The 461,373-nt window shown below is 43.3% G+C and carries 373 protein-coding genes, 7 tRNA genes, 1 pseudogene and 1 riboswitch (2 of these 382 running past the window's edge); of the genes and pseudogenes, 214 read left to right on the forward strand and 167 right to left on the reverse strand.

Features of this window, described 5'->3' with window-relative positions; all coding sequences use genetic code 11:
• Window positions 1-664, reverse strand: the 5' portion of a protein-coding gene (locus DTQ70_RS05065) for a hypothetical protein (protein WP_122929799.1). 164 nt of this gene lie to the left of the window's left edge; only the first 664 of its 828 coding nucleotides appear in the window; it begins with the start codon at window positions 662-664; its stop codon lies off the left edge, out of view.
• 75 nt (window positions 665-739) lie between these two features.
• Here DTQ70_RS05065 and DTQ70_RS05070 point away from each other — a divergent pair, with 75 nt between their 5' ends.
• The 9 genes from DTQ70_RS05070 (at window position 740) to DTQ70_RS05110 (ending at window position 10,368) form a co-directional block, all read left to right on the forward strand.
• Entirely contained in the window at window positions 740-1,354 is a 615-nt protein-coding gene (locus tag DTQ70_RS05070) for a phosphatase PAP2 family protein (protein ID WP_122929800.1), read from the forward strand.
• Window positions 1,355-1,387: 33 nt separating this feature from the next.
• A complete protein-coding gene (locus DTQ70_RS05075) occupies window positions 1,388-3,109 on the forward strand; it encodes a glycosyltransferase family 39 protein (protein WP_122929801.1) in 1,722 nt (573 codons plus the stop codon).
• Window positions 3,110-3,319: 210 nt separating this feature from the next.
• Window positions 3,320-3,922, forward strand: coding sequence for a TetR/AcrR family transcriptional regulator (locus tag DTQ70_RS05080; RefSeq protein ID WP_122929802.1), 603 nt, complete (start codon window positions 3,320-3,322; stop codon window positions 3,920-3,922).
• A gap of 194 nt (window positions 3,923-4,116) precedes the next feature.
• A complete protein-coding gene (locus tag DTQ70_RS05085) occupies window positions 4,117-5,382 on the forward strand; it encodes a TolC family protein (RefSeq protein WP_122929803.1) in 1,266 nt (421 codons plus the stop codon).
• A 46-nt stretch (window positions 5,383-5,428) separates the two neighbouring features.
• Window positions 5,429-6,448, forward strand: a complete 1,020-nt coding sequence (locus DTQ70_RS05090) for an HlyD family secretion protein (RefSeq protein ID WP_122929804.1) — start codon at window positions 5,429-5,431, stop codon at window positions 6,446-6,448.
• A 12-nt stretch (window positions 6,449-6,460) separates the two neighbouring features.
• Entirely contained in the window at window positions 6,461-7,378 is a 918-nt protein-coding gene (locus DTQ70_RS05095) for an ABC transporter ATP-binding protein (protein ID WP_122929805.1), read from the forward strand.
• Between the two features lie 5 nt (window positions 7,379-7,383).
• Window positions 7,384-8,124 (forward strand): ABC transporter ATP-binding protein, encoded by a 741-nt coding sequence (locus DTQ70_RS05100; protein WP_122929806.1) that lies wholly within the window; start codon window positions 7,384-7,386, stop codon window positions 8,122-8,124.
• 4 nt (window positions 8,125-8,128) lie between these two features.
• Window positions 8,129-9,235, forward strand: a complete 1,107-nt coding sequence (locus tag DTQ70_RS05105; RefSeq protein ID WP_122929807.1) for an ABC transporter permease — start codon at window positions 8,129-8,131, stop codon at window positions 9,233-9,235.
• An 11-nt stretch (window positions 9,236-9,246) separates the two neighbouring features.
• Window positions 9,247-10,368, forward strand: a complete 1,122-nt coding sequence (locus DTQ70_RS05110) for an ABC transporter permease (RefSeq protein WP_122929808.1) — start codon at window positions 9,247-9,249, stop codon at window positions 10,366-10,368.
• A 103-nt stretch (window positions 10,369-10,471) separates the two neighbouring features.
• On the opposite strand, the gene DTQ70_RS05115 is transcribed toward DTQ70_RS05110, so the two are convergent.
• Genes DTQ70_RS05115 through DTQ70_RS05130 form a run of 4 tightly spaced genes read right to left on the reverse strand, consistent with a single transcriptional unit; the run spans window position 10,472 to window position 14,693 of the window.
• Window positions 10,472-11,257 (reverse strand): DUF3108 domain-containing protein, encoded by a 786-nt coding sequence (locus DTQ70_RS05115; protein WP_122929809.1) that lies wholly within the window; start codon window positions 11,255-11,257, stop codon window positions 10,472-10,474.
• Between the two features lie 32 nt (window positions 11,258-11,289).
• Complete coding sequence (locus tag DTQ70_RS05120) at window positions 11,290-12,321, reverse strand: aminopeptidase (RefSeq protein WP_122929810.1); 1,032 nt, start codon at window positions 12,319-12,321, stop codon at window positions 11,290-11,292.
• Window positions 12,322-12,327: 6 nt separating this feature from the next.
• Entirely contained in the window at window positions 12,328-13,362 is a 1,035-nt protein-coding gene (gene metX / locus DTQ70_RS05125) for a homoserine O-acetyltransferase (RefSeq protein ID WP_122929811.1), read from the reverse strand.
• A gap of 29 nt (window positions 13,363-13,391) precedes the next feature.
• Complete coding sequence (locus DTQ70_RS05130; RefSeq protein ID WP_122929812.1) at window positions 13,392-14,693, reverse strand: O-acetylhomoserine aminocarboxypropyltransferase/cysteine synthase family protein; 1,302 nt, start codon at window positions 14,691-14,693, stop codon at window positions 13,392-13,394.
• A gap of 153 nt (window positions 14,694-14,846) precedes the next feature.
• Window positions 14,847-14,957: riboswitch (SAM riboswitch) on the reverse strand.
• A 140-nt stretch (window positions 14,958-15,097) separates the two neighbouring features.
• Here DTQ70_RS05130 and DTQ70_RS05135 point away from each other — a divergent pair.
• Window positions 15,098-15,418, forward strand: a complete 321-nt coding sequence (locus DTQ70_RS05135; protein WP_028522293.1) for a DUF721 domain-containing protein — start codon at window positions 15,098-15,100, stop codon at window positions 15,416-15,418.
• 90 nt (window positions 15,419-15,508) lie between these two features.
• Window positions 15,509-15,811 (forward strand): rhodanese-like domain-containing protein, encoded by a 303-nt coding sequence (locus DTQ70_RS05140; protein WP_122929813.1) that lies wholly within the window; start codon window positions 15,509-15,511, stop codon window positions 15,809-15,811.
• A gap of 87 nt (window positions 15,812-15,898) precedes the next feature.
• Here the strand turns inward: DTQ70_RS05140 and dapF are convergent, their stop codons facing one another.
• Window positions 15,899-16,696: a diaminopimelate epimerase gene (gene dapF / locus DTQ70_RS05145; protein ID WP_122929814.1), complete on the reverse strand. Its 798-nt coding sequence runs from the start codon at window positions 16,694-16,696 to the stop codon at window positions 15,899-15,901.
• Between the two features lie 85 nt (window positions 16,697-16,781).
• Window positions 16,782-17,141: a 50S ribosomal protein L19 gene (gene rplS, locus DTQ70_RS05150; RefSeq protein WP_122929815.1), complete on the reverse strand. Its 360-nt coding sequence runs from the start codon at window positions 17,139-17,141 to the stop codon at window positions 16,782-16,784.
• 172 nt (window positions 17,142-17,313) lie between these two features.
• Between rplS and metF the strand changes: the two genes are divergently transcribed.
• A complete protein-coding gene (gene metF, locus DTQ70_RS05155) occupies window positions 17,314-18,273 on the forward strand; it encodes a methylenetetrahydrofolate reductase [NAD(P)H] (protein ID WP_122929816.1) in 960 nt (319 codons plus the stop codon).
• Between the two features lie 196 nt (window positions 18,274-18,469).
• On the opposite strand, the gene DTQ70_RS05160 is transcribed toward metF, so the two are convergent.
• From DTQ70_RS05160 to DTQ70_RS05170, 3 genes are read right to left on the reverse strand one after another with little or no spacing between them, the layout of a single operon-like run.
• Complete coding sequence (locus DTQ70_RS05160; RefSeq protein ID WP_122929817.1) at window positions 18,470-20,359, reverse strand: Ig-like domain-containing protein; 1,890 nt, start codon at window positions 20,357-20,359, stop codon at window positions 18,470-18,472.
• Between the two features lie 11 nt (window positions 20,360-20,370).
• A complete protein-coding gene (locus DTQ70_RS05165; protein WP_122929818.1) occupies window positions 20,371-21,792 on the reverse strand; it encodes a hypothetical protein in 1,422 nt (473 codons plus the stop codon).
• A gap of 41 nt (window positions 21,793-21,833) precedes the next feature.
• A complete protein-coding gene (locus DTQ70_RS05170; RefSeq protein WP_164489874.1) occupies window positions 21,834-24,659 on the reverse strand; it encodes a hypothetical protein in 2,826 nt (941 codons plus the stop codon).
• A gap of 577 nt (window positions 24,660-25,236) precedes the next feature.
• Between DTQ70_RS05170 and DTQ70_RS05180 the strand changes: the two genes are divergently transcribed.
• Together DTQ70_RS05180 and DTQ70_RS05185 are read left to right on the forward strand one after the other, a co-directional pair.
• Entirely contained in the window at window positions 25,237-26,016 is a 780-nt protein-coding gene (locus tag DTQ70_RS05180; protein ID WP_122929821.1) for a helix-turn-helix transcriptional regulator, read from the forward strand.
• Complete coding sequence (locus DTQ70_RS05185; RefSeq protein WP_122929822.1) at window positions 26,006-26,587, forward strand: helix-turn-helix transcriptional regulator; 582 nt, start codon at window positions 26,006-26,008, stop codon at window positions 26,585-26,587. Before DTQ70_RS05180 ends, DTQ70_RS05185 begins: the two co-directional genes overlap by 11 nt.
• On the opposite strand, the gene DTQ70_RS05190 is transcribed toward DTQ70_RS05185, so the two are convergent.
• Complete coding sequence (locus DTQ70_RS05190) at window positions 26,570-27,238, reverse strand: response regulator transcription factor (RefSeq protein WP_164489875.1); 669 nt, start codon at window positions 27,236-27,238, stop codon at window positions 26,570-26,572. The two genes, DTQ70_RS05185 and DTQ70_RS05190, sit on opposite strands and share 18 nt — an antisense overlap.
• A 485-nt stretch (window positions 27,239-27,723) precedes the next feature.
• On the opposite strand from DTQ70_RS05190, the gene DTQ70_RS05195 reads away from it, so the two are divergent.
• On the forward strand, window positions 27,724-35,886 hold the full coding sequence (locus DTQ70_RS05195; RefSeq protein WP_122929824.1) for a right-handed parallel beta-helix repeat-containing protein: 8,163 nt from the start codon (window positions 27,724-27,726) through the stop codon (window positions 35,884-35,886).
• Between the two features lie 73 nt (window positions 35,887-35,959).
• On the opposite strand, the gene DTQ70_RS05200 is transcribed toward DTQ70_RS05195, so the two are convergent.
• Window positions 35,960-37,378, reverse strand: coding sequence for a rhodanese-like domain-containing protein (locus DTQ70_RS05200; RefSeq protein WP_122934277.1), 1,419 nt, complete (start codon window positions 37,376-37,378; stop codon window positions 35,960-35,962).
• A 203-nt stretch (window positions 37,379-37,581) separates the two neighbouring features.
• On the opposite strand from DTQ70_RS05200, the gene recR reads away from it, so the two are divergent.
• The 4 genes from recR (at window position 37,582) to DTQ70_RS05220 (ending at window position 43,800) form a co-directional block, all read left to right on the forward strand.
• Window positions 37,582-38,187 carry a recombination mediator RecR gene (gene recR, locus DTQ70_RS05205; RefSeq protein ID WP_028522309.1) on the forward strand — a complete coding sequence of 202 codons (606 nt, stop codon included), beginning with the start codon at window positions 37,582-37,584 and terminating at the stop codon, window positions 38,185-38,187.
• Window positions 38,188-38,295: 108 nt separating this feature from the next.
• Entirely contained in the window at window positions 38,296-38,673 is a 378-nt protein-coding gene (locus DTQ70_RS05210) for a hypothetical protein (protein ID WP_028522310.1), read from the forward strand.
• A 312-nt stretch (window positions 38,674-38,985) separates the two neighbouring features.
• A complete protein-coding gene (locus tag DTQ70_RS05215) occupies window positions 38,986-42,102 on the forward strand; it encodes a TonB-dependent receptor (RefSeq protein ID WP_122929825.1) in 3,117 nt (1,038 codons plus the stop codon).
• A gap of 15 nt (window positions 42,103-42,117) precedes the next feature.
• Complete coding sequence (locus tag DTQ70_RS05220) at window positions 42,118-43,800, forward strand: RagB/SusD family nutrient uptake outer membrane protein (protein WP_206019634.1); 1,683 nt, start codon at window positions 42,118-42,120, stop codon at window positions 43,798-43,800.
• Window positions 43,801-43,873: 73 nt separating this feature from the next.
• On the opposite strand, the gene rsgA is transcribed toward DTQ70_RS05220, so the two are convergent.
• The 5 genes from rsgA to DTQ70_RS05245 form a co-directional block, all read right to left on the reverse strand.
• On the reverse strand, window positions 43,874-44,896 hold the full coding sequence (rsgA, locus tag DTQ70_RS05225; RefSeq protein ID WP_122929827.1) for a ribosome small subunit-dependent GTPase A: 1,023 nt from the start codon (window positions 44,894-44,896) through the stop codon (window positions 43,874-43,876).
• Between the two features lie 4 nt (window positions 44,897-44,900).
• On the reverse strand, window positions 44,901-45,575 hold the full coding sequence (locus tag DTQ70_RS05230) for a transposase (RefSeq protein WP_164489876.1): 675 nt from the start codon (window positions 45,573-45,575) through the stop codon (window positions 44,901-44,903).
• Between the two features lie 217 nt (window positions 45,576-45,792).
• Window positions 45,793-46,872 (reverse strand): iron-containing alcohol dehydrogenase family protein, encoded by a 1,080-nt coding sequence (locus tag DTQ70_RS05235; protein ID WP_122929829.1) that lies wholly within the window; start codon window positions 46,870-46,872, stop codon window positions 45,793-45,795.
• 76 nt (window positions 46,873-46,948) lie between these two features.
• A complete protein-coding gene (locus DTQ70_RS05240; RefSeq protein WP_122929830.1) occupies window positions 46,949-48,157 on the reverse strand; it encodes a DegT/DnrJ/EryC1/StrS aminotransferase family protein in 1,209 nt (402 codons plus the stop codon).
• 78 nt (window positions 48,158-48,235) lie between these two features.
• The gene (locus DTQ70_RS05245; RefSeq protein WP_122929831.1) at window positions 48,236-49,873 is read right to left on the reverse strand and encodes a hypothetical protein; all 1,638 of its coding nucleotides are present in this window, start codon (window positions 49,871-49,873) and stop codon (window positions 48,236-48,238) included.
• Between the two features lie 97 nt (window positions 49,874-49,970).
• On the opposite strand from DTQ70_RS05245, the gene DTQ70_RS05250 reads away from it, so the two are divergent.
• Window positions 49,971-51,845, forward strand: coding sequence for a glycoside hydrolase family 13 protein (locus DTQ70_RS05250; RefSeq protein WP_122929832.1), 1,875 nt, complete (start codon window positions 49,971-49,973; stop codon window positions 51,843-51,845).
• 471 nt (window positions 51,846-52,316) lie between these two features.
• Here DTQ70_RS05250 and DTQ70_RS05260 read toward each other — a convergent pair whose 3' ends face one another.
• From DTQ70_RS05260 to DTQ70_RS05280, 5 genes are all read right to left on the reverse strand, one after another.
• The gene (locus tag DTQ70_RS05260) at window positions 52,317-53,723 is read right to left on the reverse strand and encodes a tetratricopeptide repeat protein (RefSeq protein WP_122929834.1); all 1,407 of its coding nucleotides are present in this window, start codon (window positions 53,721-53,723) and stop codon (window positions 52,317-52,319) included.
• Between the two features lie 140 nt (window positions 53,724-53,863).
• Window positions 53,864-55,504, reverse strand: a complete 1,641-nt coding sequence (gene pafA / locus DTQ70_RS05265) for an alkaline phosphatase PafA (protein ID WP_122929835.1) — start codon at window positions 55,502-55,504, stop codon at window positions 53,864-53,866.
• Window positions 55,505-55,717: 213 nt separating this feature from the next.
• The gene (locus tag DTQ70_RS05270) at window positions 55,718-58,618 is read right to left on the reverse strand and encodes a TonB-dependent receptor (protein WP_164489877.1); all 2,901 of its coding nucleotides are present in this window, start codon (window positions 58,616-58,618) and stop codon (window positions 55,718-55,720) included.
• A 139-nt stretch (window positions 58,619-58,757) separates the two neighbouring features.
• The gene (locus DTQ70_RS05275) at window positions 58,758-59,873 is read right to left on the reverse strand and encodes a FecR family protein (RefSeq protein WP_122929837.1); all 1,116 of its coding nucleotides are present in this window, start codon (window positions 59,871-59,873) and stop codon (window positions 58,758-58,760) included.
• A gap of 98 nt (window positions 59,874-59,971) precedes the next feature.
• Window positions 59,972-60,532, reverse strand: a complete 561-nt coding sequence (locus DTQ70_RS05280) for an RNA polymerase sigma factor (RefSeq protein ID WP_122929838.1) — start codon at window positions 60,530-60,532, stop codon at window positions 59,972-59,974.
• A gap of 207 nt (window positions 60,533-60,739) precedes the next feature.
• Between DTQ70_RS05280 and elbB the strand changes: the two genes are divergently transcribed.
• Window positions 60,740-61,423: an isoprenoid biosynthesis glyoxalase ElbB gene (gene elbB, locus DTQ70_RS05285; protein WP_122929839.1), complete on the forward strand. Its 684-nt coding sequence runs from the start codon at window positions 60,740-60,742 to the stop codon at window positions 61,421-61,423.
• Between the two features lie 58 nt (window positions 61,424-61,481).
• Here the strand turns inward: elbB and DTQ70_RS05290 are convergent, their stop codons facing one another.
• Entirely contained in the window at window positions 61,482-62,312 is an 831-nt protein-coding gene (locus DTQ70_RS05290; RefSeq protein ID WP_122929840.1) for a TerC family protein, read from the reverse strand.
• A gap of 105 nt (window positions 62,313-62,417) precedes the next feature.
• Between DTQ70_RS05290 and DTQ70_RS05295 the strand changes: the two genes are divergently transcribed.
• Entirely contained in the window at window positions 62,418-63,569 is a 1,152-nt protein-coding gene (locus DTQ70_RS05295) for a methionine aminotransferase (protein ID WP_122929841.1), read from the forward strand.
• Window positions 63,570-63,677: 108 nt separating this feature from the next.
• Here the strand turns inward: DTQ70_RS05295 and DTQ70_RS05300 are convergent, their stop codons facing one another.
• A complete protein-coding gene (locus DTQ70_RS05300; protein ID WP_122929842.1) occupies window positions 63,678-64,157 on the reverse strand; it encodes a C40 family peptidase in 480 nt (159 codons plus the stop codon).
• Between the two features lie 124 nt (window positions 64,158-64,281).
• Between DTQ70_RS05300 and DTQ70_RS05305 the strand changes: the two genes are divergently transcribed.
• Together DTQ70_RS05305 and arsN2 are read left to right on the forward strand one after the other, a co-directional pair.
• Window positions 64,282-64,608 carry a helix-turn-helix transcriptional regulator gene (locus DTQ70_RS05305; RefSeq protein ID WP_122934278.1) on the forward strand — a complete coding sequence of 109 codons (327 nt, stop codon included), beginning with the start codon at window positions 64,282-64,284 and terminating at the stop codon, window positions 64,606-64,608.
• 51 nt (window positions 64,609-64,659) lie between these two features.
• Window positions 64,660-65,991 carry an arsenic resistance N-acetyltransferase ArsN2 gene (gene arsN2 / locus DTQ70_RS31255; RefSeq protein WP_206019637.1) on the forward strand — a complete coding sequence of 444 codons (1,332 nt, stop codon included), beginning with the start codon at window positions 64,660-64,662 and terminating at the stop codon, window positions 65,989-65,991.
• A 56-nt stretch (window positions 65,992-66,047) separates the two neighbouring features.
• Here arsN2 and DTQ70_RS05320 read toward each other — a convergent pair whose 3' ends face one another.
• Window positions 66,048-67,559: a hypothetical protein gene (locus tag DTQ70_RS05320; RefSeq protein WP_122929843.1), complete on the reverse strand. Its 1,512-nt coding sequence runs from the start codon at window positions 67,557-67,559 to the stop codon at window positions 66,048-66,050.
• Between the two features lie 146 nt (window positions 67,560-67,705).
• Between DTQ70_RS05320 and DTQ70_RS05325 the strand changes: the two genes are divergently transcribed.
• Entirely contained in the window at window positions 67,706-68,851 is a 1,146-nt protein-coding gene (locus DTQ70_RS05325) for a hypothetical protein (RefSeq protein WP_122929844.1), read from the forward strand.
• A gap of 15 nt (window positions 68,852-68,866) precedes the next feature.
• On the opposite strand, the gene DTQ70_RS05330 is transcribed toward DTQ70_RS05325, so the two are convergent.
• The 9 genes from DTQ70_RS05330 to DTQ70_RS05370 form a co-directional block, all read right to left on the reverse strand.
• Complete coding sequence (locus tag DTQ70_RS05330) at window positions 68,867-69,619, reverse strand: LytTR family DNA-binding domain-containing protein (protein ID WP_122929845.1); 753 nt, start codon at window positions 69,617-69,619, stop codon at window positions 68,867-68,869.
• A gap of 16 nt (window positions 69,620-69,635) precedes the next feature.
• A complete protein-coding gene (locus DTQ70_RS31260; protein WP_122929846.1) occupies window positions 69,636-70,640 on the reverse strand; it encodes a histidine kinase in 1,005 nt (334 codons plus the stop codon).
• Window positions 70,641-70,745: 105 nt separating this feature from the next.
• Window positions 70,746-72,704, reverse strand: coding sequence for an ATP-binding protein (locus DTQ70_RS05340; protein WP_164489878.1), 1,959 nt, complete (start codon window positions 72,702-72,704; stop codon window positions 70,746-70,748).
• A gap of 1 nt (window position 72,705) precedes the next feature.
• Entirely contained in the window at window positions 72,706-73,107 is a 402-nt protein-coding gene (locus DTQ70_RS05345) for a DUF3828 domain-containing protein (protein ID WP_122929848.1), read from the reverse strand.
• 18 nt (window positions 73,108-73,125) lie between these two features.
• Entirely contained in the window at window positions 73,126-74,034 is a 909-nt protein-coding gene (locus DTQ70_RS05350) for an SH3 domain-containing protein (protein ID WP_122929849.1), read from the reverse strand.
• A 106-nt stretch (window positions 74,035-74,140) separates the two neighbouring features.
• Complete coding sequence (locus DTQ70_RS05355; RefSeq protein WP_122929850.1) at window positions 74,141-74,818, reverse strand: hypothetical protein; 678 nt, start codon at window positions 74,816-74,818, stop codon at window positions 74,141-74,143.
• Window positions 74,819-75,099: 281 nt separating this feature from the next.
• Complete coding sequence (locus tag DTQ70_RS05360) at window positions 75,100-75,891, reverse strand: hypothetical protein (protein WP_122929851.1); 792 nt, start codon at window positions 75,889-75,891, stop codon at window positions 75,100-75,102.
• Window positions 75,892-75,909: 18 nt separating this feature from the next.
• The gene (locus DTQ70_RS05365) at window positions 75,910-76,722 is read right to left on the reverse strand and encodes a hypothetical protein (protein ID WP_122929852.1); all 813 of its coding nucleotides are present in this window, start codon (window positions 76,720-76,722) and stop codon (window positions 75,910-75,912) included.
• Window positions 76,723-76,734: 12 nt separating this feature from the next.
• On the reverse strand, window positions 76,735-78,147 hold the full coding sequence (locus DTQ70_RS05370) for a right-handed parallel beta-helix repeat-containing protein (RefSeq protein ID WP_122929853.1): 1,413 nt from the start codon (window positions 78,145-78,147) through the stop codon (window positions 76,735-76,737).
• 157 nt (window positions 78,148-78,304) lie between these two features.
• Here DTQ70_RS05370 and DTQ70_RS05375 point away from each other — a divergent pair, with 157 nt between their 5' ends.
• The 7 genes from DTQ70_RS05375 (at window position 78,305) to DTQ70_RS05405 (ending at window position 83,874) form a co-directional block, all read left to right on the forward strand.
• Window positions 78,305-79,153: a MoxR family ATPase gene (locus DTQ70_RS05375; RefSeq protein ID WP_122929854.1), complete on the forward strand. Its 849-nt coding sequence runs from the start codon at window positions 78,305-78,307 to the stop codon at window positions 79,151-79,153.
• Window positions 79,154-79,198: 45 nt separating this feature from the next.
• Window positions 79,199-80,407, forward strand: coding sequence for a VWA domain-containing protein (locus DTQ70_RS05380; RefSeq protein WP_122929855.1), 1,209 nt, complete (start codon window positions 79,199-79,201; stop codon window positions 80,405-80,407).
• A gap of 171 nt (window positions 80,408-80,578) precedes the next feature.
• Window positions 80,579-81,286, forward strand: a complete 708-nt coding sequence (locus DTQ70_RS05385; RefSeq protein ID WP_122929856.1) for a 16S rRNA (uracil(1498)-N(3))-methyltransferase — start codon at window positions 80,579-80,581, stop codon at window positions 81,284-81,286.
• Window positions 81,287-81,344: 58 nt separating this feature from the next.
• Window positions 81,345-81,803, forward strand: coding sequence for a LytTR family DNA-binding domain-containing protein (locus tag DTQ70_RS05390; RefSeq protein ID WP_164489879.1), 459 nt, complete (start codon window positions 81,345-81,347; stop codon window positions 81,801-81,803).
• A gap of 15 nt (window positions 81,804-81,818) precedes the next feature.
• Window positions 81,819-82,247, forward strand: coding sequence for an inner membrane protein YiaA (yiaA, locus tag DTQ70_RS05395; protein WP_122929858.1), 429 nt, complete (start codon window positions 81,819-81,821; stop codon window positions 82,245-82,247).
• A 76-nt stretch (window positions 82,248-82,323) separates the two neighbouring features.
• Window positions 82,324-82,995 (forward strand): DUF4159 domain-containing protein, encoded by a 672-nt coding sequence (locus DTQ70_RS05400; RefSeq protein WP_122929859.1) that lies wholly within the window; start codon window positions 82,324-82,326, stop codon window positions 82,993-82,995.
• Window positions 82,996-83,085: 90 nt separating this feature from the next.
• Window positions 83,086-83,874, forward strand: a complete 789-nt coding sequence (locus DTQ70_RS05405) for an acyl-CoA desaturase (RefSeq protein ID WP_122929860.1) — start codon at window positions 83,086-83,088, stop codon at window positions 83,872-83,874.
• A gap of 86 nt (window positions 83,875-83,960) precedes the next feature.
• Here DTQ70_RS05405 and DTQ70_RS05410 read toward each other — a convergent pair whose 3' ends face one another.
• From DTQ70_RS05410 to DTQ70_RS05425, 4 genes are read right to left on the reverse strand one after another with little or no spacing between them, the layout of a single operon-like run.
• Window positions 83,961-84,491: a 5' nucleotidase, NT5C type gene (locus tag DTQ70_RS05410; protein WP_122929861.1), complete on the reverse strand. Its 531-nt coding sequence runs from the start codon at window positions 84,489-84,491 to the stop codon at window positions 83,961-83,963.
• A gap of 27 nt (window positions 84,492-84,518) precedes the next feature.
• Window positions 84,519-84,887, reverse strand: a complete 369-nt coding sequence (locus DTQ70_RS05415; protein ID WP_122929862.1) for a hypothetical protein — start codon at window positions 84,885-84,887, stop codon at window positions 84,519-84,521.
• Window positions 84,866-85,279 (reverse strand): HEPN domain-containing protein, encoded by a 414-nt coding sequence (locus DTQ70_RS05420; RefSeq protein WP_122929863.1) that lies wholly within the window; start codon window positions 85,277-85,279, stop codon window positions 84,866-84,868. Before DTQ70_RS05420 ends, DTQ70_RS05415 begins: the two co-directional genes overlap by 22 nt.
• A gap of 10 nt (window positions 85,280-85,289) precedes the next feature.
• The gene (locus DTQ70_RS05425; protein WP_122929864.1) at window positions 85,290-86,849 is read right to left on the reverse strand and encodes a bifunctional response regulator/alkaline phosphatase family protein; all 1,560 of its coding nucleotides are present in this window, start codon (window positions 86,847-86,849) and stop codon (window positions 85,290-85,292) included.
• Between the two features lie 194 nt (window positions 86,850-87,043).
• Between DTQ70_RS05425 and DTQ70_RS05430 the strand changes: the two genes are divergently transcribed.
• The 4 genes from DTQ70_RS05430 (at window position 87,044) to DTQ70_RS05445 (ending at window position 90,494) form a co-directional block, all read left to right on the forward strand.
• The gene (locus DTQ70_RS05430) at window positions 87,044-87,856 is read left to right on the forward strand and encodes a universal stress protein (RefSeq protein WP_122929865.1); all 813 of its coding nucleotides are present in this window, start codon (window positions 87,044-87,046) and stop codon (window positions 87,854-87,856) included.
• 270 nt (window positions 87,857-88,126) lie between these two features.
• Complete coding sequence (pyrE, locus tag DTQ70_RS05435) at window positions 88,127-88,768, forward strand: orotate phosphoribosyltransferase (RefSeq protein WP_122929866.1); 642 nt, start codon at window positions 88,127-88,129, stop codon at window positions 88,766-88,768.
• Window positions 88,769-88,819: 51 nt separating this feature from the next.
• Window positions 88,820-89,566 (forward strand): peptidoglycan editing factor PgeF, encoded by a 747-nt coding sequence (gene pgeF, locus DTQ70_RS05440; RefSeq protein ID WP_122929867.1) that lies wholly within the window; start codon window positions 88,820-88,822, stop codon window positions 89,564-89,566.
• A 19-nt stretch (window positions 89,567-89,585) separates the two neighbouring features.
• Window positions 89,586-90,494 (forward strand): EamA family transporter, encoded by a 909-nt coding sequence (locus DTQ70_RS05445; protein WP_122929868.1) that lies wholly within the window; start codon window positions 89,586-89,588, stop codon window positions 90,492-90,494.
• Window positions 90,495-90,605: 111 nt separating this feature from the next.
• On the opposite strand, the gene DTQ70_RS05450 is transcribed toward DTQ70_RS05445, so the two are convergent.
• On the reverse strand, window positions 90,606-91,406 hold the full coding sequence (locus DTQ70_RS05450) for a ferritin-like domain-containing protein (RefSeq protein WP_122929869.1): 801 nt from the start codon (window positions 91,404-91,406) through the stop codon (window positions 90,606-90,608).
• 14 nt (window positions 91,407-91,420) lie between these two features.
• Complete coding sequence (locus DTQ70_RS05455) at window positions 91,421-92,185, reverse strand: ferritin-like domain-containing protein (protein ID WP_122929870.1); 765 nt, start codon at window positions 92,183-92,185, stop codon at window positions 91,421-91,423.
• A gap of 269 nt (window positions 92,186-92,454) precedes the next feature.
• On the opposite strand from DTQ70_RS05455, the gene DTQ70_RS05460 reads away from it, so the two are divergent.
• From DTQ70_RS05460 to DTQ70_RS05485, 6 genes are all read left to right on the forward strand, one after another.
• Entirely contained in the window at window positions 92,455-93,066 is a 612-nt protein-coding gene (locus tag DTQ70_RS05460) for a DJ-1/PfpI family protein (protein WP_122929871.1), read from the forward strand.
• A gap of 175 nt (window positions 93,067-93,241) precedes the next feature.
• Window positions 93,242-93,736: a hypothetical protein gene (locus tag DTQ70_RS05465; RefSeq protein WP_122929872.1), complete on the forward strand. Its 495-nt coding sequence runs from the start codon at window positions 93,242-93,244 to the stop codon at window positions 93,734-93,736.
• Between the two features lie 93 nt (window positions 93,737-93,829).
• Window positions 93,830-96,370, forward strand: coding sequence for a putative Ig domain-containing protein (locus DTQ70_RS05470; RefSeq protein ID WP_122929873.1), 2,541 nt, complete (start codon window positions 93,830-93,832; stop codon window positions 96,368-96,370).
• Between the two features lie 74 nt (window positions 96,371-96,444).
• On the forward strand, window positions 96,445-99,504 hold the full coding sequence (locus DTQ70_RS05475; RefSeq protein WP_122929874.1) for a putative Ig domain-containing protein: 3,060 nt from the start codon (window positions 96,445-96,447) through the stop codon (window positions 99,502-99,504).
• A gap of 70 nt (window positions 99,505-99,574) precedes the next feature.
• Window positions 99,575-100,579, forward strand: coding sequence for a M28 family peptidase (locus DTQ70_RS05480; protein ID WP_122929875.1), 1,005 nt, complete (start codon window positions 99,575-99,577; stop codon window positions 100,577-100,579).
• 228 nt (window positions 100,580-100,807) lie between these two features.
• Window positions 100,808-101,200: a hypothetical protein gene (locus DTQ70_RS05485; protein ID WP_206019640.1), complete on the forward strand. Its 393-nt coding sequence runs from the start codon at window positions 100,808-100,810 to the stop codon at window positions 101,198-101,200.
• A gap of 8 nt (window positions 101,201-101,208) precedes the next feature.
• On the opposite strand, the gene DTQ70_RS05490 is transcribed toward DTQ70_RS05485, so the two are convergent.
• Window positions 101,209-101,946: an alpha/beta hydrolase gene (locus DTQ70_RS05490; RefSeq protein WP_122929876.1), complete on the reverse strand. Its 738-nt coding sequence runs from the start codon at window positions 101,944-101,946 to the stop codon at window positions 101,209-101,211.
• A 244-nt stretch (window positions 101,947-102,190) separates the two neighbouring features.
• On the opposite strand from DTQ70_RS05490, the gene hppD reads away from it, so the two are divergent.
• The 5 genes from hppD to DTQ70_RS05515 all read left to right on the forward strand — a co-directional run bounded on the left by hppD (window position 102,191) and on the right by DTQ70_RS05515 (window position 105,264).
• Window positions 102,191-103,324, forward strand: a complete 1,134-nt coding sequence (hppD, locus tag DTQ70_RS05495) for a 4-hydroxyphenylpyruvate dioxygenase (protein WP_122929877.1) — start codon at window positions 102,191-102,193, stop codon at window positions 103,322-103,324.
• A gap of 18 nt (window positions 103,325-103,342) precedes the next feature.
• Window positions 103,343-104,068 carry a phenylalanine 4-monooxygenase gene (gene phhA, locus DTQ70_RS05500; RefSeq protein ID WP_122929878.1) on the forward strand — a complete coding sequence of 242 codons (726 nt, stop codon included), beginning with the start codon at window positions 103,343-103,345 and terminating at the stop codon, window positions 104,066-104,068.
• 115 nt (window positions 104,069-104,183) lie between these two features.
• A tRNA-Ser gene (locus tag DTQ70_RS05505) sits at window positions 104,184-104,270 on the forward strand.
• A 21-nt stretch (window positions 104,271-104,291) separates the two neighbouring features.
• Window positions 104,292-104,366: transfer RNA gene (locus DTQ70_RS05510), tRNA-Pro, on the forward strand.
• 352 nt (window positions 104,367-104,718) lie between these two features.
• On the forward strand, window positions 104,719-105,264 hold the full coding sequence (locus DTQ70_RS05515; protein WP_122929879.1) for a fasciclin domain-containing protein: 546 nt from the start codon (window positions 104,719-104,721) through the stop codon (window positions 105,262-105,264).
• Between the two features lie 73 nt (window positions 105,265-105,337).
• On the opposite strand, the gene DTQ70_RS05520 is transcribed toward DTQ70_RS05515, so the two are convergent.
• Window positions 105,338-105,814, reverse strand: a complete 477-nt coding sequence (locus DTQ70_RS05520; RefSeq protein ID WP_122934281.1) for a methylated-DNA--[protein]-cysteine S-methyltransferase — start codon at window positions 105,812-105,814, stop codon at window positions 105,338-105,340.
• Between the two features lie 88 nt (window positions 105,815-105,902).
• Here DTQ70_RS05520 and DTQ70_RS05525 point away from each other — a divergent pair, with 88 nt between their 5' ends.
• Window positions 105,903-107,120: a pyridoxal phosphate-dependent aminotransferase gene (locus tag DTQ70_RS05525; protein ID WP_122929880.1), complete on the forward strand. Its 1,218-nt coding sequence runs from the start codon at window positions 105,903-105,905 to the stop codon at window positions 107,118-107,120.
• 71 nt (window positions 107,121-107,191) lie between these two features.
• Here the strand turns inward: DTQ70_RS05525 and DTQ70_RS05530 are convergent, their stop codons facing one another.
• From DTQ70_RS05530 to DTQ70_RS05550, 5 genes are all read right to left on the reverse strand, one after another.
• Window positions 107,192-107,503, reverse strand: a complete 312-nt coding sequence (locus DTQ70_RS05530) for a DUF3817 domain-containing protein (RefSeq protein WP_122929881.1) — start codon at window positions 107,501-107,503, stop codon at window positions 107,192-107,194.
• A 10-nt stretch (window positions 107,504-107,513) separates the two neighbouring features.
• Window positions 107,514-107,978 carry a hypothetical protein gene (locus tag DTQ70_RS05535; protein WP_122929882.1) on the reverse strand — a complete coding sequence of 155 codons (465 nt, stop codon included), beginning with the start codon at window positions 107,976-107,978 and terminating at the stop codon, window positions 107,514-107,516.
• A 64-nt stretch (window positions 107,979-108,042) separates the two neighbouring features.
• A complete protein-coding gene (locus DTQ70_RS05540; RefSeq protein ID WP_164489880.1) occupies window positions 108,043-108,951 on the reverse strand; it encodes an AraC family transcriptional regulator in 909 nt (302 codons plus the stop codon).
• Window positions 108,952-108,966: 15 nt separating this feature from the next.
• Complete coding sequence (locus DTQ70_RS05545) at window positions 108,967-109,920, reverse strand: serine hydrolase (protein ID WP_122929884.1); 954 nt, start codon at window positions 109,918-109,920, stop codon at window positions 108,967-108,969.
• An 18-nt stretch (window positions 109,921-109,938) separates the two neighbouring features.
• The gene (locus tag DTQ70_RS05550) at window positions 109,939-110,919 is read right to left on the reverse strand and encodes a 2-hydroxyacid dehydrogenase (protein ID WP_122929885.1); all 981 of its coding nucleotides are present in this window, start codon (window positions 110,917-110,919) and stop codon (window positions 109,939-109,941) included.
• A gap of 120 nt (window positions 110,920-111,039) precedes the next feature.
• Here DTQ70_RS05550 and lysM point away from each other — a divergent pair, with 120 nt between their 5' ends.
• Together lysM and ppk2 are read left to right on the forward strand one after the other, a co-directional pair.
• A complete protein-coding gene (lysM, locus tag DTQ70_RS05555) occupies window positions 111,040-111,501 on the forward strand; it encodes a peptidoglycan-binding protein LysM (protein WP_122929886.1) in 462 nt (153 codons plus the stop codon).
• 213 nt (window positions 111,502-111,714) lie between these two features.
• Window positions 111,715-112,659, forward strand: coding sequence for a polyphosphate kinase 2 (gene ppk2 / locus DTQ70_RS05560; RefSeq protein ID WP_122929887.1), 945 nt, complete (start codon window positions 111,715-111,717; stop codon window positions 112,657-112,659).
• A gap of 67 nt (window positions 112,660-112,726) precedes the next feature.
• On the opposite strand, the gene DTQ70_RS05565 is transcribed toward ppk2, so the two are convergent.
• The 4 genes from DTQ70_RS05565 to dnaA all read right to left on the reverse strand — a co-directional run bounded on the left by DTQ70_RS05565 (window position 112,727) and on the right by dnaA (window position 116,447).
• The gene (locus DTQ70_RS05565; protein WP_122929371.1) at window positions 112,727-113,455 is read right to left on the reverse strand and encodes a hypothetical protein; all 729 of its coding nucleotides are present in this window, start codon (window positions 113,453-113,455) and stop codon (window positions 112,727-112,729) included.
• The gene (locus DTQ70_RS30595) at window positions 113,385-113,939 is read right to left on the reverse strand and encodes a hypothetical protein (protein ID WP_164489881.1); all 555 of its coding nucleotides are present in this window, start codon (window positions 113,937-113,939) and stop codon (window positions 113,385-113,387) included. The genes DTQ70_RS05565 and DTQ70_RS30595 overlap by 71 nt, the downstream gene beginning before the upstream one ends.
• 122 nt (window positions 113,940-114,061) lie before the next feature.
• Complete coding sequence (locus DTQ70_RS05570) at window positions 114,062-115,027, reverse strand: GNAT family N-acetyltransferase (protein ID WP_164489882.1); 966 nt, start codon at window positions 115,025-115,027, stop codon at window positions 114,062-114,064.
• The gene (gene dnaA, locus DTQ70_RS05575; protein ID WP_122929889.1) at window positions 115,020-116,447 is read right to left on the reverse strand and encodes a chromosomal replication initiator protein DnaA; all 1,428 of its coding nucleotides are present in this window, start codon (window positions 116,445-116,447) and stop codon (window positions 115,020-115,022) included. Before dnaA ends, DTQ70_RS05570 begins: the two co-directional genes overlap by 8 nt.
• Before the next feature lie 238 nt (window positions 116,448-116,685).
• On the opposite strand from dnaA, the gene DTQ70_RS05580 reads away from it, so the two are divergent.
• The 16 genes from DTQ70_RS05580 to DTQ70_RS05655 all read left to right on the forward strand — a co-directional run bounded on the left by DTQ70_RS05580 (window position 116,686) and on the right by DTQ70_RS05655 (window position 140,927).
• Window positions 116,686-118,083, forward strand: coding sequence for a methylmalonyl-CoA mutase subunit beta (locus DTQ70_RS05580; protein ID WP_122929890.1), 1,398 nt, complete (start codon window positions 116,686-116,688; stop codon window positions 118,081-118,083).
• Between the two features lie 8 nt (window positions 118,084-118,091).
• Window positions 118,092-119,135 carry an AI-2E family transporter gene (locus DTQ70_RS05585; protein ID WP_122929891.1) on the forward strand — a complete coding sequence of 348 codons (1,044 nt, stop codon included), beginning with the start codon at window positions 118,092-118,094 and terminating at the stop codon, window positions 119,133-119,135.
• Between the two features lie 46 nt (window positions 119,136-119,181).
• The gene (locus tag DTQ70_RS05590) at window positions 119,182-120,789 is read left to right on the forward strand and encodes a WG repeat-containing protein (RefSeq protein WP_164489883.1); all 1,608 of its coding nucleotides are present in this window, start codon (window positions 119,182-119,184) and stop codon (window positions 120,787-120,789) included.
• A gap of 14 nt (window positions 120,790-120,803) precedes the next feature.
• A complete protein-coding gene (scpA, locus tag DTQ70_RS05595) occupies window positions 120,804-122,954 on the forward strand; it encodes a methylmalonyl-CoA mutase (protein WP_122929893.1) in 2,151 nt (716 codons plus the stop codon).
• A 101-nt stretch (window positions 122,955-123,055) separates the two neighbouring features.
• Window positions 123,056-123,565 carry a hypothetical protein gene (locus DTQ70_RS05600; RefSeq protein WP_122929894.1) on the forward strand — a complete coding sequence of 170 codons (510 nt, stop codon included), beginning with the start codon at window positions 123,056-123,058 and terminating at the stop codon, window positions 123,563-123,565.
• Window positions 123,566-123,642: 77 nt separating this feature from the next.
• Window positions 123,643-124,230: a hypothetical protein gene (locus DTQ70_RS05605; protein ID WP_164489884.1), complete on the forward strand. Its 588-nt coding sequence runs from the start codon at window positions 123,643-123,645 to the stop codon at window positions 124,228-124,230.
• An 83-nt stretch (window positions 124,231-124,313) separates the two neighbouring features.
• Complete coding sequence (locus tag DTQ70_RS05610) at window positions 124,314-125,588, forward strand: AAA family ATPase (protein ID WP_122929896.1); 1,275 nt, start codon at window positions 124,314-124,316, stop codon at window positions 125,586-125,588.
• Entirely contained in the window at window positions 125,585-126,199 is a 615-nt protein-coding gene (locus DTQ70_RS05615; RefSeq protein WP_122929897.1) for a hypothetical protein, read from the forward strand. Before DTQ70_RS05610 ends, DTQ70_RS05615 begins: the two co-directional genes overlap by 4 nt.
• A gap of 11 nt (window positions 126,200-126,210) precedes the next feature.
• The gene (locus DTQ70_RS05620) at window positions 126,211-127,005 is read left to right on the forward strand and encodes a thymidylate synthase (RefSeq protein WP_122929898.1); all 795 of its coding nucleotides are present in this window, start codon (window positions 126,211-126,213) and stop codon (window positions 127,003-127,005) included.
• A gap of 22 nt (window positions 127,006-127,027) precedes the next feature.
• Window positions 127,028-128,920, forward strand: a complete 1,893-nt coding sequence (locus DTQ70_RS05625; protein WP_122929899.1) for a helix-turn-helix domain-containing protein — start codon at window positions 127,028-127,030, stop codon at window positions 128,918-128,920.
• A gap of 259 nt (window positions 128,921-129,179) precedes the next feature.
• Window positions 129,180-132,143, forward strand: coding sequence for a TonB-dependent receptor (locus DTQ70_RS05630; RefSeq protein ID WP_122929900.1), 2,964 nt, complete (start codon window positions 129,180-129,182; stop codon window positions 132,141-132,143).
• A 17-nt stretch (window positions 132,144-132,160) separates the two neighbouring features.
• A complete protein-coding gene (locus DTQ70_RS05635; RefSeq protein WP_122929901.1) occupies window positions 132,161-133,756 on the forward strand; it encodes a RagB/SusD family nutrient uptake outer membrane protein in 1,596 nt (531 codons plus the stop codon).
• A gap of 154 nt (window positions 133,757-133,910) precedes the next feature.
• Complete coding sequence (locus DTQ70_RS05640; protein ID WP_122929902.1) at window positions 133,911-135,221, forward strand: SusE domain-containing protein; 1,311 nt, start codon at window positions 133,911-133,913, stop codon at window positions 135,219-135,221.
• A 91-nt stretch (window positions 135,222-135,312) separates the two neighbouring features.
• Window positions 135,313-136,245 (forward strand): alpha/beta hydrolase, encoded by a 933-nt coding sequence (locus DTQ70_RS05645; RefSeq protein ID WP_122929903.1) that lies wholly within the window; start codon window positions 135,313-135,315, stop codon window positions 136,243-136,245.
• 50 nt (window positions 136,246-136,295) lie between these two features.
• Window positions 136,296-138,134: a glycoside hydrolase family 13 protein gene (locus DTQ70_RS05650; RefSeq protein WP_122929904.1), complete on the forward strand. Its 1,839-nt coding sequence runs from the start codon at window positions 136,296-136,298 to the stop codon at window positions 138,132-138,134.
• A 9-nt stretch (window positions 138,135-138,143) separates the two neighbouring features.
• On the forward strand, window positions 138,144-140,927 hold the full coding sequence (locus DTQ70_RS05655) for an alpha-amylase family glycosyl hydrolase (RefSeq protein ID WP_122929905.1): 2,784 nt from the start codon (window positions 138,144-138,146) through the stop codon (window positions 140,925-140,927).
• Window position 140,928: 1 nt separating this feature from the next.
• On the opposite strand, the gene DTQ70_RS05660 is transcribed toward DTQ70_RS05655, so the two are convergent.
• Genes DTQ70_RS05660 through DTQ70_RS05670 form a run of 3 tightly spaced genes read right to left on the reverse strand, consistent with a single transcriptional unit; the run spans window position 140,929 to window position 143,931 of the window.
• Window positions 140,929-142,917, reverse strand: coding sequence for a hypothetical protein (locus DTQ70_RS05660; protein WP_122929906.1), 1,989 nt, complete (start codon window positions 142,915-142,917; stop codon window positions 140,929-140,931).
• A gap of 5 nt (window positions 142,918-142,922) precedes the next feature.
• Complete coding sequence (locus DTQ70_RS05665; protein ID WP_122929907.1) at window positions 142,923-143,297, reverse strand: MerR family transcriptional regulator; 375 nt, start codon at window positions 143,295-143,297, stop codon at window positions 142,923-142,925.
• Window positions 143,284-143,931: a hypothetical protein gene (locus DTQ70_RS05670; RefSeq protein ID WP_122929908.1), complete on the reverse strand. Its 648-nt coding sequence runs from the start codon at window positions 143,929-143,931 to the stop codon at window positions 143,284-143,286. Before DTQ70_RS05670 ends, DTQ70_RS05665 begins: the two co-directional genes overlap by 14 nt.
• A gap of 177 nt (window positions 143,932-144,108) precedes the next feature.
• Between DTQ70_RS05670 and DTQ70_RS05675 the strand changes: the two genes are divergently transcribed.
• Genes DTQ70_RS05675 through DTQ70_RS05685 form a run of 3 tightly spaced genes read left to right on the forward strand, consistent with a single transcriptional unit; the run spans window position 144,109 to window position 148,500 of the window.
• Complete coding sequence (locus DTQ70_RS05675; RefSeq protein ID WP_122929909.1) at window positions 144,109-146,469, forward strand: TonB-dependent receptor; 2,361 nt, start codon at window positions 144,109-144,111, stop codon at window positions 146,467-146,469.
• A gap of 11 nt (window positions 146,470-146,480) precedes the next feature.
• On the forward strand, window positions 146,481-147,239 hold the full coding sequence (locus tag DTQ70_RS05680; protein WP_122929910.1) for a type III pantothenate kinase: 759 nt from the start codon (window positions 146,481-146,483) through the stop codon (window positions 147,237-147,239).
• Window positions 147,232-148,500 carry an OmpP1/FadL family transporter gene (locus DTQ70_RS05685; protein ID WP_122929911.1) on the forward strand — a complete coding sequence of 423 codons (1,269 nt, stop codon included), beginning with the start codon at window positions 147,232-147,234 and terminating at the stop codon, window positions 148,498-148,500. The genes DTQ70_RS05680 and DTQ70_RS05685 overlap by 8 nt, the downstream gene beginning before the upstream one ends.
• 6 nt (window positions 148,501-148,506) lie before the next feature.
• On the opposite strand, the gene DTQ70_RS31190 is transcribed toward DTQ70_RS05685, so the two are convergent.
• Window positions 148,507-148,641, reverse strand: coding sequence for a hypothetical protein (locus DTQ70_RS31190; RefSeq protein WP_255417953.1), 135 nt, complete (start codon window positions 148,639-148,641; stop codon window positions 148,507-148,509).
• A gap of 131 nt (window positions 148,642-148,772) precedes the next feature.
• On the opposite strand from DTQ70_RS31190, the gene lptC reads away from it, so the two are divergent.
• From lptC to DTQ70_RS05705, 4 genes are all read left to right on the forward strand, one after another.
• Complete coding sequence (lptC, locus tag DTQ70_RS05690) at window positions 148,773-149,330, forward strand: LPS export ABC transporter periplasmic protein LptC (RefSeq protein ID WP_229600075.1); 558 nt, start codon at window positions 148,773-148,775, stop codon at window positions 149,328-149,330.
• Window positions 149,331-149,418: 88 nt separating this feature from the next.
• A complete protein-coding gene (locus DTQ70_RS05695) occupies window positions 149,419-151,125 on the forward strand; it encodes a hypothetical protein (RefSeq protein WP_122929913.1) in 1,707 nt (568 codons plus the stop codon).
• Between the two features lie 37 nt (window positions 151,126-151,162).
• Window positions 151,163-152,482, forward strand: coding sequence for a Gfo/Idh/MocA family protein (locus DTQ70_RS05700; RefSeq protein ID WP_122929914.1), 1,320 nt, complete (start codon window positions 151,163-151,165; stop codon window positions 152,480-152,482).
• 26 nt (window positions 152,483-152,508) lie between these two features.
• On the forward strand, window positions 152,509-153,321 hold the full coding sequence (locus DTQ70_RS05705; RefSeq protein WP_310588021.1) for a MerR family transcriptional regulator: 813 nt from the start codon (window positions 152,509-152,511) through the stop codon (window positions 153,319-153,321).
• 34 nt (window positions 153,322-153,355) lie between these two features.
• Here the strand turns inward: DTQ70_RS05705 and DTQ70_RS05710 are convergent, their stop codons facing one another.
• The 16 genes from DTQ70_RS05710 to groES all read right to left on the reverse strand — a co-directional run bounded on the left by DTQ70_RS05710 (window position 153,356) and on the right by groES (window position 169,579).
• On the reverse strand, window positions 153,356-153,769 hold the full coding sequence (locus DTQ70_RS05710; protein ID WP_122934282.1) for a cytochrome c: 414 nt from the start codon (window positions 153,767-153,769) through the stop codon (window positions 153,356-153,358).
• Between the two features lie 7 nt (window positions 153,770-153,776).
• Window positions 153,777-154,421, reverse strand: coding sequence for an SCO family protein (locus DTQ70_RS05715; RefSeq protein ID WP_122929916.1), 645 nt, complete (start codon window positions 154,419-154,421; stop codon window positions 153,777-153,779).
• Window positions 154,418-154,849 (reverse strand): hypothetical protein, encoded by a 432-nt coding sequence (locus DTQ70_RS05720; protein WP_122929917.1) that lies wholly within the window; start codon window positions 154,847-154,849, stop codon window positions 154,418-154,420. Before DTQ70_RS05720 ends, DTQ70_RS05715 begins: the two co-directional genes overlap by 4 nt.
• 62 nt (window positions 154,850-154,911) lie before the next feature.
• On the reverse strand, window positions 154,912-156,588 hold the full coding sequence (recN, locus tag DTQ70_RS05725) for a DNA repair protein RecN (RefSeq protein ID WP_122929918.1): 1,677 nt from the start codon (window positions 156,586-156,588) through the stop codon (window positions 154,912-154,914).
• 77 nt (window positions 156,589-156,665) lie between these two features.
• Window positions 156,666-156,893, reverse strand: coding sequence for a hypothetical protein (locus DTQ70_RS05730; protein WP_122929919.1), 228 nt, complete (start codon window positions 156,891-156,893; stop codon window positions 156,666-156,668).
• Window positions 156,893-157,825, reverse strand: a complete 933-nt coding sequence (locus tag DTQ70_RS05735) for a DUF4835 family protein (RefSeq protein WP_122934283.1) — start codon at window positions 157,823-157,825, stop codon at window positions 156,893-156,895. Before DTQ70_RS05735 ends, DTQ70_RS05730 begins: the two co-directional genes overlap by 1 nt.
• 52 nt (window positions 157,826-157,877) lie before the next feature.
• Window positions 157,878-159,086: a bifunctional phosphopantothenoylcysteine decarboxylase/phosphopantothenate--cysteine ligase CoaBC gene (coaBC, locus tag DTQ70_RS05740; protein WP_122929920.1), complete on the reverse strand. Its 1,209-nt coding sequence runs from the start codon at window positions 159,084-159,086 to the stop codon at window positions 157,878-157,880.
• Between the two features lie 82 nt (window positions 159,087-159,168).
• A complete protein-coding gene (locus DTQ70_RS05745) occupies window positions 159,169-159,483 on the reverse strand; it encodes a DNA-directed RNA polymerase subunit omega (RefSeq protein WP_122929921.1) in 315 nt (104 codons plus the stop codon).
• 23 nt (window positions 159,484-159,506) lie between these two features.
• Window positions 159,507-160,415 carry an outer membrane protein assembly factor BamD gene (locus tag DTQ70_RS05750; protein ID WP_122929922.1) on the reverse strand — a complete coding sequence of 303 codons (909 nt, stop codon included), beginning with the start codon at window positions 160,413-160,415 and terminating at the stop codon, window positions 159,507-159,509.
• 85 nt (window positions 160,416-160,500) lie between these two features.
• The gene (locus DTQ70_RS05755; protein WP_122929923.1) at window positions 160,501-161,124 is read right to left on the reverse strand and encodes a T9SS type A sorting domain-containing protein; all 624 of its coding nucleotides are present in this window, start codon (window positions 161,122-161,124) and stop codon (window positions 160,501-160,503) included.
• 164 nt (window positions 161,125-161,288) lie between these two features.
• Window positions 161,289-162,986, reverse strand: a complete 1,698-nt coding sequence (locus DTQ70_RS05760; RefSeq protein WP_229600076.1) for an OstA-like protein — start codon at window positions 162,984-162,986, stop codon at window positions 161,289-161,291.
• A 248-nt stretch (window positions 162,987-163,234) separates the two neighbouring features.
• Window positions 163,235-164,212 carry an N-acetyl-gamma-glutamyl-phosphate reductase gene (argC, locus tag DTQ70_RS05765; protein WP_122929925.1) on the reverse strand — a complete coding sequence of 326 codons (978 nt, stop codon included), beginning with the start codon at window positions 164,210-164,212 and terminating at the stop codon, window positions 163,235-163,237.
• 32 nt (window positions 164,213-164,244) lie between these two features.
• Window positions 164,245-164,586 (reverse strand): gliding motility protein GldC, encoded by a 342-nt coding sequence (gldC, locus tag DTQ70_RS05770; RefSeq protein WP_122929926.1) that lies wholly within the window; start codon window positions 164,584-164,586, stop codon window positions 164,245-164,247.
• A 114-nt stretch (window positions 164,587-164,700) separates the two neighbouring features.
• The gene (gene lon / locus DTQ70_RS05775) at window positions 164,701-167,193 is read right to left on the reverse strand and encodes an endopeptidase La (protein ID WP_122929927.1); all 2,493 of its coding nucleotides are present in this window, start codon (window positions 167,191-167,193) and stop codon (window positions 164,701-164,703) included.
• A 351-nt stretch (window positions 167,194-167,544) separates the two neighbouring features.
• Complete coding sequence (gene groL / locus DTQ70_RS05780) at window positions 167,545-169,185, reverse strand: chaperonin GroEL (RefSeq protein WP_122929928.1); 1,641 nt, start codon at window positions 169,183-169,185, stop codon at window positions 167,545-167,547.
• A gap of 115 nt (window positions 169,186-169,300) precedes the next feature.
• Window positions 169,301-169,579: a co-chaperone GroES gene (gene groES, locus DTQ70_RS05785; RefSeq protein WP_122929929.1), complete on the reverse strand. Its 279-nt coding sequence runs from the start codon at window positions 169,577-169,579 to the stop codon at window positions 169,301-169,303.
• Between the two features lie 330 nt (window positions 169,580-169,909).
• Here groES and DTQ70_RS05795 point away from each other — a divergent pair, with 330 nt between their 5' ends.
• Entirely contained in the window at window positions 169,910-170,626 is a 717-nt protein-coding gene (locus tag DTQ70_RS05795; RefSeq protein WP_122929931.1) for a hypothetical protein, read from the forward strand.
• Here DTQ70_RS05795 and DTQ70_RS05800 read toward each other — a convergent pair.
• Both DTQ70_RS05800 and DTQ70_RS05805 read right to left on the reverse strand, forming a co-directional pair.
• On the reverse strand, window positions 170,623-171,219 hold the full coding sequence (locus DTQ70_RS05800; RefSeq protein ID WP_122929932.1) for a TetR/AcrR family transcriptional regulator: 597 nt from the start codon (window positions 171,217-171,219) through the stop codon (window positions 170,623-170,625). The two genes, DTQ70_RS05795 and DTQ70_RS05800, sit on opposite strands and share 4 nt — an antisense overlap.
• A 162-nt stretch (window positions 171,220-171,381) precedes the next feature.
• Window positions 171,382-171,849, reverse strand: a complete 468-nt coding sequence (locus tag DTQ70_RS05805) for a redoxin domain-containing protein (protein WP_122929933.1) — start codon at window positions 171,847-171,849, stop codon at window positions 171,382-171,384.
• Window positions 171,850-171,975: 126 nt separating this feature from the next.
• Between DTQ70_RS05805 and DTQ70_RS05810 the strand changes: the two genes are divergently transcribed.
• The 4 genes from DTQ70_RS05810 to DTQ70_RS05825 all read left to right on the forward strand — a co-directional run bounded on the left by DTQ70_RS05810 (window position 171,976) and on the right by DTQ70_RS05825 (window position 175,953).
• Entirely contained in the window at window positions 171,976-172,902 is a 927-nt protein-coding gene (locus DTQ70_RS05810) for an ROK family protein (protein WP_122929934.1), read from the forward strand.
• A gap of 45 nt (window positions 172,903-172,947) precedes the next feature.
• A complete protein-coding gene (locus DTQ70_RS05815) occupies window positions 172,948-173,364 on the forward strand; it encodes an EVE domain-containing protein (RefSeq protein ID WP_122929935.1) in 417 nt (138 codons plus the stop codon).
• Entirely contained in the window at window positions 173,351-174,952 is a 1,602-nt protein-coding gene (locus DTQ70_RS05820) for a hypothetical protein (protein WP_122929936.1), read from the forward strand. Before DTQ70_RS05815 ends, DTQ70_RS05820 begins: the two co-directional genes overlap by 14 nt.
• A gap of 119 nt (window positions 174,953-175,071) precedes the next feature.
• Complete coding sequence (locus tag DTQ70_RS05825; RefSeq protein WP_122929937.1) at window positions 175,072-175,953, forward strand: class I SAM-dependent methyltransferase; 882 nt, start codon at window positions 175,072-175,074, stop codon at window positions 175,951-175,953.
• Window positions 175,954-176,026: 73 nt separating this feature from the next.
• Here DTQ70_RS05825 and DTQ70_RS05830 read toward each other — a convergent pair whose 3' ends face one another.
• A complete protein-coding gene (locus tag DTQ70_RS05830; RefSeq protein ID WP_122929938.1) occupies window positions 176,027-177,412 on the reverse strand; it encodes a Gfo/Idh/MocA family oxidoreductase in 1,386 nt (461 codons plus the stop codon).
• Between the two features lie 157 nt (window positions 177,413-177,569).
• Between DTQ70_RS05830 and DTQ70_RS05835 the strand changes: the two genes are divergently transcribed.
• The 3 genes from DTQ70_RS05835 to DTQ70_RS05845 all read left to right on the forward strand — a co-directional run bounded on the left by DTQ70_RS05835 (window position 177,570) and on the right by DTQ70_RS05845 (window position 182,019).
• Window positions 177,570-179,291 (forward strand): GMC oxidoreductase, encoded by a 1,722-nt coding sequence (locus tag DTQ70_RS05835; protein WP_122929939.1) that lies wholly within the window; start codon window positions 177,570-177,572, stop codon window positions 179,289-179,291.
• A gap of 83 nt (window positions 179,292-179,374) precedes the next feature.
• On the forward strand, window positions 179,375-180,034 hold the full coding sequence (locus tag DTQ70_RS05840; RefSeq protein WP_164489885.1) for a hypothetical protein: 660 nt from the start codon (window positions 179,375-179,377) through the stop codon (window positions 180,032-180,034).
• 272 nt (window positions 180,035-180,306) lie between these two features.
• Window positions 180,307-182,019, forward strand: coding sequence for a GMC oxidoreductase (locus DTQ70_RS05845; protein WP_122929941.1), 1,713 nt, complete (start codon window positions 180,307-180,309; stop codon window positions 182,017-182,019).
• A gap of 84 nt (window positions 182,020-182,103) precedes the next feature.
• Here the strand turns inward: DTQ70_RS05845 and DTQ70_RS05850 are convergent, their stop codons facing one another.
• The 6 genes from DTQ70_RS05850 to DTQ70_RS05875 form a co-directional block, all read right to left on the reverse strand.
• A complete protein-coding gene (locus DTQ70_RS05850) occupies window positions 182,104-182,877 on the reverse strand; it encodes a c-type cytochrome domain-containing protein (protein WP_122929942.1) in 774 nt (257 codons plus the stop codon).
• Between the two features lie 4 nt (window positions 182,878-182,881).
• On the reverse strand, window positions 182,882-183,433 hold the full coding sequence (locus DTQ70_RS05855) for a YceI family protein (RefSeq protein ID WP_122929943.1): 552 nt from the start codon (window positions 183,431-183,433) through the stop codon (window positions 182,882-182,884).
• A gap of 5 nt (window positions 183,434-183,438) precedes the next feature.
• Window positions 183,439-184,341, reverse strand: a complete 903-nt coding sequence (locus DTQ70_RS05860; protein WP_122929944.1) for a DUF5777 family beta-barrel protein — start codon at window positions 184,339-184,341, stop codon at window positions 183,439-183,441.
• A 13-nt stretch (window positions 184,342-184,354) separates the two neighbouring features.
• Window positions 184,355-184,786, reverse strand: a complete 432-nt coding sequence (locus tag DTQ70_RS05865; RefSeq protein ID WP_229600077.1) for a ubiquinol-cytochrome c reductase iron-sulfur subunit — start codon at window positions 184,784-184,786, stop codon at window positions 184,355-184,357.
• 88 nt (window positions 184,787-184,874) lie between these two features.
• Window positions 184,875-186,194: an FAD-dependent oxidoreductase gene (locus DTQ70_RS05870; protein WP_122929946.1), complete on the reverse strand. Its 1,320-nt coding sequence runs from the start codon at window positions 186,192-186,194 to the stop codon at window positions 184,875-184,877.
• A gap of 131 nt (window positions 186,195-186,325) precedes the next feature.
• Complete coding sequence (locus tag DTQ70_RS05875; protein WP_122929947.1) at window positions 186,326-186,688, reverse strand: cytochrome c class I; 363 nt, start codon at window positions 186,686-186,688, stop codon at window positions 186,326-186,328.
• Window positions 186,689-186,868: 180 nt separating this feature from the next.
• Here DTQ70_RS05875 and DTQ70_RS05880 point away from each other — a divergent pair, with 180 nt between their 5' ends.
• The gene (locus tag DTQ70_RS05880) at window positions 186,869-187,468 is read left to right on the forward strand and encodes an RNA polymerase sigma factor (protein ID WP_122929948.1); all 600 of its coding nucleotides are present in this window, start codon (window positions 186,869-186,871) and stop codon (window positions 187,466-187,468) included.
• On the forward strand, window positions 187,461-188,762 hold the full coding sequence (locus DTQ70_RS05885) for a hypothetical protein (RefSeq protein ID WP_122929949.1): 1,302 nt from the start codon (window positions 187,461-187,463) through the stop codon (window positions 188,760-188,762). The genes DTQ70_RS05880 and DTQ70_RS05885 overlap by 8 nt, the downstream gene beginning before the upstream one ends.
• Window positions 188,763-189,010: 248 nt before the next feature.
• Here DTQ70_RS05885 and DTQ70_RS05895 read toward each other — a convergent pair whose 3' ends face one another.
• The 3 genes from DTQ70_RS05895 to DTQ70_RS05905 form a co-directional block, all read right to left on the reverse strand.
• Window positions 189,011-190,183 carry an efflux RND transporter periplasmic adaptor subunit gene (locus DTQ70_RS05895; protein WP_229600078.1) on the reverse strand — a complete coding sequence of 391 codons (1,173 nt, stop codon included), beginning with the start codon at window positions 190,181-190,183 and terminating at the stop codon, window positions 189,011-189,013.
• Window positions 190,184-190,332: 149 nt separating this feature from the next.
• Complete coding sequence (locus DTQ70_RS05900; protein WP_122934285.1) at window positions 190,333-194,664, reverse strand: CusA/CzcA family heavy metal efflux RND transporter; 4,332 nt, start codon at window positions 194,662-194,664, stop codon at window positions 190,333-190,335.
• A 97-nt stretch (window positions 194,665-194,761) separates the two neighbouring features.
• Complete coding sequence (locus DTQ70_RS05905) at window positions 194,762-195,148, reverse strand: hypothetical protein (protein WP_122929951.1); 387 nt, start codon at window positions 195,146-195,148, stop codon at window positions 194,762-194,764.
• A gap of 163 nt (window positions 195,149-195,311) precedes the next feature.
• Between DTQ70_RS05905 and DTQ70_RS05910 the strand changes: the two genes are divergently transcribed.
• Window positions 195,312-196,571 carry an aminotransferase class V-fold PLP-dependent enzyme gene (locus tag DTQ70_RS05910; RefSeq protein ID WP_122929952.1) on the forward strand — a complete coding sequence of 420 codons (1,260 nt, stop codon included), beginning with the start codon at window positions 195,312-195,314 and terminating at the stop codon, window positions 196,569-196,571.
• A 62-nt stretch (window positions 196,572-196,633) separates the two neighbouring features.
• On the opposite strand, the gene DTQ70_RS05915 is transcribed toward DTQ70_RS05910, so the two are convergent.
• From DTQ70_RS05915 to DTQ70_RS05925, 3 genes are all read right to left on the reverse strand, one after another.
• Window positions 196,634-197,107, reverse strand: coding sequence for a CHRD domain-containing protein (locus tag DTQ70_RS05915; RefSeq protein WP_122929953.1), 474 nt, complete (start codon window positions 197,105-197,107; stop codon window positions 196,634-196,636).
• An 84-nt stretch (window positions 197,108-197,191) separates the two neighbouring features.
• Window positions 197,192-197,950, reverse strand: coding sequence for an SH3 domain-containing protein (locus DTQ70_RS05920; protein WP_164489886.1), 759 nt, complete (start codon window positions 197,948-197,950; stop codon window positions 197,192-197,194).
• A gap of 10 nt (window positions 197,951-197,960) precedes the next feature.
• The gene (locus tag DTQ70_RS05925; RefSeq protein ID WP_122929955.1) at window positions 197,961-198,734 is read right to left on the reverse strand and encodes an SDR family NAD(P)-dependent oxidoreductase; all 774 of its coding nucleotides are present in this window, start codon (window positions 198,732-198,734) and stop codon (window positions 197,961-197,963) included.
• Window positions 198,735-198,953: 219 nt separating this feature from the next.
• On the opposite strand from DTQ70_RS05925, the gene DTQ70_RS05930 reads away from it, so the two are divergent.
• Entirely contained in the window at window positions 198,954-199,811 is an 858-nt protein-coding gene (locus tag DTQ70_RS05930; RefSeq protein WP_164489887.1) for an alpha/beta hydrolase, read from the forward strand.
• A gap of 8 nt (window positions 199,812-199,819) precedes the next feature.
• Here the strand turns inward: DTQ70_RS05930 and DTQ70_RS05935 are convergent, their stop codons facing one another.
• Complete coding sequence (locus DTQ70_RS05935) at window positions 199,820-202,054, reverse strand: gliding motility-associated C-terminal domain-containing protein (RefSeq protein WP_122929957.1); 2,235 nt, start codon at window positions 202,052-202,054, stop codon at window positions 199,820-199,822.
• 112 nt (window positions 202,055-202,166) lie between these two features.
• Here DTQ70_RS05935 and rlmD point away from each other — a divergent pair, with 112 nt between their 5' ends.
• Window positions 202,167-203,579, forward strand: a complete 1,413-nt coding sequence (rlmD, locus tag DTQ70_RS05940; RefSeq protein WP_122929958.1) for a 23S rRNA (uracil(1939)-C(5))-methyltransferase RlmD — start codon at window positions 202,167-202,169, stop codon at window positions 203,577-203,579.
• A 285-nt stretch (window positions 203,580-203,864) separates the two neighbouring features.
• On the forward strand, window positions 203,865-205,235 hold the full coding sequence (locus tag DTQ70_RS05945) for a sugar transferase (RefSeq protein ID WP_122929959.1): 1,371 nt from the start codon (window positions 203,865-203,867) through the stop codon (window positions 205,233-205,235).
• A gap of 6 nt (window positions 205,236-205,241) precedes the next feature.
• On the opposite strand, the gene DTQ70_RS05950 is transcribed toward DTQ70_RS05945, so the two are convergent.
• Window positions 205,242-205,976, reverse strand: coding sequence for a tyrosine-protein phosphatase (locus tag DTQ70_RS05950; RefSeq protein WP_122929960.1), 735 nt, complete (start codon window positions 205,974-205,976; stop codon window positions 205,242-205,244).
• 174 nt (window positions 205,977-206,150) lie between these two features.
• Here DTQ70_RS05950 and DTQ70_RS05955 point away from each other — a divergent pair, with 174 nt between their 5' ends.
• The 29 genes from DTQ70_RS05955 to DTQ70_RS06095 all read left to right on the forward strand — a co-directional run bounded on the left by DTQ70_RS05955 (window position 206,151) and on the right by DTQ70_RS06095 (window position 239,708).
• On the forward strand, window positions 206,151-206,888 hold the full coding sequence (locus tag DTQ70_RS05955) for a polysaccharide biosynthesis/export family protein (protein ID WP_229600079.1): 738 nt from the start codon (window positions 206,151-206,153) through the stop codon (window positions 206,886-206,888).
• 53 nt (window positions 206,889-206,941) lie between these two features.
• On the forward strand, window positions 206,942-209,254 hold the full coding sequence (locus tag DTQ70_RS05960; RefSeq protein ID WP_122929962.1) for a polysaccharide biosynthesis tyrosine autokinase: 2,313 nt from the start codon (window positions 206,942-206,944) through the stop codon (window positions 209,252-209,254).
• 227 nt (window positions 209,255-209,481) lie between these two features.
• Complete coding sequence (gene gmd / locus DTQ70_RS05965) at window positions 209,482-210,627, forward strand: GDP-mannose 4,6-dehydratase (protein ID WP_122929963.1); 1,146 nt, start codon at window positions 209,482-209,484, stop codon at window positions 210,625-210,627.
• Window positions 210,628-210,935: 308 nt separating this feature from the next.
• On the forward strand, window positions 210,936-211,427 hold the full coding sequence (locus DTQ70_RS05970; RefSeq protein ID WP_122929964.1) for a UpxY family transcription antiterminator: 492 nt from the start codon (window positions 210,936-210,938) through the stop codon (window positions 211,425-211,427).
• A gap of 2 nt (window positions 211,428-211,429) precedes the next feature.
• Window positions 211,430-212,413, forward strand: a complete 984-nt coding sequence (locus tag DTQ70_RS05975) for a mannose-1-phosphate guanylyltransferase (protein ID WP_122929965.1) — start codon at window positions 211,430-211,432, stop codon at window positions 212,411-212,413.
• An 11-nt stretch (window positions 212,414-212,424) separates the two neighbouring features.
• Window positions 212,425-213,975 carry an MATE family efflux transporter gene (locus DTQ70_RS05980; protein WP_122929966.1) on the forward strand — a complete coding sequence of 517 codons (1,551 nt, stop codon included), beginning with the start codon at window positions 212,425-212,427 and terminating at the stop codon, window positions 213,973-213,975.
• Between the two features lie 7 nt (window positions 213,976-213,982).
• On the forward strand, window positions 213,983-214,813 hold the full coding sequence (locus tag DTQ70_RS05985; protein ID WP_122929967.1) for a hypothetical protein: 831 nt from the start codon (window positions 213,983-213,985) through the stop codon (window positions 214,811-214,813).
• Between the two features lie 65 nt (window positions 214,814-214,878).
• On the forward strand, window positions 214,879-215,592 hold the full coding sequence (locus DTQ70_RS05990; protein WP_122929968.1) for a class I SAM-dependent methyltransferase: 714 nt from the start codon (window positions 214,879-214,881) through the stop codon (window positions 215,590-215,592).
• The gene (locus tag DTQ70_RS05995; RefSeq protein WP_122929969.1) at window positions 215,589-216,779 is read left to right on the forward strand and encodes a glycosyltransferase; all 1,191 of its coding nucleotides are present in this window, start codon (window positions 215,589-215,591) and stop codon (window positions 216,777-216,779) included. Before DTQ70_RS05990 ends, DTQ70_RS05995 begins: the two co-directional genes overlap by 4 nt.
• Before the next feature lie 94 nt (window positions 216,780-216,873).
• Window positions 216,874-217,818 (forward strand): DUF6625 family protein, encoded by a 945-nt coding sequence (locus tag DTQ70_RS06000; protein ID WP_164489888.1) that lies wholly within the window; start codon window positions 216,874-216,876, stop codon window positions 217,816-217,818.
• Window positions 217,811-219,100 carry a hypothetical protein gene (locus DTQ70_RS06005; RefSeq protein WP_122929971.1) on the forward strand — a complete coding sequence of 430 codons (1,290 nt, stop codon included), beginning with the start codon at window positions 217,811-217,813 and terminating at the stop codon, window positions 219,098-219,100. Before DTQ70_RS06000 ends, DTQ70_RS06005 begins: the two co-directional genes overlap by 8 nt.
• On the forward strand, window positions 219,063-220,292 hold the full coding sequence (locus DTQ70_RS06010; protein ID WP_122929972.1) for a glycosyltransferase family 4 protein: 1,230 nt from the start codon (window positions 219,063-219,065) through the stop codon (window positions 220,290-220,292). Before DTQ70_RS06005 ends, DTQ70_RS06010 begins: the two co-directional genes overlap by 38 nt.
• A complete protein-coding gene (locus tag DTQ70_RS06015; protein WP_122929973.1) occupies window positions 220,289-220,897 on the forward strand; it encodes an acyltransferase in 609 nt (202 codons plus the stop codon). The genes DTQ70_RS06010 and DTQ70_RS06015 overlap by 4 nt, the downstream gene beginning before the upstream one ends.
• Window positions 220,898-221,725 (forward strand): glycosyltransferase family 2 protein, encoded by an 828-nt coding sequence (locus DTQ70_RS06020; RefSeq protein ID WP_122929974.1) that lies wholly within the window; start codon window positions 220,898-220,900, stop codon window positions 221,723-221,725. It begins immediately after the preceding gene.
• Window positions 221,716-222,564 carry a hypothetical protein gene (locus tag DTQ70_RS06025; protein WP_122929975.1) on the forward strand — a complete coding sequence of 283 codons (849 nt, stop codon included), beginning with the start codon at window positions 221,716-221,718 and terminating at the stop codon, window positions 222,562-222,564. The genes DTQ70_RS06020 and DTQ70_RS06025 overlap by 10 nt, the downstream gene beginning before the upstream one ends.
• Window positions 222,565-222,566: 2 nt before the next feature.
• A complete protein-coding gene (locus DTQ70_RS06030) occupies window positions 222,567-223,673 on the forward strand; it encodes a glycosyltransferase (RefSeq protein WP_206019641.1) in 1,107 nt (368 codons plus the stop codon).
• A gap of 3 nt (window positions 223,674-223,676) precedes the next feature.
• Window positions 223,677-224,255, forward strand: a complete 579-nt coding sequence (locus tag DTQ70_RS06035) for an acyltransferase (RefSeq protein WP_122929977.1) — start codon at window positions 223,677-223,679, stop codon at window positions 224,253-224,255.
• The gene (locus DTQ70_RS06040; RefSeq protein ID WP_122929978.1) at window positions 224,248-225,507 is read left to right on the forward strand and encodes a glycosyltransferase; all 1,260 of its coding nucleotides are present in this window, start codon (window positions 224,248-224,250) and stop codon (window positions 225,505-225,507) included. Before DTQ70_RS06035 ends, DTQ70_RS06040 begins: the two co-directional genes overlap by 8 nt.
• 117 nt (window positions 225,508-225,624) lie before the next feature.
• Window positions 225,625-226,425 carry a WecB/TagA/CpsF family glycosyltransferase gene (locus tag DTQ70_RS06045; protein WP_229600080.1) on the forward strand — a complete coding sequence of 267 codons (801 nt, stop codon included), beginning with the start codon at window positions 225,625-225,627 and terminating at the stop codon, window positions 226,423-226,425.
• 110 nt (window positions 226,426-226,535) lie between these two features.
• Window positions 226,536-227,561 carry a hypothetical protein gene (locus tag DTQ70_RS06050; protein WP_122929980.1) on the forward strand — a complete coding sequence of 342 codons (1,026 nt, stop codon included), beginning with the start codon at window positions 226,536-226,538 and terminating at the stop codon, window positions 227,559-227,561.
• A gap of 24 nt (window positions 227,562-227,585) precedes the next feature.
• A complete protein-coding gene (locus DTQ70_RS06055) occupies window positions 227,586-228,413 on the forward strand; it encodes a YjbH domain-containing protein (protein WP_164489889.1) in 828 nt (275 codons plus the stop codon).
• A 3-nt stretch (window positions 228,414-228,416) separates the two neighbouring features.
• Window positions 228,417-229,523 (forward strand): hypothetical protein, encoded by a 1,107-nt coding sequence (locus DTQ70_RS06060; RefSeq protein WP_122929982.1) that lies wholly within the window; start codon window positions 228,417-228,419, stop codon window positions 229,521-229,523.
• Complete coding sequence (locus DTQ70_RS06065) at window positions 229,520-230,227, forward strand: hypothetical protein (protein WP_122929983.1); 708 nt, start codon at window positions 229,520-229,522, stop codon at window positions 230,225-230,227. The genes DTQ70_RS06060 and DTQ70_RS06065 overlap by 4 nt, the downstream gene beginning before the upstream one ends.
• Window positions 230,227-232,992, forward strand: a complete 2,766-nt coding sequence (locus tag DTQ70_RS06070) for a hypothetical protein (RefSeq protein ID WP_122929984.1) — start codon at window positions 230,227-230,229, stop codon at window positions 232,990-232,992. Before DTQ70_RS06065 ends, DTQ70_RS06070 begins: the two co-directional genes overlap by 1 nt.
• 21 nt (window positions 232,993-233,013) lie before the next feature.
• Window positions 233,014-234,432, forward strand: a complete 1,419-nt coding sequence (locus tag DTQ70_RS06075; protein WP_122929985.1) for an undecaprenyl-phosphate glucose phosphotransferase — start codon at window positions 233,014-233,016, stop codon at window positions 234,430-234,432.
• A 146-nt stretch (window positions 234,433-234,578) separates the two neighbouring features.
• On the forward strand, window positions 234,579-236,219 hold the full coding sequence (locus tag DTQ70_RS06080) for a glycosyltransferase family 39 protein (RefSeq protein WP_122929986.1): 1,641 nt from the start codon (window positions 234,579-234,581) through the stop codon (window positions 236,217-236,219).
• Window positions 236,219-237,193, forward strand: coding sequence for a glycosyltransferase family 2 protein (locus DTQ70_RS06085; protein WP_229600081.1), 975 nt, complete (start codon window positions 236,219-236,221; stop codon window positions 237,191-237,193). The genes DTQ70_RS06080 and DTQ70_RS06085 overlap by 1 nt, the downstream gene beginning before the upstream one ends.
• 2 nt (window positions 237,194-237,195) lie before the next feature.
• Window positions 237,196-238,173 carry an SDR family NAD(P)-dependent oxidoreductase gene (locus tag DTQ70_RS06090; RefSeq protein ID WP_122929987.1) on the forward strand — a complete coding sequence of 326 codons (978 nt, stop codon included), beginning with the start codon at window positions 237,196-237,198 and terminating at the stop codon, window positions 238,171-238,173.
• Window positions 238,174-238,289: 116 nt separating this feature from the next.
• Complete coding sequence (locus DTQ70_RS06095; RefSeq protein ID WP_122929988.1) at window positions 238,290-239,708, forward strand: exopolysaccharide biosynthesis polyprenyl glycosylphosphotransferase; 1,419 nt, start codon at window positions 238,290-238,292, stop codon at window positions 239,706-239,708.
• A gap of 33 nt (window positions 239,709-239,741) precedes the next feature.
• On the opposite strand, the gene DTQ70_RS06100 is transcribed toward DTQ70_RS06095, so the two are convergent.
• The 9 genes from DTQ70_RS06100 to DTQ70_RS06140 all read right to left on the reverse strand — a co-directional run bounded on the left by DTQ70_RS06100 (window position 239,742) and on the right by DTQ70_RS06140 (window position 251,553).
• Window positions 239,742-241,007 (reverse strand): polysaccharide pyruvyl transferase family protein, encoded by a 1,266-nt coding sequence (locus DTQ70_RS06100; protein WP_122929989.1) that lies wholly within the window; start codon window positions 241,005-241,007, stop codon window positions 239,742-239,744.
• A 12-nt stretch (window positions 241,008-241,019) separates the two neighbouring features.
• Entirely contained in the window at window positions 241,020-242,345 is a 1,326-nt protein-coding gene (locus DTQ70_RS06105; protein ID WP_164489890.1) for a polysaccharide pyruvyl transferase family protein, read from the reverse strand.
• Window positions 242,346-242,358: 13 nt separating this feature from the next.
• Complete coding sequence (locus DTQ70_RS06110; RefSeq protein ID WP_122929991.1) at window positions 242,359-243,633, reverse strand: polysaccharide pyruvyl transferase family protein; 1,275 nt, start codon at window positions 243,631-243,633, stop codon at window positions 242,359-242,361.
• 135 nt (window positions 243,634-243,768) lie between these two features.
• Window positions 243,769-245,466: a RagB/SusD family nutrient uptake outer membrane protein gene (locus tag DTQ70_RS06115; RefSeq protein ID WP_122929992.1), complete on the reverse strand. Its 1,698-nt coding sequence runs from the start codon at window positions 245,464-245,466 to the stop codon at window positions 243,769-243,771.
• Window positions 245,467-245,478: 12 nt separating this feature from the next.
• Complete coding sequence (locus DTQ70_RS06120; RefSeq protein ID WP_122929993.1) at window positions 245,479-248,802, reverse strand: TonB-dependent receptor; 3,324 nt, start codon at window positions 248,800-248,802, stop codon at window positions 245,479-245,481.
• Between the two features lie 153 nt (window positions 248,803-248,955).
• The gene (locus DTQ70_RS06125) at window positions 248,956-250,050 is read right to left on the reverse strand and encodes a FecR family protein (RefSeq protein ID WP_122929994.1); all 1,095 of its coding nucleotides are present in this window, start codon (window positions 250,048-250,050) and stop codon (window positions 248,956-248,958) included.
• A 21-nt stretch (window positions 250,051-250,071) separates the two neighbouring features.
• On the reverse strand, window positions 250,072-250,683 hold the full coding sequence (locus DTQ70_RS06130; RefSeq protein ID WP_122929995.1) for an RNA polymerase sigma factor: 612 nt from the start codon (window positions 250,681-250,683) through the stop codon (window positions 250,072-250,074).
• Between the two features lie 362 nt (window positions 250,684-251,045).
• The gene (locus tag DTQ70_RS06135) at window positions 251,046-251,315 is read right to left on the reverse strand and encodes a putative toxin-antitoxin system toxin component, PIN family (RefSeq protein WP_122929996.1); all 270 of its coding nucleotides are present in this window, start codon (window positions 251,313-251,315) and stop codon (window positions 251,046-251,048) included.
• Window positions 251,308-251,553 (reverse strand): hypothetical protein, encoded by a 246-nt coding sequence (locus DTQ70_RS06140; protein WP_122929997.1) that lies wholly within the window; start codon window positions 251,551-251,553, stop codon window positions 251,308-251,310. Before DTQ70_RS06140 ends, DTQ70_RS06135 begins: the two co-directional genes overlap by 8 nt.
• Before the next feature lie 128 nt (window positions 251,554-251,681).
• Between DTQ70_RS06140 and DTQ70_RS06145 the strand changes: the two genes are divergently transcribed.
• Window positions 251,682-253,718, forward strand: a complete 2,037-nt coding sequence (locus tag DTQ70_RS06145) for an alginate lyase family protein (RefSeq protein ID WP_122929998.1) — start codon at window positions 251,682-251,684, stop codon at window positions 253,716-253,718.
• A gap of 16 nt (window positions 253,719-253,734) precedes the next feature.
• Here the strand turns inward: DTQ70_RS06145 and DTQ70_RS06150 are convergent, their stop codons facing one another.
• The 7 genes from DTQ70_RS06150 to DTQ70_RS06180 all read right to left on the reverse strand — a co-directional run bounded on the left by DTQ70_RS06150 (window position 253,735) and on the right by DTQ70_RS06180 (window position 266,235).
• Entirely contained in the window at window positions 253,735-254,952 is a 1,218-nt protein-coding gene (locus DTQ70_RS06150; protein ID WP_122929999.1) for an exo-beta-N-acetylmuramidase NamZ domain-containing protein, read from the reverse strand.
• Between the two features lie 196 nt (window positions 254,953-255,148).
• A complete protein-coding gene (locus DTQ70_RS06155) occupies window positions 255,149-257,635 on the reverse strand; it encodes a hypothetical protein (protein ID WP_122930000.1) in 2,487 nt (828 codons plus the stop codon).
• Window positions 257,636-257,675: 40 nt separating this feature from the next.
• Window positions 257,676-259,388, reverse strand: coding sequence for a RagB/SusD family nutrient uptake outer membrane protein (locus DTQ70_RS06160; protein ID WP_122930001.1), 1,713 nt, complete (start codon window positions 259,386-259,388; stop codon window positions 257,676-257,678).
• Between the two features lie 20 nt (window positions 259,389-259,408).
• A complete protein-coding gene (locus DTQ70_RS06165; protein WP_229600082.1) occupies window positions 259,409-262,822 on the reverse strand; it encodes a TonB-dependent receptor in 3,414 nt (1,137 codons plus the stop codon).
• 161 nt (window positions 262,823-262,983) lie between these two features.
• Complete coding sequence (locus DTQ70_RS06170; protein WP_122930003.1) at window positions 262,984-263,988, reverse strand: FecR family protein; 1,005 nt, start codon at window positions 263,986-263,988, stop codon at window positions 262,984-262,986.
• Window positions 263,989-264,011: 23 nt separating this feature from the next.
• Window positions 264,012-264,563 carry an RNA polymerase sigma factor gene (locus DTQ70_RS06175; RefSeq protein ID WP_229600083.1) on the reverse strand — a complete coding sequence of 184 codons (552 nt, stop codon included), beginning with the start codon at window positions 264,561-264,563 and terminating at the stop codon, window positions 264,012-264,014.
• Window positions 264,564-264,726: 163 nt separating this feature from the next.
• Window positions 264,727-266,235 carry a family 16 glycosylhydrolase gene (locus DTQ70_RS06180; protein ID WP_122930005.1) on the reverse strand — a complete coding sequence of 503 codons (1,509 nt, stop codon included), beginning with the start codon at window positions 266,233-266,235 and terminating at the stop codon, window positions 264,727-264,729.
• Between the two features lie 486 nt (window positions 266,236-266,721).
• Between DTQ70_RS06180 and DTQ70_RS06190 the strand changes: the two genes are divergently transcribed.
• The 3 genes from DTQ70_RS06190 (at window position 266,722) to DTQ70_RS06200 (ending at window position 271,455) form a co-directional block, all read left to right on the forward strand.
• Window positions 266,722-268,524 (forward strand): FAD-dependent oxidoreductase, encoded by a 1,803-nt coding sequence (locus DTQ70_RS06190; protein WP_122934287.1) that lies wholly within the window; start codon window positions 266,722-266,724, stop codon window positions 268,522-268,524.
• Window positions 268,494-270,317, forward strand: coding sequence for a 2-oxoacid:acceptor oxidoreductase subunit alpha (locus DTQ70_RS06195; protein ID WP_122934288.1), 1,824 nt, complete (start codon window positions 268,494-268,496; stop codon window positions 270,315-270,317). Before DTQ70_RS06190 ends, DTQ70_RS06195 begins: the two co-directional genes overlap by 31 nt.
• Before the next feature lie 85 nt (window positions 270,318-270,402).
• On the forward strand, window positions 270,403-271,455 hold the full coding sequence (locus tag DTQ70_RS06200; RefSeq protein WP_122930007.1) for a 2-oxoacid:ferredoxin oxidoreductase subunit beta: 1,053 nt from the start codon (window positions 270,403-270,405) through the stop codon (window positions 271,453-271,455).
• 87 nt (window positions 271,456-271,542) lie between these two features.
• Here DTQ70_RS06200 and DTQ70_RS06205 read toward each other — a convergent pair whose 3' ends face one another.
• Window positions 271,543-272,571, reverse strand: coding sequence for a LacI family DNA-binding transcriptional regulator (locus DTQ70_RS06205; protein WP_122930008.1), 1,029 nt, complete (start codon window positions 272,569-272,571; stop codon window positions 271,543-271,545).
• 278 nt (window positions 272,572-272,849) lie between these two features.
• Here DTQ70_RS06205 and DTQ70_RS06210 point away from each other — a divergent pair, with 278 nt between their 5' ends.
• The 20 genes from DTQ70_RS06210 (at window position 272,850) to DTQ70_RS06305 (ending at window position 299,709) form a co-directional block, all read left to right on the forward strand.
• Window positions 272,850-274,205 (forward strand): DUF1080 domain-containing protein, encoded by a 1,356-nt coding sequence (locus DTQ70_RS06210; protein ID WP_122930009.1) that lies wholly within the window; start codon window positions 272,850-272,852, stop codon window positions 274,203-274,205.
• 114 nt (window positions 274,206-274,319) lie between these two features.
• Window positions 274,320-276,329, forward strand: coding sequence for a glycoside hydrolase family 3 N-terminal domain-containing protein (locus DTQ70_RS06215; protein ID WP_122930010.1), 2,010 nt, complete (start codon window positions 274,320-274,322; stop codon window positions 276,327-276,329).
• A 16-nt stretch (window positions 276,330-276,345) separates the two neighbouring features.
• Window positions 276,346-277,533, forward strand: a complete 1,188-nt coding sequence (gene uxuA, locus DTQ70_RS06220) for a mannonate dehydratase (protein ID WP_122930011.1) — start codon at window positions 276,346-276,348, stop codon at window positions 277,531-277,533.
• An 87-nt stretch (window positions 277,534-277,620) separates the two neighbouring features.
• Window positions 277,621-278,490, forward strand: a complete 870-nt coding sequence (locus tag DTQ70_RS06225; protein ID WP_229600084.1) for an AraC family transcriptional regulator — start codon at window positions 277,621-277,623, stop codon at window positions 278,488-278,490.
• Between the two features lie 89 nt (window positions 278,491-278,579).
• Window positions 278,580-280,142, forward strand: coding sequence for a GDSL-type esterase/lipase family protein (locus DTQ70_RS06230; RefSeq protein WP_122930013.1), 1,563 nt, complete (start codon window positions 278,580-278,582; stop codon window positions 280,140-280,142).
• A 363-nt stretch (window positions 280,143-280,505) separates the two neighbouring features.
• Window positions 280,506-281,495: a VOC family protein gene (locus DTQ70_RS06235; RefSeq protein WP_122930014.1), complete on the forward strand. Its 990-nt coding sequence runs from the start codon at window positions 280,506-280,508 to the stop codon at window positions 281,493-281,495.
• 108 nt (window positions 281,496-281,603) lie between these two features.
• Window positions 281,604-282,707, forward strand: coding sequence for a S9 family peptidase (locus tag DTQ70_RS06240; RefSeq protein ID WP_229600085.1), 1,104 nt, complete (start codon window positions 281,604-281,606; stop codon window positions 282,705-282,707).
• A 122-nt stretch (window positions 282,708-282,829) separates the two neighbouring features.
• Window positions 282,830-284,143 carry a histidinol dehydrogenase gene (hisD, locus tag DTQ70_RS06245; RefSeq protein ID WP_122930016.1) on the forward strand — a complete coding sequence of 438 codons (1,314 nt, stop codon included), beginning with the start codon at window positions 282,830-282,832 and terminating at the stop codon, window positions 284,141-284,143.
• A 12-nt stretch (window positions 284,144-284,155) separates the two neighbouring features.
• Window positions 284,156-284,998: an SDR family NAD(P)-dependent oxidoreductase gene (locus tag DTQ70_RS06250; RefSeq protein WP_206019642.1), complete on the forward strand. Its 843-nt coding sequence runs from the start codon at window positions 284,156-284,158 to the stop codon at window positions 284,996-284,998.
• An 11-nt stretch (window positions 284,999-285,009) separates the two neighbouring features.
• Window positions 285,010-285,768: a cyclase family protein gene (locus DTQ70_RS06255; RefSeq protein ID WP_122930017.1), complete on the forward strand. Its 759-nt coding sequence runs from the start codon at window positions 285,010-285,012 to the stop codon at window positions 285,766-285,768.
• A 96-nt stretch (window positions 285,769-285,864) separates the two neighbouring features.
• On the forward strand, window positions 285,865-287,010 hold the full coding sequence (locus DTQ70_RS06260; RefSeq protein WP_122930018.1) for an FAD-dependent monooxygenase: 1,146 nt from the start codon (window positions 285,865-285,867) through the stop codon (window positions 287,008-287,010).
• A gap of 3 nt (window positions 287,011-287,013) precedes the next feature.
• On the forward strand, window positions 287,014-287,685 hold the full coding sequence (locus DTQ70_RS06265) for a DUF1349 domain-containing protein (protein WP_122930019.1): 672 nt from the start codon (window positions 287,014-287,016) through the stop codon (window positions 287,683-287,685).
• A gap of 23 nt (window positions 287,686-287,708) precedes the next feature.
• Complete coding sequence (locus DTQ70_RS06270) at window positions 287,709-288,665, forward strand: fumarylacetoacetate hydrolase family protein (protein ID WP_122930020.1); 957 nt, start codon at window positions 287,709-287,711, stop codon at window positions 288,663-288,665.
• Window positions 288,666-288,791: 126 nt separating this feature from the next.
• Complete coding sequence (locus DTQ70_RS06275) at window positions 288,792-289,931, forward strand: esterase (RefSeq protein WP_122930021.1); 1,140 nt, start codon at window positions 288,792-288,794, stop codon at window positions 289,929-289,931.
• 108 nt (window positions 289,932-290,039) lie between these two features.
• On the forward strand, window positions 290,040-291,251 hold the full coding sequence (locus DTQ70_RS06280; RefSeq protein WP_122930022.1) for an MFS transporter: 1,212 nt from the start codon (window positions 290,040-290,042) through the stop codon (window positions 291,249-291,251).
• A 146-nt stretch (window positions 291,252-291,397) separates the two neighbouring features.
• A complete protein-coding gene (locus DTQ70_RS06285; protein WP_122930023.1) occupies window positions 291,398-291,694 on the forward strand; it encodes a Dabb family protein in 297 nt (98 codons plus the stop codon).
• 125 nt (window positions 291,695-291,819) lie between these two features.
• Window positions 291,820-292,620, forward strand: a complete 801-nt coding sequence (locus DTQ70_RS06290) for a sugar phosphate isomerase/epimerase (RefSeq protein ID WP_229600086.1) — start codon at window positions 291,820-291,822, stop codon at window positions 292,618-292,620.
• A 46-nt stretch (window positions 292,621-292,666) separates the two neighbouring features.
• A complete protein-coding gene (locus tag DTQ70_RS06295; RefSeq protein ID WP_122930025.1) occupies window positions 292,667-295,987 on the forward strand; it encodes a glycosyl hydrolase in 3,321 nt (1,106 codons plus the stop codon).
• A gap of 78 nt (window positions 295,988-296,065) precedes the next feature.
• Window positions 296,066-296,968: an alpha/beta hydrolase gene (locus DTQ70_RS06300; protein WP_122930026.1), complete on the forward strand. Its 903-nt coding sequence runs from the start codon at window positions 296,066-296,068 to the stop codon at window positions 296,966-296,968.
• Window positions 296,965-299,709 carry a family 78 glycoside hydrolase catalytic domain gene (locus DTQ70_RS06305; RefSeq protein WP_122930027.1) on the forward strand — a complete coding sequence of 915 codons (2,745 nt, stop codon included), beginning with the start codon at window positions 296,965-296,967 and terminating at the stop codon, window positions 299,707-299,709. The genes DTQ70_RS06300 and DTQ70_RS06305 overlap by 4 nt, the downstream gene beginning before the upstream one ends.
• Before the next feature lie 146 nt (window positions 299,710-299,855).
• On the opposite strand, the gene DTQ70_RS06310 is transcribed toward DTQ70_RS06305, so the two are convergent.
• Window positions 299,856-300,587, reverse strand: a complete 732-nt coding sequence (locus DTQ70_RS06310) for an NrtR DNA-binding winged helix domain-containing protein (RefSeq protein WP_122930028.1) — start codon at window positions 300,585-300,587, stop codon at window positions 299,856-299,858.
• Between the two features lie 167 nt (window positions 300,588-300,754).
• Between DTQ70_RS06310 and DTQ70_RS06315 the strand changes: the two genes are divergently transcribed.
• The 3 genes from DTQ70_RS06315 (at window position 300,755) to DTQ70_RS06325 (ending at window position 303,556) form a co-directional block, all read left to right on the forward strand.
• Entirely contained in the window at window positions 300,755-302,257 is a 1,503-nt protein-coding gene (locus DTQ70_RS06315) for a hypothetical protein (RefSeq protein WP_122930029.1), read from the forward strand.
• Window positions 302,258-302,365: 108 nt separating this feature from the next.
• Window positions 302,366-302,746: a hypothetical protein gene (locus DTQ70_RS06320; RefSeq protein WP_122934290.1), complete on the forward strand. Its 381-nt coding sequence runs from the start codon at window positions 302,366-302,368 to the stop codon at window positions 302,744-302,746.
• Window positions 302,747-302,749: 3 nt separating this feature from the next.
• Window positions 302,750-303,556 carry an SDR family oxidoreductase gene (locus DTQ70_RS06325; protein ID WP_122930030.1) on the forward strand — a complete coding sequence of 269 codons (807 nt, stop codon included), beginning with the start codon at window positions 302,750-302,752 and terminating at the stop codon, window positions 303,554-303,556.
• A 9-nt stretch (window positions 303,557-303,565) separates the two neighbouring features.
• Here the strand turns inward: DTQ70_RS06325 and DTQ70_RS06330 are convergent, their stop codons facing one another.
• Window positions 303,566-304,291 carry an NrtR DNA-binding winged helix domain-containing protein gene (locus tag DTQ70_RS06330; RefSeq protein WP_122930031.1) on the reverse strand — a complete coding sequence of 242 codons (726 nt, stop codon included), beginning with the start codon at window positions 304,289-304,291 and terminating at the stop codon, window positions 303,566-303,568.
• A 288-nt stretch (window positions 304,292-304,579) separates the two neighbouring features.
• Between DTQ70_RS06330 and DTQ70_RS06335 the strand changes: the two genes are divergently transcribed.
• The 3 genes from DTQ70_RS06335 to DTQ70_RS30970 are packed head-to-tail and all read left to right on the forward strand — an operon-like array spanning window position 304,580 to window position 309,377.
• The gene (locus DTQ70_RS06335) at window positions 304,580-305,443 is read left to right on the forward strand and encodes a ThuA domain-containing protein (protein WP_122930032.1); all 864 of its coding nucleotides are present in this window, start codon (window positions 304,580-304,582) and stop codon (window positions 305,441-305,443) included.
• A 42-nt stretch (window positions 305,444-305,485) separates the two neighbouring features.
• Window positions 305,486-308,686 (forward strand): PQQ-dependent sugar dehydrogenase, encoded by a 3,201-nt coding sequence (locus DTQ70_RS06340; RefSeq protein ID WP_229600087.1) that lies wholly within the window; start codon window positions 305,486-305,488, stop codon window positions 308,684-308,686.
• A 28-nt stretch (window positions 308,687-308,714) separates the two neighbouring features.
• Entirely contained in the window at window positions 308,715-309,377 is a 663-nt protein-coding gene (locus tag DTQ70_RS30970) for a hypothetical protein (protein ID WP_206019643.1), read from the forward strand.
• Between the two features lie 73 nt (window positions 309,378-309,450).
• Here the strand turns inward: DTQ70_RS30970 and DTQ70_RS06350 are convergent, their stop codons facing one another.
• The 20 genes from DTQ70_RS06350 to DTQ70_RS06455 form a co-directional block, all read right to left on the reverse strand.
• A complete protein-coding gene (locus DTQ70_RS06350) occupies window positions 309,451-310,188 on the reverse strand; it encodes an NRDE family protein (protein ID WP_122930033.1) in 738 nt (245 codons plus the stop codon).
• A gap of 19 nt (window positions 310,189-310,207) precedes the next feature.
• Complete coding sequence (locus DTQ70_RS06355) at window positions 310,208-310,717, reverse strand: DinB family protein (RefSeq protein ID WP_122930034.1); 510 nt, start codon at window positions 310,715-310,717, stop codon at window positions 310,208-310,210.
• A 1-nt stretch (window position 310,718) separates the two neighbouring features.
• On the reverse strand, window positions 310,719-311,267 hold the full coding sequence (locus tag DTQ70_RS06360) for a YceI family protein (protein ID WP_122930035.1): 549 nt from the start codon (window positions 311,265-311,267) through the stop codon (window positions 310,719-310,721).
• A gap of 12 nt (window positions 311,268-311,279) precedes the next feature.
• A complete protein-coding gene (locus DTQ70_RS06365) occupies window positions 311,280-311,987 on the reverse strand; it encodes a hypothetical protein (RefSeq protein ID WP_122930036.1) in 708 nt (235 codons plus the stop codon).
• Window positions 311,988-312,033: 46 nt separating this feature from the next.
• Window positions 312,034-312,489: a DM13 domain-containing protein gene (locus DTQ70_RS06370; protein ID WP_122930037.1), complete on the reverse strand. Its 456-nt coding sequence runs from the start codon at window positions 312,487-312,489 to the stop codon at window positions 312,034-312,036.
• A 78-nt stretch (window positions 312,490-312,567) separates the two neighbouring features.
• A complete protein-coding gene (locus tag DTQ70_RS06375; RefSeq protein WP_122930038.1) occupies window positions 312,568-313,236 on the reverse strand; it encodes a Crp/Fnr family transcriptional regulator in 669 nt (222 codons plus the stop codon).
• 57 nt (window positions 313,237-313,293) lie between these two features.
• Complete coding sequence (locus tag DTQ70_RS06380; protein ID WP_122930039.1) at window positions 313,294-314,310, reverse strand: hypothetical protein; 1,017 nt, start codon at window positions 314,308-314,310, stop codon at window positions 313,294-313,296.
• A 1-nt stretch (window position 314,311) separates the two neighbouring features.
• Window positions 314,312-314,713 (reverse strand): DoxX family protein, encoded by a 402-nt coding sequence (locus DTQ70_RS06385; protein WP_122930040.1) that lies wholly within the window; start codon window positions 314,711-314,713, stop codon window positions 314,312-314,314.
• Between the two features lie 15 nt (window positions 314,714-314,728).
• The gene (locus DTQ70_RS06390; protein WP_122930041.1) at window positions 314,729-315,190 is read right to left on the reverse strand and encodes a YHS domain-containing (seleno)protein; all 462 of its coding nucleotides are present in this window, start codon (window positions 315,188-315,190) and stop codon (window positions 314,729-314,731) included.
• Window positions 315,191-315,209: 19 nt separating this feature from the next.
• Window positions 315,210-315,656: a YHS domain-containing (seleno)protein gene (locus tag DTQ70_RS06395; RefSeq protein ID WP_122930042.1), complete on the reverse strand. Its 447-nt coding sequence runs from the start codon at window positions 315,654-315,656 to the stop codon at window positions 315,210-315,212.
• Between the two features lie 128 nt (window positions 315,657-315,784).
• Window positions 315,785-316,405 (reverse strand): LysE family translocator, encoded by a 621-nt coding sequence (locus tag DTQ70_RS06400; RefSeq protein ID WP_164489891.1) that lies wholly within the window; start codon window positions 316,403-316,405, stop codon window positions 315,785-315,787.
• A gap of 730 nt (window positions 316,406-317,135) precedes the next feature.
• On the reverse strand, window positions 317,136-317,987 hold the full coding sequence (locus DTQ70_RS06410) for a UbiA family prenyltransferase (RefSeq protein ID WP_122930045.1): 852 nt from the start codon (window positions 317,985-317,987) through the stop codon (window positions 317,136-317,138).
• 14 nt (window positions 317,988-318,001) lie between these two features.
• Complete coding sequence (locus tag DTQ70_RS06415; protein WP_122930046.1) at window positions 318,002-319,138, reverse strand: NAD(P)/FAD-dependent oxidoreductase; 1,137 nt, start codon at window positions 319,136-319,138, stop codon at window positions 318,002-318,004.
• Window positions 319,125-319,808: a methyltransferase domain-containing protein gene (locus DTQ70_RS06420; protein ID WP_229600088.1), complete on the reverse strand. Its 684-nt coding sequence runs from the start codon at window positions 319,806-319,808 to the stop codon at window positions 319,125-319,127. Before DTQ70_RS06420 ends, DTQ70_RS06415 begins: the two co-directional genes overlap by 14 nt.
• On the reverse strand, window positions 319,805-320,869 hold the full coding sequence (locus DTQ70_RS06425; protein WP_122930047.1) for a type III polyketide synthase: 1,065 nt from the start codon (window positions 320,867-320,869) through the stop codon (window positions 319,805-319,807). The genes DTQ70_RS06420 and DTQ70_RS06425 overlap by 4 nt, the downstream gene beginning before the upstream one ends.
• Before the next feature lie 128 nt (window positions 320,870-320,997).
• Window positions 320,998-321,576 (reverse strand): hypothetical protein, encoded by a 579-nt coding sequence (locus tag DTQ70_RS06430; protein WP_122930048.1) that lies wholly within the window; start codon window positions 321,574-321,576, stop codon window positions 320,998-321,000.
• A gap of 37 nt (window positions 321,577-321,613) precedes the next feature.
• Window positions 321,614-322,291, reverse strand: a complete 678-nt coding sequence (locus DTQ70_RS06435) for a LytTR family DNA-binding domain-containing protein (RefSeq protein WP_122930049.1) — start codon at window positions 322,289-322,291, stop codon at window positions 321,614-321,616.
• 11 nt (window positions 322,292-322,302) lie between these two features.
• Window positions 322,303-324,114: a histidine kinase dimerization/phosphoacceptor domain -containing protein gene (locus DTQ70_RS06440; RefSeq protein WP_122930050.1), complete on the reverse strand. Its 1,812-nt coding sequence runs from the start codon at window positions 324,112-324,114 to the stop codon at window positions 322,303-322,305.
• Between the two features lie 126 nt (window positions 324,115-324,240).
• Window positions 324,241-324,813, reverse strand: a complete 573-nt coding sequence (locus DTQ70_RS30600) for a collagen-like protein (protein WP_164489892.1) — start codon at window positions 324,811-324,813, stop codon at window positions 324,241-324,243.
• A gap of 100 nt (window positions 324,814-324,913) precedes the next feature.
• Window positions 324,914-325,480, reverse strand: a complete 567-nt coding sequence (locus tag DTQ70_RS06455) for an RICIN domain-containing protein (RefSeq protein ID WP_122930052.1) — start codon at window positions 325,478-325,480, stop codon at window positions 324,914-324,916.
• A 301-nt stretch (window positions 325,481-325,781) separates the two neighbouring features.
• On the opposite strand from DTQ70_RS06455, the gene DTQ70_RS06460 reads away from it, so the two are divergent.
• From DTQ70_RS06460 to DTQ70_RS30605, 9 genes are all read left to right on the forward strand, one after another.
• On the forward strand, window positions 325,782-326,576 hold the full coding sequence (locus DTQ70_RS06460; RefSeq protein ID WP_122930053.1) for a hypothetical protein: 795 nt from the start codon (window positions 325,782-325,784) through the stop codon (window positions 326,574-326,576).
• Window positions 326,576-327,466, forward strand: coding sequence for an AraC family transcriptional regulator (locus DTQ70_RS06465; protein ID WP_122930054.1), 891 nt, complete (start codon window positions 326,576-326,578; stop codon window positions 327,464-327,466). Before DTQ70_RS06460 ends, DTQ70_RS06465 begins: the two co-directional genes overlap by 1 nt.
• A 52-nt stretch (window positions 327,467-327,518) precedes the next feature.
• Complete coding sequence (locus DTQ70_RS06470; RefSeq protein ID WP_122930055.1) at window positions 327,519-328,505, forward strand: aldo/keto reductase; 987 nt, start codon at window positions 327,519-327,521, stop codon at window positions 328,503-328,505.
• Window positions 328,506-328,529: 24 nt separating this feature from the next.
• Window positions 328,530-329,645: an aldo/keto reductase gene (locus tag DTQ70_RS06475; RefSeq protein WP_122930056.1), complete on the forward strand. Its 1,116-nt coding sequence runs from the start codon at window positions 328,530-328,532 to the stop codon at window positions 329,643-329,645.
• 74 nt (window positions 329,646-329,719) lie between these two features.
• Complete coding sequence (locus tag DTQ70_RS06480; protein WP_122930057.1) at window positions 329,720-330,292, forward strand: NAD(P)H-binding protein; 573 nt, start codon at window positions 329,720-329,722, stop codon at window positions 330,290-330,292.
• A gap of 13 nt (window positions 330,293-330,305) precedes the next feature.
• A complete protein-coding gene (locus DTQ70_RS06485) occupies window positions 330,306-331,355 on the forward strand; it encodes an NAD(P)-dependent alcohol dehydrogenase (RefSeq protein ID WP_122930058.1) in 1,050 nt (349 codons plus the stop codon).
• A 59-nt stretch (window positions 331,356-331,414) separates the two neighbouring features.
• Complete coding sequence (locus tag DTQ70_RS06490; RefSeq protein ID WP_122930059.1) at window positions 331,415-332,101, forward strand: NAD(P)H-binding protein; 687 nt, start codon at window positions 331,415-331,417, stop codon at window positions 332,099-332,101.
• Window positions 332,102-332,106: 5 nt separating this feature from the next.
• The gene (locus DTQ70_RS06495; protein WP_122930060.1) at window positions 332,107-333,294 is read left to right on the forward strand and encodes a multidrug effflux MFS transporter; all 1,188 of its coding nucleotides are present in this window, start codon (window positions 332,107-332,109) and stop codon (window positions 333,292-333,294) included.
• Window positions 333,295-333,298: 4 nt separating this feature from the next.
• Window positions 333,299-333,436 (forward strand): hypothetical protein, encoded by a 138-nt coding sequence (locus DTQ70_RS30605; protein ID WP_164489893.1) that lies wholly within the window; start codon window positions 333,299-333,301, stop codon window positions 333,434-333,436.
• Between the two features lies 1 nt (window position 333,437).
• On the opposite strand, the gene DTQ70_RS06500 is transcribed toward DTQ70_RS30605, so the two are convergent.
• The gene (locus tag DTQ70_RS06500; RefSeq protein ID WP_122930061.1) at window positions 333,438-334,349 is read right to left on the reverse strand and encodes an AraC family transcriptional regulator; all 912 of its coding nucleotides are present in this window, start codon (window positions 334,347-334,349) and stop codon (window positions 333,438-333,440) included.
• A gap of 156 nt (window positions 334,350-334,505) precedes the next feature.
• Between DTQ70_RS06500 and DTQ70_RS06505 the strand changes: the two genes are divergently transcribed.
• The 5 genes from DTQ70_RS06505 to DTQ70_RS06525 all read left to right on the forward strand — a co-directional run bounded on the left by DTQ70_RS06505 (window position 334,506) and on the right by DTQ70_RS06525 (window position 341,364).
• Window positions 334,506-334,958: a nuclear transport factor 2 family protein gene (locus DTQ70_RS06505; RefSeq protein ID WP_122934292.1), complete on the forward strand. Its 453-nt coding sequence runs from the start codon at window positions 334,506-334,508 to the stop codon at window positions 334,956-334,958.
• 43 nt (window positions 334,959-335,001) lie between these two features.
• On the forward strand, window positions 335,002-337,233 hold the full coding sequence (locus DTQ70_RS06510) for a molybdopterin cofactor-binding domain-containing protein (protein WP_122934293.1): 2,232 nt from the start codon (window positions 335,002-335,004) through the stop codon (window positions 337,231-337,233).
• Window positions 337,234-337,345: 112 nt separating this feature from the next.
• Window positions 337,346-337,813, forward strand: coding sequence for a (2Fe-2S)-binding protein (locus DTQ70_RS06515; protein ID WP_122930062.1), 468 nt, complete (start codon window positions 337,346-337,348; stop codon window positions 337,811-337,813).
• Window positions 337,814-337,822: 9 nt separating this feature from the next.
• Window positions 337,823-340,078: a xanthine dehydrogenase family protein molybdopterin-binding subunit gene (locus DTQ70_RS06520; RefSeq protein WP_122930063.1), complete on the forward strand. Its 2,256-nt coding sequence runs from the start codon at window positions 337,823-337,825 to the stop codon at window positions 340,076-340,078.
• Between the two features lie 164 nt (window positions 340,079-340,242).
• Window positions 340,243-341,364: an ATP-binding protein gene (locus tag DTQ70_RS06525; protein WP_122930064.1), complete on the forward strand. Its 1,122-nt coding sequence runs from the start codon at window positions 340,243-340,245 to the stop codon at window positions 341,362-341,364.
• A 44-nt stretch (window positions 341,365-341,408) separates the two neighbouring features.
• Here DTQ70_RS06525 and DTQ70_RS31290 read toward each other — a convergent pair whose 3' ends face one another.
• Window positions 341,409-341,582 (reverse strand): AAA family ATPase, encoded by a 174-nt coding sequence (locus DTQ70_RS31290; protein WP_122930065.1) that lies wholly within the window; start codon window positions 341,580-341,582, stop codon window positions 341,409-341,411.
• Between the two features lie 183 nt (window positions 341,583-341,765).
• Between DTQ70_RS31290 and DTQ70_RS06535 the strand changes: the two genes are divergently transcribed.
• The 3 genes from DTQ70_RS06535 to DTQ70_RS06545 all read left to right on the forward strand — a co-directional run bounded on the left by DTQ70_RS06535 (window position 341,766) and on the right by DTQ70_RS06545 (window position 345,040).
• Complete coding sequence (locus tag DTQ70_RS06535) at window positions 341,766-342,317, forward strand: gluconate 2-dehydrogenase subunit 3 family protein (protein ID WP_122930066.1); 552 nt, start codon at window positions 341,766-341,768, stop codon at window positions 342,315-342,317.
• A 102-nt stretch (window positions 342,318-342,419) separates the two neighbouring features.
• On the forward strand, window positions 342,420-344,135 hold the full coding sequence (locus DTQ70_RS06540; protein WP_122930067.1) for a GMC oxidoreductase: 1,716 nt from the start codon (window positions 342,420-342,422) through the stop codon (window positions 344,133-344,135).
• Between the two features lie 62 nt (window positions 344,136-344,197).
• Window positions 344,198-345,040, forward strand: coding sequence for a sugar phosphate isomerase/epimerase (locus tag DTQ70_RS06545; RefSeq protein ID WP_122934294.1), 843 nt, complete (start codon window positions 344,198-344,200; stop codon window positions 345,038-345,040).
• Between the two features lie 112 nt (window positions 345,041-345,152).
• Here the strand turns inward: DTQ70_RS06545 and DTQ70_RS06550 are convergent, their stop codons facing one another.
• From DTQ70_RS06550 to DTQ70_RS06560, 3 genes are all read right to left on the reverse strand, one after another.
• Window positions 345,153-346,646 carry a VCBS repeat-containing protein gene (locus tag DTQ70_RS06550; protein ID WP_122930068.1) on the reverse strand — a complete coding sequence of 498 codons (1,494 nt, stop codon included), beginning with the start codon at window positions 346,644-346,646 and terminating at the stop codon, window positions 345,153-345,155.
• A 133-nt stretch (window positions 346,647-346,779) separates the two neighbouring features.
• Window positions 346,780-348,348 (reverse strand): SusD/RagB family nutrient-binding outer membrane lipoprotein, encoded by a 1,569-nt coding sequence (locus DTQ70_RS06555; protein WP_122930069.1) that lies wholly within the window; start codon window positions 348,346-348,348, stop codon window positions 346,780-346,782.
• A 33-nt stretch (window positions 348,349-348,381) separates the two neighbouring features.
• A complete protein-coding gene (locus tag DTQ70_RS06560) occupies window positions 348,382-351,696 on the reverse strand; it encodes a SusC/RagA family TonB-linked outer membrane protein (RefSeq protein ID WP_122930070.1) in 3,315 nt (1,104 codons plus the stop codon).
• A gap of 353 nt (window positions 351,697-352,049) precedes the next feature.
• Between DTQ70_RS06560 and DTQ70_RS06565 the strand changes: the two genes are divergently transcribed.
• Both DTQ70_RS06565 and DTQ70_RS06570 read left to right on the forward strand, forming a co-directional pair.
• Window positions 352,050-353,279 carry an ROK family transcriptional regulator gene (locus tag DTQ70_RS06565; protein WP_122930071.1) on the forward strand — a complete coding sequence of 410 codons (1,230 nt, stop codon included), beginning with the start codon at window positions 352,050-352,052 and terminating at the stop codon, window positions 353,277-353,279.
• Window positions 353,280-353,299: 20 nt separating this feature from the next.
• Entirely contained in the window at window positions 353,300-354,229 is a 930-nt protein-coding gene (locus DTQ70_RS06570) for a carbon-nitrogen hydrolase family protein (protein WP_122930072.1), read from the forward strand.
• 115 nt (window positions 354,230-354,344) lie between these two features.
• Here DTQ70_RS06570 and purB read toward each other — a convergent pair whose 3' ends face one another.
• Window positions 354,345-355,688 (reverse strand): adenylosuccinate lyase, encoded by a 1,344-nt coding sequence (gene purB, locus DTQ70_RS06575; RefSeq protein WP_122934295.1) that lies wholly within the window; start codon window positions 355,686-355,688, stop codon window positions 354,345-354,347.
• 118 nt (window positions 355,689-355,806) lie between these two features.
• On the opposite strand from purB, the gene DTQ70_RS06580 reads away from it, so the two are divergent.
• The 3 genes from DTQ70_RS06580 (at window position 355,807) to DTQ70_RS06590 (ending at window position 359,416) form a co-directional block, all read left to right on the forward strand.
• Window positions 355,807-357,864, forward strand: coding sequence for a PQQ-binding-like beta-propeller repeat protein (locus DTQ70_RS06580; RefSeq protein WP_409050428.1), 2,058 nt, complete (start codon window positions 355,807-355,809; stop codon window positions 357,862-357,864).
• Between the two features lie 71 nt (window positions 357,865-357,935).
• On the forward strand, window positions 357,936-358,634 hold the full coding sequence (locus tag DTQ70_RS06585) for an MIP/aquaporin family protein (protein WP_122930074.1): 699 nt from the start codon (window positions 357,936-357,938) through the stop codon (window positions 358,632-358,634).
• A 71-nt stretch (window positions 358,635-358,705) separates the two neighbouring features.
• The gene (locus DTQ70_RS06590) at window positions 358,706-359,416 is read left to right on the forward strand and encodes a tetratricopeptide repeat protein (RefSeq protein WP_122930075.1); all 711 of its coding nucleotides are present in this window, start codon (window positions 358,706-358,708) and stop codon (window positions 359,414-359,416) included.
• A gap of 89 nt (window positions 359,417-359,505) precedes the next feature.
• Here the strand turns inward: DTQ70_RS06590 and DTQ70_RS06595 are convergent, their stop codons facing one another.
• Window positions 359,506-360,711, reverse strand: coding sequence for a sugar MFS transporter (locus tag DTQ70_RS06595; RefSeq protein ID WP_122930076.1), 1,206 nt, complete (start codon window positions 360,709-360,711; stop codon window positions 359,506-359,508).
• A gap of 202 nt (window positions 360,712-360,913) precedes the next feature.
• On the opposite strand from DTQ70_RS06595, the gene DTQ70_RS06600 reads away from it, so the two are divergent.
• The 5 genes from DTQ70_RS06600 to DTQ70_RS06620 all read left to right on the forward strand — a co-directional run bounded on the left by DTQ70_RS06600 (window position 360,914) and on the right by DTQ70_RS06620 (window position 369,551).
• Entirely contained in the window at window positions 360,914-362,062 is a 1,149-nt protein-coding gene (locus tag DTQ70_RS06600; RefSeq protein ID WP_164489894.1) for a Gfo/Idh/MocA family protein, read from the forward strand.
• Window positions 362,063-362,169: 107 nt separating this feature from the next.
• Window positions 362,170-362,754 (forward strand): RNA polymerase sigma factor, encoded by a 585-nt coding sequence (locus tag DTQ70_RS06605; RefSeq protein WP_122930077.1) that lies wholly within the window; start codon window positions 362,170-362,172, stop codon window positions 362,752-362,754.
• Window positions 362,755-362,890: 136 nt separating this feature from the next.
• Window positions 362,891-363,982, forward strand: coding sequence for a FecR family protein (locus DTQ70_RS06610; protein ID WP_122930078.1), 1,092 nt, complete (start codon window positions 362,891-362,893; stop codon window positions 363,980-363,982).
• A 228-nt stretch (window positions 363,983-364,210) separates the two neighbouring features.
• Window positions 364,211-367,762, forward strand: a complete 3,552-nt coding sequence (locus tag DTQ70_RS06615; protein WP_229600089.1) for a TonB-dependent receptor — start codon at window positions 364,211-364,213, stop codon at window positions 367,760-367,762.
• 19 nt (window positions 367,763-367,781) lie between these two features.
• Window positions 367,782-369,551: a RagB/SusD family nutrient uptake outer membrane protein gene (locus DTQ70_RS06620; RefSeq protein ID WP_122930079.1), complete on the forward strand. Its 1,770-nt coding sequence runs from the start codon at window positions 367,782-367,784 to the stop codon at window positions 369,549-369,551.
• A 63-nt stretch (window positions 369,552-369,614) separates the two neighbouring features.
• On the opposite strand, the gene DTQ70_RS06625 is transcribed toward DTQ70_RS06620, so the two are convergent.
• Window positions 369,615-372,569 (reverse strand): ATP-binding protein, encoded by a 2,955-nt coding sequence (locus DTQ70_RS06625; protein WP_164489895.1) that lies wholly within the window; start codon window positions 372,567-372,569, stop codon window positions 369,615-369,617.
• A gap of 292 nt (window positions 372,570-372,861) precedes the next feature.
• On the opposite strand from DTQ70_RS06625, the gene DTQ70_RS06630 reads away from it, so the two are divergent.
• The 6 genes from DTQ70_RS06630 (at window position 372,862) to DTQ70_RS06655 (ending at window position 391,963) form a co-directional block, all read left to right on the forward strand.
• Window positions 372,862-374,580 (forward strand): hypothetical protein, encoded by a 1,719-nt coding sequence (locus tag DTQ70_RS06630; protein WP_122930081.1) that lies wholly within the window; start codon window positions 372,862-372,864, stop codon window positions 374,578-374,580.
• Window positions 374,581-374,591: 11 nt separating this feature from the next.
• A complete protein-coding gene (locus DTQ70_RS06635) occupies window positions 374,592-376,544 on the forward strand; it encodes a hypothetical protein (RefSeq protein ID WP_122930082.1) in 1,953 nt (650 codons plus the stop codon).
• A gap of 30 nt (window positions 376,545-376,574) precedes the next feature.
• A complete protein-coding gene (locus tag DTQ70_RS06640) occupies window positions 376,575-380,816 on the forward strand; it encodes a hypothetical protein (RefSeq protein WP_122930083.1) in 4,242 nt (1,413 codons plus the stop codon).
• A gap of 66 nt (window positions 380,817-380,882) precedes the next feature.
• The gene (locus DTQ70_RS06645; protein WP_164489896.1) at window positions 380,883-383,000 is read left to right on the forward strand and encodes a hypothetical protein; all 2,118 of its coding nucleotides are present in this window, start codon (window positions 380,883-380,885) and stop codon (window positions 382,998-383,000) included.
• Window positions 382,997-390,523 (forward strand): hypothetical protein, encoded by a 7,527-nt coding sequence (locus tag DTQ70_RS06650; protein ID WP_122930085.1) that lies wholly within the window; start codon window positions 382,997-382,999, stop codon window positions 390,521-390,523. The genes DTQ70_RS06645 and DTQ70_RS06650 overlap by 4 nt, the downstream gene beginning before the upstream one ends.
• Before the next feature lie 111 nt (window positions 390,524-390,634).
• Window positions 390,635-391,963 carry a PKD domain-containing protein gene (locus DTQ70_RS06655; RefSeq protein WP_122930086.1) on the forward strand — a complete coding sequence of 443 codons (1,329 nt, stop codon included), beginning with the start codon at window positions 390,635-390,637 and terminating at the stop codon, window positions 391,961-391,963.
• A gap of 30 nt (window positions 391,964-391,993) precedes the next feature.
• Here the strand turns inward: DTQ70_RS06655 and DTQ70_RS06660 are convergent, their stop codons facing one another.
• On the reverse strand, window positions 391,994-392,263 hold the full coding sequence (locus tag DTQ70_RS06660) for a BPTI/Kunitz domain-containing protein (protein ID WP_229600090.1): 270 nt from the start codon (window positions 392,261-392,263) through the stop codon (window positions 391,994-391,996).
• Window positions 392,264-392,333: 70 nt separating this feature from the next.
• Here DTQ70_RS06660 and DTQ70_RS06665 point away from each other — a divergent pair, with 70 nt between their 5' ends.
• Window positions 392,334-393,386 carry a sugar phosphate isomerase/epimerase gene (locus DTQ70_RS06665; RefSeq protein ID WP_122934299.1) on the forward strand — a complete coding sequence of 351 codons (1,053 nt, stop codon included), beginning with the start codon at window positions 392,334-392,336 and terminating at the stop codon, window positions 393,384-393,386.
• A gap of 101 nt (window positions 393,387-393,487) precedes the next feature.
• Here the strand turns inward: DTQ70_RS06665 and DTQ70_RS06670 are convergent, their stop codons facing one another.
• The 5 genes from DTQ70_RS06670 to DTQ70_RS06690 form a co-directional block, all read right to left on the reverse strand.
• Complete coding sequence (locus DTQ70_RS06670; protein ID WP_122930087.1) at window positions 393,488-393,913, reverse strand: nuclear transport factor 2 family protein; 426 nt, start codon at window positions 393,911-393,913, stop codon at window positions 393,488-393,490.
• A gap of 81 nt (window positions 393,914-393,994) precedes the next feature.
• Complete coding sequence (locus DTQ70_RS06675) at window positions 393,995-394,630, reverse strand: response regulator transcription factor (RefSeq protein ID WP_122930088.1); 636 nt, start codon at window positions 394,628-394,630, stop codon at window positions 393,995-393,997.
• A gap of 188 nt (window positions 394,631-394,818) precedes the next feature.
• Window positions 394,819-395,616, reverse strand: a complete 798-nt coding sequence (locus DTQ70_RS06680) for a sensor histidine kinase (protein ID WP_164489897.1) — start codon at window positions 395,614-395,616, stop codon at window positions 394,819-394,821.
• On the reverse strand, window positions 395,567-396,331 hold the full coding sequence (locus DTQ70_RS06685; protein ID WP_122930090.1) for a 7TM-DISM domain-containing protein: 765 nt from the start codon (window positions 396,329-396,331) through the stop codon (window positions 395,567-395,569). Before DTQ70_RS06685 ends, DTQ70_RS06680 begins: the two co-directional genes overlap by 50 nt.
• A 157-nt stretch (window positions 396,332-396,488) precedes the next feature.
• Entirely contained in the window at window positions 396,489-397,001 is a 513-nt protein-coding gene (locus tag DTQ70_RS06690; RefSeq protein ID WP_122930091.1) for a c-type cytochrome, read from the reverse strand.
• Window positions 397,002-397,154: 153 nt separating this feature from the next.
• On the opposite strand from DTQ70_RS06690, the gene DTQ70_RS06695 reads away from it, so the two are divergent.
• Window positions 397,155-398,237, forward strand: a complete 1,083-nt coding sequence (locus DTQ70_RS06695) for a dipeptidase (RefSeq protein WP_122930092.1) — start codon at window positions 397,155-397,157, stop codon at window positions 398,235-398,237.
• A 126-nt stretch (window positions 398,238-398,363) separates the two neighbouring features.
• On the opposite strand, the gene DTQ70_RS06700 is transcribed toward DTQ70_RS06695, so the two are convergent.
• The 4 genes from DTQ70_RS06700 to DTQ70_RS06715 are packed head-to-tail and all read right to left on the reverse strand — an operon-like array spanning window position 398,364 to window position 401,170.
• The gene (locus DTQ70_RS06700) at window positions 398,364-399,017 is read right to left on the reverse strand and encodes a response regulator transcription factor (protein WP_122930093.1); all 654 of its coding nucleotides are present in this window, start codon (window positions 399,015-399,017) and stop codon (window positions 398,364-398,366) included.
• On the reverse strand, window positions 398,989-399,810 hold the full coding sequence (locus DTQ70_RS06705; RefSeq protein WP_122930094.1) for a sensor histidine kinase: 822 nt from the start codon (window positions 399,808-399,810) through the stop codon (window positions 398,989-398,991). The genes DTQ70_RS06700 and DTQ70_RS06705 overlap by 29 nt, the downstream gene beginning before the upstream one ends.
• Window positions 399,792-400,457, reverse strand: a complete 666-nt coding sequence (locus DTQ70_RS06710; protein WP_164489898.1) for a hypothetical protein — start codon at window positions 400,455-400,457, stop codon at window positions 399,792-399,794. Before DTQ70_RS06710 ends, DTQ70_RS06705 begins: the two co-directional genes overlap by 19 nt.
• A gap of 11 nt (window positions 400,458-400,468) precedes the next feature.
• Window positions 400,469-401,170 (reverse strand): hypothetical protein, encoded by a 702-nt coding sequence (locus DTQ70_RS06715; protein ID WP_122930096.1) that lies wholly within the window; start codon window positions 401,168-401,170, stop codon window positions 400,469-400,471.
• Between the two features lie 384 nt (window positions 401,171-401,554).
• Between DTQ70_RS06715 and DTQ70_RS06720 the strand changes: the two genes are divergently transcribed.
• The 6 genes from DTQ70_RS06720 to DTQ70_RS06750 all read left to right on the forward strand — a co-directional run bounded on the left by DTQ70_RS06720 (window position 401,555) and on the right by DTQ70_RS06750 (window position 413,736).
• Window positions 401,555-403,213: a hypothetical protein gene (locus DTQ70_RS06720; protein WP_122930097.1), complete on the forward strand. Its 1,659-nt coding sequence runs from the start codon at window positions 401,555-401,557 to the stop codon at window positions 403,211-403,213.
• A 66-nt stretch (window positions 403,214-403,279) separates the two neighbouring features.
• Complete coding sequence (locus DTQ70_RS06725) at window positions 403,280-404,893, forward strand: S8 family serine peptidase (RefSeq protein WP_164489899.1); 1,614 nt, start codon at window positions 403,280-403,282, stop codon at window positions 404,891-404,893.
• Window positions 404,894-405,288: 395 nt separating this feature from the next.
• Complete coding sequence (locus tag DTQ70_RS06735) at window positions 405,289-405,567, forward strand: carboxypeptidase-like regulatory domain-containing protein (protein WP_122930099.1); 279 nt, start codon at window positions 405,289-405,291, stop codon at window positions 405,565-405,567.
• A 20-nt stretch (window positions 405,568-405,587) separates the two neighbouring features.
• Window positions 405,588-408,695: a SusC/RagA family TonB-linked outer membrane protein gene (locus DTQ70_RS06740; RefSeq protein WP_122930100.1), complete on the forward strand. Its 3,108-nt coding sequence runs from the start codon at window positions 405,588-405,590 to the stop codon at window positions 408,693-408,695.
• Window positions 408,696-408,726: 31 nt separating this feature from the next.
• Entirely contained in the window at window positions 408,727-410,319 is a 1,593-nt protein-coding gene (locus tag DTQ70_RS06745) for a SusD/RagB family nutrient-binding outer membrane lipoprotein (protein ID WP_122930101.1), read from the forward strand.
• Window positions 410,320-410,406: 87 nt separating this feature from the next.
• A complete protein-coding gene (locus DTQ70_RS06750; protein WP_122930102.1) occupies window positions 410,407-413,736 on the forward strand; it encodes a VCBS repeat-containing protein in 3,330 nt (1,109 codons plus the stop codon).
• An 11-nt stretch (window positions 413,737-413,747) separates the two neighbouring features.
• On the opposite strand, the gene DTQ70_RS06755 is transcribed toward DTQ70_RS06750, so the two are convergent.
• Window positions 413,748-414,356, reverse strand: a complete 609-nt coding sequence (locus DTQ70_RS06755; RefSeq protein WP_122930103.1) for a Uma2 family endonuclease — start codon at window positions 414,354-414,356, stop codon at window positions 413,748-413,750.
• Window positions 414,357-414,449: 93 nt separating this feature from the next.
• On the opposite strand from DTQ70_RS06755, the gene DTQ70_RS06760 reads away from it, so the two are divergent.
• The 12 genes from DTQ70_RS06760 (at window position 414,450) to DTQ70_RS06810 (ending at window position 426,230) form a co-directional block, all read left to right on the forward strand.
• On the forward strand, window positions 414,450-417,419 hold the full coding sequence (locus DTQ70_RS06760; RefSeq protein WP_122930104.1) for a DUF5107 domain-containing protein: 2,970 nt from the start codon (window positions 414,450-414,452) through the stop codon (window positions 417,417-417,419).
• Between the two features lie 11 nt (window positions 417,420-417,430).
• A complete protein-coding gene (locus DTQ70_RS06765; protein ID WP_122930105.1) occupies window positions 417,431-418,174 on the forward strand; it encodes an SDR family NAD(P)-dependent oxidoreductase in 744 nt (247 codons plus the stop codon).
• Between the two features lie 257 nt (window positions 418,175-418,431).
• Window positions 418,432-420,402 carry a DNA topoisomerase (ATP-hydrolyzing) subunit B gene (gyrB, locus tag DTQ70_RS06770; protein WP_206019644.1) on the forward strand — a complete coding sequence of 657 codons (1,971 nt, stop codon included), beginning with the start codon at window positions 418,432-418,434 and terminating at the stop codon, window positions 420,400-420,402.
• A 142-nt stretch (window positions 420,403-420,544) separates the two neighbouring features.
• A complete protein-coding gene (gene ppk1 / locus DTQ70_RS06775) occupies window positions 420,545-422,854 on the forward strand; it encodes a polyphosphate kinase 1 (protein ID WP_122930106.1) in 2,310 nt (769 codons plus the stop codon).
• A gap of 57 nt (window positions 422,855-422,911) precedes the next feature.
• Complete coding sequence (locus DTQ70_RS06780; RefSeq protein WP_409050429.1) at window positions 422,912-424,114, forward strand: alkaline phosphatase family protein; 1,203 nt, start codon at window positions 422,912-422,914, stop codon at window positions 424,112-424,114.
• A gap of 86 nt (window positions 424,115-424,200) precedes the next feature.
• On the forward strand, window positions 424,201-424,671 hold the full coding sequence (locus DTQ70_RS06785) for a hypothetical protein (protein WP_122930108.1): 471 nt from the start codon (window positions 424,201-424,203) through the stop codon (window positions 424,669-424,671).
• A 53-nt stretch (window positions 424,672-424,724) separates the two neighbouring features.
• Window positions 424,725-425,477, forward strand: a complete 753-nt coding sequence (locus DTQ70_RS06790) for an SDR family NAD(P)-dependent oxidoreductase (RefSeq protein WP_122930109.1) — start codon at window positions 424,725-424,727, stop codon at window positions 425,475-425,477.
• Between the two features lie 71 nt (window positions 425,478-425,548).
• A tRNA-Val gene (locus DTQ70_RS06795) sits at window positions 425,549-425,623 on the forward strand.
• 129 nt (window positions 425,624-425,752) lie between these two features.
• Window positions 425,753-425,827 (forward strand) — tRNA-Val (locus DTQ70_RS06800).
• 47 nt (window positions 425,828-425,874) lie between these two features.
• A tRNA-Val gene (locus DTQ70_RS06805) sits at window positions 425,875-425,949 on the forward strand.
• A gap of 51 nt (window positions 425,950-426,000) precedes the next feature.
• Window positions 426,001-426,087 (forward strand) — tRNA-Gly (locus DTQ70_RS30610).
• Between the two features lie 53 nt (window positions 426,088-426,140).
• Window positions 426,141-426,230: transfer RNA gene (locus tag DTQ70_RS06810), tRNA-Val, on the forward strand.
• Between the two features lie 359 nt (window positions 426,231-426,589).
• Here DTQ70_RS06810 and DTQ70_RS06820 read toward each other — a convergent pair.
• Window positions 426,590-427,120, reverse strand: a complete 531-nt coding sequence (locus tag DTQ70_RS06820; RefSeq protein ID WP_164489900.1) for a nuclear transport factor 2 family protein — start codon at window positions 427,118-427,120, stop codon at window positions 426,590-426,592.
• A 151-nt stretch (window positions 427,121-427,271) separates the two neighbouring features.
• Here DTQ70_RS06820 and DTQ70_RS06825 point away from each other — a divergent pair, with 151 nt between their 5' ends.
• From DTQ70_RS06825 to DTQ70_RS06840, 4 genes are all read left to right on the forward strand, one after another.
• Window positions 427,272-428,573, forward strand: coding sequence for a sensor histidine kinase (locus tag DTQ70_RS06825; RefSeq protein ID WP_122930111.1), 1,302 nt, complete (start codon window positions 427,272-427,274; stop codon window positions 428,571-428,573).
• Window positions 428,570-429,313: a LytTR family DNA-binding domain-containing protein gene (locus DTQ70_RS06830; RefSeq protein WP_122930112.1), complete on the forward strand. Its 744-nt coding sequence runs from the start codon at window positions 428,570-428,572 to the stop codon at window positions 429,311-429,313. The genes DTQ70_RS06825 and DTQ70_RS06830 overlap by 4 nt, the downstream gene beginning before the upstream one ends.
• A gap of 109 nt (window positions 429,314-429,422) precedes the next feature.
• Window positions 429,423-430,511 carry an exo-alpha-sialidase gene (locus tag DTQ70_RS06835; RefSeq protein ID WP_229600091.1) on the forward strand — a complete coding sequence of 363 codons (1,089 nt, stop codon included), beginning with the start codon at window positions 429,423-429,425 and terminating at the stop codon, window positions 430,509-430,511.
• A gap of 108 nt (window positions 430,512-430,619) precedes the next feature.
• Window positions 430,620-430,922, forward strand: coding sequence for a T9SS type A sorting domain-containing protein (locus DTQ70_RS06840; RefSeq protein ID WP_164489901.1), 303 nt, complete (start codon window positions 430,620-430,622; stop codon window positions 430,920-430,922).
• Window positions 430,923-430,985: 63 nt separating this feature from the next.
• Here the strand turns inward: DTQ70_RS06840 and DTQ70_RS06845 are convergent, their stop codons facing one another.
• The 5 genes from DTQ70_RS06845 to DTQ70_RS06865 all read right to left on the reverse strand — a co-directional run bounded on the left by DTQ70_RS06845 (window position 430,986) and on the right by DTQ70_RS06865 (window position 435,376).
• Window positions 430,986-431,699 (reverse strand): DUF4292 domain-containing protein, encoded by a 714-nt coding sequence (locus DTQ70_RS06845; RefSeq protein WP_122930115.1) that lies wholly within the window; start codon window positions 431,697-431,699, stop codon window positions 430,986-430,988.
• Between the two features lie 15 nt (window positions 431,700-431,714).
• Window positions 431,715-432,503: a tryptophan synthase subunit alpha gene (gene trpA / locus DTQ70_RS06850; RefSeq protein ID WP_122930116.1), complete on the reverse strand. Its 789-nt coding sequence runs from the start codon at window positions 432,501-432,503 to the stop codon at window positions 431,715-431,717.
• 85 nt (window positions 432,504-432,588) lie between these two features.
• On the reverse strand, window positions 432,589-433,314 hold the full coding sequence (locus tag DTQ70_RS06855) for a LytTR family DNA-binding domain-containing protein (RefSeq protein WP_122930117.1): 726 nt from the start codon (window positions 433,312-433,314) through the stop codon (window positions 432,589-432,591).
• A 21-nt stretch (window positions 433,315-433,335) separates the two neighbouring features.
• Window positions 433,336-434,208, reverse strand: a complete 873-nt coding sequence (locus DTQ70_RS06860; RefSeq protein WP_122930118.1) for an alpha/beta hydrolase family protein — start codon at window positions 434,206-434,208, stop codon at window positions 433,336-433,338.
• A gap of 97 nt (window positions 434,209-434,305) precedes the next feature.
• Window positions 434,306-435,376 (reverse strand): sensor histidine kinase, encoded by a 1,071-nt coding sequence (locus DTQ70_RS06865; protein WP_122930119.1) that lies wholly within the window; start codon window positions 435,374-435,376, stop codon window positions 434,306-434,308.
• 156 nt (window positions 435,377-435,532) lie between these two features.
• Here DTQ70_RS06865 and DTQ70_RS06870 point away from each other — a divergent pair, with 156 nt between their 5' ends.
• The 3 genes and pseudogenes from DTQ70_RS06870 to DTQ70_RS31295 all read left to right on the forward strand — a co-directional run.
• Window positions 435,533-436,438, forward strand: a complete 906-nt coding sequence (locus DTQ70_RS06870; protein WP_122930120.1) for an AraC family transcriptional regulator — start codon at window positions 435,533-435,535, stop codon at window positions 436,436-436,438.
• A 92-nt stretch (window positions 436,439-436,530) separates the two neighbouring features.
• Window positions 436,531-437,373, forward strand: a complete 843-nt coding sequence (locus tag DTQ70_RS06875; RefSeq protein ID WP_122930121.1) for an SDR family oxidoreductase — start codon at window positions 436,531-436,533, stop codon at window positions 437,371-437,373.
• Window positions 437,374-437,503: 130 nt separating this feature from the next.
• Window positions 437,504-437,620: pseudogene (locus tag DTQ70_RS31295) on the forward strand (hypothetical protein); the annotation flags it as partial.
• Window positions 437,621-437,649: 29 nt separating this feature from the next.
• On the opposite strand, the gene DTQ70_RS06885 reads toward DTQ70_RS31295, so the two are convergent.
• The gene (locus DTQ70_RS06885) at window positions 437,650-439,071 is read right to left on the reverse strand and encodes an RNA polymerase sigma factor (protein ID WP_122930123.1); all 1,422 of its coding nucleotides are present in this window, start codon (window positions 439,069-439,071) and stop codon (window positions 437,650-437,652) included.
• A 186-nt stretch (window positions 439,072-439,257) separates the two neighbouring features.
• On the opposite strand from DTQ70_RS06885, the gene DTQ70_RS06890 reads away from it, so the two are divergent.
• The 3 genes from DTQ70_RS06890 to DTQ70_RS06900 all read left to right on the forward strand — a co-directional run bounded on the left by DTQ70_RS06890 (window position 439,258) and on the right by DTQ70_RS06900 (window position 444,515).
• Window positions 439,258-441,681, forward strand: coding sequence for an outer membrane beta-barrel family protein (locus DTQ70_RS06890; RefSeq protein ID WP_122930124.1), 2,424 nt, complete (start codon window positions 439,258-439,260; stop codon window positions 441,679-441,681).
• A 153-nt stretch (window positions 441,682-441,834) separates the two neighbouring features.
• Window positions 441,835-442,896 (forward strand): helix-turn-helix domain-containing protein, encoded by a 1,062-nt coding sequence (locus DTQ70_RS06895; protein ID WP_122930125.1) that lies wholly within the window; start codon window positions 441,835-441,837, stop codon window positions 442,894-442,896.
• Window positions 442,897-443,006: 110 nt separating this feature from the next.
• Entirely contained in the window at window positions 443,007-444,515 is a 1,509-nt protein-coding gene (locus tag DTQ70_RS06900) for a PQQ-dependent sugar dehydrogenase (RefSeq protein ID WP_122930126.1), read from the forward strand.
• Between the two features lie 179 nt (window positions 444,516-444,694).
• Here the strand turns inward: DTQ70_RS06900 and DTQ70_RS06905 are convergent, their stop codons facing one another.
• Genes DTQ70_RS06905 through DTQ70_RS06915 form a run of 3 tightly spaced genes read right to left on the reverse strand, consistent with a single transcriptional unit; the run spans window position 444,695 to window position 446,392 of the window.
• On the reverse strand, window positions 444,695-445,039 hold the full coding sequence (locus DTQ70_RS06905; RefSeq protein ID WP_122930127.1) for a YrdB family protein: 345 nt from the start codon (window positions 445,037-445,039) through the stop codon (window positions 444,695-444,697).
• Between the two features lie 24 nt (window positions 445,040-445,063).
• A complete protein-coding gene (locus DTQ70_RS06910) occupies window positions 445,064-445,522 on the reverse strand; it encodes a GNAT family N-acetyltransferase (RefSeq protein ID WP_206019646.1) in 459 nt (152 codons plus the stop codon).
• 30 nt (window positions 445,523-445,552) lie between these two features.
• Complete coding sequence (locus DTQ70_RS06915; protein ID WP_122930128.1) at window positions 445,553-446,392, reverse strand: AraC family transcriptional regulator; 840 nt, start codon at window positions 446,390-446,392, stop codon at window positions 445,553-445,555.
• Between the two features lie 190 nt (window positions 446,393-446,582).
• Here DTQ70_RS06915 and DTQ70_RS06920 point away from each other — a divergent pair, with 190 nt between their 5' ends.
• Window positions 446,583-446,984 carry a Dabb family protein gene (locus DTQ70_RS06920; protein WP_122934303.1) on the forward strand — a complete coding sequence of 134 codons (402 nt, stop codon included), beginning with the start codon at window positions 446,583-446,585 and terminating at the stop codon, window positions 446,982-446,984.
• Window positions 446,985-447,121: 137 nt separating this feature from the next.
• Here DTQ70_RS06920 and epsC read toward each other — a convergent pair whose 3' ends face one another.
• Window positions 447,122-447,928, reverse strand: coding sequence for a serine O-acetyltransferase EpsC (gene epsC / locus DTQ70_RS06925; protein WP_122930129.1), 807 nt, complete (start codon window positions 447,926-447,928; stop codon window positions 447,122-447,124).
• A gap of 105 nt (window positions 447,929-448,033) precedes the next feature.
• Between epsC and DTQ70_RS06930 the strand changes: the two genes are divergently transcribed.
• The gene (locus DTQ70_RS06930) at window positions 448,034-449,026 is read left to right on the forward strand and encodes an FAD:protein FMN transferase (RefSeq protein WP_229600092.1); all 993 of its coding nucleotides are present in this window, start codon (window positions 448,034-448,036) and stop codon (window positions 449,024-449,026) included.
• 2 nt (window positions 449,027-449,028) lie between these two features.
• On the opposite strand, the gene DTQ70_RS06935 is transcribed toward DTQ70_RS06930, so the two are convergent.
• On the reverse strand, window positions 449,029-449,937 hold the full coding sequence (locus DTQ70_RS06935; RefSeq protein WP_122930131.1) for an AraC family transcriptional regulator: 909 nt from the start codon (window positions 449,935-449,937) through the stop codon (window positions 449,029-449,031).
• A 17-nt stretch (window positions 449,938-449,954) separates the two neighbouring features.
• Here DTQ70_RS06935 and DTQ70_RS06940 point away from each other — a divergent pair, with 17 nt between their 5' ends.
• From DTQ70_RS06940 to DTQ70_RS06950, 3 genes are all read left to right on the forward strand, one after another.
• Complete coding sequence (locus DTQ70_RS06940; protein ID WP_122930132.1) at window positions 449,955-450,521, forward strand: Crp/Fnr family transcriptional regulator; 567 nt, start codon at window positions 449,955-449,957, stop codon at window positions 450,519-450,521.
• 73 nt (window positions 450,522-450,594) lie between these two features.
• Complete coding sequence (locus DTQ70_RS06945) at window positions 450,595-451,707, forward strand: MBL fold metallo-hydrolase (protein ID WP_122930133.1); 1,113 nt, start codon at window positions 450,595-450,597, stop codon at window positions 451,705-451,707.
• A gap of 9 nt (window positions 451,708-451,716) precedes the next feature.
• Complete coding sequence (locus DTQ70_RS06950; RefSeq protein ID WP_122930134.1) at window positions 451,717-452,913, forward strand: MFS transporter; 1,197 nt, start codon at window positions 451,717-451,719, stop codon at window positions 452,911-452,913.
• A gap of 6 nt (window positions 452,914-452,919) precedes the next feature.
• Here the strand turns inward: DTQ70_RS06950 and DTQ70_RS06955 are convergent, their stop codons facing one another.
• The 9 genes from DTQ70_RS06955 to DTQ70_RS06995 form a co-directional block, all read right to left on the reverse strand.
• Window positions 452,920-453,219 carry a hypothetical protein gene (locus tag DTQ70_RS06955; RefSeq protein WP_122930135.1) on the reverse strand — a complete coding sequence of 100 codons (300 nt, stop codon included), beginning with the start codon at window positions 453,217-453,219 and terminating at the stop codon, window positions 452,920-452,922.
• A 4-nt stretch (window positions 453,220-453,223) separates the two neighbouring features.
• Window positions 453,224-454,642 (reverse strand): acyclic terpene utilization AtuA family protein, encoded by a 1,419-nt coding sequence (locus DTQ70_RS06960; RefSeq protein ID WP_122930136.1) that lies wholly within the window; start codon window positions 454,640-454,642, stop codon window positions 453,224-453,226.
• 118 nt (window positions 454,643-454,760) lie between these two features.
• Window positions 454,761-456,056 carry a CitMHS family transporter gene (locus tag DTQ70_RS06965; protein ID WP_122930137.1) on the reverse strand — a complete coding sequence of 432 codons (1,296 nt, stop codon included), beginning with the start codon at window positions 456,054-456,056 and terminating at the stop codon, window positions 454,761-454,763.
• A 27-nt stretch (window positions 456,057-456,083) separates the two neighbouring features.
• Window positions 456,084-456,263, reverse strand: coding sequence for a hypothetical protein (locus DTQ70_RS06970; protein ID WP_122930138.1), 180 nt, complete (start codon window positions 456,261-456,263; stop codon window positions 456,084-456,086).
• A 32-nt stretch (window positions 456,264-456,295) separates the two neighbouring features.
• A complete protein-coding gene (locus DTQ70_RS06975; protein ID WP_122930139.1) occupies window positions 456,296-457,921 on the reverse strand; it encodes a sulfatase in 1,626 nt (541 codons plus the stop codon).
• Window positions 457,922-457,933: 12 nt separating this feature from the next.
• Entirely contained in the window at window positions 457,934-458,959 is a 1,026-nt protein-coding gene (locus DTQ70_RS06980) for an alpha/beta hydrolase family protein (protein WP_122930140.1), read from the reverse strand.
• 61 nt (window positions 458,960-459,020) lie between these two features.
• Entirely contained in the window at window positions 459,021-460,028 is a 1,008-nt protein-coding gene (locus DTQ70_RS06985) for a sugar phosphate isomerase/epimerase (protein WP_122930141.1), read from the reverse strand.
• A gap of 90 nt (window positions 460,029-460,118) precedes the next feature.
• Window positions 460,119-461,309: an esterase gene (locus DTQ70_RS06990; protein ID WP_122930142.1), complete on the reverse strand. Its 1,191-nt coding sequence runs from the start codon at window positions 461,307-461,309 to the stop codon at window positions 460,119-460,121.
• Between the two features lie 45 nt (window positions 461,310-461,354).
• A protein-coding gene (locus DTQ70_RS06995) for a carboxylesterase/lipase family protein (RefSeq protein WP_122930143.1) crosses the window boundary here: on the reverse strand, window positions 461,355-461,373 show its 3' portion. The gene runs 1,592 nt beyond the window's last position; the window shows 19 of its 1,611 coding nt (coding positions 1,593-1,611); its start codon lies off the right edge, out of view; it ends in the stop codon at window positions 461,355-461,357.

Raw genomic sequence — 461,373 nt, forward strand, 5'->3', positions numbered from 1 at the left:
TTTTGGAAGGCAAAAAGAAAGCTTGCCAGTTGAGGCGATCACCGCTCACTTCGTAGGCAACTTCACCGTTCAGCTCATTTTGGAGAGAAAACGGAAAACGGTCGTTGACAGGGTCTTCGATGACATCGGCCAATGAAACAACTTCTACTTTGATAGAGCCAAGTTTACGCTTGCCAAGGGGTTTGACGGCGATGTAAACTTCGTCGCCACGGCACCCTTCCAACTTCCCAACGCTATTCTGGGTACTATCAATCTTAAAACAAGGAGAAGTTTCTTTACCGTCGATAAATTGCTGGGCCGATTTGGCATCGGTAAAAACGCCAACCGCTACCTTAAAATTAGCATTAGAAGCCAACGAATGTTTGTCAAATGAATAGTCCGCTTTGGTCAAGGTATCAGGATTTACCAATCGAAGGGTTTCGTACAAACGAGAGGAAGTATTGACTTTTTCGGGTTGAAAAACGCTGATACGATAAAAAGAAGTGGTAGTACCTTTCAGAAGGGATACTTTTACGGGGGTATTTTTGGCCAATACTTTATTGACAACGTTGGGAGGAACCAAGTTTACGTAGTCAATAATTACCTCTTGGAGCATTTTCTGCGCCGAAACCTGAAGGTGAACTAAAACAGAACACAACAGACCAGTAAAGAATATTTTTTTCATAAAAACGGCAAGTTTCTGAACCCTTAGACAACGCAAAGATGGGGAAAATATTTTCTGTACCTCTATCTTTGCGCCATGAACTTTATTCGATTGCTTCGCACAAACTGGCCTTTTGCCCTGACTTACGGTATATTATTGTTAGGGTTGGGTATTTGTCAGGTTCTTTACCGACAAGGAATTATTTCGCTGGAAATCAATCGCTACAACGGTACCTTTGCCGATACATTCTTTAAATACATTACGCACCTTGGTGATGGCATTTTTTGCGTTGGGGTAGGAGTAGGGTTATTGTTTCGCGCCCGCAAGAAAGGATTTTTGGTGATTGGAGCCTATGCTATTTCTGGGATATTGGCACAGCTTATCAAAAATTTTGCATTCCCAAAAGAACCGCGTCCAGTGGAATATTTTAAGGGGATGATGCAGTCGTTACACACGGTGCCAGGCGTAGAACTGAGTCACTGGAATAGTTTTCCGTCGGGGCATACGACCTCGGCCTTTGCCTTGTTTGCGCTGTTGGCTTTGTGGACGCAAAAACCTTGGTTGAAACTAGGGTGTTTGGTAATGGCCTGTGTCATAGGTTTTTCAAGAATGTATTTACTTCAACATTTTATGGTCGATGTTTACGTGGGGTCGCTTTTGGGTACGCTCACCGCTTGGGGGTTGGCCTTAAAATTCAACGAAATAGCTTAATGTGCTAAAATTAGATTTTAAAAGAAACTACGAATGAAAAATATAAAACTCGAAAATCCGTGGGTCATCGCATTTCTTGCGGTAGCTTTTTTTGTTCCCTATTTGGGTCAAACCCATTTGTTTGATTGGGATGAAATCAACTTTGCTGAGTCGGCCCGTGAGATGCTCGTTTCGGGGAATTATTTACGCGTACAAGTTGATTTTCAGCCATTTTGGGAAAAGCCACCGCTGTTTTTTTGGTTGCAGGCTTTGTCGATGAAGATGTTTGGCATCAATGAGTTTGCCGCCCGTTTTCCCAATGCTGTCGTAGGAGTTTTTACTTTATTAACCTTCTATTTTTTGGGAAAACGCTTGGTCGATGCTCGCTTTGGGTTTTTGTGGGCGTTGGTTTATTTGGGTTCGGTTACGCCGCATTTGTATTTTAAATCGGGGATTATCGACCCTTGGTTCAATTACTTTATGTTTTTGAGCGTGGTTAATTTTTCGTTTCCAGACGCCAAAAATACCGCAAAAAGTTTCTTGTTGGCGGGCATTTTTGCGGGACTCGCCGTTTGGACGAAAGGACCCGTGGGGGTGGGTGTCCCTACACTCGTTTTGGCGGCGTTGTGGATAATTCAACAAGTTCAGAAGAAAAATAACCAAGCAACAATCGGGGATTATTCCGTTAAAAACCTGCTGATTTATGCCATTACGGCGGGGGTTTTTACGATTGGGTGGATGTTGGCCATCATTTTGGAAAGCGGTTGGGCGACTTTTGTCGCATTTTTGCAGTACCTCTATCGCCTCGGTGCGACTTCGGAAGCCGACCACGGACAGCCATTTTATTATCACTTTGTGGTCGTCCTGATTGGTTGTTTCCCCATTTCGGTGATTGGTCTAAAATACGTAGCAGTAGCTTTTAAACCGTTGATTGCGAGGTGGAAACCGCAGGTAGCTGACAAAATGACGTTGCCCATGCCTGCGTTTTCATTGCCAATGTTGTGCTTGTTTTGGGTGGTGATGATTGTGTTTTCTATTGTCAAAACCAAAATTGTTCATTACAGTTCGATGGCCTATTTCCCGCTTTCGTACCTTGCGGCGTTGTGGCTGCATCAGTGGCTCAAAGGTGAAATTGTGTGGCCAAGATGGATGACGGTTATGGTATTGTTGATTGGGTTTATTTTGTCATTGGTGCTGACTTTAGTGCCGTTGATTGGTATGAACCCAACGGCTTTTATCCCTTATATTGATGACAAATTTGCGGTTGCTAATTTGCAAGCGCCCGTCGAATGGGCTGGAAATGAGTGGCTTTGGGGCGTGCTTTATTTTGGGGCAATCTGTGTTGCTTTGGTACGTTGGAAAAAACAAAAGCAAATGGCCATTCGTATTTTGTTTTTTAGCACATCGCTATTGATGTTTTTTTATACGGCGAACGTCGTTCCAAAAATCGAAGGTTATACTCAACGCACAGTTATTGACTTTTATGAAGCCAAAAAAGGCCAAGATGTTTACGTTTGGCCGATTGGAAACCGAAGCTATGCGCAATTTTTTTACTTCAAAAAGCCGATGGGAGTGCGTCCCGAAGCGAGTGATGAAGAGTGGCTGTTGAATGGCCCAGTGGACAAGCCAACGTTCCTGATTGCGCGTATAGACCGTGCTGACGCCTATCGTGTAAACCCGAATTTAGAGTTCTTGAAGGAAGAAAACGGTTTTGTGTTTTTCCGAAGAAAACCCGATTACCAAAAAATCGCGGAATCGCTACGAAAAATGGAGTAATAAGCAAAAGGCAAATTTGCAAATGAGACAAAAGAAAAATAGGCTGAATATCAGTCTATTGTAAACTTAAAAATGGGGGTGACGCCTAATCGTCCATTGCACGCAAAGCGGAGTATCTTGGAAAAAAAATGAAAAAAAAGTTGGAGAATTAAACTTCAACTTACAAATTTGTGTCAAATTTAACCAAATGGTTAAACTAAATAATCAACCATGCCAGAACTTGATTTAACAACGGAAGAAAAAATTTTGAAAGCGGCGGAGACTATCTTTCTCAGGGATGGCTACGACGGTTCCCGAATGCAAGATATAGCGGATGAGGCAGGAATTAACAAAGCATTGCTACATTACTATTTTCGATCGAAGGATAAGTTGTTTGAACACGTTTTTGATTTGAAAATAGGTACGTTTTTCCCAAAAGCTGACGGAATTTTTGATTTAGAAATTGACTTTTCAGACAAAATTGGGCTTATAATTGAAGGTTATATTAACTTATTGAGAGCAAATCCCTACTTGCCTTTGTTTGTTTTGAATACGGTCAATAACCCAGAAAAGTCAGATTTTATCAAAAAACTTCCCATCGGATTGATGCAGAAAATAGCATTAAACTACTTTGTAGAACTCCAAAAAGGCAAAGTTCGAAGTATCAATCCTATGCAGTTTGTGATTTCTATCATGGGAATGTGTGTATTCCCATTTTTGGCTCGTCCCATTTTAATGAATGCGTTTGGGGCAGACAAAGAGGCTTTTGATGTACTTATGAAACAGCGAATCGAGGAGTTAAAACTGTACGTAAAGCTAATTTTAACTCCGTAAACGTGCAGAGGGTTGCTCACAACCCGATCCCTCGAAGACAAAGCCCTCCCAAGTTTTAAAACGTGCAGAGGGTTGCTCACAACCTGACCGCCGAAGACAAAGCCCTTCCAGGTTTCCAAAACTTGGAAGGGCTAAAAAGTTAGAATTCCTATTTTTTTACACATACTTTAACCAAATAGTTAAACTGTAAGGTTATGAAACAAAAAGTGCTATTTATTGGGATGTGGTTGGGATTTGTTTCGTTGGGGCATACGCAAAGTGCGTTGACCCTCGATGAATGCTACCGACAGGCCGAAACCCACAGCCCTCAATCGGGACAAACCCGTTTGATTCAGGAGGCGACTGAGCTTCAATTGAAGTTGCTTAACCGCAACTTTATGCCTCAATCTCGCCTCAATGGACAAGCTACTTGGCAGTCGGACGTGACGAGTGTGCCGATAAAGTTGCCTAATTTTGAAATCACGCCACCTCCCAAAGACCAATATAAACTGACGTTGGATGTGACACAGACGATTTGGGATGGGGGAACTGTTCAGAAACAAAAGGCGGTGGCTGTTGCGAATCAATTGGCTGACCAACAAAAGGTAACGGTGGATTTGTACCAACTTCGGGAGCAAGTGAGTGGCCTGTATTTCGGGGCGTTGTTTGCCGAACGCCAATTGAAAAACTTTGATATTTTGGACAAAGAGCTTCGTGCCAAACTAGCCAAAACAAAAGCTTCGGTTCAAAATGGAATCGCGATTCGTTCCAATATTCTTGCTTTGGAGGCGCGTATTTTGGAAGTAGAACAAATGGTGTTAGAAACCCAAAAACGGCGAACTGCGTCTTTGGAGGCTCTTTCTCTTTTGACTGGTATTGCGATTGATGCAAACACGTCGCTTCAACTGCCAACGGTAGCGACCAATTCATTGGATATGAATCGGCCAGAATTGAAGTGGTTTGATGCCCAAAAACAAACGCTGTCGGTAAGCGAGAAGCTGGTAAAAGCGAAAAATTTGCCCAAACTATCGGCATTTGCAACGGGCGGATACGGGCGACCTGGGCTGAATTTCCTCTCGACCGAATTTAAAACGTACTTCATTGGAGGGGTGCAACTGCAAATTCCTTTGTCACATTTATATACCAATAGCCAAGCGATTGAAGTGCAACAATTGCGAGTCAATCAACAACGAATTGAGAAACAAAAGGAAAATTTTGTGTTGGCTACCCAAGTCAGAATGGCTTCTCAGCGTCAAGAAGTGGGTCGTTTGCAAGCCCTGGTGGAGAGCGACCGTAAATTGATTGACATTCGTTCGACGATTCGTAAAGCGGCGGAATCTCAGCTTGAAAATGGCATTATTACGGCCAGCGATTATCTGACAGAATTAGACAACGAAGACAGTGCGCGTCAAAACTTGATTTTGCACGAAGTTCAACTCCTTCAAGCACAAAACAATTTACGATTATCGGCAGGGAATTAATGGCCGACTTAACATTGAACAACCAAGAATAAGACAATCAGCTATTATGAATACAATATCACAAAAAACATCCCTAAAGAAAGCCCAGCAACGTGGCGTAGGGGCTTTGCTTTTTCTGTCACTTTTGAGTTTGGGTGCTTGCAACAGCGGCGACCAAGCGTTTGATGCAAGTGGCGTTTTTGAAGCCGACGAAGTCGTGATTTCGTCGGAGTCGATGGGGAAAATTCTGAGTTTGGAGGTAGAAGAAGGCATTACCCTCAAGGCAGGCCAGGCGGTTGGGAGTGTTGACTGCAAAAATCTGAGTTTGCAAAAAGCACAAGTGCAAGCGAGCATGGAGGCACTGAACCAAAAAACCAACGACGCTTCTCCCCAAATTCAAATTTTGAAAGAACAATTGATGACGCAACAACGTCAAATAGCCGCTCAACGCGAGCAACTTAGGCTATTGGAGCGCGAACACAAACGTTTGGATAATTTGGTAAAAGCCGAAGCTGTACCAAGTAAACAATTGGACGATGTGGACGGTCAAATTTCGGTGTTGAAAAAACAAATCGAAACGGCCGAAGGGCAAGTGGCGGTGGTTCAGCAGCAAATTAAATCGCAACAGCAGCAAGTGTCGATTCAAAACCGTGGGGTGTTGAGCGAGCGCAAGCCGTTGGAAGAACGTATCGCGCAGTTTGACGACCAACTTCAGCGGTGTACCATTACCAATCCCATTGACGGAACGGTCTTAGTTAAATACACCACTACGAACGAAATGACTGCCACAGGGAAGGCATTGTATAAAATTGCGGACTTGACTTCGCTGACGTTGCGGGCGTATATTACGGGCGACCAACTTGGTAAAATAAAGTTGAACCAGCCCGTCAAAGTGTTTGTCGATAATGGTAAAGACAGCTACAAAGAAGTAAGCGGCGTGGTGACTTGGATTTCGAACAAAGCAGAGTTTACGCCTAAGACCATTCAAACCAAAGACGAACGGGCGAATTTGGTGTACGCCACCAAAATCAAAGTGAAAAACGACGGTTTCCTCAAAATAGGAATGTACGGCGAAGTGAAACTCTAATTCCCAAATTCAATGTCAACCGTTCGAGTAGAAAATATCAAAAAAACGTACGAAAAAGGGCAGGTACTCGCGCTCGACGATGTCAGTTTTGAGGTAAAATCGGGGGAGTTGTTTGGGCTTATTGGCCCCGACGGTGCAGGCAAAACCTCGCTTTTTCGTATCCTGGCGACCCTGTTGGTATCCGATGCAGGTCGGGCAGAGGTGGCAGGGTTGGACGTTGTGAACGATTTGTGGAAAATACGCCAAATCGTGGGGTATATGCCAGGGAAATTTTCGCTGTACCAAGACCTGAGCATTGAAGAAAATCTCCATTTTTTTGCGACGGTTTTCAATACTACTGTAGCGCAAAATTACCACTTGATTGAAGACATTTACGCCCAAATTGAGCCTTTTAAAAACCGCTTGGCAGGGAAGTTGTCGGGGGGGATGAAACAAAAACTTGCCTTGTGCTGTGCGCTGATTCACGAACCCAAAGTGATGTTCTTGGACGAACCTACCACGGGCGTTGACCCCGTGTCGAGAAAGGAGTTTTGGGACATGCTCGACCGTCTCAAAGAACGCGGAATTACCATTGTCGTTTCAACTCCCTACATGGACGAAGCCAGTCGATGCGATCGAATTGCCTTGATTCAAAAGGGCAAAATTTTGGAACTCGACACTCTCGAACAAATCCTTGCGCGGCATACCCAAAACCTTTTTGCGGTGGATACTGACAATCGGTACAATTTGATGAACGACCTGCGCCAGAACACCCAAATCGTCAGCGCTTTTGCGTTTGGAGAAGAGCAACACGTAACCTTACCGCCTCATTTTCAGGAGAAATACATGTTGGAGTTTTTAAAGGAAAAAGGGCATACGGGCATCAAAGTACGGAAAATAGCGCCGACAATTGAGGATACATTTATCAAATTGATGCTCGAAAACCAATAGAACCTATGACAAAATCAGTCATTCATACCGAAGGACTTACCCGAAAATTTGGTGACTTCGTGGCCGTAAACGCCATTACGTTTGACGTGCAAGAAGGTGAAATCTTTGGTTTTTTGGGAGCCAATGGAGCAGGAAAAACTACTGCCATGCGAATATTGTGCGGATTGCTGGAGCCAACCTCGGGCAAGGCATCGGTAGCAGGCTATGACGTGTATCGGCAAAATGAAGAAATCAAAAAGCACATTGGGTACATGAGTCAAAAGTTTTCGTTGTACGAAAACCTGACGGTGCGGGAAAACATCCAGTTTTTTGGAGGGATTTACGGACTGACGCATAAAGAGCTTCGCGAAAAAACCGAAGTGCTGATTGAGCGACTTGGACTAAACCAAGAGGCCGACAAATTGGTGGGCTCGTTGCCACTGGGATGGAAACAAAAAATATCGTTTTCGGTGGCCATCTTACACCGACCCAAGGTGGTGTTTTTGGATGAACCCACGGGCGGTGTCGATCCCATCACGCGTCGTCAGTTTTGGGACATGATTTACGAAGCAGCGCACGACGGCATTACCGTTTTTGTGACGACCCACTACATGGACGAAGCGGAATATTGCGACCGTGTTTCGATCATGGTTGACGGGACAATCGCAGCCTTAGATACGCCTTCGGGGCTTAAAAAGCAGTTTCAGGCAGAGAGTATGGATGAGGTGTTTTTACAATTAGCGCGCGGCGCAAAACGAGGAGAATAACGACATGAAAACATTTGTAGCTTTTATCCGAAAAGAATTTTGGCACGTACTCCGCGATACCCGCAGCTTAGTAATTCTGTTGGGACTGCCAGTCGTGATGATGATTTTGTTTGGCTTTGCGCTTTCGAGCGAAGTTAAAAATTCAAACGTGGCCATTTTGGATTATTCCAACGATGATGCCTCACGTTTACTCATCGACCGTATTGACCAAAGCCAGTATTTTAGCGTCAAAGAACGCTTGACTTCCGAGGCGCAAATTGAGCGGGTTTTTCGGCGGGGAGAGGCGCGTTTAGTCATCATTTTTCCTCAAAATTTTCAGGAAGATTTACTGCACACCAATCAGGTGCAGGTACGAATGATTGGCGATGCGTCTGATCCAAATACGTCCAACATTGTTATCAATTACGCATCCAGCATTTTTCGCGATTACCAAAACGAGCTTACTCAACAGAAAAAACTGCCGTACACCATCGAAACCGAAACGCGGATGCTGTACAACCCGCAGCTTAAAAGCTCGTACAACTTCGTGCCTGGCGTAATGACCCTGATTTTGATGCTGTTAGGGGCTATGATGACTTCGGTGTCGATTGTCAAAGAAAAAGAAACTGGAACCATGGAAATCCTGCTGGTTTCGCCCATGCGCCCCTTGTTGGTGGTTTTGAGTAAGGCAGTACCTTACCTGTTTTTGTGCTTTGTTGACGTGATTATCATCTTACTGTTGGCGGTGTTTCTGCTGGATATGCCCATTCGTGGAAGCCTTCCGTTGCTGTTGGCTGAGAGTTTGTTGTTTATCATCACTACTTTATCCTTGGGCTTATTGGTGTCGGCAGTGGTGGACTCTCAGCAAACTGCCATGTTTTTATCGCTGGTAGGTTTTTTGATGCCCGCGTTGGTTTTTAGCGGGTTTATGTTTCCGATTGAGAACATGCCGTTGCCGTTGCAAATTGTGAGCAATATTGTTCCGACGAAGTGGTATTACAGCATCGTTCGGGCCATTATGGTGAAGGGGTTAGGGTTTTCGTACGTGGCGAAACAGACCCTGATTTTGGCGATTATGACCGTTGTTTATTTGACCGTAGCGATACGTAAGTTTAAAATTCGCTTGGCTTAAAAAAAGAAGAAATGCGAAATCTAATTTTTTTGTTACAAAAAGAATTTCGGCAAATATTTCGGAATCCTACCATTTTACGGATGATTCTGATCATGCCCATTATGCAGCTGATTGTGATTCCACTGGCGGCTGATTACGAAATCAAACACATTTCTATCAGCGTCGTGGATCAAGATCATTCTACCTATTCGTCGAAGCTGGTGAATAAAATGACGGCGTCGGGCTACTTTCAACTGGTCGAATATACGCAATCTTACGCCCAAGCGACCAAGACCGTAGGGGATGGGAAAACCGATTTGATATTGACAATTCCTGCGCATTTTGAGCGCGATTTGATTAAGTTCAACAAGGCGCAGTTGCACCTAGCGGCGGACGCTGTCAATGGGGTACGAGCAGGATTAGGAACTGCTTATGCGGGACAAATGATTGGCGATTTCAACCGCGAAATTCGGGAAGAGTGGATGTTGTTACCGAAGTTTAATGAAATGCCCCAAATTGAAATTACGTCGGCCAACTGGTACAATCCTCATTTTGATTACCATTTGTTTATGGTGCCAGGTATTTTGGCCATCTTGGTGACAATGGTGGGAGCCTTCTTAACAGCGTTGAATATCGTAGCCGAAAAAGAAGTAGGAACAATCGAACAAATCAACGTGACCCCCATCAAAAAACACGAGTTTATTTTGGGGAAACTGATTCCTTTTTGGGTGTTGGGTATGGTTTCTATTACGTTAGGAATGATAGTCACCTTTGTGATATTCCGCTTTTTGCCCGTTGGTTCTTTCTTTACAATTTATGCTTTTTCGGCGGTGTATATGTTTGGCGTGTTAGGTATTGGCTTGTTAATCAGTACCTTTGCCGATACGCAGCAGCAAGCCACGCTGTTCGCTTTTTTCTGCATGATGGTGTTTATTTTGTTGGGAGGGCTATATACGCCCATAGAAAGTATGCCCGAGTGGGCACAATGGTTGACCCGCATCAATCCGCCTGCTTATTTCATCAAAATCATTCGGGCGGTTTATATCAAAGGCAGCGCTTTTTCTGATTTAATTCCCGAATTTTTGGTCATGATAGCCTTTGCCGTGGGCTTTAATGCGCTTGCGGTATTTAATTACCGAAAAAGAAGCGCGTAGGTGAACGCATAATATGTTGGGTTTTGAGCAACCCAACGCACGTATGTGAGCAACCCAACGCAGGTTCATTCGACAGGTTGCATTTTACCCTCGACACTAAAAATTAGTACCAATTGTAGGCATTTCTAGCTCCTCGGTACGAGCTAACTTCCATCACCAAAGCCCCCACCCACAAGTCCACTTCGACTTTGATGGGGACTTTGTTGGCGTCGTCCGACACCCAAATCCGAATGGAGTTTTCGCCTTTAAAAAGCTCATTGTTAGGCATGATAGGTGTGAGCCTTAGGGCTTTTATTTTGCCATATTTGGTTTTTACTACGTCCTTCCCACGGTATTTGACTTTGAGTTTATAGACCGAGTTTTCAAAAAACGTAGGTACTTCCACCATTTCGTTGGGGCTAAGTTTTGAGAAATCGAGGGTACGGAGGAAAAAATAACTACTAATCGCATCCTGAATGTGATTAGGCACTTCAAATTTTTTGGTGCCGTTTTCGTCGGTCACTACGGCGTCGTCGGTATCGTGGTTAAACACCGTTGTTTCCACTTTTCGGTAATTGTTTTCTTGAATATTTCGGTAAAATTTCTGAGAAACAATGGCCGACGTATCCATCCACGATTGCCATTCGTCGCGCACTTTAGCAAACCAACTGAAAGCCCCTAAAGTAGTGCCTACAATATTGATTTTGTAACACGGCCGACCATTCACCTGATAGACATTCGGACTAACGTCAACGACGGCATTGGCTGCGTTGAAAATGCCATAATGTACGCGGTATTCGAGGTGTTCACCTACGCCAAAGTTGGTTTGTGGGATACGGCGATAGGAGTCTTTGGTATGAAAAGAAGAGAAAAAAAACACAGCAAATACCAAGGCGAAGCGTCCGAGCATATTGAGTGGATGGTAAGTAAAACAAAAACTCCCTAAAACGAGGTTGGGTAGGTTGCTTTCAAGTAAGCAAGGTACTTTGGAAAATTACCCTTGAATTTATGATTAAACTCGTCTTGAAACTGGTTTTGTTGGGAGTGATACGTCAGGTATCCGATAAAAAACGCATTGTTGGGCAATTTCGTGCCTCGCCAAGGGTATTTTTTCCCAACAAGCCCACCCAAAAGTGTATCCGATTGTTGAACAATGTGGCGGATTTGCCTTGTTTTTAAGGTGTCTTTTTGAGCAGAAGTAAGCGAAGGGTGGAAGGTTTTGTACAAGCTATCAAGCTGTTTTGCCCCCCGTACGATGTGCTGCGAAATCGCATCGTTATAGCGTTTTCTGAACTCGTATTTTTCTAATTCGGGAGAATTTGCACCGTATTTGGCGGTCAAAAAGCGAATTGCTCCGTAGTCACCCACAAAACTGGCGAGGTTTTCGTTGAGTTCGAGGTTGTTTTTGACAAACAGCGTACCGTGCGTCATTTCGTGAATGATTAGGTTGGCCAAACTTCCTTCGCCTCGGTACAGCATCGAAGACAAAATAGGATCTTTGAAAAATCCCAATGTACTCCAAGCTGACACCTCGTTGAGTTGCGTATCAAAACCCTCTGAAATAAGCAATTGGCGCTCTTTGTCGGCGCGGGTAGTGTCAAAAAAACCTTTGTAAGCAAACGTTCCTATCACTGGAAAATTCCATTCGCGGGGTACAAGGCGGTATTTTTCAGAAGCGGTTAATACCCACAAAATGGGTTTGCCGTGTTGGTCATAAAACTCGGTATAGCTTCCTGATGAATCTAGTCCTAAGGAATCGACGGCAAATTGTTTGATTTCGCCAATGAGCCTGAGGCGTTGCTTGAGCGAGTCAGGAAACGACGGGTTTTTCAGGACTTCCGCCACGGGCTGCGTATTGAACAAAATCTGAAGCTGACCTTTGGCTTGCATGTACCCATAACTGACCAACTCTCGGTAATAAAGGCCGAGAATCAACAAAATGCAGAGCAAACCAAGGAGTATTTTTTTGAACATGAATTTCTAAGACGCTACAACCGACCTTTTCTTTTCCCAAGACGTAAGAATCTGTCGGAGCTGTTTGTATTCAATTAAAAAACCATCGTGGCCGTACAAAGAGTCAATTTCTTGATACTCGGCTTCGGGGATGTGTTTTGTTAAAAACTTCTGTTCCGACGGCGGGAATAAAATGTCCGAACTAATCCCCACCACCAACGTACGAGCTTTCACTTGCGCAAGCGCATGAATGATACTTGGGCGATTGCGGCCAACGTTGTGCAAATCCATCATCCGCGAAAGTGTCCAGTAAGAGAACGCATTAAAGCGGTTTGCTAGTTTATCTCCTTGGTACTGCTGGTAAGTCGCCGCGCGGAAGTTTTCCGTTTGTTCGTTGCTATCGCGGGCTTGGGTAAAATCGTAGGTGTCGTAGTTGCGGTAGGAGAGGAGCGCAATCGAGCGGGCCACTTTTATGCCTTCGGCGCCCGCATCGGGGCGAGCTTCCTTCCAAGTAGGGTCAGCTTTGATGGCCATCCGTTGCGATTCATTGAAGGCAATGCCCCAAGGAGAATGAACGGCGTTGGTGGCAATAAGCACCAAATCGCCGATAAGCTCTGGTTGAATGATAGCCCATTCTACAGCTTGTTGTCCACCAAGCGAACCACCCACGAGGGTATGAATATGTGATATTCCCAATTCTTCGCGCAGTAACTCAAACGCGTGGATGTTGTCCCGAATCGAAATATCAGGGAAGGTACGGTAATAGGGTGTTCCCGTTTGATGATTGATACTCAAGGCATTGGTAGAGCCATAATGCGAGCCCAGCACGTTGGCACAGACGATAAACCAATCTTTGGGGTCGTAATGAAGGTCATTTCCTACCAGTCCGTCCCACCAATCCGTCGGATCGGCGTTTCCTGTGAGTGCATGACAAATCCAAAGAACATTACTGCCGTCGGCGTTGAGGGTGCCGTGGGTGGTATAGGCCAATTGGAACCCAGCGAGTTCGCCGCCGAGTTCCAATGGAAAAGTGTATGGGTATTTAAACGTATGTACTGCCAAGGTAAATAAGTGCTTTACTTAATTATTGATTACTGACCGATTGTGTCAAAGGCTTGTTGAATATCAGCCTTAATGTCTTCAATGTGCTCAATTCCTACCGATATGCGCAACAATCCTGCTTCTACGCCTGCTGTCGCCTGTTCGGATGCAGAAAGCTGCGAGTGCGTAGTGCTTGCGGGGTGGATGATGAGGGTTTTTGAGTCACCCACGTTGGCCAAATGGCTAATCATTTTGAGAGAGTTAACAAAATTATCAGCCGCCTCTTTTCCTGCTTTGAGTTTGAATGAAAGTACACCGCCGAAGCCACGCGTGAGGTATTTTTTAGCCAACTCGTGGTATTTGCTACTTTCCAAGCCTGGGTAGTTGACGTAAGCAACAGAAGGGTGCGCTTCTAGCCATTTTGCAAGCGCTAAGGCATTTTCGCACGTACGCTCTACGCGAAGGGAGAGGGTTTCTAAACCTTGTAACAACAAAAATGAGTTAAATGGGCTTTGCGCTGGGCCCCAATCGCGCAGACCTTCCACGCGGGTACGGATGATGAATTGGATATTTCCGAAAGGCCCGCCAATCCCAAACACATCGTTGAGGACAAGTCCGTGGTAACTTGGTGATGGCGACGTAAATTGCGGATATTTACCATTTCCCCAGTTGAACGTCCCTGCGTCAACAATGACGCCACCCATGCTGGTGCCGTGTCCGCCAATCCATTTGGTGGCGGATTCTACCACGACGTGGGCCCCCCATTTGATAGGTTGGCAAATCGCGCCTCCCGCGCCGAAGGTATTATCGACGATGATGGGAAGGTCGTATTTAGCCGCTAGTTGTGAAAATGCTTCAAAATCAGGAACGTTAAACCCTGGATTACCAATCGTTTCGAGATAAATGGCTTTGGTCTTGTCATCAATGAGTGCTTCAAAACTTGCTACATTGTCGCCGTCGGCAAAGCGAGCTTCTACCCCGATGTTTTTGAATGAGTTTTTAAACTGATTGTATGACCCACCGTATAAGAAAGAGGTCGTGACAAAATTATCGCCAACGGATGTAATGTTGTTGATTGCTAAAAATTGAGCCGCGTGTCCCGATGCTACCGCCAATGCAGCGACACCTCCTTCTAGGGCTGCGATGCGTTTTTCAAACACATCATTGGTGGGGTTCATAATACGGGTATAGATGTTGCCAAACTCTTTGAGTGCAAACAAATTAGCTCCGTGCTCTGAGCTGTTGAAGGCATAAGCCGTAGTCTGATAAATGGGTACAGCACGGGCGTTGGTAACTGGGTCGATGACTTGGCCAGCGTGTTGCTGTAAGGTTTCAAAACGAAGATCTGACATGGATGTAAAGAATTAGTGGTTATTGGTTGGGAACTGAAAAAACAACATAGCATTTGTCGTGCATCCTAAAAAAGAACACCGACGGGGATTGGAACACAGTAGGGCACGCTGGAAGCGCACGCATTTTTCTAAGAATCTTAACATGATTGTTTCGATTTATATGCCCCGATTGCTCAGGTAGGAATTAGCACCTTATTCCGCGTATGTTGAAACAGGTTGCCAGAGGTTCATGGAGCCTATTCTCTCCCCTCTTCTTTATAAATCAATCGCTGTGCGAATGAGAAGCAACTGACTTGATGGGGCAATATTACGGCGGAAGTGCCGAAATCCAAAATAAAATAGTCAAAAAACTGCACCAAACCTTCCAATCCCCCTAAATTTGTGTTTTAATATGCTACCCTATTATGATTTATCGCTTCAAAAAAGAAAACGCAGCCAGAAAACCAGGGACTGTTTCGGTGGGAGAGGCCATCGGAAAGATGCTTGAGATGTATCGTTTGAACGCCAAGTTTGACGAAACATCGGTCAAAGTTCATTGGGAAAAACTCGTAGGGCCTGAGATTGCGTCCCGTACAAGCGCGATTTATGTCAAAGAAAAGGTGCTGTTTCTACAACTTACGTCAGCGCCATTGACGCAAGAGTTGGTGCTGGCGAAGAAAAAATTAATTGAATCGCTGAATCGGGCGTTTGGCTACGAAATTATTACGGATATTGTGTTTATCTAATATAAAACAGGGTTGTGAGCAACCCTGCACACATTACGGATATTGTGTTTATCTAAATAAAACAGGGTTGTGAGCAACCCCGTACACAGCATGAAGATCTACAATGATATTTCTTTGCAGGAGGTGGAACAATTGGCTGCTGATGCCAACACTATTCTAGTGGATGTGCGTGAGCCTTGGGAATTTGAGGAGTTTAATATTGGAGGAATAAATATCCCTTTGGCCGAAATTCGTGAACATCATGCAGAACTTCTTCCTTTTGACACAATTGTCGTAGTCTGTACCAACGGTACTCGTTCAAAAGTAGCCGCTAAAGATTACTGCCGAAGTGATGTTTTCCAAACAAAAAACATTTATCATCTTCAGGGTGGGATTCTTGAAGTGGAGGATTAGTTATTGAACCATAAAAGACATATAAGGCCATGTAAGATTTCTCGCTTACAGCCTTATAATCTCTTATATTTCTTATATGGTTTAAAATTAATTAACCTCAAAGACCCCTTCAAATACCTTTACCGCAGGGCCAATCAAGTAAATGTTGTCAAAAGAACCGTCTTCGTGCGCCACAAAAGACACCCGAAGTGGGCCACCTTTGGTTTTCACGCTGATGGGTTCGTTCATGCCTAGGTGTTGGTAGGCCATTAAGGCACAGGCCGTTACGCCTGTTCCACAGGAATAAGTTTCGTCTTCGACACCTCGCTCGTAGGTGCGAACATAAATGGATTGTTCGCCTATTACTTCGGTAAAGTTAACGTTGGTGCCGCCTTTCGGGCCATATACCTCACCGTAACGAATGGCTTTGCCGTCGGCGACTATTTCCGTGGCTTCTACGTCTTTGACAAAACGTACAAAATGTGGAGAACCTGTGTTGAGGAAGAAGTCAGCACCATCTTTTTCACTGCCTGTCACGTTACTCATATTGAGGAAAATTTCTTCCTCGCAGGCTACGGCTTTATGTTCACCATCGACGGCGATAAACGTGGTGTTTTCTTCAAAAAGCCCTAAATCTTGCGCAAAACGTACCGTACAGCGCCCACCGTTTCCACACATACTTCCTTCGCGACCATCGGCATTGAAATAGACCATTCGGAAATCGTAGCCTTCGGCGTTGCGAAGCAGAATGAGACCATCAGCTCCGATGCCAAAGCGACGGTGGCACAAAAACTCAATCAGTGGCTGACTGACAGGAAATGTTTCGGAGCGGTCGTCAATCATGATGAAGTCGTTGCCCGTTCCTTGGTATTTAACAAAACGAATCGAAAGTGGCGAAGTAATCATAGATGGGAGAAACGTTTGAAGAAAATGAATAAAAAAAGCCGCCTTAAAAGACAGCTTTTTATGGAGACTCGGGAAGAGGAGAGGCTTATTTCTTCTTCTCTCTAACGCGAGCCGCTTTACCTTGTTTACCACGAAGATAGAACAAACGAGCGCGACGTACTTTACCACGACGTACAAGTTCGATTTTTTCGATGCTTGGTGACAAGATAGGGATGATACGCTCAACACCTACACCATTTGATATTTTACGTACAGTAAAAGTTTCTCCGCTTCCACCGATGTTGCGGCGTTGGATAACTGTTCCTGCAAATACCTGAATACGCTCTTTTGCACCTTCGATGATTTTAAGGTGAACGTTTACAGTGTCTCCTGCTTGGAAAGCAGGGAAAGCATCGCGACGGCCAGAGAATTCAGAATCTACTAGCTTGATTAACTCATTAGTCATTGTTGTAATTGAATTGAGGCTGTTGTCAGCGGACGGTTAATTTGGCCGTCATTCACAAAAGCGAGTTTATCAGAAATTGCCCGCAAAAGTACGGATTTTGAAATGAAAACGCAAATCTTGAAAGTTAAAAATAAAGGGGTTGCTTATCTTTGTTGCTCTAACAAAGGCAGACATGACTAAAATTACGGACTACATTCAGCAAGCCAACGGCAAAACATTGTTTTCTATTGAGGTAATTCCACCCGTTAAGGGCAACAATATCAATGAGTTATTGGGGAATATTGAGCCTTTGATGGATTTTAAACCCCCGTTTATTGACGTAACTTATCACCGCGAAGAATACATCGAAAAACCATTGGCTGATGGACGTATTCAGCAAATCGTGACGCGTAAACGCCCAGGTACAATCGGCATTTGTGCATCTATCATGCACCGTTTTGGCGTGGACGCTGTTCCGCATGTATTGTGTGGCGGTTTTACCAAAGACGAAACCGAGGATTTTTTGATGGATTTACACTATTTGGGTATTGACAATGTACTGGTACTTCGCGGTGACCCTGCCAAACCTTATAAAACTTTTAAGCCCAAAACAAACGGTCATGCTTATGCTAGCGAATTGGTGGAACAGGTGGTCAATATGAATAAAGGTCATTATTTGCACGAAGAGGTAGAACCTTTGGCACCCACCGATTTTTGCATTGGGGTGGCGGCCTATCCTGAAAAGCACTTTGAAGCGGTGGATTTTGACACTGATTTTGACTATTTGAAGCAAAAAGTTGCTTTAGGAGCAGATTACATCGTAACTCAAATGTTTTTTGACAACAGTAAGTATTTTGACTTTGTCCAAAAATGCCGAGCCGTAGGCATAAATGTACCCATCATTCCTGGCCTAAAACCCCTTTCTACCAAAAAACAGCTGGGTATTTTGCCAAAGATTTTTTACTTGCACATGCCCCAAGATTTGGTGAAAGCCGTTGAAGAATGCGAGAATGATGCGCAAGCTAAACAAGTAGGCATCGAATGGTGTACGCAGCAATGCCGCGAATTGATGGATTTTGGCGTGCCTGTGCTCCATTTTTATACCATGGGTAAATCGGATAACATTTATAAGATTGCTTCTAATTTGTTCTAAAGTGAGCTTGGTGCGGGTTGTGAGCAACCCTTAACACGGATAGGTCGGGTTGTGAGCAACCCTTGGCACTTTATAGTGCGCCAGGGTACTCATACCCTGACCATTCGTCCTCCCTAGCATCAATAAAAACGGGCATCAGAAAACTCTGACGCCCGTTTCGTTCACAAAGTGCTCTTCAAACGTTAAAGTAATAGTACTATTTTTTTCGCCTTACTACGGTTACAGGAATACATAGCTGCACAGGACAGCAATTGGTGCCAGACTGGATGATGAGTGGGCAGCAGCCGCTCACTGGACAAGTGACGTTGCTTGCGGTGAAAGTATAGGTGCCTTCTTCCGAGAACAAAACAACGTTTCCGCTGGCTATTTGTGCTCCATTTTTAAACCAGATGACATTGGTGTAAGTCGAAGGAACAGAGACTTCTACCTTTTGACCTGAACAAAGCCCAATGGGTACCGTAATACAATCATTGGCGGTGTCGTTGGTGGCGACTGTATCTGGCTGGTCGGCACTTTTAATCAGTGCAAAGTTGAAATTTACCCCTTCCGCAATGACTTTGGCTTGTATTACTAAGGTTGTACTGTCGCCCGAAGCAAGACTTGGAATTGTCCAGTTTGTGCCAGAGAAGCTGCCACTTGTTGGCGTGCCGCTGATGATTTGTAAACCAGTGGTTGTACTGTCTTCGACTACGATGTTGGTAGCGGTGATGTTACCAGTGTTTTTGACGACAATTCGATACGTAATCGTGTCATTGAGGCTCCGAATTTTGCTCCCTACTAAGACCTTTGAAATAGATAAATCGACAATCCCTGCTCCGATGTTGATTGTTGCGCAAGCCGTTTTACACAAACTAGGGGTTCCATTGTCACAAACCAGGTAACAAAAAGAATCTTGGCCAGTAAACGTTGCCGAAGTAGGCGTATAAGTAAATGCCCCGTTGGTTTGGAGCACGACTGTGCCCTGAGTCGGTGCTACGGTTGGCGTGGTAGCGACAGTCAAGGTATTATTGTCGGGGTCAGTGTCGTTGGTGAGGACATTGTCGGTCAAAATGACTCCTTGAAGTATCGAATACGTATCATTGTTGGCAACTGGTGGGCGGTTTGTAATGGCATCGCCATAAGCGGCGGGTAAACCATCCACAGGGGCCAAAATTCCATCTTTGTCAGGGTCGCAGTTGGCAGTACAGTTTACAATACCGTCTCCGTCGGGGTCTAAAATTGAAGCATTGAGTCCGCCTTCTGCCAAATCGCTCTGCCCATCGTTGTCCGAATCCAAATCATAGGGGTCTGTACCGCCCGTTCCGTCGGTATTTGGGGGCGTGAGGCCATTGCCCGCGCTGGCTGGGATACCCGTGATGGCATCGGGTGTACCATCGGCAAAGCCATCACCGTTGACATCGACACCAGCGGCTTCGTTGACATCATTGATGCCGTCGTTGTCGGAGTCTAAGTCAAGGTAATTGGGAATTCCGTCGCCGTCGCAATCGGTATTTGCGACTCCATTGAATAGTACGGTAGAGCAAACTGCTGCATTTTCGACCGTATCTAAGATGCCATCGTTGTCATCGTCAAGGTCAGTGCTGTCAGGAATTCCATCCCCGTCGGTGTCAACAGGAGCGCTCGTAACGGCGATAGAAGTGGTACTATTGTCATTGGCGGGGTTATTACCACTGGTTTGAGGCCCCGAAAACTGAATAGTACCCGTGACAGTGAGCGGCCCTCCAACGTTTACTCCTTTGTAGCCTAAAACAATTTGTTTGCACTCTCCTGGGGTGATGGATACTGTGTTTTGGAAACGGATTGTACTACCAGATTTGCTTACGATTGACCAGCCATCAAAAGAAATTGCGGTGACAAATGTGTCAACGAGTGCGCTAGGTAACGTAATAAGCGGCTGAATTCTATTGAGGGGCGTACTTGTTGTCCCACCATCGAAATTGCAAATGTCGATGATAATTCGGCCGTTAGTTGAGCCTTGCGACACACTGGCAGGTTGGTTTAAGATATTAATACCCACATCTTGTGCGTTTCCTTTCACAATGCAAAATAGGCTCAGGACGAAGATAAACGTTTGGAGAGCTTTCATAAAAATTAGGATTAATTAGCAGTTATTGATGTGATGGCAATGTTGTTGTCAACTTTGATTTCACCTGCAGAACCGTTGATAATAGTCGCCGTAATGTTTTGTGTGGTATTTATTGGAATGCCTGTCTTACGAGTAGCAGTAAAGCCGATTACTTTTGAGCCATTTGCGGCAATCGTAATACCCGTTTTAGCGGTTACTGTAATAAAGTTGGCGTTCTCTACAAAATCCCAATCACTGTTACTGTTAGCAGTAGGTGCTGTTGTATTTGAGGTGCCAGAGGTTGTTGAGTACGTGATGTCGAATCCAGAGATTTTGGCTAATCGGAAAGAGATTGGAGTGCCTGTAATTTGGACGCGATTGTTGATTTCAAAGAGATTGACAACAAAGTCTTTCTGACTTCCCGCCGTCGTAAATTCGAGCGAACCAATGACGATGGTTGGGTTCAAATCAGGGAAGAGGTCGTCGCGTCTAGTGGCTGGTACGGCATCGACAGGGGTTAAAATACCGTCTAAGTCGGGATCTGCATTTCCATCTACTACGCCGTCACCGTTGGCGTCCAAGGCGGGGTTTGTACCCGATTCGGTAAAGTCAGTTAGGCCGTCGTTGTCACTATCAAGGTCATACGGGTTTGTGCCGCCTGTGCCATCGGTATTAGGAGGGGTGATTCCTGCTCCAGCAGAGGCTGGAATTCCAGTGACTGGATCGGGCGTACCATCGGCAAATCCGTCGAAATTAGCGTCAGTACCATTGGCTTCGTTTACGTCATTGATACCATCATTGTCTGAGTCGAGGTCGAGGCGGTTGGGGATTCCGTCACCGTCGCAATCGACATTGGCGGTTACAATTCCCGATGCACTTGTACAACTGGCGGCATCTTCCACCGTATCCAAAATACCATCGTTGTCGTCGTCCAAATCATCCACATCAGGTACAAGGTCACCGTCGGTATCCACCAAAACCGAAATGGAGGTAGTACTTGTATTGTTGGTTGAAAGGTCACCTACCAATGCCCCCATAGGGAATGAAAGTGTGCCCGTGACAGCCGAAGGGCCACCTAGGGTTGTGGCAGTATATCCGAGCGATATTTGGCTACATGCTCCTGCCAAGATAGAGGCGCTGTTTGTCAATACAATGGTTCCGCCCGTGTTTGATTCAATGGTCCAGCCCGTGGTCGTTACGCCCACAATGGTTCCTACAATGGCCGATGGAAAAGCTACGGTTACCCTCACTTTGCCAGCGGTAGCCGCGGTGGCACCCCCATCGTTGTTACAGACATCGACGGTGACACGGCCTGTTGTGGCGAGTTGTGGCACGTAAGCGGGTTGGTTCAAAATGTTGACGCTGACGTCTTGGGCGAACGTTGTGAGTGTGGAAAAGCAGACCAGTAGCCCTGCCACTGCCCTTGCAAAGATTGTTTGAGTAAACGTTTTCATTTGATTGAGGAATTGTGATTATGAATAAAAAGGGGTAAGAATTAATTATTGGTCAAGGTCGTCTGGGCAAGGTTATTATTGATTTTTTCCTCACCAGCAGAACCATGATAGATAGCGACAGTGATGTGCTGTATGGTATTTGTCGGGATACCTGCTTTGCGTGCGATGTTAAAGCCGACTGCTTTGAAACTGTTTTGGGGAATGGTGATGCCCGTGTTGGCCGTAATGATGATGAAATCGGCAGTCTCACTAAAGGTCCAATCGCTATTGCTGTTTGGCTTTCCACCACCGACATTTGAATTGCCAGAGGTAGTAGCGTAGCTAATTGTAAAGGCCGATAATTTGGTGATACGGAACGTCGTGGGTGCGTTTAGGACGTGGGGTTTGTTGTTGATTTCGTTGATATTGACAATAAAATCCCGATTGGTGAAAAGCGAATTAAACTCTAATCCATCAATTTCTATGGTTGGGTTTAAGTCGGGCAATAGGGCGTCGCCCCAGGTGTTAGGAATGGCATCTACTGGGGTGAGAATCCCGTCGCCATCAGGGTCTAAATTGCCGTCAACCACGCCATTATTATCCGCATCGAGTTCTGGACGTAGGCCGCCCTCCGTAAAATCGGTCAATCCGTCGTTGTCTGAATCCAAGTCATAAGGGTCACTACCGCCTTGTCCATCGGTATTTAGAGGGGTAGTTCCGCTAGGCGCGGCACTGGCAGGAATCCCCGAAGAATTGACGGCGCCATCTGCTTGGCCATTTCCATCAACATCGACTCCGCCCGCTTCGATAACGTCATTGATTCCGTCGTTATCAGAGTCTAAATCAAGACTATTGGGAATACCATCGCCGTCGCAGTCAGCATTTGCCACGCCATTGTAAAGAACAGTAGAGCAAGTGGCCGCGTCTTCAACGGTATCTAAAATACCATCATTGTCATCGTCAAGGTCAACGTCATCTTTGTAGCCATCGCCATCAGTGTCGGGGGCGCAGCTCGTGATTGTTACCGTAACGGCATTACTGGCAGGACTGTAGCAGTCTGTAAGACTGTCGTAAAAATAAGCGTAGTAGATTCCAGCCCCCGCAGTGGTAGGTGTGGCGTAAGCGAGCCCCGTGTGGGTGTTGTTGGTAAACCAAACGAGTACCGCGCCACTGGGGGTTGGGGTTGTTACTAGCAAATCTAAATTGACAGTAGTGAATGGGCAACTATTCGTGGCGGCGGTGGTACTTACACTCGGCGCTACAACACCAGCTGTGGTTGCAGCTTTGAGTACCATGTTATAGACGTTGGTTGTGCCGAGGTCCACACCTATGAAGTTGGAAACGGTAATTTTTATTTCATCAAATGATTTTGTGGTGACAAAACCAATGATTTGTCGGCTTGAACTTAATAACTGCAGTGAAATGAGGTTGCCTCCGCTTGATTCCTGAAAAACCCCGTCTTTGTAGGTGCTGATGGTAGCTCCATTTAACAAGTTAACCCCAATGAGTGAGGAATTCTCAATGTCGGCACCCGCAAATGTCCCGATGGGGTAGTCGGTCAGTACATCTTTGACAGAGATTGAGCTGCTACTACCAACACCCACGGCCAAGACGATACTGGCAAAGTTAGAGGTATTGGCATCGACTACATTGTTGACATTATTAACGGCACAGCCTGCACACACCAAACCAGCGTTTGAAACATTGACCACTGCTGGGTAACTTGGTGTGACTAAGTTGGTGACGGTGCTGCAATTGAGGGCAGGCCCTGCACAAAACCGTTGAACAACCGCGTTATAGACCTCTGTGGTATTGACGATTCCGAGTAAGTTGGTGACTTCGAGCTGTATTTCATCAAATACTTTGGTGGTAATAAAACCCACGAGCTGTTTGCCTGAGCCACTTAATAAAGTAGAGTTAACAGAGACTAGCGTAGCACTGTTAGAAGACTCTTGGAGGGTGTTATTCAAATAAGTGCGAATGGTTATGCCTGAAAGGAGGTTGGCATTAATGAGGTTTGAATTGGAAATATTAAATCCAGCAAACGTACCTATGGCATAGCTGTTAAGCGTATTTTTAACCGAAATAGAGGCGTTACTTCCGAGGGCTGCCGTGAGAGAAAGGGTCGCGAAGTCGGAGGTAGATGCACTAATGGCATTATCGGCATTGGTTACGCTACAACCCACGCAAGCTACGCCACTAATACCTGTGCGAGTGGCATTGATATAAACAGGCTGAGTAGGATTATTTAGTTGCGTTTGGGTGTTACAATCTAGGGCGGGCGCTGCACAAAAGCGCTTGATGACTGGGTGATAGACTTGGGAAGAAAAAAGGATGGCTAATAAGGCTTCATATTCAATTCGGATTTCGTCAAAAGACAACGTAGTAACAAAACCTAAGGTAATATTGCCATCAGGGTCTAGCAGTGAAGTGTTGATGCCAATGCCTGTATTGGTTGCAATAAATGATTCTCTCGGTGAGCCACCTAACAGGGTTTTGATGGTTACCCTAGCCCCTACCGACGCCTGTAATAACCCACTGCCGCTTACTTTATATCCAGCAAACGTACCTGCTGGATAGGTGTCGTTTCCGTCTTTGACGCTTATCTCGCCATCACAACCAAGGCCAGTAATACTTATTGTTGCAAAGTCAGTAGTGCTTGTGTTGGTGAGGTTGCCTTCATTGGAGATAGAGCCTAAACACAGTGGAATTGCTGATGCGACTGAATTAGTTACAGTGGGTGTAAGACTGTTATAGGTCGCGTTTGTCCATGCCGAAGCTGTATTACACGGTGCATTCGCGATTTGTGCAACCACTATCTGCGAAAAAAGTAGTAACACGAAAATCATTAAAACACTTGTGAGGCGTGGTAATAATGACATATTCATACGTTGAAATGTTAAAGAAGCGTTCAAGTAAAATATATACCAATAGTAGTGCCTGTTTTGTTGACAAACTGGTAAAGGATGTTCCACGAAGACATATCCTACTTGTTTAAGAAGAGAGAGGGGAATTGAAGAGGGTTTAGGGCGAAAATATGGGGCAAAAAATGAGATTTTTTACTGAATGCCCGTATGCAAGCGGATAGATTTGAGTTTTGTGAACAACGAAATGTTCTTGTTGCCAATTGGGGATTCAATGTGACAAAAAGCCAATCTGTTGATAGTCAGAGGTATATGGAGAGATGTTATTGGAGAGGTAAAATTGAGCCATATGAGCAAAAATCGTACCATTTGAAGATAGTATGCGAATTAAAATTTCATGTATAAACATATTTATGTAAAAAAAAATACACTTAAAAGGTTTAAAAGTCTTTTTTTCATTCCTAAAAGTTTTTTTTGCTAAGTTTGTTTTTAGTATATCCTTTAACTTGTTACATTCGCGTACTGCTCTCGACAATAAGGCATACATAAAAGGGTAATGTATGCGCAATCGGCATAAGTGTATAATAAAAAAGGAATAAGTATGAATATAGAGTTTACAGTACTGAAAGAAGAAGATGACTACAAGTTAATAAACCAGAAAAAATGGGTTATTGATAGGGATATTCATTATGGAGTTTTTGGTGAATTTTTCTTTTATATAAGCTCAAATCATGATTTTCCAATGTATTTGCAGGATTATTCAATAATGAGCCCAATTTGCTTTAAATTTTGTGATAAAAACTATGCCAGATGTATTTACTTATTTTTAGACCAAAAGTGGTTGAAAAATGAATTAAAACTTCCAATTGACGAAGTGGCGTTGGTTGCTCCTTACTTATGTAAAGAATGGAGTAAGGATAAACATATTATTTCTAATAAATTTAACATACTTTGGGAGCAGCTTTCATTATCTACAAATAATATCTTGTTTTTTAGGGCTTTTATTTATGATTTAATATATCGAGTTATCGACGAAATAGAAAATAGTATCAATGTATGTCAGGAAAATGCCTATTATAGAAAGGAAAAGCGTAAAATAGAACAAGTAGTAGAAAGTGCTATCCAAAACGTTCATTTGCCGATTCCAAAACTGGAGCAATTTGCCCAAGAGGTAGGGATGAGTGTTAGCAAATTTAAGGTTTTATTTAAGAAAATATACGGACAAAGCCCTTATCAGTACCTGCTTGAAAATAAGCTAGTTTACGCCCGTAAAATGTATCAAACGGGAGCATATACGCTATCACAGATTGCATTAAAAATAGGTTACAGCCATATTTCAGGCTTTACGAAGATTTATAAAAAACGCTTCAATGAACGCTAAGAAAAACTCCACCTCGCAAGAACAGTTAACCATTGTTTTAAACATCGAAGATTTTAAACGAATAGAAGGAGATTTAATTGAAAAAAGAATTCCTTTTTCGATTGGTTATTCCTCTAAGCCTTGTGAAAAACAAGAGGAAGTTACGCTTACGAAAATTGAGAGGGTAGAAGCTCCAAAAAAAGAACAGCCCGAATATCCTAACATCGTTGTTGACAAATTAGAACAAGTAGTTAATAAGTATATAGGGCCAAACTTTGAATCGGAACTTCCATCTTTAGATAATATTTGCGAAGAACTTAGTATGAGAGAAAGCACGTTTAAACGAGTGTTTAAACAGTACTATGGTGTCACTCTCCACCAGTATTATATGATGAAAAAAATGGATCATGCTGCAAACCTTATTCGAAGCGGATATACCATTACATCGGTTTCTAAAATTATTGGGTATGCACACCCTATAAAATTTACCAAGATGTTTCAAAAGCATTTTGGCGTTTCACCCAAAAAATACCAACAATTTCAAAAAAACTTGTCACTAGAGAAATTAAGAGACTCAGTTAGAGGGGTCTAAAAGACGAGTGATGTGAACCAAGTTGATAAGTTCTCCAGTATTTTTTAAATAAAATTTCTGCAAAAGATGCCGACGGTGCGTGTCCACCGTGTGTTTACTGATACTTAAGTGTTCGGCGATAGTTTTGCTTTCTTCTCCTGAAACGAGATAGCTTATAATCTCGATTTCACGTTTAGAAGGCAATTCTATCTGTTGAAGGTCTTCCACATCGGGCAAGTATTCGTACAGCCGCCCGTCAAAGTCTTTCCCCCAAAAACGAATATATCTCCTCTGATAAGAATCGCTCAATGTATTGTTTTCTTGAAGCAATACGAGCAAGCTTCTAATGCTACCGTCAGGGTCTAGTTCAAGAATTTTGGCCGATTGAGTAATGTGGATGTAACTACCATCTGACTTGCGTAGTTTAAAGTTCAGGAGTATGTTAAGGTTATATTTGTCTTCCGTGCTGCATCTTTCTAAAATGTAGAATAAAAGTTTATTACACAGATTGTGAACACCAAGATCTGAGGGGTGTATGAGCTTTGTGTAGGAAAGAACCCCCTCACCAAAAATCTCTTCTATTTTCCATCCCCACCATTCTTCTACATCGACACCCACATACTGCTGGGTCATTTTTTTTACATCTACTACGATAGGTACTGTTCTAACCATCTGAAATATAGATGTTAACAGTGGATTGGATTCAACGTGAAGTCTGTTTGAGTTGCTTTTGTTGAGAATATTTTTTGAGTTCCAAAGAGATAAAACGTCTGAGTGTGCTGAAGTAGTAGGGATGGCCATTGATAGTAAAGTGAATTTATTGCGTGTGATAACGTTGGCTAAATTACAAAAAAAATTGATTTAGTAATATAGTTATTTGAATTTGAAAGTTAGAAATACTTGATGTTGAGTATTATTTATGTAAAAATATAAATGTAGGTACATCTATTTCTTTAAATAGTTATACACTATTAGGCATAAATTAAGATTTTTTTGCTAAAAATGCTAAAAAACCATTCAATCAATTACTGGATATTGAGTATTGTTACTCCTTCTTTTTAAGTTGAATTTTGACGAATAAAACATAATCAGTCTATGATTTATGTTTTATTAGGTAATTAATCATCATCTTTTCACCATTTACTATTTTACCCTCTATGGAAAAATACTACGTAAAGGTTAGGCAACAAAGCGTGCTTTATTTGTCTCTTCTTCTATTTCTACTTACTACAACCTCCCTTCTAGCGGCAGATTTATATGTCTCTCCGTCAGGAAATGATGGAAACTCAGGTAGTATCGGTTTTCCAAAATTAACAATTCAAGCGGCAATTAATGCGGCGAGTGCTGGAGATGTAATTAATGTTAGTGCAGGCACTTACAATGAGTCATTGGTAGTTGACAAGTCGTTGACGTTACAAGGAGTAAGTACGGATAAGAGTTTACAGATTTTGGATGGGACAGGTTTGGGGACGAAAAGTGGAATCGTTCTTAACAACGGTGTTACAAATGTGACTATCAAGAACTTCACGATACAGAAGTTTACGGGTGGGAGTGGTAACTCTCATGGGGGTATTTATGGCATTGGGGGTAATAATAACATAACGGTGACGAATGTAGCGTTGTTGGACAATAGCAATGCTTCAGGGTTTTATGCAAATGGTCCAATTTCGGATGTGTCAATTACGAACTCAGTGGTGAACAATAGTGGCCCAGGAGCCCGAGGTATAGTGATATGGAATGGCTTCAAGCAGAACATTACAATCTCTAACAACCAGTTGACGAACAACAATTGTTGTGGAATAGAGTTGCAGGACGGGACGGCATCGAATGTGACGATTAATAACAACACGATAGATATATCAGGTGGTGATAACGGTATTGGTGTGAGTGGTTTATCAAATCAAACGGGTCCAAATACGATTAACAATAATACGATTACAGGGGGTGGCCGTTATGGGATAGAGATTAAGAATCCCGCAGGCGGAGTGACTGTATCAGGGAACAATGTTACATTGACTATTCAAAACAGTAATTTGAGTGACCGAGCGGGGATAGCAGTTTTTCGGCGGGGTAAGCAGGCGTCGAATGTGGATGTACCTAATGGTGTTACTGTTACGGGTAATACAGTGACGGGCTATCAGCAAAGCAGTACGAGTGAAGGATTTGGGATTGTGATAGAAGGGACGAATCATGTAGTAACGGGAAATACATTGACTAACAATGAGGTGGGAATATTGCAACAACAGAACCCATCGAATTACCCTAATGATGCGGATCAATCAAACCTATCGGATCAATTTTTTGGGCGTGGAAATTCACCGATTACGTGTGGTAACACGATAAGTGGTAACAATTTTAGTGGTAACACGACTGATAGTCGCAATGTTGGAGGAATTGGAGCGGGTTTGGTAACGAACACGAATACGAACGAATATTTTTGTAGTATTCAGCCAGCGATCAATGATGCTGACACCCAAGATGGTCATACTATTACGGTAGCCGCAGGGACGTATAGCGAACAAGTGGTTGTGAATAAGTCGCTTATTATCAAAGGAGTAGGGGCGGCCAAGCCTGTTATTAATTTTACGGGCTCAGCAACGGGGAAGCCATCATTATTTGATGTTTCTAAACCTAATGTCACGATTGAAAATTTTGACATGAAGGTAGATTTAACGAAGTTATCGAGTGCCATTATTGCAAGTGGAGTCAATATTTCTGGTATTACGGTCAAAGACAATAACATTTTAGCTACAGGTTCATCCGCAGCAGCTTCGGTAGGGTCTTATACTGACCGCAATGCAGTTAGTATTAATTATGGTGGTACTACCAATTACAGAATAGCGTCAGGAGGAGTTAATACAATTGCATTTACAGGCAATACCATTGGTGGAGAAACGGATGCTTTTACTGTAGCGCGATATTTTCGTTCAGGCGTTTCTGTAGATGAAGGTGGAGGTACTTTCTCAGGTAATACTCTTCAAACGATTAACCACGATGTGTTGGTTAGATTTGGCAGCAATGGAGCTATTAGCATTACTAACAATAACTTAAACGGTGGAGGGGTAGAACTTTCAGACCAAAATGCTGCTGCGGGCCCTGTAACCGTTACATCTAATGCGTTCAATGCTACTTTCGCAAATACTTCAGCGCCTGGCGCAGCTGTACTGCGCATAAAAAATAATTACAATGGAATCGCACATACTGTTTCTTCTAACACTTTTACCAATTACAATTGGGCGGCGTCGGTAGAAAACATGAACAATGTTACCTTCAATGGAAATACATTTACAGGGCTCAACGCGAATTCTCGTTCTTTGGTTTTCAACACCAAATCAATTAGCGGCAACTCGAATGCAATCACCCAAGTTGCCGTTGGCATGACGGCTACAAATAACACCTTCAACGGGCAAGGAACGGCGCTTTTGTTTTTAAACCATGACAGTGATAATGATTCTTATGGAACTTTCACGCTTGGAACAGTAGGTAATGAGAATACTTTTGCCTCATCACTCGCTACGTTTGTATCGCTTGATGGGCAGTCTGGGTCAACCAATGGGTCAACTTTTCCGACCTACCCTAGTACTGGGCAGTGGCCTACAACGATGGAGTGTTGGGGTCAAAATTTGAATATTGTCAACAATAAATTTGACATTGGTTCAGGGTTACAATTGCCTTTGTCGATGAATTTAGCACAAAGGAATACCCTTGAAGGTAAATTAGATCACAAACCTGATGTTTCGTGCAAAGGGACGCTTCAATTCTTTTTGCCTGTTCATAATTTAACGCAAAATACCTACTTCTCAACGATACAAGCAGCAATAACGGCAGCATCATCAGGAGACGTTATTGAGTGTAGCGAGGCCACTTACAACGAATCATTGGTAGTTGACAAGTCGTTGACGTTACAAGGAGTAAGTACGGATAAGAGTTTACAGATTTTGGATGGGACAGGTTTGGGGACGAAAAGTGGAATCGTTCTTAACAATGGTGTTACAAATGTGACTATTAAGAACTTCACGATACAGAAGTTTACTGGTGGGAGTGGGAATTCTCATGGGGGTATTTATGGCATTGGGGGCAACAATAACGTAACGGTGACGAATGTAGCGTTGTTGGATAATAGCAATGCTTCAGGGTTTTATGCAAATGGTCCAATTTCGGATGTGTCAATTACGAACTCAGTGGTGAACAATAGTGGCCCAGGAGCCCGAGGTATAGTGATATGGAATGGCTTCAAGCAGAACATTACAATCTCTAACAACCAGTTGACGAACAACAATTGTTGTGGAATAGAGTTACAGGACGGGACGGCATCGAATGTGACGATTAATAACAACACGATAGATATATCAGGTGGTGATAACGGCATTGGTGTGAGTGGTTTATCAAATCAAACGGGTCCAAATACGATTAACAATAATACGATTACAGGAGGAGGTCGTTATGGGATAGAGATTAAGAATCCCGCAGGCGGAGTGACTGTATCAGGGAACAATGTTACATTGACTATTCAAAACAGTAATTTGAGTGACCGAGCGGGGATAGCAGTTTTTCGGCGGGGTAAGCAGGCGTCGAATGTGGATGTACCTAATGGTGTTACTGTTACGGGTAATACAGTGACGGGCTATCAGCAAAGCAGTACGAGTGAAGGATTTGGGATTGTGATAGAAGGGACGAATCATGTAGTAACGGGAAATACATTGACTAACAATGAGGTGGGAATATTGCAACAACAGAACCCATCGAATTACCCTAATGATGCGGATCAATCAAACCTATCGGATCAATTTTTTGGGCGTGGAAATTCACCGATTACGTGTGGTAACACGATAAGTGGTAACAATTTTAGTGGTAACACGACTGATAGTCGCAATGTTGGAGGAATTGGAGCGGGTTTGGTAACGAACACGAATACGAACGAATATTTTTGTAGTATTCAGCCAGCGATCAATGATGCTGACACCCAAGATGGTCATACTATTACGGTAGCCGCAGGGACGTATAATGAGAACCTAGACGTCACTAAAGCGTTAACCATCAGTGGGCCAAATAAATTGATTTCTCCTAATACTGGAAGTCGAGTAACAGAAGCTATCATTACAGGTGGGTTGAATGTAGATAACGCAGCCAGCAAAACGATAGTAATTGAGGGCTTCCAATTCCAAGGCGTTACAAGTCCATTAAACTATAATGGAAATACGGGAAATACTGTTGTGCTTGATATTACATTCCGTAAGAATTTAATAAATTCTAATTCTGGTCAATTAGCTGTTTTTACGGGTTCAGGCACAAACACCGCAAATGCCACCATTCAAGATAACCGTTTTTTGAGTATGAGCAGCAATGCCTTGCAATTAAATGCAGGCAACGGAGGGGTAACGACAGCACAAATAACCGATAATACCATTAATGGGACAGTGAATGCGGGTATGAACTTGGCTCTTACCAATAGCTTGATTAATGGTAATACAATTAGTAATACAGTCCAACAAGGTATTCAGATTGCAGATGCCTCTGGAAATGTAACAATATCAAATAATGTAATTACCAATGCAAATACAGGTACAGATGCGAATCGGGGTGGAATCAGGGTACGTGGAACTTCGTTTACAGGCCCTGTAAATATAACTAATAACATTATATCGGGTTCTACCAATGGTATCAGTGTTCCAACTGGGGAGAATATTACAGGGAAAGCGATTTTTGTGACCAATAATAACCTTTCTGGAAATACGTTTGGGATTAAAAACTCAGGTACAGGATTACTTAGTGCTACCTGTAACTGGTATGGTGGTACGGGAGCGACTGTTTCGCCACTCATTTCTGGAAGTGTTACTTTTGAGCCCTTTTTGACTAGTGGTACTGACAATAACGCTGGCGCTATCGGATTTCAGCCAGTGCCTAATAGTTGTACAGGATGTTCAGGAGGAGGTTCGGTAACCAACACAAATACAGGAGAAAGCTTCTGTAGTATTCAGGCGGCCATTGATGATGCAGACACTCAAAACGGTCACACGATTACAGTGGGAGCAGGGACTTATAAAGAGGACGTTAGTGTTACTAAACAATTAACGATTAACGGAGCAGGTATTGATGTTTCTATCGTTGAAGGCCCGATAGGTGGAGGAGGAGCAACCTTTCAGATTGCCGCGAATGGTGTTATCATTAATGGTTTTACCATTACTCGCGCAGGTAATAATACGACTGATTGGAACAATGGGGGCTTGAATACAGCGGGAGTAGCTGTACAAGGACAGACAAGCAAGGTCGAATTGAAGAACTCAAAGCTTGTAGGCAACCGTAACGCCCTCGATGTAAACAATAGTAATGGCAATAACATTCACAATAACATCATTACGAACAATCGCACAGGGGTAATATTCCGCAACCAAACAGATAATACGCTATTTACCGAAAATGAGGTGACAGATAACTGGACGGTTGGAATACTATTTTTGGATGCAAGTGGCGGTTCAAACAGCCCAGTTCAAACTGCTCTAAATAGTACTTTTAGCCAAAATAAAATCACAGGAAACTGGTACGGAGGTGTAGTTGACCGCCAAACAGGGGGGAGTTTGCCAGCAGCAGGAAGTAATCTAAAGGGTTTTAACTGTAACTGGTACGGGACAACTTCGCCAGTAATTTCGACAGCCAACAGCTCAGAGCCGACGTATGCAGATTTGATTCCTGTTGCATTTGGTGGAAGTGCCACAAAGCCTGCGAACGCACCTGACATTGCGGGGACAGCATCAGCCAATATTCAATATGCACCGTTCTTATCAACAGGTACGGACAACGACGGAGTTACTGTAGGTTTTCAGCCAGTTCCTGGTAGTTGCGTACCATGCGTAGGTACTGCCACAATTGGTTCTGCTACTACGATTTGTGAAGGGGGCAATGCGACTATAACCGTCACAGGAACGCCAAACACGAGTGTTACTTATAGTATCAATGGTAGCGGAAGCTATACGTTAGCATTGAACGGGGCTGGAACGGGTAGTTTCAATACTGGAGCACTTTCGAGTACAACTACCTATACACTGGTAAGTGGTACAAATGGTAGCTGTACGTCAGCCCTAACTGGTTCGGTGGTAATTACGGTTAACTTGAACCATTCTATTGCATTGTCATCGGCAGTTGGAACTGACGCGCAGGCTTCATGTATTGGAACGGCAATTGTCCCAATCACGTACACGTTGGGAGGGGCTGCGTCTGGAGCATCCGTTACTGGCTTACCTACGGGGGTTACTTATGCGGTAAATGGGAATGTTCTTACAATCAGTGGAATACCAACTGCAAGTGGTGTATTTTCTTATAACATCGTTACGACAGGGCCTTGTGTTACAACAAGTACTACTGGAACAATAACAATTAATGTGAAACCACAAATTAAAATTGTTGCGATTGGAACAGAGTTTGTAGAAGGCAACAATGCAACGTTGTGCGATACAGACGGGAACTCTTCTAACAACACTCTGGCATCGACCATCACTACTAATTGCTTGTCAGGACCTGTACTTTGGCGTACCAAAATAGGCGCTGGAGCTTGGTCAGATTGGACTGCAACTGCGCCATCGTCACAGCCAAGTGATAATACAGAATACCAGTACCAAGCTTCATGTAATGCGTGTCCATCGACTATTACCAACGCGATTTCGATTAAAATCAATTATCGTGCATCAATACCGCAAAATGTGTCAATGGTAGCTGACGGAACAACTATCCCAGCGGGGCAGTCGGCAACATTGTGTGATCAGGATGGTAATGCGTTGGTATTTAATGCGACTTGTGGAGCAGGTGAGGTGTTACTTTATTCGGTTGATGGAGGAGATTATTCAACAACAATTCCTTCTCAGATTGTCGATGGAAACTTCCATAATTACCGCGTTCGTTGCCGTAAATCTGACGGAACACCTTCGTGTATTGAAACTGAGTCGGCGGTTATGACATTAAAGTTGACAACCATAAGCATTACGCCTACGGTTTCTATTACTCCGCTTAACAGTTGCACAACCTCAGCGACGTTTACAGGAAGCACAACTTGCGGTAGTTTCACGACATTGTGGTACAATGCTGAAACCAATCAAGCGTTGCCAAATTTACCAACGACGCCACCGACAACCACTACGTCGTACTATGCTCGTTGTCGAAATGCTGAGGGTTGTTTGAGTACGCCTAGCAACACCGTTACTTACACAGTGCTACCTGTGAACGTAGCGCCCATCGTGACCGCAAGTGCAGAATCAGTATGTACAGGAACTTCGGTTACGCTTACTACAAATTGCCCAGCTGGCGCGAGTGTTTTGTGGAATACGTCCGCAACAGATGCCGTGTTGACGGTGGCATTCAACAACGCAATTACGCAATCCTACTCCGCGCAGTGTATTTTTGGTAATGGATGCCAAACGCCATTTAGTGAGCCTAAAAGTATCCTTTGGAAGTCTTTTGATATAACGCTAATCAACATTGGCCAAAGCCAATCGGCGGTTAAAGCGGCTAATGATAAATCGTTGTGGAGTAGTCAATTTATTACTAAGGATGGTGGTCCAGACTTGGATTTCAGTACCCAAGGTAATCCAACGATTTATTTTACGGAAAACTTAAATAAAACGGCTCCGCGTTATTGGACGATTCATGCCGATGCTTGTGCTTTGGGGACAAATGGTTCGTTGACGTTTGATATGAGAGCAACGCCTGAAACAGGTGTAGTGCGTTCGTTCAATACGCACGAAAACAATGCTCCTTATTTTATGTACGCAAACCGCGAAGGCTGGACAGAGTTATATGCGCCCAACCACCCTGCTTATGGCTTCTATCAACTGAATGAACAGGGTCAAAATATCTATGACGAAGGTTTGCCAAAAGGATTATACAAGCTTAGTGTTCGTTACTGGGATATGAAGGGTTGGGGAAGTATTTATCCAGCTACACGTCAAGCGCAGGGTAATGTGTTAGCCTACCAAGAGTTTTGGTTCCGTATTGTTTCAAAAGATGGACCAGGTCAAGGTGCTGCTCGGTCAGCGATGAGCGGTCAGCAGTTAGCAGACGGTGATTTGTCATCAAATTCTACTTCTTTCGCGCAAGTAATGCCAAACCCAGTGACGAAAGTGATGCGTTTGGGTATTCAAGGTGCCAAAGGGCAAAATGTGAAGGCTGAACTGGTCGATGTAGCGGGTCGCTCAATGTTAGAGCGTAAATTTGTGCCAGAAACGCAATCTCATCAAGAAGAGTTTGAGGTTGAAAAGTTGGTAGAAGGTATCTATTTCTTACGCGTAACCACCCCAGATAAGCAAGCAACGCTCAAAGTGGTGAAGTTCTAGTTGAATAAATAGAATCTATAAACGAAAAACCCCTGCTGAGGCAGGGGTTTTTCGTTTGTAAATAATTGATGTACTATAACAACGTGCTTGGACATATATAATCTGAAATGGGGACTTTAGCTGTTGACTTTATGGCCGCAAATCCACCTACTACGTCCACAAAATTATCCCAACCTCTGGATTTTAAAATTGATGCTGCCAGCATACTGCGGTATCCGCCTGCACAATGCAGAACAAATGGTTTGTCTTTCGGAAATTCGGCTAAATGTTGGTTGATGGTATTTAATGGAATATTGATAACGCCCTCCACGTGTTCCGAATCAAATTCACTCTTTTTGCGCACATCAATCACAATCGGCTGTTGCGTTGTGAACTGTTCTGCAAACTCTTCAGCGGTGATTCTATCGATGGTTTCGATGTCTTTGTTGGCAGATTTCCAAGCGTTAAAGCCACCTTTGAGATATCCCAATGTGTTGTCATACCCTACCCGAGAAAGACGAATGATGGACTCCTCCTCGCGGCCTTCGTCGGTCACTAGCAAAATCTCTTGTGTTACGCCAGGAATCATTTCACCGACCCATTGGGCAAAACTACCGTCGATGCCAATGTTGATACTGTTTGGAATAAATCCTTTGGCAAAGTCGGTTGCGTTGCGGGTATCGAGCACTAATGCTTGGGTTTCATTGGCTGCCGTCTCAAATTCTTCGGCCGAAAGCGGACGGTTTCCGCGGTCCATGATTGTATCCAAGCTTTCATACCCTTTGATGTTCATCAAAACGTTTTGGGGAAAATAGCCTGGAGGCGTTGTCAATCCTGTCAACAATGACGTGATAAATTCTTCTTTTGACATGTCAGGGCGAAGGGCATAATTAAACTTCTTCTGGTTGCCGAGGGTATCGATGGTCTCTTTACTCATCATTTTACCACAGGCACTACCTGCTCCGTGGTTGGGATAAACGATGAGGTCGTCGCTGAGGGGCATGATTTTGTTGCGTAACGAGTCGAAAAGATAACCAGCTAGTTTTTCTTCTGTCAAAGCCGCAATGACGTGTTGTGCCAAATCAGGCCGACCAACGTCACCTATAAATAAGGTGTCTCCCGTAATTAGACCGTGCTCCTTGCCATTTTCGTCGATAAGCAGATAAGTTGTGCTTTCCATGGTATGTCCAGGCGTATGAATGACCTTCACGGTGCAGTCACCAACCTGAAAAAGTTGATTATCTTCGGCAACAGTAGCTTCGTAGGCAGGTTTGGCAGTGGGACCAAATACAATGGTTGCTCCCGTTTTGTTCATCAAATCCAAGTGACCACTGACAAAATCGGCGTGGAAGTGGGTTTCAAAAACGTATTTGATTTTTGCCTTGTCTTTGGCCGCGCGGTCGATGTACGGCTGTACTTCGCGGAGGGGGTCAAAAATGGCAGCTTCGCCGTTGCTTTCTAAATAATAGGCCGCGTGGGCGATACATCCCGTGTAAATTTGCTCGATTTTCATGTTGGGAAATGTGTTTTTATGTTGTGAATTGTTGGGACAAAAGTAAGTGGTTACGCCACGGCCTTTTGTAACATCTCTCACACACAAAAACTGATTGTCGTCAGCTTTTGCCATTGTCATTGACAAGCGTTGAGCGCCCAAAAAGCCTTTGCAGAATGCTTTTACAATTCGTATTTTTGTAAAATATTCGTTTATAGCTCTACATGAATTTTCCCTCCAAACTGATCGAAGAAGCCGTTAGTGAAGTAGCCAAATTGCCTGGTATCGGAAAAAAAAGCGCGCTTCGTATTGTGTTACACATGCTCAAACGGCCAGAAAAAGATGTTCAAAGCTTGGCGACTGCTTTGGTGGCAGTGCGGACAAAAACACAGTACTGCAAACAGTGTCACAATATTTCGGATGATGAGCTCTGTGGGGTATGCCTCAGTACCAAACGCGACCGTAGTATTTTGTGCGTCGTACAAGACAGTCGTGACGTGTTGGCCATTGAAAATACGGGGCAATTTAATGGGTTATATCATGTACTAGGCGGGATAATTTCACCCTTAGAAGGGATAAGCCCGAGCGATTTGAACATAGAAAGTCTGCTTTCGCGCCTACAAAGTAATACCGAGGTCAAAGAAATTATTTTGGCCCTTAGCCCCACCATGGAGGGCGACACTACGTCGTTTTATTTGCAGAAAAAATTGAAGCCTTTTGGCGTAAAAACCTCAACCATAGCACGTGGCATCCCTATTGGGGGGGATTTGGAGTATGCCGACGAAATCACCCTCGGGCGCAGTATCGTAAGCCGTATTAACTACGATTAAGAAATACTTAAAAGTCTGTTTCTAAAATTTAGGTTTTTGTCAGTAGAATCTTGGATTTGGTCGCTTATTTGGCAGTATTTATTCTTAGTTGAATTGCCAAAGTACCCGATGAAAAATTTTGCTCAGTACACCGTTGAGGATTTTGCAGCAGAACCACTTTTTATAAAGTGGGTGCAGCAACCTGACGATATGGAATTGAGTAATTTTTGGCAAGTTTGGCTCAATAATCATCCTTACAAATCAGATGAAGTGGAAGAAGCACGGGCATTGGTAGGCCAATTGTCGGATGCTTACATGGGTATGTCTGCCCAAGAGGTGCGTGGGCTTTGGAAGCGTGTGATTGAGACTGTAAACACCATTCCCGAAATTGACCCCCTCGATCAAGAAGTCAAACCATTGGCTTCTGCGCTTTATTTTATTCGCTGGTTTATTGCCCTAGTGGTAGGGGTTGCTCTCCTTGGTTTAATTATCTGGAAAATTTCTTAGAAAAAAATTACATCGGCAAAAAAAGCCGATTGGTGTACTCAAACAACTTGTTGATATTAAAATAGTACAAAAATTTAGTCGATTGTTCAAAGTAAAAATAAAGGTAATATGCCTGAAAAAATGGAATAAAACTAACTTTGAGTTTGAAAAATACCATTTTGGCAACGTTCCCGATAACGTTTGCGTAGAATAATCTGGATAAAATATTGTCTGTTTTGAAGAGTAATCTTAAACTCGAATGTGTTTCAAACCTATTAGTAAATACAAAAACCCAAAATAATTCTATCTCATTTAAAATCACCTTGACGAATCATGAGGAAAATTTCTATCTTGTGTAGTGTGTGGGCGGCGGCTGTGGTGCTTAGTGCATCAGGGGCAGAGGCCAAAACCCCGCCAACAAATGGCAGTGGCGTGAGAGTAACTGCAACAGTGAATGCAGATAAGACGGTGACAGGTAAGGTAGTATCTTCTGAAGATAATACCGCGATTCCTGGTGTAAGCATTGTCGTAAAAGGTACTACAACTGGGACTAATACTGACGCTGACGGTAATTTTAAGCTGACGGTAAAAGACAACAGCGCCGTGTTGGTTTTTTCGGCCGTTGGTTTTGAAAAGCAAGAAATAACTGTTGGAAACCGTACAACGATTAATGTGACGTTTGTGGTTGACCAAAAATCACTGACAGAGGTAGTCGTTGTGGGTTATGGTACGCAAAAGAAAAGCCAAATGACTGGGGCTATTTCGCAAGTAACGGCCAAGCAAATTACAGAAATGCCTTTAACCAACTTGGGGCAAGCTTTACAAGGCCGTGCCGCTGGTGTTGACGTTTCACAATCAGGTTCTAAACCAGGCGCCGCACCAAGAATCCTCATTCGTGGTCGTCGGTCATTTAATGCAGGAAACGATCCTTTGTATGTGGTTGACGGAATACCACTTTCGGCAGGTTATGAGGATGTGAACCCTAACGACATCCAGTCTATAGAAGTGTTGAAAGATGCCACTGCCACTGCTATTTATGGAGCAAGGGGTGCAAACGGAGTTGTTCTTGTAACCACAAAAAGAGGTGGAACTAAAGGAAAAACAACGGTTACGCTTGATACTTACGCAGGTGCTTCTAAGGCATATAGTAAATTGGAACTATTCTCTGGAGAGGAGTTTGCTGAATACGTACGTGAAGCATATAGAGCTACGGGCCTATACCGAGACGCCGCAGGAAATCCTGTTCCAACTGGCGTTGCTGACGCAGCGGCAGATGCCAAAGTAGCCGTTTTAGGAGGTGATCCTAACGTTGCAGCTGGTATTGCAGCTGGTAGAAATACCCAGTATCAAGATTTGATTCTTCGAACTGGAATGATGCAAAACCATACCATTGGTATTCAAGGTGGAAATGACAGAACATCATTTTATATCTCGGGCGGATTTTTCCAAGATAAGGGTATTACAAAACTCTTAGATTTTACCCGTAACTCACTTCGTGCAAACATTGACCACCAGGTAAATAAAAGGCTAAAGGTGGGTATATCGAGTTACATGATGTATTCGATTAGAAATGGTGAAAACTTGAACCCTTACGGAAACACCTTAAATGCAAACCCACTTGGGGCTCCTTACAATGCCGATGGCTCTTTGATATTCGAGCCAACAAACGATGCCTTGTTATCTAATCCGCTTTCGGAGGTTGTAGATGGTGTTAATATTGACAACACGAAACGGTACAGAATTTTTAATTCTATCTATGCCGAAGTAAAAGTAATTGATGGCTTAACATACCGTTTAAACTTAGGACCTGACTTTACGATATCACGTTGGGGGCGTTTTATTGGTTCAGAAACAAATGCCCGTCGTCGTGGGGATGCCCAAGCATTTAACGAAAATCGTTTTGGGTTTAACTTCACCATGGAAAACATCGTGAACTACAACAAAACCGTCGGAAAGCATACCTTTAACGTAACTGCTGTACAATCTATCCAAAAGGATAATTTTGAAAGATACAGAAGTGAAGTTCAAGGAATACCTGCTCAGGCACAGTCGTTTTATAGCCTAAACTCTGCAACGACCGTGTTTACACCTCAATCTTCCCTTACAGAATGGACGATTTCTTCTTTAATGGGGCGGGTAAACTACTCATTTGATGACAAGTACTTGTTAACAGCAACAATACGCCGTGATGGTTCAAGCCGTTTTGGTGAGAATACAAAATATGGTAACTTCCCAGGGGTTGCTGTAGGGTGGAATATCAGCAACGAAACATTCATGAAAGGTATTTCATGGGTGGATTTGTTGAAACTTCGTGCAGGTTGGGGACAAGTGGGGAACCAAGGGGTAGCACCCTACCAAACGCAAGGGACTCTTCAACGTACCACTTATGCTTTTGGAGCAACAGGTGCATTTGGATTTAGACCAGGTACCATTAGTAACCCCAATTTGAGATGGGAGTCCACCTCAACTGCTAACGTCGGTTTAGACTTCTCTGTTTTCCGTGGTCGTGTACAAGGCTCATTGGAGTTTTATCAGACAAACACCAAAAGCCTTCTCTTAAATGATTTCTTGCCTGGTTCGGTTGGGTTTAACTTCTTTAGTAACAACGTGGGACATACCAGAAACTCAGGAATTGAATTTGGAGTTACTACGATAAACGTTAACTCAAAAAGTGGCTTTAAGTGGACAACAGACTTCCAATTTACTCGTAACAGAGAGGAAATCGTTGAATTGTACAATGGTAAAGTAGATGATTTAGGTAACAGATGGTTTATTGGTTATCCATTAAATACGTATTTTGACTTTAAGAAAGCAGGTATTTGGCAAACAAACGAGGCTGATTTGGCTAAATCGTATGGCTCTGAGGTTGGACAAATCAAAGTACAGGATACAAACAATGATGGTAGAATTACGGCAGATGACAGGGTACTTATTGGAAATGACGTACCAAAATGGTCGGGTGGTCTTACCAATCGCTTTGAATTCAAAGGATTTGACTTGAGCTTCTTCTTGTTTGGTCGTTTTGGTAACACCATTTTGTCTGGTTTCCACAGAAACCAATTGCAACTTGCGGGTCGTTATCAGCAGATTAAGGTTGACTACTGGACACCAAATAATCCTACCAATGAGTTCCCACGTCCAAAAAGTAATCAAGAGTTTCCAGTGTATAATTCAACGCTCTTTTACTATGATGGAACTTTCATTAAGCTAAGAAACATCAACTTTGGATATACATTTAGCAGTGCGATTGCTAAGAAAATTGGGGCAGAGTCGGTGCGTTTGTATGCATCAATACAACAACCTAAAATTTGGTCTTCTTACTTAACCAAGTACAACGGGGTAGATCCAGAGGCGGCTATTACTGGTTCGCCAACGGGTACAACGGAGGTAAACAGTGGAGTTACTCCTTCTACGACAGTAACTACGTTTGGTTTGAATGTTAAATTCTAAAAAGCATTAATCATCATGAACATAAATAAATTAAAAATATTCGCATTGGGTAGTATGCTACTCGTCAGTACTTCTTGCCAAGATTTACTAAAAGAAGAGCTGGTTTCAAACATCGGTAATGATTACATAAACACCGCTAAAGGATTTGAAGATGCCACAAAAGCGGCTTATTCGTCACTCAGGACGTTTTATGGTACGCAATTAGGTTTGACATTCACGGAGTATGGAACTGATATCTACGCTACGGGTGCCGATGGTGGATATAAAGGTTTTCATTTCTACGATACCCAAATCCAACCAACTGTAGATTATTTGGCTATCTTGTGGGATGAAATGTACAGAGGTATAAATACTTGCAATGCAATAATCGGTAGAGCGCCGACCGTAACAGGTGTTTCGGATGCGACCAAAAAATTGAGAATTGCTGAGGCTAAGTTTCTGAGAGCTCACTATTACTATATTTTACATGAGCAGTTTGGGCCGCTTGATTTGAGATTAACGGAGACTTTAGCGCCTAGCAAAGAGTCCAAACGCAATAGCTCAGCGGAAGTGTATGCCCAAATCATCAAAGACTGTAATGAAGCCATCGCCGATTTAGAGAACAAGGCACACTCAAATGATTATGGTAGAGCTACCAAAGCCTCGGCCGAAGCACTTTTAGCTAAGGTATATTTAGCCAAAGCTTACGGCCCAAATAAAGCTGCGGATGATTTCCAAAAAGCCGCTGATTTGTGTACTGGCCTTATTACAAAGTACGGTTTTAAACTTTTGGATGATTTTGCAGCTGTACATGACGAAAACAACCAACAAAATTCGGAAGTGGTTTTCGCCGTACAATATACTGCAGACCAAACCACGAACGTCACTAACGTGGGTGGAGAAGGTGGTGGTGGTAATAACCTTCACTTGTTCTTTGGTATGCAGTATGATACTCAAGCGGGTATGGTAAGGGATGTTTTAAACGGTCGCCCTTTTAAAAGATTGAGACCAACCAATTTCTGCTTGAATACGATTTTTGGGGAAAGAGTAAATGATTCTCGTTACAAAAAAACCTTTAAAGATACTTGGTTGTGTAACAGCCCAGGCTCTTTTAATACCTCTTTCGACAACTCAAAGGCGCGGGTTACTTTTGCTGCGGGTGATACGACAATCTTCATTCCTGGTTTTGAAATGAGTGTAGCAGAAAGAGCCAAAAGAAAATATCAAGTGTTGGTGCCAAGTAGATATGATGAGGCGCTCTTCCCAACATTGCAGAAATTTTTTGATACCAAACGTGCCGATAGAACTGAGCCACGCGGATCAAGAGATTATTTTGTATGGAGATTAGCCGATATTTATTTGATGCGTGCTGAGGCGTTGTTCCAGTTAAACAAAAAAGCGGACGCAGTTGCTGATATAAATGTAGTAAGACAAAGAGCAGGCTGGCCAGGTAAAAAAGACGCCATGAAAATCACAGAGGCGGAATTGACCTTTGATTTCATTGTAGATGAGCGTGCTCGTGAATTGGCAGGAGAGCAGATGCGTTGGCTAGATTTGAAACGTTGGGGGCTTTTGGTTGACCGAGTTAAAAAGCATAATCCACAAGCTCAAGCAGTGGCCGAAAAGCACTATTTACGCCCGATTCCTCAAACACAGATTGACCGCAGTGCAAAAAATGCAGAAGGTGTTTCTGTATTCCAGCAAAATCCAGGGTATTAATAATTCAATCAACCCCCACCAAGAAAAAAGAGGCGCAATTTGCGCCTCTTTTGCTTTTAGATCAGTCAAAAAATTATTTGCGGTTGTCTTGCCCACCGACCATACTCAAGTAGCTTTCGTAGCGACTCATGGCAATGGTGCCAGCTTCGACAGCATCTTTGACGGCGCATTTGGGCTCATCAATGTGAAGGCAATTGTTGAAACGACATTCGTTCAATAAATCACGCATTTCGGGGAAATAATGGCTGATTTCCTCTTCTTCAATCTCCGACAGTCCCAACTCTTTGATACCAGGCGAGTCAATGATAAAGGTGGACGGGGCCAACTCAAACATTTCGGCAAAAGTGGTGGTATGGACGCCTTTGTTGGCAAAGGTCGAAACTTCGTTGGTGCGTAGGTTGAGATGCGGAGCGATGGCATTAACCAATGTCGATTTACCCACGCCTGAGTGTCCCGACAAAACCGAAATCTTCCCCGAAAGAAGTTCTCGAAATGACTCCACGCCTTCACCTGTGACGCTCGATGTGGTAAAACAGGTATAACCTAAGCCTCGATAGAGCTTAATCAAGTAGTCTTGGTATTCTTTGGTTTCTTCGTCAAACAAATCTTGTTTGTTGAAAATAACCGCACTCGGAATCCGAAACGATTCGGCAACGACTAACAAACGGTCGATGAATCCCAACGATGTACGTGGAAAGGTCAAAGTGGCTACGATAATCGCTTGGTCAACGTTGGCAGCTAATAAATGTGAATGTGCTGACTTTTGAACCGATTGCCGTGCGATGTAGTTGGCACGTGGTTCAATGTCGTTAATGATGCCTGTTTGCAACGATTCGTCCTCAATTTCCCAAAACACACGGTCACCTACGGCCACGGGATTGGTTACTTTTAAGTCCTGAAACTTAAATTTTCCCCGCAGTCGGCAGCGCCAAATTTGTGCTTCTTCATCACGAACGTCGTACCAAGAGCCTGTCGAACGAATTACTAAGCCTTTCAACGAATTTGCGTTGATTTCTTCGGTTCGTTTGGCAATGGCCGCCGCACTTTTGGTCTGAAATTTAGCGGGAGGTGCCTTTATTTTACCTGATTTTTTCATAAGTCTATACTTCCATTAGATTAGCCAACCTTGAATCAGGTTTTGACTGATGAAAACGAGAATATTCTTGTGGAGAGCCAAACCAATTGAGAACATATTCACGCGCCAAAGGAGTGGTTCGATTGTCTAAAAAAGAATGATAAGAAGTGAAACGCCAATCGTTTAAGTCTTTACAAAACCCATGATGCACAGGGTTGTAATGTATGTAATGAATTAATTTTGTAAAATATACTTCATTCTTAACCACTTTTCTTTTCAAATTATCCATAAATAAAACCCCTTTCCGATTAAAAAAACGATTGAATGCTTGCGCATACCCGTTACAAAAATTTTGAAACTGTTGCATCACAAACTTGTGCGTATCGAACGTCGTTTTATCAAAATTATCAGGATTGTATTGCGGATCTTTGGCTTGCTTTCTGGTATGATAATATTCTATCAATGCTTCTTGATTTTTAATTCTAGCCAAAAGATGAAAGTGATTTGGCATTAAACAATAAGCATACAAGTCGCAGACGAATTGGGTGTGCTTTGTAAGTTGTTGTAAGAAATAGTGATAATTTGTTTCTTGTATAAAGAGCAAATTGCCATGTACTGCGTGATTGAAAATATGATAGCATTTTTCGGACTCAAATGTATCTGCAAACATATTTTGAGACGGATGAAAAAATCTTTCCAAGGTTTGGAATCTTGGGAAGATTAGATAAAGGATTTTTTTCCATTTGAGACTCAAATGTGTTTGTGAAGATACTTTACGGTGGTAGAAAAAACCTTTTCAAGGTACCAACCAGCTAATTACAATCTTTTAATTTGAGGCGTAAATGTAACTTCAAACATATTTTTGCGATAGTTGAAAAACCTTTCCAAGGTTCCAAACCTTGGAAAGGATAAACAAATTACAATCGTCTAAAAATTGCTTCGATGTCGGCAATTGTCACTTTCTCTCTCCAATCGTACCCGACAGCGTGATTCCACATGTGATCAAGTTTGTACGAGACATGGGCCATGGCCGTGATTTGCTCATCCGTCCAGTCTTTCGACAATCCTTGCGGAAGTGTGATGTTGTGTTGCGCCACCATTTGTTTAAATTCGGCGACCCCTTCTGGATAATAATCTTCCAAATGATTGAAAGCAATGCAGTTGGAATAACAATGTCGCATTCCTAAAATCTTTGAAAGACCATAGCTAATAGCGTGACAAATACCCACTTCAGAATAGGTCAAACTCAAGCCTCCCATCAACGACGCCACCATCAGTTTATCATCATTTTCGGGGGTTTGTCCAGCGTTTTCTCCCAAATAAATATCGCGACAAAGCTTCATTGATTGCTCGGCGTAAGCATGCGAGTAAGCGTTGTTGAACTGCCCATTTTCTGACTCGATACAGTGAATGTAGGTATCCATCCCCACATAAAACCACCAGTCGCGCGGAACAGTCGCAATCAACTCGGGGTCAAGTACCACTTGGTTAAAAACCGTCCATTCGCATTTTAAACCCAATTTTTTCTCAGGGCCTGTCAACACGGCCGTCATCGAAACCTCCGCGCCAGTTCCCGAAATAGTAGGAACGCCTACGTGGTAAATGCCTGGTTTTTTGATGAGGTTTAACCCTTGGTACAAGGTTGAAGAGCCTTCGTTGGTTACCATCAGCGATACGCATTTTGCAATGTCCATAATGGCTCCGCCGCCAATTCCTATGATGCCCGAAGGCAAACCTTTGCTGGCCAAAATCTCATCGCGCAAGGTGTCAATTTGTTCGGTGGTAGGCTCGTGTGGGTCAACGTCAATGAAATAAACGGTATCCTCAGGCTGAACGGGTAGGCGGCTTTCTAGTTCTTTCCCTTTAAAATAGTTGTCAATAATAAACACCATGTAGCCGTTGTTTTCGCTACGGTGTGGGGCGATGATTTCACCCAATTGGCTAAAACTTCCCCGTCCAAAAACGGTTTTTTCGATTCCTTTGAAATTTTTATGCATGAATCTAAGGTGCTAAAGCACTGTTATCCGTTAATACAAATTACCATTGATTTATTAAAACTTTTGAAAATGAGCATTAGCACGTATAAGCTGCCATTGCTTTACGAATCGCCTTTTCGAGGTTATTGGCAAGGGTTTCAAGCTCAGTTTGCGTCCACGTAACGCGTACCCCAAACGAAATCAAACGTCCAATAACTTCTTGCGACTTTGGTAAATCAAGGTTAGCATAATCTTGCGGAGCACCCAGTACTTGAACCGCTAACTTACCCGCCGTACGCATTTCTTTGAGATGATCCCACTGGTTGATAAAGTGGTACATGTTGGTAAACCAATAGTTGAAACCACCCACACCCGCAGCGTTCAATTCGGCCACCACGGCTTGGGCACTTTCGGTGTCTGGCAACAATAAATTCAAGAACGTAGCCGAATCGCCTTCAGCATCGGGAATTCGGGCAAAAGAAACCCCAGGCACGTTGGCAAGGCGGTTCATCAACCACTTTTTGTGCTCGTTGTTCTTTTCTACTAGATATGGAACACGCCGCGTTTGGGCTAACCCAACGGCCGCATGAAGTTCTGAAATGCGGTAGTTGAAGCCGATAATTGGGTGTTGTTCCATACCACGGTTGTTACCAATGTGGTCGTGACCGTGGTCAGAATAGCTATCGGCAAACTTGTAGGCTTGTTCGTCGTTGGTTACAAAAACGCCGCCTTCGCCTGCGGTAGCGATTTTGAAAAAGTCGTACGAATATGCCCCTGTTTTGCCCCAAAGCCCCGTATAAGTTCCTTTATAATTGGCACCCATTGCTTGTCCTGCATCTTCTACCAAAATAAGGTTATGCTCATTGACAACTTCCATGATAGCGTCCATATCAGCCATTTGACCACACATGTGTACCAAACAAATGGCTTTTGTTTTAGGCGTGACAACTTTGCGGATTCCTTCGGCGGAAAGGCAAAGTGTTTCGTCGATTTCGGCAAAAACGGGTAAGGCACCAATCATCAAAACAGCTTCTACCGAAGCGATATATGTGAAAGGTGGTACAATCACTTCGTCGCCTGTGCCAATACCTGCCGCAACAAGGGCAGTCTGAATGGCAGTCGAGCCGCTTGAAACGGCATGGGCGTATTTGGCACCTACTACTTTACACACTTCCGCTTCCATTTCGCGGGCTTTCCAAATATTATTACGTTGCGCTTCGTGGTTAAAACGAAAGAAAACTCCTGTCTCTAAAACGTCATTAATTTCTTTGCGCTCTTCTGCGCCGTATAATTCTGTTCCTGGCATAACTGTTACTGTTTTTTTGCTGCAAAGTTAGTGATTTTGTAGTGTCGCAGGTTAACATTTTCTAAACCAGCACCTGATTTACAGCCGAAAAGATACGTTGGTTTTAATAGGAGCTAGAGTGGGAGCGTTTTCGTTCATTAGCAAAAAATAGAAGGTATAAGATGGAGCGGTCAGGTACTTTTTTGAAATGGTAAAGGTGATTGTAGGTAAGACTGTGTTTGCCAAATCATTTTCGAGTTCGGTATTGAGGATAAGGCTTTGATGGTTGCGCGGATTCGTCAATACGTTGATTTGATCATCAAGCGGGATATTACTTTGTTGGAGTACTAGTAAGCGACTTGAATAGCCATGAATGGCTGCAATGTGCTTATCTGTACCTAGGATAGTCCCTGTAAAATGGAGTTTATCTGCTGTTTGGTAAAGTTTTTTCACCCTAAGTTGAATGGAGGTAATAGGCGGTCGATTAAAATTATCGTAAAAGGCTTTGTTATGAATGGGGGCTGGTATTGAAAAGTCATAATACCCGTATGTCCGTAATTTGTCCAAAATGGGGATTTCAAAATAATTATACCCTAAGTGTGTGAGTTGATAGTTTTCCATTCTAGTTGTTAAATCAACTTTTCTCCCTTCGGGGTTTCTCAAGTGAAACGTCATAAATTTAAGATGAATTCCAATGGATAAGGCGAAAATCAATGGAAATAGGAGGCGTTTAACTTGTTGGAAAGACTGTGCTGCGTACAAAGTAAAAATAAAAAGAGAGGCCGTTAATATGACAGAATAAATCGAATACCGTTCAGAGGTGGCGGTGGTAATACCATATTCATATCGCTTAAAAGTGGTCATTGCAGCCATTAATATACTATAAAACATACATAGAAAAAAGAAGGGGCTGGGGCGGTAAAATTTCCGATAAAAGGCCAAACCTATGCCTCCCAAAAACACGATTCCTCCCAATTGCGCCACCTTTGCATTGAAACCTATACTTCCCAAAAATGCGAAAAAGAACGAAAATGCCTTGGGAAGTTGCGAAAAGAACAAGCGAGAAGTAGGGTGGCGGTAAATGGGTTCATAATGCCAGTAATAGCTACCCATTAGCAGCAGCGACCAACCGAGCCAAAGTCCCAAAATAGAATAACGCTTTTGTAAAAAGTAAACGCAGCTTAAAATGGGTAAGAGTGCAAAGCCTCCACTGTTGGAAAAAATAGAAAGACAACTGAAAATCAATGTTGCAACGAAGGAACGAATCGATGTATTTTTAACTGAAAAATGGAGCGTGCAAAGACCAAAAAATGCAGAAAACAGATTGGAATTCTGCATGGGTAACAGGGTGTTTGAAATCGGAGCTATGACGACAAATGCGATAGGGAGAATCCACCAACGAGGAAAATCAACTAAATTGATGTAAAATATATAAACCATCCCGAGCAAACTTATGTTGCCAAATACCAACCACCATCGCAGGTCGATGTGTCCCGAAATTTGGAATTGTACCCACGCTAAAAGCCGTGTGATGACGATTCGATGCTCGTTATGTTGATAGAAGAAGGCAGTAATTTTATCCCGTAGATTGGTTGCTTCATGAAGCTGATTAAACAGATTCATAACGTAAAGGTCATCGCCAACGGGGAGGTTAATGAGGTGTTGGTAAAGAACGTAACTGAGCGAAAAAATCGGAAGTAAAATCAGAAGAAACCAATTTTTTTTAAAAAAAGGCATTGCAGAATCGGGACTAAAGGTGATACCTAAAAGGGTCAAAGATAATCTAAAAAGTTTTCTTTATCTTCGGCCTCAAGTACCATTGAAGATTAAACCTATGATAAACGTATTAAAAACCTTTTTTCTTGCCTTATGGGTAAGTAGCGTAGCGATTTCTGCCCATGCACAAAATCCTGATATTCAACACTTGCATCCCACAAATTGGTGGATAGGAATGAAAAATCCGAATGTGCAGCTGTTAGTCCACGGTAAAAACATCAGCACGGCCAAAGTGAGTTTGGCTTATCCAGGTGTTCAGATTAAAAAAACGCAAAAGCTGGAAAACCCCAATTACCTTTTGATAGACTTGGTGATTGCCAAAACGACCAAACCTGGGGTTGTTAAGTTGGTGTTTAGCAATGGCAAATTTAAAAATACGCAAGCCTTCCCTTTGGCGACCCGCAAACATAAACCAAACAACATTACCACCGCCGATTTTATTTATTTACTCATGCCCGACCGCTTTGCCAACGGTGATGAGTCGAACGATAAGTTTTCGGATATGCTCGATACGCAGGCGGATAAAAATGTGCCTTATTTACGCCACGGTGGGGATTTTCAGGGAATTATCAATCACTTGGATTATCTACAAGAGTTTGGGGTAACAACCTTGTGGAATACCCCTGTCATTGAAAACAATACAGGCTTAAAAAAGGAACTTCATGGCAATATGCAAGCGGCCTATCACGGGTATCACTTTAGCGACCATTACAAAATCGACCGTCGTTTTGGGGGCAATGAGGGCTATAAAAAGTTGTCGGCGGCGCTGCATCAGCGTGGAATGAAACTGGTTCAGGATGCAGTTTATAACCATGTGTCGGAAGACCATTGGATGTTTTTGGATCCGCCAACGAAGGATTGGTTCAATATGTGGCCAACTTACACCGCCACTAGCCACAAAGAACAAGTAATGCTCGACCCCAACGGAACAGAGGCCGACCGCCGCTTGTTGATTGATGGTTGGTTTATGCCGTTTTTGCCCGACGTCAACGCCCGAAATCCACATTTTGCAACCTACATGATTCAGCACGCTTTGTGGTCAACGGAAGAGTTTGGGGTGGACGGATGGCGCATTGATACCTACAAATACAACGACATGGAGTTTATGAATCGTTGTAATAAAGCCTTGTTGGATGAATATCCTGACATGCTCATTTTTGGGGAAACGTTTGTGACTAACCCTGCTTTTATGAATTATTTTGTGCAGAACAATGTCAATTATCCTTTCCAATGTAACCTTCCTGGTAGTTGCGATTTTCCAAGTTACTCGGCCATCGGCGACGCCCTCACGCAGCCTTGGAGTTGGGATGGAGGGGTAAATCGCCTTTACAGTACGTTGGCGCAAGATTATTTCTACAAAAACCCCTCTAAGATGGTAACATTTTTGGACAACCACGATACCGACCGCTTTTTGTCGGTGATAGGGGAGGATTTTGCCAAATATAAAATGGGCATCACGTGGCTGTTGACGACGCGCGGCATTCCGCATCTTTATTATGGGACAGAAGTGTTGATGAAAAACACCAAAAACCCTACCGATGCCGAAGTTCGCCAAGATTTTGTGGGAGGCTGGAAAGGCGATAAAGTCAATAAGTTTACGGCAGCTGGGCGTTCTGCCAAAGAAAATGAAGCCTTTGATTTGGTAAAAAAACTGGCTAATTACCGTAAAAACACCCCTTCATTGTACAACGGCAAGTTTACCCAATACCTTCCCCAAAATGGCATTTACGTGTATTTTAGGCATGATACTGCCAAAACAATTATGGTAATCATGAATAGCAATTCGGCCGAAACTACGCTAGAAACAGCTCGTTTTGCTGAACGTACAAAAGGGTTTACGGGAGCAATGAATGTTTTGACCGAAGAGAAGATAAATTCGCTGAATAGCCTCAAAGTACCTGCAATGACAACCTGGGTATTGGAGTTGAAGTAAATTTCTTTGTCACTCCGACGATAGGAATGAGCCTACATCCAAATCGGGTATAGGCTCCTCCTATCGTCGGAGTGACAAAAAAGGCATGTGTCAAGTTTTTATGCCATATTCCAAAAAATGACAAGAAAAATAAAAATCAAGCTAATTCCTGCAATTGTAGGTATGACAGCTTTTAATCTATCTTCTTTGGGTATTACTTGAAGTCGTTTGTAATAGGTGTAAATCGATATTATTGCGAATAAAGGCAAAAACCAGTGTTGTTTCAATAATATCACCAATACAAAAAGTGAAATTAAGGTTAAAATTGTTATTGTTTTGTATTTATCCTGCAACATAATAATGTTTGATTTAGTAGGCACTCAACACAGTGAGCGTCAAAATATTGTCTAATCTACTTTACTGCTGCTTTTGAATGTTTCTTCCGCATGGGTACGGGGAAAGATGATTCAATCTAAATCAGAATTGAAAAAATTATTTTCGGTGCTGTTCAATTAATTTAAACAGCGCTTTTTGCTTTTCTAAATCAGGGAAAAAGACGTACAATTGCTCATGTGCATTGTAGTCGAGGGTGAGGGCGATTTCGAGGTGAAGCAGTGCTTCCTTGTATTCGCCACCATGAAGCAAATAGGCCACCGCCCGATAATACAGCGCGGCACTGTCGGGGATGGTATCTAGCCCTTCTTGAACTACGTCAAAAGCTTTCTTAAATTCGCTCTGATCAAATAAAGCCAACGACCACTTGAGCCAAACATCCTCAAAGTCAGGTTCAAGGTCAGCGGCTTTTTCAAAGGCCTCCATGCTGGAGAATACATTACCAATTTTGTACTCAAGGTCGCCCACCAACAACCAATAGTCGGCAATGAATTCATTGATTTTAATGGCTTTCCGAATGCAATTGAGCGCCTCTACCCATTTGTCCTCCACGGCCAAACAAACCGCAACGCCGTACCAAGCTTCATCCCATTCTTTGTCAAGTTTGAGGGCATCGCGGTAATGTTCAAGGGCTTTGCCAAAGTCTTTGATTTTCTCAAAACTAGCGCCAATGTGGCAGTGCAAATCGGCCGTGGGAGATTCGTATTGAAGTGTCCGTAAATAATTGGTATTTGCTTCTGCAAATCGGTCTAAATTCATGTACGCATTGGCCATGTTGAAATAGGCCGACGAAAAATCTTCCTTGATGACCGTGGCATAATCGTACGCATGGAGCGACTCTTCGTAGCGCCCGAGTTTGCTATAAACGATACCAAGGTTATACCACGCATTGTAGGAATACGGGTCGCGGTCGATGAGTTCGTTGTAGTAGTCGATACTGTCTTCCAATTGTCCCATGATTTCGAGGCAAAAGGCCAGTTCGTACAACGCGCTTTCGTTGTCTAAGTTAATTTCGAGCGATGATTTGTAGTACTTTATTGCCTCGTCGTATTTGCCCGAATTTTGGTAGGCTTGGCCAATTTGGAACAGCACGTCGTCTTTATCACCGTCTTCGATGTAGCGAAGCATTTCTTCATATACTTCCACCGACTGTTCATAATCGCCCATCATGTTATAGATGCCACCTTGCATAAAAAGGACATCTAGGTCGTGGGGATGAAAAAGAGAGGCACGTTCAAGTAATGCGAGTGATTCTTCGTAACGTTGTTTTTGAGCAAGTAAATGTGCTTTGTCCAGTAAAAGCTCTAACGAATGTGGAAAATGCTCTAGTCCATACTCACAGGCTTGCAAGGCACGCTCCCAGTTCCCCTCTCCAATGTAATGTTCTACGATGTGTTCGTAGGTGTCCAAATCAAAAAAATCGTGTTCTTGGTTCTTGAGCATTACCTCAAATCGTTGAACCGAATCCCGCCAATCGGGTTGTCTCTCCTCGAATTCTGGTTGCATATCCTGAATGTATGGGGTCAATGTCTTAGTCGAAAGATAAGAAAATTTCTTTTCCTGTCAAATTTTTAACGTAATATCCTTCGACTAAATTCCGTCATTTACCCCACACATTTCTAAGATAATTGATAATCAGGTGTTTTTTATTTCTTCATCACGTCTTCGATGATGTGTCCGATATTGCCGCTTGGCTCCAATAATTTGAGCAATGCGGCCACGGTTGGAGCAGTATCAGCGACTGCCGTACGGCTAAAGGTTTCGCCTGGTTTGATTCCCCAGCCGAAGAAAAGCAACGGAATGTGGGTGTCATAATTATAGGGAGCCCCGTGGGTGGCAGCGATGGTGCTCGACATCCATCCAGGCTCAGTCACAATCTGAATATCTCCGCTCCGTTTGGCGTGTGTTCCGTTTTTGTATAATGTAAGCAAATAGTCGTTGATGTTGGCGTTGCTCAAATCGTGGGTATTGAGTACTTCGGCTATGCCGTCAAAATCGAGCATGGTTGGGCGGATGGCTTCTACGATTTTATCAACCGATAAGTTTTTTTGTTTCAACAAATCGTGATTGAGGTACAACTGGTAATTTTCGGAAGCACGAATAAAATCACCGTCGCCAAATTTCTCTTTCAAAACGGCTTTTACGGCCGTATTGACTTGTCCAATGTTCAAACGTCCCGCAGGCAAACGGTTTGTTTTCCAAAGGTCTGTTACGTCCATTACCCCGTGGTCAGCTGATAGGAAAAGTAAGTAATTCCCTTTTCCCACTTGTGCGTCGAAAGCATTGAGCAATTCTGCCAAGTCGCGGTCGAGACGAAGGTAAATATCTTCTTCTTCCACCGAGTTGGGGCCAAAACCGTGTCCAACGTAATCGGGAGTAGAGAAACTTACGGCCAAGAAGTCGGTTGATTTTCCTTTGCCAAGTTGCTCGTTCTTCAAGGCTTCCAAAGCCATTTCTTTGGTAATGGTGTTGCCGTGTGGGGTACTTGCCAACACACCAAACGCATCCCCCGCAATTCCTGCTAAGTCATACGGGAAAACCGATTTTTTTGCGCCAGGAAGTTTGGTCTCGTATGGTTGGTCATCGGCCGTACTTTCAGTGTATTTTTCAATCGGAAGCAAGGTGTTCCAGTTTTGTTTCATCAACGCTGACGGACGTTTCTTCGCATTGTAGTCTTTTACCCATTGTGGTAGGTCGTTCATATAAAACGTGCTGGTAATCCAGCTTCCCGTTTTGCTGTCAAACCAATAAGCACCGTTGGCCGTGTGACCTGCGGGTAAAATAGCGCCACGGTCTTTGATGGCAATTCCGATGGTTTTATTTTGGTAGTTGGTACCAATACGCAGCTGGTCAGTAATGGTGCTTACCAACATATTTTTTGGCGACATTTTGCCTGCGGTAGCGTTGGTTGTTCCTACAGGCTGGACGGTAGAGTCGGCCACGCAATACATACCTTTGCCGAGGCGTTTGTCGAACCAATCGTTCCCTACAATTCCGTGAATGGCAGGCGTAGAACCCGTATAGACCGAAGCGTGGCCTGCCGCTGTTACGGTAAGTGCGTAGTGATAATGGTGATTACGGCAGTTGAATCCTTCGCGCATGAGTCGTTTGAATCCGCCTTCACTGTATTTGTCATAATAACGAAACCAATAATCGTAACGCATTTGGTCCACGACAATTCCGACGACTAATTTGGGACGTGCTAACGACGCGGGTTTGGTTGGTTTGGTTTGCGCCCAAAGCGTACTCATGCTCAAAAGCGCCAAGGTTAGTTTGAGGTACTTCATTTGTATAGGTGTAGTTAGAAACTAAAAAAAATTGCGGCTAAGTTACGTTAAGTTTTTGAACCTTATCTTTATAAATACGAAACTCAATTCTATAAAGGCTACTAATGGTTGTTTCTAGTGAGTTGGCTGCTTTGTAAAAAATCCGTCTGCCAAGAAACCTCGGCAGACGAGACAGATGGATGAAAACTAGGTAGGTCAATGAATGTAAGGAAATTAAAAAGAATAAGTGAGGGAGGTCCAGAAACTGCGTGGCAAGATAATGCGCCCAATCTGCAACGAGCCTTTTTCAAAGTTTCCGTTCAATAAAAACTGGTCGCCACGTATATTTCCTTCGGTCAAACCGCGGCTGTTGGTAAGGTTGTCGCCCCACACGCGGAAGCCCAATTTTTTGGTGATTTTGCAATCTAATCCCATCGAAAGTTCATCGTACCCACCCATGTGATAGACGTTACTTGGGGAGCTCCAACGCTTACCGATGTGGCGGAAACTGGCAAACAAATCGAAAATTTTGTAGTTATACGTCCCCGAAAGCTCCCAAATGACGTTCGGAATCCGCTCTGCGTAGTTGCCCGACCATGAGTAAAGCTTTCCAGCTAAATCAGCACGGGCATTGGAAGGTGCCGTCACTTCGTATTGGGTGTATTTGCTGTTCTGGAAAGTGGTAACCAGACGGAAATTGAGGTTTTTAGAAGGAGTATAAGTTGCTTCGATTTCGGCACTTAGGTTTCGGCTAGAGGCAAATGTACCAATAGAAATAAACCCAGCGGTGGTATTCGGAATCAACATACTAGAAGCGATATTGGTTAGTTTTGCATATACCAATGAGCTAAACAACGAAAACTTGGGTGTGTTGATTTTGTAGCCTACTTCTGACATAAATACACCACGGTCTTTGACAGCATCAGGGTTAAAGGTAAAGTTAGAATAGTCACCGATGTTCAAAGCACTGTACGTTCTTGTGGCGCGTCCAAACAATGCGTGATGGTCATTGATTTTGTAGTTTAAACCCACCGACGCGGTGCCGTACGTTCGGGTTTCATCGAAGGGAGTGTAATTCGTGAACGGAGCCGTGTTTTGTAAACGTTGCCCTTTGATGTGGAAACGGTCGGCACGTAAACCAAGGTCAAGGGTGAGGTTTCCTAAACTTACTTCGTCGGAAGCCCAAGCCGAAGTAATGCCCGTCGTTCCTTTGCGGTAGGTACCAATGTTAATGCCGCTGTAGCCATTGCCAGTAGCAGCTCCAATCAATAAGGTACGAGGTTGGTTGGCTATTTCGGTGTTAAACGTTGCCCCTAGTGAGAAAAGGTCAATGTCATAGGTATGAATTCCCGCCCCAAACGAAAGCGAATGTTTGCCTAATTGTTTGTTAAAGTCTAAGTTGTCAGAAAATTGTTTATCCGTACTGTTGGTTCCAATGAAGGATTGACCTGTGTAAAAACCCGTTGGGTTATTAAGTTTTTGTCCGTCTAAAGTATAATAGTTGACGTTCGCTTTGTAGGCAGTGGCAGCGGTTACAATCGAACCAGTAAAATTAGAAGTAGTGCTTTGGTAGCGTAAATTGTTCTTGATTGTCCACTCGTTTTTGGTAATGTGTTTAAATTCAATGCCTCCTGCTAATGACTTTAAATGAACACCGTCCGAAAAATCGTAGTTGTAAGTCTTACCAGTAGGTGCTACCAATGACACTTTGGTGTCGCGGGTGGCTAAGATTTGGGTCAACAAATCGAAATCTGGCAAAGCTTTGCCTTGTCCTGAACCGTCGTAGCTGTAGTATGAAGGCACAAGCCACGCTGTTTTATCGTTGAGGTATTTTCCGTAAAAACGAACGTAGCTATTGGGCTTGATTTCGTAGGTAAGGTTCATTTTCAACTGTCCACCGTCATTGGCGCGGTACGAAGGCGGGCGAATCCCATCGTCGGCGCGGTAAAAACCACCTACGTTAAATTTGAGCTTTGGCGCGATTTTGCCCCCAAAATTGGCATCAAAACGATTGGCATTCTGCGACAAACCTCGGGTGTATTTTACTTTTCCCGTAAACTTATCTCCACCTGTGTTTGAAATGACGTTGATTAAAGCACCTGGAGTGTTGGCAAGCAAAACGGCTGCGTGGCCACCGCGAACTGCTTCAACGGTTTTGATGGTCAAATCCACTTTGTAATATTGGTCGGCAGAAGGGCTGGTACTAAAACCCGTTGGAAGTACCGGAAGACCGTCTTCCATTACCCCCATAAAAACGTAGCCACCGCCTGGTAAACCCCGCACTCGCACACTGCCAGGGCCGTCTCCACCGCTGCTTTCAACCGAAAGCCCAGGAATGGCCTTCAACATATCGGTACTGTTGAGGGGAGGGCGTTGGCTCAGTTGTTTGGCGTTGATGGTCGAAATGGCCACACTCGATTCGATTTTCTTTTTGGGCGAACCGCTAGAGGTAACCACTACTTGTTCGAGCTGTAGGTTGTCTTCTTGAAGTACAATGTTGACTTGGACGTCGTTGCCTGTGACCGCTACGTCTTTTTTGAGCGTGATAAAACCAATGCTACTTAGGTTGAGGGTGTAGTTGCCATTGGGAATATCACTAAAAGTAAACATCCCATTTTTATCAGCGACTTGGCCTTTGTTTTGGTAGCTCAAAATCACCGTCGTTCCAATCAATGCTTCTCCTTTGGCATCGGTTATTTTCCCCGAAATGGTATGCCCTTCGGCTTTTGAGGCTTCCTCGTTTTGAAAGGAGTGAGGAAAGGAGGAGGGGCTTTTGGCGGTTCGACTGATAATGATAAGGTTGCCCGTTACTTTATAATTGAGTTCCAACGATTTGGTTACGTCATCCAACACTTTTTGTAGGGTTTGTTGGTCGGCATTAATGTTTATTTTGCGATTGGCCTGAATCATCTTTGAGCTAAAGACAAACTTGGCGCTTACTTGTTTTTCAATGAGGTTAAATACGGTTTCGACGTCTTGTTTTTGGAGACGAAGGGTGATTTTTTGGTTCAGCACCGACTGAGCGTTGCTGTCGGTAGCGTAGGCATTGCTCATGAACCAAACGGCGATTAAAATCTGAGTGAGCGAGATACGCATAGCTCGGAGGAATACTTGGAGGTGTACGCTTTTTTTCATACTTTTGAACTGTTTTATTAAGGTGAAAATTTGGTAAAACAATCCCCTGCATCCTTGAAAAAAGATGTGCTTAGGCGTCAGAACCATTAAGGGGATTTCGAAACTAGGAGGGCGATGCTGGTACCATTACCCTCCTTTTTTATTTACATCCTTTGCTGTGTACCACTATCTGCCCGTCGATGACTTCGTAATGGGCTTCAATGGCTTCACAAATGATGGTCAATTTCTCATAAAGGCTTTGGTTAGTCAATGTGGCAGTGAGGGGACAGTCGGAAAGCAAATCTTCGTCAAAAAGAATGTCAACTTGGTACGCTTTTTCAAGCATTTTAAGTACTTCAGTAACGGGGGTATTGCAAAACGAAAAACTGGGTAACTCATTGGTAATGGACACTATCTGGGGTGTTTCACTGAGGGTTTTTACCAATTGATTGTTCGCGGGTTCAAACACTAATTTTTGATTGGCCGTCAAAACAACGCCTTTGGATTCTTGGCCGATGAGGTTTTTTGGGGTTTCAATGTCAAGTTTTTTGAAGACAGAAACCCGCCCTTCTCGTACTTCTACGATGGTTTTTTGAGCGCCTTCCTGTGCATTTACCAAAAAACTTGTCCCCAATACTTTGGTTACTAAGTCGTTGGCATAAACCAAAAAAGGACGTTTGGCATCTTTGGTGACTTCAAAAAAAGCTACGCCAGAGAGATATACTTTACGATTATCTTTTTGGAAAGAGGCAGGGAAACTGAGGCGGGCGTTAGGTTCAAGAATGACTTTGCTGCCGTCGCTCAACAAAACGGTTTGCGTTGACTTGGTATCGTTTATCTTTTCTACCAATTCTTGTCCCGCCGTGATTTGCTGGTAGGTACTTTGGGGAGATGGAGTAAATAAATAACGAACGCCCAATCCCAAGATAACAATAGCAGCAGCGCGCCAAACCCACTTCGACACAGGCCGAAAATGTACCATTGGGGTGGTATCGTCGGTTACTTCAATCGCTGGTGTTGCTTTGTCTGCCCGCGCTTTTTCGACCAATTTTTGGATTTCAATCTGAATTTCGACGTCGCTTATGGGCGACTGGTAGCGGCGATAAACACTGCTCAAGAGCGTTTTTGCCTGCTTAATTTCTGATACTTGGTGCGGATTTTTTGCGAGGTAGCCTTCCCAAAACGCAATGTCTTCGGGCTGTTGGTAACGCACCCACTGTTGAAAGCGGGCATCCAACACAAAATCTTCGAGGCAATAGTCGTGGTATAAATTCATTGTAATAAAGACTTCTATCTATACATAGGCAGCCTTTAACCTAGAATAATCAAAAAAAATCACATTTTTTTTCAAATGTTGATTTTGAGCCAATAGCGCTACATTTTTTCTTTCAATTCTTTCAAGGTACGGTACAATAAATTGGCCACGGCTTGCCTCGAAATTGACATTACCTGAGCGATGGATTCGTTGTCGAGGTTTTCGTAAAACTTCAAGTAAATGATTTCTTGTTGGCGCTTGGGCAGTTCGGCCAACTGTCGATTGAGCTGTTGAAGCAATTCTTGGTTGGTTTCAACCTCAATGATTTGTTGTTCCACCGAAATTTCCCCCAAATCTTCTGCATCGAAGTCTAGTTCGTCTTCGTCGGTGAGCCATTGTTGTTTCAAACTTTCGCGGTGAATTTTTCGTCGCAGCGATTTAAGAAGATAAAATTTAACAAAATCGGTGTCACCGAGCGTTTCGCGCTTGTACCAGAGTTCCATAAAAAGGTCTTGCAGACAATCCTTGATGAATTCGCGGTCTTTGGAAAACTTGGTTCCGTAGCTAAATAAGCTTCGGTAATACTTTTGGGCAATTTGACCAAACGCATTTTCATCCCCTTCGCGAAAAGCATTCCACAAGTGAGCATCTTCGGGAGATGTGTTAGGTACGTTAGTCATGTAGGTTAGTAGAATGGGAATTGGCGGGTAATCCTACGATAAATTATAGAAATTTGCAAAATTATTCAACCATTATGCTTTAAAAAAGTAAGGCGTTGTCGTTATGGATTCAGTGTAGTCGGTTACTCAAAACCGAATGAAGATTAGACCCAAGTTGATTTTGACTTTTGGGGCGTAAAGTGTACTATTAAAACATAAAAAGAAAATATGAAAAAAATTGGCGTTTTGCTTCACGGAAGTGGGGTATTTGATGGCTCAGAAATCCACGAATCGGTTTTTACGTTGTTGGCAATTGCTGAAGCAGGAGCTGAGGCGGTCTGTTTTGCGCCCAACGTAAATCAGCACCACGTGCTCAACCATACCACGGGCGAAGAAATGCCCGAAATCCGCAATGTGTTGGTAGAATCGGCACGAATTGCGCGGGGCAATATCAAAGACATTGTCGATATTCAGGCGTCGGAGTTGGATGGATTGGTAATGCCAGGTGGTTTTGGAACGGCCAAAAACATTACAAAATGGGCGTTTGAAGGGCCTGATGGGCCAATTTTGGAATCGGTGAAAAACCTGATTGTGGAGCTAGTGGCCCAAGGAAAACCGATTGCGGGCTTGTGTATGAGCCCCACGACCATCGCCAAGGCTTTGGAAGGAACAGCATACCACGCGCATTTGACGGTAGGAACGCCCAACGAAGCCTCTCCGTACGAAATTGCCGCTATTTCGGCAGGCATGGAGTCGATTGGGCAGGTGGCAGAAATGGCGTCGGTGCGAGAAATTGTGGTGGACGAAAAACTCAAAATTGTGACAGCACCGTGTTACATGATGGAGGCGAACATTGTCGAAGTTCGTGATAACATCAAGCAGGCCGTGGACGCGCTGATTGCGTTGATGTAGTTATTACCAACGAAAAAGGCGGCCATTCGGCCGCCTTTTTCGTTGGAGTTTATAGAAATTATTCGCTTTCGTTGTCTGAAACAATCCCTTCACGTTCAGCTTGTGCTTTATAATCGTGAAGCTGAACTGGTTTACTTCCCTTCCGCATTTGAATATTGAGTACCTCCACCAGCAGCGAAAACGCAATGGCGAAGTATAAATAACCTTTTGGAACAGAGCCTACGTGAGTACCAAAGAAAGATACATTAGCAAGGTGCGCACCTTCGGCAATGAGCATAAATCCAATGGCAATCAAGAAGGCTAAACCGAGCATCTGTACTGAAGGGTGACGGTTGACAAAATCGCCAACAGGGCCTGAGAATGCCATCATAATGATGACCGAAAGTACTACCGAAATAATCATTACCGTGACGTTTTGAGTAAGTCCAATGGCCGTCAAAATGGAGTCAATCGAAAAAACGACGTTGATAAGTGCAATTTGCATCACCACATTTGTCAACTTGCTTGCGGCACTTCCTTTTGGTTTTTGAACTTCTTCTTCCGCACCTTCTAATTTATGGTGAATCTCTGAGGTACTTTTGTACAACAAAAACAATCCTCCGACCACTAAAATGACACTTTGACCAGAAAAGGCCGCATGGAACCAGCCCGCGTCGATGTGTGTAAAGGGTTTGGACAGCGAAATGATGAAAGAAATTCCAAACAACAGGGTTACGCGGAAAATCATGGCCAACAACAAACCAATGTTACGCGCTTTGGGCTGGTCTTTGCGGGCAAGTTTGTTGGCAGCAATTGAGATGAAAATGATGTTGTCAATCCCCAAAACAATTTCTAGGAATGTAAGGGTTAACAAACTAACGATGGCCTCTGCAGTAAATAGTGAATCCATTTTGATAAATGAGTGAGTAAATAAGTTGTTTAGTTAAGAAAGTTCAAAATTGAAGGGCTATTCGGTTTCAATAAGCTAATTTTACACGAAAAAACCAAACCCTCCATGAGTGGTAAAAAAATAACCTCAAAACTTCCCAACGTCGGTACAACGATATTTACGGTAATGTCTGCTTTGGCAGCAGAACACAAAGCCATTAACCTTTCGCAGGGTTTTCCTGATTTTGACATGCCCGAGGAGCTGGTTAATCTTACGTGCGAAGCACTGCAAAATGGTTATAATCAATATTCGCCCATGGCGGGTTGGATGCCATTGCGGGAGAGTATCGCTGCCAAAGTGCATGATTTGTACGGTGTTGAAATTAATCCTGATTCCGAAATTACCATTACCCCAGGCGGAACGTACGGGATTTATACGGCTTTTACCACCGTGTTACAGCCTGGCGACGAGGTAATTGTGTTTGAACCCGCCTACGATAGTTACATTCCTAACATTGAAATCAACGGTGGGGTAGCGGTTCGGATTCCGCTGGAGTTTCCGACCTATCGTATCAATTGGGAATTGGTTCGGGCTAAAATTACGCCCCGCACCCGCATGATTGCGCTCAATACGCCGCACAATCCTACGGGTAGTATTTTGCGGGCTTCGGACATCGAACAACTGCGGCAGCTAGTGGAGGAGTTTGATTTGCTCATCATGTCCGACGAGGTGTATGAACATTTGATTTACGACGATGAGCCTCATCAAAGTATTTTGAGGTACGAAGATTTGCGCCAACGAGCGTTTGTTAATTTTTCGTTTGGGAAGGTTTATCATTGCACTGGCTGGAAAATGGGGTACTGTATTGCGCCACCTGCGTTTACGGCCGAGTTTCGTAAAGTGCATCAATTCAACTGTTTTAGCTGCTATACACCTGCCCAAGTGGCTTTGGCCGAATATCTGAAAAACAAGGAGGCTTACCGTTCAATTTCTGGTTTTTATCAAAAGAAGCGCGATTATTTTGCCGAATTGATGAAACAAACGCGTTTTAAACCGCTCCCGAGTTATGGTAGCTATTTCCAATTGTATCATTTCAACCACCTTTCCGATTTGTCCGACAAAGATTTTTCTATTTGGTTAACCAAAGAACACGGCGTGGCTTGCATTCCTGTTTCGGCTTTCTATCAAGAAGCTATCGATAACGGAGTTGTACGTTTTTGTTTTGCAAAAAAAGAAGAAACGCTCGAAAAAGCGGTAGAAAGATTGGTGAAACTGTAGTTGTGTGTCAAAATTGGGTTTCTCAAAATGCGCAACAAAGAAGAGGCGGGTTTTGAGAAACCCTCTACACAACGATCGGGTTTTGAGAAACCCTTTGCACAGTCGACACTATTTAATCACTCTCCTCACACCCACAAATCTCTTTTTATAATAGCTGGCATGAAGGACGTCGTAGCGGATGCCGCCTTTCCAAGCTGAATGAATGAATTTGACGTAGCCATCACTAACGGCAACAATCATTCCGACGTGGCCAATACGGGTGCTTTTTGAGTTGCTTCCTTTGAAGAAAATTAAATCACCTGGACGTGCTTCACCAAGGGCAATTTCCACTCCGTGGGAGATTTGGGCGGCGCTAGAATGGGGAAGGAGCATCCCAAATTTAGAAAAACAGTATCGTACAAAACCTGAACAGTCGAAGCCCTTGGGAGAACTCCCTCCTGAGCGGTAACGGTAACTAAGGTGTTTTTTTGCAAATGACAAAATATCAGTCGTTAACGAAGTATTTTGGGTCGAATCGACTGCTTGTTTTTGGGCAAAAGAAAAGGTCGATAAAAGGCATAATCCTAGAACAAAAATCCACTTCTTCATCAGTTAGGTACTTTTTTATAGGGTTGAACGCTTCCCCAAGTAAGTAAAGAAAGTTTTTTTTGCCAAATTTTTGGAAATAAAATTTATATCGTAATATTGCGATGAATTAGCGTTTTTAATGAAAATGGGAACAACAAAATCGGAAGTTTTTACCGTAGAAGAAAATCGAATTGCCGATTTGGCGAAGGCGTTTGCGCATCCTGCTAGGGTGGCTATTTTGCGCCTTTTAGCCGAGAAAAAAGCTTGCGTTTGTGGCGACCTTGTGGATGAATTACCGCTTTCACAAGCCACAGTTTCGCAACATTTGAAGGAATTGAAACGCATCGGAATCATCAAAGGGGACATTGCGCCTCCGCGCGTTTGTTACTGCATCGATGAAGAGGTTTGGAACGAAGCAATGCAATCTTTCGGGTTGTTGTTTTCGTCGTATCTTAAAAATAATTGCTGCTAAAATTTTTTGCTTATATTTATCGTAATATTACAATTAAAATCAATAATCACAATGACAACAGATGAATTGCTCAAAAACTTGGTGCGTGAAAAATACACCGAGGTGGCTACCCAATCGAAGGATTTTAACGCGGCTTCCTGCTGTGGTTGCGGCCCTAGCTGCGAAACCGACGGAGAATTTTTGGGAATTATGGCCGAAGATTATACAAAATTAAACGGATACGTGGCCGATGCCGACTTGGGACTTGGGTGTGGGCTTCCTACGCAATTTGCCCAGATTCAAGAAGGCGATACGGTCATTGATTTAGGTAGTGGCGCTGGAAACGATGCCTTTGTGGCGCGTGCTGCTACGGGTGCTACGGGCAAGGTAATTGGCGTTGATTTCACCGAAGCCATGATTGTAAAAGCAAGAGCAAACGCCGAAAAATTGGGATTTAATAATGTGGAGTTTCGCCAAGGTGATATTGAAGCGATGCCTGTAAGCGATAACATCGCCGACGTGATTGTGAGTAATTGCGTATTGAACTTAGTGCCAAACAAAGCCAATGTGTTCAAGGAAATTTACCGCACCTTGAAGCCTGGTGGGCATTTTAGCATTTCTGACATTGTGTTGGAAGGAGAACTGCCTGCGGGGCTGCAACATGCCGCCGAAATGTACGCGGGTTGCGTGTCGGGGGCAATTCAGAAGTCAGATTATTTGGGATTGATTGAAAAAACGGGGTTTGTCAACATCACACTTCAGAAAGATCGTGAAATTGTGCTTCCAGATTCGATTTTGGCCGAATACATTTCGAGCGAAGAAATTGAGGCATACCGTAAAGGGAATTTGGGAATTTACAGCATTACAGTTTATGCCGACAAACCATCACCAGCTGCCGCAGAAATTCAAATTCGTGCTGCAAAGCCTGCTGACAAAGAAGTAGTTGCAGAATTGTTACAATCGGCAGGTTTGCCAACGACAGATTTGAATCCAGCACTTTCCAATTTTTTGCTTGCGTTTGTTGATGGTCAGTTGGTCGGTACGGCAGGAGTGGAGGTAACGGGCGACTACGGACTTTTGCGTTCGGTAGCGGTGAAGGAGTCCTTTCGGAACTTTAAAATTGCGAAGCGCTTGGTCAATGATTTAACCAAACAAATGCGTTTGCAGTGGGTAAAAGAACTGTATCTAATCACAACAACGGCCGAAGGGTATTTTTCAAAACAAGGTTTTGAAAAAGTGGAACGCGACGCTGTTCCCGCTGAAATAGCACAATCGCAGCAGTTTAGCGGTCTATGCCCAAGTTCGGCCACGGTGATGAAGAAATCGGTGGAGAAACCCAAAATAAAGCTGTTGGATTTGGAACAAGCTTCGTCATGCTGCACGCCCAATTCGGGTTGTTGTTAGGATGCGCTTGGAACACGGATTGAATGGATTAAACGGGTTTTGTGGATAAAATCCGTTTAATCAAAATCGGTTTGATAGACCACTTTTCCCGTGTAGGAGTTGGATACTTTGACCCAATCTACTGACCCTGTCCCTTTGAACGTAAAACGAATATCGGTTAGGTTGGTAAAGTTTTCTCGCCCATCATACTCGCCCCGAAATACCGAAGTTCCGTTGACAAATACTTCGACTTGCTTGCACTTCAATTGGAGCTTAAAAGTATTCCATTCGTTATGATTTATGCCAAAATTATCTAAATCCACATTTTTTCCCTGTTGGAGATTTCCTTTTCTGAAGACAGTTTTACCAACGACCAATTTGGCATAATCAGAGCATCCCTTCATCGTAAATTCAGCCTCGGCAATATTAAGATTTTTATCAGTTAACAAAATACCAGTATTAAAGCAGCTTTCCCCTCCCTCATTTTCAGGGTTTTTCAGGCGGGCTTCCAAGGTCACACTGTCAGGACGAACGCCAAAATCTTGCGTGAGTGCATACACGGAGTGGCGATAATCGTCTTCTCCTTTTATTTCGTTGGGCAAATCGCGCGGATCCAGGTGAAGCACCCCATCCTTGATACCTGTTTTGACGGTGCTGATATTGGTCGTCCAATTTTTTTCGTACGCTACCCCAAATCCCCACACTGCCCATTGGTTAGGATAGGAATATACGGTGTGGTAGTCGGTTTTGATGAGGTGCTTATTGACCAATAAATTTAAACGATAAACCCCAGGGTAAAAATACGTTTGAGAAACCGTGTCACAGGTCTTGGCACTGCTCGTTATGTAACTGACGAAGTTATTGGCTGCCACAATCCTCCCCACGCCCAATATCAATTCCACATCGCGAACTCTTTTTAATGGTCGAACATCGTACATAATACGAACCGATTGAGGGTATTTTCCCACCGTCTTGATGACTTTGAACTGTACTTCTTTGACCTCTTCGGAAGAAAAGGGGCGGTTTTGCCACCAATTAAAACCCAAATAAATGAGAGCAAACACGGTCATTATTCCCAAGAGAATGGGTACGAATCTCGGGAGAGTGAACTTTGGTTGTATAATTTGAAACGTCGTATTAGCCTCATCAGAGAGCGGAATTATCTGCGTTTTACGAAGGGCTGGTAAAAAAGATTCTTCGATATTGACGTAGTTGATGTGGATATTTTGGCGGTCGATTTCGTTGTTTTTTTGTTGAAAGTCAGTCCAGTCAGCATAACCTAAATAGACTGCTATGACGTTGCGAAAACGGGTCTGAATACGTACCTCTTTGGTACCATATTCAAAAATAAAGCGACGTAAAAAATCTTTGCTGAAGAGTTCGTTTTGGCTTTCTCCGTTGGGGTGTTGGTGTAAGAATTCCTCAATATCAGCCAGGAGGGCTTCCAAAAAAGCATTTTTACTTTTTAGGGCCTCAAAACTGCTAAACTCCTCAAACTCCTTTTGCCATTTGGAAGGCCATTCATTGATCACCTGTTGTAAGAATTGTTCGCGAAGCTCGTGCAAGTAAATTTTGTCTTTAAGCAACATAAACCAGTGAGTAGTAGGGTAAAGGTAGATAAATATACCCTTTGCAAAATCTTTTGCAAAAATAAATCCTTGGCAAACCTGATTTTGCCAAGGATTTATTCTGAGTTGGGTTTTATTTCATGTCCTGAAAATCATCATTAATCCTCATGAAAAAAACAGCTATTCCCCTCCTTATTTTATTTCTAACCGCTTTTACGGCTATAGGACAGAGTGTTACGCTAACCCCCACCACGGATAAGCAGCTTACCTTGACTGCTGCCGGGGTAGCAGTACCCAACATTACAGGGCAACGGTCGGATGGGACATCGGCAGCACCGACTGCTTTACCGAATGGTGCTTGGATGATGAGTATCTATGGACGAGGCTATAATGGCAGTGGATATTCCACTAACGCCAGCGCGGCAATTACTTTTGGCGCCGCCCAAGACTTCACCCCCACGGCAAACGGCTCCAATATTCAATTTTATACGACCCCTTTGAATTCGATTATCCCTGCGGAAAGAATGAGGATTAACCACAATGGCAATGTAGGGATTGGTACAAACTCACCTGCCACCACACTGGATGTAAACAGCCCTTCAAATTTTATTGCTAAATTTAACGGAGCGGGCTCACAAACGTATATATCTCTCCATGAAAATGGAACCTATCGGGGCTATTTGGGTTCTTTTTCGGGAGCTGCCGAAGATGTTGATTTTGGAACGGGCGGTAGCAATACTACGGGAAAACTGCATCTGACCATAAAAGCCATTCCTCGACTCACCATTGACACAACGGGCAATGTGGGTATTGGGACAGGCACCTTCGCAACGGGTGAAAAATTTGCGGTGAGAAACGGCACGCGGCAATTTGGAATAATGCCGGGGTATCTTGGTAATGTCCCGGACGCCAACTGGACTACTTTCAATAGCTTAGCCTTGAGGATTTCGGGTGAAATTTCGGTGTTTGGTAAGATAGCCACCAATAATGCATTGGATGTAAATGGCTTTTCAAAATTAGGCAATGATGCTCCTGCCATCAAGGTGAAGAAATTGACAGGTACTACGGGGGCAGCACAGGGAGATATAATTCCTATCAGTCACGGGCTTACGAGTACAAAAATACTGTCAATTACAGTGTTGGTTCAATTTGAGACAAATGGGCAGTATGTTCCTCATTCTTATACCAATACGAATGGGTACCAGTTCGATTTTTTTTCAGATACAACTAACATTCAGGTTCGAAACCACCCCACCAATAGTGGTCAAATTTTATCAAAACCAATTAAGGTCATGATTACTTATGAGGAGTGAGAAGAACCGTTTACTCTATTGATTGAGCCAAGCCTTAAATTCTTGTGTATTCTCGCTGCTCACCATAATTTCGCGCTTGGCCGAGGGTTCGAGTTCTATTTTGACCCGGCTTTTGGAGACATTGAAAATGTTTTTGATGCTCGAAAAATGCGTGATAAAACTGCGGTTGAGCCGATAAAATTGCGTGGGGTCGAGCAGCGTTTCCAAATCGCTTAATTTGTAGTCAACGATGTATTTGGTGCCGTCTTTTTTGGTAAGATACACGTAGCGGTCTTCGCCTTCAAAGTAAGCGATTTGGTCAACAGGTACGCTCATTACCTTCTCCCCACGTGACACCATAAACCGCAATTGGTAGTTTTTGGCTGGTTGCTGAAGAGTTTTTAAAAGTTGCTGAATATCAAAGGTTTGGTTGGTTTTTTGGTTGCTCTTGAATTTTTCTAAACTGCGTTGTAAATCATTTTTATCAATAGGTTTGAGCAAATAATCTACACTATTGACACGGAACGCCCGAAGGGCATACTGGTCATAGGCCGTCGTGAAAATAACGGGGGTATTGACGTGGATTTGTTCAAAAATTTTGAAACTCAAGTCGTCGGCTAAGTGAATGTCTAAGAAGAGAAGCTCGGTTTGGTGCGCCGTCAACCACGCTACGGTATTGCTAACGGAGTCTAATTTGGCCTGAATTTCAATGCCAGGTTCCAACTCAAGGAGTAGCTTTTCGAGGTTATCGCGTGCGGGTTTTTCGTCTTCAACAATGATTACTTTCATAATAGTTAAGTGATATTTAGCCTTCTAAAATTAGGGGAACCCGCGCGACAAACTGACCCTCCACTTCGGAAAAAGTGGGGATATGTGGCACTAGATAGGCATAACGGGCAGCCAGATTTTTAAGTCCAATACCCGTAGAGGGTTCAGTTGAGCCACGCCGTTGAAGGGTATTTCGGACGGTTAGCCATTCGCCTTCCATCCTGATAGTAATGGTGAGCGGTTTGTCGTCCGAAATGATGTTATGTTTGATGGCGTTTTCTACCAACAACTGCAAAGTAAACGGAGGTAAACAATCGTTCAAATGTGCCTCGGAAAGCTCAATTTGTACTTGTAGATTTTCGTCAAATCGCATTTGTTGAAGAAACACAAACGACCGCACAAAATCCAATTCTTCACGAAGTGGAATAAGGTTTTCGCCCCCAATTTCGAGCATCGAACGATACACTTTAGAAAAATGTCCCGTAAAGTCGATGGCGCGCTGTGGGTTGCTGGCAATGAGCGATGCCAAGGCGTTCATGCTATTGAACAAAAAATGGGGACTGAGTTGATTTTTTAAGGTTTCAAATTGGGCTAATAATTGATTTTTTTCTTGTTGTATTGTTTTGATTAGTAGTGAGTTGCGTTCTTCTTCAAGTTGCTGATTTTGGCGTTTGAGCGAATACACTTCAAAGGCTTTATCCATGACCAACTTCAACTCTTCCATTTTCCAAGGTTTGGTGATGTAATGGTAGATTTTTCCCTTGTTGATGGCGTCTATAATGGCCTGAACATCACTATATCCGGTCAAAATCATTCGGATTGGATCAGGAAATTCGTCGATGATTTGTTCAAAAAAAGCCACTCCAGTTGTATGTGGCATTCGTTGGTCTGAAATGATGAGGTCAATCGGTTCTGAGCGAAGTACTTCTAGGGCTTGTTCTGCACTTTGGGTTGAAAAAATGGTATATTGACGCCGAAATACCGCCTTGAAAGCCAGGATGTTATCGGGTTCATCGTCCACGTACAAAATAGAGTAAGCCATTGTGTTTGTTGGTGGGGTATTTGTTGTTCAAAGTATGCTAAAAAAAGACGAGCTTTAAAACTCAATGTTGTGAATTGGGCAAAAGAAGCAGTAAAACGGGAAATGTCAGACAGGAAAAGTCAATACAATGGTAGTGCCTTGCCCTTTCTCACTGCTCACTTTTATTGTCCCACGGTGCTGTTGGATAATTCCATAGCAAATAGCCATGCCTAGTCCAGTGCCTTCCCCTACAGGCTTGGTGCTATAAAAAGGCTCAAACATGCGTTTTTTGGTGATGTCATCCATCCCACAGCCATTGTCTATGATGTGAACTTCCACGATATTAAGTGCTTTAATAGTTACGATTTCAATGTGCCCCGTTGGTGGGTGTGCCTCAGGGTGTACGCTCATAACGGCTTGTACTGCGTTGGTTAAGATGTTCAGAAACACTTGGTTAAGTTTTCCTGAAAGTCCTTCAATCATCGGGATGGCTCCATACCGTTTGATAATTTGACAGCGATCCCTGATTTCAAACGTCAGCAGTGTTAGGGCAGAATCAATGCACTGGTGCAGGTTCACTTTTGTAAAATCTCCTTCCTCGTTTCTGGCAAAAATCCGTAACCCCTGTACAATATCACGCGTTCGATCTACGCCGCGTTCTATGCTAGCCATGAGCGCCTGGATTTCGCCAGTGAGTTCAATGAATTTTGGTGCTTTGAGCTGTTCTGGGGTCAACAATTGAGCAATGTCCTCCAAGTCCATTTTTAATGCCTGGACGCTGTTAGCGACAAAACTGATTGGGTTGTTTATCTCGTGGGCAATACCCGCCGTAAGCTGCCCAATTGAGGCCATTTTTTCCGAAAGAACCAACTGTTCGCGCATCTGATGAAGGCGCTGGAGGGTATTTTCTAGCTGTTTTTTTTGCTGCTCCAACTCGTCATTTTTATGGCTGAGAAGTTTGTTTTTTCGGCGGTTTTGTAACCATGCTAGTCCAACCAGCAAGGCCAACAGCGTAACTGCCACCGCAACGATAGCCACGGTTTGTTTGTACCATTTCTGAGTTTCGAGTTCGGCGGCTAAGAGCTTGTTTTGCTGTTCTCGCTTGGTCGATTCGTACTTTTCTTGCAGCTCGACCACACTTTTGTTGGTCTCAAGGTTGATTATTTCAGCGTGAATTTTTTGAAAAGCTTGGCTCATCACAAACGCGTGATAAAAATCGCCTTGTGATTGGTAAAAACGAACAAATAACTGATAGGTCTCCGATTCTTTTTGTTTAGATTTTATGTTTTTGGCCGATACGAGCGCTTTATCAAGGAAGGTTTTTGCGAGTGGATATTTTTTTTGACCCATGTAAATTTGGGCTTGATTGAAGTAGTCAAACCAGATATTGACTAGGTCTTTTTTTTGAATGTGGTACGTTATATTAAAGTTGACGTAGGGCTGAGCTTCACTGTATCTAGCTTGGTCGATAAGTAGCGTACTGATGTTAATATTTACATTGGCGACTCCTGTTGAATCCTTGATTTTTCTCTTGATTTCTAATGATTTTTTGTAGTTAATCAGCGCACTGTCAGGCTGTTGAGTTTCTCGGTAATAAATTCCTAAATTGAGATAAAAAACAGAAATGCGACGCGGTTTGGTTGGGGAAACTTCACTGAGTTTAATGGCTTCTTTTACATAATGCTTTGCTTTATCATATTGCCTCAAGAAATGGTATTGACCTGACAAATCAGACAAGGCTGACAATTGCGACTCAGTGTCATTTATTTTTTCGCTTAATGATAAGTTTTTGAGGTGCCATTCGATGGCTTTTGCATATTCGGCTCGGCATTCATAATAAATGCCCATCAGTCGATAACTGTCACAAATACCTCTTTGATAATTGATTTTTTGAGATTGTTCATTGATAAGTTTTGAGTAAACCAAAAACGAATCTACGTTCGATTCGTCGAGGTAAATAACACGGTCAGCCAAAGCGCGAATCGTTTCGGGGGTAGTTTGGGCATAAAGAGAGGGGGTATATACGATAAGTAAAAGTAGTACCCTCGTTAGCTTTGTGGCTATTTTTCCCAAAGAACACGACATGCTAAACTCCCTTAATATCATCAATCAGCCATTGATTTGCCACGTTGTTGAGTGTGACGGTTGCGGCTTTTCCTCCAAACATCCATAACTCAAAAGTTGCTTTTGTGGTAGAGGAAGAAAGGGCTTTGATTTTAAATTGATCATCAAAATCTTGTGCCTGAACAATCGGGTCGTAGCCACCTTCGTTGTCTTTTTCCATTTTTTGGTAAAAGATGGTTAATCGTTTTCTGAAAGCAGGACTTAACTCAGGTCTTTTCACGACCTGACGCCATTCGAGTATAGCGCCTTTGGTGGTGTACCATTTGTAAAAGTCTTGTACTGTTTGGGAAGCCGTTTTGGTTTGCCCATAGGAGGCAACCACAAAATAGCTAAAAGTGAAGAATAGCAACAGGAGCTTACGCATTGTGATAAACAAATAGGGTTAAAATTTATTGAGGAGGGCAATAAGCTGTTTTTTTTCAGCACTTTCTGCCGTTTTGCTTAGAATATTTTTCCAGTCATTTGCCGATTTTTTGGCTAATTTTTGATCGGCAGCATCGTACGATTTTACCTCTGCTGGGTCTAGGTACTTAAATTCTTCAAGAACGGACTGAACCAACGTGTTGGCATTTTTTCCTTTGGGATGTCGTTTTAGGTATTCACCTGATTTGGATAGGGCACGGTCCAACACACACACCCAATAACCCTCACATTCACCACCCGTTTCGAGTTGGCTTGCTTCGTAGGCAATGCGTTCTTTGAGTGGGTCGGTGGCAGGGACGGTCGTTTCTAGTTTCCACAAAAGGTCTTGCTGTAAAAAATGGCCTGCGTTCCCAAAATCGCTGTAATAAACTTCTTTTTTGTGGCTATCAGTCCAGGATTTTAATTCATTGGTGCCAAACGGAATGCTGCGTGCAATGCGCTGAATGGTGACCAAACGAAAGAATTCTACTTCGGCCAATTCGGTAGGAGTGAGCATTTTATCCGTTTTGAGGGAATTTAGCCAGTTTTCCACTTCCACGTTGGCCGCACCACCTTCTTTTGGTTTGTTGTTATAACTACGAGCGATGCCCAAAGAGACTTCCTTTGGCGTAGGTTTGTCAAGCACTACTACTTGCGCGGAAGCCACCCAGCCCGTCGCTCCTTTTTCTTGGCTAACTTTCAAAAATTTTCCATTGGCCGATTTTTCAAGGAGCTTGACTTTGGTTCCGATGCGGTACGTTCCAGCCGTTGCACCTGTCGATGCAGGATTTTTGAAAGCGCTTACTTTGGGATGAGCAATCATGTATTCTTGGGCTACGACGCTAAAAGAAAAAAACGATGCAAAAAGTATAGAAAGTAGGTTTTTCATTGGATTTAAAGGATAGGTTTTGAGTCATGTATCGCGCGTCTGACCGTTGGTCTGTCGCGTGATACCCTGTCAGACCAGCGGTCAGACAGGGGTAAATTTAGGCATATTAGAGGTAAACGTCTTTGTAAATCACGTACTGAACGGGTTTAAACGTTTTGAGTTTCAAGAGTGGCTTTTTGCCAATGTTGAGCTTAGAAACTTTGTCTTTTGGCGTATTTCCTTTGGCATCTTCCCCAGCCCCTTTGGAAATCTCGGTGGCACCTGTGATGAGGTTGAAGTCGTATTTTTCGTACGAACCGTCGTGCGTAGAGCTTGCGGTATAGGTAGCCCCAATTAAAAACCAATCATTATCTTGGAATCTCCAACGGTAAGCATATCCCCAGCGACTGGAGCTTCCTCCGTAAAAACGTACCAAAAGTGTACCTCTTTCCACCGAAAGCCCTTCCCACGGGTCGCCAAAAACACCGCCTTCGTTGGAAAGCATGATTGATTCGTTGGATTGAATAGCGAGTTTATAACTCCCGTTGGTTTGTTTGAACGCTACCAAAAGAATACGAGGTTGCTGGTCGTTGTCGGTTTCTTTGAGGCTTTTAACGGGTTTGTCGGCCTCAATGACCGCCGCAAAGTCAGGAAGGTTATCTTTGTTGAGGTCGCCTTCGGCCTTTTCGTGAACGTGCCAACCTTTCGGAACAAAGGCTTCGAGTTTGTTGCCCGAAGAGGGTAAAACAGGGTACTTGTAGGATTGGAAAAGCAGGGAAGCTGATAGTAAAGAGGCTAAGAACATTGTTTTAAGTTTTGCCCAAAAATAAACAAGTTTAGACGCTTTTGAAATGCCCCTCTCAAGTTAGTTCTTATCAGTAGAAGAAGTAGCGTGTCGAGACCAACACAGAAGTGGATGGTGGTACGAAAAATCTTCGTCCACCCTCCAAATTTGCTTACATGTATTGCACTCAATGACAAGATGATTTAAACTATGATTTTCTACTTCTTTCAAGATGGTGAAAGGCTGACCACGAAAAGTTTTATTTTGAATCGCCAATTCGGTACAATTGCAAGTGCGCATATTTAGTTGACTTTTAGTAAACTTTTGAGACGTCCACCTACTTTGCTGTTTGACTTCGAACTAGCAAACGAAGGGCCTTGAGAGCCATATAACTCGGCGAAAGGTTTGTCACAAATCCCAGGTGTATTTTCTAAAATATCTTGAGAAACGGTCTGTTTGGAAACAGGAGTGATTTGCCGACGCATACTGTAGTTCATTTGCCACTGATTATTGATTTTCCGACAAAAAAACTCCACGATTTGTTTGCTACGCTCGGTCATTCCACTGAGGCGTTCTTCGTACTCTATTTCAACTTCAAACGACATTTCGGTGGCCGATTGTTGTTGATAATTTACTTTTTCGGGTACGCGTATGGCATATACCCAGCAAATCCAGCTACAATTGTTGAAGACCAAATTCGCCTTTTCGGCCAACGCTTTCTCGACAATGCTTACCATTTCTTCGTTGGTGGGCATTTTCGCCCCTACTACCTCGCGCGAATTTTCATAGACAAAATAGCGGCTAAACCGCCAAGCATCGCGGGCACTGACACGCACATAAATGGCTAAGCCTTGGATTTTGGTTTGCGTACCACTGGCATCTTTTAGCGTGACCGCCGCGACGGGGTGCTTTGCAGTATTGGCAAACGTATAACCAGCCTCTTTGACCAATTGCCAATCGCCGTTGAGCTGTGCCGTGCTGAGTTTCCCGTGGTATTTTTTTACATCAGCGATAACTTGCTGATTGGAGGGTAGCGATTGTGCAAAGGAGCTAATAAAGAAAGTCAAGAATACAAAAGTGAATAAGTATTTCATTGTAGAAGGTAGATTATTTTAATGAGTGACCATCGTAAACATGAGCCAAATCACGGAGGCGACATAGAGGATTTTGCGGGAAAGGGTACGGCAATCGACCCAGTCGACCCAAAACTCGACGATGCGAAGTGGTAAGAAAAACATCGTAAAAAATAAGCCAAACGGGAACAAAATGCTCAGCAGCGATTGAAGAGTAATCGGGTTTGGCAGCCAGAAAAAAGACCGAAAACCGAGCTTAAACGCCACCATACACAATGCGAGTAAGGTCATAAGTACCCATCTTGCAAGTGCTTCTTTTAGAAAACGAGGCGGCTGAGACGCAGGTTTACTAAGAAAATAAAGCACTTTTAGCTCCGACCAAAGTAACCATGTGCCTGCTATCCATAAGGGTGCTTTGCTGAGCCAATGAACCGACGTCAGGTCTTTTAAGTAGTCAGTGAAAGGAGTAAGTACAGGAATAACGATGAGGGTCATCCGAAAAAATGGACGAAAAAGGAGGCTGCAAAGTCCCACAAAGGCAGTATAATAGTTTTGGGTAGGAGCTGGCCAAGTAGCTTGTTTATGGGATTGTTGAATAAATCTAAAGTGTTCAATACCAATAAGATATTTGCTTGACCAGCTTTCCAAACAAAGTACACTAAAGGCGAAGAACGCTAGTCTATCAGGTAAAATGAGGTCTTTGTGGATGTACTGACGGGTTAAGACGGAGGTGTTGAGTAAAATTTGCTCTACCCACCGATAGTAAAACGAAAAGGCAATCAGTAAAAGGGCGTTTTTATTGCCCCTAAAGACCGAAACAAGCCCTAATCCCGCCGAAATTTGCGTAGTCATAACGTTCTTGGTTTATAAAGATTTTTGGCAACCTTTTCCATTGTACGCCTGAAGTCCCGCCTTGATGGCATCTTCGAGGGGAAGTTGGTGAAGCCAAATTTCTGCCGCAGCGCCTTGGCTACTTCCTTGCAGAGGTAAGCCCAATATCCCTCGCACTTGGTTCATTTTTCCGTTAGAGACTTTTACGTTTGCTTCAATTTCGCCGCGATTAATGTCTTTGCGCGCCAAATAGAGTTCAGCCCATTGGGGATTGGTGGGTACTTTGATGAGTGCCGAAAAATTTCCGCTGGTATTTTTCAGAAACTGCCCATAATCGTCGAGGTCATCGAGTTTCATCATGGTGTTGTACTCTTTGTAATCGTATTTTTTATGGCCAACAAATAGATTTCCTTTGAGGGTCAGGTTTTTACACTGTTTGACGTTGTTGACTCCTCCAAAATCAGCAAATCCAAGCACATTATCTTCGGCCGTTACGATGGTATTGACGTCCATCATAATGCAGTTTCCGCCATAGGTAGCGATTTCGTCTTTTTTCCAGCAAAACAAAATGGTATTGTTGCGAATGGTATATTGGGGAAGGCCATCAGCCCCTTGGTGTAAGCTTTTACACATGATTCCCTCGCCAGTATTGTTGATAATGGCGTTGTTTTCAATCAAGGCTTCTCCATTTTTTCCAACTTGAATGTCGATGGCTCCTTGCGACGGGGCGGTGTTGGTGACGATACAGTTTTTGACGATTACCTTGGTTGAAGCACCGACCCTGATTTTGATGCCTGGGGTATCGGGAGAAGGGTTTTCGTTGGAGGCTTCATTGGCTTTGCGTAAAATATAAAGTCCTTTTTTGTGTAAATAACGATTGCGCGGGCCGTTGTCAATGATGAGTCCATCGACGATGACCGTGCCGTTCCAGTCCTTGAATTTTTTGTCGGTCAAAATCCCAATTCGCTCCGTTGATTCCTTCATGTATTCGTTGGTACCTGTCAAAACGGTGCGATAACTGCCCCACGGATCGCGGCGGCTGAAATCGGGGCTATATCCCCCAATGATGCTTACTGGTACGTCAAAAATGTCGCTGCCACGTTCGGTTGCCCCTAAGTAAGTACCTGCTGCAATATGAACGCGGTCGCCTGCTTGGACTTGTGGAACGACTACCGCTAATTCTTTTGCAGGTTGATTTTTAGTAGCTTCTCGACCGTTACCATTGAGTGAAACATAAAAGTCACGGCCAGTAGGAAGGTCGTTTTTGTTGGTTGTAGGCGTATTGGTTACGCTTTTTGGGACGTTTTTTCCAATGCTTGAAGCTTCATTGGTGGTTTTTTTGACGTCTTTTATTCCTTTTTCGACGTCTTTAAGAAGTTTTCCGAATTGGGCACTGACAGTAAAATGGAAAAAAAGAAAAGTAATACCTACGAATAGTCGTTTCATAACACAGTTGGGTTTAAAATTGTTGACCCAAAAGTAGAAGGAGCGTTGGTGGTACTAAAAAGTAATGAAGTGAGTCAGGAATAAGCCGTAGTGAAGTCATAACTTCAAAAAAAACGTAATTTGCGTTGGTAAAAGAAAAATAGGAACCCCTACACACATGACGCCTCAATTTGAAGGAACCGAAAAATACGTCGCAACGCGTGAGTTGGCTGTGGCCGTGAATGCCTCGGTGAGTTTGCAAAAACCGCTGCTCCTCAAAGGAGAACCTGGCACGGGAAAAACCATGCTTGCCTATGAAGTGGCCAAAGCGTTGGGAAAACGACTCATTACGTGGCACATTAAATCAACGACGCAGGCGCATCAGGGTCTTTATGAATATGATGCTGTTTCGCGGTTGCGTGACTCACAGCTTGGCGATCAGCGGGTGTATGACGTGGAAAATTATATCAAAAAAGGGAAATTGTGGGAAGCCTTTGAGGCGGAAGAGCAGGTCGTGCTGTTGATTGATGAAATCGACAAAGCGGACATTGAGTTTCCCAACGACTTGCTGCAAGAACTCGACCGCATGGAGTTTTTTTGCTATGAATTGAATCGTACCGTTGCGGCTAAACATCGCCCGATTGTCATTATTACTTCCAACAACGAAAAAGAACTACCTGACGCGTTTTTGCGGCGTTGTTTTTTCCATTTCATTCGTTTTCCCGATCGAGAAACCATGCTCCAAATTGTCAATGTGCACTATCCTGACCTTGACAAGGAATTGTTGGAGCGTTCTTTAAAACTGTTTTTCGCCGTTCGGGATGTGAAAGCGCTCAAAAAGAAGCCCTCTACCAGCGAATTGATTGATTGGATTAAACTGTTGCTTTGGGCAAAAGTATCCGCCGATGACCTCAAAGACCTTGAGTCAATGCCCGAGGTGCCGCCGTTTTTGGGGGCATTGCTCAAAAATGAACAAGACAACGACTTGTACGCAGCCTTACGTTCCAAAGGTTTTCGGCCTTATTAAGTGCTTGTGATTATCCATTAACTCTTTATTCCTTCGCTCACAAAGATGTTTTTAGACTTTTTTTTATTGCTCAAAAAACACGCACTTCCAGTATCAGTGGGGGAGTATCTGAACTTATTGGAAGGACTCAAGCAGCAGGTCATTCAAATGAGCTTAGATGAGTTTTATTACTTCAGTAGGACGGTATTGATTAAGAATGAAATGCACTACGATTTGTTTGACCGACTCTTTGCGGAGTATTTCAAAAATGCTGAAACCGTCGAAGCCAAATTGTTGGCAGTAAACGTGCCGCCCGATTGGTTTGAAGACGCACTCAAACGAGAATTGACGGAGGAAGAAAAAGAATTGATTGAAAAAATGGGCGGTTTGGAGAAACTCTTTGAGCGTTTTCAACAATTGCTCCGTGAGCAAAACGAACGCCATGCTGGAGGGAATACGTGGATTGGTTCTGGGGGAATATCGCCTTTTGGCAATAATGGTTACAATCCTGAGGGTTTTCGAGTGAAAGGCCCTTCGGCAGGAAACCGAACGGCGTTGAAAGTATGGGAACAGCGCGAATACAAAAACTACGATGAAGACGTAGAACTCAATACCCGAAACATGAAAATGGCCCTTCGGCGGTTACGCATCCTGACGCGGGAGGGAGCCGACGAAGAACTTGACATGAACGCCACCATCGAAGGTACAAGCCGAAATGGTGGGATTTTGGATATTCATTTGCACCCATCGCGAAAAAATAACGTAAAGGTACTGTTGTTGCTCGACGTGGGTGGTTCCATGGATGACCACATTGATTTGTGTTCGCAGTTGTTTTCGGCGGCCAAATACCAGTTTAAGCACATCGAATATTTTTATTTCCACAATTGTATTTACGAAACCCTTTGGCGGGATAACAGTCGGCGGTCGAGCCGAGTACCGACGCTGGAGGTTTTGCATAAGTATAACAAAGACTACAAAGTGATATTTGTAGGAGACGCTTCCATGGCTTCCTACGAAATTACTCATCCCAAAGGAAGTGTGGAACATTACAACGAAGAAGCGGGTATTACGTGGTTGAATCGTTTTAAAGAACAATACCCTCATTTCGTATGGTTAAATCCAATCGCGGTAGCAGACTACTGGAAATATACCCATAGTATCAGTATTATTCGTGAATGGTCCGAAAATCGGATGTTTCCACTGACCCTAAATGGATTGACGCAAGCCATGAAATGTTTGAAAAATCCTAAAATTAAATTTGAAGCTGGCGTTTGATTCCAATATTTCATTTATTTCGCCCGCAGAATCCCGCAGACGAATACCAGCGCAGATTTTCGCGGACAAAAAACTTCATAAAATTATTCATCTGCGGTCATCTGCGACTTTAAATCTGCGAACATCTGCGGGCAAAGTTTAGAAGTAATGTAGCAAAGTTTAACTCCAAATATGCACTTATTTTTCCAACCTGATTTCTCTTCAATTTCTGCCCTCACCGACGATGAGGCATTCCACGCCGCCAAAGTGTTACGCCTTCGCGAAGGAGAAACCGTTCAAGTAACTGACGGTCAAGGAAGCTGGTACGACGCCCAAGTGCGTCAGAGTACACCCAAGCGCTGTGATTTACAGATACTAAAACAAACCACTTACGAGCCGCGTCCGTATTCCATCGAAATCGCTTTGGCCCCCACCAAAAACATCGACCGCATTGAATGGTTTGTCGAAAAAGCGACCGAAATGGGAATTGATAAAATCTCATTTTTTTATACCAAACACTCAGAACGACGTACGATTAAACTAGACCGCTTGCAAAAAATAGCCGTTTCAGCTATGAAGCAGTCGTTGCAAGCCTATTTGCCTCAATTGGAAGAAGTGGGCGATTTTGAAAAATGGTTACCTAAAGCATCGGAAGCAACCGCGCAAAAATTTATTGCCCATTTACCCGACGATGTGCTTCCGCCGCATTTGTTGAAAAGTGCTCTCCCAAAACAAAACTACCTTGTGCTGATTGGCCCTGAAGGAGATTTCACGACCAAAGAAATCGAATTGACGCAACAACTTGGGTGTCAAATGGCTGTGTTGGGCAATACTCGCTTGCGGACGGAAACGGCAGCGTTGGTGGCGTGTCAGACTTTTCACCTCGTAAATATACCCTAAGGCCGTACGGTTTAGGTCGCGTTTGCTACGGTTTACTTACTTAATATCCCGATTCACTGTGACATTTTTTTTAATGATGGCTACTTTCCTGAATTTTGGAATGTTGATTTTAACCCTTAAAAATGCTACATCTATTATGTCACAGGCATCGTACTTTTCGCTCCCTCCGTTAAAAGAAAGCCGTTTATCGCATATATTTGTGCATGTGGGCGGTATTCCTAGACCTATCGATAAATTCCAAATCGTCTATATGCAGTCGGAGGTGAACTATACCCGACTTTTCTTAAAAAGTGGGAAGTCTTATTTGGAGTCAAAAACCTTGAAGCATTTCAACGAAGTTTTGGGAAACGTTGATTTTGTACGTATTCATAAGTCGTACCTCGTCAATGCCAAACATATCGTCGCGATGACTCCCGACAATGTGCTCTTGCTCAACGGCGAAGAATTGCCCATTTCGCGGCGCAAACGTAGGGCTTTAAAAAAGGATAATGCACTGACAAAATTTTGGGGGAATTAATAAACCATACAAATCATGAATCAAAAACCATCTTCGGCATTTATTGGCGCTTCTTGGGTCGCATTGGGCGCAGGCATGGCAGGCTACATTATTGGACTTTGGAGGGCCGAACTCCCACTTAATGAAAAGGGATATTATTTTACAGTTTTAATGTACGGGCTATTCGCTGTTGTGTCAGTACAAAAAAGCGTGCGCGACCGCTTGGAAGGTATTCCCGTGACGGATGTATATTACGGAATCAGTTGGTTTTCAACTATTTTATCTATTTCTCTTTTGGCTATTGGGTTGTGGAATGCGACCATGCTTCCAAGCGAAAAAGGATTTTATGCTTTTGCGTTTCTGTTGGCATTATTTGGGGCGATTGCCGTTCAAAAAAATACCAGAGATAGCCAAGACAGTCCTTCTTCTAAAACTGGTACTAAATTTGATAAGGATTCGTTGTAATTGGTGTACAAACTTGCGTGATTGAATCGTTTACGTTAAGTTCGTGCAATGGTTCATTCATCAAGACACCCCCATTATGCGCCTCCTTCAAAAGCTGTTTCTATTTCTGTTTTTTTCTGTTTTTTTCTACACAACTGTTTCTGCTCAGCATTCGTACAAAATCGCAAAACTCAAGTACGGTGGTGGGGGCGATTGGTATGCCAACAAAACATCGGTACCCAATCTCATTAAGTTCTGCAATCAGAACTTACGCATGAATATTTTTCCAGAGGAAGACATTGTGGAGCCAGGAAGCCCCGACTTGTTTTCGTATCCTTTTGTTCATTTGACAGGCCACGGCAACGTATTGTTTTCTGATTCGGAAGCCCGAAATCTGCGTAAATACCTCATTGCGGGAGGTTTTCTCCATCTTGATGACAACTACGGATTGGATAAATTTATTCGCCGTGAAATGAAAAAGGTGTTCCCCGAACTGGAGTTTGTTGAGGTGCCTTTTAATCACCCCGTTTATCACCAAAAATTCAATTTTCCCAACGGACTCCCCAAAGTTCACGAGCACGATTCAAAAGCTCCGCAAGGGTTTGGATTGTTTTGGCAAGGGCGTTTGGTGTGTTTTTATAGTTATGAATGTGACCTTGGCAATGGTTGGGAAGACCAAAGTGTCTATAATGACCCAGAAGAATTACGCCAACAAGCCTTGAGAATGGGAGCCAATTTGGTTCAATATGCACTTACTGTGAATCAGTAATCGGAAATTCGCTTCAAAAGGTTGTTTGTCAAGAAAGCTTTTCTTAGTTTTGTACAAGTTTATAATAAATTTAAATAACCCATTTGCTTCATGTACGCAGTTTTGGTTGCCTTTTTTGGACATTGGTATCTTTCATTGTTTTGTCAAACATTCTTTTTGCACCGTTACTCCGCCCATAAGATGTTCACTATGAACAAGTTTTGGGAGAAGTTTTTCTACGCCTTGACCTATATTTCACAGGGTTCTTCGTATTTGAGTCCACGTGCTTACGCCATTTTACACCGTATGCACCACGCATTCAGCGACACCGAAAAAGACCCACATTCGCCGCATCACACCGAAAACGTATTTACGATGATGTGGAAAACCAAAGATATTTACAATGCCGTTGTGCAGCGTAAAATGAAAGTTGAAGCCCGTTTTGACCGTGACTATCCTTATTGGGAAAAACTCGAAAAATTGGGTGATTCATGGATTTCACGCGTGGGCTGGGGTATATCGTACTCGGTGTTCTATATTTTTGCTTTTATCTATTTGGATATGCACTGGGCGTTTTTCTTGTTGTTGCCTATTCACTTTTTGATGGGGCCAGTTCACGGCGCTATCGTCAACTGGAGCGGCCACAAATACGGTTATCAAAATTTTGACAACCGCGACGAGTCTAAAAATTCATTAATTTTTGATGTGTTGATGATGGGTGAATTATTCCAAAACAACCACCACAAATTGCCAAACCGTGCCAACTTTGGTACAAAATGGTTTGAATTTGACCCAACTTATCCAGTTATTAAACTCCTGAGCTGGACTAAAATCATCAAACTTCGTGAGTCAAAAGTAGGCGTGGAAGTACCAGCGCCTGCGCACGAAAGAGAGGCGTAAGAAGCTAAAGATATTTCTAACAAAAAAGCGGGCTAGTTGAAACTAACCCGCTTTTTTGTTAGAAAAAAGTCGTCAAAGTAATAAATCTACAAGAGACGTTTTAAAATTTCTTCCCAGTTCATGACGCGCTCAAATTCCGTTTCCTTGAGGTTATGAGGTGCGTTGAAAAGTAATCCTTTTCCTTTGAATGTCTTCAGGTTTCTAGGCATATCGTCGATGAGATAATCGCCGTTGAGGATACTTTTGTCGCCACAAAAAACGATGTTCGACCAAGAAATAAACCCAAAATGTTGATGAAGCCAATCGTACTTTTCACGAAAGGAGTTGGGGAATTCCATCGCTGCTGTTGCCACAAAAATTTCGTACTTTTTACTCAATTCCAACACGGCTTCTTGGGCATTCGGAATGAGCGGAATGTCCGAAAAAAAGCCAGGTTCGTGGAGGATTTTGTAAAGTCGCTTTTGGTCGGCTTGCGACAGGGTTTCGTAAAAAGAGTCTTGGTGAAGTTCTTCCGAAGTTAATTGGGTGTCGAATTCACGAAGAACGATGTCTGCAAGTTTGCCATGGGTATCGGCCAATACGTCGTCTTGGTCTAAAATGAGGCGGGGTTTGGTCATGTGTTTAAATAAAGGCGATTTTACTTACTATAAGTTGACTCGGTGGAGATACGAATCAGGAAATACTTTACCATTTATTGTATTCCCAACAAACCAAGAATTAGGCATTGTGACAACTGTTTTTAATGATTTTATCAAGCTCTCATTAGAGTCCATTAAGGTAATTGTCAACCCGTCATCCAAATGGCTATTAGAAATAATATCAATTAGTTGTTTATAGTAATGTCGCTTTCCTAATTTGTTAATGTCATCTCTTGACAAAACTAATTTCCAGTTGTCAGCATCATCATCATACATCCAAAATACGATTGGAAACTTGAGCCCAGAGTTATCTAAACGCTTGATGATGCGCTTACTGCGCTCTATATCGCTTTCTACCAATGTTGTTCTAACCATAGGAGTATCCCGTTTTCGTTATCAACAATAGACAAATATAAATCATTCGCAGCTTGCATGCCGAATTTTTGATACCTACTTTTCTCATTCCAATCTTTTACTACTTCCCAGTTCGCTTTAAATATTGGATTTTCAGTACAATAGCGCTGGTGAATAGGTTGTAAGCCTGCTAATTTTAGCAGTTTTTGAAGGTCATGTGTGTAACTATCATGGGCTAAATGCTTATCTGGAAAATCGAATTTACGAACTTGTTTGGCAATACATGCTTTTAAGGCGCATTCAATAGAATAGCCAGCTAAATAATACGCTCCACTGTATTGTTTATGCTCAAGTAAAAGTTTGGCTTCTATTAAACGAAGTTTAGCTAGCTTTTGTAAGTCGCTTCTGTTCATTTAACTGAAATTATTTCGGTTTCAAAAACACAAACGGTATAATCATTTCTTCGATAGATACACCTCCGTGTTGGAACGTATCACGGTACATATTTACGTATTGATTGAAGTTGTTGGGATAGGCAAAAAAGTAATCGCCAAGGGTGAAAACGTAGGCAGTTGATACGTTCAGTTTCGGTAAAAACAATCGTTCAGGACGGCGGCATACGTAAAGGTGATTATCGTCAAAACCAAGGTTTTTACCCTGTTTATAGCGTAAATTGGTATTTGTTTCGCGGTAGCCGACGATTTTTACTGGTTTTTTCACACGCGTCATGCCATGGTCGGTAGTAATGATAATGCGCCCTTTTTTCTCCGCAATTTTCTGAATCAAATCCATGATGGGCGAATGCTGAAACCATGATTTAGTAATGGAGCGATAGGCAGCTTCGTCAGGAGCTAATTCTTTGATCATCATCATGTCGGTTCGGGCGTGCGAAAGCATATCCACGAAGTTATAGACGATGACGTTTAAGTGGTTCTTCCAAAGATTAGGCAGGTTATCAACGAGGTTTTTACCTTGGTTTTGGTTGATGATTTTGTTGTATGAAAACCGTACTTGCATCCGATTACGTTCAAATTGCTTCCGCAACAAATCTTCTTCATGCTTATTTAACCCTTCTTCGCCCTCGGGGGTGTTTTCGTCGTTTACCCACCAATTTGGGTATTGTTTTTCAATTTCACTCGGCATCAATCCCGCAAAAATGGAATTACGAGCAAAGCCTGTTGTGGTGGGAAGAATCGAATAATAAGAGCCTTCTTCTTCAATCGTAAAGTATTCATTCAGAAGAGGTTCTACTACTTTCCATTGGTCAAAACGGAAGTTGTCGATGAGAATAAAAAAGAGCGGTTCGCTGGGTTTCATCAACGGAAATACTTTCCGTTTCATTAACTGGTGCGATAGAATAGGTTTGTCGGAATGAGGGTCGTTGAGCCAGTCTTCGTAATTGTCAATGATAAACTTGCAAAAGTTGTTGTTTGCTTCTTCTTTTTGGGTGTAAAACACCTCTTCCATACTTTTATCTTTGCTTTGCTCAAGCTCTAACTCCCAGTATATGAGTTTTTTGTAGAGCTCTACCCACTCAGAGTGGCCGATGCGGTCTTGGTATTGCATGGCCAACTGGCGGAACTCTTGCATGTAATTGTGGTTTGTTTTTTCGCTAACCAAGCGCTTGTTGTCCAAAATTTTCTTGACCGACAATAAAATTTGATTTGGATTCAGCGGCTTGATGAGGTAGTCGGCAATTTTTGAACCAATGGCTTCCTCCATGATACGCTCTTCCTCACTCTTGGTAATCATAACCACGGGAAGGTTTGGGCGACTTTGCTTAATTTGAGCTAAGGTTTCAAGCCCCGTGAGCCCAGGCATATTTTCGTCCAAAAAAACGACATCAAAACGCTCTTGCTCTACTTTTTCAAGGGCGTCAGCACCGCTATTGACTGGAGTAATGTTGTAACCTTTGCCCGTTAAGAATAAAATATGGGGTTTAAGTAAGTCTATTTCATCGTCTGCCCAGAGGATATTTGCCATAGTGAATTGTGTTGAATTGATACAAAGGAGTTGGTGAGTACAAGTGTTTTTGAAACTTGACTTTTTTAACGTGCGAAGGTGCGAATAATTGTAGAGAAGTGACAATTATCAGCCAAGATAAATGCGTTTTATCATATTTTTTAGTGGGTTGAATGAAGAAATTTGACTTGTTCACCAACTAATTCTCCTTAAAAATGAAAACGATACTTGTCCCCACCGACCTGAGCGATGTCTCTGAATATGCCCTTGATGTCGCCGTAGAAATTGCAAAAAAACAAGGTGCAACGGTGTCGCTGTTGAAGAAAATTGTTTTTCCAACGCTCGAATACACCATGATAGACAACGAGTTTTATGAATCGAAAGATGATTTTTATAAGTACTTAACGCAAGACTCGAAAGAGCGCCTCAAAGACATGGTGGACAAGCCAAAGTATGGCGATGTAAAGTTTCGATTTAAAATTATGCGGGATACAGATTCGCTGGCGTCGATTGTGACGCAGCAAAACGTTGACCTTATTGTGATGGGTTCTATGGGTGCAACAGGCTGGAAAGAATGGACAAAAGGTTCTAATGCAGAGCAGGTTGTGCGTTATTCTCGCTGTCCAGTGTTGGTGGTAAAAGCACCCGTTGCTGCCTTTAAGCGCGTTGTAGTAGCCATTGATTTTGAAAATATCGGATTTATTAAAACGTCATTGGCTTTCTTAGGTACTTCACAAATAGAACCCCACTTTGTGTATGTTGACAACGGAATGGTAAAATTTGACGGGCCGCAGTTGAAAAATGAAATGGGAAAACTTGCGCTTGAATTGGGCTTGACAAATTACGAGTTTACCATTTTTAATGATGATACTGTTGAGCAAGGAATTTTGGATTATGCCAAGGAAGTTGAAGCGGATATTATAGTGATGTACACGCACGGGCGCAAGGGCTTTGATCACTTTATTAATGGAAGTATTGCCGAAGACGTTGTTAATCACGCGGATATTCCAGTTTTAGTGAGCCATTAACCAACCGTCAGACGATAGTCAGACGGTTGGTTGACGAAATGCTGCCACTGTCAGACGATAGTCAGACGGTGATTTGGCATAGTGCTGTCACTGTTTGACTATCGTCTGACAGTGATTTGACGTAATGCTGTCTGACTATCGTCTGACAGTGATATACAAAATCAGAAAAGAATGGTGCGCGGGGCGTGCCATTCTTTTTTTATGCGTAATTTTGCACCCGCAAATTATTGTATCAGGTAACTTCAAACTCGTGCATTCGCACGCATTTTCATGCAAAACCACTCGGATGTATCGCGTCAAATTGCGGCGCACTTACTCAATATCGAGGCCATTCGTCTTCGCCCCGACCAACCTTTTAAATGGAGTTCGGGCTGGAATTCACCCATTTATTGCGACAATCGTCTTTCACTTTCGTATCCCGAAGTGCGAACTTACATCAAAAATGCCCTTGCGAATGCCATTCGCGTTGCTTTTCCCGCGGCCGAACTTATTGCGGGTGTAGCAACAGCAGGCATTGCCCAAGGTGCATTAGTGGCTGACGTCCTCCACATGCCGTATGCGTATGTCCGTCCTGAACCCAAAAAACACGGCATGGGTAATCAAATCGAAGGGCGTATTTTGCCAGGCCAAAAAGTAGTGGTTTTAGAAGATTTGATTTCGACGGGAGGTAGTTCATTGAAAGTAGTGGATGTGTTGCGTGAAGCAGGTGCGGAAGTCTTGGGAATGGCAGCAATTTTTACCTACGGTTTTGCATTAGCCGATGAAAACTTTAGCCAAAAGGGAGTAGAATTAATGTGTTTGAGCAACTACGATAGTTTAATTCAAGAAGCCTTGAAATTGGATTATGTAACTGAAGGCCAATTAGAAACGTTGGCGCAGTGGCGTAAAGACCCAGGAAGCTGGGGCGTATAACAAATTTGTCTCGCCTCGGCATTTTGTCGAGGCGTTTTTAATTCTTCTCGTATGAGTTCTGTTAAAATTCCGTCTATTTTTTCTCCTTTTAAACACCTCATTGCTGCCGAAAGCACCCGCCTTGGCGGAGTAAGTAGCCCACCGTTTTCGTCGCTAAATTTGGGGATAAATACCCAAGATACTGTTGAAAATGTTCAAGCCAATCGGGCTATTTTTTTTCAACAATTAGGTATTGAAGAAACTCAGTTTGCGTCGTCGTTTCAGGTACACGGTGCCGAAGTGCAAATTGTGGAAAAAGGTGGCCGTGCTGAAGGGTACGACGCACTGGTGACCAATCAGCCAAATGTGTTTGTGGGAGTAACGGTGGCCGATTGTACCCCGATTTTGATTTTTGACTCAAAACAGTTGGCCGTAGGAGCCATTCATGCAGGTTGGCGCGGAACTGTCGCTGCGATTGTTCGCAAAACTTTGACAACCATGGCCGAAACTTACGGGACGCAAGCCAAAGATTGTTTTGCCTACGTGGGAACCTGCATCGACGAGTGTTCGTTTGAAGTAGGAGAGGAGGTAGCCGAGCAATTTGAAGCCGAATTCAAACGCTTTGATAAAGGGCTTAACAAATACTTCGTCGATTTAAAACGTGCCAATGCGGCTCAATTAGTCGCTTTTGGAATTCCAGAAAATCAAATAGAGATTTCTTCTTTTTCAACCATTACGCACAACGATACCTTTTTTTCTTATCGACTAGAAAAAGGTCAAACAGGCCGAATGTTGGCGGTTATTGGGCGAAAAGAGTAAACTAGAGAATTATTTTACAATGCAACATTCTTCATCTTCGTTAAAACTTTGGGTTAATCTTCTGTTGGTGTACGTAATTTGGGGCTCTACCTTTTTAGGAGTTCGCTATGCCCTCGAAACGTTACCGCCATTATTGACAAATACCATTCGATTTTTGGTGGGCGGTGTCCTTTTATTTGCCTTTACCTTGCTCAGAGGATACGGCATTCCTTCACTTAAACAATGGTTGTCGGCGGCTTGGGTAGGTGTGTTGTTGAGCGGTATCGGAAATTGTGCCGTGGCGTATGCCATTGGTTACATGCCGTCGGGGTTAGTGGCTTTGTTGGTTGCAACTTTGCCAGGCTGGATGGTGGGTTTGGATTATTATTTCTTTGCGCGTCAAAAACCCTCTTGGATTACCGTACTTGGGTTGGGCGTGGGGCTAGTTGGAATGTACATTCTGTTAAACCCATTTGGGCAAGAACATACCCGTGAAATCCCGCTTTGGCCAGCATTCATGGTATTTATTGGGTCAATCACTTGGGCGTGGGGGTCGTTGCAATCCCCTTATTTGGACATGCCACCACGTATGCAAACTACTGCCATTCAAATGCTGGGGGGAGGCGTTTTTTCGCTGATAATGAGCTTGGCATTAGAGCCCAAAATGAGTGAGTCCTTGTCGCACATGACGACCCAAACTTATTTTTCTTTGGCCTACCTTATCGTTATGGGGTCGTTTGTGGGGTATTCGGCTTATGTGTGGCTGCTGCACCATGCACCCCCAACGTTGACCGCTACCTATGCTTACGTCAATCCCGTTGTTGCCATCATTTTGGGGGCTTTGTTTATTCATGAAGTACCAAGTAGCCGATCGTTAGTAGCTTCGGCGGTGGTGTTGGCGGGAGTGGTTTTGATTACGTTGGGGCGTCGGTTTTCGGTAAAAAGCTAAAGTGATTGCTTTGTAAATAAATGGCCTTAGTCTCAACTCTATTGCATTAAAATGCGCAAAAGTCGAGGCTAAGGCTGAATAAAAATACCCACGCGTTTCTAATTTAAACGCTTATTTAATGAATGGGCCTGCAATGGCCAATACTTCTTCTTTTGTCAAAGGCTCGTCAAACGAATCTTGCGCAAATTTCATGGCTCTCATTTGAGAAGCATTGTTTTGGAACAATAGTTTTGGTTGCGAAAGCGCCACAATGTCAACCCCTGCGACGTGGGTCGTGTTGTTTTCACGCGCATAGATAGCGGCAGGAACTCCACCCGTGTTCATTTCGCTGGCATAGGCCGACATACTACGAATAATTCTAATTTCCCCAGCGTGACGAGCTTCTACGGAGTGAATACGGAGTGCAGCCTCTAAAATATCTCGGTTGCTTGCCAAGTTAGGCGCTTGCCCCTTGTAAGCACGAACCCCCGTGTCTTCAAATGCTTGCGCTAGGGTAAGAAATACAGGATAATTGGTGTAAGGATTGGGGAAAGCACCTTTGGCAGTAAAATCAAACTCAGGTTTTGCTACTGCACTAGCTCCCAATGCACTTTTAAGAAAGGTAACGTGTTGGGCTTCGTGTTTGGCAATTTCATTAATAAGCCCTCGGTCTGCCCCAAAGTTAAGACTAGAGTTCATCCCTTTCATGTAGAACTCCGCTTCAAGGTATTCTAGTACGAGAGCAAAGTTCAAAACATCGGTTATTGTGTTACTTTGCCCATAGGCTTTATTTAGTACACCCGCAAAAAAAAGGCCACTCGTTGCCGCTACAGCTGAGGTTGTCTTTAACATTTTGCGGCGCGAGTAGTTGAATTTCTCGGCGGCATCACCGTCTATTTTTTCAATGTCAGAAAGAATATTGAAGATATTCATGGTTTTACTGTGATTTAGGCGTTAGTGGTTGGTAAATTGGCTCCGCTCAATTTTTGCTTGATAAATCCTTGGGCTATTGGTAGCACTTCCGATGGTTTATACACAACGTCCAAACCATTTGAATCAGTCGTACCAAAACCGAAAGAATACGTAGAGCCAGGCAGAGGCAAGTACATGTGCCCCGTTACTGACGCGTGACGCGCTTCTACCGAAACAATTTTACCCGCAATTCCTATAATATCCGCGTTTTTGATGTATCGCGCCGCACCGTTATAAGCTCCTACTCCAGTGCTTTCTAGGATGTTAGCAATTTGAAAAACGTTGTTACGGTCATTGAAGTTGACCGTCGAAAAGTCAAAATCTAGGTCAGGAATGGCATTTGCTCCCAGTACTGCTCTGAAAAATTCGCGGTGTACCAATTCATGCTCTCTGATTTCTTGCAAGACTTGAAGCTCATCAAAGGTTAATCCTGCCGTTTTTTCTTGAGCAACAGTGTAAAAAGCAGTTTCTAATTGCTCCAAAGCATACGCATAATTAAGGATTCCAATGTCGCCTGCTCCCAAATCAATGGAGCCATCAGCATTTACCCTTGCCCCAGAATGGACCATCGAGCCACCAGTAGGTGAAAGGTCGAGGCTTTTTGAACAAGCCATCAAAAACGAAGTAGTAGATGCGGCAAAGATGCCCAAGTGGCGTAAAAATAATCTTCGCTCTGCAGAAGGAATGCTTGGAACCGTTGGCCCTTTGGCTTTTGTTTCTGAAATAGTTGATTTTTCCATAGAAATAAGGCATTGTAACGTTTAACTGCATTTGGAAATCAAATACATCCGTACATACGGTTGGCTTTCATCTGGCGGATTTAGGAGAAAAAAAACAGCCGTAAAAGAAGAGAATATTAAAAATATTGTAAATAAAATATTTAAAAGAAGACTATGTGTTTATATTCAGATAATCAGGTTGTTACACTAATTTAAGTTGTGTTTTTATTGTATTAAAAACATATAAAAAATAATTATTTTTTGTTAAAAATCTTTAAAATAAAAAATTGATGACACGTAGCGTAGCCATTTTTCTGTTCGACGAAGTCGAAGTTCTTGATTTTGCAGGGCCTTATGAGGTCTTTAGTGTAGCTGGTTTACGGACGCTCCCGCAGAAACCGTTTGATGTTTTTACGGTGGCGGAGAAGTCAGCGATTGTTGCACGAAACGGATTGAAAGTTACCCCTGACTTTACGTTTGAAAATATGCCAAAAGCCGATATAGTTTTGCTACCTGGTGGTGGTGGGTACACGGCTGATGGAGTTGCCTTTGGGAGTCGGCGGGAAATGGATAACCCAGTGGTGTTAGAATGGGTAAAAAAGCAAGCCGCCCAAGCTGAACTGATTTTGTCGGTTTGTACAGGCGCGTTGATTTTAGGAAATGCAGGGTTGTTAGAAGGCTTAAAAGCAACCACTCATTTTATGGCGCTTGGGTCATTAAGGGCCATTTCCCCGAACATTGAAGTGATTGAAAACGTACGTTACGTTGACAATGGTGCTGTTATTTTGTCAGCAGGAGTATCGGCAGGAATTGATATGTCGTACTATGTGGTGAGTAAGCTTATCGGAGCCGAAGTCGCTACCGAAGCTGCCCGTTATGCCCAGTACGACTATTGGCAATAAATGAAAGATAATCGAAACAAAGTGGGGCTAATTTGTAATTTTTCCAAAGTTTTAATACTTTGCTCAAGAATTCTCGTTTATTAGAATGACAAGCTAATTTATCCCTAGAAATGAGGGATAAAAAAAGTAACATAAACTTTCTAAACAAAAAAGCCACTTTAATATCTCAATCACCATGAAAAAATACCTTTACGCATCTCTCTTTTTCGCAGTAGCACTTTTGGCAGGCTGCTCGAAAACCGAACCTGAACCAGAACCTGCCGAACAGGTGATTGGAACATACAACGTTGACAAAATAACCGAGTCAATAAAATACGCTTCTGCGGCTTCTGAGATTTCTGAGACCATTTCTTTGCCAATCAAAGGGAACGGTTATGAACTAACTGCCGTATTGGACGTTGCCAAAAAAGCGTCGAACATTGTGACAATTGCCTTTGTTCAAACCGTAAAATATACCAATGGCCAAACTGAAAAAGATAGCGATGCGTTTGACAGCATTGAGTTGAAAAAAGTGGAGGGTACATCCGACTATGAAATGTTGGACACTGGCGTGAAGATTGGTACAATCGGAAACAATACCATCACTTTCGAGAACGTCTCAAATGACAAAGATAGCTTGGGAAGAGCCTATACTTATACTTTCCGTATGACGGGTAAAAAGTCGATTTAAGTAAACTTTTAATACTTTTGAAGGTTAGAAAGTTAGGAAAACGTTGCTTTTCTTTACTTTCTAACCTTTTTTCATTTTAATAATCCACATCTTATGAAGCGTCAATGGTGTTTGTGGTGGTTGGGGATGATGTTGATGGTTTCGGGTGTCCATGCCAACGACCAGCAGCGGTATTTGGCTTATCTTCAACTCAATTTGAGTCGGGCGGCAGATGCTGAACTCGACATGATGGAAGAGGCCGTAAAGGCAGGCTGTAATGCCGTTCACTTAACGATACATTGGGATTACGTGTATCCCTCGGCTACCTCTCAGCCCGATTGGAAAAAATACGATAGTCAAATTGCCTTGGCCCAGAAATTGGGTGTAAAAGTTGCGTTACGTATTTATTTGGGTCGCAATGAGGGCAGAATTGCAGGTTTTATGTCCAATGACGAACGGCAGCGCGACCAGCAAGGCCGTGCGTTGGTGTCTGGTTATGCGAGTACGTATTTTAGCTTTGCAAGTCAGCCAGCGGTTGATAAGGGCAATAGTTTTATCAAAGAAGTATGCGAGCGATACAAAACTGCGCAAGAGCAAGGTATTATTTCTTGGGTATCGGTGTGTTTAACTCCTACGCAAGAAACGGGATATTTCTTTGAAAATTCGCCCGAGGGATACGCGCAGCCCACTGTGTTTGATTATTCTCCTGCGATGAAGCGCGAGTTTCGGATTTGGCTAAGTCGAAAATACACCAAAATCGCCCGTCTCAATGTTTTTTGGCAAACGGATTACAAAGACTTTCAAGAGGTAGAACCCCAAACGGCTTTGGCCAATCGCGACCAAGTATTTTGGGGACAGGCGGGAAAAGATTGGTACGTGTTTCGGCACGCTATTTTTAAGCAGTTTATTGAACAAACAACCCGCGCTATCAAAAATGTGCACTCGGGCTACCGCGTTATTACAGATTTTGGGTCAGTCTTTGACCAGCTCAGCGCAGTTTGTGGTAGTGTTGCGTTCAGAGATTTGAACGCAGGAACAGATGGGGTGAAAATCAATAATGACGTCCGCTATGACCACCGTTTTTCGATGGATATTTTGCGGAGCAATGTACTGCCAAATCAGTGGATTTTGAATGAAGTTTTTCCCGACTTTAGGGCGCAGAAAGCAAGTGAACTTATTACCCAGCAATTTGATGAGAGCTATGCCCACGGCGCACGCTGGATTAGTGTGGTACTTGGTACAAAAGAAGTATTGGAGCAAGCCAAACCTATTCTAAAAAGTACAGCTACTAAGTGGCTGTCTGCTCCTTTTGTCGATGTGTTGCCCAAAGCTTACATGACTTACAACTTATCTCGGGTATTGGAGTTTGGCTATTTCAGCGGCGGAGTTTATGGGGAATGGGCCAATCGCGCAGGGCCAGAGTCGAATCGAAGCCCAGTGAATATTCGGATGATCGAAGATATTTTGGCTGATTCGCTGCAAGGAGCGATTAACCGCCCGCCTTATGTTAAAAACCCACTACCTACCAAGACCATCAAAGTAAATTCTCCCTTTTCTTATCGCTTGAGCTCGGAGGTATTTGTGGACGTCGATGGTGCCATCAGCAGTGTCGCACTGCAAGGACAACCGTCATGGCTTAGGTTTTCTAATGGTATTTTTTCTGGAACGCCGACCCAAACAGGAATTTATACTTTTACCGTGCGAGCTACCGACGACGACGGGGCGATCGTTGAAACAACCTTTACGATTATTGTTGATAATTTAGGCCGTTTTAATCAAGCACCGACGCTACGAAAACGTATTTCTAATGCCGAAGGGTTGTATAAGCAACCCTTTATTCTTTCAATTTCAGACAGTACGTTTGTTGATTTGGATGGCTTTATCAGTCGAATGGAAGTCATTGGCTTACCTGCATGGGCGCAGTACCGCAAAGGAGAGATTCGCGGTTTGGCGGATACTGTTGGGGTGTATTCGTTGCGGGTAAGGGGGTATGACGACGAAGATGCGGTCGTTGAAACATCTTTTACCATTACCATCAATTACCCTACGGTTTACTTTGATTTAATCCAAGCGGGAAAACCTGGACAGCGATTTTTGATCAAACGGTTGCAACCGAAAGAGCAATTGTTGCAACACCAATTGCCAACGGCGGTCAATGTGTATGCCAATTGCGATGCCGTTTTTGATGCTTTTGATTTGGAAATTACGGGGGCGCAGTACCAAAAAACATCTACAACAAGCTCTCCTTTTTCGCTTTATGAAGGAGACGCTGGCCTTCCAGTGACGGCAGGAAAGTATTTTTTGAGAGGTAAGGCTTATTTTCGTAAACAATTGATTGCGTCAACAGAATATGAATTGGATTTTTTGCCCTCAGATCCAGTTTCAAAACAACCAATTTCGGTAGAAGATTGGTCGGTATTCCCAAATCCAGCCACTGATTTTGTTCATCTCAAACACCCCTCGGGCAAACTGTCCTCTCCTCGTTTTGTGACGCTTTTAGGACAAGAGATTACAGTACCTGAAGAAACGATGTACCGCTCAGGAACACAAATTTCGTTCAATTTGAGGCAATTGCGCCTTGGCGCAGGCATTTATTTCTTAAAATTACAACTCGAAGATGCCACGTGGAAAGTGTTTCGAGTCGTCAAGTATTAATCAAGTGAAACGGTTTGCTTACAACCCGTATTTCAGGTGTAGAGGGTTGCTTACAACCCACTTATTAGTCCAAAATGATAAAAATAGTAGGAATTTGGTTAGGAGTGATTTGGGCGACGATGGCGGTTGCGCAGCAGGGCGCGCAGCAGCGATACGTAGGTTTGCAGCTGTTGAATCTAAATGCTGAACCAGATTACGGTGCCGACATCATCGAGCAGTCGGTAGGAGCAGGCGCTAATTTGGTCGTGTTGACGATTTATTGGGATGAAGTATATAAAACCGCAACCTCACAACCCGATTGGCGACAGCCCGATCGCCAAATGGAACAAATTGCTCGACTGGGCATAAAAGCGGGTATCCGCATTATGCTTGGACGGAAAGTAGAACGGCTTCAGGGTTTTTGGACGCTGAATGAAACCATGAACGATGATTTAGGACGACCGCTTTGGGGCGTGTATGGCCGAACCTGCTTTAGCTTTGCCCACGCGCCAACAGTGACCAAAGCCCAAAGTTTTTTAAAAGAAGTATGTCAACGTTATAATTCCTACCAGTCGCAGGGCAATATCTTGTACGTAACTTTTGTCAATACGCCAACCCAAGAGCTTGGCTATCATTACGAGACCGAACTAAACGGTGATTATAAACAGGCGTATCCCACAGGTTTTGACTATTCGTCGCCCTCTTTGGAGGCATTTAAAGGTTGGATTACGCAGCAGTATAAGCGCATCAATAAGCTCAATTACATTTGGGGAACCAAATTTACGTCCCTCAACGACGCTCGACCGCCAACTACTGCTTATCGCCCTTTGCCTGCGTACCGAACCCGCGCGGGGAAAGATTGGTACTTGTTTTCTCACCTCCAGCTTAAAAACTTTATTGATCAAAGTATTCGTACCATTAAACAGGTGAATCCGTCGTATAAAGTTGTCAATGAATACGGCGCGGTGATTGATGTACAAGCTGCTGTTCGGGGTACAATTGCGTTTAAAAATTTGGACGAAAATGCCGATGGAACTAAGGTGCACAACGACCTTTACTGGAATCATCGTTTCATTACGGATGTGGTTCGGTCTAATCGCCCAGGAAAATGGATAATGAACGAAACGTTCTTTTCACCCGTTTATTCGGATGATTTGCTCATTAAACATTTTGATGAATGTTTTGAAAATGGCTGTAATGTCGTGACCATGGTAGCAAGCACCAAAGATGCTCGTTTGCCGTTCATTTTTGGTCCAGTGGCAGCACGATGGAAAAATAGACCTTGGAGTGAGCTAAGAAGCAACGCGACCATAACTTACAAAGTAACCGAGGTACTTGACTCAACTTCAACAATCGTAGAAAAAGCGTGGAGAACCCATCCGCAGCCTTCGCCCATTGACGTAAAATTAGAAGAAGATATTTTGGGCGACGACTATTGGCGAATTTTGGCGTCCAATGTCTATCCAGTCGTGGCAAATCCAATCATTGACCGCGCTACAAAACCCAAAAAGACGTATTCTTATACCTTACCCAAAGACGTTTTTTTAGACCCTGATGGTGAAATCGTTACCATCGAAGCCCTCGAAAAACCGCAGTGGTTAGCTTTCTCAAATGGTACATTTACGGGGACAGTGCCTGATCAACTTGGAGAGTCAAAAATTACTTTGCGAGCAATCGATGACGAAGGTGCAACGGTTCAAACTAGCTTTTTGCTTAAAATAGTGAATGTCAATCAAAAACCTGTCGTCAAGCGAACGCTTCCCGATTTTGAATCTTCGCTCAATCAAACCATTTCGTATCCGATTCAGGGAGATATTTTTGATGACCCCGACGGCATGATTGTTCGCACCCAAGCCATTGGACTGCGGCCTTGGATGTCGTTCAATTCAAAAGAATTTTCGGCTTATCCACAAGAACAAGGCACGTTTACGATTACGTTGCGCGGCATTGATGACGACAGTGCGTTTGTAGAGACTTCCTTCAAAGTGAAAATTCTAAATCGGTCGCCGATTGTCAAACAGTTGTTGCCCGAAAAAACAATTGCCCAAAACAGAGCCTTTCGTTTCAAAGTCCCGGCTTCTATTTTTACCGATCCTGATGGGCAAATCACAAAAGTAAAAGCAGTAGGACTGCCATCATGGCTTACGTATGATGCTGTAACAAGCACGTTGACAGGAACGCCCACCCAATTGGGAACCTATAAATTAGGAATCCGTGCATACGACAACGGGGGCGATTCGGTCGAGACGGCCTTTGTTATCAAGGTGGATTTGTACGGAACTCAAAATGTGCCTCCCGTGCTCAGATACACGCCTCCCAACGCTCAATTGTACGTAACCCAGCGTTTTTCATACAAAGTTTCAGACTCACTTTTTTATGATACCAATGGGTACGTCGATCGAATCGAAGCCCCAAATTTGCCGTCTTGGCTAACCTTTAAAAACAATGAAATTTCGGGAATAGCGAACGCAGCGGGGATATATTCGGTGACATTACGGGCAGTGGACGATGACGAAACGTCAACTTCAACCACCTTCAACATAGAAGTGAAGCAAGCCCAGTTGAGTTTTGAGCTGATTCAGGCAGGAAAAGCAGGTTTGCGAAAAAGTTTGGGGATTTTGAAAAATGGCGATGTTTTAACAGAGACTACATTGCCCCAAAGCATTACCGTGTATGCCAATAGTGAAGCCCCTGCTACCAAGGTGAATTTTGTGCTTCGTGGGCCGTATTCAAAAAATTATACAGCAACGCGCTTTCCTTTTACCCTTTTTGATGAAGAAATGGGTTTTGTACCAATCGCAGGTCGGTATGTTTTAGAGGCGGTTGCTTTTAATGATTCGGCCAAAGTGAGCGCAGCCACCATCCAATTTACGGTAAAATCAGACCAAACATTGCAAGACTGGGAAGCCTATCCAAACCCGTTTGATCGAGTGTGTAATGTAAAACTACCCAAAGATTTGGAATTGGCATCGGTCGAGTATCAACTATTGACCGCCACGGGAAGTAGTTTGCCGTTGAACAAGTCAATCGTTACGGTGGTAGAGGAGATAGCCTACATCGACATGACGTCATTGGCTTTGCCAAAAGGAACGTATTTTCTCAAAATCCTAGAAAATGGTTCTCTCAAAAAAATCATTAAAATCCTCAAACTGTAGGCAAGAGTGAGCATTTACATGCCAAACTTGCCTTACTTTTGTACTTTCAAAAAAATAGAAAATCAACTCCATGTTTAGATCAACCAAGTGGGTAGTAGCAGCGATGGCGTCAATTACGCTTTGGAATTGCGGTACCAGTACAGATTCATCGACTTCAGAACAAACAACTGCATCTTCGACGACCAGCCTTGTAAAAGCTCCCGCGTTTAGCGGCGATTCAGCCTATAAATACATTGACAATCAGGTGAAATTTGGGCCACGAGTCCCCAATACTTCGGCCCACGTGAAGTGCGGTGATTACTTGGTGGCAGAGTTAAAACGGCTGGGATGTACGGTGACCGAGCAAAAATTTACGGCAACGCATTACGACGGCTCAAAACTCAATGCCCGCAATATCATTGGGAGTATTAACCCGCAAGCTACTAAGCGGATTTTATTGGCGTCGCACTGGGACAGCCGCCCCGTAGCTGATGAAGACCCGACCAATAAAAAAGGCGCCATCGACGGTGCCAACGACGGCGCTAGCGGCGTAGGTGTACTCATTGAACTAGCGAGGGTGATTCAGCAAGCAGCCCAAAAACCATCGGTAGGGGTTGATATTATGTTTTTTGACGTAGAAGACGGTGGCAATGCCGCAGTGGCCAAGGATAAATTCACGGGATTTTGCCTAGGCTCGCAGTATTGGGCGGCCAACAAACACGTTCCCAACTATACGGCCTATTACGGAGTATTGCTAGACATGGTAGGGGCAAAGGGTGCAACGTTTCCTAAGGAAGCTTTTTCAAATCAATACGCGGGAGAAATCACGCGGAATATTTGGAACATTGCGGGCCAACTTGGGTATAGTTCGTACTTTATTCAAGAAGATGGGGCTGCCATTACTGACGACCATTTGCCAGTTAACGAAACGGCCAAAATCCCGATGGTGGACATCATTCATTTGCAAATGAACAACCCTACCAAAACGTTCTTTGACGCGTGGCATACCCACACGGATGACATGCGTAACATCGACCCAACAACGCTCAAGGCCGTCGGGCAAACCTTAGTGCAAGTGCTGTACCAAGAACAATAAAAACTCCGTGCGGAGCAGTCTCCCGCTGTTATAAGTAACCGCTTGCACCAAATGTGCTTTCGGTTGCTCACAACCGAAAACTTGTGCCAAGATTTAGTTCGCAGCGGGCCGCGGTTATGAGTAACCGCTTGCACCGAATGTGCTTTCGGTTGCTCACAACCGAAACCGTGGGTACTCATAACCACGAAAACCAAAATGAGAAAGCGTAGTTTTAATTAAAAAAGACCAATGAAAATCAATAATAATAGTTTTTGGGTAGGATTTCTGTTGCTTGCAATGACAAACTGTACCCCTCCTCCTGATAAAATTGGGACGTTAGACCTAAAAAAATGGCGCAGCGACCGTGGAGGATGTGAAGGAATTCGCAAAAATCAGCTGGGAGATTTTAAAAAAATTGAAGCCCAACTTTTAAAAAAACACATTGACGAAGTAGGGCAACTCTTGGGTCGCCCCGACATTCATCAGTTGGCGGGTCGTGATCAAAAATTTTACGTCTATTTTTTTGAAAAAGGCCCTCATTGTAATGACATCACCAAAAAATCGGAAGGTCCCAAAGTGATACTTCGTTTTAATGCCATTGGTTACTTAGCCGAAGTAACACACCAGACGAAGCCTCTTTGAAACGACATTTAGTCTTTCAAGAAGCCTAATATGTAGGCTACCATCTCTTGTCGTTGGCTTTCATTAGCACTGTCATCCATGTTGTTGTGGATAGTGTTCGGAAGCTGTACTACTGTTATGCCATATTTTTTTTGCTCAGCAGGAGTTGGTAGTACCCCTTCATCAGCGGGCTGGTCGCTTGAGCGCAAGGTGTAAATTTTGGGGTTGCGAGTGCGTGGAAATGGCATTCGTCGATTGTCCAACGAAATCACTTTGTTGATTAATTTGGGGTATTGATGCGCAAAGAGCACCGACATATCGCCCCCATTAGAGTGTCCAATCAATGCCACGTGTCGGTAATCAGCCTGAGGGAAGCGTTTTTTGAGTTCGCCTAACACAAAATGAATGTTAGTGGCACCACGCTCCCAATTGGGTCGCCGAACTACCTGAGGTACCCCCGTCAGAGGCAATAAATCATCCGTAGGAAGCTCGTGTTGGATGCTAGCTACTAGGTAACCCGATGCTGCCAACGCTTCTGTTAAATAAGAATAAGCTCGATTATCTCCCCCTTTATTGAAGCCATATCCGTGGCTTAGTATTACCACTTTGGCCTTTTTCAACGAGTTGGGAAGGTAGAGTTCAACGGGAATAGCCCGATTTCTAGTTGCATCCAAAAACACGACACTGTCTTGTTTAAAAGGAGCGGATTGGGCGAAAGTGACAATTGAGAGGACAATCAGGCTGAAAACTGAAACAAAATATCGCATGGAGAAAATGAGGGACGGCTGTTTTGGGGCGAAGATACTACTTGCCCAAATGGAACAAAAGTAGTCGTTTCGGTTTCATCAAAATTTAATGGATAAGTTTATTAAAAAATCACAAGAAATTTGCCGTTGTAAATAATTGTTTATAAAATTGTAAGTAAAATAATAATTAGTAAAACAATTAAATATTTTGCACTTCATCAACAAACGTAAACATAGTACTCAATAGTCTAAAAATCAGAAAGATATGAACAGTGTAGCGGTAGAATTTGAAGGAGAAGTAAAAACAACCACCGATTTTTTGCCCCTCAATGGCACTGATTACGTGGAGTTGTATGTCGGAAATTCCAAGCAAGCAGCTCATTTTTTTCAGACTGCTTTTGGCTTTCAACCCTTGGCGTATGCAGGTTTAGAAACGGGCCTTCGCGACCGTGAGTCGTACGTGTTGGTACAGGATAAAATCCGATTAGTGTTAACGTCGCCGCTTCAAGGTGGTACCGAAATAGGGAAACACCTCGACAAGCACGGTGATGGTATTAAAGTGGTCGCTTTGTGGGTGGACGATGCGCAGTATTCATTTGAAGAAACCGTTCGACGTGGGGCAAAACCTTATTTTGAGCCTGTGGTGGAAGAAGATGCGTTTGGGAAAGTGGTACGTTCGGGTATTCATACGTATGGGGATACCGTTCATATTTTTGTAGAAAGAAGTCAATACAAAGGCGTTTTTTTGCCAGGTTTTAAATCATGGAATCCTGTGTACCGTCCTGCCGAAATTGGTCTAAAATATGTGGACCACATGGTAGGAAATGTGGGGTGGAATGAGATGTTACCTTGGGTGGATTTTTATGCCAATGTAATGGGTTTCAATCAGTTGGTATCGTTCGACGACAAAGATATTTCGACCGATTACACTGCCCTGATGAGTAAAGTAATGAGCAACGGAAACGGACGAATCAAATTCCCCATTAACGAACCTGCCGAAGGAAAGAAAAAATCTCAGGTAGAAGAATACCTAGATTTCTACGGTGGAGCAGGGGTGCAGCATATTGCCGTTGCTACCGATAATATCATAGAAACCGTGACCGAACTGCAAAACCGTGGCATTGAGTTTTTGAGAGTGCCTACCACGTATTACGATGATTTATTGTCGCGCGTTGGTCATATTGATGAAGACTTAGAGCCTTTACGTAAGTTAGGTATTTTGGTAGATCGCGATGATGAAGGGTATTTGCTTCAAATTTTTACCAAACCGATTATGCCACGCCCGACTTTGTTTTTTGAAATTATTCAACGCAAAGGAGCAAAGTCGTTTGGTAAAGGAAATTTTAAAGCATTGTTTGAAGCCATCGAACGCGAGCAAGAATTAAGAGGAACGTTGTAGCACCTAACAGGTAAAACAATGCAGCAGGACTTTAATAATTACACACCCAGCGACCACCAAGTTTGGAGGACGCTGTTTGAGCGGCAAATGGAACAATTGCCGCTCATGGCGAGCAAAACGTACGTAGAAGGAATTCAAAAAGTGGGCTTTGTCGCCGACCATATCCCTAATTTCGAAACCGAAACCAATCCACGCCTACGGGCGCTGACGGGTTGGGAGGTGGAGCCTGTGACGGGCTTGATTCCTAAACGTGATTTTTTTGAATTGTTGGCCAACCAAAAATTCCCCGCCTCGACTTGGCTACGTACGCCCGAGCAATTGGACTATTTGGAAGAACCCGATATGTTTCACGACACGTTTGGACACGTGCCACTGTTGGCACACCAGCCGTTTTGTGATTTTATGTCGGAGTTAAGTAAAGTGGCTTTGCGGTGGCTCGATGTCCCCGAAGCCATTGAACAAATCGGTAGTTTGTATTGGTACACCGTGGAGTTTGGGTTGATTGAAGAAGAAAACCGACTCAAAATTTACGGGGGAGGTATTTTGTCCTCGATTGGCGAAAGTACCTATTGCCTCCGCGCGGATGTTCCCAAAATTCGTTTTGATGTAAGAGCGCTTTTAGCATCTCCTTACCACATCGACCGATTTCAAGACCATTATTTTGTCATAAATTCTTTCGATGAATTGTATCGTTCAGTGCCTGATATTGAGGCTGTTTTAGCAGAAATGCACTTTTTGGTGTAAAAAAATATAAGTTTTTTTGCGAAAAAATTTGTTTTAAACATTTCAGAACCCCTATATTTGCGCCTCGATAAACGACAAGCCAACGCGGTTTTAATTTATCGTTCAGCCTTTAAACGGAGAGATGGGTGAGTGGCTGAAACCAGCAGTTTGCTAAACTGCCGTACTCGCAAGGGTACCGAGGGTTCGAATCCCTCTCCCTCCGCTTGCTTGAAATAGCAGGAATCGGGATGTAGCGTAGTCCGGTCATCGCGCCTGGTTTGGGACCAGGAGGTCGCAAGTTCGAATCTTGCCATCCCGACAGAAAGCCTTCCAATTTGGAAGGCTTTTTTATTTTCTATAGCTTCATTTTTTACCCGCAGAAACCCGCTGAATAATTCAAACGCAGATTGTCGCTGAAAAAGGACTTAATGAGTTTTTTCAGCGACAATCTGCGGGTTAAATCTGCGAAAGTCTGCGGGTAAAACTTTAATCAAACTCTCTACTTATTTTTTTGTATTATATAAAGTGCTAATAGTCAATGTTTTGTATAATAATTTTAAAGAAATTCCAAGAAAAATAGCCTCCTTCAAATCTAAGTACTGACCAATCGCCGTAAGTCTGTTTGTAATTCAAAACTTCAACAATCCATTAAAAACCAAATTACAAACACAATGAAAAAGCTAGTAATGTTGTTCGTGTCGGCATTTATTTTCAACGCATCTTTTGCCCAAGAAAAAACAGTAGAGGTAGGTGGAGCACCAATGTACCCGTCAAAAAATATCGTGCAAAATGCGGTTAATTCTAAAGACCACACAACGCTAGTAGCAGCCGTGAAAGCCGCTGGATTGGTAGAAACTTTGCAAAGTGCAGGTCCATTTACGGTTTTTGCTCCTACGAATGCCGCTTTTGACAAATTGCCTGCGGGAACAGTAGAGACCTTAGTGAAGCCTGAGAACAAAGGAACGCTTACCACTGTTTTAACGTACCACGTAGTAGCGGGTAAAATGGATTCCAAAGCCATCGCCGAGGCCATCAAAGCAGGAAGTGGAACGGCTACCTTCAAAACGGTACAGGGCGGAACGCTAAAAGTAACAATGAAAGGGAAAAATTTGATTCTTACTGACGAAAAAGGAGGCACCTCAACAGTAACAATCAAGGACGTGTATCAAAGCAACGGCGTGATTCACGTTATTGATACAGTCGTAATGCCAGGATAGGTTAGGTGTAGATGGTTAGCTTACGACCTGCGAGCGGTGGATATTTTCCACCGCTTTTTTTATTTTGTGCCAACTAAAACAAACTTCCCTGCAATCCTCCCTTTTCAAATTCAATGAGCCACTTTTTGCGCAAAAGACCACCCGCATAGCCCGTCAGGCTACCGTCAGAGCCAATGATACGGTGGCACGGAACAATGAGCCAAATGGGGTTTTTGCCATTGGCAGCCGCCACGGCACGGATAGCTTTTTCGTCGCCTAGTTGCCGAGAAAGTGCTAAATAAGAAGTGGTTCGGCCATAAGGAACAAGGAGTAATTCCTGCCAAACGCGTCGTTGAAATTCGGTTCCTTGGGGATTTAGCTTTAAGTCAAACTCTTGACGTTTTCCCTCAAAATATTCTTTCAATTGGGTTACACAGCGTTGTACTATCTCACAGGTTGGGGCTTCGAGGGTAGGGAAGGCATCGCTAGTAATGGTCACTTTTTGGATGCCGTCGTCGTCACCTTCAATGTGAGCTACTCCGAGGGGCGTTTGCAAATACGCAATAGACATGGGTTGTAGTTGATAAAATTGAAATAAAAATAGGTTTTTTTTGCATATAATCGTAATTTTGCGCGCAAATTTTTTAAAACAACTTACTATGTCTGCTGTTGTAGAAACGGCCAGTGTTTTGGCCGACCGCATTAACGCGTTAGAAGAGTCTTCTACGTTGGGAATGACCAAAAAAGCGCGCGAACTCGCCGCACAAGGTCATAAAGTGATTAGCTTGAGCGTTGGTGAGCCCGACTTCAAGACCCCCAAGCACATCTGCGAAGCTGCAAAGCAAGCCATCGACGAAGGCTATCACGGCTATTCGCCAGTGGCAGGTTATGCCGATTTGCGCAAAGCCATTGCTGATAAGTTTAAGAATGAGAACAATATAAATTGGAACCCTGAAAACGTAGTGGTTTCGACGGGAGCTAAACATTCGTTGGCTAACGTGATTCAGGTATTGGTAAACCCAGGCGACGAAGTGGTGATTTTGTCTCCATATTGGGTGAGCTATTCTGAAATGGTGAAGTTGGCTGAAGGGAAATCTGTGATTGTGGACGGTAGCTTTGAAAATGATTTTAAAGTAACACCTGAGCAATTGGAAGCGGCCATCACGAGCCGTACCAAAGTCGTAATGTTTGCTTCTCCTAACAACCCAACGGGTTCGGTATATAGCGAAGAAGAACTTCGTGCGTTGGCAGCGGTGATTGCAAAATACGAAAATGTGTATGTATTGGCGGACGAAATCTACGAATACATCAACTTTACACCACAAGGTCACTTTAGCATTGGTTCAGTAGCCGAAATTCACGACCGTGTGGTTACGGTTAACGGAGTTGCCAAAGGGTATGCCATGACAGGATGGCGCATTGGGTACATCGGTGCTGCTAAATGGATTGCCGATGGTGTAGAAAAATTACAAGGCCAAGTAACTTCTGGAACGGGGTCAATTTCACAGCGCGCTGCTTTGGCTGCCATCACAGGCCCTAAAGATGCCGCCAAAGAAATGTGCGAAGCCTACGACCGTCGCCGTCATTTGGTAGTTGGTTTGTTGAAAGAAATTCCAGGGTTCAAAGTAAATATGCCACAAGGTGCGTTTTATGCGTTCCCTGACATCAGCTATTATTTCGGTAAAACGGATGGTAAAACGGCCATCAACGACTCGGATGATTTCTGCATGTGGTTGTTGAACGAAGCGTTCGTAGCCACAGTTGCAGGTTCTGGTTTTGGAGCACCAAACTGTATGCGTATCTCAACGGCCGCTTCGGACGAAAACTTAACCGAAGCTTGTCGTCGTATTGCAGATGCCGTAGCAAAATTGTATTAGTCGCAAACTGCGACTGACGAAAATAGGTGTACCCCGAGAAAGCAAACGCGCTTTTTCGGGGTCTTTTTTTGCTATTGCTTTGGAAGCTTTTTAAGAATGGCTGAATCAATATAAAACGTACCAAAAGGAATGAAGCATGCCAGTAATACTTTCCAAGTTACCGTTTGGAAAGGCCAACGTTGTTCAAGGCTTACTTTGAGGGTACTAAAAACAAAAAGGACAAAAAGGATACCATGGACAGGGCCAATGGCTTTTACCCAACTTGGATCATGCGCCATGTACTTGAGCGGAACTGCTACAAAAACTAGCAATAGTAGAGAAATACCTTCCAAAAAGGCAATAAGCCGTAACCGACCTACGGAGGTCGTGAAAAAAGAGCTCATAATGTAAATGTTAGAAAGTTCTAAAAAGTGGTCGAGTAGAGAGCGGAGAAAATGGCCAAGGTATGGCAATAAAAATAACCAAGAGGGTCAATGCAAACCAGAAAAACATGGTTTTGAATTTATCGTGGTCGGTTGCTTTTCGTTTTGCTAACGCTGAACCGATGGTGACAAGAACAACCGCGATAAACATTAGCAATGGATGAATCAATCCGAAGAATGTTAAATCTAATTGTTGGAAACCCATTCGGACATTTTTCAAAAAATACATGGCCATCGGGCTTTCGCTGTAAATCCATAAGCCGAGCATCAACTGAATATGGGCCATAGTAGCTGTCCAATGCCGAAAAGCGTTATCGGCTCTTGTGAATGGACGGGGTTGACGAATCCCTAAATAAGCCCTAATCAGCGAGATAACTAAGGTAGCGACGACCAACCAACGAACCGTGGAATGTAAAAATAGAAGAAACGAATACATAGATTTTTTTATTTGCAAAGGTCGCTGCTAACCGAATACAAAAGTAGGACGAGAAAAGCTGATATTAGGACAAATCAATCTTTTTGCGAAATTCAAGCGGACTGACACCTACGTATTTTTTAAATAACCTACTAAAATAAGAAGCGTCTAGTAAACCAAGTTCGGTAGCAATTTCGCTGATACTTAGTTTGCTCTGAAATAGGAGTACTTTGGCTTCAAGTACCAGTGTTTGGTCAATCCACTTGGAGGGGGATTGATTGGTGACGTCACGGATAACTTTGTTGAGGTGATTGGGGCTGACGTGAAGCAATTCGGCGTATTCGCTCACAAGATGTTTATTACGAATATGCACATGCAAAAGTGCTTTGAAGCGATTGGTTAGGTGCAAAGACGTCGTGCTTTTTCCTTGTGCAAGTGGCTGATAGGCCGTGTTTAACTCGCACAGTGCCGCAATAAAATAGGGCTGAATCAACGAACTTCCCAAGCCGTATTGTTGGTATTCGAGCTGTACCCGATGAAAAAGCATTTCTAAAAAAAGGGCGCTTGACGGCTCTGGGCGAATGATGGGGTTGCCCCAAAGCGTAAGAAATTCAAATTGGTCAATCAGTTCTTTACTGCCAATTTTACCAATAAGAAAATCACTGCTAAACACCACAATGTAGCCCTGATTTTGTTCGTATTTATCAAATGAAAACACCTGTCCAGCGGGTACGACGAGGCATTCGTTGGCTTGGATGCAAACATCATGGAAGCCGATTTTCATGGTAGCTTCCCCTGACGTTAAGTAAATAAGCGAGTGCGTAGTGGAGCGAGAAGCGGGAACGGGTAATTTAGACAGTTTTATCAATTCTTGCACATCTACAATAAAGAAGCGCCCAAAGTCGGGGCGCATCATTTCTTGCAGCGGAGCCTCAGGTTCAAAGTACTTATCGACAAATTCGTAGGTCGAAAATGTTTTTATTTTTTTTGACACGGCTACTTGTCTAGTTTATTCGACGGCTTCTTGGTACCATTTTTCAAAATTGGCAGGAGCCTGCCAAGGGTGTTTTGGTTCGTAATAATTCCAAAGCGCTTTTGCTACCTTTCTAAGTAAAACATATCCAGCGTTATTGGAAGTCCAGCTTTCGTCTTTGTTGTTTTTGGTAATGACACAATACACATACTCTCCGTGAGGTGCATGAACCAAGACAGCTTCCGAACGAGAGCGATTAACCGCGCCATTTTTACATGCGGTTTTTATTTCAGGGGGAAGTTGCGAAAGCCCTTCACCGTCCCAATACTGACGGGTTAAATTACGGTACATTCGGTCGGAGGCGTCGGGGCTGATGGCTTTTCCTGCACGAATCATTGCAATGAGTTCGGCCATTTCGCGAGGGCTGGTTTGTCCCCAGCCGTAACGCGTGCGGTTGGCTTCGCGGCCAGGGGTGCGCGAATTGACTCGGGTGGCCGTAAATCCGTTTTTGTCCAACCATTCGTTGATACTTTTTCCGCCCCCTGCTAAGGCTTGACACCAAAGGCTGCCTGTGTTGTCGCTGACGGTTTCCATGAGCATTACAACTTCGCTCAATGGAATTTTTGCGCCGTCTTTGAGTGAGCCTACAATCCCATCATCGTAGTGTAACGAATCTTTGTAGGTAAGAATGGCATTGTATTTTAATTCACCTTTACTGATTTTATCAAACAACCCGCACTGAATCGGTACTTTGATCATGCTGGCTGTGGGAAACAGCGTATCGGCATTGATTTCGACGATTTTGTTGGTTTTCAAATTCCGAACATACACTCCCACGTCGCCTTCGTGTCCCTTGATGAGTTCTTGAAGAAGCGCCGTAAGCTTTTTGTCGGTTTTGGGGTTGCGAACAGTCGAAGGCTGTGCTGATGCTGAAAAAATACCGTAAAGGCAAATGATGATAAGAAAGGAAAGGCGAGTTGATGAAAACATGGGTTGGGGTGTTGGGAATTAAAGTGTGTTTTCGGAAAGCTGTTTATTCTCAAAATCGGCAAGATTCTGCAAAGTCACTTGGGCGATTTGGGTAAGGGCTTCTTCCGTAAAAAAACCTTGGTGCGCCGTAATTAGCACATTTGGAAAACTCATCAGTCGCATGAGCATATCGTCTTGGATGATGCTTTCCGAAAAATCATTGAAAAACAAATCGGCTTCTTGTTCATAGACATCAATGCCCAAATATCCTAATTTTTCGTTTTTTAGGGCATTAATAACCGCTTTAGTGTCGATAAGCCCGCCGCGACTCGTATTAATGAGCATGGCGTTAGGTTTCATTTTTTCGAGCGACTCGCTGTTAATGAGGCGATTGGTTTGGGGAGTAAGCGGGCAGTGGAGTGAAATTACGTCCGACTGGGCAAATAGCTCGTCTAATTCCACAAACTGAATTCCTGCATTGATAAGTACAGGATTGGGATGAATGTCATAAGCCAATACTTTGCACCCAAACCCTTTCATAATGAATGCAAAAGCCTCCCCAATTTTTCCCGTTCCAATCACCCCGACGGTTTTCCCGTACAAATCAAAACCCGTGAGGCGTTCCAACGAAAAATTCCCTTCACGGACGCGGTTGTAAGCTTTATGCGTTTTGCGGTTAAGTGTCATGATGAGTGCTACGGCGTGTTCGGCCACGGCGTGGGGCGAGTAAGCGGGTACACGAACGACGGTAATGCCATGTTTTTGAGCCGCTCGAAGGTCCACGTTGTTGAAACCCGCACAGCGTAGGGCGATGATTTTGATGTTTCGCGCGGCGAGTTGTGCAATGACTTCAGCGTTGAGTTGGTCATTGACAAAAACGCATACCCCGTCGTAGCCGTTGGCCAAATCAACGCTTTCGGCGTTGAGGGGATTTTCAAAGTATTTTAACTCATGGTATGTATTATAGCGGTTAAAATAGATTTTATCGTAGATTTTTGAACTGAAAAATGCAATTTTCATACCTTTTGTGTGACTTAAAACTAAAATAACGGTCTAACGATTTGCAAGGACTTAAAAAACACTTAGATTTGAGCCTTGTGAATCAAATATAGTATAAACCAAACAAAATCTTTTTCAACCATGGGACTCATGTCATTTTTTAAGGGTGTTGGAGAAAAAATCTTCGGCAAAGACGAACCAGCTGCAGCACCTGAAAAAGTTGCGGAACTCAAAGCAGGCGCGTTGCTTCAGCACGTAAAAACGTTGGGCTTGCCTTACAATAAACTCATTGTAAAAGTAGCGGGTCACACCGTTATTATTGAAGGTGAAGTTGCGAAACAAGAAGACGCCGAAAAAATCGCGTTGGCAGTAGGAAACGTAGAAGGTGTTGAGGCTGTTGATAACAATATGGTAGTGGTAGAACCCGCTCCAGAAGCTCAGTATCACACAGTTGTAGAAGGTGATTGGCTTTCTAAAATCTCGGCTAAGTACTACGGAGATCCAATGAAGTACGAAATTATCTTTGAAGCAAACAAGCCAATGTTGACTCACCCTGATAAAATTTACCCTGGTCAGGTGTTGCGTATTCCACCGCTTTCATAATTCAACATTCCCCAACTTCCCGAAAGTTTTAAACTTTCGGGAAGTTCTCCCCAAGCCCTTCTAAGCGTCATTTCTTGGAAGGGCTTTTTTTGTTGTTACTACCCCCAGAAAAGTGAAACTGATTTTTATCATGGTTTGGGTTAACAAAAAGTCATAAAAGGCTAGTGGGAAAGTGATTGTTTTGAGAACAAACATTTTAACCATCGTCGCACTATGACAAAACGTATTTCTTCCTCGACACCCATTGCTGCCCCAAGCCCCGCGTCTGAATCGGTAGTTGCTAGTTCCATTGTTGATGTAAATGAAGTGGATGCGTCCATTCAATTGTCCGAACTGCGCAACCTTCGCACCAAAAAAGACCTTTCTGATTTATTTAAACGCAACAACTCTGACCCCCGTAAAGTGCTGGAAACCATTCGCTACGAAGAGGAATTGGAGAAATTACAAATCGAATTAGTAAAACTTCAACGTTGGGTACAGGCCAAGGGAAAACGGATTGCGATTTTGTTTGAAGGGCGCGATGCGGCTGGAAAAGGAGGAACCATTCGGCGATTTACGGAACACCTCAATCCCCGTGCGATGCGGGTGGTGGCCCTACCTAAACCGACCGAAGAAGAAAAAGGTCAATGGTATTTTCAACGCTACGCCAAGCAACTTCCCAACCGTGGCGAAATTGTTTTTTTTGACCGAAGCTGGTACAACCGCGCGGTGGTTGAGCCAGTCAATAACTTTTGTACGGAAGGGCAATACGATATTTTTATGCAGCAAGTGCCTGAGTTTGAGCACATGTTGTACGAAGACGGACTTATCATTATCAAGTTTTGGTTTTCGATTTCTAAGGAAGAACAGTTGAATCGGTTCAAATCGCGAAAAGCCAATCCGTTGAAACAGTGGAAATTAAGTCCCGTAGATATGCAAGCGCAAGAAAAATGGACGACCTACACGAAGTTCAAAGAACAGATGTTTAGCAAAACGCACACTTCGTTTAGTCCGTGGATTATTGTGAAGGCCAACAACAAACAAAAAGCGCGTTTAGAAAGTATTCGGTACGTATTGTCCATTATTCCTTACGAAGGAAAAGACAAAAGCGTTGTTTCACTCTATCCCAATCCTAATATCATTACGCGTTTTCACCGAAATGCAATGACGGTGGATTGATAGCTACCTTCCCGAAAGTTTTGAACTTTGTTGTACGCTTTAAAGTTAGGTACGCTCAAACAGACATTTAGTTTGATTGGTTTTTTTGTTTTGAAAATACGGTCATATTTTTGATTCTATCATCAGTAAGACAGTTATCGGCAATATTTTTGATAATTTGAGTGGAGTTCGAGATTTGCCACTTCAAGGTATCTGGCTTGAATTTAAGTTGGACAAATTGGTGAGCAAATTCTTTTCCTACCCTAATCGTTTGTCCGAAATGCGTAATTTGTCCTACTGATGATACTTTTCGAGTGTAGATTTTTTTTGCAATAAATTCATGAACTCTCTTTGAATCAAAGTCTTTACTTGAAAATACGCGTTGTTTAGTAATTAACTCAGGGAAAGCCATCGCCCTGGTTTTTCCCTCCAGCCGAGTTACTGGATACAGCTGTCGTTGAATATGAATTTGGGCATCTAGCTTGGCTTGTAATTCTTGTAAACAACGGCAAGCTTGCACTTCTGCCCAGCGTTGAGTGGTATCTTGCATTTTCTCAACGCGATTATTCATCTGTGGACAATAAGGTTTATTCCAAGTCAAATCAATATCGTGAGCGATAAGCCACAGCGCTAAAGGCGGAGTAGGTGCCCCAGCAGGACTTCCGAATGGCTCGCCATTATCTACTCTAAAACAACCTGCTTTTCCCCATTTGTTGAAAACCTCAATAAGTTTTTGCCGTATTTGGTCAATGGGCACTTGATTGATTCGGGCATAGGGGGAAAACGGGTGCTTCCAGACAAGCTCCACTTTTTTCATCCACAATGGTCAAATAACAAGCTGATTGACCATTTTCTAAGCTTAATCGTTCTTTGGCATCTACCTGCCAGATGTTATGAACCTGTGTTGATTGCCCAATTTTGGGTTCTAATTTTTGGGAACGTGGTTTGCTCATATGAGCTGACAAAAACCAACGTTGAATCGTGCGTACATGAACCACCTGAGAGCAACCATAGCGATTGACCAGGTGCATATGAATCAAGGGGCTTCCCCAATTTGGATGTAAACGTTTTAGCCAAAGAGCTCCTCGATAAATCACATCGGATCTACTGGGCGGCTTTTTGCCACAGTTCTCATATGCTGTTCGTAAATTTGATTGGGGAGTTTTTTGGTGTTTATGCCATAAGTTTCGCAGGGTAGCATAGGGAACACCTAAGTGTTCACTAATATATTTTAGTGTTTTACCTGAGGCTTTTAACTCCAGTAATGACTGCCGTATCGCTGTATTGGTCGCTTGTCCCATCGGTTGTTGCTTGTATGAGCGTATATCAAAAAACAAAAGTACTTAACTTCTTGCCGCTATAAATACTTAACTTTAAGACGTACAGCAACTTTCGGGAAGGTTTCAAAACCTTCGGGAAGGTATTAAACTAGCGGTGAGGCTTTCCTTCTTCGATACGCCTGTATTTGTTTCAGCGGAAAAGGCAGATTATTGTAATGCAGCACTGAATATTGTTCGGGCTGGGCACCGAAGGAAGCATAAAACGAGGCAATGGATGCTTTTTCAGGACTTTCAAAGTCGAAAATATAGCCCGAGCTGGCGTAGGTTTGAATAAGTTGGTCAATCAACAATGTACGCGCATTGCCTTTACGCCCGACGGGAGAGGCGGCGTTGAACAAATAAATAATGCGCTGGTCGTGGACGGCAAACAGCGCTCCAGCTTCTATTTTTCCATCTTTGAGCGCATAGACAATCCGAGCGGCGTTTTGTTGTCGCAATGCTTCTTCCACCTTGCGTAGTAATTTGTAAGCCGTTTCGGCCACGCCACCCTGAATGTTGGCGGCATGATTTTCTTGAAATAATTGAATGAGTGGGGCAATCTCTCGGCTTTCTTGTAGTTCCCAGCCAAAGTTTTGCGCCCGACGCAGGTTCATCCGACGGTCGGGAGAGTAGCGTTGACGGAGGGTAGGGTAGGGCGTATCTAGCGGAAAAAGGTGCGTGCAGCAGCGTTGACGTTCAAACTGCGGAGGCAATTGTTCTCCTAAAAACCGCCCCGAATAGCTAGAAACGTACCGAAAATGCGTAGAAAGGGCTTCCAAAAAAGCAGTTTGTACCGAGGTAAGCTCGACCGAAGATGTAGTGAAAATCCCTAAAAATTGACAGTAAAACGGCTGTTGGACTACGTTTAACCCCCATTTTTTCTGTACAGGCAGCGGCATGATGGCCTTCCAAATTCCTTCTTCTTCCAGTACCAATGCCTGCCACTGCGGCGAAACCACCTCCAAATACCACGAATAGGCATACACCATCCGCTGAGGGGAAGCCGCAATAAAAGCATCCCAACGGCTAAGGGAGAAAGCGGTATGCGGGAGGAGGTGGATGTTACCCAAAATTACTCCGAATTTTTTGGAGCGCTTCTTTTACTGCTTCATCTTGTTCCATCAAATCGCTGATGGTTTGTACGGCGTGAATGACCGTGCTGTGGTCGCGGCCGCCAAAGTGATACCCAATGGATTTCAACGACAAATCGGTGAGTTCTTTGGCAAAATACATGGCCACCTGCCGCGGGAATACCAACTCTTTTTTACGGCTCTTGCTTTTCAAATCGGCGATGGTCACGTCGTAAAAGTCCGATACAATGTCTTGAATCGTGTCGATATTGACTTCCTTTTCTTCGGTAGAAACAATGTTTTTTAACACGTTTTTGGCCAATTCAAGGTCAATGTCGCGGCGAACAAGCGATGCTTGGGCCATAAGGGAGATAATCACCCCTTCAAGTTCGCGAACGTTGGTGTTGACACTGTGCGCCACGTATTCAATCACACTTGCTTCGATGTAAATCCCCTCGGCTTGGAGTTTGCGCTGAATGATGGCAATCCGCGTTTCAAGGTCGGGCTGTTGGAGGTCGGCCGTGAGTCCCCACTTAAAGCGCGAAAGCAAACGGTCTTGAAGACCCTGCAATTCACTTGGACGGCGGTCGGAGGTCATGATAATTTGACGACCCGATTGGTGCAAGTGATTAAAAATATGGAAGAAAGTATCTTGCGTTTTTTCTTTGCCCGATAAAAACTGCACATCGTCCAAAATCAACGTATCCACCCGCATGTAGAAGTCGGTGAAATCTTGCAGGGTGTTGTTTTTGATGGCGTTGATAAATTGGTTCGTAAATTTTTCCGAAGAAACGTACAACACCGATTTGTCGCCAAAATGACCTTTGATGTGGTTGCCGATGGCTTGTACCAAGTGCGTTTTTCCTAAACCCACGCCGCCATAAATCAGAAGTGGGTTGAACGAAGTAACGCCAGGGCGCTGCGCCACGGCCATCCCTGCCGAGCGGGCCAAACGGTTACAATCTCCCTCAATGTAGTTGTCAAAACTGTAATTGGCATTGAGAAACAAATCCAACTCCGTCGTATCAATCCCTCTCACGGGCGGTGGAGCAGGCTTTCGGGGTTCTGACGCTGCTTTCTGACGGGCCTCGGCGGCTACGGGTGAGTTGGTCGTCGGAACGTGCACCTTAATCGGTGGCTGGCGGTCGGTGCCTGTGTCAACAATGATAGAGTATTCGAGTTGTCCTTCACGGCCAATAGCGAAGTCGAGTGCGCGTCGAAGAACGTGAATATAGTTTTCTTCGAGCCACTCATAAAAAAACTGACTAGGTACTTGTATGGTCAAAGTTTTCCCATCAAGCCGAAAGGGGACAATCGGCTCAAACCAGGTTTTAAAACTTTGCTCGGAGATATTTGCCTTGATGACTTGCAGGCATTTCTCCCATACCTCATCGACTTCGCGGCGTAATTGATAGTTCACTCAACTCTATTTTTTGGACAAAGGGCTGCAAAATTAGGGAAAACTTACGCATAAACAACAAGCAGGAGGTGCTGATTTTTGTCAGAAATGAAGTTTTTTTGCAAAAAATCATGGGTTTTTTGCGCATCTATATCTATATAGCAGCAAATCCAGCACAAGGCTTGAAACGGAAAGTTATTCCATCTATTTTTACCCCATCGTTATAAAATTATTTTTTCTTTAAAAAGTACAAGACTTCATGAACTTACCTCTTTTCTCCGAATTTTCCCCCGCTTCCAAAGAAATTTGGAAACAGCAAACCATTAAAGACCTAAAGGGAAAGGATTTTGAGGCAACCCTGTTGTGGAATACGGCGGAAGGGATCGTGGTCGAGCCTTACTATGGAGCAGAAGACCTTGCAGATGAGCGTTTTGTGGAAATTCAGGCTTCTCAGGCTAAAAATGCAGGTTGGCTCAATCAGCCACAAGTGGAAGTAGGGGAAGAAAAAGCAACCAACTCGCAGCTCAAAGCACTACTTCAAAAAGGAGTGGATGCGTTGACGTTGGATTTGACAAAAAATAAAAAAATAGAACTGACAAAATTGCTCGACGGGATAAAGTTGAGCGAAACACCCGTTTTTTTTCAAACGGGAGGGAGAGAAGTGGCTACCGTTTCGGAATTACTCCGATTTATACCCTACCAAATGAAAGGCGGTTTGGCCGACGACGGCTTGGCGCGTTGGACACAAACGGGGGAGCTTTCTGAAACGTATTTTGAAGAGTTGACCAACTGTATTCGACAAACTCAAACGTCGCCGCAGTTTAGGACGGTGTGCGTTAGTAGTCATGCGTTTCATAATGCAGGGGCAAATATTGCCCAAGAGCTGGCCTTCACGCTTTCATCAGCAGTGACCTTCCTAGATAAACTTACCGATGAAGGTCTTGCGGTGGAGAAGATTTTGCCAAAAGTATATTTCTCTTTATCCATTGGTACAAATTATTTTCTGGAAATTGCTAAACTCCGTGCACTGCGGTATTTGTGGGAGCGAATTTGTGGGCAGTTTTTGAAGGAAGAAGGTACCTCCTTGCGTCGGTATGACAAAGCGAACTGCTACATCCATGCGCAGACATCGACGTTTTATGATGCAGCCACCACGCCCAACACCAATATGTTACGCGCAACAACCGAGGCCATGAGTGCGGTGATGGGTGGTTGCGACGCGTTGACTGTTCACGCGTACGATGCAGTATTTCAGGAGTCGGACGAGTTTTCGGAGCGAATTGCTCGGAATATTTCCATTCTGTTGAAAGGGGAAAGTTATTTAGACAAGACGATTGACCCTGCGGCGGGAAGTTATTACCTCGAAAATCTGACCCTTCAACTGGCCGACGAGGCTTGGAAATTGTTCTTGGCCATTGAAGAAAAAGGTGGATTTATGGAGGCAATTGCTCAAAATATCATTCAAGAAGCGATTGAGGAGAACTTTCAGCAAACCCTCAAAGCCTTGGAAGAGGGAAAACGTGTGATGGTGGGCGTCAATAAATTTAGGTTTGACGATGATGCCTTTGTGACGCCTCCCGCTATTGAAGTAAAGCCCATTCAATCTGCGTTTAAATTACTTGTCAACCGTCGAATTGCCCAATCGTTTGAAGTATAAAAGCTAAGATGACCACACCCGATAGAGTAAGCCGTTATTTGCAAATCCTGCTCATGGTGGCAGCGATTATGTATTTTACCAAAGTGATTACGATTCCGATGACATTTGGATTGTTGATTGCGATGGTGTTATACCCACTTTGTCGGTGGCTTGAACAACGCCGTTGGCCCCGAAGTGCTGCCATTGCGACTTGCCTGGCCATTGTGTTAGTGATTGGTGCGGGATTGGTTGGAATTATGGTATGGCAAGTGGTCGAATTACGGCAAGAATTACCGCGATTGACGCTAAAAAGTGACAAGATATTAGTTGATTTTCAACAGTGGCTCACGACGAAATGGCATATTTCCCTTGACATGCAAATCAATTGGCTACGACAAACGGCTAATAATTTGGGCAGTCGATTGGGGGCAGTTTTGTTGGGGACGGTCAATGCGACGGCAAGTTTACTGTTTAATTTGGTGATAATTCCCCTTTTCACGGCGCTATTTTTAAGCTACCGAGAACTGCTGATGCGGGGCTTATATCAACTTTTTGGCGATGCAAACCGCAACCGAGTAAGGGTGGTAGCGATGCAAACGGTAGATACCTATTATAACTACATCAAAGGCTTGCTCTTGGTATATTTGATTGTTGGTATTCTCAACAGTGTGGGCTTGGCCATTGTGGGGTTGAACCAAGCGATTTTGTTTGGTTTTATTGCGTCCATTTTGACCATCATTCCTTATGTTGGGATTGCGATTGGGGCATTGCTGCCCATTTCGGTTGCTTGGATGATGCACGATTCAATTTGGTATCCGTTGGGCGTGGTGGCGGTATTTAGCGTCGTTCAGTATTTAGAGGCCAATGTCATTTTTCCATGGGTGGTAGGTGTTCAATTAAAGGTAAACACGTTGGCGTCGGTGGTGGCGTTGTTTTTGGGCGGGGTCATTTGGGGGGTATCGGGGATGGTGTTGTTTTTGCCTTTTGTGGCCATTTTAAAGCTCATCGCCGATAATGTGGACGAATGGAAGCCCTTAGCAACGTTTTTGGGGCCTGATGAATTGTTTCAATAAAACCTTAATAGCTTTCATTTTAATTACTCTAAGATTTACAATACCAATGAAACAAGTTTTTTTATTCGTTATATTCTCAATTTTTTCTTATACAATGTATGGGCAAAATACTCAAAAAGAAGTAGCAGGTGATTCTTTATCATTAGACGTATTTCGAAAAATGTTAATTGGCTCAAATGAAATAGACTCGCTCTATACTTTTGACAAACGTTTTGTATATAAAACTACAATATCTGATACTAATGGTGTTATAACTAGTTCAAATGAAGAGTTTTTTTTTAATTCTAGATTACCGCATATACAGATGATAACATCTCTTGATATAGATTCCAATTATTTATTAATCGATTATAACAGGAAGATTGTCTTAATGTTTGAAACTACAGATTCTTTAAAGCGAGGTGTAATCCTACCCATAGTTTCGGTTGTTTCTCAATTGAATGATACAAAAGTAAAAACATCTCTGTTACTTGGAGCAAAATTAGATTTAGAGAATAAAAACATAAATTCCTTTGAATGTAAAAGGTTTGATCAGACCATTGATACATTAAAATCTACTTTCTATTTATCATCTAATGCCTCTGTATTTACTTTTTCTACTGCTGAAAAAATAAGTATGACAAAAATGCTTTTTAATGATTCAACGGTGAGTGGATTACTAGTGAAATGGATAATTACGAACACCAAAAGTAAAGTCATCGAAGAAAAAGTATTAACTACTATTGATGATGTAAAAATGGAATTGAATACAAAAGAATATTCTATTTTAGGTCTTTCTGGAGGGCTTTTTGCTGGCCTTTTAGAAGGTTCAACCTACAAAAGAGATACTACAGTATATGTATTACCGATAAGGCTCGACAATAAATATGGTATCATAAAGTACCAAGGGGATAAAGAAGAAACTATAGTCCCTCATGAATATGATGAATGTAAACTTTTAAGCGATAGTTTAATTGCATTGATGAAAGAAGGGAGTTGGCAAATATATCAAGTTTCTAAAAATAAATTCCTTCCAAATTTAGATTGTATAAATATCGAACGAATGGGAGGGCTTGAGATATCTACGATAGCATTACAGTTTCCTAGTTCCATTTGGGGTCTAATAGATTCTTTAGGTAATATCATTTCAGCTCCTAAATATGAAGACTTTGTTTATGAATCTTATTTTAATATTGCTAAAGCCAAGAAAAATAACTATTGGGGATTGGTTAATAAAAAAGGAGAGGAAATTACGCCTCAAATATATGACGAAATATCTTTCTACGATGGACCAGGTATAGCAGTTATGGAGAGTGGAAAATGGGGGGTTATAAGCTATTTAGGTGAAATAATTGTTCAACCACAATACGAAAAAATTAATGGAATTAGTGACTTGATAACAGTAAAGAAAAATGGTAAATGGGGTTTTATTGATAGAAATAATAAAATTGTTATTCCTTTTATATATAATAATGTAAATAATTTTTCTCAAGGTTTAGCGTCGGTTAAAAAAAATAATAAATGGGGTTTTATTGATAAGAAAAATCAAACTATAATCCCTTTTTTATTTGATGGGGCGTTTTATTTTGGCGAAGATGGTCGTTCAAGAGTTATAAAAGGTATGAAAGAGTTTGTAATTGATAAGACTGGTAAATGCATTGAAGATTGTAAATAATTGAACACATACTTATGAAACCCAACTTCCTCAACATAGAAAAAGAACTAGCTACTTCCTTGCGTCAACACGACAAATTGCAAGAGGGACTAAAACCCTTCGTCACTGCTGAAGGAATTAAAGTAAAAACGACATTTACCAAAGCAGATGTCGCCGATGCCGAACATTTGGGATTTGCGGCGGGAATTCCTCCCTTTTTGCGCGGTCCGTACAGCACCATGTACGTGATGCAACCTTGGACGGTGCGCCAATATGCAGGATTTTCGACGGCGGAGGAGTCCAATGCGTTTTACCGTAGAAACCTAGCCGCAGGGCAAAAAGGACTTTCGGTAGCGTTCGACTTAGCAACCCACCGTGGGTACGATTCCGACCACCCGAGGGTGGTGGGCGATGTAGGCAAAGCAGGGGTAGCCATCGACAGTGTTGAGGATATGAAAATTCTTTTCGACCAAATTCCCCTTGACCAAATGTCAGTTTCGATGACCATGAATGGGGCTGTGGTTCCGATTATGGCCTTTTATATTTTGGCCGCCGAAGAACAAGGCGTTTCTCCCGACCAGTTGGCGGGGACGATTCAGAACGATATTTTGAAAGAGTTCATGGTGCGCAACACCTACATTTATCCTCCCGCGCCAAGTATGCGCATCATTGGGGATATTTTTGCGTACGCAAGCCGTTTTATGCCCAAATTCAACAGCATCAGTATCAGTGGTTACCACATGCACGAAGCGGGCGCACCTGCCCACATTGAGCTTGCCTACACGCTGGCCGATGGGTTGGAGTACATACGGACGGGCTTGGAAGCGGGAATGGACATTGATGATTTTGCGCCGCGTCTGTCGTTCTTTTGGGGGATTGGCATGAACCATTTTATGGAAATTGCCAAAATGCGCGCAGGACGGTTGTTGTGGGCAAAAATTGTAAATAAATTTTCTCCCAAAAATAAAAAATCGTTGGCATTGCGTACCCACTGCCAAACCTCAGGCTGGTCGCTGACGGAGCAAGACCCCTTCAACAACGTGGCTCGAACGGCGATTGAAGCGATGGCGGCGGCCTTGGGTCATACCCAAAGTTTGCACACCAATTCGCTCGACGAAGCCATTGCCCTTCCTACCGATTTTTCGGCGCGGATTGCTCGAAATACCCAATTGTATCTACAAAATGAAACGGATATTTGCCGCGTTGTAGATCCGTGGGGAGGAAGCTACTACGTCGAATATTTGACCAAAGAATTGGCTGAGAAAGCGTGGGCGTTGATTGAAGAAGTGGAGCAAATGGGCGGAATGACGAAGGCGATTGAGGCGGGTTTACCCAAAATGCGCATCGAAGAAGCGGCCGCCCGCAAGCAAGCCCGCATCGACAGCGGAAAGGATATAATTCTGGGTGTTAATAAATTTAAACCTGACTCGGAGAAGGCACTGGATATTTTGGAAGTGGATAATCAGGCCGTTCGGGAATCGCAAATTGCGCGGTTGAATCGTTTGAAAGCCGACCGCAACCCCGAAAAAGTAAAAGCGGCACTTGAAGCCATTACGGAGGCGTGTCATCAGCAAGGAGGAACAGATTTTGACTCTAATTTGCTCAGTTTGGCCGTAAAAGCGGCGCGTTTGCGCGCAACCTTGGGAGAAATTTCGGATGCAATGGAAAAAGTTTTTGGAAGATACAAAGCCGTGATACGTTCAATTTCAGGAGTATATAGTGCGGAGGTTTCGGACGATGAAAACTTCCGCTTGGCCCGCGAAATGGCCGACCGTTTTGCCGAACTTGAAGGGCGTCGCCCCCGTTTGATGGTGGCTAAAATGGGACAAGATGGCCACGACCGTGGTGCCAAGGTGATTGCGACGAGCTTTGCCGATTTGGGTTTTGACGTGGACATGGGGCCGCTGTTCCAAACCCCCGAAGAAACGGCTCGTCAAGCGGTAGAGAACGATGTGCACGTAGTAGGAGCGTCGAGCTTGGCAGCGGGGCACAAAACCCTCGTTCCGCAACTGATTGAAGAACTCAAAAAGCTAGGCCGCGAAGATATTATGGTGATTGCGGGTGGTGTGATTCCTCCTCAAGACTACGATTTCTTGTACAAAGCAGGGGTAAAAGGCGTTTTTGGCCCAGGGACCATTATCTCCATTGCTGCTCAGAAGATTTTGAAGGAGTTGATGGGGGAGTAGCGAGAATAATAGGAGCATATTCTGTACTAAAAATATAATAAACTCGTTTGTAATAGAGTCTGCCTATTGCAAACGAGTTTATTGTTTAATGAGAAAAATATATGAAGAACTTTTTATACATCCTTCTTTTTCTTGCTTTTGTGAGTTGTAAAGACTCTGATGATCAAGGAGCTATTCCGTTGAATCCGAATGAGCCGTTTGGGGCGCGCTACCAAGTCATGCTGAACTATTATATAAAAGCAGTAGATTATGCTAACGGCTATAGGTCGTATTGGGTAGAAAAAGGGGGTAATCAAGCGGTAGTTCTATTTACATTAGAGCCAGGTGCCGACAGAATTTGCTGCGATAATGGTTCTCCCTTTATTGCCTTTGAAATTGACCCTAACCAACCCAAATTTGAATATACTACACCACAACAGCTTGAAAATGCGAAAGCAAATACAGGTTTAACAAACAGTTTTGCGGGGCCTCAGTCGTATGGGTTAAAGGATGGAAAAGTGAGTGGTGTGAAAGTGTCACCCAGAGAATGGCAAATCACCATTGATATTCCTCAAAAAACGACTAACTTTTACAATGGTATGGTGGTGAAAGGAAATTTCGTTGAAATTTAAAACCTTATTTTCTGCAAGACGTGCAAAGTAAATGGATGCCTCTGGTTTTAACACTGTGCTTAGCGATAGGTTTAAGCTTGCTAGTATCAAAGTTTAAAAACTGGAAGTCGAGAGAAAATTTCGGGACTGGATATAACGACGAACGAGAAGGCTTGGGGATTCCTCCTATTGGCCGTAAATGGTATTTTTCAACAGACACTGTAAAAGTCCATAATATCGTCAATCTACATTGGTTTAAATATGAAAACCCAGAAAAGGTAATTTATAATTCTACCATACTACCTCAGCATATCAGTAAAACAGTAGTGCTCACCAATGGCAAGCGTTCGTTGGAGCGTGACACCTACTATTTTAAAAGCAAGGGAGTGTTTCAAACGTTGACCTTAAGTTATGATTTTGACGAAAAAAAATGGGGTAGTTCGTTGGAAGTAGATTACAACGCGGATATTTTGATGGAGATGAATGCCGAAATTACCGAAAATCTGGAAGAAATATCGCTAAATAATGAGGTGACTCTTGAAATTAGAAATCGGGTGATAAATGAAGTATCAAAAAAATACCAGCCACTTATGAAGGCACCTTCTAACACTTATTTTGAAGCAAATGCCTTACAAAAAGCCGATAGCATTTTGACCAGTTGGAAGCTACGGCGGGTTGAAGGTTAAAAATGCAACTCTCAAACCTGTCGCCCCGTTAGCAATAGCGGGGCATTTTTTGTTATTTTGAGACGTATTTAATCGCAAAAACCATGGAAAACTTTCGGATTGAGAGTTTACAAATCTCACAAGTTGGCCCTTTTAATGCTCTCAATATCACTTTCCCACACAAAGAAAATTCTGAAAAAGCAGAAATTCATATTTTAACAGGCCCGAATGGAACTGGGAAAAGCACAATTTTGGAGTGTCTAATCAGTAGATTAGAAAATGCTTATTTTTTAAAAAAGCATTGGAACTCAAAGTCAGATGTTGAAATAAATTATTCGTATAAAGGTAAAAAGCATTCAGAAAATATAAATGGTTGGGTAGAAAACTCTTATCCTGATAGTTTTTTTTCAGAATACCTTCATTTAATAAGAAGATATTTTGAAGGAGTTAAATTTGAAATGCTTTATCTCACCTATTCAGGTTACCGAAAAATAGAAATTAACCGAGGTGTTTCTCAATCTATTGCAGAGCTTCAAGAAAATCCATTTAATAATTCTGTTGATTTCAATAATTCAATTAATACTCAGCAATTTCTTCAATGGGTGGCAAATACTATAACTAGAGAGTTGATTGCGTCCAGTAAAAAAGACAAAAATCGGGCTGATACTTATCGAAACAGTATTTCTATCATTGAAAATGCTATTTCAGAAATAATTGGTAGTGAAATAAGATTTATATTAGACGAGAACCCATTGAGTGTTTTTGTAGTGTTAGATAACATACAACTTAATTTCGACCAGCTTCCTGATGGGTTAAAATCAATGATGAGTTGGATGGGAGATTTGTTGATGCGGATGGATAGACTAAAATGGGTCAACGATACTCCCGTTTTGGAACGAAACTTTATCTTGCTCCTCGACGAAATTGAAGTCCACCTGCATCCTGCTTGGCAGCGCAAAATTCTACCTGTTGTCCAAAAATTGTTCAAAAATGCCCAGATATTTATTTCTACCCATTCTCCTTTTGTAGTAGGGTCAGTGGATGGCGCTTGGGTGCATCGTTTTGAGAAAAAAGACGGTTACAGCGTCTTGGCAGGGCCACCCATTTTATCAGAAGATGCCAAAAGCTATGATTATATTTTGGAAGAAATATTTGGAGTCAAAGAGCGTTTTGGGGTGGAGATTGAACGAAAACTGCAAGATTTTCAGGCGTTAAAAGCGTCGTTTTTGGCTGAACAGCGCCAAGAAGATGCCATTCGGCTGCATCAACTAGTGAAAGAACTTTCAGGACAAAGTACTGAGTTGGACAGTATTCTAGGCATGGAACTACGACAGCTAAAACGTCTTACCAATCAAGATTTTTCTTTGACTGAAGTATGAGAAGATTTGAACGTAAAGAAGTGCCAGAAGTATTGTCAAAAACCGTATATGGGAAACCTCGGTGGGAAGAATTCGGGGAACGATACGCTCAAAATCGGGTAAAAAATAACTCTTTTGCATTTCAATGGCCACAAATCGAAGGTAAAAAGCTAAATCAACTTCTGTTGCCTGATTTGATGGCAATGACTGAGAAACATTGTTCTTATTGTGACGGTTTTCCGTTAAAAAGAGGGGATGATACCATTGACCATTTTCATCCCAAAACACATCCAGCGTATTATCAAGAAGTGTGCAAATGGGAAAACTTATACATTGCTTGTAAACACTGTCAAGACTCTAAAGGAAGTCAATTTGAAATGGCTCTTTTAAGACCTGATGCAATTGACTATGAATTTTATCGGTTCTTCATTTACGACTATAACAGTCACATTCTACTACCCAATCCTCAAGCCTTAGAGGAGGAAAAAGCCAGTGCAGAAGCTACCATTCGGATATTTGATTTGAATCACATTAGTATGTGCATAAGTCGTCGTCATGCCTTCGAGCGTTTTAGAAAAGATGAAGAACCATTTTTGTCAGATTATAATTTTAGATTTATGTTTGACGATTAATTAAACCAACAATGCAACAATACCACGACTTACTTCGCCATATTTTAGCCAACGGAACCCGCAAAACCGACCGAACAGGCACAGGAACTATCAGCGTGTTTGGCTACCAAATGCGTTTTGATTTACAAAAAGGTTTTCCGCTGGTCACAACCAAAAAAGTCCATACCAAATCAATCATTTATGAACTATTATGGTTCTTGAAAGGAGATACCAATACTAAGTACCTCAAAGACCACGGCGTAAGCATTTGGGATGAATGGGCCGACGCCGACGGTAACTTAGGCCCCGTTTATGGAAAACAATGGCGTAGCTGGGAAGCCCCTAACGGACAGGTGATTGACCAGTTTATGGATGTGTTGAAACAATTGAAAAATAGCCCCGATTCTCGTCGAATTATCGTTTCGGCTTGGAACCCTGCTGATTTGCCCAAAATGGCCCTCAGTCCTTGCCATGCCTTGTTTCAATTTTATGTAGCGGATAATAAACTGTCTTGTCAGTTGTATCAACGCAGTGCCGATGTGTTTTTGGGCGTGCCTTTCAACATCGCTAGTTATGCGTTGTTAACGATGATGATTGCCCAAGAATGTGGCTTTGAGTACGGTGATTTTATTTGGACGGGTGGAGATACACACATTTATCTTAACCATTTGGAACAAGTTGAGTTACAACTTAGTCGGGAGCCTAGAGAGCTGCCAACCATGAAGCTCAATCCCAACGTAAAGAGTGTATTTGACTTTACTTTTGAAGATTTTACCCTCGAAAATTATAATCCATGGCCAGGTATCAAAGCCCCCGTGGCTGTTTAATTTGACCTAATACTAAATCGTGATGAAGAATTGGTGGTGCTGTTTGATGGGAGTACTTTTTCCTTTGTTTGCAATTGCGCAAATTAGGGTCGAGATTGTTCGTCATGCCCCTTTCAAAACGGCCAATCAACGACTTTTTTTAGCCAGCGATTTTAATAATTGGCAACCTGGGGATGCCGCATTTGAGTTTAAACGGGATAAAACAGGCAAATTCTCTTTGGATTTGCCCGATACACTGACCAATTTTAAGTTTAAGGTAACGCAAGGAAGCTGGGGGTTAGTAGAAGGGGATAGCACAGGAAAAAGCCGTCCTGACAGGGTCTATTATCGTTTTGATGAGAAAAACCCAAAATTCCTGCAAATCAGTATTGATGGCTGGGAGGCAAGGGCAATGTATCGTTTTGTGATTAACGAAATCCCCGAAAATACGCCCAAAGATGCCACAATTTACATCACAGGTAACTTTAATAACTGGCATGCGGGAGACGAAGATTTTAGGCTAAGAAAACAAGTAGATGGCACATACCGCGTCACAGTTGCATCGGATTTACCAAGGTTGGAGTATAAGTTTACTCGTGGAGACTGGAATAGCGTTGAAGGACAGGAAAACGGAAAAACGCGAATTAACCGAATTTTATACCGAGGTCAAATTGTTAATAATGAGAATATTGAGGTAAAGATAGAAAGTTGGGAAGACCTTTCAGGGACGTTTCGCTCCATTTCTATCTATGATTTGCTGCTGTTGTTTTCAGCCTTTCAAAGCATTTTGTTAATCATTGCCATTACGTCGATGCAAGACTACAACCGACACGCGAATCGTTGGTTGGTGGTTTCGTTGGCATTTATGGCTATTGTGGTGGCTATCAAAGTCGTGAGCGCGTATCGTGAAGTAGCGCAGGAATACACGAAGATGCTACTTATCCCCGATTTTGTACTCTTTTTGTATGCCCCTCTTTTCTATTTCTATATCCAAAAACTGCTTTTCAAAATCCCCAAATTCCCGCGCCATTGGTGGGGGCACTTTTTATTGCCTGCTGTTCAATTGTTGGTGTATTTGCCTTTCTTTTTTATGGAAGATAAAAGGCTTCAAATCAAGATTGTCAATCGTGAAATCGACATTGTTGGGCTATTTTGGGGAACAGGAACTTTGGCCTTGCTAACTAATTGGTACTATTGGTTGGTATGTTATAAAGCGATTCGTTCGTATCGGGCGTTGGCTGTCAACCAGTCATCATCCGAATACAATCTTCAATACCTTTCGACGGTTTTGGGATTACAATTGGTATGTTTGGTACTTTGGCTTTTTTCGGGTATGCTGTTCGGAATCGGGTATTTTTTCAAAATTGAAACGGTTACAATTGTCCAAAAAAGCATTGACACCATTTGGTTGGCTTTTTCGACGATTCCCTATTTCCTGGGTTATTTTGCCATTCACCAACCCGAAATTTTTAAAATTCAGGCCAAACCTCAGCCTTTCCTGAAACCTACCGAAGAGCCAACGGTCACCATTGCATTGCACGATACATTGGCTCCCGTGCTAGAAAAAGAGGTGGACACGCTCGAAAATTTAGGTGGCTACAAAAGCAAATTGGAAACCTACATGCAGCAACATAAGCCTTATACCAACCCTGGATTGACGCTCAATGAATTGGCTCAGAAATTAAAACTTGCGCCTCATTTATTGTCAAAAATTATCAATGAAGGCTACAACAAAAATTTCTTTGACTTTATAAACGAATACCGAATCGAAGAATTTAAACAGCGTTTTGAAGACCCGCGCAACAAGCATTTTACCCTTTTGGCCATTGCCTTTGAAGTAGGGTTTAATTCAAAAACAGCTTTCAACCGCGCTTTCAAAAAAATGACGCAACAAACTCCGCGAGAATATTTTTTCGAGGCGAGGATTGAGGATTAATAAGAAGATTTAGCTTCAAAAATGTGTGCCATTTTATTGGTTAGGACGTGCCACCTTCTAAAAGTGGTACGTCCTTTTTTTTGTAATATTCTGATAAATAGTTGTTTATAAAAAATAGTGACTCTTTTTGTCATTATTGCAAAGTGGGACGACAAGCGGGGTTAAGTATGGTACTTTTGCAAGAAGAAATTGATGAAACGCCGTGTTTACTCCATTTCAATCTTTCCAATTATCCAATTTTAACTTACATCAAACCCCTATGATGATTTCGATGTACCAAGTTTTTAGCCGAACAAACATTCGTCTAAATCTGATGATGTTGCTGTGGGCCTTCGTGTCCATAACAACCATGGCGCAGGACATTACTGTGTCAGGAAAAGTTCAAGAATCCAACGGCTCGGTGCTTCCAGGCGTGAGCGTGTTGGTGAAAGGAACCACGCGTGGTACTCAAACCGACGCGGATGGTAACTTCAAAATTGCGGCGCCAAGCAGCGCAACGTTGGTGTTTAGTTTTGTTGGCATGACTTCGCAGGAGGTGGCCATCAACAACCGCACGCAGCTTTCGGTGACGTTGCAAAATGACAACAAACAACTGGCGGAAGTGGTCGTAATTGGGTACGGTACGCAACGTAAAAAAGACCTGACGGGCTCTATCGCTTCTATTACTACCGCCGACTTTAACAAAGGTAACATTGCCACGCCCGACCAACTCGTAGCGGGTAAAGTAGCGGGGGTGCAGATTACGCCCAACGGCGGAGCGCCAGGCGCAGGAAGCACGATTCGAATTCGCGGGGGGGCTTCGTTGAATGCCAGCAATGACCCACTCATCGTCATCGACGGTGTGCCTTTGGACAATACCACCATCAATGGCGCAGCAAACCCTTTGAGCTTGATTAACCCCAACGATATAGAGTCATTTAATATCCTTAAAGATGCTTCTGCAACCGCTATCTATGGTTCACGAGCCTCTAACGGGGTCATTATGATTACGACCAAAAAAGGGAAAAAAGGCGATGTGATGCGCGTAAACTTGAGCACGCAAGCGTCTGTTGGTCTTAAAACTGGTTTGGTTGACGTTCTGTCGGGGGATGATTTCCGTGCTTTGGTCAATCAATACGGTACAGCAACGCAAAAATCGTTGTTAGGTACGGCAAATACCAATTGGCAAAATGAAATTTATCGTGCAGCGGTAAGTACGGATAATAACCTGAGTATCACAGGTGCGCTCAAAAATACGCCTTACCGTGTATCGGTAGGTTATACCAATCAAAACGGTATTTTGAAAACCTCTAACATGGTCCGCACCTCTGCCTCGGTGGGATTGACGCCAATGTTGTTGGATAATCACCTCAAAATTGACATCAATGTCAAAGCTGCTTCGATTAAAAATAAGTTTGCCAACCAAGGTGCTATCGGGGCAGCGGCCTCATTTGATCCAACTCAACCTGTGTATTCGGGGACGGAAGCGTACGGCGGCTATTATGAGTGGGTTAATGCCGATGGCAAACCTAACACCATCGCAACGCGCAACCCACTTGGCTTGTTGAACTTGACCGATGACCGTGCAACAGTAAACCGCAGCATCGGGAATGCACAGTTTGATTATAAATTTCACTTCCTGCCTGAACTACACGCTAACCTGAACGTAGGTTATGACGTATCAAGAAGCGATGGTAAAAAGGTTATTCCTGCCTTGGCAGCGTCTAATTTTAGTAATGGAGGCGAAAAAACAGTTTATACCCAAGACCGTACTAACAAATTATTGGATTTTTACCTCAACTACGTCAAGGATTTGACAAAAGATACGCGTCTTGACTTGATGGCGGGGTATTCTTACCAAGACTTTATGAATTCGACCACGACCATCACCAAGGACGAAGCCGAAACCAAAACCCTCAACGACAGTCCCTACAAGACTCAAAATACCTTGGTGTCGTTTTTTGGTCGGGCCAATTTGAACGTGCAAGACCGTTATTTATTGACATTTACGCTTCGTCGTGATGGTTCATCTCGCTTTGCCAAAGAAAACCGTTGGGGAACGTTTCCGTCGGCGGCTTTTGCTTGGAAAATCAGCGAAATGGATTTCTTGAAAAGCTCTAGTGTGATTTCAGACTTGAAATTGCGCGTCGGATATGGGGTAACAGGTCAGCAAGATGTGGGACAAAACTTCGCTTATTTGGCACGTTATACGCCAAGTACGGCTACTGCCCAGCAGCTTTTGGGAACAACCTACTACAACACTCTCCGCGCCGAAGGCTACAATGCGAACATCAAATGGGAGCAAACGATTACGCAAAACGTTGGGTTGGACTTTGCGTTCAAAAAAGCACGTTTGTCGGGTAGCATCGACTACTACATGAAAAATACGTCGGACTTGTTGAACGTCGTTCCAGTGGCAGCAGGAACCAACCTTACCAATGAAATTCTGTCAAACGTTGGTTCTATCGAAAACAAAGGTTTGGAGTTGTTGTTGAACCACAACACCATCAGTCGCGAAGATTTTACGCTTGATTTAGGTTTCAATGCGACTTACAATGAAAATAAAATCACCAAGTTGACATCAGCTAACGATCCCAATTATAAAGGGGTATTGGTGGGTGGAATATCAGGCGGGGTAGGAAACACCATTCAAATCCATTCGGTTGGCTATCCTGCTTCTTCGTTTTTCGTAGCTCAGCAAGTGTATGACGCTTCGGGCAAACCCGTAGAAGGCGTATATGTGGACAAAAATGGCGATGGTAAAATCACCGTGGATGACTACAACCACTACAAATCGCCCGCTCCACGCGTATTTATTGGTTTCAATGCCCAAGCGACGTACAAAAAATTGAGTGCAGGCTTTGTCTTACGTGGCAACTTTGGCAACTACGTTTATAACAACATTCTTTCAACCAATGGCGTATTGCAAGCCTTCCAAGGTGCTAATAACTCATTGGGTAACGTTGTGCCAAACGTCCTTACTACCTTGTTTGCGACGCCTCAGTATTTCTCCGATTACTACATGCAAAATGGTTCATTTTTACGAATGGACAACGCATTTGCAGGCTATGATTTAGGAAAAATATTTGGCGGAAAATCAACCGCACGCCTTTCAGCAACGGTTCAGAATGTATTTGTAATTACAAAATACACAGGCCTCAACCCTGAAGTGAGCGGAGGAATCGATAATAACATTTATCCCATTCCACGTACGTTTACCCTTGGCTTAAACATCGGATTCTAATCGAAACTTGAAAAAAAATGAAACATTTCATTTCTAAAAATACAATCATTGGAGGAATTGCACTCGCGTTGACAATGTCCTCTTGTATCAAAGACCTAGATCGTAAGCCGTTCAATGAAGTTACTTCAGCAACGGTCTATAACGACCCTGCGGCCTACAAACAAGTAGCCGCCAAACTGTACGCTGGTATGATGCTGACGGGGCAGCAAGGCCCTGCGGGCGACGACCGTACGAAGGACATCAAAGGAATGGACGAAGGGTTTTCGAGCTATTTGCGTAATTATTGGTATTTGCAAGTACTCCCAACCGATGAGGCCGTGATTGCGTGGAGTGACGCAGGTTTGCCCGAAATCAACTACATGAAGTGGTCGTCGAATAACGCATTCATTCGTGGTTTTTACAACCGTGTATTTTATCAAATTGCTTCTTGCAATGAATTTATTCGCGAAACCAGCGATGCTAAACTTACCGAAAGAGGTGTTTCGGGTACTATTTTGACTGAAACAAAAGCCCTTCGTGCGGAAGCGCGTTTCTTGCGGGCTTTGAGCTACTGGCACGCGTTGGATTTGTTCGGAGGAAATGTCCCTTTTGTAACAGAAAATGACGCTGTAGGCTCTGCTCCGCCAAAACAAACGAATGCCAAAAGCTTGTTTGAATACATTGAATCGGAGTTGAAAGCAATTGATGGCGAGCTAGTTGACGCTCGTAAAAACGAATACGCCCGCGCCGACAAAGCAGCAGCGTGGATGTTGTTGGCAAAATTGTACCTCAACGCCGAAGCCCAAGGCCAAGGAAACCGCTACGCAGACGCGGCTACCTACGCTAAAAAAGTGATTGACGCGGGGTATTCTTTGCAAACCAAATACGAAGATTTGTTTAAAGCCGACAATAACACCTCAACGGAGGTGATTTGGGCACTCGCCGCCGACGGAACACGTAGCCAAACTTGGGGTGGAATGACGTTCCTATGCCATGCGCCCGTGGGTGGTTCGATGCCAGCTTCTGCCTATGGTATCGACGGCGGTTGGGGTGGTGTTCGTGTGACGCCATCGTTTGTGAGGCTTTTTGCTGACCCAACGGGAAAAACGGACAAACGCGCGATGTTTTATACAGATGGCCAAAAGTTGGAAATCAACGAATTGAGCACATTTACGGACGGGTATGCCATGCCTAAGTTCAAAAATGTAACCTCGTCGGGTAAAGTAGGAAGCAACCTAACGCACCCTGATACCGATTTTCCAATGTTCCGTTTGGCGGATGCGTACTTGATTTATGCCGAAGCTGCTGCCCGTGGTGCTGGCGATAAAGCCTTGGCGTTGGATTATGTCAACAAAATCCGAGCGCGTGCCTATGGCAGTGCCGCTGGAAACATCACTTCTTCTGAGTTGACGCCTGATTTTGTATTGGCCGAACGTGCCCGTGAGTTATCGTGGGAAGGAAGCCGCCGTACTGACTTGATTCGCTATGGTAAATTTACGGGTGCGTCGTATTTGTGGGCGTGGAAAGGTGGCGTAAAAGACGGGGCGGGGGTTCAAGATTACTTGAAAATTTTCCCAATTCCATCCACTGACCTAACGGCGAATCCAAACTTGGTTCAAAACACAGGGTATTAGTCCACTGTGCCTCTGGTTGCTCACAACCAGAGGAAGTCACACTGTGCTTCAGGTTGCTCACAACCAGAGGAAGTGATGAAGTTTTTCTGGTTGTGAGCAACCAAAAAACGCGGGATATTCATAGACAGTAGTCAATAAAAACTTAGAAAGACAAATGAAAAAGTGGTTTCATAAATGCTTATTCGCGGTCGTTGCGACGACGATGCTGGCCTCATGCGAAAAAGACGAAATAAAGGCCGTCCTCAATTCGGGAGCAGTGCCTGTGGTGACCCTTTCGTCACAAACAGTCGTACTGACCAAAGAAAATGCGGACAAAGATGCCTTGACGGTATCGTGGGCAAAACCTGATTATGGTTTTGAGGCACCTGCCAACTACACCGTTTTGATTGATAAAAAAGGAGGTGATTTCTCCAATGCAGCGTCGATTGTGACGGGAACGGAATTGAAAAAGACGTTCAAAGCATCAGAGTTGAACCCGATTTTGTTGAAACTCGGCTTGAAAGCAGCTACCGCTGGCGACATCGACATCAAAGTTCAGTCGTTTTTGGGTGGAAGCACTACGTTAGCATCAACGGTGATGTCAGTAAAAGCAACGCCTTATTTGGACAAACTTGACCTTTCTACCAACTGGGGAATCGTGGGAAGTGCGACTGTAAACGGCTGGAATGGCCCAGATATGCCGTTCTACAAATCGGATAAAGCCAATGTGTATGTAGCATACGTAGCGTTGATTGATGGTGAAATCAAATTCCGCCAAGACAACAAATGGGATGTCAATATGGGTGATAATGGTGCTGACGGTACACTAGAAGCAGGTGGTGCCAACATTGTAGTCAAACAAGGGAATTATAAGATTACGTTTGATGCAAGTGCTCTAAAATATACCATTGATAAATACGCGTGGGGGTTAGTCGGTAGTGCCACACCAAGTGGCTGGAGCGCCCCAGACGTGCCATTCTTCTACGACCCAGCCACCGATCAGTGGCGTGCGATTGCGACGTTGAAAGATGGTGAAATCAAGATTCGTCAGAATGAAGATTGGGCAGTCAACTACGGTGACAAAGGCGCCGACGGTACGCTCGAAGCAGGTGGGGACAATATCGTGGTAAAAGCAGGTTTGTATTTGATTACCGTTGATTTTAAGTCAATGAAATACACGATTGTACCATACAAAGCATGGGGAGTGGTAGGAAGTGCCACGCCTAATGGCTGGAATGGCCCTGACGCCAAATTTACGCCTGATTTTGGTACCGAAGGAATTTGGACATTGAGCGGAATTAAATTGGTGGACGGTGAGATGAAGTTCCGCCAAAACGATGATTGGGGAGTCAACTACGGTGATGATAAAGCCGATGGTGTGATGGAGCCTGGTGGAGCCAACATTGTCGTAAAAGCAGGAACGTACGATATCATTCTTGATTTTACTAACGCTGCCAAGCCGACGTATAAGTTGACCAAAAAATAACAATTGCATAAGTAACAAACTGAAAACTAATAGGTTGAAAAGTAAAGCACCGATGAATTTTTGTCGGTGCTTTTTTCTACTACAAATTCGTATGTACAGATACTTAGCATTGCTCAGTTTGGTTGGTGCAGTCTTAATTGGGAAAGCCCAAAACCAATCTCTCCAACTTTCAGGCGGTAAAATAACACGCTTTGAAAACTTCCGCTCTCGTTTTGTGGCTGAGCGAACGGTTGATGTGTGGACACCCTCCGATTACACGCCTACCCAGAAATACGCTGTGTTGTATATGCACGACGGACAGATGTTGTTTGATTCGTTGTCAACTTGGAATCGGCAAGAGTGGGGTGTGGACGAAACCCTCGAAAAGCTTTCACAAACTCATCCTGAATTCAAAAATTGCCTTGTGGTTGGAATCTGGAACTCGGGAAAAGGCCGCCACCCCGATTATTTTCCACAACGGCCTTATGAGTTGCTTACCCATACCCAAAAGCAATTTGTGACCGAACAACTTCAAAAAATAGGCCGAACCACAGATGCGTTTGTTCCTAATTCGGATAACTACCTACGATTTATTGTCGAAGAACTTAAACCCTTCATTGATAGTACGTTTTCGACCTTCCCAAATCCTGAAAATACCCTGATTGCGGGTTCGAGCATGGGAGGATTGATTTCGATGTATGCCTTTTGCGAATATCCTGACGTTTTTGGGCGTGTGGCTTGCTTATCTACGCATTGGCCTGGAATTTTTTCGCTAGAAAATAACCCTATTCCTGATGCCTTTGTAAAGTATTTGGAAACTAATCTCCCGCCTCCTCAAAAAGGCCGTAAAATCTATTTTGACTTTGGTACGGCTACGTTGGACGCACTCTATGAACCTACGCAGCGGCGAGTGGATGCTTTATTAAAAGCAAAAAAATACAAAGCAGAGCATTGGAAAACGCTAAAATTTGAAGGAGCAGACCACTCCGAAAAAGCTTGGAAAGAGCGATTAGCCGTTCCATTTACATTTTTACTTCAAAAGTGATGAACGGCTTTTCGTACCCAAAATTCTAACAACTATTAAAAGTATTTCTCATGAAAAAACTTCCTTTTTTAGTCTTCATCTTGCTAACCTTTGCCTTTAGGGTTCAGGCCCAGCGCATCGAACCTGCCTTTTGGTGGGTAGGTATGAAAGAGCCTCGTTTACAGTTGCTTGTACACCATAACGGCATCGGTGCCACTGAGCCTCAAGTGACTTACGCAGGGGTAAAACTGACGAAAGTAACGCGTGTAAAAAGCCCCAATTACCTTTTTTTAGATTTGACTATTGCTGCCACTACCAAAACAGGAAGCTTTCCAATTACCTTTAAAAAGGATGGGAAAACGGTGGCGACTTATTCGTATGAATTAAAGAATCGAGAACCTAATTCGGCTAATCGCCAAGGGTTTACCTCAGCCGACGCCATGTATTTGGTAACTCCAGACCGTTTTGTGAATGCGAATCCCGCTAATGACAACGTGGAAGGGATGACCGATAAAGTTGACAGAACTGGAAAAGATAAACGGCATGGAGGTGATATTCAGGGGATTATCGAGCATTTGGATTACATTCAAAAGCTGGGTTTTTCGGCACTTTGGATTTGTCCATTGCAAGAAAATAACCAAAATATGGGTTCGTACCACGGCTATGCCATGACCGATTTGTACAAAATAGATGCACGTTTTGGGAGCAATGAAGAGTACCGAAAGTTGTCGAAAGAAGCCCAAAAAAGGGGTATAAAATTAGTGATTGATTTGGTGCCTAATCACTGTGGTTCAGAGCATTGGTGGATGAAGGATTTACCCACCGACGACTGGGTGAATTTTCAAGGAAACCCTAAAATAACCCACCACGCCCGCGAGAGTATTCAAGACCCCCACGCGAGCGAGTACGACAAAGAACTACACGCCAGCGGTTGGTTTGTGTCAAGTATGCCCGATTTGAATCAGCGTAATCCGTTGATGGCCAATTATTTGATTCAAAATACAGTCTGGTGGATTGAGTACGCTGATTTGCACGGAATTCGGGTTGATACGTATCCTTATTCTGATAAAGACTTTATGAGTCGCTGGTCGCAACGCATCATGAGCGAGTATCCCCGTTTTAGCATGGTCGGGGAAGAGTGGTCGGTTAATCCTTCGATTGTAGCATTTTGGCAAAAAGGGAATAAAAATGCCAATGGATACGTGTCGGAAATGTCAAGTATGTTTGATTTCCCGCTGCAAAATGCCTTGACTGAAGCCTTGAATGAAGATGACCGAATTTACAACCGTGGTTTGGTGAAAATATACCAAACGCTGTCGCAGGACTTTTTATACGCAGCGCCCAATAATTTGGTTATTATGCCAGATAACCACGACATGAGCCGTTTTTACACCCAAATCCACGAAAATTTCGACCTGTGGAAAATGGGAATTGCATTTTTGCTGACGACGAGGGGTACACCACAAATTTATTACGGAACAGAAGTACTGATGACCAATCCGAAAAGTGATTCGCACGACGAGATTCGGGGCGAAATGCCAGGGGGATGGGCTGACCATACTGTAAGTGCCTTCACCGAAAAAGGGTTAACACCCCAACAGTTGGAAGCAAAACAATTTATAACCAAATTGCTTCAATGGCGTAAAACCAATGCGGCCGTTCAAACGGGCAAATTGAAACACTTTACCGCCCGCGATGGCCTGTATGTGTATTTTAGGTACAACGATGCCCAAAAAGTAATGGTGGTGATGAACAAAAATAAAGAACCGTTGAAACTAGATTTGAGCAAATACTCGGAAATTTTGAAGGGAGCATCGTCGGTAAAAAATGTAGTGACGGGAGAAATGAATTCGTTAGCCAATGGCTTGACTATCAATGCTTCGTCGGCACTTGTTTTGGAGGTAAAATAAACCATTTGTATGAAAAAACTCATTTCTATTTTCCTGGGGCTATTGGTGAGTCAATGGAGTTGGGGACAGGCATTGGCGGTCAAACCAGAATTCCCTACCGCTGATGGTGAAGTAACCTTGACGTTTGATTTAACGCAAGCGAAAGACACCCGCAAAGCCGCCTTGATGAATCAAGCCTCGGGCTTGTATATTTGGGCCTGGGGTGGCTCGGATGTATCGAACCGCACGTCCGAATTTGGCCCCGCAGGCCAATCCAGTTTTTCACAACCTTACGCGCCTGGATTGTTGACGCGGGTAAGTGATAACGTTTGGACGATTAAAATTACGCCTTCAAAATACCTGAGCGTGCCTGCGGGAAAAACGCTTCGGTGGATGGGCGTATTGGTAAAAAACGCCAACGGCTCAGGCCAAACCGAAGACTTTTTGTTCAACTTTTATACTTCAAATCAGTTGTTTGTACGTTTCACTACCCCTACTGAAAAAACGCTCTTTGTCGATGCTAATTCTTCGCTACGGGTGAGGGCAAGTGCTTCTACTTCGTCTCAATTGACGCTTACGCTCGACGGAACAACAGTAGCTTCCGCCAAAGACACGGCTATTTCGACCACGATTGCCGTTGGAAATACACCAAATCAGCGGCGAACGGTAAAAATTGTAGCAAGTGCCAACAACCAAGAAGTTACTGATGAATTTTCGTTTACTGTTAGCCCTACGCCTGCGGTAGCGGCTCTTCCTGCTGGACTGAAAAATGGCATTAATTATACTTCGGCTACGTCGGCAACATTGGTGCTATTTGCTCCCAACAAGAAGTTTATTTACGTTACGGGTGATTTTAATAATTGGGAAACGCGTACTGACTATTTGATGAATCGAACCCCTGATGGGCAGACGTATTGGTTAGAAATCAGAAATTTAACTCCCCAAAAAGAATACGCGTTTCAATACTTGGTCGATGGCGTAATGCCGATTAGTGACCCGTACAGCGAGAAGATTTTGGATGCCTTTAACGATAAATTTATTCCAGCCACGAACTATCCTAATTTGATGGCTTTCCCCGCGAAAGCCTTGGGAAATAGCGCGTCGGTACTCCAAACGGCCCAAGTTCCTTACGTTTGGAAAACTACTAATTTCAAACGCCCCGCCAACGAAGATTTGGTGATTTATGAGCTACTCGTGCGGGATTTTGTGGATAGTCGCTGGTACAAAACGGTGGGAGACTCGCTCAATTACCTCAAGAAACTCGGGGTTAATGCCATTGAGTTAATGCCTGTTATGGAGTTTGCGGGCAATGATTCTTGGGGGTACAATCCCATCTTTCACGCAGCCCCTGACAAGGCATACGGCACGCCTGATGATTTGAAGGCATTCATTGACAAATGCCACGCCAACGGGATTGCGGTGATTTTGGACATGGTACTCAACCAAGCCGATTATGAGTTTCCGTACGTAAAAATGTACTGGGATGGCAATCGTCCGTCGGCCGATAATCCCATGTTTAATCTCCAAGCAACGCACCCGTTTAGCGTGTTTTTTGATTTTAACCACGAATCCGCTGCGACCAAATCATACGTGGAGCGAGTCAATGAATTTTGGTTGAAGGAATACCGTTTTGATGGCTATCGCTTTGACTTATCCAAAGGATTTACGCAGGTGAATTCGGGAAATGACGTGGCTTTTTGGGGACGTTACGATGCCAGCCGAATCGCCATTTGGAAGCGAATTTATGACCAAATTCGTAAAACCGACCCGACGGCCTACGTCATTTTAGAGCATTTCGCCGACGACAACGAAGAAGCTGAGTTGACCAATTATGGCATGATGGTGTGGGATAACCAAAACGGTGCGGTACGCGAAGCCGTCAAAACTGGAAAAGGGAATTTTAACCGATTATCGTGGAAAAACCACGCAGGTTTTCAAAAACCAGCGGCCATTGGTTACATGGAAAGCCACGACGAAGAGCGAATTGTGTACGACGCCATCACCAACGGCAGTGCTGAGGTGAAAAGCGTAGCCACGGCCATTGAACGTGTAAAGGCCGCCGCCGCGTTGTTTTTCTTAACGCCAGGGCCAAAATTACTATGGCAATTTGGGGAATTGGGCTACGACGTGTCAATTGACCAAAACGGTCGGACGGGGGCTAAACCCATTCGGTGGGAGTATTTGCGGGATAATAAACGCCTTCAACTCTATAATGTTTTTTCGGAACTGATTCGCTTCAAAACGACGCAGGCCGTGACCAAAACGACAGATTTTAGCCTACAAACGACCGAAACGATTAAACAGTTGATTCTGAATTCGCCAACGATGAAAGTACAGGTCATTGCCAACTTTGGACTTACCGACCAAGTCGTTGCGCTGCCCGTAGGTCGCTGGTTTGACTTTTTCTCAGGCGATGAAATTACGGTGACTTCTTCCTTGCCGCAATACGCGTTTCGGGCGGGGCAGTTTCATGTACTGACCTCCGAAAAAGTGGCCGTTACTTCACAAAATACCGTTTCGTGGAAAATACAAACGATTACCTCGGCAGAACCTTCGCCAAAAGAGACAACCCTGCAATTGTCGCCTAATCCTACCCAAGATTGGCTAAACGTGGCGTGGGAGAGTGCCTACCGCGGGGAGGTAAGAATAGAAATTATGGATATGACAGGACGGGCAATTCGCCATTTTTTACCCCAGAAATTGACCAACCAAATGCAGCAGCGCATTTCGGTGAAAGAAGTGCCAGCGGGTACTTATTTCTTGAAAATAGCGGAAGGAACAGCTTCCCAAACCCAACGCTGGATAAAACAATAACTTAAAGGGCTTCGATGTACAGCGCATTGCCTTCGGTGGTGCGCTGTATTTTTTTGCCGTTGATAGTCACCGTAAACTGCACAGGCTCAAAGGCTTCCGCAAACGTATCTTGGAATAAAAGCAACCGTTTGCCCGTTTTGGGATTTCGCCACACCTGCAACCACGGTTGATTAAACTTAAATGCCCGTGCAAATTCCCCCGTATCGTTTTGCCAAGTGGCCTTTTGGGGTTTTTGAGTAGAACGTTGGTAGTCAAAAGCATAAGTTTCACGTACTTGACTGCCATCCAAAATGAGTTGATGCTTTGCAAATAGCTCGTGCGCTTGCACCATCGCCGCTACGCCGAGGGCATCTTTTCCCATATAGTCTTCGGCCACCGTGGGGCAAGCGGGCTGGTCGGGGCCTTGGTAATCATACACAAAATAGCCGCCTGTATTTTGTGAAACACAAGATAGATTACCGTTGATTTTGGCGTAACGAAGGGCTTGGTAGGGGTCGTAGGATTGGCCAAAAATCCAGTAGTTGGTATAAAAAACGCGGGGATTGCACAAGTGTACAAAAACCGCATCACGTACCAAATTCATGGGGTACATCACCCGATTGTCTAGTTGCCGAATGTAGCCTTTTGAGCCGTGTCCCACTTTAAAACGTCGGGTGTGGCTTCGGCGTGCGTCGGAAGGTTTGTCTTCGTACGGCCAGAAAAAATTGATGAATTTCACCGTTGGGGGAGCCGTGAGCGACTTGATATTTAGCATGTCGAGCGTGCGTAAGTACCAGTTGATGGGTGCTTTCCAAACGCGGGCGGGTTGGTCGGTGACATCACTGGTATTGACAGTGCTGCTGGTATATCCAAAACCCGTCATAAGCACCACGGGCGAAGGCAGCTGTACTTGCTGAATGTCTTTGGGATGTTCGTGAAGTGCTAAATAATCATCAATTTTTTTCTTATCCGCACTCCAATTATCATTGGCGTAGCCATCAAGTTTAAAATTTTTACCCTGAAACGTGAAGGTCAGCGGGTCGCCAATCCACGAAAAAAAGAGCTTTCCGTGTTTTTTATAAATCTTGTCCGACAAATCGTACATGGTTTTCCGAAATGCGGGGTCGCTCATGTCCCATTGCCAACCGTCAGCGGCGGGGTTGGCAGGTTCAAAATCGACGGCAAAGGTGGACGAAGGCAGTCGTTTGGCCAACCAATCGGCGGCTTGGTCGAGCTGACGGGCATCAAATTTGGTGATACCTCGGCGGTTTTGGGCTCGACTGTGGTTCATCAGTTCGAGTACTTCGCCAGCATACAAAAGTTTAAAACGGTCGTCGCTGACGTTCCAGCCCACTTTTCGCAAATTAACCACGGGTTCATCGAGCTGTTTAGATTCCGAACCGTATTTTTTTTGAGGAGGAAGGGAGAAAGCGGGAGTTTGTTTAAAAATCTTACTATCTCCCACGGGGCCATTGTTTGGCCACAGGGGTTGGGTGTAAGCCAAGACGGGCGAAGCTTGCTGCAACGAGTCTTTTACCCAAAATATCACCTCCGATACGGACGAATACTTGGTTTGCCCCGCCACCGTATTCGTTTCTGACGTAAGCCATGCTTCCGAATTGATATTGTTGATTTCGGCGGTATATTTTACCAAATGAATCCAACGAGATGGCTGAATCGGCAAGTCACTGAGGCGTCGGGCGTCGGTGGCATTGACGCTGCCATTGAGGGAATAATAGGTGATTCTACCTTTCTCGGGTTTGGCATCATCGACGAGGTAGAGCCGTTGGTCATTGCGTCTAACAACTCGCAGTTGAAGCTGCTGGTCTTCGTAGTTTTTTGGGTCGGGTTCGTGCTCAAAATAAACGATAGCGGCTTGCGAACGCGGTAACTCGGGCAGGAGAGGAGCGGAGGACGTAATGACAGGCTCGGGAGAACTAAACAGGTTATTTCGTTGATAATAAACCATTAAGCTTACAATCGCTGCGAGCGTAATCCCTATTTTAGCCATACGTTTCACGTTAATACCTCTTTCAAGTTTTCTAAATACGCCTTTACTGTTTCTAACTGTTCGATGGCCCGATTTATTTTATTACGCTGACTTCTACCCGATTCTATCAACTGACGAGCGGCGGCCAATTGGTGCCCTTTGTATTCTACTAAATACACAATTTCGTCCAAAAGCTCAATGTCACCACGGTTATAAATGCGATCACCTCCGCGTTTTTCGGGGCGTAACATGGGGAACTGAGTTTCCCAGTAGCGTAATTTAGACGTATTTTCAAATCCATAACGCTTGGCTACCTCGTTGATGTCAGAAATTAATTTGGGCTCGGGATAAACGGGTCTTTCGCCCTTGTTTGGAAGCTTTTTCGACTTAGTTATTGCCATAATATTGCAAATAAGTGACCAATCGCTCAAAATTACTAAGCTCGGTTTCACTGGCAAACTTTAGGAGGTAATTTCGGTAGGTAGTTGCTAACTCAGTGTATCGCGGATTGTCGTTGAGTTTGGCCGCAATCAGCCCCTTGTAACAACGATGGACTTGATTGTAAAGGTATTTAGAAGGTTTATGCGCCTGACCGTTCAAGATTTGGTCGATGTCGCTGAGTTTAGTGACGGAGTTTAAAAAGCTAAATCCTGAAAGGTTCATAAACTCCATGATGGAATCACAGGCATCGTTGAGGTCTTCGTCGTTCTGGATTTTATACCGAAAGTACTTGACGTTGTTGTAGTTACCCGTAGAAATAATAAGGGTATTGACATCGGCTCGAAAATCCATGAGGTTGACATTCAAAAATTGCTGGGCAATCTGCTCAATCTGGTCATTACGGCATCCGATGTGCACTTCTACCCAGGCATCGGTATCTTTTTGGTATTCCGACACCGAAAAAATGACGTTGACAAACCCCGAAGGTGTATTTTTCCGAAACTGTTTTTTATCCATCAACAAATGAAATTCTGCTGATTCAAAAAAATCGTAGAGGGCATAATACAACTTAGCTTCGGTGGTTTTAATGCTCATAGATAGAATAGTTTAAACGATAACCATTTCCTCACGGAACAAGTTTACGGTTTTGTTAAAACTATCCAAACGCGTTTTTTACATCGAAAGTACAACGACTGCACATTTTTTGAAGTTAGCCACCAAAAAAATGGCATTAATCAAGAGGGATGCCGTACTTTTGCGAAAAAATCGACAATGAAGTCCACCTTAAAATCCATTATTTTACTTTGTGTTTTTTCTTTTGGTTTGATTATCAATGGGTTTGCCCAAAATACCCTCACCCAAACCATCCGAGGTCAAGTAGTAGATACCGATAACAACCAGCGATTGAGTGGAGTAAGTATCAAGCTCATTGGGACTGAAAAAGGTACATTGTCAGATACGTTGGGGCAATTTCGACTGATTTCAGTACCCATTGGTCGTTATTCACTACAAATAAGCCTAGTGGGTTACGAAACGCTGGTTTTACCCGAAATTTTGGTAGAAGCGGGAAAAGAAAAGGTGATTACAGTTTCGTTGAAAGAAACGACCCAACAACTTTCAGAAACGGTGGTGCGGTCGGCTAGGCCGTCATCCCAAACCAGCCTTCAAACGATTACCATTGAACAAACCCTGCGCTTTGCAGGTACATTTTTTGACCCAGCCCGTTTGGCTACGTCTTTCCCAGGGGTATCGGCAGCCAATGACCAAGCCAACGGATTAGTCATTCGCGGAAACTCACCGACGGGAACGCAATGGCGCTTAGAAGGGGTCGAAATTGTCAATCCTAACCACCTCAGCAACGCAGGTACATTCAGCGACCGACCCACACAAACGGGTGGTGGAACCAATATTTTGAGTGCACAACTTATGGAGCGTGCCGATTTTATGACGGGAGCTTTTCCGTCTGACTATGGCAATGTATTGGGTGGTGTAATGGATGTTCATTTGCGAAAAGGAAATGACCAAAAACACGAATTTACGGGCCAAGTGGGTTTAATTGGCGTAGATTTTGCCGCCGAAGGGCCGCTTTCGCGCCAAAACAAATCTTCCTATTTGGTCAATTATCGCTATTCGTTCACGGGTTTGTTGGCCATGATGGGCGTGAAATTTGGAGGAGAAGACATTCGTTTTCAAGATATAGCCTTCAATCTATCGTTCCCCACCAAAAAAGCGGGACACTTCACCGTCTTCGGAATGGCAGGAATTAGCAGCAATGTTTTCCAAGCCGAACGTGATACTACCTTGTGGAAATTCCAGAAAGACGGGTACGACATCGAATTTAAAAACCGAATGGGAGCAATGGGCGTTACTCATTCCCTGAACTTGTCCCGAAATACCCTTTGGAAAACCACCGTGGCGGTGTCGGGTTTGGAAACGCGCCGCGAAGGGTTCCAATTGAACAAAGCAAATTTTGCCCGTACCCTGACCCAAGTAGATGCGTTTCGGAAAACCCGCTATTCGCTTTCAACGTCACTGACGCACAAAATCACGCCCAAAGTTCAGTGGAAAGAAGGGGTGATTATTACGTACCAACAAGATTCAGTACAAATTAGTAACGACGGCGTTTCAAAAGGTCAACTTGAAGGATTGATTCTTCAGCCGTATGTTGCCCTCTCAGGGACGTTGGCAACGCGACTTACTTTCCAAGCGGGGCTGCATTATTTGAATTACACCTACAATCAAACACAGTCGCTCGAACCCCGCATTTCTTTACGTTACAGCGTTACGGGGCGGACGGCCTTCACGGCGTCGTATGGTTTGCATAGCCAACTCCAATTGCCACAGACGTATTTGTCACTTTTTAATTCGGATGCACAATTGAATTTGTTCCCCAATAAAAAACTGGGCTTTACCAAAGCGCACCATTATGTGTTAGGCTGGGAACAGCAATTGACGGCTTTGCCCAAACAGTCATCATTGAAAGTAGAAGTCTATTATCAGTCGTTGTTTAATGTACCTATTGCCCAAGCCAACAGCCAAATCGCAGGTAGTAATTCATTTTCGGCGCTGAATCTCATTGAAGGATTCACCAATGTGGGCTTAGAAAACAAAGGAACAGGACGCAATTACGGGGTGGAAGCGACCTATCAGCAGTTTTTGAGCAAAGATTTTTATGCGTTGGTTACAGCTTCTTTGTACAATTCAACCTACAAAGGTCAGGATGGCATCGAACGAAATACGCGTTTTAATGGTAACCATACCTTTAGCTTGGCGGCAGGGAAGGAGTTCCACAAACGTGCCAATCGCACCTTTGGCGTGAACGTTCGAGTGTTATGGCTAGGCGGTTACCGTGACTCACCGATTGATGCAGACGCTTCTAAATTGGCTGGAAGAACCATTTACAAAACATCGGAACTTTATACGATTAAAGTAAAAGATTATTTCCGTCCCGATGTTCGTATTTTCTGGAAACGTAACAAACCTAACTACACCCGTACGTGGTCGATTGATATTCAAAATTTGACCAATACTGAAAACGAAGCGTACAGCTACTACGATACTTACCAGCGTCAGATTGTCCAGCAATTCCAGTTGGGGATGATTCCAGTGATTAATTATCGCGTTGAGTTTTAAAACGCATCAATATGGATACCACGAAACGCAATGCGGCCGTTGATGTCGGGAATACCTTTGCCAAAATTGGGTGGTTTGAGGGAGAAAAGTTGATGGATACGGTGTCAAAAATTCCGATAGATAGATTGGAAGAACACCTTCGTGTCAATCCGCCAGCGTATGCAATATTTTCATCAACAAGCCAAGATACCACAAAATACACCGACCTACTGCGTGAATTTGGTGTAACTTCGTTTCAGTTGACTCCCACGTTGCCGTTGCCAATCGAAAAGAATTACGACACCCCTAACACCCTTGGAGCTGACCGCGTGGCGGCGGCGGTTGGGGCTAAAGTACTTTTTCCCAACGACCATTGTTTGGTCATTGACATGGGTACTTGTGTCACCTATGATTGGGTAAGTGCATCGGGAGTTTTTGAAGGAGGAATAATTTCTCCTGGCTTTCGTATGCGATTTCAAGCCATGAACGCGTTTACTAAAAGGTTGCCTTTGATAGAAATCAGCTCAACCGACTTTCAGGTACCAAGTTTAGTGGGAAAAAGCACCCGCACAGCCATGGAAAGCGGCGCATTTAATGGCCTTTTGGCCGAAATACAAGGGTTTATCGAACGCTATCATTCCGAACGAGGTGAATGTCAGGTGCTTTTGTGCGGAGGCGATGCACCTTTGTTTGAAAATAGCCTCAAAAATCGCATCTTTGCGGCACCAAATGTAGTTTTAACGGGTTTAAATCGAATTTTACAATATAATATCAATTTACAAAATGCGTAAGCTTTTCCAGTGGAGTTGGGTCGTAGGGGTTTTATTTATTCAATCAAATGTATTAGCGCAAGGGTTAGGTAATGCTCCTTATTCTGCCATCGGAGCAGGCGAGTTAATGAGCCCAGGCTATGCTCCAAACAATGGAATGGGGGACGCTGGCGTGAGTACTGCAAACCCGTTGTATATCAATTCGCTCAATCCTGCTCTTTTGGTAACAAACCGCTATACCATGTTTGACGTTGGGGTGGTAGGGCAATACAAAGGACTCCGTGATGCTAAAGATGCCCAGCGCGATTTTGGTGGAAACATCAGCTACTTGGCTTTGTCATTTCCTTTGGCTCCAAAATGGTCAGCGGGGATAAGCCTCAAGCCGTATAGCTTTATCAACTATCAACAAAATTCGTATGCGCGTATTGGTACGTCTATTTATGAAGCCCAGTACGTTTATTCAGGAAAAGGCGGGCTGAACCAAATCAACTTCTCTAATGGAGTGCAGATTACAAAAAACTTGAGTTTGGGGATAGACGCTTTTTACTTGTTTGGAAACTATAACAAGAGCGTTACTTCGCAAGTGCGTATCGGCGATAGCCGCGACTATATTGTTAGCCGCGACGACCGTATAAATATGAAAGATTTGAACTTTAAGGGTGGTTTGGCTTGGAAACAAAAATTGAAAAAAGACCACTACCTCAACTTTGGCGCAACGTATAAGCTAGGCTCAACTGCATCGGCCATTCGTAATACCACGATTGAGGTGCAAAGTAGTAGTAACTCGCCTGTGACAAACCCCGATACTATCGCTCAGACAGACTTAAAAGTAACCATGCCTTCTGCTTGGCGGGTGGGTATCAGTTACGAATATTTGTACCGCTTAACGGTCTCTGCTGATTATGAGCGCCAAAACTGGGCCAACTTTGTAGGTACATCAGGTACCAATGAAAACATGAGAAATGGTCAAAGTTATCATTTTGGAATAGAGTACTTGCCCAAATTCAATTCAACAAAATACATGGATTTGGTGTTTTACCGTGCAGGTTTCACCTTTAATCAAACTCCTTTGGTTATTGGCACCAAACCTATCGATGACATGAGCGTTTCATTGGGAGTGTCTCTACCTGTAGGGCGGAACCTTGTTAACTTGATTAACCTTTCCGTTGTGGGAGGGCAGCGAGGCAGTATTTCTTCCCAAACCTTCCGAGAACGATACGCCCGCTTTGTGATTGGGTTCTCACTGAAAGATACGTGGTTCCAAAAATTCAAAGTTGATTAACAATATTTAATGCTCTTTCCGAAGAGCATTTTTTTCGCCTATCGTTTCGAGTTTTGAAAAAAAATTAAAAATGAGGGTTAAAATAAAAATTTTTTTTTCAGGCATAAACGCTTTATTATCAGTATATTCGTATGCTTGCATACAAATCTGTGCTAAAAAAAATGAAAAAAAATCTGATAAAAAAACAATTGCTTTTGGAAAGTCTTACAAAAAAGAGTAATTTTACCGCCAAGATGTTAAGGTGGGTTAATACAACATCTGCAAAGATGCAAATGGGAGATAAACTTTTATCTCCTATTTGTTTTATATTACTTCTCACTTTTGGGATGGCTTGCCAAGAAGAAAAAAAAGCCACCAAGTTTATTCCCTACAAAGGTCCACTCGAAGAAGCAGAAAAAATAGAAGTACTCTACAGCGAAGAAGGTTTGCTGAAAGTACGGGTCAAAACTGCCAAACAAATCAAATCGGGACTTGATGATAAAATTTTCCCTAAACAAATTTTTGTGGACTTTTTCGGGCCAAATGGTCAGGTGCTTACAACCCTTGTGTCAGACTCGGGTAGGTACGACTCCCGAACGGGCATGTATCGCGTCATTGGAAACGTAAAAGTGGTCAATACCGTGAAGCAAGAGCGATTGCTAACCGACGAGCTTACGTGGAATCCGAATACCAAAAAGATTTATACCGAAAAGCCTGTCACGGTCGAAAACCAATTGTCTGGCGAGCAATTAAAAGGAATTGGGTTAGATGCAAATCAGGATTTTACCCAATACAGCATTCGCCGACCGACGGGCTTTTTCAACGCTCCAGCAGGAATGACGCCAAATTAAACCCTTTGAGAAAGAATATTGAAGAGAAGCGAGGAAAAATCATACTTTCCTCGCTTTTTCTATGTAATTCCATCCCTCCGTTTCTCAAATGAAAAGACGAATTTTTATTCAAAATGGGGCAACTGCTCTGGCAGCTTTGCCTTTGGTTTCTTTTGGTTTTACTACCAAACAAACGGTCGATAAACCCGCTTGGCTGGTTGAATGGATTAAAATATACGATGAGTCAATTGCGAATTACCGTGCATTAAAAGTCACCGACGCCAACCATGTGTATGCGGGAGGCTACAAAGACGATACCGATATTCCCAATCCGCACACCACCTGCGGTTTCCTCATAACGGCATCTATGCTGATGTCTTGTCCAGAATCCAAGCATTATCAATCGTCAGCGCTTTTAAAAGAAATAGAAGCCGCAGCTCAGTGTATGTTGAAAATGCAGCATTCGGATGGCACGATTGATTTACTTTCTACGAATTTTCACTCGACGCCCGATACAGCTTTCGTATTGGAAAATATGGTGCCTACGTACCGCTATTTGAAAAAAATGTCGCTCAAAGGCCGAGAAAAGTCCCTTGAGCTGGTTACAACATTCTTGAAAAATGCGGGAGAGGCATTGATTGTTGGAGGTATCCATACGCCCAATCACCGCTGGGTAGTTTCGGCGGCATTGACCAAACTCAACGAACTTTTTCCAGATGTTCGTTATGTAAAACGGATTGACCAATGGTTGGCTGAACACATCGACATTGACCCCGATGGACAGTACAACGAAAAGAGTACCAATACCTATTCGCCCATTGTCAATCGGTCGTTGATTATCATGGCGAAAGGACTAAATAAACCCGAATTGCTGGAACCTGTTCGCCGCAATTTGGTGATGACGACCTACTTTGTTCACCCAAACGGTGAAGTAGTAACTGAAGCCTCAAATCGGCAAGACAAAGGGACGATTGGCAATATGTCGCGTTACTATTATTGTTACCGTTACATGGCTTTACACGATAAAGATGGGCTGATGGCAGCCATGTGTCGTCAGATTGAACAAACCAGTACCAAAGCTCAGTTGGCGGGATATTTGGACTATTTTCTTGAAGACCCAAGCCTTTTGAACGAACTTCCTACCAGCAAGCCACTTCCCACCAGTTATGCCAAAGCCTTTCCGTATTCGGGCGTAGTGCGGATTCGTCGGGAGAATTGGGATGCAACCATTTTGGCAAAAAATGCCGCTTGGTTGACCTTCCATAAAGGGAATTCGGTGCTTCAGGCGATGCGAGTAGCGGCTTCTTTTTTTGGAAAAGGACAGTTTCAAACCGAAAAAATTGAACAAGAAGGAGATACTTGGGTGATGATACAAACGTTAGATGGCCCTTATTACCAGCCAATTGCGGCAGAAAAAATTGCTCCAGATGGAGATTGGGATAAGATGCCGCGTAGTGATAGGCCCCAAAGCGAGGTACAAAAGCTGACATCGACAGTACGTATTAAAGAAGTGGCGGGTGGCCTTGAGGTTCAGATAGAACTGACAGGAACGGAGGGCGTGCCTGTGTCGTTGGAATTAATTTTCAGGGCTGGTGGGGAATTGTCGGGGGTTGTACCGTATGCCAAACGTGCAAACACGTATTTGTTGGAAGGAGAGCAAGGAACTTACACGTTGAACGGCGACGTCATTCGTTTTGGAAAAGGGCGAGGGGAACACAAAGGCGTTGTACTTCGCGGGGCACTGCCGCCAATGGAAGCCCCGACGGTTTATTTGACAGGTTTCACCCCATTTACGCATACCCTTAGGTTAGGATAATTGAAGTAATTTCTATCATACTAAACGCTTACACCGAATGAAAAAAGAATCAACCGTTTCGAGGAGGGAGTTTGTGGGCAAGGCCGCTTCCGTTTTGGCGGGTTTTACGATAGTGCCACGTTTTGTTTTGGGGGGAACTCGCCCCGATGGCACCAAATACATTGCGCCGAGTGATGTCATTTCGTTGGGTTTTATTGGAACTGGTAAACAAGGACGTGGGCTTACGACGTCGTTTTTGAATACCAATGAAGCACGGATTGTGGCCTTGAGCGAAGTCTATAAAGCAAAAGCCCAGCTAACCCTTGATCGAATTAAGGCGCACTATGAAAAAAATACCCAGTTGGGTGCTTATTCAGAGATTCCTGTTTATGTAGATTTTCGGGAGTTGTTGGCCCGTAAAGACATCGACGCCGTGGTGATTGCGACGCCCGACCACTGGCATGCAGCCATGTCGGTAAAAGCGGCGGAAGCAGGGAAAGATATTTATTGTGAAAAACCGCTAGCCTTGACCATACGGGAAGGGCGTGCGATGGTGAATGCCGCCCGTAAATACAACCGAGTGTTCCAGACGGGAAGTATGCAACGCTCATGGCCTGAGTTTCGTCAAACTGCCGAGTTGGTACGTAATGGTTACATTGGTGAAATCAAAAGTATCAAAGTAAACGTAGGGCCACCACCGAAAGCGTATGATTTAGCTGCTGAAACCATCCCCGAAGACTTGGATTGGGACAAGTGGCTAGGACCAAACAGCCCTGTGGCGTTTAATTCAGAATTGGCACCTCCCATTTCTAAGGATGTCTTCCCTAACTGGCGAAACTACAAGGAATTTGGCGGAGGCATGGTGACCGACTGGGGCGCTCACATGTTTGATATTGTACAATGGGCGCTGGACATGGACAACAGTGGCCCCGTAGAAATCATTGCCCCTGATGGAAAAGATCACCCGTTTTTGACCTATCGCTACGCAAATGGCATTACGATGACCCACGAGAAATGGGATTGGAGCAATGCTATTCATTTTGTGGGAACGGAAGGCGAAATAAAGGTTCAGCGTAGAAAACTAGAAACAACCCCTGCATCGCTCAAAGACAAAGTAATTGGCGAAACCGAAAAACACGTTTATAAGAGCGAAAACCACTACAAAGATTTCTTGGATGCCATGCGCAAACGTAGTAAGCCGATTTGTGACGTTGAAATTGGACACCGCACTTCTTCGGTTTGTAACTTGGGCAACATCGCTTACGAACTAAAGCGCCCCTTACAATGGAATCCTAAAAAAGAACAGTTTAAAAACGACAAAGAAGCCAACGAACTTTTGGGGCGTTCGATGCGGCCTGAGTGGGGAATAAAGATTTAGAAAATTTTACTTGACTCTTACCTTACGTGATAGCCTACATTTGTACAGTCAGTCAAAATGAAGGCAGTATGATGCGTTATTCGGTTAAAAAATTGGCAAAATTGGCAGGTGTGAGCGTGCGCACGCTCCACCTGTACGATGAAATTGGGCTTTTAAAACCAGCCATCCGTACGGAGGCCAAGTATCGGATGTATGGCGAAAATGAGTTGTTGCGCTTGCAGCAAATCCTTTTTTACAAAGAACTGGATTTTCCATTGCAAGAAATTGGGCGGATTCTTGATGCGCCTGGTTTCGATTTACTTACTGCGTTGGGAAACCACAAAAAAGCCCTTGAAGCCAAACAAAGCCGAATAGAGACATTGCTTTTGACGATTGACAAAACAATGTTTAATCTAAAAGAAGGTATTATGTTGAAGCACGAAGAATTGTACGAAGGATTGTCGCAAGAAACTGCCGACGCCTATCGAAAGGAAGCTATCGGTGCGTATGGCACTGAAGCCGTAGAAGTAGCCGAAAAATCGTTGCGGTCGTTGACCAAAACGGATTTTGAGGCGCTAAAAAGGGAAAGTCTAGAAATTAGCAGTGGACTGGCTTCCATGACGGGCAACGACCCGATGAGTGAAGCCGTTCAGCGTCAAATTGCCCGACACTATGAAGTAATTCGTAAGTTTTGGGGAACATCAGGTTCGACTGACCCACAAGCAGAGGCGTATAAAGGATTAGGAGATTTGTATGTCAACGATGAGCGTTTCACTCAAATAGATGGTCAACCCAATCCTATTTTTGCGCTATTCATGCAAAAAGCGATGGCCTATTTTGCAGAAACGCAATTGGTATAAAGCAAAAAAAACGGCGGGAACCCCGCCGTTTTTCCTATTTTGGAGGACATTTTTCTAAAGCCGCTTGGACGGTTTCTACGGTCGTAATTTCCGTTTCTTTTCCCCAAGTAGCATAGACATAGGTCATAATTTCGGCAATTTCTAACTCTTTTAAATCAGGGTTTGCAGGCATAGCTCGGTTATAGCTTTTTCCGTTGACGGTCATGGGTTGATGAACCCCATTTTTAATCCAGCAAATTACCTGATTTTTGTCTTTGAGGTAGTTGGTAGCGAGGGCAGGATAGAGGTTTTCCAATCCTTTCCCATCGCGTTGGTGGCAATTGGCACAATGCGTTTGAAACAACGTAAATCCTTCGGCTACGTATTGCTCGTGCTTTATGGCGCTTCCGCCTTGGCACGCGAGTATTAAAATCACAAGAAAACTAGCCAATAGAAGACTCAATTTCATATCAATGCTATTGTTTTTCATCTTTGTACTCTTTACGAAGGCGCTCAATATCAGCGATTAAGCGTTGCGTTCCCGCTTCGTCAGTACCGTTGTACATGCCTCTCACGCGTTTTTGTTTGTCAACCAACACAAACGCGCCACTGTGAATATACCCCCCTGGCGCAGTTGAGTCGGCACCTGCCACGACCAAGTACTGTTTTTCTCCGATTTCGTAAATCTTTTCCCGTGGCCCCGTTACAAACATCCATTGGGTACCAGATACGCCCAAATCCTTGGCATATTCTTTCAAAACTGCTGGTGTATCGTGGTCAGGGTCAATGGTATGCGACAAAATGGCTACTTCGTTTTTTCCTTTAAATTTTTCATAGACCTTTTTCATTTGCTTTTTCATGACTGGGCAAATGGTGGGGCAGGTGGTAAAAAAGAAATCTGCCACGTAAATTTTGTCGTTGAAATTCTGGGCACTTACAGTATCTCCGTTTTGATTGACAAATTTAAAATCGGGGATGGTATGGTAAACCGTATCTACAACCTCTTTCCCATCCACCATTTTTTTTACTGTGTCGCGTTCACCCAAAATAGGTAAACGTTCGGAGGAACCACCGCAACTCCAAAGCGAGAACAGTGCTAGTACTATGATTAATTTGTTCATTTTCCTAAGAAGGTCTTGGCTTTGTCCATTCCTTCGCGCATTTTTTCGCGGACAGTGTTGATTTTGGTTTTTTCGGCACTCATGGCTTTGATGGCTTCTTCGCTGCCTAATGCTTTGAGTGAATCGCCACGGTAGTCGTGCATCCAATCCATCATCCCTTTATCGGCTTCTTGGAGCGTAGTGCTGATGGCCAAGGCTTCGTCTTTACGTTTTTGAAGGCTATCGTTTGACTTGATTTTCAGGAGGCTGTCCAACTTGGTAATCTCGATTGACAGGCCATTTTTGTATTCCATGAGTTGCGACATTTGGGGCATGATTTCGTCATGAATCGCAAATACTTCTTTTTCAGCGTTTTCAACGGCGGCTTTGTCTTGACCACAAGAACTCACAAGAGCTACACAACACACTACAATAAGTTTTATTTTCATTTTTGAGTTGGTTTAATGAATAAAATTGTATAAATCTCAAAGTCGGTTAGAATAGAATCAATCTAGCCTTTTTGGCGTTGAGTTACTTGCATTTGGAGCATTTCGCGGGCATTTTGAACAATGGCTTCGCTTGGTTTTAGTCCCCCAATCATCTGGGCAATTTCTTGAACGCGTTCCTCAAAGGTTAATTTTTTGATTCGGCTGACGGTTTTTTCGGCTGAATTGTCCTTGTAAACAAAATAATGGGCATGGCCGTAAGTAGCGATTTGGTGCAAATGCGAAATAGCAATCACTTGGTGATTTTGGGCAATATCATTCATCATTTGCCCCATTTTAATGGCGATTTCGCCCGAAACTCCTGTGTCAATTTCGTCAAAAATAATGGTAGGGAGTTTGCGCTTGGTGGCCAAAATATACTTGATAACCATCATCAAACGCGAAAATTCTCCTCCTGACGCCACATTTTTTAGCTGTTGTGGTTTAATACCTTTGTTGGCACTGAACAAGAAATCAACATCGTCTATGCCATCTTCGGTCGGCTCGATGAGGGTCTGTTGGATGTGTAACGTGGCGTTTGGCATTCCGAGGTCAAGCAGGTATTTCTTTACCTCTTTTTCAACGGGTGCAATGGCTACTTTGCGCGAATTTGAAAGCTTATCAGCACTTTTTTGGAGTTTTGCTTTGGTCTTTTCTACAGCCGTATGTGCTTTTGCAATGTCTTCGTCAAGGTTGAGAACGCGGCTCACTTTTACTTCCAATTCGTCCCGAATTGCAATGAGTTCCGCCAAGGTTTTCACTTGGTGTTTTTGCTGGAGATGATAAAACAGGTTCAGGCGCTCACGTACATCTTCGGCGCGCGCGTCGTCAATCTCAACGTTCTCTTGTTCATCACTAATTTCAGAGGCCAAGTCTTTTAGCTCAATGTACGCACTTTGCGTCCGTTCGCGAAGTTGTTCGTATTGAGGCGCAAATTTACTGATGGAATTTAGGCTACTAACTGCATTTTTGAGTAGAGAAAGGGCCGATTGTTCGGGATTATCTAGGTAATCATTGGCCAACTGAAGGCGCTCTTTTACGTCGGCTGCGTTTTCAAGAATGGTTAATTCTTGTTCCAACTGTTCCTGTTCTTCGGCTTGAAGCTGGGCTTTGTCCAACTCATCAAACAAAAATTGATTGTAATCAGACTCTTTACGAAGCTGTGCTGCTTCCGATTTGAGCCGTTCGAGGACTTGCGTTGCTTTACGGTACGCCTGAAAATCAGTGTGATACTGACGAAGGATAGACTCGTTTTGGGCGTAGGTATCAACGATTTGCAATTGGAACTCGTTCGAACCCAACAGTAAAGTATCATGTTGAGAGTGAATATCCATCAATTGCCCCGTAATTCGACGGAGCGTCTCTAGGTTGACGGGGGTATCGTTGATAAATGCCCGCGACTTTCCCGACGGACTTATTTCCCGTCGAACGAGGCAAGAGGTTGAAAAATCAAGCTCTTCTTCTTCAAACAGATGCTCAATAAAGTACCCATTTAAGTCGAAAGTACCTTCGATAACACATTTTAGGGAAGGGTTGTACAGCACTTTGGTATCAGCACGGCTACCGAGCAATAAACCAATGGCTCCCAACATGATTGATTTTCCTGCTCCTGTTTCTCCCGTAATAATATTGAGTTGAGAATCAGGAGTCAGTTCCAGATGTTCAATTAAGGCGTAATTTTTAATCAGCAAATGAGCAAGCATACAGCATATCTCGGTTGAACCGCCGCGAAGTTAGTCAACTATTCAACAAAAAGGAATGCCTTTGGGTTTGGAACTACTCAAAAAGTAGCTGATTTGTCATAAATTACCGATTCGATTTGCGTAAAAGCCAGTTGATGAGCGTGTTTTCGGAAATCACGTAAAACAAAGAAGGCGTTTTCGATGCGTTCACATTGCCCATAAAATGTCTGATTGCTTTTTAAAACAACATTAACCGTTTTCCCGATGAGCTCATTGGCGTGCGCGGGTAGGTCATTTAGCGGAATTTTAACCAATCGTTTGCTCATTAGCGCATCAATTTACGGTACATTTCGGTCTTGGCAGGGTCGAGTTGCGAAAGAATTGCAAATGCTTTTTGTCGGTCTTCTTTACTAGCTTCTGCCATGATTTTGTAAATTTCTTCACCTTTGGCATCGAAGAGCGTGTTGATATACACTGCGCCTGGCATTCCTTTGCTTGCTTGTTGGACGGCATTCAACAAGTTCATTACTTGCTGACGAGCCGCAACGGGGTTTTCGGTAAACTTATCCAACCCTGTTCGATGATAAGCGTACATGGATTCTCGGACAGGAAGCATGAGTTGGTTGTTTAAGTTATCTACCAACCAATACCGATTCCGTCGGTCCCCTCCTGTAGAATTCCAACCTGCAGGTGCTCCTGCAGGGCTAATTCCTGCCGCTAAGTTTGCAGTTTGTAGGGCTTTTTGTAGGTAAGGGTTTCCGCCAAGTTTACTAAATGAATCATAGTCAACGGCTAAAATTAGGTACGCATAAAACGCCAATGTCTGGGTTAACTCATCACTATAAGTGTTTTCATTATAGTACATTGGGTTATTTGGTAAGTAGCTAAAGTTAAAATTACGATCAATGAAATTTAAAATAACACTTTCATAATTAGTGCCATAGACGGGGCGAGTTGCTACTACTTGGGCGGTTCCTTCATAAATTCCTTGGGCGGGCGAGCGAATAAGGTTAATGTTAATTTTGCAGTTGATGCGTTCCTCTGGATTGTAGTTGTCGTTGGTCCAGCGGCGGGCATTGATAAAATCAGCAATCACCGAACGAAGCTGATTGAGGTTGCTGTTGTCGGTATTTTGCTGAGAAACAAGTTGATTAAAGTTAAGCGTAACAGTGCAATTAAGTTCTTGCGCTTCTGCTGATTGGGTAGGTACAAATGCACATAAAGCAACCAAAAACAACCAGCTATATTTCTTAATCATATTCATAAAGGCTATCATCAATGTTTGAATCACTGAAATTTCGAGTACTAAATTAGGACAACAATTTTGATACCACAAGTGCCAAAATATCCTGGGCCACTTCATTTTTAGACTTTAGCTCAAATTGATGTACCGTGGCGTCTGATTCAATAACGGTTATTTTATTGGTATCGTATGCAAAGCCTGCTCCTTTGTCGTTGAGGGAGTTGAGTACAATCAGGTCAAGATTTTTGGAGGCTAATTTGCCAAGGGCATTGTTAAATTCATTGTCTGTTTCTAGGGCAAAACCAACCATGAGTTGATGAGACTTTTTTTGACGACCAAGCGTAGCTGCAATGTCAACGGTTTTGGTTAGTTCAATCGAAAAATGAGTTTCTTTTTTCTTGATTTTCCTGTCCGCAGGCTGTGCAGGTGTGTAGTCTGCAACCGCAGCAGACAAAATAATAATATCGGCAGTGGGAAACTGACCCGCCGTTGCTTCAAACATTTCTTGGGCCGATTTAACCCGAATGACATTGATAGATGAATCGGCCAAAGTTTGATTGGTGGGGCCACTCACCAAAGTGACGTCAGCTCCTGCAAATGCAAACGCTTGGGCAATTGAATATCCCATTTTTCCCGTTGAATGGTTGCTAATGTAACGTACGGGGTCGATGGGTTCTTGGGTAGGGCCAGCAGTAATAAGTACTTTTTTACCCTTTAAAATGGGTTGTACTGAAAAATGCTTTTCAAGGGCAGTGACGATTTTTTCTGGCTCGGCCATTCTTCCAGTACCAACAAGCCCACTGGCCAACTCACCGTGTACAGCATCGATTAACTGATTACCAAAAGCCTGTATTGATAGGATATTTTTCTGCGTCGAGCCATGTTGGTACATATCTAAATCCATGGCAGGGGCGAAGAAAACGGGGCAACGTGCCGATAAATAAACGGCCGTAAGGAGGTCGTCACAATGACCATTCGCGCATTTGGAAAGGGTATGAGCGGTGGCTGGTGCAATGATGATGGCGTCGGCCCAAAGTCCTAAATCGACGTGGTTATTCCATTCACCAGCTTCATTTTGTACAAACTCACTCAGCGCAGGCCGCTTAGACAGCGTAGCCAAGGTAAGTGGTGTGATAAATGTCTGGGCGGCATCGGTCATAATAACTTGGACTTCGGCTCCTGCTTTAATCAGTAACCGAACAAGTAGGGCACTTTTGTAAGCAGCGATGCTCCCCGTGACGCCAACGATAATTTTTTTGTTTTGTAAGATAGACATAGAGGCTGTTGAGAATAACAAAGAAAGCCGCACAAATCTAAGGATTGGTGCGGCTTTTTACTACGTATTTTTCAGATGTTTGTTATTTGGCGTCGTCTTCGTCGTTTGCACGCCAGTATAACTTATCTTCCATGAACTCTTCGATGGCGATGCTCGTTGGTTTTGGCTGACGCTCATAAAACTTAGAGATTTCGATTTGCTCACGGTTTTCAAACACTTCTTCAAGGTTATCGATGCCAGATGCAAACTCAGCCAATTTGTTGTTGAGTTCTTCTTTTGTTTTAGAGGCAATCTGACGCGCACGACGAGAAATAATTGATACCGATTCGTACAAGTTGCCAGTTTTTGAGGCAAGTTTGTCAGAGTCACGTGTTATGATAGAAGGTGAAGCTGCCATATATATTAATAGTTACAGATGAATTACTTGTTTTGAGGTGTCGTTGACGACGGAGTTGAGAGCTTTCCAGTGTTAGAGGGGATTGCTTCTTTGGCTGCTTTTTCTGCGTCTAAAATTGTCGCTAATTCTTTTTGGGTACTTTCGTAAAAGCGTTCTGCTTGACGTACAAACTTACTTTTGGGATACTTATCAAGGAAAGCAAGGTAATATTTGTTTACATCTTGGTAGCGTTCTTTTTGTTTTTCAGCAAAACTCAATTTGGCAAGTTTGTACTGAGCATCAACCCGCAGGTAAGAAAGCTCCTCGTTGTATTTAGAATCTGGAAATTCTTTTTGGTAATTGTTGATGGTTACAACTGCCGAACGGAAGTTAGCGATATTGGCTTCACTTGTTTGATAGTAAAGCTTGGCTTTTTCGTAGGCTTTTTTCTCCAACTTGTCACGAAGCTCTAAGATAAGCCCTGTACATTCTTCGCGAAAAGCACTTTCAGGGTAAGTATTAATAAAATCCTGAAGGGCCGCAATCGCCGTTAAAGTACTGGTTTGGTCTAAGTTGAAATTAGGAGAATCTTTGTACAGCGAGTAAGCGTGCATGTACAACGATTCTTGGGCATATTCGCTTCGTTGGAATGTCTCATAAAAGTTTTTGAACAAAAACTGAGACATGTTATAATTAGCCTGCTTAAAATTACAATAGGCATTGTAAAACTGAGCAAGTTCAGCTTGTCTAGCATCTTTCCCATTGAGAAGGGGAGTGATTTCTTCAAAAAGAAGACCAGCATGATAATAGTCCGCCTTTTTATAATATTGGAGAGCGGCCTCGTATTTTTGTTCGAGGGTTCCTTCTTTTTGAAGTTTTGAAAACTTACTGCACGAACCCAAAACGAGGGTAGTTAAGAAGAGCAGTGTATATCCGAATAGGGTCTTACGCATAGCGGGCACAAAAATACAAAAATAGCTTTATATCTCCCAACGAAATATAAAGCTATAAAAGTATGCTTTTGTATAGAATTCGATACTAATGACGAATCAATAATTTTTTTGTTGCAGTTGCTTTACCTTCGAGAAGTAAGCGGTAAAAATAAACACCCGTTGGCATTTCGCGGGTTGAGATACGAAGCTGACGGTCGTTTTTGTCCAATTCGTACTCTGCCACACTGTTACCAATCACGTTAAAAAGGGTGATTTTTGCTGTTCCTACCGTACCAGAAATTTGATAATCAATTTCAGTGTAATCATTGGCAGGATTAGGATACGCATTTAAAACACGGATTTTGTCACTCAAAAAGAGCAAGTCTTCCGATTTCGTTTCATCAAGTGAAGGGCGAGAATCGGTAGCGATAAAGCTTGCAGACTCCTTGGTTGTACGGTTTTTATTAACAGTTGCGCTGCCAGTTGCTGCGGGTGTATTAAGCATTACCGAGCGATAATAGGCATTAATAGCCGCACTTGGGCGTAATTTGATACTTCTATCGAGCGAACTTGGAATCTTCGTTAAACTTGCCGCAGTACTTTCTGCGGGCTTTTTACCAATGTTCAATCGACTTTTATTTCGATTGGCATCGGTTTGGGCGAATACATTACCAAGCGTCAGTAAACTGAAGCAAGTGAGCAATGTATATGTAAGTATAGTTTTCTTCATAGCTGATCTTGGACGAAATGAGCATAGTGTCGGCTCTAATGGTTGGACAAAAATATATTGAAATTAATTGAAAATCAAAAAATGGAACTTAAAATGTTGTTAAAAATTATTTTGCGGTTGTACAATATATACGACGAAAAAACGTAAAAAAGTTTCACTCTTTTCTAAAGTTTTTTTGACTTTGTTTTTACTTTCGGTTTTACCCCCCCTTTGTTGACTGTTGCCTTGGGTTTTTCGGGGGCTTTTTCTATCGCTTTGACAACCGTGGGCGGGTTAGGTTTAAAGTTAGCCCTAGAAAAAATTTCTTCTTTTGTTGGTTTTTCTTTGTCTCTCCAGCTAAAGCCTTCTAGTTGCTTTTCGTCACCTTTTATGTTTTGTGGTGGAATAAACCGCCCTTCGGGCTGTCCAACAAATTGTATTCGCTTTACTTGATTTTGTTTGAAATTAAGGGTCATTTTGGCGCACTCTACGCGGTTCATCCCCATGGGCTTCATGGCGTCGTCGGCTACAAAATAGACACTTTCCCCGTTGCCCTCTACAAAAACTTTTTGTAATCGAGTACTGTCATCAAAAGAAGCCGTAATTCGTCTGCCTTTAACTTGGTTAAAATTGAGCAATGTATCCCGAGCAATGACAAACGATTTTGCCTTCAAATACATCGTTCTCAGCTTCTGATTTACCAGTTGCGCAATGATGGAGTCGGCTTCCATCTGGTATTGCTTAGACCAGATTATCGGCTTCTTTAAAAAGGTTATATTTGAGTCTAATGAATTATAAATCAAAGAGTCACACTTGCTTTGTAAGTCTTTTTTGTACAACAAAACATTTTTATAGCCAATCAATTGCCGAGGTTTTTGTTCATCTGTCGAATCACTTTCAACGTTTTTTTGTCTCAGGTTCTGCCGCTTTGATTTTTGGGTAAGCGAGTCAGACTTAATTTCAACGGAATATAGCGTATCGGCGTGCATAAACAAGGTATCTTTGGAGATAATGGTGCGCGTGAGGGCGTGTCCCCAGACCTTCGACTTACCAAGTTTTCCATCGTATTGCCCAAAATCCCCGTTCAAAATAGTTTCGTCGTTTTTGGCTACTAACTCTACTTTGCCTTTGGCAAATCCCCGCTTGTTAAGGTTATCAAACGTCAATGAGTCGCCAGTAAGGGTGTAATCGGGGTTGTCTATGGTTGTTCTTGTTCGGAAAATCGACGCGCCTGTCTCTGTGTTATAAGAACCATTTTTAGCGACAACTGTTCCGTCTTTGCTCACAACTTTTGTCAAACTTCTAAAGTCTGCAATTTTTGTTAGCGAGTTATAAACAAGTGTATCAGTGGTAAGGGTATATTTTTTGTTGACCAACTTCACGTCTCGGTAATAGGTCGAGATTTTTGTTCTGGTGTCGTAATACCCCTGCTTACTTGTTAACGTATTTTCGGCATCTACTGTTTTTCCACGGTTGGGATAAAACGCAATGCCGCTTGCCATGTCATATTCAATTCGATTGGAGGTAAGGGTACGTTTTTGGTCTTTAAGCGTTACTGTTTTTCCCGAAACTTTTGCCAAACGGCTATTGCCATAGTAAAACAAGGTATCGCCTGTGACTGTTACGGTGTCGCCTTGTACAATTTTTACATTACCGTAGGCTTCAAGTGCATTTGATAACACATTATGGATGGCCAAATTACAGTGCATGATGGCCCCCTTGTGCTGGAAAGTTACTTTGCCAGTTACCCGTCGGATTTCGCTCCCGTCAAGAAGTTTACTAATGGTAATGCTATCGGCACCTAATAAAAATACCTTCTCTTCGCCTGCAACCGTTGGGGTTGGGCGTTGGGCGTTGGTTTGTAAGGTAAAAAGTAAACCCATGAGAACTATGAGGTATTTTATTCGTAATACGCACAAAAGCCCTTTAGGGTTGCAATGAAATAAACGATTATTTGAAAAAATCATGGGCTGCGAAAAACTGGTCAGTTTAATGTACTGAATTAGAGAACGTGCAAAATTAACTAAAAACGGTTTGGCTTTCCATTCTTAACATACATTAACGAAAACAAGAAAGCCAACAGTCTGTTCTGTACTTCGACTGTTGGCTTCGAAAACTCTTAATCTGATGATTAAAACGAAGGAGCTTTCAATCGTAAACCTGCGTCTTCGGAAAGGCCAAAGAGAAGGTTCATGTTCTGAACAGCTTGTCCCGAAGCTCCTTTGGTAAGGTTATCTATTTCGCTCGTTATCAGTAGGTTATTGCCGTGTTTTTGTAATTGAATCAAACACTTGTTGGTGTTTACAACTTGCTTCAAATCAATGTCTTGGGTCGTTACGTGGGTAAACGGATGAGATGCGTAAAACGATTGATAAAGAGCAACGGCTTCCTCTAATGTGCCTGTAAAATGTGTGTAAACATTGGCCATGATACCACGGGTAAAATCGCCACGGTAAGGAATAAAATTAACTTCTTTGTTAAAACCTTCTTGCAAACTCGCCAAACTCATTTTGATTTCTTTGAGGTGTTGGTGCGTAAAGGCTTTGTAAATCGAAATGTTGTTGTTACGCCACGAGAAGTGGGTGGTAGCACTCAACGACTGTCCAGCGCCTGTAGAACCCGTGATGGCGCTTACGTGGATGTCGTTCGTAAGAAGCCCCGCCGCTGCCAGTGGAAGTAAAGCAAGTTCGATACTTGTTGCAAAACAACCTGGGTTAGCGATTTTGGTCGCCGTCTTGATTTGTTCCCGCTGAAGCTCAGGCAAACCATAGATAAAGCCATTGGACTGGTCGCGGAAATCAGTACTGAGGTCAATGATTTTGACAGTTTCTGGAACTGAATATTCTGCTAAAAACTTCTTCGATTCGTTATGCCCCGAACAAAGAAAGATGACATCTAACCCCTCTAATGGAAGCAAACTGGCAATGTCTTCTCCCGAAAAAGCCAATTCAGTGTCACCCAATAAATCGGTATGGGTCGCATAAACGGGTTTGCCTGCTTGACTTTTAGAATGTGCCCAGCGGATGTCTGCGTGGGGATGATTGACTAAAATACGGAGCAGTTCGCCGCCTGTATAGCCTGCCGCCCCGACGATTCCTATTTGTATCATTGGTGGATGGTGAGTTTGAACTTCATCGAACATTACTTCGCTGCTTGCATTTCCTTTTGGAGACGTTTGGTAAGGGTCAAGCCTACTTCGTCGATTTGGGCAGCCATGATTTCATCACCAGTGGCATTACGCAATGTATCAGCTACACAGCCAAGCATTTCGATACAAAAGCGTTTCATTTCAAACACTTCCATTTCTTTGGTCCAAAGAGGAATGAACAACGTGCCTTTGTGGAATTGATCCCACACACCTACTGCAATGGCTTTGGTTTCTTCGAGACCTTCATTTGGATTGTCGGTTGCTTCCCAATAAATTTTTTCTGGGATTCTTTCAGCGTCTTGTTCGATGGTAAACTTGATTTCTTTTTGTGACATGCGGAGGATGATCTTATTTTGGGGGCGTAAAATTACGTAAAATTGGTAAAGAAAAGGTGTTGATAGTTGCCTATCAACACCTTTGGGAACGCAAAAACGTTCATTTAGATTCCTTTAATTGACCGATAAGGAGGTACTTTCCTTTTTTTCTTCGGGCAAAATAAACTGCATTGGATTTTTAACTTTCTCGGGCAACAAAGCAATCGCTAACACATCTTGAACTGTGTCCACGTAATGAAACGTCAGGTTTTTGATGTAACTAGCATTTATTTCTTCGACATCTTTGCGGTTTTTTGAACACATAATAATGTCTTTGATGCCCGCGCGGCCAGCGGCCAATATTTTTTCTTTGATGCCTCCAACGGGCAATACTTTGCCACGAAGGGTGATTTCGCCCGTCATAGCTAAATGTGGCTTGATGCGACGTTGGGTGAAAATTGAGGCTATCGACGTCAGCATCGTGATACCCGCCGAAGGGCCATCCTTTGGCACCGCTCCCGCAGGAATGTGGATGTGAAGATCGTAATTATGGAAAATACGGTAGTCGATGGCCAAGTCGTCCGAGTGGGCTTTGAGGTACGAAAGCGCTGTAATGGCCGATTCTTTCATAACATCCCCGAGCTGTCCAGAAAGGGTTAATCCTCCTTTTCCACGGCTCAAACTTGATTCGATAAACAAGATTTCACCCCCAACCGACGTCCATGCCAAGCCCGTTACGATACCTGCCGTGTCATTGCCTTGGTAAGAATCTTTGTCAAAGATTTCGGCACCTAACCATTTTTCAATGTGCTCGGCCTTGATTGTTTTCGGATATTCTTCTTCAAGCGCAATCGACTTGGCAATCTTACGAACGAGCGTACCAATTTTTTGTTCGAGGTTACGTACTCCCGATTCGCGCGTATAGTTTTCGATTACTTTCACCAATGCCTTGTCGTCAACTGAAAAAGACTTGTTGTCTAAACCGTGGTCTTTGCGTTGTTTTGGAACAAGGTATTTTTTTGCAATCTGCAATTTTTCTTCCACCGTATAGCCCGTCAACTCAATGATTTCCATGCGGTCGCGTAGGGCGGGATGAATACTTTCCAATGAGTTGGCGGTTGCAACAAACATTACCCGCGACAAATCGTATTCTACCTCTAGGTAATTGTCATTGAAGGCGTTGTTTTGTTCGGGGTCGAGCACTTCAAGCAGGGCAGATGCAGGGTCGCCACGGAAATTAGAGCTTACTTTGTCTATTTCATCCAAGATAAAAACAGGATTGGAAGAACCCGATTTTTTGATGTTTTGGATGATTTTGCCTGGCATCGCCCCGATGTATGTTTTACGGTGTCCGCGGATTTCGGCTTCGTCGTGCAAACCACCCAATGCCATACGGATGTACTTACGTCCGAGGGCTTTGGCTACTGATTTTCCTAACGACGTTTTTCCTACCCCTGGAGGGCCATACAAACACAAAATAGGAGCTTTGAGGCTATTTTTAAGTTTGAGAACGGCAAGGTATTCAATGATACGCTCTTTGACCTTTTCTAGTCCAAAGTGGTCAGCATCAAGGATTTTTTGTGCTCTCTTTAAGTCAAAATTGTCTTTTGTATATTCCCCCCATGGCAAATCAACCATCAATTCGAGGTAGTTGAGTGTCACGGGGTAATCAGGTGCCATTGGGTTGATACGCTGGAGCTTTTGTGCCTCTTTGTCAAAATGTTTTTTGGCACTTTCTGGCCATTTTTTCTTTGAGGCGCGAAAACGAATGTCTTCCAATTCGCGTTCGGGGGTTTCCATGCCTAGCTCATCTTGCAATACCTTGATTTGCTGACGCAAGAAATAGTCGCGCTGTTGTTGGTCAATGTCCGAACTGGCCTTCGACTGAATGTCGCGTTTGAGTTCGAGCATTTGAATCTCACGCATCATCAGCTCAAGCAACTTGACGGCTTGTTCAGCGATGGTAGCTTTTTCAAGCAAGTCTTGTTTTTCGGCTACTTCGGCATTGAGATTTGACGATAAGAAATGGGTCAAAAACGTTGGACTTTCTATGTTATCCAAAGCGATACGCGCTTCTTGAGGAATATCTGGATTGAGACGAAGAATTCTGTGTGCGGAGTCACGCAGCGACTGAATGAGTGCTTTTGACTCTTTTTTGTTTTGATTGGGAAAGTAATCTTCGATGGGAGATACTTTAGCAATCATATAAGGCTCTTCGCGAACGTAATCACTAACCCTAAAACGTTGGCGTCCTTGTAAAATAATTGTGGTGTTACCGTCGGGAAGGGTAATCATTTTGATGATGTAGCCCATCGTCCCAATGTCGTACAAATCTGTACTGGTAGGTTCGGCTTTATCCTGATTTTTTTGGGCAATGACCCCAATAATTCGGTCGCCTTTGTACGCCTTTTTAACCAAACGAATGGATTTCTGGCGTCCGACTGTCACAGGGATGACCATGCCAGGGAACAAAACGGTATTCCTAAGGGGAAGAATGGCTAGTTCATCGGGCATTTCAATCGGCTCATCGTCGCCTTCAGGACCTCCAAGGGGAAGTATTTCGAGGTTATCAATGTCTGATTCCGCCAACATGAGTCGAGTATATAGTTCGTTTGGGTCAATTTTCATGATTGGGCTGTCATTTTGACAGTGCTTATTTAAAAACTTAAAATAACAAAATTTTAACGATTTTTTAGCTATGCTAAGGGCAGGAGAAATGAAATCAATTGTTTGTTAGACGGAAACTAATGAAAATGTATTGGTGTAAAGGGAAAAATTTTGTTATTCTAACTACTTAAGCAAGTACGAATACTGAGTATTTTCTGTATAAAACTACTTAAAATGTTTTCTGGCGTAAGTAACAACCTGTTAACTTTAACCAATACAATTAACGATTAACTGTAGGTAAATATTGGTCGAAATAAAAGCCCCCGGAAGTCCGAGGGCTTTCGTTGTATGCTACTATGAGGAAGCTCTTGATTACATCATGCCGCCCATGCCACCACCGTGACCGTGAGCACCTGCACCTGCGCCAGCGCTTTCTTCTGGTTCGTCAGCAATCATACACTCAGTTGTCAACAACAAACCTGCGATAGACGCAGCGTTTTCAAGTGCCAAACGAGTTACTTTCTTAGGGTCGATGATACCTGCTGCGAAAAGATCTTCGTAAGTGTCGTTTTTGGCGTTGTAACCAAAACCGCCTTTTTCATCTTTGATGCGGTTGATAACTACCGAACCTTCGCCACCTGCGTTGGCAACGATGGTACGAAGTGGAGACTCCAACGCTTGACGAATGATGTTGATACCTGTGTTTTCATCATCGTTTGAAGCTTGAATATCATCCAATGCAGAGATGGCACGGATAAGTGCAACACCACCACCAGTTACGATACCTTCTTCAACCGCAGCGCGAGTTGCGTGAAGGGCGTCATCTACGCGGTCTTTTTTCTCTTTCATTTCAACTTCCGTAGCAGCACCAATGTAAAGGATAGCTACGCCACCTGACAATTTCGCCAAACGCTCTTGCAATTTTTCGCGATCGTAGTCAGAAGTTGTATTTTCGATTTGTGATTTAATTTGGTTAACACGGGCTTTGATTTGCTCTTGGTCACCCGAACCGTTCACAATCGTTGAGTTGTCTTTGTCAATGATGATTTTCTCGCAGTGACCTAGGTAAGAAAGGTCAGCGTTTTCCAATTTGAAACCACGCTCTTCGGCGATAACTGTACCGCCAGTCAAGATTGCGATGTCTTCCAACATGGCTTTACGACGGTCGCCAAAACCTGGCGCTTTTACCGCACACACTTTCAAGGCACCACGGATTTTGTTTACTACCAATGTTGCAAGCGCTTCGCCATCTACGTCTTCAGCGATGATCAACAATGGACGGCCAGTTTGAGCAACACCTTCCAATACAGGCAACAATTCTTTCATTGAAGATACTTTCTTCTCAGAAATCAAGATGAAAGGTTTCTCCAATTCGGCTTCCATTTTTTCCGCGTTTGTCACGAAATATGGTGACAAATAACCACGGTCAAACTGCATACCTTCTACTGTTTTTACTTCAGTTTCAGTACCGCGAGCTTCTTCAACTGTGATTACCCCTTCAGTACCTACTTTTTTCATGGCGTCAGCAATCATGTTACCGATTTCTTCGTCATGGTTAGCTGAGATAGTAGCAACTTGAGCAATTTTGCTGAAATCGTCGCCTACCGTTTGGGCTTGAGAAGCAAGGTTAGCAGTTACGGCCAAAACAGCTTTATCGATACCACGCTTCAAATCCATTGGGTTTGCACCAGCGGCTACGTTTTTAGAACCGATCGCATAAATCGCTTGCGCCAATACAGTCGCAGTCGTTGTACCATCCCCAGCAGCATCGGCAGTTTTAGAAGCAACTTCTTTCACGAGTTGAGCACCCATGTTTTCCATCGCATCTTTCAATTCGATTTCTTTCGCTACTGTTACACCGTCTTTGGTGATAGCAGGTGAGCCGAATTTCTTGTCAATGATAACGTTACGGCCTTTAGGTCCGAGCGTTACTTTTACTGCGTTAGCAAGTGTATCAACACCTTTTTTGATTTTGTCACGAGCTTCTGTATCGAAGAATATTTTCTTTGCCATTGTTTTTTAATTTGAAAATTATGGAATTTGGAAATTTGAAAATAGAGCAACTGAAAACTGGGCTGATATACATTATCAAATTACCGAATTATCAAATTGCCACATTTGCATTGATTTAGATAATAGCGAAAATGTCAGATTCGCGCATGATAAGGTACTCTTGGCCTTCAACGGTGATTTCGGTACCAGCGTACTTACCATACAAAATAGTATCTCCTACTTTTACTGTTAGGGGCTCGTCTTTTTTACCTGGACCTACTGCTACTACAGTACCACGTTGTGGTTTTTCTTTTGCAGTGTCTGGAATGATGATTCCAAATGCAGTTTTTTCTTCAGCAGGTGCAGTTTGCACTAGAACGCGATCAGCTAATGGTTTAACTTTTACTTCTGACATGATTATCAGGGGTTTTGATGGTTTTACAACTATTGGAACTTAGTACTAAGTTTTGTCGTCTCTTTTTAACTCATTTTCTATGCCAGCTCAAAAATTGAATTATAGTCTGACATTTTTTCAGTTTTTGTAGTAAAGACTTGGGAAAGTCTGACATTGTCAAAATAATCATTGGGAGATTTCAAAAAAAACTTTGATATTATTTGGTTGTGCTGCTTTTTTTTGTAATTTGGGACAGTCGAAGGAAGAGGTGGTAGATAAGATGTAAAGACCATTTTTCCCCTTGATATGCACAGGTTTCCGAATGTTTTCAACCACTGAAAGTTTTAAGACATGAGAAAATTGAATCATAACTGGCTCACCGAAGGATTGATAGACTTTGAGTATAAAAAATATGTGTTAAAGGCTTATTTACAGGGAGTTAATTCGCAGTTTGACGAGCAAAAACTGTACCCGTATTTGCCCGAGGTTGAAAAACATTTTAAACTTTCTGCGCAGTTGAGGCAGTCAAAAAAGCAATTTTTAGCCTCTTTCCGAAAGCGTATTGTGGGGGTAGATGTACAAAAAATGGAATTTTTGTACGAACAAGTGGCACAGAGTGAAGAAATGACCGAAATTGACAGCATTTTAGAGTATTCTCTGCCACTTTTTCAGAAAACGCTGACACGCGGACAAGACCAATCCGAAGACATTGCCTCGAAATTGGTATTTACCCCCGTAGGTATCATGCCCTTGTATTTGAAAGAAGGGTACCTGTTTATTTACCGAACAACCCAGAAAGCAACCGATATTTTTCAGTACAACGTACGTTTGTTTGAGAGTAGTGAGGAGCAGACTATCAAAACGAAGTACATTGAGTCGGTGCCAAAGAACATGGCGAACACCTTTGAAAATCTCAAGCTGACCCTGATTCGCAAGCGTCTTGAATTGCCGAATCCTGCCACTTATCTGGTCGAATCACCGATTGACTACCCCGTGCAGGAAACACTTTTGCCTTTGGCCAAACAAATGGTATATCGGGTGGTCTGCCAGCCAGAAAAATCGGCTTAACTAAGCCCTCTTACAAACCGTCGGACTGATTCCATAAAAATAGGTTCGAGGTTGGGAAGTTGCGGACGAGGCTGCGTGACAATCGAAATGAGTAAGAAGCCGTACGTCAAGCACCACCACTCATAAAAAGTCTTGGAAACCGCATCGGCAGACCTCGGGCGGATTTGGGCCAGTGCTTCCCAAACGGGGTGGGTGTTGAGTTTGGCAAATTCTGCTTGATAGACTTGTTTTGAAAGACAGTTGGCGCCGTCTATGTTAAACATGACCTGAAACACCTCCGTTTGTTCTAAAGCAAAACGCCACTGGATTTGGGCAAACTCCGTCAGTAATTTTTCGGGACTTCGGTACAGGGTCTTTAATTTTTGCAATTCTTCGTGCAGTGCCGCAAAGCCATCGTTGCGGATGGTTTCTAAAATTTTATCCTTGTTGTCGAAATATTCGTAGAGCATCGGTGGGCTGTATTCAATCACGTCGGCGATTTTACGGATAGAGACCGCCGCCCAACTTTCTTCACGCGCAATGTCCCTGGCAGTTTTTAAAATATCAGCGCGCAATTGCTTTTTCATGCGCTCACGACGTTCAACAATTCCCATTTTGACCTTAGATTTCTATTAGAATTTTTGCAGTTGGAACACTTTACAGTGTTAAATATTCTACAATTAATAACTTCGGGAATGGAAATCCAAATGAACGGGCGTAAAAAAAGCCTCGTAATGGCTTGATTACAAGGCTTAATATGTCGAATATGGTCGCGATTAAAGCGATTCGAGGGTGGCTTTGATGGCACCGAAATCAGGCAAGTTGCCTGCACTTTCGAGGACTTCGGCGTATTGGATGGTGCCGTCCTTGTCGATGACAAAAGCCGCGCGTTTTGCGACGCCATTCATGCCAAAAACAAAGTTTTCGCAGAAAACACCGTAGTCTTGAATCATTTTTTTATTGAAATCCGACAACAAATCGAAGGTGTAATTTTGCTCAGAACGGAATTTGCCCAAGCTGAAAATGGAGTCAATCGACACACCTAACACTTCAGCATTGAGGCGTGTGTAGTACTCAATGTTGTCGCGCATGGTGCAGAGTTGGGTAGTACAAACCCCCGTAAAAGCCAATGGGAAAAAATGGATGATGAGGTTTTTACCTTTAAAATCTTCGAGAGAAACCTCTTTTTTCTCGGTATTGAAAAGTTTAAAATCAGGTGCTTTGTCGCCTTTTTGTAATGACATGGTGATATATTTTTTGATTTGTTTCGGCAAAAATAGAAATACCCTTTGAAAACTTGACAAATGCGTAAATGTTCGTAATTATGCCGAAAAATTAGCTTTATACTAAACACCAACCATTTACAAAAAATGCAGACCATTTGGGGAATAGACCTTGGCGGAACAAAAATTGAAGGCGTTGTATTGTCATCACCTTCTCCTGATTCAGTTTTGATTCGTAAACGTATTGATACAGAAGCACATAAAGGGTATGCGCACATCGCCAGTCAGATTGTAAGGCTTGTCAGAGAGCTGGAAGCTGAGACGGGTTTTAAGGCGGAAAAAATAGGCGTAGGTACGCCAGGAACGGTTGAGCCTTCGACTGGATTAATGAAAAATTGTAACACAACTTGTTTGAATGACATGCCTTTGCGCAGTGATTTGATGAGCATGTTGGGAATACCTGTAGAAATCGCCAATGATGCCAATTGTTTTGCGCTTGCGGAGGCTGTCATGGGAATTGTACCTGATGTCGTTCCAACTTTTAACTGTGTTTTTGGCGTCATCATGGGAACAGGCGTTGGTGGTGGTGTGGTTTTGAAAGGAAAAGACGGCCAAGCATTTGTCCTCAACGGCGTACAAGGAATTGGAGGAGAGTGGGGGCATAACGAGTTGGAACCCAACGGAGACGACTGTTATTGCGGCAAAAAAGGGTGCGTAGAACAAGTACTTTCGGGGCCTGCTTTACAGCGTTTTTATGCTAAAATTAGTGGTGAACAAATTACGATGAAAGAAATAATGAAACGCTATGAAGCGGGAAATGACCCATACGCTGCCCAGACCATCGACCGAATGTTGGAGTATTTTGGCAAGGCGGTGTCGGTATTGATGAATATTTTGGATCCTGATGCCATTGTGCTTGGTGGCGGGGTTGGAAACATTGATTTGTTATACACCGAAGGGGTTGAACGGGCTAAAAAATACATTTTCAACAGCGGAAGAGTCGAAACCAAAATACTTCGACCCAAGTTAGGAGATAGTGCAGGGGTATTTGGCGCGGCCATGCTCGTAAGCTAATTGCAACAACACTCTCAAAAATAGCGTAAAAGTAAAAAAAACAAGATGAATTATTGGTTGGTCAAATCAGAACCCTTTGTGTATAGTTGGAATGATTTCGTGACGGCTGGAAAAAGCGTGTGGGACGGTGTAAGAAATTACCAAGCCCGTAACAACCTTCAAGCCATGAAAGAAGGCGATTGGGTTTTGTTTTATCATAGCAATGAGGGCATGGAAGTGGTGGGCATTGCTCAGGTATTGAAGGAAGCATATCCTGACCCAACAACCGACGACCCGCGCTGGGTAGTAGTGGAGCTTGTGCCTGTGCAGCCCTTGGTACAACCCGTGACATTGAAGCAAATTAAAGCAGATAATAGATTGGATCAAATAGCGTTAATTAGGCAATCTCGATTGTCGGTAATGCCTATCCGACCCGAAGAGTTTGATGTCATACTAAGTTTAAGCCAAAATGAAAGCACATAAAAACAAGTCCATTGTGGACAGCCCAAAATGGGTTTTTAGGATAGTTCTGATTGCGTTATTGGGAGCACTTCTGACGGGAGTTCAAGCCCAAACGATAAAACGCGTGGAGTTGCCAACGGTGGGAACTAGCGAGTCGTATCATACGATTTCGTTGGGGGCGCGCGGGGTGATTTTAGTGTCACAAATTGCGAAAAATGCCTTTAATCTCCAGAAACTAAACTCAAATTTAGAGCGGGATTGGAGCATAAACGGAACAATTGAGGAGAACCTCGACTTTGTCAAGTCATCATTTGATGGCCAATCGGTGTATTTGTTGTTTACCCGTAGCCGTACTGATTTTTACCAAGTAGTGAAAGTAGGTTTGGCGGGGTATATGGAAACATTTTATCTGTCTTCGGTCGATAAGTTTCAAATTACCGATTTTCAAACCCTTGGTTATTCGGTATTTATGGCGGGTACGGTTCGCGACGAACCCATGCTTTTATATACCAATTTAGCTTCTAAGCAGAGCAAAGTATTGGCAGGCGTGACCCAAGCGAACACCGTCATTCAGTCGGTAGATGTGGATACGCTCCATCACTTGGTCAATGTCTGCTATGCCGCTCGTAAGGGCAAGGAAATCAAGATTATTTCCCGAACGTTTGACGAATACGGGCAAGCAGTAGGGCAAGTGACTATCAGCCCCGAACCCGATTATTCTCTGCTAAACGGTCGGTTGTTTATGCTCAACGATTCGACCAAACTGATGATTGGAACGTATGGCTTTCGCAATATGCAAGGCAACAACAACAGCGCTTCACAGGGCTTGTTTTTGAGTAAAATTGTGTATGATGAAGTTGAATTTACGCAGTACCATAGCTTCACCGATTTCAAAAATTTCTTCAATTTTATGTCGGAGCGGGAGCAAGAGCGAATGCAACGGAAGATTGAGCGGAAACGTGAAAATGGCGATGACGTTAAGTTGAATTATCGCTTGTTGGTGCACGATATTATTGAACAAAACGGCAATTACCTGATTTCAGGCGAAATTTTCTATCCCGAATATAAAAATAATAATATTGGCCCTTATGGTATGAATTCTTGGTGGGGTTCGCCAATGATGTATGGTGGAATGGGAATGTATCCGACGATGGGTCTCTTGAATCCGTTTTATTGGGATCCTTGGTACGGAGCTCGTCGGATGAATAATGGCCAGATTTTCAACGGATTTGTTTATACCCATGCCATCGTGGCAGGTTTTACGGCCAAAGGCGACTTGATTTGGGATAACTCATTGGCATTTGAAAACGTTCGTAGCATGGAACTCAAGGAAAAAATGCGCATTAAACCCAACGATGACCAAACGGTTTCGATGTTTTACAGCAGCCGTGGCGCCATCAAAGCCAAAGTTTTTGACCGTGATAAAGTGCTTGAAGACCTTCGTCCGATTCCTATCATGACGGCTGATTTGGGTGATAAAGTTCGCCAAACATCGACCGATGAGGTGGTGTATTGGTACGATAACTTTTATTTGGCTTTTGGTTATCAGCGAATTACGGGTGACGACGGCCGCCGAAATGTGTTTTATTTGAACAAGATTTCATTCTAATATTTTTGGATAAATTTTGAGGTAACTCTGCAACGGAATGAAAATTCCAGTTTGCAGAGTTACTTTTGTGTTTGAATCATCCTAAAAAGCCCTTCATACAATGGGCTGACGACTATTATATGCAACTTCTGACTCCTCTTCACTGGAAAGAATACGAACTGATTGACAGCGGAAATTTTGAAAAACTGGAACGCTTTGGAGCGTATGTCTTGGCACGGCCCGAGCCACAGGCCATTTGGGATAAATCACTTTCTGATCATGAATGGAAACAAATGGCGCAGGCAACTTTTCTGCGTGATAAAGGTTCGCCAGAAAAAGGAGTGTGGAAACTTGCGCCTAATATGCCCGAAAAATGGTGGACGCAGTACCGCCACGGCGGATTAAATTTGCGTTTAAAGTGCTCGCTTACTTCCTTCAAACACGTTGGGATTTTTCCCGAGCAGGCAGCCAATTGGGATTATCTAGATACCAAACTTCGTGCAATGAAGGTGGAGCGCCCGACGGTGCTCAATTTGTTTGCTTACACGGGGGCAGCTTCGGTGGCGGCTCGCCAAGCAGGTGCCGATGTAACGCACGTTGATTCGGTGAAGCCCGTAGTGACTTGGGCGCGCGAAAACATGGAAGGCAGCGAAACGGACAATATTCGTTGGATGGTGGAAGATGCCTTTAAGTTTGTGCAACGAGAAGTGCGCCGTGGCAAAAAGTACAACGGTCTGATTTTGGATCCGCCCGCTTATGGTCGTGGGCCTTCGGGAGAAAAATGGGTATTGGAAGAACAATTGAACGATTTACTAAAATCGTGCGCAGAATTGCTTGATAATCAGAATTTTGTTTTTATTCTAAATTTATACTCGCTCGGTTTTTCGGCGTTGATGGCCGAAAATTTGGTCCTTGATAGTTTCGGGGACGTTCCTAATGCAGAAAGTGGTGAACTCTTTTTGCCTGACCGCGCCAAACGGAAATTGCCTTTGGGTATTTTTTATCGTTTTGCGAGTGTGTAAATATACTAATCTTCCCGAAAGTTTTAAACTTTCGGGAAGATGCAAAACTTTCGGGAAGTTAGTTATACTATTTCTACCCAATTTTAATCTCCATCGAACGGCCATTTTTACGACTTTCTTCGGCCATGAAGCCCATCAAATGACTCTCAATCGAGGCTTCGATGGTAGAGGTAAGCAAGGCAGGATTGTTTTGTGAAACGGCTTGTACAAAGTTTTGCATTAAGCCATAATCTCCGCCTCCGTGTCCTGAGTTATTAAACTCTTTTTGAGCACTTGCTTTCCAAATCGTTACTTCTTTGGTGCGAAAATCAGTGACCCTGATGAGGTCGTTGTCGCCCTCAATTTCTCCCATGCTGAACATAACGCGGGTTTTGCGCGCCTCCCAACCCGTGAACGCCTCAAGGCCAAAAGTGGCCAACACGCCTTTGTCAAATTGATAAATGCTGGTATAATGGTCGGGTTGGTCGTTGTTCATTTTATAGACACAACGGCCATAATTGGAGGTTTTCAAACGTTCCAAAATCGCTGGGCCTTGCAAAGCAGGGTCTTCGGGTACATCGAGGACGTGGATGCGTTTTTTTTGCTCGTAATATACTTTTATAGCCGAAAAGGGGCATTCCCGTTCCACTTTACAGCCTTCAACGCAACGTTCGGTACTACCTGCGGGGGCGTTTTCGGCTTTGAACCACTTGAGGTTGCCGTAGGCCGAAACGGTTTTGGCAGGTTTGTTGGCAATCCAACGCATGATGTCAAGGTCATGGCAGGATTTAGCCAAAATGATGGGGTTGGTTTTCTTCGATTCGTGCCAATTCCCGCGTACGTAGGAGTGCGCCATGTGCACGTGTTCGATGCCTTCGAGGTGGTTGATGCTAATCATTTCGCCCAAATCTCCCGAGGCACACAGCTCCTTTAGTTTTCGGAAATACGCAGTGTAGCGCAGAACGTGACAAACGGCAATGATGCTTTTAGACTTTTTGGCGGCGGCCAATATCTCCAAACATTCTTGCATGGAAGGCGAAATTGGTTTTTCGAGCAACACGTGGTAGCCCATCTTCAATGCTTGAAGTGCAGGGCCGTAATGCAGCGTGTCGGGGGTAGAAATGATAATGGCATCCGCAAATTTTGGGACTTTAAACACGTCTTCCCAAGTATTGAAACGATGTTTGTCTTCAATTCCGTGCGTTTTTGAAAAACGCTCATTACGAAACTGATTGGGTTCAGCCACCCCGACCATTTTGACGTCGGAAGGATTGGCTACGGCGTAGCGCCCATACACATTGCCTCGGTTGCCTGCCCCCAACACGACGGCCGTGACGGGCTGATCAATAGGCACATAGAGCGGATTGGGCGAAAACGTAATTTCTTTGACAGTACTTGCCTCAGCAGAAGTTCCGATGGCCGAAACACCCGCCGAAAGGCCAAGGGCTTTTAAGACAGTGCGGCGATTAAAGGTTGGCATAACAAATTCAAGTAGATAGTCTATGGTCTAAAGTACCACATTCTGTTGCAATTACATAGCTTGGATGACAAAATTTTAGATTCCATCAGTAACAATAAAAATAAGCTACTTTTTATCTACAAAACCTGTCTGAAAATCAACTGCTAAAATATCTATCATGTCTTTCTTCAACATTGATTCGGTCAAGGAACGTACGTTTGACGCCATTGTCGTTGGCTCGGGAATTAGTGGAGGCTGGTCGGCCAAAGAACTATGCGACCACGGTTTAAAAACGCTCGTACTCGAACGAGGTCGTGACGTTAAACACGTGACCGATTACCCGACGACCCTCAAAAATCCGTGGGAGTTTCCGCATTTGGGGGAGATGCCCAAGGAAATCACCGATGCCAATCCCATTGCAAGTCGTTGCTATGCGTTTGGCGAGGATTCGGCGCATTTTTTTGTGAAAGACAACGAACATCCGTACATCCAAGACAAACCTTTTGACTGGATTCGGGGCTACCAAGTAGGAGGAAAATCGTTGATGTGGGCACGCGGAACGCAGCGTTGGTCGAAGTACGATTTTGAAGGCCCTGCCCGCGATGGATTTGCGGTGGAATGGCCCATTTCTTACGCCGAATTGGCACCTTGGTACAGCCATGTAGAAATTTTTGCGGGGATTTCGGGAAATAAAGACGGGTTGGCACAATTGCCCGACGGGGAGTTTTTGCCACCTTTTGAACAAGCCTGCGTGGAGAAACATTTTGGTCAACAAATGGCCAAGCATTACAAAGGAACGCGCCCCGTGATTGTGAGCCGTTGTGCGCATTTGACCAAGCCACAACCCATTCATTATAAGCAAGGGAGGGCACAGTGTCAGCAGCGCGATTTGTGCGTGCGGGGCTGTCCGTACGGTGGGTATTTTAGTAGTAACGCTTCGACCTTGCCTTGGGCGGCGCGTACTGGAAAAATGACGTTACGCCCGCATTCAGTGGTGCATTCGGTGATTTATGACGAAAAGCTAGGGAAAGCCACGGGCGTTCGGGTCATTGATGCCAATACCAAAGAAATGATTGAGTATTATGCCAAAATCATTTTTCTAAATGCTTCTACTCTGAATACTAATTTGGTACTTCTGAACTCAACCTCAAATCGTTTTCCGAATGGGTTGAGCAACGACAATGGGCTGTTGGGTAAATACATTTCGTTTCACAATTTCCGAACGACCATTTTTGGTGAATACGAAGGGCTTTTGGATACGACCCAAGAAGGAAAACGACCAGGCAGTAGTTATATTCCACGCTTTAGAAACGTTTTTCAACAAGAAAAGACGGATTTTTTACGTGGCTACGCCGCAGGTTTTTCGGGTGAGCGTGTGATGGATTACGACACCTCAGGCATGGGTGAAGCGCTCAAAACCAACTTAGCCAATCCCAAATATGGCAACTGGCGCGTGGGTTCTTGGATGATGGGGGAGACGATTCCGAAAGAAAGCAACTTTGTGACGTTGGACAAAAATCAGAAAGATGCGTGGGGGATTCCGCTGCTCAGAACTTCCGTTGCCTACGACCAAAACGACGATAACATGGTCAAAGATTTTCACGAACAAATGACCGAAATGTTGACTTTGGCGGGTTTTAAAAATATAAAAACCAACGATGTGCCTAGCAAAGCGCCAGGGTTGGATATTCACGAAATGGGCGGGGTACGAATGGGTAAAGACCCCAAAACCTCGCAGCTGAACAAGTGGAATCAGTTGCACCACTGCAAAAATGTGTTTGTGACCGACGGGGCTTGCATGACTTCTAATTCCACTCAAAATCCTTCACTTACCTTTATGGCTATCACGGCACGAGCGGCCAATTATGCCGTAAAGCAGTTGAAAGCGAAGAGTTTGTGATATTATTTTGGAGGGCCAGAACGGGTCATAGGTTTGTTAGCTATCTTTGTGAGTATTGGTGAAAAAACAAAACTATGGTTCAAATGGAAAAATCGTTTAGTGATTGTACGTTGCTCTACCTTGAAAAAAACTTTGGGTTGGAGCAGGTAGATACCTTGGCGGGACTCACCAACTGGCTACAACTTTCGGAAGAAATTACCTTATCAGATTTTGAAAAAGAAGAACTAGCGCTTTTTCAAAGTTTGCTGAAAGACAATATTTTGCACTGGAATGAGCAAGAGTTATCGTTGCATTTCATAGGCCCCATGTTCTCGTCGGTACGTTTTACCAATCGTCAACATTATTTTAATCTTTTTGCCGAACGGCCTATCGAGACCACCGTTGAAGACTTGAATCGTCAAGTGATTCGTTTATTTGGTAAACCTGACGGGCTGATTGCCACAGGCTACCGAGAACCTGAGTCGCCTTTTTTTTGCTTCACGGAATATAAAAAACACCGAGAGCCTAATGGTGAGCCCGAAGGGCAATGTTTGTCGGCGATGCTGGTTGGGCAAACAATAAATCAAAAACCTGGGCAAGCAATGTATGGTTGTTTTGTGATGGGAAGAGATTGGTATTTTATGGTGCTAGAAGGTCAATCCTATTGCATATCAAGGGGTTATGATGCTACTACCGAACACCTATACGTGATTTTTAAAATGCTTAAAGCATTGAAAGAAACGATAAAAACGCTTACCTCATAATTTTTTTTCGATTATGACATAATAAAAAAAGCCGTTTGCAATCGCAAGCGGCTTTTTGCTTTCAACCCTTTAAGATTCCCAAAAACTTGTACTAAATACTATGTAATGTTGATGAAGTGAATTGTGGCTACAAAGGTAGGGGGAGAATACGGGATTAGGGAGAGAAAAATTGGCAACTTGGTATAGAGACTTTTTTGGGGGCTTTGGCCTTGAATTGAAAGTATGAAACGGGGTTAAAACACTTTTAAAAGAAACATTTGTCTTTTGGAAGTATGTCAAATTTTAATATAGATTCGATTAAAGAACGCACCTTCGACGCTATTGTGGTAGGGACAGGAATTAGTGGTGGCTGGGCGGCTAAAGAGCTTACCCAGAAAGGACTTCGTACGCTGGTATTGGAGCGCGGACGGGATGTGAAACACGTGACAGATTATCCTACGGCCATGAAAAACCCTTGGGAATTTCCACATTTGGGGGATGTTCCGCTGGAGTTAAAACAAAGAAGCCCTGCGTCAAGTGGGCACTATATCTTCAAAGAGCCGACATTGCATTTTGTGGTGAAAGACTTTGAACATCCCTTTGTTCAAGAAAAACCCTTCTCGTGGATGCGCGGATACCAAGTGGGTGGGCGCTCGCTTTTGTGGGCGCGTCAGGCGCAGCGCTGGTCGGACTTTGACTTTGAAGGCCCTGCCCGCGACGGTTTTGCGGTCGATTGGCCCATTCGTTACAAAGACATTGCCCCTTGGTATAGCTACGTTGAAAAATTTGCGGGTATTTCTGGAAACAAAGACGGACTTCCACACCTCCCCGACGGTGAGTTTTTGCCGCCGCACGAGTTAAACTGTGTAGAGAAGCACTTTAGCCAACAAGTAGCCAAAAATTACAACGACCGTCAAATCATCATTGGTCGTACAGCGAACTTATCCCAAGCCAAACAAATTCACCACGACCAAGGACGCACCCAATGCCAACATCGGGTGCTTTGCGAGCGTGGTTGTCCGTACGGGGGGTATTTTAGTAGTAATTCTTCGACGCTACCTTGGGCGATGAAAACGGGTAAAATGACCCTCAAACCTCATTCGGTGGTACATTCGTTGATTTATGATGAAAAACTAGGCAAGGCAACGGGCGTGCGGGTCGTGGATGCGAATACCAAGCAAATGACGGAATACTATGCCAAAGTGATTTTCTTAAACGCCTCGGCGCTGAATTCAAATTTGATTTTGTTGAACTCTAAGTCTAATCGTTTTCCGAATGGTTTTGGTAACGATAGTGGGGTGTTAGGCAAATACATTGGTTTCCACAATTACCGTGGTCGGGTATCGGCGGAGTTTGACGGTTATCATGATTCTACGTACGAGGGAAAACGCCCGAATGGCGCTTATTTGCCGCGTTTTAGAAATGTGACTAAGCAAGAGACCGACTTCTTGAGAGGATATGCGGCCTCGATTAGTGCTTCTAAGCTGGGTAATCCGACCGAAAATAGCTGGGGAGAAGACCTGAAGAATACCCTTGCAACGCCTTCCATCTCAGGTTGGAGCATCGGCGCGAACATGATGGGAGAGGTGTTGACCAAAGAAAGTAATCACGTTCGTCTGCATTCTGATTTGAAGGATGACTGGGGCATTCCACAAATGGTTATGTCGGTCGATTTTGACGATAATGACATGAAAATGGTGAAAGATTTCTACGAGCAGTTTTCCGAAATGTTTGCCAAGTCAGGGTTCATCAACATCAAAACCGCCGATACCAAGCGTGTACCTGGCAACGAAAACCACGAAATGGGTGGCATTCGGATGGGAAATGACCCCAAAACGTCGATGTTGAACCGTTGGAACCAAATGCACGCTTGTAAAAATGTGTTTGTCACCGACGGTGGGTGTATGACTTCTACTGCAACCCAAAACCCATCACTGACCTACATGGCACTTACTGCCCGCGCGGTGGACTATGCCGTGAAGGAGTTTAAAAAAGGGAATCTGTAAGCTTATTTATTTCCTACATACAAAGACGCGAAGTCGCAAAGTGAACAACTTTTGCGGTTTCGCGTCTTTGTTTAAAAAAAGTACTTAATTGTTGAGCATCCCCGAGTCAATCCATTTTTTGACCAAACTAATCTGACAATCTGAGAGTTTTAAACTACTACTAGGCATGGGTTGATAGCCCGTCGCATGGGTGATAGAGCCGTATAGTTTGCCATTTTTGGCCAATGGAAGCACGTTGGTATAACCTACTAAATTGATATTCCCAGATTGACTTGTGTTGTTGTGGCAACCCGTGCAATAATACTCTAGGATAGGAACTAAGTGCTTGGAATAACTAGCTGCCTGCGCTGAATTTGTTGAACCAGTAGTTTCGCAAGTAATATTTTTTGCGCCCTGATTAATCCAATTGGCAATTAACTGCACTTTGTCGTTACTAAAGGGCGCGCTCGGTGGCGGAGGCATACGCTCTTTGCTGGTATCAATGATGACTTGGTACAATTTACTTTTCTTGGCGTTTCCTGCCGTAATGCCTTTACGAACTATTTTCTCATACGAGGTGAGGTCGTATCCATCTTCAGCGGTTTTGGAATCATGACAGCCACTGGTAGCGCAGTTGGCTAAAAAGAGGGGCAAAATAGCCGTGTTAAAACAAACCTGATTTTGGGCGTTGGTGGTAGTAGGAGAGCCACACGGCAACGAATCAAGTGCCGCAGTACTTCCACCACCTCCACTAGTATCGGTTCCGCCGTTGGTGCTTGAACTTGTGTCGGATGGAAGTGGGCCTCCTTTTTCGTACAAACATCCTCCCAATAAACCCATTAAAATTGCGAAAAAAAAGGCGTTGATGAATGCTTTCATGTTCTTATTTTTTTGATTCGTAAGGGGCAAAAGAAAAACTGGTTTTGATGGTAATGACTTCGGCTATTTTCTCAAAAACGAGCTTGGGTATCTCGATTTTGTGATCAGTTAGCGGAACGTTGAACTCGCATACCAACGATGCCCCTGTTTTTGTGACGGTTAGCTTTCCTGACATTGTGCGTTCTCTGGTGACACCGTGCATATTTAGAGCACCCTTTGCGGTCACTGCTTGTACTCCTTCTTTGCTAAAATCAACCTTCTCCTGAATTTTTCCCGTAAACGACGCCGTCGGGTATTTGTCGGATTCTAAGTAGTTTTCGTTGAAGTGTTCTTGCATCAGTTTGTTCGGAAACTCAAACTGCGCTACTTGCATTTTCACGGCCACTTCGTTGTTTTTTTTGTTGAGAATGGCCGTAACATTTTTGTTTAACCCCGAAATGTTTTCGAGTGGTGTTTCTGAGAAAAAACTTACTTGAGCATTGCGGGCAATAAGCATATCCTGCCCCATTGCTTTGCCGATGACAAAGCATAAAAGAAGAATCAATGGAATTCTCATGGTGATTATTTGTGTGTTTTTTTTGCGTCTTTGTCAAAGCTAAAAACGCGTGAAATGTTAAATCCGTAGAAAATATCGCCTTTCCCCCAGCTTCCCGTTGTGGCGCCAATGAACTGGTTTTCAACCATCCCGCGAGAGTTGGATAAATGAAGCTGAAAAACGTGCCCGCCCGTTTCAATGTCAAATCCCAATGAGAGGCAGTCTTTGTACTGTGGATCACGAACGTAGGCCGTACCGATTTTTTTGACGGTATAAAAATATTCGGCGTTGAAAGAGGTGCGTTTGCTAAGTTTGAAACGTCCCCCAATGCCCGTTCCAAAAACGTCGTTTTCGTCGATTTGGCTTTCGGTTTTGTTGCGGTGCAGGTACGTGGGGGTCAGTTGGAGAGATACTCGATCACTGAACTTACGAGCGATTAACAATTGCCCTACGTACATTTGTCGTTCGAGATTATTGTAAAACTTCATGTCGGTCGTAGTAGCCATCGTATTTGTATAAGCTCCCGCAAAAACACTTAACGTAACTGGCTCGTACCAGCGATTTGATTGTCGTAAAAGCTTGTATTTGACAAAATAATCGTACGTTTTTTGGTACGAACTCCGCCCCGCTCCAATCATCAAACGGTCAGTAATACCGTATTCTAGCCCAATCCGAATGCGGGCTTCGTCCAAGCCCCACAAATTTGAAAAGCCAGAATTAAGGGTTCCAAAACGGTGTGAAATCCGAAAATCGAGGTGTTTTTTTGCAATATTTTCAATGGATTGCCCATTGATGACCCGTGTTGATTTAAACGTGGCTGTGGCATAAATCGGACCTGTCGATTCATTGTCAAGCATTTTGAGGAGGTCATCTTGGGCCATGGCGCTGCCATAGCTCAAGATGAATAACATTAGAATGATTTTCTTCATGACTGATTGTCAATTATGCAGCTTTAACTGTTAGGGTAGAATTCAAAAGTGTCGTTTGGTATATCTTCAACCCTTTTTTCCCTTCCGTATTTAATCCTCTGCCCGTTTGGTCGAAGCGAGCACCGTGGGCCGTACAGTACCATTCATTACTTTTAAACATGATTTGATTCTTACCCTCGTGGCTACACGTAAGGGTGGCGGCTATGTAAGTGGTTGCGTTTACCCGAGCAATCACCACCCCGTTTTTAATGACATAACCACCGTTCGTTTTTAGTTGGGCGTTGGACGCATCGGCTAAATCGACGGTAATATCACCAGTGAGGGGTGCCACGTTTGATTCGTTTTGGCAACTGTCGAGGGTGTAAAGGGCGAAAAGGGACGCGCCTGAAAATCCAAGTTTTTTCAAAAACTCGTTTCTTTTGATTTTTTCTTGCTGATTCATCATCTTATTGATTGTTATGTTTAATTAAAAATGGGAGAAAACTTTGCCCAAGAATCCTTGCCTTGGGCACAGTCGAATTCAAGCAACCCTACTAAGCAAATGTGTCTGACATCAAGTTGTCAAACCATTTGAGCATATCTTCATGAAAATCTTTTGATGCGCCGCTGGATTCCACCACGCCTTTTCCCGTGGGAAGCATAGTCGCAGTGGCAGGGTCATAACGAAACACCACCGACAACCAAGAAGCGGTTGTTTTGGTGATGGGGGTAAAACAAGAGGAATTAGTAATAGGAGCCTGATTGAGCGTATCGCCACGGAAGAGTCGAATGATGGCATCTACGCAGACTTTTGCTTCGGCATTGGCAATGTGCCCTGCTTTGGGCTGCGTGGTCGAAGAGGCATCGCCAATAATGTGAACGTTGGGGACAGACGTTGATTCGTACGAAAGTACGTTCACGCCCGCCCACCTTCCGCCGCCTGCATTGGCCAGCCCGATACCCGACTGGGTAATCAAACTGCCCGCTTTGTGCGTTGGAATGGCATTAATTACTTTTCCATTGAACGAACCCACGGCCGTATTCACCGTGCCTGTATTGGCATCAATACTATTGATGGTAGCGCCTGGTACATAGGTGATTATGCCTTTGTGGGTGTTGTTAAAAGCATTGGTAAAGTTGGTAGGTTGTGCCTGAATGCCTGGATTGGCATCAAGAATAATCACTTTTCCACCACCTTTGACTCGTTTTAGGTAGTCTGCCACCACGCACGCACGTTCGTAAGGGCCTGGCGGACAGCGGTACGGTTTAGGTGGAATGGTCATTATGAACGTATCTTTTTTGGTCATCGATTGTATCTGCGCTTTCAGGGCCGTTGTTTGGGCACCTGCTTTCCAAGCGTGCAAAATCTTAGCTTGATTGTCGGCCGTTCCCGAAAGTGGAAGTGGGTCAAAGTCAATGCCTGGGGCTAGAATGAGGCGATCATAAGCAAGTGTTTTGCCATTGCCCAGATGGACATTTTTTCCAATTGGGTCAATGTTGGTAACGGCACTCGTTTCGAGTTTTACCCCGTATTTACTAATCAGCGTATTGTAATTGAAAGTAATCTGGTTCAAGGTTCGTTCACCCGTTAACACCATGTTACTGAATATATTAGAGTAATAAACAGCATTGGGTTCTACGAGGGTGACGTCAACATCAACGCCTCCCCATAACCGTGAATACTTAGCAGCTGTTGTTCCTGCCATTCCTCCTCCCACTACAATGACACGGCCAGAAACGCCCGTATTGGTGGGAATTGTGACTGGGACGTTTTTTACTCGGTCGTCATCATCATCGTGGGCAAAAGCTTCATGAAGGACTGCCAAACTAAGGGCAGAGGCCCCAATATGATTGATAAAATCACGTCTTTTCATAATTTCTTAGTAGTGTATAGGTTAAAAAAAGATAAAAGAAAGTACCCCACCCGAATTTTCAGGCAAGAAAATTGAACAAGGTCAACGCAGCTGGCTTGCTCAACTTATAAAAAGAGGGAGGAAAGTTTGTTTTATTGTTTGGAGAAGAACTCAGCAATTAATTGAATTTCTTCCGTGGTGTACGCTTGGGCGTGAACATTCATAATGTCTTTGCTGACAACTTTTGCTTTCATTTCATTCATTTCTTCTATGAGCTCCGTGGTTGGCATCCCCGCGAGGTGTTCCATCCCGTATCCGTTTGTGCCGTGGCACTGAAAGCAGTTAGACGCAAGGAGCCGTCCAGTATCTTCATTGGTTGCAGCTATTCGCGCGTTAGCCGTTGTTTTGGTAGTCGCTGGAGTATCAGTCAGGAATTGTTCTTTACAAGATGATACGATGGCTGCTCCTGCCAAAAGCGTCAAGGCAATTTTTGGTTTAAAAGAGGATAGATTCATAAAAAATTAATTTAATGGTTAAACAAGTATAAAGGAGGAAGGTCTTTGTAATAGCATACGTGGAGTGGCAGATAAAACGCTTCTTCTGTTTCGCCATATTTTTTTATTTTTTTTTGGAGAAGCATTTCAAAATATTATTGCGTATGTTAATATGTAACAATCTCAACGCAGCTAAAAGGGGTGATATTTAAGAAAAGAACCAATGCCGTTACGTGGCAAGAAATACTAGAAGGGTGTCTTCGGCGAGAGGCTAAGGCGCAGCGTCAATTATTTGAACGCTACGCCAACTTTGCCAAAAACACCTGCCTTAGGTATGCCCAAAATGAGGTAGAAGCGGAAGAAATGGTAAGTGATGGGTTTTTGAAAGTCTTTGATAAAATAGAGAAGTACGACCCCGCTCAACCTTTTGAAGGGTGGTTGAAGCGACTGATGGTCAATACAGCGATTGATTATTTCAGACGTAATACCCACAAAATCAGTTGGGTCGATGTGGAAGATGCTTCGCAAGTGCCGTGGGTCGATTCTAATTACAAAGACGAGTACTTAATGACGATTACTGCCGACGAAATCATGGTTTTCGTTCAGCGTCTTCCTATGTCGTACCGCACCGTTTTTTCGTTGTCAGTAGTCGAAGGATACAACCACAACGAAATCGCAGAAATGCTCGGAATTAGTGAAAGTGCTTCTCGCTCCAACTTGTCGAAAGCCAAGGCAAAACTTCAGAGTTGGATAAGCGCATATGTTGTTCAACAAGACGAAATCACACACAAACATGAATAATGATTTTTTTGAACGGAGAATCAAACAACAATTGGAGTCCGTCAACCGTCCGATGAGCCCCGAGGGCTGGGAAACGGTCAAAAAGAGATTGCCCGTTCCTTGGTATTTGTCGTTTTTAAGAGAGTGGGGATTGCTGACCATGGGTGGACTTATTTTTACGGGTTTGCTCGGTAATCTTTATTATCAGTTTAAAAATCAGCAGCTTATAAAACGACTCTATGAAGAAAATTCTACCTTAAAACAAGATGTAGCAACGTTGCGACGAACGACTTCCTCTTCGGCGCAGCTTGTCTCTACGCACCAAGTAGATACGGTGTATATCATCAAAAAAATGGTGGTAGAGCATCGTTATGTTCATAATACTGAGGAAAACGGTTATCAATTGGCCACTACGAATGTCAGTTCAGAAGGGACTAAAAACCAGCGGTTAAAAAAGGAAAATTTAAAGAAAAACCCAGCGCAATTATTACCCGAAGTTCGCGGGGCGAAAGCGACGGATACACTAGCGGTAACGGCTACTGAAAAACCGCTCGAAGCCCAGCCGACGGAAGCTGTACCAACCGAGCCAATGCCGAATGAAACCACCGCGAAGGAGGATTCTTTGACCACAGAACCAAAACCAGTAGCGCAGTTGCCTACTTCAAAAGACACCACGGCCAAAGCCGCACCTCCCTTGGCAAAGAAAACGTTCAAATTCCCAACGCCCCGCGTACGGATAGGGGTAGAGTCGGAGTTTGGATTCAAGAAAATTGGCGTCGGGCCGAGTGTTGAACTGTTTTTATCACCCAATTTTAGCATTTCGGCAGGCTTACATGCGCACACGTTTTCAAGCCAAGAGTATGAGACTGTCAAAGAGTATAATGCCGCCACAGGGTTAGATTTTGTCAAACAATTTGCCGATGTCATTCCGCCCAATGACCGTTTAGAAGAAATCGAAACGCACGTTTCAACGGTAGAAATGCCCATTGGGTTCAAGTATTATTTACCACTGCGGCGCGATTTTTCTTTGGTCTTTGCCACGTCCACCAACGTGGATTTGCGGGCTTTTAATCAAGTCAAGTTTGAAATTTACAAAGATGGAGACGAGCAATATCTCTCAACCGAAACCAAGCACCTACCGAAATCATTTTATGAATATACGTTTGGGGTAGGTCTTCAGAAGAAATGGAAACAGGGAATAGCTCAAGTGCAGCCTTTTGTCAACTTTTCGTTTCGTCAACCCGAATATGCCGTTGGAGGAAACAATGTTTTTGGAATAAAAGCCTCGTTGTGGGTAGAGTTTGGGAAAAAGTAAGTGGGTTCTTTATTTGGTATCAAAAAGGCAACCCCAACGAGTTAGTGATGGAAGGAAAAGAGGGCTATTTCTTACTTTTAGGGTTATATTTTCTTTGCTTACTCAATGAATTTGGATTTTTACCCGCAGATGGGCGCAGATTTAAAGCCGCAGATTTTCGCTGAATAATGACAGTTTAAAGTCCCTTCTCTGCGAAAATCTGCGTTTGCATTATTCTGCGCCCATCTGCGGGTAAAGAATCAATTTACTTACTCTTCTGACTTGTTTTTCAGGCTCATCAAAAGCGTATAAGCGCCTTTTACCACAAAATTGTGCTGACTGGGCGCTGGAGACAAAATCTCAGTAAAGCCATTTTCGGTATTCCCTACGTTGACTTCACTCATCAAAAATTCTTTATTTGATTTCTGGACAAAAGCGTACTGTTTACCTTGGTACCTCACAATGGCATCTTCGGGAAGTACGTAAGCTTGGTTGTTTTTAACTTCTACTTCCGCGTTCATGTACGTGCCTGGAATGAGGGCTTTGTCGTACTGTCGAAAATGACATTGTACTTCCGTGGCACGGTCAGACGTAAGGTCTTTCCCAATCATAATTACTTCTGAAAGGTGTTTTCGCTCGGGTTGATTGTTGGTATAAGCCCAAATTTTCTGCCCGATGTAGAGTTTATCCACGTCTTTTTCAAACACTTTCAGTACCAAGTGAATGTCCGAAGGGTTCACCAATTCAAACATCACTTCCGTCGGTGAGACGTACTTGCCGATGTTGGTATTGATTTTAGACACATAGCCGTTGATGGGCGAAATGACCTTAACGGTACGCGTAATGTTGTTTTCGCTCAAATGGTCGGGATTGATGCCTACCAACCGAAGTTTTTGGGCTAAGGCGCTAATCAACACTTTTTGGCTCCGAAACTCGGCCTCCGAAAGCTGATACACTTTGTCGCTGCTGGCTTTGCTTTGATTGAGGTCTTTTTGGCGCAAATACTCGTTTTCGAGGAAGTTGATTTTAGATTTTGCCGTCAAATAATCCTGCTGGAGTTGAATGTACTGCTGGTCTTCCATGACAGCCAATACTTGCCCTTTGCGAACGTTCATCCCTACCAACAAATCGGTTTCGTCTAAATAACCACCCGTAGGTACACTGATGGAAACTACGTTTTGGGGTGGAACTTCAACGCGTCCGTTGACCTTCAACACCGATGAAATAGGCCGTTGGGTCAATGTTCCCGTTACAATCTCGGCGTTTTTGAGCTGAGCATCGCTGAGTTGAATCAAGTTTTCATCCGCTGGGGCAGCGGTGGCGTTGGTTTCGGAGGTTTTCTCACTGCAAGCTGTGAGAACAAAAATGGCTGAACAGAAAAGGAGTCCACTCAAAAAAGAGGGACCGAAAGGCATTTTTGGGAATTTTATGGTAAGTTTCATAGAAGTCATTGTTAAGAAATTCATTTGATTATTTCGCCCGCAGAGGCTCGATGAAAAAGGACAGCGATTTATCTGCGATTTTAAATCTGCGTCAATCTGCGGGTAAAACTTTAAAAAAATTTAGCTAGCACGCCATTGAAGTCGAAGGATTAATTGGTTTGACTAAAATACTGGAGTTGGATGGCGGCGTTATTGAGGTTTTTGACTGCCTCTACGTAGTCATTTCGCACCGTGGTAGCTTGATTGACGAGCAGCACCCACTCCAGATAATTGATGTTTCCTGCCAACAGTTGTTGGTTGGCGGTGGTCATAATCAATTGAGCGTTGGACAAAGCCGTATTTTCAAAATAAGTGACCGTATTCAAAAACTTCTGGTACTGGGCTTTGGCCGTTTGGTAGTTGGTTTGAAGCGATTGAACGCCTACTTGAATGTTACTTTCAGCGATGAGTTTTTGAACTTTGGCACTGTTGATTTGGGCTTTTTGGGCCGCTGCAAAAATCGGGATTCCTACCCCCAACTGTACCGACTGAAAGCGGTGAAAACCTGTATAGGTTTGATTGTCAGCGCCTGTACCTCTGATACTTCCGTTGTTGTACAGCACCGAAAGGTTCGGTAACAACCGCGCTTTTTCAACCTGAAAACTAGCCTCGGCTACTTGTTGCTGTTGTCGCAACCACCTTAAATAAGGGTGGTCGTTGATGGAAAGGAGTTGAGAAGGGGAGGCGAGCTTGAACGCCAAAACGGTCGGAGTAAAAAGGGTCGTTGTATTCAACAGCAGTTGAAATTGCCATTGAAGCGCCTCCGAATCAAACTGAAGTTGGTTCAACTGCGTCGTGATTTGTCCCAATTGCGTTTCGGCCGTGGCTTTTTCAAGGATATTACTTTCACCTTTGGCAAGCCGCAATTCTGCCCGTTTGAAGAAGTCGGTGTAAAGGGTATCGGCAAACTGTAGCAACCGTTTCTTTTGTTGTAAATACACCAATTCGTAAAAAACTTGGGCAACTTGCTTCCGAACGTCCGCCTCCCGAACGTTGACGGCCAACACACTGCGCTGCCACTCGGCGTTCAATAAATTTTGTTGGGTTTGATACACTTTCGGAAAGCTAAACGATTGATCAATACCGACTTTGGAGTCAAAATAAACGCTGTTGATTTGGCCTAATTCGGCCGTGACGGTCGTTTGGGGAAGCGCTTTGGCGGTTTTCGTTAGGGCTTGTTGGTAAGCCGAAACGAGCTTTTCGTTTTTGATTAATAAGTTGTTTTTCAGTGCAGTATCAATCGCTGCCTCCAATGTAATGGGCGTTTGAGCGTGCGTTGAAAAACTAATAAATCCTAACGCCAAGAGAACGGCTAGGGGAGGTTTTTTTCCAATTTTTTCAAACGTCATGTATAAAATGGGCAAGACAAATAACGTCAGAAAGGTAGCAATCATCAGCCCGCCAATCACGACCGTAGCAAGTGGCCGTTGGACTTCGGCACCTGCACCGTTGCTAATGGCCATGGGCAAAAAGCCTAAAGAAGCAACGAACGCCGTCATCAATACGGGGCGAAGTCGAACTTTGGTGCCGTGGATGACAATTTGTTTGAGTTCTTCTATTCCGCTCGCTTTGAGTCGGTTAAATTCAGCAATGAGTACAATTCCGTTTAAAACCGCTACCCCAAACAAGGCAATAAATCCAACGCCCGCGCTGATACTAAAGGGCATTCCGCGCGCGGCCAAAAGCAAAATTCCACCAATGGCCGACAAAGGAATGGCAGAATAAATGAGTAGTCCTTGTTTGACGGAATTGAAGGCGAAAAAGAGCAACAGAAAAATTAACGCCAACGAAACAGGTACGGCAATCATCAACCGTTCTTTGGCCGCGTTGAGGTTTTCAAACGCCCCGCCGTACGTAATATAGTAGCCCGTTGGGAAGCGAATTCCTTGGGTTACTTTGCCTTGGAGTTCGTTGACAATGCTTTGAACGTCGCGACCGCGAACGTTGAACCCCACTACAATGCGCCGCTTGGCATCCTCCCGCTGAATTTGGTTGGGGCCTTCTTTGATTTGTACATCTGCCAATTGATACAGTGGAACTTGCGGGCCATTGGGTGTGGGAATGAGCAAGTTTTGAACTGAGGTTAGGTCTTTCTTTTGCGCGCCGCTTAGGCGGACGACCAAGTCAAAGCGTTTCTCACCTTCATAGACCATACCGCTACTTTGCCCCGCAAAAGCCGTATTTACCACCCGATTGATGTCCGTAATGTTGAGGTTGTATTGGGCAATGGCGTTACGATTGTACTGAATCACAATTTGGGGAATCCCCGACACGGTTTCCACGTAGAGGTTTTTAGCACCGTCGATTTTTTCGATGAGGGTACCTAGCTTATTAGCGTAAGAAGAAAGGGTATCCAAATCTTCCCCAAAAATTTTACAAACTACGTCTTGCCGCGCCCCCGTCATCAATTCGTTGAAACGCATCTGGACGGGAAACTGAAACCCTGCCGTTACGCCAGGGATTTCGGCCAGGGCTGCTCCCATTTTTTCGGACAATTCACTAAACGATTTGGCAGAAGTCCATTCTTTTTTGTCTTTCAAAATCACCATCATGTCGCTGGCATCCATGGGCATGGGGTCGGTGGGTACTTCGCCGCTCCCAATTTTGGTGACTACTTTTTCCACTTCAGGGAAGCGAGATTTGAGAATATGCGCTGCTTTTTGGGTGCTTTCAATGGTCGTCGTGAGGCTACTCCCCGTAAGCACGCGGGTGTCCACGGCAAAGTCTCCTTCTTCGAGAGCAGGGATAAATTCGCCGCCCAAAGTGCTGAAAACCAAGATTGAGATAGCAAAAAGAGAAATCACGCCGACTAAAACCATTTTTGGGAACTCTATGATTTTGGTAAGGGCATTTTGGTAAAATATTTCCACTTTTGCCATGAATCGGTCGGAGAAATTGGGGACATGATGAATTTTTTTACTCAAAAACACCGAACTCATCATGGGGATATACGTTAGAGAAAGCAAAAATGCCCCCAATAAGGCAAAAGCCACGGTTTGTGCCATGGGTTTAAACATCTTTCCCTCAATGCCTTGGAGCGTAAAAATGGGTAAATACACCACCAAAATAATAACCTGCCCAAACACGGCGCTGTTCATCATTTTACTGGCCGATTGTTTTACTTCCGTGTCCATTTGGGGCTGGCTAAGGTGCGTTAGTTCGGTAAATTTTTTGTTGTGGGAAAGTTGGTGCATGACCGCCTCCACAATAATCACCGCCCCATCGACGATAAGCCCAAAATCTAACGCGCCCAAACTCATCAGGTTGCCGCTTACGCCAAAAAGGTTCATCATAATGATGGCAAACAGCATCGCCAATGGAATCACCGACGCTACTAGTAAGCCCGCGCGGAGGTTACCCAAAAAGAACACAAGCACCAAAATGACGATTAAAGCGCCTTCCAAAAGGTTTTGTTCTACCGTTCCAATGGCATGATTAACCATTTTGGTTCGGTCCAAAAACGCTTCAATGACCACACCTTCGGGCAGGGTTTTCTGAATTTGGGCAATGCGTTCTTTGACGTTTTTGATTACCTCACTGCTGTTGGCACCCTTGAGCATCATTACCACCGCACCTGCTACTTCCCCTTGGTCGTTGTAAGTCATGGCGCCAAAGCGGGTGGCGTATCCTAGTTTTACATCGGCTACGTCGCCGATAAATAAAGGCGTACCGCCGCTGAGGCTCTTGATGGCAATATTTTTGATGTCACCCAACGTACCTACCAGTCCCTCACTGCGAATATACAGCACCGTAGATGCTTTTTCGATGTAAGAACCTCCCGTATTTTGGTTGTTGGTTTCGAGTGCTTTGAAGACATCATTGATGGTAATTCCGTACGCTTGTAGCTTGTTCGGGTCCACCTCAATGGAATATTGTTTGAGTTTACCTCCAAAGCTGCTCACTTCCGCAACGCCTTTTACACCAAGGAGTTGACGGCGGACAATCCAGTCTTGGATGGTACGTAAGTCGGTTTCGTTGTACTGTGATTCGTAGCCTTCTTTGGGACGAACCACGTACTGATAAATTTCGCCTAAACCCGTAGATACAGGGCCTAATTCGGGTACTCCGATACCTTGTGGGATTTCGGCTTGGACTTTTTGAAGGCGTTCGGCTACTTGCTGCCGTGCCCAATAAATATCGGTTTCGTCGTCAAAAACAATGGTCACGAGCGATAACCCAAAGCGTGAAAAACTTCTAATTTCGATAAGTCCCGAAATGTTGTTATTGGCTTGTTCGATGGGAAAAGTAACCAAGCGCTCAATGTCGGTCGCTCCCAACGACGGCGCAATCGTAATGACTTGTACTTGGTTATTGGTGATGTCGGGGACGGCATCAATGGGGAGTTTGGTTACTTCGTAGGTGCCGTAACCGATGAGGGCAAGGACAAATAGCCCAATGATGAGTTTATTCTTGACAGAAAACTCAATGATTGAATTTAGCATGGCAATGATGTAAAAATGAAACAATAGCAATCGCCTTGCGGCACTAAAAAGAGCTGCAAGGGAAAAATGGAGCCAATAGAGGCTCAAGAATGTTTCATTAGGCGCGTTGGGGCGGTTGCCAAATCGCTGATAAATAGGTAGCTAGTAAGTCCGAATCAGAATAAAAGGAAGGCTTTTCTGATTGTAAAATGACCACGCGAGGCGCTAATGGCTCAAACGTTGGAAAGAGGTAAATGGGAACTTGAAACGACCCACAGTCATCGTGCGACTGAAAGGGCAGTTGCTGGTCGCGGGCTGTGTCGCCATCATCCGCGTGATTTATCGCATAGTGGTGGTAGATAAAACTCAAGAAGGAAGTACCCGCGTCTCGGTGTTGGTGTTCGTGGAAGTGTACTACAAGCACAGGCAACTTGAGCAACTGATTACAAGGAGTTGCTGAAAGTAGGTAAATTGCCAATAAAAGCTTTGAAATGAACCCTTTCACGAGTGAATTTTACAGTAAAACAACCTAAATAACGACAAAGAGTATTTGTTTTTCAATGATGGTTGTCATAGTCCAACGTAATTACGAAGAAATTGGTGCCTACATGGGATACTTTTGGGGAAGAAAAATTACTTTTACTTTTTAACCATACCCCCTTATCATCATGCTTCTCAACAAACGTGAATTTCTCCAGTCTATGACAGGATTGGTAACACTGAGTCAAACGGGATTAGATATGGCTTTGTCAGCTTTTGAACATCAATCTCCCGAAGTTGTCGCCCAAAACGAAGAATTTTGGCAGGAAGTCAGAAAAGGCTTTACTGTTACGAAAGAATTTATCCATCTCGAAAACGGCTATTACGTTTTGGCATCCGACGAAGTACTAAATACGTATATAGAACACGTTAGGGATATAAATAAAATTTCATCGCGGTATATGCGGACGCGGCAGTTTGATGATAAGCTGGCCGTGCGGAAACAATTGGCGGAATTGGTGGGCGCTTCTCACGAGGAAGTAATCATTACGCGCAATACGACCGAATCACTAGATACCATCATTTCGGGCATCGACTGGAAAGTGGGCGACGAAGTGGTGATGGCTTTACAAGATTATGGTGCCATGGTTGATATGTTTAAACAACAAGCTCGCCGTTATGGGATAGTGAACAAATTTGTTTCGGTACCTAATCATCCCGCCTCCGACGACGAAATTGTTAAGCTTTACGAACAAGCCATTACGCCCAAAACCCGCCTTCTGATGGTTTGTCACATCATCAACATCACTGGGCATATTTTACCCATTCAAAAAATCGCTGACATGGCACACGCCCGTGGGGTAGAGGTGATGGTGGACGGCGCGCACGCGGTAGGGCATTTTGACTTTAAAATCCCTGATTTGCACTGTGATTACTATGGCAGTAGCCTTCATAAGTGGTTGGGGTGCCCGTTGGGGGCAGGTTTGTTGTACGTGAAGAAAGAAAAAATCAAGCAAATTTGGCCTCTATTGGGAGAAACGGGCTATCCCGACTACGACATTCGGAAACTTAATCACACTGGTACGCATCCTGTTCATACGGATTTGGCCTTGGCCGATGCCATTAATTACCACAAAAAAATAGGCATTGAACGAAAAGAAGCACGGCTGCGGTATTTGCAAACATATTGGACGTCCAAAGTCAGAAACCATCCTGGAATTATTGTAAATACTCCCGCTGATTCTACCCGCCACGGTGCGATTGGAAACGTGGGTGTAGCCAAGCTTTCGCCTGCGGAGTTGGCCAAAACGTTGATGGAAAAATATAAAATTTGGACTGTCGCGATTGACTATGCCAACGTTCACGGGGTGCGCGTAACGCCTCATTTGTTTACCACCACGCAGGAATTAGACACTTTTGTAAAAGCGTTGAAAGAACTAGCAGGCTAAAAAGAAAGCCCTTCCAAGTTGATGTTAAACTTGAAAGGGCTAATAAAAAAAGTAGAAAGTGATTATTTACGACTTGCTTTCCAAGCGTTGAAATCAACCATGTTCACTTGGCCACGAATTTCTCCACCTCTGTTTGCTGCTGTGTGAATGTTTGCATAAAGCAATCCCGAAAAGAGCAGATTTTCTTGTTGTTGGTTTAAATCCCAAGAACCAGAAATGGGTGAATTTAGTGTACTGCCAAAGTTATAAACTACTGGTCCTGCTTCCCAGCTATTGCCGCTATGGAAGTGCCCCGCAGTAGCAGTAAGACCAGAATAAGTGATTGTATAAGTGAGCTTTTTGGTCTCTTTGTTGTAAACACCCTCCATACGGCCTGTGGCACTGGTAGTGACGGGAGGTACTTCATTGGCACCTGTCAGCGTTGCTTCAAATTTGACCTCAGGATTAGTGTGTGGACCTTTTTCAGTACAGCTGACCATAACTCCCACAATCAATAGAGCGATGAAAAAGGGTAGAGCTTGCGTCAATTTCTTCATGGAATTTGCTGATTTGTTTTGTTTGAATATGCAATAATATTGTTTTCCGTGTCAATATCCAATAGTTTAGGGAGAAAAAATCCGTTATTGGATGGCCCAAACATCTAACTTTCTGGCATAGAGCGCGTGTTCGTCCCACCAAATTTGTAACCATTCATCGGTTTCACCGAGGACGATGACTTTGTTGCCTCGTGAAATCGCCTTCTTGACGGGCGCTGCCGAGGAGGGCGATTCGCGCAGGAAAGCTGTTTCCTTATTGATGATACCAATTTGGTAAAAGTCAGGTAAGTTGAGCAGTAAAAGCAAGGTACTTAAATAGAAAATCACTACCCACGTGTGGCGTCGTTGGATAAGCTCATTGTGCCTTTTTTTCTGGACAAGCACCACGAAAGCATATATCCCAACAATCAACAAAAACAACGTAAAGTAAAGGGAGTATTTTCTAAAAAATAGAAAAATGAAACTAAAGTCATCAACTTCGTAACCAGATAAATTATAATTAGCCGCTGTTTCTGTAATTTTATTCAAAACGGCTTGCCTTGGTTGGCGGTTGTAAATCATACTCAAATAATACAACTCACGGGCGTAGTCGTTTTGCTTTTCGTTGATGTACGCCAACTTATAATAAATAGGTAGAGGTGCGAGGGTTGTGTTTTTGAAGCCAGACAAGTAGCGTTCGTACAAAACTTCCGTTTCTTCAATTTTACCGTTCAAAAACAACGAATCAACTTTACGTAAATTGACGGACTGTCCCTGCGCCGACATGGCACAAAAGCAACCTATCGCCATCAAAAGTTTGATGAACGTTTTAGCCGAAAATTCGATGTTTATAGAAAAATTCAAGACCTGATTATTAGTTGTTAAGTTTTACAAAACCACCATCAATCAAATAATCACAACCAGTAATAAAGCCAGCTTCATCTGAACAAAGATAAAGCGCGAGGCTGGCAATTTCGGAAGGTTTTGCCATGCGTCCAATCGGCTGAGATTTTGATAATTTTTCAAACATTTCAGCTTCTTTGCCAGGGTAATTTTTGGCAATAAAACCATCCACAAACGGCGTATGAACACGGGCAGGAGAAAGACAATTGCAGCGAATATTGTCATGCAAATAATCTTTGGCTACCGAAAGCGTCATTGCAATCACTGCACCTTTGCTGGTCGAATACGCAAACCGATCAGGAATACCGACGGTACCTGCAATCGAAGCGGTATTTAAAATGACGCCACCACCTTTGCTTTGAAAATGAGGAATGACCGTAAAAAGACAATTATACATCCCTTTGACGTTGACGTTCATCACCCGTTCAAAATCACTTTCGCTGGTTGTATGGGCTTTCCCAACGTGCGCTACCCCCGCGTTGTTGACCAAAATATCAATGGGATGTTTCTGGATAATGGCTTGAATCGTTTCGACTACATCTGCTTGTTTTGAGACATCAACCGCGTGTGCCTCTGCCTGAAAACCCTGTTGCACCAACTCATCGGCAACGGTTTGGGCTTGGGCCTGATTGAGCTCAAGAATGTGAACATAGGCGCCTTGTTGCGCAAACAACTGACTGATTGCGAGTCCGATGCCACTGGCTCCGCCAGTTACGAGGGCTACTTTATTGGTGAGTGAGAACATGAATATAGAAATGCGGCTTTATAGAAAGTAAGTCATGATGTGGGCAAAAATACCGTGATTTTGCCGAAAAGACCTATATTTCAGGAGCAATTTTAAAGAAAGTCTGCAAAACACTGATTTAATCTTTCTTTTCGTTTAACCCGTATATAGATTGAATTCATCACACACCAACCCTAGGCGGAGGCCGTAAATATTGATAGAATGAATACTTGTTTAAAAATGACTTGGAAACTTAGCCGTGTCTTATTAGCTTCATCTCTGCTAACAATGACCTTGTTTGGCTGCCAAAGCGAAACGCTAACCCCTTTTATTGATGAGCCAATTGCGGGTTACAAAGACCTCTACGACCAGCCGTATGGTACTGATCCACTGCAACGTTTTGATATTCACTACCCCGAAACTGTTTCAGAAAAACCTTCTGAAGTGTTGATTTTATTGCACGGAGGGTCTTGGTCGGGTGGTGATAAATCATTTTTAACCCCCAGTGTCGAACAGCTTAAAAAAGCACAAAAAAACTTGACGATTGTCAATGCCAACTACCGCGTGACCAGCAAAATAGGAATACGTATTGGGCAACAAATCGCAGATATTCAACAATTAGTGACTTATTTGAGACAAAAGGCGGCAACTTATCACCTAAACGAAGGGGCTTTTGTCGTCGGTGGAGTAAGTGCAGGAGGGCACTTGGCGATGCAGTACAGTTATACCCATCCCACGGATGGTGTACGGGCGGTAGTGGGCATTGTAGCCCCCACCGACCTGACTTCCAAAGCATTGCGTGAAGCAGGTTTGGAAAAATCTATTGTGCAGCTGATTGGAAAATCGTACGAGGAAGCACCGCTTGATTTTTTGCAAGCTAGTCCCTTGAATACAATGACCCCTTCTGCTCCTAGAACCATCCTTTTTTACGGCGGGCAAGATAACATCATTACGCCTGAGCAACGGGTATTGACCGAAGCAAAATTGACGTTATACGGAATCAATCACCAAGTCTATTTTTACCCCGAACAAACCCACGATTTTTCAGCCGAGTTGCTGGCCGATAAACTGATTAATGTGTTTCGGGGTAGGTATTGATAAACAGTTTATTTGATAACTGCTAATGTTCCTTTAATGGTTTGATTGGTAAATTTTAAACCATAGTAATACTGACCAGTACTTACTCCATCAGCACACCACTTAAATTTTGTGTCAATAGAACTATAAACCAATTTTCCCCAACGGTTAAAAATTTCTATTTTCTCAAATTGAGGCCCACAAGCTACGCTCGAAATACCCTCAATAAAAAAGCAATCATTTTTGCCATCGCCGTTGGGGGTGATGACGTTTGGAACGTTTTGTTCTACGTTGGTAGCCGTCGGTAAATTGCCTAAGCGCATTCTCACGGCGAGGGTGTCGTTTTTGTTGGTACCGCAGCTATTGTCTTGGGTGATAAAATGCACCACCATTTCTTTTCCTGCCATTGTAGCGTAGTCAGCACAGTTGGGCTTCCATTCAAAACGGGAAGTGAGGCGAGGATTTCCCGTTTTTTCGTCAAATTTCATTTGGTATTGAGACAAGTTAAAGCCTTGTCCCTGGGCGTACAACCGCAGTTGGTCGGTTTTGTCGGCATCGTCGGAATAAACATCAAAAACAACCGAACCACTCCCGTCGGCGGCAGGCAAAGGAACGTCAATAACGGCTGTGGAGGTAAGATTTGTCGATACCTTTGGCTTGTTGTTGGGTAGGGGAGAGGCTTGCAGTCGAACCGTGACTGTATCCTTCACTTGGCGATTGCAGGCCACGTCGGTGACAATAAAATCAACAATGTACTCTTGTCCAACGGCGTTGCAAGGGGGAGCCCACGTAAAAGGTTGTGTCACAGTTCCTTTTCCCGTAGCATTATTGAAAGTCATACCCACCTGATTGAGTTGAAAACCCCGTCCTCTTGCTTCCAAAACGAGTTCATCGTTGTCTTTATCGCTGCCAATTACATTAAAATTGAGGGTTGTTCCTTGGGCAATGGCCGCACGGTTATTGGTCAAGTTGGTCACCACGTCAGGGTTGTTGTTGAGTGCGCCTTCAATAAAGACTCTAATACGCAACGTGTCAAGCAGTGGTTGGGGGCAGCCATCGTCGGCCACGATGACTTCAACAATAACTGGCTGGTTATTACGGCTTTCGACGCATTTTTCAAAGCAAATCTGCGCTTTCAAAGTATCAGTTGCCGACTTGGTGACGTAAGTAAGCGGATTGGCTGATACACTGGCGTCGTCAAAATTGATACCAACCGTACGAAGCGTCAGGCGTTGATTAGGGTCGCGGTCAGTTATCAATATGTCCAAACATTTCGACTGGTCGCGTTTGATCGTGAGCGTTTCGCCTTCTTTATAAAAAGCGGTTTTACCTGCTTCTCGGTAGAGGGCGGTTGGCGCAAAATTTTGGGGACAATCCACCACTTTAAACTGAAACTCTCGCCTGACCGCCCCAATTTTGACACCTTTTCGGTATTCTTCAACCAACACCGCAAAAACGTAAAGTCCTGCTTTGTCGGCGGTTACGTTGAGGATGCCCGTCTGCCGATTGATACGCAGTGGAACGGGGCCAGGAATCATGTTTTGATCGTTGATACCCGCTGCCCAATTGACCTGTGGGTAAGCACTGCTTCCCCGCGCAATGGGTTCAGGATTGTTGGTACTGGCAAAACCCGCCCACGGACGCGTCAGTGAATAGACCAAGCTATCACCATCGGCGTCTTTTCCGCTAAAATCGAAGGTAAAAGGGCGATTGAGACAAATATAATCACCTTTCAATTCGCCAAATTTGGGAGAAGAATTGGTATAAGGTTGGTTGTTTTGTACCAAAGCGGGAAATTCGGTATAAAAAGTTTCACCCGTACTCGACGGGTTGAGAATATTGGTGATGATGCTATTTCGGCAGCAACGTTCCCAAACAATGTAGTAACCGCGCGGGTCGTTAAAGTTTTGGGTATTGATAATAATTTCGCTGGAATACCTAATAAACAGCGTGCGTAAGTCGGTGTTTAAGGCGCCACAAGTAGGGTTGGTATAGCTAATGAGCTTTCGGGTTGTTTGGGGAAGCTCAATACTTCCCATGGAGGCATTGTCTGATTTGCGAAAGAAATAAAGCGTAACTGTTTGAGTTTCTGCGGCGGGACGACCATTGGCTTGGTCAAAATAAAAATTTAGCCCAACGTAAAAACGGCTAGCTGCTTGGTTGGTTGGGTAGAACTCAATTTCGCCTCCCACTATGTGCGATGCCCACGAGAGGCTTGGCACAATCATCAAAATCCACAATGTGCGAAGTAGAATTTTTTTCATTTGGTTTTAGGGCTAAACTTCTCGTTGTACTTTTGTCGCGGTGTATAAATCGGATATTCAAACTGATAAGTAATTACGCAAGAATGTTCTTTGGCGTTGCTTAAACAATACGATGAAAAATTACAAAAAAAATAGACAAGTTGTAGAAAATCTACTCATTGAGGATTTTGCTGCGGAGGGAAAGTGCATCGCCAAGCACGAGGGCGCGGTGGTGTTTATCGAAGGAAATGCGGCTCCAGGCGATGTGGTGGACGTTGAAATCTTGGCCTTCAAGAAAAAGAAATTTTACGAAGCGCGGGTGCTGCATACCCATTCGTGGTCAGAAAAAAGGGCGACGCCGTTTTGCAGTTACTTTGGCACCTGTGGTGGTTGTAAATGGCAGCACATTCAGTATTCAGAACAACTTCAATTTAAGTGGCAGCAAGTAAGTGATCATTTGCACCGAATTGCCAAGGTAGCGTTGCCAACCATCGACCCCATTGTTCCTTCTAAAGAAACAACCTTTTACCGCAATAAACTGGAGTTTACATTTTCAAATTTCCGTTGGTTTACTTTTGAAGAAATGGTGGATGGCACCGAGCTCGACCGCGACGCTTTAGGTTTTCACATACCAAAACGTTTTGACCGAATTTTGGACATAGAAAAATGTTACCTCCAGCCCGACCCGTCCAACTTAATTCGTAACGAACTCAAAGCGTTTGCTAAATCAAAAGGATTTCGGTTTTACGACCAAAAAAATAACGTTGGTTTTATGCGGAATGTAATTCTGCGCACGGCCAACACGGGCGATGTCATGGTGATTGTGCAGTTTGCCGAACCCAATCAAGAGGACATAGACGCGACGATGGCGTTTCTGAAAAACCGTTTCCCCGAAATCACGTCCTTACAATACATTATCAATACCAAAGGTAATGATTCTTACTACGACCAAACCGCCATTTTGTACGCTGGCAAACCCTACATTGAAGAGCGAATGGAAAACCTGACGTTTCGCGTGGGACCTAAATCATTTTATCAAACCAACTCCGACCAAGCCTACGAGCTTTACAAAGTAGCGCGTGAGTTTGCGGGCTTGACGGGCAACGAACACGTCTATGATTTATACACGGGTACGGGTACCATTGCCAACTTTGTGGCCCACCAAGCCAAATCTGTCGTGGGGGTAGAGTACGTGGCGGAGGCCATTGAAGATGCCAACATCAATGCACAAATCAACGGCATCACCAACGCGCGCTTTTATGCGGGCGACATGAAGAATGTTTTGAACGAAGATTTTATTCGAGAAAACGGCCATCCCGACGTCGTCATTACCGACCCACCGCGTGCGGGCATGGATGAACCCGTAGTGCGTACCCTTTTGCGTATGGAGCCGACCAAAATTGTCTATGTAAGCTGTAATTCGGCTACGCAAGCGCGTGACCTCGCCTGGTTGGACGAAAAATATGCCGTGACCAAAGTGCGTCCAGTTGATATGTTTCCGCACACGCATCACGTCGAAAATGTGGTATTGTTGGAAAGAAAATAGAAAAATGCCTTTTTAGCGCATAAAGGCGGTTTTCTAGGTGTTTTTATTGAAAAATTGGACTGCGGGAGGATTTGTTCTTTTGCCGTTTGATAAATTCTTCAATAAAAACACCCTTGGTGTGGTTGATTTTCAAAACGAATAAATTATTATTGCAAGGCATAACGATACTTTTATAGGCTAAAACCTTCAAATGGGCAAAGAATATTCTTTGGCTCAGAATGTTAATGCTTTTTAAGGAAATTGTACTATGTCTTGTTAAAGCACCACATCAAACCATAATGCGCTATGACTCAGACCACCTCATTGCCAATGATGGCGCCGAGTTATTCGATTGAGACGCGCCACAACTACACCAAGTTGTCGGCCGATTTGTTGATTGTATTATTTACTTTCTTGCTGGCCACCCAGCTTTCCCATCGCGTCTGGATTGGGCGCGACTTGCTGGTGGTTGGTGGGCTGTTGGTGGGCTGGTATGCCGCCTCCAAATTTACCCCACTTTACAACGACTTCCGAACCCTCACTTTTATCAACGAAGTGTGGGCGCTACTCCCCAACCTGCTTTTCCAGTTTGCGATTCTAACCGTTTTTTTATTCTTCCTCAATGACACCAACCATGCCCGTACTTTTTCGCTGACGTACGTTTCGTTGTTGGGCACGCTGATTACGTTAAAGATGTACGGGCTGCGGAAAATATTTCACTATTGGAACGGCAAAGGTATTTACCAAAAGACCCTGGTTGTGCTGGGTGATTCTGGTAAGATGAATGGGTTTGTTGATTTTGTCAAAAAAAATAGCCAATTTGGTTACAAAGTAGTGGGGGTTGCTCCGTTGCCGAGTTCAATAAAGCATACGGATCAGTTGGATGGTACTTTTCGTTATTTGGAGAAAGCACATTCATTACATTTGTTAGATGAGCTGATTGTTATCTCAGAAAATTTTGAAGAAGATATTGCCAAAAAAATCACCCAATGGGCTGATTCTAAGGGTATATTGTTGCGTTTTACGCCTCGTTTTCTACAGTTTCGGTCATCCCGTTTTACGTTGGAGTTGTTGGGTGGAAAACCCCTCATTTCGGTGCGAAATACCTTGCTTGATACCGATTATTACTGGTTGGTAAAGCGTTTGGCGGATGTTATTTTAAGTACGCTGGTGCTTCTTTTGGTAGGTCTGTGGCTTGTGCCCATTATCAGTCTTGCCATTGTGCTGGAATCGAGCGGGCCGATATGGATTAAAAAGAGGCTGCTTGGCCAAGGAGGAAAAGAATTTGATTCTTGGGTGTTTAGAACCCAGGTTGAAAAGCAAAAAACGTGGATTGGGCGTATCCTTTTGCAAACGAAATTGGACAAATTTCCGCGTTTGCTGAATGTTTTACGCGGTGATATGTCGCTTGTGGGGCCTCAGGCGCACAAACGTTCGGAATATTATCAATTACAGTTGGCCACCCAAAATTACAAAGTTCGCTACCGGGTAAAACCTGGTTTGATGGGCTGGGCTGAAACCAACGAGGTGGAGATACAAGCGGGAACTGACCCTGCCGTACTCCAACAAAAAGTGGATTACGACATTTGGTACATCGAAAATTGGAGTTTGTTGCTCGACGGCGAAATTATGGTTAAGACCTTTTACAAGGTGTTTAGAAGTGTTATTTTTAGGTAAAAAAGTTTACAAAAGGGCATTTTTGAAGTTTCCTTTTTGGAGTAATTTAGCGAGGTCAGCATCAAACTGATGGGCAACAAAAAGCTCCAAATGGCGGTCGTGGTGCAAATCAGTTCCTAGAAAATCAACCAAATCGAGCTTAATAAGCTGTTGGGCGATTTTTTTGGTGGCTGGGCCGTAGTAGCCGCACAACGAAGGTAAATTAACCTGCAACATACACCCCAATTCATGGATGTGTTTGTAGGTGTTCATGGAGTGGTGGAGGTAATTATAGCGCTCAGGATGCGCCAAAATCGGCTGGTATCCTCTGGTAAGTAGTTGAAAAATAACAGTTTCTAATTGCTGACTAGGAGCAACAAACGACATTTCGATGAGTACATACCGACCTGTCCCAAACGACAACAGGTCGTTGGACGATAGGAGTTGTTCAAAATGTTTGTCCACGAAGTATTCGGCAGCGGCCTCAATTTTGATGCCTAGCCCTTGCTTGCTGGCCTCTTTTTGAAGTTGGGCAAGACCCGATTGAATGATGGCTGTGGTATTGTTGTAGAGGCCATCGTAGATGTGCGGTGTGGTGACGACGCGTTGAAGCCCCATCTCCTGAAAACGTTGCAGGTAGCGGAGGGAGGTAGCAAGGTCGGGGCTGCCATCATCGATGCCAGGAATAAGGTGTGAGTGAATATCCGTTTGGAGGAGTTCAAAAATGGAGGTTGTAGATTTTTTCTTAAAGAAAGAGAACATAGAGTTTCTGATAAGTTGTCAAAAGATAGGGTTTTCTTTTGACTGGAATAGAGAACAAAAATAACGGTTTAAATTATCATTTATTTTCATTGAATGAATTACTCTCTTTTTACGCGAAGCAAACTAACTGCTTTTTTGTTAGGATGTATCTTTTTGAGCTCACTCTACGGATGTATGAGTCCTAAGCAAATTGTCTATTTCCAATCCACAGATTCAACGCAGACAGTCCTGCTTCCACCCATCAAACCAGTGGTTGCCCGTATCCAACCCAATGATATTTTGGCGATTACTGTAGGAAGTTTTAACCAAGAATCTAACGAAATTTTGAATTTTGCTAACGTTAATTCATTGACTACCAGTAGTTATCCAGGCTTGCAAGGTAACTCTGCTAAGGGACAGCCGCTGGGCTATTTGGTGGATACCAGCGGACACGTTGAAATTCCATTTGTGGGGAAAATTAAGCTTGTAGGACTCACCCTCGACCAAGCGGCAAACCTTGTGCGAGGAGAGGTAAGTAAGTCGTTGAAAGATCCAGCAATTAATGTGCGCTTTCTCAACCACAAGTATTCAATTTTAGGGGAAGTTAATCGCCCTGCCACTTATAACCTCCTTGACGATAACACGACATTGCCCTCAGCGCTGGCCATGGCGGGAGATTTGACGGTGTATGGACAACGAAACAACGTGATGCTAATTCGAGAAACCGAAAAAGGAAGAGAAATTGTAAAAATTAACCTCTTAAACCGCGACGTCCTCAACTCACCATACTACTACATCCGAAATGGAGACATTATTTACGTAGAACCTAGCAAAGCAAAGGTTACGTTTAATGACCGCACAGTACAGCTTATTCCCATTGTCACAAGTATTACCACTGCTTTTGTAGTGGCGTTAAATCTCTTGTTACGGTAGTTGTAAGTGGTTGATTTCTAATAATATACTATTTGTTATTGATTTTAAACTCTATGGAAAATCTTGAATTTTGGCAAGAAAAAGAAGAAGACTTTAATTTAAAGTTATTTCTCTTAAAATACCTCCGCTATTGGTATTGGTTTGTACTGGCCCTGGTGGTCGCATTGGGGGGCGCTTTCTTTTATTTGCAATTTACCGTCCCCATCTATAAAGTTTCTGCTACTATTTTGATCAAAGACGAGAAAAAAGGAATGGGAGGCGGTAACGAAATGCTCAAAGAACTTGATTTGTTCAACGGTAACAAAATCGTTGAAAATGAGATGGAAGTGCTCAAGTCGCGTACCCTCATGGAAAAAGTGATTGATGGCCTTAACCTGACCGTTTCTTATTTCGATGAAGGGACATATCGCGATACTGAGCTGTTTCAAAAATCGCCCATTACGTTGAATTACACCCAATTACAAGATGTGGCTTTTACAATGCCCATGTACATCAGGACGGTGGACGCGCAGCACTTTGAGTTACTGGATAATGACCATAAAACCATCGGGAATTACATTTACACCCAACCTGTCACCAACACATATGGTCGATTTCGGGTGTTTTTAGCCCAGCCCAACGTCCCCAAAGGAAGGCTTATTAAGTTGAGATTCAGCCAAAAAGAGAGTTTAATCGGGGCGTTCATCAACCAAATTCAGATTGAGCTCCTCAATGCAAAAAGTACGGTTTTGCAGCTTTCGATTGAGAGTCCTGTGCCTGAAAAAGGAAAAGCGATTTTGAGTAAACTACTTGAGACTTACACCTTTTCGGCATTGGAAGATAAAAATTTGGAAGCAAGCAATACCCTCCGTTTTATCGAAGACCGTCTTAAACTTATTACGGGAGAGCTTGTATCGGTTGAAAAAGACGTGGAATCGTACAAAACTTCCCAAGGAATCACCGATTTGAGTACAGAGGCTAACCTATTCCTCGAAAAAGTCAAAGAAAATGACACCAAACTCAACGAAGTTGACATTCAGCTAAAAGTATTGGAAGGAGTGGAGCGCTACCTACAAAATGGCCAAGGAACGGTGGCACCCGCAAGTTTGATGGTGACTGACCCTATTTTGACTTCTTTTATTGAGAAACTCAGTGAATTGGAACTGCAAAAAGAAAAAATGGCGCGAACGGTGCAGCCAGGTAACCCATTTTTGGAAACCCTAAACACGCAGATCTCCAATACCAAACAAGCTGTTCGGGAAAATGTCAATAACCAAAAAAATGGATTACTCGTCACTAGAGCAAGTTTGGCAGGTTTAAACAAACGTTTTGAAGGGTCTATCAGTCGGATTCCGCGTAAAGAAAGGGAGTTTGTGACTATCCAACGCCAACAAAATATCAAAGAAAACTTGTATTTGCTTCTGTTGCAAAAACGCGAAGAAACCGCGCTTTCTTATGCTTCTACCGTGACTGACAGCCGTTTGGTGGACAAACCATACGCCACCCCTGCCCCCATTAAACCCAATACAAAAGTGATTTATTTGGTGGCTTTGCTTTTGGGAATTGTAGTGCCAGCGGCCGTGATGAACATTCGCGAATTACTCAATGACCGCGTTCAGTCGCGCAAGGAAATTGAGTCGGAGACGGGGCTGCCAGTTTTTGGGGAAATTGCTTTAAAACCTAAAGAAATTAAAACCAATCTGCTCGATGTTCAGAGCCGAACTTTTATTGCCGAGCAGTTTCGCCTCCTGCGTACCAACTTGCAGTACATCAACCCCGACAATAAACACAAAGGAAATGTGATTTTGTTGACCTCTTCCACCAGTGGAGAGGGTAAAAGCTTCATTACCCTCAATTTAGCCATCAGTATTGCTGCTTTGGGCAAACGGGTGGCGGTGTTGGAGTTAGACATGCGGAAGCCCAAACTAACAAAGTACCTTGGCCTCACCCGCGAGAAAGGCCTCTCTAACTTTTTAGCGGGCGCCGCAGACCCCATGGAGATTGCCAAAAAAACGGAGATTGAAAATTTGTTTTTGGCCTCTTGCGGCCCATTGCCACCCAATCCAGCCGAATTACTCTCCAACGGAAAAATGGAAACGCTGCTGGCAACCTACCGAGAATACTTTGATTATATCTTACTCGATACCCCGCCCGTAGGATTGGTGACGGATGCCTTGGTGCTTGCGCCTTACATCGATTCTTGTTTCTATGTTGTGAGACATGAAGTGACGGTTAAAAAAGACTTGACTATTTTGGCTGATTTGAAGAAATTCAATAAGTACAAATCCATTAATGTCATATTTAATGGGGTTAATTACCGCAACAGCCAAGAGTATCGCTATGGCTACGGCTATGGTTACAAGTATGGAAAAGGGTATTATGGGTAGCCAATAGGCATATACGTCTTCGAGCTAAGTTGCTGATTTCAATTCCATAAAAGACATGACTGCGGACATAGTTTAATTCTTTCTTAGAATGTTTATGTATTTTTGCCACTTGATAAATATCTTGAAAAATTTAATAAAAAAGCATAGGTACTTACGTCTTTAGTGTGTATATTAGCAGTGCGAAACTAGTAGAAGTAAGCAAACCTTGAACTCACCCACCAACGATTATGACAAACAAAGTAGCAATAATAACGGGAGTCACAGGCCAAGACGGCGCTTACCTGAGCGAATTACTCTTGGCGAAAGGCTACACCGTTCATGGTATTAAGCGGCGGAGTTCCCTCTTTAATACCGAACGAATCGATCACCTGTACGAAGACCCGCACGTGGAAAACCCTCGGTTTATTTTGCACTACGGCGACTTGACCGATTCGATGAATTTGACCCGTATCATTCAAGAAGTACAACCCGACGAAATTTACAACCTTGCGGCCATGAGCCACGTCAAAGTAAGTTTCGACGAACCCGAATACACCGCAAACGCCGATGGCATTGGTACCCTGCGTATTTTAGAGGCCGTGCGCTTGTTGGGCTTGTCCCACAAAACCAAAATTTACCAAGCTTCTACCTCCGAACTATACGGGTTGGTACAAGCCATACCACAATCTGAAACCACCCCGTTTTATCCTCGTTCGCCCTACGCGGTCGCCAAGATGTACGCGTATTGGATTACGGTCAACTACCGTGAAGCTTACGGGATGTATGCCTGCAACGGGATTTTGTTTAACCACGAATCGCCCCTGCGCGGTGAAACTTTTGTCACCCGCAAAGTAACGCGGGCGGCGGCAAAAATAGCCCTGGGGCTACAAGATGCGTTGTATATGGGGAATTTGGACGCCCAACGTGATTGGGGCCACGCCAAAGACTATGTGGAAGCCATGTACCTCATTTTACAACAAGAAATGCCTGAGGATTATGTAGTGGCTACGGGCGTAACCACCCGCGTGCGGGATTTTATTCGTAAGACTTTTGCCTTTTTAGGGATTACGCTTGACTTTACGGGTGAAAACGAAAATGAAATTGGCATCATAAGTGCGGTTGATACCGTACGTCTCGACGAATTGGGCATTGCCTTGGGCAATCACTTGGCACTTGGTACCGTGGTAGTGAAAATTGATTCTCGCTACTACCGTCCCACTGAAGTAGAATTACTGATTGGCGATCCGACCAAAGCAAAGGAAAAACTAGGCTGGACGCCAAAACACACGCTCGACATGCTCATTGCCGATATGGCGATGTCTGACTTGCGGTTGTTCCAAAAAGATAAACTTTTACTCGAAGAAGGATTTAACGTCCTGAACTATTATGAATAATTCTCTTTTTACTGCTTTACCATTATTAGTAGAAAGAGCTATCAACGAAGGGCTCTAAATTACTCAACGTAATTTCCCCTCGCACATACGTTGCCCGAAGCTAGGCCCATCCGGGACTGAAAGGGCGAAGCCGTAAAAAAAATAGTTACTCGAAACCCGTTTTTGAGTAAGGTAGGAGAGGTATGCAAGTTTGCGTATATAGAAATACGTTAATTGATTTCGCCACAAACTAAGTCTATCCGGGACTGAAAGGGCGAAGCTATAAAAAAGGAGTCACTCGTCATTCACACATTCGACACTAAAAAAATATGCCTTGGTTTGTGATTTATACGAAATCTCGGAGTGAGAAACTCGTCGCTGACAAATTGAAGGAGAAGGGAATTGAAGTTTTTTGCCCTATCCTCAAAATTAAGCGAAAGTGGTCAGATCGAGTCAAGACAGTAGAAGAACCACTTTTTCGGTCCTATTGTTTTGTACGCCTCGAAGAACACGAACGCAGCAAGGTATTTGATGTGCATGGCGTGGTACGCTATTTGTTTTGGCTCAAAAAACCTGCCATCGTGCGCGATTCGGAAATAGAAACTATCGAGCGAATGCTCGGTACCTACGACCATCAGGCCATCAAAGCAGAACGCTACGAGCTCAACACGCCCGTTACCATTAGTTCAGGCGCTTTTGCCAATGCCACGGGAGAGGTAGTGGGGCAACAAGGAAACGAACTGAGGATAATGCTGGATTCGTTGGGAATGGTATTGAAGGTGGATTTGGCGAAGACACAGGTAGCTTTAACCCCATCCTAATTATGTCAATCATCCACGTCATACTATCAGGAGGAGTAGGCAGCCGTCTTTGGCCCTTATCGACCAAAGAGCGCCCTAAGCAATATTTGCCGTTGTTTAACGACAAAACGTTGTTTAGCCATACCGTAGAGCGTAACCGCCCCTTTTGTGAACAGGTGATTGTGGTGGGCAACAAAGACAACTACCAATTGAGCCGCGAAGAACTTGATGTGATTGGACTGACGGACTACACCGAAATCGTAGAAGCTGCCCCGCGCAATACCGCAGCGGCCATTGCGTTTGCGGCCTTTTCCGTGGCTCCTGAGGCAGTTTTGTTGGTGACTCCCTCTGACCACATCATCTCCAACGAGAAAGCGTATTCAAACGCGTTTAAAAGCGCTTTTCAATGGGCTAAAAACGATTATTTGGTGACGTTTGGCATCACTCCTCACAAACCTGAAACGGGGTATGGCTACATTGAATACAACGGAGACGAGGTGATTAGCTTCCGCGAAAAACCAGACATTGAAACGGCTACGCAATTTCTTGTATCGGGAAAGTTTCTGTGGAACAGCGGGATGTTTTGTTTTAAAGCCAAGGTATTTTTGGAAGAACTTGCTAAGTACGAACCCGAACTGTTTGCCGCTGCCCAGCATGCCTGGCAAAACCAACAAGGTGGGTTTCTTCCGCAGTTTGAAACCTTAGCCATTCCATCCAAAAGCATTGACTACGCCGTGATGGAACGCTCTCAACGCATTAAAGTAGTCCCTGCCACCTTTGAATGGTACGATTTAGGCTCGTACGAAGCCCTGTGGGACTATTTTGAAGCGAAAGGCCACGACCATCATTTTAGGGAAAACAACATGGTCTTACAAACGGGTCAAAAACACGTAGAATTGGTGGGAGTAGATGGGCTGGTAATAGTTGAAACCGAAAATACCATTTTGGTATTGCCAAAATCAAAATCTCAGGAGGTAAAAAGGGTGTATGAGCGCCTCAAGGGATAAAAAGAAAACGCATGTCAGTAGCACACAGAGTTATAAAAAATACGGGGTTTTTGTACGCCAAAATGGGGATAACAATGTTTATTTCCCTTTATACGACCCGCCTAGTACTCAACTCGCTTGGCGCCGAAGACTTTGGGATTTTTAACATCGTGGGAGGTGCCATTGCCATGCTGGGGTTCTTAAACGCTGCAATGGGAGGGGCAACTCAACGTTACATGTCTTATGCTGAAGGGGAAGGGAATAAAGAAAAACTAAAGAAAATTTTTAATATAAGCACTGTATTCCACTTTTTGACAGCACTTCTATTGGGTTTTATATTAATTGTCGCTGGTTGTTTTTTTTTTAATAAGATATTAAATATTGACGCTGAGCGAAGTTATGCTGCTAAGGTAGTGTATTGTAGCCTAATAACAAGTACTGTATTTACTGTGATGACAGTACCTTACGATGCGATACTTAATGCTCATGAAAATATGCGCTATTATTCTGTTGTGGGAGTAATAGAATCTCTAATGAGGTTAGCTGTAGCATTCGCGGTAGTATATTCGAGAGAAGATAAATTGATTGTTTATGGTATTTTAATGTCATTCGTTCCGTTTATCACAATGATTATCATGCGTGTTTATTGCCATAGACGATATGAGGAATGTACTATTGCACCAAGGCTTTATTGGGACAAGCAACTTTCAAGAGAGATGGTTAGATATGCTAGCTGGAGTTTATTTAGGGCAAGTACTGGAATGCTATCTCAATATGGCTTAAGTATAGTACTTAACAGTTTTTATGGAACTCTATTAAATGCAGCACAAGGAATAGCAAATCAAATTTCAGGACAATTAGCAGTATTTTCTACTACTATGATGAAAGTATTGACCCCTATCATAAACAAGGAAGAAGGCACAGGGAATCGCAGAGTAATGATTAATACAGTAATGATAGGCACAAAGTTTTCTTTTTTTATATTATCAGTATTTATCATTCCATTTATAATTGAAACACCTTATATTTTAAAAATATGGCTTAAAAAAGTTCCTGAATGGGCAGTTTTATTTACCAGACTACAACTGTTACGAAGTATGATTGAACAGTTGTCTATATTAATGGAAAATGCAATAGCTGCGAAGGGAAATATAAAAGAATTTACAATAATTAAAAGTGTATTAAATATACTTCCAGTTATACTAACATATTGCTGTTTTTATTTTGGATATTCGCCGTATTTTTTATATTTAAATTGGATTACAATAGGTGGAATTATTGGAGGTGGGCTTTTGTTATACTTTACCCATAAAGAATGCGGTCTATTGTATTCGGAGTATTTTATAAAAGTATTTAATCCATGCATTAAATTGTTATTAATTATGTTTATTTGTGGGTTATTTCCATTATTATTTATGCCAATTTCTTTCTTTAGACTCTTAACAGTGTGCTTTATTACAATAATGGCTTTTGTTATATCATTATATATATTTTTATTAACAAATCAAGAAAAGATTATTATTCGTACTTTATTAAGTAAAATATTGAAAACAACTCAAATTAAGGCTAAATTATCTGTCTAAAAAGAATATGGAAGGTACAATTATATATGCTTCAGGTCAAATGTGTAATCAATTTTGGGTCTATTCTAACTTCATAGCAGATGCAATTGACACAAATGAAAGAGTTGGAATATGGGCACCAAATTTTAATATTGAAGATTTTCCGAGTTTATATCATTCGAAATATGTGAGATTTCCATTTTTTATAAAGGGAATAATAAGGTTTATTGGATATAAAAAATATAAAAAGTACGTTCAACCATTCCTTTCTGCAAGAATAATATTGATGCTTTGTTGTCTTTTAAGCAGAGTAATTCCTAGGATATCCTTTAAAGTAATTGACATCTCATACATGAAAAGTAAGAACAGAGCCAAATATTTAAATCAATTAAAGGAGTTATTTGCACCAGATAAATATATTTTAGATGACGTGACTTTACTATTTAATTCCAAAAGATCGGAATACAACCAAATTGTTGGTATTCATATAAGACATGGAGATTATCGTACATTTAAGGGTGGTAAATATTTTTACCAGTTAAATGAGTATAAAAAAATCATGAAACAAATCATTTACATGTTTAAAAGTGACCTTAAAATTGGATTCTTTATTGCATGTAATGAAAATATTAATTACATTAAGTTTAATGAATTTAATTTTTTTTATATTGAAAATTCAAATTCATTAAAAGATTTAATGGGACTTAGCCTATGCGATTATATAATCGGACCTCCATCTTCCTACTCTGCATGGGCCTCACTATATACGCACACACCCTTATATTTTGTTGAAGATATAAAAAGTGAAATATCAAAAGACAAGTTTATTCATATTGAAGATATTTGGTTTTTAAAATAGAAACATTTAAACATAGTAATAGTATAACTACTATTATTAATTACTCTATATAAATTATTTTTATTATGACTCAGTCAGATTACAAAGAAATGTATTTTCTAAACCCAAGCATAAAACATAACGGATATGCGTCTTATCCAATTCGATTATCAATTAGAAAGGCAATTGAAGAATTGAAAAATAAAATTGAGGGTGAAGTTATTGATATTGGATGTGGGGTTATGCCTTACAAAGAACTGTTGATTCAAAATAATAAAATATCAAAATATACTGGAATTGATTGGGAAGGTGGTTCTTACGAGCATATTTCAAAACCAGATTTGTATTGGGACGGGAGAAAAATACCACTTTCAGATAATAGTGTAGATTGGGTTATTGCTACTGAAATCTTAGAACACTATTTTGATACAAAATCAATTTTAGATGAAATAAAAAGAGTACTAAAGCCAGGAGGGAAATTATTTTTTACAGTTCCTTTTGTTATGACTTTATACGAAGTTCCATATGATGAGTTTCGATTTACACCATTTTCTCTTCAAAAATATTTTGAATTAGTAGGGTATAGTAAATATGAAATAAAGCCATTAGGAGGAATAAACTTTAGTCTGGCAATTATGTATGGGAATAGGGTACAAAATAAAAGTTTGTGTAAGGTATTGAGAAAAATATTACCAATTTTACTACACCCATTTTATGTGCTTTTGATAAAAAAAGATTTGAAAACAGAGTTTATTAATTCTGCTTATCCGTCAGGGCTGTTTGGGTTTGTGGAGAAATGAAATCAGAGTTGAATATATTATTTATCTCTTTTGATGCAGACCCCCCTCATATGGGAGGAACTGCTACTGTTGTGAATGTACTTGCTAAAGCCTTTCAGTCAATGGGTCATTTTGTTGCATTGGGGTATTTCGAAGACTCAAATTATCCATCACAATTTTTTAAATATAAAATCAAATTAAATGTAGAAAATAAAAAAGAAATAGAGGTATTTATGTCGCAACATAAATTTGATATAGTTTACAATACACAGGCCATGAATACTGATTTTTTATTTCTAAGATCTTTATTTGTAGAAAATTGTAAAATTATTTCTGCTTATCATAATAAACCCCGATTGCGTTATCTTTCTTTAGAGTCATTAATGAATATTTATTACTCATCTAAGAATCCATTATATAAAATATATACTCTTGCAAAGATCCCCTTGCTTCCTATTTGGAAATATAAATTACAAAAAGAAGAGAGAGTGAAATTTGCAAAAATGGTTGAGCATAGTGATAGAGTTCAATTACTATCTAAAAAATTTTACCCTACCTTCTTTGAAATTCTGCCAAAAACGCCAGTGAGTAAATTGATAGCGATTGGAAATCCTGTTGTGTTTGAAAATTTTTATCCTGTTGGTAAGTTAGTGGAAAAAGAAAAAAAAGTAATTGTTGTATGTTCAGTTAACTATCAAAAGAGGCCTGAATTAATGATTAAGATATGGTCAGAGATTGAAAAGGATGAAAATTTCATGGAGTGGTCTTTTGACTTTATTGGAGGAGGTGATGGCTTTGATAGAATTATAAGAATGTCAGAGAAATTAAATTTAAAACGTATAAAGTTTTTGGGATATCAACAACCTGAAACTTTTTACAATAAAGCATCAATATTTATGATGACATCACGATATGAAGGTTGGCCAATGGTCCTCATGGAAGCTATGCAAATGGGAGTAGTGCCAATTGTATTTAACAGCTTTGAATCTTTAGATGAAATAGTTGTTGACAAAAAAACTGGATATATTATTTCTAATAACGACTTAAAAGGGTTTGTAAATCGAATGAAATGGCTTATGAAAAATGAAAATATAAGGCATTTATTAGCAAAAAATGCAATTAAAAGTTGTGAAAATTTCAGAATAGAAAAGATATATTATAAGTATTTGTATATTTTTAAAGAATTGCTTATTGAGAAAGAGAAATGATTTTGAAAAAAAGATAATTATGTTGTGAAAATTTTAGAATAGAAAAAATATACTAAATGTATTTTACATTAATTATATACAAAAAGAAACAATTTTGAAAAAAATTTTAATTATATTGCCTTATTTTGGTTCATTTCCCAAAATGTTTCCTTTCTGGCTTGAGTCGGCTTATGCAAACTCATCGATTGATTTTCTTATTATAACAAATAATAAACTGGATGCTAAAAAAAACATCAAAGTAGTAAATATGGAATTTGAAGAATTAAAGCTAGTTATACAAAAAAAATTTGATTTTCCAATAAGCCTCCCATCTCCTTATAAGCTTTGTGACTTTAAAGGGGCTTATGGAGTAATTTTTTGTAACTTTATAAAAGGCTATGACTTTTGGGGGTTTGGTGACATTGATTTAATTTATGGAAATATTCGGCTATTTCTTACAAATGAAATTTTGAGTAATTTTTGGGTCATTTCTGGATGGGGACATTTGACGCTTTATAAGAATAATGAAATGTGTAATAATTTTTTCAAGAATTATCTAGAAGGTTTTCAATACTATAAAAACGTTTTTAGCAACCCAAAAAATAGTGCATTTGATGAATATAATCATAGAGGATTAAGTGACATGTGGAAAGTATTATATCCAGAAAAAATATGGAATTATTATCCATTCGATGATATTAGAGTGCCGAGAATTAATTTTAATTTTATTTCTGAATTTCATCTTGAATGCTCACATAAACTTATTTTTGAATATAGAAATAAGAATCTCAGAAGAATTTACGTTAATTCTTCTGGAGAAGCAGCCCAAGAGAATATATTATATGTGCATTTTCAGCAAAGAGGGTTTATGAAAATTCTTACAAATGACAAAGAAAGCTACCTTATTATTCCAAATAAGTTTATAGATATTGAAGAAATAACAATACAAAAACTAGATAAATGGACAAAGTCTAGAGATATAGAAAGAAATATATGGTATTTTTTAAATAGGATAAAAAGACGATTTAAAATGATTTCAAAAAATACAAATAATGGTTAAAAAAACAAAAAACACTAAATATATATCATTATCTATGTTATTAGTGATGATATTATACATGATTTGTGTCATATTTAAATTACCTGAGTTTGTTATGTGGGGTGTGAGAACTGGAATTCTTTTAGTTTTTTACAAATACATAATATTTTATTTTAATATAAAACAAATAGATAAAACTGGATTCAGTATAGTATTTTTTTTTATTTTATGGCAGCTAATTAATTTCTTAAGAGCTTGTTATTATGCTGAAGGGTATTGGATGTGGAAGAATATAGTTAACCAATTATTTATATCATTATTTTACATAATAATTTTAATTTCTGTAAACTTAAAAATTGTACGTGATTATTTGAAGTTTTATTGGGTCTTTTCAATTCCACTGGCAATATTATCTCAATTATATTACCAGAATATTCAGCAGTTAAATTACATGCCTCATATATTATTAATGTTATGTTTTATATTTATACCAAAGACACATAAATGGTTTCTTGTAGGGTTATTTTTTTTGTTTTTATCAACTTTTGAACATAGGAATGATATGGGCAAACTAATTATAGCTTTTGTAGTTGGAATTTCTTTAATTTATTTACATTCAACTGTTTTAATAAGAGTAATAAAAATACTTCAATTTGCTTTATTATTAACTCCAATAATATTATCAATAACAGGTTATATAGGTGTTTTTAACCCGTTTCAAATGGATAAATATATAAAAGGAGATTATTACTTTATAGCAACAAAGAATAAAGTTGTAGAGAAAAGAAGCTTCAAATTAGATACCAGAACGTTTATATATGAAAATGTTTTATATACACTAAACAAGAATAATGATTTTTGGTGTGGAAGAAGCCCAGCTTTTGGCGACGAGGGAGGTACTTTTGAAGATAATTTGATTACTGGTTTAAAAGGAAGATATGGAAATGAAGTGGGTATTATGGATATCCTTTTGTGGTATGGATTAATTGGAGTTGTACTTTATTTTTTAATATTTATTAGAGCCAGCTACTTAGCAATTTATAAAAGTAAAAATAGAATAATAAAAGCACTTGGTTTGTATGTTTCTTTTTTATGGATGATGTCTTTTATTTGGGAAAAACCTTTATTTGAAACTTTTTTCATGATTGATTTAGTTATGCTAGGTATTTGTTTATCAAAACAATTTAGATATTTAACCGATATTGAAATGAAGGCATGGGTAAGCAGTATTTTTGTAAAACCAATTAATGTAAAAAAAGAGCCGTATGAAACTACTTTGGCTTTCAAACGTTCTATTTCCTGAAGTTTGTACGGAATTGAATTTACCTATTCCAGTAATTGGTGGTTGGATGGAGTCTGGAGCAAAGTCTCTTATAAATGATTTCTCTAATCACATAGACTTAGCTGTTATTATGTTATATAACGGTAATAAGATAATATACATTGATAAATATAAAATTAAATATTATTTAGTTCCAAGGAATGATTCTGGTTTGAAATTTAACTTTGAAGAAGTTAATAAGCATTTTAGACCAGATTTAGTTCATATTCACGGTACCGAGTATTCTCATTCTTTAGCTTATATTAATGCATGTGGAATATCTAATGTAGTGGTTTCTATTCAAGGCTTAGTGAGTGTATATTCTAGGTATTATTTTGGAGGTATTAAAAGGAGACAATTATTTCCTACTTTAAGAGATATACTAAAGATTGACACACTTTTTCTTCAGTATAAAGACATGGTAAGAAGAGGGAAGAATGAAATTGAACTACTTAAAAAAATTGAACATGTCATTGGAAGAACTAGGTGGGATCAGTCAAATGTCTGGGCTATAAACCCATTTGTTACTTATCATTTGTGTAATGAAACCTTACGTGACTCATTTTATAGCATTCAATGGAAAATTGACGAATGTGAACCATATAGTATTTTTTTAAGCCAAGCTCATTACCCAATTAAAGGATTGCAACAAGTAATCAAAGCGGTTTCAATAGTTAAATTACATTGTCCAGAAATTAAGGTTAAAATTGCTGGCGTTGACTTACTTAATAAATCTTACTGGAAAATAAGTGGATATGGAAATTATATCAAAAGACTTTTAAGAAAATATGATGTTTTTGAAAATTTTATTTTTCTTGGTTCACTATCAGAAAAAGAGATAACTTTACAATATCTAAAAGCTAATATATTTATTTGCCCATCGTCTATCGAGAATAGTCCAAATTCTGTAGGTGAAGCACAATTAGTTGGCACACCATGTATTGCTTCATATGTAGGAGGTAATATGGATATGATTGAAGATAAAGTGTCTGGGTTCTTATATCGTTATGAAGAAGTTGAGTTGTTAGCATATAGAATATGTCAACTTTTTGAAAATCCTAAGCTCTGCAAGAAATTTTCTAATCAAGGTAGGATTGCTGCACAGTTAAGGCATGATTCCCGTAAAAATGCACAGGATTTGTTTTTTATATATACATCAATTCTTAACCAATGATTATTTTTATAATTTACAAGTCGATTAGAAGAGCTTGGAAATATTTAAGAGCTATTATAGATAAATTATATTTCATATTCCTTTTTAAAGGAAATAAAGTAATTTATGCTAATTTTAAGTGTATTGGTACTCCCTATGTCATGGTAGCAAAGGGCGGCAGTTTTTCAATAGGAAAAAACTTCTCCATGAACAATGGTATCTCAGGTAATCCAATAGGGTGTTATGACCGTTGTACTTTCTTTGTGGACAGAGGGGCAAAATTGAGTATTGGCGACAATGTGGGAATGTCTCAAGCGGCATTGATTTGCCATCAGAGCATTACAATTGGCAATTATGTAAAAATAGGGGGTGGGGTGAAAATTTATGATACCGATTTCCATTCTTTAAATCCTGTCATTCGCGCGAGTAAAAATGATTTAATACACAAAGTAAAAGCCCCCGTTGTTGTTAAAGATAATGTTTTTATTGGGGCTTTCACAATCATTCTTAAAGGAGTTACTATTGGACAAAATTCAATAATTGGTGCTGGTTCTGTTGTTACAAAATCAGTACCAGACAATCAAGTTTGGGCTGGTAATCCAGCAAGGTTTATAAGAGCACTTTAAGTGAAAACTATCGCAGTCCTAATCACCGTCCACAACCGTAAAAATAAAACCCTGCAATGCTTGACTCATCTTTTTGACCAACAAGCAGTGGAAGGGTATCAGTTGGAGGTGTACCTCACCGACGACGGATGCACAGATGGGACAGTCCAAGCAGTGACAAATCAATACCCTTCGGTACAAATTGTACAAGGTGATGGTACTTTGTTTTGGAATCGTGGCATGCACCGTGCTTGGCAAGCGGCATCCCAAACCAAAGATTATGATTTTTACTTATGGCTTAATGATGATACGGTATTGTTTGCTGATGCTATGAAGAATATACTTACCGCAAGTAAGCAAACCTATTTTTCGGCTATAGTATGTGGGGCTACCTGTGCTAAAGCGACCCAACTTGTAACTTACAGTGGATGGCTCCACTCAAGTAAAAAACTTTTGGCGCCGAATGGTAAACTTCAGCAATGCAATATAGTAAATGGTAATTTTGTGCTAGTGCCGAAGGTTGTTTTTGATAAAGTAGGGAATTTAGATTGGAAATTTCGTCATGCCATCGGCGATTTTGACTATGGTTTGCGGGCGCAAAAAGCGGGCTTCAAGTGTTTTATTGCTCCGCAATTCGTGGGAACCTGTGAAGCAAACCCTACTTTACCCAAATGGTGTCTGAAAACCACTTCTTTAATCAAACGGTTGAAATTGCTTTACTCACCATTAGGGTATGCAGAGCCAATTCCTTTTTTTATCTATGAAAAAAGACATTTTGGTCTGTTAATAGCACTAAAGCATTTCTTTTCTATTCATTTGAGAGTTTTATTGCCTCACTTATGGAAGTAAATAGTCGAGACTTTGTATTTCAAACTGATTCTAAAATTGTTCAATCAGCTTTTGAAAATGACAATTACTTAATTGAACTTCAGGAAGAAAATTACAATGAAAATATTTGTGTTGTTTACTTTAGCAGTAATAATATTTATTATCCTAACACAGAAGAAGTGTTTAAAAAGCAGATTTTAGAAAAAAATTTCTATGAAATGTACCGTACTAGAGTTAAGAATGCTCACAAGCATATTTTTGTACGTGATATTTTTAAGCAATGGTATTTGAAAGGTATTAATTCTAAAATAAATTCACATGAAAAGTTTCTTGGTTTTTTAAAAATGGAAACAGAAAATTATTTAATCTATACAATTGGTAGCTCTGCTGGAGGGTATGCTGCAGTTTTATATGGGCAATTATTAGGTGCGAATAAAATATTTAGTTTTAATGGTCAGTTTATGCTATTTGATTTGCTAGAGAGCTCAAGCAAAGAAATTAATCCATTAATATTTAGATTAAGATACAATAAAGATATAATAAAATTATACAGCTTAAGGGAGTTTATAACAGAACCAGGACGTATATTTTATTTCAATTCAAGTAAAAATATATGGGATTCTGAGCAATTAAATCATATTGCAGATAAACAAATAAATGTGATTAGATTGAGGACGTCTCATCACGGAATTCCATTCTTAAAAATTGCTTTACAAAATGTAATTTGTTCATCAAATAAAACTTTAATGAAATATACCAATAAAATAAATAATCCAACTTTATTTTCATTAAGATTTGTAGGTTTTTTTCGAATAATTAAGTATATTGTTTATGTATGTTTGAAAAAAATAGCAAAATAAAGGTGTCAGTAAAAGAAAAAGCATTAGTGTTTTATTCATACTTGCCTCCATGGCGTATTGATATATTTAACGCCATGAATGAATATTACGACTTAAAAATCGTTTTTTTGAATTCAGAAAGTGATGGTTTTACTTATAACCGTGATTTACTTTTAAATAATTTACATGTTGATTCTATATTTTATAATAAAGGATTTAATATAGGTACAAAAGCTTTTAGATTGGGTATATATAATATTGTTAAGAAATATAAACCCGATATAGTATTCACTCACGAGTATTCTCCTACGAGTGTTTTTTTGGCTCTATTACTTCGGATTAATATATTTAATTTCCGTTTGATTGTAACCACATCTGATAATTTTAAAATGGCTCAATCTGTTTATGGATTAAAGAAATATTTTAGATTATATGTTTTAAATTCAGCAAATGGTGTTGTAGTATATAGTGAGAATGTTAGAGAATGGTATAAAGAAAATTTTCCACATTTAAAAGTTGAAGTGTGCCCAAATATTCAAAACCCAAGAACACTATTGGCTCACAAAAAATATTTTAAATCTATACTTAAAGGTTATAATAATTTATTTCATTTGAATAAGCCTATTGTTCTATATATTGGTAGGTTAGAAAAAATAAAAGGTGTCGATTTGTTAATCGAGGCGTTTAATAATTCACTCAAAGAAACTCATCAATTGGTACTAGTAGGAGAAGGCTCTGAGAGCCAAAATTTAAAAAATTTGGTTCAAAAATATAATATTGGAAATTCTGTGATTTTCACAGGTTCATATTATGGGAGAGATTTGTATGCTTGGTATTATTTAGCAGATTTTTTTGTCTTACCTAGCCGTTATGAGCCATTTGGGGCAGTTGTTAATGAGGCATTAATATTCGGATGTCCTGTTTTAGCGAGTAAAAATATTGGAGCTTTAGATTATATAAATGAAGGTAATAATGGTTTGATTTTTGACCCTGAGAATAATGAAAGTTTCGTAGATACATTATTCAAAGCTTCAAATTCTTTTACCAAAGGCGGTACTGAAAGAGACAATCTGATGCTTGTATCATTTAATCAATATTCAAAGGTATTTTACAAAATCGCTCAACCCTAGTTTATGAAAATAGAATATGTAAATATTCCTAATAATTCAAGTAAATTTAATTTTGCACTAAGGTATATATTTAACAAATTTCGTACTTGGTATTTATTCAGTATCAGATTTAAGTGGGTTAAATACAGTGGTTTTGTTAGAGTAATGAAAGGGACTTCATTCGCAAGAATGAATATCCAAATAGGTAACAATGTACAATTTGGCGAATACTGTAATGTAGCAAATAATGTAATTTTTGGAAATTATATTTTGATGGCAGGTAGAGTGTGTTTTGTTGGTAAACATGATCACCCTTTTGATACGGCTGGGCAGTATATATGGCATGGTAGTAGAGACACATCAGGTTTTTGCACTGTCGAGGATGATGTTTGGATTGGCCATAATTCTACTATTGTGGGGAATATTAAAATAGAAAGGGGTTCTATCATCGCAGCAGGTTCTGTTGTAATTAATAATATCCCTCCGTGTGAAATTTGGGGTGGTGTTCCTGCAAAAAAAATAAGAAACCGTTTTCAAAATGATAGCGATAAATTAAAACATTTACACTTTTTAGACGCTCAACTTAAAACTTTTAATGCTTAAAGTCCTCATCAATGCCTACGCCTGCTCTCCACACATGGGCAGTGAACCTGGTATGGCGTGGAATTGGTGTATTCATTTAGCTAAGTATTGTGAGTTACACGTTATTACAGAAGGGGAATTCAGAGACAAAATAGAAGCAGAACTACCCAAGTTACCTCAAGCCAAAAACCTCCACTTTTATTACAACCCTGTACCTGAACGAGTTAGAGAGATGTGCTGGAACCAAGGGGATTGGCGGTTTTACAAGTACTATCAAGATTGGCAATGGAAAACGTATCAAATTGCGTTGGGAATCGTCCAGCAAACCCCCATTGGCATTATTCATCAGCTCAATATGATTGGATTTAGGGAGCCTGGTTACTTATGGAAAATTGAGCAAATTCCGTTCGTTTGGGGGCCTATAGGAGGATTAAAACAATTTCCTATACGCTACCTGACAAGTGGTAGCTTGAAAATTGTGATGTATTTTATTCTTAAAAATTGTCTAAATATACTCCAAGTAAAATATAATAAAAGAATTAGGTTAGCATTTCAAAGTTCTTCTATTTTGGTTAGTTCAATTCCTAACTCTTATGTTGCAATTAAAAAGTATATTGGTAAAGACTCTATTTTAATCCCTGAAACGGGTTGTTATCCTAGTAATAGTGTTCCATTTGATCGATTTGATAAATCAGACTTTAATGTTCTTTGGGTTGGAAAATTTGATTTTAGAAAGCAACTCCATTTAGCTTTAGAAGCTCTTGCCTTATCAAATAACAAAAGAGTTATACTCAATATTTTTGGTACAGGTAACGAGCGTACTCTTATGAAGTACCAAAAGCTTTGTGATAATTTAGGAATTTCTGAGCAGGTTATATGGCATGGTGTAAAATCAAATGAGATTATTTTATCTATAATGAGGAGTGCTCAGCTGCTATTTTTTACAAGTGTAAGTGAAGATACCTCTACGGTGGTTTTAGAAGCATTAAGTAACCAACTACCAGTTTTATGTTTTGATACTTGTGGATTTGGAGCTATTATTGATGAAAAAGTAGGAATTAAAATAAGCTTAACAAACCCCAGTCAATCGGTACACGACTTTGCTCAGGCACTCAATTATTTAGAAAGCAACAGAGACATTTTAAAAGAACTTTCAGCCAACTGTGTAGCACGCCAGCGCGAACTCTCATGGGATAACAAAGCGCTTCAGATGGTGAATCTTTATCAAGAATGTTTGTCTAAAACTTCCTCAAAATCAGAAGAAATAGCCTAACAGGTTACTTCTCTGCTTCCTCTATCATTTATTCATTTCAAGCTGCTTTTTCAAGCAGGCAGGTATTGCTATGCTTTCGTATAAAACTAGTTGTCACACCTAATAACCTGTTTTACTATGCTAATGCAACAAACTCGGTTGTTGACCATACCCCTTAACCTTGGGGGGTATTCTCATTTTGTAGATTCTATTTTTGAGCTAGCTACCAAACGCACGTCATCGTACGTATGCGTGGCCAACGTTCATACCTGTGTGGAATCGTACCGCAACAAGGACTTTTCCAACGCCATTGCCCAAGCGGACATGGTCACGCCCGATGGAATGCCGCTCAATTTGGCGCTTCGGTGGTTGTACCAACTGAAACAAGAACGAATTGCGGGACCTGATTTGATGCCCGTGCTCCTGCGTGAATCCGAAAAAAGGAAATTGAAGGTCTTTTTTTACGGTTGTACCCAAGAAGTGCTTGACACAATCAAAGAAAAATGCCGCGTTGACTTCCCTCAACTCGAAATTGCGGGCATGATTTCTCCGCCTTATCGGGGGCTCACCAACGAAGAAGTGCTTTCGTACCAGCAAACCATCAACGATTCGGGGGCCAACCTTGTGCTGGTGTCGTTGGGTTGCCCCAAACAAGAACGCTGGATGGCGAGTATGAAAGGAAAAATTGACGCCGTTATGATTGGGGTAGGGGCGGCCTTCCCGATGATGGCAGGGGTTGAGCGCCGTGCTCCCCGTTGGATGCAACGCATTTGTTTGGAGTGGCTATTTCGTATGCTGTGCAATCCCCGTCGTTTGTTTAAACGGTACGTTGTAACCAACACCTATTTCCTCTATTTACTCCTGCTCGAAAAATTTCGTCTTAGCCTTTTTAGTCCTCCCATTACTCCCCAACGCCGTATCGTCGAATATTACATTTAATAGTTGCCCTTTTATCCTAGCCTAACGCCATCAAAGTTATCTCCCAATACCTACTTATTTTTTGAAACACAATTCCCTAAAATAATTATTAATCAACCATTTTATTCACAATGAAAAATCGCTCATTTTCACTGATTGTGTACCTACTTGCCCTGACAGCGGCGATGTACAATTGTAAAAAAGGGGATCCCCTGGAACCCGATGCTGACTTGGTAGAAGAGCTAACAAGTATTAAGTTGGATACTGTTTCGTTAACCAAACCTGCCGCAGTGACCAGTACGCCCGCTATGGTAACTCCCTCCGCTCAGGCAACAGCAGTGGCTAGTGGGGTTGCTTCCATCGCTAGTTCAGGAACTGTTCCTGCGACGGTAGCGACGGCTGCGAGTGATGTGAAAGCAGCCATCTCCACGGCTGAAGTAACTAAATTAGCCACCATTCCCGCATCCACTATTTCGGCGGTGGCAGGAGGTGGTGCTTTACCTGCCGACTTGAAGAGCATTTTGGACAAAGCCAGTGCTGACCCTAAGTTAAAGGCATATTTACCTACGTTTACGCTTCCGACGGTCAATGGTAAAGCCATTCCTGCCCGTACGGGTGGGGTAGAGGGTATTGCCCACACGGACGGCATTGATGGAATCACGGCTTCGCCCGAGTGTATAAAAAAAGGAGAGGATGCCTTTCAAACCAAAAAATCGGAGCTAGATAAGGCTAAAACTGACGAGCTTGCACGGGTTCAGAGTGCGTATAATGCCGCAACTAGCACCCTAGCTGCCCAAGAAACGACCTGTAAGAGTAGCCTTCCTAACAAGTATGCGGCCATTCGTGCCGCTGCGCAAGCGGCTTATGATGCTGCTAAGAAAGATTTGGATGCGGCCAAGACAGTATTAGGAGAAGAGACATTTACGTTACTGGATGCGTTGAATAGTTTGGCCTTGTTAGGGAATTTGTCAACGGTCAATACCTTAGAATCGGCTGATTCTAAGGCTTGCACCGAGCTAGTCGCGGCTTTGAAGGCGGCAGCAGATGCCGCAAAAAAGATCAATGATGATGCCGTAGAAGCTAATTATCAAAAGGCATTAAAAGAAGCAAATGATGCCAAAACTGCCGTAATCGAAAGTTGTCACAATCAAGGATAAATAATCAAAGTGCAAACTAAACGTATGAAAATGGTTGAGAATGGGAGCAACAAGTACATCATTGGTGTGCTTGTTCTGCTCCTATTTTCTCTTCGCCTTTTTTCCCAAACCAACTTGTCTGGGAAGCCTGGGTTATTATATACTCCTTCAGCTCTAGAACTGAAAGACGGTGATTTTCAGTTTGGGTACAACTACAACCCTATTCATTACGGTTTGATTGGGGCAAAGAAAAATCCAGAACAAGTGTGGTATGCACGGCTAACCCTCATACCTCGTTTTGAAATTTCTATTTCGTTGCTCCAAATGCTTAACTCTAAATACCGAGATGTGAGTCAAATTCAAGGAATCGGGGATCGTTCCATGGATTTTCGTTATCTTATTTTGCGTGAGACGCCCAAGAGACCTTCACTAACAGTCATCATGACGGCTCCATTTATTATTCATGGTCCTATGCTCACCCACGTTTTAGTTGCCACCAAAAACTTCACATTGACCGATTCTTGGAAACTTGAAACGAGTATCGGTTATGGAAGTCCGTATTACATTTACCGAGCAGTGTCCAATAACTCTAACTCAACGTTTTTAAAAGGGTTCGTTTTACAAAAAAAGAGCACCAATAATTTTAAAAACCACTACCTCGAAGGCCCCTTCGGAGGTGCTATCCTTCATTTTAGGAAAAAAGCGGGTCTTATGGTCGAGTATGACTCACAGCACATCAACGTCGGAGGGTACGTTACCTTTTTTAAAAAATGGACGCTACAAGCAGGTCTGCTCAACGGTGATCAAGTGATGTTTGGCACGTCGCTGAATACCAATCTTTTAAAATCCCTCACTTTTCTCAAAAAGAAGTAACCCATGACTCGACTTTTATGCTTAGGGATGCTGGTATTGGTTGTTTGCATCAGGGGGTATTCCCAGCAGAAGCCTCTTTCGGTTGCCTTCGAAAATGTGAGCCAACAGCAAAATCACTTTTATTATGAACAGCGCTTGTACCGCAACCCATTGAAGGGAATGGTGGAGTTAAGTAAAATTCTTGCTATCCCCAACGATTCTATTGCTTACACCCCTCTTTTTCAGGGCATTCCCCTAGCTACCTATCGTTTTTCAGGCATTGGTGACGTTCGACCTATTACAGCCATTGAACAAAAAATTGTGACTAATAAGTATCACTTTCCTCTCCAAAAAAAGTACAAAGTTGACGTTTGGCTTCAGCCCGTTTTTCGGGCAAAATTTGGTTACTACAAAAAACCAGTTCGGAGTAACGCCAGCCTTTTGCTTCAAAGTCAGCTGTATCTATGGGCGGGTTTGAGTGTCAATTTTGGTGTTCTTTTTCCCCTTACCAACGACTTGGACAACCGTCCTCAGATCATCCGCCCCGCTCCGCTGTTTATTAATCAGTTTTACAAAAGAGCCAACCATTTTGTGAGTGCCACGGTAGGTTTATTTCACAATGATCAGTACGGAATTAACCTTCAGTACCGTCAGACCGATTTTAAGAGCGCTTGGTCGTACGGGGTTGAACTTGGCCTAACGGGTATGTATTATTATCCCCGCGGCGGTTTGTATAACGAAAAAATGGACAAACTATTGGCGTTAATGGATGTCGAGTACCGTTTTCAGAAGCTGGATTTACTGCTAAAAGCAACCGCAGGGCAATTTATGTACGGGGATAAAGGGGTTCGGTTCGATTTTATTAGGCAGTATTCCAACGTTGAAATTGGGCTTTTTGCCGTTGGTACTCAAAACGGCGCAACGGCGGGATTCAATTTTGCCGTGCCCATTCCTCCTGGTAAAATTATCCAAAGCAAGAAGTTTCAGTTTCGTACTGGACAGGAGTTTCGTTGGGAATATTTGTACGCAGGAGGTTATCGCATCGGAGAACGCTATCAAACGGGCTACCAACTCGACCAACGGTTGCGGCAGTATCACCAGTGGTATTTGAATCGTCAGTTTAAAAAATGAAAATCCTTCTCTCTTTTTTACTGCTCTTGGGTGGCTACCAAACTTTGGCGTCGTCCGACAATAAAAAGACGCCGTCGCGTTGGTGGCCGCAAGGGCTGAGCCTCCAAGCTGGTGTAACGGGGGTAGGGGTACAAGGCGCTTGGCGGTTGCCTAAGCGTCCGCAGTGGGTGGTGCGGGTAGGAGGTAGCTATTTGGGCTACAAAAAAAAGCATCAATTTGATTTGGGAGATAGTTCGATTGTGGAGTTTCGCCCTGATTTTGTCATTGGCTTGGTGCAGAGTTCGGTCAAATGGCAGCCTTTTCGTCGTTCGTCATTCTTCTTAACTGCAGGGGCAGGCTACACTTGGCGACCCGACGTTCGGCTTCAGCTCCAAGCACTGAGTCCCATCGAACTGGGTGGCATTCAAATGAAACCCGAGGAATTTGGCACCATCGACTTACGCGTCAGATGGTCTTCGGTGGTGGGCTACGCAGGACTAGGCATGGGGCGTTCGATTCCTAAACGTCGTTGGGGCTTCGGGTTTGAGCTAGGTTGTTATTATTGGGGCAAACCCAAACTAAGCGCTGATTATGAAGGGTTTTTAGAAACTACTACCCTCGACGAACAACTCCCAATGATAGAGCGCAACATGCGAGGGTATCGGTTTTTGCCCAATCTCCAAGTCGTTCTTTCGTATTCGCTCGTTAGAAAAACTCAAAAATAATGTATCGCATTTCGGCGTTTTGTTTGCTGTTCTTTTGTTTTCTGTGGGCGTGTAAAAACCCCTTGGATGGTTTTGAGCTACGCTTTAAGAAACCATTTCCAGTGGCTTTGGATGTGCAGTATTACACCAAAGGAGGATTGGAAGTGCCTACCGATGCCCAAGTACTCATCACGGGGCCTGATGCAGCAAGGGTGATTACGACCGTAGAAACCAAAAAGTTTCGACTGACGGGCGACGGTACTTTGTTTTTATCCATTGATTCCTTGGGGCCACGGCCTAGCGCGCAAAATCCGTTGCGTTTTACGGTGGTGGTAAAATCGCGAGGAGAGTTGGAGGCGGTGCTGCCTGTTGAATTAAGGGATGATAAGCAACGATCGGTTACGTTGGTTTTTCAACCCCAAGAGGCAACCAACACGAAAGTGAACGTTTCCCAACGGTCGAGCAGTAATGCGGGCCGAATCGACTCGGATTGGATCCTCGAAACGCCCGAACTTGTGGGAGCTAATCAATCAAAAGTCAAAGCTACGGTTTCACAAGCAAGCATCGTAAAAGATGCGGTGGGAAAAGAAATTGCGGGGACTTTAACGGCCCGATTTCAGGTAGTCGATATTACCAAACCCCATGATAATTTTTTAATTAACCCCATTATGAATGCTACCATAGCCCGCCCTTTGCTCAAAGATGGTAGTGGGGTAGGTAGTAATCAGCAGTTTACGCAACTGGCGGGAGCTTTTTTGTTACAAATTTACAATGAGCAGTTTCGTCTTGTCAAATCCTTGACCAGCTCCATCAAAGTTCGGTTTTCGGTTTCTTCACAGCTTTATCATCCACAAGAGCGGCGATTAATTAAGGAGGGGGATGAAATTCCGCTGTATAGCTACGACGCAGCGACCGATACGTGGCAAACGGAGGCATTTGGGAAAGTGGTAAAAGGGACAGAGGGAAGTTTGGCTTACGAAGCGGAACTACCCCACTTATCACTCTGGGTAGCAGGGTTTACCAAGCAAAAATGCGAAACGGGCCCAAGTTTTAAAATCAAAAGCAGCCTTCCCGCCAGCGACTTACAGTATCAGTGTGAAGTACTTGCTGACGGTACCAATACTCGTTTACAAGTATTCAAATCGACGATTAATAACGGAGAGGTAATTCGGGTAAACGGTTTGGAGAGTGACCAATACGTGCGCCTTCGAATCACGGACGCTTTGGGCTCGGCTACGGTTACCTCAGAAGTAATCAATGGTTGTGGTGGTACCGAACAAGTGTTGGATGTGTCGTCGTTCAAAAAACAGATTCTCAAGTGTACGACGGGGCCAGGTTTTCAAATAAAGAGCAACCTGCCACCAAGCGACTACCGTTATAACTGTGTGGTTGTCAACGCCGAAACCAATGCTACCCTTCAAAGTTTTCAAACGACGGCCAACAACGGGGAAGTGATTCGACTCAATGGTTTGGATAGCGACCAGAAAATTCGTTTGAAGCTATCGGACATTGTAAGTAGTGCCGTAGCAGTTTCGGAAGCGGTGGATGCTTGTGCCACCTCCGTACAGTCGTTAGATATTAGTTCGTTTAAACTTCCCCCTCAGCGTTGTACTGCATCGCCCATTTTTAAGATACAAAGTACCTTACCCGCCAGTGATCGTACTTATACCTTTGAAGTAATAAAACCTGACTCCAAAAATCGCTTACAAGTTTTTCAATCGACGGCCAACAACGGCGATTTTATTCGGCTAAGCGGGTTGTACGATAACACGGGGCCAATTCAGTTACGTATATTTGACATAGTTAGCGCGACGGTTGCCACTTCTGCCGTTGTAGAAGCGTGCAGTAATACCACGTATTTATTGGTTCTCGAAGGGTTTCAAACCCCCGCACCTCGTTGTGCTTCGACCCTAAATTTTAGAATAAAAAGCAGTTTACCCAACAGCTCGCACCAATACACCTTTGAGGTGATTAATGCCAAGACCAACGGTACGATGCAAAAATTCCAGTCCACGGCCAACAACGGTGACATTGTTCGTATCAATGGCTTGTACAGCGACGAAACAGTTCGACTACGGATAACGGATTTGTTTAGTACAGCTACTGTTCAGTCGGTTGGTTTGGCGGCATGTACCACCACTACCCAAGAAATAGACCTCACTTCGTTTAAAGCTCCGCCTACCAAGTGTCCCACTCCGCTAACGTTTACGGTGAAAAGTAGCTTGCCAGTAAGCGATCGGGTGTATGATTGTGAATTGCTTAATGCCACAACTAACGTTATTCTGAGGTCATTTCAAAGCAGGTTGAGTAGTGGTAGTACAATAAGAATCAGTAACTTAGAGTCGGGGGGGCAGGTAAAACTGAAAGTTTATGACAACCAAAGCTCGGCCATTGGAATCTCAAGTGCAGTAGATCCTTGCTCGGCCACTGCCCAAACGATTGACTTGTCGTCGTTTAAAGTACCTTCCAGTTTACAGTCAGGAGAAGTGCGTATTACGTTACAGTTTCCTTGTAAAGCATTGGATGAACCCAAACTTCCAACCCGCGAGCTATTTGGAAGATTTCGGGAAACGGGAACGCTGCAATGGAAAAACTTGCCAAGCATGAAATATATATCGGGTCAAACGTCTTTCAGCATTGTTACCGATTTATTGGTTGTTGGCAAAACCTACGATTTTCAAGTTGGCCCTGCGCCAGGCTACTATTCCTTTAGCGAAAATGCTTACACCCTTCGAAAAGCCGATTGGGTGATACGGATTGATACGGACGAGTATTGCAAGAAATAGAAGTTTTAAAATTGGAAGAGGATGTCAGTATTGAATGTATTATCTCCCTCGCCTGATTTTCGAATCAGGCGTCGAAAAAATCATTTAAGGCTATTAAGTGATTTTATAGTCATAGCTATAGTGTATGTATTTAGTACACTTTGTTGTCAAAGAGAATTGAGCCAAATAAATACGCTCATTATCATTGGTTTGTTACTTGTTTGGTACTTTTCAAGTAAATTTATTAAAATTTATGACGACTTTAGATTTTCATTATTTACTGATGAATTACTAAGCTTACTTCCTAATTTAATTGTTCAACTGGTTGTACTATCAATTTCATTGTTTTTGCTCGATGATCATTTTCACGCAAGAATATTTACGGTAATATATGCGACAACATTAATGGTTACTGTCGGTTTTAAAATGTATTTTACCCGTAGTTTATTATTGTACTGGTACGCACGAGGTATAAACCAAAAAAAAGTAATAGTTGTAGGAGATTTTCCTTCCGTTCATGAATTTATTGACTTGATTCAGAAAAAGCCCCAATCTGGCTATAAAATTGCAGGAGCACGCGCCCATGATTTTGTAAAAAATGAGAAATCAACTTTACAAGAAACGTTGATTTTTCTGAAAAATACCCCAATCAATGAAATAGATGAACTGGTTATTGCGGTTCAAAAATTTAGCGAAACATACGTAGCAGGCTTGATTGAATGGGCCGATAAACAGGGTGTACCTGTTAAGTTTACTCCTGGCTTTTTTCAGTTAAATGCCTCCCGTTATTCGTTTGAATTATTTGGACAATACCCGTTGGTAACCGTACGAAGTACGCTGTTAGATTTGAATTACTGGCAAGGGGTAAAACGTGCTTTTGATGTTGTTTTTAGTATATGTTTTTTGTTGTTGATTGCGTTGTGGTTGTTTCCAATCATAGCGCTGGCGATAAAAATTAACTCCAAAGGACCCGTGTTTTTTATCCAAGGCCGTTGGGGGCAAAAAGGAAAAATTATCAAAGTGTGGAAGTTCAGAACGATGTATCACGGCGCATCGACCATCAAAAAGGAGGGAGGCTTTAATCAAACCACTTCCAATGATCCACGGGTGACGCGCGTCGGGCAGTTTTTACGAAAAACCAGTTTGGACGAACTTCCGCAGTTTATCAACGTTTTTTTGGGGAGTATGTCAGTGGTGGGGCCTCGCCCACATGCTACAAAGCACAGCGAAGAAACCCTCCCACTGATAGATAATTACATGATTCGGCACCGCGTTAAGCCAGGGATTACGGGTTGGGCGCAGGTCAATGGCTACCGAGGTGAAACTCACGAGATTGGACTGATGCGGAAACGAGTGGAATACGACATTTGGTACATCGAAAACTGGAGCCTTTTGTTAGATATACAGGTAATTTTTAAAACGGTATATAATATGATGAAAGGTGAACCCCAAGCATATTAGATATTAGGTTATCCACATTGATTACTAACCTCTCAAATGTTGTAAGACTTCTGAGAGGTTTTTTATTTACTGATGCGTTAATTTTTGCAATTTTGCTGACGATTGTTGTGAGTAATGTAGAGACTGGGTCATCAAAATAAAAACGGATGAGTATTGCAAAAAGTAATAAATGGCACGTATTGGCTGTAATTTTGGCAATACCTGCCCTTTTTTCACACTTGGGCTATATTCCGTTGGACATGTCAACCGACGAAGCGCGGCGGGCGCTGGTGGCACTGGAAATGGATTTGACGGGAAATTATTTGACACCCACCTTAAACGGAGAACTATATTTTAACAAACCCCCGCTCTATAACTGGCTCATATTAGCCTCGTTTCGGTTTTGGGGCGATTACTCGTCGTGGAGCCTTAGGTTTCCCATGGCGGTGTCGGTAATTGGGTTTTCTTTCACCATTTTTTACTGGATGCGTCGGTACGTACCTTATCAGATTGCGGCCATGGTAGCGTTGTTGCAATTGGTCAACGGACGCGTACTTTTTTACGAAACGCTCTATGGCCTGATTGATATTACCTACTCATGGGCGACGTTTACGGCCTTTATGGTGATTTATGAGTATGACAAACGCAAAAAATACGGCTTACTGTTTTTGTACTCTTATCTCATTTGCGCTTTGGGGTTTATGATGAAAGGGCTGCCCTCTTTGGTTTTTCAGGGGATGACGTTGGTGGCTTGGCTAGGTTACCAGCGGAAGTGGCGGGTGTTATGGCACCCTACTCATTTTTTTGGCATAGCGGTTTTTCTCGGGATTGTGGGGACGTATTATGCCCTGAGCATAGCGGCGTTTGGTTTCCCACTCCAAAAAGCAATGTATGTCCTGTGGGACGAAAGTGTAAAGCGGACGGGTGTGGCTTTTGGCATAACTGCTACGGTGCTGCACATTCTCACTTTTCCGTTTGAATACATTTTTCATTTTTTACCTTTTACGTTATTTATTCTCTTATTTTATCCTTCAACTCCCCAAAAATCGTGGTCAACTGCGCTGGCTTCGTTGCGAAAATACACAAGCCCGATGGACTCCTTTTTGCGGTTTTGTGCCATTACTTTTGTGGCCAATGTATTCGTCTATTGGGTCTCGCCGCAGGTGTATGCACGCTATACGTTGATGCTTCTGCCGCTTTTCTTTACGCTGGTGGTGGTGGCTTATTACCAACAGGAAGGGCACTGGCAGCGGCGTTGGATTGAAGTTTTTATGGGGAGCGTCATGGGAATCACGGTTTTTGCGGTTTGGATTGCGTTTGGCATTGAAGCGACCCGAAAACTACCCTACGTGTGGGGAGCATGCTTGGCAACGAGCGGGGTGGTGGGACTCATGTGCTGGTGGTATTTTCACCAAAAAGAAGTCCGCTTGGATATTTTTGTGGTGTTTCTTTTGGTGGCTCGTATATCTTTTAATTTTTTGTTTGTTCCGCCCCGCGAGGCCAAGCGGCAGCGGTATTTGGAAGACAATGTGAAAGCAGCGCTGATGACCATAGATGCGAGGGGGAATGCCCTGCCTTTGAAGAGTTATAAAACGACCATTGGTGATGATGGAGCGACGGATGTCAATAGTTTTCACATCGAAACTACGCGGCGGAAAGTCCTTCCCATAAGTTTTAAAAAAGAGAAAGGAGTGTATTACTTGGCTGATTCTAGTAACTTGGCGGGCGAAAAGTACAAAGAGATCGCTAGGCTGACGCTTTATCCAGAGCGACCTGCCAAAATAGTCCGCTTCGACCAAGCACCTTAATGATGACGCATTCGCTTTCCCACCCAGCGCCACTTGTATCGGTTGTGGTTTGTGTATTTAATGAGGCCGAAAACATTCGTCCGTTGATAATAGAAATAGATGAAGCCCTGCGTGGATGTTCTTACGAAATCATTTACGTCAACGATGGCTCAACGGATAATACCCTTTGGGAACTGAAAAATATCACGCATAAAAGTTTAAAAGTAATTGATTTTCAGCGTAATTATGGCCAAAGTCAAGCCTTGGCGGCGGGCATAGAGGCGGCATCAGGTGAGTATATTGCTACTTTGGATGGTGATTTGCAAAATGACCCTTCGGACATACCTGCCTTACTCACCGTCGCCCAGCAAGGTGATTATGACATGATTGCTACCGTACGGTTGAAACGAAAAGATAGTTTTGCTACCCGAAAACTGCCCAGTATCATCGCCAATTGGCTCATCCGCAACCTATTGGATGTACACTGCAAAGACTATGGAAGTACGTTGCGGGTATTTAGGGCGCCTTTGGCGAAAAGACTGCCCTTGTACGGCGAGTTGCACCGATTTATTCCAGTACTTGCTGCCTTAGAAGGGGCAAAGATGACCGAAGTGGTGGTGAAACATCGTCCACGGATTTCGGGGACTTCCAAATATAATTTAGGGCGGACAACCAAAGTAATCAGTGATTTGGTTTGGGTATATTTTATGAAAAAATACATGTTAAAGCCCATTCATTTTTTTGGAAAAATAGCGATTTGGATGTTTGTAGGGTCATTTTTAGTGTGTTTGTACATGGGTTGTACGCTAGTGGCTCGACCAGAAGTGAGCTTGGCGTCTTGGCCAACAGCTGCGCTGATTCTTGCCGTTTCAGGGGTTCAATTGTTGGGCATGGGCATTGTAGCCGAGCTAGTAATGCGGTCTCTTTTTGAATCGCAGGGCAAAAAAACGTACATCATCCGTCAGATTTATACTTCTCATAACCAACGACAGTAAGCATGGTCATTTTGATAACGGGTGGTGCTGGTTTTATTGGCTCTCACCTTTCAGAACAATTACTTCAGCAAGGGCATCAAGTTGTATGTGTTGATAACCTTGATGAATACATCTATTGTTCGGCGTTGAAGCGCGAGAACCTCAGTGCGTTGGCACAGTACGACAACTTTATTTTTATCAAGGCAGATATTCGTGATAAAGCAGCTTTACAACAACTTTTGGTGGATTATCAATGTGAACTGGTGATTCATTTGGCCGCCTACGCAGGCGTGAGGCCGTCGGTAATGGAGCCCGAAAAGTTTTTTGAAATCAACGTAAACGGGACATTGGCGGTGTTAGAGGCGATGCGAAAAACGGGCGTCCGTCGAATCATCATGGCGTCGTCGTCGTCGGTTTATGGCAATAGTGCTGCGCGTATATTTAAAGAAACAGACGCCGCCGATCAGCCAATTTCTCCCTATGCCGCGTCGAAGCGAGCGGCAGAATTGGTGGCATATTCGTATCATTCGCTTCACCAATTTGACGTAACCTGCTTGCGATTATTTACGGTGTTTGGCCCGAGGCAACGCCCCGAAATGGCCATCCGAAAATTTATTGAACGTATCCAAGCAGAACAACCTATTGATATCTATGGCGATGGGCAATCCATCCGAAATTATACGTACATCTCAGACGTGGTCAATGCCTTTTTAAAGGCGATGGATAAACCTCAAGGGTTTGGGGTGTATAACATCGCTGGGCCAACTACCACAAGCCTTCTGGAAACGATTGAAGTGATTGAGAAGCAGGTTGGAAAACAAAGCCAACGCACCTATAAACCAGAACAAGCAGGTGACATGCGGCAGACGGCTGCGGATATTTCAAAAGCGCAACAGGAGCTGGGCTATTTTCCTCAAGTTGAATTTGAAGAGGGAATAAGCCGAGTGATTGACTGGATGATGCGTGAGTCTTCAAAGCAACTGCTGGTGGCTTGTAAGTAGTTAAGCAAAGTTAATTGTATATAGTTGTCAAATCGAGGTGGCTTTCCGCAACGATTATTGGCCTGTTATATACTTCAATTTATCTTCATAATGTTTTTTTAGTGATTGTCGAGGCTATGTCTATTTCAAACGCACACCCTCCGTCTCCTAATTACCGTATTCGGCGTCGAAAAAATCATCTTCGACTATTGGCGGATTTTGCCTTTATTGGTATTGTATATGTTTTTAGTTCTCTTTTTTTTGGCAGAGAATTAAAACAATTAGACATACTGGTCGTCGGAGGCCTTGTTTTGGCTTGGTATTTTTCCTCCAAAGTGAGCAAGTTATACCAAGATTTTCGAATGGCTGCTTTTATTGAGGAGCTGTTGCCGCTCTTCCTAACATTGTTTGTTCAGTTTGTGACTTTATCTATTTCACTTTTTTTGTTAAATAATCATTTCTATGCCCGTAGTTTTACTGTTGTCTATACAGTTTCATTGACGATTGTTATTGGCTTGAAAATGTATGTAATTCGACAAATAATGAACCGTTGGCACATAAAAGGCACCAATCAAAAAAGTGTTGTCGTTGTTGGTGATTTTGCTTCAGTGCACGAGTTTATAGATTTGGTACAACAAAGACCGCATTACGGCTATAAAATCGTGGGCGCGCGTGTTCATGACTTTGTTAAAAATGATAAGGTTGTGTTAAAAGAAACATTAAATTTTTTACAATCTACATCCATCAATGAAGTAGATGAGTTAGTAATTGCCCTTCAAAAATTTAGTGAAATTTACGTAGCGGGTTTGATTGAGTGGGCAGATAAACAGGGTGTTCTTGTTAAGTTTACCCCTGGCTTTTTTCAATTTAATGCCTCACGCTATTCGTTTGAATTATTTGGACAATATCCGCTGGTAACCGTACGAAGTACGCTGCTGGATTTGAATTATTGGCAGGGAATAAAACGGGCTTTTGATGTTGTTTTTAGTGTGTGTTTTTTGTTGCTGATTGCCTCGTGGTTGTTTCCAATAATAGCGCTGGCGATAAAAATTAACTCCAAAGGACCCGTGTTTTTTATCCAAGGTCGCTGGGGACAAAAAGGGAAAATTATCAAGGTGTGGAAGTTCAGGACGATGTATCACGGCGCATCGACTGTTAAAAAGGAGGGAGGATTTAGCCAAACTACTTCCAATGATCCACGGGTGACGCTCGTCGGGCAGTTTTTACGAAAAACCAATTTGGACGAACTTCCGCAGTTTATCAACGTTTTTTTGGGGAGTATGTCAGTGGTAGGGCCTCGTCCACATGCCACAAAGCACAGCGAAGAAACCCTCCCACTGATTGATAATTATATGATTCGGCACCGCGTTAAGCCAGGGATTACGGGTTGGGCGCAGGTCAATGGCTACCGAGGTGAAACCCACGAGATTGGCCTGATGCGCAAACGAGTAGAATACGACATTTGGTACATCGAAAATTGGAGCCTTTTGCTAGATATACAGGTAGTTTTTAAAACGGTATATAACATGGTGAAAGGTGATCCGCAGGCATATTGATCAAAACTGCATGACCGACTCAGGTTCGGTCAACTACACTTTCTTCTTAATGACTTCAAAGGCGGCGTTGTATTGACTTTGGACTTTTGCCATTGATTGTTTTACGCTCTTTTTAGCTGCCCCATAATCCGCCACTGTTTGTAATAGCCTGTCGGTGATTTGTTGTCCCGTCGTCTCTTCAATTTCAAACGTCCAATCTTTCAATCCTAAGTCGTAATACATCTGTCCTTTGATGGTGTCTTGGGGTTGACGCAAATAAAAGGCGGGAGTACCGTTAGTCAGCGCAATGATGGGGGAATGGCACTCATAGCTCAACACAGCGTGGGCGTGGGAATACAACGACGCCGCTTCATCGGGCAGCCAATAGCCGTGTTTGACCACAAAAGGCTTCACATCTTCAGGGAGCGGGTTGACCAATAATTCATCAATAATATCTACTTGATAGGTCATTTCGGGGCAAACGACGATTTTGTTACCCGTTTTTCGTACCCACGCTACCATCGATTCACGGACTTTGGCGTGGTCGATTTCTTTCCATTTGTCGTTGAGGTCGTTGACTTCCTTGATACGCTCTTCACTCCAGCCGCTGGGCCTGATTTTGTAATAAGGGGTTACTCGAAGGCGCGGAATCACACAAATGAATTTGCGATGTTCTAACTTATTTTCCTGAATAAATTGATTGGCTTTTTGGTCGTTATGAATCTCCAACACAAAAGTAGCATCAGGCGCAAAGGCAATGTGCGGCCCTTGTACACCCGCTTCTTGTAGCTTTTGAATAGAAGCCGTTTCCCGTGTAAAAACAAACGAGGCGTGTTGGAGCAGGTCTTTCAACGCAGGAGAAATAGTTTGCGTAGTGACCCCAAAAATACCAAACGGCTTCTGGGTTTGCTTGTGCCAAGCTTGTAAGTAATCGGTAGCAACGACCGACGGCCCTGAACCGTGAAGGAAAAAATCAGCTTCCTGAAATGCCCGTTTTACTTCTTCCGTTTGAGGTGTCAACTCCTTATCTACCGCCCCGTGAATAATGGTGACGTCGGGGTAGTATTTGTTGAGCATGGTTTCTACCATCTCACTTTTACTTTTTTTCCATAGAATAATCCTAGCTTTGGGCAGGCGTTTTTTCAACAGGCCAATCAGCCCGGGCGTATGGGCAATGTCTCCGATGTTGACATCCTGCCAACCCGAAGTGATGAGTATTACAGGGTTGTTTTTTTGAGTGGCTTGTACCAAAAAAGGGAACATGGCTGCGGCTGAAATTAAGCTGCTTTGTTGTATAAATTGACGACGATTGAGATGCATGGGAATTAGATTTTATTTCGCCAGTTTTTTCACTACTGACATGGTTTCTTTTTGGCGGTTGCGGACTACATCCATGGCTTTTTGGGCTTTGGCTTTGGCCGTTTTGTAGTCTTTGTAAATTGTTAAAACTGCTCCCGTAATATCGGATGCAGGCGCTTGGTCTATTTCAAATAGCCACTCGGGGACACCAATGTCCCGAAACATCCACCCTTTGCGACCGTGTTTGAGCGGGCGAGCATGAACCACAGGCACTCCCAACGCCAAGCCCATAATGAGCGAATGGGGTTCCATCCCAAACATCGTATGTGCTCGGGCATACACCGACATGGCTTCGTCGGCACTCCAAAAGGTCTCTCGGCATACGACTTTGGCCTTGATGCTATCGTCTAATTGGTCGTAGAGCATCGTTTTGGCGTATTTAGTTTCTTTCAATGCCTCGGGCGCAATCAAAACTTTCATACCCGTAGTCGTGACCCACTGATGGATTAAGTCCTTCACTTTTCCCAATCGCAGCGCATCTTGTTGTTGCTGTTCGGGTGTAGGAGCAGGATTCATCATGTCGCCTTTGCCTGTGGCATTCAAATGCGGCGTATTGGTTCGTACTACTACCACCAAAAACTTCCCTTCTTCCAACCCTGTCTGACGAAGATAGGCAAGCCCCTTGGCTTCGTCCCGCACGTCTATTCCAAAACATCCATCTGGGCCAAATTCAATGATGGGGGTTTTGAACTGGTTTTCTTTCAAGAACTTGACCGACTCGGTATCACGACAATAGATAAAAGACGCACGGCTCAGTACATCCCGAAAAAGCGATAACGCGGGCGGCGCAAACTTGTCGAACGACTGCCCGTAAAGCCCAAAAGGAATGTTGTTTTCGAGGCAATAATAAAAGGGAGCAAGGTTGGACATGACGCCAGTCCATTCATAATTGAACAAACCATAGTTCATCGACATTCCTGAGTTATGAATATATACGTCGGCTTGCTCGAATGCCGTTTTAAGTTCTCCCTGCAAACCTTCGTCTTGGTTGAAAAAAGCCCCGTGAACGATTTTTACTTTCGGGAAGTTTTTGACAATCAATGCCTCCGTAACGGGGCGAGGTTGGGCGTGCCACAAAATAATTTGCGCTTCGGGAATGTGTCTTTCCAACAAACGCAAAGTGCCAGGCGTATGACCAATGTCCCCAATGTTGTTGTCGTTCCACGACGAGCGGAGTAGTATCGTGGGTGTTTTGGCCAATGGTATTTCAGATATGTTCAGTTGTTCCCGTAGGGGCACTTGAATAGTAGTAGCCGCAAGGGTAGAAAGTTTAAGAAAATCTCGACGGGAAGTAGGCATGACGTTTTTCGGTTCAGGTTGTAAAGACATTCTTTTTCAAGACATTCATGGTTTGTTCTTGTCGCTGTTTCACAAAGGCTTGGGCTTTTTTTACCTTCATTTTAGCGGCTTTGGGGTTCTTAGCCATTTCGAGTACCGTCGGAACAATTTTGGCGACATCATTTGGCGTGTCCATGTCAAAGAGCCACTCGCCCAGCCCAATGTCTCGCCACATGTAGCCCTTGCTGGTTTGTTCGTCAAACCGACAAACGATGGCAGGAATTCCCTGCGCAATGCACATAATGGGCGAGTGCATTTCCAAACCAAACAAGCCTGCCGAACGAATATACGTACTCACTGCTTCGTCGGTAAGCCAATAGGTATCTCGCCATACCACCTTCTTTTTTACATCCTCAGGAAGTGGGTCGTAGAGCATTTCTTTCCCAATTCGCATTTGAGTCGCATTTTCGGGAACGAGCAAGACTTGGAGCGGTGTTTGGCGTACCACGGCGATGATTGCTTCACGAATAGGGGCGTTGTCCTGCTCTTTCATCTTTTCGTTGTGCGCGTGCTTGGCTTCGTTGATGGTTTGCTTTTTAGAAGGCAACTCCCACCAAGGCGAAAACCGTACTTGGGGAATTGCGCACAAAAACTTCCCCGTTTCGAGACCGTGTTCCCGTAAAAAAGCATCGGCCGCTTGGTCGTCTCTGACATCCACTGCAAAGGCACCATCGGGACAAAATTCCATGATGGGACAGTTGACTCCCTGTTTTTTGGCAAAATCCATGGATACCGAATCTCTGAAATAAGCAAAACGGGCTTGGGCCAAGATGTCTAAGTCGAGCGGCGTTACTTTTTGGCGATCTTCAGGGAAGCCATAGACGCCAGGAAATGTAATGCCATAAATGCCGTAAGGTTTACCCGTGGTTTTTCGCCAACGCTCCACGTCTTGCTTGGCGACCAACGAAGGTCCTGAGCCATGCAGCAAAAAAACACATTCGGTAAATGCTTGCTGAATTTCTTCGGGAGTTTGGATAATGCGCAGTTGGGGAAAACGCTTTCGCAGCATTTCTTCCACGCCATTTTTGACATTGGAAGGCCATAGGCGTACTTCAACTTCGGGCAAATATTTTTCCAAAAGTGTCAGCACGCCTGGCGTATGTGCAATGTCTCCAATGTTTTCGGTTTGCCACGACGAACGCAAAATGATCGACTTAGGTACTGCTGCCGTAGCTTCTCCCAACGCCACGTGCAACGAAGCCGCAAACAGGGAAGTCTGTTTTAAAAAAGTACGTCTATTGAGTGTCATATTTATCTTGAGAATGGAAGTTTATCCCCGCAGAAACTCGCAGAAATTTATAACCGTTGATTTTCGCTGAATTTCCTGCATCTGCGTCATTCTGCGGCCTTAAATCTGCGTTGGTCTGCGGGTAAAATAAATAGTCTAATAGCCAGGATTTTGCTCAAACTTGGCTCCTGTGTTGGCATCAATTACTTTTTGGGGAATAGGCCAATACTTGTTAAAATCTTGGATTGTTTTGCCCGAAGAAGGACCATTCGCCACCGACGGTTCTGAATTATATTTTCTTACCCTGTCCACCAAACGTCCCATGCGAATTAAGGTGCGTAATCTGGGCTCTTCCACAATCAACTCCCGCGTTCTTTCGTCCAAAATAAAGTCTTCGGTTACTTTTGTTGCACTGATTAAGGTAGCTTTTGCCCTTGTCCGCACTACGTTGATGTCTTTGGCGGCATTTTCCAAATCACCCTTTCTGAAATAAGCTTCTGCCCTCAGCAAATAGGTCTCGGCGACCCTCATGCGGCTAAAATCTTTGGACGTATTGCCCGATAAAATATCGTTATTGATGGATGAGCCCTCAATTTTTCGGAAATAAGGATAATATTGGCGCAAGGTATCAATGGAAATGGCTGTGAGCGTACCGTCGTTTCGGGCCAAAAACAAGTTTCCGTTAGTTCCCTTTTTGACGACAATTGGCTTCCCAAAATAATCTTTGTCGGCAGGGTTGTTGTAGTAAAAAGTGCGGCGGATGTTATAAACCGAATTTCTCATGTCTTTGGGGTCTAATGCCCACACCTCGTATTTGGCATAATTGGTCGGAGAATTAACCCCAATTCCTCTTCCTATGCTATCGACTACGACATTCAAGACGCGATTGGGAGTTTGTAAGCGGTCATATTCGGGTCCCCAGTAACGAATACTGTTATTGGCCAAAGAAGTCGAAAAGCTCCCGCCTACGTTGGTACTTTCAAATTGCCAAGCCCACATCACCTCTTTGTTACCCGCCGAGTAGTTGACTTGCCCATTGGCAAAAAGGTCAGAAAAAACATCGCCAGGCCGCGAAGCCGCCGCGCCAAATCGCGTCGTCATGAGTTGATAATCGCCCGCTTCTTTGTTAATCACTTTGCTGGCCGCACTGATGGATTTATCATAGAATGACGCATCTTTTGACTCCATTCCCAGTGAGATATAAATTTCGCTCAATAGGTGAAACGCCGCCGCTCGGGGGATGCGGCCGTCTTTGACTTGCAGCGGTAGTAGGGTGATGGCCTCTTCCAAATCTTTGGCCGCAAAATTGAGTACTTCGAGCCGAGAGTTTCTTACAAAATCAAATTTGGGTTCGGTGATTGTTTGCTTTACAATTGGTACACCTCCGTAAATATTGGCCAAAAAATTGTACGTGTAGGCCCGAAAGAAAAGCGCTTGTCCTTTAATGTTGTTAAGGTCTTCGGTCTTAATGCTGAGATTGGGGTTATTGAGGCCGTCCAAAACGGTATTGGCCCGTAAAATCATGGTTTTATATGCCCAATCCCAATACACAATGGTCGCATCTAAGTTGGGGTTAAGCAGGCTGTAATCTTTATTCCCGCGCGAGTCGTTTCGTCCCCATTGAGTTTGATCGGTCCCTACGGTCATGTATTCAAAGTTGAGGGATGCAATGATGTGTTCCTGACGTGCGCCTTCGTACAAACCCACCACGGCGGCATCGAACCCTGCGGTATTGGTTAGTAAGTTTTCGGGGCTAAACCGATCCAACGGCACTTCCTTTAAAAAATCATCGTTGCAGGCGGTCGTAATGCCCAAAAGTGATAGAAGTAAGAATACTTTATATGTTGATTTCATTGTTCCTGAATTTTAGAATGACACGTTAATCCCGCCAATAAATGTTTTAAGCAATGGCCCGTTTGTGCCTGGGTCACGGCCGCCGCCCCCAAACTCGGGATCCCATCCGTTCCATTTGGTCCACGTAAATAAGTTTTTGCCACTTACATACACTTGAAGGTTGGCTATTTTCAACTTCTTGATCAACGCCTCCGAAAAATTATAGGACAACGATACGTCTTGCAGCCTTGCGAAGCTTCGACTTTCGTAAAAACCATACCCGAGCGGATTACGATAGTTGATTCGGGGGTGGGTATTGATAGGGTTTGAGGGCGTCCAATAAGGCGTATTGAGGAAATTGGCTTGGTCGAAGAAATTAGAGCCAGGGTTGATGAGCGAGTTAGAACTGTAACCACCCTCTCTGATATTGAACGTAGAGGACAAACTAAACCTTTTGAAGTTGACGATATTGGTGATTCCTACATTAAAATTAGGTTGGTTGCTGTGCAATACTGCGCGGTCTAAGGGCGTGATTTTGCCATCTGGTACTCCATTGGGGCCGCTGATGTCCTTAAATTTTATGTCTCCTGGCTTAGAGCCTGGTATTAACGACAAATCGTCTCCTTCCTGAAAAATACCATCAAATACATAGTCAAAGTTACTGCCCAGCGGCTGCCCGATAAACCATCCACTGGCAATGTCATCGTCTTCTATGCCATCGTTGTTGATGTCTCTGCCCGTGAGCTGAACGATTTTGTTTCTATTGAGCGAAAAAGCGAGGTTGGTATTCCATCCCCAGTCTCCTCTTTCAATATTTTTGGTTTTGAGGTCTAACTCAAAGCCTTTGTTTCTGGTTTTTCCAATATTTCTCAAGAAAACCTCAAAACCGTTGGTGTTCGGGATGGTCTGGTTGAGGAGCAGGTCAAACGTGTTGGAAACGTAAAAATTGAGGGAGGCCGAAATTCGACTGGAAAATGCCTGAACGTCGGTGCCAATGTTGAAACTTTCGGTCGTTTCCCAACCCAAATTAGGATTGGCGAGCGTGGTAGGGATGAGGCCGATTGATACAGGTTGTCCATCTCCAAAAACATAATTCCGCTGACCAACTTGGCTCAAAGACGAGTACTCGCTCACGCCTCGGTTTCCGTTGCGTCCCCACGATGCCCGCAGTTTTAAGAAGTCAATTTTTTTGACGTCTTTCATAAAACCTTCATCACTTACGTTCCAACTGAAAGCAACCGAGGGAAAAGTTCCGAATTTACGACCCTCTCCAAAGGCCGAAAATCCATCTCTGCGTACACTCAAAGTAAAGAAGTATTTACTTTTCAACGAATAGCCCAAGCGCGCCATGGAAGAGATTTGACGGTTTTGAGTGGCGCCTACGTCAATGCTGTAGCCTTCGCCAATTTCCAATGAATTGTAGCCTAACGCATCGTTGAAAATGTTTTGGCTTGACAGGAATGAAAACTGGTTTGACAACTGATAAATGCCGTAAAGAACGGTCAAATCAAGGCTGTGTTCTTGGGCAAATCTTCGCTGGTATTTCATTATATTTTCCAACGTAAAGTTTTGGGTTTCCCCGTGCCTTTTAGAGCCAGAACCCAGACGATTGATAGGGGCATAGGTAGGGCTGTAAGCGAATGTTTTGGAGTCGGTTCGGGTATAGCCGCCGTTGAGTTTATAGGTTAAACCTTCCAGCAAGGTCACATCGGCGTAGGCATTGGCAAAGAGAATATTGGTGATGGATTTGTTGGTGTTTAAAAGTGTTCCCAATAAGGGGTTGGTTACTAAGCCCCAGTTTTGGGGAAGAGGGGTAGGAGAGACGCCATCCTCTAAATATAAACTTGCGTAGGGGCTTAGGTAAGATGTTGCCAAAAGATTGGCCCTTACTCCTGAATTGTCTCTGGACGAATACCCAGAATTGATACCCAATTTGAGCCAATCGGTGGCTTGTACGCCCAAGTTTAATCGGCTCGACAAACGATTGAAATTGTCGCCTCTGACGGGCGATTTAGAGTCGGTGTAAGCCCCTGAAAAAAAGTAACTTAATCTATCCATTTTCCCTGAAACGTTGAGCTCATAATTCGACATCGGAGCACTTTGTTTGATTTCTTGGAAGGGGTTAATGGTTTTTCCAGCGGCAATATTTGCTTGCTCAATCACCGAAAATGGGACACTTCCTCCCTCGGCTACTTCTGCATCTTTGCGCGCCGCCAAGTACTGCTCGGGGGTGCGGTAATTTGGTAAAAAAGCATAATCTGAAGCCCCCAAATAGGTGGTGAACGTAAATTTAGGTTTTCCTGATTTTCCTTTTTTGGTGGTAATTTCAATGACACCGTTGGTTGCCAAAGAGCCATAAATGGCCGTCGAACTGGCATCTTTCAAAATGTCGATGGTCTCGATGTCGTTGGGGTTGATGTCGGCCAAATTCCCTCCTGCATAAATAATACCATCCAATACGATAAGGGGAGAACTATTGGCTGAAATAGAGTTGATTCCTCGGATTCGGATCGTTCCTGCTTGCCCAGGGCGACCATTGTCAATGACTTGCACGCCTGCCGTTGTTCCTCTCAGGATTTGCGACGCGTTGGTGTTGGGTTGCAATCGGGTGGCTTCCACGTCCACACTTGCGATGGCTCCCGTCAGGTCTTTCTTTTTCTGGGTTCCATAACCCACCACCACCACTTCTTCGAGGGCTTTGGTGTCGGGCTTGAGCGATACGTTGAGGGTGGTTTGGTTGCCAATGGCAAATTCTTGAGAAATATACCCCACAAATGAAAATACCAAGACTTCGCTGTTACTAGCAAGAACAATTCGGTATTTTCCTGCGGCGTCAGTACTTGTACCGCGTACAGTTCCTTTCACTAAAACACTGACACCTGGCAAGCCCATTCCGTTTTCGTCAGTAACTGTACCCGTGATGGCTTGGTCTAATTGCAGGTCGAACATAGTGGGTTGATTCTTAGGTTCTAACCCTTCTGGCACGTTTCCCAAAACCCGACGCGTCAACACAATTTTGTTGGATCGGAGCACTTGGAAGTTGATTTGACGCGGGGTAAGAATTTGCTGCAACACCGACTCCAAGGTTTCGTCTTTGATGTCGAGGGTCAATTTTTCGTTGGTAGTGAGGACTCCTTTTTGGTAAGAAAAAACGACATTGGTTTTTTGCTCAATGGTTTTGAGTACCGTTTTTAGTTCGGTATTTTTCAAATGGAGCGTAATTTTTTCTTGCAGTCGTTCTTGGCCAAAAGTATTCTCCGCAAAACTGAGGGTAGTCAGCAGACAAACAAACAGCAAGGGGGTGAGGGTGATTTTCATAAGATAGAAAATCTCTTTTCTGGTAAAGAAATTTGACATAATTTTGATTGTTTTTGTTTTGGAAAAGACAAAGCACGAACGCGCGGTGCTTCCTACACAACCGCAAGTTCAATAAGGGAAAGATGTGACCGCATCTTTCCTCTTTTTTTGATTATGGGGGATAATTTTTTTTGGTTTACATACTGGTTGGGTTTAATGACATCCCTTTGACTCGATAATTATCTGGGCATCAATCTCTTTGTAAGCCGCGCCGATGGTTTGGCAAATCACTTCAAGTTGGTCGTACAGCGAATCATCGCTGATGGTGGTGGTGAGGATACAGTCGGAAAGCGTGTCTTCGTTGTAGCGGATTTCGACGCCAAACAATTTCTCCAACTCTTTGAATACTTCGGCTACTTTCACTTCGTCAAACTGCCTTTTAACCAGCGTTTTTTGGGTCACGATAGGGATTGGTACTTCTACCAAGCTGCGGTTCAACAGCTCGTTGGTTCGGTTAAAAACGGCTTGTTGGTTGGGTAATAAAAGCAATCCTTTGGTTTCGGGATCGGCGATGTCGATGCGGTTTTGTTTAAATACCGATACTCTCCCCGTCTGGACTTTCACCGTTACTTGTTTGCTATTTTCTAAGGCCGCGATACGGAAACTCGTTCCCAGTACTCTGGTAATCAATTCATTAGAATAGACATAAAAAGGCTTGGCGGGATTTTCGGCTACTTCAAAAAAAGCTTCCCCACTCAGCACAACTTCGCGTTTTTTGGCTTCAAAATGTACTGGAAAACTCAAACGGCTCCCTTTCTCCAGGTGCACTAACGTGCCATCTTCAAGCTGTACTTTTTGGGTGGTAGGGCCGTTGTTGATTATTTCCTGACGCGGGCTTTTTGCTTCAACCACTGCAATCAAATCTTGGTAATTGACTTGATGATCGGGTTGTTTCATGGTCCAAAGCCAAGCCGCACCTGCCACCAAGACCAAGCTTGCTGCCCACTTGAAAGCCCTTGTTTGCCAAAATTGAGGTAAGAAACTGACCTGTTTTTCCACAATATCTTCCTCAGAAATGAGGGCAGAGATATTGTTCCAAATGGATTTTTGGTCAAGCGAATGGGCTGTGGCTTCTTCCGCCTTTTGTACAGCCAAAATCAATTGTTTTGCTTGGGCAACTTCGTTGGCTTTGGTAGGATGTTGTTGCAGAAACTGTTGCCAAAAAGCGTCTTCTTCCCGAAACAATACCCATCGGACAAACGAGTCGTCGTGTAAAAAGTCGTTGCGTTTAAATTGGTCATAGTTCATGATGTCGAAAACAAAAAATGGTTAATTAATAAGGCGGGATAGTTGTAAAAAAAGCAGTATGAGTGGCTGTATTCCTTTGATAGTGAGGCGCAATACGCTGTATGCTTTGAAGAGTAAGTTGCTGACCGACTGTTTACTAAGCCCCATGAGCTGGGTCATTTGGTCGAGGCTCATGCCGTGGTAAAAACGTAAGTTGATGGCCTCCTGCTGACGCTGGCTTAATTGAGAAATGGCTTTGGCAACGGCTTGCGTTTGATTGACTTGGGTTTCCTGCTCAATGGATTGTTGTTCGGACGAAAACGCCACCAAAAAATCAAGAAAATCATTGATGTCTTCCGAGGTTTCAAGCAAATCGTTGCGGGTGTTTCGGATCACCTGATGGCGCAAAGCCCGAAATAAATAAAACTTGACACTTTCTACGTCGGCAAGGTGCTGCCTGCGCCGCCACACATCCACAAAAACGTCCTGAATGGCGTCTTCAAGCTGTTGTTTGTCAGTGCTTAACCGATAGCCATAATTGGCCAACACCTCAAAGTAGCGGTTGTACAATTGTTCAAAGGCGCGTACATCGCCTTTTTTGAATGCAATCCAGAGGGTTGTTTCGTCGGTATGGTTTGGGTGGTTTTTCTTCATGTTTTTGCAAACGCTTGGTTGTCTGCTTGGGATAGTCACATTTATTCTCAAACGAGTGATAAACGCTTCACAAGTACAGGTACAAGGTTCGCAAAAAAATACCCTTCGTTGAGAAATATTTTTTTGGGGGGGAGAAGGTGGAGGCGGGCGAGGAGGAAGGGTTTTATTAGTTTTCTAAGCCACGCCTTTTGAGGTTAACTTATCGGATTAAAAAGCTCTATGCCTTCGGCTTTGTTGGGTAAGTTGATGGTTATCTGGGGGATAATTACTGTTGGTTTTCTCCGTTAAATCTTTGCAAATTGAATATACCAATCCAAGAAACTTGTCGAAATCAACGTGTTTGTAAAAAATATTGTTCATTTTTACGATTTAGGCTGCCATTCTAAGAATTGACGAGGGGTCAGGATTTCAATATTTCGATAAGGGTTTAGTACCAATAAATCGTCATCGCCTGACACAATGATTTGGGCTTTCCCTGATACAGCTGTCTCTAAAAATTTGTTATCTTTTGAATCGCGGCAGTCGGTAATGACTTCCTCAATATCTATCATTTCCACGGTTTCTAAATAGTGGACATAAAACTCTTGCCGCTCTTTCAAACTGACATATTTGTCAAACACAATCCTAATCACGCTCTTCGTCTATTTCAGCCAAAAGGGAGGCTAATGTTTCTTCAGTTAAGCCATTTATTTCGGCTTGGTCTGACAGTTTATCCATGGATAACAGTAATCGTTTTTTGGGATTTGGTTCGGTAGCGGTTTTTAATAAGTTCGTAATCAGAAAGTTGAGCTTTTTACGTTTCTGTTTGTCTCGACGTAAATCAGCCCCAACCTGATCATCTACCTTTATTTTGAATGTTAATGTGGTCATCGCTTTCTTTTTTACCCAAATATAACGATTTTACTAATAACTCACCGCGCTCATACAAAAGCCAAAGGTAGAAATGGCGGGTTATTGTCCTTACTGTTTTTAGGCAGAAATCAAACAAATATCCAACCATGAAACTTAGAAGTAACCTGCTCCTTTCTCTTTTATTTTTTCTATCCCTGAACCTTTTCGCCCAAAAACCTTGGCAAAAAATGGTGACGGTGGAGGATGTCTGCGAAAGTTATCCCAAAGAAATGCAACGGCTTTTGAGTCGGCTTGATTTGGAAACCAAAGGCTTGGCACAAACGCGTGAAGCCTATCAAAAGGGGGACTTGGTGAATGCCTGCAAAGTCTTGTTGGCCTATTATAAGAATAATGGAAAAGTAGCCTTCCTGCGCAAAACTCAACCCGCCAAAGGTACAAAAACCGTCGCCAGTGCCGACACGATTTTGAAGGATGTGTTTGTGGTGCAAAATGTGAAGGGAAAAGTGACGTATGGTGCCGATGGTCACCGCGATTGGTACTACAAGGGTCCCAACAACGACCGTGAATGGGCTTGGCTTTCCAATCGTCATAGTCAAGTGTTGGAGGTGTTTGAGGCGTATTTTGACACAGGAAACCCGAAATATGCCCAGTACATTGATGGTTTTTTGCGGGATTTTATCATTAAAAGTTGGCCTTATCCTGCTGCCAAAGGAAGCGAGTCCATTTGGCGCGGTCTGGAAGTGGCGGCGAGGGCAAAGGCTTGGTCGAAGGTTTTTTATGGTCTCATCAACAGCGAATATCTATCGCCAGCTACTCAATTGCTGATGCTGAGCAGCCTGCCCGACCACGCTCATTACAATCGGAGTTTTCACGGAGGGAACAATTGGCTTACGATGGAAATCTCGGCTTTGGCAACGGTGGCGACCAATTTTTCTGAGTTTAAATCGTCGAATGAATGGCTTGACTACTCCATTGCTACCATGGCCGAAAGCATGAAAGGACAGGTTTATCCAGATGGAATTCAGACCGAACTAACCTCTCATTATCATAATGTTGCGTTGGATAATTTTGTGCTTTTCAAAGAGATTTGTGACCGTGCTAACAAGCCTTTACCCGATTTTTTCAACCAAACCATCGAAAACATGTATGGCTACATTGCCCACGCCATACGTCCTGATGGTTTTCGGATTTTAAATAACGACGGCGACCGAGGAAGTGACCGAGCAATCGTGCTGGAAGCTGCCCAAAAGTTCAATAAAAGTGATTGGGCGTACATTGCCTCCAACGGAAAAACGGGTTCAAAACCTGTGGACGGGCCTTCTTATTTTTTTCCTTGGGCGGGGCAGCTCATTTCAAGAAGTGGCTATGATGCCCAGGCGCATTGGTCATTTTTTGACATTGGCCCTTGGGGAAGTGGTCACCAGCACAACGACAAACTTCATCTGTCAGTCTCGGCTTATGGCCGCGATTTATTGGTGGATGCGGGACGCTTTGCCTACACGGGTGAAACGGCGGACAAATTTCGTCCCTACGCCAAAGGTAGCGAAGGACATAATCTTTTGTTGATAGACGGACACGGCCAAAAATCAGGCCCGACGCACGCCAAAAGCCCGCTAGGGGATTCGTATTTTAAGCTGCACAAAGACTTTGATTACGCAGCCAATTCCATGAGTGATTTTATAGATTTGGAAGGCAAGGCCGAGCACAGAAGGGCGCTTTTTTACGTGAGAGGGGCGTTTTGGGTGGTGGTTGATCAAATCAAAACCGATAAGCCAAGGCAAATTGAGGCGCTTTGGCATTGGCATCCGTCGTGTACTGTTGTGAAGGACAATTCAACGGTAAAAACACAAAATCATTCTGGGAACTTGGCCATTGTTCCAGTTAGTTCACAGAAGTTTGACATTACCTTTATTAAAGGACAGGAAAAACCGACGATTCAGGGATGGTACAGTCGGGAGTATAATTTGTACGAACCAAACACCATGAGTAAGTTCAGTACCCACATTCAAAGCAATGATACGCTGGTTTGGCTATTACTTCCCTCAGAAAAAGAAACGCCCATGGTCAATGCCAAGATTTTAACCCAAAACGAAACTGAAATGAGCCTTGAAGTGAAAATGAAGGGGAAAACATGGCAACTAACCATTCCCTACGCGGATAGCGGTGATGCAAGGCTCAAATGAGAAAAATAATGACAAATTAATCTGGATATAAAAGATATTTTGCCCGAATCGCCTTGAATTTTTGCAATCCAGGTTCCCAGCTTTTTCTGATGTCGGCTTCCGACATTCCCGCTATGATTTGCTTTCTAAGTTGATCTGTCCCGATACGCAAATCAAAGGGAGATACACCGTTGGCTCTTTCTTGCTGGAAGAAATTGGCTTTGTCAGGATAGGCATTGTAGAGTTCAATGACCCACGATAAATTAATCTGACGACTTTTGCGCAAAGGGCTTATGTCATAGCCACGAAGGTCGAGTCCATAACAAACAGAATCTTTTTGATTGGGGCGTTCGCTCATTCCAGGAATGCTTACTGGTTTGTACGAAAACGAATACTTGCCTTTCAATGCGGGCGCTCCCAAAATGGTAAAGGGCATGTAAGTCCCTCGGCCTTCGTTGATTGCTGTCCCTTCAAACATACATAAACTCGGGAAAAGCACCACCGCTTGCTGCGTATTTAAGTTGGGAGAGGGATTGATAGGCAGGTCATAAGGAGTGGTATGGTCGTAATTGGCCACTTTGATAACCTTAATTTTGCATGGTTCTTTCAGATAACCTTCACCGTTGAGATAGTGTGCAAATTCCCCGATGGTCATGCCATGGGTCATAGGGGTGTAATGTATCCCAATGGCCGATTTATATTTATCTTCCGTCATGACGGGGCCATCCACGACGTAAGCGTTTGGGTTTGGCCTGTCAAGAATCAAGAGTTCTTTATTGTTTTCGGCACAAGCTTCCATCACATACTCAAGCGTATTGATGTTGGTATAATAGCGGCAGCCCACATCCTGAATATCAAAGACCATTAAGTCGATATCTGCCAATTGTTCTTTGGTGGGTTTCTGATTTTTACCGTATAAAGAGATAATCGGAAGTCCCGTTTTCGCATCTTTTTCGTCGCTTACTACCGCTCCATTGCTGGCGTTGCCTCTAAAGCCGTGCTCAGGGCCAAACACTTTTACAATCTTAACGCCGAGACTCAGTAAACTGTCCACACTGCTTTTTTTGCCAATAATAGAACTCTGATTGGCAACCAGTGCAATTCGTTTTCCTTTTAGATAAGGTACATATTTTTCAGTCTGGTCGGCACCCGTAATAATTCCCCGTTTTGGATTTGATGATTTACTTTGTGCGACGCCTTTATTATTGCTGATTATCAGTAGGATAAAAAAAAGGACAGAAGTAAATCGTAACATCTTTAGTTGGTTTTAGTGTTGGTGCAATGCGGGATAGGGCGGCTAAATTAGTGAATTTTGGCTAATTCAACCTCATCCCCAACCCTTCCGCTCAGGCGGCCCTGTCCTTTCTGGAGAAGGGCTTTTAAAGTCCCCCTCTTCTGAAAGGCCGCGACGGCGTACCGTGAGGGGGATTTAGGGGGTGAGGTTGAATTACTTATTTATACGTCAACCAAGCTGTAGCTTCGCAGTTTTTATTGGCTGAAAAACGAATCCAGCGTGCTTGAAAACCAGCAGGAAAGGTGTAGTTGAAAGTTTCTCCCGCTTTCACGGTAACTTCTTTATAATTCATCCAAGGGCCATGACCAATCGGTTCTACTTCTACCGTAAAGGTGACGGCTTCGCTACTTTTGTGGGAAAGCTGGAGGCTTTTTTTGTCATAAAAACCAATCAAATACGGGTCAGAAGGGGTATTGGCACGTACTTGGCTGTTTTTCCAAGGCCCACCTTGCCCCGTAGGTTTTCCCAGTTTCCAAAGGTCATCGATGGTGCCTGCCCATACTTTGGCTTTCCCGTCGGTGGAGGCAATGATGTGATTGCTGTTGGGCGTTTGGGCGTCTAGGCCAGTCATCACAAACAACCCACGGTAAGAGGAGTAGTCGTGAATCGTCAACGAGTGTGAAGCTACGGGGCGAATCTTGGCAAAACCGTCGGCATTTTCGGCGGGTAGTTCGTAAAAAGTGCCGTGTACATTCATTAAGTCACGCTCGGTAGCCACTTCCCGACAAATCCGCAAGGAAGCACTGTTCGTTTTGGTGGTAAATGCTTCATTGCCTTTGGGTAAACGCCAACGGCGGCCTGAGTCATCTACGACCAATACCGATGCCTCGTCCACACTGACCACATCTTTGGGAATGGCAAATTCTTTACGAATAAACTGTGCCGTGGCGGCATCTTCTTTACGGACGAGGTTAAGGGCGCTGTCGAGTTCATAATAACCGTTTTCGCTAAATTGTCCATTCACAAAATCGCCTGCCAAAATCCCCAACTGACGGCGGTTTTTGCCCAAGCCGTACAGAAGTCCCGCTTTATAATTGTTGCTACTGATGCTGGCCAATCCGTCAAATGATTTGTCTTTGGCAACGGCAAAACGGCTTTCGTCTGTGTAGTTGAAGTTGACTGTCGCAGTCGTGTTTTTGTTGGTTTTTACCCGAATCCATTCACCTTGTTCGGTTGCGGCAAAAGCCATTGACGCCGCTTGTCCCGCTTTTACGGTGACAGATTTGGCCGATTTCCAGCTTCCTTTTCCGTTCGTGTCGATCTCAAACGTAAACGTCACGTCTTCGTTGCCCGCATTTTTTACCCACGCCATGCGCTGTTTCCAACCCGCAAACAAAAATGGGTCGGAAGCCACGTTTGCTTCTATTTTATCGTTGAGCCAAATCGCTCCTTGGGCAGTGTTAGGGCCTAATTGGTCGGGCATATTGAAGGAGGTAAACCACAAATTAGAGTTCGATTGTCCTGGGCCTTCGATGTTTCCTTTGGTTTTACGTTTATTCAAAAACTCTTTTTGAGCTGAATCATCGCAGCCAAAAACGAGGCCATTTTGCCAGCGTGTGTAGTCGCCGATGACTTTCAAATACGCCGAACGTGGACGAATACCAGCGGTGTTTTTCGACGAAAATGTTTGGGGGAAACGCCAGAATAGCCCGTGCATGGTCATCAAATAATCAGGCTGCGTAGCGGTGCCAATGTCGCGGATGCGTGGCCATTCGGTGTTCCAGCCGTGTGCACCGTCGTAGCTGTGGCTGGCTTTGGGAAGCCTAAAAAACGACCATTTTCCGCTGTCGCGCACCGCTAATAGTACTGAGCGATGATCCCAGCCCGTTGCCCAAATAGGGTCGGTTTCGGGGTTTTTGTTGCCATAAATCCCGCCTGGCCCCGTCACCTCTACAAACTGATTGCGACGCACGACCTTCCAATCTTTGCCATTCCATTCGGCCAGCACCCCCGCTTCAATGTGAAACTGTTTGAGGGCTTGGGGGCCAGGTTCACCGTTGTTGGAATACACCATCACGCCTTGTCCCGAATACAAACCTTTTCCGTGCGCTCCAGGAAGCAACGTACCGTTGTGGTTGTTGGCGACGTCGTTTTCTTTTTTGGTTTTTACGTTGCCGTCTTGGTACAAAAGTTTTGATTCTAAGGTGTTTACATCCACTTCATAAAATCCTTCTTCCATCGTACCGTAGTAAATCTTGTGGGTGGGGTCGGTCAAGTGTCGCGCATTCCCCGTATGACGGCCAGGCATTTGGGCATAAGGAATGGTGCTGACTTTTCCGTTGTCGGCAATGGCATACGGGCCAATAAATAACTGCTTACTTTCGGCATGAACCATGCGATTGGCGGGTGTTCCACCGATGCTTTCCGAACGAATGGTTTCGTGCAAATCTGGCGTGATTTCGTAAAGTTTGTCCGAAGAGCCGTTGGGCAAGTGCGGCCCGTACGTAATGACCCAGAGCTTTCCAGCCCAAGGGACTACTGCGCCCGTGCCGCATTCGCCTTCGTTGTTATAATAAGCAAGGTGTGGATATATGCCGCTGATTTGTCGGAAAGATGTTTTTGGTTGGGCGTAGGAAGTCTGGGTGGTTAGTTTCAAGCCAATAATGACAGTTGTTACCAACCATTTTAATGGTATTTTATGCATGGTAAAATGAAGTTTAATCAAAAAATGAATAACGTTTCTACTAATACCCCTCGTTTTGTTTCATGTTAGGGTTGATTTGGATTTCGGCAGTGGGGATGGGCCACAAATACTGGCGGTCGTTCCATGTCGTAGGAACCAAGTTTTTGATCAGCCCTGTTTTTGCCATTTCGCTAAAATCGGGCGTGCCATCTTCGTCGATTTTGGGAGTTCCAGGGAAAAACCATAGATTTTTGTCAACGACTTTGGCGCGCAAGTCAACAGGGTCGAGCATACCGTAAATGGGTCTGTTAAGCACTTTTCCCGCAATCCCCCAGCGAATAATATCCATGTAGCGTAAACCTTCAAAAGCCAACTCCATGCGGCGTTCCATGCGCAGTTCGCGGCGCAATTCGGCTTGATTGGTGGTAGTGATAGCAGGGTAGGAGGCCGTAGCGGTAAGTGCTACTTTATAGGCCCTTGCCCGTACAGAATTGATGGCGTCCAAGACCGATTTGTCAATTTGATTTTGTTCAATTTTGGCTTCAGCGTACATCAACAGCACGTCGGCATAGCGGACGATAATCTGCTCAGGATCAATCAATCGGCCATTGAGCAACCACGAATCGTCAACGCCTTTTTTCCAAACCAAGCCATTGAATGACGCAAATTGCGCATTAGCACGGTTATCGTTGTTGGTTACCTTGGTGTTGGTGCTGATACGTGTCACTTGAAGGGTATTTGGGTGGGGATCATAAATAAATCCTAAGTGGGGTTGGCCAAACTCTACGATGGTGGCCGTACAGCGAGGGTCACGGTTTTTGAATGGGTTTTTGGGGTCGTAAAGTGGCGATTTGTCAATGGTTTTACCGTCTGTACAGAGGTACGAACAAAACAAATCCCAGGTTGGGTTAGCCGCCGCAAAGCCCCCCGAAGTACGACTGATAATATCGGAAGTTGGCCCTGTAGTTACTTTCAGTTCCAATGAACGGGGAATGGAGAAAATGATTTCTTTGGAGTTTTTGGTACTCTGCAAAAACAAATTGGCATAGTCCGAATGTAACACGTATTGGTTCAAATCGATGCACGCTTTGGCGGCGTCGCTGGCCGTTTTGTAGTCTTTTTCGTAAAGGGCAAAACGCGCTTTCAAAGCCAATGCAACGCCTTTTGTAGCTCGCTTTACTGCCGAAGCGGCATAACTCGTGGGCAAATTGGCAATGGCAAAATCAAAGTCTTCGTAGATTTTGGTCATCACCGTTTTTTTGTCGGTACGGCCTTTGGTATAAGCCTCTTCAATACTGACAACGTTGTCGCTGTAAACCACATCACCAAACTTATTGACCAACTTAGCATACTGCCCTGCCCGATGAAGCCGCGCTTCTGCCAAATAAACATCTAATTTTGCCTGACTTACCTTGGCTTTGGTTTCGGCGCTATTTAGGGCTACAATTGCTCTGTTTGCCCGAGCTATAGCCTTGTAAGAATTGCGCCAAAGTGCGGTCGAAAACGCCCATTGGCTCGTCACGGTTCCAGCTTTAATAGGTGTAAGGGTTTGCCGATAAAAACCATCGTCTGAAAGATAATTAACGCTTGTACCATCTTCATCCCACTGCCAAAATTCAATGCGGTAGAGGTCATTGAGGGCTAGTTGGATCTCGGTTTCGTTAGAGTACCACTTTTCGGCGGAGGGTTCAGCCAAGGGATAAAGGTCGAGGGAGTTTTGGCAGGAAGCTAACAATAGGAAGCTAAAGACTGCGATGTATATGTTCTTTTTCATGGAAAGTCAAAATGGTTACATTAAAAGCCAATGGTAAAGCCGCCCAACACAGTTGTTACGATTCCCATTCCTTCAGGATCCCAACCTTTTGGGTATTTGTTGAGTGAAAATACGTCGGTTGCATTGAGATACACCCGAATGTTGTTCGAGAGAATTTTGCGCGAAATCCGTTGTGGAATGGTGTAGCCCAATGTGATGTTTTTCAAACGAAAATAACCACCATTGAATAACCAGAAATCAGACATAGCGCGGTTCAAACCTTTGTTGGTTTCGGTAAATCTTGGGTATTTGGCCGCAAGGTTTTGGTCGGTAGTATTGTTCATGCTCCAAGTACTTCCGTCCAAATACACAGGGAACACACCCCAGTTTTCGGCGTTGTAGTCGGTGTAAGGTAGTAGCGACGTATTTTGGTAGCCAATGCCCTGAAAGGTTACTCCCAAATCAAATCCGCTGTAGTCTAACTTAAAATTTCCGCCGTACATCCATTGTGGTTGTGAGTTGCCCAATAAAACGCGGTCATACTCTGGCGAAATTTTACCGTCAGGTACGCCATTCGGGCCGCTGATGTCGGTGTATTTCATGTCGCCAACTTTGACGTTCGCGTTGATTTTGGGAGAATTATTGACGTCTTCTTGGGTTTGGTAAATCCCTTCCGAACGGTAGCCGTACCACTCGTCAAATTGGCTTCCTAATTTTCGGATGCGGTCGCCAATAAACTCAGTACCACCCAAATCGCCCATGACAGATTTAAACTGTGATAAGTTGAAAGATGCTGAGTAACGTAGTTTGCCGATGTTGTCGGTCCAGCCCAAATCCAAATCAATGCCTTTGGTCGTCATGGTGCCCGTATTTTGGTTTGGGTTTTCAAATCCTACAAAAATCGGAATCTGCAAGGCCAACAACATGTCTTTGGTTTGTTTGTAATAGGCGTCGGCCGTGAAGCGTAAACGATTTTTTAGGAAATAAGCGTCCAAGCCGACATCAATAGAGGATGTTTTCTCCCACGAAATATCCTGGATGGCATATTGCACTTGGGCGGCGGTCTGCTGCGCTACGGCTACGTTGTTTTGGTAAAAGAGCGCATTGCCAAAACTCATGATACCCACCGACGGATAGTTTCCTATGCGCTCGTTGCCCAGGTTTCCCCATGAGGCACGAAGTTTCAGAAAGGACATTACGTTTTGTCTTTTGAAGAAATTTTCCTCGCTTACTACCCAGCCCGCCGACACCGACGGAAACGTACCCCAACGGTAGTTGGCATTGAAACGCGACGAGCCGTCACGACGAACATTGGCCTGAATCAAGTATTTGTCTTTGAAGCTATACGTCAAGCGACCGAAATAAGAGCGATAAGCGGTTTCAAAGGCTGACCCGAAGTTATCTCTTAACGCAGCGGGACCTTGGTTGAGATAAGGATAGGTGTCAAACAAATATTGGTCGCGCGAAGCCCCCATCGACTCGCCTTTGAAGTAGTAGTTTTCGTAACCTGCCAAGGCCGTAAAATCGTGGTCACCAATGGTTTTTAGGTAATTTCCTAAAAACTGGGTTGTTACACTAAAATTAGTCGTGCGGTTTTCGTCCAAACGTGTCGTAAGACCACCTCCAATTAACGATACCAGATATTGGTTGGGGTCGTTGGCGGCATAGACATCTACCTGTCGATTGAAACGTTTTTGAATGTTAAAATCAAAAATAGGTGCGATAATACCCGACAATTTTAAGCCCTCAATGGGTTTAATATCAAGGGCAAGCCGTCCTCCAATTTGGTTGTAATTGATTCGATCAGTGCCACCATATTTAATTTTAGCATATACGTTTTCCCCCGCTTTTCCATCAGCAATGCGGCCATCTGCCCAGATTGCGGGATAAATAGGTGATGAAATCAAAATTCGCTGTAAAGGAGTTGCCGCTGAAGGGTTACTTCGGGTATCGATTCCAATGGTTCCTAAATCTGTTGCGCTGGTGTTTGCCGTAGGGTCGAGGGTATTCGTTCTCTTAAAGTTAAAATCAACGGTACCTCCAATGAGTTTATTGATGGTAAAGTCGTTGTTGGAACGGACAAAAATTCGGTTGTAGTTTTTGTTGTCGTAAAAGCCACCTACTTTTTCAAACCGAACCGACGCGTTTGATTTTACAAATTTTGAACCTCCTACGATACTGATGCTGTGGGCTTCTCTAGGAGCTACTTTGTTGAGGGTCAAAGCCATCCAGTCGGTGTCGGGGTAACGATTGGGGTCAGACAAGTGTTTTTGGTTGTAATCCGTCAACAAATCTTGGCTAAAAGTTGGGAAGCGGTTTGCGCCGTTGCCCGCATCATTCCAGCGGAGTTCGTTGACAAGCTCCATGTAGCGTTGCGCCCGCATGTAGTCGGGTAGCTGCGTAGGGGTATCAAAGCCGTTTTCGTAACTGTATTGAATAGAAGCTTGGTCGGTTTTGGCGCGCTTGGTCGTAATCAAAATTACCCCTGCTGCTGCGCGTGATCCATAAATAGAGGCCGATGCTGCATCTTTCAGTACGGTAAGGTTCTCAATATCGTTGGGGTTTACTTGGTTGACATCACTAACGGGTACACCATCGACAACCACCAGTGGGTCAGAACTGCCAATTGTCGTAATCCCCCGAATCCGAATCGTAGCGCCACCCATGGCACCATTGGCCCCACTGCGTGTCACCATCACGCCCGACATTGCCCCTTGCAGTGCTTGTGCTACCTGCGTTTCTTTGCGCTCCTTGAACATTTCCGAATTGATCGTGGACACAGCACCCGTGAGGTCTTTTTTCTTTTGAACGCCATAACCTACGACCACCACTTCTTCCAGTGATTTGGTATCGGGTTTGAGCGAAATATTCAAAGAAGTCTGATTGGCGACATTGATTTCTTGACTCAAATAACCGACAAAAGAGAAAACAAGGATGATGTTGTCGTCGGGAATCGAGAGACGATAATTGCCATTGGCATCGGTATTGGTGCCACGCTGCGTACCTTTTACCAAAATACTTACCCCAGGTAGCCCTACACCTTTTTCGTCCGAAACTGTCCCCGTGATATTTCTATCGACATTGCGGAATAACTCAAGGCTTGAGGCTTCGCCGTTTGGGAGTACGTCTTTTTCGTTTTTTACTTTTTTTAGCAAAATCCGATTTTCAATCACTTCGTACGTGACTTCGATGGGCTTCAAAATTTGGTCCAACACTGCCGAAAGGCGGCGGTTGTTAAGACTCACAGTTAGGCGCTGCGTTGACTTAATTTTGGTGCTATACACAAACTTGACGTTTGCTTGCTTTTCAATGTCGTTCAAAATTCTACTTAACTCAAGCTGCTCCCCCGCGACGGTAATGGTGCGGTTGAGCACCTCTTGGGCACGTGTATCGTGTGCGATTGCCATACCACTGCACAACACGATTAGCAACAATTGTGATAAGGTAATTTTCATGAGATTCCACCAGATTTTGGGAATTGGTAACGGTTTTTGCATACATTTACTTGTTTTTTGATTGAACAAATTGGAAAACTAGGCCCTCCCACAGATTGGCGTTTGTAGAGGGTTTTACTCTTGGCCGAAAATGTTCGCTGCATTTTCGGCCGCTTTTTTATTTAGCAACCGTCTCCATAAATGAAGACCACCGTGCCACGTTTTTCGTAAGTGGCATCTATGGATTTACAGATAAGTTCGAGTTGGGTAAACATCGAAAGCCCGTTGAGGTCGGCAGTGATGTGGCAATCCTTGGCGTTGGGATTGGCAATCACAAACTCTAGCCCGTACCGCACTGAGAGGGAGCGGAGGACTTCCTCTAACGAGGTTTCTTTAAACACCAAAGGAAGGTTCGCTAACTCTGGCGTAGCAATTGGAACAGGGTTTTCAACAATGCCTGGGACAATGTTTTTGGAGGTAACATCATAGAGTACTTTTTGATTTGGGGTCAAAATGACGCCATTCTTCTCCGCTTTTTGGTTGGGCTTTTCGGTATAAACCGATACCTTGCCCGTCGTAACCGATACTTCGATGGTGTTTGATTTTTCGTGGTGACTTACCCAAAAACTCGTTCCTAATACCTCGGTCGTTAGCTCTCCTGCGTGCACTACAAAGGGTTTGGTGACGTTGCGTTTTACCTTAAAAAAGGCTTGTCCTTTTAAATAAACGGTGCGTTTGGTTTGGTTGAAAGTTTTGTCATATACGATGCTGCTGTTTTGTTTGAGCAGCACAATGGTACCGTCTTCAAGGCGCACTTCTTGTTCGTGCGTGGTCGTGTTTTTTACTTCAATACCCTTGTTTTCGGCTTGCGCCGTAATGGCTTGTAAAGTGATGTTTGAGGTTGTCGGCTCGTTGGTATTCCACCAAATGAAGCCCATCACCAAACAAGCCGCCGCGGCCGAAACCCACGTCCAGGGCATTTGTAGGAGGCGAGCGCTAGGACGAATATGCCCGTGAATACGCTGCCAAAGGCGCTTTTCAAGCGAATTTCGCTGATTTTCTGCTAGATTGGTGGGGTATGAAGAAGGCTGCTGCCGAAGCCATTGCTCCAAAAACCGCTCCTCTTCTTCGGTTGTTTTCCCTTCTAGGTAGCGCTTTGATAGCTCGTTAAATTCTTGTTGAGTCATCTTTATAGGGGTGTGTTTATAGCCTAGTTGTTGGATTGATACGATTTCAGGTTTTCTTTCAAGAACTTGAGCGATTTGGTAATGTGGTACTCGACCGCTTTTTCACTCAGGTTGAGGCCATGAGCAATTTCTTTCACCGATTGATTCTCAAAACGGCTTCTCTTAAAAACCTCCGCACTTTTTTCGGGCAAAAGATTGAGCACTTTGTCCACCGCTTCGGCCAATTCTACGTAATTGACGATTTCGTCGGTGGCATAATTTTGATGGATTTCCTGAAAAATAAGGTACTCTTGGTATTTGCGGTAATTGACTTGCGACTTGATGTAGTCATAAACCTGATTCTTGATGGCAATGGTTAGGTACAAATCCAAGTGGCGAATGACTACCTCGTTACGGCGGTTCCAAATGGTTAGAAACACCTCCTGTACCAACTCTTCGGCTTCTTCCCGCACCCCCGTTTGGTGGTAGGCAATGCCGTAGAGTTTGTACCAGTACCGACGGTAGATTTCTTCAAAAGCAGGAATCTTGCCTTCTCGTAGAAACTCCACCAATCGTTCGTCATCCCATTGCTTCATTGTCATTATTGTGTGATTTACCAGTACAGTAGAGGAAAGGGAGTAAATCCCTAAATAATTTTAAAAAATAATTGAATTATCTTGTTTTGAGCCAATAGAGGCATAAAAAACAAAAAAGGAGGCCACGTTCAGTAACCTCCTTCGGAAAAACAATTGGGCCGATTTATTGATAAACGCGTACAAAATCCACTTCCATCGAAGCAGGGAAAACGCTTTCATCAACCCCTTTGGCGCCACCCCAGTTACCCCCAACGGCTAAGTTGAGCAACAAATAGTGGGGTTTGTCAAAAGGCCATTCATTGACCGTTTTGTGTTCGTTGGGAATGCTCAAATAAACAACGCCATCCAGCAAAAAATCCATCTTCTCGGGTGTCCAGTCCACGGCATACACGTGAAACTCAGTGTAAGGATTTTTGATAAAAATTTTCTTCGATTTCTGCGTTCCTTTGACGTGGTTGTAGGCTTGGGTGTGAATCGTCCCGACGAGCGTATCGGGGTCGTAGCCAACGTGCTCCATGATGTCGATTTCGCCGCATTTGGGCCAGCCTACTTCTTTGATGTCTTTGCCAAGCATCCAAATCGCGGGCCAAGTTCCTCGTCCTTTGGGAAGTTTTGCCCGAACTTCAATCCTGCCGTACGTCCATTCACCTTTGTCGCGCGTAACCAAACGAGCGGAGGTAAATTTGCGATTTTCCATTGCCTGTGGGCGGGCAGTAATGGTCAAAACACCCTTACGAACGACGGCGTTGCTGGTATCTTCCTTCGTATAATATTGCAGTTCGTTGTTTCCCCAACCATTTCCGCCGACGTCGTAGCCCCATTTTTTTGAATCAGGTAAACCCGTATAATTAAACTCATCACCTCCCACCAATTTGCGTTTGGTTTTGGCAAAATACGCATCGTGTTGCAGCCCTTTTTCGGGTTCATCGGTTGTGAGAAAATCAATGTTTCTCCCCAAAAAATAATCCATGAGCAAGGTATCGTTGACTGTCCAGGCATTGGTGACAATTCCCTCTTTTTTTGCTTCATCCAGCCATTGTTCATCCCGTTGAAAAACACTAAAATGATAATCGGCGCCACCGATGTTGTCTGCTTTTAGTTGAGACGCCGAAATGTTCCCGTTGAGATATTGCAGCTTTGCGTCCTTGTCGAGTTCGCGCACTTTTTTCAAAATATCATAATCAAAACTGATATAGACAATCCACTTCTGAGCTTTCATTTTGCGTACCATTTGCACCACTTTTTCGGCCAAAAGCACCCCTCGTTCTTTACCCGCAGGCGACGGTTTGATTTCCGTCACGAGCATTGTTTTTTTCTGCTTTTTGCCTTCTTTCAAGTATTCCTCCAGCGTAGGAAGTAATTCGCCGTTTTTGAGCGGTTTTTTACGGAGTTCGGCAAAATCGGTTTGTTCGATGTCCATGCCTTCGTGGTGTGCGTCGTGGTTGATGACCAACACCTCATCTTTGGTCATCCGCACGTCAAATTCAGAGCCTACACAGCCTAAGCGAACGGCTGCTTGCAAGGAAGCGATGGAGTTTTGAGGAACGCCCGTTTTTTTCCAAGCTCCTCGGTGTGCTACTATTTTGTTGTTGTGAAACTGCTGTGCATTTATGACTTGGAGTCTAAAAAGCACCATTGTAAATAGGACAGAGAAAGTAATTTTTTTATTCATTTTGTAAAACTGAGATAGAACGTATCAGGGATTCAAGCAAGGCTATTTTTTTGTAAAGGCGAAAGTTCTTGGTTTCTTCTGCTTTTCTCAAAAAACATTAAAAATGGCTGTGCCCAAGTGATGCAAAAAAGAAAATTAAAAAGAAATGTATGGTTGAGAAAGCGGCTGTTAGTCAGCGCTTTAAAAAAGGTGTCTTTCTGACACAAAGCAAAGTGGCTCAATACACCTTTAAGTACCATAGCAATTTTATAGTTTGGGCTTCAAAAAAATGAAAAACCGTTAAGTAATATTTAGATAACATAGCCTTTGTAATACCAAATGAAATTCCTTAATTGCCATCAAAAAGCAAATTAAGCACAATTAACTAATGAAATTACCCATCAAAAGCATTGGATTCTGCTGCCTTAAAGACTATTTATCCTTTTGACAATTAGTGCTTATTGTTAAAAAACTTACGTATTGCAGATTTTTCAAACCATACTTCCTTTGAAACCGACAGATATTAAAAACCCTGAGTATTTCCACAAAGTGGTGGATTGCCAGTACGCTTGCCCTGCGCATACGCCTGTACCAGAGTACATTCGGCTGATTGCGGCAGAGCGCTACACGGAGGCGTACATGGTCAATTGGGAATCCAATGTTTTCCCAGGTGTGTTGGGTCGTACTTGCGACCGTCCGTGTGAACCTGCCTGCCGTCGCGGGCGCGTGGAGGAGGAACCCGTTGCGATTTGCCGCCTCAAGCGCGTTGCTGCCGATAACAAAGGTGACGTAAAGGCATTTATGCCACAAGGCCCTTTTGTTTCAAACGGTAAGCGCATTGCTTTGATTGGTGGTGGCCCTGCGGCCCTGACCGTTGCGAGAGATTTGGCACCGCTTGGTTATCAAATCGACCTCTACGACGACCAAGACCGTGGTGGAGGAATGATGCGTAGCCAGATTCCTTCGTTTCGTTTACCCGAAAGCGTGTTGAACGAAGAGGTAAACTTTATCCTCGATTTGGGGATTCATACGCATTTCAAAACGCGCGTTGATAGCCTGCGTGGCGTCCTAGACAAAGGATACGATGCGGTTTTTGTTGGAACGGGCGCACCCAAAGGAAAAGACTTGGCGGATTTGCCAGGACGTTGGGATTCGACTGGCAACATTCACATCGGTATTGAGTGGCTGGCAAGCGTAGCGTTTGAACACACCCAAAAAATTGGTAAAAAAGTATTGGTTTTGGGTGGTGGAAATACGGCCATGGACTGCTGCCGTACGTCTCGCCGCCTGGGTGGCGAAGATGTGAAAGTAGTGGTTCGTAGCCCACGCAAAGAAATGAAAGCTTCTCCTTGGGAAATCGAAGATGCCTTGCACGAAGATATTCCTATTTTTGAAAACCACGTTCCAAAATCCTTCGTTACCGAAAATGGTAAATTGGTAGGAATGATGTTTGAGAAAGTAGAGCCAAAATACGAAAACGGTCGCCGCAAGCTTGTTCCAACGGGTGAGCCTGAAGTGTTTTTTGAGGCTGATGATGTGTTAATTGCCATCGGACAAGAAAACTCTTTCCCTTGGATTGAGCGCGATTTAGGCTTGGAGTTTAACCAATGGGGCTTGCCTGCGTTGGATGAAACGACGTTCCAATCAACCGTTCCTAACGTGTTTTTTGGTGGTGACGCTGCACTGGGGCCGAAAAACGTCATCACGGCAGTAGCACAAGGACACCAAGCGGCGGTTTCGATTGATTTGTACTGTAACCAACAATCGCTTACTGAGCGTCCGTCGCCTTATACCAACTTGATTAGCCAAAAAATGGGTATTCACGAGTGGATTTATGATAGCGATGTGACGACTGATATTCGCTATAAAGTTCCGCACGCCGATAAAAGCTTGACCCTCAAAGACCGCAAAAAAGAAGTAGAATTGGGCTTTAGCCAAGATACGGGCTTCAAAGAAGCACAACGCTGCCTCAATTGCGACGTTCAAACGGTCTTCTCGGAAAGCCGTTGTATCGAATGTGATGCTTGTGTAGATATTTGTCCTACGACTTGTATCACATTTACCACAAATGGTGAAGAAGAAGACCTTCGCACGCGTTTGAACGCCCCCGCCAACGACACCGACCAAGACTTGTACGTGTCGGATACGCTGAAAACAGGGCGGGTGATGATCAAAGACGAAAACGTGTGTTTACACTGTGGCCTTTGCGCCGAACGCTGTCCTACATCGGCTTGGGACATGCAGAAATATTTATATTCAGTTACCAAAGCAGGGAATCAATGCGGAATCTTACAGGAATTAACGACTTAGTAGTACGATTTGCCAACGTTAACGGGACAGGGTCGGCCAGTGCTAACAACATGTTTGCGATGTCCATTTTTAGAATGGGCATTCCCATGACGGCTAAAAATATTTTCCCCTCTAATATCCAAGGACTACCAACTTGGTACGAGGTTCGGGTGAGCGAAAAAGGCTATTTAGGCCGCCGTGAAGGGGTGGACGTGTTGGTGTGCGTCAACCCACAAAGTATGAAACAAGACATTGCTTCCGTCAAATCGGGGGGGTATTTTGTGTACGATAACACCAAAAATTTACACAAAGATTTTATCCGCGAAGACATCAATTACATCGGGATTCCGATGATTGGTATCTGTATGCGTTTGTACCAAGACCCTCGTCAGCGTCAGTTGTTCAAAAACATGATTTACGTGGGTGCCTTGGCTGCTTTGCTGGACATTGAGTTGGAGGTGGTAAAAGGAATCATTGCCGATGAGTTTGCCAAAAAACCAAAACTCATTGAACCCAACGTGCAAGCAATGATGGAAGGTGTAAAATACGTGCAGGACAATTATAGCTACCCGCTCCACGTACGCGTCGAACGCCGTGATTTGGTGGGCGATAGCATTGTGATTGACGGAAACACCGCCTGCGGTCTCGGGGCAGTGTACGCAGGAGCGACCGTCGCGGGTTGGTACCCGATTACTCCCTCGACCTCACTGGTAGAAGCTTTTGCCAAATACGCCAACAAATACCGACTTGACCCCGAAACGGGACTCAAAAAAGTAGCCATTGTGCAAGCGGAAGACGAGCTCGCTGCTTTTGGGATGGTGTTGGGTGCTTCGTGGAACGGAGCGCGGGCGTTTACGGCAACGAGTGGCCCTGGGGTTTCGTTGATGAACGAATTTTTGGGCTTAGCCTATTTTGCCGAAATTCCAGCGGTGTTGGTGGATGTACAACGTGGTGGCCCTTCAACGGGGATGCCGACGCGTACGCAGCAGTCTGACTTGTTGTTGGCTGCCTATGCGTCGCACGGGGATACCAAACACGTTTTGTTGTTGCCAAGTACGCCAACGGAATGTTTCAATTTGATGGCCGATGCGTTTGATTTGGCAGAACGTTTGCAAACGCCTGTCATTATGATGACAGATTTGGATTTGGGCATGAATGACCACTTGACGGCACCATTGAAATGGGATGATAGCCGTCGTTATGACCGTGGAAAAGTATATACCGCGCAAGATTTGGACGATTTGACGGCGGTGGGTAAGCAATTTGGTCGTTATTTAGACGTGGACGGCGACGGAATTCCGTACCGTACCATTCCCGCCACGCACCCAACAAAAGGTTCATTCTTCACACGCGGTACGTCGCACGACGAATATGCGCGCTATACCGAAGACGGAGTAAAAAATGCCGAAGTGCTTGACCGTTTGCTTAAAAAGTGGGACACCGCCAAAGAAATTACGCCAAAGCCTGAGTTTTACCAAACTGAAAATAAAAGCAATGTCGGGGTAATTTTCTTCGGAACAACGACCTACGCGGCTTTGGAAGCGATGGATTTGCTCCGTGAAGAAGAGGGGATTACGCTAGATGCGATGCGTGCCACGGCCTTCCCGTTCCATTCGTCGGTAGAGGAGTTTATTGCGGCGCACGACCAAGTATTTGTGATTGAGCAAAACCGCGATGCGCAGTTCCGTACGTTGTTAATCAATGAATTGGAAGTGAATCCGAAGAAGCTCATCAAAATCCTCAATTACGACGGAATGCCAATCACCGCAGAAGCGATTCGTCGTCAGATTGCGGGAGTTTTAGCGACGGTTTAAATAAAATCCTCCCAACTTCTCGAAAGTTTAAAACTTTCGAGAAGTTCTAAACTTTCGAGAAGTTACTAGAAATTAGACATTCAAAATGACTTACATAAAACCAAAATTTCGTCACCCCGAAATGCCCAAAAATACCATTGGGTACGCCAAAGCCGACTACGAAGGGGTGATTTCGACGCTTTGTGCAGGTTGTGGCCACGATTCTATCAGTGGTGCCATCGTACAAGCTTGCTATGAAATGGCGATTGAGCCGCACCGCGTGGCCAAGTTGTCGGGGATTGGTTGCTCGTCTAAGACGCCCAACTATTTCTTGAACAATTCGCACGGCTTTAACTCTGTTCACGGTCGGATGCCTTCGGTGGCGACGGGCGCTAACATGGCCAACCGCGACCTGATTTACCTTGGTGTCTCGGGCGATGGCGATACGGCTTCCATCGGGATGGGCCAGTTTGTTCACGCCATTCGTCGGAATTTGAACATGCTTTACATCGTGATGAACAACGGCTGCTACGGACTGACCAAAGGGCAAGATTCGGCAACAGCCGACCAAGGTTCGGTGAGCAAAAGTGGTTCGGTGAATCCTTTTGAGGGAATTGACCTGCCTGGCATGGCGCTTGAGTTAGGGGCAACCTTTGTAGCACGTAGCTTTTCAGGAGATAAAACCCAACTCGTGCCACTCATCAAAGCCGCACTTTCCCACAAAGGTTTTGCGTTGATTGACGTGATGTCTCCGTGCGTTACGTTCAACAACAATGCGGGCTCAACCAAATCGTACGACTACGTTCGCGACCACATCGAAGCCTTGGCTGAAATTGGTTTTGTGCCTGAAAAAGACGAGATAACTGTCTCATACGAAACGGGTACAACCGTTGATGTAGAACTTCACGACGGTTCGGTGGTACATTTGCAAAAACTGGCCGATGGCTGGGATCCGCGCGACCGCCAAGCAGCAATGCGTCGTTTGCAAGCAGCAAAAACAGAGGGAGAAATCCTTACGGGTTTGTTGTATATCGACCCCAATAGCAAAGATTTGCACGAAGTGATTAAATCTGATTTGCGTCCTTTAAATAGCCTCACCGAAGAAGATTTGTGTCCAGGTTCGGCTATCTTAGCGTCAATCAATGAGGATTTTAGATAGCAATAAACGCTATTGTAAATCAAACAATCATCCAATCATCGTCGCCGACAAATTAAGTTCCAAGTCACGAAATATTTGTCGGCGATGCTATTTGTCCAAGTTTTGTCGAATAGACGAAGCTCGAATGACCAAGTTGGTTTTTAATGTTTTGGTTACTGACTGTGTGTTTTCGTTGGGTTTTTTGATAAGTTTAATGAGCAGTTCTGCGGCCGAACGACCCATTTCAAACGCAGGTTGTGCCACCGAACTCAACGGCGGGTTAAGCATAGCGGCCATGGGCAAATCAGAGAACCCAATTAAGGCAATGTCTTTGGGCATGGTCAGACCCGTTTCGGTAATGGCCGCGTGGCATCCAATGGCAATGTTGTCGCTGGCGGCAAAGATCCCATCGGGCTTGATGGCGCTTTTGAGTAACTCCCGCGCTACTTCAATCGACTGCTGTGAGTCAAAATGGGTGGACCACACATATTCTTCATGATACGGCAACCCGTGGTCGAGCAAGGCAGTTTTGTACCCTTGAAGACGCCTTTTGCTGATTAACAAATGTGGTGGCCCTGAGATGTGAACAATTCGCTGACACCCTTGGTCTATCAGGTGTTTGGTGGCATTATAGGCTCCTTCATAGTCATCGACGGCGACTTTATGGGTGTCTATTTCTTCGTAAATGCGGTCAAAAAATACAATCGGGAAGCCTTTATCGTGCAAGTTTTTGAAGTGCGAGAAATCAGTGGTATTGGTCGCAACGGCGACTAGAAAGCCGTCTTTTCGCCGATTGTAAATGTGTTTTACGTTTAATACTTCGCGTTCGTAGTCGTCGTGGCTTTGGTAAATCACGACATGGTATCCTTCGGCAAAAGCGACGTCTTCGATTCCTGCAATCACAATCGCAAAAAACGGATTAGAAATATCAGGCACAATCACCCCGATGTCGTTACTGTGGCTGTTTAATAAGCTTAGGGCAACGGGGTCGGGGGTATAGTCTAGCTGTTCGGCAAGTTCAAGAACCTTGCGTTTGGTTTCGATACCAATTTCGTGACTATCTCGCAGTGCCCTCGATACGGTCGAGGTCGAGAGGTTCAGTTGTTTGGCAATGTCTTTTATCGTGACTTTTCTCATGGGAGTGCAAACCTAAAAAAGTCCTATTTAATTCTCAAAGTATGGTCTTTAAATAAGAAACATAAATATAACAGTAGGCGCTTATTTTCCAATTTTATATTGAAGAAAGCTGGGTAGTGCAACCGTTCCCGAAAACGTTTGCGTAAATAAATGAATCTTACTTCTTTCATAAGCGGGCATTAAATTCTAACATCATGGAAGAAAAATGCCCTGTCGCTCTTATTTAAGAGATACAAAATCTAAATATAATACCATTTTATTTACTAAAAATTGTACGAATGAAAAAGCAACTAGCTATTCTTTTCACCTTACTTTGGGTATCGGGTTCTGTCTTTGCCCAAAAAGAAAAATGGACACCTTTATTTGATGGAAAATCATTCAAAGGTTGGAAGCAACTCAACGGCCAAGCAAAATATACCATTGAAAATGGTGAAATTGTGGGAACAACCGTTGCCAATACCCCCAACTCTTTCATGGCTACCGAAAAAGAATACGGTGATTTTATTTTAGAATTAGACCTTAAAGTCGATAATTCAATGAACTCAGGTATTCAGATTCGTAGTTTGTCAAAGCCTGATTACCAAAATGGCCGTGTTCACGGTTACCAAATCGAAATCGACCCGTCAGACCGCGCTTGGTCGGGTGGGGTGTATGACGAAGCACGCCGTGGTTGGTTGTATAACCTAAATTTTAACCCAGAAGGTAAAAAAGCCTTCCGCCGCGACCAGTGGAATCATTACCGCATTGAGGCCATCGGAAGCGTGATTCGTACGTGGATAAATGGTATTCCAACGGCACATTTGATTGATGACATGACACCCCAGGGCTTTATTGCGCTTCAGGTACATGCCATCGGAAAAGACCAAAAAGAAGGAACGCAGATTCGTTGGAAAAACATTAAAATTCAGACAGAAAACCTCAAAGCAAGCCCCGTTGACAATTGCCCCGTTGAAAACTGGACGATTAATAGCTTGTCGGAGCAGGAAAAATCGCAAGGTTTTAAGTTGTTGTTTAATGGCAAGGACTTTACAGGTTGGAGAGCTGTACACAGCGACAAAATGTCGGGTAAGCACTGGAATGTGGTGGATGGCACGATGAACGTAAGCCCTTCGGATGGGTCTGAAACGGGCAATGACATCGTTACGACTGACCAATACGGCGCGTTTGAAATGAAGTTTGAGTTTAAACTGACCGAAGGGGCTAACTCAGGCGTGAAGTATTTTGTAAATGAAGCCTTTGATTCGGGAGGTAAGTCGGGTATTGGCTTGGAGTTTCAAGTGTTGGACGATGAAAAACACCCCGATGCTAAAATGGGCGCTGCTGGAAACCGTACCTTGGCGAGTCTCTACGACTTGATTCCATCGTACAAATTGGACAAACGCTTCCAGAAAAAAATTGGTGAGTGGAACCAAGGCCGCATTGTGGTGTATCCAAATAACATCGTTCAACACTGGCTCAATGGCTTCAAAGTGATTGAATACGAGCGAAAAAGCAATATTTACGATGCACTTGTTGCACGTTCAAAATACTCGAAATATAAGGAGTTTGGCGCAGGTGATAAAGGCCATATTCTTCTTCAGGATCATGGCGATAACGTGTCGTTCCGTAACTTGAAAATCCGCGAATTGAAGTAATACTTTTACCACATAGGACACACTAGGTAAGAAGCACATCAGAAAACATAGAAAACCTATGTGTAAATACTAATGTGAACTATGTGGTAAACCATAACTAACCAAACCTTCCCGATGAAAAAATTACTGTTATTCTTATCCATCGTAGGCGTAGCCAACGCCCAAAAACAACCTCAGCTAAGTCACCGTTCGGTCAAGGTATTAAAAGTGAACGGTTTAGAGTTTAAAGACTTAAACAAAAACGGTAAGCTTGACAAATACGAAGACTGGCGTTTGTCTGCCGAAGAACGGGCAAAAGATGTTTTGTCGCAAATGACGTTGGAAGAAAAAGTGGGCTTTATGCTCATCAGCACGACGCGGATGGCTGGCGACATGGCACTGGTTTCTGTAGGAGGAGCAAGGGCCGAAATCACAAGTGGCTTCAACGAAGAAGATTTGGTACAAGCCAATAACATGTTCACACGCAAGCCCTTGGCCGTGCCGATGCTTTCTGCTTCGGGGACCACGAAGGGAGTAACGCAGCGACATCTTCGCCATTTTATTTTACGGGCTAATACCAACGTGAAAAACATGGCCGAATGGTCGAACAACCTGCAAGCGTTGTGTGAAAATACGCGGCTCGGTATCCCTGCGGTGGTGGCTTCCAACCCGCGCAACCACGTTACTTCAGATGCAGCGGTAGGGCTGAGCGTTGGCACAACTGCTTTTTCTAAGTGGCCAGGTGAATTGGGGTTGGCTGCCATGCGGGACTTAAAACTTACCCGTGAGTTTGCCCAAATTGCCGCCCAAGAGTGGGCCGCCGTTGGCTTGCGCAAAGGCTATATGTACATGGCCGATTTGGCAACCGAGCCACGTTGGAACCGTACGGAAGGAACGTTTGGAGAAGATGCGGACCTTTCTGCGGCGATGATTCGCGAAATTGTGCTGGGCTTTCAAGGAACAAAACTCGGCAATACTTCCGTAGCGATGACGACCAAGCACTTTCCAGGAGGGGGCCCGCAAGAAGGTGGACAAGATTCTCATTTCGATTGGGGAAAGTTTGCCCACTACCCAGGAGGGATGTTTGATTATCATTTAAAACCATTCAAAGCGGCTATTGAGGCAGGAACCTCGTCGATTATGCCCTACTACTCAGCTCCGAAAGGGAAAGAGTTTGAAGAGGTTGGTTTTTCGTATAATAAAGCTATTATCGACGACTTATTACGCAAAAAATTGGGTTTTAAAGGAATTATCAACTCTGATACAGGGCCTATCGACATGATGCCGTGGGGAGTGGAGTCGTTGACCCTTGAGCAACGTTATCAAAAGGCATTAAATGCGGGCGTAGATATTTTTTCGGGAACGGCTGACCCGACAGTGTTACTCGAAACCGTTAAAAAAGGATTGGTCACCGAAAGCCGTATTAACGAGTCGGTGGGGCGACTCCTAAAAGAAAAATTTGAATTAGGTCTCTTTGAAAATCCCTACGTGGATGTAGAAAAAGCAGAGAAAATAGTTGGGAAGGCCGAATTTCAGCAAAAAGCGGATATAGCTCACCGTAAGTCCATTGTGTTGTTGCGAAACAACGAAGCACTATTGCCAGTCACTAAAAAAACAAAGGTTTATTTTGAAGTGTATAGAGAGGCTGGTGGTCGAGGGGCTCAAGGAGCAGAATCGCCGATTAAGGTGATTAAGCCCACAGCTCAGTACCCTCAATTTGAGTTTGTTTCGACCAAAGAAGAAGCCGACATGGTTTTGCTTTGGTTGTTTCCCACGACGGGAGGGTTGTTTAGTTCCAGCGGTAAACCTATTGAATTAAGCTTATCTAAAAATAAAATTGATGTAGCACACGTCAATGAGTTGCTCAAAAGCAAACCCACTGTGGTGGTTGTCAATTATACCAATCCGTGGGTAATTGAGGAAATTGAGGGAAATACTAAAACACTTTTAGCTACTTTTGGCACAACTCCTGAGGCTTTGTTGGATATTGTAGCGGGGAAATTTAACCCAACGGGCAAGATGCCATTTGCGATTCCTGTCTCAGAAAAAGCGGTAGCGGAGAACAAATCTGACGTTCCTGGCAGTAAGGAAAACGCAGGCTACGCTTTGTTTAACTTTGGAGCTGGATTAAATTATAAGAAATAAATCGTACTCATTATTTATGGCATTAGAACAAACATGGCGCTGGTACGGCCCCAACGACCCCGTGAGTCTTTGGGATGTACGCCAAGCAGGCGCAACGGGTGTAGTATCGGCTTTGCACCACATTCCGAATGGCCAAGTGTGGACCATCGCAGAAATCGAAAAACGTAAAGCAGAAATTGAGGCCGTGGGTCTTACGTGGTCAGTGGTAGAAAGTGTACCCGTTCACGAAGACATCAAAAAAGCAACGGGGAACTACAAACAATACATCGAAAACTACAAAGAAAGCTTGTCTAATTTGGCGGCTTGCGGGATAGATACCGTTTGTTATAATTTTATGCCCGTCTTGGACTGGACACGCACTGACTTGGATTATCGTTTACCCGACGGCTCAACAGCTTTGCGGTTTGATATGACGGAATTTTGTGCGTTTGAAACCTATATTTTGAAACGCCCCAATGCCGAAAAAAGCTATTCGGAAGCCCAATTACAGAAAGCAAAAAGCTGGATTGATAATGCTTCAGAAGCATCGGTTCAAAAACTAATCCGAAACATCATTGCAGGTTTGCCAGGAAGTGAAGAAAGTTTTACGGTAGAGGAGTTTGCAGAAGTGTTGAAATCGTACGACAACGTGGACGATACGGCACTTCGTACTAATTTATACAACTTTTTGAAAGAAATTACTCCCGTAGCTGAGAACGCAGGCGTATTGTTGGCCATTCACCCCGACGACCCCCCGTATCCGATTTTGGGACTTCCGCGCGTGGTAAGTACCGAAACCGATGCTCAGCAACTGTTGAAAGCGTACGAAAGCAAGCATAACGGTCTTTGTTTTTGCACGGGAAGCTATGGCGTACGGGCCGACAACGACCTCGTAGGCATGGTCGAACGCATGGGAAATCGCATCAATTTTGTGCATTTGCGGGCTACAACGCGCGATGCCGAAGGTAATTTTTATGAGGCGGATCACCTAACAGGTGACGTGGATATGTACGGTGTAATGAAGGCTCTGGTGACCGAACAACGACGTCGTATTGCCGAAAACCGTCCCGATTACCGTTTGCCTTTCCGTCCTGACCACGGACACCGAATGTTGGACGATTTGAACCCCAATAAAAAAACAAACCCAGGCTACACGGCTATCGGTCGCCTCCGTGGGCTGGCAGAGCTTCGTGGGTTGGAATTGGGGATTGAAAGAAGTTTATAGATATAGAATCTCAAACCTTGGAAAGGTTTTATTGAAGCGATACTCATTTTGAAAACCGATGCAGTTCCTATTCTAAACCCCTTTGAAATGGGGCAGCTCCATTTTGAAGAAGATTTGGCGTGGCAGTCGTTGTTTGCGCCAACGCATCACTATTTTCACATCAATCGACTTGAAGACTACAAAGACATGATGCGGTTTCCTTTGCCGCCGCATCGAAAAGTAGTGTATGATTTTGTGTTTTTGACCCAAGGTGAAAGTGTACGGAGCAAGGGACTCGATAGCTTCTCGTTTTCGGCCAATACTTTTTTCTTTTTACCCGCTTACCAAATCACCAGTCATAAGTCGATGAGTGCTGACGCACGAGGGTTCTATTGCCACTTCGACCTTGATTTATTGACCAAAAATATCCACCACAAAGAGATTTTGCAGGATTTCTCTTTTCTTCAATTTATTGGGAATCCGTTGGTGTCGGTTGATGAAACAACCAGAGAAACCATCCTTTTTTTGCTCCAACGCCTCGAAAAAGAGTACCAAAAGCCCGAAAAACCTGATTTTCGACTTGCACAATTGTATTTGTTGGCGTTGATGACCGAAATTAAACCGTTTGTCGTGGCTGATAAAAGGGTGAAAATCAACGCTGCGTCGCAAATAACCGAGCGTTATAAAAGTGCGCTGGAGCAATTTATTTACCAAAAGCAAAAAATCACAGATTTTGCCGAAATCTTAGCCGTGACGCCCAATCACCTCAATAAATGTGTCAAGGCAACGACGGGCAAATCAGCCCATGAACTGTTGGACGATATGCTTTTATTGGAGGCCAAAGTGCTTCTAAAACAAACAACGCTGCCCATTGCTGACGTGGCGCTTCGTATAGGCAAAAGCGAACTCAGTGATTTTGGACGATTTTTTAAGCAGAAAACGGGCTTTACTCCCAGTGAATACCGTAAAATGGATTGATTTAGCCAATAATTCTTCGTTTTTTGACTATCAATTTTCAATTATTTGTATAAGCTTTGTACAAAAAAAACGTGTTAAATTGATACAAAATGAAAAAAGCGTTCATAATCGTTGCGGCTTTACTTTTGGGAGTAAGCCTCGAAAACCAAGCGCAACAAGTCATCCCTTTGTACGAAGGAAAAGCTCCAGGTTCCGAAAACTGGACGTGGTCGGAGCAAGAATATTCCAACAACGCCTTCAAAACTCGCGTGATTTATAACGTCGTACAACCTACCTTAACGGTCTATTTACCCAAGCCTGAATTAGCAACAGGAACGGCTGTCATTGTAGCACCAGGGGGAGCATTTCATATTTTATCCATTGATAACGAAGGCATTGATGTAGCAAAATGGCTAAATTCTAAGGGTATTGCTGCGTTTGTGTTGAAATACCGTTTGGTACGAAGCCTGACTGATAATCCTGTGGCGGAGTTAATGCCCAAAATGCAGGATTTTAAGAAACTCGATGAAATCAATGCTCCCGTGGTAGAGATGGCTGTGGCCGACGGAAAAAAAGCGATTGAGTATGTACGGAGTCATGCCAAAGAGCTTGATATTTTGCCCAACCAAATCGGAATCATGGGTTTTTCGGCAGGAGGAGCTTTAACGTTAGGGGTAGGACTAAGTTATTCGGCAGCCAATCGCCCCGATTTTATTGCTCCCATTTACCCCAAAACCGATATTTTTGGCCCGCTTAAAGTCCCAGCCGATGCACCGCCTGCGTGGATTTGTGCCGCTTCCGACGACCAATTGGGCTTTGCTCCGCACGCAACGGCATTGTACGATGCTTGGATTGGCGCGAAAAAAATTGCAGAATTACACATGTATCAAAAAGGAGGACACGGTTTTGGCATGAATAAACAAAAAATACCGACCGATACGTGGTACGAACGTTTTGGAGAATGGATGAAATTGCAGGGTTTATTAAAAAAACTACGCCCGTCTGCATTGGAATTGAAATATTCGGAAGCGCAAATTGCGAATTTTGAACGCAACGATTGGGCTAATTTCAGTCGCTACAGTGAGGCCAATAAAAAGCTGCCCGCTCCCAAAGAGGGTGAAAATCGCATCGTATTTTTGGGAAATTCCATTACTGAAGGCTGGGTTAGAGCTCAACCCGATTTTTTCGCCAACGGAAATTACATCGGTCGTGGTATTAGCGGACAAACTTCGCCCCAAGCTTTGCTGCGTTTTCGCCCTGATGTGGTGGACTTGAAGCCTAAAGTGGTGGTTATCAATATTGGCATCAATGATATTGCCGAAAACACAGGGCCATATAACCCCGATTTTACGTTAGGGAACATTGCGTCGATGGTTGAAATTGCCAAAGCCAACGGCATCAAAGTTGTTTTGGCATCGGTACATCCTGCTTATGAGTTTCCTTGGCGAAAAGACATCAGCGATGTGCCCAACAAAATCATTCGCTTCAACGAACGTCTCAAGCAGTACGCTCAGTCACAAGGAGTTGTTTACCTCGATTACCACAGTGCTATGAAAGATAGTCGTAACGGCATGGCGCCCGATATTGCCGAAGACGGCGTTCACCCAACGCTGAAAGGGTACCAAATAATGGCACCCCTGGCCGAAGCAGCAATTGCCAAAGCGCTGAAATAAATTAATGTGCAGGAGGTTTCTCAAAACCTCCTTAAATAAGCCTCTGCAGAGGCGTAACATTTGTACCTAACGTGCAGGAGGTTTCTCAAAACCTCCTTTTTTGTGTAAAGGCATAAAAATTGATATAAAATTAGAAGTATTAGAAGATAAACGTGTAGGAGGTTTCTCAAAACCTCCTTTTTTTATGTAAAGGCATAAAAATTGATATAAAATTAGAAGTATTAGAAGATAAATTTTAAAAATGGATTGATTTTGTAGAATAGTTGCGTCTTTTAGATTAACCACTGTTGCGTAAAATGTTGAAACTTTGCATTGAAAAATTGAACTATTTTAAGCGATATTCAACTTTAAAAACATACGTTAGTGGCAAAGAATCCGCATTTCCTTTCGCAAATGGCCCACATAGAGGTGCTAACAACAGACCTTGAAAAGTCAGTCTATTTCTTCCGAGATGTCGTTGGCATGGACGAAACAGGGCGTGAAGAAAATTCAGTTTACCTCCGTGCTTGGGGTGATTATTTTCATCATACATTAAAACTCACCCAAAGTGATAAATCAGGACTGGGACACATCGGCTGGCGTGCTGATAGTGCCGAAGCCCTCGAAGAATGTGTAGCGCATTTGGAAAGTCTAGGTGCGGGCAGAGGCTGGGTCGAAGGAGATTTAGGCCACGGGAAAGCGTATCGTTTTCAGTCGCCCGATGGTCACATACACGAGGTATTTTGGGACGTAGTGTGGCTTCGCGAAACGGGCGAACGTGGTAGTGTCTATGCCGACCGTTATGCAAGCAATCGCTTGAAAGGAGCTAATCCCCGTCGCTTTGACCACGTAACCTACATGGTAGCCAAAGGGAAATACGCCGCAGAGAAAGCATTTTGGCAAACATTTGGACTCAAAAACCCTGACGAAATACGAATTGCGGACGAAATACCACCTGTCGGTGGATTGTGGACTATCGGAAACCTGTCGCATGATATTGCCGTCTTCACTGACCCTAACATTGGCGAAAATGAAGGCGTTTTGAATCACATTTGTTGGAATGTGGACAGCCGTGAAGAGGTACTTTTAGCGTTAGATTATTTCATCGAAAAAGGCTTCAAGAGTGTGATGGGAGCACCCACTCGCCACAAAGCTGACGAAGGCTTCTTTATTTACATCCAAGACCCAGGCAGCGGCGTTTTGTTTGAATACTATGCCTGCGCACGTCTTGTGTTTGCGCCTGACCATCAGGATGTTCATTACCTAAAAGATAACCCGAACGATGCGTGGGGAAGCGTGAATCCATTTGCCGAAATGGCCAAAGGGAAAAAACTCGGCCTTACCGACGGACAAGTTAAACCAGTGGACGTTTAGCCCCCTAACCCCCAATGGGGGAAAAGGGTATTCAAAATAATTTTTAACATTTTAAAAGTCCCCATTGGGGATTTAGGGGCTATGTGGCATTATTTTCCAGGGCAATATATGCCCTCATATCAAGTCAATCGTGCATTAACCCAAGCCCATTACGGGGGCGGGGAATTTGCGGAAATTTTAGAAGTAGCAAGTGAAATCGACCCGCTCGACCGCGAGAGTTTTAACCGTGCTTGGGTGAAAATGGGCGATAAAGTCTATGACAAAGCAGAAGCCTATGCACAGGCCAATCAGCGTGTGTCGGCGCGACGTACCTACTTGCGGGCGTTCAATTACTTACGTACGGCAGAGTTTTTTATGACTTTGCACGACGAACGCAAAATACCTTATTACCTCAAATGCCGTGATGCGTTTATCAAAGCCATTGATTTGTTTGATGAACGACCAATTACGGTTGATATTCCGTTTGAAGGCTCAACCCTTCCTGCCTATCTTTTTCTTCCAAATAATTTCCCCCATCGGGGGGCAGGGGGCCATCCGCCAGTAGTGGTCATGTTTGGTGGGTTGGACAGTTTGGCCGAAGAGCTTTACTTCGGAATTGCCCAACACCTTAATGAACGCGGAATCGCTATGATGGCCGTCGATGGGCCTGGACAAGGGGCATCGCTGCGTTTAAATCACATCCATACTCGCTACGATTACAATGTGGCTGGAACGGCAGTGTTGGACTATATTATTGAAAACCTCGGCGAGCATGTCGATACCGCTCGGGTAGGGGTTGGAGCGGTTTCGATGGGCGGCTACATGGCGGCGCGCTGTGCAGCTTTTGAACCTCGTTTTAAGGTGTGTATGATTTTCGGGGCCGTGTGGTCGTACTATGACATCTGGAAAAACCGCCCAGATAATCACCCATTGGCCGAAATCGTACAGCATATCGTAGGAGCGGACAATATGGCCGACGCCCGCGAGCGTCTCAAAAACTTCACTTTAGAAGGTGTTGCTGAAAAAATTCAATGCCCGACTTACATTCTCCACGGTGAAGACGACCGCCAAAATTTTGTAGAAAATGCCTACAAAGTAAACGACGCCTTGACTTGCGAACACGTGATGGAAATCGTGCCTAAAGACGAAAGTGGCTCTGCTCACTGCTCAGTTGATGATTTTACCAAGACTTTTAATATGTACGATTGGATTGAGAAGAAGATTAAAGAATAGCCCCCTAACCCCCGAAGGGGGAACTCGTTAGAGGGCGAATAAAATGATTTTAAACTAATGCTTTTAAGTTCTTATTAGGGATTTAGGGGGGTTTATTTCCCCCATTGGGGGGTAGGGGGCTTATGATACAACAAATAAAAAAAGGAATTACCTATGCCGAAAGTAAAGAAGCAGATCGTAAAGTGCGTGCTTTGGTAGAGGAAATGCTCGAAAATGTGGCACAAAATGGCGACAAGGCCGTGCGTGAGTACTCGGCAAAGCTTGATCATTGGTCGCCCGAAAGTTTCCGACTTTCGGACGAAACGATAAAGAAAATCGTCGCATCATTGCCAGAGCAAGTGATTGAAGATATCAAATTTGCACAAACCCAAATCCGAAATTTCGCCCAAATCCAACGAGAATCTATTCGTGATGTGGAGGTCGAAACCCTTCCTGGGGTGATTTTGGGACACAAAAATATTCCAGTTAATTCAGTAGGCTGCTACGTTCCTGGGGGGCGTTATCCGATGGTAGCCTCAGCGCACATGAGCGTACTGACGGCCAAAGTAGCGGGAGTACAGCGCGTGATTGCGTGTACCCCACCCATCAAAGGTGAAATCCCTGCGGCTACCGTTGCAGCGATGTATATGGCAGGTGCTGACGAAATTTACCTCCTTGGGGGTGTTCAGGCCATTGCCATGATGGCGCTGGGAACCGAAACCGTAAAACCCGTCGATATGCTCGTAGGCCCAGGAAATGCTTACGTGGCCGAAGCCAAACGGCAGTTGTTTGGAAAAGTCGGAATTGACCTTTTTGCGGGGCCAACCGAAACACTCGTTATTGCCGATGACACCACCGATGTCGAAACTTGCGCTACCGATTTGCTCGGCCAAGCAGAACACGGGCCTACGTCGCCTGCGGTGTTGTTAACCACCAGCAAAACCATCGCCGAAGGCATTGAAACCGAAATTCAACGGCAATTGGCAGTGCTTCCGACGGCCGATATTGCCAGTGTTTCGTGGCGAGATTACGGACAAGTCATTTTGTGTGACACCGTGGATGAACTGGTGGCCGAAGCCGACCGCATTGCTAGTGAACACGTGCAAGTAATGACCGAAAACCCACGGTATTTCTTGGAAAAAATGACCAACTACGGTGGTTTGTTTTTAGGCGATAAAACCAACGTTGCCTATGGCGATAAAGTCATTGGCACCAATCATACATTACCTACCAAAGAAGCAGCTCGTTACACAGGCGGACTCTGGGTAGGCAAGTTCCTCAAAACTTGTACCTACCAAGAGGTCCGTACTCCAGAAGCCAGTGCATTGATTGGGGAATATTGCTCCCGACTTTGCGCCATCGAAAACTTCTGGGGGCATAAAGAACAGGCAGATTTGCGCGTGAGGAAATACAGCCCCCTAGCCCCCAATGGGGGAACAAAAAAAGAGACGCCATAACACATTTCATAAATGAAGAAGGTTAAACATGTTTCTAACATAATTCCCCCATTGGGGGGTAGGGGGCTGGTTCTTGTAACAGGTGGAGCAGGAGAAATTGGGTCGGCCATTTGTAAAAAGTTTGCCGAAAATGGCTATTCAGTCATTGCCACGTACAATAGCAATTCTGCCAAAGCTGAGAAATTATTGGAAGAACTGAACCAGATAATTCCCCCATCGGGGGTTAGGGGGCTTCATAGTATTTTCCACGCCCCAACCACCGATGCTCAAAAAGTAGAGGAGTTGAAGGCATTTGTGGCCGAAAAGTATGGGAAATTAGATGTTTTGGTCAACAACGCAGGCATTACAACGCCCGTCCCGCACGATGATTTGGAAGGTTTAACCGACGAATGGATTGATAAAATCATGCAGACAAATTTCCGAGGGAGTTTTGCTATGTGCAGAGCGATGAAAGAGCTATTAAGCCCCCCAACCCCCAATGGGGGAGTATTAACTTCCCCCCCATTGGGGGTTGGGGGGCTGATCGTCAACATCTCCTCCATCGCTGGAATTTATGGCATCGGAAGCAATGTAGCGTACTGTGCTTCCAAAGCAGCGATTGATTCCATGACGCGTTCGTTGGCGCGAGTGCTGGCTCCTAAAATTAGGGTAGTGTCGGTGTCGCCAGGATTTGTGGAAGGAGAATATACCAAAAATTTTGACCAACAATTCCTGCAAAACCAACGAGATAACACGCCCATGGGGCGTTTTGCAACGGGGCTAGATGTTGCTCAGGCTGTGTTTGCTTTGGCGACTTCGCTGACGTTTACTACGGGTACAATTCTGACCGTTGATGGCGGTCGATTATTAAAATAAATTATTACAAAATGAAAATCATAGACCTTTCAGTAACTATTTCAGAAAAGATAAAAGAGCCACTTCCTACCAAAATCGTCTATGAAGACCATAAAGAAGGGGCAAAAAAAATGGGTGGAAAACTCTTTGAAGGCTTGACCGATGTGTTTATTGATGGTAACGGCCCTGCGGGTGAATTCTTGACCGTAACGAGTCATTGTGGTACACACGTCGATGCACCTTACCATTATTTTCCGACTTCTGAGGGGAAACCAGCCCGTACGATTGATGAAATGCCGTTAGAATGGTTTTTTCAAGATGGCGTTGTGCTTGATTTTACCGATAAACCCGATGGCTATATGTTTGAGCCAGAGGATTTACAGGAAAAATTGGATGCTATTGGCTATAAGTTGAAACCATTGGATATTGTGCTAATTCGTTGCGATGCCGACAAACGTATTCATGATGATGATTTCGTAAAAATTCACGTAGGAGCATCGGCAAAAGCCACGCATTGGCTTATTGACCAGGGCATTAAAGTGATGGGGACTGACGGCTGGGGTTGGGATATTCCGTTGCATATTCAAGCAGCAGATTTCAGAGAAAATCCTCGCCCAGGCATTATCTGGCAAGCGCACTATGTAGGTATCGAAAAAGAATACTGTCAAATCGAAAAACTGGCAAATCTTGACCAATTGCCGCCGTTTGGCTTCAAAGTAGCTTGTTTCCCTGCCAAAATCGAAAAAGCAAGTGCTGGTTGGACCAGGGCGGTAGCAATCATCGAAAATTAGTGATAAACGATGAGTGATTAGTAAAACTCATTTGTAGGATTTTCAACAGTAATTAGTCGTCAATCGGATCAATCCTAAACCGTAAGTTAAAATATCATGGTTAAAAAAATATTGGTGGTCGGAGCTGGCATTGGAGGGCAGTCAGTGGCTATCGGTCTTAAAAAGGCAGGTTTTGACGTGGATGTCGTCGAAATCCATAAAGAATTTAACGTTTATGGCGTCGGTATTATTCAGCAAGCTAATGCACTTCGGGCGTTAGATGCTATCGGAGTAGCCGACGAGGCCATGCGGAGAGGCTCACCTTATGGTAAAGTGAAACTTTGTTTGCCTCACGGCAACTCGCCGTTTGGCGTTCAGATTGGCGAAGCAGGAACGCCACCGATTGGTCGTTTTCCGAGCCATAATGGTATTTCTCGTAAAATCTTGCACGATGTACTTTTTGAAGAAGCCCAGAAAGTGGGGTTGAAATACCGAATGGGAGTAACCGTTGACTCAATTGATAATCAGCCTGATATAGCCAATGTTGCTTTCTCAGATGGTACTTCAGGAAGCTACGATATTGTCATTGCCGCCGATGGAGTCAACTCTAAAGTACGTAAGCTCATTTTTGGTGAGTTCAAATCTACTTACGTAGGGCTGTCCGTTTGGAGATATGCTTTCAAACGACCCGCGAGTTTGGATACGGGCTATATTTTCTTTAATAAAAAACACAAGCTGGGAGTCATTCCGATGACTGCTGAGTTGTGTTATATTTTCCTTAATTCGGCGGAAGGAGATAATCCGAGTATTCCTGAAGACCAATTGGTAGAAAGGTTGAAAAGCTACATGTCGGCTTATCCGATTCCAATCGTGCAGGAACTTATTCCACAAGTTACGGATGCTAAATTGGTCAATTATCGCACGCTTGAAACCCTCAAAATGCCTGCTCCTTGGTACAAAAACCGAGTTGTGGTTTTGGGAGATGCTGCGCACACAACCATTCCGCAGTTGGGCTCGGGGGCGGCGTTAGCCATCGAAGACGCCGTTGTTTTGATTGAAGAATTGCAAAAGGAAGGCTCGGTAGAAGAAGCCTTTGAACAATACATGACCCGCCGCTACAACCGCTGTAAAATGGTGGTAGATGTTTCGGAGACGCTCGGCGCTTGGGAGTTGCTCGAATACAACGACCAACCTTTGCCCGAAGGGGCAAACATGGGAATGCTTATGGGTAAAACAGGCATGGCGTTGACGGAAGAGATATAAATTATGAGATATTTAATCATATTTTTTATCCTTTTTTTGGGGTGTAGTCAAGAGAAAAAAGACAGCAATTCGCCCACAAAAATAGCTTGGATGTTTTCCGAAAGCCTTAACAATGCCCAAGAAAATAGTAAATTATTTGGCAGCGATAGCCTAGAAATGGTTTCGAGTGCGGAGACCGATTTTTTTATCGAACCTGGGAAACCACCTTATAATATAGCAAATGCTCCGCTGCTTTTGATGCCTGTTGACAATTCAAAGCCGTTTACGTTTTCTATCAAAGTAAAACCAACGCACCTTGTAAAATATGATGCAGGAATGGCCTTTTTGTATGTAAACGATTCAGAATGGCTTAAATTGGCTTTTGAAGTAGATGAACGAATGACTGGAAGAATCGTAACCGTAAAAACAAAAGCGTTTTCGGATGATAATAACCACGACGCTATTCCTGCAAAATCGGTTTACTTAAAGATTTCATCCGATACCAAAGTCGTAGGTTTTTACTATTCACTTGATGCCAAAACTTGGCAATTGGTGAGGGTTTTCAAAAATGAATATGGCGAAAATCTGAAAATTGGCATTGGCACACAATCGCCCGCTGGCAAAGGAAATAAATCTATTTTCTCCGAATTTCAATTCTCCGAAACCAGCGTAAAAGATTTCCGAATGGGTATTTAAACTATTTAGAAACAAAAATCAAAATGAAACTCGTAACATTTTTAGATAAAAATCAAGAAAGTCGCATCGGTTGGTTGGTAGGCGAAAGCGTAGTTGATATGCGTTTGGCCAGTGAAAAATTGCCGACGGATATGCTCACTTTTATTGATAATCACGAAACCTATTTTGACATTATCAAAACTTTGGGCGAAGTTGAGCCACACTACACTTTGGCAGAAGTAAAACTTCTAGCACCGTTGCCCAATCCACGTAGTTTCCGTGATTACATCGGTTTTGAGATGCACATGCAGAACGCCTCTCGTTCATTCGGACATAAAATTGGCCCTGCTTGGTACGATATGCCCATTTTTTATTTTACCAATCACCAAGCCATTTATGGCCCTGAGGCCGAAATCAAACGTCCAACCAAGGAGACGAAGCTCGATATTGAGTTAGAATTAGCTTGTATCATCGGCAAAAAAGGGAAAGATATTAAAGCCGCCGATGCTCGTCCGTATATTTTTGGATATACCATTTTTAACGACTGGACAGCCCGTGCGATTCAAAAAGTTGAAATGGAAATTCCGTTGGGGCCGCACAAAGGCAAAGATTTTGCCAATGCCATTGGCCCTTACATCGTCACAGCCGATGAAATGGAGCAATACCGCGTTCCGTTTGATCCCACGGTTTTTCAAGAACCCATCAGCGTACCAAAAGTAGCGGGTGATAGACTGAACCTGAAAATGACGTCTCGTATCAACGGTCAGACGGTTTGCGAAGGAAACTACAAAACATCGTACTATAATTTCGAGCAAATGATTGAGCGGGCTTCCGAAAACAACGTCACCCTCATGCCAGGCGATATTCTTGGCTCAGGAACGTTGGGTTGGGGTAGTTTGATTGAGAACAATTTTAGCGTTCATCGCTCCCTCGAACCTGGCGATGTGGTTGAGCTGGAAATTGAAGGGATTGGTATTTTAAGAAATAAGGTAGTGTCCTAATCGCGCGCAACTGATTGATTTTGCATAAACTTCCTCTTTTTTTGCCCATTTTTCTTGCCCATGTTAAATTAGCTTTGTGTAAAAATATATTGAAAAAATACCAAAGTTTAACTTTCATAAAAAGCAATGAAAAAAATAACGTTTGCCTTTGTCACTCTCGTAGTTACCACTTCTGTTTTTGCTCAATTTCCGCAGCGAACGCCAACCCCTAATGATACTTTAAAATCCGTTAGGCAATTGAATGATGGTAAAGTAAAGTTCAGTATTTATGCCCCTAAAGCTTCGGAAGTAACGGTTTCGGGCGATTTTCCAAATGGCTTTCCTGCTGCTAAGCTGCAAAAAGACGAAGTAGGAGTGTGGTCGTTTACGACGGCAACTAGCGTGTCTCCTAATGTCTATACGTACGATTTTAACGTGGATGGACTGAAGGTATTTGACCCCAAAAATGCCCAGTACAAAGAATCAAACAGTGGTTTTTCAAACCTTTTTGAAGTAAAGGGGGCTGAAAATGATTTCCAAACGCTCAAGGACGTACCGCACGGAAAAGTTGAAAAAGTACTCTATAAATCAACGGCTTTAGATGGGGCTTCGCGGCGATTGCACGTGTATTTACCCCCCAACTACGACGAAATTAGCAAGAAAGAAAAACTGCCCGTGTTGTATTTATTTCACGGTGGGGGAGACAATGATGCTTCTTGGACGACGATTGGGCGGGCCAATTTGATTTTGGACAACCTCTACGCCCAAGGAAAACTCAAGCCAATGATTGTGGTGATGCCCGCAGGACATACGCACATCCAAGGCTTTTTTATGGGGGCAGGTGCGCAGCAAGATCCTTTCTGCCGTGACATGATTCAAGATGTGATTCCTTTTGTGGAAAAAACGTACCCCGTTTCCAACAAACGCGAACACCGTGCCATTGCGGGACTTTCGATGGGAGGCATTCAGGCCATCAATTTAGCACTTTGGCATCCCGATTTGTTTTCGCAAGTGTTTCCAATGAGTACGGGCTATTTTCCCAATGCCATTGCCGAAATCAAAGAAAAATACAGTGATGTGATGCGCAATAAAACCATTAATTCTTTTAAAAACTTTAAGATTTACATGGGAGGTGAAGCCGACATCGCGTACCAAAATAATTTGAACATGATGAAAATGTTCGATGAGTTTGGCATCAAATATACCTACGAAAACGGCGGGGGAGCACATACTTTTTTGGCTTGGCGCCAAAATCTAAAAGACTTTGCCCCGCTGTTGTTTAAATGATAAATAAGGCTAAACAAATCACTGCGATGAACTTGGCCGCCCTACCTCATAGGCTCCTGTTCCTGTGAGGTTTTTTTATACCCGAAATCACCCTAAAACCTATTCTCGATGAACACTCCAACTGAACAAGGTATTTCCACGACGTCCAAAAAAGGATTATTTACCTACGAAAACGGCATCGTCTTAGTAATGGCGCTGACCTTCGGTTGCCTTTTCTTTGACCGCCTCGCGCTTAATTTTTTAATGCCCTATGTTGCCAAAGATCTTCAACTCAACAACACCCAAATCGGCCTTTTGGCGGGGGCATTGTCGTTGGCATGGGCTTTTTCGAGTTTTTTCTCTACCGCTTGGGCCGAAACCAACAACAAAAAGAAGGTCGTTTTTGTCATTGCCGTTTTTGTATTTTCGATTTGCTCGTTTGGTTCAGGTTTGGCCACTTCGTTCGTAACCTTGCTTTTGGCTCGGCTACTCATGGGTTTGGCTGAAGGCCCCGTTATTCCATTGGCCCAAAATTTTGTTGAGCGCGAGTCTTCACCGCACCGCCTCGGGGTGAATGCAGGAATTTTACAAGGAATGGGTTCGGCACTGTTTGGGTCTATTTTAGCGCCCGTGGTTTTAGTTCAAATTGCCGAAAACGTGGGATGGCGCAATGCTTTTTACATTGCAGGGGCGCCAGGGTTACTTTTGGGGCTGATTGCATGGGTGTATGTCAAAAAATCAACCGCAGCAAGCACACAAATCAAAGAAACGTCCACGCTCAATCTTTCTGAGTTACTACAATACAACAACGTTAAATGGGGCATTCCTGTGGCCTGCTGTGTGTTTGGTTGGTGGTTTGCTACGCTACCTTTTATTTCCAATTATTTCGTCAATGCCCAAGGCATGAGTGCCGACGAAATGGGGAAAACGATGGGGTTGTTAGGGGTTTCAGGTTTGTTTTCTTCCATTCTTGTACCTGGTCTCTCGGATAAAATAGGGCGAAAAAAAGTGATTCTATTTTTTTGTGGAGTAGGTGCTTGTTACCCTTTTGCCGTCTATTTTTTAGCTGGTTCGGGGGCGCATTTGCCCGTTATGTTTCTCACCTATTTTATGATGGGGCTCATTCCATTGGTTGCGGCTGTCGTTCCTTCTGAGGCAGTCCCCGAACATCTCAAAGCCAAAGCCATCGGGTTGATAACTGGCATTGCCGAAATTGTGGGGGGCGTCCTCGTTCCTGCTTTGGCGGGTTTACTTTCTGACGCTGTTGACCCCTCTGCTTTCCTGTGGATTGCGGCAAGTTTGGCATTAGTAGGGCTTGCTTTTTCAACGAAACTGAAGTAAAAATTAACCTAAATTTTTATTGTCTAAAAAAAAGACAATATCAGGTAAGTACAGGATGATTTCTGTATAAAAGAAGTATTTTTTTGTACTTATAAAAGTAGAAATGCTTCTTTTACCCAAAATATCATTAGTGCTTGCCTACAATTATGCTTCGACATTCCGTAATTCTGAAATTAAAACCCTCGCTGACCAGCTACGAGAAACAGGCGTTTTTCAAGGCGGTTGATTCCCTCGCTACGCTCCCAAATGTTCAAAAGTTTGAGGTGCTAAAACAGATAAGCCCCAAAAATAACTTTGAGTACGGGATTTCGATGGAGTTTGAGACTCAAGAACAATATGATTTTTATACAAATCATCCAGAACACGAGGCTTTTGTGCAGAATTACTGGCTAAAATCTGTGGACGATTTCTTAGAAATAGATTATCAAAAAATAACCAAATAAGTGGGCTTCCTTGATTTAAACATGGCGATAACCAATGAATATACACTGAAATGAAAGAGATGTCTCAATTACCGACCCGTAACGTTGTAAAATTGACAATACTTCTGATGTATTGTTTTTCATTAATGTCATTTGCTCAAAGCAAACGAGGAAAAGCGGCTTCAGTCGATTGGAAACTGGGTGTGGCGCTCTATACCTTTAGTACCATGTCGTTTCCTGAGCAGTTGGCGTATGCAGACAGTGCCTCTTTGAAATATGTCGAAGGGTTTGTTTTTGCAAAAGCGGGTAAAGAGTTAAAAGATAGTGTGTTGTTTAAGCTTTCTCCTGCAGGAATTCAGACATTAAAGAAAAGAATAGCCGACCAGGGGCTTAAAATGGAATCCATTTATATCGTAGGAGGAAAAACGGTAGCCGATTGGAAACGAGACTTCGATATCGCAAAAGCCTTTGGGGTAAAATACGTGACGGGAGAGCCGCCTCGAAATCTGTGGGATAGCGTGGATAGTTTGGCGGGAGTCTATGGGATAAAAGTGGCTTTGCACAACCACTGGAATGGAAACAGTATTTATTGGCATCCCGATTCGGTATTGGTGGCCTTGAAAGGTCATCCCAATTTTGGGGCTTGCCCCGACCTTGGGCACTATCCCAAATCGGGAATAAATCCTGTGTTGGCCTTAAAGAAATTGCACGGAAAAATCATTGGGATTCACCTCAAAGATATCGCGGAATACAACAACAACAAACTCCAAGACGTACCCGTGGGCACAGGTGTGGTGGATTTCCCAGCGGTTTTTGATGAGCTAAAACAACAACGTTATAAAGGCTATGTGATGTTTGAACGAGATACGAAAGAAAAGCCCAATAATCTTGCATCGTTGAAACAAATGGTTGACTATTATTATAAAACGTTAGCCATACCCCGTTGAGGTAGGCAGCTACTGTGCCCCCTTTTTTACCAACAACTCTAATTGAATGAGAATGAAAACTAAAATTCAATCTGTTTTAGTCTTGCTACTCGCGTCGAGTGTAGGAAGTTATGCCCAAGACAAGACCCAGTTTCAGACCCCACCAAACTCTGCTAAACCTCGCGTTTGGTGGCATTGGATGAACGGAAATATATCTAAAGAAGGAATTCAAAAAGATTTGGAATGGATGGAGCGTGTGGGTATCGGTGGTTTTCAAAATTTCGATGCCAACTTATTTACGCCCGTTGTGGTGCCAAAGAAACTTGTTTTTATGACGCCCGACTGGAAAGATGCCTTTAAGTTTACCACTCAGTTTGCTGACCAAAAAGGGCTTGAAATGGCCATTGCGGGTTCGCCAGGCTGGAGCGTAACGGGCGGTCCTTGGGTAAAGCCCGAAGATGCCATGAAAAAATACGTTTGGACCGAAACTCGGATTGAGGGTGGAAAACCTTTTTCGGGGAAATTACCGCGTCCGTCGGATGTGACGGGGAAATATCAAAATGTGGAGATTGGAGCAGGGGGGCTGACGGGGGGCTTTGTGGGTGAAAAACCTAATTTTTATCAAGATGCGTTGGTGATTGCGTACCGACTGCCCAGTTCGGAAAAAACGTTAACGGAATTAGCTCCCAAAGTAAGTTCGAGTGGAGGAAGTTTTGCGCTGAAAGAGTTGACAGATACCGATTTAAATAAGGCTACGTTATTGCCTCCCATGGCGGTGGGGCAAGAGATGTGGCTTCAGTACGAATTTGAAACCCCGCAAACGTTTAAAGCATTTTCCTTGGCAGGCGCCAACGAGGGTGCATTGTCGGAGTTTCGGGGAAATCCTGAAAACCGAACGTTGAAAGTAAGCGACGACGGCGTGAATTTTCGTGAAATTGCCAAAGTGTCAGGAAGTACGGTTCCTTACAATACCGTAGCCATTCCTTCGACCACGGCGAAATATTGGCGGATGTGTTGGAAAACCCTTGCGCCTGCTCCCAATATGTTTGCTGCTATGGCAGGTCGCCCTGCCGAAGAGCCTAAGCCTGAAGGGGTTCACGTGGCCGAGTTTGTGTTGCACAGCAGCAGCCGTATTGATCAGTTAGAGGACAAAGCGGGTTTTACGCCTTGGAAAGAAAGCAGCCCCCTAACCCCCAATGGGGGAATAAGTACCGATGTCATTTACCCCAATGATATTATTGATATAACCGATAAAATGCTCCCTGATGGTACACTCAATTGGGAAGCCCCCATTGGGGGTTGGGAGCTGATTCGTCTTGGTTATTCCCTTACGGGTCGTCAAAATCACCCAGCTTCTCCCGAAGCAACTGGTTTAGAGGTAGATAAGTTGGATAAAGAGGCCGTTCGTCGTTATATCAATACCTATCTGGATATGTACAAAGACGCCACGGGAGGCTTGATGGGAGCTAAAGGGCTAAATTACATGGTGTTGGATAGCTACGAAGCGGGACACATGAATTGGACCAAAGGTTTTCCTGAGGAGTTCAAAAAACGTCGTGGGTATGACCTTCGTCGGTGGGTACCTGTGTTGACGGGCAGAATCGTGACATCGTTGGAAGCAAGTGAGAAGTTTTTGTGGGATTTTCGTAAAACGATTGGCGAAATGATTGCCGAAAACCACTACGACGTGATTGGAGAAGAGTTGAAGAAACGCGGTATGAAACGTTATACCGAATCCCACGAGGGAGGACGGATTTATTTGGCCGACGGCATGGATGTAAAACGCAATTCTGACATCCCAATGTCGGCTATGTGGACGCCAGGGAGTTTGGCAGGAGGAAACGATGAGGAGGTGCGGAGCGAGGCGGATATTCGTGAATCGGCTTCAGTAGCCAATATTTATGGAAAACCCATCGTGGCAGCGGAATCAATGACGTCGGTGGGAAAACCTTTTCAAGAATATCCTGAAAAATTGAAACGTACTGCTGATTTAGAAATGGCGTCGGGCTTAAACCGTTTTGTGATTCACACTTCCGTGCACCAACCACTTGATGACAAAAAACCAGGATTTTCACTTGGACCTTTTGGACAATATTTTACCCGACAAGAGACGTGGGCGGAAGCGGGAGGCAAAGCATGGATGTCGTATCTGGGGCGTAGTTGTTATTTGCTTCAACAAGGCCGTAACGTCGCGGATATTTTGTACTATTACGGTGAAAACAACAACGTGACGTGGGTTAGTCGTGAAAAATTGCCCTCAATTCCAGCGGGTTATGAATTTGATTACGTCAATTCTTTCGCACTATTAAATGCCATTAAGGCGCAAAATGGTAAACTCGTTGCGCAAAGTGGCAATACGTACAGCGTGTTGGTATTGGATGAATCGGCGAAGCTGATGACCTTGCCTGTTTTGAAAAAAATTCGTGATTTGGTCAAAGCAGGGGTAAAAGTAGTAGGAGAAAAACCGCTAAAATCGCCAAGTTTGGCCGATAATGAAACGGAATTTCAGTCGATTGTGAATGAAATATGGCCGTCGGTTACTACCACCGTCACCGTCCCCACAACGCCAGACGTAATTATTTCCAAAACGTCCAACAAAATCCTTTTCCGCCATCGAGAAATTTCCCCCATTGGGTCGGACCGCCGCGCGGGGCAGGGGGCTGATATTTACTGGTTAAATAACCGTAGCGACAAGCCTGCCAATGCCGAAGTAAGTTTCCGCGTCACGGGCAAAGTACCAGAAATATGGAACCCACAAACGGGCAAAGTCGAAAAAGTGAGTTACCAAATAAAGGATGGACGCACGATTGTTCCTTTGAAACTTGAATCGTGGGATGCGTTTTTTATTGTTTTCGAGGATAAAGCCACGGCAAATAGCTATACCAAGTCTGCTACCAAAGAAATGCCCCTGAGCCAAATGGTAGGAGCATGGAAAGTGAGCATTGCGGGTAAAAACGTAACAATGGATAAATTGGCATCATGGAGCGAAAGCACAGATGCTGACATTAAATATTTTTCAGGTACGGCCACGTACAACAATAATTTTCAAATAAATACCCCCATTGGGCGGTCCGCCGATGCGGGCAAGGGGGCTGTTATCCTTGATTTGGGTGAGGTTAAAAACATCGCGGAGGTCATTGTGAACGGTAAAAACGTAGGAACCGTTTGGAAAAAACCGTATAAAATCGACATTACCTCGGCGGTGAAAGAAGGCGATAATACCCTTCAAATCAATGTTACCAATAACTGGGTCAACCGCCTTGTGGGGGATGCGCAGCCCGATGTAAAGCAAAAAACGACCTTCACGACCATGCCGTTTTACCGAAAAGATTCACCTTTGGTTCCCTCAGGTTTAATCGGGGATGTGAAGGTCTTGCAAGTGAAATAATAGAAACAATGAACGAAAAGTAAGAGGCGGAGCAACCCGCCTTTTATATTGGAAAAACTTTGCCAAACCTACCTGAATATGAACTTGTCACGCGTTATCTTTTGCTTTTTATTACTGATTCAAACGGGTCTTGCCTTTGGCCAGAAACCCAACCCGATGATAAAATTCTTTCCTCAGGGTACAGTTTTGCACGGAAATATCCCCTACAACAACGATACTTTGTCTAAACACCTGCTGGACATTTATTTGCCCCCAAACCCTAAAAGTAAAATGCCGTTGGTGGTTTGGGTTCATGGCGGTGGATGGTTGGTCAACGACAAGTATGCTGATATGGGTTATATGAAAGCTACCATTTCGGAGCTTCTAAACAGCGGATTTGCGTTGGCGTCCATCGATTATCGTTTTGCTTCGCAAGCTGTTTTTCCTGCACTTATTCAGGACTGCAACCGTGCCATTTCATTTTTGTACGACAATGCCGCCCAATATGGGTACGACAAAAATCGTATCGCTTTGATGGGCTTTTCGGCGGGGGGGCATTTGGCTTCGTTGATGGCCTTGTCTAAAAACAATAAAGTGGAATCGTTTTTTATGCCAAATACCTCTAAATCGTTTACGTTTAAAGCAGTTGTTGATTTTTATGGTCCTTCAGAATTAGCTTCCCTAAATTCGAGTGAAAATCCCAAAGCCAACGAAGGCATTTTGTTAGGTGCAGCGCCCATTGACCGTCCTGATTTGGCGAAAATTGCCAGTCCAGTTACGTATGTTGACAAAAATGATCCACCGTTTTTAATCATTCACGGTGAAAAAGACGAAAGTGTGCCCAATCGGCAATCAAAACTGCTGAACGGTTGGTTGAAATCGGTCGGTGTTCAAAGCGATTTAATCATTGTCAAAGACGCCCCACATTTTGGCGTGATGTTCGACGCCCCCGAAATTCGTTCACGAATCCTGAGCTTTCTAAAAGAAACCCTGAAACCATGAAGTTTGCCCAAAAATCTTGCTTGTTGGCGCTTATTTTGCTTCATTATCAAGCAATTGCGCAGTTGAGCGTCTCAAAACTAACCTGCGAATACATGGACAATCCGACGGTGGTGGATGAAAAACAGCCGAGGTTGTCGTGGGTAAATCTTGCCCAAAAAAACGAAAGAGGCCAAAAACAAACGGCCTACCAAATTCGGGTAGCCTCTAGTCCTGCCGCGCTCGAAAAACCTGATTTTTGGGACAGTGGAAAAACGAACAGCGAGGTTTCCAATCGAGTACGTTATGAAGGAAAAGCGCTCGCATCGCGTGACAATTGTTTTTGGCAAGTACGGGTATGGGACAAAAACGGAAAGCCTTCGGCTTGGAGTTCGGTAGGGCAGTGGCGCATGGGGTTGTTGAACCCCACCGACTGGAAAGCCGAGTGGATAGGCGCCCCTTGGCAAGGGGAAGAGGCACTTCCCAAGCCTCCAGGTGGCCCCAACGAACGCACCAAGCTGCTGCCACCACCCGCACCTTTGTTGCGTAAAAGCTTGATAATTAATAAGAAAGTCAAACAAGCCGTAGTTTATACGACAGGCTTGGGTTATTTTGAGATGTATGCCAATGGGCAAAAAGTATCTAATGATTTATTGGTTCCTAACCAAACCAATTACGACAAACGCCCGTCGTTACCGAAAGCCTACATTTCACTGCCCGACGAGTTTCGCGATTACCAAGTGATGTACCTAGCTTACGATTTGACCCATCTTTTAAAACAGGGGAAAAACGCCATTGGGGCGATTCTTGGCAATGGGTTTTACAATGCACCTAAATTTTGGACCGCCTCGTACGGCTCGCCCCGATTTATTGCGCAGCTGCACCTGACCTACCAAGATGGGAGCGAAGAGGTGATTGTGTCGGATACTTCGTGGAAAGCAGCCAAATCGGCCATTCAATCTGATTTGGTATTTGACGGGGAAATATACGATTCGCGCGAGGAGCAGCCCGATTGGTGCCAGCCCACCTTCGATGACTCGCGCTGGGCATCGGCCATCAAACGCCGTACTCCTCATGGTCGCTTGGTGGCGCATACGTCGCCTACCGATAAGATTACCAAGGTATTACAGCCCATTTCGGTTCAAAAACTGCCGAACGGAAATTACAAGGTAAATTTTGCCGAAGAGATATCGGGCTGGGTACGGCTCAAAAATGTATCAGCGCCTGCGGGTCATTCCATCAAAATGACCTTCAATGCCAACGTATATTCGGGAGAGAATACCTTCATTTTCAACGGTCAAAAATCCCAAACCTACGCTCCTCGGTTCAATTGGTTTGTATTTAGCGGCGTCGAAATCAGCAATTGGTACTGCGAACTTAAACCTGAAAACATCCAAGCCGAGGCTGTCAACACAGACGTGAAGGAAAACGCCGTTTTTGAAACCTCCAATACGCTCTTCAATCAAATTAATCACATTTGGCGGCGTAGTCAAATGGACAATATGCACGGTGGTATCGCCTCCGATTGTCCCCACCGTGAGCGTTCTCCCTATACAGGCGATGCGCAAGTAGCATGTCACACCGTTATGCACAATTTTGACGCCCGTGCTTTTTACAAAAAATGGCTCAATGACATGCTTTCGGCACAAATCCCCGCCACGGGCTATATTCCCAACGGCGCCCCTTGGCAACCTGGATGCGGAGGAGGCGTGGCGTGGGGCGCGGCCATCCACGTGATTCCTTGGGAGTTTTACCAACACTACGGCGATGTCGAGCTATTGAAGGAAAATTACGAAGGGATGACGGGCTACATGAAGTACATGAAAACGTGGGTCAACGACGAAGGAATCATGTTTTCGCAACGGACGGGCAACGACGGCAAGCCCTTGCAATGGTGGAATTTGGGCGACTGGGCAGGGTTGAAAGGAAAACTCCCACCTGATGCGCTGGTGCATACGTTTTACTATTGGTTGTGCGCTGACATTACGGCCAAAACGGCCCAAATTTTGGGGAAACCTCAGGAGGCTTTAACCTACCGAGCCGTGGCCGAAAACACCAAAAAGGTGTTTATTTCAAAATTTTATGATGCTCAGAAAGGAACTTTTGGCAAGTACGGCGCCAATATTTTTGCGCTTAAAATGGGACTGGAAGGGGCACAATACCAAGCTGTTGTCGCATCGTTAAAAAACGACATTGCGGAAGCCGATGGGCATCTTGACACGGGTATTTTTGGCACGCGTTACTTTTTTGAAGTATTGGCCGAAAATGGGCTCAACGACTTGGCTTACAACGCCCTCAACAAAAAAACGTTCCCAAGTTTTGGGCATTGGATTGAGCTTGGGAGCACCACCACCCGTGAGTTTTGGGACGAAGACGGTTCGCACAATCACCCCATGTACGGGGGAGGGTTAAGTTGGTTGTATCGACACTTAGCGGGCATGAAAACCGACGAAAAAGCAACGGGGTATAAGCACATTCTATTTCAACCCATGCCTGTGAAAGAACTGTCCTTTGTCAAGTATTCGACAGAATCCAACTTTGGAAAAGCGGGAATAGAATGGCGTCAAAACAAAGGCTTTGAAATGTTGCTGGACGTACCCGTTGGAAGCACCGCGACGGTGCATTTCCCCAAGGGAGCTAATCGTAAAATCACCGAAAACAACCTCGATATCATACGCCTCAAGTCAGTTTCCAACCTTCGTGTCGAAGGCGATGACGTGGTGTTTGAGCTTGAGAGCGGTAATTATCATTTCAAAGCGAAGTGATAGGAAAGGGTTTCCGTGCGTCCTATCATCATTTTTGTTTTATAGCCAGCGAAATGTGTAACAAAAATAGTACATTTCGCTGGCTATAAAATTATTTACAGCGAAATGTATAATAAAAATACCACATTTCGCTGGCTATAAATCGTTTAGTCTTTCCTAAACCGATACAAATACGGGGCTTTGTTGGCAGCTCCCGTAAACTTCTTTTCGAGACGTTCGAGTACGTCCAAGGAAAGAATCATTTTTTGAAAGTTGGTACGAACAAAGCTTTTTCCACTGATGGCTTCATAAACATCCTGCACTTCTTTCATTGTGAAGGTGTCGGGCAAAAGATTAAACGCATTGATTTTTTCATCAATATGGCTTTGGAGCGTTTTTAGGGCTTCATTGATAATTTCTTCGTGATCCATAATCATTTGTGGCAAGTCATGAATACCGTACCATTCAATTGACTCATCCAAGTCTGTTTTTTGTGGAACAACTTTATTCATGTCCACCAAAGCATAGTAACCCACGGACAGGAAGCGCTTGGTAAACCAATCGTATTCGGTGGCGTGACTTGCGCTTTTTTCGCCAAGCTTGTCAAAATTTTGCTGAATCAGTTTATCTAAAAACGCTTTACTACTTCTATTGGCCCGACCAAATACCTTGAATTGTTCCAAGTAAATAGATTCTATGCCCGTTCGTTCTCGTAAAATACGTTGTGCGGCGTTATCCATATCTTCGTCCTGAAATACAAACCCGCTGGGTAAGGCCCAAAAATCACCCTTGAAATTGATTTTTGGGATTAATACTTGTAACTGCTGCTCCGAATACCCAAAAATGACGCAATCGATGGACACTTGTGGGATGTAATTTTGTTGACTGAGGCTCTTCATATCTTCTATTTATTCCTCAAATGAAGGTTTTGGGGGAATCGTACTGCAAAGATATATTTTTGAATAAAAATTATTGTATAAAAAATATACAATAGAAAATTTATTCAATACCTTTGTTCTGTTAATCACCCAAAATGTAGTTTGTAGCCTTGTAAATCCTTACGTTGATGCAAAAAAATCAGTGGTACGTACTTACGATTATTCTCACTTGTTTGACTTTCGGTGTCAACGGTCAGTCCTCACTTCATTTGAAAGACCTGAAAATGGTTGGCAAAGTGGACGAACGGTACCAGTCGTTTAATGTAGAAATGTGCGAAGTGATTGGTGGCGACTTTTGGATTCCTTACAATCTGATTGATTCTGTTCGGAAAACCACCAACAAAAAGGGGATTGACGCTTTAAAATGGAAAATCGAACCGATTAATTTATACGAAAAGAAACTTCGCAACTTGGCATCGGCCTTGGGGCCAACGTATGTTAGGGTAAGCGGCACGTGGGCAAACGCTGTTTATTTTCAGAGTAACGATGATGTGACATTAACTCAGCCACCTGCGGGTTTTAAAAATGTACTGACCCGTCGGCAGTGGAAAGGAGTCCTTGACTTTTGTAAAAGTGTGAATGGAAAATTGGTCACGTCCTTTCCCATTAGCGACGGAATGTACGACAAAGAGGGCAACTGGAACCCAACCCAAGTAAAATCTATTCTTGCATACACGCGGGCAGTAGGAGGGGAGATCGCAGCAGCAGAGCTGTTCAACGAACCTTCACATGCGTCGCACGGGGATGCACCTAAAGGGTACAACGGAGCACGATTCGCCAATGATTTGGCCGCATTCAAGGCGTTTGCATCCCAAGAAGCTCCCAAAATGAAAATTATTGGCCCAGGTTCTACTGGGGAAGGCATATTGCCATCGGGGTTGGATTTGTCGGTGGACGAACTGCTGTCGGCAACCCCAAATCCTACGTTCGATATATTTACGTACCATTATTACGGCACTGTGTCAAGACGCTGTATGGGAGGTCAAAAGCCTGAAAATGCCCTTTCTGCTGAGTGGTTGAGCCGCACAGAAAAAGGATTTGCTTTTTACCAAAATGCCCGCGACAAATACATCCCCAATGCACCCATTTGGTGTACCGAAACCGCCGAGTCTGCCTGTGGCGGAAATCCGTGGGCGGCGACCTACTTGGATACCTTTCGGTATTTGGAACAACTAGGCCGATTGGCTAAAAAGGGAGTGCAAGTAGTTATGCACAATACCCTTGCACGCAGCGAATATGCGCTGCTCGACCACGATACGCACAATCCGCGCCCTAATTACTGGGCGGCGTTGTTATGGGGAAAATTCATGGGAACTGACGTATATGAAGTAGCGAACACCGAAGCTGGCGTGGATATTTTTGTCCATAGTTTAAAAAACAAACCAAATGGACGGTCAGTACTGGTTATTAATACCAACGACAACGAAACTGCGGTGACGATTCCAGTGGGTGCAACTCACTATTTGTTAACCGCCGATGAGTTGATGACCAAAAAAGTGAAGCTTAACGGGCAGGAATTGAAGCTAACTGCCAACGACGAGGTACCTACTTTGAAAGGGCAAAAGGTAAAAGCGGGGAAAGTGGCATTGCCTGCGCACAGTATTTTATTTCTCACGTTTGAGAAAATGTAGCCTTGGTCAGACGGTAGTCAGACCACAACTTTTACCTGTCTGACTACCGTCTGACAGTTGTTTAAAATATACACTAAACAACCGTGGCGACGTACAAACGCAAACAAAATGAAAAAAGTAAGTCTGTTTTTTATCGTACTTTTCTTGGGAATGATTACGAAAGGGTTTTCTCAAACGACATCTCCCACCGATTTTTTTGCTGGAAAATGGGAAATTGCATTGACTGGAACGCCCATGGGTGATATTAAATTTGTAACAAATCTTGTCCGTAAAGAGGGAAAACTAACGGGAGATTTGGCCAGAGCAGGGGAGCCAAATGCCCAAAAGCGTTTAATCACTAAAATTGAAGAAACCGATAAAACATTGAAAATCTATTTTGAATCTTCGCAAGGAGGAGAAATCTCAATTGATTTGGAGAAAGTAGATGACAATAACTTCAAAGGGAAATTGATGGATTTTGACGCTACGGCAAAGAGAATAAAGGATTAAGATATGCAGTTAGCTAACAAAATAATCGTCGTGACGGGTGCTGGAAGTGGTATGGGTCGCGAAATGACTCTGCAATTGCTAAAGAAAAACGCAAAAGTAGTAGGCGTTGATATTCACGAAAATGCCTTAGTCGAAACTCAGAAATTAGCAGGTGTAGGCGATGACTGTTTTAAAGGCTTCCAACTCGATATCAGCAACAAAGAAAAAGTGGAGGCTTTACCCGCTGCCGTGATTGCCCATTTTGGTTCAGTTGACGGCCTCATCAATAATGCGGGTATTATTCAGAAATTTATTCCTGTAAATGAGCTTTCGTACGAAGACATTCAGCGGGTAATGAATGTGAATTTCTACGGGATGGTTTATTTGACCAAATCTTTTTTACCACATTTCCTGACGCGCCCAGAGGCTCATATTGTCAATATTTCGAGTATGGGTGGGTTTATTCCGTTTCCAGGACAAACCATTTACGGTGCGGCCAAAGCCGCCGTGAAATTGTTTACGGAAGGATTGTATGCCGAACTCAAAGAGACAAACGTTAAAGTAACGGTCGTACATCCTGGCGCTATTGCGACAAACATCACCGAAAATTCAGGTTTGGGAAAACCTAAAGGCGACCCCGCCACACAAACTAAAATGGCTTTGCCCGCCCCCAAAGCCGCAGCACTCATCCTTCGAGCTATAGAAAAAAACAGCTACCGCATTACCGTCGGAAAAGATGCGACCATTTTGGATATTCTTTATCGCCTTAATCCACGATTTGCAACGAATTTTATTCGGAAAATGATGAAGAAAGCGGTAGGTAATATGTAGAGAATGGCCTTATTTCCTAAACCGATACAAATACGGTGCTTTATTCTGCGCTCCCGTAAATTTCTTTTCGAGGCGTTCGAGCACGTTAAGATCGAGCATTTTCTTTTGGAAATTGTTGCGGGCAAAAGGTTTGTCATACACCGCCTCGTACAATTCTTGCACTTCACGCATGGTGAACGTTTCGGGTAAGAGATTGAAGCCAATGAGCTTTTGGTCAAGGTTTTGGCGGAGAGCTTCCAGCGCGGCATCGACCATTTCGTTGTGGTCCATAATCATCTTAGGCAACTCTTTTACATTGTACCAACCCACGGAAGCATCAAGCATTCCTCTGCGAGGGCTTACTTTGTTGATGTCCACCAAGGCGTAATAGCCAATCGAAACAAAGCGCTTGGAGAGCCATTGGAAGCTACTTTCGTCTAAAATCCCTTTATCAAGCCATTCTTCCTTCATGTTATTAAAACCCTCAAAGATTTCGTGGTTGATGCGGGTTGGTTCCCCAAAAACCCGATATTGTTCTAGGTAAATATCAGTGAGTCCAGTGCGCTCTTCCAAAATGCGTTGAGCCGCCAAGTCAATGCTTTCTTCTTGCTTGATAAATCCCCCAGGCAAAGTCCAAACGGCATGAGGAAGGTCAACTTTAGAAACTAACACCTTTAATTCTAACTCCTGATAACCAAAAATAACACAGTCGATAGATAGTTGGCGAATAAAATGTTCTTCGTCGAATAACTTCATGGGGCGTGGTTTTAGGAATTAGTAAATTTCAAATTAGGGATAAATACACAAACTAAGCATGAAAGTTACACTTTTGACAGGCTTCCGAGTGATATGCGGCTATAAAAAGCTCATTTTCATTTATCACTGTATTTTACCGCTTGTAAAATATAACTCTTCAAAGACAAAATAATGCAAAAATTATTGTCTTTAAAATAGACAATAAAAATTTTTATTCTATACCTTTGTTGTGTGATACATCTAACACATTCGCAACCAGTACTTCTATTCGCCTAAAAAATTACCTCAATGAAAAAAATCATCAAAATTGTACTGGGAGTCATCGTTGGCTTGGTGGTACTCTTGAGCGCCGTGGCGGGAATATTCATTTACAAGGTTAAAAACGGATTTCCTGTGTCTTACGAGACCGAAGCGCCCCAAATCACGTTTCCAACGGATAAGCCTGCCATCCTGCTTTTTTCAAAAACGACAGGATTTCGTCACGGAGCGTCAATTGATGCTTCAAAGCCTGTGATTGCTGACTTGGCCCAGAAAAACAACTGGTATTTGTATGAAACGGAAGAAGGAGGGGTGTTTAACGCTGAACAGCTTGCGAAATTCAGCGTGGTTGTGTTTAACAATTCGACGGGCGAGGTCATTAATGACGAGCAAAAACGAGTGCTGGAACAGTACGTTGAGAACGGTGGCAGCCTGATGGGGATTCACGGTGCTGGTGACGACTCTCACCACTGGGATTGGTACGAAAAGCATTTGTTGGGGGCGAAGTTTTCGCATCACCCTCTCGACCCACAGTTTCAAATGGCCGATATTTTACTTGATACGCCCAAAGACAGCCTCTTCAGTACACTTGTACCCAAATGGTCTAATTCGGACGAGTGGTACGTATTTTTTGAAAATCCCCGCAAAAAGGGCTTCAATATCGTATATACCATCAATGGCGAAAGTATCAATCCGAGCGGAAATATGCTGTTTGTGTCCACCAAAAACTTTGGCATGGGCAAAGACCACCCCGTGGCTTGGTACAAACAAACGGGCAAAGGCAAGACTTTTTACACCTCGATGGGACACAACGAAACCGCTTGGCAGAACACCAATTTTGTAAAGTTGATTGAAACGGCTTTGCAGTGGAGCGCAAAAAAACAACCTCAATAAAAATTTAACCTATCAGTAACGTTTTAATTATTGTACTAATTTATGAAACAAGTAGCTAGTAAGGGTAAGTGGGTGTTTGCAAAAGCGGCGGTGATGTTGCTTAGTGCATCTCACTTGATGGCTCAAGCCCCAAAGGCCAGTGAGGCGAAGGAAAAAGCCGCTAAAGTAACGGACGTGAAAGAGGTGCGCCCCGAAGAAAACCGTTTTACCAAGGTGGTATTGGAAGAAAAATTGGATGAACCAATGGAGTTGACCGTCCTCGATAAAGACAGGGTGTTGTTTATCCAACGTAAAGGGGAAATTCGCCTGTACAACAACAAAACCAAACAGCTGAAGACTATTGCCAAACTTCCTGTTAGTTTAAAATATGTCAATCGAGAAGGGAAAGAATCGGTGGCGGAAGATGGCGTTTTGGGGTTAGGCAAAGACCCTAATTTTGCTCAAAATCAGTGGATTTACTTGTACTACTCGTCAACAAAAGGTTCTTACAATGTGCTTTCTCGCTTTACGATGAAAGGAGACGAGTTGTTGTTGGATTCGGAAAAAGAAATGTTGAAAGTCGAAACTCAGCGCGAAGAATGTTGCCACACGGGTGGTTCTATCGACTGGGACAAGGCTGGTAATATGTACCTTTCGACGGGCGATAATACCAACCCTCACGCTTCAAACGGATACAGTCCAAGCGACGAACGTCCAGGCCGCAGCCCTTGGGATGCCCAAAAGTCAAGTGCCAATACCAACGATTTGCGAGGTAAAATCCTCAGAATTAAACCCCAAGCGGACGGGACTTACACGATTCCAGAAGGGAACCTTTTTAGCCCCCCAGCCCCCAATGGGGGAGCTAAGGGGTGGTCGGCCACAAATGTTCCCCCATCGGGGGATAGGGGGCTAACCCGCCCTGAAATTTATACGATGGGTCACCGTAACCCATTCCGTATTTCGGTTGATCAAAAAACGGGCAAGTTGTATTGGGGAGACGTAGGCCCTGATGCTTCTAAACCAGACCCCAATCGCGGGGCGGCAGGTACGTGCGAGTTTGGACAGGCATCAAGTGCTGGAAACTACGGTTGGCCGCATTTTGTGGGCAACAACCAGCCGTACAACAAATTTAATTTTGACACCAAACAATCGGGTGAAAAGTGGGATGTATTTAAGCCAGTAAACAACTCACCCAACAACACAGGATTAGTACAGCTGCCTCCAGCGCAAGGAGCAATGATTTGGTACAGCTACGCCAAAAGCGAAGAGTTTCCGCTGTTGGGGGCGGGTGGTTGTAATCCCATGGCTGGACCCGTATATAACAAAGACAGATTTGCCAAAGCTGAACGCGCATTTCCGAGCTACTACGATGGTAAGTTTTTTGCCTACGAGTGGATGAGAGGTTGGGTTATGGCGGTAAGTTTTGATAAAGATGGAAACTACGCGTCGATGGAGCCATTTATGCCAAGTTATAAATTTAGTAATCCAATGGACATGGAGTTTGCCGATAATGGTGACTTGTACATGCTTGAATACGGTTCGGGTTGGTTTACGGCCAACGACGACGCGCGCCTGATACGTATAGAGTATAACGGTGGAAATCGGAAGCCAAAAATTGAAATGGCCGCCAACCAAATGGGGGGTGCTGTGCCGTTCAACTTGAAACTTTCTTCAAAAGGAACGTCGGATGCAGACGGTGATGTGTTGAAATACACGTGGAAAATTACCTCAAAGGCTGGGTTTAGTAAAATTGTGACGGCTCAGGATGCCAACGTGACTCTTGCTAAAGCAGGCGTTTACAAAGCCACTTTGACGGTTGATGATGGAAAAGGCGGCGTGAATTCGCAGTCAATGGAAATTACGGCTGGAAACGAGCCTCCAGTGTTGAGCCTCGACATGCCCAAAAGCAACAAGTCGTTTTACGTTTCCAATAAACCGTTTAACTACGACATCAAAGTCAATGACAAAGAAGATGGTTCGTTGGGGAAAGGCATCGAAGCCGAAAATGTGGCAGTGAGTATCGATTATCTTGCCGAAGGCTTCGACAAAAACATGATTGCCATGGGGCACCGTTCGGCGGATGCCAATGCCTTGGTAGCGACGGGTAAAAAACTCATCCAAGCCAGCGATTGTATGGCGTGCCATAGTGTCGATAAAAAATCAATTGGCCCTACTTACCGTGACGTAGCCAAGAAATATAAAGGTGACAACGCGGCATTGGAGCGCTTGACCAAGAAAGTAATCTCAGGAGGAAGTGGTGTGTGGGGAGAAACGGCCATGGCTGGACACCCACAACTTTCTACGGGCGATGCATCAGAAATGGTGAAGTATATTTTGAGTATTTCCGATGAAAAACCAAAGTCATTGCCAGTAAACGGTACTTACCTTGCCAAAGCCCCTGCGTCGGATAAAAGCAAAGGAGTATATATTGTTCGGGCAGCGTACGAAGATCAAGGGGCAAACGGCGTACCTGCGCTACGCTCTGAGCAAACCTTCTACCTTCGTAACTCGAAAGTGGACCCACATACGTTTGACGAATACAACGAGGTAAATAAGATGTCGTTTGGAGGAAATAACCTAGCAATTCCTTCAAAATCAGGGGCTTATTTGGGTATGAAAGAGGTCGATTTAGAAGGGGTGTCTGAAGTAATCATGTTGGCGTCAGCGCCTAAACCTCAGGTAAATGCGGCGGGTGGATTGGTTGAGTTACGCCTTGATTCGCCTACGGGGAAATTGATTGGTAAATCGGAGTTTTTGGAGCCTTCAGACAAAATGGATTTTGCCCCAAAAGTGCTTAAAATTCCAATTGCTGAGCCTGTCAATGACCGTAAATTACATAATGTATATGCCGTATTCCAAAATCCAAAGGCCGATGTCGCCACGCTGATGGTTGTGTCGGGAGCGGAGTTTAAACTACCAAGTATAGAAGCGGTGGAGGTAGAGCAACCTAAAGAAGCAGCGGCACCAGCCGACTTTTATGCGGGTAGCTGGGAGACGACCGTGATTGGTACGCCGCAGGGTGACGCCGTTATGTTGTTGAACCTTGAACGAAAAGATGGCAAACTGACGGGGACGATTAAGCCAAAAACGGGCGATATTCCCGCCGAAACGCTTGAAAAAGTAGAAGAAGTTGACGGTAAAATCATGATTTACTTCAAAATGTCTGGTTTTAATATCAACGTAAACCTTGAAAAAGTGGACGCTGACAATTTGAAGGGGTCAATGATGGGTATGTTTACCACCAAAGCAACACGTAGAAAGTAACATCAATTTAAACTCAAACTCAAATACAATGAAAAAAGCAATCGTATTGATTCTCGCACTCGTGGGTGGTATCGTATCAGAAAGTGCTGCACAGGCCGATTATTGGGTGGGCAAATGGGAGTTTTTTGTCAAAGAGACTCCTCAAGGCGACGTGAAAATGACGGGAAATTTGGTGCGAAAAGACGGGAAGTTGACGGGCGACTTGACGCCAATTACTAGCCAAGCGACCGAAAAAATTGCCATTAGCTCGATTGAAGAAAGTGCGGATAAAATCGTATTATTTTTCTCGGCGGCTGGGTACGATTTGAATTTAGCCCTCAATAAAGTTGACGGAGATAACCTCAAAGGATTGTTGGCTGATTCGTTTGAAGCATCGGGAAAACGACTAAAAAGCAATGATTTCTTCGCAGGAAAGTGGGAAATTGTCGTTGTAGGTACTCCAAATGGTGACGCTAAGTTTACTACTGAGCTTGTTCGTAAAGAAGGTAAATTGGCAGGCGATTTGAAAATGACGGCGGGAGATGCCAAAGAAACAATACCTGCGAAAGTGGAAGAAGCTGATGGCAAAATTACCCTTTACTTCTCTGCTCAGGGGTACGACGTCAACGTTGAATTAAACAAAGTGGACGACGATAACCTCAAAGGCACGCTGATGAATATGTTTGAAGCGAAGGCAAAACGGGTGAAGTAACTAGCGTAAATAATTTTTAAAAAGCTGTCGCCGAAACTTTTCTCTCGGTGACAGCTTTTTATGTTTAAATAGGCTAAGAAAGTACAGAATTTCCGATGGAGTCTTTAAAAATACAATACTGTAAATAATTGTTTGCTTGAAGGTCTTGGTAGGTCATTTTAAACTCCAATTGATTGAGTACAAATTGAGTAATTGAAATCGTTTTTAAGGTATTATTTCTATTCATTTTTAAGTCGTTTTTGGGGTCACCACTTCCGCCGTGATGATGAAAATCTATTACTTTTTGGGGAACAATGGCTTGTTGCTTAAATTCATCAAACCATTGTTCGCGGGCGTTGATAATGTCAGGAGAATAAAGTGTAACGGAAGACCAAATACGCGGCAAAGTGGCATCGAGTAAAGTAGAAAAAAGATGGGTGCCGTTCCAGCGTAGTTCGGTGAGGGTGAGGTCTGTTGTACTTTCAATGATAACCAACGTAAACGGTTCAATTCCTTCAAAATCATACTGTTGGGTAAAATTATTGACATCCAGAAAGGTAAAAAAATCCAGTACTACCTTTCCCCGACTTTGTTTGTAAGGAGGCTGCGGAACGTGTTTTTCAAAGCCGCCATTGAGTAAGCACAAGGTAAAATCGCCGCTGCTGGCAATCCACGTGCCACCACCTTTGGGGTCTTTTGGAAAAAAAACTTGCTGCCCTCCGATGTGGTATTTTTTGGGAGGAATGGCGGGTTTGCGCGACACGGCTTCGTCACGATTGGAGGTGAGAATAAAGCCGTTTTCTTGGTATGGAAAGTAAGTTAAAACGCACATTTGTAATTCAAAAAAAGGGTTAATGACTAACTGACAATTCTTGCTGGTGACGAATGGTAGAATAAGCTACTCCAAAATCAGAATCAATTTGTATATGTTTGAAATTCACTTGAATACCTACTCGAATTAAGGCAAAATGATGAATAGAATGTTCGACCATATACACCAATTCACGCATAAAATTAGTCTCAATGATTTCAAAGTTTTCATCGTCAAAATTTACTTTTAACTGGATAGGAAGATGCCCTTCTGAAGTATTATTAATAAGGTGAGAAATCTCCCCAATAAGTTGCAAAGTATAACCTAAATTGGTTTCAATGAGCAGGTTTCTTTTTCGGGCATCGTAGTTGATAATTCCCGTTGAAAATCCTTCAAACAAACACTGAAAAAATTCGACGGTATGCCTTACGTGTTGCCCAATACTGCTTCCGTTCAAAACGGGTAGTTTTTGGGTATATTCGTCGGTGGTTAACTGCGAAAGCAGACCGTGTAGTTGCTTTAGAACGGCAAAAGAGGCGTTGATTGTCATCTTATTGTTGCACATTTAATGTAATAGAAATGGTAGCTACATCGCCCAAAAGCGAACTTTTTTCCCCGATTTCGTACTCCACTCGGTTGAGTTGAAACGTACTTTTCATTTGGGCAGTGGTGCCGTTTTGAACGAATGAAAAGGGAATTTTTATGACTTTGGTCGTTTTCTTTAGCGTGAGGCTAAACGTACCTACGTAATCATTTTCTTTTAACCCTTTCTCAAACTTCTGCGAAACCATCGTTATTTTTGGGTACTTTTCTACGTCAAAATACTCGTCACTTCTCAAGGTTTTGTCTCTTATTTTGAGGTCAGTGTCAATTGTTTTTGCGTCAATGCTCGCTTTGATGGTGGCGCTGGAGAGTTCTTTTGGGTCAAAAACGACCGCTCCCACAAATCCTTTAAAAGAGCCATCGGCAGTAGCACCCAATGCGTGTTTTATTTTGAAAGTGATTGAGGCAGAGGTCGGTTTCCAAACCTGTGCTTGAGAAGTCAAGGCCAGTAAAAGCATTGCCCCAAAAAATAGTTTTTTTACTGAGGTTAAAAGCATACAAGAAAAATTTTAGAAAAGTGAATAGGAAACGGCCAAAAACGGTAGAAGTGTTTTGTGCCTAAATCGGTCGTTTTCAAAAGTTAAAAGACGTTCGGCTTTGTATTCTAAAAATTGAAAACTTGCCCCACCCCGAATCGCAAAACGTTTGTTGACCCAATAACGGGCATACAGTTCTGAATTTAAGCTGCCAATGTCGCTATCGCTTATCAACAATAAATTAAAAGAAGTAGGTTTGGCACTTTGGAGGCTACCGTTGAGCGATTTTGACTCGCTGGCAACGAACTTTCCTGATTGTTTACCACCAAATGAAATTCCAAAGGCATCAATGTTAAAACCTACGTCTAATTTTGGGAAACTGTATTGGAGCGTAATCGTACTATTTAAACTTCCAACCGCCGTTTTTGTTAGCTGTAAAGTGTCAATGTTACTTAAAATGTTTTCTGTAAATAAAGCCACAATACTTTGTGAGCCAGACGTCAGATTAGCAGGAGCAGTAAGGTAGTTTTGTTGCCCGCTAAAAAAAGCATTGAACCGAACGCCCCAACCTATTTTAAAACGCTTAGATTTTCCAATACCGTAGAGCTGTTGGAACGACGCCGAAGGTGATACGCCCGACCCAAACGCCGTAGCAAAATCGACGTTGGTTTGTTTTTTGGGAAAGTTGTATTGCGCCGATAACGACGTACTTATGAGAAGAAATGCTAGTATTTTTTTCATGTTTTGATATTTTTTTGAGCAGGTTGTGAGAGGTCTGAAATGCACTTTACTTTAATTTGGCAGCGCCAAACAAAACTGAAAATTGTTTGCACCAAATCAGTACATAATTTTGTTTTTGAAGGTTGGCATTCACAGGAATGGCAACCGAACTATTACCGTTTTTAACCTCGTTTGTTACTTGGATAAAGTTGCTAACTGATTTGTCTTCAGCGAGATAAATTCGTAGGTCAGGGCCAGCGTCGGTTTTGAAATTTTCAAAAACCAACGTACGTTTTTTGTCTTTGTCTTCGTAAACTCGCACTGTGCCCGATGTAGTATGAACTGCGCTTTCAAACATACCTTGGTAAAGGAGCGATTGGCCCGTGGCATCGAACGTGCTGGGATTCATCATCATTACCGTTCCGACGGGTGTCGTTGGGGTATTAGTTTGAACAGAAACGGTTTCTTGTTGACACGAAACCAAAGCGAGAGCAAGTGAGATAATTGTCAGTGTAGTTTTCATGATTATTTGTTTTTATGTTACAAATATCACCGTTACCACTGACGTGAATTGTCGGCTAGACGACCTATTGAACGTTTTTTAGGCTACTTTTTTTAGAATTATTTCCGTACGAGAATAATCCAAAATTCCTTGTTCTTTCAATTCATTAAAAAGCTGAGTGACCGTCTGGCGAGTGCTACAAATCAAACTCGCGATGTCTTGATGCGTAAGGTAATTTTTTAGGATAATTTCGTCAGAATTGTCCATTCCTTCTTTGGAAGCCCACTCCTCCAAAAAGCTTTTGAAACGTGTCCGAACGTCCTTAAACATTAGATTGGCGTACCTATTTTGAAGGCGTTTAAAACGAAAACCCATCCACTTGGTATAAGAGAGGCTTAGCTGAGGATTTTTCTCCAACATTTTTTCAAAATCATCCATTTTAAAACTGCAACAAATCACGCTTTCAGAAACAGCAATGGCGTACTCATCAGATTGAGATTCGGTCAGGGTAAATTCCCCAAAAATATCTCCTTTTTGAAGCACATCTTTGACAACCTCATTGCCTTTATCGTCGATTTCAACAATTTTCAACGTCCCTTTTTTTAGAAAATACACGCGGGTATTTTCGTCGTGTGAAAACAAAATGATTTCTCCTTTCTTGGCCGATTTGAAATTGGAAATCATACAAATGGATTTTAATTCGGAAGAAGAAAGGACGCTGAAAAGCTTATGGTCGCGCAAATACCAGTATTTCGTATCGAGGTTCATGGGAAGGTCAAGAATAGTCTAAGCCAATATACAAACTCTAATTAGTATCAACAACATTTAGATTAAATGCGTTTTTACAATTCCCCAAACTTCGCCCAAGGGCAGGGGTGCAACTCCGCTTTTTTGGTTGATGATACTAATGACCGCGCTTCGTTTCCAGTGCCAGCACAAATCACGGTAGGCTTTCCAAAGCCGATAGCTTGGGTCATAAATGTGCCCAGGGTCGGAACTGACGCCGTTTAATTCCATGATTTTTATGTTTTTTCCACGGTACAAATCGTCCAAACTGGCAACTTTCAAATCGAACCTTCCGTAATAAAATCCCGAAAAGTCTTTGCTAACATCGTTAAAAACAGCATTCAATCGGCTGTTAATTAGGTGATTAACATTGACGAATTTGGTGCCTCGACAGTGGTTTCCAATGGGTTCCAACAAACGAATTTCATCTTTGGCGGGGGTTGTGTCCAGTTGATTTCCCAATTTGGCAGAAAGCGCCTCTAGCTGAAATCGGGCACGGTTTGATTTATCGATTAATTCCCGAACCGTTGAACTCCCATCGCCTACCACCTTCAAAAACTCCTTCATGGTTAGGGAGGATACGCTTCCCGTTTCTTCATTGGGCAACCGACTGAAAAGCACCCCCAACTCAATGGGATAGTCAATAAATTCCTGAAGAATGTACGCATCATTGGCTTGGATATGATAGACTTCCAATTGACCGATGTTCTCAATCTTCGCCACATTTGTCCCTCTTTCGCCAATGTTTGGTTTGGCAATGATAGGAAATTGTAAGTGGTTGTTTTTTAATAGTTTAAGGGTTTCTTCAAAGGGGGTTTTGTGAGCGATAAACACAGTGGTGGGTAAATACTCAGGGTTGATTTTGCGGAGAATGTCAATTTTACTTTCTCCATAAAATCCTCCCGCTTCTATTCCAGGATTGACGGCAGTAAAATAGGTTAGAGAACGCGATTTGAGGGCCAAATAAAGCCAATACGGAGCCATTGGCAGGTAAAAAAGCCACCAAGGCCAGTATTCGTAGTTGAAAGTTTTGACTAGAAAAAGGGGGAGTTTCATGTTATTTGGCTGGAAGATACGTATGAATGAACTGTTGGGCTTGTTTACGATGTAAAACTTGAATGATGATGGAAAGTTTCAACACGATAATCGCCAAGATAAACAGTTGACCACCATCGCCTTGGGATTCAATGCCAATCACCAACAAGTGAGATGCAATCGCCCCCAGCATCAGCCCCATGGCTAAAAAACCTCCTAAAAACGCGGTTGAAGGGAGTAATAATAAAATGCCCGTCACCAATTCGAGCACGCCCGTTGCTATTCTTCCCCAAGGTTCAACCCCTAGTTTGGTAAACAACGCCACCGACTCAGGGTGTGCTGTAAATTTAAAATAAAGGGTTTGTAATAAAATGCCTGCGGCAATTATTCGTAAAATCCACGAGATGATTGCTGTCGTTTTCATGTTATTAATTGAGGTTTAGTGAAAAAATGAAGTCCAACTTTTATCAGCTTTGGACTTGAGGTTAGTTTCGTCTTTGTTCCATTTGGTCAAGGTATTGTTGGTCCAAGAGTGGTAAAAGAGGTACAGTTTACCGTTTATAATTTTAAACGTTTCGGGGTCCACTTCAACTTTTTCGCCCGTGGCACCCATGGCGTAGGCACACCAGCCGCCGTATTGGGGTTCGTATTTTTTTGGGTCTTTGACAAACAACTCTTTGTTGGCTGCACTAGAAAAACGGTAGGTAACTCCCTCAAAAACAGCACTAAGCTGCTTGCTTCCTTCTACTGATTTGTTTTGGGTAAAATACGCGACGGGGTCGTACCCCTGAATGGCTAACCCATTTTCAAGGTTAAATTGCTTTGAACGTAATGACGCCTGACTATATACGAATAAGGGAGCGACGAGCAGTAGGGGCAGGAAAAAATGCTTTGTTTTCATCGGAAGAATAGGATATAAATTAGTTGGCTTTGTTTAACGTTGGCCAGTATTCGTTGGCTTTTTGAATGCGGGTTGGAACATCTTTTGACCATAATTCTTTGACTTTTTTGCTGTAATTCAAATACAGTTTTTGGTCAACGATAGTCCAAGCGTTGGGGTCGGTGGGAGATTTGTGGTTTTCACTGACTCCGTAGGCGCAGTAACCGCCAAATTGGGGTACGTATTTTTCAGGGTTGGCCTTAAAAGCTTCCAAATTAGCTGAAGAGCTAAACAACCATTTGGCGTCGTTCCAAGTCCACGAATAAGCTTCTTGTCCCTCTACGGGTTTGCTTTCGGTAAAATAAGCGACGGGGTCGTAGCCGTTGATGGCGATGCCGTTTTTCTGAAAAATACCTTTGTCTTGGGCAAAACTAACGGCCGAAAACAAAACGAAAAGTAGGGCAAACTGGGCGATACGATTTTTCATTTGAATAGTAATTAAATGGTAAGACTTGATTGTTTGAATTAGAAAGTGCTGTTAGAGAGGGAGATAAGTCTCAATCTTGACACAAAGGTGCAAATACGTGAGGTAGCGAATTGTCGGTGAGCCGACAATCAGGCTAAGATTTTAAAAGTTTGGTACAAAGACATGCCGATAAAAAACAAACCGATCAGTTTATCCATCGGGTAGCGTTGTATCAGACGGAATAATGTGCTTTGATAACGTTGTGCCAAATACGCAAAGAGCACTAAAATGAGAAAAGCCCCTAAAGCTGCGCCAAACACAAAAGAAAATTTTGCCCCAAATGTGTCAAGGCTAAAATGAGAGTGGAGGTATATCAAGAAAACGACCCAAAACGGCAAGAGTTGGGGGTTGAGCAAACCACTCAAAAAGCCCTTTAATGCTTCCACAGGTTGGGCAGAGCGAATGGCAGCATTGCGTTGTACGGGAGTTTTGATAAAATTGTAAACACCCATAATGAGAAAAAAAGGAATAATTGCCACTTCAAGGGTTTGAAAAATAGATTGATGTTTTGCTAAAAAAACTTGACTTTGCAGGGCTACCAGCGTATAAATAATTTCGGGCAAAGCACCGCTGGCCGCGACCCAAACCCCCGTTTTGAAGTTGTGGGAAAGGGTGGCATTAACAACGGCCAAATTGACGGGGCCAGGATGAATAGAGCCCATAAAACTAATGAGCGCTGTCAGTGAAAGAATAGCAAGGGATTCGGACATACCTTTGTTGATTAATGAAACAAAGGTAGGGTTGTGCAAACTGACGAATTGTCGGTAGGCTGACATTTGGAGGAAAGTAATTTCGTCTTTGTTGATTGGGCTATGAGCAACCCTTCTCACGGTGAAGAGGGTTGCTAACAACCCGACGTGAAGTAGCAAGGCAAGGCTTTACAAAAATATAATCTTGACAAATACAAGCATAGTGTAAATTTGAGAAAAAGAACCAGCTATCCACCATGAAAAATGCAAAATTGCTTATCTTGTTACTTCTTTGTGTAGATGTAAAAATACGATTGAAGCAGATGCTTTCACTTATGCTTCTTGGCGGAAGGTTGCGGAGATTGGTTCTGGCGTGGAAGAAATTGTAGTTGAAGTTAGAAATGTTAATGATATTTAAGAGTTTATGCCATGCAGAAGTGGATTAAAATCTATTATTCTATAGTTGTTGTGTGTATTTTGCTTTATGTACTACATCTATTATTTATTGAGTTAATATTTGTTTTGTTTTCTGGCTCACCCAATTTTCCTATTAATCGTTACGAGTTTTTGTACCATGAAGTGATTCCTAAAGCGGTTTCTAGTGTACTCTGCATTAAGGAGATTTTTTCAAAGATAAAAGGTATTATTTTTTTTGTAAAAAAAGAGAGAACTAAAGAATAAGACTTTAGTTGGATGTTGTGAGCAACCTTTCCAACAGTGATAAGGGTTTCCCAAAACCCGACGCCTGCACTTATTTTTGTAGGATTAAAAGGGTTATAAACAACGCATTCAATCCAAAGGAAGCCAGTAAATTGAGCCACATCGTATTTTTAAAGTTGGCTTGTGATGCGTCGAGCCACGTTTTACGAAACCAATTCAGAAAAAATACGAGGGTGGGAGCGGTGAGTACGATGAAAAGAAGAAAGTGCTGAAGCGGTAAATACACCCAAAAACCGAGGGCGGTCAAGGAGTAAATGCTGGCAGTAAAAAAGAAAGTACCCCGAATCCCCAACAGCAGACTCAAGGTTCGGTCGCCGCGTTTGGCGTCTTCTTCGTGCTGATAAATTTGCGTCATGGGGTACACTGCCCACAGCATCATCGAACTCAAAATGGCAGGGAAAAGATTATTGGTCAATTCGCTATTTTCTTGTAAAACAGCTTGTTGGGTGCTGAGATAAACAAAAAAGCCTTGAAAAAGACCAACGATAAACCAGCTCAACAGCGGGTACTTTTTGAGTCGAATGCTGGTATGACTGTACGATTTAGAAACCAATCCATACACCAAAACGGCCAATGCAAAAACAGTTCCTATGAAAAAATAACTGAGGACAATGGCCAAAATATCCATCGCCCAAGCGACCGAAAAAAGCGCTTTATCCACGGCGGGTGGTTTTTCGAGGCCACCGATGCTGCCCTCGTCTTTGTCGAAATAGCTGTTGTAGGCATTGCTGGCGGGATACACCAACACATGCCAAATCATAAACACCCAACAAGCTTTCGTGACGTCGAAATGTGACGATTGGCTGAGAGCAAACCAATAAACGGGCATCAAAAACAACGAAAATGGCAAACGAAGATGTAGAAGAATGGCTCTGGGCGTCATGTTGAGGGAGAGGGTTAGAAAGGTTGCCCGTGGGTCAGACGGATTAAATTTTTGATGATAAAAGGAAAAGGCCGAAGCGTTCGCAGCAACAATTCCGTTTGAAATTCGCTGCCAAATTGGGCTTGAATTTGCCGCCCTACCCACAACCGCCGCCTGAAATGCTGGTTCCAATCGCGCACAAACTGGGTTTCTAATTCGTTTCGAGAAATTATTCCATTGGTATATTTGTCTATCCATTCAAACGCAATTTTGGAAGTGTGCAAAGCCATGCTCATGCCATTGCCGCAGAGGGGCGTAATCATCCCTGCCGCATCGCCGAGTAACAACACGTGGTTTTCGACCAAGCTTTTGGGTTCAAAACTAACCTGAGAAATGGTGATGGGTTCGGAAAACAAAAAGTCAGCATTGGTAAAAATTGATTTCAAATAAGGATTCCGAAAGAGCACTTGTTCTTGCATTTGCTCCAGTTTATTGCCCGATTTTTTGAGGTTTTGAGCGGTTGTGAGGTAGCAAAGGCAGTATTTGTCTTCCTCAATGGCCGAAATGCCGCAGTAGCCGTCCACAAAATTATGCAGGGCAATTTTGTCTTTGGGGAAGTTGGTCTGAATGTGGTATTTGACCCCAATGTAATTGTTGAGTCGTGTTTCTTGGCTTTGCACAAAAGGACGTTTCCAAGCCACGTCGAGGTTTGATTTTTTGCCAAAACTCCCCACGCAGCAATCCACTTCCCACGTTTGCTGGTTGGCTACAATGACAAACGAATCGGTTGCTGTCAAGTAGTCAATCTTGCTAACGGTATGTTTTTCTAATACCTGAACACCTACCGAGCGGGCAAGGAGGGCCAGTTCGTGGTCGAGTTGGTAGCGACTTAATCCAAACCCACCCAAGGGCAGAGTTTCCGTCACTGTTGTCCCTTTAGGCGAGGAGATTTCGAGGCGTTTGATGGTAGGCAAGTTCCATTCGGAAAGCGGAATGCCCAAGCGTTGAAGAAAATCGTACGATTCAAGGCTGATGTATTCGCCACAAACACGGTGGAAAGGGTAGGTGTTTTTTTCAAACAGCACAACTTCAAAACCCTTTTGGGCTGCTTGAATGGCCAAACTTAGTCCCGCCAACCCACCTCCAACGATGCCTAATCTATGTTTGCGCATGTTTGACAACAATTAAAAACCGAAACGCCCACTGCCAACGTATAGTGTATTGCGTAATACCTGCCTTGATAAGTAACGTTTCCCATTCCGAGCGGGTAAAACCACGCTTGACCGAAAGCGGCGCGTCATTTTTAACCAAATAAGAGCGGGAGAAAAGCTGCGTCAATAATTTTATTGAATAGTACGCCAACGGGTGACGGTGTAAATCAGCGATAAAGAAACCTTGGGTTGAATTTTTGTGCATCCATTGCAGCATATCCACCAACTGTTCGTCGGTAAAGTGATGACAAAAGAGCGAATTAAAAAGAAGGTTGGGCGTTTTATGAAAGATAGCTTTTTGATAATCAGCTGTTTGGAAACGAATTGAAGGGTTGTGGCTGCGAGCGTAGGTGGTACAATCGCGCTTCAAATCCACTCCTTCAAGGACAAAGTCGGGGTATTTTGAACGAATCGCTCCGAGGTTGTCGCCGCCTCCTGAGCCGATTTCAACCACGTAGAGGGAGGGGACTTTCTTGGCAAATTTTGAGATACCATTCAACACCACTCTATGACCACCAAGCAATGAGTTGATGATTTTGAGTTCTTTCAGGTTTTGAAACAAATCGCCCGAAGGGATGTCGTCGGCATCCAGCAGTTCGGGTGTATAGGAGCGTTTTGTGAAGTTTATCATGCCAACATCATGCTTTCCATGGTGATACCAGGCCCAAAGGCAACCGCAAACGTATTTCCGTCATTGTTGGTGGAAAATAGCTTTTTTAGCACAAAAAGTATCGTCACCGACGACATATTTCCGTAGTTTCTTAACACCTCAAACGAAGTGTCGCTTGCTGAACTTTCTAACTTCATGGCCCGTTGAATTGCCTCCAAAATGCTTTTTCCGCCAGGGTGAATGGCCCAGTTGGTGATTTTGTTAAGCGTTAAGTTATTGCTGGATAGGGCGTTGAGAATCATTTTTTGAATCGAAGCCTCCAGTAATTTTGGTACCTCGTTGCTTAATTTCATCAAAAAACCGTGCTCAGATATTTTCCATGACATGTCGTTTTTTCCCTCCAATACCACTTCCGAATAAAACCCTTCGATGCGTTTTCCGTGGGGGCGATTGCTGACGATGCAAGCGGCGGCTCCGTCGGAAAAAAGTAAGTTGGAAGTTTGTGTATCCATTGACTTTCCTTTTTGAAAATGTAAGGTACACAACTCGGTACAAACCACTAAAACTTGAGCGTTGGCCTCGGCGCGGCAAAAAGCATCGGCCAATTTTAACGCGTGAATGGCTGCGTAACAGCCCATAAAATTGACCGAATTTCGGACTATTGTTGGAGATAAATCCAACGATTCCATCAACTGAATGTCTAACCCAGGTGCCATCAAACCCGTACAACTTACCGTAATAAGGTGCGTAAATGTGGCCAGACTTTCGGTAAAATGAAGGTCTTCAATGGCTGCTTGCGCTAGGGTCAGGGCGTGCGTCTCAAAGAAACTCATGCGTTGCGAAACGCTAGGAAATGGCTCTAAATCAGCGGTTTTTGGGTAGAATTGGTAGCCGTCTTTAGAACTGCTGTAGTCGGGTAATACCGAATGACGAAAAGAAATGCCGCTTCGATGATACATCAATGACAATCGACGTGCTTCGTCTTCCAAATAGGTTTCGGCCGATAGCATAAACCTCAAAATGTCGGTTTGTTGGTGCTTGAAAGCAGGCACAGCCGTACCGATGGCATTAATATAGGGCATGTAATTATTTTCGAGTTAATTGATTGCGCAAAGTAAGCAGTTTGGCATGTTACCAAATGTCGCCCAAACGACACATAACGGCTTAATTTACTATATTAACTAGAAATAGGCGAAGGAGTTTAAGAAAATCATTTCCCTTGCCAACCCCAAGGCTTCCAGTCTAAAACAATAGGTTTGGCAAGATTGAATTTTATGGAGATATACCTGTCTGAACCGATGCGCCGTAGGTTATAGGTAAAGGTATCATCTTTTAACCCAACCCACCAAACATTTGTGGCAGCGGCTGGAAGCAATTGTGCTGTTTCTTCGTCGGCTGGAAACATCTGGATGTCTGTCTGACCCACATTCGGACTTTTGCCACCATACATAGTTACTTTGTCAGGGGTGCCATCTTGATGCCGATGGTCGTGTTTGAGCAGAATTTTATCTCCAATTAAAGTGAAAACCCAAGTCCGTGATTTGTCTTCACCTACATAAAATGGAATTTTGATGACATCGTTTTCGCAAGCCAGAACTTGCATTTTTAAAGTTTTTCCTTTAAAAGTTTCATTGTCAGCACCTTCTGTAATTTCACCTTCGTACGACTTTCCACAGTGCTTTTTAAGGTTTTCCCAAAAGACCAAACTGGGTATTTTATTTTGGGCAAGTGTGTTCGTAGCAATCAGCAACAGCACAAAAAACAAATAGTAGGACGATTTCTTTTGCATAATCGATGGAGAAAAATATGGGACTGGGATGTAAACTCTATTTCTCAAAAAGGTCTTTCTTAGAAAGCGGTATTGTTGTGTTTTTTATTACTACATTTTTAGCATTGTACTTCTCAATTTTATCCTTGTTGACTATAAATGCCCTGTGGATTTGAATAAATTTTGAGGAGGGTAATAATTCTAAAATTTGCGAAATAGTAGCGCGCGATTTATACGTTTTTTCATTGGTATAAAAGAGTAAATAATTTCCTTCTGAATTGATAAAATTAATGTCTTCAATGGGTAATTCAACTTTGTATTCGCCATCTTTTACCAAAATGGTAGGTTTGGGTTTGTCTTCCTTTGAAGATTTTATGATTGCCAATTCAATGGATGCTATCAAGTCGCTGTTTTTGAAGGGTTTGGTTAGGTAAGAGTAGGGAGATGTTGCAACGGCTTCGCTGATGACTTTGGCATTTTCGTAGGCAGTCAGATAGATAAATGGTACTTTTTGTTTGTTTTGAATGAGATTACCTAAGCTAATGCCATCCATTTCGCCATCGCCAAGATTGATGTCAAGAATAGCGAGGTCAACAAATTCCTTGTTGAGAATAGCCAAGGCTTCATCGGCATTTTTGGCTTCCAAAGTCTGATAACCATTTTCTTGAAGAACCTTTTTTGTGAGTCTTCTATTCAGAAAATCGTCTTCTACGATTAGTATTGTTTTTAAATTCATTGGCGAGCTCGTTAAAAGCACATTTTTAGTTCAAACCCTTTTTTGAGTTGTGTTTCCACTGTACCATTGAGTTGGTCAATCAGTCCTTTCGTGATTTCTATCCCAAGCCCTTTGGTTTGTACATTCTTAAAATCAAAGCCAAAGCCATTGTCAATGTAGTGAAGGCAATTCTTTTCTGAGTTTTTATCCTGCGCGATTTCGATATTAATGATGCCGTTTGGCTGGTTTTTGAAGGCGTGTTTCATGCTATTGCTGACCAACTCTACGATGATTAAGCCCAATGGCAGGGCTTTTGTGATAGACAAAGTCTCGATGTCACAAGTGACAAACAGGCCTACATTTTTACCTTTGATGTCATACGAATCTTTGACGAGTTCTGACAAATCAGTGACGTACCGTTTCAAGTCCACGTCATTGACACTTTCCGAAACATTCAATTTTTTATGGAGTAAAGCAATCGAATGAATCCGATTCTGATTGCTTCTGATTAAGTCGTCAATGTTGCTATGGCTCGCCGATTCTTTCTGGATTTCTAAGATACTGATCACATACTGTAAATTGTTTTTTACTCGGTGTTGCAGTTCAGAAAGGAGCACCTGTTTTTGCTCCATTGTTTTTTCGATTTCGTCTTTTTGAAGACTAATTTCTCGATTTTTATCTTTCAAAATTGCATTACTTTTCTGTTTTTGACGGTTGTTCCGAATCAAAATGAGGGTCAGAACCCCAAAAAAAGTAAGAAATCCAATGAGCGTATTTTGCCTGATAGAATAGTCGTATTCTTTTTTAGCTTCTATTAAATCTCGTTCACGCTGTTTGATGGTATTTACAATATTTTGCGTTTGAAAAATTCTAGAAGTCGTATAAAGGCTATCGTTAGAGGCATTTACAATTTTTAGATAGTCGATTGCCTTGGCTGGATTTTTTTGTTCGTAGATTTGAGCTAAAAGTTTGGCGGCGTTTATAGTAAGCACTAAGTTTTTGAATTGTCGGCCGCCTGCTAAGGCTTTTTCTGCATAAAAAATAGCGGAGTCGGGTTGGTTCATTGCCTGAAAAACCCCCGCTAAATCAACCGACTGTTCGGACTCTAAAAAAGGATTGCCAAATTTGTTTGAGAAACTAATCGCAGTTCTTAGGTAATGCAATGCCTGTGGGTAATTTTTGCGTTTTTTTTCTACCCTTCCCATCACGGCATTGGCATACGATACCTCTATAGGGATGTTCAATTTTCGACAGCTCGTATCTATTAGTTTGCCATAATACATGGCAGAGTCAAATTTATTTAGGTTTTCGTAAACCTCGCCAAGATTATGGTAAATCAGCCATTTTCCGTTATTGGGAAGCGATTCTATTTCGGGGTGGTTTTTGGCTTTTAATAACCATTCTAATCGGTGTTGGCTATCTTGTTGTTTTTCGTAAACGAGGGCTATTAAATTATAAAAAACAATTTCCAGCTTGGGGTATTTTGCTTGACTTACCTGCAAGCCTTCATACGCCGACTGCATACCGTTTTGCCAGTCACCCGTGATGGTTGAGACAAAGCTCAACGCTTGCAAAGAAACCAATTCGCCATACGTATAATTTAGCTTTCGGGCGAGGCGAATAGACTCCGTGGCATACACAACCGCTTGGCGAGGGTCTGTCATGGTATGATACCTGGCCAACTGCCATAAGCTAAGTACCCGATTGGTGTCATCAATAACCTCCGTCAAATTTTGTTTCAACCTATCTACCTCTTTTGTAGGCAGACTAAGCGGTTGAGCGAAGCCAGAGGTAGCCAAAGCCGTGATTAGTAAAAGTAATATTTTAATGAGTTGGCTCGGCATAATGGCTAAAGAACTTCCCGAAAGGGCTAACGCTTTCGGGAAGTTGATTTTATTTGTATTAATAAATCTTTCTGTAAACTTAACACAAAATTGTATTCATTTTAGTGGTTTACAGAAGTCTATTTACTAATCTTTCAGATCATAAAACTCCTTCACTGCATTATAATCAGCAAAATCTACTGCTGCTTTGCGGCCATTTCGGATGTCGTTGGCGGGGATAATCACTATACGAGTTGAAGCTGAAAGTGTGGCTGTCGAAGCTACTTTTCTATAAATATTTATTCCTGCGGTGTTTCCAGCAAAAGTAGTTTGTGTGTAGAATTCATGTTCAACTCCATTTGATGGAACAATACCAGGGATAGCATACCAACCATAAGAGGTTGCGTTATTTGGGGTGCCATCGGTTATATAGACTAATACAGCACTACTATTCATTATTGCAGTCGTGACATTGGAAGGGAAAACAAATTGTTGAGCTGAGCCTTTTGCTATCGCCCAAGTTTTGGCTGCGTATGAGATTTGAATCACGTTGGCATTGCCAGTTTGCCCCGCTGGGCCTGCGGGGCCGCTAGCACCAGTCGGTCCTGCTGGGCCTGCGGGACCAACAGGACCTTCTGGGCCTTCACAACTGGTAAACAATAAACTGCCGCATACTACAAGTACTGATAAAACGCCTGAAATAATGGATGATTTGTTCATACTAAAATGTGTGACTTTGTCGGAAATTTGATTGGTTGATAAAAGGTTGAAATTTTCAATTTAATACTAGCCGATAGGCAGTTTTGGGATAATTGTGGTTTTATTGTACTGGCACTAATCTCCACATTTGGCCCGAAACATTTTGAGTTTTATCCATAAATGCGTTGCCAGAATATACTGATTTATTATCAGGCTTATTTCCTTCTAAAGAAAAGTTATTGCCATGCAGCATCGTACGCAATCTATAGAGGTGGTCGCCGTTAGTGGCACTCACTAAATCCAATCGCCATAGCTGGCCTGTTACATCTTGAAAGTTATCCATAAAAGACCGACCGTCTTTCTCCCCCCCAGCAGTATTAGCTTCTAAACATTTACCATCGCCCTGATCTTTCGATTGTAAGCGATACCATCCTTTGTTTTTAGCATCCGGAACTAATTTCCACATGGTTCCAGTCGCACCTTTTTGCGAAGACATGAACGATGCGCCACTCATAACATTACTCGCTGAACCATTGCTTTCAAGAGATAGTGCATCGCCCGTGAATGCCGTTCGCAAATAATAATAGCCTTTATAATTAGGACTAAAAGAATGTCCTCTCTCTTGGGCATAGGATGTTAATGTAAGACCAATGAACAGAATCATTCCAAGGGTTTTTAAAGTTTTCATTTTTGAGGGTTCTTAGTAAATTTTGCCTACTCTAAATCAGCATTTTCGGCTTCCTGCTTGGTTGTTATGTAGCAAACCTACTTGCCTCATTAATGCCTGCAAAATTTCTGGGATATAAGTCGGATTTTAGGGATAGAAAGTGGGGTTTTGCAATTCCCCCTCAAAAGTCCATAGACAGTTATATAAACATGGTAAGACCTTTCTTCTGTTTGATTTTTGTAAGTTTTGGTTTGAAAACCGTTTAGCGATGGGCAGAGATGAAATTACTTTTGCAACATCAAACTATCAATAAATCAAGTACATGCGTTTTCAATTGTCAAAAATTGGGATTGAAAAAATAATCTTGGTTGTTTGTTTCCTTGGATTGGTTCACATAAGTAATGCCCAGCAAAGTGATTCAACGAACCAAATGGTGAATTTTAAGGCTACAGGTAGCGTTACTAACAACGGCTTTTCTTTTATTCCTGCCTTTTCTTTGGGCAAACCTGCGGCTATTTTCAATCTGAATATTAACGGCGGTAAGCGATTTAGTTTTGAACCTGAGTTTCGTTTTGCACTTCAAGACGGGCGGCCTTGGTCGTTTATTTTTATTTGGCGCTACAAAATCATCGACCAAAAACGATTTCAACTGACAGCGGGTACGCATTTTCCAGCGGTGCCTTTTCGAGTTTTAGCTTATGAAACTTCTCCACAAATCAAAAATACGTTGGCCGTATCGCGGGTGATTCCCGTTGAACTTACGCCTAATGTTATTTGGGGTAAACGGTTAAGTATGAGCTTGTTTTGCTTGTATGCTAAAGGCATAAGCGATGATGCGGTCAATCACACGTCACTGATTTCGCTGCGGATTGTTTTGATGATACCTTTAGGGGAAAAACTTTCATTAAGAATAAACCCCCAGTTGTTTCATCTAAAATTAGACAGTAAGTCAGGGTTTTATACTGCTTCCAATTTTACTTTGTCGTCGTCAACATCGCCTTTTTTCATAGGTTCGACGGTCAATGTGCCGTTAAAAACTGATATTGCAGGAAAGCCGCTGGATTGGAATGTGAGTATTGGTTATACGTTGGATAAAAAGCTAGTTGTTAAAAAATAATGGAAAAAGCAGAAAGTCTTCAAGAGTTTTATAGTCGGAAATTTGAGTGGATTCCCGAGAGCTTGAGCAAAGACATCGGACACGTAAATGTATTTCGATTGCCTCATCCTGCCAACAAACCCGTGCCCTATCGTCGGCGCGATTTCTTTAAAGTAACCCTGTGCCGTGGAGGCAGTCGGATTCACTACGCCGACAAGGTATTTTCGTTTGAAAAACAAGCACTGGTGTTTTCCAATCCTTTTATTCCCTACAAATGGGAGCACATCGACCAAGAAATTGCGGGCTTTTATGTAGTTTTTAATGCGCGTTTTTTTAATCAGTTTGGCAATTTGATTCAGTATGAAGTTTTTCAACCTGCTGGTACACATGTGTTTGAGCTAGACGACGCGCAGTTTGAGTCGTTGGGGGGCGTGTTTGAAAAAATGGAAGCTGAATTAGCCTCTGAGTACATTCACAAGTACGACGCGATTCGGAACATGATTTACGAGCTGATTCACTACGCGATGAAAACCCGCCCGTCCACGCGTGTAGAACAATTGCCCATTAATGCTGCCCAGCGGATTCATTGGTTATTTTTGGAGTTGTTAGAGCGTCAGTTTCCGATTGATGAAAATCACGTTGAAATACAACTACGAACGGCGTCAGATTTTGCGACTCAACTCAATGTCCACGTCAATCACCTCAATCGAGCCGTCAAAGAGACCTGTGGGAAAACAACCTCCCAACTCATCGGCGAGCGGTTGTTGCAAGAGGCCAAAATCATGCTCAAACAAAGCCAATGGAATGTGTCTGAAATAGCCTTTGCTTTGGGCTTTACGGAAGTGACGCATTTCAATAATTTTTTCAAAAAACATACCGATGTAAGTCCCGTGAAGTTTCGGAAAGAGTAGTTCTTTTCCCAAATAAGATGGAGGTACATTTTAAAATTAAATATGATTAGCTATGCAAACCCGAAAATTAGGAAACCAAGGACTTGAAGTCTCAGCCATTGGGCTGGGCTGTATGGGCATGAGTTTTAGCTATGCACCTTTCCCGCCCAAAGAAGATTCGATAAAATTGATACGTCAGGCAGTGGAGCAAGGTGTCACATTTTTTGATACGGCTGAGGTATATGGCCCATATACCAATGAGGAAATTGTGGGCGAAGCACTTGCTCCTTTCAAGAACGAAACGACCATTGCCACTAAATTTGGTTTTGACATTCAAGACGGAAAAATGGTGGGCGTCAACTCTCGTCCTGATAACATTCGTCGCGCCGTAGAAGGCTCGTTGAAACGGCTTAACGTCGATGCGATTGATTTGCTTTACCAACACCGCGTTGACCCCAATGTACCCATCGAGGAAGTTGCAGGAACGGTCAAAGACCTAGTTCAGGAAGGAAAAGTAAAGTATTTTGGACTGTCGGAAGCGGGAGTAAGCACTATCCGAAAGGCCCATGCTGTTTTGCCAGTCTCGGCTTTGCAAAGTGAATATTCGCTGTGGACGCGCCAACATGAGGCCGAAATTATCCCAACCATCGAAGAATTGGGGATAGGATTTGTACCCTTTAGCCCACTGGGGAAGGGGTTTTTGACAGGAGCAATTGACGAAAATCGCAAATTTGAATCAGGCGATATTCGGGCAGTTATTCCGCGTTTTACGGAAGAAGCACGTCTTGCTAATAAGGCGTTGGTAGAGGTAATTTCGACTTTTGCGCAAAAACACAATGTCACCAATGCCCAAATTGCCTTGGCGTGGGTATTGGCTAGAAACTCGATGACGGTGCCGATTCCTGGAACAACCAAATTACATCGTTTAATTGAAAACATTGGTGCGGCGAATCTCACACTTTCAGCCGAAGAAATAGCAGAACTGACTAATGCTTCGGAAGAAGTACAAATTGTTGGAGCGCGTTATACGGAAGCAATGGAGAAAAGTACGGGGTTGTGATAGTATCAGAACGAATTTATCATTATGGAAAATCAAAACAGAAGGAATTTCTTGAAATTTGGAGCCATTTTAGGAGGTTCAGCTTTAGCATCAACTGGGTACGCCAACTCAACAGAAAGTACTCAAAAGGTATTTAATTCGCCGGTTAAGCGTAGAAGCTTGGGTACGGGCAAGTTTAAAATGGAGGTTTCGGCACTTGGTTTAGGTTGTATGGGTATGACTTACCATCGTAGTTTTAGACCTGACCGCAAAGTGGCTATTGCGCTTATCAGAAAAGCCGCTGAACTGGGAGTAACCTTGTTTGATACGGCGGAAGTTTATGGGCCTTTCAACAATGAAGAACTGGTAGGGGAAGCATTAGCTTCCATAAGAAAAGACGTATCGATAAGCACTAAATTCGGCTTTAATATTGAAAATGGGCAAATGGCGGGCTTAAACAGTAAACCCGCACACATCAGAGAGGTAGTAGAGCAATCCTTAAAAAGACTACGCACCGATTATATTGACTTGCTCTACCAACATCGAGTTGACCCCAATATTCCAATTGAAGATGTGGCTGGAACGGTGAAAGAATTGATAAAAGAAGGAAAGGTATTGCGGTTTGGACTTAGCGAAGCCAATGCGCAAACTATCCGAAAAGCTCATGCTGTTCAGCCACTCACGGCTCTTCAAAGTGAGTATTCTTTGATGTGGAAAGCCCCTGAAGGTGAAATTTTAAGTACTTGTGAAGAACTTGGAATCGGTTTTGTTCCGTATAGTCCGTTGTGTAGGGGTTTTATTACGGGTTTTATTAACGAGCATACAAAATTTGATTCGAATAACGACAACCGAACCACCATGCCTCGATTTAGGCCCGATGCCATCAGTGCCAACTGGGTTTTGATTGAAACTTTGGCCGATTTCGCTAACCCAAGAGGATTGACCGTGGCTCAGGTGGCTTTGGCTTGGCTACTCGCTCAGAAGCCTTGGATGGTTCCGATTCCTGGCACTACCAAATTAGCTCACTTGCAGGAAAACTTGTCGGCTACTGATTATCAATTTGATGCGAGTGAACTTAAAGAACTTACCGAGAAGGTTGCAAAGCTGAACATCGTAGGCGTACGCTACACAGGAGCGTCTGCTCAACAAGTGAATCGGTAGTAAACGAAATTTTAATGTGTTTTTATTGATGGTAGTCTTTGAGAAAAGGCTGTTCAACATTGTATTGCCAAAATATGAAAAAAGTATTGATAATCGGAGCAAGCGGGAGTCTGGCTGAAATTGTAATTGAAGCTTTGAAGCCCATGACAGACGTATCGCTTACGTTGTTTGTCAGAAACAAAAGTCGCCTTTCAAGAGCGATTGCAGACAATTGCATCCTCTTGGAAGGAGATGCTATGCACTATGACAGCATTAAAAAGGTAATTTCTGGGCAAGATATTGTGTACGTAAATCTTGCAGGCAATTTGGAAGCTATGGGAAAAAACATCGTGAAAGCCATGCACGAAACAGGAGTGAAAAGAATCATTGCCATCAGTTCCATTGGCATTTATGAAATTCCCTTAAAATCTGTTTTGATTCCTTATCGAAAATTAGCCGATGTGATTGAAGCTTCCGATTTGGACTATACGATTTTACGACCCGATTGGTTTACCAATGCCAACGAGATAGATTATGCCATCACCCACAAAGGTGAGCCAGAAATCGGGTCTGCCATTTCAAGAAAAAGCATTGCCTCTTTTATCGCAACCGTAATTAAAAATCCTGAACTGCACACTAAAGCTAACTTGGGTATCAGTAAAATTTAATGAACAAACGAAGATGAATACAACACCAATAAAAGCATTCGGCACTTATTCAGCGAATGAGCCATTGCAGGAAATGACAATTAATAGGAGAGAAGTACAGGCTCACGATGTAGAAATAGAGCTTTTGTACTGCGGGATTTGCCATTCTGATTTACATCAAATCAAAGATGATTTTGGCGGAACGATGTTTCCTATTGTGCCTGGCCACGAAATTGTGGGCAGAGTTACTGCCGTCGGCAATCATGTGAAAAACTTTAAAGTGGGCGATCTTGCCGCTGTGGGTTGCATTGTGGACAGTTGCGGGCATTGCGAATATTGCGAAGAGGGTATTGAACAGTTCTGTGACGAAGGTGTAACCTACTCATTTAATAGCCCCGACAAGGTTTCGGGAGGTCACACGTTTGGCGGATTTTCCAAAACGTATGTTTGCAATGAGAAATATGTATTGCAAATGCCAGCATTTGAAAACTTAGCTGCGGCGGCACCTTTGCTTTGTGCAGGTATCACGGTTTATTCGCCTTTGAAACACTGGCAAGCAGGCCCTGGAAAGAAAGTTGGAATTTTGGGAATTGGCGGTTTAGGACACTTAGCCATCAAAATTGCCAAAGCGATGGGAGCTGAAGTAGTGGTGTTTACTACCTCTCCTGCGAAAGTGGCAGATGCCATAAGATTAGGAGCGGATGAGGCTGTACTATCAACGGACTCCGAACAAATGGCCAAATACAGCCGAAAATTACATTTTATCATTGATACTGTGTCGGCAAAGCATGATGTAAACACCTATTTGAATTTATTACGCCACGACGGAAGTGTTGTTTTGGTGGGTTTACCACCCGAAATGCTCGAAGTTCATGCCTTCAATGTGGTGATGGGAAGAAGGAGTTTTTCAGGTTCAAATATTGGAGGAATAACTGAAACGCAGGAAATGTTAGATTTCTGTTTCGAACATAATATTACGGCCGAAAGCGAAATTATCACTATTCAAGAAGTAAATAAAGCATTTGAACGTCTGGAAAAAGGAGATGTAAAATATCGCTTCGTAATAGATTTAGCTAGCTTGTAACTTTTTCGTTGACGTCCAAAATAGTTCCCTTGGACGTCAACGGTTACTTTAAATGAATTATGAAAAACATTTTTGCTTTTTTATTTTGTGCACTGTTTGTCTGTGCCCAAACAACTGATTCCAAGAATTCAACCCTTCAAAGAGAAAGTTCTCAAACCGCTACGAAAAAAGTGCTTGTCATTGGAGCGAGCGGAAATATAGCGAGTATTGTTATTGATATCTTGGCCAAAAGAGAAGATATTGAATTGACCCTTTTTTTGCGAGATATTGGTCGCTTAAAAAACAGCAGGGAGGCTGTGAAAAATTGCAAATTAATTGAAAGTGACGTCTTTAACTACGAAGAATTGAAAGCGGCAATTAAAGGACAGGATATTGTCTATGGAAATCTATCGGGTGACCTTGGACCTATGGCCAAAAACATTGTAAAAGCTATGGAGGAAACACAGGTAAACAGACTTATTTTCATTTGTTCAGTAGGTATTTATGATACTCCGTTAAAACCAGTGCTGGCGCCTTATCGACAGGCTGCTGACATTATTGAAGGGTCAAAACTTGATTATACTATTCTTCGCCCAACGTGGTTTATCGATACAGATGAAGTTGATTATGAACTTACCCAAAAAGGGCAAGCCGAAAAAGGGTCGGTGGTTTCCAAAAAAAGTGTCGCTACTTTCATTACCAAAATCATCGAAAATCCGCAGTTATACATTCGTCAAAGTATTGGTATCAATAAGCCAAAATCTTAAATAGGATGTCTCAAAATCGTTTTTTACTACTACTCATTCTTGGCCTGCTTTCAGCGATTGGGCCTTTTTCCATCGACTCTTACCTTTCAGGGTTTCCAAGCATAGCCACCGATTTGAAGGTATCAATTGATGAGGTTTCGTATTCGCTTTCAAGTTTTTTTATCGGCATTTCATTGGGTCAGATGCTCTACGGGCCGTTGCTTGACCGATTTGGACGAAAAAAACCTTTACTCATCGGATTGGTAATTTACATCTTAGCTTCTTTGGGTTGTGTCGTGGTTCAATCCATAGAAATGCTCATTGTTTTGCGTTTCTTCCAAGCCATAGGAGGGTGCGTTGGAATAATTGCCCCTAGAGCTATCGTTCGCGATACTTTTCCTGTCCAAGAATCAGCCAAAATATTCTCCACATTAATGCTCATTCTCGGAGTGTCGCCCATCATTGCCCCTACATTTGGAGGGTACATGGTCGCTATCTGGGGCTGGCATTCTGTATTTATTGTTCAAGCATTGGTAGGATTCATTTTGTTTGTGTCAGTGCTTATCTTTTTGCCCGAAAGTAAAGAAGCAGATACCTCCGTTTCACTTCATCCCAAGGCGGTGATTCCAAGTTTTTGGGGTATTTTTCGGACTCCTCACTTCTTTACTTACGCCTTCGCAGGTTCACTGATTTCGGGAAGTGTATATGCGTATATATCAGGGTCTCCCTTCGTTTTTATGGAACTTTTTAAAGCTACAGAACAACACTACGGTTGGATTTTTGGGCTACTGGCTGGTGGGCTTATCTTGAGTAGTCAACTTAATAATTTGGTTTTGCGCAAAACCAAATCCGAAAAAATCGTAAACGTTGTTATTCCAATTCAAGTAGCATTTGGCTTACTATTGGTGTCGTCAAGCTTATTAGATTGGCTCAATTTATACAACACCATTTTTTTGTTGTTCTTATATTTTTGTTGTCAAGGGTTTAGCTTTCCCAATACCGCTGCTCTCTCGTTAGCCCCCTTTTCAAAACAAGCAGGTAGCGCTTCGGCTTTAATGGGGGCTTTACAAATGGGAATTGGTGCGCTAGCAGCAGCTTTAGTTGGCTATGGGGCCAATGGCACAAGTTTGCCAATGACAAGCGTTATGGCAGGCTGTGCAGTTATTGGATTTTTGGTTTTTAGAATAGGTGGTATCATACTGGAAAAAACGTAACTGGTTGAGAATCGAAAATGGTGAGGCCGCCAATCTTGCCCTATCTTCCGAAAAAATTGAAGAATTAACAAAGGCTTCAAAAGAAGTACGAATCATTGGAGCGCGTTATACCGAAGCAATGGAGAAAAGTACGGGGTTGTGATTTAATTCACCCCCCGATACTCCATCGGACTCACGCCTACTTTCTGCTTAAACAGACGGGTAAAGTGCTGAGGATATTTGAAACCCAATTCGTAAGCGATTTCATTCACCGTTTTATTACTCTCAAAAATTTTGCTCTTGGCCATGTCGAGCGTCTTGCTCAGAATGTAGTCTTTGGCCGATTGTCCCGTTTCTTTCTTGATTAAATCACCAAAATAGTTGGCAGAAAGATGCAATTCTGCTGCACAATATGCCACCGAAGGCAAACCAATCGTTTGAGGATTTTCTGACAAAAAATAGCTATTCAATAACTCCTCAAATTTCTCTAAAATACCCTTGTGAGCAACATCTCTGGTGATAAACTGTCGGTCATAAAAGCGTTGGCAGTAATCCAGAAACAGCTCTATATTGCTGGCTATGAGTTTTTTACTGTGTTTGTCAATAGGCTGTTTCAATTCAAATTCTATCTTCCCAAAAATATCAAGTATCATTGTTCTCTCATCATCAGATAGATGTAGGGCTTCATGGGTTTGATAGTTGAAAAACTTATAGTTGTGAATGGTTTTCCCCAAAGGTGTTCCTATCAAAAAATCAGGATGAAACAGCAATCCAAAACCCATCGGTTGATAAACTACCTTTGGATTTTCCATACTGATAAATTGACCAGGAGCATAAAAAACCAACGTACCTGCCTGATAATCATAGTAATGGCGACCGTACCGCAAATCGCCGCATACCACATCTTTCAAAATAATACTGTACAATCCATAATTAAATTTTATGGAATCCACATCTCCCCACTCTCTCGGATTCGCTTTTGAGTAATCAATTACGGTTACCAAGGGGTGCAGCGTTTTGTGGTTATTAGCGGCATTGAATCCGCTGATGCTATCTATGTTTACTATCTTTTCCATGCTCTTTTCCTTTGAAATCCATTCAAAATTAAAATATAAAAAATGCCATTCTACGTATGAATACTGCAATCAGTAAAAATGGTAGAAAAAGCAGTGATTTTTATACCATCGGAGCGGTAAAGTTCTGTGAACTTTGTGCGTCAAATTCAAAAACAAATGAAAATCAAGCACATCGTCTTCTGTTTCTTCTTTTTAGCAACAAATGTTTCCTTCGCTCAATCTTCCAAAGAAGAAGCAACTGTCCTGAAACTATCAAAAGACAAATGGCAATGGATGGCTGATAAAAACGTGGAAAAATTAAAAGACTTATTTGATGCCAAAGCCAAGTTTGTTCACATGAGCGGTACTTGGAAAACCGACGAAGAACTTGAAATCATCAAAACAGGAAGCATCTGGTACAAAGAAGCCAAAGTCCATGACATTGCCATTGAAGTTTCGGGAAATACTGCCCTCGTTTGGAATAGAATTACGCTGGTTGCTATGGTGAGAGGTAATGAGGCTATCACCGAATTTACCGTGACTGAAGTTTATCAAAAACAAGGAGAAAGTTGGAAAATGTTAGCTCTAACCTTCAGCAGCGTGCGCGATACGCACCAGATTAAGAAATGAGAATTTTCGAAGAAATTTCTTAGTTTTATTTCAAAAAATGCAAATGAAGCCACAAAGTCGCCGTTCATTCTTAAAAGCCTCTGCTCTTTCGGGTGGTGGCTTTATGCTGAGTCTTAGTTTTTTGTCGGGTTCGACCTCATCAGCAGCTAATACTATTGAAAGTTTACCGCTGGCGTTCAATGAACTTAACGGTTTCGTAAAAATCACTGCCGATAATGTCATCAAAATCATGTCGCCCAATCCCGAGGGCGGACAAGGCGTAAAAACCTCCATGCCCATGATTGTGGCGGAAGAATTGGACGTTGATTTCTCGAAAATCATTATTGAACAAGCCGATTTAGATACCAAACATTTTACCCGACAATTTATTGGTGGTAGTCAGGCTATCCACCAAGGTTGGCTGCCGTTGCGCCAAGCAGGGGCGGCTGCCCGCCAAATGCTCCGTGAAGCCGCCGCCAAAACATGGAATGTGCCAGTAGAAGAAATCAGTACTGAATTGGGCGTTTTGCATCATAAAAACTCAGGGAAATCTGCGAAATATGGCGAAATGGCAACGGCTGCGGCACAAATTCCAGTGCCTACAGCTATAAAATTGAAGGCAGTAAAGGATTTTAAAATCATCGGAAAAAGCCAACGAAATGTAGATTTAGATAAAATTGTTTCGGGAAAGCCACTCTTTGGTATTGATACCAAAGTGGATGGAATGTTGATAGCCATGATTGTTCATCCGCCAGCCATGGGTTTGAAATTTAAAGCTATTCAAAACGGGGCGATTGTTAAGAAAATGAAGGGCATTAAGGCTATTTTTCCTATCAAAATCTTTAATGACGATTACGAAAAAACTTTTTTTGACACCAATCAATTCAATGAAGTAGTTGCGATTGTGGGCAATAGCACTTGGGAGGTTATGCAAGCAAAAAAAGCCTTGAAAATTGATTGGCAAGAAGCTGAAACCATTGCTGAAAAAAGAAATATGATGGGTCGTAAAATGACCCAAAACATACCAGCAGGCTTAGAAAATTCAAATGACCATGCAGCAAAATTAGCCGAAGGCTTATCGAAACCTGCTAACGTTCGCCGAAAAGATGGAGACGTTGAAAATGCCTTCAAAAATGCGTCAAAAGTAATTGAACGTACATATAATGCTCCATTTTTGGCTCACAACTGCATGGAGCCAATGAATTTCTTTGCCCATGTTACCGACGAAAAAATATCGCTTTCAGGGCCACTCCAAAAACCCGAATTTACCGAGCAAGCCCTTTCAGCTCGTTTGGGAATTCCTTTGGAGAAAATAGATATAAAAATGACCCGTTTGGGAGGGGGCTTTGGTCGCCGCTCGTATGCACATTGGTTGATAGAAGCGGCTTTGATTTCTCAAAAAGTAAACGCACCTGTCAAACTCATTTATACCCGTGAAGACGACATGACAGCGGGAATTTATCGCCCAATGTACTCGGCAAAATACCGTGCGGCCCTTGATACCAACAATAATTTGATAGGTTTTCACGTAAAAGTGGGTGGAATGCCACAGACTCCTTTAGCTCCTAATCGCTTTCCTGCGGGAGCGGTTGACAATTATTTAGCTGAAGACTTTACCATCGACACCAACATTACGGTAGGTTCTTATAGAGCCCCACATTCCAATTTTATGGCGGCTGCCGAGCAATCATTTCTCGATGAAGTGGCCGAAGCCGCAGGCAAAGACCCGATAGCGTTCCGATTAGAATTGCTCAAACGAGCCAAAGTAAATCCCGTCGGTAAAAACAACGATTATCATCCCGAACGCTTCGCAAAAGTAATAGAACTGGTGCGGGATAAAGCCAATTGGGACGCTACTAAAACCTCCAAGAAATTAGGTTTTTCCGCCTATTTCTGTCACGATTCGTATGCTGCTCATGTGCTTGATTTAGAAATCAAAGACGGTTCGCCTCAAATTAATAAAGTATGGTGTGCCATTGATTGTGGAATCGTGGTCAATCCTGATGCTGCTAAAAATATGTCAGAAGGTGGAATTGTTGATGCGATTGGTGCTGCCATGTACGGAAAAATGACATTCTCGAAAGGTGTTCCAGAGGCTAATAATTTTCATCAATATCGCATGATTCGTCATAGCGAAGCTCCGAAAGCGATTGAAATTCATTTTGTAGAAAATACTGAAAAACCCACGGGCATGGGTGAGCCAGCCTATCCGCCTGTCTATGCTGCTTTGGCAAATGCTTTATACAAGGCAACAGGCAAGCGTCTTTACAATCAACCTTTCAGCGAAAACGTATAAGTATGTAACTTTTTCTGTTTGATTTTCGTAAGTAACGGTTTGAAAACTGTTGTTTTTTGTGGAAATTCCTGTATATTTTTGTTAAATTTTCTTTCTAACATATTCCTAAGTCATGGCAAAGTATAATCTTAAAATCAATGGCAAAGCGCGTCAAGTGGATGTTGATCCAAACACGCCCATGCTTTGGGTATTACGCGATAGTCTCAATTTGGTCGGTACAAAGTTTGGCTGCGGCATGGCTCAGTGCGGAGCTTGTACCATTCATTTGGACGGGAACGCCGTTCGCTCGTGCGTGTTGCCCGTGTCAGCGATTGGCAAATCAGCCATCACAACCATCGAAGGACTTTCTGAAAAAGGCGACCACCCCGTCCAAAAAGCGTGGCTCGAACATGATGTAGCACAATGCGGCTATTGTCAAACGGGGCAAATTATGACGGCAACGGCCTTGCTAAAAAATAACCCTAACCCGAGCGAAGCTGATATTGATGCCGCCATGAGCGGTAATATTTGCCGTTGTGGGACGTATTTGAGAATTAAAGATGCCATTAAATCTGCTGCCAAAACATCAAACGCTAAATAAGAAAAGACGATGAAAAATATAAAATCACAAAGCAGAAGAGATTTTCTAAAGTCTTCGGCTTTGGCAGGCGGCGGGATGATGCTCAGTTTTAGCTGGTTTTCGAGCGCCAAAGCCGCTGAAAAAATACAGGAATTGAACTTGCCAGAGCCACAGTGGTCAGAGCTAGCCGCTTACATCAAAATTACACCCGATAATGTCGTGAAAATTTTGGTGCCCAATCCAGAGTTTGGCCAAAACGTGATGACTTCGTTGCCAATGATGGTAGCTGAAGAACTCGACGTTGATTGGAAAAACGTGGTGGTCGAAATGAGTACGCACGACAATGTCAAATACGGAGCACAGTTTACGGGGGGAAGTAATTCGGTAAGAATGTACTGGAAACCGCTCCGAAATGCAGGGGCGGCTGCCCGTCAAATGCTCATCGAAGCGGCAGCACAAACGTGGGGAGTGACGGCTTCTGAAATTACAACGAAAGCGGGTATTTTGTCGCATTCGAGTGGAAAAACGGCGAACTATGGCCAAATGGCCTCAAAAGCGGCTACCTTGCCCGTTCCGAAAGACGTCAAATTGAAAGCTCCTAAAGATTTCTCCATCGTAAGTCATTCAAAGAAAAATACCGAAGGCGTAAAAGTGGTAACAGGAAAGCCGCTTTTTGGGATGGATTACAAAGTAGATGGAATGTTGATTGCCATGATTCAGCACCCGCCTGCTTTCGGTATGAAACTCAAGTCGTTTGATGCCACTGCCGTCAAGAAAATGCCAGGTATCAAAGACGTATTTAGCTTTAAATTGTATGACGACGGGTTTGAGCAGGCAGGTTTTGATACCCGCGCTTTCAACGAAATGATAGCTATTGTAGGGAATAGTACTTGGGAGGTGATGAACGCCCGCAAAAAGTTGGTTGTGCAATGGGAAGCGGCGGGCGAGGTGAAAGAAACCATGATGGGGAGAGGTGGTAAGCGGGAAGTGACCGTGCCTGGCCGATTAGAAACCACAAGTGCGCAATTTGAGATGATGGCGGAGTATGCTGCAAGACCAGCCCAACAACTCCGAAAAGATGGTGACCCTGAAACGGCTTTCAAAAATGCGGCTCAAATCATTGAACGCACGTACAATGCACCGTTTTTGGCCCATAATTGCATGGAACCCATGAACTTCTTTGCGCACGTACAAGAAGACAAAGCCTTGGTAGCGGGACCGTTGCAAGCGCCAGGCTGGATGGAGCCAACTCTTGTAAAATTGTTAAACCTCCCTGCCGATAAAATCGAAATTCAAATGACGCGCATGGGGGGAGGTTTTGGACGCAGGGCCTACGGGTCTTACGTGTATGAAGCGGCCCGTATTTCCCAAAAAATGAAAGCCCCCGTCAAGCTGATTTATACGCGGGAGGATGACATGACGTACGGAATTTACCGACCCATGTACACCGCTACGTATCGGGCGGCGTTGGATGCCAATAAAAACCTGATTGGTTTCCACGTCAAAGGCGGAGGAATCCCCGAAAACCCCGTTCATGCCAATCGTTTTCCTGCGGGTGCGGTGGACAATTACTTGGCCGAAGGCTGGGAAATTCCGTCAAATATCACAATTGGGGCATTTAGAGCACCGCGTTCCAATTTCAACGCTGCTGCCGAGCAGTCGTTTTTGGACGAAGTAGCAGCTGCGATGGGCAAAGACCCGATTGAAATGCGGTTGGAGTTGCTGAAACGGGCCAAAGAAAACCCCGTGGGTAAAAACAATGATTACGATGCCAACAGATACATCGGTGTATTAGAACTGCTGAAAGAAAAATCGGGCTGGGGAAAACCCGAAAATGCGGGTAAAAAACGGGGCGTTGCGGCCTATTTTTGCCACGCTTCCTACGCGGGGCATGTCGTTGATATGGTGATGAAAGACGGTCAGCCGTACGTGGAGGCTGTCACATCAGCTATTGACTGTGGAGTCGTCGTCAACCCTGATGCTGCTCGCAATATGGTGCAGGGAGCCGTAGTGGACGGTATTGGAAATTCGTTTTATGGCGCTTTAACGCACAAAGACGGGGCGGCGGAGCAAAACAACTTCCATACTTACCGCATGATTCGCCACAACGAAGCACCGAAGAAAATTGACGTTCATTTTGTGCAAAGCGAAGTTGACCCGACAGGACTTGGTGAGCCGCCGTTCCCGCCTGTGTTTGGGGCGGTTGCCAATGCGTTGTTTCAAACGACGGGCAAACGTTACTATAATCAGCCGTTTAAGGTAGAAATTGAAAAGCCGAAGTCATAAAATAGACTTTTTAATAACTATAGCCGCGAATCCGCTAATGATGTGTATTCGTGGCTTTTCTGTGTGTATATGTGAAAAATCAATCGTCAAGAAAAAAGGAGAGAGATACTGTAATCAATAAATTTATATAAATTTGTAGATTATAATCTGTAGATTTATATAAAATGATAGAAAGAAAGCTCAAGGTGCACTTGGAAGGTCACTGGAATGAGGGTAAAGTATTGATTGTTTTAGGGCCGCGCCAAGTGGGCAAAACAACCTTATTGGAATATTTGTGCAGCCAAACAGGGGACTACCTTTTATTAAATGGTGATGACCCGATTGTGCGACAGACCCTTGAAAACATCGGGGAGGTGCAGCTCAAACAACTCATTGGGAAGTACCAAACGGTGTTTATTGACGAAGCCCAAAGGATTCCCAACATTGGACTTACGCTAAAAATTATTCACGACCGCATCAAAAATATAAGGGTTGTGGTAAGTGGTTCGTCAGCGTTGGAATTGAGCAGCAATATCAACGAGCCACTCACAGGGCGTAAATGGGAGTATCATTTATATCCTATTAGTTGGCAAGAGTTAAGTCAGCATATAGGTTTTTTAGGAGTAAAACAACAGTTTGAAATACGACTCATTTATGGAATGTATCCCGAAATAATCAATAGACTTGGTGATGAAGAGGCTGTTTTGAAACAGTTGGCAAGCAGCTATTTGTACAAAGATTTATTGAATTATAATGGTATTCGTAAGCCAGAAATTTTATCTAAGTTGTTGATTGCTTTGGCATTACAAGTTGGGTCGGAGGTTTCGTACAATGAGTTGGCTCAATTGCTCAGAATAGATCGAGCGACGGTAGAACAGTATATTGGGCTGCTGGAACAAGCATACGTAATTTTTAGACTTAACCCACTTAGTCGAAATGTTCGGAACGAAATTAGTTCGAGCAGGAAAATCTACTTTTACGATAATGGTATTAGAAACGCCCTCATTGGGAATTTTAATCCGTTGGCATTAAGAAATGATACAGGAGCTTTATGGGAAAACTTCTTGATAAGCGAGCGTCTGAAAGCAAATCACTACAACAACAGTACGACAAAAGCTTATTTTTGGCGAACCCACGCCCAGCAAGAAATTGATTATATTGAAGAACGAGGCGGACAGATGTATGCGTACGAATTCAAATGGAATCCCAAAGCCAAAAATAAGTTCCCCAATTCTTTTGTAGAAGCATATCAACCAGTTGAAAAACAGCTGATTATTCCTGATAATTTTGAGGATTTTTTGAGATAAAACATGCCAAGATAGTTTAGTATTAGGAAGGCATTCACCATTTATTAATGAGGTAGTTTTTGGTCGAATTTTGTTAAAATAACTTGTTCAAATTCTCTTTTCCCAAACTCTTTCATCAGCCATGTTTTTCCTACTTGTCTTGCTCCTTGCAAAATGAGCGGCTTTCTTGTGGACGAATTTTTCCAGTTTAGTAGGTCTTGATATATGTGTTGTATCATATTTTTCCTTTGAAAAAGTGTCACCTTCCCGAAAGTTCCAAACTTTCGGGAAGGTGATAATTGATGTTCCAATAAAAGTTTCAAACTTTTGGGAAGGTGACAATTGTGCGCTAACGGTTAAAAAACAGCCTTAAAATTCTTTTAAAATAATTAACCCAATTTACCAATCAACTCTAAGAAAGAATGAACAGAAGAGAGGTCATTAAAAGTGTTGCTTTGATGTTTGGAGGAACGCTATCGGCGCCAACCCTTATGGCCATGAACCACTGGGAACAGGCCACTACTCCTGACACAAATGCGGCGGCGTTTAGCCTAACGGCGACGCAGCAAAAGATTGTCGCGGAAGTAGCCGAAATGATTATCCCCAAAACAAATACAGTAGGAGCCAAAGACGTGGGTGTGCCAGCATTTGTCGAAATGATGCTCAAAGACTGCTACTTACCACCTGACCACCAGCGTTTTTTAGAGGGCTTAACTTCTTTGGAACAAATGAAATTTTTGGAACTGAACGAGGCCGAACGGCGCGGTGCACTCAAAATGATGGAGCAACAAACCAAAGAACAAATGAAGACGCCATCGAAAACGGTTCCTTTTTGGCGTTTGATGAAAGAACTGACGTTGTTGGGGTATTTTACTTCAGAAGCGGGTATCAAGGCTTCCTTTGAGTACGTACAAATTCCTGGGAAATTGGAAAACATCAAGCTCAAACCCAACCAAAAATCATACGCGTATTAAATGTAAATTTAGTGATGAGTTATAAGAGAGGAGTGATAAGAATTTCTTAATTACTCATCTCTTAAATCTCATCACTTATCACTCATTAAATTATTGAAAGTCATGTACTTAAATATAAAAGCAACGAAAGATAATACCTTTGACGCCATTGTCGTTGGGTCGGGGATGACGGGCGGTTTTGCGGCGAAAGAACTGACCGAAAAAGGCATGAAAGTGTTGATGATTGAGCGTGGAAAAGAAATCAAGCACGTTCAGGATTACGACACGGCCATGAAACAGCCGTGGGAAATTGAACACCGTGGCAAAACCACGCTCGTTTCGGCCGAAGAACGCTGGGCTAATAGCCGTTTTTGGGGGCTGGGTAGCGAAGAAGTGGTAAACCATTTGACCAACGATAAAGAAAATCCGTATATAGAAAAGCGCCCCTTTGACTGGATTCGCGCCTACCATACAGGAGGCAAGTCCATGCACTGGGGACGTCAGTCGTACCGTTGGAACAAACAAGATTTTGAAGCCAATGCCAAAGAAGGCATCGGCATCGACTGGCCGATTCGGTACGAAGATTTGGAGCCTTGGTACACGCATGTCGAAAAATTTGTGGGCGTAAGTGGCCAAAAAGAAGGCTTAGACGTACTGCCCGACGGGCATTTTTTGCCGCCCATGCCGCTGTTTGCGCCTGAGGCTTATTTCAAAAAAGTGATGTTCGACAAGTTCAATCGCCCCGTAACGGTAGGGCGGGTGGCCAACCTTACGCAACCCCAAGCCATTCATACTGAACTTGGTAGAGCGTCGTGCCAGTACCGTAACAAGTGCGCGCGTGGATGTCCTTATGGTGGATATTATAGCTCGCTGTCGGGGGCGATTCCCGCTGCCATGCGTACCAAACGCCTAACGATGTTACACGATTCGATTGTGGCCGAAATTATCTATGATGACCAAAAAAATAAGGCCGTTGGCGTTCGGGTTATCAATCAGCATAACAATCTTGTTACCGATTATTTCTCAAAAATTATCTTCTTAAACGCAGGTTCTATCAATACTGCTGCGTTGATGCTTAACTCTAAATCGAGGCGTTTCCCCAACGGATTCGGAAACGATAGCGACCAAGTAGGGCGTAATCTCATGGATCACCAACTTGGCGCAGGAGCTACGGCGAGTATCGAGGGCTTTGAAGACGATTATGTATATGGACAGCGCCCCAACGCGCTCTACATTCCTCGTTTCCGAAACTGGGGGAACGACAAGCAAACGGCGTATCTCAGGGGCTTTGGCTACCAAGGCGGAGCGAGCCGCGAAGGTTGGAACCGTGGCGTGGCCGCCGATGGTTTTGGCAGTGATTTTAAAGAAAACCTCACCAAGCCAGGCGCGTGGACGATTAGTATTGGAGGGTTTGGGGAAGTGTTGCCCGACCCCAACAACCGAATGTACCTCGACCCCGATAAAAAAGACAAATGGGGCGTGCCGTTGATTGTGTTTGATGCGGCCTTTAGTGACAACGACCGTGCAATTCGCAAGGACATCGTAGCTTCGGCGGTAGAAATGCTGGAAACGGCGGGTTTCAAAAACGTGACTCCTTACGACCGCCCGACCCACCTTGGATTGGGTATTCACGACATGGGAACGGCTCGGATGGGGCGCGACCCAAAAACGTCGGTCTTGAATTCTTTCAACCAAGTGCATGACAGTAAAAATGTATTTGTGACCGATGGCGCGGCGATGGCTTCGGCTTCTTGTGTCAATCCATCCATTACCTACATGGCGCTTACGGCCCGTGCAGTAGATCATGCAGTGAAGTCTTTGAAAAAAAGAGAATTGTAACTCAAAACAGTATCTGTTTCCTTTTTTTGCCTTTCTTAATGAAAAAAGTACCAGAGAAAAAGATGAATAACCGTAGAAAGTTTCTTAAACAAGCAAGTAGCGCTTTGGCGATTGGGGCAGTTGCACCCGCGATGGCGCACGAAAACGCGGCCACGCCCAAAGCCCAAGAAGATTTGTTCAAGCTAGGAATCGCAGGCTATAGTTTTGTGCATTTTAAACTAGATCAAGCCCTCGAAATGATGCGTAAGGTGGACGTTCACTACCTGTGTATCAAAGATTTTCACTTGCCTTTTAATAGTACCGACGAACAAATCGCGGCGTTTCATGCGACCCTCAAAGCCTCCAACGTAACGGGCTACGCTGTGGGGCCGATTTACATGAAAACGACCCAAGAAATCGACAATGGTTTTGAATATGCAAAACGCGTTGGAGTAAAACTTATCGTGGGCGTACCAAACGAAGAGTTGTTGCCGTATATCGACAAAAAAGTGAAGGAATACGACATGCGTTATGCAATTCACATTCACGGGCCTGACATTAAATTGTGGCCAAATGCGTCGTCGGTTATCAATGCCGTTAAAAACCTTGATCCGCGTATGGGATTGTGTTTTGACATGGGGCACGATGCGCGTTTTGGCGATGACCCAATTGCCGACCTCAAAAAATACGCCGACCGCATTTTTGACATTCACCTCAAAAACGTAACGGCGGCTTCTAAAGAAGGAAAAACCTGCGAACTCGGACGCGGTATCATCGACGTGCCTGCCTTTGTGGCCATGCTTCGCAAAATCAAGTACAGCGGAAGTTGTAGCCTTGAGTATGAAAAAGACATGAAAGACCCGTTGGCAGGTATCGCCGAATCGGTGGGGTACTTCAAAGGAGTTTGCCAAGCGAGCCGTAAATAGTCAAGAGCAGTCAGTAATAAGTAAAAGGGGTTGGGTAAGGCTTTGGCCAATATCCAGCCCCTTTTAAATGATTAAGCACAGTTAACGATTAACGGATAACAATTAACTTTGCTTATTTTATGTGTTGATTTTTTAAAACAAGAAGCTGAGGGATGGACAAAATCCCTTTGAACATAAGCTTCGTTAGTTCGCCAACGTTGTGAAAATACGAGCCAAGTACAAGGTCGGTATCGCCGTCGCGGTCGATGTCGGCGGCTTCTAAAGTAAGCCACTTTCCTGCGGCGGCAGCTTGCGTGCTTGAGACATCAAATTGAAAGTTACCTTTGTTAGAAAAATACAAAAATCCTTGTTCTGGTTGGCCGAGGTCGTCGTAAAAGGAGATGGCGGCGATGTCGATGTCGCCGTCGTTGTCAAAATCTCGCGCCACCGCTTTGCTGGTGCCGTAGAGCGGATAAAACCATGCTTCCTTAAAATTGTCTTTCCCATCGTTCAGAAAAAGACGGATGCCGTGGTAGTTTTTGGAGATGGCCGAATAATCCCAATTGTCGCCGTTGGTCAATAAAATATCTAAAGTGCCGTCTTTGTTAAAATCCACGAACTCAAAATAACTTACACCATACACAGGTGGGAATTGAAGTACCACTTTTTCTTTAAATTGGCCTTTGCCGAGGTTATAAAAAATGTGAATACTTTCGCGGGCTTGTGCCATCAACACCACGATGTCAGGTTTTTTGTCGTTGTTCATGTCTCTGATTTCCACCCTGCGCGCGCCAGGTAGAGCGAGCAAAATGTGTTCTTTTTCGGGCAACATACTCTCGTACCACGCCAGTTTTCCCGTATTATTTCCAAAGTGACAAATCACGACATCTTCTTGGCCGTCTTGGTTGAGGTCGGCCGTAGCAAAGTCAACACCCCGCTGAATGGCGTCAAAATAAAGGGTGGCGTTGGCCATGGTAGTATCAAGAACAATTAATTTCCCCAATGCCTGGTCAGAAGGGCGAAATGACCCAATTGTGAGTAAGCGGGGAGGGGCATTGGTTGGAAATGAAATGGCAGACGGTGGACTATCGACATTCCATGTCATGCGCAACTGAAGAAGTGAATCGACTTCGTACAATTCATTTTGGGCATCACCCACGTACAAAATGCCATTTTTGGGGTTAAACTTGAGTAGTGACGTTTGCGGAATGGGCTTGTCGTGCACTTTTACTTCGAGGGCTTCAAACTGTGACAAAGTCGGTAAGATGGAAGCGTGTTTGGACTGTGGCAATGGCGACTCGGGGGCAGTTTGAACGTAGAAATCAACAATCTGTTTCCACGCTTCTTGCGACAATTGGGGTGTTTCTGGATACGCGCCTGATTGCCTCAACACGGCTTCTTCCTTAGGGTCGAGGTCTTCGTACGGATTTTTACCTGCGTCTTTGATACCCAACCGAAGGCCCATGTTGGGAAGTACGCTATTCGCCCACGTTTTTTTGTCCAACAAGGCTGGTTCAGGGTACAGATGGCAGCTTTGGCAATGCGTTAAAGCAAGTTGTTTTCCTTGAGAAAAAGCATTTGTTGACCAAAAGATTATAATGAGTAGTCCCGTAATTTTAGAAACCATAAGGGAGAAATTTGAATCGAAAAATAAAAAAAATTCCGAGATAAAACCTATCTCGGAATTCTAACTACTTACCAAAGTTCAACTCTAACGTTGTATTTTTAATGTATGAATACTGCATACATGGTTAAAAGTACTATTTAACATCCCAAAAAAGTTTGGTAGTTAGATTATCTTTTGCTTTTACAGTACCATAGTTAGTGGTATTGTAGATTTGCTCGCTTGATGGATAAATCCAGCGTACTGGAGGTTGGGTCTGCGCATTGGCATTATCTACCATAAAGCTAAATTTCGGCAAATCTAATCGACGAATTTCTGACCAACTTTCATACGGCTGAACTACACTGTAGTGAATCCACTTTTGAGTAGCGATAGCGGCTAGTTTATCTGTAGCCTTGTCCCAGCTGATACCATCACTATTGATATACTTCTGGATTTCGTCAGCGGTAGCAGGAGTTGGGGCAGCGATTGTATTATCATTACTAATTTTACTGAAATTATAGTAATACTCAACCGACTGCGCAATACCTTTTTCGTAAGCAGCTTTGGCGGCAGCTGCGTTGTTGGCTTTTAGATAGTACTCAGCAGCCAAGAAGCTCACCTCGGCAGCGTTGATGATAACACCAGGGAAAAACTGGTTACGACTTATTGTAGAGCGGTTATAAATCGAAAGTGTACCACCCGCAATCAACGCTTCTTGTGCTGATCCTGTCAACATTGGATCTAAACCAGCATATTTACCCGCAGCATTAGCACCTGGCTCAAACATTACGCGCAAACGAGGGTCTGTGTTTTTGTTCATGTGGTCAATCATCACTTTCCCTGCTACGTTTCCGTTCCAATCTTCCAAGCCTGTACGGAAGTTTTTGGAATGAATATCCGTATTGATGTCATACACTGCAATTTGGATATTTTCAGCGTTTGCTGAAACAACAGGATATTTAGTTGGGTTGCCCAAGATGTCTGCAATTTCCGTTTTAGCTCTAGCTGAAAAAGCCGAAGCATCCGAAACCCGCGTAAGAATGCGGAGGCGAAGCGAGTTACAGTATCTTTTCCACTGATTGATATCGCCTTTATTAACAAAGTCCTGCGTTTTGAAACCTGTCAAAATACCCGCATTGATACTAATTGTGTTAAGCTCGTCGGCAAATCCTTTAAGTTCGTCCAACATTTTGGTATAAACCGCATCTGCCGCATCGTAGGTTGCGAATGAGTTGTTAAAATCACCACCTTTAGTACTCAGAAGTCCTGCCGTAGAGAGTGGCATGTCGCCGTGTAAGTCAACGTTTTTCTGAACGTGATCGTAAAGATAGATGGTTGATGTAATCTTATAAATACGACGTAATGACTGGGCATCTGCGCTCAAAGCGTTGTAAATTTTTTCCATTTCGCGGTACTGAGCGAGGGTACCATAAAATGTATTCCAACGGTCAGAAATCAAACCACCTCCTGGAATGTACTGGTTATCGGCATTGACCCAACCAACAGCTTGGTTATAGCGATTGAGGGTTGGCCGAATCACAACGAAATAGTTCCAGTAATCTGGCAATACATACCATTTGTTGGCATTTAGAAAGCCAGTAAACTGCTTTTCGACGGTTGAGGTAGAGATTTTTGAAGGATCTGGGTACGCTTTCTCAAAGTCTGACTTTTCGCAGGCAGTAAGACCAAGCGTAGTTAAAGCGATTAGTGCTATTTTTTTCATTGTGTTTTCTTTCGTTTTGAATGACTCAACAAATTAGAAACTTGCTCTTAACATGATACCCATGGTACGAGTTGCAGGGTTTGTACCCGCGTTGTTAAGTGTTTGGAACCAGCGAGAACCAGCGGTTGTTTGTTCTGGATCCATGTCCTTGATAGAACGGTAAATGAAGAATGGGTTTCTTGCAAATACTGAAAGCGTCAATTGTTTAGCACCAATTTTATTAATGATATTGCTTGGCATTTGATAAGCAAGCGACAATTCACGTACTTTAACATAGTTGTTTTCAACTACGTATAATTCGTAGCGTGAAGAACCGTACTGAGGTCCACCCCAGTTGTAAGTAAGCCAATAGTAGTAGGCCTGTGAAATGACGTTGGTGTTTTTCTCACCGTTGGCAAGTACTCCGTCTAGCAACATACCATCGTTGAATACTTTTTCGCCGTTAGGGCCTTGTGTTGCTGTCGTTTGAATACCTTTACCATCTTTTACGTAGTAGCTAAGACCACCGCTTGCTGCATCCATGTACTTGGTACTTTCTTCCGTTAATCCTCGTGATGTCATCCAGAAAAGACCTGTAGGCATGACGTGTCCACCGTAACGGTAATCAATGTTAACATCTAATGTAATGCCTTTGTAAGAGAAGGTATTAAGCAAACCACCAACCGCTTTTGGCATCGCATTTCCGACTTTGTGCATGGTGCTTCCGTCAAGTTGGTACAAGCCATTAGGTTGTACAATCATTTGACCGTTGCTGCTACGGGCAACCAACGGCGTGTAGAAATCGCCCATAGCTTGACCTACAACCGAACGCAATTGAGCTGCTGCACCGTCAAAATCTGAGTGTAATAACTCCGTAGAGTTGTTAGCTAATTTTTCTACAACGTTTGTGTTTTTGGCAAACGTCAAGGTAGTTTCCCAATTAAGTTTACGCCCTTGGAGTGGAACGGCATTAAGTAACACTTCTATCCCTTTGTTACGAAGTGTACCAATGTTAGCCAATACTGAAGTAGCGCCCGAAGTAGCAGGAATTGTAAGTGGCAAAATTTGGTCTCTGATTTGGCCATTATAGTAGTTTAGCTCTAAGCCAAGTCGTTTACCAAAGAATTTTGTTTCTAAACCAAATTCGATTTCATGCTTCTGCTCTGGACGGATACCATCGTTTCCGAAAGATGACGAGATATTTGTGTAAAGAACAGGCTGACCACCTACTTGCTGAACACCCAAAGTACCTTGGTTGTAAGCAATATTAGCACGGTAAATATCTGGGAAGTTACCCACAATACCCCAAGAACCACGGATTTTACCAAAGCTAATGAAAGCTGGTAATTGGAAAGCATCCGAGAAAACAAAACTTGCATTAAGTGATGGGTAGGTAAAGGTATTGTTGTTAGGGTTCATGGTAGAAGTACGGTCGCGACGAATCGTTCCTTCCAAGAAAGCAAAACCTTTGTAATCTAAGTTGATTGTTCCAATCAAGGCATCCTTCACGATTGACCAACGTGATGAACCTGTACTTGCTAGGTTGACAGAAGCGGCAATATCAAACAAGTTTTCAGTACTCAAACCACCATTCGTTCCACGGTTTACCATTGTGTAAAGTTCTTTAGTCGCCGTGTAGCCACCCATTACGTTCAAATCTAGGTCTTTGGTGATTTTTTTGTTGTAGGTCAACAACGCATCTCCGTACATTAATGAAGAGATAGAGTTTGTCAAACCAAAGTAACCAGAGTATCCAAAAGCCAACGGGCGTTCTGTTGATTGGCGTGTTTCTTCGCGTTGCGAGGTGAAGTCAGTTGATGTACGCAAACGGAATTTAAGGTCTTTTGTGATTTGGTAGTGGTTGGTCATACTTGCAATCACGCGGTTATTAAATTCGTCGTAGCCGTGTTCTTTCACACGCCAAACGTAGTCTGCAATATCAGCCTTGAAACCATTGCGAATGATATTTTCGCTAGGAGTTAAGCTTTGACCATTTGCACCTTGCACAAAACGGTATCCTTGGCTGGTTTTGTATTTGTTGAAGTACCAGTCAGCATTGTCAAAACGACCAATCATTCCCGTGAAGTTGTTGATCATACGGTCGATAGAGTACGGACGGTTGAAGGTGTTTTGGTTAATGTAATTAATCATTACATCTGTCGTCCACTTTTTGCCAATTTTGAAACTACTGTTGAGGTTAGCAATATTTTTAACGTTTTGAGAACCGAAGCTGATACCACGGTTGTCTTGGCGAGTCAATGAGAAACGAATGTTTGAATTGTCGGTCGATTGAGACACAGCAACGTTGATGTTTGAGTTACTGCCTTGTTGATAGAGGCCTTCATAAGCAGTTGGTTGTGCTTCATAAGGACGAACCACGCCATCCCATGACATGATAGGCTTTCCATCAAATTTAGGACCGAAGTTGATACTAAAGTTAGTGATACCACGCGTATCTGGAGTACCGTCACCGTTTGTATCATAATAAATAAAACCTTCTGCATCTTGACCACCGTTGCTTACGTGAATAGGCGCACCTGCCCCGCGAATGTTTTGGTAGCGAGGCGTGTATGCGATTCTATCAACGCTATAACTCGTGTTGAAAGTAACGCCAAGTCCTTTTTTGCCTTTTCCGCTCTTAGTGGTAATAAGAACGACCCCGTTTACAGCTTCTGAACCGTAAAGTGCAGCAGCAGAAGCACCTTTCAAAATGTCAAGACGCTCGATGTCTTCAGGGTTGATGTCCAATAAACCGTTACCTCGAAGACGTTGGTCACTCCAGTAGTCGTTGTTTCTTACTTCTCCATCACGGATAGGTACCCCGTCTAATACTATAAGAGGCTGGTTTTTACCCGTAATTGAGTTGATACCACGAATCGTAATGTTGGTCGCACTTGTAGCGCCACCTGGCGTAGAGGCAATCCGAACACCAGCTGCTTTTCCGTAAAGTGCATTGGCGAAGTTTGGAGAGGCCGCAACAACGATTTTGTCTGACTTAATGCTAGAGGTAGCATAACCTGTCGCACGTTGTTCCTTTGAAAGGCCAAGACCTGTCACAACCACTTCTTGGAGTTGTGAAGCATCTTCTTGAAGGACAATTTCAATGGTTGAACGGTTTCCAACAGCAATCTCTTGCGTCTTAAAACCAATGTACGAAAAAACGAGGGTACTTTTTGAAGAGCCAGCAATGCTGAACTTTCCGTTGCCGTCGGTGGTCGTACCAGCACTTGTTCCTTTCACAACGATTGACACGCCTGGTAGTGGCTGTCCATCAGTTTGGGAAGTTACTTTCCCTGTAATCGTTTGCGCGAAAACAGAGCCGCCTATCATTGTCAGCAAGACAATCAGTGCAAGTAATTTGTGTTTCATTTGGTAATGGAGGTTAAAATTAAAAATAAATAAGAAAGGGATTCTTGGTGAAAATTGGTTGCGAGTGTAAAAATCTCATAGTAAGAGATTTAGGGACGTAGAGCTGACCAGTCATTTGATGCAAATAAGTAGCTGGGCTATAATTAAAAAAAAATAAAAAATGAGGTTGGTTAGAGTTTAACGAATCTTAAATTCGGAAATATTTTACAATGTTAACAATAATTTCACTAATCCAAATGAATATTAATAAAAAAATATTTTTAAATATGAGTAGTAAGTAAAAAAAATTAATATTATATTTATATCCATAAAATAAACTAATTTAGCGCTTCCTTATATTCTACTTATTCAGCATGTTTGAGCCCACTACATCGTCAGAACTAGATATCTTACCCAAAACCTCGGTTGTTGATTATAAAAAGAACCTTCACCGCCGACGTATATTAATCGAACTTTACCGTTCTGGTACATCTTCTATTGCCGAGTTGGCCCGAGTGATTCACAGCAGCGTTCCTTCCGTGACGAGCATTGTAGAGGAAATGGTGGATGAAAAGTGGATTGTGCCCGTGGGGACTGGCGTGACAAAACAAGGTCGAAAGCCCGTTTTGTTCAGCCTAAGTACTGAGCGGTACTATGTTTTGGTATTGGACGTAAATACACACGATACCAAAGTGCTGGTGATGAATCTCAAAAACGAGGTGGTATTTCGGAGAGACCTCGACATGAAGTTGGAAGATTCATCCAAATTCTTGGGGGCGCTGATTGAAGCTACCGAAGATGTAATTAATGAATCTAATATTCGCCACGATGATTTTATGGCGATGGGGATTTCGGTGGCAGGGTTGGTAGATGCCCGTAAGGGTTTTAACTTTACCTATCGTAGCCTTAACCAAGGCGATCAGTCGTTTGGTACATTGCTCGAAAGGCATTTTAAATTTCCTGTGTATGTCATCAACGATACCAAAGCTACTACCCTTGGCGAACACCGTTTTGGATTGGCACAAGGAAAAGACCATGTACTTGCCATTTATATTGATTGGGGTGTTGGGCTAGGCGTTATTCTCAACGGGGAAGTTTTTCAGGGAGCTTCGGGCTTTGCGGGTGAGCTTGGGCATATTCAAGTAGTACCCAACGGTGAGTTGTGTCATTGTGGAAAAGTGGGGTGCTTAGATACTATCACTTCGGCGGCTTCTTTGCTGAGACGTATCAAAAAAGGTCTCAATGAAGGTCGAATTTCGCGCTTGTCGGGGATGGATATTGAGAAAATCGACGCCGAAATCATCATTGATGCCGCTTGGCAGGGCGATTCATTTGCCATTGATATTCTTCACGAGATTGGAATGGAGCTAGGTAAAGGGTTGTCGATTGCCATTCATCTGTTTAATCCCGAAATCATTATCGTGGACGGTATTGTGGCCAAAGCAGGAGCGTTTATTACGAACCCCATCGAGCAGGCTATCAATAAATACTGCTTAACGGACTTTAGAAGTAATCTGAACGTGGTTATTTCTCAACTTGGGCAAGAAGCCAAATGGTTGGGAACGCAAGCGTACGTGGTAGAAAAAGTGATTGAAAATAATTAGGTTCACTATCGTTGAGTACGATGAATTTTAAACAAGTAAAGGTAGGGGTTGTGCAAGCAACTCCTTTTCTTTTTGATAAGGCTAAAACCGTCGAACGGGTCATTGAATGGATTGAAAAGGCGGCCAGAGCGCAGTGTGAACTGCTGCTTTTTCCTGAGTCTTTTATTCCTTGTTATCCGCGCGGGCTCGATTTTGATTCCCGCGTTGGTCGCCGAACGGAAAAAAGCCGCGAGCATTGGCTCGACTATTGGGCAAATAGCATCGAAGCTGACTCAGAAGAAGTTAAGAAAATAGGCGAAGCCGTTCGCAAAGCAGGAATGTATGTGGCGTTGGGCGTGACCGAACGCGAGCCCGTCGGTGGGTCGTTGCATTGTGCTTTGTTTTACTTTAACCAAGATGGAGTGCTGGTGGGCAAACATCGGAAATTAAAACCTACGGGGCTTGAGCGGTACATTTGGGCAGAAAGTGATGGAAGTACGCTTTTGGCGTTTGATACCAAAGTGGGTCGAGTAGGAGGGCTGATTTGTTGGGAAAATTACATGCCCCTAGCGCGTATGTCGATGTACCAGCAGGGGGTTGAAATTTATTTGGCTCCTACGGCCGACGCCCGCGAATCGTGGCAAGCTACCATGCAACACGTGGCGTTGGAAGGACGCTGTTTTGTGTTGGCCGCCAACCAGTTTGTACGGAAATCTGATTACCCCGAACGTTACCAAGAAGATTTAACCGAAGAACCCGACATCATGAGTGCGGGTGGAAGTGTGATCATCTCGCCTTTAGGGGAAGTATTAGCGGGTCCACTTTGGAACGAAGAAGGTTTGCTGACAGCCGAGTTGGATTTCTCGGTACTGGCCAAAAGTAAATTGGATTTTGACGTGGTCGGGCATTATGCGCGTCCCGACGTTTTTTCGTTGGAAGTGAAGGGGCAACCACCCATTTGTAAAATATAATATGAGGGTTAACCTCATCCCAACCCTTCTCCTTTCTGGAGAAGGGCTTTTTTGTGGTGCAGGTTGCTCACAACCTGCACTATAAGGTTGTGAGCAACCTGCACCACAAAAAACGTTACACTCCCGTATAACTAAAGGGAGAAATCGCGCGTAATTCTTCTTTTATTGCTTCTGATACTTCAAGGCAATCAATAAATTCTGCAATGGTATTGGAGGTGATTTTTTCGTTTTTACGCGTAAGGGCCTTGAGCGCCTCGTAAGGTTGGGGGTAAGCCTCGCGACGTAAAATGGTTTGAATCGCTTCGGCTACCACTGCCCAGTTGTTGTCGAGGTCGGCGTAGAAAGCAGTTTCGTTCAATTCAAGTTTTCCTAATCCCCTCAACAACGCCTTCAAACCGATGATGGTGTGGCCCAATGGTACACCAAGATTACGAAGTACAGTCGAGTCGGTTAGGTCGCGTTGGAGGCGTGAAATAGGAAGTTTGGCCGACAAATGCTCAAAAACGGCGTTGGCAATGCCTAAATTTCCTTCTGAATTTTCAAAATCAATGGGGTTCACCTTGTGTGGCATGGCCGACGAGCCTACTTCGCCTGCTTTGATTTTTTGCTTAAAATACTCCATCGAAACGTACGTCCAAACATCGCGGTCGAGGTCGATGAGAATGGTATTTAAGCGTTTGAACGTATCCATCAACGCCGCGAGCATGTCGTAATGCTCGATTTGGGTCGTCAACTGGCTCCGCGACAGTCCTAATTTTTCATTCACAAATGTATTTCCAAACGCTACCCAATCAATGTCAGGATAAGCCACGTGGTGCGCGTTGAAGTTGCCCGTTGCCCCGCCAAATTTTGCGGCGTAAGGAATGGCCTGAATCATCGCAAGTTGTTTCTCAAGACGTTCGATAAACACGCCAAATTCTTTTCCCAAACGCGTAGGCGAGGCAGGTTGTCCGTGTGTACGGGCCAGCATCGGGATGTGTTTCCATTCTTCGGCCAAAGCTTTCAGTTTGGTAACAACTTCTTCAAACGTTGGAATAATCTCGTCCGTAATGGCTTCTTTGAGTGAAAGCGGAATCGAGGTATTGTTAACGTCTTGCGACGTAAGTCCAAAATGGATAAACTCCAAGTACGAATCTAGCTGCTTGTCTTTGAGTTTTTCTTTGATAAAATACTCTACGGCTTTGACATCGTGGTTGGTGACCGATTCGATTTCTTTGATTCGTAAAGCATCTGTTTCCGTAAAGTCGAGATACAAAGCCTGTAAGTCGGTGTAAATGGTTTTGTCGAAACCTTCCAATTGGGGAAGGGGAAGTTCGCAAAGGGCGATAAAATACTCGACTTCGATGCGAATTCGGTAGCGAATAAGCCCAAATTCCGAGAAATAGGGAGCGAGTTTTTCAACTTGACGACGGTAACGTCCATCGACGGGCGAGATAGCTGTGAGGGTGTTTAATTGCATAGCTTGGTTACTAAAATGCAAAGATACGCCATCCATGCCAAAGATTTGGTAGAAAACGCTCGAAAATGCTTTTGGAAGTATGAAACATCGCATTCTACTTAGTATAGCAGGAGGGCTTATGGCATTGTTGGCTTTCCGTGAAGCAAATGATTTGGGGTTGGATTGGCCCGAATACAACGGAAACGCAGCCCGAAGCCATTATTCGGAGGCGAGCCAGATTTCGGCCGAAAACGTCAGCCAGCTTAAAGTGGCTTGGACGTATGCCTCGGGTGGGGCCGATACGGTTTTTCACCGTACCCAAATGCAATGTAATCCCATCGTAATTGATGGTATTTTGTATGGCGTTTCGGCCAATACCCAAGCGTTTGCGCTGGATGCTACAACGGGGAAGGAACTTTGGAAAACTAACGTCAGCGAAACAGAAGGAACAACAAGTCGTGGGGTAAGTTATTGGTCAGAAGGAACTGAAAAAACAATCTTTTTTGGGGCTGGAAAATGGCTATATGCCGTGGATGCCGTCTCGGGAAAACTTCGTTCATCGTTTGGTGAAAAAGGACGAATCAATTTAAAAACTGGAATAGAACGCCCTACGGCCGACGATTACGTGGTTTCAAATACGCCCAATGCCATTTTTGAGGATAAAATCATCGTCGGAACGCGGGTGTCGGAAAGTGAATCGGCTTTGCTGGGGGACATTCGGGCTTATGACGTGCGAACGGGTAAACGCATTTGGACGTTTCGAACCATTCCCGAAGCGGGCGAAATGGGAGCTGCATCTTGGCCAGCTAAAGCTCGACAAAACATTGGTGGTGCAAATGCGTGGGCGGGCATGGCCTTAGATCGTCAGCGGGGGATTTTGTATGCGCCCACGGGCTCGGCGGCATTCGATTTTTATGGTGGAAATCGCAAAGGGGATAACCTTTTTGCCAATTGTTTGCTGGCGTTAGATGTCCGCACTGGAAAACGACTCTGGCATTACCAGTTGGTGCGCCATGATATTTGGGACCGCGATGTGCCTGCTCCTCCCAATTTGGTGACGGTAGTTCAAAACGGAAAAAAAATAGACGCTGTGGCGCAAATTACTAAACAAGGCTACATTTTTGTGTTTGACCGAGTGAGTGGAAAACCGTTGTTCCCCATCGAAAATCGTGCATTTACGTTTGACGCTGTAGCGGGTGAATTTCCGTCAAAAACGCAGCCTATTCCGCTCAAACCGACCTATTTTGCCCGTCAAAGTTTTACCGAAAAAGACCTAAACTCGTTCGTAGCCGACCGTGATTCGTTGGTGGCCTTGATCCGAAAAGCCCGTACGGGGAGTGCTTACATTCCTATTGGCAAAGACATGACTATTTTCTTCCCTGGCACCGACGGCGGTGGGCAATGGGGCGGTGCTGCCACCGACCCGCAGGGAGTGATGTATGTGCCATCTAAAGAAATCCCCGTTTACACTTCGCTCGTATCTCGTAAGCAAGAGTCAAACGCAAAAACCACGACAGGAAAACAGTTGTATCGCCAGTATTGCTCGGCCTGTCACGGTGAAGACCGCCGAGGAAACCACGATGGCTCGTACCCTTCTTTGCTGACCGTTTCAAAACGACTTTCGGAAGATGCTGTCAAAAATTTGATTACCAAAGGCCGTGCCATGATGCCGTCGTTTGTGCATCTCTCAGCGGCAGAAAACAAAGCAATTGTCGATTTTTTGTTCCAAAAACAGCAAGATATTCAGGTGGCTAGCTCACAAAAAGGTGTTATTCCGTACCAACACACGGGCTATAATCGCTGGTACGACCGAAATGGGTATCCGATAAGTGCTCCACCTTGGGGAACGTTGACAGCCACGGATTTGAATACAGGCGAACGACTTTGGCAAGTACCGTTGGGCGAATATCCAGAACTAACTGCCAAGGGAATTGCACCTACGGGAACGGACAACTACGGCGGGCCGCTGGTGACAGGGAGCGGATTGCTTTTTATTGCCGCAACCCGTGACGAACGTTTACGGGCATTTGACAAAAAAACGGGAAAAATACTTTGGCAGACCCAACTGCCAGCGGCGGGTTATGCCTCACCGAGTACGTACGTTGTGAATGGTAAACAGTACGTAGTCATTGCCTGTGGCGGAGGAAAGTTGAAAACAAAGTCGGGTGATAAATACGTGGCTTTTGCATTGCCATAAGATAAATTTGTACTTAATTGCGAGAAACTAATCCGAACAATCCTTTAACCTTCTAACTACTAAAAATTCTGATGACTCCTTCTCCTTTTTTAGGTGAACTTCTGGGCACGATGGTGCTTATTATTCTTGGCAACGGTGTAGTTGCAAACGTTGTGCTCAAAGATACCAAAGGCAATAATGGCGGCTGGATTGTCATTACCGCAGGTTGGGCTTTTGCTGTCACGATGGGCGTGTTTGTCTCCCAAGCTTTTGGCGGGTACGATGCGCATTTAAACCCTGCCGTTACAGTTGGAATGGCCATTGCCAAAAACGAATACAGTAAAGTGGTTAGTTATATCACGGCACAAATGATGGGAGCCATGTTGGGTGCGATTACCGTCTGGCTGTTTCATTTACCACATTACGCACGCACCGAAGACAAAGGAGCTAAGCGAGCCACTTTTTGTACAGAACCTGCTATTCGTTCGACGGGGTCAAATTTCTTTAGTGAAGTCCTTGGAACAATCGTTCTTCTTGTGGGTATCAAAGGCATTGGGGCAGTGACCACGGGCTTGGGTCCTTTCGCCGTAGGTATTTTAGTTTGGGCGATTGGTCTTTCATTGGGAGGAACGACGGGCTATGCCATTAACCCTGCTCGTGATTTAGGTCCTCGCATCGTTCATGCCATTATGCCGATTGCAGGCAAAGGCGATTCTGATTGGCAATATTCGTGGATTCCAGTAGCAGGCCCGATTGTAGGGGCGATGATTGCAGGTCTTTTATTGCTTTAAAATAGAAACCCTAAATTGGTATCACGGTGTTTCACCTGTATCTTTGGCGGCGTAAAATCAACCAAAAATCAATGAAATACCTCATCACCATAACATTAGGAGTGCTTATCGTTCTTTTTCAAGCTTGTAGTTTCTCGTCGGAAGGTATGCTAGAAAAAGGAAAAGAGTTAATGAAAGAAGGCAAATTTAGCGAAGCATTGCCCTTTCTCAATAAAGCCATCGAACGCGATAATGGTAATTTTGAAGCCCTCAACGCGCGTGGGGTGGTTTATTACGAATTGAAAGAATTCCAAAATGCCTTGCTGGATTATGAACAAGCCCTCAAAGTAAAGCCCGATTATTATCGTCCTTATTACAATCGTGCGATGCTAAAAGTAGCCCAAAATGATACCGAAGGCGCTTTAAAAGACTACGCAGAGGCCATTCGATTGGAAGATAAAAATGCCGAGTTGTTTGTGAATCGGGGTCAACTTTTGGCGGCAATGGGGCAAATGGACGGAGCGCTCAACGATTTCGACAAGGCAATTACGCTGGACTCAAAAAATGCCTTGGCGTATTACAACAAGGGAAATATTGTGTTTCAAAAAGGTGATTTTAAAGGAGCAGTTATTCAGTTTGAAAACGCTGTAAAAAGTGATGCAAAGTTTGGCAAGGCTTTCCACGCGTTGGGCGTAGCCCAATTGATGGAGCAGCAAAAAGAAGCAGGCTGCCTTAACCTCAAACAAGCCGATAAACTCGGTTATCCTGCCGCGAAAGAAGCACTGGAGCAGAATTGTAAATAATGGTAGATTAAAAAAATAAAGCCTCGCCGAATCATTCGGCGAGGCTTTATTTGTAACAGTCGGCTAACAATTAACCGACAACAATATAGTTACGCTTTTTTGAGGCTCTTGGTCCAGAAGTACAAACCGATAAAAGCAACGATAAGAATGGCTGGGAAAGTCACCATCGTGCTCAGTGTCGCTTGTCCAGCGGCCAATTCAAGTGCATCACCTTGGAAACCTTGAGCGGCTGCCTCTGTTTTAGCGCTATCAATCCAGTTACCAATAATTGGCTGAAAAATAGAGCTTGAGAACATCCCAACCCCACCAATTACCGACATTCCAAGGGCGCCACTCGCAGGGATTTTTTCAGCCACAAATCCAACCATGTTTGGCCAGAAGTACGCAATACCGCAAGCATATACAAAAGCCGCAGCGTAGGCAGTTCCACCCGTTACTTTGCTCAATAAGAACAAACCAATTGTCGCCAAAACGGCCGAAACAAGAAGAACCCCCGTTTGATCGATTTTGTGAATTACTGGTCCTGCAAAGAAACGTGCTACGGCCATTGTACCTGTCGTGATTGCAAGAAGTAACATAGGGTCAGCTCCCGACTTGCTCAAAATTAACCCTACCCACTGTTGAGGGCCAAATTCTGAAATGGCTGTCAAGGCCATACAAGCAAACATGAAAATGAAAAGCGGTGAAAGCATCGCTTTGAAGTTCTCACTTATTGAAGCAGCGGCTTCAGTTTTTGGTTTTGGAAACTCTTGTCCCCAGAAAAGATAAGCATAGATAATAGCCGGAAGAAGAATAATCCAAATTTGTGCTTCCCAACCAGTGTTGGCTTCGGTCATAAATTTAGAAATCAACGAACCAATCACAATTCCACCTGGGAACCACATGTGGAATTTGTTTAACATGGCATTCATTTTATTGCCATCGTACGCGTCGGCAATCATCGGGTTACAAGCGGCTTCTGTACAGCCGTTACCCAAACCGATAAGAAGGGTTGAAATCAACAAGGTCATGTAGTTTCCACCCGAAAAGATTGTTAATAAAATACCGATGGTGTGGGCAAAAAATGCGAACTGCATGATTTTTTTGCCACCTACTGAGTTGTAAATTAAACCTCCAACAATCATGGAGATAGGGAAACCTAAGAACCACATGGAGTTGATGGTTCCTAGTTGCTCGCCTGAGAAGCCGTACTGTTTGGCTAGTTGGTCTAGGATACCTGCACGAATACTGAACGAGAACGCAGTGGTAATCAGCGCAAAGCAACTACCGTAAAACAATCTGTCTTTGTTAATCATTGTTTGAAAGGTTTGGTTGAAGGGTATGAAACATATTACTTCCAGTGGACTAAAGTAGGCGTAAGTTTTTTTTTACCCAATTTTCGTGAGAAAAAGGCTTTTTTTTACTTTGTGAGTGTAATAGTACTTCGCTCGTGAACGGCGAAAACGATAGAATCAAACTAACCTTGTAACTAAAACACCAAATTTAAAAATTAAAAATATGGCTCGAAAAATTAGAATGGGCATGGTTGGTGGAGGCCGTGGGGCTTTCATTGGAGGAGTACACCGAATTGCGGCTGCCATCGACGGTGAGATTGACCTAGTATGCGGAGCGTTTAGCTCAACGCCCGAAAAGTCGAAAGCATCAGGTGAAGACCTTATGCTTGATCCGTCGCGTTGTTATGGCGATTTCAAAGAAATGATTCAAAAAGAAAAACGCCGTAAAGACCGCATGGACGTGGTGTCGATTGTAACGCCTAACCACATGCACTTTGCCCCAGCTAAAATGGCGCTCGAAAACGGCTTCCACGTGATTTGTGATAAGCCCGTGACGTTTTCGTTGAGTGAGGCTAGAAAATTGCAAGAAATTGTTGAAAAGACGGGTTTAACTTTTGCCTTAACCCATAACTATACGGGCTACCCAATGGTAAAAGAAGCGCGTCAACGTATCAAAAGTGGAGCCATCGGCGCTATTCGTAAAGTGGTGGTTGAATACCCGCAAGGCTGGTTGTCGTTTCCTGTCGAAAAAGATGGGTCGAAACAAGCTGAATGGCGTACCGATCCAAAACGTTCAGGAATTGCAGGGGCGGTGGGTGACATCGGAACTCACGCAGAAAACCTTGCCGAATACATTACAGGTTTGAAAATAACGGAATTGTGTGCCGACGTGAGCCGCGTGGTAGAAGGGCGTGTGTTGGATGATGACGCCAACGTTTTGCTTCGTTTTGACAACGGCGCAAGAGGAATTTTGCATTGTAGCCAAATTTGTAATGGTGATTGGAATGGCCTCAATATCCGCATTTACGGGGAGTTGGGAAGTTTGCACTGGCACCAAGAAACACCTCAATATTTACACCACAAAAGCACAGATGGTTATCAGATTTATCAGCCATCGGTGGGGCAATTGTCAGACTCAGCTAATGCCCACTCACGCATTCCGTTTGGTCACCCAGAAGGGTATTTGGAAGCTTTTGCCAACGTCTATCGTAATTTTGCCCGTACGGTACGTAAGCGCATGAATGGTGAAGAACCCAATGAATTTGATTTAGATTTCCCAACCATCGAAGACGGTATCCGTGGAATGCAATTTGTCGAAACGGTCATCGCTTCGGGAAAAAGCAACAGCAAATGGGTGAAGTTTAAAGGATAAAATTGCTTAAATAACATCCTGTATATGTATAATGTACAGGATGTTATACAGAAAATCAACCATCATTAGTTACCTCTTAAATCAGAAAAACATGATTCGCTATTTGAATGAAATTGACGCAAGTACATCTTGATGAGCGAGAGCTGTGGGATCGCCTGAAATCGGGAGATACAAATGCGTTTGGACAAATTTCGACGCATTATTATCGGATATTGTTTGACTATGGCCGTAAATTCACCAAAGACCGTGAACTTATAAAAGATGTCATTCAAGATGCGCTAGTGGTGTTGTGGCAAAAAAGAGCCCACATCAATCCCGACGAAAATGCCAAATTGTACTTACTCAAAATCATTCGGAATAGTTTATTCAAAGAACTGCAAAAACAGCACCTGCGGGTAACCGATGGCCAGTTTGATGAACTGGAATTTATGGAGCCGGAAGAATCGTTTATCATTTCGGCAGAATCATCACAGCAGATGAATGCCAAGCTGCAATTACACCTCAAAAATCTTCCCAAGCGGCAGCAAGAAGTACTTTTTCTGAAATTTTACGAAGACCTCAGCAATGACCAAATCGCGGAGGTAATGAATATTCATCGCCAATCGGTCGCCAATTTGCTCCACAATGGCCTTCGGCTGCTCAAAAACCGCTTTTTTCTTACGACCCTCTATTTCATTTTGGCCAGGTGTTGACAATTTGTTAACACGCCAAATTTCTCCCGCCTGAGAAATACCTTCTTTTTTGCATAATAAATTTTGACTTTCATGAGTATAGACCACCAAAGTCTGGATATACCTTATAAAAGCAGAGATAAGTACTATTTTTTCTATGATAGATTATAGTAAGTTCGAGGTAGAAGATTTTATAACCGACGAATCCTTTGGCGAGTGGGTCAAGGGTAAGTCGGACAAGCATACGGCATTTTGGGAGTTTTGGCTGGAAGCACATCCTGAAAAAAAAGAAATTGTGAAGCAAGCAAGGCAGTTGTTGGAGGCTCTTAAAAACCAACCGACGGCTATCAACGACGACGAAATTTCCATTGAAGTCGCCAAAGTAGTAAGCCAAGTGGAGGAAGAACAACCTCGTTTACTTTTTCTATGGTGGGGAAAGGTGGCAGCAGCAGCAGTGGTGGCTTTGGGAATAGGCGTATGGTTTTGGGCCACGTTTGTACCAAATACAACAGCTACAGTAGCGACTTTACCACTAAACAGCACCACCACAAAGAATGCAAAAGTAGAAGTAATCAATAACACCAATTCCGATTACACGGCGTCTTTACCCGATGGCAGTAGCGTAGTGCTGAAAAAAGGGAGCAAAGTGAGTTTTATTGAAAAATTTGTGGGCGACAAACGCGAAGTGTTTTTGACGGGGGAGGGTTTCTTTAACGTGGTTCGCAATCCCGCCCAACCTTTTTATGTGTATGCCAATGGCCTAGTGACGCGGGTATTGGGAACGAGTTTTACGGTACGGGCTTATGCCAAAGACAAAGAAGTAACAGTGGCAGTAAAAACGGGTAAGGTGATGGTGTACTCGCTCTCAGAATTGAAAAAATCGGAGCAAAATGCCAATTATCAGGTACAAAGTTTGTATTTAACCCCCAACCAGAAAGCCACTTTTGAGCGTGAGGTAGAAAAGTTCAATAAAGCATTGGTAGCACAACCAACAATCATTACCAAACCTGTTGAAACGCCCAATTTTACCTTTGAAAATACCCCGATTGCTGAAGTATTCCAACGTCTCAAAACGGCCTATGGCGTCGATATTGTGTATGATGCAGAAGTGATGAAAAACTGCTCCGTTACGGCACCTTTGGGAGACGAATCGCTTTTTACGAAGCTGACCATCATTTGCAAAACCATCGGGGCGCGTTACGAAATCGTCGAAACCGAAATTGTGGTTTCGGGCCGCGGGTGTCCCTAAATTGTGAACTTTAATGCTATTCCTCTCTACTAAACTATCCTAAACTTAAACCGAACTCTATGTCTCCATAACTACCTAACTCCTTTAAAAAACGAAGTCGGCAATGGTCGCAACATTACCGACTTGCAGTTTTATCCCCTCCATTTTGTTGTGCTGCAACTGCCCGATTTCTCGGGTGCTGGGTGGGATTTTGTCCAAAAAAATTTGAACTAAAACCAAACCAAATGTATGGAAAGTTTACCAAAAAAGCGCAAACTGTTGCTTATAGCTATGCGAATCACCTGTTTACAACTACTGATTAGTGTCGTGCTTAGTGGTTTGGCCGTCGCGCGTGAGGGACTGGCCCAAGAAGCGCTGAATCGTAACATCAGCCTTTCGGTCGAAAATAAGCCATTAAAAACTGCATTGACGCTCATTGAAAAAACAGCTAACGTCAAATTTACGTATTTACCGCAGCTGATTGCCAAAAACGACAAAGTGTCATTGACAGTTTCGAACCAACAGCTGTCGGTCGTGCTTGAAAAACTACTGCGCCCGTTGGGATTATCGTATGAAGCATCGGGAGAGTACATTATTCTGACCAAAGCGGATGTTCAGATGCTCGAAAAAAGGAGCTACGTGCCGATGCAAACCATAGAACAGAATGTAAAAGGACGTATCAACGACGAAAAAGGGGAGGGGCTTCCTGGCGTGAGTGTGGTCGTAAAAGGAACACAACGTGGCACTACCACAAACGCCAACGGAGAGTTTTCGCTGGTTGTACCTGACAGTAAAACAGTGTTGATTATCAGTTACGTAGGATATACACCCCAAGAAATTATTGTTGGGAATCAATCGACGATTTTGATTTCGCTCAAAGCTGACTTGAAAACGTTGAACGAAGTCGTAGTGGTTGGTTATGGCGTTCAGAAGAAAGCCAACTTGACTGGTGCGGTGGACATGGTTACGAGCGAGATATTTGAAAACCGTCCGATGACCAACCTGAACCAAGGTATGCAAGGGGTGTTGCCCAACCTTAACATCAAGATGATGGATGGGAAGCCCAACCAAGCACCAAGTTTTAACATTCGGGGGACGACCTCGATTGGACAAGGTGGAAACGCCTTGGTTTTGATTGATAACGTGGAGGGTGATCCAAGTTTGTTGAATCCCAACGATATTGCTAGTGTTACCTTGTTAAAAGACGCAGCTTCGGCTTCAATTTACGGAGCAAGGGGGGTATTTGGAGTGGTGTTGATTACCACAAAAAATCCAGCAGCGGGAAAAACAAACGTTACCTATTCGACCAATTATTCGTTCAAAAAGCCCATTGCAAGACCTGACTTGGTTACAGATGGATATACTTGGGCCTCAATGTTTGCCGAGTCATTCGTCAATTTTGGAGGAACGTTTCCCCAAAATGCCAATAAAACCCTCAAGTTTTCTCAGGCGTATTTGAATGAACTCAAACGGCGCTCGGAGGTAGGAGGCTTGCCAGAAGTAGAAATTGATCCTGCAACGGGTGAGTATGTCTATTATGGCAGTACAGATTATTATGGGCATTTATACAAAGATGTTAACAACTCCAACGAGCACAACCTGAGTATCTCTGGAAGCACCGACAAAGCGAGTTACCTAATTACGGGTCGTTATTTTGGTCAAGAAGGTTTGTTTCGCTACAACTCGGACGATTATCGGGTTTTCAACTTTACAGGTAAAGGTTCGATTCAGCTATTCCCTTGGTTGAAAATCAATAACATGTCGCAATACTCCGATATGAAATACCACAACCCATCGAATGTCGGCGAAGGTGGGGGTGTTTGGCGTAATATTGCGGATGAAGGCCACCCTTTGGCGCCTTTGTTGAACCCCGACGGTACCATTACTTTTTCGGCAGCGTACAGCATTGGTGATTTTTACTACGGTAAAAACGGCATTGACAACAACAAAAAGGTGTTTAGAAATACGACTGGATTTGTATCTCAGTTTTTTAACGACAAATTGAGAGTCAAAGGTGATTTTACGATTCAAAATACCGACAACAATGACCGAATCAAGGCAGTGCCTGTGCCTTATAGTGTCAAACCTGGTACAATAGCGTACGTTGGAACGACGACCAATTCCATCAATGATGTGTATCGTGAAACGTCGTACATGACGACCAACCTTTATACGGAGTACGAGAATACGTTCAAGGAAAACCATTATTTGAAAGCGATGGTGGGGTATAACTACGAGCAATCAAATTTTAAGCGGTTATCTGCCCAACGCAACGGCCTTATTTTTGAGGATGCACAAGACATTAACTTAGCGCTAGGGCAGGCCATTACTGCCACGGGAGGCTGGGAAAGATGGAAAATTCAAGGAGGTTTTGCAAGGCTCAACTATTCGTACAAAGACCGATATTTGTTGGAAGTAAACGGTCGTTACGATGGGTCTTCTAAATTTCCTGCCAATCAGCGATTTGCCTTTTTTCCATCGTACTCTTTCGGTTGGAGGTTATCCAAAGAGCCCTTCTGGAAAGTATCAGAACGTATTGTTTCCGATTTAAAACTAAGGGCATCTTATGGGTCATTAGGAAATGGGAACATCAGCTCGTATGCTTACTTGGAGCAATTCTCAATTTCGCAATCATCCATGATTTTGGCAGGTCAGCGGCCACAGCAAACCAGAAACCCAACGGTTTTGCCTGAGGGGCTTACATGGGAAACCGCCACCACCAAGAACATCGGGATTGATTTGTCGATGCTTTCCAATCGGTTGACTTTTGTGGCTGATGCTTATATCCGAACCACAACCGATATGTTTACCGTAGGTTTGACGCTTCCTGCTGTTTTTGGCGCGACTGCTCCCAAGGGTAACTATGCCGATTTGGAAACCAAAGGTTGGGAAGCCATGCTGTCGTACCGCGATAAATTTTCGCTGGGCTCAAAGCCATTTAATTTTGATTTGCGCCTAACGATGGCTGATTATAAGGCGGTAATTACTAAATATAATAACCCACAAAAATTGTTAAATGACTATTACGAAGGACAAGTATTGGGTGAAATTTGGGGATACCAAACCGATGGTTTCTTTAAGTCGGCAGATGACGTAAAAAACAGTGCGAGCCAGAATTTGTTCAGAACTGCTTCCAATGGACTTTGGTTTCCAGGTGATATTAAGTTCAAGGATGTCAACGGAGACGGTGCCATTACGCCAGGTACCGATCGGGTAGAAAACCCAGGCGATCGCTCTATCATTGGTAATTCTACCCCAAGATATACCTACGGCATAATGCTAGGTGCTGACTGGAATAATTTCTTCTTCTCCGCTTTTATTCAGGGTGTTGGGCAACAAAATTGGTATCCAAGCAGGGAAGCAAGTCTATTTTGGGGACAATACAACCGTCCTTATGGAGATATTCCCAAGAGTCAATTGGGAAATATCTGGACCGAACAAAACCCCGACGCGTACTTCCCACGCTATGTGTCGCGGATTGCTAGTAATGCCAACGGAACCCTCAGCGCGGCTCAGACTCGCTACTTACAAAATGTGGCGTATATGCGTCTGAAAAACATTCAAATAGGGTACAATCTGCCCCGCGCCATCGTTTCAAAAATTGGTTCTTCGGCAGGACGAGTTTTCGTGTCGGCTGAAAATATTTGGTCATTATCACCGCTTTACAAACATACCCGTGATTTTGACGTAGAAAGCGCCGTTGCTTCCGACCAAGTATTTAGCCCTGGAGGAAACTCTGGCGATGCCTACAACTATCCAATTATGAAAAGTGTAACCGTTGGTTTGTCTATCACTTTCTAACCACCAAAAAAGTACGACTATGAAGCTTAAATACATCCTTATATTACTTGTCGCAACCTTATGTGTGGGTTGTGATTTGGAGGAACTTCCAGAAGCAACTACTTCAAAGGGGCCTATATTTGGTAGCGAAAGTGGCTTGGTGCTTTATACCAACTCGTTTTATACGATGTTTAATGGTAAAAACCTCCACCGAGCCGATGCCATGTCAGACTACTTGGCGCGGCGAGAGTCACCCTCTTTTATTACCGAAGGCAACTACAGTGCCCAAGTGAGTACGGGCTGGAGTTGGTCAGATTTGAGAAATATCAATTATTTTATCCAAAACTGCAACGACCCCAAAGTGCCTCTTGCTGTACGTAAAAATTATTTGGGCATTGCAAGGTTCTTTCGGGCTTGGTTTTATTTTGATAAGGTCAAACGTTTTGGTGATGTGCCTTGGTATGGTAAAGCGCTTGACGTAGCGGATACGGAATTGCTGTTTAAAGGCCGAGATCCGCGTAGTGTAGTGATGGATTCGGTGGTGGCCGACTTGGACTATGCTTGTCAAAACATATCAGCGAGCAGCGAGCCAACCAGAAGCTTAGTGACCAAGTACGTTGCATACGCATTTAAGGCACGTGTTTGCCTTTTTGAAGGAACTTTCCGAAAATACCACACCAATTTAGGGCTGCAAAATACAGCCGCTGGTTTTCTGACCCAAGCGGCTGAGGCAGCTAAAAAAGTAATGGACGAAGGTGGATATAAACTATTTGATGGGTCGGGAACGGACAAATCGTACCGCCAAGTATTTATCAGTGCTGCGCCAGTTAGTACGGAAGTGATGCTGTCAGCGGTGTGTGATTTGGCCCTCAACAACCTAAACGATGCCAATTGGTACTGGACAAGCGGTACCTATGGCGACAAAGCGAGCTTTATTCGGACGTTTATTAATACGTATTTGAACATCGACGGAACGCCATTTACCAATAATCCAGCTTACAAAACCATGTTGTTTAAGGATGAGGTAAAAGGACGCGACAGACGTCTTCAACAAACCATTCGGGTAGGTGACTATAAGCGTACTAGCGGGGGAGTGTTGGTGCCATCGCCGCCGTTGTTTTCATATACCTTCACGGGTTATATGCCGATCAAATGGACGTTGGATGACATGTATTACGATACCCGCGACTTGAACATTAACTCCGTTTCTATTTTCCGCTTTGCTGAAGTATTACTCAACTACGCTGAGGCAAAAGCTGAATTAGGAACGCTTACCGACGCTGATTGGGCTGCTTCGATTGGAGCTTTGCGTAAGCGTGCAGGCATTACGGGTGGACTTACGACCAAACCAACGGTGGTGGATAGCTATTTGCAATCGAAGTATTTCCCAGCCATTACCGACCCTGTGGTGTTGGAAGTACGTCGGGAACGTGGCATTGAGCTTTGTTTGGAAGGTTTCCGCTTTGACGATATTTTAAGATGGAAACGCGGAGAGTTGATGCAAATGGAGTGGAATGGTATGTACGTCCCGTCGCTCAATACGCCGATGGATTTGAACGAAGACGGGATTTTGGACGTGGCATTTTACAAAACGCTGCCATCGTCGCGCCCTGCGGGAGTGACTTACGTGGAAGTGTCTCCTACCATCGCGGGCAAACCTAATTCTCAACTTATTTCGGGAGATACTTCGGGGGAATTGACGTGGTTGAACAACATTCCACGTAAGTGGACAGACCGAAACTATTATTATCCGATTCCAACGGCTGATATTATTACCAATCCAAAGCTTACCCAAAATGCGGGCTGGTAGAGATTGGTAAGGATTTTTGTATTTTATCACGCGCTCGGCCAACGGTCGAGCGCGTTTGTTTTTCTACACTTTGTCTTTTTTGGGCGAGTAGCCGTAGTATTCTTGGTACATCTTTGAAAAATACGATTGCGAACTGTATCCAACCTCATAAGCTACTTGGGTTACGTTTAGGTTTCCTTCTTTGAGCAATTCATTGGCGCGCTCCAAACGCACTTGGTGGATAAATTGAGAAGGAGTTTGTTGGGTCAACGCTTGTATTTTTCGATACAGTTGCGAACGACTCAAATTGGCTTTCTGGGCCAACGTCTCTATTTCAAACGATTCTTCGGCTAGGTTTTGTAAAATGATATTCCTGATTTTTTGGAGAAACAACTGCTCTTTTTCAATCAAAATGGGTGGTAGCGATGCCGTAAGTTCAGGCGTAAGCGGGGCTGACGTACCTATTTTTAAAAGTAACTTTTGGCGAATCGCGATGGTATTTTTGACCCGAATTAGCAGTTCAGAAAGGCTAAAAGGTTTACTCATGTATTCATCGGCACCAAAGGAGAGTCCTTTCAGTTTGCTGTCAAAAGACGATTTTGCCGACAGGACAATCATCGGAATGTGGCTGGTACGTTCATCGTTTTTGAGGGTTTGAATCACTTCGTAGCCGTCTGCCAAGGGCATCATTACGTCCGTAATAAGTACGTCGGGTAAAGAAGCTAAAGCGATATCAATGCCCTCTTTTCCGTTGGTTGCGGCTTTTACTTGGTAGGTAGTTTGCAAACTTTCTACCAAAAAATGACGAAGCTCTTCATTGTCTTCGATGATTAAAATAAGTGGTTTATCAGACGGAGTGCCCGCTTCTGATGTTTCATTTATTGGCGAAACGGAAGGGGTAAATTCAAAAGAAACTGGTGCGGCTTTGCCTTGGGTAGCAGTAGCTTCGTTCAAAGGAAGTTCAACAACAAACGAACTCCCCAAGGCAAGAATGCTTTCAGCTTTAATGGTACCACCCATCATTTCGACCAATTCTTTCACCAGCGCTAATCCGATACCTGTACCTGCATACTGACGGGTAAATGAGGCATCGGCTTGATAAAATCGTTCAAAAATATGCGGTAGTTTTTCGGGCGCGACCCCGATTCCCGTATCATTGACTTTTAGTAAAAATACTTGTTGGGATAAAATCTGCGCGTTGACAGCCACTTTGCCACCCTCAGGCGTAAACTTGATGGCATTAGAAAGTAGATTATAAACAATTTTTTCAAGTTTATCGTGGTCATAAAAATAAGCAAGCCCTGGGTCATCGGCGGAGAAAGTGAGGGAGAGTTTTTTCTTCCCCGCCATGCTTTCAAACGCCCCGACGATTTGGGCGGTTTGTTGGATGGGGTTTCCAATGGTTTCGATGACTTCCAACTTACCCGCATCTTTTTTGGTCAAATCCAGCATTTCGTTAATCAATCGAAGCAATTGATGTGAATTTTGTTGAATGGATTTGATGCGGGGTGTGGCGATTGCATCGGTGTTGGTAGCTTCCAATTGTTCGGCAGCGTTGAGAATAAGCGTCAAAGGAGTTCGGAATTCGTGGGTAAGGTTGGAAAAAAAATGCGTTTTCATCTCGTCAACTCGCTTTAATACTTCGGTTTCTTGCTGTCGTTGGCGCAGTTCTTTTCTGAGCTTACGGCGTTTTTGCCACTCTTTAAAACCCAAGTATAAAACAAGAAATCCGACAACTAAGTACAATAAAATAGCCCACCATTCTTTCCAAAAAGGTTTGATTACGATGATTTTGAGATAACCAACCTCTTTCCATTCGTTGGCCGAAACCCGCTGGGTGGTCGTAAACTTAAATGTACCTGCCTCCATTTGATTATAGGTAACGCGATTGGCCATGGTAGAAAAGGTCAATCCGTTATCGGAGGCGCCATCCAGCAATTGTTTGTATTCGTACAGCTTAGCGGGCGCTGCGGGAGCGCTATAAATGGTCAGGTTATCGCCTTCTTGTAGGGTGACGATTGGAATGCCCTTTTCATCACGTACGTACGAATAATTTTCGGTGTTATCTTTGATAACGCTGCCATTGACGGTCAAGAAAATGGGGTGAAACAATTGCGTACGTTGGGTTTGGTTTAAATCATAGACCCTGACATACTTCGCATTCCCGACCCACAGCCGATTTTGGGAGTCAATCATCATCGCGAAGGCAAATCGCCCAGAAGGAGTCAAATCCATCCTAAGTAGCCCTTCACGGTCATTATAACGGTAAACCAAATACCCATGCGTAAAATAATCATTTCCTTCGCGGTCGGTGGCGAAGTTAACGACGCGGTTATTTTCAGGAACGGAGTGGAGAAGAATGTGCTTCACTTTGCCCGTAGAAGGAGTCAGGATATTGACCTGATTTGAAAAACCTACCAAAATATCTCCGTTTTGACGGAGGCCAACGCTCATAGGCTGGTTGTTGCTGAGGGATTCGCCATTGAGTGGATCATGCAAAAAAACGGTAAATTTCCCCGTGCTGGGCATATATTTTTGAACTCCCTGATTGGTGGCCAGCCAAAGGTTATGGTCAGCATCTTCTACAATGCCGTTGACGTTGATTTTGTTAGGGGTAACTTGGGCAACGTTATCGAGCGCTGGGTCGAACCTTAACAGCCCAATTTCATTTAAGCCAATCCATAAAATGCCTTTTTGGTCGGGATATAGAAAATTACAACCGTGCTTAGAAAGGTACTTTTTAATGACCAAAGTGCTATCTGCTATGCGCACAATTTTCTGAAGTTTTGGGTCAAAATAAGACAGTGAAAACCCTAAACTGGTTTTGAACCACACTTTCCCGTCGGACGAGGCACGGGCTTTGGTGTAAAATTCTTCTTTGTCGGCAAGTGGGTCTTTAAAAATTTGAGTTTGTTTGCCATCGTACCGACACATACCTTTTCTTCCCGCAAACCAGTAATGACCAGAACGATCTTTGGTAATGTCACTTCCTCCAAAAAAATGCCCCTTGACGGAAATCACTTGGAGTGGCTTTGGCATGATTTGGCCCCAACAGGTAAAGGCAGGCAGCAATAACAGTACCAATAAATAATAAGAACATCTCATGGGTGAGTAGGGTATATAAATGCAACATATTTACACAAAACGACACAATAGTGATTGTTTTTTGAGGTGTGGAAACAGTTGAATAAGCGACATAATTGCCTAATGCAATATAGGTATATAAAATGACACTTTGGTGATTGTGTGGAGGGTTTGGGTACGATTAGCTTTGTAGAAATCCAACTAACCTCGGTCGTTGGGCTGCCCTTTACCCTTTTTTTGAAAAGTTATGAATAAACTATGTACTGCCTGTATTGTTTCCTTTTGGCTGGTTATTGGGTTCGACAGTCTTGGCCAAGCCATTGACTTGAGTGCTTTGAAAGGTGGGGATACTAAAGTGAAAGTAAGCGGTGGCTTAAACAGTAACGTGGTTTATAATGCTAGCCAAGCGACCAATATTCCGCCCATTAGCTTGTTTTTGAGCGGAAATCTCAATGTAAGCTACCGAAACTTTAATCTTCCGTTGAGTGTCAATTACTCCAATCGGAAGTTTACGTACAGTCAGCCTTTCTCTTTCAACTTCGTCACGTTTCGGCCTTCGTATCAATGGATTTCGGCAGAAATAGGGACTTGCTTTATGTCTTTTTCTCCCTATTCGCTCAGTGGGCATCAGTTTCAGGGGGTGGGCTTGACCCTCACGCCCAATCGGTGGAGCGTCAGTGCCATGTATGGGCGTCTTTTTAAAGCGACTGATGGCAATCCCGAGCTTCAACAACTTCCTACCTATCGGCGCATGGGGATGGGTGTCAAAACGGTATATAAATCTGACCATTTTACCCTTGGCTTGAGCCTTTTTAATGCGGCAGACAAGCCTAATTCGTTGGCGCATCTTTCTGAGCCACTTCGCCCCCAACCGAAAGAGAACATGGTGGTGGGCTTAGAATTCAGTACCATGCTTTTTCGGAAATTAGAGGTGAGTGCCGCCTATCATTCCAGCTCGCTTAATGCCGATACCAATCAGCCTGATAGCAATGGCATCGCCCGTCAAAAATCAATTTCGGGTTGGCTGCTAAACAAATCATCTTTGGGGCAGTCGTATAATAGTTACCGTTTCGGGATAAATTACAATTTGAGTAAATCCAACGGCATTATCGGCATCGAATACCAAAAAGTTGATCCTGACTACATTACCTTGGGTGGTTATTATTTTGTCAATGATTTTGAGAACCTTACCCTTAAATACAACCAAAGCCTGTGGTCGGGAAAAGTGAACTTGTCGGGTAGTTTGGGGCTTCAGCAAGACGACATTGCCCGCCAAAAATCGTCGGGGCAACGACGTGTGGTCGGGATGGCGAACCTCATGTTTTCACCTTCCCAACGCTTAAACGCAGGACTCACATTTTCTAATTTTACTTCCTATTCTTTTGTGAGAACAGCCTTTGACGAAATCAGAAGATTGAACCCTTTTGAACAATTAGATACCCTTAATTACCGCCAAATCAATCAGAATATTTCAGCATTCGTCAATTATACGTTGTCTCAAACTGAAACAAGAGTGCAAACCATCAACGTCAATGTTTCTCAAATGCAGTCCGTTGCTAAGCAGGGCGATGTCGTGCGCGTGGGGCAACAATCGGGTTTTATCAATTCTGACATTACCTACAACTATCAATTACCCCAAAAAGCCCAAAGCATTGGGGTAGGGGTCAACACAAGTTTTAATTCCATTGGTACCCAGAACTCCTTTTCGGTGGGACCGTTGTTTCATGTCCAAAAAGGGTTTTTACAAAGTAAACTGACGACCAACACCGCCTTGTCGTACATCTACTCAAAAGATGCGACATTAGAAACGAGCGCGGGGGCTTTTAATCTTCGCGAAAGCGCCCAGTATAATTGGGACAAAAAAAATAGCCTCTCGGCCAATCTGGGCTTCACGCAAGTGTCAGGTTCTACATTGGCGGGGCGCACGTATGTGTCGGCAACAGTGGGCTACATCAATCGTTTTTAATCAATCAGGAAATGAAAACTATTCGATATATCGTACTCATGGCACTGGTCTTTCTGCCGCTGGCGAAAACGATGGCGCAGCATTTTCCAGTACAGGCAACTTTTTATTCCAAACCACCTTACCCCATTTTCTTGTCGGATTATGCCAATCCTGTGGGTCAAAACTTGACGCTCAAAGTGTTGCTTCGGGACTTGAACTTAGGCCCTACGCAGATTTATTTTCGTTTTCGTATTTCAAGCAATCGGATGACGGTCGGAAATCCTTCTTTTCGGGTAAATATGCCCATTTTTACCCTGACTCCTGGCATTGTTCAAACCTTCACCCAAGCCGACTTTGGGAAATATTTTGAGTGGATGAATCTGGGTATGAACCCGTTTTCGTATGCCCTACCACTACCCGAAGGTATTTATACGTTTTCGGTTGAAATCATGGATGCGTTGACCAATAAACCCCTTTCCAAATCGGAACAACTCCCGCCCGTTTGGCTCATTGTGAACGACCCGCCGCTGTTGGTACAGCCGCAGAACGAAAGCATTCAAAAGATACAAAATCCACAAAACTTGGTTTTTCAGTGGACGCCGCGCCATCGGCAGGCCAATACAGTTGAATATGAGTTTGTGCTGACGGAATTGTTGGTGCCCGATAATTTCAACGGAAATTTACAAAACCTGTTTCTATCCCAGCCCCCTTACTACCGAACCACGACGCTCAATTCTTCTTTTTTGTACGGCCCGACCCTTCCTCCGCTCATCGCAGGGCGTACCTATGGCTTTAGAGTGCGGGCGGTGGCCAAAAAAGGATTTGAAGAGATTGGTATTTTTCGGAACGACGGCTACAGCGAAGTGGGTATTTTTCATTATGGTGAAAAGAATCGTGCGCCCGTCATTCTTTCGGCCCGATGGGGAAACGACGCCAAGCCGCTGATTACTTGGAAAGGCATCGAGCGGCACGCCCAATTTGAGGTATTTTACAAAAGAACGACCGATGCACAGGAGGCGTCTTTTCCATATTTTAGTTTATCTAACCCCTATCTCCAAAAAGTAGGAGAAAATACCTATGCGGGAAAAATCAACGCCGTAAGCGATGTTAAATCAAGTTATACCTTTCGGGTGAGTGGAATTACTGGCGTCACTGGTGAGGCATCACTTTTTTCGGGCTTGGTTACACTACCGCCGATTGATTGGTCGAAAATCACCATCAACGGAATCACGCGTGACAACGAAGATTACCTTGGGCTGTTGGCGGGGAAAAGTCGTAAAGATAACCCTAACCCTTTGGCGGCTACTTGCCAAAACCCGCGCGTCAACCCAACCGATACCAAAACCAACGCGGTAGTGCTGGGGGATACCCTTCATGCAGGTGGAACGGATGTGGTTGTGGTATCAGACGAATACGTCAAGGCCCTCATTAAAACACCGAGCGGAGGTACGACTGACGTCAAGCTTTATTATTCTGCCGATTTTAAAATCAATCAATACAACGAGCTGATTTCAGGGTATTTGACGGGGGAAGTAACCAACCATCGCATCAAACTCCTGAGTTCGGGAAATGCAGTTGGGGAAGAAGACATCACCAATCAGCAATTGATTTCACTTGGGGTAAGAACCGATTCGCTCAAAGTGCTGGCCAATCAGTTTCATGACCAAAGTAAGCAACAATTGAGCTATACCACTGCCTACAGGTACATTTCGGTCATTTCTACGTCTTTACCTATCCTCCTAAATTTGCTGAAGGCCAAGCATGTATTACTTCAAGAAAGTATCCAAGTGCTCAACGGTGAGTTGGCTAAAAATCTATCCAACCAGCAGCGAACCCAGCTGCAAACAATGAGAACCAAATTAACCGCTCAGTCGAATGAAACCCAACGAAACATGGATCGTTTGGGTACATACATCCAAAATTTTGGAGGACGTAAGTTTCCCAATGAAGTTCAGGGATTGCTTTTACCTCAACTCTTTTTATAACTGCCCAACGCCCGATAATCTCTTGAAGTTATGTTTGCTCGAAATAAAATACAGATACTCTTCTTTAGTTGGCTGACACTGGCTTCGTTGGCAACCTACGCAGGCAACGACCCCACTACGACCAGTGGCAGTGAAAGTCAGCGCAAAACCATGCTGGCGTTGGAAGCAGCCCTCAATAAAAGCCTCAGCGCGCCTAATGCCGTGGAAATTGCTAACGCCCTTTCGCCTACTCAAATTCCAACGGCCGATTTAACCCAAGAAGCAAAAGAAGCCAAAGCATTGTTTGAAGCGCTGGAGCGGCAGAATAAAGTGTTAGCTCAGCTAAAAAACAATCCGTTGCAGTCGTTGCCAGTAGCCATTCCGTTGGATGGGACGGGCCAGGGATATTTAGCCCTGAAAAAAGCAGTTTTTTACCCTACTCACGTCGAATTGGAAGTGTATGCCCGCCTGTATTTGGGGGAGGAAGAGCTTTATTTCGGCAATAAAAAAGTGAATTACGTGCCTGGCTCGGGTTTTGCGGGCAATGCCTCTTTGGCCTTGCTGGGCACGCAAGAATTTTCAAATGCGCAATACAAACTAAGCCTGACAGGAGGCAACGCCGCCAATTTGCCCAACGCCAACGCATCCCAACTGAAAATCAATTGTGGAGCTTTTGAAGCGTTGGTGTTGAAGGGGAAATTTGAATTAAACAAAGAGAGTTTTCTCAAACTGGACACCAAAGGCTATCCGATGGCGGAGGGGACGGTGGTTTCTTCTGCAATAGACGTACAAGTTACAAACCTAAGTGCGCTCACGGTCAAACTCAAAGACCCCTTGGCCTTTACTTTGAAAAAGTCAGTGACGACGATGGGGTTTCTTTTAAGCGAAGCATTCTTTGATTTTTCAGAAAAAAACACCCCTACCGCCATTTCAGCACAGGTGGGAGGGTTTTTTGGTAGTTCAACGGCCCTTATTAACCAATGGACGGGATTATATACAGTCAATTCAAGGGTGTATCTGCCTCAGTTTTTTATTCCTGCTACGCCTTCCAATCCTACCCCAGAGCGCCCCAGCTTTTCATCGTCTGTTTTTTTGATGGATGCCTCTGGAATTTATATGAAAGTGGTAGGGAGCAACGTCGCGAACTTTAAACAACTCGGTGGCTCGCCCATGAGTATTGATCAAATAAGTTTTGAAATCAAAAAAAGCAACTACACTTCGTTTGCACTTAGCGGAAAAATTGGGGTTCCCATTGCTAAAAATCCCTTCAAAAAGAACAGCCCAACGTACGATTTGGCGACGGCCAGCCCAGAGGAATACATCACTTACACAGGAAGTATTGATGACAAGTCACAAAACTTTGCGTTGAAGGTTAAAAAACAAGACAATCTCTATTTTGTTGGGGCTAAATCGGCCCTAAGGGAGGATTCAAAAGTGGAATTTGTAGAAGATTCACCCACGTATGTCAACAACAGAAGGGCTACCACGGGCGGAGCTACGGATACAGAAGGGACAGGTAGCGATGAGTTGGAGGAAATAAAAGACACATCAGGACTCAGGACGGGAAGCCACCGCTTACAAGCACGTCTGGTGACACCCAAGTTGAACTTTCGCTACGTTATCGGATTAGATGTGCAGGGAAAGCAGGTTTCGCACGATACAGCATCCCTCAAAAATGTACTTTCGCTGGGTGTGATTTTGGTCGAAGATTTGGTGGTGGGGTATTCTTTTTTGGCGAAAAGACCCATTTTTAAGTTTACCCGCATGGGCTACGAGCGTTTGGGAAATGCCCCTGTATTCGGCAAAATTGGTTTGAAAAGATTAATGGCTTACTACAGCGATGCCGATAAACAGTGTACCGTTAATTTTACTTTCTACGCCAACCACAATCCTGTTTCCAAACAAGTTGTTTATGATGCGATTCCCGATACTACTTCAGGTTTAAATATCACGGCAGGCGTAGATATTGTTTTCGATTGGGAGGTCAGTGACAGACAGACAAGTGAAGTTGATTTTAAAGCAAACTTTAAAAGTATCAGCCTGAGTATTCTCCAATTAAAAACGGGTGACGACATGGGCTTTACCCTCGATGGCACTTTAGCTTATGACCACAACGATGAAGAATTTGGCACAGTTTGCCGAGGGAATATCACCGCAGAGTTTAAAATTAAGGGACTGAAAAAATTGGCGACGGGAAAACAAGTAGCCCCAGCCATGCCAGCAGAAGACCGAGAGTCGCCGCGCATGACAGTTAACTGGGTTGGTGGGCGAATTGAAAAACCTGCTGACGGAGGGAAAGCCTTTTCATTTACGTATTTTGATTTTCTTCTTTCGTTTGGAGAAGGTGGAGCTGTGATTGGCCCCAACTCAGTCGTCAATGGTTTTGGGGCAGGTTTTGCCGCTAACATGACCCAAACCAATGAAGTTGGCTCACGCTATTCGTTGACGGGGAAAAAGTATATTCCTCGCCGTGCAACAGGTGGAGGGCTTATTGCGGTCACTTTTGCATCGTTGGAAAAAACCCAGCGTGGATTTATTGGGGTGTACGTGGAAGGAGCCAAAGCCTCAGACAGGGAAAGTGCGGGAGGCTTTCGTAAACTCAGCATTTTTGGTACGTGGGAGTTTGCGCGCGATAAAGTGACTTTAGAGCCAATTGATGCCAAAGGAGCACTTACTGCGGCTAAGATCCCTAATTCAACAACAAGTTCACCCACCACTGCTCCAAATCCTACTGTCCAAAAAAACCTAACTTCTGCCCAAATTAACAATGCAGTCAAAATGTTGGACGTGCCGTTGGATGATAAATTTGCCATCTTCAAATTTGACCTCACCTTCGACTGCACTACCGACGATTTTATCATGGAGGGAAATGTGTACGGCTTTATGCACGCCCCCCTCAAAACAGATACCACAGGTAAAAGCACCGATGGAAATCGCTCCTACGTAAGAGGTGCTGCCGATAGCCAAGGTGCAGGTTTTTTGGGGATGGTTAGTTTTAAATTGATAGCAAAAAATCTTATTGGGGAAAATAAAGAAAACAAAGAAAATAAGAAAAATGGGCTTGATAAAAAGAATGAGCCAAATCCCGTCAATGGTTATCTCTGGATTGGTCGCCCTGACCAGCCTCTGGCCATCGAAATCAACATTAACCTTGGCAAAGAAGAATCACCTACCTATCTCAAAATCGGGGCGACATTCTATGTAGTGGGAGGAAACGTCCCGTTGCCAAGCAACAAAGTCGTTTATACACCAATCGTCGAGAATGCCAAAAGCCAAATCAATAATGAATTGATAGCCAGGGGGCAACGTCCAATATATTTTGATTTGCCCACTTCGGTTACGATGGATGGTACCTCCTATTTTAGTTTGGGGCTTTCTTTGGGAGGTTCAGTTTATCTTTCTACCCCCACAAAAGCCGTATCAGTTTATGCCAATCTGACACTCGGACTTGGCTTTATGGTTGCCTATGATAAAAACTTTTTGTCCTGCAACGAATCCCATTGGTTGGGTTCAGGGGTATTCCACGGTTCGGGCGATTTGGGTATCGTGCTTAATATTAAGAAGACCCAAACGAAATTTGAGATACTGAAAGGGGCAATTACGGCGGGAGGTGTATTTGATTTTAAAGGTAGCTACGGTGCCATGACGTTTGAGTACAGCTTATTGGGAGGTATTGTAGAAGGAAAAGCCTTTATGAAATTTGGTGATTCCCCTTGTTTAGCAGGAAACGAAACGTATGACCTTAATTCTCGCGTCAATCTGGTGCAGGGAACATCCCCTTCCGCTGAAATTATCAGAAGTGGAGAAACCTCAACGGCCAGCGCACATTACACCGAATTGATGATTCAACGGCACGAAATGATTATTCTGAAAATGGATCCTGCCGTACCTGTTTATGAATGGTGTAATCTTCGGGTGAATGGGCAAGTTATTGAAAACGTTTTCATTGCCGCCAATTACTACTCTTACGGTTCAGGTTTAAAACGGTTTGTTCATCAACAACCGAACAATCAAATTCGATTTGTTTCAAATAATGCTGACTATGACATGGATAGCCGAAAACTGTATAAAAAGTGGACAGCACTCCACAATCCCAACGTTGACTTGACATTGGTGGCCGAATTGGTGATTACCGAGGGGAACCAAGCACCAGATACTGCATGGATACCGATTGAAGGCACTGACTTTAAACAAACCTTTACTTTCAGAACGCGAACCTGGAACTCCTTTAATGATTGGGAAGCCACCAAGATAAAGGGTAGCGACCGCTGGCATTATATCAGAAATCCGTAAACGTGGATGAGGAGCGCAAGGCCTGAAAAAAGTGAACGAATGAACCCTTGAAACAAAACAGATAAAATGAATAATTCTTTCCTAAGACGAATTTTATTTATCGCACTGGCCGCTATTCTAGGGGTGGTTGAGGTGAGCAATGGGCAAAGTAAACCCGCACCTGCTGCCAAACCGAAAAAATACAACATGTCTAATGAAAAAATGGAGGCCAAGCCTTCGGTGGGTATAGTGGTAAAAGCCATTCAAAACCGTATTTGCTTGCGCTGGATTCCTGTAATGCAGAGCTATTGGGAGTTTGGCCATCGAGATGGATACATTGTAGAACGTATTAATGTAAAGACCAAACAGCGAGTTGTCATCAGCAACCGAGTAATGCCCAAACGACCCGCCGATTGGCAGTCATTTTTGGACAAAAAAGACCGAAACTACAGTTTGCTTTATGCTGCCCTCTATGAAGAACCTGAATTTTCGAATGACCCAATCACCCAAATAAACGAACGCCGCCAGTTGTTCCACTTTGCTCTTTTCTGTGCCGATATGGACTTTCAAGCAGCCTGCATGGCTGGTTTAGGGCTGATTGATTCTACGGCCGTATCAGGCGAGCGTTATCAATACGTTGTCAGTCACAAATCAGCGGCACGCTACAAGTTGTTGCCAGGGATTTCGATGGAAGTTGGTTTGGGGGATGCCAATGTCTTACCCGATATTTCAAATTTCAGCGGTAAAGTGGGCGGAAAAGTAGTGACGTTGCTTACTCCAACCGCATCCCTTCGACAGTCGTACAATCAGTATCAAATTGAGCGTTCGGACGATTCAATCCACTACCAATCTATTACTGAATTGCCTATTATCGTTACGAACAAACTGGATACGTTGGCCATTGCTGATACGTTGGTCAGGGAAGATACTTTTTATTACTATCGTATTCGAGGGATAACGGTATTTCAGGAAAAAGGCCCTTATTCTTCACCTCTTCGAGTAAAAGCGAAAACTTCATTGCCAAGTCCTGAAATTTACGCAGTCAAGGAGACGACCGATAAGGCGATGTTGGAAGTACAATGGCTCTACAAAGATAGTTTGAATCAATACATAGACCATTACCAAATTGTGGGTTCATTAGAGCCAAATGGTTCATTTATTTCCCTCAAAGATTCCATTCCCGCTGACCAGCACCTCGCTTTCATCAAGGCTATGGTGCCAACATCTGGATTTACTTTTTTTATCAAGCTCCGGACGTTTACAAAGAAAGGGGCTGTGCTCGAAACCCTTTCCATGCCCGTGGTGCTGGCCGACGATGATGCACCCGCGCAGCCTCAAAGACTCACAGGAAGTATCAAAGTCGAGGGTGAACAAGCGATTGTGACCGTTTCGTGGATGGCCAATCCCGACGCCGATTTATTTGGATACTATCTCAACCGAAGGGATCGTGACAATGGACAATTTCATCGGGTAAACAATTCATTCATTACTCAAACAACGCTCACGGACACCATCTACCTGCGACAAATGCAAAAGTATGTTTACTACACGGTGAAGGCCATTGATATGTTGTTTAAAGAATCAATTGACTCAAAGGTGCTTATCTTGAAAGTGCCCGACATCAATCCCCCCACTTCACCCCTTATTGACAGTTTTGCGGTAGAAGATAAAAAAATCTTCCTACGTTGGACGCGCAGCTATTCCGACGACGTTCAAAAACACATTTTGTACCGAAAAAAACTGCCCACGACGGCTTGGGAAGAAGTAATGACCCTGACCGATACCCTTCGGAATACTTATGTTGATTCAAACGTGGTGGAAAAGAGCCTGTATGCTTACACATTGATTGCATTTGACAACGACCAAAACCAGTCCGAACCCGCCAGCCCAGTGGTTCTTGAAACTCCCTACTTTACCCAAAACGTTGATTTTCTTCATTTTACCTCAGTATTGGATACTACCGAATATCGGGTCAAACTATCGTGGGAATGTAAGCAAACGGATAAAATTGACAATTTCTTGATTTATCGTTCCTCACAGGGAAAAGAACTGGCTTTTGTCAAAAAAATGGATAAAAACAACCGTGAATGGCGTGATTTGATTGAGGTTGAGCCCAATACGGTGTATAAATACGTCATTCGGGCTAAAATGCAGGAAGGGTACTTGTCGGGTTGGAAAGAAACTGAAATTGAGCTGAAACCATGAAAAAATACGTACTCCTTTTTTGGGTAATGCTGTCGGTAATAGCCCATACGTTCGCTCAGAATTTCTCCTGTACGGCAGGGAGCCCCGTAAGGGTTCAATTTACAGGTTGTGCCAGTACACCCACTTGGGCTGATAATGGTGCATCAGCCGCGACATTGCGCACCATTTCGTCCGCAGGAACATATACGGTCAATTGTGGAGGGACGCTCTACTCGTTTCGTATTACCAACGTCAATGCCTGTCCCTCATTCGCTTGTGATTTAAGTCTCAATGCTTCCGTCAACCCCGTCACGGCTGGGCAAAGTTCGGTGTTGACCTACTCGGGATGTGATGGTGGTACTGTGACTTGGGATCGTGGCTTGGGCACGGGTGATAACAAAACGGTTTCTCCAACGGCCACTACTACCTACAACGCAACCTGTACTCCTACCAATGGAATAATTTGTACAAGAGCTGTAACGGTCAACTTTGTGGATTGTGCGGTAACTGCCAATGCAAACCCTTCCACCATTGTCGCTGGGCAAAGTTCAACATTGTCATTTACAGGTTGTTCGGGCGGTTCTGTTGATTGGGTGACCGATAAAGATGAAGGTGTAGGGTCGGGAAATAATGTGGTGGTCAGACCGACGGTTACGACCAACTACGTTGCGGTATGTAGTAAAGGGGGTGGCTATTGCTTGGGTACTGTGACAGTAAATGTAACAAATTGTGATATTACGGCCTCCGCCTCATCCACTAACATCAACGCAGGTCAAAGCTCGACTTTGAGTTATACAGGCTGCGTGGGTGGAAGCGTGAGTTGGAGCAATGGTCTGGGGACGGGCAACAACAAAACCGTCACCCCTGCCTCATCGACCCGATACACAGCGACGTGTACCCCATCGGGCGGGGGTAGTTCATGCACATCATCAGTGACAGTGAGTGTAACAGCCTGTTCTGTGTTGGCTTTTGCTCAAAATACCAACCTCAATGCAGGGCAATCGACGATACTGGCGTACGAAAACTGTACCAATGGAAATGTGAGTTGGAGCAACGGTTTGGGAACGGGTAACAACAAAACCGTCACTCCCGCCACGACGACGACCTACACAGCGACGTGTACTCCAACTGGTGGGGGTAGTTCATGCACGTCATCAGTGACAGTGAGTGTAACAGCCTGTTCTGTGTTGGCTTTTGCTCAAAATACCAACATCAATGCAGGGCAATCGACGATATTAGCGTACGAAAACTGTACCAATGGAAATGTGAGTTGGGACAACGGTTTAGGAACGGGCAACAACAAAATGGTTACTCCTTCAATAACAACGACTTACACGGCGACGTGTATCCCAACAGGCGGAGGTAGTCCTTGTACATCATCGGTAACGGTAAATGTAACAAATTGTACTATAACAGCCTCGGCTTCCCCCAACAACATCAACGCAGGCCAAAACTCGACTTTGAGCTACACGGGTTGCGCGAGCGGAAGCGTGAGTTGGGATAATGGTTTGGGAACGGGCAATAATAAAACGGTTACTCCTTCAACAACGACGACCTACACAGCTACTTGTACTCCCACAGGCGGAGGCAGTCCTTGTACATCTTCAGTAACGGTAAACGTAACAAATTGTACTATTACAGCCTCGGCTTCCCCCAACAACATCAACGCAGGCCAGAGCTCGACTTTGAGTTATACAGGTTGCGCAAGCGGAAGCGTGAGTTGGGATAATGGTTTGGGAACGGGCAATAATAAAACGGTTACTCCTTCAACAACAACGACTTACACGGCGACGTGTACTCCAACTGGCGGAGGCAGTCCTTGTACATCGTCAGTAACGGTAAACGTAACAAATTGTGATATTACGGCCTCCGCCTCATCCACCAACATCAACGCAGGCCAGAGCTCAACCTTGAGCTACACGGGTTGCGCAAGCGGAAGCGTGAGTTGGAGCAATGGTGCAGGAACTGGAAATAATGTGACCGTAAGTCCAGCAACGACGACAACCTATACCGCTACTTGTACCCCAACTGGCGGCGGTAGTCCTTGTACATCGTCAGTAACGGTGAATGTAACTAGTTGTACTATTACAGCCTCGGCTTCCCCCAACAACATCAACGCAGGCCAAAGCTCGACCTTGAATTACACGGGATGCGCAAGCGGAAGCGTGATTTGGGACAACGGTTTAGGAACGGGCAACAACAAAACAGTTACTCCTTCAATAACAACGACTTACACGGCGACGTGTACCCCAACTGGCGGCGGTAGCCCTTGTACATCTTCAGTAACGGTAAACGTAACAAATTGCACTATAACAGCCTCGGCTTCCCCCAACAACATTAACGCAGGCCAAAACTCGACCTTGAGCTACACGGGTTGCGCGAGTGGAAATGTGAGTTGGGATAATGGTGCAGGAACTGGAAATAATGTGACCGTAAGTCCAGCAACGACGACAACCTATACCGCTACTTGTACCCCAACTGGCGGAGGTAGCCCTTGTACATCTTCAGTAACGGTAAACGTAACAAATTGCACTATAACAGCCTCGGCTTCTCCCAACAACATCAACGCAGGCCAGAGCTCGACCTTGAGCTACACGGGTTGCGAGAGCGGAAGCGTGATTTGGGACAACGGTTTAGGAACGGGCAACAACAAAATGGTTACTCCTTCAATAACAACGACTTACACGGCGACGTGTACTCCAACTGGTGGTGGCAGCCCTTGTACATCGTCAGTAACGGTAAACGTAACAAATTGCACTATAACAGCCTCGGCTTCCCCCAACAACGTTAACGCAGGCCAAAGCTCGACCTTGAGCTACACGGGTTGCGCGAGCGGAAGCGTGAGTTGGGACAACGGCGCAGGAACGGGCAATAACAAAACGGTTACTCCTTCAACAACAACGACTTACACGGCGACGTGTACCCCAACAGGCGGAGGCAGTCCTTGTACATCATCAGTAACGGTAAACGTAACAAATTGCACTATAACAGCCTCGGCTTCCCCCAACAACATCAACGCAGGACAAAGCTCGACTTTGAGTTATACGGGTTGCACAAGCGGAAGTGTGAGCTGGGACAATGGCGCGGGCAGAGGAAATACTATTGTTGTTACTCCTTCAACAACGACGACTTACACAGCGACTTGTACCCCAACTGGCGGCGGCAGTCCTTGTACATCTTCGGTAACGGTGAATGTAACTAGTTGTACAGTCACAGCCTCGGCTTCTCCAAACAACATCAACGCAGGCCAAAGCTCGACTTTGAGCTACACGGGTTGCGCGAGCGGAAGCGTGAGTTGGGACAACGGCGCAGGAACGGGCAACAACAAAACGGTTACTCCTTCAACAACAACGACTTACACGGCGACGTGTACCCCAACAGGTGGTGGCAGCCCTTGTACATCTTCAGTAACGGTAAACGTAACAAATTGTACTATAACAGCCTCGGCTTCCCCCAACAACATCAACGCAGGCCAGAGCTCGACCTTGAGTTATACAGGTTGCGCGAGCGGAAGCGTGAGTTGGGACAACGGCGCAGGAACGGGCAACAACAAAACGGTTACTCCTTCAACAACAACGACTTACACGGCGACGTGTACCCCAACAGGTGGTGGCAGCCCTTGTACATCTTCAGTAACGGTAAACGTAACAAGTTGCACTATTACAGCCTCGGCTTCCCCCAACAACATCAACGCAGGCCAGAGCTCGACCTTGAATTACACGGGATGCGCGAGCGGAAGCGTGAGTTGGGATAATGGTGCAGGAACTGGAAATAATGTGACCGTAAGTCCAGCAACGACGATAACCTATACCGCTACTTGTACCCCTTTAGGCGGAGGTAGCCCTTGTACATCGTCAGTAACGGTAAACGTAACAAATTGTACTATTACAGCCTCGGCTTCCCCCAACAACATCAACGCAGGCCAAAGCTCGACCTTGAATTACACGGGTTGCGCAAGCGGAAGCGTGAGTTGGGATAATGGTTTGGGAACGGGCAATAACAAAACGGTTACTCCTTCAACAACAACGACTTACACGGCGACGTGTGTCCCAACAGGCGGTGGCAGCCCTTGTACATCGTCAGTAACGGTAAACGTAACAAATTGTACTATTACAGCCTCGGCTTCCCCCAACAACATCAACGCAGGCCAAAGCTCGACCTTGAATTACACGGGTTGCGCAAGCGGAAGCGTGAGTTGGGATAATGGTTTGGGAACGGGCAATAATAAAACGGTTACTCCTTCAACAACAACGACTTACACGGCGACGTGTACCCCAACAGGTGGTGGCAGCCCTTGTACATCTTCGGTAACGGTGAATGTAACTAGTTGCACTATTACAGCCTCGGCTTCCCCCAACAACATCAACGCAGGCCAGAGCTCGACCTTGAATTACACGGGATGCGCGAGCGGAAGCGTGAGTTGGGATAATGGTGCAGGAACTGGAAATAATGTGACCGTAAGTCCAGCAACGACGATAACCTATACCGCTACTTGTACCCCTTTAGGCGGAGGTAGCCCTTGTACATCGTCAGTAACGGTAAACGTAACAAATTGTACTATTACAGCCTCGGCTTCCCCCAACAACGTTAACGCAGGCCAAAGCTCGACCTTGAGCTACACGGGTTGCGCGAGCGGAAGCGTGAGTTGGGATAATGGTTTGGGAACGGGCAATAACAAAACGGTTACCCCTTCAACAACAACGACTTACACGGCGACGTGTACCCCAACAGGCGGAGGTAGTCCTTGTACATCGTCAGTAACGGTAAACGTAACAAATTGTACAATCACTGCCTCGGCTTCCCCCAACAACATCAACGCAGGCCAGAGCTCGACCTTGAGCTACACGGGTTGCGCGAGCGGAAGCGTGAGTTGGGATAATGGTTTGGGAACGGGCAATAATAAAACGGTTACTCCTTCAACAACAATGACTTACACGGCCACGTGTACTCCAACTGGCGGGGGGAACACCTGCACTGCATCCGTCACTGTCAGTGTAACACCTTGTTCAATCTCGGCTTTTTCGTCTTCGCCTGGGATTAATGTGGGGCAAAGTGCTATCCTCTCTTACACAGGTTGTAGTAATGGAAGTGTCAATTGGAATAATGGTGGTGGAAGCGGAAATACCCGTACTGTGACGCCTGTATTCACCACTACATACACGGCAACTTGTACCCCTTTTGGCGGTGGAAATGCTTGTAGTGCTGAGGTAACTGTGTCAGTCAGCCCTGCGCCAATTTTTATTACTTCAACTTCTTCTAAAGCTCCTTCGTGTACCGACGGTAAAAACGGTAGCATTTTCATTGGTTTAAGTCGAAGAACCGTCACGGGAGAAACAAACATTCGCCTAACCCTCCTTAAAAATAACTCACTGGTGGGGACTTTCCTGGGACAAGCGGCTGCCTTTGTAACTCCCGAAAATTTGGATGCAGGTATGTATCAAATAGTGATTGAAACGCTGATTGGTTCGGTAGTGTCTGCACGAGCCGAGGGCAGCATTACCTTGCTTAATCCCTTGCCAGTGGTTTTTTCGTTGTCCAAAACTGACATTAAATGTTTTGGAGGTATGGATGGAACGCTTCAAATTGAAGCGAGTGGCGGGACAGGAGGTTTTTTCTACCAAATTAATGAGGGAAACTCAAGTGCGTTTAACGGAGGTACGAAACATAATCTCACAAATGTCGGCTTAGGAACGTACCGTATTCGGGTCAGCGACAGCTTTAATTGTACTGCTCTGCCCCAAAATATTTCCATCAATCAGCCAAGTGAGAAAGTGGAATTGACCAAGATTTCGCAGAAAGATCCGCGTGGGTTTGAAACTAAGGATGGTCAGGGTGTGGTCAGGGTCAAAGGGGGAACGCCTAGTTATGTATTTGAATGGGTCGATGAGAAAGGAGTAAGCTATGGTTCAGGTGAAACAACCTTGCCCGAGAATGCCAACAAGACGCTGCGAGGGGGGACGTATTTTGTCCGAGCCTATGATGCTAATTATGCGACGGCTACCCAAAAAGCGGGCTGTTTTAGCGAAGTGGCTTTTGCGCTGGTAGAGCCGCCCATCATTGAAGCCCGCATTGATTTAACGAATGAGGTTTCGTGTTTTGGTAAAAAAGATGGAGTGCTGTTGGTTACGCCCAAGGGCGGTGTACCTTCAGCGGCTGGAGGGTACAAGATGCAGTTGTGGAGCCAAACCAATGCTTCATCGGTGTTTTTGCCCAACAAAAATTCATTTGAAAAGTTGCCAGCGGGTCAATATACCTTGACAGTTACGGATGCCAATGAGGTGTCCCGAACCTTTAATTATACCCTAACAGAACCGTCAAAAGTGGTTACTCGGGTGGTTGCAACGACTCAGCCGACGTGTTTTGGTGATAAAACGGGAAGTGTTGAAATAAGTGCCAGCGGAGGGAGAGGAGGATATTTAGCTACTTGGAATACAAACAGCAAGGCAATGAATATCAGTGGATTGTCGGCTGGAAGATACACTGCTGTAGTTACTGACGCAGGCGGATGCCAGTCGGACATCGTTGCGGTTGAAATCAAAGCACCTCCCAAGTTGGACATCGCATTTAGAATAACCCAACCTACCTGCTCTTATTCTTGCAATGGCTCGGTAACGGCGAGTGTTACGGGAGGAATTGGCGCCTATCAAATGTCGTGGGAAGGGCGTAACGACAAAGATACGAGGCTTGAAAACCTGTGTGGAAACGAACTTTTGTTGTTCAAAGTAACTGATGCCAACCAGTGTGTAGCAACCAAAACGGCCGTTTTACTTCGTCCTGCGGGCATTGTCTCCAAAGTTGAAAGTGAAAAGAAGTTGTGTCAAGGACAAAGCATTCGATTGGATGCTACCAACGAACAAGCTGACAGCTATTTGTGGAAACTTCCCGATGGCACGACTTCCACTCAGCCAATTCTTGAAACAAAACTGGCAGGAATGTATTCACTATCGCTATTTGACAAAGCTAAATGTGAGTTTAAATCAACCGTAAATGTTGCTCAAGTGGCGACAAACGGAAAGATTCGGTTTGCGTCGGCTTCCGTAGCACCGCGCAATGAGTCAGTAGTTGTGCTGAACCTTTCTGATCCTGCCCCAACCCAAGTGGATTGGTTGTTGCCCAAAGAAGCTTTGGTAAAAATTAAAACCAACGAACGGGTGGAGTTTAGTATCGGTACCCTCGGAAATTATACAGTGGGCGTTAAAGCTTCTTTTGCCGCGTGTGAAATGTACCAATCAAAGCCGCTTTCTATCGTAGATTTTTATCCTAAAACGGTTGCAGTCCACAACGACGATGTCGTTTTGAAAGTAAGTCCCAATCCGAGTTTTGACGATTTGGAGGTCAATTTACGTTTTGACCAACCGACTTCTTTTAAGCTTCGATTGTTTGAAGCAGGGAATCCCGACCGAGTTGTTTTTGAAATGGAGGAAAAAGACAAGGCTGATTTTATTACCAAAATCAGCGCCCCTTTGCTGAACTCGGGGCAATACATTCTAACGGTTGATACCCCAACGGGAAGAGTCTCCCAAAAAGTAACAGTACTCAAATAAACCACAAGACAAGGTCAGACAATAGTCAGACCGTTTAACATAGGGACAAGGTCAGACGACAGTCAGACCGTTTAAACAGACGATACTCAGATCTTTTAAATTGCCTGATCCATGTTTAGAGCTTTACTTTATACCGCAACTTTATTTTTTATTCTGGCTGCACTGGTAGGTTGCGTCAAAGAAGTGGCACTTCCAGTGACGGCTGATTTCGACTATCAGTCACCCAATAACTCGTTTACAATACCTGCCACCGTCACTTTTAATAATACCTCAACAGGAGGTGAAACTTTCCTGTGGACTTTCCAAGGGGGCGAGCCAAGTACTTCTACAAAAAAAACACCAGGAGAAGTCATTTATAAAACAGCGGGTACGTTCAATGTCCGTTTGGAAGTTAGTAATTTTGATGGTAGTCAGCGTGTTATTGAAAAAAAAGTCACCATCGACGCCAATTTAAAAGCCGATTTTGGTTACGCTGTAGAGGGAAATACGTACGCTCCTGCCACTGTCAAATTTTCAAATACTTCAGCAGGATTTGAGAAAATTGAGTGGACATTTGAAGGAGGAACGCCTGCCACTTCGATTCAAAAAGACCCTGTTGTCACTTTTGAAACAGGAGGAACTCACAAGGTACGACTGACGGTTTCAAACTCTCGTCTCACCGCTTTTCGAGATACCGTTATTGTATTAGAACCTGAACTGACTCCCACGTTTACTATCGACATCCCCAAGCAATACGAGGAATTGGAGGCACCCGTAACGTTACAATTAAAAAATACATCGGTGGGTAATACCACCAATCGTTGGGAAATAGAAGGTGCTGAGGTAAGTCAGTCGCAGGAAAAAGAGCCCTCAGTTCGTTTTTCCAAAGCTGGAACGTACAGCATTTCGTTGGAAGTAAGTAATGGGAAAAAGACAAAAAAAATCAGCCAGTCGATTACCATAAAACCTAGCAAAGGGTACGCGTACATCAAGGATGTAGAGCTGGGGATTTATGACAGTAGGGGAGAACGGGGTATTTTTTATTCCACGACCCTAAGAAAAGCCTTCAAGGAATCGGAAGACGTGACCCTTGCCGAGGCTGCTACCATTGATTTGCTCTTTTTTGGGCTTAATGGATCTTTTAGCTTTAATCGTTTTCTTTCACCTCATGCGGCTGCTTCGGCGGGAGTAAATCCGATTACAGGCGTGGGTAAAACCACCGTAATCAATCCACTAAACGTAGAAAATGTTCTTGATTTTGAAAATTTGGGAGAGGCTCAACTTAAAGCATTGCAGATAATTCGGGATGAGAACGAACCTGATGAATTTTTCGATGAAAAAAGCCCTAAAATCGTGTTGTTCGAAAATGCACAGAAGAAAAAAGGAGTATTGCTTATCAAAGAATTTATTAAGGATGGCGCCAATTCTCGCATTCGTTTTGACATAAAAATATTGAAATAAAGCCCTAAATGGGTTTTTTAATCCCTTTTGTCATTTCCGACACTCACAGTCTCGGCAGGCTTCCAACGTCTCAAACGGGACAACGCCACCGCACCCTCCCCACGTAAATTCTTTGCATTTCTTTTCTTTTTTGTCGTAATAAAATCGCTTAAACGCCGCAAAACATACACCCGTCTCAGGCTCTAAAGCGCAATTGGGGGGAATAGGGCAAGAGCCTTCACAACTTAGTTGGAATTTAAGCGCTATGTTTGTGGTAGCTATCAGTAATAAAACCCGTTTTTCTGCTTTAAAAAGTACCAAAAAGCTTGCAGGAATTTGTTTAATTGCGGGCTGTAACGTAAAACATTTTGTCTTTTACTCGTTCAAACCAATGAAAACCATCAAAGGACCTGCCATATTTTTGGCGCAATTTATGGGCGACGAAGCCCCGTTCAACTCGTTGGATACCATCGCAGCATACATGGCCGATTTGGGCTACAAAGGAATTCAAATTCCGACTTGGGATTCGCGTTGTATCGACCTCAAAACTGCTGCTGAGTCAAAAACGTACTGCGACGAGTACAAAGGAAAATTGGCCGACATCGGCGTGGAAATCACCGAATTGTCTTCGCACTTGCAAGGTCAATTGGTAGCGGTTCACCCTGCCTATGACCCTATGTTCGACGGTTTTGCTTCTCCAGAAGTGCGCAATAACCCTGCGGCTCGTACGGAGTGGGCTATTCAACAATTAAAATGGGCGGCAAAAGCCTCACAAAACCTCGGATTGACCTCGCACGTGACGTTTTCGGGGGCGTTGTTGTGGCCTTTCTTGTATCCGTGGCCGCAGCGTCCAGCAGGTTTGGTAGAAACAGGCTTTAAAGAATTAGGAAAACGTTGGAAGCCCATTTTGGATGCTTTCGACGAAGCAGGCGTAAACGTAGGTTACGAACTTCACCCAGGTGAAGACCTTCACGACGGAATTACGTTTGAGATGTTCTTGGAAGCGGTTGGTAACCACCCACGGGCGGGTATCAATTACGACCCAAGCCACTTTGTATTGCAACAGCTTGACTATTTACAATTTATTGATTTTTACCACGAGCGTATTTTTGCTTACCACGTTAAAGACGCTGAGTTTAACCCAACAGGTAAGCAAGGCGTTTACAGTGGCTTCCAAGGCTGGGCCGACCGCGCGGGCCGTTTCCGTTCGTTGGGAGATGGTCAAGTAGATTTTAGCGGAATTTTCTCTAAATTATCGCAGTACAACTACGATGGTTGGGCAGTGTTAGAGTGGGAATGCTGCATCAAATCGCCGATTCAAGGAGCTGCTGAAGGAGCACCGTTTATCGCGGACCACATCATCCAAGTGACCGAAAAAGCATTTGATGATTTTGCAGGAACGGGCGCTGACGAAGCCTTTAACCGTAAAGTATTAGGTTTGTAAATAACCTGCCTTCCCGAAAGTTCAAAACTTTCGGGAAGGTAATTTTTAACCTTTCGGGAAGTTAACTCAATTGAAATCCCAAGAGGTTCTCAAACCTTCTTCTATTTTTTTTCGGTCGCTACGGCCGTATGGTGAGAAGCGGCAAACATCCACCTGCCGTTTTGTTTTTGGAGGGTATAAGTAAAAGCCACGAGATAACCTCCAAAGCTGTGAATGCCACTGGCGACAATCAAATTGCCTTCTTTAAAAAATTTGAGATTAGACACGTCGCTGGTGAGACTCTTGCGCCCTTCGTTATTTTTTACCACAGATTCTCGGTTTGAAAAAAGCCCTTTAGAATCCGTAAACCTAAAATCAGCGGGCGTTCGACTGTCAAAAAAACGGTGAGGATCAGCGTTGTATTCGGAGATAAATAATTGAAGTACTTTTTCGGGGTCGTCCGTATTGTCTTTTTGGGCAAAACTGACCGAGCAAACACTCAACAATAGCAACGAGTAAAGGGCGATTTTGAAGGATAAAGTTTTCATTGGAGCATTAAAGTTTAGTAAATGACTGAGGCAAAGTTCAGTGATTAACCTAAACAGTTCTCTCCCCAATTTGGGTAGTTTTTAAACCAACTTTTGCTCAATGGCTTTCACCACTGCTTCGGGTGCTGAGTTGACGTGTAGCTTTTCATAAATGTGCTTGATGTGGTAATGCACGGTATGGACGCTTAAATTACACGAATGGGCTATCATCTTATAACTCATGCCTTTGACCATGCAAGCCAACACCTCACGCTCCCTACCTGTCAGTTCGACATACGTGGGTTGTGACTGCACAAATTGGCTTTGAAACATCTGCATTACTTTGAGTGCAATGGCGGGCGACATGTGAGCGCCACCTTGATACACATCTTGTATGGCCTGAAGTACATCATCGGGGTCAGGGCTTTTGAGGACATAGCCCGAGGCACCGCCGCAAACCGCCGAAAAAATACGGTGGTCATCTTCAAAAATGGTGTGAATCAGTACTTTGGTGTCAGGATAAGCAGCTTTTATTCGACTCAATGCTTCGATGCCCGACAGTCCAGGCATCTGAATATCCATCAGCACGACGTCGGGGCGGTGTTTGCGGATTTTGGCTATGACTTCGTTGGCATCTTCGTACGCACCAGCCAAATGGATTCCTTCGGTGTTATTAAAATAGAGTGTCAGGCTTTGCCTAAGCACTTTATTATCTTCAAAAATAACGATACTAATCATTGAGAGCGATTGAAAATGATGGTTGCCATAAAGCTAAGGAAAACCAAATGAATGTGTTCTCCCCAATTTGGGTAGCATTCCTTTTAAAACACATAGTAAACATAGACATTTAGCTTTGTGTGCTATGTGAAAATTCTAGGTGGTCTATGTGTTTACATTTACCTAGTCACATACAAAGTTTCTATTATTTAAATTGACAACATGACCTCAACTCCAGCCCCATTTTTCGACGAAACGTTCACCTCAAATCCCCCTTCCTTGGCCCGTTTCTGAAAATTTTTCAGCCCGTTTCCATCGGTGATTGTGGCACAATCAAAGCCTTTGCCATCGTCCGAGATACGAATGCGGAACTCCATGTTTTGTTGGTAAATCCGTACTTGCGCGTGAGTTGCTTCGCTGTGTTTGGCGATGTTGTGCAGGGCTTCCTTATAGACCAGATACAGGTTGCGCCGCTGTTCCATCGAAAAAGCAGGTAGTTGATTGACAGGTACTTCGTTCTCAAACGCAAAAACAATGTCATGGGGCATAAGCAGTTTAAAACCCACGGCTTTCATTTTTTCGATGAGCTTTTCGGGCGCATCGTTATCGGGGTTCAAGGCCCAGATGGTGTCCCTGATGGTGTGAATGGCTTCTTCTGAATCGTCTTTCATTTGTCCCAACACGGCTTTGAGTTCAGGCTGTTGGCTGTCCATTTTCTTTTGAACAACTTTGGCCGAGGTGGCAATGCCCGTGAGGGTAGCGCCTACTTCGTCGTGGAGGTCGCGGGCGATTTCGTCACGGATTTGCAGGAGTTTCTGTTGCTGATGCAAGTTTTCCTGTAACTGGGCAATGAGTTGTTTTTGTGTTTGTGCTTTTTCTTTGCGGTGTCTATTGGCACGCTCAGCAAGAATGAAGCCGAGCATGATGATTTCAATCAAAGTACCAGGAACAAAGAAATTATTGTAGGGAAGATAAGGCAGCCACGGAATATTGTAGAGTGCAAACATGCTGATAATCATGATTGACGTATTTATTGATGGGGAAAAAACTGTAATAATCAACGTAGAAGAAAAGAATACTCAGCATCAGCAAGGCGTACCAGCCAATCAGAGCGTCTCGCAGGCGAATGGCAAAAATAAAGGCATAGATAAAGACAAGCACATAAATACCCATTGAAAAACTTTGCCAGACGGTATTGAATCGCTGGTAGGAGAGTGCTTGGTCCAAATTACCAATGTGAATAAAATCGCCGTGGGCATTTTCCGTTACGACTGAAAGATAAACAGTTGAAGGCTTATGACCGATTGGAAAAACGGGGGGCTTGATTTGAATTTGCTGGTACAGGGCAGGAAGTGATTCACCCGATTGATAGGCTCGCTTTTGCCCGTTTTCGTCTATAATAATAACTTCCATCCGACGAAAACCTCGGTAGCTATGAATGAGGTAGAGGTCTTCTTTTGTCTTATTTTTTACCTCAAACCGTAACCAGATTTTATCGTAGAAATAACCAAATTGAACAATTTCCTGTTGGTTTAATCGCTGGAAAAAATCCAACGGAAAGTGTGCTATTTCTTCGTAAGGGAGTTGTTTAGTTTTGTCCTTAAATACATAGGTGTATGGTGCAATCGGGTTAGCTTTTTGGGCATTGGTAATGGTGAGCACCTGCTGCCCCCAAAGTGGCGTCCACACCCCGAAAAATAGGAAGAAAAGCAGAAGGCGCATATTGAGCAGATTTGTGCTAGAAGAGAAACTTCTTCAAATGGCCAAAGTTATGGACTTCTTTATCCGTTTACTATCCCCAATTGTGGTAGTCTAAAAAACAAACCTCCCGAAAGTTTTAAACTTTCGGGAGGTTGATAACTATTTTATTGCCAATTGATTAGTTTCTTGGAGGGCCGCCAGGACGAGCACCGTTGGGGCGGCCTGGGTGGGCTTCGCCACGGTGGCAAGTAGAGCAACCGATGCGAGGTTTACGGTCTTTGGTTGCGTAGGAAGGCAAAGCAGCAATGACTTCATCGTTGATTTTGCCCACCATCGCCACCATATCAGTAGCAATTTTGTGGTCATTTTTCTCATCAGAAGCCCAGTCGTTTAGGTTGTGGCAGTGGCTGCAACTAACACCTAACGTTTTGCTCCAACGGTTTTCCATAATGCCTAAAACGGCTTCTGCGGGTTGGCCTTTAAAAATCTTAATGTTTTTGAACACTTGTTCTGCGGGTAGTTTTTCTTTACCAGCAATGGCCTCCTTGATGGCTTTCACGTGCTTAGCGCGATCGGCAGCAAGACTGTCTTCGCGCGGATCAGCAGAAGGGGCCGTGGTGCGAGAGGGAGTTAAAGCCAATAAAGAAGCGATGGCAGTTACTCCAAAAAGGGATAAAATCCATTTTTTCATGGGAAGGAAGAGGTTTAAATAGGAACTTTGATTACGGTAACAAACATAGATAAAAAGTAAAAGTTTCCAAGAATCTACGCTAAAATAAGTTAGGAAAACGTGGGGATTTGATAGATTTGAGGCTGTTTTGAACAAGTACCTAACAAATTAACCATGCTTATCATTGACGCACACCTCGACATGGCCATGAATGCCGTCGAATGGAACCGTGACTATACGTGTTCGGTTCAGGAACTTCGTGAACGTGAAATTGAAAAAAACTTGACCGATAAACGCGACCGCGGCAAAGGGACGGTTTCGTTGCCCGAACTTCGAAAAGGGAAAATAGGCTTGGTAGTGGCAACGCAACTGGCCAGAGTAACCGAGCGCGGCAGTGCCTTTGACGGCTGGTATTCTCCCGCCCAAGCCTGGGCCATGACCCAAGCCCAACTCGCGTGGTACCAAGCCATGACAGATTTGGGTGAAATGGTGCAAATTACGGATTACGAAGGACTCACAAAGCACATTTCGTTGTGGGAAAATACCTCCATCGCCGACGAAACCAAACCTGTTGGTTTTATTTTATCCTTAGAAGGGGCGGACTCGTTGGTAAACCTTTCTTACCTTGAAAAAGCCTACGGCTACGGATTGCGCGCCCTTGGGCCTGCTTGGTACGGGCCAGGTCGGTATGCGTCGGGCACGGCTACGACCGACGGTTTGACGGCTGCTGGAAAAGATTTATTACGAGAAATGGACGCGCTCGGAATGATTTTGGATGCCACGCACCTTACCGATAAAGGTTTTGACGAAGCGTTGTCTATTTATAAAGGTACGATTTGGGCGAGCCACCACAACTGCCGTACGTTGGTGCCTCACCAGCGCCAACTTTCTGACGAGCAAATTTTACGTTTAGTGGAAAGAGGTGCCGTAATTGGTGGGGCGTTGGATGCTTGGATGATGGCACCAGGGTTTTTGCAACGGCAATCAGACCCCAAAGAATTTGGCGTAACGATGGATAAACTTGTGGATCATTGGGACCACATTTGCCAACTGACGGGCAACAGCCTCCACGTAGCATTTGGGACGGATTTGGACGGAATGTTTGGCCGCGAGCAGTCGCCTTACGACTTAGACACCATCTCCGACCTGCAAAAGTACCAAGACTTACTGCGCCAACGCGGTTACGCCGAAAGCGATATTGAGAATATATTTCATAAGAATTGGTTAAGATTATTGGAAAAGACGTGGCGAAAGTGATTCGTCAATGTTTTTTGAGGCTATAAATTGCGAATGGTGAGGCTAAATAAATGTATTTAGCCTTTACCTTTAAATGGTTTAGCTTTTGTAGAATATGGTCGGCAGTTCGGTAATTCACTAGATTTTTCATAGTTTGACAATACCCGCTTTGACAGCAAACATGGCAAGCCCCGTGCGGGTTTTGATATTGAGTTTGTCAAAAAGCGCGTCTCGATACCCTTCAACAGTACGTGGGCTACAACACATTTGGTCAGCGATTTCTTTATAGGTGAGTTCTGTACAAGCATAATGTAAAAACTCTAGCTCTCGATGGCTGAGTTTTTCATCAGAGGAGATAAGCTTCTTATGTTTGTTATTTGAAATTGTTTGGAGTACAATACTTGTGGCCCAATTTGGAAAATAAATTCCTTGTTCGGTAACATTCGTTAAAGCTTTCTCTAATTCGGCAGGAGGAGTATTTTTATGGAGGTACCCTTTTACACCGTATTTTATCATTTTTATCACCGAATCTTCATCATCTTGCATCGAAAGAACGAGTATTTTTACTGTAGGGTATTTTTCTTGGAGCCATTGGGCTGTTTGAAATCCATCCATTATAGGCATGGAAATATCAAGTAATACAATATCAGGGACAGAGTCGCGAGTTTTGAATTTGTTGATAAGCACACTACCATTTTCAGCTTCATATAAAACCTCAAAATGAGCCATGTTGCGTACCATTGAGCTAATGGCTTTGGCGATAAGTAAGTGGTCATCCACAATTACTACTGTGTGTTTCATCGGGAATATTTAAAAATGGAATTGAAAATTGTAAGGTAGTGCCACTGCCCAAAATTGATACGAATGATTCATCAAAAGCAGTTAATTCACTCAAACGCCGTTTTACATTGGATAATCCAATCCCCGTACTTTGCATATCTATTTCAAACCCTTTACCATCATCTTTAAATACAAAATCAAGCCTGTTTGGTTTTATATATATACTAATCCAAATATTTTGACAAGAAGCGTGCTTGAGGCTATTTTGCATAAACTCCTGAGAGGTACGAAAGATATTATTTTTGATAGAAGTATCCAATAAAAGAGGAGCCGACGGAAGTGATAAATGAACATGGCAACTTCCAAGTTGGTTGAATTGGACTACTTCCTGCCGAAGTAGGTCTTCTAGTGAAGTATGGGTGAGCTCAGGTTGGACAAGTGATTTTGAGAGTTGCCTTAAATCTTGTAATGAAGTGTCAATTAGTTTGGCGATTTCAGATATTTGAGAAAAAAAAACATCACTTTTAATCGTTTTAGAATGGAGTAAGCCTTGTGTGTAAATAGACGCGAGTGTAAGCTTTTGCCCGACGTCATCGTGGATTTCCCTGCCTATATCGCGCATAGTCTGCTGCTGGATAGCCAGTTGGGTTTCGATAAGTTCTTGTTGATGAAGCTGTTGAAGTAATTGGGTCTCACGGATATATTGTATTTTACGTTGTCGGTAAAGTACAATAAATGCCAAAATCCCGCCGACAAAAATTAGCAGGACTACGTTGACCAGAATCAGAAATATGGTTAGCTCTTTTTCTGCCATAGGAAACCTACCGTAAATAGTAAATACATACAAATAGATAAGCAGTACACAATCACCTGATATATTTCAAAAATGTGTTTATAATTTTGAGTTAATGTATTGTAAGTACCATAATAAGGCAGGGATAGTAGATAATACGAAATGATGCCCAAAATAACCCAAAATTCTATGGTTTTAGCAAAAGACAAAATATAGTCTGATGCTACAATTTGATACAAATACACAATAATTAGTATCACCATCAAGATACTTCCTACTGTCACCGAAAACGACTGAAAAGTATAGGTTTGTTTTGAAAAATAAAAATGGTCAAAAAACCAAGCTATTGAATAAATCAATATACTATATTCAGGAACTACCAATACCTTTTGTTTTCTACTTCTAATAAGCTGACTCAACAGCCATAGAAAAAATAAATATTCTGAAGGTATAGAGACATAATTATACAATCTGCTGTTGAAGTCCATTTTATTCCATAATCTTGACAGCCATCCAATCCACTCAAGTGTGCTAATCCAAATCAAATAGTAAGTTAAGTAACTCCAAAGGGAGTCACTTAACTTACGGTGTTGGGAAATGCCAGCAATTGCTGCAATCGTTTCTGAAATGATGACCCCAATACTGAGTATCATTATGATCGCGACCATTGTAATTCCGTTTAGTAATTATCAGTAGATTGCATTAACTCATCGCCGTCGTTATAAGGTGGGGGCCCCATTCCTCCTCTGTTCATCGCAAAGGGGTTACTGGCGTCTCCTGGAGCAGCTGAAAACATGGAAAAAGTAGCTTTTTCAAGACTCTTTTCATTTCTGTAATTGGCCATTACTTCGCTCATCGGCATATACACACACTTACTTTGGGTACTTTTTATATCGAAATCTACATGGGTTTTGTTACCTTTTTGGAAAGTTGGTACCAAAAGTAAATTGTGTTTTCGATAATAGACTGAAGATAAGTGGTTAAAATAGTTTTGGGAGGGAGTGTCCATCCTAGTTAGTTGTGCCTTGTCTGGATATTCTATAAAATAGAAGCGAACTCCCAAGGTAGTTTTTGTTTCTGCTAAACATTCTTTACAGCTTGTTTTTTCCACAAGATAAATAAAATGCTTTAGCTTTTCTAGCGGAAACCAAACCCATCGTGTGTCTTTTTTTTCAAACTTATTCCCCCATCTATCTCGGTAATTATCCATCACAGTATTCATTGCTTGATATGGGATTTCTTCAATAGGTTTGTTGGAATAATTGTAACAAAACCAATCACAGTTTTTGCCTTGGATACTTGCTAGGTTACTATACTTATAGCTTGTATATAACCATAAACTCAATGTAAAGAGGTTAGAAATAATCAGGAACTTCTTCATCTTAGGAATAATATTAAAGTGAAACACTAAATGAATATTACAAATATAGATGCTTTGGGAAATTAGAATCGTTGCCAGTGAAGCGTGGTAAATGCGTATTTTGGATTAAGTATCTGTATATCAAGTGTATATATTTAATTTGTCTCTTGCAATCAAGTGTTTTTACGCATTAAATACCGTTAAATAACGGTATATGTTCTCGTTAAAAATCGGCATAAAAATCCGTTTTTTGTGGCTTTTGTCGCTTTTAAAAATGCTACACCTTTGTACTGTCAATTTTAATAATTCTTTACATAGTATCATTATAAGAATTATAGTTTTTAAAACGCAGAAGCCGAAAAGCGTACAATAGAGTAGGTAAGTTTATAAAATAATTTCCAAATAATGAAAGAGTTAGAAGAGCAATTTAAAAACATGTATTTGCTAAATCGGGATGAGAGACTAGACCTTATAAGAAAACTAGAAACTTTGAAACCCGAGTTTTTTAAGGCATTTACGCCAAAATGGTGGTGGTGGCGGCGCTGTACCGTTAAGGTTTTGGTTGTTACTGATGGTGGACTGAATTTTGGTACTGGCGTTGTAGGGCTTTCTGAATTTTTAACAGCCTTTAACCAACTTCAGGCTACTACATGGAATAACTATCAGATTACACTTGGGCATCGTTCTAGCTCTCCTCCAAGCCTTAATCCCTTGGTGGTAAATCAGATAAGTAGCTTCAACTTTCAAACCAGTGTCAACTTGAATGATTTTGATCAAGTTTGGCTGTTTGGTATAAATTCAGGTTCAGGACTTTCGCAAAGCGAATTGCCTGTTGTTGAGGCATATATGAATGGTGGTGGCGGTTTGTTCGCGACTGGTGATCACGGAAATTTGGGTTCTGCCCTGTGCGGAAATATTCCAAGAGTGAAAGATATGCGTTATTGGGCTGATACACCTGCAGGTGCTTCAAATGATGCCAATGAGGTGAGTATGAGTGGGCGTAGAAGAAACGACACTAATAGACCTCGTTTGGGTGATGCTACTTCTCTTTTCTTCGATAATCAGTCCGACAATATTCCACAGACTATCGCCGTGAGAACTTTTGGCAGTGGGATGCCGCATCCCTTGTTGTCTATTAGCACAAACATTAGAGCATCTGGGATTATAGACATCATGCCCGACCACCCGCACGAAGGAGAATGTAAGCCCGAAACGTCGTTTACCATTAACAATGTCACCGTTCCTACCCAAATTATTGCTACCTCCTTTGTTATGGGGGGAAGTACAACTGGTGGAGGGAGTGGTAAAGCACTGACAGACCCTCACTGTTTTCCTTCTATTGCCGTGTGGGATGGGCGTTTGGCCAACGTTGGCCGTGTCGTTGTGGACTCTACTTGGCATCATTTTGTAAATGTGAATTTGAATGGAGTAGGCTCACAGGGAGGAATGGGTTTTACGCCAAATGATAGATCAGGGCAACAATCTGGTTTAGCAACTGCCGATTTTAACATCATACGGCAGTACTTCATGAATATTTCATTGTGGATGTCAAGAAGAAAATCTTGGCTGTGCTGGAGAAGATTCTTGTGGATTGAACTATTGAGAGACTCCCAACTCATAGAAGCTAGTTTGAACAATCCTGTTGAAAAGCTTGAAAATATTTCATTGGCGGATTTAAGTAGTATTGGATCCTTAGCAGAAGAAATACTATCATCAAAACTTAACCCGTCACTCGCTCGTGAGTTTTTAGTCGAATCGCTTGAGACAACAAACCCTAATGTGGCATCTATGCTTAATGTGTGGAAGCCTAAAAGCAAAGAGCAGCAGAAAGGGTATTATCAGCCATGGCTCAATCTTGATTTGATTCTTTATACGTCTATTGGGGCGGGTTTTATTGCTCTAAGAGATGATAAGAGTATTTCGGGGGAAGAATTGAATGAAAAAGACTTAGACCGTGTGACAGAAATATTCACTAAAGGCATGGCTTTCGGATTCGATAAATCCATTGAAAACCTCAGTTCAAATCTTAAAAATTTTGCTTCTGAAGCGAGGTTAAAATTATAGTTCTAAAAACGCCGAAGCCGAAAAGCGTATAATAGAGTAGGCACTTATCCCTTACGTTTTATGAAAATGAAAAATAAACAATTAAAAGAAGATGGGCAGGCCAGTGCCCCCGAAAAATTGTTTGCGTTTGCGTCTGTTCGTTCAGTTGGAGGAAAGTCACTTTTTGACGAAAAAGACATTGTCACCTCTCAAAATGCACACTTGTTTCAATCAGAAGAGCAGTTGATTACACAAGCAATTAAGAAATTTACGGAACTTGGTTTTGAAGTCTTAGGTCAGTCAAAAATTGGGGTGTCTATTGCAGGGCCGATTTCATTGTATGAAAAAATATTCAAGACTAAAATTTCATCCAATGAGAAGCGAGTTATCAAAGAGTCTGGTAAAGAAGACGATGCCACTTTTTGGGATTCAAACAATAGCCCCACCCCTGGATTGATTAATACAAACGAGTCTCCATTGGCCGATTTGATAGAAGGGATTGCTATTGAAGAACCCATATATTTCATGTCAGAACGGATTATTGGTCCATATAAAACATACAACCATTTGACAGTTCCTGATGGGGTTGGGGTAGTTTTGAATGCCTACCAAGCACATCGGTCTGGCTTTACTGGTAAAGGTATCAAAATATGTATGGTAGATTCGGGTTGGTATAAGCACCCGTTTTTCTTAAGCCGTTATTATAACGTGCTTACACCGTTGTTAGGGCCATCAGCTGTTTCTCCTCTAACGGATGAAAATGGACATGGTACATCTGAGTCCGCTAATATTTTTGCCGTGGCACCTGAAGTAACGCTCCAACCCGTTAAAATCAATTTTGTCAATTCTATTGGAGCTTTCAACGTAGCGGTTGCTCAATCTCCCCAAATTATTACGTGCAGCTGGGGGTCGAGTATTCGCAATCCTCCCTTATCTGCGGCCAATCAAGCTCTAGCGGCATCCATAGCGTCAGCAGTAGCTAGCGGGATTGTTGTAGTATTTTCTGCGGGAAATATCCACTACGGTTTTCCTGGCCAACACCCTGACGTGATTTCGGCAGGTGGGGTGTATCGAGAAATGGATGGTACGCTTAAAGCGAGTAACTATGCTAGTGGGTTTACAAGCAATATTTATATAGGTAGAAAAGTGCCTGATTTGTCGGGTTTGGTTGGAATGCTGCCAAGAGCGGCCTATTTGATGTTGCCACTCCCTGCCAACTGTGAAATAGACCAAGCTTTAGGCAATGGAAGTCCACACCCAAATGGTGATGAAACAGCCACAAATGATGGTTGGGCAGCGATCAGCGGTACATCAGCCGCCGCACCACAGATTGCGGGAGCTTGCGCATTAGTTTTGCAGGCATATCCAGGCATTTCTCCTGCACGTGTACGGTCATTTCTGATGTCCACAGCAACAGATGTCACGATTGGTGTAGGTGGAAATGGTTCAGTAGCGACAGTAGGGTATGATACCGCCACTGGAGCTGGGCTTTTGAATGCAGGTAAAGCGGCGCTACTAGCCAGATGGAGGCGGATTATTGAATCAATCGTTATTCGACCCAATCCGATTCCACCAATACTACCAGAGCGTCCGAATATGTTTGCGGCAGAACACCAAGCAGCATACATGGCCGCCAATAATCATTACAATGACAATACTAACTTATTTCAACAAATTGAAGATTTGATTCTTCAAAATTAAACATAGCTCAAACGCCCTCCTCAAATATATAAAAAGGAGGGCGTTTGTTTTTCTAGACTATGCCGACTCTCTCAACTTCAATTTATACTTCTTAGACACTATCTCCGACCTGCAAAAGTACCAAGACCTACTGCGCCAACGCGGCTACGCCGAAAGCGATATTGAGAATATATTTCATAAGAATTGGTTAAGATTGCTTACAAATATTTGGAAATAGCCCGATAAGACATTGTATTATTGTTAGATTAAATATTGGTATATCGTTAATATGTCCAATTTTTAAGTGTATAAATGACATATTAAAAAAATTTAACAAATGTTGTCATTTAAATAACAATAATTTAAAAATTGCGTATAACTTGCATTTGGTAATCAAAACTAATCCAAATCAATTTATGCGTAAAATTTTATTTGCCAACTTAGTTGTAATACTTATTGCGACTGGGAACTTGATGGCGAAAGACAGGGCACTGTCGGGAGCCGTCAAGGTTGAAAACGGGCAAAGGCTGCCCGGTATGAACATTCTACTCAAAGGCACCAACCGAGGGACGAACTCCGACGGTAATGGTGCCTTTAAACGTTCGGTTCCAGCTTCTGGAACTTTTGTCTCTTCTTCAATGGGCTACGAAACAAAAGAAGTAGCGTTCGGTTCAAGGGTATTTGTTTCAATTTAATTCGTTTAATCACAACTACTATGCAAAAAAATAAACTTGTATGGTTCATAGCCATTTTACTTTTCATGGTAAATGGCCTACGAGCACAAACGCGTGTCATAACAGGGAAGGTGACTTCCACCGCAAATGAAGCCCAACCTGGTGCTTCGGTGATTGTTAAGGGCACAAACAGAGGAACGGTCACGGATGCAAACGGTAACTACAGTTTGAGTGTACCCAATGGCGATGTGACGATAACGGTGTCGATTATTGGGTTTAATGCGCTAGAAAAACTTGTGGGAGCCAGTGTTTCGAAGATGGACTTTGCGCTTACTGAAAATGCAAGTACTTTAAACGAAGTCGTTGTGACGGCACTTGGTATTTCTCGCGAAAAGAAAACGTTGGTGTATGCAACCCAAACGGTAAAACCCACGGAATTGGTAGAAGCAAGAGATCCAAACAACGTCATAAATTCACTTTCTGGTAAAATTGCCAATGCCGTTATCACGCAAGGTTCGGGTGGGCCAGGTTCGGGTGCTCGAATTGTATTGAGGGGTAATCGTTCTATTCAGGGGTCAAACAATGCGCTGATTGTAGTAGATGGTGTGCCATTGAGCAATGGTACAAACGGTACTGCTGGAAGCGACTTCGGTTTTGTGCAAGGTTCCGACGGTGCTTCGAGCATCAACCCTGACGATATTGAGTCTGTTACGGTACTGAGAGGTGCCTCGGCCGCAGCGTTGTACGGAAGCCAAGCAGGTAATGGCGTTTTGGTGATTACGACCAAAAAAGGGAAAGCAGATAAAGTGGCGGTGAGTATCAATTCAGGGTTTAGTACTGAAAATGTGTGGGCATTGCCTCGCTTTCAAAATACCTACGGACAAGGCAACGGTGGTACATTGAGTACAACTTCGGGCGAAAGCTGGGGTGCAAAAATGACGGGACAGTCTATCACTAACCACTTGGGACAGCCTGGGACTTATTCTGCACAGCCTAATAATGTTCGGGATTTTTTCAGAAATGGTTCGAGCTTAAATAATGCGATTAGTGTGACGGGTGGTACCGATAAAATGCAAACGTATGTATCTTATACCAACAACCGCATTGGTGGGATTATTAACAAAAATGATTTATTCCGAAACACGATAAACCTTCGTATTACTAACCAAATCTCGAAGCGTTTTTCCACGGATGCCAAAATCACGTATGTGAATCAACGGATAAATAGCCGCCCACGGTCGGGAGAAGAAAACGCCCCAGTTTCTAATATTTATAATGTGGCGAGAAACATGACGACTGCCGATTTGATGCAATATGAGAAACTAAGCAACATTGGTATCCCAGAACCTACTACTTTTCCATCTACGCTAAGTTCGATTTATCAAAACCCTTATTGGATGATAAATAACTACATCAATAACGAAGCGAGAGATAGGGTGATTGGGTTTTTAACGGCTAAATACAAACTGACGGACTGGTTGACGCTTTCAGGAAAAGCGAACCTTGATAAAACTACTGACAACGGTGAAACTTCGATTTATCAAGGAACAATCTTGTATTCTAGGCCAGGTGGTGATTATTCAAGAAACACAATCAACGTAACCGAAAAATGGTTTGACTTGATGCTTGATGGAAATAACAAAATCGCTGATAATTTAAACATCAATTATCGCGTAGGTGGAATTTTCCAAGATAGCCAGTACGATGGTAATTTTCAATCAGCAGGTGGGTTGAACGTAACCAATAAATTCAGCTTGAATTTTGCCCAAAACCCATCCGTTACATCAAGCTTTACACAGGTACAAACACAGTCGGTGTTTGCCCAAGCCAACTTGTCGTTGAAGGAATCCGTATTTTTGGATTTAAGCTTGCGTAACGACTGGGATTCAAGACTTCCAAGTCCTCACTCATTCCTTTATCCTTCTGCGGGGCTTTCTACCATACTTTCTGATTTGATTAAATTACCAGAAAGCATCTCCTTCTTAAAAGCTAGCCTAAACTATGCCGAAGTAGGTAATGGGGGTAGATTTGGTCTATTGAAATCGGTTTATAACTATGGTCAAGGTGCTGGAAATGGCTTTTTGCAAATCAATTCTACGCTTCCTTTCCCTGAGTTAAAACCTGAAATCGTTAGGAATTTAGAATTTGGAATTGAGGCGAAATTCTTGCAAAATAGATTGGGTGTGACCGCTACTTATTATAAGAGTAATTCATTCAACCAATTGTTGAGTGTGAGCCTGCCAGTTGCCACTGGATTCAGCAGACAATACATCAATGCTGGAAATATCCAAAACTCAGGGGTTGAATTGGTAGTAACTGGTACACCTCTGCCGCAAGATTCGCCTTTGAAATGGGATATCACTTTCAATGCCGCAACGAACCGTAACAAAGTGGTGGCATTAAGCGACCAAGTAAAAATATTCTACCTCGGTGGTGGATTCGGTCGCTCGGCAACGCCAGTGGTTGAAGAAGGTAAAGCTTATGGTGATTTGTTGGCTTTCAAATGGAACCAAAATGCGTCTGGACAATATATAGTTGATGCCAACGGCAAGCCTAGCTTAACACAAGAGCAAAGCTATATCGGTAATTTTAACCCAAAAGCTACGCTCGGTCTAACCAACTCGTTTGACTATAAAGGCGTTTCTCTACGTTTATTGGTGGATGGCCGTGTGGGCGGTATTGTTGTTTCAGGAACTGAAATGAACTTGGCATTTAGTGGTATTACAGAAGGAACCGAGGCATATCGCGAAGGTGGCTGGAATTTGGGTGGTGTCAATGATAAAGGAGAAGCTAACTCAAAAGCCATCAATGCGCAAGATTTCTGGCAAATCGCTTCTGGTAAAAGATACGGTGCAGGGGAGTTTTTTGCTTACGATGCTACTAATTTCAGAGTACGCGAACTTTCAATCGGATACAATCTTCCTGTAAAAAACATTAAAGCGGTGAAAGCAGCCAAATTGATGCTCGTTGCCCGTAACTTGTTGTGGTTATACAGAGGCAGTTCAATATTGGACATTCCTGGTTTAGAAAAACGTAAAATGTGGTTTGACCCTGATATGAGTTTGGGTAATGGCAACTTCCAAGGCGTTGAATATGGTACAATGCCTGCAACTCGTACATTGGGAGTGAATTTGCAAGTAACGTTCTAAGGTTTAATTTTTTCAATTAAAAATTTACAAAATGAAAATAGATAGCTTTTTAAAATCCTTGTCTGTTCTCAGTTTTTTTGTACTCCTCTTTAGTTCTTGTACAGAAAAATTTGATGATATAAATACAGACAGAAACTCAGTTGCTACCGTAGGTTCGGCCGAATTACCCTTCCTTTTTGCTAAGGCTGAGGCTTCAGCGGTTCCTAATATTTGGAATTATCAGATAGCACAAAACCTGTTTGCTGATCAATATGCCCAATATTTTGCTTGTACAGCTACCTATTTCCCCTCTGACCGCTTGAATATTCGTATGGACTGGGTAGGGGCTGCTTTTAATCCGATTTACACCGACATGGTACCTCAGTTACAATCAATCAAGGCGGCTGCTCCTGCGGGTTCTGCCGAAGCGGCCATTGCCGATGTGGTTTGGGTGCTTGGTTTTCACCGAGTGACGGATTACTGGGGGCCAATTCCGTACTTCAATGCTGGAAAATCGGGTAGTTCGGTGGCGTATGATGCACAGGATAAAATCTATGACGATTTCTTCAAAAAATTGGCGGCTGCATCTGAAGTATTGAAAAATAAGCAAAACGAAAAGCCTTATGGAAGTTTTGACTTAATTTATGGTGGCGATGCTGGTAAGTGGTTTAGGTTTGCCAATACGTTAAGATTGCGTTTAGCATTGCGCATTTCAAAAGTGGATCCCGCACGCGCAAAAACCGAAGCGGAAGCAGCGGTGGCAGCAGGCGTATTTCAGTCTAGTCCAGGAGATGATGCGTTACTTCAGAAAAGTACAAAAGGGTCAGACAACAACGGCCTTTCCATCATGTCAGATTGGAACGAATTTCGTATGAGTGCTTCGATGGAGTCTGTGATGAAAGGCTACAAAGACCCTCGTATGTCGGTTTATTGGTTGCCAAATAATGCTACAAAAGCCAATCCAAATGGTACAGGGCGATATGATGGTCTGCGCAATGGACTTACATCTACCCAACTAACCGAAGCGATGAATTTACCAACGGCCAATGCCAAAGTAGGGGCTAGATGGTCTTCACCTGATTTTGGTGGAAATGCCAATTACTTGGAAACTCCACACAATATCATGTCGGTGGCAGAGGCGTTTTTCTTACGTGCCGAAGGTGCCTTGTTGGGTTGGAATATGAACGGTACTGCCAAAAGTTTGTACGAAGAAGGCATTCGACAATCAATGATACAGTGGGGAATCACCGATGCCGCAGCCATCACGGCCTACATTAATAGCCCAGATGTGCCGGTTGCGCCAGAAGATTTCTTGAAATCGCCAGCGGTGTCAAAAGCTCCAATTAAATGGGCAAGTGACATAGCCACTCAAAGAGAACAAATTGCGATTCAGAAATGGTTGGCCATTTTCCCTGATGGCTCAGAGGCTTGGGCAGATTATCGCCGTGCTCGTAACTTCATTTTATATCCAGTGGCAAATTCTGAAAACCCTGATATTACAGACCCAACAAAGCAATGGATCAGAAGAATTCCGTTCTTGTTGTCAGAAAAACAAAACAACAAGGCGGCGGTTGATGCAGCAGTTCCATTGTTAGGTTCTGGTGGCGATAAAGTGACGACACCTCTTTGGTGGGATAAAAACTAGCGCTGTCTTTTTGTACGAATACTTTTTTGTAGATTCCACCGAATATTGTTATTTGGTGGAATCTCTTTATCACTCATACCCAAAACCATGCGAAAACTTCTATTCGCCCTTATTACACTGTTTTTTTTGAATTCGTGTAAAGACAATAATGCCCTTTTTACCGAATTGTCCGATTCTGATACAGGTATCAATTTTAGAAATACGCTGTTTGAAGATGGCCCTTTAAACGTTGCCAACTACATCTATTTCTACAATGGAGGAGGAGTAGCCGTGGGGGATATTAACAACGACGGGCTACAAGACATACTTTTTACGGGAAATATGGTAAGAAATCGGCTGTTTTTAAATAAAGGAAATTTTCAGTTTGAAGATATTACCAAAAAAGCAGGCGTTGACCAAATGCAGGGATGGTGCACTGGGGCAACGATGAGCGATGTAAACAATGATGGGAAATTAGATATTTATATTTGTCGAAGTGCGGATATTAATCCAGACCGCCGTAAAAATCTTCTTTTTATCAATAATGGCGATTTAAGTTTTACTGAAAAAGCCGATGAATACGGCTTAGCCGACAATGGTTATTCGACCATGGCCTCTTTTTTAGATTATGACAAAGACGGTGATTTAGACTGTTTTATCATCAATCACTCGATCCAAAAATATACCGCAGGCGTTCAAGATAATCCCGAATTAAGAAAAGAACGGAATCCTGATTATGCCAGTAAACTTTACCGCAACGACAATAACCACTTTACGAACGTTTCTGACCAAGAAGGCATCTTTTCAAATGTCTTGACTTTTGGTTTGGGGGTCACGGTCTCCGATTTTAACAATGACGGTTGGCCTGATATTTCGGTGTCCAATGACTTCAACGAACCTGATTATTTCTTTGAAAACAATGGCAATGTGACAGGCGCATCCCCACGTTTTACCGAAAAACTTGTGCAGAAAATGGATAACATTTCCCTCTATTCGATGGGAACGGATGCTGCTGATTATGACAACGATGGCAATGTTGATTTGCTGACGCTTGACATGATGCCTGAAGACAATAAAACCATTAAAATGCACAGTGGTCCCGAGAATTTCGATAAATTTCAGTTTCTGTTTAGGCAAGGATTTTATTATCAATTTAGCCGAAATATGCTTCAACGCAACAATGGCGATGGTACATTTAGCGAAGTAGGGCAATTGGCTGGCGTATCAAATACCGACTGGAGTTGGGCGGGTTTATTCAGCGATTTTGATAAAGATGGATTCAAAGACCTCTTCATTACCAATGGCTACGTAAAAGATTATACTGAAATGGATTTTTTGAAGTATTCGGTGGATAGAGTCATCAAGTCAATGGCCAAAGACTCCGCTAATGTGGACCCAATTCCCGAATATTTACGAAAAATGCCTAAAAATGAAACCCAAAATTATGCTTTCAAAAACAAAGGCGATGGTACTTTTCAAAAAATGTCTAATGAATGGGGATTCACCACAAAAGGCGTTTCTGCGGGGGCGGCTTATGCGGATTTGGACAACGACGGCGACCTTGATTTAATCGTGAATAATACCAACGCGTTGGCGAGTATTTATAAAAACAATTCAGAATTAGTAAGTAAAAACAATTATTTGTCCGTCAAATTGGATGGGGGCGCTACGAATCGTTTTGGCATTGGTGCAAAGGTAAAATTGTACTGCAAAGGAAAGCTAATGTACCAAGAACAATCGCCAGTAAGGGGTTTTCAATCATCCAATGACCCTGTTTTAAATTTTGGCGTGGGTGAAAATACCACGATTGATTCGTTGATAGTCATTTGGACCAATGATTCTTATCAAAAGCTCACTTCGGTTAAACCAAATCAAGTGTTAGAAGTAAAAATAGCGAATGCTAAAAACAAATGGGTGTATCAGAATCAAAAATCAAATCCGATTTTCTCACAAAGCAATCTGGCCAATGTGATTCATAAAGAAAACGGATTTGGTGATTTTACTGTGCAGTCGCTTTTGCCAAATTATTTCAGCCGACAAGGGCCATCCATTGAGGTCGCCGACATCAACAACGATGGCTTGGATGACTTTTTTATGGGCGGAGCAAAAGGCGAAGTTTCGCAACTATTCATCCAAAATAAAAACAACACATTTAGCAAAGTAAATACGTCAGTTTTTGCACAAAATGCGGGGAGTGAAGATGTCGCAGGGACTTTTTTTGATGCCGATAACGACGGTGATAAAGACCTGTATGTAGCGGCAGGAGGGTATGAATTTGAAGTAAACGATCCATTGCTACAAGATAGGTTGTACCTGAATGATGGAAAAGGAAACGGTTCGTCGCCACGATATACCCTAAGCGAAAGCGCCCTTCCAAAATTAGTATCAAGCAAAGGCTGCGTAAAAGCGGCTGATATTGATTCTGATGGCGATTTAGACCTTTTTGTTGGGGGAAGAATCGTCCCCCGAAACTATCCTGTTACGCCCAATTCGTATATTTTGATAAATGATGGAAAAGGGAACGGTTCGTCGCCACGATTCTCTGAAAATACATCTAAAACTTGTGCTGAATTGAGTCAAATCGGAATGGTGACTGATGCCGTTTGGATGGATTTAAACAATGACAAACAGCTAGACTTGATTGTAGTAGGAGAGTGGATGCCGATTAAAGTTTTTATCAATTCAAAAGGAAAATTGACGGATAAATCTGAGGAATATATTCATTTTGCAAGTACTGGATGGTGGAATAAAATCAATGCCACCGACATGGATGGCGATGGCGATTTGGATTTGACAATTGGGAATTGTGGGTTAAACACCCAGTTTAAAGTCAATGAAAAAGAACCAATGACTGTTCATTACAAAGATTTTATGGACAACGGTTCGATTGTGCCTGTGCTGAGTTATTACATCGACGGAGTGTCGTATCCGATGGCTTCTCGGGATGATTTGTCGCACCCAATTCCATATATCAAGAAAAAATTTACTGATTATAAATCGTACTCAACGGCTACGATTACCGATGTTTTTAGCCCAGAAGAGCTGGCAAATGCTAAAATTTTGAAAGCGGAAATCATGCAAACGCTTTATCTCGAAAACCAAGGTGCCAAAGGTTTTAAAGCCCATACACTACCGACGGAAGCCCAATATGCGCCAGTAATGGGCATCATAGCGGATGATTTTAACAATGATGGTAAAAAAGATTTGCTCTTGGCGGGGGGGAATACTTGGACACGCATCAAATTTGGGCGCTACCTCGCCAATCACGGTGTGTTGCTTTTGGGCGATGGGAAAAACAATTTTAACTATGTTCCGCAATCCCGCTCAGGATTGAGTTTTAGAGGCAATGTTAGAGGTTTGCAAACGATTAATTCAGGCAAAACAAAACGGATAATTGTTGGGGTAAATGATGGCGAAGCGTTGATTTTGGATAGGTAGTAAAATGAAATTTAATAGTCAATTTCTTCGTCTCGGAGGAGTTGGGCAAGATTCAGGGTGCAATCTTCCATCAAGGGAATATCTTCCTCAAAATTGACCAGATACCAAGGGGCATTGGGCGTAATGACAAAGATTTTCTTGGTGTGGGTCGTAATCCAAATGACTTTTTCAACCCCAAAATCAAGCATTTTCTGCGATTTGTTCAACACATAATCAAAGTCGTTCGTCAGCCCCGTTTCTTCGAGAGCTACTTTAATGTCCACTTCAATCACTATTTTGGGGGCTACATCGAAGTATTTGTCGGACAATGTTATTTTATCTTTTTCAAAAATAGCAATATCGTTGGCTAAATTACTGCCTGAACTTACGTGTAAGCCAGACTCATTGGAGGCAACTAAATATTTTTTTCGATTGATATGATTACTGACAAACCAATTGATAATAGAGACCAACACGGCCTGTAAAGAACTGCTGCCCATGATTTCTTCCAATGTTTTTTTTCCTGATAATACTTCCAAATAACCGCGATAAGGCAAGGCTTGCCCGTCGAGCTCTTCATAGACCAAGTGGGCGGGTATTTTCCGAATTTTTGGACGTCGTTTGGTGGCAATCACAACCATAGGGTGTTCATTTTTTGACAATTTTACTCAAAAAAGCAGTACAAACCAAGCCAAAACTTTATCTTGCATTATCCACTAACTTCACACAAACCCATGAGTCCGCTCTCTTTTTTAGCCCCCAAACAATGGTTGTTTATCGGCCTTATGTTGGGACTGTTCCAAGCTTCAACGGCTCAAAACGCAGTGGTTCGTGAAACCACCCAAACCCTTACCACCTATCCTTTTTCGGATCCAGACCCCGTGCCTAAACCTGGGCGTATCTATCCTTATTTTCGCTACGATGGCTACACCGACAAGCCCGTAATGAAGGATTGGAAGTTTATTGAACTCGAAAACGACTACATCAAAGTCTATATCACGCCCGAAATCGGGGGTAAAATTTGGGGCGCGTATGAAAAATCTACCAATTTCCCTTTCATTTACTTCAATCACGTCGTCAAATTCCGAGATGTGGCCATGCGGGGCGCGTGGACGTCGGGCGGGATTGAAATCAATTTTGGCGACATTGGCCACGCGCCTACGGTATCGGCGCCTGTTGATTATTTTACGCGAACCAATGCCGACGGAAGTGTAAGCTGTTTTTTGGGGGCATGGGATTGGTCGGCACGAACGCGCTGGATGGTGGAGGTAAACTTGCCCAAAGACAAAGCCTATTTTACGACCAAGTCGCACTGGTATAACGCTACGGCTTTTGAAACAAGTTATTACCATTGGATGAATGCGGGTTTTAAAGCCGCTGGAAACTTAGAATTTGTATTTCCAGGAACAAATTACATCGGTCACGACGGTGAAGTAGGCCCATGGCCAAAAGATTCGCTGGGAAGAAACCTGAATTTTTACGAACAAAACAACTTTGGTACGTACAAGTCTTACCACGTTTTGGGTAAAAGAACCGACTTTTACGGTGGTTTTTGGCACGACGACAACATGGGCTTTGTTCGTTATTCACCTTATCACGAGAAACTTGGCAAAAAAATCTGGATTTGGGGGCTGTCGCGCGAGGGGATGATTTGGGAAAAACTATTGACGGACAACGACGGCCAATACGTCGAATTGCAGTCGGGAAGGTTGTTTAACCAAGCGGCTGAGGGCAGCATGTACAGTCCCTTCAAGCACGTCTCTTTTATGCCCTACACCCACGATAGTTGGACGGAATACTGGTTTCCAGTGAAACATACCCGTGGTTTGACCCATGCAACCCCCGAAATTGCCTTGAACCTTCGTGTACAAAATGGATGGTTGAAATGGGATGCCTGTGCCATTAGTTCGCTCAACGATACCCTTACGATGTCGGTGCCATTTACCCGTGACGTGCCCGTTAAAAGACTGCTTCAATTAAAGCCATTAGAAACGGTTCGGGATTCTATCCGCTGGTCGGGTGAGGTAGAGAAATTGGCGATAAAGATAGGCGATGAACTTATTGCAGACGGACAACCAACCGCTACTCGAAGACCTTTAGCTGCCCCAAAAGAATTTGATTGGAATTCGGAGTATGGGTTATATACGCAGGCGAAAGACTTGGCTAATCAGCGAAAGTACGAGGAAGCGGCAACGTATTTAAAAAAAGTAATTGAAAAAAATAAATACCACGCAGACGCCTTGGCCGATTTAGGCGAACTCTATTTGAATTTTAAAATAGGGTGGCAAGGACATGCTTTACCGTTGATAAAACAAGCCTTAGCAATCAATGCTTATCATCCCAAAGCAAATTATCTTCAAGGCATGATGGAGTGGAACATGGTGGGTTCGTTGGATTATTTTGGCGTAGCTTCGTTACATTCAGCCTACCGTTCGCCTGCTTTGACCCAGCTTGCGATAAGGGCGATTCGTAACCAAGAATGGGCCAAAGCCGATGAGTTTGTGCAACAAGCCATAGAGGCAAATTCAACCAATTTTGATGCTCTTCAATTGGAAATTGTGGTTGCCCGAAAGCGTGGCAAAAACGCCCATGCTTTGAAATTAATCAAAGAATTGCTCTTCAAAGACCCCTTAAATCATTTTGCTCGTTTTGAGAATACGTTGATAACCAACGCGGAAGACGACAAAAAAGCATTTAGTGGCCTAATTAAAAGTGAATTGCCGCACGAAACCTATCTCGAAATAGCTCTTTGGTACAATAAGTTGCGGTTGTTTGAAGAAGGGTTACAAGTACTTGAATATGCTCCCAAAGAAGTGATGGTGCTTTTGTGGAAGTCAGAGTTGATGTCACAACTTTCTAAAGATGGCAAGCAATATCAAATGGAAGCGTTAAAAATGTCACCCGAAAGAGTTTTTCCTTTTAGAGATGGGGATACTGGGTTGTTTTTGAATGCGTTGTCATCTTCAGATAAAAATGCAGCAGAAATGGGGAGCTACTATTTCTTTTTGGCAGCCTTAGCCTTGAAACAAGTGGATGCTAAAAATATTTTACGGGTAGGAGAGCCTGAAATTAAATATGCCCCTTACTACCTTCTAAAAGCAGAGTTGCTGAAAGACAACAAAGAAGAGGTGTTAAAAGCCCTCGAAAAAGCCTACGAAATTGACCCTAAAAGTTGGCGCGTAGTGAAGCGTCTAGCTGAGTTTTATGCTGCCAACGGAGAGTTGAAAAAGGCCATTCGTATCAACGAGGAAAAGTTGACCAACTACTTAAAAACCAAAAAAGTTGAAACCTCGGGCTTGCCCGAACACGAAATTTATATTTTGGGACAACAGCGAGCAGAACTATTGAAGCAGGCTGGGCGCTACAAAGAAGCTCTTGAAGTGCTAAACTCGCTGACCATTCTGCCCAACGAAGGCGCTTCGGGAGCGCATAAATTGTACCGCGAACTTAACATTCGGTATGCCGCGACACTCAATCAGCAAAAGAAATACCGTGAAGCGTTTGCCGTTTTAGAACAGGCCGAAAAATGGCCCGAAAATCTTGGCTCGGGCGAGCCTTACAATCCTGATAACCGCTTGACGTGGTATTTGAAAAAGTGGATGACACAAAAGTTGACCAAACAAGAACCACAGCCCGCAGACATTACTAAATTAACCAAGAACTTGTCAGCTTACGAGTTTGAGCTGTTAAAGCTATTTCAGTAAGATAGGAATCAATGAATAAACGACTTGTCATTATCACAGGAAGTAACCGTGGCCTCGGGAAAGCGTTGGTGGATGTTTTTTTGAGAGAGGAGACCGAAGATATAATCGTTGGGATTTCTCGCACGTACGTGGAGCAATCTTCGCCGCGCTACGTGGATGTAGGGGCGGATTTGAGCAGCATTGAAGGCTGTGAGTCGGTGCTTTTGATGCTTGGTCAACTGATTGGCCAAGGGGCATTTGGGCAGGTGATTCTTTTCAACAATGCTGGCCGCTTGGGAGAGGTTATGCCCTCTTTTCAAGCCTCACCGTACGACATTTCCCAGACCATTTTTGTGAACCAAACGGCGCCGATGATTTTACAAAACGGCTTGCTGTCCATTGGTTCTTCCCAAAACGTCGCGGTCGAAATCATCAACCTTTTATCAGGCGCGGCACTCAAAGCCTACGATGGCTGGGGGGCGTATTGCTCGTCGAAGGCGGGGCTATTGATGGCTACCCAAGTGCTTGGTTTGGAAATAAACCTTCATCAGTTACCTGCCAAAGTTTGGGGGTTTGCGCCTGGCGTGGTGGACACCGAAATGCAGACAAACCTTCGTACTTTAGACAGTTCACAGTTTTCTCAAGTCGAGCGTTTTCAACGCCTTTTTGCTGAGGGACAACTGCGCTCTCCCGCCAGTGTAGCGACATTTTTGTACCAAGCCGTGGGGAATCCTCAGTTTGAAAACGGCGGTTTCTATGACATTCGAAATTTCTGAAAAGCAGTTGATTTTTGGGCTTTAATTTAGCTACTTTCCATCTTCAAAATCGGTATTAGCTCTGATAGGGGAAGTGCGTTTGGTGGCGTCTGTAGGACGCCGTTTGGTATTCGAGACGTTTCATTAATCCGTAGGGACATATCGTAGGCCTTAGAGGGGTAATTTTTAGGATTTTTGCGTAAAAATTTGTAGTTTTACGCCTTAATTAATACAAAAAGTACATCAATAAGTACCCTATTCGTTACCAATTCCAACATATGGCAACCGAAACGATTGAAATTTCCGAACAGATTGACAGAAGTAATTATTCAGCCGAAAACATCCAAGTTTTAGAAGGTCTCGAAGCAGTACGTAAGCGTCCTGCGATGTACATTGGAGACATTGGTATTAAGGGTCTTCACCACCTTATTTGGGAGGTAGTTGATAACTCGATTGACGAAGCGTTGGCAGGCCACTGTGACCTAATCAGTGTTGTGATTAATACTGACAATTCAGTGACGGTAAAAGACAACGGCCGTGGTATTCCAACGGGCATTCACCCCAAAGAAAAGAAATCTGCGTTGGAAGTGGTAATGACCGTTTTGCACGCAGGAGGTAAATTCGACAAAGACACCTATAAAGTATCAGGTGGTTTGCACGGGGTAGGGGTATCCTGCGTAAACGCCCTCTCAAAATACCTTCGAGTAGAAGTACACCGCGAAGGCAAGGTTTTTGAACAAGAATATAGCATTGGTAAACCTAAATATCCCGTTCGCGAAATCGGAACGGCTACTGATACAGGTACATTTGTTCATTTTTTACCTGATGATAGCATTTTTACCGTCTCAGAATATAAGTATGATACCGTAGCAAACCGTATGCGCGAGTTGGCCTTTTTGAACAAAGGAATTCGCTTAAACCTTACGGACTTGCGCGATTTAGACGAACACGGGCAGCCACGTACTGAAGACTTTCACTCTGAAGGAGGCTTGACAGAGTTTGTGACTTACCTTGATAGTACCCGCGACCAGCTTATTCCTAGTCCAATTTATATGGAGAACGATAAAGGCGTCGTGCCTGTCGAGGTGGCGATGATTTACAATACTTCGTATTCTGAAAACGTAGTTTCGTACGTCAACAACATCAATACCATCGAAGGTGGAACGCACGTTTCGGGATTCCGTATGGCCTTGACGCGTACGTTGAAAAACTACGCGGAAAAAACGGGTATTTTGGCCAAAGAAAAAATCGAAATCAGCGGCGACGACTTCCGCGAGGGCTTAACGGCCGTGATTTCGGTCAAAGTAGCCGAGCCGCAGTTTGAAGGACAAACCAAGACCAAATTAGGAAACTCCGACGTAGCTGGGGCCGTAAGTCAAGTAGTGAGCGAAATGCTCGAAAATTTCTTGCAAGAAAACCCCAAAGAGGCCCGTACGATTGTTGACAAAGTGATTTTGGCGGCAAAGGCGCGTATCGCTGCGCGTAAAGCCCGCGAAATGGTACAGCGTAAAACGGTACTTGGTGGCGGTGGTTTGCCAGGAAAGTTGGCCGACTGCTCAGAAACTGACCCATCGGCATGCGAGCTGTACTTGGTGGAGGGAGACTCGGCGGGGGGCTCGGCCAAGCAAGGTCGTAACCGCGCATTTCAGGCTATTTTGCCGTTGAGAGGTAAAATCTTAAACGTTGAAAAAGCTCAAGAATACAAAATTTACGAAAACGAAGAGATTAAAAACATCATTACGGCGCTTGGGGTGCAGTTTGGTCGTGAAGGAGACGAACGTGCGCTCAATATCGAAAAACTCCGCTACCACAAAATCATCATTATGACCGATGCCGACGTGGACGGGAGCCACATTCGGACTTTGATTTTGACGTTTTTCTTCCGCTATATGAAAGAACTCATTGACAACGGCTACATCTACATTGCCCAACCACCTTTGTATTTGGTGAAAAAAGGCAAAGAAGAGCGCTATTGTTGGACAGAAACGCAGCGTGAACAAGCCGTTCGTGAGATTTCGGGAGGAAAAGAAGACAGCGTCTATATTCAGCGTTACAAAGGTTTGGGAGAAATGAACCCAGAACAGTTGTGGGAAACAACCATGAACCCAGAAAACCGTAGCTTGAAACAAGTAGGCATTGAGTCGGGGGCGGAGTCAGATCACTTGTTCTCTATGTTGATGGGCGATGAAGTAGCGCCTCGCCGTGATTTTATCGAGCGTAACGCAAAATACGCCCGCGTTGACGTTTAAACGCCGCTTGAGAATTTATTACGTGGCGAAGGCTATGTTGAAATAACTCTTGTTAAGAAAACGTTAATAAAAGCCATTCGTCCTATCCGACGAATGGCTTTTTGTTGATAACCACCTATTTTTGAAAAATAAAATAAGTAACATGCCAGCATCCGATAACCTTAAAAATATTGCGTCAATGTTCTCCTTTGGACGCGACCGCCGTGAGCCTAAAGTAGTAGGGCAACCTGTGGAAGATCATGACCGTTTTACTCGTTCAGTCGAACGGGTAAATCAAACCATTGAGCAAAGTAATTTTATAAGCCGCGACTTAAGTTGGCTTCAGTTCAACTTTCGAGTGCTTGACCAAGCCCGTAGCAGCCGCCGAACCCTGTTTGAGCGGATGAAATTCTTGGCCATTTCAGATTCTAACCTCGATGAGTTTTTTACGATTCGGGTTGGAAGTTTATATAACTATTTAGATTACGGAAAAGAACGAGTGGACTACTCGGGGCTGCGGGAGATTCCGTTTCGAAAAGCTCTGTTATCGGCTATTCATAAATTTACCGAGGCGCAAGACGAGGTGTTTGAAAAAGAACTGATGCCTTTGTTTGCGGAGCATAAACTGCGTATTGGTGGTTGTGTGGATTTGGATGAGGTTGAAAAACAAGAGGTGGGTAAGTATTTCGACCGAACGATTTATCCGATGCTGACGCCGATGCTTTTTGACTATACCCACACGTTTCCTGTGTTATTGGCCAAAACCCTAATTTTTGCGGTGATTACCAATTCTCACGAAAAAGGAAAGGGTGACGAAGAAAATCGCCGCATTTCGTTTGTTCAAATTCCCGTCAACCTTCGACGATTTTATACGATTGAGCGAAAAGACGGAGAATTTTTGTTTATTCCAATTGAAGAAATTATCCGCCACGAATTACATAAATTGTACCGAAACGTAGAGATTACCGATATGCACTTGTTTCGTATTGTGCGTAATGGCGATTTCTCCATTGAGGAAAATGACGATGATGAAAGTGATTTTCTGGACGAGGTAAAACAGAAACTAAAAACGCGGCGTTTGGGTCGGGTGGTGCGAATGGAAGTTGAAAAAGGTATGACCGATTGGCTGCTAAACCTACTCAAAAAACGTTGGGAGTTTGATGATTATAACGTCTTTACGTGCAATCACTTACTAGATTTTACGTGCTTGTGGCAAATTATCAAACATCCAGAATTTGCCGAACTTACACCGCCTCCTCCGTCAGTAGTTCCGCCGCTGGGGCTTGAACCAGGGCAAATTTTAGACGATATTTTTGAAACCATCAAGGAAGGCGACGTGATGCTGCACCATCCTTACAATAACTTTGAGCCAGTATTGAAGATGTTGGAAGATGCCGCCGAAGACCCCCAAGTATTGGCAATTAAGCTAACGATTTATCGCCTAGCCAAAAAATCACGTATTACAGCTGCCTTGTTAAAAGCCGCTGAAAACGGAAAACACGTGTCGGTTTTGTTTGAAGTAAAGGCCCGTTTCGACGAAGAGAATAATATGCGCGAAGCCGAACGCCTCCAAAAAGCAGGTTGTTTTGTGATTTATGGCATTACGAGGTTTAAAACCCATACCAAACTTCTCCAGATTGTTCGGGCAGAGGAACAAGGAGTCATCAGTTACTCTCACCTTGCCAGCGGTAACTATAACGAAGAGACGGCAAAACTCTACACCGATATAGGCTTGCTTACTTGCGATGAAGTATATAATCGTGATATCACTGAGTTTTTCAACGTAATTACGGGACACTCGTTGCCAAACGATTACCAGTACTTGCTTACAGCGCCGCGTGATATGCGAAAACAAATCGTGAAGCTGATTCGGCGAGAAGCAGAAAATGCCGCCAAAGGACTTCCAAGTGGAATTTGCATCAAAATCAATTCGTTAGAGGATAAATCAACGATTGAAGAACTGTACAAAGCGTCGCAGGCAGGTGTACCAATTCGCCTCGTTGTTAGAGGGATTTGTTGCTTGCGTCCAGGGCGGGCAGGTTTGAGTGAAAACATTATTGTGCGGTCAATCGTGGGAGATTTCTTGGAACATACCCGCGTATTTTATTTTCATAACAATGGAAACCCCAAAGTATATGGAGGTAGTGCCGACGTGATGGTACGTTCCTTTGATCGTCGGATTGAATCCATGTTTGAATTTGTCAACCCACGGGTTAAACAACAAGCAATTCATATTTTGGACTATAATTTCCGTGATAATGTCAATGCCTATGAGTTACAGGAAGATGGTAACTACATCAAATGCGAAGACGAAAAAGGGCAGGTTTTCAATATCCATGAACGTTTTTTCCATGTTACGTTAGAAGAGGTAATGGCTACGCGCTTGTTTGTAAAAGAAGATGCGGCATTATTAGAAAAACAAAAAGAAGCGGCTACAAACATTCCTGTTTCCACAGAAACGGGAGAAGAATAAACCATGAAGTATTTTAGAACACTTGTTCAGGCTGGAGTCATCTTCTGGGGGGCAGCCATGGGCGTAGAGGCTCAAACACGCACGCCTAAGTCGCTTTTTGTGATTGTGGATGGAATTGCCTCAGATGTGATTGAAAAGCTTGATTTGCCCAATCTAAAAGCCATCGGACATCCAGCGGGTTATACCCGTGCTTATGTTGGGGGAAAGAAAAATACCTATTCTCAAACCCCCACCATATCGGCGGTGGGCTACAATAGTTTATTGACAGGAACTTGGGTTAATAAGCACAATGTTTGGGATAATAACATCAAAGAACCCAACTATCATTATTGGACTATTTTTCGCTTTTTTGAAGAACAATATCCTTACAAAAAAACAGCCATTTTTTCGACTTGGCTAGATAATAGAACCAAGCTTTTAGGTACTGGATTGGTTCAGACTAATCACTTAAAAGTGGATTATTTTTTTGATGGATTTGAACTGGATACGTTGCATTATCCCCACGATGGAGAAAAAGAATACATTCACAAAATAGACGAACGTGTGGTGGAGGAAGCCGCCCGATATATCGAAGACGAAAGCCCTGATTTAACATGGGTCTATCTTGAATATACCGACGATATGGGACATAAATACGGCGACAGCGAGCAGTTTACCAAGGCGGTTAAAATCATGGACAACCAAATGGGAAAGTTGTGGAAAGCAATTCAGTACCGTGAGGCTAACTTTAAAGAGGATTGGCAGGTGTTTATCACCACTGACCATGGACGAGATGTTACGAGTGGAAGAAACCACGGCGGGCAATCGGAGCGAGAACGGAGTACTTGGATAGTAACCAATGCCAAGGGGCTGAACGATTATTTTGGTGATAAAAAGAAACAAAATGTTCTGCCAGCGGTAGTGGATATTATGCCAACGATGGCCAAACATTTACAAATAAACATTCCCAAAGAACAGGCATTTGAAGTAGATGGTACTCCATTAACTGGGAAATTATCTTTGATTGATATGTCGGTCAAAAAAGAATCTTCAGCTATCCACGTGGGTTGGAAAGCGGTGGAAAAGAAGGAAAAAGTAAAGGTTTGGGTAACAACAACAAATCATTTTGAAGAAGGAGGACATGATTTATATTTGTTGATGGATGAAGTTCCAATTGAGAATGAAAAAACGGTAATTGATGTTTCAAAGCTGCCGTCTAAGTTGTATAAAATCGTCATAGAGGCTAAATTTAATCTTCAAAATAAGTGGGTGGTAGAATAAAAACTTCCAACCTTTTTGTTGCCAATAACGTCATGGTTTTAGAAAACACACCAATTATTTGAAGTAATTGATAATTTATACAAACCATGAGAAAAATACTGTTAATTGGATTAGTAGCGTTGGTTGGATTACGATGTAAATCATCTTCAGAAGCCATGATGATGCCCTCGGGCTGTGCCTCCGAAAAACCCATTGTTGAAGGAAAATGGACAATGACTGAGTTTCGTTATTTCGGCGGATGCTGTCCAGTAATTGCCGATTCGACTTGGAAAAAAGCCGCTAACAATTCATACTTGCTTGAGTTTACAAATAATGGAAAACTAAAAGTTACTGACTTTGGAAGTGCTGGACTGACTACCAGTAATGCAGCTCAATTAGTGACAAATTATAAAATAGATGGCAAAGAAATTTTGCTAGACGAGCAAATTGTAGGAGGTGTACCTTGGTTTAAAAAAATACTGGTTACCCAACTCACAACCCAAGAAATGATTATTGAAGTGGTAGTTGGAAAAGAAGGCGAAAAAAACGCCAGAAAGTTTGTCCGAATGTGCGAATAACGTTTTTTATCCTACATTTGAAGTTGAATAATTAACACTTAAATCAACTACTTATGTCTCGTATTGCCCTCATTACGGGTGCTTCTTCTGGAATTGGTAAAGCGACCGCAGAATCCTTTGCCGCCATTGGGATTGACCTAATTTTATGTGGCCGCCGCAAAGAACGTTTAGAAGAACTTGCTACTCAACTTGGCCAAAAAGTAAAAACAACTTTTCTGGTTTTTGATGTTCGTTCCTACAAAGAAGTTACGGAAGCCATTCAGTCGCTCCCTGAAGCGTGGAAAAATATTGATATTCTAATTAATAACGCAGGAAACGCGCACGGATTATCATCAATTCAGGAAGGAGATGTGACGGATTGGGATGCAATGATTGACGGAAACGTGCAGGGGCTGCTTTATGTGTCAAAAGCAGTGATTGATGGGATGGTCGAGCGGGGCAAAGGTCATATTGTCAATTTGAGCTCGGTCGCTGGAAAACAAACCTACGCCAACGGTGCGGTGTATTGCGCCTCTAAAAAAGCCGTAGAAGCCATCAGTGAAGGAATGCGCTTAGATTTGACGCAGCACGGAATCAAAGTGACAAACATTGCGCCAGGGGCAGTTGAGACCGAATTTTCGATAGTACGTTTTAAAGGAGACGAAACGAGGGCTTCGAAGGTATATGAAGGTTTTGATCCACTCTTAGCCCAAGATATTGCAGATGCCATTGTTTATGCAGTAAATGCACCAGCACGTGTAACTATCGCAGACTTAACGATTTATGCCTCTGCGCAGTCAGCACCCACAATAATTTTTAGAAAATAATTAAAAAAAAGCTTGACCAAAGAAATTAAATCGCACATATTTGCAGCCCGAAACGACGAAAAAAGGGCATCGGGAGTTTAGCTCAGCTGGTTCAGAGCATCTGCCTTACAAGCAGAGGGTCGGGGGTTCGAATCCCTCAACTCCCACAAAAATACAAGGAGGCTCATCTGCCTTACAAGCAGAGGGTCGGGGACGGTCGGCCGCTGCCGTTCAATCCCTCAACTCCCACGAACAAACGACGAGTTTGTCAATAAAAATAATGAAGTAAGACCTTAGGGAGTTTAGCTCAGCTGGTTCAGAGCATCTGCCTTACAAGCAGAGGGTCGGGGGTTCGAATCCCTCAACTCCCACAAACAAACGACGAGTTTGTCAATAAAAATAGTGAAGTAAGACCTTAGGGAGTTTAGCTCAGCTGGTTCAGAGCATCTGCCTTACAAGCAGAGGGTCGGGGGTTCGAATCCCTCAACTCCCACATTAGAAAAGCCTCAGTTATCTGAGGCTTTTTGCGTTTTAAGCCCTTTTAGGGAGTTGACAGCTGGTTCAGGGCATCTGCCTTCCAAGCAGAGGGTCGGGGACGGTCGGCCGCTGCCGTTCAATCCCTCAACTCCCACATTAAAAAAAAGCTTCAGTTATCTGAAGCTTTTTGCGTTTTAAGCCCATTTAGGGAGTTTAGCACAGCTGGTTTAGAGCATTTGCCTTACAAGCAGAGGGTTGGGGACGGTCGGCCGCTGCCGTTCAATCCCTCAACTCCCACATTAAAAAAAGCCTCAGTTATCTGAGGATTTTTTCGTTTTAAGCCCATTTAGGGAGTTTAACACAGCTGGTTTAAAGCATCTGCCTTACAAGCAGAGGGTCGGGGACGGTCGGCCGCTGCCGTTCGAATCCCTCAACTCCCACATTAAAGAGGCTGTCTCAAAAGCATAGTATCACCAAATTATCTTCGGCCTGTGTTCAACCTCACCCCCTAAATCCCCCTCTCCTTTCTGGAGACGGGGACTTACAAAGCCCTTCTCCTGGCAGGAGAAGGGTTGGGATGAGGTTGAATCCAAAGAATATTTTGTGACCTGTTACTTTTGAGACAGCCTTTTTGCGTTTATACCATTTTGAGAAAATTACTTCTTGGATTGGCCTGTCATCATTTCATTTAGTGCTTTTATTTTTTGATTGGGAATAAGCAAATTAAGGCTAAAGCTTTTCATTTTCCAGCCTTCCTTTTGCTTTTCATAAACGGCCACTTCCCGTAGTTCGGTTTTAAAAATCGCCCAGCCGATTTGTTTCACTACTACAGCTATTTTGCCTTCGGCCAGTGATGTTATTTCTCTCGAAATAACATTCATAGCAGGTATTCCGTTTTTCATGCCTGCTTCAATCATCGTTTTAAAACTTGTTACATCCCAACGTTCACTGCGGTCTGTACCATAGAAAATACAATCGGAGGCAATAGGTTGGAACATGGCTTCTAGGTTTTTTGAAGCAAATGATGCCTCAAATTGTTTGTCGGCCTCTTCGACAGCTTGGCTATCAAATGTTTGTGCTTGAAGTGCCGAATAGAAAAAAAATGAAACGAGTAATAGGGTGATTCTTTTCATTATTTTAAAAAAATTTAATGGATTGTTAAATAGAGCCGTATTGCTTTTTGACAATTCAAATTTGGGTGTTTTTACAGCACTTTGAAGGATAGAATATGCCCAGTGCAGCAACCAATGATTGTATGGTAACTTTCATTGAGCCTGTGTTTTGAAAGGGCTGATTTTAAGACCTACTTTTGCGAAGTTGAACTTATCAGTGAACCAGATGCAGATTAATTTTCTCTTTTTTCTTGCAGGAGTGGGGTTATTCATGGCTATTTTTTCGTTTTTCAAATCCGCCATTAACCATTGGGAACGGGCTAGTATGTACTGCTCGGCTACCTACCTGTGTTTTTTTCTGAATATGATTTTATGGACGGGTGCATTTCATTTTGGAGAAAATACTTGGCAATTGGGGTTATGGTTCAATCAGATGGTGCCTATTTGTATGTTTATGCTTTACCGAGAGTTTTTGAATGTACGCCAACAGCGCCCACTGCTTTATAAAGTAATGACGGCTTCTATTATTGTTCTTTTTGTTAGCAATTTGGCCTTGCTTTACGAGCTGTTCGATGGGCATAACAATAGGATTTTTGAATTGGTCTTTGAGTATTTATTGATTTTTGTAGAATTTTTCCTTCCATTGGCTTATCTACGTTATTGGCAGCACCCGATTTACCGTTATGCTGCATGGTCGAGCTGGGTATCTGCACTGTCGTTTATTGGTTATGTGTTGATTGTCCGTTTTGGAGTACCATCGCCTTTTTCAAAGGAATTTCCGTCTGCGAATTTGATGAATATTGCTTTGATGCTTGATGGTGTTTTGTTTTTGTTTGCCCTCACCATACGCGATAGGCAAATTGTGACCGAAAAAATTCAGCTTCAACAACAAGCTATCGCTAATGAACTCAAAGCGTTACGTTCTCAGATGAACCCGCATTTTATCTTCAATGCACTCAATTCTATCAAAAGTTTTACGTTGAATAACGATTCGGAGCAGGCCAATTATTACCTGACAAAATTTTCAAAGCTTATTCGTCAAGTCTTGGAAAATTCGCGTAGTGAGAAGATTTCACTCAACAATGAACTGGAAATGCTTAGGTTGTATCTGGATATGGAAAAACTGCGAGTAGGAGATAAGTTTGATTATGAAATACTGATAGAAGATGAAATAGAAGCCGAATTTATAGAGATTCCTCCAATGCTTCTTCAGCCTTATGTCGAAAATGCAATATGGCATGGACTGATGCACAAAGAAGGCAAAGGCAAGGTAAGAATAGAAGTACTTCAGCTACAGAATAAATTGATTATTTTTATTGAAGACGATGGAATAGGAAGACAAAAAGCAACTGAACTCAAATCAAAAACAGGGACAAATCATAAGTCTTTCGGAACAAAAATAACTGCTGAACGACTTGATATTTTCAAAAATCTTTACAACATGAATGCCACCGTCTCTTTTGAGGATTTGAAAAACACCAGAAACTCGGAAACAGGAACAAAGGTGAGCATTGAAATACCGATATGAAAACGATCATTATAGACGATGAGCCTCATTGTCGGAATGTCATTGAACGCATTTTGGCTAAACACTGCCCTGAAATCAAGGTGGTAGATACTGCCACCAATGGGGTTGAGGGATTAAAAGCGATTTTAAAACACCAGCCAGATGTGGTGTTTCTGGACATCGAAATGCCCAAAATGAATGGCTTTCAAATGCTCGACGCTTTGGGGGATGAAGACATGACCTTTACACTTATTTTTACAACAGCTTATGACAAATTTGCTGTCCAAGCGTTTAAATATTCCGCTTTTGACTATTTGTTGAAACCTATTGATGATGATGAGCTAGTGGCGGCCATACAGAAATTGAAGAAAAAAAATACGCCTTCACAGCAAATTCAACAACTTAGACAAAATCTTCATTCAAAAGGGGAATTTAACAGACTAACGATTTCCCATACCAAGGGCATTACTTTTATTGAACTTGCTGATATTATCACTTTAGAAGCGGATGGTAATTACACTAAAATTTATGTGGTAGGTGGGGAGATGGTGTTGGCTTCCAAAACGCTTGGTTACTTTGATGAGTTACTGGCAGAACATCCTTCGTTTTTTAGAACACATAAGCAATTTATCATTAACTTGGGCTGGATTAAAGAATACCTTAGTGGTGATTATAATGAAATCCTTCTCAAAAATGGCTTAACTGTCAAATTGGCTCGAACACGTCGAGAGGCATTTATGGAGCTTTTTAGGAGATTTTAACCGAACCCAATTCTCTATAATTCCTATGTATTTTTTATTTGTTTTCACAATAACCCTTGCTAGCTGGGGAAAAAACCTGCCACTTTTTCACCAAACAGACCCTCAGGAAATGACTGTGTTCCAAAATGGACTAGAAGGCTATAAATGTTACCGAATTCCTGCTATCGTTAAAGCACCTAATGGCGACTTATTGGCTTTTGCCGAAGCACGCCGCAACAATTGTGGTGATTTTGGCGACGTGGAAATTGTGATGAAAAGCAGTCTTGACCAAGGAAAATCTTGGTCTGCGCTACAGGTGGTGGCAGATAACGGTTCCGACCAAGTAGGAAATCAAGCGCCCGTTTTTGACCTTACCGATAAACGATACCCAAAAGGACGACTTTTCTTGTTTTACAACACAGGAACTGCCCACGAACAAGAAGTGCGAGAAGGGAAAGCCATTCGCGAAGTTTGGTACAAAACAAGCACCAACAATGGACGAACATGGTCAGAACCTGTCAATATCACAACGCAGGTTTCAAAGCCGAATAAACCTGAAATAAACCCCCATTATGCTTTTAAGGAAGATTGGCGCTCTTATGCTAATACTCCTGGGCATGGTTTGCAGATTCAGAAGGGGGCGTACAAAGGTCGAATTTTTATCGCGGCCAATCATTCGGAAGGGCCTCCTCAGCCTTTGTCGAGAGATTACATTGCGCATGGATTTTATACCGATGACCACGGACAATCATTTAAACTATCTCCTAATGTAGCCTACGCAGGCAGTAATGAGGCGATTGCAACGGAAACCTCGGACGGTAGTTTGCTTTTTAATTGCCGCAATCAGTCGGGGGATGCCAAGTATCGTATTCAGGCTTTTACCAAAAATGCGGGAGAAACGTGGTCGGAGGTGAAAGTGATGACCGACTTACCTGATCCAGTTTGTCAGGGAAGTATGATTGATTTTGAGCCTCAAAAAGGAAAAAAAGTATTGATTTTTTCCAACTTAAACAGCCAAACTAAACGCGAAAAATTGACCATTCGGGTGAGTGAAGACGATGGGAAAAGCTGGTCGGCTGGTAAGGAAATTTATGAAGGAGCAGCAGCTTATTCCGACTTGGTGGTACAAAAAGACCAGCAAATTGGGGTTTTATACGAAAAAGATGATTATACCAAAATAGTCTATGCTGTTTTTGGATACAAATGGTTGATTAAATAAAGAACCATATGTTTTGGGCAATGACACCTGTCTTCTAACAATCTATGTGTATATTCGTACGTTTGATACGAAAAAGCCCAATGCCCTACTATGAAAACCCGATTATCCATGCTCTTCGTCTTATGGAGCTCGTTGGTGCAGTTGGGTGCCATTCAGGAGCCTCAGTGGAAAATTTATCCCAACCCCGCCACGGAATACGTAACGGTTGAATTCAAACTACAATTACCTTCGCGAGTGATTGTTAAAATTCTTGACCCCAACGGGCAGCTTGTACGGTTATTAACCAATGATTTATACCCTACAGGTTCACACTTTATAAAGACGACGCTGTTTTCAATTCCTACTGGATATTATCTTATTCATTGCGAACAAGGCGATGAGACTTGGACAAAGAAATTTGTTGTCAAATAAAACCTCCTAAACAAAAATAGCCCTTCTAAAAAGGGCTATTTTTGTTTATCCACATAATGAAAATTATTTTTTCGGCATCGCAAAGATACTTTCGTCGATGGTTGGGTTGAGCTCTAACTTGGTTATTGTCGTTACAATTGCACCCGCTTGAGGGTTTGAGATCTCCGTAGTATGGGGAAACGAAATCCCATCGACCACTTTATAATTAGACATTTTTGTATCAACCTCTACCGACTGCCCACTCACCGTAACCTTAATGGATGTTTTGGCCGTAAGATACGTTTTTGTGTCAATGTAGTGGGTCATAATGGTGCCGTCTTTGGAGGTAAGTTTTACTTTAAATGTTTCATTTCCGTCCAGGGTTTCTTTGCCCAATAACTCGGCAACAGCACCTGACTCTTTGACGTTGGCCATGCCCGATAAGTCTAACTGCGATGCCGTAGCTTTAACTTGTTCGTCTGGAAGAGCCACGGGGTCAGCGCCCTGCATTGGATTAATAGTCCAGCCTTTATCGCCGTCGATGGCAACAACGATGCTTTGACCCATCACTTCAATGTCGTTGCGCATTCCGCGCTTATGGACAATGACCGACTTTGAAGCCAAATCCATCCCCATGACCGACGTCGTGCTTTCCATTCGCATCGATTTAAGGGCGTTGAGTTTGGCCGAGCCACCACGGGCATCAATGGCTTTAGAAATAATTTCATCGGCTGTTTGTCCGAAACTAGCAGATGCACTAGCAAAAACGATGGTTAAGGAAAAAAGTAGCTGTTTCATGATTTTATTGGGAAGTTAAACAAGTGCAGATGCGCCTTTGACGCCCTGAACGTACGAAGTGATGTCTTTTTCAAGCTCAGTGCTTTCTTGCAAAACCCGTATGAAAGCACTACCGATGATAGCACCACTTGCGTGTTCACAAGCTTTGTTAAAGGTTTCGTTGTCTTTGATACCAAAGCCAATTAAGCGCGGGTTTTTGAGGTTCATGGCGTTGACTCGCGCAAAATAAGCCTCCATGTCGTGGCTAACGCCTGATTGTGAGCCTGTCACGCTTGCCGACGATACCATGTAAATAAACCCTTCACTCGATTCGTCGATTTGGCGAATGCGTTTTTCGGTAGTTTGAGGCGTAATTAAGAAAATATTGAGTATGCCGTACTTGTCAAACGTAGGTTTATAATAGGCTAAATACTCATCAACGGGCATATCAGGTAAAATAAGCCCATCAACGCCTACTTCTGCACATTGCTGGCAAAAATTTTCAATGCCAAATTGGAGAACGGGGTTGATGTATCCCATCAGCAACACGGGCAGCGTTATTTCTGAGCGCATTCCACGAAGTTGCTCGAATAGTTTCTTGACACTCATCCCGTTTTCAAGCGATTGTTCATTGCTTTTTTGGATGGTTTCACCGTCAGCTACGGGGTCTGAGTAAGGCATACCAATTTCAACCAAGTTCGCTCCTGCGTCTTCGAGGGCTTTTAGCACACGGCGGGTGTCGTTTAGCTGTGGAAAACCTGCCGTAAAATATACGTTTAGATTGTGGGTGGGGTTCTTCTGGAAAAGTTGAACAATTCGATTCATGCTGGGTTTATTTTTTTGGTAAATGTAGGATTTTCCACTACGACAACCAAAATTTAGGGTGTGCCTATTTGAACGGCAAAGCGTACTACTTGAACAACAACTTACTTTTTACAACCACCTCCAATACCCGCTCGCGGAGGTTGCGGCTGATGGGGATGAGCTGATTCTGAATAGAAAGCTCTGTAGGTTCGATGCGCTCGATTTTGGCAATAGCTACCAAATACGATTTATGAACCCGTAAAAATTGGCTCGGGTCAAGGTACTCTTCTACGGTTTTTAGGGGAAGCAGCGTCATAAATTTTCCTCGCAGGGTGTGAATAATCACGTAGTTTTGGAGGGCTTGAACAAACAGAATTTCGTCCACTAAAATTTTCTCGTACTTGCTTTCACATTTGATAAACAAATAATCGGGTTCGCTGTTTTGAGGAGAATTTTGAAGCGCCTGATTCTTTAAAAAGTACAAATCTTTGGCTTTGTTGGTGGCTTTGAAAAAACGATTGAACGTGATGGGTTTTAATAAATAATCGACCACATCAAACTGAAATCCTTCTAGGGCATAGTTGGGGTAGGCGGTCGTCAGAATAACCATCGGAAGGTTAGGTTTGATTTTTAGAAAATCTAACCCCGTCATGTGGGGCATTTGAATGTCCAAAAATATAAGATCAATATTCTGACTTTCAAGGGTTTTGTTGAGTTCTAGTGGGTTTTCTGCCACACCCACGAGGCTCAAGTAATCTACCACCTCGACGTACTTCATAAGCCCTTCGCTGGCCAAAGGTTCATCGTCCACTATGACGCATTTGAGTTTCATCCAAAAAATTTTATAAAATTTTCAACCTTGTTTTGCCCCATTTTTCTTGAATATTTTATCAAAAAAAACAAATTGGTACGTTAAGGCATTTTCCCAATAATCCCAAGTGTGTCCGCCGCTTCTTTCCGTATAATCATGCGGAATTTTTTGTGCCACCATTTTTTCGTGTAAAGCCCTGTTTACATCAATCAGATAGTCATCTACGCCACAATCAATGCTTATTGGCAGGGCATTTTTCTTCAATAATTCCAACATATTTACAATGGAATTATTCTTAAATATTTCAGAATCTGGGTTTGAAGTACCCAATATTCGTTCAAATTCTCTTTTCGTACCCGAAAAATCGCCCGTAATTTTAAATTTTGTATAATTCATATCCACTCCGCCACTTATCGAGCCAGCACAAGCGTACAAATCTGGATGCCGAGCCGATAAATACAATGCTCCATGACCGCCCATCGAATATCCTGTAATCGCTCGACCTATATTTCCCTTCACCGTTCTGTAAAGTGCGTCTATTTTTTCAACTACTTCTTTGGAAACATGGGTTTCAAATTGGCTTTTTTTATCAAAAGGGCTGTCTATATACCAACTGTATATTTCACCTTCGGGCATCACAATTAGGGTATTATATTGGTCGGCAAGGCTGGTCAAAAAACTTTTATTGGGTGTCTTATTGAGCCACGTATTAAAATGCCCCATAGCTCCATGAAGCAAATACACAACAGGATATTTTTTGTCATTTTGGGCGTAAGATGCAGGTTTTATGACGACCGCTTTGTAGGTGACCTGCATGGCTTTACTCTTAATATTTACTGTATCTATCTCAGCAGCAGTAGATTGTAAAGAAATTGCATAGAATGCCAATAAAGATAAAGGTTTCAGGAAATTCATGGTTGGTTGGTTAAATAATTTTTAGATAAAGTAAAAATAAACAAATTTCAGGGAATAGAAATGTTTGAAAATCTAAGTTATTCGTAATTTGTTGAGTTTATAAATTTGAAAGTTGTACGTTTAGGTTTACTTTAAAAATATTAGGGCTGTTATTGAAATCAAGGTTATAATTATTCGGGTATAATAGTTCAAGTCTTCGTACTATATTTTTTAGCCCAATTCCCGAACTTCCCATATTCAATACTCCGCTGTAACTATTTTCTATCATTAATTCTAAAACACCAGAATCATTCACCGAACACCGAAGTTTTATAAAATTCTTTTGTGTTTTTCCTTTTGAAACGTGCTTAAAGGCATTCTCAACAAAAGGCAACAAAATAAATGGTGCAATCTGGTGCCCTGCTGCCGACTCATGGTTTAATTCAAAGGTTAATTCGGTTTGATTTTCGTTCAAACGCAGGGTTTCTAATTCAATAAAATTCTCCAAAAACTGCAAGTCTTTGCTTAACAGAATCTCTTGGTCATTGCACTCATAGAGCTGATAACGAAGCATTTCCGAAAAATTTGCCAGCGATTCTGACGCCAAATCGGGATTTTTGTGAATCAGGACAAAAATAGAATTGATAGTATTGAACAAAAAATGGGGATTAATCTGCGATTTTAGGTACTTCAGTTCTGTTTCGAGTTGATTTTTTTCTAACGTCAAACGTTTGCGTTCGGCAACAAGCCAATTTTGCCCTAATTTTATGCTCATCGCCAGTGTCATGGCTCCTGCTGTAGAGGGTAGGGCAGCAGTCGAATAGATGATAAACCACTGGTCGGGGCGTTTGTTGAATAATTCAAAAAAGGTTTTTTCTGACAAATAAGCATTCAAAAAATAGCCACAAGTGATAAATCCTGTACATACCAAAACCGTCAAAATAACCAAGGTAATATACGCTTTGTAGTTGCCAACGTACAAAAACTTGGGTATAAGAAAGTACAAGTTGAAATAGGCTCCCGCTGCTTGGAAAATGATGTAACCAATGAACTTGATGGGTGCTTCACCCTTGAACAAATAACCAATCACGCCTTCCAAACTCCCCACGTTAAATATCATCCAAAGCAGATGGTAACTTATCCAAAAAGGAATGTGGTGAAGTTTGTATCTGAAAAACCAATGTTGCATTTTCGCCTATTTTATACTGAAAAATAACAGTTTATGACGTACCAATGCCCCAAAGATTGATGTAGTGTCGAAAATAATTGACGAAAGTGATAGAGGCAGGAGAGGCAAATGGAGTCAAGGTTAGTGGGTTTTGTTTGATTTTTGTAATTTTACCCCATGAACAAGACCGAAACAATCGAAGATTTTTATAAGCTCAAACTGAACTGGATGCCTCAAAATTTGGGGAAAGAGATGGGGCATTTTAATGTTTTCAAACTGGAAGACTTTGTGGCAAAATACGCGCAATGTATCCCGTATAGTCGGAAAGATTTTTTCAAAATAAGCTTAATTATTGGAAAAAACAGGGCGCATTATGCCGATAAAACCATCGATATCGACAAACAAGCATTGATTTTTTCCAATCCACAAATCCCTTATAACTGGGAATATCTGCAGGAGGAGCAGTCGGGTTATTTCTGCATTTTCACGGAAGCGTTTTTTAACCAATTCGGAAATATCAAAGAATACCCTGTTTTTAAACCTGGCGGAAACCCTGTATTTTTGATAGAAGACGAAGATTTAGAGCCGATAAAAACAATTTATCTAAAAATTTGTAGAGAAATTGAGTCGGACTATCTCTATAAATATGATGCTATCCGTGCTTTGGTGCTCGAATTGATTCATTTGGCGCAGCGAATGCAGCCTGCGGAGGTTTTTTATACCCATCAAAATGCGGCTACGCGTATTTCGTCCGTTTTTATGGAATTGTTGGAACGGCAGTTTCCGATTGAGTCTCCTTTTCAACAAATGAAATTTCGTTCACCTACGGATTTTGCCGATCAATTGGCCGTTCACGTCAATCATTTAAACCGTGCTTTGAAAGATATTACGGGCAAAACCACATCGCAGGTGATTGCAGAACGTATTGCCCAAGAAGCAAAAGCATTGTTGAAACATACCGACTGGCAAATTGCAGAAATAAGTACTTGCCTTGGCTTTGAAGAATCACCTCATTTTATCAATTTTTTCAAAAAACACACGCAGCTTACACCTAAAGCCTTCCGAAGTGCACAAGTTGTTTGATTTTTGCAGTTATCGGTTTGCTTGTTACAACCTCACTCGGGCGTCTTGCTTCTACTTTTGTGCCATCAAATAATCGAAAAACAGAACAAAAAATGGACACACAAAAAGTTTGGTTTGTAACAGGCGCGTCGAAGGGTTTGGGGCTTAGTTTGGTGAAAAAACTAATAAACGAAGGCTATAAAGTAGCGGCAACTTCAAGGAAATTGGAAGACTTAACACGAGAAATGGGGGAGGCTTCCGATGTATTTTTACCACTTCAAGTCGATTTAGTCAATGAGCAAAGCGTAGCAAATGCCATTGCTGAGACGGTGGCAAAATGGGGGACAATAGAGGTCGTGGTCAACAATGCTGGGTATGGGCAATTGGGTACGTTGGAAGAATTAAGTGATGCCGAAGCCCGGCAAAATTTTGATGTAAACGTGTTTGGATCACTCAATGTTATTCGGTTGGTTATGCCGCATTTCAGGGCACAGCTATCGGGTAATATTTTCAATATTTCATCTATTGGGGGCTTTACGGGCAATTTTCCTGGTTGGGGAATTTACTGTGCTACTAAGTTTGCCGTCGCAGGTTTTACCGAATCGCTTGCGGCCGAAGCAAAGGCGTTTGGCATAAGTGCAACAGTGGTATATCCAGGTTATTTTCGCACCAGTTTTTTGTCGAAAGAATCGCTCAATACACCCATAAATGAGATTGCTGCGTACAAAGAAGCAAGAGAAATTCAGGCATTGCATGAGACCCAAATCAGCGGAAACCAACCTGGCGACCCCGATAAAGCAGCCGCAGTATTGATTGATGTGGTTAAAAACGGTACGGCTCCTTTGCATTTATTTTTGGGACAAGATGCGTATGAGTTGGCAAAATCTAAGTTAGTCACCATTCAAAAAGACTTGGCAGCCCACGAGACATTGGCTACTGCTACTAATTTCAATTGAGGCATTTTAAAGGCGATTAATAGTAGCTAATCCTTCTTTTTGACCTTCTGTTTAATTTTGGGGTTTACCGTATGAAGGACGCATAGGACAAAAGGAGTTTGGCTTTACCCTGATTGTATTTGTGATTGGTATGTTTTTGATTCAAACCCTCTCCGCACTTGCCATCGGTACCAAACTCCTGTCCGAAGAAATTGTAATTCCTGTTTTTTGCCTGCTCGTACTGCCTATTGTTACGTTTTCATTGGCTCAAGGGGCAAAACGATGCCATGACTTTTTTCATTCTGCTATGTCTATTTCGATTGCGCCATTTTTACCCGAATCTCCATACTTTGCAAGGGCAGTTTGGGCCGATAACGACCTGAGGCTGTATTTTTTGTTGGTTAGGTTGATTTTATCACCCAATTTCGCAGGTTTGCCATCTATGACTAAATAATATACCTTACCCAGAAAATTTATTCTACCATTGGTAATGGTATTATTTTTTCCAAATTTGATAATGGATTTTCCTTCAAAATACAGCTCATTATTTTCTGCCGACCAATTGAGCCTTTCGCCATAAAAAGTACCTGAAACATTGGTGTTTATAGGATTATCCAAAACCGTTTTTTGAAGCTTGTCGATATGTGTTTCGGCTGGTTTATCAAAAATAACCGTTTGTTGCTTATCGGTATTTACATCGAATGGCCTATCCAAAACAACTGTTTGTGGTTTATCTACAATTGTTTCCATTTTAGCGGTGGAGTTTGTAGTAATTTTTGTCTGTGCATTGCTATTTACACCCAAACTTGCGACTGTGGCTGCTACCAGCCCGATTGATTTTAAACTTTTCATTGAATCTGCATTTATAGTTAAAGAATCATTTTGACTATTGATGCGATTTTCTGAAATGGTGGCAGTGTCTTCTGAAATTTTATTTTTTTGAGATTCAATCATTGAATCGTTTTGTTCAAAATTTGCCCAAAAAACCAAAGAGGCTACCCCAATACTTAAAATGGGAACCGCAGCACTCAAATAAGTATAAAGAAAAGGGAGTTTAGGGTTAACTAGAGGTGCTGAAACACTGGAGTTTGTAAATAAATCGAATGAAATACTTTTGGAAGCGGAGATTTCAAAATACTCTAAACGTTTTTTACATAGTTCATCAATATTCCAAAAAAGTAAGAAAACGGCTGATTTTTTCTTCTTTTGATTGAGTAACTCCTTGATTCTCTTACGAGCTCTTGCCAAATGCGATTTTGAAGTACCTTCGCTAATACCGAGTTCTTTGGCAATTTGAGCATGGCTAAAGCCATCAATCACATAAAGATTAAACACCATTTTATGGTGCTCAGGCAATTGATTAATTACCGCTAAAAGCTCTGCTTCTGAGAAGTCTTGTTTTTCTTCGTACGTTGATTCTTCAGTATTTTCCATCTCATGTTGCAGAAAATCAGTTATGTATTTCTGTTTTTGTTGGTCACGCAAATATTGCAAGCATTGATTCACCATGATTCGCCGCAACCATGCTTCAAATGGTCCTTTTCCTTCAAACTCAGCCACTTTTTCATAAGCCAACAAAAAGGCATCGTGGGCTAAATCTTCGGCTATTTCCCTATCTGTCGTATAGCGATAGCCTACACCAATCAATTTATTGATGTTTTGGCGGTAGGCTTTTTCCCAAAATGTTTTTGAGGCTACTATCAAATTTGAATGTTCCATAGATTACATGATGCAAAAAATAGAAAGGGTGGCAGGGAAGAACAAATAAATTTATCAAAAAATAATTTTTGTCCGAAATTAGATAACACCCCTAATGCCTGCATTTCATCAATCAATCTTCGCACTTCGTCAATCGTAGTTAATTGAAAGAAAAAGTCTCACTTGTTTTGATGAAAAAACAGTAAAATGAGGACACTATTGATTTTTACATTTTTTTCAAACTTCGCTTTTGCGCAAATCACAGGCAAAATCATCACTCCAAAAAGAGAAGCTGTTCCGTTTGTCAACGTGCTGCTTTTGGCTGCCTCCGACAGCAGTTTGGTATCAGGTAGCACCACCAATGAAGGGGGAAACTATCAACTTTTGTTGCCAAAAATGGGGCGTTTTTATTTGAAAATCAGTGGGGTAGGGTATCAGACGCGACTTTCGGAGGCGTTTGATGTAAATGCTTCCAAAACGACCATTGCGCTGGCTGATTTGACACTTTTGGAAGAAGAAAATATCCTGAACGAAGTAAAGGTTTCGGCCAAGAAAGAACTCATTCAAACCACGCCGCTAGGCAAAATTATCAATGTTCAAAGTAGCCTTATGACTAAAGGAAGCAACGCTTTGCAGGTACTGGAGCGATTGCCAGGGGTGATTTCGGACCGACGAAACAACCAATTTAGCTTGAATGGGCAAAGCGGCGTGACGGTTATGTTCAACGGACGAAAAGTGCAGATGCCGATGGAAGAACTCATGTCGCTGCTTGAAAATACGGTGGCAGATAACATCGAAAAAATTGAACTGATTACTTCTCCCACTGCCCAATACGACGCCGACGGAGGAGCGGGGATTATCAATATTATCTTCAAGAACAGCGAACTATTGGGGACGAAAATCAATTTTTCGGCTACGGCAGGCTATGGTTATAAAGAGAAAGTCCTTACCACAATTGGTATTTCTCATGGATTCAAAAAGCTAAATCTTAATGCTTCCTATTCGTTCAATCATGATGTTCGGAAGTCTGGATACGCGGGCGACGGTACAGCAGGGGCTTCGTTTATGTTGGGCGAAACCTACAATACTTTTTATGGAATTGCTCGTCGATACCAAAACAATCATAATCTAAATTTTGCAGCACAATATCAGCCTAATCCCAAAACTACACTTGGTGTAGATTTTGTTGGAAGTTTTGATAAATCTCATAATTTGGTAAACAATGGAGGCACTTACCAGCTAAAAAGGGGTAATTTTTTTGAAATAGCAATGCTTTCAGATGGCTTGACGACCAAGCAAAACAATATCTCGTCGTTTTATCTAAAACAGACTTTTTCGCCTAAAACACAATTCAATGCCGATTTTAGCTACATAAATTATTTCAACAACAGCCCCGCAGGTATTTCTTTGGAATATTTTGATGAACAAAAACAGCCGATAAAACCCCAGTTTTCAATTTTTACGTACGGAAACAGAGGCGAAAGTATTTCTAAAATCCATGTGGGCGTTTTTAAAGCTGATTTGACTACGCAGTTTAGCGAAAAAATCAATGCTGATTTTGGCATAAAAACGAGCTTTGCACAAAATGAAAACGACAGTAAGGTAGAAAGAAAAGTGAACGATACTTGGGAAATAGATCCACGCTCGCAAAGCCAACTCAAAAGTCAGGAACGGATTGCTTCGGTATATTCTCAAGTTAAATATATGCTTGACGCTAAAAGCAATCTTCTTTTGGGACTGCGTTATGAATATTGGAAAAGAGATTTTAGCAATCAAGATGGAGTATTTGAGATTTCACAATTCTTTCCTTCGGTGCTTTATACCTATGCCATTAATCAAAATACGTCGATAAATTTCAATTATAGTCGCCGTATCAGTCGCCCTGCCTATACTGACCTGATTTCCAATTTGTTTTACACCGACCCTACTTTTGTTTTTTCTGGAAATCCATTGCTAAAACCTACACTTTCTGATATGCTCAAAGTTGAGTATACAAAAAAAGGTTTGAGCCTTGGTATTTCAGCTCAATATGATTTGAATCCTATTTTGAGGTATCAGATTACCTCAAACGCCACCAAAGATGTAGGCATTTCTTCGCCACAAAACCTGGATTACATGAAAAGTCTGAATCTATTTTTGAGCTACCCTTTTCAACTTGCAAAATGGTGGAAGCTGACATTAAACACCCTTACTTCTCTCCGAGATTATAAGGTTTCTTACAGTCAATTTCCTGCCGAAAAGCGATATGTGTTTCAGAATTTCAATTTCTCACAACAAATCAACTTACCTAAAAACATTGAAGTCGAGCTTTCGGGCTGGTACAATATGCCCTATTTTGAAGGTCCAAATACAATCAAAGGTTTTGGAGTTGCCAATGTAGGAATTGCTAAAAAACTTAAAAATGACAAAGGAACATTATTGCTCACTTTACCCGATGTTTTTCGTTCGTTTAGTGTACATTCACACAACGGCGGCATGGCACCCATTGCCTTCGACATCAACACAGTGTCGAATTGGCGCGACGAAACGGTATTTTATCGGGTCATTAAATTGACCTACGCACGAAGTTTTGGTAAAAACACCCGCAGCGTGAGGTACGAGGCCAAAGATGAAGAAAGGGAGAGGTTTTAAATGTGAGAAGACAAAAGATAAGGCACTTCTCCACGGCTCTTTTTCAAAAGCAACTGCTTCTTTGTAGTTTTGTTGGATGAACAATAGAATTCAACTTCTATTTTGTTTAAGACACAAATTCTTGGGGTAACTTAGGAATAACTACTCAGAAAAATGGGCTTTAGGGATAAATTACTGTTCTTTTTTAGTGCATTAGGGGCGTTTAACGGTCTAATTCTGAGTCTTTATTTTTTCTTTTTTACGACAAAAAAACACCTGTCAAATTACTTATTAGGGGCGTTGTTGTTGGTACTTAGTCTTCGAATTGGGAAATCAGTTGTGTATTTTTTTGACGCAAGTTTGCCCAAAATATACCTTCAACTTGGGCTTACAGCCTGCTTTTTTATTGGCCCTTTTTTATATTTCTTCATAAGGGCGGAAATTCAACAAATTCAAAAGTTACCCAAATCTTGGATAGGACAAACGGCTTTTTGGGCTTTCGTCATTGTGGTGGTCGGTATTTTGTATCCCTATCAAGCGGTTCCTTACTTGTGGAGGCATTACATTATCCCGCTTATTTATTTGCAGTGGGGGATTTACGTCGTTTTTTCGGGGGGAGTAATTTGGCCACTTCTTAAAAAAATACGGCACAAAGAAAGCCTAAAAACCTTTGAAAAATGGGTTTTAACCATTTTTGGTGGCGTTTTGCTATTGTTAATTTCCTACGTTTGGGCTATTCTAAATATTATCAAAGGAAGTTACATCTTTGGGGCGCTTTATTTTTCTATCATCATTTATCTGGTCGTGTTTATTTTGCTTTACCGTAAGAAAACCAACGATTTGACTTCTTTTTCTACCCAAAAATACGTGGATAAAAAACTGGATGAGCAGGAAGTTGAGTTGATAGTTGGGAAGCTAAAGCGTGCGATGGAAGAGAAAATGCTTTACAAAGACCCCAATCTGAAATTAAACGACCTTGCTAAAGAAATTAACCTTTCGGGGCATCAATTGTCGCAGCTTTTAAACGACAATTTGGAGAAAAACTTCTCCCTGTTTGTCAACGAATACCGCATTGAAGAAGCGTGTAAAATGCTGTCGATGAATGTCCCACTTACCATTGATGCCATTGGAGACGAAGTAGGATTTAATGCTAAATCGACTTTTTTTGCTGCTTTCAAAAAGATTAAAGGCTTGACTCCCAGTGCTTATCAAAAACAACAAATTCCAGATTTATAAAACCGTACTACTGATTTTAACTTCCCGAACTTTCGTCATTAAAGTTTCTTGAATTTTTGAGGTGCAAGATGAAGCGTTTTCATTTTGATAAACTCTAAAAGAACTTTACGATGAAAAAAGGAACGTTGCTCCTAAGTTTATTGATCAGTGGCTTCTCGGCGTTTTGCCAAGATAACCTCACCGAAAGACAACAAATTGAGAATACGATTCAGCTTTATTTTGATGGCTGGGCGACTGGCGATACCACCAAAGTGGGGAAGGCCATGCACGCTTCTTGCCACCTGAAAAATTACCGAGATGGGAAGTTTATCGACTATTCAAGAAACCAGTACCTCAGCTTTTTCAAGCCACACCCACGACCCAAAAACCTGACCACGCGCATTGTAGCCATTGACGTAACCGACAATATGGGAAGCGCAAAAGTGGAAATCAGTACCGAAAAAGACCTGTTTACCGATTATTTTAACCTCATGAAAACCAATGAAGGCTGGTTGATTGCGGATAAAGTTTCTACCCGAAAGTCGCACAGGGTCTTTGATATAAACGCTATTCAACTTCAAAAAGAAACCATTGTGGAAGGATTAAAACGTCCTTGGAGTATGGCTTTTATCTCCGAAGAAGAAGCACTGATTTCGGAAAAAGAGGGTGATTTAGTACTGTTGAATTTAGTGACCAAAGAACGAAAAACGATTCAGGGCTTTCCGACCGACTTGGAAGATAGCCTTGGGGGTTTTGGAGATAACACGGGTAAGTTTGAGGTATTGCTTGACCCTGATTTTAAAAATAATAAATACCTCTTTTTGTCTTATGCTGCCAAAAGTGCGAAAGGCAGAACTACCAAAATTATCAGAGCTGTGCTAGAAAATGGGGTTTTGAGCCAAATAAAAGTACTTTTTGTGGCCGAACCTTTTACGTTTGAACGCGTACATTATGGTGGAGGAATGGCCTTTGGTAGCGACGGGAAATTGTATTTTACCATTGGCGAACGGCTTTTTAACGAAAAAGATGAGCCTGTACTTCCCATTGCTCAAAATAGAGAAGATAAAAGAGGTAAAATTTACCGCATCAATTCCGACGGAACAATTCCTAACGATAACCCTACTTTTGGAGAAAAAGCCATTCCTGGACTATACGCCATGGGTATCAGAGCGGCGCAAGGAATAACCCTCAATGTTAAAACCAACCAACTCTGGTTTAGTGAACACGGAATGCACCAAGGCGACGAAATAAACGTACTCAAGGCGGGGGCTAATTACGGTTGGCCGATGAAGACCACAGGGAAGTATCGTTATGCCGATTTTGCCCCAAAGCCTATTGCGGGAAATGTTTACACCGACCCCGTTTGGTCGTGGGCTCAAACGGTTGCACCTACGGGATTGCATTTTTATACGGGCAACGAATTTGCCGCTTGGAATCAAAATTTACTCGTGGGTGGTTTGTCAAAAGGTAGTTTGTGGCGGTTGGTCATTGAAGGTGAAACCGTGAAGAGTGCCGAAGAACTGTTTGTCGATGACCGTTTGAGAATACGTAAGGTGGTACAAAGCCCGTTGGGGAAATTGTACCTGCTTTCGGACGAGGTGAATGGAAAGGTGATTAGGGTAAGGAATGCGGCGTTATAAAAACATAAACGTTAAGAACATTGTTAAGTAAATAATTTTATTTTTTGCTCGCAGAGTGCGCTGAATAATACAAGCGCAGATGTTCGTCGAAGTAATATAGCCAATCATCAGCGTTTTTCTGCGATTTCAATCTGCGCCAATCGGCGGGTAAAATTTAAAAAACTTACCTAACCACTGTATTAAGAACTCGTTTCGTCAAAATAGCTAATTGCGACGCTGATGATGCTCAAAATCGAATAAATAACGGCGAAACGAGTTTTTCCTAGCCCTAAAAACGCCAACGTCCCGAGCGAAAACATCGCAATTTTGAACAGATTTAACCATGGAAATGGAATACGCATCGTTGATTTTGGAGCAGCGTATATTCCCCAAAGCGCTGCCAACACTCCAAAAAGTACAAGGGCATATATCCACTTTGTGGTGGTTGTTTTACCGACGGAATAGCCCCAAAAGGAGACACTAAAAAGAAGGAAAAGTTCTAAGCCAAAGGCTAGGAGGTAATTGGTATAGCGGAGGGCTTGCATGAGTAGTGAAGATTCTCTTATTGATTAAAAATGTATTTTCATTCCTTCATGACTTGCCCGAAACCCTAAGTTCTCGTAAAACCGAATGGCGTCGGGACGTTTTTTATCCGTGGTAAGTTGGAGAAGGTGAGCGCCGCGTTCTTTTGAACGTTGAATTGCCCATTCAAAAAAAAGGTGTCCGATACCTTGGCCACGATAATCTTTGTGAATACGTACGGCCTCAATTTGAGCTCTGATTCCACCTTGGTAGGTCAAATAAGGGATGAAAGTCAATTGTAAAGTTCCAATAATTTCGGCATTTTCGTTTTCCACAACAATCAATTCTTGGTTTTCATCTTTGATAATATTGGCGAATGCTTGGTAATAAATTTCGGGAAGTGGGTCTCGAAAATCTTCACGCAATTGCCCTAAATCATCATCGGCCAACATTTGTACAATGAAAAATACGTCTTCTTTCGTGGCTTTTCTAAATGTTAAATTCATAGAGGAATAGTAAAAAAGGAACAAACAAATCTACAAAACAGGGGCTACATTTTTTCTAAAGGCAGTAGGATTGTTGCCCGTGTATTTTCGGAATTGTTTGCAAAAATGACTTTCGTCCGTAAAACCAAATTCATGCGCAATTTCGGTCAAGGTCATGGAGCTGTAGAGAAGCCTGGCTTCAATCAACTTGATGCGATGCTTTATGATAAATTGTTTGAGCGATTCTCCCGTTTGTTTTTTAAAAAAGATACTTACGTAAGTCGGCGCTAGGTGAAACTCCTCGGCAATTCGTTCCATACTGAGTTTTTCGGGCTCATAAATATGCTGTTTGATGTACCTCAATATCGCTTCGGCGGCATTCGATTCTTCCGATTTGGCGGGAGTTTGTTGGGAGAGGTTACGAGCCAAAATCAGCAAAATACTTCGCATCAAACTATCACGTAGTATCTCAAAATGTGCTGAGTGAGGGTTATCGTATTCTTTTTCAAGTACTTTGAGAAGTTCATGTAGTTTCTCTTTTTCTTGCTTGTCATGCACAATGCTTCCTCGGCTTTGGGTAGAAGTAAACAACAACGATTGAAAAATTTGTTGCCAATATTTATCAGTATCAGTTTTGCTATACGATTCATTAAATCTAATAAAACAAAACTCGGTAATCGACTGTATATCAAACGAATGAAAGTCTTCTGGACCCAACAAAAATACATCTCCTTGCTCGTAAGGGTAAGTATTGCCATTGATGTTGTGGACACCAAACCCCTTCAAAATAAAGATGATTTCGTAATAGGTATGCTTGTGTACGGGGTGTTCCCACTGAGAAGCTTCAAAATGGTAAATGTTAAAGGGAGTGTGCAAAACGTAGCGTTTCATCGAAAGTAGGTGCGTTATTTTTACCAAAATAACATGGATTTTTACAGAAAGTAACAACGATATTCACCCTAATTTTGCCAAACAATGCTTTAATAAAGTTTTTCTCGCATTGACCTATAATGAAATTGTACAGAATCGACCACGAAATGCTAAGGCTGAATGGAAGATTAAAACAAAAAAACAACAGAAGATGAAAGTGGTAAAAAGACGTTCGATGCTGAAAAAAGCCCTCCTTGCCTCGGCGGCTTCGGTGGCTACCTTGTCAGCGGAAGCAAAAAAAGACAAAAAAGTGTTTGTCCATCACGTATATTTTTGGTTGAAAAACCCTTCAAATGAGGCCGACCGCGCCAAGTTAATCGAAGGATTGACGGCTCTGGCGAAGGTACCAACGATTCGGATGCACAACATTGGTACACCTGCAACTACCAATCGTAGCGTCATTGAGCGCAGCTATGCAGTGTCTTGGTTGTGCTTTTTTGACAATTTGGAAGAAGAGGAAATTTACCAAAAACACCCTATTCACCTCAAGTTTGTAGAAGAATACTCGCACCTTTGGGAAAAGGTAATCGTTTATGATTCGGTGCAGGTGTAGTACAGGTAGGAAGTATTTTCAAAGGGAACATGTTAGGTTATGTTCCCTTTAAAATTTTATAATTCTAAGTAATCAAGAGCAAAACTTAATATAATTCGTCGATTTTGAACGGATAACTATTAACAGATAACGGTTAACTAAAATACTGTTTGACGAATTTTGACTTCACTTTGGTGATAAACCTGCGAATACGGCTGCACACTGGCTGTTACCCAAGCGTTTCCGCCGATGATAGAATCATTACCGATCACGGTTTTTCCCCCTAAAATAGTGGCATTGGCATAAATGACCACGTTATCCTCAATGGTTGGGTGTCGCTTGGTTTCTGCCAATGATTTTGATACACTCAAAGCACCCAGTGTGACCCCCTGATATATTTTTACGTTGTTCCCTATTTCGGTTGTTTCGCCAATGACGACCCCCGTGCCGTGGTCAATAAAAAAAGATTTTCCAATAGATGCTTTGGGGTGGATGTCAATGCCCGTCAACCCGTGGGCGTATTCGGTCAACATCCGTGGTAGAAGTGGAACGTCCAAGTCAACCATAGCGTGGGCTAAACGATAGACTGCGATGGCATAAAAACCAGGATAGACCGCAATTACCTCTTCAATGCCGATGGATGCGGGGTCGTTATCAGAGATAGCTTGTGCGTCTAGCAGCAGATTTTCGTAAATGTCAGGAAGCTGTTCCATGAACTGCTCCGTAACCGCCTCATGATTCGTTCCAAGATTGCCGTTAAGGGGTTCCAACAAACACAAAAGCCGTTGCTGAAGCTTGGCGTAGGCATCAGGTAAATTGGTGGCTGAGCGCGAACAATCTTGGGTGATGGGAAATAAAAACCGCATCATTTCTTCGACAAACTTCCCAACTTCGTTGCGGGAGGGCAAACGATACTGATAGCGGGTGTTTTGCTCGGCGAGACGTTTAAAAAAAGTGTTTGACAACGTATGGAAGAATTTTTATACTTGAGATACCAAAAACCGTGCAAAAAGGTTCAACTTTGGCGGTTATTTGAAAAATATATCTACCTATTCATAAATTCGTTTTTTGTGCGTCGCTTTAGTTTGTTCATTTTTACTTTGGTGTGTTTAGTGTCGTTAAAAACGTCAGGACAACAACCTACTTCGCTTCGTCGATATGCCTACGCCCGAAATGCCATGGGTTCGGAGTTTAATCTGGTTTTTTATGCCCCAGGAGATTCGCTTGCAAAAGTAGCCTCCGACAGTGCCTTTGCGAGGATTCAGTACCTTAACTCGCTTTTAAGTGATTATTTGGACGGAAGTGAAGTTAATCGACTTTCGGAAACGGCAGGAACGGGGCAACGTTTCTACGCAAGCCCCATTTTGTTTGAACTTTTGGTGCAATCTCAGCAGCTTAGCCGCCAAACTAATGGTGCTTTTGACGTTACCGTTGGGCCAGTTGTCCAGCTGTGGCGTCGGGCGATTCGGCGCAACTATTTTCCCGATAAATCCCAACTCAAAGAAGCGCGCGACGCGGTAGGGTATCGTTTGGTTCAGCTTAGAGCCAAAGACCGTTCAGTGGTTTTAAAGCGAAAAAAAATGCGGATAGATTTTGGGGCAATAGGGAAAGGATATGCGGCTGATGACTGCTTGGAGGTGCTTAAATCGTTTGGAATTAATCGTGCTTTCTTGGACGCAGGCGGAGATTTGGCCATTGGTGATGCTCCCCCAGAGAAAGAAGGTTGGAGCATTGAGGTAAGTTCGGGCGGAGGAGATACTACTGCTACACACATACTAACTTTGAAAAATTGTGGCGTAGCCACTTCGGGAAGTACTTATCGGCATTTCGATTACAAGGGTGTTCGCTATTCACACATCGTGAGTCCTTTTACGGGGGTTGGTCTAACCACTCATACCCGTACAACTGTCATAGCTCCAACTGGTACAGCTGCCGACGCATTGGCTACTGCTTTTAGTGTGTTGGGAATTGAAAAAGGTAAAAAAGTAGCCAAGCGCTTGAAGGGTACAGAGGTGTGGCTTTTGGAACAAAACGCTAGTAAAAAAGCGCACTATAAATACTGATTTTATTGGGCAGATTGGCGGTATTCTTTGGGCGTTTTACCTGTTTCTGCCTTGAAAAAACGACTAAAGTCGCTGGGGTCGAGCTTACCAATTTTGAAAGCAATGTCGGCTATGGAAAGGTTACTTTGTTTTAGTAAAACTTTGGCTTCCAATACCCGCATTTCATCCAACAAATCGTGGGCGCTTTTCCCCGTGACAGCCTTCACACATTTGTGGAGGTGATTGGGCGAGACAGACAACAGCTCGGCGTATTCGGATACGGTATGTTTTTCGTAAATATGCTGAGAAAGTGCTGCTTTGAAACGTTCCGTCATCCGAACAGCAGCGTTGCCAATGGGTTTTTCTAGGGGACGAACAAATTGGTTTACCTCCGTAAATAAGGTAAATAGATAAGAGGCAACCAAACAAAATTGTTCTTCGGAAATAGCTTGGTTAATTTGCAGGAGCCGCTCAAAGATTTGCAAGATAGCTAGGTGACGTTCTTGGCTAAGTTTAACTACTGGGGAACCTGCTAATTGAAGAAAAGAAAAGATTTGTAATGTTTCTGATTTCCAAGGTGATATGCTAAAAATGTCACTACTAAAGTGACAATAAAAACCTTCAGCGTCGTCGCTGATTTCATCCAAAGAGGTGATTTGAAAAGCAGGTAAAAAAAAGAACGAACCTGCCCTAATCTCGTATTTAGTAAGTGCTTTTCGACGGGTAATGCTACCTTTGGTTAAGAAAACAAAAAACGTAACTGAGCGTCGGTGAGGAGCTTGAGGAATGATGAGGTGCTTTTTGTAATCTTCTAACCGAATGACGTGGAACTGATTAAAAAATGGTCGCTGCGTGTTTTTCCATACCAAGGTATCAAACACATAGTCGTCGAATTCAGCGGGTTTAAGAAGTGGAATTTGGGTGGCTTTCATACAAATTTTAACAAACTATGAATGAGCTTTTCGTTTTTTTTGATGCTTTTCAGAAGCTTTCTATGCCAGAAAAAGAGGCGATTGAAAGGCTTTGTACTGAAATAAAATTGAAAAAAAACGACGAATTGCAGCCCATCGGTCATACATGTCGCAACATTTACTTTGTTAAAAAGGGAATAGCACGCATTTACTACTACAAAGACGGTACCGAGGTGACAGAATCTTTTTCATTTGAAGGTAGCATCATAGTGAGAGTAGAGAGTTTATTTCTTGGAATTCCGTCGCGAAAAGCCATCCAGATTGTTGAAGAAGCGGAAATTATAGCCATTCAAACACCTGCCTTATTTCGACTGTATGATACGTTTCCTATGGTTGAACGTCTTTTTCGGAAAGTTTTTGAAAAAGGCTACGTTGAAGCAGTTCAACGACTTGAAAGTTTGCAATTTCACACAGCAGAGGAGCGCTATTTGGCCCTTATTGAGGATATTCCTAATGCTGTTCGGCGAATTCCTCTCAAATACATTGCTTCCTATTTGGGGATTTCCCAAGTGAGTTTGAGTAGAATTAGGGCAACAGTAAAGTGATTTTTTAACAAATGTAAAAGGAATCGGTTTAAGGGAGTTTGACCTTTGTGGAATGTATTAAACTTTTCTCACAATGACATCGAACAATACAACTGAAATTGACAGCCAAACCCTTTCAAACTGGCTCAAAGCAGGCAAAAATGTATCTATTCTTGACATTCGCTCTTTATCAGAACGAGCTGAATGGCGCATTCCTCAAAGCCTCCATGCTGATGTGTATGATGCACTAAAAGCAGGCAATGAAAAAGCCTTAGATTTTCTCAGTTTTGATAAAAATATCCCAGTTGTTTCGCTGTGTGCAGGTGGTAAACTGAGCCTTTTTGCCACTGAAATTCTATCGCGAAAGGGTTATGAAGCCTACTCGCTATCAGGAGGTATGAAAGCGTGGAACTATGCTTGGGATACTGCTATAGTACAGATGGAGAATGTTACTATACTTCAAATCAGGCGGGTAGCGAAGGGGTGTTTGTCTTATCTCATTGGTTCAGGAGAGCAGGCTATGGTAATTGATGCGTCACTTGATCCTTATGTTTATATGAATTTAGCAACCGAAAATGGATGGAAAATTGAGTATGCAACCGATACCCACATTCACGCTGATTATGTTTCCAGAACTAAAGAACTTGTCCAAGCTAGTGGTGCAAAGCATCTTATGATTGGCACAGCCAATGTTTTGTATGATTTCGTACCAGTTACAAATGAGGAAATTATTAAAATTGGGGATACCCATTTACAAGTACTGCACACTCCTGGGCATACCTATGAAAGCGTTTCGTGGGTACTTACAGACAAGGCATTATTTACTGGGGATACCTTATTTACTGACGGTATCGGTCGCCCAGATTTGAAGGCAGATGAGGAAGAGTCCAAAAGCAAAGCAATAATGCTGTTTAGTTCGTTACAACAACTTATGGCATTCGACAGTCGTATGATGGTATTTCCTGCACATGTTTCAAAGTCCATCGTTTTGGGTCAAGAAGCCATCACTGCCACTTTGGAACAACTGAAAAATGATATTGCAGCTCTTTCGCTCGAAAAACAGGATTTTGTCAATGGTATTTTAGCCAATCTTCCGCCCACTCCACCCAATTATTTAACGATTGCCGAAATCAATCGAAAAGGTAACTCCACCGAATATAATTTAGCTGACCTTGAGGCAGGAGCCAATCGTTGTGCTATTCAATAATGTAACTATATGGAAAACATACAATTAGGCCTTAAAGAGAACTGGAAGCAGTTTGCATTGCTGGTGATTATCAACGCCTTTGTAGGCGGGATGATTGGACTTGAGCGGTCGATTTTACCACAATTGGCCGAACAAGTATTTGAAATTGCCTCAAAAACAGCCTTGCTGTCGTTTATTATTACTTTTGGTATCACTAAAGCTGTTGTTAACTATTTTACGGGGAAATTAGCTAATACATTAGGACGAAAAAAGCTGTTAATTCTTGGGTGGCTTTTTGCTTTACCAGTGCCTTTCATCTTGATTTATGCTCCAAGTTGGTCGTGGATTGTGGCTGCCAATGTACTATTAGGCATTAATCAGGGCTTGTCGTGGAGCACGGCTGTGATGATGAAAATCGACCTTGTGGGCGACAAAAACCGTGGGCTGGCGGTGGGTATCAACGAATTTGCGGGCTATTTGTCAGTGGGAGTTGTGGCTTTTTTGACGGGTTACATTGCCAGTCATTACGGAGTGAGGCCATACCCTTTTTATTTGGGAATAGGATTCGCCATCGTAGGGCTGTGGTTAAGCGTATTTTTTGTCAAAGATACCCGCCAACATGTTTCTGTTGAGAACAAAGCAAGTGTTATTCCCCTTTTGGCAAGTCCCTTTTGGGATACGACTCTTAGGCACAATTCGCTGAGTGCAGTGACGCAAGCGGGGCTTGTTAATAACCTAAATGATGGCATGATTTGGGGACTTTTGCCGTTGTTGCTTTTAGCCAAGCATTTCACTTCTGCGCAAATTGGTATTTTGACGGCGATTTATCCGTCAGTTTGGGGGCTTAGTCAATTGGTTACAGGCCGATTGTCTGATATTTATTCTAAAAAAGGGTTGTTGTTTTGGGGAATGTTGTTGCAGGCTCTGGGGATTATTGGACTCATTTGGGTAACTACTTTTACGCATTTCGCGCTGATTGGGACAGCTTTAGGGTTTGGAACAGCCTTGGTTTATCCCACTTTTTTGAGTGCCATTGCTGACTACACGCCTCCCGCCCAACGCGCCGAAAGTTTGGGGACTTTCCGATTTTGGCGCGACATGGGGTATGCCGTTGGGGCATTACTGACGGGGGTAATTGCTGATTACTTTGGGCTAACTATGTCAATCTTCAGCATTGGCACGTTGACAGCTCTGTCGGCTTTTGTAGTGTTGTTCAGAATGAAATAAACAGCATTAAATCTCTATTTCTAACAACGCATAACTCAGTGCTTTTCCGTGGGTGTCTATTGCCAGTGAGGTAGTTACGCCTGTTAGTAAGGCATCCTGACAAACAAAGAGTAGCGACGAAATATTGGGCAGCTCGTACCGCACAATTTCACCCGAAACGATGTCTTTTAAATGTTCTTTTACCCTTTCTACCGTTACTTTTTCGCACAAAAATTCATAGTTTTTTGCGTCGAACGGAATCAACGATAGGGTAGAGGTATTGCCTTTGTCGCCAGCGCGGCTGTGGGCGATTTGATGTAACTTCATCTTTTTAAAAAAGTATTACTTCTGGACTCACTTTCTTTCTATTCACCAAAACCGAAACAATTCCGACGAGCTCGGTGACGTACTTCCTAGCACCCCCGCCGCCTGCAGGGCCATTGGTGTAAAGGGCTTCTACTTCTTCGCCGATGATTGCGGCTTTTTGGGCGGTTTCGGCGTTGGCAGCTAGGCGTAATCGAACTTCATAAGGTTCAATGTGACGATTAAAATCAGTCCGATGAATGGCCGAAACGCCGACGTAATCGGTTCGTAAATCAGGAAAATCAGCTTTGAGCCTTTTTTCGAGGGTTTCGCCTGCCAACTGCGCCCTTGCGAGGGCATTTGCCCCCGCGTATGAGATTTCGCCTTCTCCCAGAAAACCAGCCTGATAACCCACGCTTACTTTGAGCGTTGACGGTTTTTCTTGACCAGTGCCACCCCATACTTTGACTTGATTATCACCTATTTCTTCCAATTGTACCGTCGTAAAATTCGCCGATACATCGGGCGTAAGGTAGGCATGTGGGTTGATGACTTCGTACAATAATTGTTCCTTGACCGTAGCCAAATTGACAACGCCACCTGTACCTGCTACTTTGCTAATGATAGCCGTGCCATCCGCAAAAACATCGGCAAAAGGATGACCCAAGGTGTCCATATTCGTTACTGGTTTGGTGATTGGGTCGGCAAAATATCCGCCTGTTATTTGCCCCGCACATTCTAACAAATGCCCTACGATGGTTCCTTGTCCTAATAAATTGTAGTCGTCGAGTTCCCAGCCAAATTCATGAATCATGGGGGCTAAAAACAACGATGGGTCGGCCACTCTTCCCGTGATAATGATTTGAGCATCAGACTGTAATGCCTCCAAAATCCCTTCCACACCCATGTACGCATTGGCCGAAATAAGAGAGGAGGGATGAGTGTTGAGAGATGAGTGATGAGAGAGGAGAGATGAGTGGTTTTTGATGAGGTTTATGGCAAACTCCTCATTGTTAAATTTAGAAACCTCATCACTTATCTCTACTAACTTATCGCTCAACTCGTCTCCAATAACGGCGGCTACTTTTACAGAAATGCCTTGTTTGCTGGCTATTTCGACGATTTTTTTTGCACCTTCCATAGGGTTAGCTGCTCCCATATTTGTAATAAGCCGAACGTTATTTTTAACCAAAATGGGTAATAATCCTTCGATACGACGTTCCAATAACGGGTCGTAACCCTTGGTTAGGTCGGCCATTTTTCGTTTTTGGGCAAGGGCAATGGTGCGTTCGGCCAAACATTCCAACACCAAATAATCTAAATTCCCCTGTTCGGCCAAAATAATGGCAGGTTCTAACCGATCACCCGAAAAACCTGCCCCGCAACCAATTCTGATAGCCCCCAAACCCCCAATGGGGGCATTATTATCATTTATTTGGTGATTCATTCTGTATGAAATTTATCGTTATTCCAATTTTTGGGGTTGTTTTCGATGTAATCCTAATTCAATATTTTTTGCATGGTTTTTAATCTCGTGCCAAAAAACTGCTGAAATTTTTCCATGATTACAAATGAATTGACCCCGTCAAAAGGGCCATAATCGTCATCACAATCGTCGTACCCCATGCCCAGAAAAAAGTGTGGCGTTGGTGTTCCCCTAAGTCCACCTCAGTGAGCCCTACAAGCAAAAAAGTCGAAGCTGTAAGCGGACTGATGGGAAAGCCGACGGTCATTTGACCCAACAAGGCTGCACGACCAATTTCGAGCGGGTCTAGTCCAAATTGGGTTGCGGTTTGACTCAAAATAGGAACAACCCCAAAGTAGTAGGCGTCGGGGGTAAACAAAATGCTGGCTGGCAAACTTGTGATTGCAGTCAGGGTAGGAAGCCAACTCGCGTGCTGCTGCGGAATGAGCGCCACCAACGAATTGGCCATGGCGTCAATCATTTTTGCCCCCGTGAGGATGCCAGAAAATATTCCTGCGGCAAAAATCATGCTCGAAACCAAGAAAATATTAGTGCCGTGGCTTTTGATGACCTTCTGTTGATCTGCAAGTTTGGGGTAATTGACGAGCAACGCAATCATGCTCGCAATCACAAATAAAACGGGAGCAGGAAGCCATCCTTTTGTCAACGCTACAATGAGTGAAATAGTAAGAATAGCATTGATAATGAGGAGATTGGGTCGGCGTAGCTGATGCTGTTCTGTGTTTAAATTGTCTTTATGATTGTATTCAAACTCAATGATTCCAAGGCGTTTTCTTTCTTTTTGTCCAAACCAATACGCAACAAAAAGTACCCACATAATTCCTGCAATGATGGCTGGAATATTGGGGTTGAAGATGTGAACCGCATCGCTCTTTAACGTAGAAATCGCTCGTGCGGATGTCCCCGACCACGGAACCAAATGCAAGGGGCCGACACTTAGTGCCACGATACTCGCTAAGATTTTTCGGTTGATTTTTAGCTGTTTATAAATGGGTAAAAACGCCGACAACACAATCATAAAAGTAGCCGTACCGTCGCCGTCGAGGTGGACAATCATGGTCAGAATAGCTGTGCCCAAAATGACTTTTAGTGGGTCGCCTTTCACTGATTTGATGATAGCCGCAATAACGGGGTCAAAAAGTCCCGCGTCGAGCATGGTGGCAAAGTACAACACCGCAAACATCAATAAAACCCCCGTCGGCGCTACTTGTTTGATACCTGCCAAGGCAAAATCGCCAAGTTCTTTGGGGTTAAAACCAGCCGAAAGTCCAAAAACAACGGGCGTAATAACCAAGGCAGTCATCACCGACATTTTTTTTGTCATGATAAGTGCCAAAAAAACAAGAATGGTAGCAAAGCCGAGGAAGGAAAGCATTGATAATTAGGAGTTTTTAATTAAGAATTAGGAGTTGCGATTTTTTAGCGTTTTAAGAATTGCTCCTGTTATTTTTAAAATTTCGTCGCAATCTTTCAATAAAGAAGAAGCCTGGGATGGATCAAAGTAATCTGTATATTGAAAAGCACGGACAACACGAATCGCAAAAGCGTAAGATTTTTGCTGCAAGATATTGTTGTCTTTCATCCTAATTCTTAATTGTTAATTCGTAATTAAAATCAACCTCTTTTCAACTGTTTATATTTCTCAATGTACATCTTATCCAGCGCTTCAGAGTCCTTGTATTTGACGCGGAGTGCCACCAATTTTTTGTGCATTTCTGCCTTTATTTTGGTGTATTTAGGGTCGTTATAGACGTTCTTGAGTTCGTTTTTGTCGTTAGTGCGGTCGTACAATTCCCATTCATCAACGTCATGATAGAAATGCACTAATTTGTATTTTTCGGTGACAATTCCGTAGTGACGTTTTACCATGTGTATTCCTGGATACTCATAATAATGGTAATAAGCCGCATCCCTGAAATTTTTGCCTTGTCCTTTAAAAATTGGAATCAAACTTTCTCCTTGCATGTCGGTAGGAGGTTTTACACCTGCAGCTTCCAAAAACGTTTGTGCATAGTCAAGGTTTTGAACCATTTGCGAGTTTTTAGACCCTGCTTTTATTACCCCAGGCCATTTGATTAACAAAGGTGTTTTGAACGATTCATCAAAAATAAAACGTTTGTCAAACCAGCCGTGTTCGCCCAAATAAAACCCTTGGTCGGAAGTATAAACCACAATCGTATTTTCCTCCAAACCATTCTCTTTCAAGAAGTCTAATACCTTGCCAACACCTTCATCCACGGAGGCGATACATCCCAAATAGTCTTGCATGTAGCGCTGGTACCGCCATTTCATTTTGTCGGTATCGCTCATTTTGGGATAATTTTTGATAAACTCCTCGTTCATTTTATCGTAAGTGGCATCCCAAACTTTGCGTTGTTCGGCGTTCATTCGTCCTACGGTGTAGTTATAATTGCGTTTATCGTACGGGTGCGATTCTTTGATGCCCAATTTATCCATGTTTTCGGGCTTAATTTTGGAGTCACCTGCCCAGTTCATGTGCGTGAGTAGGTTCATTTCAGCCTGCTTAGAGGCACTCCCACGGCCTTCATAATTATCAAAAAGAGTGGCAGGCTCAGGGAATTTTTTGTTGATAAACTCCTTAAAGTGACGTTCAGCGGGAAGCCATTCGCGGTGAGGGGCTTTGTGCAAATAGGCCAAAAAAAATGGTTTTTCTTTATCTCGTTCCTTTCCTAACCAGTTGAGTGTCATGTCTGTAATAATATCTGTGACATACCCCATGATTTTCTTTTTACCCTCTTTTTTGGTTATAAAGTCGGGGTTATAATAATCGCCTTGATCGGGTAAGATTTTAAACTCATCAAATCCTTTGGGGCTATTTCCAAAGTGTAATTTTCCAAACATCGCTGTTTCGTACCCATTTGCTTGGAGTAGCTGAGGAAAGGTGATATTGGTGGTGTCAAACGGAAAATTATTGTCAATTTTTCCGTTCAAATGACTGTGTTTGCCCGTCAAAATTACAGCCCTTGATGGTGCACAAATGGAGTTGGTGACGCAAGCATTGCTAAAAAGCATTCCTTCCTTGGCAAGACGGTCGATGTTAGGTGTTTGGGTAAGGCGATTACTGTAGGCGGATATTGCCTGATACGCATGGTCGTCTGACATGATAAAGACAATGTTGGGACGACGACCCGCTTGAGTTTTCTTGGTAGCCTGCTTGAACGAAAACATACCAATAGCAATAACGACTACGACAGCAATAGAAATGGTGATTTTTTTCATAAATGACAATGATCAAAACTTCAAATAATCATTAAAAAACGGTAGTAAATCATTCAAAACGCGACCGTCGGTAGTCCAGATTTTATTGCCGTGGTCGCCGATGTATTCTTCAGAAAAGTGATTAATCCCCAGGTTTTCTAAACGCTGGCTCAACATTCCGATTTGGACAGGAAAACGGGGAGAATCATTCCGTCCCCAATCCAATTTGATAGCGGTCATTTTTCGTAAATTATCAGCGTATTTATTGACCATATAAACGGGCATATTGGCTTCCCATTTGTCTAAAACGGCCTGATTTAAAATCATTTTATCGCCTTCGTAACTAAATGGGAAATCGCAATAAAATGGAGGTTTATTTGGATTGGGCGACCACGCCCGCGCTACGGCCACCAATACTTTGGGGTAATAAGTTTTCTTTAAATCTTCTTGCGTTTTTACGTTTTGAACCTCTTTGAAAGATGGACTGTTGGGTCCAAATTCTTTCACCATTGCCAACAAGCCTGGACTCAAAGCATAAATACTGCTAAATACCTCAGGGTGTAACATTCCAATTTTGAACGCACCGTAGCCACCCATCGAATGCCCCGCAATCCCCCGACTTTCGCGAGTGGCAAGGGTTCGGAAATTTTTGTCCATGTATTCTACCAACTCTTTGGATTGAAACTCGTCCCAATTTCCTGTCAATGAAGAGTTTGAATAGAAGCTTCCTTCGTAAAGCGTGTAATGGTCAGCTTGTACAAAAATGAAAGGCTTTATTTTGTTGCGTTTGATGCCTTCATCGAGAATGGCCTGCATTTGAGGAAAAATGTTGTCTTTTCCCATAAACCCATGCAAATAATAAATAACGGGATAACGTTGCGTAGAAGCATCGTAATTGGGCGGAAGATAAACCGATACCTTGCGATTTGGGTCTTCGCCTCCTGTGTTTTGAAGTGCTTTGGAGTTGAGTACAAAGCTGACGACTTTGCCTTGAGCAAAAGCCCCTCTACCCCCAATGGAAGAGTTTAAGATTAGGAGTAAAAATAAAAGTTTTTTCATCAGGTTAGTTGGAAAAAATAACCTTTCCGAAAGTTCTGAAACTTTCGGAAAGGTAGGAGACCTAACTCATCAAAATATTCTTGGCAAAAGCTACGCATTTCGCTACTTCTTTGACCGCATCCGAACCTTCGGGGATTTGGTACTCAAGCTCTACCGAAACGGGGAATTTGTATTTGCGGTCGCGAATCATCAATAATATTTCACGGATTGGCGTGTCGCCCGTGCCCCAAGTCAAGTTACCAGCACCATGCTCAGGAGTTGTGCGGTCTTTTAAGTGCATGGTCGAAATACGGTCGTGCTTGTTTTCGATGAAGGCCATAAGCGCTTCTTTTGTGTTTTTACCCCCCGCCGCAAGGTAGTGACCACAGTCAAAATTAATCGAGTTGTAAGGCGATTGACTTAGCGCATTATCCCACAGTGTATCAGTAGCTTGCGTATGGTTGTGGTAGCCTACATATACTTTGTTTTTTGCCCCCAAGTCACCCAAACGTTGGGTTTGTTTGGGGTCGGTAGGTAGTTCTAAAGTTACCGAAGTAGCCCCAAGTATTTTGGCCACTTTCATACCGTATTCAACCTCGCCATCGGTATTGGTTGGGCTAAAGGCGTTGGGTTTGAAGGCATAAATAGAGATGCCCGCTTTGTCAAACTTCTTACGAACTTCTTTGAATTTATCCATCGAAACCGTACTGCGCCATTCCGCAACTTGTTTGTTGTAGTCGGCCATTTGGGCTTTTTGCTCGTCGGTCAACTGCGGGCGCTGGCCAGGGCGCGCATTACGGAAAAGCTGCGCCATGTCAATCGGCGATTTTGGTTTACCAGCATATTCTTCCACCGAATCGCCCATTAATTCAATGGCACTGAGGTTGGAATCAATACAAAACTGAATCAATTTATCGACATCATGCGGCATACTACGGAATGAATAGGTAATAGCGCCAATTTGCACTCCTTTAAACTTCGAGTTGGGTTTGTCGGCCAATGCCCATGCTTTATTGACGTTAAACAGGCCTCCCATCGCAGTGAGAGACGCCATTGCCATAAAATTTCGGCGGGATACTTGTGTTGTCATAAGTGAAAAGGGTTTTATAAAGAATGATGGTTTTATGAATTATCATTAAAAGAAAAACAAATCAACTTTATCCTGATTGATATTTCCTTGTTAATTAAATAATTTCGGAGCAAATTGGCTTAGGTAAACCCGCCAGTTTCTCCAAATATGACCACCTTCTGACTCCACGTATTCGTATTTCATTCCCATACCATCTAATTTTTTACGAAAATCGACATTGGCTTGGTAAAGAAAATCGGTTTTGCCAATGGCTATCCAGTAGAGCTTGGTTCCGTTTTCTTTTTGTACTTTCAAGGTTTCATCAATGTTGCTATAAACCTTTGCCGTAGCATCTTCGCGTGGCATGATTGCGGCAGAAAACAGTCCAACGTAGTCAAAGGTATTTGGATAAAACCGTGAAATGTGCATTGAATGAAATCCACCCATGGATAAGCCCGCAATGGCTCTGCTCTCTTTTTTAGCATTTACGCGGTAATTTTGCTCCACAAATTTTACAATGTCCATAAAAGCACCTTCGTAAGAACCCTCCATGGTACGAGGCGCCATAAATTGTGGTTTATAAAAACCTGTATTTCCTTCGCCAGGGGCGGCATCTTGCGAAGCGTTCCCATTTGGCATGACCACAATCATTGGTTTGGCTTTGCCTTGAGCGATAAGATTATCCATGATTTGTGCCGTACGTCCGAGTGCTATCCAAGCCTCTTCATCGCCACCAGCACCGTGCAATAAATAAAGTACTGGGTAATTGGCTTTGCTGCTTTCATAACCTGGAGGGGTATAAATGGTCAGTCGGCGGTCGATGCCCAAGCCTGGTGAGTCGTACCAGCGTCGGGTTACGCTACCGTGCGGGATGTCGTTTACTTTATAAAGGTCAGCTTGTGGACCACCTACAATAAAAATATTAGTAACAGTCGCTACATCACGGTTTAAAAACGGGTTGTTGGGGTCGATGCTACGAAGGCCGTCCACCGTAAAGGAATACGAATACAATTCAGGGGCGAGGGCATCGGACGTAAAAGTCCAAACACCTTTTGCATCTTTCTGCATTAGCGCAGGTTTTGGAACATCTACCAAACCAAAACGCGACTTGATTTTCATGGTAGGTAAAAAATCACCTGTTACAAAAACAGAGTCGGCTTTTGGGGCAAAAAAACGAAATGTAACGGTTTTATCCGCATTGATTTCAGGCGACTTGAGGTCGGCGGCGTTGAAAAGAGCTTCTTGTGAAAAAGCTAAATGGCTCAATAGTAGGCCAAAAAGTAAAACGATTGATTTTTTCATGTTTAGAAAATGGAGTTAAATTGAACTTTGATAGGTAAGGAAAATTTATTGAGGCGCAACAACC

This window comes from Runella sp. SP2 (genome assembly GCF_003711225.1).
Classification (GTDB): domain Bacteria; phylum Bacteroidota; class Bacteroidia; order Cytophagales; family Spirosomataceae; genus Runella.

Bases quoted from the DNA above. Each gene is read 5' to 3' on its own strand.
- DTQ70_RS05070 (WP_122929800.1), top strand. From the start codon at position 740: ATGAACTTTATTCGATTGCTTCGCACAAACTGGCCTTTTGCCCTGACT.
- DTQ70_RS05075 (WP_122929801.1), top strand. From the start codon at position 1,388: ATGAAAAATATAAAACTCGAAAATCCGTGGGTCATCGCATTTCTTGCG.
- DTQ70_RS05080 (WP_122929802.1), top strand. From the start codon at position 3,320: ATGCCAGAACTTGATTTAACAACGGAAGAAAAAATTTTGAAAGCGGCG.
- DTQ70_RS05085 (WP_122929803.1), top strand. From the start codon at position 4,117: ATGAAACAAAAAGTGCTATTTATTGGGATGTGGTTGGGATTTGTTTCG.
- DTQ70_RS05090 (WP_122929804.1), top strand. From the start codon at position 5,429: ATGAATACAATATCACAAAAAACATCCCTAAAGAAAGCCCAGCAACGT.
- DTQ70_RS05095 (WP_122929805.1), top strand. From the start codon at position 6,461: ATGTCAACCGTTCGAGTAGAAAATATCAAAAAAACGTACGAAAAAGGG.
- DTQ70_RS05100 (WP_122929806.1), top strand. From the start codon at position 7,384: ATGACAAAATCAGTCATTCATACCGAAGGACTTACCCGAAAATTTGGT.
- DTQ70_RS05105 (WP_122929807.1), top strand. From the start codon at position 8,129: ATGAAAACATTTGTAGCTTTTATCCGAAAAGAATTTTGGCACGTACTC.
- DTQ70_RS05110 (WP_122929808.1), top strand. From the start codon at position 9,247: ATGCGAAATCTAATTTTTTTGTTACAAAAAGAATTTCGGCAAATATTT.
- DTQ70_RS05115 (WP_122929809.1), bottom strand. From the start codon at position 11,257: ATGCTCGGACGCTTCGCCTTGGTATTTGCTGTGTTTTTTTTCTCTTCT.
- DTQ70_RS05120 (WP_122929810.1), bottom strand. From the start codon at position 12,321: ATGTTCAAAAAAATACTCCTTGGTTTGCTCTGCATTTTGTTGATTCTC.
- DTQ70_RS05130 (WP_122929812.1), bottom strand. From the start codon at position 14,693: ATGTCAGATCTTCGTTTTGAAACCTTACAGCAACACGCTGGCCAAGTC.
- DTQ70_RS05135 (WP_028522293.1), top strand. From the start codon at position 15,098: ATGATTTATCGCTTCAAAAAAGAAAACGCAGCCAGAAAACCAGGGACT.
- DTQ70_RS05140 (WP_122929813.1), top strand. From the start codon at position 15,509: ATGAAGATCTACAATGATATTTCTTTGCAGGAGGTGGAACAATTGGCT.
- dapF (WP_122929814.1), bottom strand. From the start codon at position 16,696: ATGATTACTTCGCCACTTTCGATTCGTTTTGTTAAATACCAAGGAACG.
- rplS (WP_122929815.1), bottom strand. From the start codon at position 17,141: ATGACTAATGAGTTAATCAAGCTAGTAGATTCTGAATTCTCTGGCCGT.
- metF (WP_122929816.1), top strand. From the start codon at position 17,314: ATGACTAAAATTACGGACTACATTCAGCAAGCCAACGGCAAAACATTG.
- DTQ70_RS05160 (WP_122929817.1), bottom strand. From the start codon at position 20,359: ATGAAAGCTCTCCAAACGTTTATCTTCGTCCTGAGCCTATTTTGCATT.
- DTQ70_RS05165 (WP_122929818.1), bottom strand. From the start codon at position 21,792: ATGAAAACGTTTACTCAAACAATCTTTGCAAGGGCAGTGGCAGGGCTA.
- DTQ70_RS05170 (WP_164489874.1), bottom strand. From the start codon at position 24,659: ATGAATATGTCATTATTACCACGCCTCACAAGTGTTTTAATGATTTTC.
- DTQ70_RS05180 (WP_122929821.1), top strand. From the start codon at position 25,237: ATGAATATAGAGTTTACAGTACTGAAAGAAGAAGATGACTACAAGTTA.
- DTQ70_RS05185 (WP_122929822.1), top strand. From the start codon at position 26,006: ATGAACGCTAAGAAAAACTCCACCTCGCAAGAACAGTTAACCATTGTT.
- DTQ70_RS05190 (WP_164489875.1), bottom strand. From the start codon at position 27,238: ATGGTTAGAACAGTACCTATCGTAGTAGATGTAAAAAAAATGACCCAG.
- DTQ70_RS05195 (WP_122929824.1), top strand. From the start codon at position 27,724: ATGGAAAAATACTACGTAAAGGTTAGGCAACAAAGCGTGCTTTATTTG.
- DTQ70_RS05200 (WP_122934277.1), bottom strand. From the start codon at position 37,378: ATGAAAATCGAGCAAATTTACACGGGATGTATCGCCCACGCGGCCTAT.
- recR (WP_028522309.1), top strand. From the start codon at position 37,582: ATGAATTTTCCCTCCAAACTGATCGAAGAAGCCGTTAGTGAAGTAGCC.
- DTQ70_RS05210 (WP_028522310.1), top strand. From the start codon at position 38,296: ATGAAAAATTTTGCTCAGTACACCGTTGAGGATTTTGCAGCAGAACCA.
- DTQ70_RS05215 (WP_122929825.1), top strand. From the start codon at position 38,986: ATGAGGAAAATTTCTATCTTGTGTAGTGTGTGGGCGGCGGCTGTGGTG.
- DTQ70_RS05220 (WP_206019634.1), top strand. From the start codon at position 42,118: ATGAACATAAATAAATTAAAAATATTCGCATTGGGTAGTATGCTACTC.
- rsgA (WP_122929827.1), bottom strand. From the start codon at position 44,896: ATGAAAAAATCAGGTAAAATAAAGGCACCTCCCGCTAAATTTCAGACC.
- DTQ70_RS05235 (WP_122929829.1), bottom strand. From the start codon at position 46,872: ATGCATAAAAATTTCAAAGGAATCGAAAAAACCGTTTTTGGACGGGGA.
- DTQ70_RS05240 (WP_122929830.1), bottom strand. From the start codon at position 48,157: ATGCCAGGAACAGAATTATACGGCGCAGAAGAGCGCAAAGAAATTAAT.
- DTQ70_RS05245 (WP_122929831.1), bottom strand. From the start codon at position 49,873: ATGCCTTTTTTTAAAAAAAATTGGTTTCTTCTGATTTTACTTCCGATT.
- DTQ70_RS05250 (WP_122929832.1), top strand. From the start codon at position 49,971: ATGATAAACGTATTAAAAACCTTTTTTCTTGCCTTATGGGTAAGTAGC.
- DTQ70_RS05260 (WP_122929834.1), bottom strand. From the start codon at position 53,723: ATGCAACCAGAATTCGAGGAGAGACAACCCGATTGGCGGGATTCGGTT.
- pafA (WP_122929835.1), bottom strand. From the start codon at position 55,504: ATGAAGTACCTCAAACTAACCTTGGCGCTTTTGAGCATGAGTACGCTT.
- DTQ70_RS05270 (WP_164489877.1), bottom strand. From the start codon at position 58,618: ATGAAAAAAAGCGTACACCTCCAAGTATTCCTCCGAGCTATGCGTATC.
- DTQ70_RS05275 (WP_122929837.1), bottom strand. From the start codon at position 59,873: ATGAATTTATACCACGACTATTGCCTCGAAGATTTTGTGTTGGATGCC.
- DTQ70_RS05280 (WP_122929838.1), bottom strand. From the start codon at position 60,532: ATGACTAACGTACCTAACACATCTCCCGAAGATGCTCACTTGTGGAAT.
- elbB (WP_122929839.1), top strand. From the start codon at position 60,740: ATGAAAAAAATTGGCGTTTTGCTTCACGGAAGTGGGGTATTTGATGGC.
- DTQ70_RS05290 (WP_122929840.1), bottom strand. From the start codon at position 62,312: ATGGATTCACTATTTACTGCAGAGGCCATCGTTAGTTTGTTAACCCTT.
- DTQ70_RS05295 (WP_122929841.1), top strand. From the start codon at position 62,418: ATGAGTGGTAAAAAAATAACCTCAAAACTTCCCAACGTCGGTACAACG.
- DTQ70_RS05300 (WP_122929842.1), bottom strand. From the start codon at position 64,157: ATGAAGAAGTGGATTTTTGTTCTAGGATTATGCCTTTTATCGACCTTT.
- DTQ70_RS05305 (WP_122934278.1), top strand. From the start codon at position 64,282: ATGGGAACAACAAAATCGGAAGTTTTTACCGTAGAAGAAAATCGAATT.
- arsN2 (WP_206019637.1), top strand. From the start codon at position 64,660: ATGACAACAGATGAATTGCTCAAAAACTTGGTGCGTGAAAAATACACC.
- DTQ70_RS05320 (WP_122929843.1), bottom strand. From the start codon at position 67,559: ATGTTGCTTAAAGACAAAATTTACTTGCACGAGCTTCGCGAACAATTC.
- DTQ70_RS05325 (WP_122929844.1), top strand. From the start codon at position 67,706: ATGAAAAAAACAGCTATTCCCCTCCTTATTTTATTTCTAACCGCTTTT.
- DTQ70_RS05330 (WP_122929845.1), bottom strand. From the start codon at position 69,619: ATGAAAGTAATCATTGTTGAAGACGAAAAACCCGCACGCGATAACCTC.
- DTQ70_RS31260 (WP_122929846.1), bottom strand. From the start codon at position 70,640: ATGGCTTACTCTATTTTGTACGTGGACGATGAACCCGATAACATCCTG.
- DTQ70_RS05340 (WP_164489878.1), bottom strand. From the start codon at position 72,704: ATGTCGTGTTCTTTGGGAAAAATAGCCACAAAGCTAACGAGGGTACTA.
- DTQ70_RS05345 (WP_122929848.1), bottom strand. From the start codon at position 73,107: ATGCGTAAGCTCCTGTTGCTATTCTTCACTTTTAGCTATTTTGTGGTT.
- DTQ70_RS05350 (WP_122929849.1), bottom strand. From the start codon at position 74,034: ATGAAAAACCTACTTTCTATACTTTTTGCATCGTTTTTTTCTTTTAGC.
- DTQ70_RS05355 (WP_122929850.1), bottom strand. From the start codon at position 74,818: ATGTTCTTAGCCTCTTTACTATCAGCTTCCCTGCTTTTCCAATCCTAC.
- DTQ70_RS05360 (WP_122929851.1), bottom strand. From the start codon at position 75,891: ATGAAATACTTATTCACTTTTGTATTCTTGACTTTCTTTATTAGCTCC.
- DTQ70_RS05365 (WP_122929852.1), bottom strand. From the start codon at position 76,722: ATGACTACGCAAATTTCGGCGGGATTAGGGCTTGTTTCGGTCTTTAGG.
- DTQ70_RS05370 (WP_122929853.1), bottom strand. From the start codon at position 78,147: ATGAAACGACTATTCGTAGGTATTACTTTTCTTTTTTTCCATTTTACT.
- DTQ70_RS05375 (WP_122929854.1), top strand. From the start codon at position 78,305: ATGACGCCTCAATTTGAAGGAACCGAAAAATACGTCGCAACGCGTGAG.
- DTQ70_RS05380 (WP_122929855.1), top strand. From the start codon at position 79,199: ATGTTTTTAGACTTTTTTTTATTGCTCAAAAAACACGCACTTCCAGTA.
- DTQ70_RS05385 (WP_122929856.1), top strand. From the start codon at position 80,579: ATGCACTTATTTTTCCAACCTGATTTCTCTTCAATTTCTGCCCTCACC.
- yiaA (WP_122929858.1), top strand. From the start codon at position 81,819: ATGAATCAAAAACCATCTTCGGCATTTATTGGCGCTTCTTGGGTCGCA.
- DTQ70_RS05400 (WP_122929859.1), top strand. From the start codon at position 82,324: ATGCGCCTCCTTCAAAAGCTGTTTCTATTTCTGTTTTTTTCTGTTTTT.
- DTQ70_RS05405 (WP_122929860.1), top strand. From the start codon at position 83,086: ATGTACGCAGTTTTGGTTGCCTTTTTTGGACATTGGTATCTTTCATTG.
- DTQ70_RS05410 (WP_122929861.1), bottom strand. From the start codon at position 84,491: ATGACCAAACCCCGCCTCATTTTAGACCAAGACGACGTATTGGCCGAT.
- DTQ70_RS05415 (WP_122929862.1), bottom strand. From the start codon at position 84,887: ATGGTTAGAACAACATTGGTAGAAAGCGATATAGAGCGCAGTAAGCGC.
- DTQ70_RS05420 (WP_122929863.1), bottom strand. From the start codon at position 85,279: ATGAACAGAAGCGACTTACAAAAGCTAGCTAAACTTCGTTTAATAGAA.
- DTQ70_RS05425 (WP_122929864.1), bottom strand. From the start codon at position 86,849: ATGGCAAATATCCTCTGGGCAGACGATGAAATAGACTTACTTAAACCC.
- DTQ70_RS05430 (WP_122929865.1), top strand. From the start codon at position 87,044: ATGAAAACGATACTTGTCCCCACCGACCTGAGCGATGTCTCTGAATAT.
- pyrE (WP_122929866.1), top strand. From the start codon at position 88,127: ATGCAAAACCACTCGGATGTATCGCGTCAAATTGCGGCGCACTTACTC.
- pgeF (WP_122929867.1), top strand. From the start codon at position 88,820: ATGAGTTCTGTTAAAATTCCGTCTATTTTTTCTCCTTTTAAACACCTC.
- DTQ70_RS05445 (WP_122929868.1), top strand. From the start codon at position 89,586: ATGCAACATTCTTCATCTTCGTTAAAACTTTGGGTTAATCTTCTGTTG.
- DTQ70_RS05450 (WP_122929869.1), bottom strand. From the start codon at position 91,406: ATGAATATCTTCAATATTCTTTCTGACATTGAAAAAATAGACGGTGAT.
- DTQ70_RS05455 (WP_122929870.1), bottom strand. From the start codon at position 92,185: ATGGAAAAATCAACTATTTCAGAAACAAAAGCCAAAGGGCCAACGGTT.
- DTQ70_RS05460 (WP_122929871.1), top strand. From the start codon at position 92,455: ATGACACGTAGCGTAGCCATTTTTCTGTTCGACGAAGTCGAAGTTCTT.
- DTQ70_RS05465 (WP_122929872.1), top strand. From the start codon at position 93,242: ATGAAAAAATACCTTTACGCATCTCTCTTTTTCGCAGTAGCACTTTTG.
- DTQ70_RS05470 (WP_122929873.1), top strand. From the start codon at position 93,830: ATGAAGCGTCAATGGTGTTTGTGGTGGTTGGGGATGATGTTGATGGTT.
- DTQ70_RS05475 (WP_122929874.1), top strand. From the start codon at position 96,445: ATGATAAAAATAGTAGGAATTTGGTTAGGAGTGATTTGGGCGACGATG.
- DTQ70_RS05480 (WP_122929875.1), top strand. From the start codon at position 99,575: ATGTTTAGATCAACCAAGTGGGTAGTAGCAGCGATGGCGTCAATTACG.
- DTQ70_RS05485 (WP_206019640.1), top strand. From the start codon at position 100,808: ATGAAAATCAATAATAATAGTTTTTGGGTAGGATTTCTGTTGCTTGCA.
- DTQ70_RS05490 (WP_122929876.1), bottom strand. From the start codon at position 101,946: ATGCGATATTTTGTTTCAGTTTTCAGCCTGATTGTCCTCTCAATTGTC.
- hppD (WP_122929877.1), top strand. From the start codon at position 102,191: ATGAACAGTGTAGCGGTAGAATTTGAAGGAGAAGTAAAAACAACCACC.
- phhA (WP_122929878.1), top strand. From the start codon at position 103,343: ATGCAGCAGGACTTTAATAATTACACACCCAGCGACCACCAAGTTTGG.
- DTQ70_RS05515 (WP_122929879.1), top strand. From the start codon at position 104,719: ATGAAAAAGCTAGTAATGTTGTTCGTGTCGGCATTTATTTTCAACGCA.
- DTQ70_RS05520 (WP_122934281.1), bottom strand. From the start codon at position 105,814: ATGTCTATTGCGTATTTGCAAACGCCCCTCGGAGTAGCTCACATTGAA.
- DTQ70_RS05525 (WP_122929880.1), top strand. From the start codon at position 105,903: ATGTCTGCTGTTGTAGAAACGGCCAGTGTTTTGGCCGACCGCATTAAC.
- DTQ70_RS05530 (WP_122929881.1), bottom strand. From the start codon at position 107,503: ATGAGCTCTTTTTTCACGACCTCCGTAGGTCGGTTACGGCTTATTGCC.
- DTQ70_RS05535 (WP_122929882.1), bottom strand. From the start codon at position 107,978: ATGTATTCGTTTCTTCTATTTTTACATTCCACGGTTCGTTGGTTGGTC.
- DTQ70_RS05545 (WP_122929884.1), bottom strand. From the start codon at position 109,920: ATGTTTTCATCAACTCGCCTTTCCTTTCTTATCATCATTTGCCTTTAC.
- DTQ70_RS05550 (WP_122929885.1), bottom strand. From the start codon at position 110,919: ATGAAAATTGCATTTTTCAGTTCAAAAATCTACGATAAAATCTATTTT.
- lysM (WP_122929886.1), top strand. From the start codon at position 111,040: ATGGGACTCATGTCATTTTTTAAGGGTGTTGGAGAAAAAATCTTCGGC.
- ppk2 (WP_122929887.1), top strand. From the start codon at position 111,715: ATGACAAAACGTATTTCTTCCTCGACACCCATTGCTGCCCCAAGCCCC.
- DTQ70_RS05565 (WP_122929371.1), bottom strand. From the start codon at position 113,455: ATGAAAAAAGTGGAGCTTGTCTGGAAGCACCCGTTTTCCCCCTATGCC.
- DTQ70_RS30595 (WP_164489881.1), bottom strand. From the start codon at position 113,939: ATGGGACAAGCGACCAATACAGCGATACGGCAGTCATTACTGGAGTTA.
- DTQ70_RS05580 (WP_122929890.1), top strand. From the start codon at position 116,686: ATGAACTTACCTCTTTTCTCCGAATTTTCCCCCGCTTCCAAAGAAATT.
- DTQ70_RS05585 (WP_122929891.1), top strand. From the start codon at position 118,092: ATGACCACACCCGATAGAGTAAGCCGTTATTTGCAAATCCTGCTCATG.
- DTQ70_RS05590 (WP_164489883.1), top strand. From the start codon at position 119,182: ATGAAACAAGTTTTTTTATTCGTTATATTCTCAATTTTTTCTTATACA.
- scpA (WP_122929893.1), top strand. From the start codon at position 120,804: ATGAAACCCAACTTCCTCAACATAGAAAAAGAACTAGCTACTTCCTTG.
- DTQ70_RS05600 (WP_122929894.1), top strand. From the start codon at position 123,056: ATGAAGAACTTTTTATACATCCTTCTTTTTCTTGCTTTTGTGAGTTGT.
- DTQ70_RS05610 (WP_122929896.1), top strand. From the start codon at position 124,314: ATGGAAAACTTTCGGATTGAGAGTTTACAAATCTCACAAGTTGGCCCT.
- DTQ70_RS05615 (WP_122929897.1), top strand. From the start codon at position 125,585: ATGAGAAGATTTGAACGTAAAGAAGTGCCAGAAGTATTGTCAAAAACC.
- DTQ70_RS05620 (WP_122929898.1), top strand. From the start codon at position 126,211: ATGCAACAATACCACGACTTACTTCGCCATATTTTAGCCAACGGAACC.
- DTQ70_RS05625 (WP_122929899.1), top strand. From the start codon at position 127,028: ATGAAGAATTGGTGGTGCTGTTTGATGGGAGTACTTTTTCCTTTGTTT.
- DTQ70_RS05630 (WP_122929900.1), top strand. From the start codon at position 129,180: ATGATGATTTCGATGTACCAAGTTTTTAGCCGAACAAACATTCGTCTA.
- DTQ70_RS05635 (WP_122929901.1), top strand. From the start codon at position 132,161: ATGAAACATTTCATTTCTAAAAATACAATCATTGGAGGAATTGCACTC.
- DTQ70_RS05640 (WP_122929902.1), top strand. From the start codon at position 133,911: ATGAAAAAGTGGTTTCATAAATGCTTATTCGCGGTCGTTGCGACGACG.
- DTQ70_RS05645 (WP_122929903.1), top strand. From the start codon at position 135,313: ATGTACAGATACTTAGCATTGCTCAGTTTGGTTGGTGCAGTCTTAATT.
- DTQ70_RS05650 (WP_122929904.1), top strand. From the start codon at position 136,296: ATGAAAAAACTTCCTTTTTTAGTCTTCATCTTGCTAACCTTTGCCTTT.
- DTQ70_RS05655 (WP_122929905.1), top strand. From the start codon at position 138,144: ATGAAAAAACTCATTTCTATTTTCCTGGGGCTATTGGTGAGTCAATGG.
- DTQ70_RS05660 (WP_122929906.1), bottom strand. From the start codon at position 142,917: ATGGCTAAAATAGGGATTACGCTCGCAGCGATTGTAAGCTTAATGGTT.
- DTQ70_RS05665 (WP_122929907.1), bottom strand. From the start codon at position 143,297: ATGGCAATAACTAAGTCGAAAAAGCTTCCAAACAAGGGCGAAAGACCC.
- DTQ70_RS05670 (WP_122929908.1), bottom strand. From the start codon at position 143,931: ATGAGCATTAAAACCACCGAAGCTAAGTTGTATTATGCCCTCTACGAT.
- DTQ70_RS05675 (WP_122929909.1), top strand. From the start codon at position 144,109: ATGAAGTCCACCTTAAAATCCATTATTTTACTTTGTGTTTTTTCTTTT.
- DTQ70_RS05680 (WP_122929910.1), top strand. From the start codon at position 146,481: ATGGATACCACGAAACGCAATGCGGCCGTTGATGTCGGGAATACCTTT.
- DTQ70_RS05685 (WP_122929911.1), top strand. From the start codon at position 147,232: ATGCGTAAGCTTTTCCAGTGGAGTTGGGTCGTAGGGGTTTTATTTATT.
- DTQ70_RS31190 (WP_255417953.1), bottom strand. From the start codon at position 148,641: ATGCAAGCATACGAATATACTGATAATAAAGCGTTTATGCCTGAAAAA.
- lptC (WP_229600075.1), top strand. From the start codon at position 148,773: ATGGGAGATAAACTTTTATCTCCTATTTGTTTTATATTACTTCTCACT.
- DTQ70_RS05695 (WP_122929913.1), top strand. From the start codon at position 149,419: ATGAAAAGACGAATTTTTATTCAAAATGGGGCAACTGCTCTGGCAGCT.
- DTQ70_RS05700 (WP_122929914.1), top strand. From the start codon at position 151,163: ATGAAAAAAGAATCAACCGTTTCGAGGAGGGAGTTTGTGGGCAAGGCC.
- DTQ70_RS05710 (WP_122934282.1), bottom strand. From the start codon at position 153,769: ATGAAATTGAGTCTTCTATTGGCTAGTTTTCTTGTGATTTTAATACTC.
- DTQ70_RS05715 (WP_122929916.1), bottom strand. From the start codon at position 154,421: ATGAACAAATTAATCATAGTACTAGCACTGTTCTCGCTTTGGAGTTGC.
- DTQ70_RS05720 (WP_122929917.1), bottom strand. From the start codon at position 154,849: ATGAAAATAAAACTTATTGTAGTGTGTTGTGTAGCTCTTGTGAGTTCT.
- recN (WP_122929918.1), bottom strand. From the start codon at position 156,588: ATGCTTGCTCATTTGCTGATTAAAAATTACGCCTTAATTGAACATCTG.
- DTQ70_RS05730 (WP_122929919.1), bottom strand. From the start codon at position 156,893: ATGAGCAAACGATTGGTTAAAATTCCGCTAAATGACCTACCCGCGCAC.
- DTQ70_RS05735 (WP_122934283.1), bottom strand. From the start codon at position 157,825: ATGATTAAGAAATATAGCTGGTTGTTTTTGGTTGCTTTATGTGCATTT.
- coaBC (WP_122929920.1), bottom strand. From the start codon at position 159,086: ATGTCTATCTTACAAAACAAAAAAATTATCGTTGGCGTCACGGGGAGC.
- DTQ70_RS05745 (WP_122929921.1), bottom strand. From the start codon at position 159,483: ATGGCAGCTTCACCTTCTATCATAACACGTGACTCTGACAAACTTGCC.
- DTQ70_RS05750 (WP_122929922.1), bottom strand. From the start codon at position 160,415: ATGCGTAAGACCCTATTCGGATATACACTGCTCTTCTTAACTACCCTC.
- DTQ70_RS05755 (WP_122929923.1), bottom strand. From the start codon at position 161,124: ATGAAGAAAACTATACTTACATATACATTGCTCACTTGCTTCAGTTTA.
- DTQ70_RS05760 (WP_229600076.1), bottom strand. From the start codon at position 162,986: ATGGGTTTACTTTTTACCTTACAAACCAACGCCCAACGCCCAACCCCA.
- argC (WP_122929925.1), bottom strand. From the start codon at position 164,212: ATGATACAAATAGGAATCGTCGGGGCGGCAGGCTATACAGGCGGCGAA.
- gldC (WP_122929926.1), bottom strand. From the start codon at position 164,586: ATGTCACAAAAAGAAATCAAGTTTACCATCGAACAAGACGCTGAAAGA.
- lon (WP_122929927.1), bottom strand. From the start codon at position 167,193: ATGAAAATTGACCCAAACGAACTATATACTCGACTCATGTTGGCGGAA.
- groL (WP_122929928.1), bottom strand. From the start codon at position 169,185: ATGGCAAAGAAAATATTCTTCGATACAGAAGCTCGTGACAAAATCAAA.
- groES (WP_122929929.1), bottom strand. From the start codon at position 169,579: ATGTCAGAAGTAAAAGTTAAACCATTAGCTGATCGCGTTCTAGTGCAA.
- DTQ70_RS05795 (WP_122929931.1), top strand. From the start codon at position 169,910: ATGAGAAAATTGAATCATAACTGGCTCACCGAAGGATTGATAGACTTT.
- DTQ70_RS05800 (WP_122929932.1), bottom strand. From the start codon at position 171,219: ATGGGAATTGTTGAACGTCGTGAGCGCATGAAAAAGCAATTGCGCGCT.
- DTQ70_RS05805 (WP_122929933.1), bottom strand. From the start codon at position 171,849: ATGTCATTACAAAAAGGCGACAAAGCACCTGATTTTAAACTTTTCAAT.
- DTQ70_RS05810 (WP_122929934.1), top strand. From the start codon at position 171,976: ATGCAGACCATTTGGGGAATAGACCTTGGCGGAACAAAAATTGAAGGC.
- DTQ70_RS05815 (WP_122929935.1), top strand. From the start codon at position 172,948: ATGAATTATTGGTTGGTCAAATCAGAACCCTTTGTGTATAGTTGGAAT.
- DTQ70_RS05820 (WP_122929936.1), top strand. From the start codon at position 173,351: ATGAAAGCACATAAAAACAAGTCCATTGTGGACAGCCCAAAATGGGTT.
- DTQ70_RS05825 (WP_122929937.1), top strand. From the start codon at position 175,072: ATGCAACTTCTGACTCCTCTTCACTGGAAAGAATACGAACTGATTGAC.
- DTQ70_RS05830 (WP_122929938.1), bottom strand. From the start codon at position 177,412: ATGCCAACCTTTAATCGCCGCACTGTCTTAAAAGCCCTTGGCCTTTCG.
- DTQ70_RS05835 (WP_122929939.1), top strand. From the start codon at position 177,570: ATGTCTTTCTTCAACATTGATTCGGTCAAGGAACGTACGTTTGACGCC.
- DTQ70_RS05840 (WP_164489885.1), top strand. From the start codon at position 179,375: ATGGAAAAATCGTTTAGTGATTGTACGTTGCTCTACCTTGAAAAAAAC.
- DTQ70_RS05845 (WP_122929941.1), top strand. From the start codon at position 180,307: ATGTCAAATTTTAATATAGATTCGATTAAAGAACGCACCTTCGACGCT.
- DTQ70_RS05850 (WP_122929942.1), bottom strand. From the start codon at position 182,877: ATGAAAGCATTCATCAACGCCTTTTTTTTCGCAATTTTAATGGGTTTA.
- DTQ70_RS05855 (WP_122929943.1), bottom strand. From the start codon at position 183,433: ATGAGAATTCCATTGATTCTTCTTTTATGCTTTGTCATCGGCAAAGCA.
- DTQ70_RS05860 (WP_122929944.1), bottom strand. From the start codon at position 184,341: ATGAAGAAAATCATTCTAATGTTATTCATCTTGAGCTATGGCAGCGCC.
- DTQ70_RS05865 (WP_229600077.1), bottom strand. From the start codon at position 184,786: ATGATGAATCAGCAAGAAAAAATCAAAAGAAACGAGTTTTTGAAAAAA.
- DTQ70_RS05870 (WP_122929946.1), bottom strand. From the start codon at position 186,194: ATGAAAAGACGTGATTTTATCAATCATATTGGGGCCTCTGCCCTTAGT.
- DTQ70_RS05875 (WP_122929947.1), bottom strand. From the start codon at position 186,688: ATGAATCTATCCTCTTTTAAACCAAAAATTGCCTTGACGCTTTTGGCA.
- DTQ70_RS05885 (WP_122929949.1), top strand. From the start codon at position 187,461: ATGAATAATGATTTTTTTGAACGGAGAATCAAACAACAATTGGAGTCC.
- DTQ70_RS05895 (WP_229600078.1), bottom strand. From the start codon at position 190,183: ATGAAACTTACCATAAAATTCCCAAAAATGCCTTTCGGTCCCTCTTTT.
- DTQ70_RS05900 (WP_122934285.1), bottom strand. From the start codon at position 194,664: ATGCTAAATTCAATCATTGAGTTTTCTGTCAAGAATAAACTCATCATT.
- DTQ70_RS05910 (WP_122929952.1), top strand. From the start codon at position 195,312: ATGCTTCTCAACAAACGTGAATTTCTCCAGTCTATGACAGGATTGGTA.
- DTQ70_RS05915 (WP_122929953.1), bottom strand. From the start codon at position 197,107: ATGAAGAAATTGACGCAAGCTCTACCCTTTTTCATCGCTCTATTGATT.
- DTQ70_RS05925 (WP_122929955.1), bottom strand. From the start codon at position 198,734: ATGTTCTCACTCACCAATAAAGTAGCCCTCGTAACTGGCGGAGCCAGT.
- DTQ70_RS05930 (WP_164489887.1), top strand. From the start codon at position 198,954: ATGACTTGGAAACTTAGCCGTGTCTTATTAGCTTCATCTCTGCTAACA.
- DTQ70_RS05935 (WP_122929957.1), bottom strand. From the start codon at position 202,054: ATGAAAAAAATTCTACTTCGCACATTGTGGATTTTGATGATTGTGCCA.
- rlmD (WP_122929958.1), top strand. From the start codon at position 202,167: ATGAAAAATTACAAAAAAAATAGACAAGTTGTAGAAAATCTACTCATT.
- DTQ70_RS05945 (WP_122929959.1), top strand. From the start codon at position 203,865: ATGACTCAGACCACCTCATTGCCAATGATGGCGCCGAGTTATTCGATT.
- DTQ70_RS05950 (WP_122929960.1), bottom strand. From the start codon at position 205,976: ATGTTCTCTTTCTTTAAGAAAAAATCTACAACCTCCATTTTTGAACTC.
- DTQ70_RS05955 (WP_229600079.1), top strand. From the start codon at position 206,151: ATGAGTCCTAAGCAAATTGTCTATTTCCAATCCACAGATTCAACGCAG.
- DTQ70_RS05960 (WP_122929962.1), top strand. From the start codon at position 206,942: ATGGAAAATCTTGAATTTTGGCAAGAAAAAGAAGAAGACTTTAATTTA.
- gmd (WP_122929963.1), top strand. From the start codon at position 209,482: ATGACAAACAAAGTAGCAATAATAACGGGAGTCACAGGCCAAGACGGC.
- DTQ70_RS05970 (WP_122929964.1), top strand. From the start codon at position 210,936: ATGCCTTGGTTTGTGATTTATACGAAATCTCGGAGTGAGAAACTCGTC.
- DTQ70_RS05975 (WP_122929965.1), top strand. From the start codon at position 211,430: ATGTCAATCATCCACGTCATACTATCAGGAGGAGTAGGCAGCCGTCTT.
- DTQ70_RS05980 (WP_122929966.1), top strand. From the start codon at position 212,425: ATGTCAGTAGCACACAGAGTTATAAAAAATACGGGGTTTTTGTACGCC.
- DTQ70_RS05985 (WP_122929967.1), top strand. From the start codon at position 213,983: ATGGAAGGTACAATTATATATGCTTCAGGTCAAATGTGTAATCAATTT.
- DTQ70_RS05990 (WP_122929968.1), top strand. From the start codon at position 214,879: ATGACTCAGTCAGATTACAAAGAAATGTATTTTCTAAACCCAAGCATA.
- DTQ70_RS05995 (WP_122929969.1), top strand. From the start codon at position 215,589: ATGAAATCAGAGTTGAATATATTATTTATCTCTTTTGATGCAGACCCC.
- DTQ70_RS06005 (WP_122929971.1), top strand. From the start codon at position 217,811: ATGGTTAAAAAAACAAAAAACACTAAATATATATCATTATCTATGTTA.
- DTQ70_RS06010 (WP_122929972.1), top strand. From the start codon at position 219,063: ATGAAACTACTTTGGCTTTCAAACGTTCTATTTCCTGAAGTTTGTACG.
- DTQ70_RS06015 (WP_122929973.1), top strand. From the start codon at position 220,289: ATGATTATTTTTATAATTTACAAGTCGATTAGAAGAGCTTGGAAATAT.
- DTQ70_RS06025 (WP_122929975.1), top strand. From the start codon at position 221,716: ATGGAAGTAAATAGTCGAGACTTTGTATTTCAAACTGATTCTAAAATT.
- DTQ70_RS06035 (WP_122929977.1), top strand. From the start codon at position 223,677: ATGAAAATAGAATATGTAAATATTCCTAATAATTCAAGTAAATTTAAT.
- DTQ70_RS06040 (WP_122929978.1), top strand. From the start codon at position 224,248: ATGCTTAAAGTCCTCATCAATGCCTACGCCTGCTCTCCACACATGGGC.
- DTQ70_RS06045 (WP_229600080.1), top strand. From the start codon at position 225,625: ATGCTAATGCAACAAACTCGGTTGTTGACCATACCCCTTAACCTTGGG.
- DTQ70_RS06050 (WP_122929980.1), top strand. From the start codon at position 226,536: ATGAAAAATCGCTCATTTTCACTGATTGTGTACCTACTTGCCCTGACA.
- DTQ70_RS06055 (WP_164489889.1), top strand. From the start codon at position 227,586: ATGAAAATGGTTGAGAATGGGAGCAACAAGTACATCATTGGTGTGCTT.
- DTQ70_RS06060 (WP_122929982.1), top strand. From the start codon at position 228,417: ATGACTCGACTTTTATGCTTAGGGATGCTGGTATTGGTTGTTTGCATC.
- DTQ70_RS06065 (WP_122929983.1), top strand. From the start codon at position 229,520: ATGAAAATCCTTCTCTCTTTTTTACTGCTCTTGGGTGGCTACCAAACT.
- DTQ70_RS06070 (WP_122929984.1), top strand. From the start codon at position 230,227: ATGTATCGCATTTCGGCGTTTTGTTTGCTGTTCTTTTGTTTTCTGTGG.
- DTQ70_RS06075 (WP_122929985.1), top strand. From the start codon at position 233,014: ATGTCAGTATTGAATGTATTATCTCCCTCGCCTGATTTTCGAATCAGG.
- DTQ70_RS06080 (WP_122929986.1), top strand. From the start codon at position 234,579: ATGAGTATTGCAAAAAGTAATAAATGGCACGTATTGGCTGTAATTTTG.
- DTQ70_RS06085 (WP_229600081.1), top strand. From the start codon at position 236,219: ATGATGACGCATTCGCTTTCCCACCCAGCGCCACTTGTATCGGTTGTG.
- DTQ70_RS06090 (WP_122929987.1), top strand. From the start codon at position 237,196: ATGGTCATTTTGATAACGGGTGGTGCTGGTTTTATTGGCTCTCACCTT.
- DTQ70_RS06095 (WP_122929988.1), top strand. From the start codon at position 238,290: ATGTCTATTTCAAACGCACACCCTCCGTCTCCTAATTACCGTATTCGG.
- DTQ70_RS06100 (WP_122929989.1), bottom strand. From the start codon at position 241,007: ATGCATCTCAATCGTCGTCAATTTATACAACAAAGCAGCTTAATTTCA.
- DTQ70_RS06105 (WP_164489890.1), bottom strand. From the start codon at position 242,345: ATGCCTACTTCCCGTCGAGATTTTCTTAAACTTTCTACCCTTGCGGCT.
- DTQ70_RS06110 (WP_122929991.1), bottom strand. From the start codon at position 243,633: ATGACACTCAATAGACGTACTTTTTTAAAACAGACTTCCCTGTTTGCG.
- DTQ70_RS06115 (WP_122929992.1), bottom strand. From the start codon at position 245,466: ATGAAATCAACATATAAAGTATTCTTACTTCTATCACTTTTGGGCATT.
- DTQ70_RS06120 (WP_122929993.1), bottom strand. From the start codon at position 248,802: ATGTCAAATTTCTTTACCAGAAAAGAGATTTTCTATCTTATGAAAATC.
- DTQ70_RS06125 (WP_122929994.1), bottom strand. From the start codon at position 250,050: ATGAACTATGACCAATTTAAACGCAACGACTTTTTACACGACGACTCG.
- DTQ70_RS06130 (WP_122929995.1), bottom strand. From the start codon at position 250,683: ATGAAGAAAAACCACCCAAACCATACCGACGAAACAACCCTCTGGATT.
- DTQ70_RS06140 (WP_122929997.1), bottom strand. From the start codon at position 251,553: ATGACCACATTAACATTCAAAATAAAGGTAGATGATCAGGTTGGGGCT.
- DTQ70_RS06145 (WP_122929998.1), top strand. From the start codon at position 251,682: ATGAAACTTAGAAGTAACCTGCTCCTTTCTCTTTTATTTTTTCTATCC.
- DTQ70_RS06150 (WP_122929999.1), bottom strand. From the start codon at position 254,952: ATGTTACGATTTACTTCTGTCCTTTTTTTTATCCTACTGATAATCAGC.
- DTQ70_RS06155 (WP_122930000.1), bottom strand. From the start codon at position 257,635: ATGCATAAAATACCATTAAAATGGTTGGTAACAACTGTCATTATTGGC.
- DTQ70_RS06160 (WP_122930001.1), bottom strand. From the start codon at position 259,388: ATGAAAAAGAACATATACATCGCAGTCTTTAGCTTCCTATTGTTAGCT.
- DTQ70_RS06165 (WP_229600082.1), bottom strand. From the start codon at position 262,822: ATGAAAATTACCTTATCACAATTGTTGCTAATCGTGTTGTGCAGTGGT.
- DTQ70_RS06170 (WP_122930003.1), bottom strand. From the start codon at position 263,988: ATGACTCAACAAGAATTTAACGAGCTATCAAAGCGCTACCTAGAAGGG.
- DTQ70_RS06175 (WP_229600083.1), bottom strand. From the start codon at position 264,563: ATGAAGCAATGGGATGACGAACGATTGGTGGAGTTTCTACGAGAAGGC.
- DTQ70_RS06180 (WP_122930005.1), bottom strand. From the start codon at position 266,235: ATGAATAAAAAAATTACTTTCTCTGTCCTATTTACAATGGTGCTTTTT.
- DTQ70_RS06195 (WP_122934288.1), top strand. From the start codon at position 268,494: ATGCGGAATCTTACAGGAATTAACGACTTAGTAGTACGATTTGCCAAC.
- DTQ70_RS06200 (WP_122930007.1), top strand. From the start codon at position 270,403: ATGACTTACATAAAACCAAAATTTCGTCACCCCGAAATGCCCAAAAAT.
- DTQ70_RS06205 (WP_122930008.1), bottom strand. From the start codon at position 272,571: ATGAGAAAAGTCACGATAAAAGACATTGCCAAACAACTGAACCTCTCG.
- DTQ70_RS06210 (WP_122930009.1), top strand. From the start codon at position 272,850: ATGAAAAAGCAACTAGCTATTCTTTTCACCTTACTTTGGGTATCGGGT.
- DTQ70_RS06215 (WP_122930010.1), top strand. From the start codon at position 274,320: ATGAAAAAATTACTGTTATTCTTATCCATCGTAGGCGTAGCCAACGCC.
- uxuA (WP_122930011.1), top strand. From the start codon at position 276,346: ATGGCATTAGAACAAACATGGCGCTGGTACGGCCCCAACGACCCCGTG.
- DTQ70_RS06225 (WP_229600084.1), top strand. From the start codon at position 277,621: ATGGGGCAGCTCCATTTTGAAGAAGATTTGGCGTGGCAGTCGTTGTTT.
- DTQ70_RS06230 (WP_122930013.1), top strand. From the start codon at position 278,580: ATGAAAAAAGCGTTCATAATCGTTGCGGCTTTACTTTTGGGAGTAAGC.
- DTQ70_RS06240 (WP_229600085.1), top strand. From the start codon at position 281,604: ATGCCCTCATATCAAGTCAATCGTGCATTAACCCAAGCCCATTACGGG.
- hisD (WP_122930016.1), top strand. From the start codon at position 282,830: ATGATACAACAAATAAAAAAAGGAATTACCTATGCCGAAAGTAAAGAA.
- DTQ70_RS06250 (WP_206019642.1), top strand. From the start codon at position 284,156: ATGAAGAAGGTTAAACATGTTTCTAACATAATTCCCCCATTGGGGGGT.
- DTQ70_RS06255 (WP_122930017.1), top strand. From the start codon at position 285,010: ATGAAAATCATAGACCTTTCAGTAACTATTTCAGAAAAGATAAAAGAG.
- DTQ70_RS06260 (WP_122930018.1), top strand. From the start codon at position 285,865: ATGGTTAAAAAAATATTGGTGGTCGGAGCTGGCATTGGAGGGCAGTCA.
- DTQ70_RS06265 (WP_122930019.1), top strand. From the start codon at position 287,014: ATGAGATATTTAATCATATTTTTTATCCTTTTTTTGGGGTGTAGTCAA.
- DTQ70_RS06270 (WP_122930020.1), top strand. From the start codon at position 287,709: ATGAAACTCGTAACATTTTTAGATAAAAATCAAGAAAGTCGCATCGGT.
- DTQ70_RS06275 (WP_122930021.1), top strand. From the start codon at position 288,792: ATGAAAAAAATAACGTTTGCCTTTGTCACTCTCGTAGTTACCACTTCT.
- DTQ70_RS06280 (WP_122930022.1), top strand. From the start codon at position 290,040: ATGAACACTCCAACTGAACAAGGTATTTCCACGACGTCCAAAAAAGGA.
- DTQ70_RS06285 (WP_122930023.1), top strand. From the start codon at position 291,398: ATGCTTCGACATTCCGTAATTCTGAAATTAAAACCCTCGCTGACCAGC.
- DTQ70_RS06290 (WP_229600086.1), top strand. From the start codon at position 291,820: ATGTCATTTGCTCAAAGCAAACGAGGAAAAGCGGCTTCAGTCGATTGG.
- DTQ70_RS06295 (WP_122930025.1), top strand. From the start codon at position 292,667: ATGAGAATGAAAACTAAAATTCAATCTGTTTTAGTCTTGCTACTCGCG.
- DTQ70_RS06300 (WP_122930026.1), top strand. From the start codon at position 296,066: ATGAACTTGTCACGCGTTATCTTTTGCTTTTTATTACTGATTCAAACG.
- DTQ70_RS06305 (WP_122930027.1), top strand. From the start codon at position 296,965: ATGAAGTTTGCCCAAAAATCTTGCTTGTTGGCGCTTATTTTGCTTCAT.
- DTQ70_RS06310 (WP_122930028.1), bottom strand. From the start codon at position 300,587: ATGAAGAGCCTCAGTCAACAAAATTACATCCCACAAGTGTCCATCGAT.
- DTQ70_RS06315 (WP_122930029.1), top strand. From the start codon at position 300,755: ATGCAAAAAAATCAGTGGTACGTACTTACGATTATTCTCACTTGTTTG.
- DTQ70_RS06320 (WP_122934290.1), top strand. From the start codon at position 302,366: ATGAAAAAAGTAAGTCTGTTTTTTATCGTACTTTTCTTGGGAATGATT.
- DTQ70_RS06325 (WP_122930030.1), top strand. From the start codon at position 302,750: ATGCAGTTAGCTAACAAAATAATCGTCGTGACGGGTGCTGGAAGTGGT.
- DTQ70_RS06330 (WP_122930031.1), bottom strand. From the start codon at position 304,291: ATGAAGTTATTCGACGAAGAACATTTTATTCGCCAACTATCTATCGAC.
- DTQ70_RS06335 (WP_122930032.1), top strand. From the start codon at position 304,580: ATGAAAAAAATCATCAAAATTGTACTGGGAGTCATCGTTGGCTTGGTG.
- DTQ70_RS06340 (WP_229600087.1), top strand. From the start codon at position 305,486: ATGAAACAAGTAGCTAGTAAGGGTAAGTGGGTGTTTGCAAAAGCGGCG.
- DTQ70_RS30970 (WP_206019643.1), top strand. From the start codon at position 308,715: ATGAAAAAAGCAATCGTATTGATTCTCGCACTCGTGGGTGGTATCGTA.
- DTQ70_RS06350 (WP_122930033.1), bottom strand. From the start codon at position 310,188: ATGTGCGTTTTAACTTACTTTCCATACCAAGAAAACGGCTTTATTCTC.
- DTQ70_RS06355 (WP_122930034.1), bottom strand. From the start codon at position 310,717: ATGACAATCAACGCCTCTTTTGCCGTTCTAAAGCAACTACACGGTCTG.
- DTQ70_RS06360 (WP_122930035.1), bottom strand. From the start codon at position 311,267: ATGCTTTTAACCTCAGTAAAAAAACTATTTTTTGGGGCAATGCTTTTA.
- DTQ70_RS06365 (WP_122930036.1), bottom strand. From the start codon at position 311,987: ATGAAAAAAATACTAGCATTTCTTCTCATAAGTACGTCGTTATCGGCG.
- DTQ70_RS06370 (WP_122930037.1), bottom strand. From the start codon at position 312,489: ATGAAAACTACACTGACAATTATCTCACTTGCTCTCGCTTTGGTTTCG.
- DTQ70_RS06375 (WP_122930038.1), bottom strand. From the start codon at position 313,236: ATGAACCTCGATACGAAATACTGGTATTTGCGCGACCATAAGCTTTTC.
- DTQ70_RS06380 (WP_122930039.1), bottom strand. From the start codon at position 314,310: ATGAAACTCCCCCTTTTTCTAGTCAAAACTTTCAACTACGAATACTGG.
- DTQ70_RS06385 (WP_122930040.1), bottom strand. From the start codon at position 314,713: ATGAAAACGACAGCAATCATCTCGTGGATTTTACGAATAATTGCCGCA.
- DTQ70_RS06390 (WP_122930041.1), bottom strand. From the start codon at position 315,190: ATGAAAACAAAGCATTTTTTCCTGCCCCTACTGCTCGTCGCTCCCTTA.
- DTQ70_RS06395 (WP_122930042.1), bottom strand. From the start codon at position 315,656: ATGAAAAATCGTATCGCCCAGTTTGCCCTACTTTTCGTTTTGTTTTCG.
- DTQ70_RS06400 (WP_164489891.1), bottom strand. From the start codon at position 316,405: ATGTCCGAATCCCTTGCTATTCTTTCACTGACAGCGCTCATTAGTTTT.
- DTQ70_RS06410 (WP_122930045.1), bottom strand. From the start codon at position 317,987: ATGACGCCCAGAGCCATTCTTCTACATCTTCGTTTGCCATTTTCGTTG.
- DTQ70_RS06415 (WP_122930046.1), bottom strand. From the start codon at position 319,138: ATGCGCAAACATAGATTAGGCATCGTTGGAGGTGGGTTGGCGGGACTA.
- DTQ70_RS06420 (WP_229600088.1), bottom strand. From the start codon at position 319,808: ATGATAAACTTCACAAAACGCTCCTATACACCCGAACTGCTGGATGCC.
- DTQ70_RS06425 (WP_122930047.1), bottom strand. From the start codon at position 320,869: ATGCCCTATATTAATGCCATCGGTACGGCTGTGCCTGCTTTCAAGCAC.
- DTQ70_RS06430 (WP_122930048.1), bottom strand. From the start codon at position 321,576: ATGCAAAAGAAATCGTCCTACTATTTGTTTTTTGTGCTGTTGCTGATT.
- DTQ70_RS06435 (WP_122930049.1), bottom strand. From the start codon at position 322,291: ATGAATTTAAAAACAATACTAATCGTAGAAGACGATTTTCTGAATAGA.
- DTQ70_RS06440 (WP_122930050.1), bottom strand. From the start codon at position 324,114: ATGCCGAGCCAACTCATTAAAATATTACTTTTACTAATCACGGCTTTG.
- DTQ70_RS30600 (WP_164489892.1), bottom strand. From the start codon at position 324,813: ATGAACAAATCATCCATTATTTCAGGCGTTTTATCAGTACTTGTAGTA.
- DTQ70_RS06455 (WP_122930052.1), bottom strand. From the start codon at position 325,480: ATGAAAACTTTAAAAACCCTTGGAATGATTCTGTTCATTGGTCTTACA.
- DTQ70_RS06460 (WP_122930053.1), top strand. From the start codon at position 325,782: ATGCGTTTTCAATTGTCAAAAATTGGGATTGAAAAAATAATCTTGGTT.
- DTQ70_RS06465 (WP_122930054.1), top strand. From the start codon at position 326,576: ATGGAAAAAGCAGAAAGTCTTCAAGAGTTTTATAGTCGGAAATTTGAG.
- DTQ70_RS06470 (WP_122930055.1), top strand. From the start codon at position 327,519: ATGCAAACCCGAAAATTAGGAAACCAAGGACTTGAAGTCTCAGCCATT.
- DTQ70_RS06475 (WP_122930056.1), top strand. From the start codon at position 328,530: ATGGAAAATCAAAACAGAAGGAATTTCTTGAAATTTGGAGCCATTTTA.
- DTQ70_RS06480 (WP_122930057.1), top strand. From the start codon at position 329,720: ATGAAAAAAGTATTGATAATCGGAGCAAGCGGGAGTCTGGCTGAAATT.
- DTQ70_RS06485 (WP_122930058.1), top strand. From the start codon at position 330,306: ATGAATACAACACCAATAAAAGCATTCGGCACTTATTCAGCGAATGAG.
- DTQ70_RS06490 (WP_122930059.1), top strand. From the start codon at position 331,415: ATGAAAAACATTTTTGCTTTTTTATTTTGTGCACTGTTTGTCTGTGCC.
- DTQ70_RS06495 (WP_122930060.1), top strand. From the start codon at position 332,107: ATGTCTCAAAATCGTTTTTTACTACTACTCATTCTTGGCCTGCTTTCA.
- DTQ70_RS06500 (WP_122930061.1), bottom strand. From the start codon at position 334,349: ATGGAAAAGATAGTAAACATAGATAGCATCAGCGGATTCAATGCCGCT.
- DTQ70_RS06505 (WP_122934292.1), top strand. From the start codon at position 334,506: ATGAAAATCAAGCACATCGTCTTCTGTTTCTTCTTTTTAGCAACAAAT.
- DTQ70_RS06510 (WP_122934293.1), top strand. From the start codon at position 335,002: ATGAAGCCACAAAGTCGCCGTTCATTCTTAAAAGCCTCTGCTCTTTCG.
- DTQ70_RS06515 (WP_122930062.1), top strand. From the start codon at position 337,346: ATGGCAAAGTATAATCTTAAAATCAATGGCAAAGCGCGTCAAGTGGAT.
- DTQ70_RS06520 (WP_122930063.1), top strand. From the start codon at position 337,823: ATGAAAAATATAAAATCACAAAGCAGAAGAGATTTTCTAAAGTCTTCG.
- DTQ70_RS06525 (WP_122930064.1), top strand. From the start codon at position 340,243: ATGATAGAAAGAAAGCTCAAGGTGCACTTGGAAGGTCACTGGAATGAG.
- DTQ70_RS31290 (WP_122930065.1), bottom strand. From the start codon at position 341,582: ATGATACAACACATATATCAAGACCTACTAAACTGGAAAAATTCGTCC.
- DTQ70_RS06535 (WP_122930066.1), top strand. From the start codon at position 341,766: ATGAACAGAAGAGAGGTCATTAAAAGTGTTGCTTTGATGTTTGGAGGA.
- DTQ70_RS06540 (WP_122930067.1), top strand. From the start codon at position 342,420: ATGTACTTAAATATAAAAGCAACGAAAGATAATACCTTTGACGCCATT.
- DTQ70_RS06545 (WP_122934294.1), top strand. From the start codon at position 344,198: ATGAATAACCGTAGAAAGTTTCTTAAACAAGCAAGTAGCGCTTTGGCG.
- DTQ70_RS06550 (WP_122930068.1), bottom strand. From the start codon at position 346,646: ATGGTTTCTAAAATTACGGGACTACTCATTATAATCTTTTGGTCAACA.
- DTQ70_RS06555 (WP_122930069.1), bottom strand. From the start codon at position 348,348: ATGAAAAAAATAGCACTAATCGCTTTAACTACGCTTGGTCTTACTGCC.
- DTQ70_RS06560 (WP_122930070.1), bottom strand. From the start codon at position 351,696: ATGAAACACAAATTACTTGCACTGATTGTCTTGCTGACAATGATAGGC.
- DTQ70_RS06565 (WP_122930071.1), top strand. From the start codon at position 352,050: ATGTTTGAGCCCACTACATCGTCAGAACTAGATATCTTACCCAAAACC.
- DTQ70_RS06570 (WP_122930072.1), top strand. From the start codon at position 353,300: ATGAATTTTAAACAAGTAAAGGTAGGGGTTGTGCAAGCAACTCCTTTT.
- purB (WP_122934295.1), bottom strand. From the start codon at position 355,688: ATGCAATTAAACACCCTCACAGCTATCTCGCCCGTCGATGGACGTTAC.
- DTQ70_RS06580 (WP_409050428.1), top strand. From the start codon at position 355,807: ATGGCATTGTTGGCTTTCCGTGAAGCAAATGATTTGGGGTTGGATTGG.
- DTQ70_RS06585 (WP_122930074.1), top strand. From the start codon at position 357,936: ATGACTCCTTCTCCTTTTTTAGGTGAACTTCTGGGCACGATGGTGCTT.
- DTQ70_RS06590 (WP_122930075.1), top strand. From the start codon at position 358,706: ATGAAATACCTCATCACCATAACATTAGGAGTGCTTATCGTTCTTTTT.
- DTQ70_RS06595 (WP_122930076.1), bottom strand. From the start codon at position 360,711: ATGATTAACAAAGACAGATTGTTTTACGGTAGTTGCTTTGCGCTGATT.
- DTQ70_RS06600 (WP_164489894.1), top strand. From the start codon at position 360,914: ATGGCTCGAAAAATTAGAATGGGCATGGTTGGTGGAGGCCGTGGGGCT.
- DTQ70_RS06605 (WP_122930077.1), top strand. From the start codon at position 362,170: ATGAAATTGACGCAAGTACATCTTGATGAGCGAGAGCTGTGGGATCGC.
- DTQ70_RS06610 (WP_122930078.1), top strand. From the start codon at position 362,891: ATGATAGATTATAGTAAGTTCGAGGTAGAAGATTTTATAACCGACGAA.
- DTQ70_RS06615 (WP_229600089.1), top strand. From the start codon at position 364,211: ATGGAAAGTTTACCAAAAAAGCGCAAACTGTTGCTTATAGCTATGCGA.
- DTQ70_RS06620 (WP_122930079.1), top strand. From the start codon at position 367,782: ATGAAGCTTAAATACATCCTTATATTACTTGTCGCAACCTTATGTGTG.
- DTQ70_RS06625 (WP_164489895.1), bottom strand. From the start codon at position 372,569: ATGCCAAAGCCACTCCAAGTGATTTCCGTCAAGGGGCATTTTTTTGGA.
- DTQ70_RS06630 (WP_122930081.1), top strand. From the start codon at position 372,862: ATGAATAAACTATGTACTGCCTGTATTGTTTCCTTTTGGCTGGTTATT.
- DTQ70_RS06635 (WP_122930082.1), top strand. From the start codon at position 374,592: ATGAAAACTATTCGATATATCGTACTCATGGCACTGGTCTTTCTGCCG.
- DTQ70_RS06640 (WP_122930083.1), top strand. From the start codon at position 376,575: ATGTTTGCTCGAAATAAAATACAGATACTCTTCTTTAGTTGGCTGACA.
- DTQ70_RS06645 (WP_164489896.1), top strand. From the start codon at position 380,883: ATGAATAATTCTTTCCTAAGACGAATTTTATTTATCGCACTGGCCGCT.
- DTQ70_RS06650 (WP_122930085.1), top strand. From the start codon at position 382,997: ATGAAAAAATACGTACTCCTTTTTTGGGTAATGCTGTCGGTAATAGCC.
- DTQ70_RS06655 (WP_122930086.1), top strand. From the start codon at position 390,635: ATGTTTAGAGCTTTACTTTATACCGCAACTTTATTTTTTATTCTGGCT.
- DTQ70_RS06665 (WP_122934299.1), top strand. From the start codon at position 392,334: ATGAAAACCATCAAAGGACCTGCCATATTTTTGGCGCAATTTATGGGC.
- DTQ70_RS06670 (WP_122930087.1), bottom strand. From the start codon at position 393,913: ATGAAAACTTTATCCTTCAAAATCGCCCTTTACTCGTTGCTATTGTTG.
- DTQ70_RS06675 (WP_122930088.1), bottom strand. From the start codon at position 394,630: ATGATTAGTATCGTTATTTTTGAAGATAATAAAGTGCTTAGGCAAAGC.
- DTQ70_RS06680 (WP_164489897.1), bottom strand. From the start codon at position 395,616: ATGTTTGCACTCTACAATATTCCGTGGCTGCCTTATCTTCCCTACAAT.
- DTQ70_RS06685 (WP_122930090.1), bottom strand. From the start codon at position 396,331: ATGCGCCTTCTGCTTTTCTTCCTATTTTTCGGGGTGTGGACGCCACTT.
- DTQ70_RS06690 (WP_122930091.1), bottom strand. From the start codon at position 397,001: ATGAAAAAATGGATTTTATCCCTTTTTGGAGTAACTGCCATCGCTTCT.
- DTQ70_RS06695 (WP_122930092.1), top strand. From the start codon at position 397,155: ATGCTTATCATTGACGCACACCTCGACATGGCCATGAATGCCGTCGAA.
- DTQ70_RS06700 (WP_122930093.1), bottom strand. From the start codon at position 399,017: ATGAAACACACAGTAGTAATTGTGGATGACCACTTACTTATCGCCAAA.
- DTQ70_RS06705 (WP_122930094.1), bottom strand. From the start codon at position 399,810: ATGGCAGAAAAAGAGCTAACCATATTTCTGATTCTGGTCAACGTAGTC.
- DTQ70_RS06710 (WP_164489898.1), bottom strand. From the start codon at position 400,457: ATGGTCGCGATCATAATGATACTCAGTATTGGGGTCATCATTTCAGAA.
- DTQ70_RS06715 (WP_122930096.1), bottom strand. From the start codon at position 401,170: ATGAAGAAGTTCCTGATTATTTCTAACCTCTTTACATTGAGTTTATGG.
- DTQ70_RS06720 (WP_122930097.1), top strand. From the start codon at position 401,555: ATGAAAGAGTTAGAAGAGCAATTTAAAAACATGTATTTGCTAAATCGG.
- DTQ70_RS06725 (WP_164489899.1), top strand. From the start codon at position 403,280: ATGAAAAATAAACAATTAAAAGAAGATGGGCAGGCCAGTGCCCCCGAA.
- DTQ70_RS06735 (WP_122930099.1), top strand. From the start codon at position 405,289: ATGCGTAAAATTTTATTTGCCAACTTAGTTGTAATACTTATTGCGACT.
- DTQ70_RS06740 (WP_122930100.1), top strand. From the start codon at position 405,588: ATGCAAAAAAATAAACTTGTATGGTTCATAGCCATTTTACTTTTCATG.
- DTQ70_RS06745 (WP_122930101.1), top strand. From the start codon at position 408,727: ATGAAAATAGATAGCTTTTTAAAATCCTTGTCTGTTCTCAGTTTTTTT.
- DTQ70_RS06750 (WP_122930102.1), top strand. From the start codon at position 410,407: ATGCGAAAACTTCTATTCGCCCTTATTACACTGTTTTTTTTGAATTCG.
- DTQ70_RS06755 (WP_122930103.1), bottom strand. From the start codon at position 414,356: ATGGTTGTGATTGCCACCAAACGACGTCCAAAAATTCGGAAAATACCC.
- DTQ70_RS06760 (WP_122930104.1), top strand. From the start codon at position 414,450: ATGAGTCCGCTCTCTTTTTTAGCCCCCAAACAATGGTTGTTTATCGGC.
- DTQ70_RS06765 (WP_122930105.1), top strand. From the start codon at position 417,431: ATGAATAAACGACTTGTCATTATCACAGGAAGTAACCGTGGCCTCGGG.
- gyrB (WP_206019644.1), top strand. From the start codon at position 418,432: ATGGCAACCGAAACGATTGAAATTTCCGAACAGATTGACAGAAGTAAT.
- ppk1 (WP_122930106.1), top strand. From the start codon at position 420,545: ATGCCAGCATCCGATAACCTTAAAAATATTGCGTCAATGTTCTCCTTT.
- DTQ70_RS06780 (WP_409050429.1), top strand. From the start codon at position 422,912: ATGGGCGTAGAGGCTCAAACACGCACGCCTAAGTCGCTTTTTGTGATT.
- DTQ70_RS06785 (WP_122930108.1), top strand. From the start codon at position 424,201: ATGAGAAAAATACTGTTAATTGGATTAGTAGCGTTGGTTGGATTACGA.
- DTQ70_RS06790 (WP_122930109.1), top strand. From the start codon at position 424,725: ATGTCTCGTATTGCCCTCATTACGGGTGCTTCTTCTGGAATTGGTAAA.
- DTQ70_RS06825 (WP_122930111.1), top strand. From the start codon at position 427,272: ATGCAGATTAATTTTCTCTTTTTTCTTGCAGGAGTGGGGTTATTCATG.
- DTQ70_RS06830 (WP_122930112.1), top strand. From the start codon at position 428,570: ATGAAAACGATCATTATAGACGATGAGCCTCATTGTCGGAATGTCATT.
- DTQ70_RS06835 (WP_229600091.1), top strand. From the start codon at position 429,423: ATGACTGTGTTCCAAAATGGACTAGAAGGCTATAAATGTTACCGAATT.
- DTQ70_RS06840 (WP_164489901.1), top strand. From the start codon at position 430,620: ATGCTCTTCGTCTTATGGAGCTCGTTGGTGCAGTTGGGTGCCATTCAG.
- DTQ70_RS06845 (WP_122930115.1), bottom strand. From the start codon at position 431,699: ATGAAACAGCTACTTTTTTCCTTAACCATCGTTTTTGCTAGTGCATCT.
- trpA (WP_122930116.1), bottom strand. From the start codon at position 432,503: ATGAATCGAATTGTTCAACTTTTCCAGAAGAACCCCACCCACAATCTA.
- DTQ70_RS06855 (WP_122930117.1), bottom strand. From the start codon at position 433,314: ATGAAACTCAAATGCGTCATAGTGGACGATGAACCTTTGGCCAGCGAA.
- DTQ70_RS06860 (WP_122930118.1), bottom strand. From the start codon at position 434,208: ATGAATTTCCTGAAACCTTTATCTTTATTGGCATTCTATGCAATTTCT.
- DTQ70_RS06865 (WP_122930119.1), bottom strand. From the start codon at position 435,376: ATGCAACATTGGTTTTTCAGATACAAACTTCACCACATTCCTTTTTGG.
- DTQ70_RS06870 (WP_122930120.1), top strand. From the start codon at position 435,533: ATGAACAAGACCGAAACAATCGAAGATTTTTATAAGCTCAAACTGAAC.
- DTQ70_RS06875 (WP_122930121.1), top strand. From the start codon at position 436,531: ATGGACACACAAAAAGTTTGGTTTGTAACAGGCGCGTCGAAGGGTTTG.
- DTQ70_RS06885 (WP_122930123.1), bottom strand. From the start codon at position 439,071: ATGGAACATTCAAATTTGATAGTAGCCTCAAAAACATTTTGGGAAAAA.
- DTQ70_RS06890 (WP_122930124.1), top strand. From the start codon at position 439,258: ATGAGGACACTATTGATTTTTACATTTTTTTCAAACTTCGCTTTTGCG.
- DTQ70_RS06895 (WP_122930125.1), top strand. From the start codon at position 441,835: ATGGGCTTTAGGGATAAATTACTGTTCTTTTTTAGTGCATTAGGGGCG.
- DTQ70_RS06900 (WP_122930126.1), top strand. From the start codon at position 443,007: ATGAAAAAAGGAACGTTGCTCCTAAGTTTATTGATCAGTGGCTTCTCG.
- DTQ70_RS06905 (WP_122930127.1), bottom strand. From the start codon at position 445,039: ATGCAAGCCCTCCGCTATACCAATTACCTCCTAGCCTTTGGCTTAGAA.
- DTQ70_RS06910 (WP_206019646.1), bottom strand. From the start codon at position 445,522: ATGAATTTAACATTTAGAAAAGCCACGAAAGAAGACGTATTTTTCATT.
- DTQ70_RS06915 (WP_122930128.1), bottom strand. From the start codon at position 446,392: ATGAAACGCTACGTTTTGCACACTCCCTTTAACATTTACCATTTTGAA.
- DTQ70_RS06920 (WP_122934303.1), top strand. From the start codon at position 446,583: ATGAAAGTGGTAAAAAGACGTTCGATGCTGAAAAAAGCCCTCCTTGCC.
- DTQ70_RS06935 (WP_122930131.1), bottom strand. From the start codon at position 449,937: ATGAAAGCCACCCAAATTCCACTTCTTAAACCCGCTGAATTCGACGAC.
- DTQ70_RS06940 (WP_122930132.1), top strand. From the start codon at position 449,955: ATGAATGAGCTTTTCGTTTTTTTTGATGCTTTTCAGAAGCTTTCTATG.
- DTQ70_RS06945 (WP_122930133.1), top strand. From the start codon at position 450,595: ATGACATCGAACAATACAACTGAAATTGACAGCCAAACCCTTTCAAAC.
- DTQ70_RS06950 (WP_122930134.1), top strand. From the start codon at position 451,717: ATGGAAAACATACAATTAGGCCTTAAAGAGAACTGGAAGCAGTTTGCA.
- DTQ70_RS06955 (WP_122930135.1), bottom strand. From the start codon at position 453,219: ATGAAGTTACATCAAATCGCCCACAGCCGCGCTGGCGACAAAGGCAAT.
- DTQ70_RS06960 (WP_122930136.1), bottom strand. From the start codon at position 454,642: ATGAATCACCAAATAAATGATAATAATGCCCCCATTGGGGGTTTGGGG.
- DTQ70_RS06965 (WP_122930137.1), bottom strand. From the start codon at position 456,056: ATGCTTTCCTTCCTCGGCTTTGCTACCATTCTTGTTTTTTTGGCACTT.
- DTQ70_RS06970 (WP_122930138.1), bottom strand. From the start codon at position 456,263: ATGAAAGACAACAATATCTTGCAGCAAAAATCTTACGCTTTTGCGATT.
- DTQ70_RS06975 (WP_122930139.1), bottom strand. From the start codon at position 457,921: ATGAAAAAAATCACCATTTCTATTGCTGTCGTAGTCGTTATTGCTATT.
- DTQ70_RS06980 (WP_122930140.1), bottom strand. From the start codon at position 458,959: ATGAAAAAACTTTTATTTTTACTCCTAATCTTAAACTCTTCCATTGGG.
- DTQ70_RS06985 (WP_122930141.1), bottom strand. From the start codon at position 460,028: ATGACAACACAAGTATCCCGCCGAAATTTTATGGCAATGGCGTCTCTC.
- DTQ70_RS06990 (WP_122930142.1), bottom strand. From the start codon at position 461,309: ATGAAAAAATCAATCGTTTTACTTTTTGGCCTACTATTGAGCCATTTA.